Here is a 460,428-nt window from a genome sequence, read left to right on the forward strand (position 1 = left end):
GTCATATCTCATATCAGCGAGCGGAGGTTGAGTTTCCTGAAGAGCTCTTCCGCACGATTCGCATAAAACGGTTCCGACCGGGTTTATATGTCCGCATTCACATTTGACTTGCTTCATCCCGAAGTCTCTCCGGGTTTTATGAGATTCATATATTCGTGTATCATGCTTTCTGTCATAGTGCCGGTCACCACCTTGACAACTTTTCCTTCCGGATTGATCAAAAAGGTTGTCGGAAGCGGAGATACGTCATAGGCATCAAGCACTTGGCGATCTGTATCCAGAACAACCGGGAAATTGACTCCGTAGGATTTCATAAAATTATGTACTGCTATCTTTGACTCCCCAACATTTACAGCGACAATTTCAACACCTTGGCTTTTAAAATGCTTATATTGGTTTGCCATATAAGGAAACTCTTTTTTGCACGGTTCACACCATGTACCCCAGAAATTCAAAAAAACACCTTTCCCTTTTAAGTCACTGAGCTCGATACGTTTCCCATTCGTATCCTCAAGGACAAAATTCGGTGCGTCGGACCCTTCGGATATACTCTCTTTGCCGGCAAATACAGCATTGTAAATGGTATAGCCGAGTGCGCAGATTAAAACGAGAAGGATGCCGGTCCGAATGAATAAACGCCTTTTTTTCTTCATTGTCCACTGCCCCCTTCCCCCTATTGCAGATCCATTCAATTATATCATTGCACGTTCATTTCACATTTCTTACTTTTTGAAGGTTATGTGAAATTTAGAAAGCGTTTTTACCGTGATCCGCCAGTGCTCTGAGCCTTTTTACTTCGTGGGGCGTAAGCTCTCTGGCATCGCCCGTGTGCAGGCCTCGCAGGTTTAAAAACGCGTATTCCTCACGCTTCAGCTTGATTACCTCATGTCCGATCGCTTCAAACATGCGGCGCACCTGTCTGTTGCGTCCCTCATGGATCGTCAGCTGAATAATGCTTGTCTGCTTTTTCTTATCCAAGGACAGCAGCTTCGCTTTAGCAGGCGCTGTTTTGCCTTCTTCCAGCCTAATTCCGCGCTCCAGCTTTCTGAGCAGCTCTTTAGGCGGGATTCCTTTCACCTTCGCCACGTATGTTTTGTCTATTTCATACTTAGGGTGCATCAGCTTATTGGCGAATTCACCGTCATTGGTTAAAAGCAAAAGACCGCTCGTATCATAGTCCAGACGCCCAATCGGATAAATGCGCTGCGGAATATTTTTAAAAAAGTCCGTCACCACTTTGCGTCCTTTATCATCTTGCGCTGCGGAAATAACACCTCTTGGTTTATATAAGAGAAAGTAAACCGGCTCTTCGCGTTCAACCTTTAACCCGTTTACCTCAATCTGATCAGAACTGGTGACCTTAACACCTAGCTCTGTTACTACTTTGCCATTCACCTTTACTTTTCCTTCTTTAATCAGCTCTTCTGCCTTTCTGCGCGACGCAACTCCAGCATGAGCAATCACTTTTTGCAGTCTTTCCATGTCTTTCACCTCAAGTATTATCTTACTTTTTTCAACCTTAACAAACAAGCTTTTTCAAATTCCTATGCCATATCTAAAAAAAACGCCGTTTTCAGGCGCTCCCAAATAATAACGTAACGATGATGATAGATGCAACTACGCCGATTAAATCTGCAAGAAGTCCCACCTTTAATGCATCACCCATTTTTTTAATGCCGACTGCTCCGAAATACACAGTCAGTACGTAAAGCGTTGTATCTGTAGATCCCTGCATGACGGAAGCCAGCCTGCCGATAAAGGAATCGGGCCCGTATACTGCAATTAAATCGGTCGTCATTCCGAGAGCGGCCGTACCGGAGATCGGGCGGATCAGAGCAAGCGGCACTACTTCAGCAGGGATGCCTATAGCGGAGAAAGCCGGTTTTAAAAGATCCATTATAAAATCAAGCGCGCCTGATGATCTGAAAACAGTTATAGCGACAAGCATTCCGACTAAATAGGGGATAATGGAAAAGGCGATTTCTATCCCCTCTTTTCCGCCTTCGACAAACGATTCATATGTCGGAACCTTTTTGATCGTTCCATAAAGAAGAATTCCGGCAATAATGATTGGAATCATGGCTAAAGACAGCCAGTTGATGATTTCCATCCGCTCACCTTCCCTTCTTTTTGCGGCGGTAATAAAAATACCGATCAATGATAATGGCACCGATTCCGGAAATAAGCGTTGCCAAAATGCTTGGCCCGACGATATCTGTCGGCGTTTTGGAGGAATAAGCCATTCGGACAGCGATCACCGTTGTCGGGATGAGTGTGATGCAGGACGTATTAACAGCTAAAAAAGTAATCATTGACCGGCTTGCTTCCGATCGGTTTCCATTCAGCTTTTTCATTTGTTCCATTGCTTTAATGCCAAGCGGAGTTGCTGCATTTCCGAGGCCGAAGAAATTCGCCATAAGATTAGATAAAATATAGCCCATCGCCGGGTGATCCGGCGGTATATCAGGGAACAGTTTAGATATAAAAGGCCTGCACATCCGGCTGAAAATATCCAAAAGACCTGACTGCTCGGCGATTTTCATTAAGCCAAGCCAGAAAACAAGCACGCTCATCAATCCAAATGAAATCGTAATCGCTTCTTTCGCACCCTTAAACACGGCTTCATTTACATCTTGCAGAGTTCCGTTGCACATCGCAAAAACGAGTCCGATCACGGTTAAACTGACCCAAATTATATTGACCATTTTGCTCCGCCTGCCGCATTCAGAAAGATTGATTTAAACGTTTCAAAAAATTGTTTCTTCGGTTTTTGATGCCGCTCATTTTCATAATAGATCGGCACTTTTGCGATGGTTGCATTGTTGAACATGATCTCCATGTGCCCTACGATGTCAGGGATTTTCGAGGCATCTTTTTCCCATGCTTTTTTCGGCTTGAGCAGTGTGGTATTAATTTTCACATCTTCTTTTTCCTCTTCAGTCAGCAAATAGGTGATATCACGTTTGATAAAAGCCTTCGATTCATAAAATGTGCCTTTCAGCTTTGGAATATCCCCTTTTTTTGCAATTAAATAGGTTTGATAATGCTCAAACACATAGTTAAACATCTTCATATGGTCATCCCAATCATTAGGGTCATTAATGGTGACGGCTATCAGGTCAATGCCGTCCTTTGAAGCCGTAGAGACCAGTGTCCGTTTTGCAAGTTTTGTATAGCCTGTTTTTCCTCCTGTGCTGTACGGATATAGCATGGTCAGCAGTTTATTTTTGTTTTTCCATACGCTTTCCATCGTTTCCGCTTTGTATATTTTTGTGCCTGAAATCTTTTGATAGTCTTTCAGCTTCATAGCATATTTAGTTAAAATGGCCATGTCATAGGCTGTTGAATAATGATTTTCATGGTCGTCCAATCCGTGCGGGTTTTGAAAACGGGTGTTCTTCATACCAAGCTGCTCGGCTTTTTGATTCATCATATAAACAAACCCATCGAGGCTCCCACCGACATGCTCAGCAATCGCGACAGCGGCGTCGTTTCCTGATCTTAGCATCAGGCCATACACAAGATCTTTCAGCTTCACTTTTTGACCTTCTGTTAAATAAATGGCGGAGCCTTCTGTTCTGACAGCATTTGCCGAAACCGTCACCGTTTGATCCATTTTGCCGGATTCGATGGCGAGGACGGCGGTCATAATTTTTGTGATGCTCGCGATCCGCCTTTTTTGATGCTCATCCTTGGCATATAACACTCTGCCTGACGCATCGTCAATAATGATCGCGCTTTTTGCACTGACATCTATAGCAGCATGTGCTGTATTCACATTTACGGTTGCAATAAGAAAAGAAATCATGATCACGAATACTGCTTTTTTGAAAATGCGCATGTTTGCTCACGTCCTTGTGGTGGTTTGTACAAGTTTATGCGCATGTCCATCAGTTATGAATAACAATTATATTTCTGGAAGCAAACATAAAAAAACTCTCCCTGAAAAAGGGAGAGTAAACGTTATCTGATTGGCGCCATGCTTGATCCGGACGCTTCGTAATGAGCCAGCTCTTCCCTCATCTTCAGAAAGGCCGCGCTCAACGGCAATAATAATTGCTCAAGCGACGCAGGAACAGCATGATAAAACTCAATTGCGCTGACCCCGGTATAAGACGCCCGGCTATTTTCACACCACGTGTCTTTTTTCGGCATAAAGAACTCTTCAATGCATTGGTGATACACATTATAAAGTGTTTTTTCCGCTCTGGCTTCCTGAAAAGGCTCCTGCATCAGGAGACGGCGGCACGCTTCTGCGCCTCCTTCACAAAATACTGCCATTCTTCTCAGAGTGCTCAGCACATCACAGCAGTATCCTTTTTCAATAGGCAATTCAGCCTGTAAGGACTCAAGCGTCGTTTGATTTAGGTAATCGTTCACGGTATTGACAACCATTGATAAGAATTCGCCTGTTTTTTGAGTCTGCGCTCGCACAATCGAATGTCCCATTTCGTTTGGTATCTTCCCCTCATGTCTTTGTCTCTCACATTTTGCTTCTTTCATGATAGCTTCTTCCTTATATCTTATGATGATGAAAAAGCGCGATTCATTAAACTTCTATTTTATATCTTCGAAGGTTTGGTTAAAGTTTTCAAAAAATAAATCTGCTTCTTCTTGAAGAACGTCTTCTTCCGCATTTTCAGGCAGCGGCGGAAGCTCGTCCAGCGTTTTCAGACCGAATTGTTCAAGAAAAGTCGGCGTAGTACCGTATAAAATGGCCCGCCCCGGACCATCGGCACGCCCTACTTCACACAATAGCGCCTTCGCGACAAGACTGTGTAAAATCCGCTCTGATTTTACTCCTCTGATTTCTTCAATTTCTGCTCTCGTAATTGGCTGTTTGTATGAAACAATGGCCAGTACTTCTAAAGATGCTTGAGAAAGGCCCTTTGACGGCACTTCAATCAGTTTTTTCAAGTAAGGCGCAAAGTCTTTTTTGGTAGAGAGCATGTACGTATCTGCATACTCAATAAGTTCAATCCCTCGTGTATCTCCGCGGTATTCGTCCGCCACATCCGCCATGATAGTGTTCAGTTCAGGCTCTTCGATTTCAAGCACTGTTAACAGCTGCTTTTTTGTAAGCCCTTCATCGCCTGCCGCATAAAGAAGGGCTTCCACAATAGCTTTCCAATTCACGATATCAAGCCCCATGAATGGATTCACTCCCCGTAATGTAAATATCTGAAAAATTGTGCTCCTGTTCAATGAGGACCAGCTGATTTTTCATCAGCTCAAGAACAGCTAGAAAGGTCACTACTAAATGTTCTTTTTGCTCATATGGAAACAGATCCATAAAGTTGATTCTCGTTCCTTTAGATTTCAAGCTGTGCACGATTTCGTTCATTCTGGCTTCGATTGGTATGTCCTGTCTTGTAATTGTTGTTTCCATCGGCCTGTTTATTTTTTTGCGTTTCAGCACTTTTTGAAAAGCTCCGATCATATCATAGACCGTGACAGAGAGCTTTTGCTCAGACTGTTTTACTTCTTTTGCATATTCACTCAAATCACTCGGCGGTTTCGTGAACGATTTTTGTCTTTCTTCTTCCCGTTCTTTTAAATCCTTCGCCGCATCTTTATATTTTCGATACTCAATCAGCTTTTCAATCAGTTCCTCCCGCGGATCTTCTTCTTCAAGTAATTCATCTTCAAAAAGCTCCTCCTCTTGCTTCGGGAGCAGCATTCTGCTTTTAATGCTGAGCAGCGTGGCAGCCATAACCAAATACTCGCTGGCCATATCGAGCTCAAGCACACGCATCGTATGTACATATAATAAATATTGTTCAGTGATCTTCGCCACAGGTATATCATATATGTCAATTTCAAGACGATTGATTAAATGAAGCAGCAGGTCCAATGGGCCCTCAAACGTATCAATTTTCACTTGATATTCTTCCATCATCTCACCATTTTCAAGTATCACTCTCATTGCCGGAAAAACTGGCTACCCTATAGTATAAGCCACCAAAAAGCTCTCGTCCAATACTATTTCATTTCCTGTTTTGAACAAGTTTGTACAGAATATTCAAAACACGAGAGGTGTTTGCTCGGAGCGCAGAAGCGGGAGAAAAAGCCTTAGCTTCTGGTTTTCCTTTCTAAGAAGCAATAGAGGCCGAGCGTTCTTTTTTCCTTTTATCCCTTCTATGGTACACTAAAAGCACATTAAAGGAGGAAGCACCTTGTATCCGAAAGCTTATATAGATTATCTCGTTGAGTTTCACGCGACACGGGATTATTTTGAATGCCATGAAATATTAGAAGAATATTGGAAGGAAGATCCGCCAAAGAAACGAAAACGCTATTGGGTCGGCTTTATTCAGCTTGCAGTTGCTTTATATCATCACAGAAGGCAGAATACAGCCGGGGCAAAAAGACTGATGGCAAACAGCATCCGGATTCTTCAAGCAGAATACCGGGCAGTCGAAGACTTAGGGCTCGATCATGGCCGTTTGCTCGAACTTATGCAATCGGTTTACGAACAAATCGAAACGGGCTCTGCCTATAAAAGCATTATGCTGCCAATCAAAGATGAGAAACTGGAGGAAGCATGCAGGATCGAATGCAGGAAAAAAAAGTATACATGGGGGCAGCCCAGTGCACTCAGGAACATATTTCTTATCGACAAACACCGTTTGCGGGATCGGACTGACGTCATCCGTGAACGTGAAAAAGAAATAGAACGCAGAAAAAAAAGCAGAGACTGATCACAGCCTCTGCTCAGCGTGTCGACAAACCCTCGCATTCGTTGTCAAGCCTGTGCGTTGGTGCTCACGAATGAAAACATTCGCTCCGCTCCAATGCTCAGCTTTCCTAGACTTCAAGGGTTTTCAATCGCGCTGAAAGGATGACAAAAACCTAAAACAAAACTGTTTTCGGATTTTGTCATCAAACTAAAGCAGAGGCTGATCACAGCCTCTGCTTAATTATTGTATGAAATGTCTTGATCCTGCTGACCTTGACAACGTTCGAAAAAGCTCTGCGTTAATTCATTTGGAACCAGTACTTGCGTTTTGAATAAATGCTTTAAAGCATCCATCATCTGTTTTCCGATTCCTTGATGGCGATGAGAAGGATTCACACTGATATGCCGGATCTCAACCTCAGAATCCTTTTTTTCGACTCCGATTGCTCCGACGATATCCTCGTCCTCTTTCCAAAGAAAGAGCTGGCGGTCTGTATCCGTTTCGTAGTCCTTAATTGTCTGCTGAAGCTGCTTAAGGTCTTTTTCATTCGGCATAAACGAAAGAAGCCCCATCGCAATCTTTTCAAACGATTTTTTATAACGAATTAACATAAAAACCCCTCTATATCCAAAATGTCCAGTCTGCTATTAACGGATACGAATAGGTGATCCGTTTTCTCACATTATATCATTTTCGCCATATTTTTAAACTGTTTTCAGCAAATTATTCAAATGAGCGGTTTAAATTTGCCATTTCAATGGCAGAAACAGCACAATCTACACCTTTGTTGCCCGCTTTTGTGCCGGCACGCTCGATAGCCTGTTCGATGTTTTCAGTTGTTACAATTCCAAAGATGACAGGTACACCAGTAGTGTTTGCTGCTTGCGCGATGCCTTTTGCAGCTTCATTGCAGACATAATCGTAATGTGTCGTCGCGCCTCTGATGACAGTGCCCAATGTGATAATAGCATCATATTTTTTTGTTTCCGCCATTTTTTTCGCAGCAAACGGTATTTCAAATGCGCCTGGAACCCAAGCCACATCAATATCATTTGTGTCTACGCCATGTCTGAGCAGCGCATCTTCTGCTCCGCTCAGCAGCTTGCTCGTAATAAAATCATTAAATCTTCCTACTACGATTCCGATTTTAAGACCTGTACCAACTAAATTTCCTTGTATGATATTCATATGATTCCCATCCTTTTTTGTGATATTTGTGATTAGAAATGAAGTAAATGACCTAGCTTGTTCATTTTGGTTTGCAAATATTTTTTATTGTGTTCTTTCGCCTCCATTTGAAGCGGCACTCTTTCTGAAATACTGAGTCCGTAGCCTTCAAGGCCTGCGATTTTTCGCGGATTATTCGTCAAAAGCTTCATATTCCGGACACCGAGGTCGCGTAAAATTTGTGCTCCGATGCCATAGTTGCGAAGATCCGGCAAGAATCCAAGCGCCTCATTGGCTTCTACGGTGTCATAACCTTGTTCCTGAAGCTTATAAGCTTTTAATTTATTGATTAAACCGATGCCTCGTCCTTCTTGGCGCAAGTACAGAAGCACTCCACGGCCTTCAGCGGCAATTTGGTTCAGCGCGGCGTGCAGCTGCGGTCCGCAGTCACAGCGATGAGACCCAAACACGTCACCTGTGAGACATTCTGAATGCACCCGGACCAATACCGGTTCTTCTCCGAACGGCACCTCTCCCATCACAAATGCGACATGCTCTTTTCCATCTACCTCATTTGTGTATCCATAAACCTTAAATGTCCCAAAATCAGTAGGCAGCGTAATGTCAACTTCACGCTCGACAAGTGTTGTCAGATTGTAACGGTATTGAATCAAATCCTTAATGGTGATCATTTTTAATTGATGCTTTTTCGCAATTTCAATGAGCTCAGGCACTCTCGCCATCGTTCCGTCTTCATTCATAATTTCACAAATGACGCCGGCTCCTGGAGATCCGCAAGCTTCAGCAAGATCAACAGCAGCTTCTGTATGGCCCGCTCTTTTCAGGACACCTCCTTTTTTCGCAATCAGTGGAAAAATGTGCCCCGGACGCTGAAAATCAGATGGCACGGATTTGCTGTCCAGCAATGCTTGAACGGTAAAAGATCTTTCTTGAGCGCTGATACCTGTCTTCGTTTCACGATGGTCTATGCTTACGGTAAATGCAGTGTGGTGAGAATCTGTATTATGCTCAACCATAGGGTGAAGATCAAGCCTGTCTGCGATTTCCTCACTGAGCGGCGTGCAGATCAGTCCTCTCCCATGTGTCGCCATAAAGTTAATGACTTCCGGCGTTGCATGCTCGGCAAGAGCCACAAAGTCTCCTTCATTTTCTCTGTCTTCATCATCTACAACGATGATGACTTCGCCTTTTTTTAAAGCGTCCAGTGCTTCTTCTATCGGATGAAACATGCAAATCTTCCTCTCTAAAAGCCGTTTTCGCTTAAGAAGGCTTTTGTAATGGTTTGTTGGGTCTTATTTTCATTGGCTTTATGCAAAAATCGATACATATATTTTCCGATCATATCGCATTCGATATTCACTTTAGAGCCGATCGTTTTTTCTGAAAAAATCGTTTCGCTGATCGTATGCGGTATTAAGGAGATCGTCACTGTGTCTTCTGTCAGGCCGAATATGGTTAAGCTCACGCCATCCACAGTAATTGATCCCTTTAAAACCAATGTTTTTGTTAATGACGGGTCCATTTTTAAATCATAGTAAACTGCGTTGCTTTTCTCTTCAATTCGTGTGATTTCCGCAGTTCCGTCGACATGGCCTGAGACGAAATGGCCTCCGAAACGGCCGTTTGCCGCCATCGCTCTTTCCAGATTTACTTTGCTTCCTTTTGTTAAATCATTCAGTGACGTAGCTTTGACTGTTTCAGGCATAACATCCACTGTGAATTGATTTTTTGTAAAATCAGTGACAGTCAAACAAATGCCGTTCACTGCAATGCTGTCGCCAAGATGAACATCCTCTAAAATCTTTGAGCATTTAATAGTTAAGGCCATTGAATGCCCTGCTTTTTTCATGGATTCGATTGTGCCTGTTTCTTCGATAATTCCTGTAAACATGGTCACCATCCTATTCCTTTGTCGGTTTTGCCGTCAGTTTGATATCACGGCCGATTTGGGTTATATCAGTGAATTGTAATAAGGGGACATCTTTCATTGATTGAAAACCTTCACCGGAGATTAAGCTGGGAGCATGCGTTCCTCCGATTAGTTTAGGGGCAAAATAGAAGATGATTTCTTGAAAACAGCCTTCTTTGACAAAGCTTCCGTGAACAGCTGAACCGCCTTCCACATACACCGACATGATACCTTCTTCCGCTAGGATCTTCAAAACATCGGGAATTTGAATGCGCTCGGTTTCAAGTGTAAATATGTTCACTCCGAAAGCTGAAAGCCGTTTTTTCTTTTCCTCTTCTGCGCGTGCCGTCGTAAAAATCCATGTCGGCGCTATTTGATCACAAATCACTTTAGCGTCCTCAGGAATCGAGAGTACGGTATCAAGTATGACCCGAACCGGCTGTTTTGTTACATTCGGCAGTCTGCAGGTTAAGCTCGGATTGTCGGCTTTCACTGTGCCAACTCCGACTAAAATGCTTTGGTGTGTTTTCCTGTATTGCTGAGCATCCTGTCTTGCAGCCTCTGACGTGATCCATTTGCTGTCACCCGTGCTGGTAGCTATCTTGCCGTCAAGGCTGGCAGCCGCTTTTAGCGTGACGTACGGAAGGCCTGTCCTCATAAAGTGCAGAAATTTTTCATTCAGCCTCTCCGCCTGGTCTGCCAGGATACCTTCCCTTACCTCAATGCCGGCTTCTTTGATCATGCTGATCCCTCTTCCAGCCACAAGCGGATTAGGATCTCTCATCGCCACGAACACTCTTTTGATGCCAGAGTTGATAATCAATTCTGCACATGGCGGTGTTTTTCCGTAATGGCTGCACGGTTCGAGTGTAACGTAAATGTCGGCACCCTCTGCATGTGCTCCAGCCATATGGATGGCATGAACTTCTGCATGAGCCTCACCATATTTTAAATGGGCGCCCATTCCGACAATTTGTCCGTCCTTTACGACAACAGCGCCGACGAGCGGATTGGATTCGGTCTGTCCTTCGCCCTGCTTCGCAAGATCTAATGCCAGCTTCATATAATACTCTTCCATTTGTTTCCCTCCCCTCTTTTGTTATTTACCGTCAAAAAAGCCCCGAATTTATAAAAAATTCGGGGCTTTAGGTATTTTACGCAATAGGAAATAACACTATGCATTTTTGAACCATTTGCATAGCGGTTCATCATCCTTCTCCCATCCAGACTTTCACTGTCGGCTTCAGCTTAAACTGAATCCACCGCGTGCTTATGCACACGGGTCACGGGCTCTAAAGCAAATGTGCTTTACTACCGCCGGTCGGGATTTCCACCCTGCCCCGAAGGATACAATCTTTATTCATTTGTCCTTATTGGCTATTATAGCGATCCTTTTTAAAGTACGCAATGAAATAAACTTACAATTTGAGAAAAACAAAACATCACCCTTCGATCCGAAAGGTGATGTTTTGTTAATCATTCACTTTTGCAACCTTGATTAATCCGTCGATCCGCTTTGATTTGCTGAAGTATGCCTTAATCTTGTCACCTTCTTTTATATCAGATAAATCCTGATTTAATTTTTTTCCGTTGAAGATGATTTTCGTTCCGTTTTCTGCTACTCCATGATACTCTGAGCCGTCAATTTTCGTCACTTTATATTCCTGGATGGTGTATTCCTCTTCTTCCGAGGACAAGGTTTGTCCAATTGCTGTCGGAACATCCTTCAGCTCAACATCATTTATGTACATATAACCGCCTGCAAGTAAAAGCAAAAGCACTAACAGAATGGTAATCTTGGTTTTTATTCTTCCCATTTCTAAACCTCCAGCCAATATGAATCTATTCATTCATATGAGTTATTCCTTTTTTTCATGAATAAAAAACCGTAAATTCTCGTAAATTATTAATATAACGATGCATAACGGGAATATGTTTCACATTTCTGCAAAAATTTCTTTTCTATAGATATACGAATTTATGTTCTGTTTTTAGGGGATGACCGTAAAAAAGATATAAAAAAAGCAGCCCCAATGGGAAACTGCTTGATCCTAATTTGTTTTGCGCATTTCGTTAAACGGGTAGAAAACAAACTTTGACGTACCCGCAATTTGTTTTTTCGTGAAGAGGCCAAGACCGTTACGGCTGTCCATTGAATTCCGACGGTTGTCGCCCATCACAAAATACTTGTTATCAGGCACTTTAACCGGGCCGAAATCATCGGTCAAATGGTCAAAACCGTCCTGTTTCGCTCTCTTTTTATTAGCCGCCAAATAAGGTTCGTCCACCTTTTTCCCGTTGATATAGAGCTGGTCATTTTTCATCTCAACCGTATCGCCGGGAAGGCCGATAATACGTTTGACATAGTGAACATCATCTCCGTTTAACACGACGATGTCTCCTCTATCAAACTCGCCGATGTATTTGACTGTCATATTGACAAAGACCCTTTCACGGTTGTGAAGTGTAGGATACATAGAGTCACCATCAACGACATACGGCGCAAAAATAAAGTTGCGAATGAGCAAAGCAAGAACGACAGCAATCACAATTGCTTTTGCCCATTCTAATATTGTTTTTTTCTTCGAAACATTTTCTGATTTCAACTGATTTCCTCCAATAAACAACGGTCTTCAATTTATGTTATCACGAATCGAAAAAAAATCCCATTAGGACCATTGAAGTGATTTTACAAACTGTTAATCTTCATCTTCTACCCACATCATGCCTAACTAAGCCTGCAAATATTGAAGGAAATGAATCGCATAATTCAGAAGCGATGGACTCAGAAGAAAGAGAGTTCTCATATGCAAAATCTTTAAATCGTATATAAGGCATGAGGTTACGAACAGTTTGTTCATTTACTGCATTCCATTGATCTCCCAGTCCATGATACCCATGGCACTTGACAAAACAATTCACGTCATGAAGGTTACTGGAATGTTTGCGGCAACCTATTTCACAGGTGATAACCGCACTCCGTTTTTTGCTTTCATAATATGTTTAAAATCATTGAAGCTCGAAAACATGGATCAGCCTCCAAAAAATAAATCCAATATATTCCCGGCAGTTGAAGACTCTTTATTATAAAACTCTGAATATCCGCAGTTCTTACAGTAAACCACTAGAAATCGGTTATGCTGCACGTCAAACAGCTTTGATAATCCCGTGCCGGTTGTAGCTATTTCTTTTTGTCCGGCTTCAGTACTGCCGCATTTTATACAGCCTTTGTTGTTCATATCGCGATCTCCTTTTCATTACATCACGTTTGTTTGATTTATTTTACTACAAAATATCAATCCCAATGACCCGTACTACTTTAAAGTTTACTTAATTTTGATTACATACTAATTGGGTTCGTTTCTCAGCTTGGTAAATCTTCTGGAGAAACGGAAAAGCTCCATGACCAAAACATTCAAACTCAGCCAAACACCGCCGAAGGCGTAACCCGCAGCAACATCACTCGGATACTGCTCATTAAAGTACACACGACTCAGCCCGATGAGGAATAAAACGATAATAAACAAAAAAATGCAACAGTTTGCAGACGCGTCTTGTGAGAATGACGAACAAAAAGATAAGCACAAAAACCAAAAATGACAAATGCCGTTAAAGTCTGTTCGCTCGGGAATGGATATAATACATGACTTTCCAAAGGAGCGTGAATAGGATGAAGGGAATGAAAGAGCCGTCTAATTCCCTCTTCATAAAGCTCTCGCACCAACGACTAGGAGAAAGAGAGGAGAAAGAGAGTTCGATTTTCCGGTCTTGCCCTTTGAATACCGTCCAAAAAAAAGTTAGAACAATAACGGCTAACAGAACACCTCTCGACGCAAAAGCTTTCTGAATTGCAGCTGGGCCCAGTCTATACCCGATCCAATACGACATGCTTACTCCCGCACAGCTCCCCAATCCGGCCGCTAACATGCTTAGCACCCAGTTTAACTTTTCTTGAAACACGAGAACACCGGCAAACTCTCCCGGTCCAAGTAAAGCTAGAAGCTCTAACATCAAGACAATAAACAAGACGGCATATCCGTACTGTTCGAGCAACCCCGTCAAAACTTGCATGTGATTCTCCTTAAACTTTTTTGTTCTTTTATCATTCCCAATCCACTTTTTGTATAATCAGCACAATTTCACCTTCAGTCGTCCAACAACATTGTCTATGGCGGGATCTTCTCTCCTATACTCGTCACTCATACATTCTTTTTTGACAAGGAGGAGCAACAGCATGAAATGGGAAGAAACAAAAAATACGCAGGGAGTTTGCCAAAATTTTGGGCAGTTCGTTCTGCCACCGAGTCAGGTGTTTGTTTGCCTACCTCATTCCTTGGCCATTCCCCATTTTTCCCGTTTGAGGTTCGCAATGATAAAGTATTTCACTTAGTTTCGTACATAAAGAGGTAAATTCTTTGCTCTCCGAACTAGGATGCGGCGTATGACGATTACTGCATTGCATAACCACTGGTTATTTAGTGAGCTGTGTGCAATGTATATGCACTTTGAGTCAGCACAGGATGATCCTATTACATTCGCCAGAAAAGCAGCTGCCGCATTCAGAGTAGTTAAAAGAATAGACAGGTAGCTGGGCTTCCGGAAGCTATAAAGGAGGCGCTTTTTTCGAGCATTTTTATAAATCAATAAAAACAGGCATCTCCTAAATATTTTTGCCGATAAGTTTACGCTAATCAACTCTAGCACTAATACATATAAAAAATAGAATGATATGAAAGGAGACTTGATAGTATGATTGATTATCCTATTAATATAAACAACGTTTCCGGGAACAGTGTAATTAACGTAGGCGGCGCTTTTATGATCAGGCCTTTAACTTTGTCCAAATCTGTGTTTGGCTCCGGAGGTTTAAACACAGGAATTGTCTTTGAAAATAACTTTGTAAGCAAGGCTAAAATGATTAATCATCAATTTACTGATCAGAACGTCACCAAAACTTTTTAATCTATTCATTACGGGGGCTTGCGATGTCTCACTAACTAAACACCTGGTTTTGCCAACCGCCATCAACACTGGGCGGTTTTTTATTGAATATTTTCACCCAATAAAAAAGCTCCCTCTATAAGAGGAAGCCTTTTGCCTGCTGATTAGCCTTCTACACGAACTTCTTTCATGACATCGCCGTTAGACATGTTTTTCGCGAATTCCAATCCGCTTGTTACTTTACCAAATACAGTGTGAACACCGTTCAAATGAGGCTGTGGCTCATGAACGATGAAAAATTGGCTGCCGCCAGTGTCTTTTCCGGCATGTGCCATAGAAAGTGCGCCCGCCTCATGTGTATGCGGGTTGCCTTCTGTTTCACATTTGATTGTGTATCCCGGACCACCAGTACCAGTTCCGTGCGGGCATCCGCCTTGGCTGACGAAGCCAGGGATCACTCGGTGGAACGTAAGCCCGTCATAAAAGCCTTCGTTCGCAAGCTTTTCAAAGTTTGCAACAGTTCCAGGTGCAGCTTCAGGATAAAGTTCAAATTCAATTTTGTTCCCGTCTTCTAATAAAAAGTAACCTGTTTTCAATTGTATGCCTACTTTCTTTATTTTAATTTTCAAAGGAGATTATGTATGATAGGTTATAGCCTGTCTCTCCTTGTCGCGGCTATTATACCACACCTTTCGGGGGAAAACGAATCTCCCGGGCTTTACTAAAAAATAAAAATGAAACCTGAATCTCTTTATCTCCGTCTAACCTAACGGAACTGTATTTTTCATGATTCAGGTCCTCACAAAGCAGCACTATCCAGCTGCTTGTGAAATTGAAGGAGGTCAAACTGCTTTGAAGAAAATTTGGATTGGAATGCTGGCAGCGGCCGTTTTGCTGCTGACGGTTCCGAAGGTCAGTCTCGCGGATGCCGCAGTTGGAGATGTCATTGTAACACTGGGTGCTGATTTGTCAGAATCCGACAAACAAAAAGTGCTTGATGAAATGAATGTCCCTGATAATGCCACAACGGTAACCGTGACCAATAAGGAAGAACATGAATATTTAGGAAAATATATATCAAACGCGCAAATCGGATCGAGAGCGATTTCTTCATCCTCAATCACCATTGCCAAAAAAGGCTCCGGATTGAATGTTGAGACCCATAATATCAGCGGCATCACGGATGAAATGTACCTGAATGCACTGATGACAGCCGGTGTTAAAGATGCGAAGGTGTACGTTACAGCGCCGTTTGAAGTATCCGGGACTGCGGCTTTAACTGGATTGATTAAGGCGTATGAAGTTTCTTCTGACGAAGCGATCTCGGAGGATGTTAAGCAGGTCGCCAACCAAGAGCTTGTCACGACATCAGAGCTTGGAGACAAAATCGGTAACGAAAATGCGGCAGCCCTGATTGCAAAAATCAAAGAAGAGTTTGCTAAAAACGGGGTGCCTGATAATAAAGCTGACATCGAAAAACAAGTGGACGACGCAGCTTCTGATTTAAACGTCACACTTACTGACAGCCAAAAGAACCAGCTTGTCTCCCTATTCAATAAGATGAAAAACGCTGACATTGACTGGGGACAGGTCAGTGACCAGCTAGATAAAGCAAAAGATAAGATTACGAAATTCATAGAATCAGATGAAGGCAAAAACTTCATCCAGAAAGTCATTGATTTCTTCGTATCTATCTGGAATGCGATTGTATCTATATTCAAATAAGAAAAGCGCCGAAAAATCGGCGCTTTCTTTTATTGCTTTACACCCGTTTTAAATGGCAGATCAAGTTTTACAATATCTTCGTATGTTTCTCGCTTCACGACTAAATGAGCCTCACCGTTTTCGACAAATACAACGGCGGGTCTCGGAATACGGTTATAATTGTTGGACATGCTGTATCCATAAGCGCCTGTACAAAAAACGGCAAGAAGATCGCCTTCTTTTACTTCCGGCAGGTCAATATCCCAAATCAGCATATCTCCGCTTTCACAGCACTTTCCGGCAATTGATACCGTTTTGTCATGCGCTTCTCCGATCCTGTTGGCTGCCGCAGCTTCATATTTAGCTTGGTAAAGCGCAGGACGAATATTGTCGTTCATGCCTCCGTCTACTGCCACATACTGGCGGACACCCGGCACTTCTTTTTGAGAGCCAACCGTATAAAGAGTTGTGCCTGCGTCTCCCACAAGAGAACGGCCCGGTTCGATCCAAATTTCCGGGATATCAAAACCGTAACGGGAAGCATTTTCTTTCACAGCTCCGATAATTTTTTCAACGTATTCAGTGGCATGAAGCGGTTCATCATCTTCCGTATAACGAATGCCGAAACCTCCTCCAAGATTCAGCACCTTGGATACAAATGAATATGAATCTCTCCACTCGTCTAGTTTTTTGAAGATTTTTTCCGCTGCTAACACAAAACCGGCCGTATCAAAGATTTGCGATCCGATATGGCAATGGACACCCAGCAGCTGAATGTGTTCCGATTGTAATACTTGTTCGATGGCCCGTTCAGTTTGTCCGTTATGAAGGTCGAAACCAAACTTTGAATCTTCCTGGCCCGTTGTAATGTAGTCATGCGTATGCGCTTCTACTCCGGGCGTGATCCGAAGAAGAACATCGATGGAGTGACCCGTTTCTTTACATAGGTCTTCAAGAAGCGCAATTTCATAGAAATTATCCACCACAATGCAGCCGATGCGGTGCTCAAGCGCCATGCGCAGTTCTTCCCTGCTCTTATTGTTTCCATGAAAGTGGATGCGTTCTGCCGGAAAGCCTGCCGCAACAGCCGTATATAGCTCTCCTCCGGATACGACATCTAAAGAAAGTCCCTCTTCCTCAGCGAGCTGAATCATTGCGACTGATGAGAATGCTTTGCTCGCATATGCCACCTGTGCTTTCAGCCCTGCAGAAATAAACGCCTGTTTAAAGCTTTTAGCACGCTCACGTATTAAAGCCACATCATATACGTAAAGAGGTGTACCATATTTCTCCGCTAAATAGAGAGCATCCACACCTCCGATTTCTAAATGACCATGTTGATTTTGTCTGCTTGTGCCGTGTAAGAACAATGTCATTCCCTCTTTCTCCGCTTATGGATGAAAGGACAGTTTTATGGACTGTCCCTTCATAATTAAGACATACATTATCATACTCTTCAGTCAGTTTCAATGCGATTATGAATTGGTAGGCTGTCTTAAGCGATTTTTGGGGTGAACGATACTGGGTCTTACTTTTGCGCCAGGTTTCGCTGTGCGGACAAGAACCTGCCACAGCGCCTTTCCGTTAAAGGGAATCAGCGGCCATAAGTACGGTGTCTGAAGGGATTTGATGCTTGCCATAGCAATAATTAGCACTGTAAATCCGATGACGAGCCCTTTTATATGAAATAAGGCAACGAGTATCATGAGGACAAGACGGCTCATTTTGTTTGCCAAGCTTAATTCATAACTAGGCGTCGTAAAGGTTCCAATCGCCGCAAGTGAGACGTACAGAATCACCTCAGGAGAAAAAAGGCCGACCTCAATCGCAATCTGCCCGATCAGAACAGCGGCAATTAAACCCATTGCTGTCGATAAAGCCGTCGGTGTGTGAATGGCAGCCATTCTGAGAAACTCGATTCCTAAGTCAGCTAAAAATATCTGCAGGATGATCGGGATATGCGTATCTTTATTTAAACCGATAAATTTCATGTTGTCCGGGAGCAGATCAGGCTGAAGCACAAAGAGAAACCAGATCGGAAGAAATAAAGTAGAAGCAAGAATACCGAAAAATCTTACCCATCTTAAAAAGGTCCCGACTGAAGGAGCCTGCCTATATTCTTCAGCATGCTGCACATGGTGAAATAAAGTCGTTGGGGTAATGATTACACTCGGCGATGTGTCCACTATAATGATAACATGGCCTTCTAGAACATGATTTGCGGCCACATCCGGTCTTTCTGTATAGCGCACGAGCGGAAAAGGATTATAGCTTTGATTAACAATGAATTCCTCGACAGTTTTGTCTGCCATTGTTAATCCATCGACATCAATGGATGCAATTTCTTTTTCTACGATCTCAACCAGATCCGGATCAGCTATATCTTCTATATAACAAATGCTTAAATCCGTCTTTGACCGCTCACCAACTTTCGTCATCTTGACTCGAAGGCGTTCGTCTCTGATCCGCCTTCTGAGAAGGGCCGTATTGACGACGATATTTTCAACAAATCCGTCTCTGGCTCCCCTGACTACCTTTTCCGTATCAGGTTCTTCCGGGTTTCTGCCCGGATAGCTTCTGACGTCAATTATAAATGCGAAACCTGCACCTTCAACAATGACAGCGACGAGCCCGGACAGCACTTGGTCGGTGGTTTCATCCAATGTTTTTACTTTTTCGACCTGGGCGTTCAGCAGCCTGTTTTCGACGATGTCGACCAGCTCATCAGGGTCTTCTTTCCGATTGTTAATGGCAACAAGCTCTCTCATTAAATGAATAATATAGGCTGTATCGCATAATCCATTTAGATAGTAAAGCTGGATCTCTTTATCTAAAATCGTGAGCTTGCGAACACCTACATCATAGCTCGTCCCCATCCCAACACGGTTTTTGAAATACTCTTCATTTTTAGCTGGATTCCGATAAACCCGAATTTTCTCTTCCTTGTGGTCCGGCATGATACCCGCTCCTTTCTAAAATAAACTCGACCGCTTTCATGGTGATTGGCGACCCTTTTGAGATATCGTCTTTTCTGCCCATTTTGCCGATATCCCCGATACCGACAATAAGCGGGAGATCAAGTTTATCAAGGCAATAGACTGTATCTCCACTCATTCTGTGGTCATCAAATTCCCTTTCCCCGACTTTATCGACGCCGTATTCAGTTATTTCTCCATTGCGGTCAATGCTTACATCGACCCTGGTCCATTCAGCCTGATGTGTTTTTGACGCGACCGCAATCACACCGAGCACTTCAATAGACGGATGGGTTGCGACATAGGTCAGAGCGGCTTCTCCCGGACCCTCTCCTTGAAGGCCGGAGTCGTCAAACATGACAAATACAGGATCATACGGTGCTGAGGCGATCAGCTTGACAAGCTCGGCGCCGCTGCGGGTGGAAGGATTCCCTTTTGATTGTGAAATACATCGACCTCCCACTTTGCTTGCGGCGTATTCAATTGTTTTAGCGGCATAAACATCCCCGTCTGTTACCAGTATGACCTTGCGTTTTGTCGTCATGTCAGCATTATCCTTTCGGTTTGAAAATAACAGCTACGATAAAGGCGAAAAGAATAGCGGCTGAGATACCGGCCGAGGTCAGCTCAAAAATCCCCATGCCGATTCCTATAAATCCGTGTATATGCGCCTGATGCATAGCACCGTGCAGAAGACTGTGACCGAAGCTGACGATCGGAACGGTGGCGCCTCCTCCGGCAAATTCAATAAATTTATCGTAAATGCCGAAACCATCTAATATTGCACCGATTACAACAAATGATGTCATGACATGAGCTGGCGTCAATTTAAAAATATCCAAGAGCAGCTGGCCGACGATACAAATGGCCCCGCCGCATACAAAAGCCAAAAGGTAGTCCATGTTAAGATGCACCTCCTGCACGCTCAAATACAACCCCGTGGGCGATAGTCGGAATGGTTTCTTTTTGCTGGATCATCGTCGGGCTTAACAGCGCCCCGGTCGCCACGACAAATACACGGTTTAATTTTCCTTCTCTCAGCTGCTTAAAAATATGAGAGTAGGTGACAACCGCTGAACAAGCACAGCCACTCCCCCCGGCAAAGACCTGCTGATCCGGAGTGTAAATCAGAAGCCCGCAATCATCATGCTTTGTGCCGACTGGATATCCATCTTCTTTTAAGATGTCTTTTACGATTGGAGAACCGACGCCTGACAGGTCACCTGTCAGGATTAGATCATAATCATCCGCTGTCCGGTTGAGATCTTTAAAGTGCTGCTTAATCGTATCAGCTGCAGCCGGAGCCATAGCCGATCCCATATCAAAAGGATCTGTAATTCCTAAATCAGAAACCTTTCCGACAGTCGCACTTGTGATTTGGATATCACCCGGTGTCTGACTGATGACAACTGCACCGCTTCCGGTTACAGTGGAGGTAGCAGTGTCCGGTTTTTGCCCTCCGTATTCTGTCGGATAGCGAAACTGTCTTTCCGCAGTTGCATTGTGACTGCTTGTGGCAGCCAGTGCCCTTTTGGCAAACCCGCCATCAACTAAGGCTGATGCGACAGCCACTGTTTCCATTGATGTTGAACAGGCGCCAAACATACAAAGAAATGGGATTTTCAAGTGTCTTGCCACATAGTTAGCCGTCACGTTTTGGTTCAGCAAGTCGCCTGCGAGCAATAGGTCAATATCATCTTTTGTCAGATTGTTTTTTTGAAGCGCAACATTAACAGCGTCTTCCATGAGCTGCCGTTCCGCCATTTCCCAGCTTTTTTGATTACAATGCATTTCGTCATAGGTTTTATCAAATAAAGAGCCGAGCGGTCCGTCTTTTTCCTTTGGTCCTGCTGCCGTTCCCGCTGAGTTGACAAATATGGGATGTTCAAATACCCAGGTTTGCTTTCCTGTTAATTTCATTTTCTTCTCCTCCTATGACATCAGTTTCTCAAAAGCAAACCGAATCATTCCAACGATGTATGCAGCTACAACTCCGAAAACAATAACATTTCCTGCCAGTTTAAACATATTTGTCGCTACTCCAAGCACTAATCCTTCACTTTTATATTCAAGAGCCGCGCTTGCCATACTGTTGGCAAAACCTGTGACAGGTACGGCTGAACCTGCGCCTGCGAATTGTCCGATTCTGTCATAGATGCCGAACCCTGTAAGCAGGGCGGAAATTAATATCAGCGTTGCAGCTGTTGGATTCCCCGCAGTTTTTTCATTGAAATCAAAAAAATGGATATAAAAATTTTGCAGACCTTGCCCGATTGCACAAATCAGTCCGCCCACTAAAAAGGCTTTTACACAGTTCCAGACGTAAGGCGGCTTAGGCTGATATGTTTTCACTTTTGATTTGTAATTTTCTTTTATGTTTGTCATCTTGAAACCTCCTTATGAATGGTCAATAAAGTACAGCCAATGAAATAAGGATCCCGCGATTTTCCCAATCACGATGGCCATTAACAGAATAATGATTTTACTTCTGAGCCCGATTCGTTTTGCCAAAATTGGCAGGACATTTAAAACCTCTGTAAGAGCAGCCGCTAGCATCCCGACGAACAAACCTGCCAGAAGCCCGACCGGCACAGCTATCCATTTTGTTAGATAAAGATGATTCATATGAAGCGTCTCCCATCCCCCGCAAACCGCGCCAAGAATAACAGCCGCTTCATAAGCCTGAACAAATCTCATTGTTTTGGTGAGCTGCATCAGCCGCGGAATGATTCCCATTACGGTTAAAAAAGCAACGAAACCCGCCCCCACTGTTATGCCTCCGCCGAGCCCGACAAAAATAATGAACAATACACTAACGATCATGCAGATCCTTTATGGTTTCTTGATTCTCATGCATGGCCACATATTGATCGAGATCAAGCTGATAGTTAAACATCTCAACCTCCAGCGGGCTGGGCTCTTCATTTAGGCGCTTTTTAAATATGTGGTTAAAAAACACGATCATCCCCAGTCCCAAACCGATGCTGTATGGGATTTGAAGCAAATATGGATAGTCATTCCTCTCTCCGGTTATGATTTCATATAGTGCGATATGAACATCTCTCATGCTTACATCCTCATGAAAGTTCATGATGGCAAGACACGATCCAATAAACAGAAGCAGCCAGACACCGATAAATAGAACCGTTGATAAATTTCGCTTTCGATATTGAATTTCAACAATGGTTTCTGCTCCGCCTACGGTTTGAACATCAAGTGTCGGATCTTGTAAATGAATGGCTCTGAGGACTTGTATGATATCCAGAATTACGATATTTTTATCTTTTTCGCTCACCTGATAAAGCGGCATAGCCGAAAGTTTCTTTTTCAGCTGAAGCTGCCCTTCTATTTGCGCGGCATCTCCAACGGTAATAATATCCCCTGGATGTGCCAGCACCCGGTGGCGAAGCCGGATAAATATTCGTCGTTCCATCATTGATCACCATCTTTCGGTGGTTATATATGTAGTATGTGGTTCGATTTTGTTCTCATTCATCCGCTCGAAAAGACCATAAATTACCACGCTTTTGCACATAAAAAAGCTAGCCTGCACTGCAGACTAGCCATCCGTATGATCCATTTGAACCTTGATCTGTTTTAATATTTTCTTTTCAAGCCTGGAAACCTGCACCTGAGAGATCCCGAGCCGCTCAGCCACCTCAGACTGTGTCTGGTCTTTATAATATCTGAGATAGACGATTAATTTTTCCCTTTCCTCCAAATCGCTGATCGCTTCTTTCAGCACAATTTTGTCAAACCATTTTTCTTCTGAGTTGTCAGCGATTTGATCGAGCAGGGTAATCGGATCTCCGTCATTTTCATAAACGGTTTCGTGAATCGAAGATGGAGCCCTTACCGCCTCTTGGGCCAGTACAACATCCTCAGCTTCAATCTCCAAATGGTCAGCGATCTCCTGCACCGTCGGCACTCTTCCCAGTGTTTTCGAAAGCTCATCCTTCGCGCGCCGGATTTTGTTTCCAAGCTCTTTTAATGACCGTGATACCTTTACAGTTCCGTCATCACGGATAAATCGCTGGATTTCTCCGATAATCATCGGCACTGCATACGTTGAAAAACGCACATCATAGGTTAAATCAAATTTGTCAACAGATTTTAACAGCCCGATGCAGCCGATCTGGAAGAGATCGTCAGGCTCATATCCTCTGTTTAAAAACCGCTGTACGACAGACCAAACAAGACGCATGTTTTTTTCTATGAGGAGGTCTCTTGCCTGCTGGTCGCCATTTTGGCTTTGTTTGATTAATTCCTTTACTTCATGATCCTTCAGCTGAGCGTTTTTGCCGTTTTTCTTAACCTCCACATCCATAACAAATCTCCTTAATTACAAAGCGCTTTGCTTTTTGATAAGTGCTTTGTTAAGCGAATCGTTGTTCCCATTTCAGGCGATGAATCGATACTGACATCATCCATGAAATTTTCCATAATGGTAAAGCCCATTCCAGAGCGCTCAAGCTCAGGCTTAGTCGTAAATAGAGGCTGACGGGCTTCTTCAAGATCTGTAATGCCTAAGCCTTCATCACGAATAGTCATATATACGACATGATCTTCCAGCGTCACTGAAATGTAAACTTTCCCTTCACAGTTCTCTTCATATCCATGGATAATTGCATTTGTGACTGCCTCTGACACGACTGTTTTGATTTCAGTCAGTTCATCCATTGTCGGGTCCAGCTGAGCTATAAATGAAGCAACTGTCACACGGGCGAACGATTCATTCTGACTGAGGGCAGAAAACTCAATGTGCATTTCATTTTTCATGATGCCACCCCCAGTGTCAGGAGCGCCTGCTGTTCAGATTGTTCAAATCGGATAATTTTAAACAGACCCGACATATCAAACAATCGCTTCACCGCAGGAGAGATAGCGCAAACGACCATTTCCCCGCCAATTTGCTTAATTTGCTTGTATCTTCCTAAAATAACGCCAAGCCCCGAGCTGTCCATAAAGGAAAGATCCTCCAAGTTCAGCACGATATGGCGAATATCATCCTTCTCCAATGATTGAGTCACTTTTTGCTTCAGGGTTTCAGCCGTATGGTGATCGAGTTCGCCTGTTAATCGAATACAAAGCACAGATTCTTTGACATTCATGTCAATTCCAAGGCTCATGCTCATTCCTCCTTGATATGATCGGATAATGAGTGTTTCGATTTCGACGGAATGAATTCCTTCACCGTGACAAAACTAGTGGTCATTCGGCATAATTACTTAAATTTTGTCCAGTCTCCCATCGTCCGCTTCAAGAATGTGATAAACCCGGCTTTCTTCATATCTTCTTTTGCAGCAACAGGACTTTCAGCGAGTACTTCTCCATCCTTTTTCAGAACTAGAGTGCCAAGCTCTTGGCCTTTTTGAATCGGAGCACTAATATTGTCCTTCATCTTGATTTCTTTTTTCACATCGTTCATATCCTCGCCTTTTTTCGTCAATATTGAAATCGGCTCAGATGTAGAGAGTTCGATCAATTTTTGTTTCCCTTTTTTGACCTTTACTTTTGCTACTGTTTCATTTCGTTTATATAAAGGATGCGTTTCATACTGGCTAAAGGCGAAGTCAAGCATTTTTGTCACTTGCGCGTTTCTTTCTTTAGGCGTGCTCGCTCCGAATACAACCGCTATGGCCCGCATGTTTCCTTTTTTTGCCGAAGCAGTCAGACAATATTTCGCTTCGCCTGTATAGCCTGTTTTTACACCGTCTACACCAGGATAAAATTTGATAAGGCGATTTGTATTCACAAGCCAAAACTTTTTATCTGTATTTTCACGAAGGTAATCTTCATACGTGCCGGTAAACTTCGTAATTGATTCGTATTTCAATAATTCCTTAGCCATGATTGCCATGTCATAAGCAGAGCTGTAATGTCCTTCCTCGGTCAATCCGGTCGGGTTTTTGAAGGATGTATTTTTCAATCCCAGCTCTTTTGCTTTTTTGTTCATTTTCTGAACAAATTCTTCTTCAGAGCCGGAAATAAATTCAGCCATGGCTACAGAAGCGTCATTTCCCGAAGCGATTGCGATACCCTTCAGCATTTCTTTGACAGTCATTTCTTCGCCAGGCTCAAGGAAGATCTGTGAGCCGCCCATTGACGCCGCATGCTCGCTTGTACGGACCTTATCACTCATTTTGATTTTGCCTTTATCTAAAGCTTCCATAATCAAAAGCATCGTCATAATTTTCGTCATGCTTGCAGGCGCCAGTCTCTCATTGCTGTTCTTGTTGTAAAGCACTTTTCCCGTGTCACGTTCTATCAGCACCGCAGACTTCGCTTCATGAGCAAGCTCCGATAAACGTTTTCCGTCTTGTTTTGCAAATGCAGACGGTGCAAATGTAAGCAGCATTATACCAATCAACAAAGTGGATAAAAGACGTTTCATCTCAAAAGCCCTCCATTTCATAATCCTTTTTATTTTTTCCAAGCGGGATGGTTTTATACGCCACTGATGGAAAATGTTTCGAATTTTGGGCATAAAAAAAGACAGCTGTGTGATATCAGACACAGCTGTCTTTTGGTCCTGCATTGATTCATATTTATTCGTACTGAGCGACGATCGCTTTAACAAGCTTCAAGAATCCAGCTTTTACTTTTTCGGTCACTTCCATAACTTCATCGTGACTTAAAGGCTGATCCAGAATTCCGGCTGCCGCGTTAGAGATGCAGGAAATGCCAAGAACCCGCATTCCCGCATGATTCGCCACAATGACTTCCGGAACAGTAGACATGCCGACAGCATCAGAGCCCATCGTTCTTAAGAAACGGACTTCTGCCGGTGTTTCGTAAGAAGGTCCTGTCACAGCAGTGTACACGCCTTTTTGAATTGGGATATTAAGGTCTCTCGCAATCTTTTCAGCCAGGCTGGACAGATCTTTGTCATAGGCTGAAGACATATCTGGAAATCTGGCGCCGAAATCAGCTTCGTTTGGCCCGATTAACGGGTTTGTTCCCATAAAGTTGATATGATCGGTAATAATCATTAAGTCTCCCGCACGAAATTCAGTATTGACGCCGCCTGCGGCATTTGTCACGATCAACGCTTCCACACCGAGCGCTTTCATCACGCGTACAGGGAATGTGACTTTCTCCATTGAGTAGCCTTCATAAAAATGAAAGCGGCCCTGCATTGCAATGACGGAAACTCCTTCAAGAGTGCCAAGCACAAGCTGTCCGGCATGCCCTTCAACAGTAGATACCGGGAATTCAGGTATGTCTTCATATTTCAGCTTGACCGGATTTTCGATTTCGTCAGCCAAAATGCCAAGACCTGAGCCTAAAATAAGGCCGATCTTCGGAGATTCCGGCAGGTTTTGTTTAATAAAAGCTGCTGCGCGTTCAATTCTGTCCTTCAAGAAACAGTCCCCCTATTGTAATAAAGATAAAAAGCTTTTCCCGTATTTCGGTTTATTCGTTTGGAAATTATCAGCGATCGTTGCGCCGATATCAGCAAATGTATCTGCAAGCGGCAGCATTTGCGCTTTCTTATGTTTTTTGCTGTAAGCGAGAATCGGCACATACTCGCGTGTATGGTCAGTCCCATGATGAATCGGATCATTGCCGTGGTCGGCTGTAATAATTAACAGATCGTCTTCTCTCATTTTTTCAAACACTTCCGGAAGCCGCGCATCAAATTCTTCAAGCGCGCGTCCGTAGCCTTCAGGGTCACGGCGGTGTCCGAATAACGCGTCAAAATCAACAAGGTTCGCAAAGCTCAGACCCGTAAAGTCTTCTCCCAGCGTATCGATCACCTTGTCCATTCCGTCCATATTGGAAACCGTTCTGCGTGAAGAAGTAATGCCTTCTCCGTCGTAAATATCAGAGATTTTACCGATTGAAATCACATCTAAGCCGCTGTCCTTCAATTCATTCATGACAGTGCGATCAAACGGTTTAAGGGCATAGTCATGGCGGTTTGGCGTTCGTTTGAATTGACCCCGCTCTCCGACGAACGGCCGTGCAATAATGCGGCCAACCATATATTTCGGATCAAGCGTCAGCTCTCTCGCCGTTTCGCAAATGCGGTACAGCTCCTCAAGCGGCACAACCTCTTCGTGAGCGGCAATTTGCAGAACAGAGTCAGCAGACGTGTAAACAATTAAAGCCCCTGTCTCCATGTGCTCCTGGCCAAGCTCATCCAAAATCGCTGTGCCGGAAGCCGGCTTGTTTCCAATAATTTTGCGGCCAGATCTCTTTTCCAGCTCTTGAAGCAATTCATCAGGAAAGCCTTCCGGGAACACTTTAAATGGTTTATCAATGTATAAACCCATAATCTCCCAATGGCCGGTCATCGTATCTTTTCCGTTTGACGCTTCTTGCATTTTTCCATAATACGCAAGCGGATGTTCTGTTTTTTCTACACCTTTGATATCTTCGATAAGACCAAGGCCGAGCTTTGCCATATTCGGCATATGTAATCCGTTCATATGCTCGGCAATATGACCGAGCGTATGAGCGCCTTCGTCATTAAAGTCAGCGGCATCCGGCGCTTCGCCGATTCCGACTGAGTCCATCACAATTAAAAACACACGATTATATTTGTATGCAGGCATCTTGAAAGCCTCCTTTTTTTCTATACGTCTATTGTATCGCTAAGAGGTCTGACAACTCAAGTATAAACCGTTTTCATTCCCGTTGACAATGTATTTGGAAATAATGAGAAACTTCAATATTTTCTGTCGCTCTAAACAAAAAAGCCGCAGCCACCTGCGGCTATGCTCGCGGATGAAACTGCTTGTACACATCCTTCAGCCTTGTTTTCGTCACATGCGTATAAATTTGCGTCGTGGATATATCCGCATGACCGAGCATTTCCTGCACCGCTCTTAAATCTGCCCCGTTCTCAAGCAGATGCGTCGCAAAGGAATGCCTAAGCGTATGCGGAGTCAGCTCTTTCTTAATGCCGGCTTCCAACGCGAGTTTTTTCAGGTTCTTCCAAAATCCCTGGCGGCTGATCTGTTTGCCGTGATGATTTAAAAAGAGGGCGTCAGACACATTGTTCTTTAACAGTTTTCCCCTGGCTTTTGTCATATATTCCTCAATGGCGGAAGCGGCGGCTTCACCAATTGGCACAATCCGTTCTTTTCTTCCTTTGCCAAAGCATCGGATAAACCCCATAGATAAATGAACATCTGCCGTTTTCAACTCAATCATTTCACTGACTCGTATGCCTGTCGCATAAAGCAGCTCCAGCATTGCTTTATCCCGATAGCCGAATGGGCTCGTCAGCTTAGGCGTGTCCAATAATCGCTCGACTTCATTGAGTGCGAGCACCTTCGGAAGCGCCCGTTCCGTCTTTTGTGTTTCGATATGAACGGAAGGGTCCTTATCCGTTACTTTTTCCCTGAGCAGAAATTGATGAAAAGAGCGAATGGATGCCAAATGCCGCGCCGATGTCTTGCCGGATTTCCCCGAGTCCTTCAAATGCTTTAAGTATTGGATAATATGTATGCGGGTAACGTGATTCCAATCTGTAACATGAAGGGTTTCTGTTAAGTAGAGAGAATAGCTTTTCAAGTCACGTTCATAGGATACGATCGTATTTTGAGAGAGCCCTCTCTCTACCATAACGTAGTGGATGAAATCCTTTATTTGATCTTTCACTCTTGATCTACTCCCCGTTTTGGTAAAAAAAGATCAACCGGTCGAACCATCCGCCTTTTTCATCCTGATCCATTTCAACAACTTTTACAGCGGAGCCTTCCGGTTTATCATACCGATGATAGTTTTCATACTCTTGATTCACCCATATCATAGCATAATAGAACAAAGCGGTAAAACCGGTAAACAGGATGAAAACTTTCAATGCATCGACAGCTGTTTTCAGGAATCTTCCCATGTCCTAATCGATCCTTTCCCTATGGTTCCAGTTATATAAACCATATGCCAAATCAGAAAGGTTTTATACATAGAAACAGCAAAAAACCCTTTCCCCATGAGAAAAGGTTCGCGCTCGGCACCGTCTATTCAGTTTCTTTTCCGTTACAGCGGTGGCAAATGCCGTGAAACGTCAATCTATGATCTTTAATCTTAAATTTCCAATCACGTTCAATGATTTCTTCCACGTCTTCAAGCAAATCTTCTTCAATTTCATCAACGGCTCCGCACTCCATGCACACCAAGTGGTGATGAAAGTGAGCTGCGCCCTCTTTCCGAAGGTCGTAACGGGACACACCGTCTCCAAAGTTAATTTTATCTACGACTTTTAATTCAGTTAATAATTCAAGCGTACGGTATACTGTAGCGAGACCGATCTCAGGAGATTTCTCTTTTACGAGGAGGTATACATCTTCTGCGCTTAAATGGTCTTCTTCGTTTTCAAGCAGCACTCTTACTGTCGCTTCACGCTGTGGCGTAAGTTTATAGCTGGATGAGTGCAGTTGTTTCTTAATTCGATCAATACGGTTTTCCATGTCTTTCCCTCCTACGCCGCATTCCATGACTCATTATAACAAAATACGCGCAGAGTTCCAACTATAATTATTATAAACTGATAAATAAAACGGTTTTCTTTTAATAATAATTTTAAAAAAGTCTAGATGTAAGCTTTTCCATTAAAACAGGAGATAAGTATGCTTCAAAGAGAGATGAGATCAGCGCTAAAAACAGAATGACCAGCAGCACAAAGGCATACCGCCCGAACCATTGAATCGGCGCGTCATGGAGGCTTCGTTTCACGAACAGCTGTCTGATTAACTTTAAAGAAAACGCAATTGCACATGTGCCCATAATGAGATAAGCCGGAATCAGCAGCACATTTTGCGGTAAAACGGAGACAAATGATAGGAAAAACCCGCTTACTCCCATCTGATTGACTAAAAACCCGACAGTAAAGCCGACGACGATCCCTTTCAGAAAGATCATGATGAAAATAATCGGCATCCCAATGACGGAAATTCCCAGTATCCACATCAGGCCTAAATACTTTGCATTATGAAAGATACTTTGCCCAAACATATCAGCTGAACTTGCCTGTTTTCCATCCGAAAGCTGTCCAAAAAATTGACTTAAGTAGTAGTATAAATCTTCTTTCTGGCTGATGGTCATACTGTTGACAATAATCGCGCCAAAGATGACACCCATGAAAAACAGCACTGACACAAATATATAAAGAGAGAGATGATCTTTAACATGCCTGAGAAACATGTCCTTATAAGAGATTTTTCGCATACCGTTTCCTCCCGCCCGCTCTAGTGATTTGATTTAATAGATTGTATGAAAGAAACAGAAAAACATGCCCTTTTTCAAAAAGAAACGATAGAGACGAATGCTAGGCGGCTTTTTGGGGCACAAAAAAATCCCTATCATCAACTGCTGTATGATCATAAGGATTCTTATGCTTCCGTTTATTCAAAATCTCTTTTTTGCTTTTTGTCATTCTTTCATGTGTGCTAAAAGATGGTGTGCCGCCTCTTGATAATAAGACGTCACGTCCGCCGTTTCTCAATCGATGCTCCCGCTTCTTTTTCGCTTGGCTTTTTGCCATGTGATCACTCCCTTTTTTATTTTCATAGTAATGATAACAAAATTGAACACAGATAAGAAAAAAAACAGCACCTGCTACGGAAGGTGCTGTTTAGCTACATTTATTTCACTGCTGTAAGAGCTGCATGCTCGACAGCTGCTGCTACCGCATGATGGACTTTTGAATCAAGCGGCTGAGGGACCACATCACCTTGTTTAGTGCAGGCTGCGATGGCCTCTGCTGCTGCGACAAGCATATCATGATTAATCTCCATGCTTTTTGCGTTAAGCGCTCCTCTAAAAATCCCAGGAAAACCGAGTACATTATTAACAGAACGCCCGTCAGCTGCATATGCGGCGCCAGCCTGCAGCGCGGCCTCCGGCTCAATTTCCGGCTTCGGATTCGATAAAGCCAAAATCACTTGACCAGAACGTACAAATGTCGGTTTTATTAAACCCGGAACGCCCGTTGTAGCAATGACAATATCACATGTTTCCATAAGCTCCTCAATACTGGAAACTGCCTGTCCGCCGTATTGTTCGAGACGGTTCATTGCTGACTCTGATTTGTCTGTTCCGTACACAGCATTCACACCATAAGCCATGAACATCCGGCAGATGGCCACGCCTGCTGCGCCAAGGCCGATTTGCCCCACTTTCGCTTCCTTCAGGTCAACCCCCGCACTCCTGCATGCCGAAATGGCAGCTGCCAGCGTCACTACAGCTGTACCATGCTGGTCATCGTGCATAACAGGGATGTTCAGCTCTTCTTTTAGGCGATCCTCGATTTCAAAACAATGCGGCGAACCGATATCCTCAAGAAGGATGCCGCTAAAGCCCGGAGAAATATGTTTTACTGTTTTGATGATTTCTTCAGGATCACTCGTATCAAGAAGTATCGGAATGCCGCTAATACCCGCCAGCTGATCAAACAAAGCAGCCTTTCCTTCCATGACAGGCATGCCAGCCACAGAGCCGATATTCCCCAGGCCTAAAATTGCGGTTCCATCCGTTACAATTGCAACAGAATTGCTGATCGTTGTATAAATAGAAGCTTTTTCAGGTTCTTTTTCGATCAGTCGGCACACGTCCGCAACACCTGGTGTGTAGACACGTCCCAGCTCTGCCAATGAACGGATCGGCATTTTGCTTTTCATTTGGATTTTTCCGCCTTCATGTGCGGACAGGACTTCATCAGATACGGTGTGAAGCCTGATCCCTTCTCCGAGGGCCTGTACAGCCGCGATCACTTCCTGAAGCTGTTCTTCATTCTCCACTTGAACGGTAATATTCCGCATTGTGTAATTGGGTCCGACTTTTACCGTCTCCACTTCACCAATATCCCCGCCCAGAAGGCCGATGGCCGTAGCCACCCTTCCAAGATTTCCGGGAACCGAAGGCGTTTCGATCATCAGTGTCCGAATCATGTGTTTCGCTATCATTCAGTGATCCTCCCCTATTAGCCTAGTTTTTCGGCTTTAACTGTATTGTTTTTCGTATACCATATAAATTTTCCTGTATAACCATAGATAATTGCAAGACCTATTGCTACAAAACTGAGCCACATAAACGGCAGATAAGAGAAGGTAGAAACACCTAAAATACCAGCCATGTAAATCCCATTATCAGACCAAGGAACCATCCCCGAAGTCAATGTTCCCCCGACCTCTGAGTTACGTGATAACACTCTTCTGTCCAGATGTAAGCGATCATAGCTGTCTTCCATAATTTTCGGAGTCAAAATAAGAGATACATACATCGCACAGCCGAAGATGTTTGCTAAAAACGCTACGATCAGTGTAGACAATGTGACATTGCCGGCTGAAGTTAATTTCTTTTCAAACGTTGAAACAATGACTTTTAACACGCCGAGTTTCTCAAGCAGACCGCCAAAACCAAGGCCAAAGATGATGACGACGAGAGAATCAAGCATACCGACAATTCCACCGCGGTTTAACAAGCCGTTCAAAAATTCAACATCAGTTTTAATAGAGAAGCCGTTGTACGCAGTTGCAATCGCATGGGCAATATCCATCCCTTGGAAAACGACAGCCCAGATTGCACCGAGTAAAGCGCCAATTACGATAACCGGCATAGATGGCTTTTTCATCGCCAATAAGACTATGACGACAACTGCCGGGATCAGCATCCAAATATGAATGTCAAACGTGTTTTGCAAAGATGATTTTAAGAATTCAACTTTATCAAGATCAATATTTTTCCCGCCGTACATAAATCCAACAACTGTAAAGAGTATAGCTGTAATGACATAAGCAGGTATTGATAAATAAAGCATTGCTCTCACGTGAGCCAATACATCGACTTTTGATAGTGAAGAAGCTAGAACTGTACTGTCAGACAGAGGAGACAGCTTGTCCCCAAAATATGCGCCTGAAAGGATAGCTCCCGCTACAAGAGGAAGCGGAATCCCTAATCCTTCTCCAATTGCAATCATGGCAATGCCGGCAGTTCCGACTGTTCCCCATGACGTTCCTGTTGCCACAGACATAATGGAACAAATAATTAACGTTGCCAGTAAAAAGATACTTGGGTGAATAAATTCCAGTCCGTAATAAATCAAAGTGGGCACAACGCCTCCGGCAATCCATGTTCCGATGAGCGCCCCAACTGAAACGAGAATCAGTACGGCTTCAAGGCCATTTGATATCCCATGTACAATCGCATTTTGTAAATCTTTATAAGAATAACCGAGTCTTATACCTAAAAGCATTGCAATAAACCATGAAACAAAAAGCGCCAGCTGTATCGGCAAGTCGAGAAAGACTGTAAACGATAGAACAAGTGCTAAAAATACTCCTAGTACAATAATAATTTCAAATAGTGTTGGTAATCTTACATCCTTCAAAAGAAGTCCCCCTTCATGTAAAAGCTAAAACGCTTTCAATATATAGTGCAACACGTATACTATACTTCCTCATCCCTATGTTGTAAACAGCTTATTCATCCGACTATTCGGAGATGAATAAGCTGTATTTTGTACAAATTTTATTTTTCTAATAGTTCTTTCCCTGCGATACCTGGTTTGGTCATCTCATATGGGTTTAAAATAATATCCAATTCTTCTTCAGTCAGCACATCATGCTGCAGACAAAGATCCCGGACAGATTGCCCTGTCATAATTGCTTCCCTGGCAATTCTAGCTGCCGCTTCATACCCAAGATGCGGATTGACAGCTGTGATCACGCCTGCGCTTTTTTCTACGTATTGCTTCATACGCTTTTCGTTGGCTTCAATGCCTTTTAAGCAGTTGTCAGTGAACGAACGGAAGCCGTTGTTCATGATGCTGATGGATTGAAGCAAATTAAAGACAAGCACGGGCTCCATGACGTTCAACTCAAGCTGGCCGGCTTCTGAAGCAAGGCAGATTGTATTGTCGTTTCCGATAACCTGGAACGCAATTTGGTTGATCAGCTCCGCCATAACCGGATTGACTTTCCCCGGCATAATAGATGAACCCGGCTGACGTGCAGGCAGAGAAATTTCCGCAAGTCCGGCACGCGGTCCCGACGCCATTAAGCGCAGGTCGTTTGCGATCTTCGACATGTTCATCATGCAGACTTTTAATGAAGCTGATACCTCTGTATAGGCATCTGTATTTTGTGTCGCATCAACAAGATGATCAGCGCCGACAAGAGGAAGCCCGCTAATATCAGCAAGGTGCTTTACTACCTGTTTGATATATTCAGGATCAGCGTTCAGCCCTGTACCAACAGCAGTTGCGCCCATGTTGACTTCATATAGGTGCTGGCGCGATTGCTTGATTCGTTTGATATCACGCTCGAGAACACGGCTGTAAGCTTCGAATTCCTGGCCAAGACGGATCGGAACCGCATCTTGAAGGTGTGTCCGGCCCATTTTAATAACAGAGTCAAACTCCTGTGCTTTTTGCTTAAACACGCTATGCATATCTTCCATTGTTTTCAGCAGTTTTTCTAAGAGCTTCAATGTGGAAATATGAATAGCAGTCGGAAACACATCGTTCGTAGACTGTGACATGTTCACATGTGTGTTTGGACTTAAATGGATATAATCTCCCTTTTTATGTCCCATGATTTCAAGCGCCCGGTTTCCGATAACCTCATTCGCGTTCATGTTCATAGAAGTTCCGGCACCGCCCTGAATCGGATCGACGATAAACTGATCGTGCCACTTGCCTTCGAGAATCTCGTCAGCGGCTTGTACGATAGCTTGGCCAATTCCTTCATACAGCCGTTTCACGTCCATGTTGGCAAGAGCCGCAGCTTTTTTCACAATCGCCAGTGCGTTAATCATTTCCTCATGGATTTTGTATCCTGTGATCGGGAAATTTTCAGAAGCACGGAGCGTCTGAATTCCGTAATAAACATCTGCTTCAATTTGTTTTTCCCCAAGGAAGTCTTTTTCCACGCGATATTCTTTTTGGCCGTTTAACATAATCTTTAACCTTCTTTCTCTTTGCTGGTTATCGTTTTTACATTTTACAGGACAACGTCATCAGCTATCGGCGTTTCCATAATTCTCTTGACGACAGGAAGATCCGAAGACTGACCTAGTGCCCACATCAATTTTGGCACAATTGCTTCTGTGTTCATATTTCTTGATCGGATAATTAAGTCTTGGTTGACTCTGCGGCCAACTTCGTAAATGCTCATGTCTTCGCCTTCTTCAAGACATTGAGTCGTAATGACCACGACAATGCCGCTTTCGATCAGCTCATTCACTTTTGACAAAATGTCTCTGCCTTCAAACGGCACCCCTCCGCTGCCATAACTCTCAATGACAATTCCTTTGTACATGCTTTTCAGGGCATCAAACATTTCGGGCTTTAAGCCTGGATGCAGCTTCAGCAGACATACATCTGTACATAGTGAAGTGTCAACTGTGAAGGTGTCGTTCTCAGGTTCCGTTACTTGTTTGTTGTATTCGATCCCGTCTTCATTGATAAAAGCGATATATGGGTAATTGATGCTTTCAAATGCGTCGTAGCTTTTCGTTCTTAATTTGATCGCACGCGTTCCCTGAATGACTCTGCCGTCAAACACAACATAAACGCCGCCCACGCCTTCACAGGCAAATCGAATGGCATCTGTAATATTTTTTTTGGCATCGGTTTTTTGGAACGTGATCGGAATCTGCGAGCCGGTGATGACAATCGGCTTTTTGGCATGCTGCAGCATATACGATAGTGCGGCAGATGTATAGGCCATTGTATCTGTACCATGAGTAATAACAAACCCGTCATAGGCATCATAATTTTCCTTAACGGCTTCCGCTATTTCCACCCAGTATTCAGGCTGCATATTGGTGCTGTCTATATTCATAAGCGACTGAGTTTCCATTGTGTAATCGTTATCAAGTTTTGATACGTAACTTAGTAATTCATCAGCCTTGACTCCGGGAGCCAGCCCATTTTCCCCTTCAACTGAAGCAATCGTTCCCCCAGTTGTCAACATCAATAATTTTTTCATACCATGCACCTCTTCACTGTATCTAAAGATGGGTTGCGAGAAGGTATTCGCTTTTCGCATACTTTTAATGCAATTATAGACACGGAAAATAAAATACGCAAGACATTATTATTCAATTCGCGTACACTTCCTAATACCTATATGATATAATCAGCTCAAGGTGAAAAAGGAGCGGAAGTTCATGAATCTAGATCGTTTAACTGAATTGAGAAAAAAGAAAAATTGGTCGCTTCAATATACAGCTGACCTTCTCGGTATCGCAAAAAGCACATATGCCGGCTACGAGTCAGGCTACCGACGGCCTTCACTTGAAGCGCTTGCCATGCTGGCTGACCTCTTTGACACAACCTGCGATGAACTTTTAGGCCGCGAGAAACAAAAGCAGACTGCTCCTCAGGCCATAGAATTGGCCACGTGGAGCAGCCTTGACTTTACCATTTCTGTTGATGGCCAGCCGCTGAGTGAAGATGAAATCATCCAGCTGATTACCTTTATACGGACAAAAAGAAAAGTACAGGAGGAACTGAGTTAATCTTTAGCTCACGGTTTAATTTTACCGTAGGTTCCTCCTCCTCCGGCTTTCAATTCCAGTTTTCCGGATCTCGCTTTTACGATAAGCGCCGCGGTTTTCGGCGGGACAACGCGAGCCAAATCTTCTTCTGCAGCCTCGTGAAGAACAGCCATTTCTGTTCCGAAGGCTTTTTTTAGTTTGTCCAGCGTTTTCGGGCCTACACCCGGAACAAATTGCAGCGGGATCTGATGTACATATCGCGGACGCGGGACGCGAACTTCAAGCTGATCACTCAATTCATGCAACCTTTCGCTGACTCCCTTGGTAAATCTGGTATTTCCGCAATTCGCGCACGCTGTTTCCCCGCTTACAGCAGGCTCTCCACATGCTTCGCAAGCCGTCTGATAATATTTCCCCAATAACGGGTCCAAGCCGTAATTTGCGATAATTTTCCTGTCATCTTGTCCCTTTAATGCAAGAGCAAATTCAGTAAAATCAGCTGACTGCACATATAGTTCATTATATTCTCTGCCGATTTTCCCCAACGAATGCGCATCAGAATTTGTTAAAAAAGGATACGGATTCAATTGCGATACGTGTGATGCCATGTCTGTATCACAGCTTAATCCAAGCTCCACCGCGTCTATCATAGATGGATCAAAAACCTCAGTTAAGCTTTGTTTAACCCCTTTTCCATATAAGCTTTTATGCGGAGTAAAGATATGGGCGGGGATAAACAGGCCGCCCATATCCTGCACTTTTTTTTGCAGGTTTAAGCCCGTTTCATAAATCCGCTGCGAGCTTAAATGAATATTTTTCAGCCGGGCTGACAGCCAGTTTGAAAACTGTTTCATAGCAGCCAGCGTCGGCATAAATACGAGCACATGGATCGGTCCGCTGCAGGCTTCATCATAAATCTCCAGCTCGCTCCCCAATAAAAGAGTCGTGCTGCGATAACGGATTCCTCCCCCGTCAAGCTCGCGATATTTTCCAGATGAAATGCCTTCCTCAAGCTCTAGAATGACTTCCGGAGAATGACAGTCGATAATGCCGAGGAGTTCAATTCCTTTATGTTCACTGGCCTCAACCAAAATTCTGTCCAGTGTTAATGTTTTGGCGCCTGTTATTTTGACAGCCCTTCCTGTAAAGGTCCGGCCGATATGAATGTGCAAATCCGCGTAAATCTTTTTCATTTTTGTGCTTGGAGCGCTTCTTTCAGCTGAAGATACTGAATCGCGTAGGCTGTTTTAGCATCGTATACTTCACGCGATTCAACCAACTTTAGCGCATCTTCAAGCGTCACCTCCATCACTTCAACAAACTCGTCCTCATCAAGCTCCCGTTTTTCTTCAAGCACAGAAAGCTCCTCAGCAAGAAAAACGTGAACGATTTCATCTGCAAATCCGGGTGATGTATAAAACGCAGTTATTTTTGTCAGTTTTTTTGCTGTATAACCGGTTTCCTCTTCAAGTTCCCGAAGTGCCGTATACTCCGGCTCCTCACCTTTTTCAAGTTTACCGGCCGGAATTTCAACGATCGTCCGCTCAAGCGGCTTACGGAATTGTTTGACCATGATGATTTTCCCTTCATCTGTGACGGCTAGTACCGCTACAGCTCCAGGGTGTTTCACAATTTCACGTTTACTGGCTTTGCCGTTTGGCAGCTCTACATCCTCGACATAAAGATCAATGACTTTACCCGAAAAGATCTGTTCTTTGGCAATTGTTTTTTCTTCTAATGATTTCATTTCTTCATCTCCCGTTCTGTCTCTATATGATGCCCCATACATTTTATCATACTAGAGCAAAAGGGGGCTTCTTCGTGAAAGTGCACCGCATGCCAAAAGGTGTTGTCTTAGTCGGAAAAGCATGGGAAATTCGGGCGAAGTTAAAAGAGTATGGACGCACATTTCAATATGTGAAAGATTGGATCTCAAAGCCATAAAAGTTGAAACTTTAGCTCCTTTATATTACGGTCAATACAAAGCCTAAAAAAGGAGTGTGCACATGAGAAAGCGCAAATTGGGTACATCTGATTTAGACATTAGCGAAGTCGGACTCGGCTGTATGTCTCTTGGAACTGAAAAAAACAAAGCATTGTCCATTCTGGATGAAGCGATCGAGCTCGGCATCAACTATTTGGACACAGCGGATTTGTATGACCGAGGACGCAACGAAGAAATTGTCGGTGATGCGATCCAAAACAGACGCCAGGATATTATTCTGGCAACAAAAGCGGGAAACCGTTGGGATGACGGAAGCGAGGGCTGGTATTGGGACCCTTCAAAAGCTTACATAAAAGAGGCGGTAAAAAAGAGCCTTACACGGCTGAAAACAGATTATATCGACCTTTATCAGCTTCACGGCGGCACGATAGAGGACAACATTGATGAAACGATTGAAGCGTTTGAGGAATTAAAACAAGAAGGTGTCATCCGCTACTACGGCATTTCTTCCATCCGCCCGAATGTGATTAAAGAATATGTAAAAAAATCAAACATCGTCAGCATTATGATGCAATTCAGCCTGTTTGACAGACGCCCTGAGGAATGGCTCCCGCTTTTAGAGGAACATCAAATCAGCGTAGTCGCCAGAGGTCCTGTTGCCAAAGGGCTCTTAACTGAAAAACCGCTTGATCAAGCTTCAGACAGTATGAAACAAAACGGGTACTTGTCCTATTCATTCGAGGAACTGACAAATGCCCGCAAGGCAATGGAGGAAGTGGCTCCCGATCTTTCCATGACAGAAAAGTCGCTACAGTATCTGCTAGCACAGCCGGCTGTCGCTTCAGTGATTACAGGCGCCAGTAAGATTGAGCAGTTACGGGAAAATATTCAGGCAACAAATGCACGGCGTTTAACCGAAGAGGAAATCAAAGCGCTCCAATCTCATACGAAACAAGACATTTACAAAGCTCATCGCTCATAGCAGAAAAACCAGCACCTGTACGGGTGCTGGTTTATTTATATTGATGCCAATCCATTTGGCTTTCATTTAGGAGTTCTTCAAAGCTCTTATTTTTTTCGATCTCTTTTTTCTTTCTGATCTGTTCTGCTTTTTCTCTTTCCTGCCTCTTTTCATCCTCTTCCTTCAATTGGCTCTTCATCTCCATAAGCTTTGCTTTGATATCGGATTGAAGGCCGTCTTTTAGCTGGTGTTTGTCAGCGGATTTTTGTTTTTTCATGCAGACTTCCCCCATGTTTTGTTTTGAAGACAGTTTATCACGGAGCATATACACTGAACAAGCAGACTCTCTTCTGGTCACTTTCTCAGCGGAGCAGTGTTTAGGTATAATGATTTCAAACACGAATTACCTATATTTAGTTGAAAGGTGCTGTGACTTTTGAAGAAAATCCTTTTGGCCATTGGCGCTCTCGTAACAGCTGTCATCGCAATCGGAATTGTTTTTTCAAATATGATTCTATTCATCAAGAAAAAAACAGATGAAGACATTATCAAAAGAGAGACAGACAACGGACATGATGTGTTTGAATCATTTGAACAAATGGAGAAAACCGCTTTTGTGATACCCTCCGCTTACGGGTACGACATAAAAGGATACCATGTCGCACCGCATGACACACCAAATACCATCATCATCTGCCACGGGGTGACGATGAATGTACTGAATTCTCTTAAGTATATGCATTTATTTCTAGATCTCGGCTGGAATGTGCTCATTTATGACCACCGCCGACATGGCCAAAGCGGCGGAAAGACGACCAGCTACGGGTTTTACGAAAAGGATGATCTCAATAAGGTTGTCAGCTGGCTCAAAAACAAAACAAATCATCGCGGATTGATCGGAATTCATGGTGAGTCGATGGGAGCTGTGACCGCCCTGCTTTATGCTGGTGCACACTGCAGCGATGGCGCTGATTTTTATATTGCCGATTGTCCGTTCGCATGTTTTGATGAACAGCTTGCCTACCGGCTGAGAGCGGAATACAGGCTCCCGTCTTGGCCCCTGCTCCCTATCGCCGACTTCTTTTTGAAGCTGAGGGGCGGCTATCGCGCACGCGAAGTATCTCCGCTTGCTGTCATTGATAAAATCGAAAAGCCGGTCCTCTTTATTCACAGTAAGGATGATGACTACATTCCTGTTTCTTCAACCGAGCGGCTTTATAAAAAGAAACGCGGGCCGAAAGCGCTGTACATTGCCGAGAACGGTGAACACGCCATGTCATATACCAAAAATCGGGACACGTACCGAAAAACGGTGCAGGAGTTTTTAGACAACATGAATGATTCAACAGAATAAAAAAGCGAAAGGCCTCTTCGGCTCTTCCGCTTTTTTATGTTACAGAACGTCGGTAATGCCATCCATATTTTCTCTGATCCATTCAATCGCAAGATCTATCGTTGTAAACTCCTGCGTCTCGAAGGTCATTTCATCCTGCAATAGCCAGACATCTTTCTTGATGGACTCTGCTCCTCCGATTGACCAGTGAAGCAAGGTATAGGGATGGTTTTGATTCAGGAAGGATACCCACGTTTTATTTTGTGCTGTGTTCTTCATTGCCTTCAGCTTTTGTTCCACGTTTCGCGTCTCCTACTTTACTAATATGCTCATTCTGGGGCTGAGCATTTCAGCCGGGCTTTTCAGCGCCAATGTTTTGGCTTTTTCATTGTAATCGATCGTCATTTGATCGTCAAAAAACACTTTTTGCGACGATTGGATATACAGCGGAATGCCGTTCGTTTCCAGCTGCTCGCACTGTCCCGTTAATTCTTCTGCCAGCCAGATTGTCGGGACACCGCTTACAGCGCAGCCGCATCCTTCTGCATCGTAACGAAGCTGGGCTTTTTTTCCCGGGTTGGCGTCAAACGCCTGCTGCAGTGCCTGTTTTGCTGCATCTGTCACATGTATGTTCATAAGGTGAAACCCCCGTTTTCATCATTTTCGCTATTGTAGCATACAACACTGCCATTCGCATTGTTTCTGCCTTTTTTCCACCGCTTCGCATTTTCTTCTGCAGTCTTGATCCACTCATCTTTCCCTTGTATGTACTGATTGATGCTGTCAGGATGCTGGGCCGCCAGCCGTTTTTTGAGAACGGCATATTCTTTCGCTATGTTTGGATGAGCTCTGAGATAATCTCTGAATAACAGATGCCTTTCAATAGCAGGGTTTCCCTGTTCGTACATATGGACATGATGAGTGCGTTTATTTCCGCCCTTTTGGAAATAACGCCTGCCCGCTATGCCGTTCTCACCTTTTGGTATATAGCCGTTAGCCTTCATTTGTTCATCAAATTGGCTCACGGCTTCAATGCTTCTGACTTCAATTAACATATCAATGATTGGCTTCGCTGCCATGTTCGGTATTGATGTGCTTCCGATGTGATGAACAGCGATAATCTCCGGCCCGAACACCAGTTTCAGCCGTTCTTTTTCTTCATCGAAACATTCTGCCCATTTTTCGTTGTAGAGAATGACCTCAACTTTTCTTTTCGGATACAAATGAAAGACCGTCAGCAATAGACCCTGCGCTGCTTTGACGGTTTCTGCCTTTTGGAATCCGGCCTGTGTATAGAGTGACACAGCCGGGGTATTGTTCTCGGCTGTGACTACTTCGATTTTCTCAGCGTCTTCATTATGATCAATGACAAATTGCAGAAGCGCTCGTCCAATTCCTTTTCTGAAACCGTCAGGATGTACAACAAGCCTGCAAATGGTGAGATGATGCATGTTTTTCTCATATGAAATGACACCGATCAGCTTGCCGTTTTCCCGATATCCCGCAAACCGCTCATGGGATGCTTGAATATCCTTCACCTTCTCTTGTAAAGCGGGAATACCGTCAAAACCGATAATCTCTGTTTCCTTTATGTAGGCGGGGATCTGTACGGCTAAAATCTCACGCGCTATAGTGTCTTCCTTATGCTGGAGAAATTCAATCATTCGTGTTCTCCTGAAACAGCCGCTGTCTTTCGATTTTTGCGACGCGGACTGCATACGACTCGTACCAAACGCTTTTTCCTTTTTCTTTTGCCGCTTGATGTTCAGTGTGATGCTTCCAATGGTTAATTGCGTCCATACTGTCCCAATAGGAAACTGTGATGCCCCTTCCATCCGCTTCACGTACGCTTTCCACGCCTAAAAATCCAGGCTGATCCGCCGCAAGCGATACCATCCGCTCCGCTGTTTCTCCATATCCTGTGTCATTTTCGCTTTTGACAGAAGAAAAAATGACTGCATAGTAAGGAGGCTCAGGTGTTTTTGATAAAAAATCCATTATATTTCCCCCTCATATGTTTTTGACAAACAGTACCCTGTCTTGGCCCAGGCCATCATAGTTTGCAAACACTGAGATGCCATTTACCGTCTTGGTGCCCTTTTCAATTTCAAACCCCAATTTTGTGTGATATGCGATTGATACCTTATTCACAGGTGAAGTGACGCACTTCACCCGGGTGCAGCCTCTTTGTTTTACTGTTTCGATAAATACATCATACAATTGTTTCCCAATTTGCATTTTTCTGAAATCTGGATGCACACCGGAAAAATGAATGTACGCCGTTTCAGGATCCGATTGCGATTGAAATCCGATTAAAAATCCGGTCATGCTGTTATGTTCGGATGTAATAAAGCTTGTGTCCTGAAAATGCTCAAAAAATAGTCTCGGCAATTTTTCTTTCAGCTGTCTGCCGCCCCACCATTCATTCAGTACAGACGTTACCATTTCATAATCTGAAGACGTGATTGTTCGAATATCCATTACGATTTGATCTCCCTCCGTCTGGCAAAACGAATGTCAGCTCTTTTTCTCACAATATAAAAATTATATTTTGCCTGGCTGGAATTGTAAATGCCTTCTTTCCTGTATCATACGTTTCCAGACTGCCGAGGGAACAATGTTTGATCATTTTATGCCTATTTCTCCCCCAAGCAGGAGGAGAGACTTTACAGCACAATATCAAGCACTTGATCAAGTTTCAGCTTATAAAGCTGATTCTCGTCTCCTTTTATCCATACTGCTTTTTCAAACTCTTCATACCGGCAGATCTTCCCGGTGCAGCGGACAATCTCACCGTCCTGAAAGCAGCTGACAGTGATATCCTGAGCAAACTCCATCGCGGCGCAAAGCGTTTGATTCAGCTCTTCCAGCTTATCAGGGTCAAGGATCGGCTTTTGCAGCTTCTGTTTAAGTCGCTTTCTCTCCAGCAGGCTTTGCTTATGTTCCGGCAGAAACATCCTGCTCCCTTCCCACAGCAGGTTGCCCCTTTTTAAATGGTCGTTCATTTATAATGCCCCCCTATTTTAGCCGCACGTTCAAATGCCTGGCCTGCCACTGTCAGTGACGCCGCCCTGATGATTGCTGTATCGCCGAATCGATTTTTAATGCCATCCATCACATAGCCTAGGCTCATTTTCTTTGCATAATCCTGAAATAAATTGAGCTGCCATATGTCATCAGATGAGAGCTGAGACAGATTGACACCGAGGCGGCGGACGGGTTTCCCGTCCCAAAATGTAAGAAACAGCCGTCGTACAGCCTCATATACATCCTGCGTAGAATTAGTCGGCTCTGCCAGCTTCACTTGCCGGTTGAAGCCCGTCGGCCAATCAAAATCAGCACCCCCGCAGCTCACTGACACTGTCTGCCCCATGACCCCGGCGTTTCGGCTTCGCCTGCACACCTCTTCACTCAGCTCAAGCAATACGACCTTGATTTCTTTGTCAAAGTGTTCGTAGTCTCTCGGGAGAGTCATTCCATGGCCTATCGCCTTTTGCCCGTCCAGAGACGAAGTTGACACAGGGGAATAGTCGATTCCGTTTGCCGTCATCCACAGCACGTGGCCGTTAATGCCCCATTTCTTTTTTAAAAGATCGAGTGGAAAAGCCGCGAGCCCGCCGATCGTGCTGATGCCCATTCGATTTAAATGATGCTTCATGCGGCTCCCGACGCCAAACATGCTGCCCACCGGGAGCGGCCACATTTCGGTTTTCATATTTTCTTTCGTTAAGGTAAAAATACCGTTCGTATTCTTTTTGGCAAAATTGTCACACGCAATTTTGGCCAGCGCTTTGTTAGGGCCGATTCCGACCCGTGCATAAACGCCGATCTCCCGCATGATTCTGCCCTGAATGCTTTTCGCGATCTCCATCGGCGTCCCAAACAGCTTCTGGCTGCCTGTAATGTCCATGAACTGTTCATCGATAGAATAAGGCTCCACAAGGTCTGTATACTCCTCGAGAATGGCCGTAATTTGCAGTGATACATCAATATACCGTTGCATACGCGGCCGGAGCACAACAGCCTCAGGACACTTTTCCTGCGCCTCCCACAGCCGTGAAGCATTCACCACACCCTTTTGTTTCGCCAGCGGGCAGGCAGCCAATACGACTCCGCCCCTTTTTTCAGGGTCACCCGAAACAATGACGGGTCTATTTTTCAAATGTGGATTTTCCGCTTTCTCTACAGATGCATAAAACGATTGCATGTCAACGAGAAAAATCACTTTTTCTTTCATCATACACACCTCTAAAAAGAACTTATGTTCGTTTTTCATTATATGCGAAAGTATGTTCGTTTTATACTGGTAAATGATTCTTGTCTGACAGAAAATATGATCCAAGGGTTTGAGAGAAGAAAAACATTTAGTAGAATAAAAGCGAAGCATAAGGATAGGAGAGTCATGATGGAGAAATTTGTCGAAAAAATGCTGGGACAGGCATTGCGTCAATACGGCAGAAACGTTGCTATAGATCCGTTAAGCCCGTATGAAAAACAAAGCCTGAAAGCGGCTCTACAAGAGAGACGGAATGAAGAACCGGATGAGGATCTGCATGCGCATATAGAAGATATCATTTATGACTATGTTACAAACCAAGGCCTGTTCTCTTAAACGCATGACTGTCAGTTCGTTCAGCCGCTGATGCGGCTTCCCTTTGAAAACACCGCCCGAAACAAATAAACAGTTTCAGGCTCACAGAAAAAAGCAGGATTTTCTCACGCTCCATAGATTCATATGGCCTGGCATAAAATTCCCCTCAGTGCTCGCGCAAAACGGAATAAGCTGTCCATGATCACGCGTATACACTTTTTCGAAGAGATGTGCTCTCTTGTTCTGTCATGGGGCCCATGCCGGTTTTCAGCTTACATCTTGATCTCATAGCCGGTTTCACTGCCGATATGATCCACGTCCTGGCGGCTTAAACTAACACACTCTCACTGACCAATCGCTTTGCTTTTCATCGGACATCCCGTCATTTTCCTTCTTCAATTTCAAGATGTAAACTCCGTCAGCCACACGCATCCTCAACGCATAGTATATTGCCATCCATACAATCAGGCATACTACATGTCAAAAACGAAATATTTTGAATAATCTATTGGAGAAGGAAATTTTTTCATATATGATAGAGGAAGATCTTACATACAGGAGAGAATATAATTCATGAAGAAATGGAAAGATATCCACCCGATCAGCTGGACAATTATAATCGGAACCATTTTCGGCAGAATGGCAACATCGATGAGCATTCCTTTTTTAGCGATTTATTTGACAGCCGTCCAAGGCGCATCAGCTTCCTATGCAGGGCTGGTCATTGCCGCGAGCTCATCAGTCGGCATCCTCGCAAGCTTTTACGGCGGATATATCTCAGATAAATTCGGCAGAAAAAACATGATGCTTGTATCGATTTTCGGATGGATGCTGGTATTTGCAGGCTTTGCGGCGGCATCTCATCTCTGGGTGTTTTTTGTAGTTAACGCATTAAACGGTCTTTGCAAATCACTGTTTGAGCCCGCTTCAAAGGCCTTGCTGTCTGATATGACAGAAGAAAAAACGAGACTGCTAGTTTTTAATTTACGCTATGCAGCTATTAATATCGGCGTTGTCTTCGGACCTGTGCTTGGCCTATATTTCGGCTCATCGCAATCGACTACGCCCTTTTTGGTGCCTGCAGTCATTTACGGACTATACGGAATTGTGCTTGCCCTCCAATTTAAAAAACATCCATCCTTATCAGCACCAGCCCAATCCCGAAATATGAGCGTGCGGGAAGCGTTTATGGTCACGCAAAAGGATTATCTTTTTACCATTGCTTTGGTCGGCATTACGCTATGCACCTTCGGCTACTCACAATTTAGTTCCACATTCCCTCAGTATATGGCGCAGAACCCCTTGATCGGCAATGGAACGAAGCTGTACGGGCTGATGCTGACATTAAACGCAATCGTAGTGTTGGCGACGCAATTTCCCATTGTCCATTTTGCAAAACGGTTTTCGCCGCTTTGTTCTCTGATGCTCGGTAATGTGATGGTTAGCATCAGCATGGCCATTTTCACCGTATCGCACGGTGTTCCATCAATTGTGATGATTGTCATCACATTTACAATCGGCGAAGTTCTTTTATTCTCTATGATGGATTTGTATGTAGACCAGATTGCAAAACCAGGATTAAAAGGCACTTATTTCGGGGCAATCGGTTTTTCACAGCTCGGAAACGTCATCGGCCCTTGGATCGGGGGGATATGTATAGACCTGTTTAGCGCTGGCCGGCCGATTTATATTTTTTCTGTCCTGAGCGGCATTACCCTGCTCGGCCTGCCATTTTTAGCGTTCGCCTATCGGCAAATGAAAATGGAGACCACAAAACACCGTTCCCATCTGGAAAAGCCGCTTTAAATAAAAAACGGAAGAGAATGAAACTCTCCCGCAAACATGAGGTGAAGAACATGAATATAGGTGATGTGATGTTTCAGCTGTTTGTATTTATTATATTTGCCGCTGTCATCTTTGCGGCTGTTACAGGCTTCAAGTATGCGAAAAACCGAAAAGCGCAGCTGGATCGCATTGAGAAAAAGCTGAACAGCCTGTCCGAAGATCACGATTAACAGCTTGGGGCAACGAGCTCTACCTTAATCCGGTCCGGATCCTCACAATAGACTGCATAATGCCCGTCTCCTCCGGCAAAAGGATGCCTGTCTCGGTACAACACACGATAGCCTTTTGCCGTCAATTTTTCGGTCATCTGATCGACTTGAAGCTTGGATTCAGCATGAAATGCGAGATGGTTCAGACCGACTCGGCATCTATGGTATTCCGGCTCTAGAAATGGCTCTTTCGCCTGCACAATCACTAGGTAAAAACGATCTTTCTTCCAGCTGATGCCTGAGCTCCATTTTTGATACTCTTTATAGCCAAGTTCTTTTAAGAACCATCCCCAAAACCGCCTAGACGCCTCCAAATCAGAGACATACAGTTCGATATGATGCACATTTCATACCCTCCTTACCAGCACTTCCTCGACCTTATGCCCGTCTCCCTTACGCAAAATGAGATCTGACCTGAATTTAGTCGGCAAAATATTTTCATATAAATTCGGCCGGTTGACACTCTCCCAAATCGAGGCTGCCATCTCGTCAGCCTCCTGATCGGACAAGTCTTTAAATTTATGAAAATATGAATCAGGATTTTGAAAAGCAGTTTCCCGAAGCAGGCGAAAACGCTCTAAATACCAAGTGAAAATCCGGCTTTCCTCCGCATCCACATAAATCGAAAAATCAAAGAAATCGGAAACAAAAATACGCGGGTTTTCCCGGTCATCCTCCAAGGTGGGCGACTGAAGAACATTAATGCCTTCAATAATCACAATATCCGCCTGTTCTACAACCTCGAACACACCTTCCTCGCGGTCATAGGTTAGATGGGAATACACCGGGGCCTTTACGCTGTCCTTTCCTGATTTTAAGTCATTCAAAAATTCGAGCAGCGCCTTTACATCATAGCTTTCAGGAAACCCTTTTCTAGACATCATATTTTTCTTTTTCAGCTCGGCAGTAGGAAATAAAAAACCATCTGTCGTGATAAGGCTCACTTTTGGACGGTCAGGCAAACGCGAAAGCAGCTTCTGCAAGATCCGCGCCGTCGTGCTTTTTCCGACTGCGACACTGCCGGCAATGCCGATAATAAACGGAATTTTGGCTGAATGTGGGTGCTTCAAAAAAACATTGACATGCTTATTGCGTTCAGCCGCAGACTTGACATGCAAATGAAGCAAGCGAACAAGCGGAATATAGATCGTTTCCACTTCTTCAACAGATAGATAATCATTCAATCCTTCCACAGCTTTTGCCTCTTCTTCAGATACAGCAATCGACAAATGCCCCCCAAAACCAGACCAAGACGCCCGATTGTGCTGTGTATATAAAGTATGTAGGTTAAGTTCTTTATTTTTCACTGTTTACACCTGACTCTCTGTAGGTTAAAACCCTTACAAAGATTGTAACGGAAAACCTTTTCACTGTCTGCTTATTTTTCATTTCGTTTTTTTAGCAAATCAGCACCAATTCGGTTATACGCGGCCATTTCATCTTTTGGAACCATGCTTCCTCCCGTTCCCCAGACGACATGTACGGCATGTTCCATCTTATATTTCTGACCATAGCGCCTTCCCTCTTCTGTCGAAAAAAGCTGAATCGGCCCGAACATGCCGGCAAGAGCAGAGGGCTCTAAATATTTATCTTCAGATACAGCCAGCATATGAAGCAAAGTATAAAGCGTATTGTCCTCTACCGTATAACAGCCGCTCAGAAGCGGTTCAATCAGCTTGCCGACAAATCCTGACGGCCTCCCTACGGCAAGTCCGTCAGCAGCAGTCTGATTATCCAGGCCGATATCCTGGACGGAGATCTTCTGGTGAAGTCCTGAATAAAGCCCTAACAGCATACAAGGTGAATGAGTTGGTTCTGCGAAAAACACATGAACATCATCTCCGTATAAAAGCTTCAGCCCAAATGCTACACCGCCCGGTCCTCCGCCGACTCCGCACGGCAGATACACAAACAAGGGCGTCTCAAGACTCGGCTGTATATTCATACAGTCAAGTTGTGTTTTTAATCGGCTTGCAGCAACAGCATATCCTAAGAACAGCTGACGAGAATGTTCATCATCAATAAAATAACAGAATGGATCTTGTTCCGCCTGCCGTCTCCCTTCGTTGACCGCTTCGCTGTAATCTGTTTCGTACTCCATAACAGTGACTCCCTTTTGGCGGAGGAGATCCTTTTTCCACTGCTTAGCATCGGCGGACATATGCACTGTCACGCGAAACCCGAGTGCCGCGCCGATGATGCCGATGCTTAAACCCAGATTTCCTGTCGAACCGACAGCAATCGAATAGCGGGAGAAAAACCCGGTAAACCGCTCTTCCTGTAAGATGCGGTAATCATCGGTTTCCTGAAGCATTCCTTCTTGAAGCGCGAGATTTTCAGCATGCTTTAACACTTCATAAATCCCGCCCCTCGCTTTAATCGATCCTGAAATCGGAAGCTCATGGTCGCACTTTAAAAGCCATCTTCCCGGAAATGGCTGCTGATATGCCGCTTCCAGCTTTTCCTTCATATGCTGCACCTCAAAAAGCGGAGACTCGATGATTCCTTTAGCGCCTTTCGTCTCAGGAAACACCTCGGCAATGTAAGGTGCAAACCGCCGCATTCTTTTTTCCGCTTCCGCTATCTCGGTTGCCCACTCATCTGCACGGGGTAATGGCCCCTCTTTCTTGCCTGAATTTGCCCAGAATACAGGCTCTGCATCAATCAGTTTCTGTATAAACGGATCTTTAAGCAGAGCATGAAGGACTTCTGAATGAACTGACATTCAACAATCTCTCCCTTCCACTATCAAAAACTGCCTCGTGAGAAACAAGCCACTCCACCACAGGCAGTTCCATCATTATTTTTTCATGAACGCGCGTCCTGCCAGCTTTTCTACAAGAGCTGGAAACAGCTGATACAGCTTAGTGCCGGCATTCATTAAACGCGGAAGATTGATCTCCCGCTTTTTCGTAAAAATTGCAGCTGTAATTTGAGCTGCTACGTCATCAGGATCAAGCATCCAGCGGCCGACATTTTTGGCGTAGTCCCCGCCTTTATCAGCAATGGAAAAAAAGTCCGTCTGAATCGGTCCCGGGTTGACTGTTGTCACATAAATGCCGGTTCCCGAAAGCTCCATCCGCAAAGCGTTTGAGTAACCTAACACGGCATGTTTGGTCGCGGAATACAGGCTAGACTTCGGTGTTGCGATTTTCCCCGCTTGAGAGGCGATATTGATGATATGGCCCTTTTTTTGCTCAAGCATTTGCGGAAGCACCGCTTTTGTACAGGCGATCAGGCCGAAGACATTCACATCAAACATCGCTTTCATGTCATCCAATGTAGAGTCTAAAACCGTTTCAAATATACCGAAGCCTGCATTGTTAATCAGTACATCAATCGAGCCGATCTGATCGCGGACCCGGGCGATATCCTCTAGGCGGCCGACATCCAGAGGAAAAATCTCACACTGTCCGCTCCATTCCTCGGTTATTTTCCTTTTGATTTCTATCAAACGATCCTCGCGTCTAGCCGACAGCAGGACATGGGCTCCTTCAGCCGCGCATAAGTATGCGATTCTTTCTCCAAGCCCTCCTGAAGCGCCGGTTATCCAAATCCTTTTTCCCGCTATATGTTTCACCCATTTCACCTCTTCATTGTTTTAAAGTATGCGGTATTTCCTTCCCAATATGACGTGATGGCTTCTTCAGCCTCCAACACATCAAGGTGACCTGCCGTTTCTGACATCGTTAAAAACAATTCCTTTTCATATACAGCAGGAAAAAGCTGCTGACAGACCTGAAAAGCGGTCATCGGCTTTTCATCCAGCATGCGACGCACATCCTCCGTCCTGTTCCTCTGCTTGTCAAAACGCTTCTCAATCAGCGCTTGTACACTGGTGATAGGCTCGCCGTGACCAGGAAATACGATTGTTGGATCAAGTTGAGACAGCCTTCGCAATGACCGCTGATAATCCACTAAAGGCTTTGACCTAACGTCTCCCGCTTTCGGCGCTTCCAAAATCGGATTAGACGAGCTGTTTGCCAGCAGTAGATCGCCGCCAAGCATCCTTCCGCTTTTTTCATGGAACAGAACGATATGCGATTCAGCATGTCCAGGCATCTCCAACACAGACCAGCCCTCAAGCCCATCTATGCCCATACCTTCTCTGATTGATTTTGTCAGAGATCTCGTACAGGAAAATGCGTACGCTGATCGAATCAGCTTTTCCGCCTTCCCCGTATCAAATGGAACGCCTAATTCAGGCAGCAGCTTTTGAAAAAAACGTTTTTGCCAATCCATAAAGGCTTGATTTCGGCTGATATAAGGTTCGTTGAATGTATGCCCAATCACTTCGATTTCATCTGAAAAGACATCAAGCAAGCCTGCATGATCAGCATGATGGTGAGTCAGTACAACCTGCTCGATATCTGACAATTTCACATTTACAGCGGCAAGCTGCTCTTGTAAGGCTCTGGCAGCCTCTTTTGTATTCGGCCCTGCATCAATAAGTGTCAGTGCATCACCTTTTACGAGGTAAACGATAACATCGCCGACAGCAAACGGCGTCGGGACGCGGATCGCAATTACATCTTCAGTTGTCATCCATTCGCTCCTTGTCTTCATTCATTATTCATATTTTAGCTTTTTCTCGATCTTGTGTCATTATTGCTGAATGAGAACAAACCTTTTTGAAAAAGCTATTGACATCAGCTTGTCCGCCATTGCATAATGAACAACAAACTAAAACGAGAACCATTGGAACGCTATGACGAGGAATAGTATACAAGGCAATGGCCTAAGAGAGCGATACCCCCTGGCTGAAAGGTGTTGCGGCCCGCTTGTTTGTAGAAGCTGCCCTCAAGTCGCGGTTAGGAAAACCTAAACGTTTCCCGCGTTACGGGATTTGAGCTGAGCACAATTTGTGCTAATGAGGGTGGTACCGCGAACCTTTTCGTCCTTTACGTGATGAAAAGGTTTTTTTGTTGTTCTGATAGAAGGAGGATATCAATGAAAAAGATAGGATTTGTCGGCGCCGGGTCAATGGCAGAAGCAATGATCAACGGCATTTTGCAAAGCGGCATCACAAAACCAGAACATATCTATATTACAAATCGCTCAAATGACGAGCGTCTGATTGAATTAAAGGAAACGTACGGCGTGCGTCCATGCAGAGATAAAAATGAGTTTTTCACTCACACCGATATCATTATCCTCGCTTTCAAACCGAAAGACGCGGCGGAAAGCATCGACAGCATCCGGCCGTATATCAAGGACCAGCTTGTAATTTCAGTACTTGCAGGCCTTACCATCGAGACCATTCAGCATTATTTTGGCAGAAAGCTCCCGGTCATTCGCGTCATGCCTAATACATCGGCGGCAATCAGAAAATCAGCAACCGGATTTTCCGTAAGCGCGGAAGCAAGCAAGAATGATATAATTGCCGCAAAAGCTCTATTGGAAACAATCGGTGATGCAACACTGGTTGAGGAGCGGCATCTTGACGCTGTCACTGCAATTGCAGGCAGCGGCCCGGCCTACGTGTATCGTTATATTGAGGCGATGGAAAAAGCGGCACAAAAAGTAGGATTAGATAAAGAAACGGCAAAAGCACTCATTTTGCAGACAATGGCAGGGGCAACAGATATGCTCCTTCAAAGCGGCAAACAGCCGGAAAAGCTGCGTAAAGAAATCACTAGTCCTGGAGGCACTACAGAGGCAGGTCTTCGCGCTTTACAGGACTCCCGCTTTGAAGAAGCAATTATTCACTGTATTGAAGAAACAGCTAAACGGAGCGCAGAAATCAAAGAACAGTTTGCCGGTGCCGCCTTAGAGAGACATTCTTAGATGTAAGACAAAAACAGAAGGCACAGTGCCTTCTGTTTTTTATGTTTCCCGCAGCAGCTGGCCGGCAGATTCTGATTGCTTTAATAGCGCGGAGATCGTAAATGAAAGCAAATCGGGAAGCACTTCAAAGGAATAAGGCATATACAATCTTTCCGTCCATTTATGCGGGTCTTTACCAGCCGGACCGACATTTAAAACCGGGACATATAAAGCCTGATTTTTACCGCTTGGCAATGAATTTCCTCTGTTAAAGAGCGGCATATTGCTTGTGTATGCATCAACCTCCTGCTTTTCCAGCTGAAGATAACTCAAGTCCGAAAGTCCGGGGAAGTACTGAACCTCCCGTAATGCAATGCCGTATCGGTCAGCCGCGTACTGCATAAGCTGATCAGCTGTATTCCTGATCAATTGATCATCCTTCGAAGAAACCGCCGGATACAACGGCGGGCTGTAAAAAAGCACAATGAGCGGCGCATCCTCCTTACAAAGCGAAGCAAGCTCAGAAACAATTTTCGTCGAAAAATCCCTGTCTCCAAGCTCCCCCCTGTTAGCAAAGGCATAATTTAGAGCCCGCTCTGTTTCCGAGATCCCCGCACGCTTTTTTGCACGCGAGACCAGCTCATCAAATGTCAAAACAGTGATGTTCCGCTCAATCGGCTGAAATGGCTCAAATTGTTGAAAATCCTGTGTTTTCTTCCGAACGTTCGACATGATTTCCTCCGCCGCCTGTTCTGCTGTTTTAAGCAGCATCTGATGCATCTCACTAGCTGAGCGTTTCATTGACAGCACATTAAATAATGTGACAGCTGTATGCGGTGTCTGGACTGAATATGCCTCTTTCAAGTCCTTTTGCATTAAGTTTACCGGCGGCGGAGTGACCTCGCCATCAACCTTTTCGCAATAATCAGCATTCAGTTCAAGCAAACGGTTAATCTCAGATACCATTAAATTTGCGTTTAGGCCTGAAAACGGCTCTCCAACATGTGTCTCAATCCCCTTGCAGAAAAAACCCGCAAGCACCTTGCCAATGCTTCCTGTATAAAAATATTGCTGCTGATCGCCGGGAAATTTTTCAAACATCGGTTCGGCATTCAGGCAAGCGGTTAATGTGATATCATGCTTTTTCTCCATTTCCTTCAATGCAGGAACCGCTTCAATCATGCCTCTTGAATTCACTTCCTCGTCCGGAACCGTTATCAACAGCAGATTGCCCTCAAAATGCCCGTTCATTGCCCTCTCCAGCATCGACAGTTGAACACAAAGCCCCGCTTTCATATCCATCGTCCCTCTTCCGAACAGCCAGTCTCCGCTTTCGGCATCTCTTCTCACACGTTCCGGGAGCAGCTCTTTTTTCTCTAAAAAGGAGCTCAAAAGCTCAGCAGGCTTGCAAGCCATATGTTTAAATTCGCCGTAATCTTCTATGTCAACGACATCAAAATGACTCAGCAGAAGCACTGTCTTTTTGACATTCTTCTTTTTGACTAGAGCCGTAAGAAAAGATCTGCCATCGTCCATCGGATGAAGTATTACATCATCAGGGTGCTTTTGAAAATAGGGCTTGTCCTTCAAAATAAAATAAAGATACTCTGCAAGTGCTGCCTCGCCCTTTGAACCGGTGATGCTTTCGTATTGCACAAGAGAAGTTAAAAGTGCCAGCAATTCGTCCTTCGTCTGCCAATTCATTGATTCCGCCCCTCCTATGAATAAAAATGCTTCTATACTGAAAAATAAACTGATTTCTCGTCTATTATACAGAAATGTTTGACAAAAACGGTTCTTTTGAGCAGTTTATATGACGGGAAAGATATGACTTGATATAATCAATCTCTAAAAACCTTACGGGAGGCGAAAGAAATGGCCAGAAAATTATTCACACCGATTACAATTAAAGATATGACGTTAAAAAACCGCATTGTCATGTCGCCAATGTGCATGTATTCTTCTCATGAAAAGGACGGAAAATTGACACCGTTCCACATGGCACATTACATATCGCGCGCAATCGGCCAGGTCGGACTGATTATTGTAGAGGCGTCAGCGGTTAATCCTCAAGGACGAATCACTGACCAAGACTTAGGCATTTGGAGCGACGAGCATATTGAAGGCTTTGCCAAACTGACTGAGCAGGTCAAAGAACAAGGTTCAAAAATCGGCATTCAGCTTGCCCATGCCGGACGTAAAGCTGAGCTTGAAGGAGATATCTTCGCTCCATCGGCGATTGCGTTTGACGAACAATCAGCAACACCTGTAGAAATGTCAGCAGAAAAAGTAAAAGAAACAGTTCAGGAGTTCAAGCAAGCGGCTGCCCGCGCAAAAGAAGCCGGCTTTGATGTGATTGAAATTCATGCGGCGCACGGATATTTAATTCACGAATTTTTATCTCCGCTTTCCAACCATCGCACAGATGAATACGGCGGCTCACCTGAAAACCGCTATCGTTTCTTGAGAGAGATCATTGATGAAGTCAAACAAGTATGGGACGGTCCTTTATTTGTCCGTGTATCAGCTTCTGACTACACTGATAAAGGCTTAGACATTGCCGATCACATCGGTTTTGCAAAATGGATGAAGGAGCAGGGTGTTGACTTAATTGACTGCAGCTCAGGCGCCCTTGTTCACGCAGACATTAACGTATTCCCTGGCTATCAGGTCAGCTTCGCTGAGAAAATCCGTGAACAGGCGGACATGGCTACTGGTGCCGTCGGCATGATTACAGACGGTTCAATGGCTGAAGAAATTCTGCAAAACGGACGTGCTGACCTCATCTTTATCGGCAGAGAGCTTTTGCGGGATCCATTCTTTGCAAGAACTGCTGCGAAACAGCTCAATACAGAGATTCCGGCCCCTGTCCAATACGAAAGAGGCTGGTAATGCCCATAAGAGATATCCTGTAGAGGATATCTCTTTTTTTATTTTTAGAGAAACGATCGGCTAAGGTTCTCCGTCTCCCTAGTAGAACCAATTAGAGGAGATGACTCCAATGAAATCAGCTTGGATGGAAAAGACATATACAATTGACGGATGTGCGTTTCATACACAGCACCGGAAAGGATCAAGCGGTGTAACGATTGTCTTTGAGGCCGGCTATGGTACTTCTTCTGAGACGTGGAAACCATTAATGGCGGACATTGATGATGAATTTGGCATTTTCACATATGATCGGGCAGGCATAGGAAAAAGCGGGCAAAGCAGAGCTAAACGAACAGCTGATCAACAAGTGAAAGAATTGGAGAGTTTGCTTAAAGCAGCTGATGTAAAACCTCCTTATTTGGCTGTTTCACACTCATACGGAGCTGTCATCACCGGTTTATGGGCCTGCAAAAACAAGTATGATATTATCGGCATGGTCCTTCTTGACCCAGCTTTAGGCGATTGCGCCAGCTTTACCTTTATACCCGAAGAAATGCACAAATCACATACGAGAAAGATGCTTGAGGGCACGCATTCAGAGTTTTCAAAAAGTCTGCAGGAGCTCAAAAAGCGTCAAGTCCACTTAGGAAACATGCCTCTCCTTGTGTTGTCATCAGGAGAACGGACTGAGAAATTCGCTGCTGAACAGGAGTGGCAAAACTTGCACAGCAGCATATTGTCTCTATCTAACCAAAGCGGCTGGATTCAAGCTAAAAACAGCTCCCACAACATCCATCACGATGAACCTCATATCGTTCACTTGGCTATTTATGACGTATGGTGCGCAGCGTGCCAGCAGGCCGCTCCTCTTTACCAGGCAGTCAATTAACGTAAAAAAAGACCGGGCCGTAAGGGATTCCCGGTCTTTTATATTATTTTGTTTCACGGTGAAGGGTATATTTCTTTAAACGCGGTGAATATTTTTTCAGCTCCAAACGGTCTGGATTGGTGCGTTTATTTTTTGTTGTGATGTAATTTCGGTCTCCCGTTTCAGTGCAGGCTAAAGTAACATTTACTCTCATAATTAACATCTCCTTATAAAGCGTAATGATTACGTTTTATTATACAACGTCATCACAAATTGTCAAATAAGAGCTCCGCCTTCAGCCTCGCGGGACGTTTACCTCTAAGAAATCATATGCCGCCACGCTATTGGGGAAAACGTCAACCGCTTCTTTTTGAAGCTCCAAAGAAGCATCTCCCTGGTATCTTGCGCTGATATGGGTTAAAATGAGCTGCTTCGCTCTTGCTTCTTTCGCTGTTACAGCCGCTTGTTCCGTTGTACTGTGATAATAATCATAAGCAAGTTTACGGTCTTCCTTAGCAAAGGTTGCTTCATGAACAAGCACATCACAATCCCTCGCAAGCTCTTTTAGTTTGTCACTTACTCTCGTATCACCGGAGAACACAACAGATCTTCCCTTTTTAGGAGGCTCCAGAAAATCATTCCCATTGATGATTCGTCCGTCTTCAAGCGTTACCGTTTCGCCTTTTTTGATTTTCTGATATACAGGTCCGGGCGGGATGTTCATTTCTTTTAATACATCAGCCTTCAAGGAACCCGGTACGTCTTTTTCCTGCACACGGTACCCAAAGGCTTCCACTCCATGAATAACAGATACCGCTGTGACAATAAACTGATCGTCCTCAAACACGATTCCTTCTTCAATTTCCTGGATCGCAAGCGGATATGTCAAATGGGTCTTCGTGACGGCAAGGCTTGTTTCAATAAACGCCTTGATCCCTTTAGGTCCGTACACTGTCAGCTCGTCCTCTCCGCCTTGAAAGGAACGGCTCCCCAGAAGCCCCGGAAGTCCGTATACATGATCGCCGTGCATGTGTGTAATAAAGATTTTCTCTATTTTACGAGGTTTAATCGTTGTATGTAAAATTTGATGCTGTGTGGCTTCCCCGCAGTCAAAAAGCCATACCGAACGCCTTTCTTCAAGCAATTTTAATGCCACCGACGTTACATTTCTCGCCTTGGCGGGAATGCCGGCTCCCGTCCCTAAAAAAAGTAATTCCACGTTTCCTTCCTCCTACTAGAACCAGATACCTACAAGAATACAGGATCAAGCTCAAAATGTGAATCTTGCCTCTGAAAAGAACAATCCTTTCGTGCTAGAAACATTTTTTCAGCATTCTGCTTAAAAAAGGGCTTAAATGTTTGCTTTCGTTGAATTTTAGATTTAAAATGAAGGAAATATACGGGGTGTACTAAAATAAAGCTTCGAATAAAGTGAGGTACTTTTAGTGAAAACAAACCAACAACCAAAAGCAGTAATTGTCATATTCGGTGCAACTGGAGATTTAGCAAAACGAAAATTGTATCCGTCTATTCACCGTTTATATCAAAACGGACAAATCGGAGAAGAGTTTGCAGTAGTAGGAGTTGGAAGAAGACCTTGGTCTAATGAGGATCTTCGCCAAACTGTTAAAACATCCATTTCCTCATCTGCAGATAAGCATATAGATGATTTCACGTCTCATTTTTACTATCACCCGTTTGACGTGACAAACCCTGGTTCTTATCAAGAGCTTAACGTATTGCTTAACCAGCTGGAAGATACATATCAAATTCCTAACAACAGAATGTTCTACTTGGCAATGGCTCCTGAATTCTTCGGAACAATTGCAAAAACATTAAAATCAGAGGGTGTAACAGCTACAACCGGCTGGTCCCGCCTTGTCATCGAAAAACCGTTCGGCCATGATCTGCCAAGCGCACAGGCATTGAATAAAGAAATCCGCGAAGCATTTACGGAAGATCAAATTTACAGAATCGACCATTATCTAGGCAAACAAATGGTTCAGAACATTGAAGTGATTCGATTTGCCAATGCGATTTTCGAACCGCTTTGGACAAACCGCTACATTTCAAACATTCAAATCACATCTAGCGAATCACTAGGCGTTGAAGACCGCGCAAGATATTACGAAAAATCAGGCGCCCTTCGCGACATGGTGCAAAACCATATTATGCAGATGGTTGCCCTTCTTGCAATGGAGCCGCCTATCAAATTGAACACAGAAGAAATCCGCAGCGAAAAAGTGAAGGTGCTGAGAGCACTGCGTCCTATAGCAAAAGACGAAGTGGATGAATACTTTGTGCGCGGACAATATCAAGCTGGTGAAATTGACGGTGTACCGGTTCCTGCTTATAACGATGAGGATAATGTCGCTCCTGACTCCAATACAGAAACCTTTGTTGCCGGCAAGCTCTTGATCGACAACTTCAGATGGGCTGGTGTTCCATTCTACATCAGAACCGGAAAACGAATGAAAGAAAAGTCCACAAAAATTGTCGTTCAATTTAAGGACATTCCGATGAACCTGTACTACGGTAATGAAAACAACATGAATCCGAACTTGCTTGTCATTCATATTCAGCCTGACGAAGGCATTACGCTTTACTTAAATGCTAAAAAGCTTGGCGGAGCAGCACACGCACAGCCAATCAAACTCGATTATTGCAGCAATTGCAATGACGAGTTGAACACCCCTGAAGCATATGAAAAACTAATTCACGACTGTCTTCTTGGCGATGCAACAAACTTTGCACACTGGGATGAAGTTGCCCTTTCTTGGAGCTTTGTCGACTCTATTTCTGAAACATGGGCAGCAAACAAAACCTTATCTCCTAACTACGAATCAGGCTCGATGGGACCGAAAGAATCTGATGATCTTTTGGCGAAAGACGGCTTACACTGGTGGAATATATAAGAAAAAAAAGCCGAAAATGCTTGTAAGCATTTTCGGCTTTTTTGCAGTTGCCACAAAGGTATAACAATCTTTTTAATAACAAAACCCCCCAAAGCTCTAGAGCTTCGGGGGTTTCTATTGATTACTTCATCCATTCAGTATGGAAGATGCCTTCTTTGTCAGTACGCTCATAAGTATGAGCGCCAAAGTAGTCGCGCTGTGCTTGGATTAAGTTTGCAGGCAGTACGGCTGTGCGGTAGCTGTCATAGTAGGCTAATGCGCTTGAGAATGATGGCACCGGCACACCTTGGGCAACTGCAAGTGAAATCACTTGGCGAAGCGCTCCTTGGTAGCTTTCTACAATATTCTTGAAATAGCTGTCAAGAAGCAGGTTGTCAAGCTCAGGCTCGCGATCGTAAGCTTCTTTGATCTTCTGAAGGAATGCCGCGCGAATGATGCAGCCACCGCGGAAGATCATAGCGATTTCACCATATTTCAGATCCCAGTTGTATTCTTCAGAAGCAGCTTTCATTTGGGCAAATCCTTGCGCGTATGAGCAGATTTTACTCATGAACAACGCTTTTCTGACCGCTTCAATCAGCTCTTCTTTATTTTCTGTAACAGGCTTCACTTCTGGTCCTGAAAGAAGTCCGCTCGCTTTCACACGCTCTTCCTTCATAGCTGAGATAAAACGTGCGAATACAGATTCAGTAATAATCGGAAGCGGAACGCCTAAGTCAAGTGCGCTTTGGCTAGTCCATTTTCCTGTTCCTTTTTGCCCTGCTTTATCAAGAATCACATCAACAAGCGGCTTGCCTGTCTCTTCGTCTTTTTTTGTAAAGATGTCAGCCGTAATCTCAATCAGGTAGCTGTCAAGCTCGCCTTTATTCCATTCAGCGAAAACTTCATGAAGCTCATCAGCAGAAAGGCCCAGCACCTGTTTCAGAATGAAATATGATTCAGAGATCAGCTGCATATCTCCGTATTCAATTCCGTTGTGCACCATTTTTACGTAATGGCCGGCGCCGTCCGGACCGATATATGTCGTACAAGGTTCTCCGTCAACTTTTGCAGAAATGGCTTCAAGAATCGGTTTTACAAGCTCATGTGCTTCTTTTTGTCCGCCAGGCATGATAGAAGGTCCTTTAAGTGCCCCTTCTTCTCCGCCGGAAACGCCTGTTCCGATAAAATGAATGCCGCTTTCAGCGAGTTCTTTGTTACGGCGCTGTGTATCTTTATAGTATGTATTACCGCCGTCAATTAAAATATCATCCTTCTCTAGATGAGGAAGAAGAGATTGAATTGTCGCATCTGTTGCAGTTCCCGCTTTAACCATTAATAAGATTTTGCGCGGTGTTTCCAAGGATTGGACAAATTCTTCAATGCTGTAAGTGCCAACAACATTTTTTCCTTTTGCCTCCTGTAAAAACTCCTCAGTTTTACTGCTTGATCTGTTGTAAACAGAAACAGAAAATCCCCGGCTTTCGATATTTAAAGCCAGATTTTTACCCATGACCGCAAGTCCGATAACGCCGATTTGTTGTTTTGACATATTCTAACGTCCCTTCTGCAAACGTTTAATCATTTTAAAATTTAAATTAAAATAAAATGATATTTATAATAAAGAAATTACCATACATTCACCCTTTTTTTCAAGCGATTCAGCTTTTCTTTTCATCTTGAAAAAAATCTTTATTAAAGCTTGTTCCCTTTGTTTTGCTCTCCTCTTTTTTTAACGTTGCCCCTTTTCTGATCAGTTTGGTACCGTACTTTTTATTCAACTTTTCCATCATCTGCTGAATGGGCTCATCCTTCGCATCTTCATTAAAGCTGAACAAATCGAGCTGTTTATAGGCCTGCTCTTTTTCTACTAAATCCGTTCCGGTAATGCCAAGCAGCCTGACAGGATTTTTATTCCAATGTTTAAAAAAGAGGTGCTCCGCTTCTTTCAAAATGTCATTTTTTTGATCAATCGGGTTTCTCAGCGTAGTGCTTCTTGTGATGGTTTTCCAATCCGCATATCTAATCATAATAAAAAGCTTCGAAGCCATGACTTCCTTGCGCTGTAAACGGTCACTCACAGAAGCGGCAAGCTTTCTAAAGACGCCTAACAGCTCTTCTTCATCACTGGAATCATGGGAAAGTGTCGATGAGTTGCCGACGCTTTTAAATTCGTAAATGCGCTCCGGGTCAACCGGCGCATGGTGAATGCCATTTGCTTTATTTTTAAGGCGCGGACCGTTGATGCCAAGCAGGCGCTTCAGCGAGTGTTCATCAGCTGCAGCTAGCTCTCCGATTGTATGGATGCCGAGTCCCTTCAGTTTTTCCGCTGTCTTTTTGCCGACTCCGTGCATCTCTCCAACAGGAAGCGGCCACAGGATATCAGGCACTTGCCTCTTTCTTAAGATCGTAATTCCAAGCGGTTTTTTCATATCAGACGCCATCTTAGCGAGAAATTTATTCGGCGCAATCCCTATGCTTGACGGGAGCAGCAGCTCTTTTTGCAGCCTGCTTTGGATTTCTTTTGCCGTCTCTAGAGCGCGGCTGCTGTATGGTGTATCGGTCATGTCCATATAGCCTTCGTCGATGGAGACAGGCTCCACCAGGTCAGTATATTCACGAAGAATGGTAAACATCGCTCGTGAAGAGTTTCTATAGCGGTCAAAGTTCGGCGGAAGAACGATGAGCTCAGGACAATGGCGCTTCGCTTGCCAAACCGGCATCGTTGTTTTGACGCCGCGCGCTCTTGCTTCATAGCTGCATGTTACCACAATGCCCTTTCGCTCTTTTACGTTTCCGGCAACTGCGACCGGCTTTCCCCGGAGAGCCGGATCATATGCCATTTCAACCGACGCATAAAAGCTATTCATATCAATATGGAAAATAATTCGGCTCTTTCCCGGCATAAACAAATCTCCTTTTCGGTCATTAGACAACAGCTTGTACATATAGTAAAATGAAGCTATTGAATGGATGTGATGACAATGTTTGTGGAATCGATAAATGACGTTTTATTCTTAGTCGATTTTTTCACAATTATTCTTCCTGCTCTAACGGCAATCGGGATTGCATTTCTCTTACGGGAGTGCCGTGCGGGCGAGCAATGGAAATCAAAACGAACAGATGAACATCAGACGGTCTTTCACATTAACCGAACAGACTTTCTTATTATTATATATCATCGCATTACAACTTGGATACGTAAAGTCTTCCGCATGAATTCGCCTGTGAACGATGAGGAAGACGCCGGTTCTCTTCTTTTATAAACCGCATTTATAAAAAGGAGGAGAACAAAATTGTTAAAAACATATCAAAAACTTTTGGCTATGGGTATCTTTTTGATCGTATTATGCTCGGGCAATGCTGCATTTGCAGCGACTAATCAGGTGGGAGGCCTCAGCAACGTAGGTTTTTTCCACGATTATTTAATCGAACCGTTTTCCGCTCTGCTTAAGGGTGTTGCCGGGCTGTTTCACGGAGAATACGGACTCTCTATTATCCTCGTAACCATTATTGTGCGTATAGTTGTATTGCCTTTGTTTGTCAATCAGTTCAAAAAACAGCGCATCTTCCAAGAGAAAATGGCCGTTATTAAACCTCAGGTTGACAGTATCCAGGTTAAGTTGAAAAAGACGAAGGACCCGGAAAAGCAAAAAGAGCTGCAAATGGAAATGATGAAGCTGTATCAGGAGCATAATATCAACCCGCTTGCGATGGGCTGTCTTCCAATGCTGATTCAGTCTCCGATTATGATTGGGCTTTATTACGCGATTCGCTCAACACCTGAAATTGCGTCACACTCGTTTCTATGGTTCAGTTTAGGGCAATCTGATATTCTCATGTCCCTTAGTGCAGGGATTATGTATTTTGTCCAAGCCTATATCGCTCAAAAACTGAGCGCGAAATATTCCGCTGTCCCGCAAAACCCTGCGGCGCAGCAATCCGCAAAATTGATGGTGTTCATCTTCCCTGTGATGATGACGATTTTCTCGCTTAATGTTCCGGCAGCCCTTCCGCTGTACTGGTTTACAAGCGGACTGTTTTTGACAGTGCAAAACATCGTCCTTCAGATGACGCATCATAAAAGCAAAAAAACAGCCGCTCTTACTGAGTCGGTGAAATAAAAAAGCAACCCCGTGCGAAAAGCCGGGGTTGTTTTTTGTTACTTGCAAAGCATACCGCGCCAAACAGTCTTGATTATCATGGCTGAAGCAGAAATGGCCATCCTAAAAAATAGCCGTATCGTTTAAAAAGAAGGAGATCGGGAATACCTTTACTCACCTCCAAACGAAAGGAGCATATACGTTGACGGAACACTTTCAGCAAAAAAACATTTCTGTACCTGAAGGAATCTGGATCATGAGACAAACCTGGAATGATGTCTTATTTGCTCACTGGCCTGTTGATGTTTCTATCCTTCGCGCTTTGGTACCGTCCGTTTTAGAATTAGATACATATAACGGGCAAGCTTGGATCAGCATGCTTCCCTTTATGCTCACGAACCTGAGGGCGCGTTATCTTCCTGCCATTCCCGGTGCGCGTGCATTTCCTGAGCTTAATCTCCGCACCTATGTCACGTATAAAGGCAAGCCCGGCATTTATTTTTTTAGCTTAGATGCCGATCATCGTCTGGCGGTCCTTGGCGCTCGCACATTCTTTCATCTGCCTTATTTTTACGCGGATATGAAAGCCGAAAAAAACGGTGATGCCATTGACTATGTCAGCAAGCGGAAAGATGACAAAGAAGCAGCATTCCACGCCGCATACCGGCCCATTTCAGCGCCTTTTACAGCAGAAAAGGATTCGCTCGATTACTGGCTGACAGAACGGTACAGGCTCTACACCACTTATCGCAATAAGCTCTATTACGAAGACATCCATCATCATCCGTGGCTGCTGCAAAACGCCGAAGCAGAAATTTCAGTCAATACGGTGACTGATGCTCACGGCATTACATTGCCAGAGTCAGACCCCTTGCTTCATTACGCTAAAAAACAGGATGTGTTATTTTGGCCGCTTAGGAAATGGAGCTAAAAAACCCGATGCGGGAAATCGCACTCGGGTTTTCTTTTTTTATTTTGCCGCCTCTTCAATAATGGCAACAACCATTTCTGCCGTTTTAACGAGCTCTTCGATCGGCATTTTTTCATTTTTTGTATGGATTTGCTCATAACCGACAGCAAGATTGACCGTCGGGATGCCATGACCAGCGATTACGTTCGCGTCGCTTCCGCCGCCGCTCGTTTGCAGCTCGCTTGGACGTCCGATTTTAGCAGCCGCTTTTTTCGCGATTTCAACAACTTGGTCGCCGTCTTGATATTTAAAGCCCGGATACATAACCTCAATTTCGACTTCTGCGCGTCCGCCCATATCAGCAGCTGCCTCTTCAAAAGCAGCTTTCATTTTTTGAACCTGAGCTTCCATTTTCTCAGGAACTAAAGAGCGCGCTTCAGCAAGAATATGAACTTCGTCGCACACAATGTTTGTTTGTGTGCCGCCTTCAAACCGGCCGATATTAGCTGTTGTTTCTTCATCGATACGGCCCAATGGCATTTTTGAAATGGCTTTGCTAGCGATTGTAATCGCTGAAATGCCTTTTTCAGGTTCAACCCCGGCGTGAGCGGTTTTCCCGAAAATTGCCGCTCTTACCTTCGCCTGTGTCGGCGCGGCCACAATGATATTTCCAACTTTTCCGTCTGAATCAAGGGCATAGCCGTAGGATGCAGTGATCATAGAACGGTCAAGAGCCTTCGCTCCGATCAGACCCGATTCTTCCCCTACTGTGATGATGAATTCAATCGTGCCGTGTTCAATGTTTTCTTCTTTCAGCACCTTAATCGCCTCAAACATTGCAGCCAATCCCGCTTTATCATCAGCGCCTAAAATCGTCGTGCCGTCAGTTTTGACGTAACCGTTCTCTACAACTGGTTTTACGCCGTTTCCGGGTACAACTGTGTCCATATGAGATGTAAAATAGATCGTATCTGTTTGTTTTGTCCCTTTTAGCGTGCAAATCAGGTTACCGGCTCCGTGGCCCGTGATATCCATTGTATCGTCTTCTTTAACGTCCACACCTAAATCAGAAAATTTTCGTTTCAGCACTTTGCAGATTTCAGCTTCGTGCTTTGTTTCTGAGTCAATTTGGACAAGCTCTAAAAATTCTTCCAGCAGGCGTTTTTCATTCACCATTTGTAAGTCCCTCCATATTAAAGCGGTATGTTACCGTGCTTTTTTTTCGGTCTCTCTTCTGTCTTATGTGCAAGCATATGAAAAGCTTGAATCAGTTTTCCCCTTGATTCTTCCGGCAAAATGATGTCATCGACCATTCCACAAGCGGCCGCTTTGTATGGGCCGGCGTTTTGCTTTTTGTATTCAGCTGTTTTTTCGCGTTTCGTCTTTTGCGGGTCAGCTGAAGCTTTGATTTCCTTTTCATACAAAATCGATGCCGCACCTTCTGGACCCATCACTGCGATTTCAGCATTCGGCCATGCAAACACAAGGTCCGCTCCGATCGCTTTGCTGTTCATGGCCACATAGGCGCCGCCGTACGCTTTTCTAATGATGAGTGTGACTTTTGGGACAGTCGCTTCAGCATAAGCAAACAATAATTTTGCTCCATGTCTGATGATTCCATTGTGCTCTTGCTGAATACCCGGCAGAAACCCCGGGACATCTTCGACAGTCAATAGCGGGATATCAAATGCGTCACAAAAACGGATGAACCTTGCTGCTTTATCAGCAGCGTCAATCGTCAGGCTTCCCGCCAGATGCTTCGGCTGGCTCGCCACAATGCCGATTGCTTTTTCACCCAGCCTTGCAAACCCAATGACAATGTTCTTCGCAAAAAATGGCTGAATCTCAAAAAAAGACTGCGGGTCAGCCAGCTCCCTGATCACCTTCCGAACATCATAAGGCTTTGTCGTATCAGCAGGGACAAGATGGTTTAATAATGGTCTGGACGCCTCTTTCGCTGGCTTCGGCTCTGTTGTCCGGCCATTCAGCGGCAAATAAGACAGCAGTTTTCTCACCCCTGTCAGAACCTCCTTCTCCGTATGTCCGGAAAAGTGGGCGTTTCCGCTGACGGCATTATGTATCCCCGCTCCGCCTAAGCTCTCCGCATCAACCTGTTCCCCTGTCACTTTTTCAATCACCTTCGGGCCGGTAATAAACATCCGGCCGGTCTGTTCAGCCATAAATATAAAATCTGTGAGTGCCGGAGAATATACAGCGCCTCCAGCGCACGGCCCTAAAATAACCGATATTTGCGGAATGACTCCGGAATATAAGACGTTTCGGTAAAATATGTGACCGTATCCATCTAATGATACCACACCCTCTTGAATTCTCGCACCACCTGAGTCATTCAGCCCGACAATCGGCGCCTTATTTTTTGCTGCCAGATCCATCAAAGCGCAGATTTTCCTGGCATGGGTTTCGCCAAGCGCCCCTCCGTACACTGTGAAGTCTTGCGCAAATACATAAACTGAGCGGCCGTCAATTGTGCCGTACCCTGTCACGACCCCATCCCCTAACATGCGCTGTTCTCTTGTTAACACTTGACTTTCCATGAAGGGGTGTAATTCGATAAAGCTGTCCTGATCTAGAAGAAATATGATCCTTTCCCGAGCAGTGAGCTTGCCCTTTTGCCGCTGCTGAGCCAGCTTTTCCCGTCCTCCGCCTTCTTCTGCCTGCTTGCGTTTCGTGTATAAATGATCCATGTGTTCATTCATGCTCATTGTGTTGGTCTCCTTTCGGTTCACAAAGCTCTACAAGAACACCGTTTGTTTCCCGAGGGGAAATAAACGCGATCTTTTTCCCGTTCGCTCCCTGTCTTGGAAACCTGTCAATCAATTGAACATGCTGGTCAGACAATGCTTGAAGCTGTTCAGATAGGCCGTTGCACAAAAACGCAATATGATGCAGTCCCTGCCCTTTCTTCTCCAAAAATAAATGGACGGGGCTGTCAGCTGTCAACGGCTCTATCAGCTCAAGTTTGACGCTACCAGCTTGAAAAAAAGCAACATTCACCTTTTGCTCTTCAACCGTTTCTTGATGAAGAAATGCAAGCCCCAATACATTTTCATAAAAGCTTCTTGCATCTTTTATCGAAAAAACGGCTATCCCGATATGGTCAAGCCTGTTCATTTTCATCCCTGCTTTCGCTAATAGATATCGCTTGTCCGCCCATTCAAAACACGCTAAAATATAGACAGATTGTTTAAGGAGTGAAAATCATGTCTCAAAAACTGATGAAAAGCGTTTTGATCGTGATTTTGGGAGTTTTTATTCTTTCAACTGTACTCTCAGGAATCGTCATGTTTCTATAACGATAAAAAAGCAGGCGCCTTATTCAATGGGAATATCCTGCTTTTTTATCAGAGCTTTATGCTCGATGGCAATCTCCTCAAAAGAGCGGTTGTCGTCCGTGATCAGCACTCTCGTTCCTACTGGTATCGTTTGAAACAAATGAACAACCTCATCGTTATGCATACGTATACAGCCGTTAGACACAAATTTTCCTACTGATTCCTCTCGGTTTGTCCCATGAATTCCATAAATCCGCCCGTCCGTTCCTTTCGCGTCAAATCCGATCCATCTGGCCCCAAGCGGGTTGTCAGGAGATCCCCCTTCAATATTTTTCTTTCTGTAGTAAGGATTTTCCGCTTTTACCGTTACCGAAAACTCTCCTTCAGGCGTCAAATCATCTGTTTTTCCAGTCGCCACACTATACACGCCTTCTACTCTGTTGTCGAGGATAACAGCAAGTTCATTTGTTCGCTTGTTGACAATAACATACGGATCACCCGGCAGCGGATTTTCGCCGAGCGGCCAAATCGGTGAAATCATCATGAAAATCGAACATAAGAAAAAACGCATAAGCTCCTCCTTTTTCATTAGGTTGACCAATGAAGGAAGAGCTCATGCGAATCATCCGAGTGATTTTTGCGCTTTTATTCCTTTAAAATAACTTTTAATCACTAAATATTGTTCCATTTCGCCGAGAAGATGGAAGAGAGCGGCCCTCGCTTCAAATTCCTCTCTAGTCGCAGGAAGCGGCATCTCCTCAAATTCTTTTCTCATGTCAGCAAGTCTTTTCAGAAATTTATACGCTGTATTCCCAGGGTGTATCGCCTCCCGCAAATCATGAATAAATTCAGCGATCATTTTTCCCTGATCTACCGTGATGGAGATCGATGTCACTTTAGGGAGAAGGCGTTCAATAATTTCAAATTGCTTTTCTCTCATTTTAAAATAATGATAATGCAGATTTTCATAACGCAAAATGTGGTTTTGCACATCTCGATATGCCAGGTTTTTAGCCTCCGTAATGAGCTGGTGCGTTTCCGGAATTTCTTTTCCTGACCAATCTTGCTCACCAGTTAACAAATACCGTTCGATTTCTGCAAAAATGACAGCAAAGTTATCCTCTATCTTTTTGCGGTAGGCAATCAGTTTCCGATCAAGACTAGGCATATACAAGTTCATCAATAGAGCGACGCCGATGCCAACCGTAATCAGCTGAACTTCATTCCAGATGAAAGCAAGCGTAATGCCGCCGGACATGTATAAATGAAGGATAATAACGGAACTGGTGACGATACCCTCGTTAATTTTTAACAGAACCGTTATCGGAATGAATATCAAAAGAAGCGCTCCGATCACAAACGGGTGGTAGCCAATAAGCTCGAAAAAGAGATAAGAAAAAACAATTGCCAGACAGCATGCCGCAAAGCGGGCCCATGAGGCCTGAAGCGACCGTTTTTGTGTGATTTGTATGCACAAAATGGTGATGATTCCTGCTGATGCGAAGTTTTGCAAATGCAATAACTGGCTTATATAAATAGCCAAAGCTGTTCCAAGCGCGGTCTTTATTGTGCGGTAACCAATTTTAAACATGTCGGACTCCATTTCTATTTGTTTCTTCAATAAAAAAGAAGAGGCGGCCAGCCTTCTTCTTTTTTATATTCTATAATATTTTCTCTAAAAAGTCCTGCGCTCTTTTGGATTTTGGCGACATAAAAAATTCCTTCGGATTGCCGTCCTCGACAATCATTCCTTGGTCCATAAACAGCACGCGGTCTGCCACTTCTTTTGCGAAGCCCATTTCATGTGTGACAATCACCATGGTCATGCCGGTTTCGACCAGCTCTTTCATCACCTGTAGCACTTCTTTGACCATCTCCGGATCAAGGGCGGAGGTCGGCTCGTCAAACAGCATGATGTCCGGGTTCATCGCAAGAGCCCTGGCAATCGCGACACGCTGTTTTTGTCCGCCAGACAAACGGTTTGGATAGTCATTTCGCTTTTCAAACAAACCGACTTTGCGGAGCAGGTCCTCAGCTTTCTCCTGTGCAGCCTGTTTTGATTCTTTTTTTACATTGACAGGCGCGTACATGATGTTTTCGAGAACCGTTTTGTGCGGAAAGAGATGAAAATGCTGAAAAACCATCCCGATGTTTTCCCGGACCTTTAATGTGTTGGTTTTTGGCTTCGTAATCTCTGTTTCTTTTATTGTAATGGTTCCGCCGTTAGGCTTTTCCAACAGGTTTAAACAGCGTAAGAACGTTGATTTGCCTGAGCCTGAAGGACCGATCACGGCAACAACCTCACCCTCAGCGATTGTTGTTGAAATGTTTTTTAATACTTCGTGTTTCCCAAATGATTTTGACAGCTTTTCAACCTTAATCATTGGATTTCAGCTTCCTTTCTACAGCCTTGCCGATAAACGTTAAAATCAGGACAAGCACATAATAAATCAATCCCGCGATAATGAGCGGCTCAAGGTAATTGTAAGTGGCGGCGCCAGCTTGATATGCGCGTCTCATGACATCACCAAGCCCGATGACGGTAACGATCGCCGATTCTTTTGTTAACGTAATTAATTCATTCACAATTGCAGGTGATATATTTTTGAAGGCCTGCGGCAGCAGCAGATCCTTCATCATTTTTCCATACGGGACACCGAGTGCAACAGCAGCTTCTTTTTGCCCTTTATCAATGGCATTGATTCCGGCTCTGATAATTTCCGATACATAAGCGGCGGAATTCAAAGACAATGCGACAACCGCAGCCCAAAACTGGTCAATTTGAAATCCGAGCAGCTGAGGAAGGCCAAAATAGACAATCATAAGCTGCAGCACTAAAGGCGTGCCTCGGAACACTGATGTATAAAAATCAGCGATCCAGATAAACGGGCGGAATGTGCTGATCTTGCATAAGCTTAGCACAATACCGAGTATAAGTCCGATAATAGCAGATACAACAACAATTTTTAATGTAATTGCCAAGCCTTCTAATATAAAAGGAATTTGGGGGATCGTTGCTGAAAAATCCAAATTCATAGCCTTTGTCTCCTTTTCTTACAGGAAAAAAGTTTCCTATTCAATAAAAAGGCTCAACGAAAAAGTTGAGCCGCTTTTTTTTACTTCTCGCCAGTGAACCATTTTTTCTTCAATTTCTCAAGCTCTCCGTTATCTTCCATTTCCTTGAGCGCTTTATTGAATTTGTCTGTCAGTTCACTGTCCTTTCTGAAAGCAATTGCTGAACCGGCTTCTTCCGCTTTCGCATCAGGAATCACAAAGCCTTGCAGGTCATCATTTGATTTGAAATACCCTTCTGCAACAATGTCTTCAATTATCGCGGCATCGAAACGGTCAGATTTGATTTCCTGCACCAAATCAGAAATTCTGTTGCGGTCTTCTGTTTTAAAACCATATTCCGGAGAAAGCTCTTTCCCCTTCTCTTCCTGAATAGAGCCAAGCTGAACGCCAACTGTTTTTCCTTTCAGGTCTTTCAAAGATTGAATGCCGCTGTCTTTTTTGCTGACAATCATATGGTTCGCTGTGTAATACACATCGGAAAAATCAACTTGTTTTTTACGCTCAGGCGTTGGTGTCATTCCTGACAGAACGAGATCCACCTGTTTTGATTTAAGCGCTGTAATTAAGCTGTTGAAGTCCATATCCTGCACTTCAATTTCATAGCCTGCCTTCTTTGCCAGAGCTTTTGCCAGCTCTACATCAAAGCCGACAATATTATCTCCTTCTTTATATTCAAACGGTTTGTAATCCGCCGAAGTACCCATAATTAATTTTTTCTTTCCGCTTTCTGAACCTGAATTGCTTGAGCCGCACGCAGTTAATGCAAAGGTGATGCAAGCAGCTACAAGTAATAAGAGCCATTTTTTCATGATCCATTTCCCCCGTATTCATTACTTTTGGTGTATTTGAATATTTATTCGTTAATTTGTATTTTAAACAGTTTCTCATTTTTATGCAATACTATTTTTAAAAATTATCTTTAAGCTTATCTTTCCAGTGATCTCTTCTGATATTACTAGATAAAAATTAAATCGCTGTACAATCCGATTGAATAATCCCTTAATATTTATTCATATATCCTTGGAAATTTATGCACAAAAAAACCCGGGCTGCTTTGAGCATCCGGGTTGTTCGTCTTATACTTCTTCACAATATTCTTCAAAGGCTTCCTGCAGCTTTGCCACTACGGCCATCGGCTCATGGCCTTCAATTTCATGACGCTCTACCATTTTCATGATCTTTCCGTCTTTCAAAATCGCAAAGGACGGAGAAGATGGCGGATAACCTTCAAAATAGTCACGCGCACGCGCTGTCGCTTCTTTATCCTGTCCGGCAAAAACGGTGACGAGCTGATCAGGTCTTTTATCATAGTGAACGGAATGGTAGGCTGCCGGTCTTGCAATTCCTCCGGCGCATCCGCAAACAGAGTTTACCATGACGAGCGTCGTTCCTTTTTTCGTAAGTGCCTCATCCACCTCTTCGGCTGTTTTAAGCTCGGTATATCCGGCAGCTGTTATTTCTTGTCTCGCTTGGCGGACAATATCATTCATAAATAAATTAAAGTCCATGTTCAATGAAGACCTCTCCTTTTTCATCATCTGTTCTTATGATAGCAAGGAAACGTCCATATCGGCAAATGACTTTGCTTCGCCGTGCACTTTTTTTGCTCTTCGTTTACTGCTTACAGAAAAGGGGATTATATAACTAGAAGTAAAATAAAGGAGCAGTTGTATATGAGCCACAGGAAAGCGTTACTGATTCATAACGGAAATGCCGGCAACAAAAATATAGAAAAAGCACTTGGTGCTGTGGTGCCGGTTTTATCTCACGATTTAGATGAGGTGATTATTAAGCAGACAAAGAAAAAGGATGATGCGTATCATTTTTGCCGATCCATTGATGATTCTGTCGACACCGTCTTCATTCTCGGCGGCGACGGCACGATCCATCAATGCATAAATGCTATCAGCGCTCTAGAAAGAAAACCCGCTGTCGGAATTTTGCCCGGCGGCACGTGCAACGACTTTTCAAGAGTGCTTGGCATCCCTCAAAATCTTGCAAAGGCCGCGGAAGCACTTATGGCAGGAAAAAAAACCAGCGTAGACGTATGTCAGATGAATGACCGTTATTTTTTGAATTTCTGGGGGATCGGCTTAATTGCAGAAACGTCGAATCAAATCAACGAAACGGAAAAAGCATTATTGGGAAAAATCAGCTATTTTACAAGTGCCTTGCGAACCGTCTCATCCGCTGCATCGTTTCCGATGACATTAAAAATTGATGGAGAAGAAATTAAAGAAGAAGCCGTTATGCTGCTTGTGATGAATGGCCAATACATTGGAACGAATCGAATTCCTCTGCCCGATGCCAGTATTGAAGACGGCTTACTTGATGTTCTCATATGCCGCAACACCAACCTCACCGCGCTGCGGGAGCTGATGAGCATGGAACAGGGCTCAATTGATCGTTTTACCGGAGAGCTGTCCTATGTCCAGGCCTCCCGTATCGAGATTGAAACAGACACTGCCAAAAAGGCGGATATGGATGGAGAAGTTTATACACATACACCCGCAGTCATTCAGGTCCTGCCGCAGCATATCGACATGCTTGTTCCCGCAAATGAATAACTGTCATAAGGCTTTAGAAAGATTTTGCAAATCCGTTGACTCTCCCCTAGGAGGAGGTCTTACAGTATAAGGGATACACACTTGAAAAAGGGGAAGTCATATGGAGAAGAAAAATATTACCTTAACTATATTATTAACCAATTTATTTATTGCTTTTTTGGGGATCGGGCTTGTGATTCCAGTAACGCCGACCATTATGAATGAATTGCATTTATCAGGGACTGCGGTCGGCTATATGGTTGCCTGCTTCGCTATTACACAGCTCATTGTCTCACCAATAGCCGGACGATGGGTTGATCGCTTCGGGCGCAAGATCATGATCGTGATCGGCCTATTGTTCTTTAGTGTGTCGGAGTTTTTATTCGGCATTGGAAAAACAGTGGAGATGTTATTTATCTCCCGTATGCTGGGCGGTATCAGCGCAGCCTTCATTATGCCTGGGGTCACGGCTTTTATCGCAGATATCACGACCATTAAAACACGGCCGAAAGCGCTCGGTTATATGTCAGCCGCTATTTCAACAGGATTTATTATCGGCCCCGGCATCGGGGGATTTTTAGCAGAGGTCCATTCCCGGCTGCCTTTTTTCTTTGCGGCAGCTTTTGCACTGTTAGCAGCCATTTTATCAATCCTCACGCTGCGCGAGCCGGAACGAAACCCTGAAAATCAGGAAATAAAAGGACAGAAGACAGGCTTTAAACGGATTTTTGCCCCCATGTATTTCATAGCTTTTCTCATTATCTTAATTTCGTCTTTTGGTTTAGCATCATTTGAATCTTTATTTGCATTATTCGTGGATCATAAATTCGGTTTTACGGCCAGCGACATTGCCATTATGATTACAGGAGGAGCGATTGTTGGCGCCATTACGCAAGTCGTCTTATTCGACCGCTTCACAAGATGGTTTGGCGAAATCCATTTAATTCGGTACAGCTTAATTCTCTCGACGAGTCTGGTATTCTTGCTGACAACGGTACATTCATATGTTGCGATTCTGCTGGTGACAGTCACCGTATTTGTCGGATTCGATCTCATGCGGCCTGCAGTAACGACTTACCTGTCAAAGATTGCGGGAAATGAACAAGGATTTGCCGGCGGTATGAATTCAATGTTTACAAGTATCGGCAATGTATTCGGGCCTATTATCGGCGGAATGCTGTTCGATTTAGATGTAAACTATCCTTTCTACTTTGCAACGGTCACCTTAGCCATAGGGATTGCACTGACCATTGCTTGGAAAGCGCCTGCACATCTTAAAGCCAGCACGTGATAAGAAGCGTATTCTTTGTGTACTGCAAAGAATGCGCTTCTTCTTTATACTGATGACAGAAGGAGTGATGGCATGAAGGAATCGTATTACTCAATTGGGGAAGTATCAAAACTGGCAAACGTGTCGATAAAAGCGCTCCGTTATTACGATAAAATTGATTTATTTAAACCCGCCTACGTCGACCCGGATACCAGCTACCGCTATTATACAGATTCTCAGCTCATTCATCTGGATTTGATCAAATCATTGAAATATATCGGCACACCTTTAGAGGAGATGAAAAAAGCACAGGACTTAGAGATGGAAGAACTGTTTGCTTTTTATACAGAGCAGGAGAGGCAAATCAGGGAGAAATTAGACTTTTTATCAGCACTGGAGCAAACCATTTCATTGGTGAAAAAGCGGATGAAACGGCAGATGGAATATCCCGCGCTCGGTGAGGTGTTTGTTTTAGATGAAGAAGAAATACGGATCATTCAGACAGAGGCAGAAGGTATCGGGCCTGAAAACGTGCTCAATGCCTCCTACAGCAAATTAAAAAAATTTATCGAGTCAGCAGATGGATTTACGAACAATAGCTACGGTGCTACTTTCTCTTTTCAGCCCTACACCAGCATTGATGAAATGACTTACCGTCATATTTTCACGCCTGTATTGACGAATAAACAGATTTCATCAATTACGCCGGATATGGAAATCACAACAATCCCTAAAGGGAGGTATGCGTGTATCGCGTATAATTTTTCGCCTGAACATTATTTTCTCAACTTACAGAAGCTTATCAAGTATATCGCAGACCGCCAATTAACAGTTGTCAGTGATGTATACGAGTTAATCATACCGATCCATTACTCCCCGAAAAAACAAGAAGAATATCGTGTCGAAATGAAAATACGAATCGCTGAATAATAGAAAAAGAGCATTTTTTGAAACAAAACTTCAAAAAATGCTCTTTTTGCTTATTTAGTAAACAGATGTCTTCTCGTCAATCGATTCTAAAATTTGTTTCACTCGTCCGAGGAATCGTCCGCACACGAGACCGTCAAGCACTCTGTGATCTAATGACAGGCACAGATTAACCATGTCTCTGACAGCAATCATGCCATTCTCCATGACAACCGGGCGTTTGACGATGGATTCTACTTGAAGAATCGCAGCCTGAGGGTAGTTGATAATGCCCATCGACTGAACAGAGCCGAACGAACCTGTATTGTTGACGGTAAACGTGCCTCCCTGCATGTCATCTGCAGTGAGTTTTCCGTCTCTTACTTTTTTAGCTAGGCCGGTAATGTCTTTCGCAATGCCTTTAATTGTTTTTTCATCAGCGTTTTTAATCACCGGAACAAATAAAGAATCCTCTGTGGCAACTGCAATTGAAATATTGATATCCTTCTTCTGAATAATTTTGTCCCCCGCCCACATGCTATTCATTTGCGGGAATTCTTTTAACGCCTGAGCGACCGCTTTTACAAAAAAGGCGAAGAACGTTAAATTAAAGCCTTCTGTCTTCTTAAAGGAATCTTTTATACTGTTGCGATATGCAACCATATTTGTGACGTCGACTTCCATCATCGTCCAAGCATGCGGAATTTCTGTTTTGCTTCGCTTCATATTGGAAGCAATTGCTTTTCTTACACCTGTGACAGGGATTTCTTTATCACCGGCTGCAGACGCAGGATATGACGTCTCTTCTTTTGGCTCAGGTTTTGATGCAGACTTCGGTGCAGGAGCTGCTGTTTTCGGCTCCTCAGCCTTCTGTTCTTGTACGCCGCCTGTTTCAATTAAGCGCTGAATATCTTTTCGTGTGATGCGCCCGCCAGCACCTGTTCCTGTTACTTGATCGAGGTCAATGCCGTGCTCTCCGGCCAAACGGAGTACAGCTGGCGAGTAGCGCTTTTTATTGGGCTGATCAGCTGCTTCGGCACTTTTTGCAGCAGGCGTCTCAGCGGCTTTTGAAGCAGCTGGCTGTTCTTGTTTTTGTTCAGCCGGATTCGCGCCTTCTGTTTCAATTTTGCAAATCACTTCTCCGACTTGCAAGGTTTGGCCTTCTTCTCCCACAAGCTCTGTTATCGTACCAGTAAAAGAAGACGGAACCTCTGCATTTACCTTATCTGTCATGACTTCCGCGATTGGATCGTATTTGTTCACTTTATCACCGGGGGCGACAAGCCATTTGCTGATCGTCCCCTCTGTTACGCTTTCTCCAAGCTGCGGCATCGTCATTTGTTCAATTGCCATGATTTTATCCTCCCTTACGTCTTTAAAACTCCGCTAATTCTCTCATCGCCGCTTCCACTTTATCAGGGTTGACCATAAAGTATTTTTCCATTGTCGGCGCATAAGGCATAGCCGGAATATCAGGACCTGCAAGCCGTTTGATTGGCGCGTCTAAGTCGAACAGACAATGCTCGGATATAATTGCGGCTACTTCGCTCATGATGCTGCCTTCTTTTGTATCTTCTGTGACCAAAAGAACCTTTCCAGTTTTGGACGCAGCTTCGATGATGGCTTCTTTATCAAGCGGGTAAACTGTTCTTAAATCCACCACATGCGCTGAAATGCCATCTTTTTCGAGACGTTCTGCAGCTTGTAAGGCGAAGTGGACACACAGACCGTATGTGATCACTGTGATGTCGTCGCCTTCCCTTTTTACGTCCGCCTTGCCGATTGGCAGGACATAATCATCAGCCGGAACCTCGCCCTTTATCAGACGGTACGCCCGCTTGTGCTCAAAAAACAGCACTGGGTCTTCGTCACGAACTGCCGCTTTTAATAGACCCTTGGCGTCATATGGTGTTGATGGCATGACAATTTTCAGTCCGGGCTGGTTGGCGAAAATTGCTTCGACTGATTGAGAATGATACAGGGCTCCGTGCACGCCTCCGCCGTATGGCGCTCTGACGACAATCGGACAGCTCCAGTCATTGTTGCTGCGGTAGCGGATTTTAGCCGCTTCAGAAATAATTTGGTTGACTGCCGGCATAATGAAATCAGCAAACTGCATTTCAGCAATCGGTCTCATTCCGTACATTGCCGCTCCGATACCGACTCCTGCGATCGCAGATTCAGCAAGCGGCGTATCCATAACGCGCTCTTCCCCAAATTGTTCATAGAGTCCCGCTGTCGCTTTAAACACACCGCCTTTTCTTCCTACATCTTCCCCAAGGACGAAAACGCGAGAATCTCGTTCCATTTCTTCTTTCATCGCCAAATTGATTGCATCAATATATGACATTACTGACATTTGTTCTTCCTCCCTACTTCGCATACACATAATCAAGCGCTGACTCAGGAGCTGCATATGGGGCGTTCTCCGCTTCATCCGTCGCTTCATTTACGATTGCCATAATTTCATCCAGCATGGTTTGTTCTATCTCATCGGACAGCAGGCCTGTTTCCTTTAAGTAAGCTTGATAAGTAAGCAGGGGATCACTTTTTTTCGCTTCCTCTACTTCTTCACGGCCTCTGTAGCTGCTGTCATCGTCATCACTGGAATGTGGTGTAAGGCGGTAAGAAATCGTTTCAATTAATGTCGGGCCTTCTCCTCTGCGTGCCCTTTCGCGTGCTTCTTTAACCGCTTGATAAACTTCCAGCGGATCATTTCCATTCACAGTTACGCCAGGCATCCCATAGCCTATGGCACGGTCGGAAATGTTCTCACATGCGACTTGCTTATCGTAAGGCACTGAGATTGCGTATTTGTTGTTTTCACACATGAAAATAACCGGCAGCTTATGGACAGCGGCAAAGTTCGCCCCTTCATGGAAATCGCCTTGGTTTGAAGACCCTTCCCCAAATGTAACAAAGGCTGCGATATCCTTTTTCTCCATACGTCCCGCAAGCGCAATACCGACTGCGTGCGGCACTTGCGTTGTAACCGGAGATGATCCCGTCACAATGCGGTTTTTCTTTTGTCCGAAATGTCCCGGCATCTGGCGGCCTCCTGAGTTCGGATCTGCTGCTTTTGCAAACCCGGACATCATTAAGTCCTTTGCTGTCATGCCAAACGCGAGCACGACACCCATGTCTCTGTAGTACGGCAATACATAATCCATTTCACGGTCAAGTGCGAAAGCCGCTCCTACCTGTGCTGCTTCCTGTCCTTGACAAGAGATTACAAATGGAATTTTGCCAGAACGGTTTAACAGCCACATTCTTTCATCGATTTTTCTTGCTAACAGCATGGTTCTATACATATCAACGGCTTCCTGATCAGTCAGCCCTAGTGCTTGATGTCGGTTTGTACTCATTCAAGCCCCTCCTTTATGCTTTTAAAAATGAATGGCTTTGCCATCTGCGGCAAGCGCTGCTTCTCCAATTGCTTCAGAAAGCGTTGGATGCGGGTGAATCGTTTGCCCGACCTCCCACGGTGTTGCGTCCAGCACTTTGGCAAGACCCGCTTCAGAAATCATGTCGGTGACATGCGGGCCGATCATATGAACGCCGAGAATATCATCTGTATCTCGGTCAGCCACGATTTTGACAAAACCGTCGCTTTCACCGTATACAAGCGCTTTTCCAATCGCCATAAATGGGAACTTGCCGATTTTGACATTATGCCCGTTCGCCTTTGCTTCGTCTTCGGTTAAGCCGACACTGGCAGCTTCAGGGCTTGAGTAAATGCACTTCGGCACAAGCGTCGGATCAAGCAGATGCGGATTGAGACCTGCAAAATGCTCAACAGCAATAATTCCCTCATGTGAAGCAACATGAGCTAACTGCAGGCCACCGATTACGTCTCCGATTGCATAAATATGAGATTCCTTCGTTTGGCAGCTTTCATTGACTGAAATCATGCCATTTTCAGTAACAATATCGGTGTTCTCTAGGCCGATGCCTTCGATATTTGCCTGTCTGCCGATGGAAACAAGCATTTTCTCAGCAGAGTAGGTAACGGTTTCTCCGTCTTTTTCCGCTTGTATGCTGATATCGTCTGATGTTTTTGTCATTGTGTCAGGCAGCACTTTTGCCCCTGTTATGAACTGGATGCCTTTTTTCTTAAGAAGACTTTCCATTTCTTTTGAAATCTCTAGATCTTCAGTCGGCAATATGCGATCCGCGTATTCAATAACCGTTACCTTCACACCAAAATCATGAAGCATAGACGCCCATTCGATACCGATAACCCCTCCGCCGACAATGATGATTGATTGTGGCAGCTCCTCCATTTGGAGCGCCTCATCTGAAGTCAGTACAGACTTACCGTCCGCTTCAAGACCCGGAAGCATTCTCGGTCTTGATCCTGTTGCAATGATCACTTGTTTCGGTATCAGCATGTCATTTTCTTCACCATTTCCCCGCTCAACAGAAATTGTTCCCGGCAGCGGAGAGAAGATTGACGGTCCAAGGATACGTCCATATCCGGTGTACACGTCAATTTTTCCTTTTTTCATTAAATGATTTACACCCGCTGCAAGCTTATCAACAACGGCTTGCTTACGCTGCTGCACTTTTTCAAAGTTGAGGGACACGCCAGCCGTTTCCACTCCGAATTGATCGGCTTCACGAGCTGTCCGGTATACCTCTGCGCTTCTAAGCAGCGCTTTACTCGGGATACAGCCTTTATGCAGACATGTTCCCCCGAGTTTTTCCTTTTCCACAACGGCTGTTTTTAAGCCGAGCTGAGCGGCTCTGATGGCCGCAACATAACCGCCGGTACCGCCGCCCAGAATGACTACGTCATACTCAGTTGCCATGGTGACTCACTCCTGTCTGTCTATTCAATACGATATTGTTTGGATTGCTCTTCGCCCTGCAATACTCTGAGCGCCCCTTGGGCAAGAGACTGCAGTTCATTTTCACCCGGATAGACTAAAACGTCTGAAATCCAATCTATGTATGATCTGATAGCAGAAACAAAACTTTTTCCGTACGCAAGGCCTCCCGTCAGCACAATCGCTTCAACTTCGCCTTTTAACGCCGCGCTGGCTGCCCCGATTTCCTTTGCTACCTGATATGCCATGGCATCATAAATGAAGCGGGCTTTTTCATCGCCCCCTTGAATCATCTGTTCCACTTTTACTGCATCATTTGTACCGAGATAGCCTAAAAGTCCGCCGGTGCCAACAAGCTTTTTCATGATTTCTTCTTTTGTATATTCCCCTGAAAAACATAGATCAACAAGATCTCCCGCAGGCACTGTTCCTGCTCGTTCAGGACTGAATGGTCCCTCGCCGTGCAGGCCGTTATTGACATCCACCACTCGCCCGCGGTCATGGACGCCAATTGTAATACCTCCGCCCATATGGGTAATAATCATTTTCATGTTCTCATATCGTTTGCCAAGAGAGGCTGCCGCTTTACGAGCGACAGCTTTTTGGTTTAACGCATGGAAAATGCTTTTCCGTTCAATTTCAGGCATGCCTGAAACTTTCGCAAGCACTGACATTTCGTCTACGACAACAGGGTCGACGATATACGAAGGGATATTCAGGCCGTCAGCGATTTCCCGCGCGATAATGCCGCCGAGATTAGAAGCATGCTGACCGGCGTAGCCGCTTTTCAAATCCTCAATCATCTCATCATTCACTACGTAGGTCCCGCCTTCAATTGGCCGGAGAAGGCCGCCCCTTGCGCAGACTGCATCAAACTTTGAAATATTGATTCCCTGTTCATGAAGCGTTTCGAGAATATGGTTTTTACGAAATTCATACTGATCAATAATTCGGTCAAATCGCTGCAGCTCTTCTATGTTGTGTCTCAATGTTTTTTCAAAAATGCTTCTTTCGTTATGAAAAACACCGATTTTCGTTGAAGTTGAGCCTGGATTAATTGTGAGAATGCGTTTTTCGTCATGTAGCACTTTCATAACCTCCAGATCAATTTCTTAACGTCTGCTTAATACACTGTGGCCGTTTTGCAAAAACTGGCTTCTTGAGCGGCGCATGCGTTCAATACGTTCCTCTGCCAAGCGGTCAGCCGCTAAATATGCAGGAATGCCGTCACGCTGAGAAATCTCTAGTACACGCTCGATATTGCCGTAAATGCCTTCAACTTTTTTCAATGCACGTTCTGCATTATAGCCGTAAAGCTCATCTGCCACGTTGATAACACCGCCCGCGTTAATCACGTAATCCGGTGCATAAACGATGCCCATTTCGTGAATTTGATCACCATGGCGTGTCTCTTTTAATTGGTTGTTAGCCGCACCTGCGATCACTTTCGCCTTCAGCTGTTTAATGGTATCGTCGTTAATAGTCGCACCAAGGGCACACGGCGCATAAATATCGCAGTCTTGTGAATAAATATCATCAGGATCTACCGCACGGGCGCCAAAATCTTCAACTGCACGCTGTACAGATTGTTTGTTGATATCCGTAACGATTAAGTTTGCTCCTTCTTCATGCAGGTGGCGGCAAAGGTTATAGGCTACGTTCCCAACACCCTGTACAGCAATGGTTTTTCCTTCAAGAGAGTCGGTTCCGAAAGCAGCTTTAGCTGCTGCCTTCATTCCTCTGTACACCCCGTACGCTGTGACTGGGGACGGATTTCCAGAAGAGCCGAAAGCAGGAGAAATCCCTGTAACGTAGTCTGTTTCATCATGAATGATATCCATATCCTCGACCGTTGTGCCCACATCTTCAGCCGTGATGTATCTGCCGTTCAGCCCTTGAATATAGCGGCCAAACGCGCGGAACATTTCTTCATTTTTGTCTTTGCGCGGATCGCCGATAATGACTGTTTTTCCGCCGCCAAGGTTTAAGCCTGCCGCCGCGTTCTTATAGGTCATGCCTCTAGCCAATCTGAGCGCATCTTCAATTGCCGCTTCTTCATTTTCATATGTCCACATTCTCGTTCCGCCAAGCGCCGGACCAAGCGTTGTATCATGAATCGCGATAATCGCTTTTAATCCAGATTGTTCATCCTGGCAGAATACCAATTGTTCGTAATCGTATTTCTCCATATATTTAAAAAGTTCCATGTTCGTTCCTCCTAATGTGTGTATTCTTCAGATGCGCATATTGCCAGCGCAATGGAATACAGTTTATTTTCAGCAGAGTCCGCTCTGCTTGTTAAGGCAATCGGTGCTTTGGCTCCTGTAATGACAGCCGCCACGCTGGCCTTGGCAAAATAAATCAGAGATTTGTATAAAATATTGCCGGCCTCAATTGTTGGGACGAGAAGGATATCTGCGTTGCCCGCTACGTCTCCCGAAATTTTTTTCTGGGCCGCGGCAATTTGAGAAACTGCGTTATCCAAAGCAAGCGGTCCATCAACAATGCAGCCTTTGATCTGGCCCCTTTTGTACATTTGAGCTAGAGCAGCTGCATTCACGGTCGCTTCCATCTTAGGGTTCACCGTTTCGACCGCTGCAAGGGCAGCTGCTTTTGGCTTATTGTTCCCCACTGCATGGGCCACATGAACGGCATTTTGCAAAATCTGCCGGAGCTCTTCCAGCGAAGGAGCAATATTCATTGCCGAATCTGTCACAAACATCAGCCGGTCAAAATCCGGTATATCGAAGACAGCCACGTGGGAAAGGACACTTGCTGACCGAAGCCCCTCCTGTCTGTTCAATACCGCTTTAAGCAAAACAGAAGTCGGCACATTGCCTTTCATTAAAACGTCCGCTGTTTTATGATGCACAGCACGAACCGCTAATTTCGCCGATTCCTCAGGAGTATCGGCATGGACGATTTCCACTTGATGCCCTTGCATGGATGATGTCAGCTCGTTCAGTTTTGTGCTGTCGCCCGTTAACAAGAAACGGGCGGATAGGTGCTCGGCTGCCAACTTTACAGCCCGGATCACTTCCTCATCCTCAGCGTGAGCAACCGCAATGGTCTTATTTTTGTGTATCGACGCTTTGCCGATTAAATCTTTCAGCTTCATCTGTTACCACCTTTCTTGTTTCGACTCCGCCTTTTTTTATGCAAGTTCCATGCCAGCTCTTAAGGGTGCTGTCATACCAGGTATATTGAAACATTCGTGCAGATGTTTGCGTTTATTCTGCAAATTATTGCATGCCTTCATTTGCAAGGCCATATTTATCCATTTTGTAATATAAGTTCCGAATGCTGACACCGAGAGCTTTTGCTGTTTTTGTCCGGTTAAAATGATGCTTTTCAAGCGTTTGCTGGATCAAATGTGCTTCAAATTTTTCTACTGCGACAGACAGCTTTTCGCCTTCAATATCCGGAAAATCAAAACCTGTTCCCTGGTCTGTGTCATTTTCTTTTTGCTCAAGTTCGAATACAGGCAAGTGATCTTTTTCAATCCATTCCATATGCGGATTCAGAAAAATCATGGCTCGTCCAAGGACATTTTCAAGCTCCCGGACATTCCCAGGCCAATGGTAGGCAGATAAGGCGCGCAAGGCTTGCTGTGAGAGCCCTTTTACATTCCTGCCGTAATCCCGGTTGATCTTTTGGATAAGTCTGACGCTCAGTGCTTCAATGTCCTCCAACCGCTGACGCAAAGGCGGGATGGAGATCGGATAGCGGTTGATCCGGTAATACAGGTCTTCCCGGAACGTTCCGTCCGCCATCGCCTTTTCAATATTTACATTTGTCGCCGCGATCACTCTGACGTTGACAGGGATCGCTTTCGTGCCGCCCACTCTGACGATTTCCTTTTCTTGAAGGACGCGTAGCAATTTGGCCTGCATATTTTGTGTCAGCTCACCGATTTCATCTAAGAAAATACTGCCGTTATTTGCTTCCTCAAATAAACCCTTTTTACCGCCGCGCTTCGCTCCTGAAAACGCGCCATCCTCATAGCCGAACAATTCTGATTCGAGCAGGTTTTCAGAAAGGGCTGCACAATTCACGCGAATAAATTTATTGTATTTCCGGTCACTTTCGTTATGGATGGCATGGGCGAACAGTTCTTTTCCTGTTCCTGATTCCCCGCGCAGCAAGATGGTTGCCGGTGTTTTCGCACCGAGCTTCGCCTGCTCAAGCGCAACCAGCATTTGCTCGCTTTTGCCGATAATGTCGTCAAACGTGTATTTCGCTTCAAGCGTGCGAATAATTTGTCTGGCGCGATTAAGCTCCGCTGTCAGCATTTTAATTTCGGAAACATCGTGAATCACGCCGACGCTGCCTTTCAAAATCCCATCCACAATCACCGGTGCTACATTAACGATGACCTCTTTTTCATTCGGGCCGACCTTCATTCTGACACCGCGAACAGGACGTCTTGTTTCAAGCACCTTTAAATGCATGCTTTCGCCTTCGGAAATATCAGTGTTTGCAGGCTTGCCGATGACTTCTTTTTCAGAAAGCCCCGTCATTTTCGTATACGCTTTATTGATTAGCAGGCCGATGCCGTTTTCATCAACGACAGAAATCGCCTCATCGGAGGATTGAATAATTGCCTCCAGCATCGTACGGACCTGCTTTAAGTTGGTCACTTCCTCTGCCAGCTCGACCGCATCAGTGATATCTTTAAACACACAAAGAGCCCCGAGCAGACGTCCGCCTTCATCAATAATCGGCAGCCTTGTGGTCACAATTTGCAAATGATCGCCTAACAGCTGCTTCTGGTTGTATTCAGGCACTCTTGTTTTTAAGATCCGCGGCATCTTAGTGCTCGGAATCACTTCTTTTATTGGGCGCCCAATGACTTCCTCACGTTTTTTCCCAACCATTTTTTCGGCCATATGGTTAAAGAGAATGATTTCTTCATTGATATCAATAAAAATCATTCCATCATGGGTCGAATTAAAAATTCTGTCATATTTATAGGTTTGCTCTTTTAGCATTTGAATCAGGTGCTGCTTTTCTTCCATCAGCTGAAAAACGATGTATGCCATTTTTCCCGGCATGACAATGGTATCTTCATGCTTTCTTTGAAGGAGCTCGTCAAACACGGCTTGATCGCCGGTGGTATGAATGACGATATCCGGTTGTTGTTGTATGTAAGGTTTCCAATCAGATGAAACGGCAATCCCATACTGTTCTGCTTCTTTCAATCCCGGCGCCTCGGGGTCTTTGTCAACTACGGCAATGATATCTATGATGGCTGTTTTAATCAGAATATGTAATAACGCCGTTCCCCTTTTGCCGGCACCTACTATCAGTACCTTTTGCATCCCGATACCCCTTTGTATGAAAAAATTTGCACACCTATTTATTCCGTTGCAATAATTTGCACAACCCTATGTTACCACGTTTTCTTCTCTTGACAAAATATTTTTTCCGCTGGACAATAAAGGAAATGAAAAGATAAAGGGGTTTTCTGAAGATGAGCCGACTTCTTGCGCTTTTAATATTAGTCATCCCCGGGGCTATTTCTGCTTTAGGCATTAAACTGATGAGAGATACACTTTTCGGCCATACAATCAAGCCATTTTCAGCTCTTTGGCTCCAAGGGTTGTCAGGATTCATCTTTTTTGCGATCGGCCTCTATGTGCTGGCCGGGTTCATTTTATACAGAGACAGAAAACGCAATCAAGTCAGCCCGCGATTCAGAAAACGATAGCTTCAAAAAAGCCGGAGAATGCTCCGGCTTTTTTTGTTGCATTATTCGTCAGGCAAAACGGTCTTGGCAATCGTTTTGTCTAACGCTTCATAGTCATAATAAGAAATCGTATCGTACAGTTCTTTTCGTGTCTGCATATCATGAATTCCTTCTTTTTGTGAGCCGTGCTCCTTCATCAAACCAAACATCCGCTCACAAGCTTTTGCCGCCGCTCGAAGCGAGGTGACAGGATATATCACCATGTGAAACCCCATATCTTCGAATTCATCGGCACGATAATACGGCGTTTTCCCAAATTCAGTCATATTCGCAAGGAGCGGAACGGAGATACGCTCAGCAAACTGGCGGAATTCATTCTCCGCCTGTAGCGCTTCCGGGAAAATTGCGTCCGCTCCCGCCTCAATGTAAGCCTCTGAACGTTTTATTGCGGCATCAAGCCCTTCCTGCGCCCTGGCATCAGTACGGGCAACAACAATAAGGGAGGGTGCCGTTTGTTTAATGGCTTTTATTTTTTGCGCCATTTCCTTGATCGGAACTAGCTGCTTGCCATTTAAATGTCCGCATTTTTTTGGGAGCTGCTGGTCTTCTATTTGAACGGCTGCTACCCTGGCTTCAAGCATTTCCCGGGCTGTTCGGGCGGCATTTAAGACACCGCCAAATCCCGTATCGATATCCACAAGCAGAGGCAGATCAGCTGCACGCACAAGATCTTTGGCCCGTTCAGCTATCTCTGCCGATGTGATGATCCCTAGATCAGGCAGCCCCCTGCTGGCTGTATAGGCAGCACCGGACAAATAAATAGCAGAAAAACCGGCTTCTTTCGCAAGCAAAGCGGCCATCCCGTCATGGGCGCCGGGAATTTGAAGAATGTCCGGTGCTGACATCAGCTTGCGGAAACGCCCGGCAAGCTCCTCTTGTGACGATTGCTGATTGACGATCCACGACATGAAACAAATCCCCCTTTTACATGCAGAACATGTCTACGAATTCATTTACGCGCATCGTTTGTAATGTCTCATAGCTGGTACAGCGCTCATAAATGTGTTTGTGCTGTTTATCAGGAAAATGGGTTTTGAGATTGTCAGAAAACTTTTCCAACAGTTTCGGCACTGCTTCCTCTCTTCGAAAACGATGGCCGAGGGGAAACTCACATTCCACCATTTCCGTGCTCGTTCCGTCTTTAAAATGAACCTGAACGGCATTTGAGATGGAACGTTTATCAGGTTTCAAATAATCCTCGGTATATGTTTTATTTTCAGTCACTTCCATTTTATCACGAAGTTTATCTATTCTCGGATCACTCGCTGTTTCAGCTTCATAATGCTGTGCGGTGATATCACCAAAAAGCAAACCGATTGCTGTAATGTATTGGAGACAGTGATCACGGTCTGCCGGATTATGGAGCGGGCCTTTTTTATCAATGATTCGGATAGCGGATTCATGCGTTCTGATGACAACTCGGTCAATCTCATCAATCCGGTTCTTTACCTGCGGGTGAAGAATGACGGCGCACTCCGCCGCTGTCTGGGCGTGAAATTCCGCAGGATAAGACACTTTAAATAACACATTTTCCATGACATAAGCGTCGAGCGGACGGGCAAGCTCGATCTCTTTCTTATTGAATAAAACGTCTTGGAACCCCCAACCCGGTGCACTCAGGGCTGTCGGATAACCCATTTCCCCTTTTAACGACATCAGCGCCAAATGAACACCTCTGCTCGTTGCATCTCCTGCCGCCCATGATTTACGCGAGCCTGTATTCGGTGAATGGCGGTATGTCCTCAATGCTGCATTGTCAATCCATGCATTCGAAAGCGCATTTTTGATTTCTTCTCTTCCGCCGCCCAAAAGCTTTGCCGCAACAGCAGTTGTCGCAACTTTGACAAACAGCACATGGTCAAGGCCAACTCGATTTAAGCTGTTTTCTAACGCCAGCACACCTTGAATCTCGTGTGCTTTGATCATCATCTCAAGTACGTCACGTACTGTTAACGGCTCTTTTCCTTCAGACAGCCTCACTCTTGATACATAATCAGCAGCGGCAAGGATCCCTCCCAAGTTATCGGACGGATGCCCCCACTCCGCCGCCAGCCACGTATCGTTGTAATCGAGCCAGCGAATCATGCAGCCGATATTAAACGCTGCCCTCACAGGATCGAGAACATATGACGTTCCCGGCACTTTGCTTCCATTCGGCACAGTCGTTCCTGGAACAATCGGGCCAAGCAGCTTTGTGCATTCCGGATACCGTAGCGCCAAGATCCCGCAGCCCAGGGTATCCAGCAATACATGCCCCGCTGTTGTATACGCTTCGGCACTTGTAATCTCTTTTTCAAGCACATAGTCTGTGATTTCTTCGATAACACGATCCGTTTTCGGCATTCTACCAGTTCCTTTCATGGTTTTGTTTGATATCGCGGGCCCATGTAACTGACACGGGGACGGAAGAGCCGATTATTGGCATGCTGTTCGATCACATGGGCGCATAAACCGGACGTTCTCGCGCTGAAAAAGACCGGCGTATATAAAGGAATCGGTATGCCGAGCATCCAATACACCGGGGCAGCATAGTAATCCAAATTCGGGTAAAGCCCTTTTTCCTTCTCCATCAGCCGCTCACCCGCTTCACACAACTCATATAAACGATAGTCACCGGCTTTATCGCATAATTGCTGCAGCGCCTCTTTCATCATGAGTGCTCTCGGGTCCATTTTTTTCATATACACCCGGTGGCCGAAGCCCATGATTTTTTCTTTTCTTTTCAGTTTTGTTTGCAGAAGCTGCTCAAAATCAGATGTCGTTTTTGCCTCCAAAAGCAAATACATCACAGCTTCGTTTGCTCCTCCGTGAAGATTCCCTTTCAGGGAAGCGACAGCCCCAGTCAAAGCCCCATAAAGATCTGAATGTGTAGATGCAATGACCCTGGCCGCAAATGTTGAATTCGGCATCTCATGCTCACTGTACAGGACGAGCGACCGGTCAAAAATCTGTTCTTCCAATGAAGACGGCAATTTCCCTGTCATCATGTATAGAAAATTCGCACTGTAGGATAGGGTATGAAGCGGAAGAATCGGCTCTTTTTTATTAATGATCCTGTAGCTGGCAGCAGTGAGGGCAGGCATTTTCCCAAGAAGCTGATAGGCGCGTTCTTTGTTTGCGGAAGGAGACCGATCATCAATTTGCCGATCATAGCCAGCAAGTGCCGACAGGCCGGTACGCAGACTATCCATTGGATGAGTGCCCTCAGGGAGCAGCTCAAGCAGACGGAGATGATCAGCAGGCAGGCTTGAGGCACTGTTTATTTTACGTTCCAGCGTCTCCATTTCACTTTCTTCTGGCAGCCTGCCCTCCAGCAATAAATGGACAAGCTCCAGATAGCTTTTTGTTTCAGAAAGTTCTATTAAATCATAGCCTCGTATCAAAATCTGGCTGGACTGGGTGTCAAGATAAGAAATATGAGTTTCTGCCGCAATCACACCGTCCAACCCTGGAGAATATTGCTGTTTCTCCTCCATATCCTCAACCTCCGTTTTTGCGTTTTTTGTCTATCAGGTTCCGCCAAGCAAATACTTGGAAATAATCAGTCTTTGAATCTCATTCGTCCCTTCATAGATTTGCGTCACCTTTGCATCGCGAAGCAAGCGCTCAACTGGATAATCCTTCATATAGCCATATCCTCCATAAATTTGAACGGCGTCTAACGCTGCCTTCACGGCTGCATCGGAAGCAAATTGTTTAGCCATAGACGCTTCTTTTCCACAATTTAGGCCGCGGTTATGAAGGTCTGCGGCGTGGTAGACAAGATGCCTTGCCGCCTCTGCCCTAGTCGCCATGTCAGCCAGCTTAAATGATATGCCTTGATTGGCTGCAATCGGCCTTCCAAATTGCACTCGCTGCTTCGCATAATTAACGGCATGCTCAAGAGCCGCCTCTGCAATTCCGAGGGCCTGTGCCGCAATGCCGATCCGGCCGACATTTAAATTCGCCATCGCAATGTGAAAGCCATCACCCTCTTTGCCAAGCAAATTGGCTTCAGGCACTTCTGCATTATCAAAAATCAGTTCCGTAGTATTGGAGCCATAAAGCCCCAGCTTTCTTTCTTTTTTTCCAACGGTAAAACCGGGTGTGTTTTTTTCAACAATAAAAGCCGAAATCCCGTACCTGCCTTGATCTGGAGCTGTTAAAGCAAATGTGATATAGATATCAGCTGCTCCGCCATTCGTTATGAATATTTTCGATCCGTTTAATAGATATTTGCCGTTCTTTTTGATTGCTGTTGTGCGGAGGCTCCCAGCATCCGACCCCGAGTGAGGCTCCGTTAGTGCAAATGCGCCCAAATGGTCTCCTGACGCGAGCTTTGGTATATATTTCATCTTCTGTTCTTCGTTGCCGAAATACAGAATCGGATTTGTGCCGACTGAGGTATGAACGGAGAGAATCACGCCGACAGCCGCGCTGATTCTAGAAATCTCATGAATTGCCAAAATATAAGAAACAACGTCCGCTCCGGCACCGCCGTATTGTTCCGGCACCGGTATTCCCATCAGGCCGTGTTCACCCATTTTTTTGATCAGCTGAAAGGGAAATTCGTCCGTTTTCTCCATGATTTCCGCAGCGGGAGCAATTTCTTTTCGTGCAAAATCACGCACCATTTTTCGCATCATGACTTGCTCTTGGGTTACATGCAACTCGGCCACCCCCGGATGGAATAGACTTCAGGAAGTCCTCTCCTCATAGTCATAAAAACCGCGTCCGCTCTTTTTGCCAAGCCAGCCTGCTTTGACATACTTGCGGAGCAGCGGGCAAGGACGGTATTTGGAATCGCCAAGGCCTGAGTGAAGGACTTCCATAATTGATAAACACGTATCCAGTCCGATAAAATCCGCTAATGCAAGCGGACCCATCGGATGATTCATGCCCAGCTTCATCACTTCATCTATTGCCTCCGGCTTCGCCACTCCCTCATACACGCAATAGATGGCTTCATTAATCATTGGAAGAAGCACACGGTTGGAAACAAACCCAGGAAAATCATTGACTTCTACCGCTGTTTTCCCCATCTTTTCCGCTAATGCCATAACATCTAAGGCCGTTTCTTCTGATGTAGCTAAGCCGCGAATCACTTCAACCAGCTTCATTACAGGAACGGGATTCATAAAATGCATGCCAATAACCCGTTGAGGCCGGTTTGTTACAGCAGCGATTTCTGTAATAGGCAAGGAAGATGTATTGCTGGCCAAAATCGTATGAGGCGGGCAAATGCGATCAAGTGTTTTAAACATCTCAGTTTTTGCCGCCATGTTTTCTGCGATAGCCTCAATCACAATGTCCGCATGCTCTGCCTCCTCAAGCGTTTGAGAAATCGAAATGCGGCTGATTACGCTCTTCGCTTCCGTCTCGGTCCTTTTTCCTTTCTCAGCATCACGGGCCAGCTGTTTCTTCAGCCGTTTCAATCCTGCCTCAGCGGCCTCTGGATTCACATCATACATCCGCACATAAAAGCCCGCGCCGGCAGCTGTTTGAGCAATTCCGCTTCCCATCTGACCTGCGCCAGCTACCATGATTTGTTTGATTTCCATTCAAATCCCCTTTTTCATCATGTTTTAATGAACCTGCACTAAGACGGCGTCTCCCTGTGCTGCCCCGCTGCAAATAGCGGCAACGCCCAGACCCCCTCCCCGGCGCTTTAATTCATAAACAAGCGTCATGAGAATTCTCGCCCCGCTCGCGCCGATCGGGTGGCCGAGCGCGATCGCACCGCCATTCACATTTACTTTTTCAAGATCGAAACCTACGATTTTTTCACATGTCAAAACAACTGAAGCAAAAGCTTCATTTACTTCAAACAAGTCAATATCTTGGACAGTTAAACCGTTCTTTTTCAGGAGCTTGTTAATGGCAAACCCCGGCGCTGCCGCCAGCTCATGCGCTGGCATTCCCGTAGTTGAAAAACCAAGAATTGTAGCCAGAGGCCGTTTGCCAAGCTCAGCAGCTTTTTCCTCAGACATCAGCACGAACGCGCCGGCTCCGTCATTGACCCCGGGAGCATTGCCGGCTGTGATAGAACCGTCACTTGCATAAATCGGAGCAAGTTTCGCGAGCTGATCCAGACTTGTGTCACGGCGAATCGCTTCATCTTTATCAACAACGTTTGGTTTCCCTTTTCGGCCGATCCAGTTGACGGGAACAATTTCATCCTGAAACTTCCCTTCATCGGCTGCCTTAGCTGCCCTTGCATGACTTCTCAACGCCCATTCGTCCTGCTCTCTTCGTGAGATTGTAAATTCCTTGGCCGCTGTATTTCCGTGAACAGCCATGTGCACCTCGTCAAATGCGCACGTTAATCCGTCATACACCATTAAGTCCCTAAGCTCGCCGTCCCCCATCCGTGCTCCCCAGCGCCCGGCGGGAACGGCATACGGAATATTGCTCATGCTTTCCATCCCCCCCGCAACAAGTATGTCCGCATCCTGCGCCCGAATCATTTGATCACATAAAGTGACAGCGCGAAGGCCGGAAGCACAGACTTTATTCAGTGTTTCTGACGGCACACTCCAAGGCATTCCCGCCAGACGGGCAGCTTGACGGGAAGGTATCTGCCCTGAGCCGGCCTGGACAACCATGCCCATGACGTTTCCTTCTACATCATCTCCAGAGACTCCAGCCCGTTGCAGCGCCTCCTTCATCACAATGCCCCCAAGCTCAGCAGCTTTCACCTCTTTCAATACTCCGCCAAATTTGCCAAATGGCGTTCTTGCAGCACTTACAATGACTGTTTTCCTCATGGTTTCACCTCATTCAGAAGATAGACAGCGCTTACAATTTCTAGTTGTCTTCTATGAATGTATGCTTTGAAACGGGCATGAATGAATGAAAAAAGAAGGCTGCGTCAAACAGCCTCCTTCTAACAACTATTCATTTTTCAGCAATGCCGAAGCCTTTTCTGGAAAGTCGGTAAACATGCCGTCTGCTCCCGCTTCAATGAGACGCTTCATATCTTCCGGACGATTAACTGTATACGGCCTTACCTTAATCGAACTGTTCCTCATTTTCTTCAGCACTTCATCTGTGACCCCTGGGCTGTTTAGCTTCGGGTGATAGCCGGAAGCCGGAATAGACGCGATATATCGATCTGCCTGATAAAGCACATCTGAAGTTAATACTGCACGTTCGATATGCGGCGCAAGCCGGGCGCATAGCGCCAAGCTGTCATGATTAAAGGTGGATAGGATGACTCTGTCCTCTACATTGAATCGCTTCACTGCCTCCAGCACTTTTTCTTCCATTCCCTCATAGCGGATCACGCTGTTTTTTAATTCAATGTTGATGAGAAAATCCTTTTTTACCGTCCACGAGAGTACATCTTCTAGCAGCGGCACTTTTATATCGCTGTACGCTTGATCGTGACCAGCGGCCGCATTCGCAGTCTTTACCTCATCATAGGTTGTATCCTTCACGAATCCTTTAAGTGATGTCGTGCGATTAAGTCTTTCATCATGAATCACAACAATGCGTCCGTCTTTCGTCAGCTGTACATCAAGCTCTATCCCATCCGCTCCGGCTTCAATTCCTTTTTCAAATGCAAGCATTGTATTTTCGGGAAATTGACCTGATGCCCCCCGGTGGGCAAAAATCTTTGTCATCGTTTCACCTCAAACCCTAAAGTTTTCTCCATTATACTTATTTTGTCGGCTCCACTCTAGGATTAAGGCTGTATCAATCTACTGATCATAATAAGAATCAATGCCGTTGACAATCGCATCTGCGGCCTTTTGCTGGTATTCTTCACTTCCCAGCTTGTCCGCGTCAGAGCTGTTAGTGATAAACCCAAGCTCCGCTAACACACTTGGCATTTGTGAATATGTAATGACGTAAAAGTCTGATTCTTTCACGCCCCTGTCTCTCGTTTGTAAGGAAGAAACGAGCTGTGACTGAATATCGGATGCCAGACGCCGGCTGTTCTCCCCTTCATAATCAGATTGAAAATACGTTTCTGTTCCTGAAGCTGAAGCAACCCCGGAATTCACATGTATGCTGACAAAAAGGTCAGCCTGATTGGCACTTGCCTTAGCCACTCTTTCCTCCAAGGTCAGAAAATGATCGTCAGACCGGGATGCAACAGGATTGGCTCCCTCCTCTTTTAGTTTGTCCGTCACATGCTCTGAGACAGCCAAATTAATATCCTTTTCAAAGAGCCCGTTTCCGACCGCTCCACTGTCTTCACCGCCGTGTCCGGCATCAATATACACTGTTTTCCCTTCTATCGGCTCTGCTGCCTGTGCACAAGGCGCGAGCGTCAAAGCCAATCCGCACAGCGCCAAGCTCCTCCATAACATTCTCAACTTACTCCCTCCGGTCTTTTTATGACGAGTTCTTTCGCAGCTGAATATCTTCCAGCTGTAAAGTTCCATTATCCTTCTTTGTATATTTCACCAGGACATGTGTCTGATCTGGCAGTGATTCACATTCATTACGTTTATCCTTCGGAACTTGTATCATGGTTTCTTCTCCATTAAGAGAAACCGCAATCGTATGAGGATCAGCCGAGCCAATGTATTTTCCCTCTTCGGTAAACCTTGGCACTGAGTCATCCGCACTTGCAACACTGCACCCCGAAAGAAAGAGCGCAGTAAACAGCAAAAGAACCGTTTGTTTCACATGACCACCTCTTCCTGATGTTTGGCTTTTATCTTTGACCAGAATGGCGAATTTGTAAAGACAACGCGAATGCAGGCGAGCAAGTTCCATGATTTTCAAAAGGGCTATACGACCCGATCATTTCCTGTTGTTAGAAAGATAACGAGCAGATTTGTCTATGAGGATGGCTCTAATTGAGGCGCCAATTAGAAAAAATTAGCGGAAAGAAGCAACTTTTTATTCATTTTAAAAAATTTGAGAATAGGGTGAGCAAATCGTTTGACGGGTGGGTCAGCCAGGCGTAACCTTTTAAAGGATATTTACTTTATTGAAAGAAGTTAAAGCCATGAAAAAATTCGTTCTGCTGCTGGCGGCAGCTGTCATCACATGCTCCATCGGCCACCAAATGAGCGGCGGCTACAAAGGCCCCGAAAAAGAGCGGCGAAAACATCACTCTGTACTCAAGATATTCAGTCAGTAAAGCAGATCAATTGCATTAATTTTTACATATAGGCTAGAATATGTGCGAATCCAAACGAAAGAAGATGATCAAATGAATCCTAAGTATAAGCCACTGTTTGAACCATTTACGTTTAAAAGCGGCGTTACAATCGACAACCGGATCGCAGTAGCACCAATGACTCATTACGCTTCTAATGAAGACGGTACAATATCTGAAGCGGAGCTCGACTACATCATCCCCCGTTCAAAAGAGATGGGAATGGTGATTACAGCCTGCGCAAATGTTACACCGGACGGAAAAGCATTCCCCGGGCAGCCGGCCATCCATGACGATTCCAACATTCCAGGTTTAAAAAAGTTAGCACAAGCCATTCAGGCACAAGGCGCTAAAGCCGTTGTTCAAATTCATCACGGCGGTATTGAGTGCCCGTCTGAGCTCGTTCCTCAACAGGATGTTGTGGGGCCAAGTGACGTGTTTGATAACGGCAAACAAATTGCTCGCGCATTAAAAGAAGAAGAAGTGGAAAACATTGTGAAGGCGTTTGGAGAAGCGACAAGACGCGCCATTGAAGCCGGCTTTGACGGTGTCGAAATTCACGGTGCAAACGGCTACTTAATTCAGCAGTTTTATTCTCCGAAAACCAATCAGCGCACGGATCGCTGGGGAGGAAGCGATGAAAAACGATTAGCCTTCCCGCTCGCTATTGTCGATGAAGTGAAAAAAGCCGCTTCAGAACATGCGAAGGGTGCGTTCTTAGTCGGCTACCGTCTGTCTCCGGAAGAACCTGAGACACCGGGATTGACAATGACTGAAACTTATACGCTTGTTGATGCTTTAGGGGATAAAGAATTGGATTATCTTCATATCTCACTGATGGACGTGAACTCAAAAGCGCGCCGCGGTGCAGATCCGACTCGCACACGCATGGACTTATTGAATGAACGTGTCGGAAACAAAGTGCCGCTGATCGCCGTCGGTTCCATCCATTCCGCTGATAACGCGCTTGCCGTCATCGAAAACGGTATTCCGCTAGTCGCTATGGGACGCGAAATTCTAGTTGACCCTGACTGGACGGTAAAAGTAAAAGAAGGCCGTGAAAAGCAAATCGAAACAGTGATCAAAGGCACAGATAAAGAAAAATATCATTTGCCTGAACCGCTATGGCAAGCAATTGTGAACACGCCAGGCTGGGTGCCTTATAAAGATTAATGTGCAAAGACTGCCGAAACGATTCGGCAGTCTTTTTTCCCTTTATATAAATAGTTTGTGTACACATCTAAACAGCAAAAGAAAGAGCTCCCCACCTACTTCGAAAAGAAAATCTAGGAAAAATCCGTCATGCTTTCTTGCTTTTTTCTTTTTCATTCGTACGTCTCCTTTTTACATGAATACGCCTTACTTACGATTTTGCAGGAGATAGGTTTCATTTTATAACGGAAACATCTAGAATCGATCATGCTTCGTGATCCTATAAGATGTATGAATGGACCAAGAGTGCAGGTAATACCGCCATTAGCTTTCCTTACTTTTCAAACCTATCCTTTACTATTCGCGGATACTTAATATTCTTCTCCCATACTAACAAATGTCCCCAAAACAAAACGCCTCCTATTTATCAGCGCAAACTAATAAATAAAAGACGTTTGATTTAATGACCACTTAATAAGCTCATGTTTAAGAAGCCTTATGTTCTAATCTCAGCTTATCCGCAACCATTGCAATGAATTCCGAATTTGTCGGTTTAGCTTTTGTCATGCTGACAGTATAGCCGAACAGCGAGGAAATGGAATCAATGTTTCCTCTGCTCCATGCCACTTCAATTGCATGGCGGATCGCTCTTTCTACACGGCTTGCGGTTGTGTTGAATTTTTTGGCGATGTCCGGATAGAGGACTTTTGTAATGCTGCCGAGCAATTCGATGTCATTGTATACCATTGAGATTGCTTCGCGCAGATAGAGATAGCCTTTAATATGGGCTGGGACGCCGATTTCATGGATAATGCTTGTGATGCTCGCGTCGAGATTTTTCTTCTTTGGTTCAGGCTGGCTGCTGCGTATAATACTGCTTTGCGATGATGGCGCACGATGCGTCACACTGCTGGCATTTCCGCTGACCTGGCGGATATGGCCGACAAGGTTTTCCATATCAAACGGTTTGAGAATAAAGTAGGACGCGCCTAAATCGACGGCCTTTTTCGTGACATCTTCCTGTCCAAAGGCTGTCAGCATAATGACATTCGGCTGTTTTTTCAGATCTGATTCCCTCAGCCTCTCTAAAACCGCAAGTCCGTCTAAATGCGGCATAATAATATCTAATACGAGCACATCGGGATCTTTTTCTTTAAACAGCGACAGGCATTCCTGTCCGTTATAAGCAACGCCGATCACTTCCATGTCTTCCTGTCCTTCTATATATTCACTTAACAGGCTTACCAGCTCTCGATTATCATCAGCAACACAAACTTTAATTTTCTCCACGTTTCTTCCTCCCCAAATGTAGTTAACAGGATTCACCCTTGCTACATGTTTACATTCGACAAAACCGCTATATACCCTCTAAAAAAATCATAATCACCAATATTAGTGGCATATCTTTGTTATTCTATGTTTTTCTCTGTTTTTCGACTAAAAATGAAATTTGACAAACAAGGAAACGTGAATTTGTCGAAAAATCTTCTTTTGTATATTTTACCGTATGTATTCTGAGAAGTGAAGAGGGATCAAAATAAAAAAACTGCCGGAAACTCCGGCAGTCAGCTTGCTTTTTCTTTTCCGTAAATATCGATTCCTGCTTCTGACAGCATCCATTCAATATGAACACCGTAGCCGCTTGTCGGGTCATTTACAAATACATGGGTGACAGCACCGATCACTTTTCCGTTTTGAATAATCGGGCTTCCGCTCATCCCCTGTACGATGCCTCCTGTTTCTTTCAACAGCCTTGGATCGGTAATTTTCAACACCATTCCTTTTGTCGCAGGGAATTTTTGCGGCGTTGTGCTGACGATTTCAATATCGAATTTTTCTACTTTGTCATCATCAATAACGGTTAAAATTTCAGCCGGCCCTTTTTTGACTTCGGTAGAAAACGCAACCGGCAATGCTTGATCTGATATGTTGTTTTGAATCGGCTGATGCAGCGTGCCAAAAATTCCAAATGGGCTGTTTCTGTTAATATCCCCGATCGTTTTGCGTTCTGAGGAAAATCGCGCCAGTTTTTCTCCCGGATTACCGCCTGTCCCTTTTTCAATTGATGTTACAGTGGATTTAACAATTTCTCCATTCTCCACTACAATTGGTTTCTTTGTGTCCATATCGGAAATCACGTGGCCAAGTGCTCCGTATTTTTTTGTTTTCGGTTCATAAAAGGTCATAGTGCCGATGCCGGCAGCAGAATCTCTGATATATAACCCGATTCTGTATTTGCCTTCTCCTTCATCCTTTTCTGGGATCAGCTTCGTTTTGATTTTCTGTTTGTCACGTTTGATCAGTAAGTCTAAAGATTCACCAGTTTTCCCAGCCTTTTGAATAAATGGGGCTACATCATTCATTTTTTCAATTTTCTGTCCATTCATCTCAATAATGATGTCGCCCGCTTCAATTCCGGCCGTTTCTCCCGGAGATTTTTTGCCTTCACTTGTATTGATTTGATGAAATCCGACGACAAGAACACCGACGGAATGAAGTTTTACACCGATTGATTGTCCGCCAGGTATAACCTTTAAATCAGGAAGAACATGCACTTTTGTTTTTTTAATTGGAAATCCGGCAAGATCATATACTAATTCTGACTCACCTGATTTTTTGCCCGTCACCTTGATTTCATGCGGATCTTTCTTTACTGTAAACGCTTCTGAGGATTCTGATGTCTGAGCGTTTACCGATAAACTCGTTTCAATCGCGTGTGTTTGGGTTTCAAATACTCTCATTTGCGTTGGAATCAGTAAATATTCTTTTAGCGGTTTGCATAAACCTACACTTAATAACGAAACAAGGAGAATTAAACCTACTGCTTTTCTAATGTTATCGGGCATTCACTACTTCACTCTCCTCGCTCCTATCCCACACCTTCTTTATGACTTGCTGCTACATCATTTAATTTTGCCTTCTGACGGCTTATTTATAACTGTCATATGAAGAAAAACATTGGATATACTGATGAACGAATGGATGTGCACGAAAAAAATAAGCTGCGCTTCTCGCGCAGCTTACCCAGTTGTTTTGACTTGATCCGCTTGTTTTAAAAGTTCTTTCGCATGGCGTTTCGTTAAGTCGGTTACTTCGACACCTGCAATCATGCGCCCGATTTCCGCTACCTTTTCCTGCTTAGACAGCGGCTTGACACGTGTCGTCGTTCTGCCGTCTTTTAACTCCTTCGCAATATAAAGATGCGTATCGGCCATGGCAGCCACCTGAGGCAGGTGTGTAATGCACAGCACTTGTGATCCTATTGACACCTTATGGATCTTCTCAGCAATTGCCTGTGCGACCCTGCCGCTTACACCGGTATCAACCTCATCAAAAATGATCGATGTCACATCCTGTTGTGAGGAAAAAATGCTTTTTATGGCAAGCATCACCCGTGACAGCTCTCCACCTGAAGCGACTTTCGAAAGGGATTTCAGCGGCTCGCCTGTATTGGTTGAAATTAAAAACTTCACCAGGTCAATCCCTTGTTCAGTCAGCTGAACGGGCTGGCCGTTTACAAGCGGCGCCTCTTCATTGCGTGACGCTGTTCTGACCTTAAATTCCGTATCAAAAGTTGATTTTTCCATGTACAGGCTTTTTAATTCCCGATGAATCTCATCAGCCAGCTTTTTCGCCCATGTTTTTCGGATTTGTGACACATTTGCCGCTTCCACTGCGACATCTTTGCCGACGGAGTCAAGCTCCTTTTTCAAGCTTTGAAGGTGGCTGTCCCTGTTTTCAATTTGGTCAATCTCTTCTTCAATTTTAGAAGCATATTCCAAAATGTCTTCAACAGTGGCACCGTATTTTCGTTTCAGCTGTTTGATTTCATTAAGTCGCGTCTCAATATAGTTCAGGCGTTCCGGATCAAATTCAAGCTCATCCAGCATATTTCTCATCTGAAATGTGGCATCCTCAAGCAAATAGTAGGAGTTCGAAACACTTTCAGACATTTTTTTCAGCGGTTCGTTTATATCAGATATATCTTCAAGCTGCGATGATGCCATTCCAACCCAGTCCAATCCGCCCTGCTCACTGCGAAGCGCGTTATATGCATTTTGCAGCGATTCATATATCTTCTCAAAGTTTGAAATTTGCTGGCGCTCTTCTTGGAGCTGTTCATCTTCGTTAAGCTCAAGCTTTGCCGATTCGATTTCTTCGAGCTGAAATTGAATAAGATCAAGGCGATGGGCCATTTCCTGTTCGCTTTCAGAAAGCTGCTTAAGCTTTTTGAGCAGCTTCATATACCGCTGGTACCCTTCCTGATACGTTTTGAGCGCGCTTTCCACTTCGGCCCCGGCAAACTTGTCCAAAAGCTGGAGATGATTTTCGTCTTCCATTAACAGCTGGTTATCGTGCTGCCCGTGAATATCTAATAAAAGCCTGCCGATCTCTCTTAGCGAAGCAATCGTGACAAGCTTGCCATTGACACGGCAAACGCTTTTCCCGCTCGTGCTGATATCCCTTCTCATGACGATCATTTCGTCTGAAACGTCGATTCCCTGCTCAGCGCATACGCCTAAAACAGGATGGCCGCTCTCCAACAGAAACAGCCCTTCAAGTTCGGCTTTTGCTTCCCCATATCTAACAAATTCAGATGATCCGCGGCCTCCGACTAAAAGAGAAATGGCATCTATGATGATGGATTTGCCGGCTCCGGTTTCTCCTGTTAAAACCGTAAGCCCGCGTTCAAAAGAAACCGTCAGTTCCTCAATAATGGCAAAGTTTTTAATCGATAGTTCAGCTAACAAACAGCATTACACCTCTTATCTTTGTTAGATTTTCTGTTACAGCAGTTCAAGGAGCCTGTTTTTTACGCCTTCTGTATCTTCAGGAGTCCGGCAAATAATTAAAATCGTATCATCCCCGCAAATGGTCCCCATCATTTCATCCCAGTCCAAATTGTCCATCAGCGCCCCGATTGCCTGGGCATTGCCCGGCATCGTTTTCAGCACAATCATATGGCTTGCTGAGTCTATTTTCACAAATGCGTCCATCAATGCCCGCTTTAGCTTAGACAGCGGATTGAAACGCTGGTCCGCCGGAAGACTGTATTTGTAAGAACCATTGTTTGTAGGCACTTTTACAAGGTGAAGTTCTTTAATATCCCGTGATACCGTGGCTTGCGTTACTTTGTATCCATCCTGCTTTAGCATGTCGACCAATTCATCCTGCGTTTCGATTTCATTGCTTGTAATGATCTCTCTGATTTTAATATGCCTCTGGCCTTTGTTCATGTAAGCACCTCTATTTCCAAGCTTATCTGTTCTTTTATGTTATATGATTCTCTGCACATTGTACATGAATGCAGAAAAAAGGAATAATAGCGCCCTATTATTCCGGTACATCTGCTTTTTTTTCTTTTAACGTCTTATGTGCTTCTTCTACAACACGCATGATCTCTTCTTCCGGCAGCTCCTGGCCTTCCTGTCCCTCTCCCGGCCAATGCAAATGAAGGAGAAACTCAATATTTCCGTCTCCTCCCGTGATTGGAGAAAATGACAAGCCTTTACAGATATAGCCTTCAGCGGCAGAAAAACTGATCATTCGCTTGAGCACATCAGCATGCACTTTAGGATCTCTGACAATCCCTTTTTTGCCGACGGATTCCCGTCCCGCTTCAAACTGAGGCTTAACTAGAGCCATGCAGTCGCTGCCCGGTACGAGCAAAGTCCTTAGGACAGGCAGGATGAGCCGCAGTGAAATAAAGGACACATCAATTGTGGCAAACTCCGGCATGCCCTTTGTAAAGTCTGCCGGTGTTGCATAACGAAAGTTCGTCCGTTCCATCACGACGACCCGTTCATCCTGTCTAAGCTTCCACGCAAGCTGATTATAGCCTACATCCACAGCGTATGACTGTTTAGCTCCATTTTGCAAAGCGCAGTCCGTAAAACCGCCGGTGGAGGAGCCAATATCAATCATAATTTTATCTTTGACAGAGACGGGAAACTCTTTCAACGCTTTTTCGAGCTTTAAGCCGCCCCTGCTCACATACCTCAGCGGGTTTCCTTTGACGGTTAACGGAAGGTCGCGGTCAATTTTTTCTCCAGGCTTGTCCAAGCGGTTTTCGTTTGAGTAGACGATCCCCGCCATAATGGCTCTTTTGGCTTTTTCACGCGTTTCCGCCAGCCCTCTTTCCACTAATAATACATCTAATCGTTCTTTCTTTGACGTCATGATCCAATTCCTTTGTGTGTCTTTGGCGGCATCAGTAATCTAATACGATTTGCCACCTGCTGTTTTGTCAGTCCAATTTCCTCAAGAAGCGCCGTTACGCTTCCGTGTTCAATAAACCGATCAGGTATACCCATTCTGTCGATCGGAGTATGATATTCACCTTGATCATGAGCGAATTCTAAAATCGAGCTTCCGAAACCGCCTTCTAAGACCGCTTCTTCAATTGTTAAAATTGGCAAGCCTTCTTTTAGGATACTCTTCATCATCTTTTCATCAATCGGCTTAATAAAACGCGCATTCACAACGCGCACGGAAAGGCCTTCTTTCTGCAGCTCTTCGGCTGCTTCAATCGCCATTTCGATTGTTGTGCCGAATGTTAAGATGACAGCATCGTTCCCCGGACGCAGCACCTCCCACGTACCGATCGGAATCGTTTTCAACTGTTCATCCATTTTTACGCCGAGTCCGTTTCCTCGCGGAAAACGCATCGCTATCGGGCCTTCGTCATAGCTAAGTGCTGTATGAACCATGTGCTGGCCTTCATTTTCGTCTTTCGGCATCATTAAGACCATGTTTGGAATGTGGCGCATAAACGCAATATCAAACACGCCTTGATGTGTCTCTCCATCAGCGCCAACGAGTCCTGCACGGTCAATTCCAATAAACACATTGGCGTTTTGGCGGCAGATGTCATGGACAACTTGGTCATATGCCCTTTGCAGGAAGGTTGAGTAAATCGCCAAAAACGGCTTCATCCCCTGCATCGCCATAGCTGCCGCCATCGTTGCGGCATGCTGTTCTGCGATTCCTACGTCGAACATCCGGTCAGGGAATTCCTTTGCGAAGCCTTCAAGCTTTGAACCGACAGGCATAGCCGGCGTAATGGCTACAATGCGTCCGTCCTCGCGCGCCATTCGCTGCACAGTTCCGCTGACAAGACCGCTCCACGAAGGAGCTGCGGCTTTCGGCTTTACAAAGTCACCGGTATTAATTTTATATGGTCCGGTACCATGCCATGTCCCAATCGTATCGGTCTCAGCCGGTTTGTACCCCTTCCCTTTTTTCGTGATGACGTGCAGAAGAACAGGGCCTTTCGTTTTTTTGGCGTATTGAAGATTCTCAATCAGCTCATGATAAGAATGTCCGTCCACCGGGCCCAAATACGTAAAACCGAGCTCCTCGAAAAACATTCCGGAGACGAGCATGTATTTCAGGCTGTCTTTGACCCGTTCCGCCGTGGCGGCAAGCTTGCCCCCAACTGCCGGAATCTTTTTAAATAAGTATTCAAGCTCATCTTTCACCCACTGGTATTTCCCCGCAGTACGGAGCCGTCCGAGCATAGAGTGAATGGCACCGACATTTGGCGCAATACTCATTTCATTATCATTAAGGATGACAATCATGTCTTTTTTCTCGTCGCCGATGTGGTTAAGGGCTTCGAGCGCCATACCGCCGGTCAGCGCGCCGTCACCAATGATCGGAATAATATATTCATCCGTTCCTTTAATATCACGGGCAGCTGCCATTCCCATCGCGCCTGACAGAGAAGTCGAGCTGTGCCCGGTTTCCCAAACATCGTGCTCGCTTTCACTTCGCTTTGGAAATCCGCAAAGCCCTTTGTACTGGCGAAGCGTCGCAAATTCTTTTCCGCGTCCTGTCAGCAGCTTATGGACATACGACTGATGGCCTACATCCCATAAAAATTTGTCTTTCGGGCTGTTAAATTCCTTATGCAGGGCAACAGTAAGCTCTACGACACCTAAGTTTGGGCCGATGTGGCCGCCGGAAGCGGATAAACTGGTAATTAAAAACTGACGGATTTCATCACTTAATTTCTCTAATTCATCAATGGACATGTTTTTTAAAAACGACGGGTCCTGTATTGATAAAAGATCCAAAGCGGATCAACTCACTTTCAGCATGAATTTCTGCAATGATACATGTCTTTTGCATGCCGAGCTGACAATAATCTCAGACATAAAAAAAGACAAACGCGCTTTTCCTTTTCATTTTTCATATAAACTGCTTACATTTTACCATATCTCGTGCAGCCGCTTCAAATTAGGATCGTTTTAGTGATCTCTTGCCGCAATTAAATCACAAAGCTCATATAAAAGGTCTTTTTGAAGAGAGAGTCCGCCGATCAATCGCTTCGCCTCTTTTATATGAACATCCAATTTATGTTTGGCCCCTTCCAATGAAAGAAGTGACGGGTATGTCGATTTGTCATTTGTGGTATCCGAGCCGACACGTTTGCCGATTTTCTCTTCACTGCCTTCTAAATCTAAAATATCGTCTCTGATTTGAAATCCGATTCCAATGTGGCTGCTGAAGGTACGCAGTGTTTCAATGTCTTCCTCAGGCGCATCAGCCAAAATAGCACCTGCGATTACACAAAAGCCAAGAAGCTTGGCAGTTTTCCGTTCATGAATGGATTCGAGCTCTTCAAGCGTGACTTGTCGGTTTTCCGCTTCCATATCAGCTACTTGCCCCCCGACCATGCCTTCGGTGCCTGCCGCTGAAATCAGTTCATCCACAAGCCGCAGGCGCTTTTCTGCTGACACCTCGTCTGACACGTGGGAGGTAATCAGCTTAAAGCTTTCTGTGAGCAGCCCGTCACCCGCTAATACTGCCGTCGCTTCACCAAACACTTTATGGTTTGTCGGCTTCCCGCGGCGCAAATCGTCATCATCCATGCATGGAAGATCATCATGAATTAACGAATACGTGTGAATCATTTCGACAGCACAGCCCACCGGAATGCCGTCTTTTTCGCTTTTTCCATATGCGTTTAAAACAGCCAGTACAATCAGAGGCCGCAGCCGCTTTCCGCCGGCCTCTAGAGAATACAGCATAGATTTCTTTAATGAGTCCGGCATATCAAGCTTTTCAGTATAGACAGAAAGCTGATTTTCAATTGTTTTTTTCCGGTCCGCCAGAAAGCTCGTTAATTTATTTGTCACCTTCGTCTTCCTCCTGAACACTGAAAGGTGCCAGTTCGCCGTCTTCTTTTAAAATGAAGTCCATTTGCTTTTCGACTTTTTGCAGCTTTTCATGGCACATTTTTGACAGAGCCATGCCTTCTTGGAAATAGTTAATGGCTTGCTCTAGAGGCACATCTCCCTCTTCAAGCTTTGATACAATGCTCTCAAGCCCTTTCATCGCTTCTTCAAATGTCATGTTTTCATTTTTTTTCACGTCTGTCATTTTTCTTCCCCTCTCTTTTCTAATACTTCACAGGTCAGCACGCCATCCTTCAGCTTGACTTCAAGCCGGTCCTGCTCTTCTATCTGACTGACACTTTTAATGAGTTTATCTTCTTTATAAGCCAAGCTGTATCCTCTTTCCATCACTTGAAGAGGACTTAGTGCATTCAGCTTGCCAAGAACGGTTTGAAATTGGGAATGCAGCTGCTTCATTTGGATATTCATATTTTTTCTCAGCTGATTTGTTTGTTCCTGGTATCGTGTTCTCGCTTGTTTCAGCTGTTCATGAGGATGCAGTGCCTCTAATCTGTACGTTTCACGCTCCAGCTGTCTGCTTTTCCGATCTAAAAGAGCGGTCAGCTGTGCTTGAAACTGCTGGTACGCGAGGTCAAACTGCTGCTCTTTTTGCGCATACAAACGCTTTGGAAAACGAAAGGCATAGGACGATTGCAGCGTTTGAATTCGTTCTTTTTTCTGGCCGAGATGCTGCTGCATCGCTCTTGTCATTCTGACTTCCACTGTTTTTGTCCGTTCGATTAAATCAGTGGTATGAGGCACAGCAATCTCAGCTGCTCCTGTCGGCGTCGCGGCTCTGATATCGGCGACAAAATCACTGATCGTAAAATCCGTCTCATGTCCGACTGCCGATATAATCGGAATATTGGAAGCAAAGATGGCGCGCGCTACAATTTCTTCATTGAATGCCCACAGTTCTTCTATCGAACCGCCGCCTCTCCCGACAATTAATACGTCGCAAATCTCTTTTTCATTTGCCTCTTCAATGCGCGTAACGATGGATCTGCTCGCATTTTCACCTTGTACGAGCGCTGGAAGAACAATGACTTTTACAAGGGGATATCTTCTTTTTAGAGTTGTAATAACGTCTCTGACAGCGGCACCCGTTGGAGATGTCACAACACCGATTGTGGCTGGAAATGCGGGGATTTGTTTTTTGTAGCGGTCGTCAAATAAACCTTCTCCGGCAAGCTTCTTTTTTAATTCTTCGTACGCTAAATAAAGCGCTCCAACCCCGTCAGGCTGCATTTCTTTGGCATATAATTGATAGTTTCCGCTCGGTTCATATACGGAAATTCCGCCTCTTACCAGCACTTTCATTCCGTTTTCAGGTTTAAAAGGCAGACGCTCGCTTTGTCTCGCGAACATCACCGACTGCATTCTTGCGTTTTCGTCTTTTAAAGTGAAATAAATATGCCCTCGTGTGTGTATCTTTACATTCGACAATTCGCCTTTAATCCAAATATTTTCAAGGTGAGGATCTACATCGAATTTTCGTTTTATATACTTTGTCAGCGCTGAGACGGTCACATACGCTGCTTCACCCATGTCTAAAAACTCCTCTCCTAAGCATTCCTGCACCATAACTAAAGAAAACCCGCCCTGGCTTTAGGAGCCTGAAGAAGCGGGTATCGTGCTCATATTCAAGGCGGGTAAACATTTCGCCTGTGAATATCTCCAATTATCTATGATAACGTACGTTTCGCAGATTTAACAGTATTATGCGCAAGCATCGTGATGGTCATCGGACCTACTCCGCCCGGAACCGGCGTGATGAAGGACGCTTTTTCCTTTGCCCCTTCAAATTCAACGTCTCCGCAAAGCTTTCCGTTTTCCAGACGGTTAACGCCGACGTCAATGACAACAGCGCCCTCTTTGATCTGGTCTGCACTGATGAAGTTGGCTCTGCCGACTGCCACCACCAGGATGTCCGCTTTTTTCGTATGTTCAGTAATATTTTCTGTTCTTGAATGACAGTAAGTAACCGTCGCGTTTTCATTTAATAAAAGCTGGCCGACAGGTTTGCCGACAATGTTGCTTCGGCCGACTACAACAACCTCTTTACCGGAAAGGTCAATATTGGTTTTCTTCAAAAGCTCAACAATTCCATGAGGCGTGCAAGGAAGAAACGTATCTTCGCCAAGCAGCATTTTCCCTACGTTTAACGGATGAAAACCGTCTACATCTTTATCAGGGGAGATACGTTCGATCACCGCTTTTTCAGAAATATGGTCTGGGAGCGGAAGCTGAACGAGAATGCCATGAAACTCAGGGTCTTGGTTATATTGATCAATAATGGAAAGCAGTTCAGCTTCTGTGAGGCTGCTGTCAAATTGATCGAGCTTGAAATTCATTCCCATTGTTTCTGCCGCTTTTTTCTTTCCTCGCACGTAAGAGTGAGAAGCAGGATCATCTCCAATCAAAATAACCGCCAGTCCGGGAGTGACGCCTTGCTTTTTAAGCTCTTCTACCTCTTTTGCCAATTGTTCGCGTTTTTCTCTAGCCGTTTCTTTTCCGTCGATGATTGTTGCAGTCATTTTCTTTCCTCCTATGATTGTTCAATATCAGATTTAATGTTAGAAAGAACCCCGTTTACAAACTTTGTCGCTTTGTCATCACCAAACCGTTTTGCCAGCTCAATCGCTTCGTTCATGGAGACATTAACCGGAATGTCTTCGGCATATGCCATTTCATATGCTGCCAGGCGCAAAATCGCACGGTCAACATTGGCAATCCGATCGAGCTTCCAATTCACCAGATGCTTGGAGATCATTTCATCCAGCTGGTTTTGGTGTTCCAATACCCCGTGTACAAGCTGTTCAAAGAAAGGATCTGTTTTTTCTTCATCCAGTGCGTGTTCTATGGCTTCATTCACTGCAATATCGCTGACATCAATTTGAAATAGTGCCTGCAAAGCTTTTTCTCTTGCTGTTCTTCTTTTCATTTTCTTTCTCCTTTGATCCTCTTTATCCGCTTGTCGTTAAGCCACAAAGAGATCATAACATATTTTTTTCGTATCCGCATATTGAAATCAAGGTTTTTTTACCCTATTGCCGAATATTTTCACACACCTTAATATGATTATTCGGATTTCACGTTCATGAAGAAACTCGGCTATGTAAGCCGGCTTTCTTCATGCTTTGAAATAAAGGGTAACGTGTAAAAAAACCAAAGGGCCGCCCTCCCCTTGGTTTCGTGTTAAGCCATTTACATTTCTTCGTCGATTTGGACTTCTTGGGCTTTTGTGTCAAATTGAATGCCGACGATGTGAATATTGATCTCGTTAATCGAAAGAGACGTCATATTTAATAAGGTTTGACGAATGTTTTCCTGAACGGATGCTGCAACTTTCGGAATCGAAACGCCAAATGTAACGACACAGTATACATCGATCGTAATTCTGTCATCCGCCAGGTCGACTTTGACACCTTTGCCATGATTCACTTTGCCAAAGCGCTCAACGACGCCTGTCGCAAAGTTTCCGCGCATTTCGGCAACTCCATCAACTTCTGATGCTGCAATGCCGGCAATGACCTCAATGACCTCCGGTGCAATCTCAACCTTACCCAAATGCGTATCTTCGTGATCCATTTTAAGCAAGCTGTTGTCTTTCATTCAATTCACCTCCGTAAAAATTATGAGCCCATTACATCATATGTTTCTAAAAATTTCGTATTAAACTCTCCGCTCACAAATGTTTCGTGTTCAAGCAGTTTTAAATGGAAAGGGATTGTTGTCTCAATGCCTTCGATGACGAATTCGCTCAATGCGCGCTTCATGCGAGCAATCGCTTCATCCCTCGTTTTTCCGTATGTGATTACCTTTGCAATCATGCTGTCATAGTACGGTGGGATGGAATAGCCAGGGTACGCAGCTGAATCGACACGGACACCAAGACCGCCAGGAGGCAGGTACATTTTAATTTCGCCAGGTGACGGCATGAAATTTTTACTTGGGTTTTCTGCGTTGATTCGGCATTCGATGGCCCAGCCTTCAAATTCAACATCTTCTTGCTTGAGGCTCAGTTCCATTCCTGATGCTACTTTGATTTGTTCCTTGATCAGGTCAGTGCCCGTCACCATTTCTGTGACTGGGTGCTCTACCTGAATTCTCGTGTTCATTTCCATGAAGTAATAGCGCTGTTCATTGTAGTCATAGATAAATTCAACTGTTCCAGCACCTGTATAGCCAACCGCTTTTGCAGCCTTTACCGCTGCATCTCCCATTTGCTCCCTGATTTCTGAATCAAGGGCAGGAGATGGTGATTCTTCCAAAAGCTTTTGCAGGCGTCTTTGGATCGAGCAGTCGCGTTCGCCCAAATGGATCGTATTTCCGTAGTTATCAGCAAGCACTTGGATCTCAACGTGGCGAAAATCTTCTATGTATTTTTCGATGTATACACCTGGATTCCCAAATGCAGTTGCCGCTTCCTGCTGTGTAATCTTAATGCCATTAATCAGTTCCTCTTCAGTACGGGCAACCCTAATTCCTTTTCCGCCTCCGCCTGCGGTGGCTTTTATAATTACAGGATACCCAATTTCATTAGCAAGCGAAACCGCTTCTTCCACATTTTCTATAATTCCCTGTGAACCCGGTACGATTGGCACGCCGGCCTGTTTCATCGTTTCCCGCGCAACGTCTTTTGTTCCCATTTTTGAAATGGCGTCAGCGCTCGGGCCGACAAACGTGACATTAACTTCTTCACATAATTCAGCGAAATCAGCATTTTCAGCTAAAAATCCGTATCCCGGATGAATGGCGTCCGTGCCAGTCAGCTTTGCAACACTCACAATATTTGTAACGTTTAAATAGCTGTCTTTTGATGCTTTCGGTCCGATACAAAAAGCTTCATCGGCCATTTGAACATGAAGGGCATCTTTATCAGCTTCTGAATAAACAGCGACAGTCTCAATTCCGAGCTCTCTGCAGGCTCTGATGATTCTGACAGCAATTTCTCCTCTGTTGGCGATCAATAGCTTTTTAATCATGTTAAGTCTCCTTACTCCGCTTTTACAAGAAATAGAGGTTGTCCGTATTCGACCAGCTGGCCGTTTTCTACTAATACTTCAACGATTTCGCCTTTCACTTCTGCTTCGATTTCGTTGAAAAGCTTCATCGCTTCTACAATGCAGACAACTGTGTTTTCATTTACTTTTGAACCGGCTGTTACATACGGGCCAGCTTCCGGTGATGAAGAAGCATAAAATGTTCCTACCATTGGTGAAGTGATTTTATGCAGATTCTCATCTTGCTTTGGTGCTTCTTGGGCAGGTGCCGCTGCTTGCTGCGCTTGCGGCTGGACTGCCTGCGGAGCCTGTGCTTGTACAGGTGCTGCCGGTGCCTGCTGCATGACTTGAACCGTGCCTGCTTCGTGTTTTTTCAGTTTTAAGGATACACCTTCATTTTCATATACGAATTCGTCAATTGTAGACTCGTCAATTGCTTTAATCAGCTCGTGGATTTCTTTGATATTTAACATTCAATCGCACTCCTATGTATGAAATTTCTTTTTTTATAGGTTACTACTAAAAGTACATACTATGTTCATCTTACAGGAGCGGACTTTTGAATTCAACTCTAATATGACAGCAACGCAAAAAGCCCGCTTGTTTAGCGGGCTTCTTTTTCCTCTTTCTTACTTGGATGGTTCAAACGTGACAGCGACATCTTTCATTGTTTTGATTTCTTTTGCGACAAGGTCTATAATGGCTGTCGCCTTCGATTTGGAGTGTTTGTCTGATTTGACTGTAATATTGATTTTATCTCCTTCAGCATTAACGAGCGCATCCTCGTAACCTTGTGTTTTAATCAGCGTTTCTAGCTGTTTTTCTGTTCCTTCCACTTCACTGAGAGCCGTCATTTTATCGTATGCTTCGCTTTTCTCCTTGGCTGTTGCATCATCGCTTGACACAATGGCATTCAGCTCTTCTCTTTCTTTGCTTCTGGCATCTTCTAAATCAAGACGGTACGTTGTAAACAAATCATCATCGGCTGTTTCCGTAACAACAGTTCCTTTTTCACTGGCTTCAGCGGATGTTTCCTTGTCTGCTGATGAATCTTTCGTTCCCTTTGTTCCATCTTCTTTTCCTTTTTCAGTTTCTGTACCGCTTTTTTCCTTCGTGTCTTCCTTGGCAGGCGCTTTTTCAGTTGCGACCTCTCCGCTGTCAGACGCGCTTTTTTCACTTTGCATCTGCACGGCGTTTTTGCTTTCCGGCGACATGATATAGTAGACGCTTAACACCACGACAAGACTGAGCATTGTTAATAGCCAAACGGTTTGTTTTTTAAGCATTTATGAATCCTCCTTTATTTTTTTAGGGGCAACCGCAACCCGGTGGCTTGGAACATCCAGGACCCGTGTCACCGCTTCGATAATGGTTTGTTTTATTTGAACGTTGTCCACTCCTTGAGCAACAACGAGTACACCGCGTATATCAGGTTTTTTCGTTTGGACGACGACAGGTGTTTCTTTATCGCCGTTTTTGATCATGACGATTTCTTCCTCCGATGATTGGTCTGTAACGCTTCTTTTCCCGCCTTCTTTGTCAGTTTCTTCAGTGGTTGTATTTTTGTTTGATTTGTTTTTTTCGTATACTTTCAGCGACGTTGCATCTACATTCACGACAACCGAGACATCGTCCACACCAATGATTGTTTCAAGAATTTCTTTCAGCTGATTTTCGTATTCTTTTTCATAGTCATCGATCGAGTCTTTAGGTTTATCAGATTTTGAGGCTTTAAACACTTCGGCTGTTTTCTCTTTGCTGTCTGCGGAATGTTGTGATGATACGGCCGTTATCGTTTTGGCGTTTTCAGTTTTCTCAGGTGAAGAAAACAGCTGGCTGACAAGCATAAAGGAAACTCCGAGAACAAAAACGAATAGAAAGTAATGATATTTGGTCAGCTTCGGCTTTTCGCCGTCCTTCGTTTGTCCCGGAAGAAACTGCTTTTTCAATACATTCCATAATCCGTTTTTATTCATTGCCGACACTCTCCCCGCCTTCCATATGAACAGTAATTTTCTCACTTCCGATTTCCCAAATGTCCGCGAGCTGCGTTTGTATCTGTTTGGCTTCTTTTTGTTCGGCTGCTTCTTTTGTTACGTATGCATGATCTGTATCAATGTGGACCGGCGCGACCGTTTGGACCGTTTTTTCAGAAGACGGGGCCATATACACGCTGATTGTTTTAATATCCTCTTCTGAATCTACCTTTTCTCCTGCCGTGAGTTTGATGCGGCCTACTTTATATTCATCATGACTGAATCTCTCCTCCGCTTTCTTTTTTAGTTGGACAGCCATTTCTTCTAGAATATATGCGCGCTGGGAAGCTTGTATTTCTATTTTTTTTGAATTGATTTGATTTTTTATGTCGGCAGACTCTGACTGCCCGTTTTTTGTGAGGTATTCAAAGATGACTTCGGGATCTGTCTTGAAAAGTTTAAAAATCGGCGTAAGCATGACGACAATCAAGAGCAGGCTGACTACCATTTTTGCGTACTTTTGCATGCTGGAGCTCGGCAGCAGCATATCAATCACAATTGCAAATAGGATAAACAACACGATGGTGGTAAGCCATTCCGTTAAAAAACTCATTCGCCTGCCTCCTTCATTTCATCATCATCGTGAGGTTTCCGGCTGTGATTATGACAGTAAGGCTTAAAAAAAACATGAGAGACACAATGGCGAGAGTTGCAAAAATATAAATGACGCTTTTGCTGATGACGTCGAGGCAGGTGATGACGGGCCCGCCTCCTAGCGGCTGAAGAATCGCGGCTGCCAGCTTATAAATAAAAGCGAGGGAAAGCACTTTGATTGCCGGAAATGCCGCGATACAGATCAAAATAGCAACACCGAGAATCCCTACCGTATTTTTCAGCAGTAAAGAGGCGCTGATTACTGTATCTGTTGCGTCTGTAAACATTCGGCCAAGCACAGGAATAAAATTTCCGGTTATAAATTTAGCCGTCCTGAGCGTAATGCCGTCTGTCACTGCAGCCGAGGCTCCCTGAACAGAGATGACGCCGAGAAAGATGGTAAGAAAAACAGCCAGCGCTCCGATGGCGATATTTCTGAGCAGGTTGGCCAGCTGTGTTACTTTGTATTGTTCGGTCATGGTGCTGACAATGCTCAGAATCGCTGATAAGAAAATCAGCGGCATGACGATATTCTGAATCAAGAGACCGCTCGTGTTCATCAGGAAGAGGATAACAGGATGAAAGAAGGCAGCAGATACAGCTCCGCCTGAGGAAGCCAAAAGCGCCAAGAGGAGCGGAATGAGCGCCAGGATAAAGCTGGTCATCGTCTGAATCGCCTCAGTTGCATAGTTAATTGCCACATGAAAGCTATTAAGCGCAAGGATAATCAGCACCATGTACACAATTGAGTAAGCGACCTTACTGACGGTGCTTTGCTGAAAAGCATTTTGCAAAAGCTGCAGAATGACGCAAAAAATCGTGAGCAAAATCAATGTGCCCAGCAGCTTTCCGTTGGCAAGCACTTCATGAAACAAATAAGAAAAGAGAGCTTTCAGCCATTCTTGAGGTGAGAATGATTTATCGCCATTGATAAACTCCATTAAGCTGCCTTTTTGGCTTTCCGGCAGCAGTCCGCCGTATTCTGTCATAATGTCATTCCAAAATTCCCCGATCTTATCTGTTTCAAGCGAGGCTGCTGTCCTTTCCGCTAATTGCTCAGCTGTTTCAGCATGGTCTTCCGTTTTTTCTGCATTACCAGCTGCTTGTACAATTTCTGCACGGCCTGCTATGATCAGCACGGCCAAAAGCAAAACCCATTGAAAGCGCTTCAATCTACCGCCTCCTTTCGGTTATGACATAGAAGGTATAAGTCCGAGAATCGTCTCGATAATGACGGTTAAAATAGGCACAGCCATAACGAGTATTAAAATTTTCCCCGCCAATTCTATTTTCGAGGCGATGGCTCCTTGACCGGCATCTTTTGTGAGCTGTGCCCCGAATTCAGCAATATAGGCGATTCCGATAATCTTTAAAATGGTTTCAACATAGACCATGTTGACATTTGCATTAATCGCAATTTTTTCTATCATTCGAATAATGTCGTAGATTTGGTCTACTAAATAAAGAAAAATGGCACATCCGGCAAAAACGACGATTAAAAACGCAAAAGTCGGCTTTTGTTCTTTTACGATTAAAGAAAGGAAGGTGGCGATCAGCCCTAAACCTACAATTTGAACAATGTCAATCTGCAAGCCCCCCTATCCTTGGAATAAAAACACAGCTTTTATCTTTTTAAATAGGTCATCTACAATCGTGGCGACCATAAATAAAATATAGATAAAACCTAACAGCGTCACCCACTGAGCGTATTCTTTCTTGCCCATCTGATCCAATATCGTGTGTAAAAAAGCGACCACGATTCCCACTCCGGCGATTTGAAATATGACATTCACGTCTACTCCCATTTTATTTTTGCTCCCCTCACGTTTACATCAATAGAAGAATGAGTAACAAGCCCGCTAAAAAGCCCAAACTTTTTATCATCTTTTCATTTTTCGCTTGCGCCTGCTCAGCATCCGCTTCCGAGGCTTCCAAATGTGTCAGCGCCAGCTTGATGTGCTTTTGCTGAGAGATTCGATCATGAATCCCAAGCGTCTCGCCAAACTGCTTCAGCACTTCGTATTCGCTTTTTTTCAAAGACAGGGTGTCCCATACATTCTTTAAGCTTTGCTCCCACGCCGTTTTCGCGGAATCACTTCCCTTGTCCAGCTGATCACTGAATGCGGAAAAAAGAGCTGAAACAGGCTGTGCGAGCTGTTTGGCAATCTGCTGTGAAGCAGTATGAAGCGGTGTATGGCCGTACATGATTTCAGCCTCGAGGGATTGAAGCGCCGCACGCAGCTGGCGGATTTGCCGCGGCCGTTCTGTATAAATCTTCGCCATCTCAAAACCTGTCCATGTTGTCGCTACCACAATGAATACAGCGCCCAGCAGCTTCAGCATGTTTTCACGCCCGTCGTCCTAGACAGCACATTTCCGTCTTTGTCATAAATTTGGCTCACTGTGCCCGGCCCCTTCGCTCTCGATAATTCCAAATAGCGGTCAAAGGCTCTTTCTTCCCACAAACGCTTCAATGAAGGCCGCTTCATCAGGTCGGATATGCTCCAGCCATGCGCCGATACGATTACTGAAACACCGGCATGCAGCGCCTCCAGAAGTGCATCTGTATCTTCCATACGCCCGATTTCATCGACAATCATCACCTCAGGGCTCATGGATCGAATCATCATCATCAGCCCTTCAGCTTTTGGACAGGCATCTAACACGTCAATTCTCTGACCAAATTGATGCTGCGGAATGCCGCGAAGACATCCGGCAATTTCTGACCGTTCATCGACGATTCCTGTCTTTACGGGCAGCATGGTTTTTTTGCCGGTGCTTGAGAGCCTCGCTAGGTCCCGGAGAAGTGTTGTTTTGCCTGTTTGGGGCGGTCCGATAATCAGCGTATTCAGCCAGCTGTTTTGATATAAGTATGGAAGCAGCGGCTCCGCAATCCCCAGCTTTTGCCGGGCAATTCGTATATTAAAAGATGCGATGTCACGGAGGCCTTTCACACCTCCGTTTTCCGTAATGACTCTGCCCGCCAGTCCGACTCTGTGGCCGCCTCTGATCGTGACATACCCTTTCTTCAGCTCTTCTTCAAGTGTATACATACTATAGTTGCTGAGCCGGCTCAGGATCAGATGGGCATCCTCGGCCGTGCCCGCATAGGACAAATAAACAGGTTGTCCTCTTCGAATCAATTCAACAGGGCGGTTGATCCGAATTCTGACTTCTTCGATTTCCAGCCATTGTTGTTCCGGTATTTCAGAAAGGGCGTTTTTCATGGATTCAGGGAGAACCTCAGCGATTTCATTCAACAGAGCCTCCTCCTTTCTACCGATTGGCTTCTTTAAAATGTATGATGTGAGGCAGACTTTATGACAAGCCTCTCTTTATTTATGAACACCCGCCAAAATCAAGACAACACCCGTAAAAATCAGAATCAGCTTTGCATACGAAAGCTGCCCGGCAATTTGGTAGATTCCGACAGTCATCGTAATGATAAAAATCAACGGACCGACAATAGCGAGAATGCTGTTAACCACAACCGCCTTCCGGACATCGTTGGTCACAAGCATGACAATTGCTGCCGTCAGCTCAATCATAGAGGATAAAACTCGTAATCCCGCCATTGTTAAAACAGTAGAATTGATATTTCCAAGTAAAAATTTCATAGCACTCTCCCAACCTCCCATTTTTTTATATGATATGCTCTAGCTTGCTGAAGTAGTCTTGTCATTTTCGTATAAAAGAAAGATTCTGTTTTTGGGCACAAAAAAAAGCCTGCCCCCATTTGGGAACAGACTTCTTTTTTTCTTTCTATGCTCTTGAAACGTAAGAACCGTCTGATGTATTGACAACAAGTGTGTCGCCTTCATTCACAAAGAACGGCACGTTTACAACAAGCCCGGTTTCAGTTTTCGCAGGTTTTGTACCGCCTGACGCTGTATCACCTTTAATACCAGGTTCAGTTTCAACAACTTTCAGCTCAACTGTGTTTGGAAGTTCGATACCAAGTGTTTCATCCTGGTACATCATGATATGCACAGACATGTTTTCTAGCAGGTATTTTAATTCTTCTTCGATTTGAGTTGCGCTCAGTTCAAGCTGCTCATAAGAAGAAGTATCCATAAATACGTGCTGATCTCCGTTTGCATATAGATATTGCATTGTTTTGGTTTCGATTTGCGCTTTCGCTACTTTTTCACCAGCGCGGAATGTTTTTTCCTGAATCGCGCCAGTGCGAAGGTTGCGGAGTTTAGAGCGGACAAATGCCGCACCTTTTCCAGGTTTTACGTGCTGGAAGTCAACGACGCGCCAAATGCCGCCATCTACTTCAATTGTTAATCCTGTACGGAAATCGTTAACTGAAATCATGTTTAATGTCCTCCTATATTCCAATCACAAAATAATAAGTTCTTTTGGGGAATGGGTGATTGTCCGGTTGCCGTTTTCTGTAATCACGATGTCATCTTCAATGCGGACACCGCCTGTTTCTGGTATGTAAATGCCCGGCTCCACTGTGACCACCATACCCGGTTCAAGGATAGCTGAAGATCTGACGGATAATCCCGGCGATTCATGAACTTCCATGCCGAGCCCGTGCCCGGTTGAATGGCCGAAATAGTCACCGTAGCCTTTTGCAGCAATATGATCCCTTGTGAGGGCGTCAGCCTCTTTTCCTGTCATTCCCGGCTTAATATGTGCGACGCCAAGCGCCTGAGCATCAAATACAACCTGATAGATCTCCTTCAATTGATCACTGGGCTGACCTACAGCGACCGTCCGGGTAATATCAGAACAATATCCTTTATAATAAGCGCCAAAATCAAGCGTAACAAGGTCTCCGCTTTCAATCAGTTTGTCACTGGCCACACCGTGCGGAAGGCTTGAACGAAGGCCTGAGGCGACAATCATATCAAAAGAAGAGCTGTCTGCTCCCTGGCTTCTCATATAAAACTCCAGCTCATTGGCAACAGCGATTTCAGAAATGCCGGGTTTCATAAACGTCAAGATATGTCTGAAGGCATCATCTGCAATCTTCGCAGCTTCCTCTAATATCTTAATCTCTTCACTAGACTTAATCAAGCGCAACTTTTCCACGGATTCAGCCACAGGCACTAATTCTGCATCACTGATAACGGCGCTGTATGAAGCGTAAGTGCCATATGTCATGCTGTTCTGTTCAAAGCCGAGACGCTTGATGCCAAACGATTCAACAGTGTTGGCAGTGGTCTGAATCAGGCTGCCGCCATGTTCAATGATCTCAAAGCCCTTTACCTGAACCTTCGCCTGCTCAGTATAACGAAAATCCGTAATAAACGCTGCTTTGTCACCCGATATAACAGCCAAACCCGCTGAACCTGTAAACCCTGTCATATAGCGTACATTCGTGCTGCTTGTAATCAGCATGCCGTCAATTCCCAGCTGTCCAAACAGGTTTCTTAATTTCTCTAGCTTCATCTTGATTCTCCCCCTTGCTGGCTTAATAAGTAGCGAACAGCAAGCTTGTAGCCTTCAGCTCCAAGACCGACAATCTGCCCTTTCGCAACAGGAGCGATAACCGACTGATGCCTGAATTCTTCCCTGGCGTATAAGTTTGATAAATGCACCTCTACCACAGGAAGACTGATGCTTGAAACAGCATCCCTGATCGCATAGCTGTAATGACTCAGGGCGCCAGGGTTCAGAACAATCCCGCTGTATTGCTCCTCAGCCTCATGTATCGCATCTATCAAATCACCTTCGTGATTAGACTGGAAGAAAGTGAGCTGGATATGTAAGGCTTCAGCAAACTGAAAAAGATCTGTTTCAATATCGGTCAGTGTCTGGCGGCCGAATACTTCAGGCTCACGACTCCCAAGCCGGTTAACATTCGGTCCGTTCAAAATCAAAAAATGAGGCACATAATCTCTCCTTTTCGCGAGGGTTTCTCATGTAAAAAATGTTCACTTCTCGTGAACATTTTATCATACTGGAAAAGGATTATACACTATTCTCTATGCATTCCCAGCGCACGTGCAAGCTTTTCCGAATTCAGCTCATTGTATTCAAATGAAATGGAATACCCGACAAAAAGCCCGTAAAGCAAATAAATGCAAATGGTCGTAATAATTGTATCTGATGTCAGTTCGGTCACCGTGCGCACTTCTGGAAAAATCGGATTAAAAACAAAAAACACGAGCAGCCAAAGCACCAAGCCGTATAAAATACCCGGCCACATTGTTTTTAAACGTTTCAATAGAAGAAAATAAAGAAACGCTGCGCCAATTGAAATTACTCCAATCAAAATGATGCTGATTACCGTTCCCAGCCCATGTTTTTTCCACTCTCCGAGCACAAACGGCTGCAATATCATATTCGGGCTGATTTCGGAAAAATGAAACAAATATGCGATATAAGCAACGAAACTCCAAAGTACACCTCCGCAAAAACCTGTTGCCGCCACCCTGCCGGCCATTGAAACAGGCGGCTTTTGCTTCTCATTCAATTCTTCATTTTGTTCTGTATCTTTTTCGCTAGTCATCATGGCACCTCCAGTTAAAGTGTGCCCAAAAAATAAAATGTCAATAAAAAAGCTCACACTTTTTGGAAGCTGCGAGTAAAATTTGAAAATAACGGGTATAATGCATGTAGAAAAAGCAAGGCTATGGCAATTTTTTCAGCCTGTCAATCTAGAGGTTTAGCGCTGTTTCCTGTACAATAGAGTGAAAGGAAATGGTTAGCAATCCTAAAGAAATAGGCAGGTTGATAATATGTCAAAACATAAAGTTCCGCCCGCTTACGGCGGGCAGGCTGTTGTGGAAGGCGTTATGTTTGGCGGAAAGCATCATTACGTTACAGCCATCAAAAGAACGGATGGAAGCATTGACTTTTTTAAGCTTCCACGCAAACACAACCCGAAACTGAACATCGTGAAAAAGATCCCGTTTTTACGGGGGATCGCGGCCATTATCGAAGCGAGTGCAAACGGCACAAAGCATCTGAATTTTTCAAGCGAACGTTACGGGCTCGATCCATCTGAAGACGAGACACTTGAGCAGGAAGAAAAAAAATCCTCCGGGCTGTCTATGTATCTCAGCCTCGCAGTTATAGGCGTCCTATCATTTTTGTTCAGTAAATTCGTATTTACATTGGTTCCAGTTTTCTTAGCTGAACTGACAAGGCCGATTTTTTCCTCGGACACGGCGCAAATCGCGGTTGAAAGCCTGTTTAAGTTGATTTTGCTGCTCGGTTACATCTATTTTTTGTCCATGACACCGCTTATTAAAAGAGTGTTTCAATATCATGGAGCCGAACATAAAGTCATAAACTGTTATGAACAGAATTTGCCAATTACTGTGGAGAACGTCCAAAACCAATCTCGGCTTCATTACCGCTGCGGATCAAGCTTTATTTTATTTACGATTATTGTCGGCATGTTTGTTTATTTACTCGTTCCGACAGATCCGCTTTGGCTGCGTGTTATAGATCGTGTCGCACTGATACCGGTCGTGCTTGGTATATCCTTTGAAGTTCTGCAGCTGACAAACAAAGTGCGTGACATTCCCGGTCTGAAAATACTTGGGTACCCGGGTCTTTGGCTTCAGCTGTTAACCACAAAGGAACCTAAGGATGACCAGGTTGAAGTTGCCATCGAAAGCTTTAACGAACTTCTCAGACTCGAAGAATTGTCTGAGCAAAATCAGAAGCCTTCTCACAACGTCATCTAAAATCCGTTGCCCTGCTATTACTTTCGGAGGTGGACAGTTATGAATCATCGTGTACAACCTATTATTGCTGTATTAATTGCGCTGGGAGCGTTCGGTTTCCTCTATGTGCTGGTAACCAATCCCGGAGAAATGGCAAAAATGGCGGTAACCGTCATCGTGGCAGGTATCATTATTTATTTTATTGTGAAATATGTAATGAATCGAAATGCGGGCAGCGAAGGAGCAGCCTTCAAAAAAGCGGCGAAACAATCGCGGCGCCGGATGAAAGAACAAAAAGCAAAACACCGCGCCGGACATAAGGGACGTGTCAGCCACCTGCGAAGCGTTCCGAGCGCCAGCAAGCCTAAGCCGATGATTCTCAAGAAAAAAAGCCAGACTCAGCTGACTGTTATAGAAGGGAAAAAAAATAAAAAGAAAAACAGGGCGCTTTTTTAATAGGTCCACTGCTTTAAAAACAGCTCTGTCCGTCTTTTACCTAGCTCAATCAGGGCTAGTTTTTTTTGTTTTGTTAAATGAAAATCAGTTGCCATTACGCCATCAACCGGGAGAAAAATGATATTTTGTTCATAGCGTGATGCAATGTGCCTTGCGTCATGGGCATCCTTCATCGTTTCAAACAGGGCGCCGAACAGTTCAAAAGCGTTGCGGATATTTTTTTTCGGACGCTCTCTTTCACGCGGCGCAAGCGTCACACCGATCACAGGGCGCTTTCTTTCCTTTGAAAACAGCCAGATGGGGAAATTGCTTAACACACCTCCGTCGACAACCGTGGCGGTGCCTGTGTCCGTTTTTAATTTTATCGGTTCAAAAAAATACGGAATGCTGCAGCTCATTCTGACCGCTCTGGCAACCGGGAACATATCGGGATTTAACCCGTAACGGGCCAAATCGTCCGGCAAAACAATCATGGTGCCGTTTGTCAGATCAGAAGCAATAAGGCGCAGAGACCCTTTCTTCAAATCGCCGAAAACCCTTATGCCTTTCGCTCTTAACAGATCAGCAATCCATTTTTCTATCGTATCGCCTTTGTATAAGCCAAGACGCCAGTAGATGGACACCCACTGGAGCATCTTTAAGGGGAGAAATGAGTACCTCTGATCCAGCAATTTCTCTCCGTCCACTTCTTCAATTAAAGCGTGGATTTCCTTACTGGTGTAACCTGACGCAATGAAAGCGGCAATAATGGCGCCGGCGCTTGTACCCGCAACCCTTTTAAAGCGGAAGCCTTTTTCCTCAAGCACTTCATAAGCGCCTGCGAGCGCAATGCCTTTTACTCCTCCGCCGGAAAACACACCGTCAATATACATCTCATTCCCTCCCCCTCCATCCGATCGTTTATTACCATTTTAAGAAAACACGCGAAGAAATAGACCAATGAATGACGGGCGGCGTCAGCGTATCAAAAAAGACGGCCTCCTTCGAGACCGCCTTTTTACTGATTATGATGTTCTGTTTTCTTTTGGATTGATTTCAGATCTTTTTTACGGGCATCATCTTCTTCAAAATATTGAACAAGATCCCCGATGCGATCAATGCTGTTCCAGCTTAAATGATGTTCGATTCCTTCGACATCGTTATATATTTTCTCTTCATCAACACCAATGATTCTTAAAAACTGCTCAAGCAATTCATGTCTGTATACCAGCCGTTTGCCTATTTTTTTCCCTTTAGACGTTAACACGAGACCGCGATATTTTTCATAAATTAAATATTCGTCTTTATCTAGTTTTTGAACCATTTTTGTTACAGAGGAGGGATGGACTGCCAATGCTTCCGCGATATCGGAAACTCGTGCATATCCTTTTTCTTCAATCAGCATATAAATCTGTTCAATATAATCTTCCATACTTGGTGTTGTCATCGAAACCCTCCCAAAAAGCACCTTAACTTTATAAACCATTACAAGTTTACACTAATGAACTTGAAAAAACAAGGATGCTCCGCGGGTCAAAAGCCCTGTTTACCGCTTATAATTCCATTCATCTGAAGCGTACTTTGTTTCAGCCAAGTGATGAACAAAATCAAGCTCTTCCTGAGAAAGTTCATATGGCTCCAAATGAATGTTAAGACCTGTTTCAAATCCTTCTTTAAAGGCTTTACGAGCCTCATCCATCGTCACCCGCTTTTCAGTGAGTTCATTAATGGCAACCGCTTTATTTTTGAAATTGCGCTGCATCCGTTCTCTTACTCTTTCACTCGGATATAAGAACAGATCGAACAGCTTATCCTCATCCAAATCAAGCAGAATGGAGCCATGCTGAAGAATCACGCCTTTTTGTCTCGTTTGCGCGCTTCCCGCCACCTTGCGCCCCTCAACCACTAGCTCATACCATGAAGGCGCGTCAAAACAAACAGATGACCGCGGATTTTTTAAGCTTTCTTTTTCTTTTTCAGTTCTCGGGATGGCAAAGTAAGCGTCCAGACCGAGATTTCTAAAGCCTTGAAGTATGCCTTCTGAAATAACCCGGTAAGCCTCAGTAACAGTTGCCGGCATCTCGGGGTGCTCTTCCGAAACAATTACGCTGTATGTCAGTTCCTGATCGTGCAGCACACCTCTCCCGCCGGTCGGGCGTCTGACGAATCCGAGATTATATTTATGTACTGCTTCAAAATTGATTTCCTTTTTAATATTTTGAAAATACCCTACAGAAAGTGTCGCCGGATTCCAGCCGTAAAAACGGATAACCGGGGGGATTTTCTTTTCGCTGTGCCAATATAAAAGCGCTTCATCAAGCGCCATATTGAATGCAGGACTTGCATTGCCTGAGTCTATAAACCGCCAAGTTTCTTTTTGCATTTTAAGACCTTCCTTACCGTTTTAATAGAATCAGTTTATCAAACTGTCGGGAAAATGAAAAATATTTTAGTTCCATTATAGATGACAATCACGCTGTGCTTTACTATAATAGTATTTGTCGAAAACGGCTCTATGACCTTGTTTTATGAAGCAGGGTTTTGATTTTATATGCTAAAGGAGTAGAATCACATTGTCTAATATGATCGTTTTGATTATTTTTGCTGCATTTATCATCTATATGATTGCTTCATATGTCTATCAGCAGCGAATTATGAAAACACTTACCGAAGAAGAATTCCGCGCGGGTTACCGCAAAGCGCAGCTTATTGATGTTCGTGAGCCAAATGAGTTTGAGGGCGGACATATTTTAGGCGCCCGCAACATCCCGCTTTCCCAGCTGAAACAGAGAAAAAATGAGATCCGTACGGACAAGCCTGTTTACCTGTACTGCCAAAACAGTGTCCGCAGCGGACGCGCGGCACAAACCCTGCGCAAAAACGGCTGCACTGAGATTTACAACCTAAAAGGCGGCTTTAAAAAATGGGGCGGAAAGATTAAAGCGAAGAAATAAAGCAAACAGCTGTCTGGTAGACAGCTGTTTTTATTTATCTTTCTTCCGCCTCGTATCTGAGCACCGGGTGTCTCGCCGCTTTTGTTTCATCCATTCTTTTTACAATCGTTGTATGCGGGGCCTCCTGAACAAGCTCCGGATTCTCCTCCGCTTCTTTTGCGATTTGAATCATAGCATCAACAAACGCGTCCAGTGTTTCCTTTGATTCGGTCTCTGTCGGCTCGATCATGATGCATTCTTCAACATTAAGCGGGAAATAAATCGTCGGCGGATGATAGCCGAAATCAAGGAGCCGCTTTGCAATATCAAGCGTACGCACACCCAGCTTTTTCTGCCGCTTCCCTGATAATACAAATTCATGCTTGCAATGGCGGTCAAACGGAAGATCGTAATAAGGCGCGAGCTTTCTCATCATATAGTTGGCGTTTAACACTGCGTTCTCAGTAACAGCCTTTAATCCGTCAGGCCCCATGGAGCGAATATACGTATACGCTCTTACATTAATGCCAAAGTTGCCGTAATACGGCTTCACACGGCCGATCGCATGAGGGCGGTCATAATCAAACGTAAAGCGCCCTTCTTTTTTGACTAAAACTGGCTTTGGCAAATAAGGAATCAGATCTTGTTTTACGCCGACAGGGCCTGAGCCCGGGCCTCCGCCGCCATGAGGGCCTGTGAATGTTTTATGCAGGTTGAGGTGCACCACGTCAAATCCCATATCACCAGGTCTCGCCTTGCTTAAAACGGCATTTAAATTAGCGCCGTCATAATACAGTTTCCCCCCCGCTTGGTGTACAATTTCCGCCATCTCTGTAATCTGCTCCTCAAACAAGCCGAGCGTGTTCGGATTCGTCAGCATAAGAGCTGCAGTTTCTTCATTCACTGCTCTTTTTAAATCCTCTAAATCAACAAGCCCTTTTTCATTCGATTTCACCGTAACTGTTTCAAAGCCTGCTACTGTCGCTGATGCAGGATTCGTCCCATGCGCGGAATCAGGGACAATGACCTTCGTCCGCTTGAAATCCCCGCGAGCTTCATGATAGGCACGGATCATCATCAGCCCCGTCCATTCGCCGTGCGCTCCGGCAGCAGGCTGAAGCGTAACCTCATCCATTCCCGTTATTTCTTCAAGGTGCTTGCTTAAATCATATAAAAGCTCTAATGCGCCTTGCACCGTGTCTTCATCCTGAAGAGGATGAATCGCAGCAAAACCAGATATACGTGCGATTTTTTCATTGATTTTCGGATTGTATTTCATCGTGCAAGAACCGAGAGGATAAAAACCGGAATCCACCCCGTGATTGCGTTTGGACAGCGCTGTATAATGGCGCATGATGTCTAGCTCTGAAACCTCCGGCAGCGCTGCGTCTTCGTCACGAATATAGGTGTCTGACAAGAGGTCCCCCAATTCGATTTCCGGTACATCGAGCTCCGGCAGACTATAGCCGATTCGGCCTTCTCTTGAAAGTTCAAAAATAAGTGCCTGGTCCTGATTACTCATGGCGATCCCCCAATTCCTGAATGAGTGCGTCAATTTCTTCTTTTGTTCTCAGCTCCGTTACAGCAATCAGCATATGGCAGTCCAGCTCCGGATACGTCAACCCAAGATCATATCCGCCAATCATGCCTTTTGCCAGCAAACGCTTGTTCACAGCTCTCACCGGCTCATCCAGTTTGATGACAAATTCATTAAACATCGGCCCGTCAAACATAACGGTAAGGCCTGCTTTTTTTGCTTCTTGCTTTGCATAGTTGGCTTTTAAGAGGTTTTGGCGGGCTATATCTTTTACGCCGTTTTTTCCGAGAGCAGTCATGGCCACTGATGCTGCCAGCGCATTTAAAGCTTGGTTCGAGCATATATTTGATGTTGCTTTATCCCGGCGGATATGCTGCTCCCTGGCTTGCAGGGTAAGCACAAAGCCTCTTTTTCCGTTTTCGTCTTCCGTTTGTCCGACGAGACGGCCCGGCACCTTTCTCATTAATTTTTTAGTAACGGCAAAAAAGCCGCAATGCGGGCCGCCGTATGCTGAAGGAATGCCGAAAGGCTGCGCATCACCGACGACGATATCAGACTGAAACTTGCCCGGCGGAGTGAGAAGACCTAGCGCCAGCGGGTTGGCTGAAACAATAAACATGGATTTCCCTTGATGAGCGATAGGCTCAATATCCTTTAGCGGCTCGATCCGGCCGAAAAAATTCGGGTACTGAACGATCACTGCGGCTGTGTTCTCGCAAACGGTTTGGCGCAATGCATCAAGATCCGTAACGCCATCCGCAGCGGGTACTTCAACAACATCAATATACTGACCTTTTGCGTACGTTTTCAGCACCTCTCGCGATTCAGGATGCACGGTTTTTGACACAACAATTTTTTTCTTTTTCGTGTGGCCTGAAGCAAGCATTGCTGCTTCTGCCAAGGCTGTTCCGCCGTCATACATCGAGGAGTTGGCGATATCCATGCCTGTCAGTTCACAGATCATCGTTTGGAATTCAAAAATAGCCTGGAGCTCTCCTTGTGAAATCTCTGGCTGATAAGGCGTATATGCGGTATAAAACTCAGAGCGCGAAATGACATGATCCACAATGACAGGCTGATAGTGGTCATATACACCCGCTCCTAAGAAAGAAGCGTATTGTACGGTATCACGATTTTTAGAGGCCAGCTTTGTCAGTTCTCTAATTAATTCTGTTTCTGATTTCGCTTTTTTGATTTGATACTCTTTTTTATATTTGACGTTTTCCGGTATATCAGCAAATAAATCATCGATGCTGCTTACGCCGATAGTAGCAAGCATCTCCTGTTTATCCTTTTCTGTTGCGGGCAAATAACGGTGCTTCATGTGTTGTCTCCTCTCTCCAAGAAAAAATATTAGCGTTTATAAAATGGTGTTTTGACAACCTTTGCTTTCACTAATTTTTTGCGAATCTCTACATCTACAACAGTCCCGATCTCACTCGTTTCCGAATCAATTAAGGCAAGGCCGACGTTTTTCCCTAATGTCGGTGACTGCGTGCCGGTTGTCACCTTTCCGACAAACCTGCCATTTTGAAAAACCTCATATCCGTGCCGCGGTATCCCTTTTTCAATCATTTCGAGACCGACAAGTTTGCGCTTCGCTCCGTTTTCTTTTTGTTCACTCAATACTGACTTACCGAAAAAGTCAGACTCCTTTTTGTGCTTTACAGCAAAGCCTATACCTGCTTCAATCGGTGTAATATCCCGGGTCAGCTCCTGACCGTAGAGCGGGAGCTTCGCTTCAAACCGGAGTGTATCACGTGCACCGAGACCGCATGGAATCAATCCGTATGCATCCCCTGCATCGATGATTTTTTCCCAAATATGCATAGCATCATCACTGCGGCAGTAAATTTCATACCCGTCTTCTCCCGTATAGCCAGTGCGTGAAATAAGTGCTTTGCGGCCGCTGATATCGGCTTCATCAATAAACGCAAACGGCTTTAATGCAGACACATCTGCATCTGTCAGATTTTTTAAGATCGCTTCTGCTTTCGGTCCCTGTACAGCCAAGAGCGCGATTTGATCTGACTGATTGTCAATCTGCACATCACCTGCTGCATGTTCTTTCATCCAAGCCAAGTCTTTATCTATATTAGAAGCATTAATGACAAGCAGATAGCGGTTCTCTCCTTTTTGATAGATAAGCAAATCATCGACGGTTCCGCCATCCGGGTAACACATCGCTGTATATTGAGCACGGCCTGGCGTTAACGCGGAAACATCATTTGTCATCAATCTTTGCAAAAAAGACAGACTGTCGTTCCCTGACACTTCGACTTCTCCCATATGAGATACATCAAACAAACCGGCTGCAGTTCGGACAGCCTCGTGTTCTTTTTTTATAGAAGAAAATTGAACAGGAAGCTCCCAGCCTCCGAAATCAATCGTTTTTCCTCCATATTCCTTATACAGGTCAAATAACGGCGTTCTTTTCAGCATCTAATTCCTCCCCTTTATCAACGGCGCAGCTAAAAAATATACAAAAAAGGACAGAGAAACACCTCATGTAAAATGAAGGTTCTCTGTCCTGGCACCTGAAAGTTTACTTTGCATACGCAAAGACGTCCCCTTTGGTGGTTTGCGCATCCGCACAAACACTCTCCAGAGTTGCGTCGAGCAAGAGTTCTTTTGCCTGAGAGATTCACTCCGCAGTTTGCTCCTTCGGCGCCTGTATCCCGAGGTTTTCGGTCAGGTCTCTCCCCTTGCTGTCATTCGCTCATATTTTCATGCTGTTATGGACATACTATAGCAATATCTTACATCAAATACATACTCATATCCTACCATCATCACTATATGCTGGGCAACAGCAATTTGGGCAGATTTTTCTTATATTATTCATCTTAAGAATCGAAGAATAAGAAAGGCGGTTTCAAAGCAATGAATACAGAAATGATCTACGATGCAAAATGGCCTGAAGAATTTGCTGAAAGACTGAAAAACGATGGCCCTTGGGCAAACTGGGAACTGTACAAGCTCTCTGCAGAAATCCAGAAAACATTAGCAATTCCAGAGTTTGAAGGCTTACGGGCTCCTTTATATCTGCCTTCCTTTACGCCGCTCCCCCACCAGCTCGAAGTGGCGCAAAAAGTGGTTGAAAAAATGAACGGGAAAGCGATTTTAGCAGATGAGGTTGGTCTCGGAAAAACGGTTGAAGCTGGACTGATTCTAAAAGAATATATGATACGCGGGTTAGCAAAAAAAATTTTGATCCTTGTGCCCGCTTCCCTTGTGTCACAATGGGTCAAAGAGCTTCAGGAAAAATTTTTGATTCCGGCTGTTGAACAAAAGAAAAGCTATGTGTGGGAGCAATGCGATATTGTCGTCTCATCAATAGACACCGCGAAGCGCTCGCCCCATCGAGAAATCGTTCTGTCTATCCCATATGATCTTGTCATTATTGATGAGGCACACAAACTGAAAAATAGCAAAACGAAGAACTATGAATTTGTCCGGAATCTCGTAAAAAAATATTGCCTGCTTCTTACCGCGACGCCAATCCAGAACCGTATCGAAGAGATTTTCAATTTGGTGTCCTTATTAAAACCCGGCCATTTAGGCAGTCAGAATCACTTTCAGGAGGAGTTCGCCAAGAAGAAATCCAGTTTAGAAGCGCATGAACATTTAAAAGATCTTGTGAATAAAGTCATGATCCGTAACAGGCGGCATGATACAGGGCTGAATTGGAAACAGCGCCATGTTGAAACAGTGCCGATTCAATTTTCTCCATCAGAGCAGGCGCTTTATGATGAAATTTCTCGCTTGAAGGACAGTATCAATAAACCAGCCAGCATGTTCTCGATTATGACCTTGCAAAGAGAATGCTGTTCGAGCAGAGAAGCGGTATATATGACGCTGAAAAAGATGCTTGATCAAAAAGAGAAACAAGCACCTGCCATTGATGAGGATACGATTTCAGTTTTAATAGATCGCATCAATCAAGTGACACAAAACTCTAAAGCGCTTCAAGTTGTTGACTTGATCAAAAAGATCGACGATAAGGTCATCATTTTTACAGAATACCGTGCAACCCAGATTTATCTTCAGTGGTTTCTTCAGCAAAACGGCATCAGTTCTGTGCCGTTTAGAGGCGGATTTAAACGTGGAAAAAAAGACTGGATGAAGGATCTTTTCCGCGGAAAAATCCAAGTCCTTATTGCAACTGAAGCAGGCGGTGAGGGAATTAACCTGCAATTTTGCAATCACATGATCAACTATGACCTGCCATGGAACCCGATGCGGCTTGAGCAAAGAATCGGAAGAATTCACAGACTCGGGCAGGAGCGTGACGTGCATATTTATAACATGGCGACAAAACATACGGTGGAAGAGCATATTCTAAAGCTTTTATATGAAAAAATTCATTTGTTTGAAAAAGTGGTCGGTGAACTTGATGATATTTTAACGAAAATTCAAGTGAACAATTTTGAAGAGCACCTTCATGACATTTTGTATCACTCAGCAACAGAAGAAGAAATGAAAATAAAAATGGATAACTTAACCTCATTTTTGTCTTATAAAAAACAGCTGCCTGCTGAAAAAAGAGGATCTTAGCCTGTAAGGAGGTTTTATTAGTGAGACAGCAAGAGGTTCACGATTTTCTGCTGCGTTTTTTTCAAGCAAACAGCTGCCAAATCGTCGATCAAGGCTTAGGCTATATGACAGTGCAGCTTACAGTTGAAATGGACAAACAAATCATGAACCGCCCTTTCTACTGGCATTGGCGCGAGAAGACAGGCGGTGATCCGAATCCAATGAAAATCACTTTTATTACAGATAAAAAAAATGCGCCAAAAGACCTAGATGGTGAATTTATATATTTTGGGGCCCCGCGTCTTTTTCAAATATTTAAAGCTGTTAAACAAAATGGGAGATTTACCAGAATGTATGAGAAAATTGAATCAGCCGGAGCTAAAGTCCCACTTCAGCCTTGGCTTGGTATAAATGTCACGATTTCATACCAGTCCGACATGAAAAAGGATAAGTTATTGTCACTAGGTCTTCACCTAGTCTCTGGAACGATAATTGAAGATTTTCAAAGCAAGCTGACCCAGTTTTCACTGACGTCTCAAATATGTGACTATTGCTTCACCATTTCACCTATGATCAAACCAGAAAGCGGACTTAAGCGTATGGAAAACTATATTTCCAAATCCGCTATGCAGGAGCCGTCCGACTGGGCGGAACAGGCGGTTAACAGGTGGAAGAATGATATGACATTGCTTGATAAGTTTTACGAGCATATAGAAGAAAAACCAGAAGAATACCATCTAGAAAAACAGGCGCTGAAAACCTTGTATCAACCAAAGATATCAGTTGAAATTGAAAATGGCGGATTGTTTTATCTGCAAAATAATATTTCAAGCTAACTTTTTTACCATTCGACATCATTCTCGTTTTTTTTGAGAAAATACGATTATAATAAAGGTATATTGGAAAAAAATTCTGGCGATTTAATGGCAAATGACTTCCAGAGACTAATGAAGCATACAATAAGTCATGGCCGGACTGGCTGAAATACATAAACAAGTATTTTAGGAGGAGAAACTGCATGAAGAATGCAAAACAAGAGCACTTTGAATTGGATCAAGAATGGGTTGAATTAATGGTGGAAGCCAAAGAGGCAAATATCAGCCCGGAAGAAATACGAAAATATTTACTTTTAAACAAAAAGTCTGCTCATCCTGGTCCGGCAGCCAGAAGTCATACCGTAAATCCTTTCTGAATGTGCTATAATATCACAAGGAAGGTGATGACATTGATTGGCCAGCGTATTAAACAATACCGTAAAGAAAAAGGCTACTCACTATCAGAACTAGCTGAAAAAGCTGGGGTAGCGAAGTCTTATTTAAGCTCAATAGAACGAAATCTACAAACGAACCCCTCCATTCAATTTCTCGAAAAAGTCTCCGCTGTTCTGGACGTCTCGGTTCATACTTTGCTCGATGAGAAACATGAAACCGAATACGATGGTCAATTAGATAGTGAATGGGAGAAATTGGTTCGCGATGCGATGACATCCGGGGTATCGAAAAAACAATTTCGTGAATTTTTAGATTATCAAAAATGGAGAAAATCTCAAAAAGAGGAGTAGTGCCTGAGCAGAGGCACTAACTCCTCTTTTGTCAATAAACATCGAGACGGCCCAGTATATGAATACTGGGCCGTCTCTTTTTATTGCTGTTATTAATTTTTATCCTCGCTGTGCGCTTTTTCATTTTCTTTCACATAACCGTCTTTATCAGTATGGTCCTTTTTGATTGTCAAGCCGTTCCACTGTGTAGCTTCGAACGAGAATTGAAGCTTAATGGAGTTGCCTTGATATTTATTTTGAACCATAAGCCCGTTTTCATCTTTTGTTTTATCATCTTTGAATTGGATTTCCATTTGAACCTGATCGAAGTCAGTTGGTGTTTTTGGAACACCATCATATTCAGGAGCGGTTTTACCGTCAATTGTTGCTACATTGACTTTACCGCTTGCATTTAAGAATTTAGGGTCAATTTGTTTTTTGATTTTTTCAGTAGCCGCTGCATCATTTTTAGCAGACATCAAATACAAGTCTTTAAGGTTCGCATCATCTAAAATAATGTTTTTCGGGTAACCATTGCCGCCCTCTTTTCCAACTGTCAACAATGTCACTTCAAACTGGCTGAGGAAATCTTCTGGAGATGTATTGCTGCCGCCGTTTGCTTTAAAATCTCCATAATTAAGCGCCATTAGAACTTCTTTGATCGCAAGTGATCCGTTATTTTCAAATTGGAAATCCTTTGTCAACTTATCTCCCGGCTTTAGATTTGATAAGTTCACACTCGCTGAATTCTCTTTAGCAGATAAATCAAGCGTACCTGATGCAAAAGTAGCATCCTTTGATTTAATGTCGTTAAATGCTGCCCATGTTCCTCCTCCAACTAAAGCTAATCCTAGTGCTGCAGAAGCAACTCCTAAACTCAATTTCTTTTTCATACCCATGGTAAACTCCCCTTTTATTGAATGATTTTATATCGAAACCTGTTGCCAGGTTTACAACTGAAGTTAAGTAGACATGGTGCTGTCCTTTGTATCTGTTTCCAAGGCTTTTGTCTTTCTTTCAATTTCTCTAATGGCGCTGCTGATCGTCACAAAAGCGTAAACTAACAGCATCACGCCGGGAACAATCAATAATACAGCCGTTCCAATTGGCTGGCTGGCAAAATGAAGCATATAGCCGGCATATGGAAGCTGAAAACCTGTGTATTGCGCGCGAACATTTTCGTCCGATACAGGCGCTGAATCAGCTGCTGCATTATTATCACCTTTTGTTTTAAATAACAAATGGTCTTCTTGCTTTGTTATGTCAACAATTCTGTGGGTGACCGCCGTATTTGCATCCTGCATAAATGTAATAACGTCACCTTTTTGGAGCTCTTTCACATCAGTGATTTCTTTGACCAATATTAAGGAACCTGTATTGAACTCCGGCTCCATCGAACCTGACAGAACTGATTTCAGCGTATACCCAAACACTGCCGGCTCTCCCCCGGATGAACGTGTTGAAATCACGACAAGTGTCAGCACAATAATAAGAGTAAAGATGATCACGTATAAAATATTACTGATCAGCTTCATTGCTTTTTTCATCCTCTTCCCCGCTTTCCTTCTGGTCTGATTGAGTTTCTTTTTCTTTGGTTACAGCTTCTTGAGATGTTTCTTCTTTCATTGTTTTTTCCTGTATATCTTTTTGTGTTGTTTCATTCTCCTTTTTGACGTCCGGCTTTGTTTCTTTTTTAGGGACTGTCGGTTTTTCATCGCATTTTGCAAGCCTCATAGGCTCCGACCACTCAAATGTACTGCCGTTTGCCGGGTAGCCTGCCGGTTTATATACTTTAAATGCATAAATGCCAGGTTTCATTTTTTTCTTCGTCTCAATTTTATAAAGTGAATCGCCAATTTGATTGGAGACAAATCCTTTTTCGATCACGTTCCCATCCTTTAACGGTTTGCGGGCATTTTCAAGCTTATGAAGCTCCCACTTCCACTTTGATTTCTTAAGTTTCTCACCTGTATTTTCGAGCACAGCAAATAAGGCGAAAGGTGAGCATACAGTGCCTTTCGTATCCGTTTGATCTGATATGTGCAAATCACTTTGATCCCAGCGTTTATCATAATGGCAGTTTTTATCTGTATGCTGAAAGTCTTTACACGTTTGAAGTGAGACATCAAATGTTTCAATATCATGAAAAGCAGCGCTTGTATCATCGGAAAATTGTAAGCATAGTGCGGCAGTCAGACTGAAAATGACTGAAAGCTGAAAGATAAGCAGAACTTTCAGTTTCGTCTTCGCCTTTTGCTGATTGTGAAACAATCGAAACATATCTTACCCTCCTGTAAAACACTGTAACTTGATATGACAATCGTTCTCTTTAAAGAACTTTACAAATAGAGTATAATCAACGATTTATAGATTTAAAAACACCGAAATCGCTCATTTCGTTCGTTTAAAAGAATGTTTTCATCATATTACAAAGTCTTGCTCAGTATTGCTCATTTTTTCAATTTTTTTGAAATTTTTGGGATTGTTATGTGAGAATTTAAATGCATATCCCATTATTATTTGGTAATAATAAACAAAGAAAGGGTGACAGCATGATGATCAAACAATGTGTGTTTTGTCTATCTCTTCTCGTCTTTGGCACCACAGCCGCTCACGCAGAAGAAACACCGCTTATAACCGCCCGCCACATGTCCAAATGGGAAGAGATTGCTGTAAAAGAAGCAAAAAAAAGGTACCCGCTCGCACAGGTACTGTTCAAACAAAAAGTATGGGACCGTAAAAGAAAAGATGAAGCAGTGAAGCAATACCATTTAACTCTGAGGGAAGGGTCAAAAGAATTCGGCGTTTTTGTGACGATTTCATTTGATCCTTATAGCCAAAAGGTCAATAAAATTGCCATATTAGAAGAATATCAATAAGGTCCTCCATTTTTTGAAGGACCTTACTCGTTTATTTGCGGTTATTTTTTCCGTTTCAGCCAAAGTCGGAAGCCATAGGGTAAAATACCGAACCACTGCTGGGAAACAGGCGTTTTTGTTTCTTTCCGCACCTCTTTTCGTTCTTTTCGCTCATCTCTCGGAGTATCTATATATTTGACAAATTGCTGCGTCATATATTTAACATAATCATTCGTTTTCACGTGATCACCTCATCATTCAATTATTATGAGTGTTGTCTCACATGACTTTTTTTATACCCTTTACACTGTTTTATTCTGTCCATCTCAGCAGTTTTTTCTGTTTTTGATCAAACACGATCTGTGCAGTTCTTTCTGTTCCCGACTCCGTTGACACTCTTAAGTTGATTTCTTTTTGCTCTTTTATCGATGTATCATGAATGTAATAAGAAACCCGTCCATATGGAAATTGCTGCGTACCCTCCTGGCCTTTCCGTTCCTCTAGAACATGCCGAATCGAAAGAAGCACCCCATTTTGAAGCAAATTCTCTCCTATGTATAACTCTTTTGTTTCCTTCTCAAACATGCAGCGTGAAATATATTGAGAAGCAGCAAAGTTCACGATTAACAGCACAAGCGCTGACACAAAAAGAACAGCTGGATAAATAAACCCTCTTGTACGGTACATTTACCCCCCTCCTAAATACGAATAGACTGGAAAAGCAGTTTGATACACTTTTTGGTCCTCACTCTCAATTTTCAGCAAAACAACACCATTTTTAATATCAGCTTTCATGGCAGTAATATGATCTAAAATCGGAACATGCCCTTTGCCATCCACTCTTTTTCTTATCATTGAATGATAAATTTCGAAACGGATGTCCTGCCCGGAAAGATTGGTGCAGATTAACACGCTCCCATGCTCGGCTGTCTTAACTGCCTGTGACTCCTTGCATTCATTCATCATCTGTTCTATCGAAATCATCCATTCTTGCTGTGTGAAACCGTCATGTTCCTGCTGTCGAGACAAAAACAGATGGAAAATCGCAGCTAACGATCCTGATATGAGCAAAAAGACTGAGAGCGAAAATAATACGTTAAGAAGCGTGTAGCCATTCTGTCTGCAGGATGCTGAGGCAAAATGATTTTTCCTTATAAGCTGCGGCTTTGATACATACGTTTTGATATTCGCCCTCCTCCTCCCACTTCATTGCATAGATATGATTGTTCTTTGTAAACGTTTTTGACGCGGCTCCTTCACCACTCATGACATATTTGCTAATGCTCTCATTCATCATCTGATAGCCGATTTCTCGTGATTCCGCCATTTTTTCATCAGCTATCAGCTTGTCCCACAAGGGGACGACTGTCAGCAGCACAAACAGCCACAGGCTTAGCGCAGACATTGTTTCTATTGTAGAAAAACCTTTATTTTCTCTCCACATTGACTCTCCCGCTCCCTAGATAAACTGTTATGTCATAAACGGCATGCCCTTTTACTCGTATTTTTCCGCCTGCATTCGGGTGCCCTTTCTCATTAAATTCCAAACGGTCTTTTAATGTCAGCAGTTCTATAGAAAATCCCGTTGCATACGGACGTTCAATGACCGTATCACCAATGACTAATTGATATTCTTTTTTATGAAAGAGAATTTTTGTTCTTTGTTGACGGGAAATAGCAGTCTGCTGTGTGAGCATAATATCACTTTTCAGCTGCCTTGCTGCCTGTCGGACAGCTGTATTGTCATAAGCAGGAGGAAGTGTAGTGAAGACGGCCACCAGGAGGATAGAGGCAAGGCTTAACACAAGCAAACTTTCTAAAAGGGTAAACCCCTCCTCCTCGTTTAATTTAATGTTCAACCTTAACTTCTCCGCCGGTGATGATAATGTGCTTCCCATTTGGACAGACAGCATCCTTTTTCACATAGCCCTCTGACTGTAAATCGGCAAGGCTCGGAGTTTGTCCCTCATGATCAAGCTCAAATGCAGTCATTTGTGCCTTAACCATGTTTTGTAAGCCTTCACAGCCTTTTTTTTGAATGGTTTGATTATGTTTTGTGACGTTCGGTATCGTAATTAAAAGCAAAATCGAAATAATAAAGAGCACGATTAACATTTCAACAAGTGTAAATCCTTTCTCATTCATCAGCCTCTTCCTTTCACATTTGATTCATCATCTGATACATAGGCACAAGCATAGATAAATACACAAGTAAGATCATCGCTGCAACAAATCCATAAATCATTGGCTGAAGGATGCCTGTCCATTTTTGCGCTTTGTGTTCCAGCCGCTGTAATATGAATTGGCTGTATGTGAAAAGCTCCCGATCCAATCGGCCGCTCAGCTGGCCGTGAGATATGACTTTTGATAAATCAGTTTCATAAAAAGGGCTTCCACAAATAGCGGATTCAATTGACTCACCGGCTTTTAGCCGTTCAATCAATTGTTCAGCCTCGCAGCGGTAGAAAGGGAGAAACGTTTGATGTTTAAATGCATTAAGGCTGTCATAAATTGAGAGGCCTGATTTTAAAAGGCTGCTTAGCTGCAAAGAAAAAAAGTAGCTGTTAAACAGCTTGACAAGCTTTCCAACCAAAGGAATCCTGATACAAATCAGCATTTGCCGGGCAGGTGATTTTTTCTTAAACACAAGCCAATAATAAATCCCGATACCTGCTGTAAAAAGAACAAGCAAAATGATCACAAGATCAATATGCTGAAAAAAAGCAAAAAGCATATCGGTTGAACGTGAGGTTTCCATATTCATCGATTGATAGATACCGGAAAACTGAGGAATGATGATGGACTGTAACATATAAAACATGACAGCGACCGTAAAGATGAGGAAAAGCGGATAGCGCAGCACTCTTTTCAGCTGGTCTGCCTGTGCAATTTTTCGTTCCAGCAGCTCTCCGCTCTGGATCATGGAAGCAGGCAGTTCACCATGTGTTTCAGCAAAATAACAAATACCTACGGCTTCCTTATGAAATGACAAACTCTTTAGTACTTGATAAAACGGAGCCCCTTCCCTCAAACAAGTGACCGTACCAGTCAAGTCAGCCGCCTGCCTCTTATTCATCTGAAGTTCCATCAGGCGTAATCCATCCAGAAGCGTATATCCCCCCGCAGTCATTTCACCGAGCCGCTTTAATAACCTGGCTTGATCCTTTAATGACCAGACTTTTCTAATCTTTTTCATGATAAACCCACCGGTCATAGTTGTTTGTCGTTAAATAGCCGAGCGCAATTCCTTTTCTGATAATTTGACGAAGCGTTTGATATTGGTAATTTGCATGATTTCCTTTTGCCTCCTGGATACATTGCTGAAGATTTTTCCCGTATAGAAGCTCATAAACGCTAGCTCTCCTGGTATTTCGTGACTGTCGGCAATACACTGATGAACATCCGTTTTCACAAAACGGGCAAGCCAAATCAACCAAGCGCTGAGCCGCTATTGCAATGACAGTCTGTTCGATTTCATTCATATTGATACCGAATTCAAGCAGTCTGTAAATGGCGCCCTTTGCGTCTCTCGTATGAAGGCTCGTTAGTACCAGATGTCCCGTCATCGCTGCCCGCACCGCAATTTCAGCTGTTTCCGCGTCTCTGATCTCACCTAAAATAATCATATCGGGATCATGGCGCAAAATTGCTTTCAGACCTGCAGAATAAGTTACACCGGCTTTTTCATTCACCTGAACCTGAAGAACATCTTCGTCCCTTGTTTCAACAGGGTCCTCTAATGTGACAATATTTCGATTAAAGTGTTTTTTTGCATATTGAACGAGAGAGTATAATGTGGTAGTCTTCCCTGAACCAGTCGGCCCGGTAAAAATGAGCATGCCATGGGAATGTTTTAAAAACGAGAGTAATGTGGCTCCTGTCTTCGGAAATAGCGACAATTTATCAATCGAAGGGATATTGTATTGGGGCATCACTCTGATCACGAGGCTTTCTTCATTAATTGTGGGCAGCGTTGACATTCTTAAATGAACATTTCCCTCTTTCAGCTTTAACGTAAGCGAACCGTTTTGCGGCTTTCGCCTTTCACCTATATCCATTGCTGAAAGAAATTTAAAATGTGAAATCAGTCTTACGCACTCTTCTTTTTTCATGTCCCTTTTTTTCAGCAAGGCATGATCGACCCGAAAATGAATGATAGCGTCCCGCTCCCTCGGCACGATGTGAATATCAGAAGCCTTTGTTAGATATGCTTCTTCAATCAAGTTTTTGCTTACATTTTCTATTGAATCCAATTTGATTCCCTCTCCTTTCAATGCGTATTGTAGAAAAAGAAGGAGCGGTAATCAAACAGGGAAAACGTGATTTTGTGAGATGTTATATGCTGAAAAACCAATTCTTTCTGGCAAGAAAAAAACTTTCAACTGAATGTGCCCCTTTCATTATAATTTTCCCAATAATAAAAAAGCAGACATGGTCACCATGCCTGCTTGATTCCATTTTCATTATGCTGTTTTCGCTTTTTGACCAGTATCTTTCTCAACGGAAAGGTCGCCTAATGCAACAATACCGGTCATTTGGTCATTTTCAAGAATCGATAAACTGCGGATTTGATGCTCTGTCATAAGCGCCTTGACATCGTATCCGGTCACCCTGATATGTCTGGTGAAAAAGCGGGGCACGCTGCACAAAATATGAAACATCCTATAGAGTCCGCCTTTTTCGAGGTTTCTTTTTCTTCTTCCGCTCCTGCAGCATATCTCCCGTCCAGCCTTTTTTCCTCAAATAGAGATAGATCAGAACTGTAGATGTGACAATCAATAAGAGAGAAAAGAGATATCCGTATTTCCAATTCAGTTCCGGCATCACTGAAAAGTTCATCCCCCATAAGGCCCCCAGAGCTGTAATCGGCGTAAAAAGCGTCGTGAAAATGGTCAGCGCTTTTACAATTTCATTCCCCCTATGTGAGGTAATGACTTCCTCTGAATGCAGCAGATTGTTAAGCTCCCCTTCAAATTCGCTGATGTATGTAAATCCCCTGTCAATCTTCAGTTGTGTCCGCTGATAATCCTTTTTCTCTTCATTTTGAGGTAAAAAGGTTTCTTTCAACGCCATTTCAATTTTTTTAGCGCTTAGTATCAAATTTTTCCAAATCATCAGTTCATGGCGCAGGAGATGGACGCGGTTTAAAATGCTTTTGCTATTGTCGTCTTTAATCTGCCATCTAAGCTTTCTCAGCTTTACTTCAAATTCATCAACACCGATTAAATACGCATTCATTAGTTCGCCGAGAAGAATTAAAAACCCCTCTATCGCATTGTCCGCTCTTTCCATTTGCCGGACAACTTCTTTTCCTTTAATCCCTCTCAAAATTGAAAAGTCAAAGTTGATTGTAAAAAAATATTGTCTGGTGATATAAAAGTGAAAAACAGTATGATCTTTTTCTTCACCAAGCCCCTGATCATAAACAATCGACCCAAATACCGCTTCATTTTCCGTTTCAGTTGTATCTACTCGTAAAAAATTAACGTGATGGTTATTTTCAAACCACTTTTCACACTGAGGCCAGTGAGAAAAATGGATTAGATCCCTTGCCTTACTTCTTTCTTGAGGCCCCATTTGGTACCAAAACCAATCCTTTCCCGTATGTGCCTTCATGTCAAGCTCCTCCAAACTTTTGTTCTTTATTCTTTAATTTCCCAATAACCGCGTCACTAAACCAGTCTGCCGCTTCAACACATGTTTTATGAGCATTTTCAGGTGGTATGGAATGTAGAAAGACATCGGAAAAGGGAGGTGCATGCCTTCCTTGGAGAAGGCAGTTGTTTTGGAATTTGTCAATTTACTAGCAGTCGCTATTCTCATTTTGTTAACAGGATTTTTTGTTGCCGTAGAATTTTCAATCGTAAAAGTGCGGCGATCCAAAATTGATCAGCTTGTCGCAAAAGGAAAGAAAGGTGCTAAAGCGGCAAAGCATGTCATCACTCACCTTGATGAATATTTATCAGCCTGTCAGCTGGGCATCACAGTCGCAGCCTTAGGACTGGGATGGCTTGGGGAACCGACTGTGCAAACTCTGCTTCGACCGCTTTTTCATAAAGCAGGCTTAAATGAATCGCTTACCCACCTGCTTTCACTCGTCATCGCATTTTTAGCGGTTACGTATTTAAATGTCGTTATCGGGGAGCTGGCGCCAAAGAGTTTCGCCATTCAAAAAGCAGAAAGCATTACCTTGTTGTTCGCTAAACCGCTTATTTGGTTTTATAAGATCATGTTTCCATTCATTTGGCTGTTGAACCACTCTGCCCGATTGATTACAGGAGTGTTTGGACTAAAGCCGGCATCAGAGCACGAGCTGGCATATACAGAGGAAGAACTTCGGGTCCTATTGGCTGAAAGCTATAAAAGCGGCGAGATTAGAAAAAGTGAATTAAAGTACATGAATAATATCTTCACCTTTGATAAACGAATGGCAAAGGAAATTATGGTGCCGCGAAATGAAATGGTCAGTTTGTCACTAGATGAAGACTCCATTTCAAATCTTCAGGAAACAGTCAAGCAAACAAAATATACACGGTACCCAGTTGTAAGAGAGGATAAAGATAACGTTATTGGCGTGATTAATATGAAAGAAGTGCTGTTTTCCATGCTGACGAAAGATTTTTCAATCAAGAAGCATCAAATTGAACCTTTCGTACAGCCCGTTATCCATGTCATTGAGACGATTCCTATTTATAAACTACTGCTGAAAATGCAAAAGGAACGCACTCATATGGCGATCCTCATAGATGAATATGGCGGGACGTCCGGTTTGGTCACTGTCGAGGATATTATCGAGGAAATTGTAGGAGAAATCCGTGATGAATTTGATGCGGATGAAGTGCCTCATATCCGCGAACTTGGAAAGGATCATTACTTGTTAAATGCAAAATTATTAATCAGCGATGTTAACAGCCTGCTTGGAACCGATTTATCAGAGGCTGAAGTAGACACCTTGGGCGGCTGGTTTTTGACACAAAACATAGACGCTGAGCCTGAAAGTACCATAGAATATGATGGCTACTCTTTTAAGGTAAAAGACATCAACAGCCATCACATTTTATTTATAGAAGTTAAAAAAGCTGAATAGCCCGTGAAAGGCTGTTCAGCTGCTATCTTTCAAGATAAACATGGCAAAGGCATCAACACTCTTTTATTTTAAACCCTTTATTGGCCAGGGCTTTAGCAAGACTTTGCTCGGTTTTCACATTCGAAAAATCCAGACCCAGCTTCACGACAGTTTGGGCAATTTCCGGCCTGATTCCTGAAATAATCGTCTCAATGCCGAGCAATTTGGTGCTGTCAATCACTTTAAAAATTTGATAGGCTACCATGGTATCAACGATAGGAACGCCCGAAATATCTAAAAATAAATACGAGAGCTTTAACGCTGAGCACTGCTCCAGCACAGACTCCAAAATCGTCCTCGCTCTGTGCGTATCAATTTCACCGACAAGCGGAAGAATCCCAATTCCATCAGTAATCGGCATAATCGGCGCACTCAATTCATTAATCATTTCTTTTTGCGCGTTTAATTGTATCATGGTCACCTGGTGATATTCTTCCGTAAATACTTCGATGATCTCATCAATGTTTTGATTCAAGATCCGGCTCCACTCATAAAATTCCTGAATGCTGATGTCTTGAGAAGAAGCTTCGCTGAATTTCTGAATCCATTCAAACATGATGTGCCTGAAGGTGTTAAACTGGCCGACACTTTGTGTAACCGTCACTTCATGAACGGCACGGTCTCTGGCGCATTGAAGAGACCACCGGTTGAGCTCATCCTCTACGTCTTCTTTTCTAAGGGATTTTGCTACGATGGTCACCAATAATTCATGCTGGTCTTTTAACTTTTGTTCTAGTTTTTGCTGATCTTTCGCTGAATACAGCCAGCTGCCTTTTGACGTACAAACTTCCAGCCATTGTTGCGTGATATCTTCTTTGTGCTCTGTTAAGTGCTGATCAAGAGCTATCATCTTAATGAGCTCCCTCCTGTTTTTGAAAAATGTACGCTATATATGTATAACGCGTCTGCCTTTACACATACTATGTTTAGATTCAATGGGCTATAGCCAAGCGGTAAGGCAATGGACTTTGACTCCGTGATCGTTGGTTCGAATCCAGCTAGCCCAGTTTCTGAACAGGTGAAAAACCGAAGATAAGCTGATTCGAATAAATCAGCGGATCTTCGGTTTTTCATCATGCAGATTGATGAACCGTTTTCTTCTTCGATAACTTCAACAGTTCTCCCGGGTTATAACCAATCACCAGCTTTTTGTTGTCTACTAGAATCGGGCGTCGCAAAAGCTTCGGCTTCTCGATTAAAAGTTCCAGCACCTCATTTACCGTCATTTCTTCAATGTTTAAATTTAAATTTTTGAAAGTCTGGCTTCTTGTCGCCAAAATTTCATCAATTCCTTCTGTCGTTAACGATAAAATGTACTTTAATTCTTCTCTTGTCGGGGTTTCTCTGAATAAATGCCGTTCGTTAAATTCAATTTGATGTGCTTTAAGCCAATGTTTTGTTTTTCGGCATGACGTGCAGCTTGGATATGAGTAAAAAGTTAATTGTTGTTCCATTCGTTTTTTCCTCCTCAGTTAACCATCTCTTTGTAGAATAACTACCCGGATCATTTTTCATTTAAACCATTTACAGAACTTTTTTCGGATTATTTTTTAAAAAACATTCATACAATAGAAAACACAATCAAAGGGACAAATTCCATTTGTATATTAATAATGAAAATGTTTACATTTCTAGGTGTGATCTATTATAATAACAGTCAGAGGGACTCTCGGGAGGGGATAAAAATGAATCGCATGTTCCGGGTGTTAGGATTTTGGACGGGAATTTTTGCAGTCATGTTTTATTTAGGTGATATGAAAGATGCTTCCCTTTTATTTTTTGGACAGACGATCTTATTCGTGTTTCTATCGTATTTGAACTTAACCGAACGCATGTATATTTATATTTTTGGCGCTTATTTAACAATTTTCTTCGCCGGCTTTACATATTACTCAATTTTTATTATGGTGCCCGGCGGCGGAGGCCATTAAATGCAGAAAGAGACAAACCTTATCGGTTTGTCTCTTTTTTTACAATGAAAACCCATTTAAAAACGGATTTTGGTCCTGCTCAGTCAGTACGTTTGTTTCAGGTCCATGGCCGCTTAACACCAGCGTGTGTTCTGGAAGCGTAAGCAGTTTTTCATGAATGGACGTCAGCAGCGTCTCTTGATCGCCGCCTATTAAATCCGTACGTCCTATACCGCCTTGGAACAAAACATCTCCGGAGATGACCAAGTCTGCATCTTTCACGTAGTAAGACACACTGCCTGGTGAATGTCCCGGCGTAAATAATGTTTCCAAATGAAACGGCCCGATATTCAACTCACCGTCGCCTTCAATTAGATGATCTGCAGGCTTAGCTGTGACTTCTATCCCTCGCAGCATGCCGGAGCCGTTTAAAGAAGCGTCCGTAAGCCAATTTTTTTCATTTTGATGCAGGTAAACAGGGATATCCCATTTTTCTCTCACTTCATCAAGCGCCCCAATATGGTCAAAATGGGCATGTGTAAGCAAAATGGCTAAAGGCGTCAGCCCTTTTTCTTTTATGTATTGATTGATTTTATGTCCCTCGCCGCCCGGATCAAAAATCAGGCATTGATCATCACTGATGAGAAAATATGCGTTCGCTTGAATCGGCCCTACTGGCATTCGTCTCCATTTCACTATTATCACCTCTTTCTTTTTTATGCTCTTATTATGAGGGTTTTTTAAAAAAGATTCAAACAATCGCAATGAAAACGCTATCGACAAACCTATAAAAAACAGGTAGAATAAAACTGGAAAGAATTGCAGGTTTTTCAATGTAAAGGGGGCTGTGTTATGTTACTTGTCGTGATTTTCGGCCTTGTCGCTCTTTTCGCTTTATGGGGAGTCTTGCGTTCTGTTAGAAATAAAAATATACTCGGGTTTTTATTAGCCGGTGCCACCTTATTTGTCTTTGGATGGTTTACCGTGATGACCGTAATAAACAGCGGGTATCCAACCGCACATTAAAACCTGTATCCGATCGGATACAGGTTTATTTTTATGGCTGTAAATGTTTATTGACACTTTCTATTTTGCTCTCAAGCGTCGTTTTTTTGTCACGCCTGTCATCGATACGGATATTCGTTGCCACTCTGTGCAATCCTTTTTGAAATGGCGCTTCGTGAATTGCCTGAATGACTGCAAAAAGGTCACTGAGTTCTCCCTCGATCAGCGTATTCATCGGTGTCAGCTGATATTTGATTTTCCCTTCTGCTTGATATCCTTCTAATATCTTTTGCACATCTGCTACGTAAGCACTGACACTGGGTGTTTCAGTACCGATTGGGATAATGGTTACATCTGCGATAGCCATCGTTATTCCATCTCCTTTTGATCAATGATGAGTTGCTTCGTTTCATGTGATTTCAATAAAATAATTTGCTCAAAATGAAAGCCGTATAACGCATATTTCCCGTTCGGAGATATTTGAATCGGCTCCATTTCCCGCAGAGACACAAGATCTTTTGTCTCTCCCGATGCTACATTGACTGCTGCGAGCTTATATGCATCGCCGCTTTGTTTGAATGTATAAAACAGGCCTCCTGCTTCATCATAGTCATACTCCATTGGAGACAAACTTGTATATTTCGCTTGGAGCGGCCATTTCGCTGTAACAGGTGATGTTGATTGCGGCGTTTTAAACTGATACGTCCCTTTTCCTCCGGAAGCTGATTTGACAGTAAAACTCATTTTATGGAAAGAATCGAAGAATAGAACGTCATCCTCAAGCTTCTGTTTCGTCTTAGAAGCTGTATCGAACGTATATAAAGGCCCTGTTTTATCGTCTCTTCCCTCTTTTACATAATCAAATGTATTTTTGGATGTCCAATGAATGAACGGAACCTGTACCGGGCTTAAGAAAGATTCGTCTTTTTTAGCATTCACCTGATATGTATGGAAATCCCAGTTTTCATTGAATTCCGTCACCATCATTTGATAAGGATCATACTGATTCCAAGCAGCCTCCAGCTCATACGTTTCGTAATCTTTTTCGTAAAGCGTCTCTCCTTCTGCATTAAGCAAAACCACTGCCGTCTTTTGGCTATGTGTGATTTGCAGCAGAATCATCTGCTCCCTCGCATTGATTTGAACATCAACGATTTGACCATCCGTTTGATAGAGCTTTTTCGCTTTGCCTGTAAAGATGCGGTATGCAAAAAGCTCTGTTTTCGTCGGATTAGACGCAGTATATAATATTGTGCTGTTATTCAGCCAGCCTTCCGCACCATCCGCTTTTTCCGCGGAAAGCGGTATGATGTCTTTTTTCTCATCTTTTGCCGCCGATGCCTGTTTTTGCTGCTGATGAGATGGTTCGCATGCCGATAAACTAAACAGCAATACCGCCAGCAGAATAAAACAAACTGATCTCATCAGCATTCCCCTCCGATCATCTTTATTCTCTCATATTTGCTTCGGCAGAAAAAAGAAAAAGTTTCAGTTATTCATAAAAAAATAACGCCCTCCACAAGATGCCGCTTGTTGCGTTATATATGTGTGAAAACTGCTGAAACGGCAAAGGATTTTGGCCTTTTCCAAGTTCCACCGTATACCCTTCCTTAAAATAATGGTGAATAAACCAATCTCGAAATCCAGCATAGCTGTCTATATCCCTTACTCCCTTATAAATGTTCCCGCTTAACTCCTCAAAATCCTTTATGACGGCAGCAGATTCCTCAGGCTCAAGGCCTTTATAGCCCCAATAAATTTCTTCTCCTTGAGTATGAAGAGCCAGCAGTCTGTCAGGCGGATTCTCCGTGATCAGCCGGTACATCGCAATAGATTCCGGCTCCGTAAGCGGAGAGATTCCCGGAAAATCGCGGTAGCTGGGTGCTGTCGGTTTTCGGTATTTTTCAATTTCCCATAATGATGGAAATTGTTTATTTAAATCAACCCCGTTTATATTCGCCTTCCATTCATTAAAATTCGGACGATGTTCATTTAGCCTTTCGAGCTCATCTCTTCTGGCTCCCATGACTTCTGATCCGTTTAAAACAAGATCAACGCCATCCGGATTGACAAGAGGAACGAGGGATAAGGATGTGCTGTTAAACAGCTTCATAGGAGAAAAGCCAAAGAAAGGCGAATTGCAGCATAATGACATACAGTATTCCTTAAACCATTTTAGCAGGACAGACGTTGTAATCCACTCATTCGCATGAAATGACGCGTTCATATGGACCTTTTTTACGGCATGCTCCCCACCAGCCTTCAGCTCCCAGATAGGCCTTCCGAGTACAGAACGGCCAATTTCCCGGCATGAGACAAACGGAAAAACATCAATAATCTTCTTTATTTCCTTTTCAACAGCTGAATCATCATAGATTTTCTCTTGCTCAATCCAGCTATCAGAAAGTTTCAGCTGCCGAGGCTGTAAAAAGCGCTTTATGTCCTGAATGGTTTGAAGCTCTTTGCCGCTATGCTCCTCTATCACATAACCAGGGCAATACAATTGATGTTTTTGTGCGGAGCGATTTGCACTTTTAAGCAATTCCTCGTCTATCTTCAGTTCTTTCGCCACTCTGGCCAAATTGTTCTTGATCTCAGGTTTCACCGTAATAAACGCCATCATCATCCCCCTTTTTTGTTACTATATGACAGCGTATTTAAAAAAAGAAAGCCTCCCGCTCACTTTGACGCGGGAGACATTGTGATTACGATGCCTGATCAAGCATTTGTTTTTCTTTCCGTTTTGACGAATTGTCCAGCCTTTTCTGATCATAAAATCGCAACAAATCCCCATAAATGATTTCATCAGAAAGTGATAGCTCCTGTTTTGCTTTATCAGCAAATGCTTCACATTGTTTTGTCTCTTCTAACGGTTTTCCCGTCTCTTTGTCATAACACGCACCGTCTGTATAAACAACCTGATCTGTGATAAAACTCCCGTCTCGGAGCACCGTAAAGTCCAGTTTTTCGTCTGAAAGCAGATCGTTGCCGAATTGAATTTGATCTTTCGTATCAATCCCTAAAAGATTCATCAGCGTCGGCCTGATATCAATCTGCCCGCCTACTGTTTCAATGGTTTGCGGCTTTTTATCAGTAATACCCGGAATATGAATGACCAGCGGCACTTTTTGGAGCTGTACCTCTTCAAATGGAGTTATTTCTTTTCCTAAAAACTGCCCCATCGCTTCATTATGGTTTTCTGATATACCATAATGGTCACCGTACAATACAATTACAGAGTTGTCGTATAATCCGTCTTCCTTCAGCTTTTCGATAAACCGTTTCAGCGCCTCATCCTGATAACGCACTGTCGGAAAATATTTATTTAGCGTCTGGCTGCTTGAATCATATTCATCAATCAATTGATCCTCTTCATCAAGATCAAAAGGGAAGTGGTTCGTCAGTGTAATCAGCCTCGAGTAAAACGGCTGAGGCAGATTTTTCATCAGCTCTGAAGACTGCTCAAAAAATTCTTTATCCTTAAGTCCCCAGCCGACTGAATTTTCGTCAGTTACATCATACGAGTTAATATCAAAAAACGAATCATATCCAAATGAGTCGTACATTAAATCACGATTCCAAAAGCTCTTATTATTAGCGTGGAGCACCGCTGAATAGTATCCGCTGTTTTTCAAAATTTCAGGAGCGGCCATATATTGATTGCCCGCATTCGTAAAAAACACGGCACCTCGTCCAAGCGGATACAGTGAATTGTCCACGATAAATTCAGAATCCGAGGTTTTCCCCTGGCCTGTTTGGTGGTAAACATTATTAAAGTTGTAGCTCTGTTTTATAAAGTCATTCAGAAAAGGCGTGATTTCTTCTCCATTCAATTTTTCATTAATCACGAAGCTTTGCGTCGATTCTAAGGATACGAGAATGACGTTCCTTCCTTTTGCAGCGCCGAATAAGCGTTTGTTGGCATCCTTCGCATTAGCGGTTACGTAGTTTTCAATTTCCGTCAGGCTGTTGCTGTCTGCCAACGCTCTCTGTGCGGATTGCTTTGACTGAAGAACGCCATCGTAAATATGAAAATTAAACAGGCTAATGTTTTTAACAAGCATTTCTCTGTCAAATGAGCGTGTCAATAGCTGAGGCCTTTCCGCCTCAGACAAGCCCAGGTTGAAGAAATAAACAGAAGCAACGAACAAAAAATAAGCCGCCCGTTCATTTTTCGTTGAGGGAATGTCCGATTGAAAAGCTTTTTGCCGGATGTGAAGCCATATTAAAACCGCAATATCTACAGCTAATAGGAGGTCTGTCGGCTCAAGAAGTGTTCCGATGCTGCTTCCGAGATCACCCATATTGCTCGTTTGAAAAAGAACAGGGATTGTTAAGAAATCATTGTAAAAACGGTAAAAAACCATATTTGCCAGCAATACAAACGTGACAAGACAGCTCATCGCGATAATGTAGCGATTTCTGTTTTTGCCTTTTAAAAACAGGCTGAGGCCAAAAATAAGCAACAAAAAACTCAATGGGTTGATAAACAGAATAAATTCCTGTGTTAGATTGTCGATTTTAATATGAAAACTGGTTTTGTAAACAGCATACGTTTTCAGCCACATCAATAAAATGGCAATCAGCATAAATGAAATCTTCGAAAAAAACGTTTTTCGCATTTCAACCTCCTATGCAGCACGCTCAAAAAAATCAGTCTATTCCCAACATTCTCATTAACACATCAAATTAAATCTTAACCTGAGCACAACAAAAAATCAATTTCATTTACACAATTTTAACAATTTTGATGTTTCAGCCATTCATTTTTAGCGATCCAAGCGCCTCCGATAACGCCGGCATCATTTCCAAGTGCTGCGATTGAAATATCAGCAGCTTGGGCTGCCCGCGGAAACGCGCATTTGCGGAATGTTTTCTCAACTTTTGATCTCAGCAGTTCTCCGGCTCTCGATACGCCGCCGCCAAGAACGATTTTGGACGGATTAAGCGAGCTTGCCAAATTTCCGAGCACCAAACCAAGATGCTTGGCTACATAATCAACCACCTCAAGGGCAATTTCATCATTTTCACCCGCCGCTTCAAACACATCCCGCGCTGACAATTGTTCGGTTGCTTTTAAACGTGTCGTCTTTTTAGCATTTGCTATTTTTTCTTTTGCAATTCTTACAATTCCGGTTGCTGACGCAATTGTTTCGATACAGCCCGTTTTGCCGCAGTTGCAGGGCGCTCCGCCTTCAGGGATGCTGCAAATATGGCCGATTTCTCCGCCGGCGCCATTTATGCCATGTACAATTTCACCATTTGCAATGATGCCGCCGCCAACTCCTGTGCCAAGCGTCACGAGAATGACGTCTTTTGCGCCATCACCCGCTCCCTTCCACATTTCCCCGAGCGCAGCAATATTCGCGTCATTTTCTATAACAGCTGGGATGCCGGTTTCTGTCTCCAGATGGTTTTTCAAAGCATAATTTTTCCACCCTAGATTTACTGTTTCATAAACAACTCCTGCCGCCATATCTACAGGGCCAGGTGCACCCATTCCGATGTATTTGATGATGTGCTTCGGTTTTTGCAGCTCATCCAGCTTGCTGTCGATTGTTTTTGCAATTGTGACAGTAATCGTGTCGCCAGTTTTATCAGTCGGAACTTCCCACTTATGCTGAATTTCGCCATATTGATTAATAAAAGCGAGTTTAATTGTCGTTCCTCCCAGGTCAATGCCTGCAAACCATATCTCGTCCATTTTTATCACCTTAGCCTTTATAAAAATCTCTTCCGTTTTTTGTTTGTTCTAATTCTTTTCGAAGGACAGCTGCCGCTCTGGCCCACTGCTCCTTTTCAATCATGTGGTTCATGTATAATTCCTTTAATTCATCCAGCATAAACTCAATTTCAAGCTCTCTGTCTCCAAAATAAACAATGTGGCCAAACGTTTTTAACAGCTGCTGCACATCATAAAATGTATTCATTTTCCTCACCATTTCTTGAACTTAACTATCATAAGCGTATTCATATGGAAGCGGTCAGTCAAGAAGAAAACGCTGACAAAAAAGCCAGCTTCCTTTCCATATTCCACCTTTATGATTCTTTATTGTTTTCAATTTGCCGCTGCAGCTCCTTGTAGCGCTGCTCCTTCGGCTTCAGTTTCACAGCCGTCTGGATGGCCTTTTCTGCTTGTGCAAGCTCATTTTTTTCCGCATACAATAACGCTAAATTGTAATAGGAAGCATGGTCTTTAGGTTCTTTTTTCACTGCTCGTTCCAAAAGGGAAACCGCCTGATCATATTCGCCGATTTGAATATCAGAAACAGCAAGAATTTTCAAAAGATCGGCAGAGGCATCTTTTTGCGCTGCTTCTCCGTTCAGCAATTCTGTTACTTCTTCATACTTTCCTTCCTGATACAGCTCGCTTGCCTGCTGAATCAGCGCTGACTCCTGGTGTGAAGGCGAATGCAATCCGTAATATAAAAATCCAACAGCCAAAGCAATCAGCAAAACCGCTGACAACAATCTTTTTCCAAAGGCTCCGGCTTTAGGCAACCCCAGTGCTGCTGCAGCGAAAAAGCCGCCAATCAAGCCGCCGATATGTCCTGAATTATCAATATTCGAAACCGCAAAACCAAAGCCCAGATTGATGATAATAATGACAATAATATTGGTTCCTATGGTTCTTAAAAACATTTTTCGATTAGACAAAGCAACATACAGTAATGCGCCTAAGCATCCGAATATGGCTCCTGATGCCCCTGCCGAAGGATACGGGCTGAACACAAAACTCGCAATCGAACCCGTAATGCCAGCAGCCAGATAAATCAGCAAAAATCTCCCCGATCCATACATCCGCTCAACCGCTGTACCAACCGACCATAAAGCCAGCGTATTAAAGGCTAAATGCGCTATGCCGATGTGAAGCACAATCGGTGTCAGAAGCCGCCACCATTCTCCTGCTGCAATCAGGCTGTTTTCCTTTGCTCCAAAAGCGACCAGCGTCTCCGTATTAGTGCTGCCTCCGTTTATTTCGAGCAAGAAAAACATCAGGATCTGAAGCGCAATAAATAAATATGTAAAAATCGGTTTTCCATTTTGAAAAACCGCCGCTTCAGTTTTTCTCTGTTCTTCTTGTTTCAGCACTAGCGAAAGGAAGCGTTCTCGCGCCTTTTGCGCGTCTTCAAACGAAGCGTGTTCCTCTGTACAATCTTCTGTACGAAATGATGGAAAAACCGCTTGAAGATCATCTCGAAGCATCGTTCCTCTAACGATCGCCGGTTCAACTGACACAGTTCCCTTCTCAAAAGTTTTTTTTGCAATCTCTTCCCAGTCATCAACAGGGGCTTCCGTTGAAAAAAACACATTCAGCAGCTTCATCCTTCGTCTGCCCAATTGATGTCTGACTCGTTCTACTCGTTCGGCCTGCTCTTCGATGTCTCTAACCATTTCTTGACGGAAATCAAGATCGTGCTTATAAAGACGAACTAGATTATGAGAGGACTTGTCCGGCGCTTCCAGCCATATTTCATCTGACTCACCGGCTTGTATGACGCCATACCCGTTATTCACCAGGTGCGCCGCAATTTTCCAATATGTATACTCCAGCAAAAACATGTTTACCGCTCCAATAGTTTTTTTTCATTATAACAGCTGGCGCTCCGAAACGCCTACTGAAAGCAAAAAATCCCGTTTTTCACGGGATTTTAGAAAGCTTGTTGTATAAACTTATTGCGGATAAATGGAATTCTTAAAAACAAATGGATAAAAGACCGCCTGATTCCTGGCTGGCTGAGTACAGTATTCATAAGACGGTAGCGATTTTGATAAAACATGACGGCAGAAACAGCGAAAATGGCATATATCAAAAGTTTTTTCATTATATCCCTCCTGCCAATAGGGTTTGTTATTCTGCCTTATTTATTCTCGAATCAGGGACAGGAAAGTTATGAAAAACAAGAAATGATCCGATCCTCTGTTATCAGCTTATGTACCGGGATGTCATGCGGCAGACTGGGTACGTGCGCAAACAACTGGCACTCCAAAAGCAAAGAGACGGTCTTCCCTTCATATGCACTTAAATAGCGATCATAATAGCCGCCTCCAAAGCCGACCCTAAACCCGTTAACATCAAAACAAACACCTGGAACGATCACCAAGTCAATTTGTGATGGGTTTACTTCTTTTGTTTTTTCAATTACCGGCTCGAGCAGTCCGGCGTAAACGGTTTCAAGCTGATCATCAGTCTGATATGTCCGAAATTGCATTTTCTTAGTGTCCGGATGGCATTTTGGGATGCAAACTTGTTTCCCTTCTTCCCAAGCCTGCTCAATGACAGGACGCGTCGGTATCTCTAATCCTCTGGAGATGGTGACCGCAATGGTGCAGGCATTTTGCCACTCCGGCAGAGAAAACAAGTACTTATACATACGTTCCGTTTTTTGAAGCAGATCTTCATTTGATAAAGCAGACAGTGCCTCCAGCGTCTTTTTTCTTAATTGTGATTTCATCTCTCATCCCCCCTCGGAATAGAAAAAAAGCCAGAACCTTTTTCAAAGCTCTGGCTTTTTTCTTACACCTCAAACAGCAAAGCTGTTATTTTGTTTCACGGTGTAACGTAGATTTTTTATCACGTGGGCAATATTTTTTAAATTCAACGCGGTCTGGATTGTTGCGTTTGTTCTTTTTAGAAATATAGTTACGCTCACCACATTCAGTGCAAGCCAAAGTAATATTAACGCGCATTATTTTCCCTCCAAACTAAAATCATTTACTTATTCAGACTTATATATAATACCACTATAATGGACGGAATGCTAGGCTGTTTTTCAATGAATTGCTGAATTATTGAAGATACGCTCATAAAGCTGCAAATATGATGACATAATGAGTCGGGGGTGGTGGAGCTTGAACACTTGTTGTCTGCCAGCTTCTTTTATCCGGCGGGCTTTCTCCCGGTCTTTTAAAAAGCTGTCCAGCAGATCAGCCGCTTCCTGTACGAGCGTAAAATCAGCGATGATTGCCGTTTTGTCATGAACGGCATAATCACAAAAACCACCCGACTGAGAAACGACAGTCAGCACACCTTGTTCCATGCTTTCTTGCGCGGCAAGCCCAAACGGTTCATAAGTACTAGGGAAAACAGCCATTTCACAGTGAGACAGTAACGTTCTGATGTCTTTCCTATTGAGAAACGGCAGGAACATGACGCGATCCTTCAGGTTATATGCCGCAGCCAATTTCTCATAGCAGGACAGAGACGGCCCCTCCCCAGCCAGCACTAGATAGAGGTCTGGCTGACGCTGCTTCAAGATGGCAAACACCTTTAACAGCTGCGAAAATCCTTTTTCCGGAACAAACCTTCCATATGAAAAGAGGAATCTTCTATTCATGCTTCTTGGTATTTTCCCCTTCTCTTCCTCCATAGATGCAGGGCTCGGGATAACGGTTAATTTTTTATGTGACGCCTTATCAAGAGACCGCTTCATAAATGTGCTTAATACGATCAAAGCATCAGCGGACTCTATAAGGAGCCGTTCGGTCTTGAGCCTGTAAGGGTGTGGGGCTTCTCGGCACACCTTCTTCCTTTCTCTTTCAAGACCGTGGATTGTCGCAGCAAGCGGAAGGCCAAGCCGTTGTTTCAAATACTGGGCGGCAGGGGCAGTTGTGTCATCATGGGCATGAATCAGATCAAAGCGTTTATTGTGTGATAACACATGGCGAACCATTGTAAAGTTAGCATCAGCTATGTAATCTTCAAACTTCGCATACGAAAACAGCTGCCCGCTCGGAGTACAAACTGTAATGTTGATATGAGGGTTTAAATAGGAAATGAGGCGGTTTAAATGGACACCGAGCCCGCTTTTCGGCTCATCGGGATGTTCGGGTGAAAGCATGAGAATGTTCACCGTTCTTTTTCCCCTCTCTCATAACAGGTGTATGCAGAAAATTGCGCCTCCCAACTGGTGTGCGCTTCTTCAATCTGAAAACTGTTTATATGACGAATCCCATTTTCATCAAGGTAGATTTCGTCTGTATCGGCAAGCTTGAGAGAGACATTCATTGAATTCACAATTCTGTATTCAGCCCGATATACAGCATCACCAGCCGCCTGTCTAATCGTCCATTCGCCTTTATCATACGTTGTGCGTTTTGTACTGACAGCTTCAATGTCTTTTCTTTTGATGACAATGCGCAATTCTTTTATCATATCCTGCGTTTTTTCGAAAAGGACCGCTTCAGCCAGCCGCATTGTTTCTTCTGAGATTTCCCAGCTTACGGTCAGGGTGTGAGCGTTTTGAATGATCATGTCGAATGTGTCCCTAAAAAAGGAAAGCTTATGTCGTATATTATAGGGAAATGGGTGTTTATCCATGGACTCCTAACAATTCTCCTTTCCAATCGTTCACTTCGTGTTCCTATTAAACCATTACATAAAGAAGAAGCAAAGAAAGATTTCTCGACAAAATCTCGTTTTTTTCGCGAATTCCTTTAGAAACTATTGGTTTTATGGTATAAAAAAGAAGGATAAAAAAAGAATAGAAGGTGATGAAACGTGGAAATTGCTATTATTGCGTTGTTTATCGTCAGTATAGCGCTAATTGCATTCTCATATTCTCAAAGAGACCCGATGAAAGATGTAGAACAGGAGGTCGAAACACTGCAGCTTTCTGCGATGCAGGAAATTTACAAGCTCAAAAAGAAAATGACAGTGCTTGAGGAAGAATTACTGGAAACAAACCTTGTCATTCGCAAATCAAAGCAGAACGACATCAATCAAAAAATCGCTAAACAAATACTTTCTAAATATAATAACGGTATGTCAGCTGAAGCGATTGCTAAAGCTGAGCATGTATCAGTGGAAGACGTGAATACGATTATCAAAGATAATGAGAAGGTGCTCGTATGACAAAACGGGGCATTCAGGCATTTGCTGGCGGCATCATTTTAGCGACAGCCGTTCTTGCAGCTGTTTTTTATCTGACTGACGAAGACCAGGCCGCTGCTGTAAAAGAAAATAAAACAGTAACCGAACAAGACGTGAACAATTATCTTGATTCTAAAAAATTGGTTTCTGTCAACCGTGATGAATATCAAAAACTTCTCGATTCAAAAGAGAAATCCTTAAACAATGACAGCGGCTCAGACACGAAATCAGACAAAGTCAAAACGTACAAGCTCACCATTAAAGACGGCATGAGCACGGCGGATGTATCTGCTATTCTTGAAAAAGAGGGCATTATCTCTTCGGCTCAAGACTTTAATGACTATGTCATTGATGCCGGCTATCACAAAGAAATTCGTGCCGGCGAGTTTAAAGTAAAATCAGACATGAGTTTCAAAAAGATCGTAAAAACGTTAACACGATAAAAAAACAGGCTGACTCAGCCTGTTTTTTTTCATCCAAACTTTCCTGAAATGTAATCGAGCGTTCTTTGGTCCTTCGGGTTAGAGAACATTTTACTCGTATTGTCGCATTCAACAAGCTCGCCCATGTAGAAAAAGGCGGTTTGATCAGAAACCCTTGCTGCCTGCTGCATGTTATGCGTGACAATGACAATTGTGTATTTATTTTTCAGCTCTAGAATGAGTTCTTCAATTTTTCTCGTTGAGATTGGATCTAGTGCAGATGTCGGTTCATCCATCAGCAAAATATCAGGATTGGTCGCAAGTGCTCTGGCGATGCAAAGACGCTGCTGCTGGCCCCCTGACAGCGAAAGAGCGGACGTATGCAATCGATCCTTCACCTCATCCCATAACGCCACGTCTTTTAATGACTTTTCCACAATTTCCTGAAGCTTCTTCTTATTTTTGGTGCCGTGGATTCTCGGTCCGTAAGCCACATTATCAAAAATAGATTGCGGAAACGGATTCCCTTTTTGGAATACCATTCCGATATTTTTTCGCAAATCCACGATGTCCACTTTATCCTTTAAAATGTTGCTGCCATTATAGTTCAGCTCACCTGCAAGCTTTACATTCGGCGTCATTTGAATCATTAAATTCAATGTCTTGATAAAGGTCGATTTCCCACATCCGGATGGCCCGATAATCGCCGTAACCTCATTTTCATAAATGCTCAAATTGATATTTTTTAAAGCATGATGCTGTCCATACCATAAGTTCATTCCATTGACTTGATAGACTTCCTGTTTCATTACAGCTTCGGTAGCAATACTCATTGCCGCCCTCCTATCCGAATTTCCCGTTAATATAATCCTCTGTCTTTTGCTTTTTCGGACTCGTGAAAATCTGTTCGGTCTGTCCGTATTCTACAAGCTCGCCGTTTAAAAAGAATGCCGTCCGGTCAGAAACCCGCAGAGCCTGCTGCATATTGTGCGTGACAATAATAATTGAGTATTCTCTTTTCAATCCTGTAATTAATTCCTCTATTTTTGCATTTGAAATCGGATCAAGCGCTGAAGCTGGTTCATCAAGCAGAAGAACAGCCGGCTTCATCGCAAGCGTTCTCGCGATGCATAAACGCTGCTGCTGGCCGCCGGATAACGAGAGTGCTGATGAATGTAAACGATCCTTCACCTCATCCCAGAGCGCTGCTTTTGTTAAACTTTCTTCCACAATTTCATCTAAAACGGCTTTATTCCGCTCTCCGGCATATTTCAATGCATGTGTGATATTCGCATAGATCGATTTCGGAAATGGATTTGGTTTTTGGAAAACCATTCCGATTTCTCTTCTCAAGCTGACAACGTTAATATTGCCGCCCAATATATTTAATCCTTCATAAAGGATTTCACCTTCCGCTCTTGCAGATGGAATTAAATCATTCATTCGGTTAATATTTCTCAAAAAAGTGGATTTTCCGCATCCCGACGGCCCAATTAAAGCAGTCACCGCATTTTTTTCAATATCCATGTTTACATGATGAACCGCTTGTTTATTTCCGTAAAAAATAGACAGATCTTTGACCTCAAGCACGTGGTTCTGCTTCGGAACAATAACAGCTCGCTCAGGTTTTTCTTTTACCATTTGTTCAGACATGTTTTTCGCCTCTTTCCGTTCTAATTTGCCGTAAGCTTTTTGTAGATCATCGTGCCAAGCCATCTCGCTGCGAGATTAAACACAAGAACAGAAATCACCAGCACGGCAGAACCACCGTTGGCAATCGCTTCAGCATCCGGAATCATTCCTTGTGTATTGACGTTCCAAATGTGGACCGCAAGTGTTTCAGCGGGCCTGAAAATATTAAACGGTGATGTTTCCGAAAACGGGTTCCACTCCGTAAAATTAAGACGCGGTGTTGTCAGGCCTGCCGTAAATAATAATGCGGCCGCTTCCCCGAACACCCTTCCTGACGCTAAAATTGCTCCTGTGATAATAGAAGGAATCGCACTTGGAATTAAAACCGTTTTTACGGTATGCCAGCGTGATACACCTAAAGCGAGAGAGGCTTCCTTCAGATCTTTAGGGACTGAACGGATCGCGTCTTCTGTCACACGCACCATGACAGGAAGGTTAAAAACAGTTAACGCAAGCGCCCCGCCTATGATCGTATATCCCCAGCCTGTTAAGTTGACAAACATCAATAATCCAAACATCCCAATGACAATAGACGGAAGAGATGAAAGCACCTCTATACATGTTCTGATGAAGTCAGTTACTTTGTTATTAGGCGCGTATTCAGCCATGAAGACTCCGCCTCCCACACCGAGCGGGATTGTAATCAGCATTGTAATAAACAAAATATAAAACGAGTTAAACAGCTGATCTCGTATGCCTCCTCCAGCTGCAATGGCGCTCGATTTTGTTGTAATAAATTGAAAACTGAGCTGAGAAACACCGTTTATAATAATATAGGAAAACAAACCTACTAAAATGGCAGCGATAATGGCTGCACACAAACCAAACATTCCGGTCGCCAGTTTATCTGTTATTTTGCGGTTCATTACACTTTCCTCCTAGATGACAAGTAGCGAATAAGCAGGATGAACAGGAATGACATCACCAGAAGCACAAGCCCCATTGACCACAGCGTATTGTTTTCAACACTTCCGTATGTGGTGTGGCCCATATTCAGCGTGATGATCGTTGTCAGCGTTCCCGCAGTGTCAAACAGGCTTTCCGGCAATACTCTTGTATTTCCAATGACCATCTGAACAGCCAAAGCTTCACCGAACGCCCGAGCCATGCCTAACACAACAGCTGTCATTAATGTTGGAAAAGCTGCAGGCACAAGTACTTTTCTGATCGTCTGCCATCTTGTCGCACCAAGCGCGTAAGAACCCTCTCGTAAACTCTTCGGAAGAGAAGCCATTGCATCAGCAGAAATCGATGTGATCGTCGGCAGAATCATGACGGAAAGGACAATCGTTCCCGCCAATAAACTGTGCCCTGTTCCACTCGATTTGAACTGGGCGATAAACGGCACCAATACTGTAAGACCTATGAATCCATAAACAACAGATGGAATACCGACTAAAAGCTCAATCACCGGCTGCAGCACTTTCTTTCCCCAATTCGGGGCAATCTCTGTCATAAAAATCGCACCTGCAATGCCAAGCGGCGCAGCGATTAGAGCAGAAAGAATCGTTACTGCAAATGAGCCAAAAATAAATGGCAGCACTCCGTATTTCGGATCAGTATCTGTAGGATTCCAATTTAAGCTCGTTAAGAATTCAATTGGGCTTACACCATTTACAAGAAAAGATTGCAGCCCCTTCACGCCGAGGAAAATGGTGATCGCAACAGATGCCGCAATCATAATCAGCGCACATGCTGTCACAATCATTCTTCCCCGAACTTCATCCAATTGCCGATTTTGCCTTGAGCTGATTAAACGCTCGCTCACAGACATATTTTCTCTATTGTTTATCATTGTTTTACACTCCTATGAATGTGTTAAGAGGAGAAACGGTTGTCCCCGCACTCCTCTTTTTATTAAGATCAGCTTTGCTTCCCGTTGGCATCGCGTGTCACTTTCATATCAGTAACCGGAATGTAGCCTTGGTCAGTAACAATGCTTTTTTGAATGTCTTCACTCTTTAGATAATCAAGAAATTCTTTAGCTAAACCTGTCGCTTCACCTTTTGTATAAGAATGCTGATAAGCCCAGATCGGATACTCGCCAGTTGCTACATGTTTCGCTTCAGGTTTAACACCGTCAATAGATAGAGCAGTTACTTTATCATCTGTTAAATATGAGAATGCAAGATATCCAATCGCTCCCGGAGTATCAGCAATGATTTTTTTCACCGTGTTGGAGGAATCTTCAGTAATGCCTTCTGCAGGTTCTTCTCCGTCAAGCGCATATTTTACAAATGTAGCACGTGTGCCAGAAGAATCAGGACGGTTTACAAGTGTAATCTTTTGGTCTTTGCCGCCGAGCTCTTTCCAGTTTTTAATTTTTCCAGTGAAGATTTTTTTCAATTCATCTTTTGAAATATCCTTCACACCAGCATCAGGGTTTACAGCTGCTGCCATACCAACTACAGCGACTTGATGATCGACAAGCGCTTTTGCATCGATGCCTTCTTTTTCTTCAGCAAAAACGTCTGAATTCCCGATCTGAACAGCTCCTTCAGAGACTTGAGAAAGCCCTGTTCCAGAACCGCCAGCTTGTACCTGTATATCAGCATCAGGGTTTTCTTCCATAAATTTTTCCGCGGCTGCAAGTACTAGTGGCTGCATTGCCGATGAACCAGAAATGGTTAAAGAACCTGATGCCTTTTCTTCTCCTTTTGCAGAATCGCTATTCGATTTTTTACTTTCTCCTGCATTTCCGCATGCAGCTGCAATCATCATAAAAGCAGCCATCAGAAGCATAAGCATCAATTTGTTTTTTTTCATTTCCTGAATTCCCCCTGCGTATAATGTGTAATTTGTCCTACACGTATAGAGTAAAGGTTCTATGTAAAAAGGGTTTGAACCGAATGTTAAGGTTTTGTAAATCAATGCGTTTTTTTGTATAAAAAAAACGCCCACATCATGTGAGCGTTTCTTTTTAGTTATCAGAAGACGTTGTGTTTTCTGCATTTTCTTCAATTTTGTCTTTATTCTTTTGCTGAGTATCTTCTTTGTCCTGCTTCGATTTCAGCTCAAAATATTTATCCATTACTTCCCTGCCGATTTCGTTTGTAATGGTATATTTAGCGCTGTAATCAATATAAGCCCAAGGGACTACTACAGAGATCGCAATCTCAGGATTATCAGCCGGTGCATAGGCAACAAGTGTCGTATTATAAGTCGCTGTTCCTGTTTTTGATTTATCAGGTCCATCATAGAACGATTGTGCTGTTCCTGTTTTACCAGCAGGCTGATATGACGCTGAAGCAAATTGGCTGGCAGCTGTCCCTTTTGTCATTACCCGTCTGAATCCGGCCTGAACCTCTTTAATGTATTCACTCTTCATGTCGATTTTATTCAGCACTTCCGGCTGAACGGATTGTACGACAGCACCGATCCCTCTTTTAGCATCAGGTTCTCTGACTTCCTTTACAAGCTGAGGCTTTAAGCGATATCCGCCGTTTGCAATCGTTGATACGTATTGCGCAAGTTCCAGCGGTGTATACGTGTCGTATTGCCCGATCGCATAGTCAAGCAAGAATCCCGTCAATCTGTCTGTTCCTTTATAGCCTGTCATTTCATTCGGAAGATCAATTCCAGTTTTGACACCCAGTCCAAATTGGCTGAAGTAATTACGGAACGTATCAAAGGCCGTCGTATCAATCGGTAAAGCTTGGTGCGGTTTATATTCACCTTTTCCGAGCGCGATCGCTGTTTTGAACATAAATACGTTGGAAGACTGCTCTAAGGCTCTTTGAATGTTAACAGGTCCTAAAGTAGTCCAGGATTTTTTACCATTTTTATCCTGACCGATATACAATGGTTCATCCTGAAAAACTGTATTCAGGTTGATGGCACCGGTTTGAAGGCCTGTCAAGACTGTTGCGCCTTTGACCGCTGATCCCATGGCATAAGATGACGTCATTGTACCTAAAGCGTAATCATCAATTTTATATTTCCCATTTTCTTGTTTAATCTGCTTGCCCGCCATTGAAAGCACTTCACCGTTTCTTGGGTCCATCATCACAACGAATGCCCGGTCTAACAATTGCGTGCTTGGTCTTGCTTTAGCAGATTTGAGGTTCTTCTCAATGATTTTTTCCACTTCTTTTTGCAAATCAATGTCAATCGTAAGCACGAGATCTTTACCGGCTTTGCCTTCAGATACCGTTTTTGTTCCCGTGACATTGCCGTTTGAATCTGTGATATTTTCGACTTTGGCTTTTTGGCCCTGCAGAAGGCTTTCATATTGGTATTCCAAATAGCTTTTTCCGACCCTGTCATTACGGCTGTAGCCAAGCGACAGGTAATGCTCGAGCAAGTTGGAAGGCAATCCTTCATTAGAGCTGGAAACACTTCCGAGCACTGAGCGAAGAAGGTTTTTATACGGATACTCACGTTCCCAATCGGACGTGACATCAACACCTGGCAGTTCGTCTAAATGTTCACTTACCACTGCCATTTCCTTCGCTGATACATCTTCGTTTTTGATATATTGAGGGGTCAATGCATAGCCCGAATCCATCTGTCTTTTGATAGCGAGGATCTGCATATCTTTATCCGTCAATTCATTCAACTGCTTATCAGTAATCCGTTTTAGCTGAAGCTGGTATAAATCGTCATCGGATATTTTTTTGTCTTCAACCTGCTGTCTTTCTTTAGAGCTAATGAGCTTTTTTGCTTCTTTCGGTCTAGTCAAAATCCAATAATCTTTTTTATCCCGTTCTGTTACTTTTTTTGTATCGACTTTGATCATGTCAGACAGCTTTTTTGCGATCTTTAAGCGCTGTTCTTGCGTGGTCGATTTAGATCTCGTGTATGTGATTGCATTTAAAGCCTTATTTGTCACAATGGCATTAAAGTTTCGATCATAAATTTTCCCGCGTGGTACCGCTGAGCTGACTTCACTTTGTTCCTGCTTATTCGCTTGGTTTTTGTAATCATCGCCTTGCACGATCTGCTTGATGCCCAGTTCCACAATAATCCAGGTAAATATAACAAAGGCAGCTAAAAATAAAATATTCAGCCGGATCGGAAGCGACTTCTTTTTCTCTTTATGATTTTGCTTTTTTGGTTTATTTCTCCTCATAACATCACCTTTTCTATTTACAGAAAGAAAAGACACTCAAGTAAGAGTGCCAGTTTTCATTTTAAAGGTTTTTTCGACTTTTTTCTACAGATAACCCCTTTTTGGCAAAAAAATTATCTCTCGCCTTTTAACAGGGTCGGTTCTGTTACCCGTTTTTGGCCGTCTTCTTCCATGGTTTCATTTTCCCCTTCTTTCTCCTTAAAACGGATATCCTTGACAAAGTAATAAATCAAAGGATGTCCTATACCCAATATCGCAAGTGACAAAGGAATTCCCACATCCTCTTTCAGAAGGGCCACGATCAGGAGAAAGCACAAAATGGAAACAATTCTGCCGGCATTCAAGAACATTTCTCTAAGCACGATATATTCAATTCTTGCTTTTCTGGCATGCCTCGCGCGCCCTATCACATCATATGTAAGTGATACATATGGCACAAGCAACAGAGGATAGCCGATGGCAATAAAAACGCCGTACGTTAATAATGTCGAAAAGCTCATATGGAACAGAATCAAAAACAGCGCGCCATACAAAATAAGTCCGCCCAGCAAAATCGATTTTTTTCTCGCCTTTTTCTTAATCAGCCTGGATGCAAAGTAGTAGGCAAAGAAAGAAACAGCTGAATTGACAAGACCGAATGTACCGAGAGCAAGTTCGCTGTTTGTCTCAATAAATACAAACACACTGATTAAAAAGACAAAAATCCCTTCTCTCAAACCCTGAAAAAAATGCGCATTCGTGATTCTCCGCCAATTCATATTGCTATGGCGCTCTCCAAATACTTTGCTCAGCATAAAACGGCCCTTTGATTCTCTCCGTTTTAAGAAAAAGCTCATCACGACAGCCAGGGCAAATAAACTGAGGGAGAGACTGAAAATCACTGTATAACCCGTATTATTTTCAAGCCTTGAGATCACGAATCCGGCTACAATCGGGCCGATCATTCCTGCAGAGGAAGACAGAATGCCCATAAACCCGTTGAAAAAGTCTCGCGTATCCGGCTCTGTTATTTCAAAGGTCAGCACGTTAAACGCTAGCCAATAAAAGCCATAGCCCACTCCGAGCACCGCGCCGATTAGCACGAGGCGGCTGGCCGCCGTTTCTCCGGCTAAAAGCACACTTAAATAAAAGGCAGCTAAAAAAATGACGCCGAACCTTAAAATAAATACCCTGTCTATTTTTTTGGCTAACCGTCCAGCCAAATAAAAGGTTATCGGCTGCATTGTCACAATGGATAAATTATATATCGCCAAATCAATAAATTTCCCTGACTGCTTCCAAAGATACACATTAACAAATGTATTGGACAGTGCAATTCCCAGCGAGTAAAGCCCGCCAATGGTCAGCAGAAAGAGTAACCCTTTGTTTACGTCTACATCGCCTATCACTTTTTTTAGTTTGCTCATTACTGACTCCCCTTTACTATCCCTTAGTCTGTCTCACTCAAACCGAGATATGTAAAAAGAAGACATAAAAAAACAAGGCCCCATAATGAGGACCTTGTTTGTGCCATTATTTTGCTTCGCTGTATAGACGAGCCACTTCGTCCCAGTTTACAACATTCCAGAAAGCTGAAATGTAATCAGGACGGCGGTTTTGATAGTTAAGGTAGTAAGCATGCTCCCAAACGTCAAGACCTAAGATAGGCGTTTTGCCTTCTGAAAGCGGAGAATCTTGGTTTGGCGTGCTTGTGATTTCAAGTTTACCGTTGTTCACAACAAGCCATGCCCAGCCAGAACCGAAGCGTCCAGCTGCTGCTGCTGCAAATTGCTCTTTGAATTTGTCAAAGCTTCCAAATACACTGTTGATCTCTTCAGCAAGCGCGCCAGTCGGTTCGCCTCCGCCGTTTGGAGATAAAAGTGTCCAGAATAATTTGTGGTTTGCGTGTCCGCCGCCGTTGTTGCGGACTGCAGTGCGGATGTTTTCAGGAACAGAATCAAGATCTGCAACAAGCTCTTCAACTGATTTGTTGGCAAGAGCAGTGTTTCCTTCAACCGCTTTGTTTAAATTTGTAACGTATGTGTTGTGGTGTTTCGTATGGTGAATAGTCATAGTTTCCTTGTCGATATGCGGTTCTAAAGCATCGTACGCATAAGGTAATTCTGGAAGTTCGTAAGCCATGATAATTCCTCCTTAGTATATATGTACTGAAATGCCGCTTCACAGCGAGCCTTTCTTCATTCAATGTAACAAAAGAATGCTTTGTAATCAATGAAAAAGCTCACGATTTGGCTCATTTCAGCGGACATATTTCACTTTAACCGATAATCTGCCCCATTAAACCTGCCGCCAGCATTTCTTATAGGACCGTCCATAAAAAATATCCGATCATCAAAAGCTGTATGATGCCCTTGGCAATAACCCCTGTTAAAAAACCAATGAGTGAGCCGAGGCCAATTTTAAACGCTGACTTTAAGTCCTTCTGATGGACGATAAGTTCTGCGCAAACAGCCCCGATAAACGGACCCAATATGATCCCTGCAACCGGAATGACAAAAGGCCCGATTAATAAACCGATCGTGCTTCCCCATATGGCAGCTTTGCTTCCTCCGAACCTTTTTACTCCAAGCAGATTCGACACGTAATCTGCTGCGAATAATACTGCGGCAAAAACTGCCTCAACAAGCCAGAACATATAAGAATACGGACTGAATGAAAATAAAAATCCGTACAATACAAATCCGGCAACAATAAATACTACGCTCGGAATAACAGGATACACCAGCCCGATAAAGGCAATGATAAAAACCGCTGCAATTAACAGCCAATACAACATATCCATAGCTTCCATCCTCCCATTTTACTCTGTCTTCTTCATGTCTTCCTTGTATTCACACGCATGCAACGATACAATAAGCAACATATATTAGTTTAGCTAGGAAGTGAAGATAGTGAATGTGTTTCAGCTTTTCATTAAAAGTACATACTCTCCCCGTGATATTGCAAAAACAAGATTTCAAGGAATCGGAAAAGCGATTCTTTATGTATTTTTGCTCTCTGTCCTGTTTGCAATCCCTACCGCTTATTATGTAAGTACAGGGACCGTAAAATCAATGAACGGCTTTAAAACTGTTTTAAACAAAGATTTCCCTGATTTCACAATTTCAAACGGCAAACTTCAAACGGATGAGAAAAAAGCCACGGAATCTCAAGCAAATGGTTTCGTTATCGTGTTCGATCCGACAGACTCCTATGGCACTGAACAAATTGAAGCAAAGCAAAACGCAATCGGCATCCTTCAGAACAAATTTGTTTTGGCCATTGACGGACAAGCCCAAGAAATGTCTTACTCAATGATGCCGTCAGAGTTACAGAAAAAAGATGTCATTGCAGGGTTAAACCAAAATAAAGCGATGATTGTAACTGTTCTCTCAGCTCTTATTTTTCTCGTAACAGCAGCGGGAAAATTTATTGAAGTATCGTTTTTAGCGCTTATCGGGTTAATCATTAAGAATTCGCAGAAAAAACATTTATCCTATCATCAGCTCTGGAAGCTTTCTGCTTATTCCATCACCCTTTCAACTGTATTCTTTACAATCATGCGGGCATTAGAAGCAACCGTACCAAGTGAATTTTTGCTGAACTGGTTTGTCAATTTTGTCATCCTGTTTCTCGTTTTAAAAGAGATTCCGTCCAAAAAAGCTGCTGTATAAACCGAGGCTGCATTCGCAGTCTCTTTTCTTTTGTCATGAATCGAAATGGACAAGCATACTATGGTATAAAATTTCGTATGCGGGAGGAAAAGCGATGAAGCGTCTCACCTTAGTATGCAGCATTGTTTTTATACTTTTTATTCTTTTTTATGACCTTAAAATTGGAACCATACCCATTCAGGACCTCCCTGTCTATGAAGCATCAGCAAAAACGGCTGTACAAGAACCGGCTTATAAAACGGTGAAGGTAAAGCCGGGTGATACGGTTATGTCGATAGTCGGATCAGCAGGTTCTCCGGATGACATTGTAAAGGATTTTGAAGCACTGAATCCAAATGTGAAAGCTAACGCCATTCAAGCCGGAACAGCGTATAAATTCCCGGTCTACCCTTAATTTAACGTTAATTTCTTGTCAGTTCGGCGAAGACACTGTTACAATGTAATTTGTAAAATAAATTCACATAAACCATACTAGAATTGTTATATCTAGAAGCGGCAACTACAATTAAGGAGCGATTGCAAGTGAGTGAAATCACACATCGTACAAAAACGCGTCCCGTCAAAGTGGGACCTTTAACAATAGGCGGCAACAATGAAGTTGTCATCCAAAGCATGACAACAACAAAAACACATGATGTAGAAGCAACGGTTGCGGAAATTAACCGTTTGGCTGAAGCCGGATGCCAAATCGTTCGGGTAGCATGTCCGGATGAACGGGCGGCAAACGCCATTGCGGATATTAAAAAGCGCATTTCCATTCCTCTCGTTGTTGACATACATTTCGATTATAAACTTGCGTTGAAAGCCATTGAAGGCGGCGCAGATAAAATCCGAATCAACCCCGGCAACATCGGCCGGCGCGAAAAAGTTGAAGCGGTTGTTAAAGCGGCCAAAGACAAAGGCATTCCGATCAGAATCGGAGTAAACGCCGGTTCATTGGAAAAACGTATTTTAGAAAAATACGGTTATCCGACTGCCGATGGAATGGTAGAAAGCGCACTTCATCACATTAAAATTCTTGAGGATCTTGATTTTCACGATATTATTGTCAGCATGAAGGCCTCTGACGTGAACCTTGCAATCGAGGCTTATGAAAAAGCGGCGAAAGCGTTTGACTACCCGCTTCACCTCGGGATCACCGAGTCAGGAACGCTGTTTGCCGGCACAGTAAAGAGCGCAGCAGGACTCGGCGCCATTTTAAGCAAAGGCATCGGGAACACCATGCGCATTTCACTAAGCGCAGACCCTGTAGAAGAGGTAAAAGTAGCAAGAGAGCTTCTGAAATCTTTCGGCTTAGCCTCCAATGCCGCCACGCTCATCTCATGTCCGACTTGCGGCCGTATTGAGATTGATCTAATCAGCATTGCCAATGAAGTGGAAGAGTATATTTCTAAGATAAAAGCGCCGATTAAAGTTGCTGTTCTCGGCTGCGCTGTAAACGGACCTGGTGAAGCGAGAGAAGCTGATATCGGAATCGCCGGCGCACGCGGTGAAGGACTGCTGTTCCGGAAAGGGAAAATTGTCCGTAAGGTTCCAGAGGAAACGATGGTAGAAGAACTCAAAAAAGAAATTGACATTCTTGCTGAGGAACACTACGCAAAACTTGAAGCTGAAAAAGCAAAATTAAAAGAAGAAACACAAAAAGCTTGACGGGAACCCGTCAAGCTTTTTTGTGTTAGAAAAATGGAATAATAAATATTCCAAGCACTAATGAAACGACACCGATACCCATTGCCCAGGCTCCAAGGCCTTGAGCACCTCTTCTTCTTGCGATATAGCCGACAATAATACCGGCAGCTCCCAATAAAACAGGCAGTACAAACAATGAAATGATGGACAAGGCTAAAGCGATGTACCCTATTCCCCGTCCTTCATTGACATTGCCGCCGCTGCGATCATTGTCTTGGTCATTGCTGCGGTCAGCAGCACGATAAGGCTCTGCGATTTCAGCAGCTGTTTCCTCAAAAAAACCGTCATTGTCGCGGGTAATATTTGTCCCTTCAGATCCATGATCAACATAGTAACTGTTGTTATCACGCTTTTCGTAATCGTTTGCCACCTTCAATTCCCCCTTCTGTTTTATTAAAGGAGCTTTTATAGTTTGATCCATTTTGCCTGATTCATGTTTGCTAAACTTTTCTGTTAATGTCAATTGTTTATGTTACACTTGAAGGGATGAAACTGAAGGAGTGTGGGCATGTTACGCTTAGGAATAGATATTGACGGCACAATCACGGCTCAGGATACATTCGTCCCTTATTTGAACCGTTCGTTTAATCTTTCCATTTCATTAAACGATATGACGGATTATGATTTAACAAAGCTGTTAAACATTACCCAGGAAGAATTTTGGGATTGGATGAATCAAAATGAAGCAATCATATATAAGGAAGCATTGCTTGCACAGCATGCGAAACAGTCACTTGATCTTCTCAAAGAGGAGCACAAGCTTATTTATATTACAGCGAGACGGACTCATTTAACTGATATTACCTATGAATGGTTTGACAGACAAAACATTCATTATGACCACATCGAACTCGTTGGCGGTCATCACAAAGTTGAAGCGGTCAAGGATCATAACATCGACCTGTTTTTTGAAGATCATCACGGGAACGCCATGATGATTGCGAAAGAAGCCGGGATACCGGTGATTTTGTTCAATTCCCCTTATAATCAGCTTCCGATTGATTCAAACATCATCAGAGTAAACAACTGGCTAGAAGCCGTTCAATGGATGAACAACAACAAGCATCACTTTATACGCGTCAATAACTGAAAAAGGAGCCCAAACCGGGCCCCTTTTTCATATATACGCATTTTACGCAGTAGTGTTGTCTTGGTTTTCCGCTGTACAATCAGGGCATGTGCCGTAAATCTCAAATTTATGCCCGCTGACCTGATAGCCATCCAAATCATCACAAAGCTTGTCCATCGGACATGATTCAATTTCCTTTGTTTTGCCGCAGGCAAGACAAATAAAATGATGGTGGTGATGGGTGAATGAACACTTAAATCTGAAAAGCTTTTCACCGGACAGCTCAGTTGTTTCCAAAATCCCAAGTTCTTCATATAAAGAAAGATTTCTGTAGATTGTATCAAAGCTTAAGCCTGGATAATCATCATTCAGTGCAGACAGTACGTTTTTAGCGGTAAGATATCTGTCTGAATCAGCAAAAAGCTGCAGCATATCCTCCCGTTTGTTTGTATATTTATATCCGTTTTCTTTTAATAGGTTCAGCGCTTCTTGGACGTTCATGAAGGGTCCCCCTTTTCGCTTTGCTTAAGAACGTATCACATGTATGAAAAAGAAAATGGCAGCTGTCTGTCCAGCAAGCCATTTTCTTTACTGCAGATAAAATTATACCCATAAAATGAATAAAAGTAAATGAAAGCCTAGTGGATTGCGTTTTTGAATTTTCCGCCTCTCGTTTCATGAGTATTCATAATTGTTATGAATGCATTTTGATCAACTTCAAACACGATCGATTTGAGCTTTGTCACTTCCAGCCTTGTGACAACCGCGTAAATTACGTCTTTTTCTTCGTCCGTATATCCGCCTTTCCCCTTCAGCTTCGTTGTGCCCCGACCGAGACGGTGCAAAATCGCGTCGGAAATCTCATCATACTGCTCAGACACAATAATGACAGCTTTTGTTTCATCAAGCCCTTGGATCACAGCATCAATCGTTTTCATCGCAATATAATAAGTCATGAATGAGTACATCGCTTGCTCAGGACCGAACACAAAAACTGCCCAAATGAAGATGAACACATTGATGAACATAACGAACTCACCTACTGAAAACGGGAGTTTTTTGGTCAGCAAAATACCGAGAATTTCTGTACCATCCATTGAACCTCCGTTTCGAATAACAAGCCCGACGCCAAAGCCGAGTAAAAGACCTCCGAACACAGTAGCCAAAATAGGCTGGGTTGTAATGGCTTCTACATGGTGAAGTGAGGATTCAATAACGGCAAGCCCGACAATCCCTATAAACGTAGAGACTAGAAAGGTCTTACCGATATATTTATATCCGAAGATCATAAAAGGAATATTTAATATGACAACGAAAAAAGCGAAATTCAGAAAGGGGTTTGACATAAAGAGGTGGTCTAAAATAAGTGATACACCGATAATCCCGCCATCAATAAAATCATTGGGGATTAAAAATAATTCGATACTTACAGCCGCAGATGCAGCACCTACCAGAATCATAAAGACCCTGAAAATAAAATGGGTAAATGTTTCTTTCTTATGTTGTTTTGTTGGGGTCATAAAATCTCCTTTCCTGCAATAACTATTTTAAATACATTATAAATCTATTTTACCATTAAACACTGACACATTTTACTGATTTGCCCATACATTAAGTCTGGAGGTGGAATGACCGATGATTTTATTTCAAAGAATTATTTTACAGCGGCTTAATCAGGCTACTGCTGATGATTTGCTGAAGTACTCAAAACAATACGGTATCAGCTTAACAAGATCGCAGGCCGTTGAAGTAGCGAACTTGTTATACGGGAAAAATGTAAACATCTTTAATGAGAGTGAACGAATGCGGCTGTTGAAACAAGTAGAGACGATTACATCGAAAGAAACAGCTCAAACAGTTAATGAACTATTCAAACAATTTACAAGCTAAAAAATGGGGGTGTTATCCCCCATTTTTTATTGCTGTAAAATCTTTTCGAGCAATGTATCATCAAATTGTTTTTCTTTCAGCATTTCAATCTCAAAACGGTATGGCGGTTTTTTGTTCTTTTTATCTTCACCGACATATGGTGTTTCAAGAATTTTTGGAATGTCTTTTAACTGCTCATGGTGAACAACATATTGCAGTGCGTCAAAACCTATTTCACCAAAGCCAATATTTTCATGGCGGTCTTTTCTCGCACCTTTGACATTTTTGCTGTCATTGATATGAAGCACTTTAATACGGTCAATGCCAATGATTTTATCGAACTCATTTAGCACTCCGTCAAAGTCTTCGACAATGTTATACCCGGCATCATGTGTATGGCACGTGTCAAAGCACACTGACAGCTGCTCATTGTGTGTAACGCCTTCGATAATCTGTGCAAGCTCCTCAAAGCTTCTGCCGCATTCTGATCCTTTTCCAGCCATTGTTTCTAATGCAATCTGGACATTTTGATTCGGATCAATCACTTCATTTAAGCCTTCAATAATTTTTTTGATGCCGGCTTCAGCTCCTGCCCCTACATGAGCGCCAGGATGAAGGACAATTTGCTTCGCTCCGATGGCCGCTGTCCGTTCAATTTCTGAACGAAGAAAATCAACACCCAGCTCAAAAGTGGACGGATTTGTCGTGTTGCCAATATTAATAATATAAGGCGCGTGTACGATAATCTCGTCAATGCCGTTTTCTTGCATATGTGCCCGGCCTGCTTCTATATTTAAGTCTTCAATTTTCTTTCGGCGCGTATTTTGCGGTGCGCCTGTATAGATCATAAACGTATTCGCCCCATAAGAGACTGCTTCCTGGCTTGCAGCCAGAAGCATATGTTTTCCGCTCATAGAGACGTGTGAGCCTATTCTCAGCAACAGGTTCCCCTACTTTCTTTTCTTAGATTGGTTTCTTCTCTGTTTTTTCTTGATTTTCTCCATCTCATAGCTCATTTTCTTTTTATACCCAGGCTTAACCTTCTTCGGCTTTTTCACGAGACGATGAGCAATTTCATCCGCTTCATTCGGCGTTTTTTTACGCTTTTTGCGGCGCTGACGGTCATCGCCTTTTTTCCATTCGCCCTTGTCAAGCTCTAAGTAATCAAATTCGATGCCCATTTTTTCAAGTCTTACTAATGCATCCTCATCAGTAAGCTCATAAATGGTCATCGCTTGTCCTGATGAGCCGGCACGAGCCGTTCTGCCCACACGGTGAACATAGAAATCGAGATCATCCGGCAGCTCATAGTTGATAACATGGCTGACACCTTTAATATCAATACCTCTTGCGGCAAGGTCAGTTGCAATGACATATGTGAATTCCAAATCATTGATCTGCTTCATGACTTTTTTCCGCTCACGTGGTGTTAATCCGCCGTGCAGCAAGCCAATTTTCATGCCTTTGCCAGTCAGATACTGGGCAATATGGTCAGCCGTATTTTTCGTGTTGGCAAACACAATCCCCAGGTATGGATTCAGATGCGACATGATGTCAAAAAGGAGCTTGTCCTTGTCACGATGTTTCGAAGGAATGAGGATATGCTCGATTTTCGCAGCAGTCACCTGTTTTGGCTCCACATGGGCGTATTTCGGATTTTCCATGTATTTCTTCAAAAATGGTTTCAGCTTTTCCGGTATGGTCGCTGAGAACACAAGCATTTGCAGATTTTCAGGCATGCGGGAACCGATGTAATCTACATCTGCAAGGAATCCCATGTCCAGCATTAAATCCGCTTCATCAATAACAAGAGATTCCGCTTTATGAACACTTAACGCCTGTTCTTTGATTAAGTCAGCAATCCGTCCGGGTGTACCGACAACAAGATGCGGCTGTATTTTCAATTTATCAATTGATTTTTGTTTATCAGTGCCTCCGATAAAACATTTCGAGCGAATCTGACTGCCTTCCTCACCCTGTGTGATTTTAAGCGCTTCCTGATAAATCTGGTTGGCAAGCTCTCTTGTAGGAGCCGTAATGACTACCTGAACGACATCCTTAGCAGGATCGATTTTGTTTAATAAAGGCAGTAAATAAGCGTGAGTCTTTCCAGTACCCGTCTGAGACTGGCCGATGACGCTTTCTTTTTTTAACACTGCAGGAATCAGCCTTTTTTGAATATCAGTCGGTTCGTAAAAACCAAGGCGATGTACTGCATCTATAATAAATGGTTTCAATTCATAAAGTTCAAATTTCGTTTCTTTCATTTTTCCCAGCTCCTTAAAGCGGCACATTATGTGTCCATCATCACATTATACCCGATTTTGCTTAAAAACACCACGTTTGCAAGGCGTTTGTTTTATTCAGTTATGTAAAGCAAATACCGCAGCCCATGCATATTCTAATAGCAGAGAGAGCTGAAAGGAGGTACAAGTATGTTTTCACCGCAGCAGCCAATGAGAAATTACCCACAGCCCGGACCGCCCCGCCCCATGCCAAATCAGCGAATGATGGGCAGAAGACCGCCTAATATGCGAGGACCTTCATTTGGAGCACAGCAGCAAGGTTTTCAGCAAGCCGGACAATTTCTTCCTCAGGCAAATGCCGGAGCGAGAAATGGTGCAGGTGCAGGTACAGGCGGAGGCTTAAAAGGAATGCTGTCAAGGTTCCTACCCGGCGGAGGAGGCGCTGGCAGCGCCGGAGTTCCTGGAATTCCAGGAGCAGGTGCAGCAGCGAGCGGAGGTGCTGGCCTGCAAGGCATTCAAAATATCGCCAATCCTGCATCATTATCCAGTATGCTTGGAAATGTGCAAAAAGTACTCGGCATGGCGCAGCAAGTCACCCCTATGATCCAGCAGTACGGCCCATTAGTCCGCAATCTGCCAGCAATGATGAAGCTGTACAGCCAATTAAGTAAAAGTGATGATACTGAGACAGAGACCAATGAGGAAAGTGAAAAACAATCAGTTTCAGAAGAATCATCAGAAAAAGAGAAAGAGACTGAAACAAAAACCTCAGATGGGAACAAAAAATCAAAACCAAAAAGTTCTTCTCTCCCAAAGAAATCTAAAACAACTGACAATAAAGAACAAGAATCAAAAACGTCTGCCCCGAAGAAAAAGGAAGCTGCCTCTCCTGCTCCGAAAAGAACATCAGGCAGTTCAAAACCGAGATTATATATTTAACATTCTTTGATATCTGAAGTGAGATTGGCTATAATGAGATCAGAAGAATGCAAGAATAGAGCCGTTTGATTACGGCTTTTTATATTGCCTTTACTCACTTCAGTATTGGAGGACAACCGAAAATGGACGTAATTAAAATTTCACCGCGCGGCTATTGCTATGGTGTTGTTGATGCTATGGTCATTGCCAAAAATGCGTCACTAGATAAAAGCTTGCCAAGACCCATCTATATACTCGGAATGATTGTTCATAATAAACACGTCACTGATGCGTTTGAAGAGGAAGGGATTTTTACATTGGACGGCTCTAACCGTCTGGACATCTTAAAGCAGGTTGACAAAGGAACTGTCATTTTCACTGCGCACGGTGTTTCTCCCGAAGTCAGAAGAATCGCAGAAGAAAAAGGGTTAGTCGCAATTGATGCTACATGTCCGGATGTGACGAAAACTCATAATCTAATCTTAGAGATGAAAGAAAAAGGATATCACGTGATCTATATCGGCAAAAAAGGGCATCCAGAGCCTGAGGGAGCCGTTGGCGTAGCGCCGGAGATCGTTCACTTAGTTGAAACAGAAGAAGATGTAAAGAACCTTGATATCCAAGCAGAGAAGTTAATCGTGACGAATCAAACAACAATGTCTCAATGGGATGTTCACGACATTATGGAGCTTGTCAAAGAAAAATATCCTCATGTCGAATATCACCAAGAGATTTGCCTCGCTACTCAAGTGCGGCAGGAAGCTGTATCTGAGCAGGCAAAAAAAGCGGACTTAACAATCGTTGTCGGAGACCCGAAAAGCAACAATTCAAATAGGCTTGCTCAAGTGTCAGAGGAAATAGCCGGGACAAAAGCATACCGGATCGGTGACTTAAGCGAATTGAAGCTCGAATGGCTGAAAGGCGTTAATACCGTTGCAGTTACAGCGGGAGCTTCAACACCGACGCCGATCACAAAAGAAGTCATTCGCTTTTTAGAGCAGTTTGATCACGAAGATCCATCAACTTGGACAACTGAACATAATATACCGCTCAAAAAAATACTTCCAAAAGTAAAAGCAAAAAACTGAGGCTGTAAAAGCCTCAGTTTTTTTATAGAAATGTAAATGGATTTGTATCTGTTTCAGAAACAAAGATATTCACGCCAAACTTTTTATCATTACACATTGATGTCAGTTTTCTCGTGACGCCTTCTTTCATGATTTTTTCCGCGTAATGGCCCGGATCAACCACATTTAGGCCAAGCATCATCGCATCATGGGCCACATGGAAGTATAAATCTCCTGTGACGTAAACATCGGCTCCCTTTCGTTTTGCATGATGAATATACTTGTTTCCATCTCCGCCAAGAACAGCTACTTTTTTCACCATGCTGTCAGCATCCCCCACCATTCTGACACCATTGACGTCAAGCTTGTCTTTCACAAATAAAGCGAATTCCTTGAGCGTCATCTCATTTTTAAGGGTTCCGACACGGCCGAGCCCTTTTTCGGCGGGAGTCTGTTCGATAGGATAGATATCGTAAGCAACTTCTTCATATGGATGGCTTTTTATCATTGCATTGATAACAGCTTTTTCGACGCTTTTAGGAAATACAGTCTCAAGCCTTACTTCATGAACAAGCTCAAGCTCTCCCACTTCACCGATAAAAGGCTTAGCTCCGTCTAATGGTTTAAAACTGCCGATTCCTTCAGATGAAAACGCGCAATGGCTGTATTCACCGATATGGCCGGCCCCCGCATTTCCGAGCGCGGCTCTGACCTGCTCTTCATATTCCTTCGGCACGTATACTGCCAGCTTTTTCAGAGGATCCGTATAAGTAGGCACCAGCACTTCCGTCTGACTCAGCTCTAATGCTTCAGCAAGCAAATCATTCACACCGCCGTCCGCAACGTCTAAATTTGTATGAGCTGCATAAACAGCAATATCATGCTTCAAACACTTTTCAATTAACTTTCCGGCAGGCTGATCTGTTGAAATATGCTTTAGCGGCCGGAAAATTGGTGGATGGTGTGCAATAATCAAGTCAACCTCTTTTTCAATCGCTTCATCGATAACGCTCTCTAACACATCAAGTGTAACCATCACATTTTTAATTGGTTTGTTTAAGGTGCCGATTTGCAGGCCGATTTTATCTCCTTCAACCGCATAGGCTTTCGGGGAAAATTGTTCAAACAGCTGGATGATCTGCTGCCCATTTACACTTTTAGCCATGATCGATTACCTCCTTTAACAGCTCCATTCGATCGGCGAGCTCCTTTAATTTTTGTTTGTTTTGCTCTGTATCCGCCGCTTGGCTGATCTGTTCATAAATGCTTTGAGTGTGCTGAAGCTCTTGTGTCCACTTTTTCAAAAAGACAGCATTTTTTTCTTTTGCCAAGAAAGGGCCGACAAGCATCCCGGCTGATAAAGAAATACCGTCATAAGCCGCATCCCTGTCTCCCGCTTCGGCTACCAGCACCTCATAGCACTTTCCGTCCTCTTCAAGGATTACCTCATCTATCAGCGCATATCCTTCTTTATAAAGCCACTCCCTGATATGAACAGCATGAATATTCGGCTGTAAAATGAACCGTTCTTTCCCCGTTAATTTGTCTTTGCCTGCTTCTAAAATGTGAGCGATCAAAGCCCCGCCCATTCCGGCAATCGTAATGGCATCAGCTTCACCTTTTTTAATCACTTCCAGTCCGTCTCCCTGCCTTACAGAAATGTGCGAGTTTAAGCCTGATTTTTCAACCTGCCGCTTTGCAGACAAAAATGGGCCATCTGTGATTTCTCCGGCAATCGCCCCGCTGGCTTTATGATTCAGCACCGCATAACAAGGAAGGTATGCGTGATCAGAGCCGATATCGGCCATCACCGCTCCATTCGGTATGTACTCCGCTACTGTTTGCAATCGTTTAGATAATTTTAATTCGTTCACTTGTCATCACAACTTTTCTCAATCATTTTTTCCTTTACTATCATATAAAAAATCAGCCCGGAATCCAAGCTGAAGCAAATGATTTTGAGATTATTTCTTTTGATGCAGGTCTGCACGCGGCAGTCAAAAATAAAAGGCTGTCGAGAACATCTCGGCGGCCTGTGAATGTATAAAGAGAAAAATGGTTCTTTTATTTAATTTTCGACACCCACTCTGCCATATCATCCAGCTTATCGGCCGGAACAAGACCGGAAGGCATTCCATTACCGCCTTTTTCGATCTTTGTTTTAATTTCAGCGACATCTTTCTTATCCCCTACACCTTTTAAGCTAGGACCCGAAACACCTTCATAATTTTCACCGTGGCATGCGATGCAGTTTGCCTTGTAAATTTCTTCTGGTGAAGCGTTTGCATCTTTCTTTTCAGCAGATTTGCTTTCTCCTCCGCTTGCAATCTCCCGAGAGTCATCAAGTCCTTTTACTGATAAAAAGAAAGTTAGACCAATTCCTAAAACAGCGATCAGCAAAAATGGAATAAGCGGGTTCCATTTCATTTCCCTTCCCCCTTTTTGATCCTTCCCCCTATGTAAACACTTCTAATTCTAACTTATTTTTACAAAAAGTAAATGGATTGCTATACAAAAGTTTTTTATTCACACTTTATACAAAATTGAATTGAAACATGCCTAAATCTCTAATATCCTTTTTATTCTATTGTATAATGTATTGTATACGCTTACAATAGAAAATATGGAATTAGATTTTGAAATTTTTCACCACAATGTTCATTTGCAAATGACATCATTTTTCAGTAAAATAAAGGCATATTATCCATATATCTTTTTAAAAAAGAAGAACGGATCATCAAGACCCGTTCCATCTTATTCGAGGAAATCTTTCAAACGTTTACTTCTGCTAGGATGTCTTAGTTTCCGCAACGCTTTGGCTTCGATTTGTCGAATACGCTCTCTCGTTACTCCAAATACTTTGCCGACCTCTTCTAATGTTCTTGTACGGCCGTCATCAAGACCGAATCGAAGACGCAATACATTTTCTTCACGATCAGTTAACGTATCAAGCACATCTTCCAGCTGCTCTTTCAATAGCTCGTATGCGGCGTGGTCAGAAGGTGAAGTTGCTTCTTGGTCTTCAATGAAATCACCAAGGTGCGAGTCATCCTCTTCACCGATCGGTGTTTCCAGCGATACCGGCTCTTGAGCAATCTTTAAGATTTCGCGTACTTTTTCAGGCGTTAAATCCATATCTTCCGCAATTTCTTCAGGTGTTGGTTCTCTGCCTAAGTCTTGCAGTAATTGACGCTGCACACGGATTAATTTATTAATGGTTTCAACCATATGAACGGGAATCCGGATCGTTCTCGCCTGATCGGCAATGGCGCGTGTAATCGCCTGTCTGATCCACCACGTAGCATACGTACTGAATTTATAACCTTTGCGATAATCAAATTTTTCAACGGCTTTCATCAGGCCCATGTTTCCTTCCTGGATCAGATCAAGGAACAGCATACCGCGTCCGACATACCGTTTTGCGATACTGACAACAAGCCGCAGGTTCGCTTCAGCCAATCTGCGTTTAGATTCTTCGTCACCTTCTTCAATCTTTTGAGCGTAGGCGATTTCTTCTTTTGCAGAAAGAAGGTTAACCCGACCGATTTCCTTTAAATACATACGAACTGGGTCATTGATTTTAACGCCAGGCGGTACACTTAGGTCATTAAGGTCAAATTCTTCTTCGGCTTTGGCAAGCTGCTGAATATTAGGATCTTCTGTTTCTTCATTCTCACTAATTAATTCAACACCTTGTTCACCTAAAAATTCATAATACTCATCCATTTGGTCTGATTCAATTTCAAAGCTGGACATACGCTCAGCAATTTCTTCATATGTCAAAACGCCACGTTTTTTACCAGACTCTGTTAATTGCTCTTTTACTTGGTCGAATGTTAATTCTGTCTCGTGGGTTTGTTTATCAGCCATTATGGATCCCTCCTTCCAAAGCTTGCAACGAATTCTATAAGCGGTATGATTCTTATTCGGTCCATTCAGGCGTTTTCTATGTGAACTGCCTTTAACAATGTGCGAATAATGAAATGACAATTCATGATGAGGTTAAGCGATCTATTTGCTCCTCCGCAAGGAATCATTGCCAATAAATGCTCCTCATCAGTTCTCCAGTTATTTTAAAGATCGGTTCAATGTAACGATTTCTTGAGCCAGAGAAGCAGCTCTTAAAAAATCTTTTTGCCTTTCGGCTTCGGCTCTTTCCGCCTCTTTTTCTTTTATCATTGACCAATTTCTTTGATTCAACACTTTTTTTACATAATCTGATAACTCGGCTTCGCTAAGCTCTTGACTAACCTGAAGCATTAATATATCAGACAAGAGCTGGCTTATATGATCATCCGTCACCCTGGCCATCAGATGCTGAGGCGTCAGCTCGGCTCCCTCTTCATAAAAAGCATAAAGATAGGCAGCTAATGCCCGGTGCTCATCAATATTAAATTGAAACCCTACCCGGTCAATCACTTTTTTGATGACGCTCCGATCTCGAAGCATGTGAGCGAGTAACAGCCTTTCTGCATTTTCATACGCCGGACGCAAACGTTTTTGCCTTGCTTTTGTCGTCAGATGCGCTCGCCGCGTTTTTGTTTCATCGCTATTGTCAGCAGGTTTGTTTTGCTTGCTGAAAACAGACAGCTGCTCAGTTAAAGACTCCTGTGAAAGCGAAAACTCTGAAGCAAGCTGCTTTACATAGACTTCCTGCTCTAGAGACCCTGAAAGCGTGCTGATTTCTTTCAGTACGTCTTTAATGTAAGCTAGTCGGTCGCCTTCATCGGACAGGTTCTTTCCTTTTCGGAAATATTGCATTTTGAACGCCATTACGGTGACACTGGCGTCAATAATGTCGTTTTTAAATTTTTCCCCGCCGAATTTTTTGATGTAATCATCAGGGTCCAATCCGTCAGGAATCATTGCAACTCTGACTTTGCAGCCTTTTTTTTGCAGAAGCTCCGAAGCTTTTAAGGTGGCTTCATAACCGGCTTTATCAGAGTCATAGCAAAGAATGATTTCTTCGACGTTTCTTCTCAGGATCTTGACATGATCATCTGTAAGCGATGTTCCCATCGTGGCTATGCTTTCTTTTACACCCGAGCTTACGGCCGATATGACATCAGCAAACCCTTCAAATAAGACTGCTCTTTCCTGCTTTCTGATATGAAGGCGGGCCTTATAAAAATTGTAAAGCAGTTTACTTTTATGAAAGAGCGGGGTTTCAGGACTGTTCATATACTTAGGCTGCTGGCTGCCAAGAGCCCTGCCTGAGAAAGCAACAACAGCCCCGTGATGATCATGGATCGGAAACATGACACGGTTTCTGAAGCGGTCGAAATATCCGCTTCCGTCTTCGCGTCTGATCAGGAGACCCGCTTTTTCCATTTGTGCCTCACTAAATCCCCTCTTTACAAGGAATTTCGTGATAAAGTCCCAAGAATCAAGAGCATAGCCAATCTGAAATTCATCAATCAGCTCTTTCGTAAAGCCCCTAGAAAGCAGATAATCCAGTGCCTCTTGACCTTCTTTTGTATTTATTAACAAATGATGGTAAAATTTCTTCAGGAGCTCATGTGCCTCAGCCATTTTTTGTTCTCCAGAAGACTCTGGCCAGGCTCCGGAATGGACTGTTATATCATCTGGAAAATCAATTTGGTATTTGTCAGCAAGGTGAGAAACCGACTCGGCAAATGAGTAGCCTTCCATCTGCCTTAAAAAAGAGAAAACATTGCCGCCCGCTCCGCAGCCAAAGCAATGAAAAATCTGTTTGTCGGGCGATACGGAAAACGAAGGTGTGCTTTCTCCATGAAAAGGACAGAGTCCAAAGTAGTTTCGGCCTTGCTTCTTTAATTGAACATAATCACCTATGACTTCAACGATATCTGCCGACTTTTGCACCTGATCCACAATTTCATCTGGTATCCGATTTCCCATCTTATAACACTCCGTCGTACATTATTCGATGCTTTAGTGCAAAATCCCTTCATCGTTCGACAGGATTTTTTGCAGCAGTGCAATAAATCGTTCTCGATCTTCTTTATTCAATTTTTTAGGCCCTTTGGCATATACGCCTTTTCTTCTTTGTTTGCCGGAAAAATGACGGCCCTCTAGAGCAAAATCAATCGTGTCTTCTTTGTAAAGACGACCTCTTTCCGACATAACAGAGACATTTCTGTTCAACAGCAGAGATGCTAATCCGATGTCCTGCGTCACAACAATATCTCCCGGTTTCACGTGATTTGCGATATATAAATCAGCAGCTTCTTTATGAGGATCAACATACTTCCATTTTTCTTCATTGCTTCTGGAAAGCTGATAATGTTCAAATGAAGCGACAAAAAGAACTTGAACTTCATACTCGGATGCTGTTTGTAAAATTTCATCTTTTACCGGACAAGCATCAGCATCGACAAAAATCGTCTTTTCTTGTTCATTAAGAAGAGTAATTCTCCATCCCTCCATTAAACTCCTGCATAAAAGCAAGCAAAATCGCACATCCTTTATTATTGTGGATGTATATGAATTTGTCGAAAAATTTCCGGGAGAAATTCTTGACATCTTACCCATAATAGTTTATTCGTATCACACGATCCTTAAACCTAAAATTAATCATTTTATCACAATTTTTTATTATAATACAAACTTCACAAAGATGCTATTGTTTTTCATTATTCCCTTTTGGCACAGCCAAAAACCCAGGATAGAGCGTCCTGAGTTATATGTTTTTTGTTTTGAGATGATGGATAATATTTGCTGTTTCCTCAACCGCTTTATTTGAAACATCAACAACCTGGCAGCCGATCCGATCCACAATCTTTTCGAAATACTCGAGTTCCTCTTTGATTCTGTTGATATTTGCATAAATCGCTTTATCATTAAGCCCGAGTGATTTTAAACGTTCTTTTCTGATATGATTCAGTTTATCAGGGCTAATCTTTAAACCGATGCATTTTTTCGGATCAACGTTAAAGAGTTCTTCCGGCGGATCAACCTCCGGAACAATCGGAACATTGGCAACCTTCAGGCGTTTGTGTGCGAGATATTGAGACAGCGGTGTTTTAGACGTTCTTGAAACGCCGATCAAAACGATATCAGCTTTTAAAATCCCTCTTGGATCACGTCCATCATCGTATTTAACTGCAAACTCGATGGCCTCCACTTTTTTGAAATAATCTTCATCAAGCTGGCGCACCCGCCCCGGTTCGTATTTCGCTGTTAAACCGTAGGCTGTTTCCATTTTATCAATCAACGGGCCGATAATATCATAATATAAAACATTTGCTTTTTCCGCTTCGGCTATCAAATATTCTCTGATTTCCGGCACCACGAGTGTAAAACAGATAATGCCGCCGTCTGCCTTTGCAAGTGAAATCACTTCATTGATAGTGCCTATATCTTCAACATAAGGAATTCTTCTTACATGAGTATCATCCGCCGATCCGTTAAATTGGCTGAGTGCTGCTTTTACTACCAATTCAGCCGTTTCACCGACGGAATCCGATACAACATAGATGATGCGGTTATTCATATTATCCCCCCGTTAGTTTGCAATCTTATAGGATTTCATTTTCAGATAAACTGACAAGTATTTTTGTCATATTTGTTTTTGTCACTCTGCCGATCACTTCAAAGCCTTTATCGGTGTCTTTGATGACAGGCAGTGCATCAATTTGTTTTTCTATTAAGTGCTTTGCAATGTCCATCACATAATCCTCGCGTCTGCACACCGTAATGTTCGGCATCCTTGTCATGATGATGTGAACAGGGACCGATGTAAGCTCCTGCTGGCCAATGCTCGCTCTGAGCAAGTCTTTTCGTGAAAGCACCCCGACTAAAACAGCATCGCGGTCCACCACAAACAGAGTACCTACATCTTCTAAAAACATGGTGCAAATCGCATCGTACACAGAAACGTTTTCGTGAATCACTACGGGGATAGATTGAAAGTCTTTCACCTGAAGCTTTTTGAGTTTATCCGCCAAAAGCTGCGTGCCGGTTTTTCCCGTATAGAAATAACCGACTCTCGGGCGCGCCTCGAGGAATCCTGACATGGTGAGTATGGCTAAATCCGGGCGCAATGTCGCCCTGGTGAGGTTCAGCTTTTCTGCAATATGCTCCCCTGTAATCGGCCCGTTTTCTTTTACAATCTGCAAAATATGTTCTTGCCGTTTATTTAGTTCGATCGTACTCACCACCTTTTCACTTCATAGCTATGTAAAGAAATAATAATCCATATTATAACGTAAATATCTTGTAATCAAACAAAAAACTTATAAATGGGGAAAAGACGATTACCGATCACACAGCAACCGCCTTTTCTCTCTTTATTTTACAATAAGGGCATTCATATTCGCAAAGGACTTGATCTCATCCGCCAAGCTTACCATTTGCGCTAAACGATTTGCCTTTAATGCCTCATTATCCGCTATAACCATTGTATGATCGAAGTAAGCATCGATCGGTTCTTTTAAGGCTGCAAGTGAAGCAAGCGCCGCCTCATAATCTTTTTTGCTGAAGTTTTCCTGCAGATTTTGCTTCGCTGTTTGGTAGGCATCAAACAGTTTTGCTTCGTATTCATTTTCAAACAGATCAGGCTGAATGTCTCCGCGGACTCCTTTTTTGCTGATAGAGATCACTCGGCCTAACGCTTCGGCTGTTTCCTTAAAGCCAGGTGCACCAAGCTTTTGTTCCAGTACTTGTGCTTTATGCAGCGCAGAGTACGGCTCAAGCTCAGAGCTTTCCAGCACGGCGTCAATGACATCATGTCTGATTTGTTCAGCATTCAAGACATATTTCAAGCGCTGAGTGAAGAAATCCAGCAGTTCATTTTCTTTATCGGTTTGTACGAAAGTAAGCAGCTCTTCAAATGAAATTCCCCAGTTGCGGTCAAGAAGAATCGCAACAATACCGCTTGCTTGGCGGCGCAGTCCGTAAGGGTCCTGGGAACCGGTTGGAATTACGCCGATAGAGAAGAATGAAGCGATTGTGTCAAGCTTATCCGCCATTGCTACAACAGCTCCGGTGAAAGTAGAAGGCGTTTCTCCGCCCGCTGATCTAGGCATATAATGTTCATTGACTGCCGCCGCCACAGCTTCATCTTCGCCAAGCATTCTCGCATACTTTTCGCCCATAATTCCTTGAAGTTCAGGGAATTCATATATCATATGCGTCACAAGGTCGAATTTAGAAATTTCAGCAGCCCGCTTCACATGTTTTAATGTATCTTCATCAGCCTGAAGACGAACGGCAAGTTTCTCTGCGATTGATGTGACTCTTCTAACCTTATCAGCAAGAGAACCAAGCTCTTCATGGAAAACGATATTTTCAAGCTTCTTCACATTTGCATCAATGTTTAGTTTCTGATCTTCCTTGTAGAAGAATGACGCATCAGATAAACGTGCGCGCAGCACTTTTTCATTGCCTCGGGCCACATTTTCAATCGCGTGGCTGTTGCCGTTTCGGACTGTGATAAAGTGAGGCAGCAGGTCACCGTTTTTGTCTTTGACAGGGAAGTAGCGCTGATGCTCTTTCATTGTCGTGACAAGCACTTCTTCAGGAATTGACAGAAACTCGGATTCAAATGAACCGTAAAGAGCTGTCGGGTATTCTACTAAATGATTCACTTCATCAAGAAGGTCTTCGTCAACTGGAATGCTCCAATTGTTTTCAGCAGCCATTGTTTCCAGCTGAGATTGAATCATTTGCTTTCGGACGCTAGGATCGGCAATAACATGCTGTTCTTTCAGCTGCTCTTCATAAGCTGAAGGTGATTCAATTGACACTTCATGTCCGAGGAAACGGTGTCCCTGTGTTGTCCGTCCAGACTCAACGTTTGTGATCGAAAATGGAATGACATCCTGTCCAAATAATGCGACAATCCATTTGATCGGTCGGATATAACGCAAATCTTCATTTCCCCAGCGCATGTTTTTCGGGAAATGCAAGCTTGTAATTAAACCGCTCAATTCTGGCAGAAGCGACTTCGTTTCTTGGCCGGCTTGGAATTTTTGCACGAATACATACTCTATGCCTTTTACTTCTTTGATATACAGGTCTTCCACATTCGCGCCTTGGCCTTTTGAAAAGCCGATTGCCGCTTTTGTCCAGTTCCCGTCCGCATCAAGGGCAATTTTTTTCGCAGGCCCTTTTGCTTCTTCTTTTATATCATCCTGCTTTTCTGCGACATCCTTAACGAACACAGCAAGACGTCTCGGTGTATTGAAGAGTTTCACTTCACCGTGAGTAATATTTTTTTCTTTAAGCCAGCCTGTCAGCTTGTCGCCAAGCTGAACCATGCTTTCATTCAAAAAGCGCGCCGGCATTTCCTCTAATCCGATCTCTAAAAGTAAATCCTGTTTACTCATGAGAAGAACCCTCCCCTTTAAGCATTGGGAACCCTAGTTTTTCTCGTTCCTCATAATAGGTTTTTGCTACTTTTCTAGCTAAATTCCGCACTCTTGCGATATAGCCCGTCCGCTCGGTAACAGAGATCGCACCTTTGGCGTCAAGCAGATTGAAGGTGTGCGAACATTTCAGCACATAGTCATATGCTGGATGAACAAGTCCGTTATCCATTTGCTTGATCGCTTCTTTTTCATATGTGCTGAACAATTGGAACAGCATATCGACGTCTGATGTTTCAAACGTATAAACGGAATGTTCATATTCAGCCATCATGAATAAATCTTTTACTGTAAACCCTGACGTCCATTCCAAGTCAAACACGTTTTCTTTATCTTGGATATAAGACGCGAGACGTTCAATTCCATACGTAATCTCTACAGAAACGGGTTTACACTCTAATCCCCCGACCTGCTGGAAATACGTAAATTGTGTTATCTCCATTCCGTCAAGCCAAACTTCCCAGCCTAGACCCGCGCAGCCTAAAGACGGATTCTCCCAGTTGTCTTCAACAAAGCGAATATCGTGCTCAAGCGGATCAATTCCAAGAGCACGCAAGGAATCTAAATACAGCTCTTGAATGTTATCAGGAGACGGTTTAATAATGACCTGGAACTGATGATGCTGATACAGTCTGTTCGGGTTCTCCCCGTAGCGGCCGTCTGCCGGACGTCTGGAAGGCTCTACATAAGCCACTTTCCACGGCTCAGGGCCGATACTGCGCAAAAATGTATACGGGCTCATCGTGCCGGCTCCTTTTTCTACATCGTAAGCCTGCATAAGCACACAGCCCTGACTGGACCAATGCTTTTGCAAGGTTATAATCATGTCTTGAATATTCATTTCAAGCACCTCCACTTTTCTTTCATAAGTTGACTGCGGCAGCAACCAAAAAACTCCCGTCTCTATGCTTGCCAGCCGCAAACATAGGGACGAGAGTTCTCCCGCGGTTCCACCCTAGTTGCTGAGAACAAAATCCCAGCCTCTTTTTTTAAAATTGCTCAAGAATGCCTTTCGTTGCGTGCTCATCCTTAGCTTACACCGCCCTAAGGTCGCTTTCATGAGGTAAACGCAAGTACTTCTTTCTCTCACTGCAACATATTTTATAATAAATGATCATATAAAAAGATGGACCAAATGTCAACTTTTGTTTTCACCCATAAGATGTTTCATGCTTTCCATTTGATCTAAAAAGCGCTTTGATTTTAAATACAATCCCGAATATTCTTCGTAATATAAATCAATCACTTGCTTTAATTCAGCTTTTGTTTCCTCTTTTAAGGACACATTGCCGAGTCTCGACAGATCAAAATAGTAGAAGAGTCTTAACAGCCTTGCCGTTTGCGGTTTAATCGGTATCCTGTAAGGATCTTTTTCAAAACAGCGGTGGCATATAAAACCATTATCACGAACAGAAAAATGAAAGGTTCCGTCTTGGCTTTTACAATGTACACAATGATTCAGCTCAGGATACAGGCCCATGACACCGAGCATCTTCATTTGAACAATGAAGGTGATAACATCCGGATCTGTTCCTTCATTCAGCTGTTTTAATGATTCTAATATGAATTCAAATAAATAAGGATTTGACTTTTTTTCTTCTGTGCCTCTGTCGACTAACTCAGCAATATAGGCAGCATATGCTGTTAAAAACAAGTCTTCCCTGATGCCTCTCATGCTGAGGATCATTTCCCCCTGCTGAAGCGTTCCGAGGCCCGATGTTTTTTGCATTAAGAAAGAACCATACAAAAAGGGCTGGCTGACTGCTGATAAACGGCTGTTCGGTTTTTTGGCGCCTCGTGCCATAACACCTATTTTTCCGTGTTCTCTTGTCAGTAATGTTACGATTTTATTCGTCTCTCCGTAATCATTTGTGCGAAGAACGATTCCTTCACATTTTGTCAGCATTTCCGCACCTTCCTCAAGCAGGAGCGGCCAAGAGGTTTATAAAATTGGATAATCAAATCGGGCTAGCTCATCTTCTAGTTCTTCGGGTCTTTCCATGTTCTCTTTTTCCAGTTCTTTAAAAAGAAGATACGTATCAACATTTCCTGTTTGAGAAAATACGTTCCAGGTAAAATTCAACACAAGAAACCCACCTTTCTGTAGTTAAACTAGCTTACCTAAACTCCAAATTCTTACCTTTATCTTGACCAGATGTCCTCCATTTCATGTTAAACAAAATTTGCTAATGTATCCCTGTTCCTGTGAGATAATGACACACACAGCAAGAGATTAATATTCGTCCTCTTTAAAGCCAAAATCGCGAAGCTGGGACATTTTATTACGCCAGTCTTTCTGCACTTTCACCCACAATTCAAGGTAGACACGGGAGCCCAACAGTGCTTCAATATCCGCTCTCGCTCTTTTTCCAACCTCTTTTAGAAGACTTCCTTTTTTACCGATCACGATGCCTTTCTGGGAATCCCGCTCGACCACAATCGTTGCCGCTACGTGCACAGAACCGTTGTCCTGCCCTTTGATGGATTCGATGGCCACCGCAATGCTGTGCGGGATTTCTTCTCTCGTCAAATGTAGCACCTTTTCCCTGATTAATTCAGAAATGATAAATCGTTCAGGGTGGTCAGTTACCTGGTCACTCGGATAGAATTGCGGCCCTTCCGGCAAATACGCTTCAATCTGAGCGAGCAAGGTTTCGATGTTATTTCCTTCTAAAGCAGAAATCGGAACAATTTCCTTAAAAGGATAACGTTTGCGGTATTCGTCAATTAGCAGAAGCAATTGGTCGGGATGAATTTTATCGATTTTGTTTACGATTAAGAATACAGGCGTAGACATCGTCTGCAATTTCTCAATGATGAATTCGTCGCCCTTCCCGTAGCCTTCCTCAGCATTGATCATAAACAAGATCAAATCGACTTCTTTTAATGTATTTTGCGCCACTTTCATCATAAAGTCCCCAAGCTTATGCTTAGGTTTATGAATCCCTGGTGTGTCAATAAAAATGGTTTGTGATGTGCCTGTCGTCAGTACTCCTTGCACCTTGTTTCTCGTCGTTTGGGGCTTATCGCTCATGATCGCGATTTTTTGTCCAATGACTCTGTTCAAAAATGTAGATTTTCCTACGTTTGGTCTTCCAATAATGGATACAAATCCTGATTTAAAGCTTTCGTTCGTCATGTAAATCCTCCGATGAAAATGCGCCTGGCAATAATTCTTCCACAGTCATTTCTTTTATTTGTCCTTGTAAATTAGTCAGTACGACAATAACGTCTTTTGTGCAAAGCTCAGAAATCACCTGGCGGCAGGCTCCGCACGGAGATACCGGTCCAGGGGTGTCAGCCGCAACGGCCAGCATCTGAAACTCTGTATCCCCTTCAGAAACAGCTTTAAATAAAGCGGTACGCTCGGCGCAATTGCACATGCTGTATGCCGCGTTCTCAATGTTGCAGCCTCTGTACACTTTTCCATCCTTGGTAAGAAGAGCGGCTCCTACTTGGAATTTGGAATACGGCGCATATGCCATATCACGCGCTTTTAAAGCTTCTGTTATTAATTCTTGTCTGTTCATGTGTACATTCCTCTCTTACCTATAATGGTACCGCTATCACTTTATATTTTACATAATCGCGCGCTTTTTTTCACGCCCATTTCTAAAAATGTAAAATAAATGTAAGAATTTTCAGCCATTACAGCTTTGGCAAAAAAATAAGTAAACCAATGATACACGAAATCACGGCAAAAACGCAAACAGCCCCGGCGGCAGCGTCCTTGGCCGCTTTAGCAAGAGGGTGATGTTTGTCAGTTATTAAATCAACCGTATGTTCAATGGCTGTATTTAAAAGCTCAAGCGAAAACATACCGCCTATCAAAAGGAATATAATCATCCACTCAATCATGCTGAGCTCTACAAGGAAGCCGCAAATGAGAACAGCGCAGGCGGCTGCGGCATGAAATTGGAAATTCCGCTCCGTCCGCGCTGTTTCCCAGATGCCCCGGCCTGCATGCACGAAGCTTTTGAAGAATCGCTTCAGCTCATTTCTATGATCTTTTGAGTCCATAAGCGTCCAGCAATTCCTTTTGCTTAGTAAACATCTCCTCTTCTTCCTCTTTCGTCATATGGTCATATCCTAAAAGGTGCAGAAATCCGTGTACAGCTAGAAATCCGAGCTCTCTTTTAAAAGAATGATTATACTCCTCTGCCTGCTCTCTTGTGCGATCGGCACTGATGATAATATCACCTAAAACCGGAGGCATTTCGGCGCCCACGATTTCGACCTCGCCTTCTCCCTCTTCTTCAAGAGCAAATGAGATGACATCTGTCGGAGCATCCTTTCCCCGGTATTCTTTGTTAATCTGATGTATGTCATCATTGGAAACAATCGTGACAGAAACTTCAGCCTGATCCTGAACGCCTTCACGCTCAGCGGCAAATTGAAGCAGATTTTCTACTTCTTTGAGCATCTCTTCTGAGACGCTTCCTGTTTCATCAACGATATCAATCAGTAAACTCATCTATTTCACCTTCTTAGTAGCCTCCGGATATTCAATCCGGGAGTGGAAAATTCCTTTTAATGTTGCACAGAGTGTTTTTGCGATTGTATCCAGCTCTTTAAATGTCAAATCGCATTCACTGAACTGTCCGTCCTGAAGCTTATCGGATATAATACCCCGGACAAGCTTTTCAATTCGTTCAGGATTTGGATTATGCATGGATCTGACGGCCGCTTCAACACTGTCGGCCACTGATATAATTGCGGCTTCCTTTGATTGCGGCTTCGGCCCCGGATAACGGAACTCTTCCTCTGTAATCTGGTCGCCTTTTTCCTTTGCTTTATAGTAAAAAAACTTTAAAAGCGAGGTTCCATGATGCTGCTCAGCAATATCGACAAGCTCTTTCGGAAATTTATAGCTCCTCAGCATATTCGCACCGTCTGTCGTATGCGAGATGATAATATTTTTACTCAACTGAGGTGACAGCTTGTCATGCGGATTGTCAATATTCATTTGGTTTTCAATAAAATATTGCGGTCGCTTTGTTTTTCCGAGATCGTGATAATATGCGCCGACTCTTGCAAGCAAACCATTAGCCCCAACCGCTTCACAGGCTGCCTCTGATAAATTGGCAACCATTACACTGTGATGATATGTACCTGGTGTTTCTGTCAGTATTTTGCGCAATAGCGGATGGTTAGGATTAGACAGCTCGAGCAGCCTCATGGTGGATAAAATGCCAAAGCCCGTCTCAAAAAACGGCATCAGGCCGATGATTAATACAGATGAAGCAAACCCCGACACAACCCCCATGAGCATTAACGTGCCGATTTCAAGACCCGACAGCGCAGTGTTCTGGATCAATAATAAGGATAGAACGACAACCATATTAATAAACGCCACGAAAAGTCCGGTCTGCAAAATCTTTGATCTTGCATTGTGTTTTCCTAAAAATAATACACCTGAAATGCCGCTGATCAAATAATAAATCCCTATGACATAATTGAATGTTCCTGTCACACCCTGATTAAACATCATACTTCCGCAAATCGCAAGAATGATACTTCCCAAAATGGCAATGCGTTCATTCATCAGCAGTTTGATTAAGATGGCGCCGGCCGCAATGGGGACCAGATAGCCGATATTATTATACTCCATCTTCTGAAACAAACTGACAACCTCCATGATCACAAGCAAAAGTGTTGTGATTATGGAGAATAACAGAATGGATTGGTTTTTAAACTTCAGATTTTGTTTCTGTTTTTCAAAATAATATACAAGTGTTGCAATGAAAAGTCCGATCATAATCAATAGCCCGCTGATCGGTTTAAAGAGATTTGAGTTATTTAATAACCCAGTCAGCTCAAGTTTCCTGTACACTTCCCGATCAATGAGGTCATTTTCTTCCACAAGCACTTGTCCCTGTTTGATTTGAACCTGCTGGACATTGTCTGAAGCTTCCTGCCGTTTTGCCTCTGTTGCTTTCGGATCAAAGACGTAATTCGGAATAATAGCAAAACGCCCGATTTCTGTCGCAGCTCCCAAGTATTTAGACGGAATAGAATTGCTCTTTAGCTCTTTTTCTACCTTATCCTTTGCATCAGATAGTTTATCCGAAGGGATTTCACTGCTCATGACCGTATTTACTGCGGTAATGACCGTATCTCTGACAAAAGAAAAGTCTTCACTGTCTGCTTTCAGCAATGTCTTAATTGAGCCCTCGGATATGGAATCATTCACATCTGATGTCAATTTGTCCTTTACGGATTTGACCATTGATTTTTCCGATGGTGATTTGCTGCCTTCTTCCGATGATTTTTTCACTTCACTGATACTGTCGAATATTGATGACACAAGGTCAATCCGATTATCTGTGTATTCTTTTTTTAATGTATATTGATCCTCAACCGCGTCCTCAGCGGCTTGCTTTTTTTCCTCTGTGGCTTTTTGATCTTCCACGGTTGCCGGAGCATAAATGGTCTTGTCGCTGACTGAAAACAGGTCTAAATCAAGTGTTTCCGGCTTAACATGTACAAAGAGCAAAGCAAACATAATGGCAGCCAGCAGAAGATACAGCAGTACATGCATGGAGCGGGCATTTTTAAAACTGCTCCATTTTTTTGAGCTGCTTTTGGTCTTAGCCTTCTTTTTCAACACAAGAACCTCCTCTTGAAACATCAAGCCCATAAGCAATCATAAAAATGACCCGATAACGCGCGATCGGGTCATTCAGCATTAATTTTGCTTATCGTATGCTTCAATAATTTTCGCAACAAGCGGATGTCTGACCACGTCTGTCTGGTCTAGCTCAATCATAGAAATGCCGTCTATTCCTTTCAGCATCTCCTTCGCTACTGCAAGTCCCGATTTGACGCCTTTCGGCAGATCAATTTGGCTAACGTCACCTGTAATGATCATTTTAGAGCCAAAACCCAGTCTCGTCAAAAACATTTTCATTTGAGCAGGCGTGGTATTCTGTGCTTCATCAAGTATAACATAAGCATCATCGAGCGTCCGTCCCCTCATATATGCGAGCGGAGCAATTTCAATGATGCCTCTTTCCATCAAACGTTCTGTATGATCTGCCCCAAGCACATCATGGAGAGCGTCATACAGCGGGCGTAAATAAGGATCTACTTTTTCTTTTAGGTCACCTGGGAGAAAACCAAGGCTTTCACCGGCTTCCACGGCAGGTCTTGTTAAAATGATTTTTTTGATATGTCCGTTCTTTAAAGCATGGACTGCTTTTACGACAGCCAGGTACGTTTTCCCGGTTCCCGCCGGACCAATGCCGAATACAAGGTCATTCCGCTTCATAGCGGCCACGTATTCCCGCTGTCCCATTGTTTTTACACGGATTGATTTGCCTTTTGCGTTTTTTGTAATTTCTTCTTCATACATGCTTTCAAAGTATTCAAGTTCATTCTTCTTTGCCATTTTGATGGCGTAAATCACATCACGTTCAGAGATCTCTATCCCCTTGCGAATTAAAGCGAGGAGTGATCCCAGCAGCCTGTCTGCAATCTGAAACGATTCATCATCGCCTGAAACATAAATCGTCTCGCCGCGCGTAATGATATTTACATTCAGATCTTTCTCCATCAATTTCAAAAAAGAATCTTGGTTCCCGAAGAGTGAAAGCGCCTCGTCCGGGTTTTTCAGTTTTTGATTCATCGCAAGTAAATGTTCTGTCATTCTTCAGTCTCCCTGACAATAGGTGTGGTTTGAACGATATCTTCTATAACTTGGTAGAGAATAATCAACTTTACTTTACCATTCTCAACAGTCTGGTGCAAAACTTTTTCACTTTTCACCTCGCCGTTTTCGCCTATTTTATCCTCTACATCCTGTTTACCCAATTTAATGCCTTCTTGAACTGCTTCTTCTTTCGTATATTTTCGTAAAGCCTCTTCACTTTCTCTCGTTTGCTCTTTGACATAGGATACAGGGAGCTTAAATCCGAGAAAATGAAGCGAATGCTTTTCTTGTTCTGTTTTTGGATGCTTCAATTCCTCTTTTTTAAACGTCATCCCCCAGATCGGGATTGCCAACGAGCCAAAAGAAAGCTTGTGCTTTGTCCTTACTTTGCCCGTATAGACGTTAAATAATGTTTCAAGCGGGACTGTCACTTCTGATCTATACCAGGTTTCTCCGTAAATTTCTGCTTTTGAGGCGACTTCCTGCTGATGGTCTTCGCTGCCGATCAGCCCCGAAACAAGCAGCTGACCCTTTTCAACATGATCGTGGATGGCAGCCATGGGCTGTCCTTTTTGCACAAACATTCTCGTGATGGTTGCTTTCTTTTTGGCGACAATATTGCGCGGGCTAACATACTTTTCTTTTTCGGGCTCATTTTTCTCCACAACTTTCATGTGAATGGTCGTCCCTTTCAGATCAACTCCGACCCAAGTGATATTGTCTATTCCATTGGTTAATGATTTCTGTATTTTTTCGGGCGACATCATTAAAAACTGCAGACGGCCCTTTTTGACGCCGATTTCATTAAGATGCTGCCTCATTTGATGTTCTGTTTCAGGCTTAGCGCCTGTCACATCAATTTTCCACACCATATTGGACAGCAAAAACAAAAGGATGAAAAAAATCGCAAAACCGATCGTAAACCCTATATTCAGCTTTGATTTCAGCAACAGGAAGGGAAAACCCTTCCGATTGATAAATCGGGCTTTACATTTAAATTTACTTCTCACCCGCCGAAAGGCATGTACATCCTGAAGCTGTATATATAACGATACGGCTTCTTTCTTTTTTTTGACATGAAAGACCGGAATCCCCTGTCTTGTGCATTCATTAAGGAGCCGCTCAATCCCTCTTCCCGTCAATTCAAGCTGGACCTTACCCGAAAAAAAAGACAGCCATTTATTTTTCACAACATTTCCCCCTCGGCTTTATGACTCAACATATCGAACGACATCAATCGTACCCTCCAAAAGTATCTCTTCCGGAAGAATCGCCTTGATGACAAAATTTTTACCAGATATGATGCACTGGCCCTGCTTCAGCATCAGCCTCACTTCATTCTCACTGAAAAGCAAAAGACCTCTGTGGTTTTCTATGTAGATATGAAGTCTGCCAACCATTGTAATCCTCGGCAGATCCATCATAACGTCCGGGGGAATTTCCAATGCTCTTGTCAGCCAAGCTTTCATACGATTCTTTCTTTGCCCCATACAAAAAGAACCCCCTTTCATCTCATATGTATGATTTGAAAGGAGGTTCTAACACTTTAATTTTTACGGGCCGGGCGCATCGTACGGTGAGGTTTTTTCGCCCGTGGAGGCCCGAACACCTCTCCTAGAACGATCCCCTGTACGACGGTGTCTTTATTCACCTGAAGCATTTTTTGTTTTGTGTATACTGTTTTTTGTTTGGCAGCAGCAAGATCTCGTTCCAGCCCTTTCAGGTTTCTTGCTGTTTCCCTGCGTCTTTCTTCCGCTTCCCGTCTTGCCTGTTCCATACGGTTAGAGATAGGTGCAGGGGCATCTTCTTTTGACTGCTTCTTTTGAGGAGAAGCAGATTGCACGTGTTGAGGTTTTTTTCTTTTTTGGCTGTTTTGCTTTTCTTCTTTGCTCTTTTTGCCGAAAATCGCAGAAATGATTCCGATGATCGCTGCAATAATAAGCGGATTGGTCAGTAAATCTTCCATCAGCGTTCTCCCTTCTTAGAGAGATTATGATTTGCGGTCTTCATCCGAAGGGTCTTTCGTCAGCTTCCCGAATGAATCACGCATTTCTGTGTCAGCATCGATGTTCTTGATATTCATGTAATCCATGACGCCAATATTCCCTTCACGCAAAGCTTCTGCCATCGCAAGCGGCACTTCCGCCTCGGCTTCTACCACTTTCGCGCGCATTTCTTCTACGCGGGCACGCATTTCCTGTTCTTGAGCGACAGCCATCGCACGTCGTTCTTCCGCTTTTGCCTGCGCGATGTTTTTATCAGCCTCAGCCTGATCGGTTTGTAAAATTGCACCGATGTTTTTGCCGATATCTACATCTGCAATATCAATTGAGAGAATTTCAAACGCAGTTCCTGAGTCCAATCCTTTTCCAAGGACTGTCTGAGAAATCATGTCAGGGTTTTCAAGCACTTTTTTATGATTGCCAGATGAACCGATTGTAGAAACGATCCCCTCACCTACACGAGCTACAATGGTTTCTTCTCCTGCTCCCCCGACGAGGCGCTCGATATTCGCTCTTACTGTGATTCTCGCTTTCGCTTTCACTTCAATCCCGTCCATTGCGACACCGGCAATGAACGGTGTTTCAATCACCTTAGGATTAACGCTCATTTGAACAGCTTCCAACACGTCCCGGCCTGCAAGATCAATGGCAGCACAGCGCTCGAATGTGAGTTCAATGTTAGCTCGCTGAGCGGCGATAAGCGCGTTGACGACTCTGTCAACATTACCTCCGGCCAGGTAGTGGCTTTCAAGCTGGTTTGTTCCAACATTAAGTCCCGCTTTATGGGCTTTAATCAGCGGGTTAACAACCCGATTCGGAATGACACGGCGAAGCCTCATCCCAACTAGAGTGAAAATGCTGATTTTCACTCCGGCTGCCAAAGCTGAAATCCAAAGCATTACAGGCACAAATGTAAAAAATACTGCCAAAACAATGATCGCTACTGCGACAATTGCCAGAATCATAAGTGTTGACGGATCCATATAACTTCTCCTCGTTTCTATTTAAATTTCTCTCACGACAATGCGTGAGCCTTCTACTTTTATCACTTTTACTTTTTTATCTTTTTCTGTAAACGATCCCTCCGATACAACGTCAAGGCGTTCATCATCAATAATGACGGTACCGGAAGGACGCAGCGGTGTAAAGGTTATACCCACTTTTCCCATTAAGTCCGTGCGCGTTTGATTTGAAACGTAGCCGCTCTCCGTATTTGTAGAATCATTTAATATCAATTTCTTAAAGAATTTCATACGCTTTCCCAACACCCTTGTCAGTAAAATAAAAGCTGTAATCGAAACAGCTGAGGCGATCAAGAGAGAAACCGCCATTACAGTGAAGCTCCCCGCGGCTAAAAACAGGCTCGCAATAATCGCTCCCAAGCCCAGTAATCCAATGATTCCTCCGGGAAGAAAAATCTCAAGCAGGATGAGGATCACCCCTGCTATAAAGAGGAGAACCGTCTCATACCCGGCAAGGCCGGCTGCAAGATGCCCGTAAAAGAACAGCAATAACGCAATGAGTCCAGCCGTTCCAGGGAGGCCGACACCCGGGGAAAAAAGCTCCACCGTCAGACCTAAAAATGCGATTGTCAGCAGAATAGGGACAATGACCGGATTCGTCAGCCATCTTGCCGTCTTTTCCGCAAAGCTCTCCTTTGCGTAGCTGATCTGCGCTTTTTCGAACCCAAGCTTCTTTACGAGCGTGGACAAATTGTCAGCAGTGCCTTCTGAATAGCCTACCTCAATTGCCTTGTCTGCGTTAAGTGTCAGCAGATCTCCCTTAGGCGCGCCGACTTCCTTAGCATCTATATCTGGGTCAGCCATTGCGAGCGCATATTTTGGATCGCGGTTATTTTTCACTGCGACATCTTCCATCTCTGCCAGCCAAAGTGATTGAGCTTTTTGGTCAGCGGCATTGCCTTGGCCATCAACAATCGCGGCGGCTCCCATTTTTCCGCCAGGCGCCATATAAATGTGATCTGCTTGCAGTGCAATATATGCACCAGCAGACAACGCGCGTTTGTTGACATATGCAGTTACGGGGATCTCGCTTTCGGTTATCAAATCGGCCATATCAATAGCAGATTTGACCAATCCCCCCGGGGTATTGATATCAAGAATAATATGGTCTGCATGTGCATCCTTTGCGTCTTGTAACGAACGGGACAAAAACGAAGCGAGACCCTGTTCGACATTTTTTTCAACCGGAATCACATAAACAGTTTGTTTTTCTGCTTTTGCATTCAGTTGTACGCCTAATAAAGAAAGCAAAAATATACTCAAAAGAGCAGCACGGAATCCTTTGATTTGAAGCAAGGGCGGTGTATCCCTCCTTCCTTTTATAATAAGTGCCTTCTCTTCATACGTAACAAATGTATCAAAGGTTTCATTTTTTTATGTATAAAAAAAGACATCTCTCTTAGAAAGATGTCCTTTTCTTTGCCATTTAAGACAGTTGACTGCTCACAAGCTTATTAATTAAACTTCCGTCAGCTTTACCTTTTACTTTAGGCATAATTGCCCCCATCACTTTGCCCATGTCCGCTTTTGAGCTCGCACCGACCTCCGCGATGGTTTCATTTACGATTGTACGCAGCTCTTCTTCTGACAGCTGCTCAGGTAAATAAACTTCTAAAATGTCCAGCTCTTTTTGAACTTTATCTACTAAATCTAAACGATTAGCGTTTGAAAATTCCTGGAGGGAGTCTTTACGTTGCTTAAGTTCACGAGAAAGGACAGTGAGTTCCTCATCCTCGGTCAAACTGTCTTTCTTAAGCTTAATTGCTTCATTTTGAAGTGAAGCCTTAACCATTCGAACGACAGTCAGTTTGTCTTTCTCACGGTTTTTCATATACAGCTTCATATCCTGGTTGAGACGCTCAAGAAGACTCATAAATCCACCCTCTTTTAGAATTTGCGTTTTCTAGCAGCTTCAGACTTTTTCTTGCGCTTTACGCTAGGTTTTTCATAAAATTCACGCTTTCTTGCTTCTTGCAAAGTACCTGTCTTTGATACACTGCGTTTGAAGCGACGAAGAGCATCTTCAAGCGATTCGTTTTTTCTAACGACCGTTTTTGACATTCTCTTTCCCTCCCTCCGAATACACCAATCGACTACCTTTAAGTTACACATATAAACATGTACTTTGACATTATAATATAAGCCATCAGTCAGGTCAACTAAGTGAGTTCACTTTTCCGTCATGAGTGCGACTGCCTGTCTATATAATGATAGAAAGGGGTTGGTGAATAGGATGTTAATTCTGATTAGCTTTACTGCTCTTATATTATTCTTTCTCGCAGGCATGAACATGCTTCGAAAAGGCTTAATTTCTATGGCGTACTCAAAAATTGAAGAACGTTTGCTTTTATTTACGGACCATCCGTTAAAAGCGTTTCTTATCAGCATTGTATTTACGGGAATACTTCAGAGCAGTTCAGCTTTTATGGTCATTGTCATCGGCTTTGTAAGTGCGGGCGTTCTTTCTTTTAAGCGGACGATACCAATGATTCTGGGGACGAATGTTGGCTCTACTTTTACAACTGAATTTATTGCTATCAAAATGGATATTTTGATTTGGGTTCTTTTAATAGGAGGTTTATTGTTTTTTCTGACTGGCAGGTATCCTTTGAAACAGCTGGGAACAAGCTTCCTTGGACTGGGAATCATCTTCTTTTGCATCAGCGGATTCAGCCATCTTGCCGGGCCGCTGACAAAGCTGAAAACGGGAGCCGACGTTCTATACCATGTTAACGATTCAAACTGGTCCGCTTTGCTCATCGGGATGGTGTTAACTGCCATCATTCACTCCAGTTCTGTCTGTATCGGCATTTTGATGAGTTTTATGAATGAAGGGATTATCGGACTGACACAGGCGATGAGCGTCGTACTCGGATCAAATATCGGGACATGCATTACAGCTGTCATGGCTGCTGTATCCGGGGGGTATGCGGCGAAACAGACAGCGTATGCGCATGTGGTATTTAACGTGCTAGGGGTGGCTCTAGTATTGCCTTTTCTGACCGCAGCGACCGGCTTTGTAGAGCAGTTATCACCCGATCCCGCCCAAAGGATTGCTCATTTCAGTCTTTTATTTAATGTAGTAACAGCTCTTTTATTTCTTCCGCTAACAAACTTGTTTTACCGATTGATTCACCTTCTTATCCCGGCTAAATAAAAAACCGGTACATTTTAATGCACCGATTTTTTAGGTTAAGAAGACAAACGCATGTGTTCAGTTATTTCATCCTCAACCACACGGACAAACTGTCCTTCGTTGTAAGGATAACCTGCTTTTAGGATTTTGACTTTTACGATTTTGCCGATCATATCTTCCGTACCTTTGAAAACAACCTTCATATAATTGTCTGTGTAACCGACAAACATATTTTCTTCTTCTGTTTCCTTAAACGCTTCCTCAGGGATAATCTCAAGCACTTCATTTTCATACTGAGAAGCGTATTCTTTTGCAAGCTGGTCAGAAAGAGCAATCAGGCGGTGCACACGTTCGTTTTTCACGTTTTCATCCACTTGGTCTTCCATTCGCGCAGCTGGTGTTCCTGTACGTTTACTGTAAGGGAAAACATGCAGTTCAGAGAATTTATGTTCTTTAATAAAGTTATAGGTTTCCATAAATTCTTCTTCTGTTTCTCCAGGGAACCCGACGATGACATCAGAAGTAACAGCTAAGCCTGGCAGTGCTTTTTTCAATTTATTTAAACGGTCTGCAAAGAATTCCATTGTATATTTGCGTCTCATCCGTTTAAGCACTGTGTTTGATCCGGATTGGATAGGAATATGCAGATGATTCACTATCTTATCTGAGCGGTCTAAGACCTCGATCACTTCGTCAGTGATTTGGCTGGCTTCGATTGAAGAAATTCTGATCCGTTTCACGCCTTCCACACGGGTGTCTAATTCGCTCAAAAGCTTCGCGAAGTTGTAATCTTTCATATCTTCGCCGTAGCCGCCTGTATGAATACCCGTAAGAACAATTTCCTTATATCCGGCATCGACAAGCTGCTGCGCTTGTTTAATGACTTCTTCAGGGTCGCGGGAGCGGAGCAGGCCGCGCGCCCACGGAATGATACAGAATGTGCAGAAATTATTGCACCCCTCCTGTATTTTCAATGACGCTCTTGTGCGGTCCGTGAAAGCAGGCACATCAAGCTCTTCATATACTCTTGCTTTCATGATGTTGCTGACGCCATTAATCGGCTGGCGTTCTTCTCGGTATTGGTCAATGTAGCCAAGCATTTTTTCACGGTCCTGTGTTCCGACTACAATGTCGACACCAGGGATCGCCATAATCTCAGCAGGTGAGGTTTGCGCGTAGCAGCCTGTGACACAGATGACACCGTCAGGATTTTGACGAATGGCGCGTCTGATCACTTGGCGGCTTTTTTTATCTCCCGTATTTGTAACCGTACATGTATTAATGACATATACATCAGCTGTTTGTTCAAAGTCTCTTCTTTCATAGCCCGCTTCTTTGAAAAGCTGCCAGATTGCTTCTGTTTCATAATGGTTGACTTTACAGCCAAGCGTATGGAAAGCAACAGTTGCCATTACTGATCACCTCTTAATAACTCTGTTTGATAAGAAATCGCGCTCAACGCGTATAGCGGAGCGGTTTCTGTCCTTAAAATTCTCGGTCCAAGGCCGCACGGCACACCGTCTTGCTCTGTGAGCCGTTCAACCTCCGCTTCTGTTAAACCGCCTTCGGGACCAAATACGATCAATAGAGATGATCCTTTCGGAAGGCTGCTTACAATCGCGCTGAATGCGCTTATTTCCCCTTGCTTCGATGACTCCTCGTATGCAACGACACATTTATCGAAATCCTGCATCCTTTGAAGAAGCTGCTGAAAAGAATGGACATCCATCACTCGCGGCACTTCGTTACGGTACGATTGTTCAGCCGCTTCCTTCGCAATTTTCGTCCATCTTTCCCGCTTTTTCTTTGCCTTTTTGTCATCCAGCTTGACAACAGAACGCGCGGCTTGGAAAGGAATAAAGGCATGAGCTCCGAGCTCAGTCCCCTTTTGGATAATCCATTCAAGCTTATCTCCTTTCGGAAGGCCGCTCGCAATATAGACCTTTATCGGAAGCTCTCTGTTTTCATTCGTCCATTCTATCACAAGGCAGGACACTTTATCTTTGGAAACAGATTGAAGTTCACATTTTGCCTCGAAGCCGTCTTGAGAGCAGCAGATAATCTGATCTCCCTCATTCATTCTCATCACGTTCACAATATGATGAACATCTTCGCCGGTAATCGAAAAAGCCGGCGCTTCCTCTATTTGCTGCTTCGTGAGCTCGATAAAATATCGTTGCATACGCTGTGACACCTACTAACTGTTATTTTTTTGCAATAATACTGACCCAATCTTCCATTGAAAGGATTTCTACAATGGTAAAGCCAGCTTGTTCCAGTGCTTCTTTTACTTCTTGTTTTTTATGACCGATGATTCCTGACGTAATAAAGTGGCCGCCTTCTTTTAACAGGCTGTACGCTTGTGAAGTAAAGCGAAGAATGACTTCAGCCAAAATGTTGGCCACAATCACATCATGTTCCCCTTCAATCCCGTCTAACAAATTGTTTTGCTTCACTTGAGCAATATCGCTGACTTTGTTCAGCTTGAGATTAAGGCGTGCACTTTCTACAGCCACGGGATCAAGATCATAGGCATGAACCGATTCAGCCTCAAGCATTGCAGCCGCAATACTTAAAATTCCCGAACCAGTGCCGACATCAATCACCTTATCACCCTTTTGCACAAAGCGTTCAAGCGCCTGAATGCAGAGTACGGTTGTGGGATGTGTCCCTGTGCCGAAAGCCATTCCCGGGTCCATTTCAATAATCAGTTCATCAGTATGGACCGGCGTATATTCCTCCCACGTCGGCACAATTGTAAACTTTTCAGAAATTTTCACAGGATGATAATATTTTTTCCAGGCAGTCGCCCACTCTTCTTCATTTACTTCAGAAATAGTGATGTGGTTTCTGCCCAAATCAATATTGTAAAGAAGGAGATTATTAATCGTTTCTTTAATGCCGTCTACAGTTTCGCCCAGAAAACTGTTAACCGGCAGATATGCTTTGACAATGACACCCTCATCTGGGTAATCATTGGGGTCGAGCTGGTAGATTTCCCCGTACACATTCTCACGTTCTTTAATTAAATCAAGCGGGTCCTCTATCACAACCCCACTTGCACCAGCTTCATGCAATATATTTGAGATAGGTTCGACCGCTTCATGTGTTGTGTGAATGCTTAATTCGGACCATTTCAAAACTACCAACTCCTCATCCAATAATTAATCGCCTTTAAACGCGCGTTTTACCTTGTCAAAGAAACTCATTTCCTGTTCGTCAGGCAGGTTTCCGCTGACTTCGGCAAATTCGCGGATAATGTCTTTTTGTTTATCAGTCAGATTTGTCGGCGTAACGACGCGGACGACGATATGCTGGTCACCCTGTCCATAGCCTCTGACATTTTGAACGCCTTTGCCTCTTAATCTGAATTTCGTTCCTGTTTGTGTACCGGCCGGAATTTTCAATTTCACTTTTCCATGCAGCGTCGGCACTTCTACCTCATCTCCAAGAGCAGCCTGAGCAAACGTTAACGGCATTTCACAGTAAATATCATCGCCGTCACGCTCGAAGAACTCGTGTGCGCGTACATGGAACACGACAAATAAATCCCCGGCAGGGCCGCCGTTTATTCCTGGTTCACCCTGTCCCGAGAGACGAAGCTGCTGCCCGTCATCTACACCGGCTGGAATTGTCACGTTGATTTTCTTGCGTTTTTTGATTTTTCCTTTGCCGCCGCAGTCCGCACATTTGTTTTTAATGATTTTGCCTGTTCCTTCACAGTGGTGGCAGACCCGTCTGTTAACGACTTTTCCAAACGGTGTATTTTGCTCCACGTTTAACTGGCCGGAGCCTCCGCAGTGGGAGCATGTTTCTGGATTTGTTCCAGGTTTCGCACCTGAGCCTTTACATGTTTCGCACGTTTCCTCGCGGGGAATTTCGATGGTTGTTTCTTTACCGAAAGCCGCATCCTCAAACGACAGGGTCATCGTATACTGTAAATCAGCACCCTGGCGCGGAGCATTTGGATCTCTCCGTCTTGTGCCTCCGCCGAAAATACTTGAGAAAATATCATCGAAACCAAAACCGCCGAAATCGCCGCCGCCAAAACCTCCGCCGCCGAAGCCTTGGTTAGGGTCAGTGTGACCAAATTGATCGTAATGCGCACGTTTTTGGTCATCTGACAGCGTTTCGTACGCTTCTTTTACCTCTTTAAATTTTTCATCTGATCCGGCTTCTTTGTTAATATCAGGATGATATTTTTTTGACAGCTTCCGATAAGCTTTTTTAATTTCATCCTTTGAAGCGCTCTTACTTACTCCCAGCACTTCATAGTAATCACGCTTACTCATCTCGCTTCACTCTCCCGAATTTCTCACAATAAATTAGATTGTATCATTTTGAATTATGATTTTTCAATTCCTTTTATCCCGGGCAAGAAAAAAAGTCAAAGCCAAGAGATGCCTGACTTTGACTTTCTAATCATTGAATCAGATTATGAAATGTGTTCTTTTCGGTCAGCTCCGGAAGCGGGGCTGACACTAAAAAGAACTTATTTTTTGTTTTGGTCGTCGTTTACTTCTTCGTATTCAGCGTCGACAACGTTGTCATCCGCTTTGCCTTCAGCGTTTGCTCCGCCTTGAGCTTGCTGTGCTTTAGCAGCTTCTTCATAAAGCTTCATAGAAAGCTCTTGAACGATTGTTTGAAGCTCATCTTTTTTCGCTTTGATCTCTTCAAATTCGTTTTTCTCAATCGCTGCTTTTAAAGCGTCTTTGGCATCGTTGGCTTTTTTCACTTGTTCTTCATCCACTTTGCCTTCAAGATCTTTTAATGTTTTCTCAGTTTGGAAAACAAGCTGATCTGCTTCGTTGCGGACTTCGATTTCTTCTTTTTTCTTCGCATCAGCGTCAGCATTTTCTTCCGCTTCTTTTACCATGCGTTCGATCTCTTCATCTGAGAGACCTGAAGAAGATTTGATTGTAATGTTTTGTTCTTTTCCTGTGCCTAAGTCTTTTGCTCTTACGTTTACGATACCGTTTTTGTCAATATCGAAAGAAACTTCGATTTGAGGCACGCCGCGCGGTGCTGGCGGGATATCAGTAAGCTGGAAGCGGCCGAGTGTTTTGTTGTCGGCAGACATTGGGCGCTCACCTTGAAGAACATGGATATCAACAGCTGTTTGGTTATCAGCAGCAGTTGAGAACACTTGAGATTTGCTTGTTGGGATCGTCGTGTTGCGGTCGATCAGTTTTGTAAACACGCCGCCCATTGTTTCGATACCGAGAGAAAGCGGTGTAACGTCAAGCAGAACAACATCTTTTACGTCACCTGTGATAACGCCGCCCTGAATCGCAGCACCTAGCGCTACAACTTCATCCGGGTTTACGCCTTTATGCGCTTCTTTTCCAGTTTCTTTTTTGATTGCTTCTTGTACGGCAGGGATACGAGTTGATCCGCCGACAAGGATGACTTTGTCGATTTCGCTTGCAGAAAGTCCTGCATCTTGAAGCGCTTGACGGACAGGACCCATTGTGCGCTCTACTAAATGAGAAGAAAGCTCTTCGAATTTAGCACGAGTTAATGTAAGTTCAAGGTGAAGCGGTCCTGCTTCTCCAGCTGTGATAAACGGTAAAGAAATTTGCGTAGAAGATACGCCGGAAAGATCTTTTTTCGCTTTTTCAGCTGCGTCTTTCAAACGCTGAAGCGCCATTTTGTCTTTTGATAAATCAATGCCGTTTTCTTTTTTGAATTCAGACACAAGATGATCGATGATAACTTGGTCAAAATCGTCCCCGCCCAGACGGTTGTCGCCGGCAGTTGAACGAACTTCGAATACACCGTCGCCAAGCTCAAGGATGGAAACGTCGAATGTACCGCCGCCAAGGTCGTATACTAGGATCGTTTGATCTTCATCTGTTTTATCAAGTCCGTATGCAAGCGCTGCTGCAGTCGGCTCGTTGATGATACGTTCTACTTCAAGACCTGCAATTTTACCAGCGTCTTTTGTTGCTTGACGCTCAGCATCGTTAAAGTATGCAGGAACTGTGATAACTGCTTTTGATACTGTTTCGCCAAGATAGCTTTCAGCGTATGATTTAAGGTGTTGAAGGATGATAGCAGACACTTCTTGCGGAGTGTAATCCTTTCCTTCAATTTCAACTTTATAATCAGTACCCATATGACGTTTGACTGACATAATTGTGTTAGGGTTTGTAATAGATTGGCGTTTAGCCACTTCCCCTACTTGACGTTCGCCGTTTTTAAACGCAACAACTGATGGCGTTGTGCGGTTTCCTTCAGCGTTAGCAATAACTTTAGGCTCGCCGCCTTCAAGCACTGCCACACATGAGTTTGTTGTTCCTAAGTCGATTCCGATAACTTTACTCACTTGAATAACCTCCTGCTATGTAATTATTGATTCACTTTGACCATGGAAGGGCGAATGACGCGATCCTTCAGCTTATAGCCTTTTTGCATTTCCTCAACAACAATGTTGGAGCCGTAGTTTTCGTCTTCAGCCTGCATAACAGCTTGGTGCAGATTAGGATCAAATTCCTGCCCTACAGCTTCGATGGCTTCGACGCCTTCTTTTTTCAAGGCTTCTACGAGCTGACGGTGGACCATTTCCATTCCCTGGAGCAAACTTTTCGTCTGTTCATTGTCGGCTTCAACCTGAAGCGCTCGTTCAAAGCTGTCAAGAGCCGGCAGCAAATCAGTCACGATATTTTGAGAACGGTATTTTTGGGACGCTTCCATCTCTAAACGGCTGCGTCGTTTATAGTTTTCAAAGTCTGCTTGAACACGCAAAAGTTTGTTTTCTTTTTCCTCAAGCAAACCTTGCAATTCGTTAATTTGGTTTTGAAGAAGTTCGCTTTCATTTGTTTCTTCCTGCTGTTCATCAGCGGCAGCTTGTTCTTCAATGATTTCTTGCTCTTCTGTTTCGTTTTGTTCAACGGTTTGTTTTTCTTCTGACATTGTGTTCACCTCCCTCAAAGTGTAAGGAGAAGGACAGGTGCTGCCCTTCGATAAAATTTGCCAAAATTCCCTTATTCATCATACAGACTTGTTAATGCTTTTGACAAGTCCGAAGTCACATGCTGAAGCAGGCTGACAACCCTGGAATAATTCATGCGGGTCGGGCCGATAATCGCAATTGAGCCGATCTGCTTCTGGTCTACGGAATAAGAAGCCGTAATCAGACTGCAATTTTCCATCTCTTCATAGTCGTTTTCTTTTCCGATTTTAATCGAAATTCCCGTGTGCGGGGATTGAACCAGCTTTAAAACATCCTGTTCTTTCTCAATTAATGAAAGGAGCGACCGAACTCGGGTGATATCATGGAACTCAGGCTGGTTCAGCATATTGATTTTCCCGCCAAAAAACAACTTTTCAACGTGATTTGTGGAATGAAAGGTTGAACGAAGCGCGTCGAGTATATTGTCATAGTTTTTAATGTGCTGTCTTAGGTACATGACAACTTCTTTAAATATGCGCTCATTCAGTTCATCCATTGGAACGCCGCTTAAACGGTCGTTCAGTATATTTACCAGTTTTTCAATATCAGACAGATCCATTTTGGTCGGAAAGTTAATCGTTTTGTTTTCCACATGCCCCGTATTGGTAACGAGAATCGCTACCGCCATATCAGGCTGAATCGGAATGATTTGAATCTGTTTAAGGTAATTCTCACTCAGCTTCGGCCCGAGTACGATGGATGTGTAATTCGTCAGATCGGACAAAATTTGCGCTGATTTTTGAACTGTCTTCTCCAGCTCGAAAATTTTCTCTTTGAAGATCGAGTGGATTTGGTCCAGGTCGCTTTTCGTCAGTTTGACGGGTGACAGCAAATGGTCAACATAGTACCGATACCCTTTTTCTGACGGAACACGTCCTGAGGATGAATGGGTTTTTTCAATAAAGCCCAATTCCTCCAAGTCAGCCATCTCGTTTCTTATTGTTGCAGAGCTAAATGTGATTTCATCTTTTTTCGAAAGAGTTCTTGATCCCACCGGCTGTGCCGATTTAATAAAATCGTTGATTATAACCTGAAGGATCAGCAGCTGACGATTTGTTAACATCATCATCACCTCTGTTAGCACTCTCAATAAGCGAGTGCTAATTCTATAACAAAAGTATCAAACCACAAGAAAAATGTCAATTATAACTCACCCAAAAAAGCGCCAAAAACTTCATTGCCTAATAATTTCCCTTGATGAGTCAAATAAACGGCAGACTCCGAATTGTGAATCAGCCCTTTTTCAGCGAGGTCTTTTAACACGCTTGGGAAAAGTCCATCCAGGGAACGGCCGTATTTTTCTGCGAATCGTTTTTTGCTGACACCGGCTGTTTTTCTCAAACCTAAAAACATTTCTTCCTCAATCTGTTCTTCTGTTGTCACTTCATGTGTATCTCTGTACGGAAAACCCTTTTCAGCTATCAGGTCAATGTAATGCTTAACAGGTCCGACGTTCACTGTTCGTGTGCCGCCGATATATCCGTGAGCGCCAGCTCCGAAACCGAAATATTGTTCGTTGCTCCAATACGTTAGATTGTGCTTAGATTCCATGCCTGCCTTAGCAAAGTTGCTGATTTCATATTGATGGATGCCGTGAGCTTCCATCTGGCTCATCACCATTTCATACATTTCAGCTTCCTGCTCCTGCGGCGGAAGATGAAGCCGCCCTTTTTGCATCAAATTATAAAATACCGTTTTCGGTTCTACAATAAGGGAGTAAACGGAATAATGCTCGGCATCCAATGATAAAGCAGTGTTTATGGAATGTTCCAGATGCTTGAGGGTTTGCCCCGGAAGCCCGAACATGAGATCAAGACTGATATTCTCAAAACCGATTTCCCGCGCTCTTTCAAAAGAGGTGAATACATCTTTTTGCTTGTGCACTCGGCCGATTTTTTCTAACAGATCGTCTTCGAACGTTTGCACACCAAAGCTGAGGCGATTTACGCCTGCTTCTTTTAATATTTTTAATTTCCCTGCGGACAAGTCGTCCGGATTCGCTTCAACCGCAAATTCCGATAAGTCGCTTGAGGGCTTCAGTACGCGGTTGATCATGTCCATCAGCTTTTTAAGCTGTTCCTCAGACAGGGAGGTCGGCGTGCCTCCTCCGATAAAGATTGTTTTGAGATCAGGCTGCCCAGTTTTTGCTATTGTATTTATCATTTCCTGTTCGAGTGCGTTTAAATACTCGTCGACTGGCTGACTTTGAATAAAATATTTATTGAAATCGCAGTAGTGGCAAATATGCTCACAAAATGGGATATGGATATAAGCTGATTTCAACGGATTCACCTTCTTTACAGAAAGAAGCCGCAGTACAAGACTGCGGCGGCTTCTATTGTTTTTTCGGACTGTCGTCCATTTTCAGAACTGCCATAAATGCTTCTTGCGGCACTTCAACTGAGCCGACCTGCTTCATACGGCGTTTTCCTTCTTTTTGTTTTTCAAGAAGTTTCCGTTTACGCGAGATGTCCCCTCCGTAACATTTAGCCAATACGTTTTTACGCATTGCTTTTATGGTGGAGCGGGCCACGATTTTCTGGCCGATTGCGGCTTGTACCGGAACTTCAAACTGCTGGCGCGGAATGAGTTCTTTCAGTTTTTCAACGATCACTTTTCCGCGTTCATATGCGTAATCTCGATGCACGATAAAGGAAAGGGCATCGATTTTTTCACCATTCAGCATAATGTCCATTTTCACAAGCTTGGACGGTTTGTAGCCGATCAGTTCATAATCAAAGGACGCATAGCCTTTAGTGCTTGATTTCAGCTGGTCAAAAAACTCATATACGATTTCCGCTAATGGCATATCATAAATGATGCTGACACGGTTTGCGTCTAAATACTGCATATCAATGAAATTGCCTCGTTTTCCTTGGCAAAGCTCCATTACAGCGCCGACATAGTCATTCGGCACCATCATCGTCGCTTTTACGTATGGCTCCTCAACTCGTTCGATCTTTTGAGGATCCGGCATGTTAGACGGGTTGTCGACAACGACCTTTTCGCCGTCTGTCATGTACACGTCATAGATAACGCTTGGCGCTGTAGTAATCAGGTCGATGTTGAACTCACGCTCAATTCGCTCCTGAATGATCTCCATGTGAAGCATGCCTAAAAATCCGCAGCGGAACCCGAATCCAAGCGCTTGCGAAGTTTCCGCTTCATATTGAAGGGAGGAATCATTCAGCTCAAGCTTTTCAAGAGCTTCCCTTAAATCATTATACTTCGCTGTATCAATCGGATACAAACCACAGTACACCATCGGGTTTAGCTTGCGGTATCCCGGCAGCGCTTCTTCTGCAGGATTGGCAGCGCTCGTTATTGTATCACCGACACGTGTGTCACCGACATTTTTGATTGAGGCAGTCAGGAAGCCTACATCACCGACCGTCAGTTCATTTGTCGGAGTTGCTTTCGGCGTGAACACGCCCACCTCTGTTACTTCGAATTCTTTGCCGGTTGCCATCATTTTGATTTTTTGTCCCGGCTTTACCGTTCCTTCAACGACTCTGATATAAGCCACGACACCGCGGTAGGCGTCATAAAGCGAGTCGAAGATCAGCGCTTTGAGCGGCGCCTCCGGATCTCCGGTCGGAGCTGGCACCTTTTCTACGATTTGTTCTAAAATCTCCTCAATCCCGATACCGGCTTTTGCTGAAGCAAGCACGGCTTCTGATGCATCAAGGCCGATAACGTCTTCTACCTCTTGGCGCACACGTTCAGGCTCGGCGCTCGGAAGGTCGATTTTATTGATGACCGGAAGGATTTCAAGATCGTTGTCAAGCGCTAAGTAGACATTGGCGAGCGTCTGCGCTTCAATCCCCTGGGCTGCATCCACGACAAGAATCGCTCCCTCGCAGGCAGCAAGGCTTCGGGATACTTCATATGTGAAGTCGACGTGTCCCGGCGTATCGATTAGATGAAAGATATATTCTTCTCCGTCTTTTGCTTTATATTTAAGCTGAACAGAGTTTAATTTAATGGTTATGCCCCGCTCACGTTCAAGATCCATAGAATCGAGCAATTGTTCTTTCATTTCTCGTTGAGTGATTGCCGACGTTTTTTCTAAAATACGATCCGCTAAGGTCGATTTTCCGTGGTCAATATGGGCAATGATAGAGAAATTCCGTATTCTCGATTGCCTCTCTAAACGCTTTTCTTTATCTGTCACAATCTATCACTCCTACTATTAAACGCAAAATACACTAGCTTAGATTATATCAATAGGATTGTAAAGATTCAATGTAAAACAAGAAAGAGAAAAGTTCCCTATCATATCTGGGCTGCTTTTCTCTTTCACGTACTTATTGATTCATATCCCGTATCCATTCATACATTGACTGGGCAGTATTGGTTACGGTGTTCGAAAGCGCTTTTCCGGCTTTTGAAAACATATTGAATGTCTCCACCTTTTCCAGCTCTTTTTGTTTTTCTTCTAAATCTTTTGCCGTGACTGTTTCTCCTAGGATTGAGGCTTCTTTTTCATTATCTTTTCCGTCGGTGAGCGTAAACGCCCCCTTCAGTGAAGGGTCATGATAGCCTTTCATACTCAGCATCCCGTTGTTTGCCTGCTGCATGCCGAACAGTACGCCTAAAAACATGATCGTGATAAGCAGTAAGCATTTTCCAAAGTATGCAATCAAATCAACCACCTATTTCTTATTGTTTTTTCGTCTCCCCGCTCGCTGCGTTGACCTTTTCAGCATCCCAGTACATTTCGCTGAATACGTCCGCGGCCGCGTTAGCCGCACGCTGCAGCTCTTCGAGATTATTATCTACTCCGCCAAATTCGAGCAAAAGCGCTCTATCGGTTAAATCCTGATTGTAAACACCATTATCGCCTGGCGAGCCTTTGGAAAAGACACCTGTGCTAAGTCCGGGGTATTTTTTCTCCATCAGTTTATGAAGCTCACTCGCAATTTTATAGTTTTCTTCGAAGTTTTTGCTTTTTTTCCCGACGACAAAGGCTACCCTGGCATAGCTTTTTCCTTTAATCGTTGCGGTTGTGTCTTTTTTGCGCCGTGAGTCTCTGTGGATGTCAATGATATATTGCAGATTTTTGTTTGAAGCGAGGGCGTCTTTCACAACCGGCCTTGATTCATCATAGGACCTGGCATAGTTTAAGCCTTTTTTATTCAATTTTGACTGTATATCGGTTTTATTCACTGTGGCTCCGATTCCCTGGGATTCAAGCGCTTGTCCGAACATATCTCCTACAAGCGTGACGTTGGCTTTAGAATGGCGCGCCATGTCAGGATCGGTCTCACCTTTTAATAGAGGGAGATATGATTCCGTATTGTGCGTGTGATAGATAAACACAACCTTTTTATCACCTGTTGTTTGTTTGGGCGGATCTTTTTGCGCATTATCTGATTGCGTTTGCTGTTTTTCAATCTCTGCCAAATTCGCTTCCCTTTCTTCCTCCATCACCTTAGACGGCGGCGGCGATTCCGCAGGCATATTCGTATAATCCGTCCCTTGTCCAGCTAACAAAATCTCGGTATCAAATTGTGCAAACCCCGGCAGCTCCCGACCGAGAAAGCTCCGCGGATCTTCGAGGTTAATGCTCGTCGCCAGCTTTAAAGAAAGACGAGAAAGATGAAATGAGCTGTCTGTTTGAGAGAGGTCAGAAGCGAAATAATGGTTTTCCATCCGCAGCAAATGTGCAAACACGTCACCCGGCAATTCTTCAGCAATCCCATAAAAAGAGTCAGACGACGGCCTAAGTTCCGGCCGGAGAGACGTCAGCACACCGGATAGAACAAAAATCACGATAAGGCTTACGATAAATAGAAAGATGGCTTTTACCGCTTTCCCGCCATTTACCGCAACAACAATTTGTCTGTTTCTGCGTTTATTTCTCATTGAATCCCTCCAGCGCTTGTCTAGTAATTACTCTATGAACAAGCTAGAGGAAGTAGAACTGTTTAGTGATTGTAGGAGCCTTTGTTTTCTTGTGACACTTTTTCATGAAGCGCTGTGTTTAATCCGTTCGCTAAAACATTTGCCATATCGTCGATAAATGAATCGACTTCCTTCGGCGTAACCATTAAGTTGTGCCCTAAAGGCGAAAGCACCTCGTGAATGAGCTGTCGTTTTTCATCTTCTTGAAGGGTTCCGACAATACCTAGGAACGATTGGCGCTGCTTTTGATCGGGAAGATCTTCTTCAGTGAGCACTTTCTTTTTCCCAAACGTCATGCCTGCCGGAACAAGCGATCTTGATGGCCTGTTATCCTTCATTTCTCTGCCAAAATGTTTTAATATGTAGTCCACCGTGTCGCTGGCAATTGTCACGGCATCAACTACTGTCGGAACACCGATAGCAATCACCGGAACACCAAGCGTGTCTTTGCTTAAATCTTTTCGTTTATTCCCAACTCCAGATCCCGGGTGAATGCCTGTATCCGATATTTGAATCGTTGTGTTGACCCTTTCCACCGCCCGCGCCGCCAACGCATCAATGGCGATGACAAAATCAGGCTTCGATTGCTCAATCACACCTTTAATAATGTCACTTGTTTCGATTCCTGTTATCCCCATTACACCCGGTGCAAATGCACTGACAGGCCTGTAACCCTCCTGTACGTTTTCCGGCTGAAGCTTAAACAAGTGCCTTGTTACCAACAGATTTTCTACTGCCATCGGTCCAAGCGCATCAGGTGTCACGTTCCAGTTGCCGAGCCCAACGATCAAACAGCTCGCATCTTTTGAGATATTAAGGTTTTCAAGAAAAGCTGAGAATTCCTCTGCAAAGACAGCAGAGACCTTCTCCTGCATTTCCGAATCATTCTCCCTGATTCCCTGTGCTTCAAGCGTTAAATAGCGCCCTTCTTTTTTTCCCGAAAGCTCTGCGCCTTCCTTTGTAACATCAACTGTGCGGATTTTAATGCCGCCGTGATCACGCTCTTTTTCAATAAAGCCTTTAATTTCTTTTGTCGGCACAGCCTGCTGATTGGCCATTGCTTCCTTCGTTTCCACTGCCAAATCGGTACGTATCAAATACTGATTCACATCTAGCTCACTTTTTTTCATACAGGGGCCTCCTTCACATTAAGTACCTATATTGTTGCCATTTGCTGAATGAATCATGCTAAAAAGAGAACCTTCAATGAAAAATACTTTACATTTATATTGCAATCTAAAGGTGTGTTTGATAGAATACAATTTGTTCTATTGTGAAGAAGATTTAACCTTAAGACACTGTGCTACAGGTTGTATCTTAGGAGGTGAAACACATGCCAAACATTAAATCAGCGATTAAACGTACAAAAACAAACAACGAACGCCGCGTTCATAACGCGACAATCAAATCTGCTATGCGTACTGCAATCAAACAAGTTGAAGCTTCTGTTGCCAACAACGAAGCTGACAAAGCGAAAACTGCTCTTACTGAAGCAGCTAAACGTATTGATAAAGCAGTGAAAACAGGTCTTGTACACAAAAATACCGCAGCTCGATACAAATCAAGACTAGCGAAAAAAGTGAACGGACTTTCTGCATAATATAAAAACGATCCTCAATAATGGGGATCGTTTTTTTCATTTCTTTTTAACAGCTGTAAAAGGAACAGTTCGAGCAGGAGCTGCTTGTCCTTTTTCCCGGTTTTCATCTCATAGTCCATGACAGCAAGCTGTTCAATAATTGAACGGAGCTCCTCCTCTGAAAAAAGCCTTGCTTGATCCATCGCCAGCTTTACCCGAAATGGGTGAACTTTTAGATTAGAAGCGATTTGTTTTTGTCCGTATCCCTGTTCCGCGAAGTACTTTGTCTGCAGAATCAGCCGGAACTGGTTCGAAATAAGCGCCATAATTTTGATCGGTTCTTCATTTTGTTTAAGCAAATCATAAAAAATTTGCAGACTCTCTGTTCGTTTTCGGTTGACGATTTTATTGATCAGCTCAAAAATATTTTGTTCAAGGCTTCTAGCAACAAGCATTTTTACATCATCCAGCGTAATTTCTTCACGATCTCCAATAAACGTGCAGAGCTTTTGAATCTCCTGAAAAATCGATGACAGATGCCCGTTCACAAGCAGAACCAAATGCTCCGCCGCTTCCGTACCGATTGTTTTCTGCTCTGTTTTTGCAAGGTTGACAGTAAAGTCTGTCGTTTCCTTTGCATTTAATTCCTTCGCCTCCATCATAAACGCGTGCTTCTTTAACGCTTTCGTCAGCTTTTTCCGCTCATCAAGCTTTTCATACGGAGCAAGCAGGACAAAGACTGTGTAAGGCGCAGGTGATTGTATATATGATTCAAGCGCACTGACGTTGTGCTCAATTTTTTCTTTTTTCTTTTCACCTGTTAAAAAATATGGATTTTTCACAATGACAAGACGCCGCTCCCCCATAAACGGAAACGTTTCAGCATCTGCAATCGCTTGATCCAGCGGGTCCTCTTCCAGATCAAAAACGGACAGATTGAAATCCTTTGTCTCCTGATCAACGACCGTCTGTCTGATCCTGCTGACGGTTTCTTGCAGCAGATATGTCTCTTTTCCGTATAAACAATAAACTGGATGGACATCTCCTTTTTTCAGGCTTTTCCACACATCAAATACCATTGTTGTACGACTTCCTCTCTTTCATCATCCCCTTCTATCCTAAATTGAGTTTGGAAAATAGTAAAGAGGAAGCCTGACTGCTGCTTCCCCATTTATATTAAACGCCTGTTCGCAAGCCCCCGGGACAGCTTGTAAAAAGGCGATAATCACCAGAACAGAAAACGTTACCTTAGCTTCTAGATTTTTCAAAACAATTCCATTATACTTAAGTCAGTCAGGAGGGATAAAGTTGAATGATTTTGAAAAAAACGTTCAAAGCAAACGAAATGATGCTGTAGATTCAGCTGTTGGTTTTGTTGTGTCCTTCGGATTTTTCGCCTTCTTGTTTGTCATGGCAACGGTTATTCACCTAGTTGGTTCATAACAGCGACTGCCCGGGCTGCTGATTTCTCGGCAGTCTTTTTTAGTTCGTCTCTGTTATATCTGATGTATCATATGGAGGATAGACAGAAAAGGTTCCAACTCTGTTTTTGTATCTATATTGGATCGTTCCGTTTTGATCTGTTCGCAGCACGCGGATAGAATGTCTCTGTAATAGTTGCAGAACTTCTTGATGAGGATGATGGTACCGATTGTTTTTCCCGGCTGAGATAATGGCCGTTTTCGGCTGAAGCTGTTGGATGAATTCTTCACCGGTAGAGCCTTTGCTCCCATGGTGCCCCACCTTTAAGACATCTGCTTTAATATTTGGAAACACGTCCATCACCTCCTGTTCCCCTTCTTTCTCCAGATCACCCGTCAAGATCCAGCTCAGAACGCCCGTCTCCATCCACAGAACGAGAGATGAATTATTTTTGCTTGCCGGATCAGGTGCTTCAGGTGACAGTACATGGAACTGCAAATCCTTTATTTGCAATACATCGCCTCGCTTCACCTCTTCAATTGTCACTCCCTCTTCTCTGGCTGTCTGCAGCACTTTCTCATCTTTAGGTTCAGAAACGAACCCTTTCGGAATCACGAGGCGCTTTACTTTATGATGCTTCAGCAGAGTCTCCGCCTCTCCGATATGATCTTGGTCAGCGTGCGTCAGAATTAAAGCGTCAAGCTGTTTGATTCCCTTAGCAGTTAAAAACGGAATCAGCATCTTTTCCCCCAGTGAAAACGGATGCTGTTTTTCGCGCCAAGGCTCTGACGAGTAAGACAAAGTGCCGCCGGTATCAATTAAGACACGACCCCGCTGATGCGGAGCACCTACAAACATGCTGTCACCCTGTCCAATATCTATCATATCCACTTCTCCTTCGGAACTAAGACACGGATATATAAAGAGCAGAAACAGCACTGTGCAGCAAATGCCGCCGGTTACCATCAACTGCGACAAGGAGCGTTTTTCAATCGCCATAAGCAATAGGATGATCGTGACCGTGAATAAAAAAAGCAGAACAGGTGCAGGATGTGCGATCATAATCGTGAACACATCAACATCTGCAATTTTTGTGATTAACCTATTGGTCCAGCTTATCAATAAATCAAACCAGCTGAAAAACAATCTCCCAAACGAAGCGGAAAGACTTAATAGAAGAACACCTGCTACAGCTCCCGGCAAAATACAGAAGGTATAAAATGGTACCATCAACATATTCATCGGTACGCTGATGATAGAAAACTGATGAAAATGATATAGAAGAATCGGAAGCGAGCCCAGCTGAGCGATGAGTGATACAATTGTCAGCTGCCCCAAGGAGGTTTTAACCTGCTGAAAAATAGAAGAGGATAGAATTAAAGAAAAACTGACGGCGAACGATAGCTGAAAACCGGCTTCAAAGAGATGATAAGGATTGAAGAGCAGAAGGACGATGTATGAAAGGCAAATTGCAGTTGCAGAGTGGACACGCCATTTGACAAGACTTCCAGCTAAGTAAACACCCGACATGAGAGCGGCGCGTAGCACTGAAGGAGCAGCGCCGGTCAACATCACATAGAGCGGCAGAAATAACAGCAACAGAATTGACGCCTTTTCTCTTGTTATACCAAGGCGGATCATGATATAAAACAAACCTGCTGTCAAAATCCCCACGTGGAGTCCTGATATTGCCAAGAGATGGACAACACCAAGCTTTTGATACGCGGTAAGCACTTCATCCTCCACATAAAATCTGTCACCGACTGTAAGTGCCTGTACAATTCCTGCCGAATCAGGAGGCAGCAGGCTGTTTGTGAATGATATGATATGTTTTCTCAAGCTGAGCACCTTGTACTTGAAATTTTCAGGTTCGCTGCAGTTTTGGATAGACGTGACAGAGTAGTTCCAATGAATATGCTGCCGATAAAGATACTCGTTATAATCAAATGCACCCGGCACAGTTGCGTGTTTCGGTTCTTCCAATGTACCAGTCAACTCACATGACATTCCTGGTTCTATGTATAACAGCTGTTCTTTTTCACCAGCAGACTGAATGCGATACGCAGCAGCCCATTTTTCCTTATCAGGTGTCTTAACCATCATAGACATACGGTCGCCGTCAATTTTGGGAATAGTGGCAATCACTGCCTTGAATTGATAGGTTCCCTGCCGATAGGAAGAGACATTCTGAGAATCTGTGACTGCATACAGTACAAAAAACAATATAAAAGAGAAGAAACAAACAATAATAAGAAAAGCGTGCCTCGTTTTGATTAAAATGATGAGGAGAAAGAGGATGAAAAGAAAAATAGCGGGGAAATAAGCGGCGGCAGTAATTCCAACCGTTGCCGAAGCTGCCGCCATAGGCAATAACAAACGCGAATTACGCATTCATCACACGTAGCTCGTGAAAAGTGTATTCGCCTGTTCATGTATCTTTTTCAATTCTTCCTCCGCTAAACCGGCATCGGCCAATTTCCCTATAAGACCCGCTACAAATGAAAGCTTTTCTCTGTTTTTCAGATCAACGATCATTTCATCGAGTTCAACCTGTTCAACAGTTACACCCGCCTGTTCAAATAATTCCTGCGCATACGGATGTGTTTTGTAATCCTCAGCATAATAAACCGTTTTGATACCAGCTTGAATAATAGATTTGCAGCATTGAATGCACGGATAATGCGTCACATAAATCTCCGCTCCATCAGTCGGCACCCCAAACTTAGAGCATTGAAGAATCGCATTCATTTCAGCGTGAATCGTTCTTGCACAATGATCATCTATCATTAAGCATCCTTCATCTGCACAATGTACGCCGCCCGCGATTGACCCGTTGTAGCCTCCTGCTATCATGCGTTTGTCTCTGACTATAGTAGCGCCGACAGATAATCTCGGACATGTGCTGCGCAGCGCCAATAAATGGCTTTGAGCCATAAAGTATTGATTCCATGAAATTCGTTCCACGTTGTTCCCTCCAAATGTTGTATTGCCTGACCTTTAGTTTACCTATCATAATGCATGACCGTCAAATCACTTTACTGTAATGGAAGACTTTATTTTCTCAAATGACTTTTCACCTATTCCTGAAACCTTAGTGATATCTTCAATTGTTTGGAAACGACCGTTTTCTTCCCGATATGCAATAATAGCTTCAGCTTTGGATGGCCCCACCCCTGAGATGCCTTGTAACTCCTCTAAGGTTGCTGTATTGATATTCACCAGCGCTCCCTTCCCTCCATCGCTTTGGACAGACACTCCGCCACCTTGCTGCACTGCTGTTTCCTCTCCCTTTTTCGGGATGTACACCACTATCCCGTCCTGCAGAATCTCCGCCAAATTTACTTGCACTTCGTCTGCTTGTTCACTGGTCCCGCCCGCTTTCTCAATTGCCTGAGATACTCTGTCCCCTGTTCGCATTTCATAAACGCCAGGATGCTGAACAGCACCTTTGATGTCTATCACAATTGTTTCGTTTGACTCGTCGTTGTTTGCTTCCTGCTTTACCACTGTATTTTCTGCCTCTGTTGGTACAGCTTGCTTCACCGGCTCTTTATTTTTCCCTGTGGCCAGAAAGATCATAATTGCTGTGAAAACAGCCGCAGAAGCCGCTAAAATAATTGCTTTCTTATGCTGATTCAACCAATTCATCGTGCATGTTCCCCGCTTTCGTCATATTTTATTTTCATAACACATATGGTTTAGAGGATAATAGCTCAAAGGAGGGGAAACCATTGAAGATAGGCTTTATCGGCACAGGAAATATGGGTACGATCCTTATCGAATCATTTATTGAATCAAAAGCGGCCGATCCCTCAAACATGACAATCACAAACCGCACAATTGAAAAAGCGTTACACATAAAAAACCGCTACCACAGCATAAACGTTACCGAAAGTCTCGAAAAGCTCGTTTCTGAGAACGAGATGATTTTTATTTGTGTTAAGCCGCTTGATATATATCCTTTACTGGCAAGAGCGTTACCTTATTTAAGAAAAGATCATATTCTCATTTCAATTACAAGCCCCGTTCAAACCGAACAGCTCGAACAATATGTGCCGTGTCAAGTGGCGCGAGTGATCCCAAGTATTACGAACAGAGCGCTGGCAGGTGTTTCTCTCGTCACTTTCGGCACAAGCTGCAGCGAATCTGCAAAAGCGAAAATCAATGAGCTGATGCAGCATATCTCTCATCCGCTGCAAATTGAAAGTGACATCACGAGGGTTGCATCAGACATCGTAAGCTGCGGCCCTGCTTTTATGAGCTATCTGATTCAGCGGTTTATAGATGCAGCTGTTTCGGAAACATCAGTGTCTAAACAGGACGCGATTTTGATGTGTAAGGAAATGCTTGTCGGAATGGGAAAACTGTTAGAAACCGAATTGTATACCCTGCCTGCATTACAGGAAAAGGTTTGCGTTAAAGGCGGTGTAACAGGAGAAGGCATTAAAGCGCTGGAAAGCGGTGTGCAGGATATGTTTCACCGGGTATTTCAAAATACTCATATGAAGTACGAGGAGGATATTTCCGCAGTGAAAAAGCAGTTTCATGTGTAGACGAGTATGTCATACCTTCGTCTGTACTGCAAAAGCATAAAAAAGCATTTTAAAAAACCATCGTTTTAAGAAACGATGGTTTTTGATTTCTGCGCCTTGAAAAAGAGGCGTTCTGATTGTGCTGATGGCTCGGAATCCGTAAAATCAGCTGTCACGTGATGGAGCTGAAAGCCGCAGTTCTTAAGCATTTCTTCGTATTCTTCCACCGGGAACGTTCTTTGCTCGTGTGTCTCATCAAAACGATCATACGCTTCTCCGTTCCACACAAAAAACGACATATCATGAATGACAGAAAGCTCGTCACTTCCGGCAAAGCTCTGCCAAATATAGCTGATATCTTCGTCCTGGTTAGCAAATGTGCTATCCGGAAAGACTTCCGCAATTTTAAAAGATGAATGAACATCAAACAGCAAAATGCCTTCAGGCTTTAATACCCGAAATACACTTTTAAAGGTTTCGATCACATCATTTTTTGTTTTTAAATAATTTAATGAGTCACAGCATATCACAACAGCGTCAAACTGACCGTCAAAGCCGGTGATCTCTCTCATATCCTGCTGAAGAAATAAAATAGGCTGGCTACTCGATACCTTTTGCTGGGCGAAAGAAAGCATCTCTTCGCTGAGATCGATGCCTGTAACCTCGAAGCCTTTTTCGGCAAGCCGGATGGAGATTTCCCCCGTGCCGCATGCTAGATCGAGAATACGGCCTTTTTCCGGGAGGGATGCTTCAATCCATTTTGTCCATTGATCGTAAGGCGCGTGTGACATTAACTCGTCATACACGCTTGCAAAGCCTTGATAAATCATTGATTCATTCCAAGATCAAGATCTGCGAGCGGAGCGTCTCCCCACAGCTTTTCAAGGTTGTAGTAGCTTCTTTCATCCTTGTGGAAGACATGGACAATTACATCGCCTAGATCAACGAGAACCCATCTTGCTTCATCAAAGCCTTCCATCTTTTTGACTTGAATGCCGTTTTCATCAGCCTGATCCTTGATTTCACGGGCAATCGCCTGTACCTGTTTATCTGAATTTCCGTGGCAGATCAGAAAATAATCAGCAACCAGAGAAATACCTTCCATATCCAGTGCTAAAATATCCTCTGCCCGTTTATCGTCGCAAGCCGCAGCTGCGATCTTTAAAATGGACTTTTGGTTCATTCACAAATTCCTCCTGTTCAGCTGCCAGACACAAGCCAGTTATACGTTAAAAATGTGTCTGGAAAAACCGGTTGATTTTTTTTCATAAGAAAAACCATTGTATTTTTAATGGACTGAATCAGCGCTTGATTCAAATCTGTCTCAGCAAGCTTACGCACCTCATCGACACCGGGAAATGCCCGATTTGGCTCAATGTAATCAGCAACGTAAATGACTTTTTCTAAAAGTGTCATGCCGGGGCGCCCTGAGGTATGATACCTAATGGCGTCAAGAATGTCTTCATCTTGAACCCCTGCCTCTCTTTGGACCAAATAAGCGCCGACCGGAGCGTGCCAGAGCTCCGGATTATGATCCAATAAATGCGCAGGCATTTTTTCTCGCGCAATAATTTGTTTCATTTCTTCTTTCGGGCGGAATTTGGCGTAATCATGAAAGATTGCCGCTGTTTCCGCTTTTTTAGAATCGGCTCCAAAACGCTCCGCAAGTTCGATCGCCGTGTTCATCACGCCAACCGTATGGATATATCGGTGTTCGGTCAATTGCTGCTTCACGCATGCAAGTGCCTCCTCACGATTCATATAAACCATTCTCCTCTACATACTTCTTCACTTTATCAGGGATTAAGTAGTCAGTGGGCTTCTTGCTTTTAAACCGTTCCCTTATCATAGTTGATGATACCTCAAATTCCGGAACGTCTGCAAAGAGAAGCGGATAAGGGGTTTCAACATGAAAACCGGGGCGCTTTACTCCAATAAATTGAATGAGGTTCAGCAGCTCGTCCAGCTTATACCATTTCGGCAAATATTCAATCATATCAGCACCGATAATAAAGAACAGCTGATCATTTGGATAACGCTGCTTCAGTAAAGAAACGGTATCAAAGGTATATGATGGCCCTTCTCTTTCCATTTCAACAAGCTCCAGCTTAAAGGACGGATTAGATTGAATTGCAAGCTTTAGCATTTCCACGCGATGAAAGCTGTCGGTATAGTCTTCGTTCTGTTTATGCGGCGGAATTTGATTAGGCATAAACCAAATTTCATCAAGCCCCGCCTGGTACAGCACCTCATTCGCCATTAAGAGGTGACCATTATGCGGAGGGTCAAACGTGCCTCCGAAAATTCCGATTTTCTTCATTTCAACCACCTTTAAGGAAGCTCGATTTGTTTATTTTCCTTTGATTCCTTATATAACACAATCGTATTGCCGATTGTCTGCACCAATTGAGAGCGGCTTCCTTTTACAAGAGCTTCCGCTACATCGTTTTTATCCTCTTCGCAATTCTGAAGCACGCTGACTTTAATGAGCTCTCTCGCTTCAAGCGCCTCAGCAATTTGTTTAATCATGTTGTCGTTTACTCCGCCTTTACCAACTTGAAAAATCGGCGTTAAATGATGCGCTTTTGAACGCAAAAAACGTTTTTGTTTACCTGTTAACATTCTGTTCCTCCTAATTTTCCTATTACAATGGATCTCATTTTTTCAATATTAGGCTCTTGTCCAGTCCACAATTGGAAAGACAATGCTGCCTGTTCAACAAACATGCCCACACCGTCGAGTGTTTTCAAGCCTTTTTGGCTTGCTTCTTTTAAAAGGGCCGTCTGTATTGGATTATACACGATATCACATACGACGGCACTGCTCGCGGCACGCTGTAATGAAAGCGGCACATCGTCCACGTTCGGATACATGCCCACAGACGTTGTATGGATGATAACATCATACTGCTCAAGACGTTCTTCTGCTTCTTTTATGCTTAATACTTCTTTATTGTGAAACGAGGGAGTAGCTTCTGTAAGCCGCTTTGCTTTTTCTAACGTCCGGTTGCAAATGTCAAATTTTTTCGGGGTATTTCGGACAATTGTTGTAAAAATGGCTCTCGCCGCTCCGCCAGCGCCGATCATTAAGAATGACAGTTCAGAGATGGGCTTGTCTAATACCTTCATTAATGACTTCACGAAGCCTTCCCCATCGGTATTGTATCCGACAAGCTTATCTCCCTCTCTTCTGACCGTGTTTACGGCACCGAGCACTTTTGCACTCTCATCAATATGATCCAGATAATCCATAATGGAAACCTTGTGCGGAACAGTCACATTGATTCCTTGTACGCCTAGAGCTCTTATTCCTTTTACCGCATCCTCCAGATCATTCTCTTCTACCTTGAAGGCATGATAATGTCCGTCAAGCCCGAGGTCTTTCAATGATGCGTTATGAATATCAGGTGACATAGAATGGCCAATCGGATTTCCGATAACCCCGTACAGCTTTTTCATACTCCTCTCCCCTTTTCTTAAATTAATGAACGCCGAACAAATACATGAACGCCTTTTGGCGCGTATGCAGTTACCTTTTTATCGGCGTCATGGACAGTAACCCAGCCTAACCCAGAGAAAACGATATCTGTCTTTTTGTCTTTTATCGTAAACGTATGGGCGACCAATTCCGGAAACTCATCCATTTCATCTTTACCCGGAGGTGTGAGCAATTCCCCTGCATGCTTTTCATAAAGCGCGTCTGCATTTTCAAGTTTTGTTCTATGAATCATCAGTTCATTCGGCATATAGCAAATAAAAGGAGATCTTTCCCCAGACACATAATCAAACCTTGCAAGTCCGCCAAAATACAGTGTTTGCTGATCATTAAGCTGGAATGTGCGAGGCTTCAGCTCCTTTTTAGGAGATAATATTTTCAGATCCTTTTTATTGACATAATGCGCCATTTGATGGTTGTTGATAATTCCCGGTGTATCATAAAGCGATGAACCGTCATCCAGCGGGATTTCAATCGCATCAAGGGTTGTGCCAGGAAATTGGGATGTTGTAATAATATCTTCTTCACCTGACACTTCTTTAATAATCCGGTTAATAAAGGTTGACTTTCCTACATTTGTACATCCGACAACATAGACGTCTTTTCCGTTGCGGTAATGCTCAATCGCGTCAATTACTTCTCTGATTCCCTGGCCGCGTCCCGCACTGACCAAAAATACGTCAACCGGTTTTAAGCCAAGCTCTTTCGCTTCACGCTTCATCCATTGGATCAGACGCTCTCTTTTCAGTGACTTAGGCAAAATATCCGCTTTATTGCCAACTAATAAGATAGGGTTTCCCCCCACCAAGCGCTGCAGCCCATTAATCCAGCTGCCGTTAAAATCAAAAATATCAACAATTTTTACGACAAGAGAGTCCGTTTCTCCAATACCGTGAAGAATGTTCAAAAAATCATCATCAGTTAAGGAGACATCTTGTATTTCATTATAGTTTTTCAGTCTGAAGCAACGCTGGCAAATCACATTTTCTTTCGTAAGTGATGCAGGCGGCGCGTACCCCAAACCTGTTTTGTCCTCGGTTTGGATCGTAACTCCGCACCCGATACAAACAACCTTTTCCATTTCTTACTCCTCCCACTGAATGTGCCCTTTTCGTTTGAGAGCACTCAGTATTCTGCGTTCGACCTGGCGGTTAAAGCGCGTAATGAATCCGTCAGAGGAAGCGACTGGCACGACCAAAATCGTATGGTAGCCGTTTCGGTTTCCCCCGAGTACATCGGTCAGCAGCTGGTCTCCGATGACAACGCAGTCCTCTTTTTTCAGCTCCATATTGCGCACCGCTCTATTAAAGGCTTTACCCATCGGTTTTCTGGCTTTATAGATGAATGGGATTCCAAGCGGTTCTGAGAAAAGTTTCACTCTTCTTTCGTTATTATTAGAGACAATTGTCACTTTAATGCCGTGTTCCTTCATTTCTTCAAACCACTCGATCAATCGCGGCGTCGCGTTCGGCCTGTCCCATTCAACAAGCGTATTATCCAGGTCAGTAATAATTCCTTTTACATTTCGTTCCTTTAATTTCTCAGGTGTAATATGAAAAATATTTTTTACAAACTCGTCAGGTAAAAAAAACTTTTTTAACAAAACCCGCACCCTTCCCTTTTTCTTTCTTTCAAAATGATTGTCGAAAAAAATCGAACTTGCGCCTAAAGAAAAACTGAGCAAAAAAATTTCGACAAAAATTGGGTTTCTTCACCAGGTGTGGATAAATTTACACACACTATCCACTCTTATTACATCACTCTTTAGACAAATTATAAACACGATACTCACAAGTTATCCACTTTTTGGTGTGGATAACAGAACGATTGTTCTTATATGCATTTCATGGTAGATTAAAGATAACTTCAACCTCAGATGAACGCAACTTATCATTGTATGCGTTAAAATCATGAATGATTCCAACTTTTAAGGAGGTGCCTCTCCCATTAATTGGGTTCCTAGCATGAGAAAACTGTCTGATGAATTACTAATAGAATCTTATTTCAAAGCCACCGAAATGAATTTAAACCGTGACTTTATCGAGTTAATTGAAAACGAAATAAAAAGAAGATCGCTCGGACATATTATTTCCGTATCTTCTTAATAGGAATTTGTCTATTTTTTCCGGGCGTATTTCCTTTTTTTACTCAGATGACTGATATTATATCACTTTGGCTGCGCGCTTTACTACTATTTTCAGCAAAAAACACCCCTAAAAAGAGGTGTTTTAAAGGGCCGGTTATTATGCTAACCAGTATATGCCGCCCACAACCAGGAGAACAACAACTAAAACAACAATAAAAGCGTATCCATATGCTCTGCCTGCGCCATACATGTGAAGCGCCTCCTTAATAAGGTTTTATAACAGCCTATGTAGGAGAAATAAATCGGACTAGGCGGTTGTCCGGCTCAACGCTGCAGGATCTGCCCATCTTGTATTCCTTCATATACGATCCTTGCCCCTTTAGGTGTCATATGATTTCCAGAAGGATCTATTAAACCAGATTGGATAAGCGCTTCATCAGTTGCTTTTCCGCCGTCTGCTTCTATAAAATGCTTCCAGTTATCTACAAGAGGGACATCCAGGCGCTTCGACACATCTCTTGTAATATCGTTATATGAGTTGTGCCATTTCCTTGCTCCGCCTTTTGGTTCAAAAGCAGCTGCTTGGTATCTGGAATAGTAAAACAGATGATGCTTCCCATTACCTTCTATAATTGGGATACACGTCATTAAGATAGGCTTGATCCCGTGTTTTCTGCTTTCTTCAATAAAATAAACCAGATTTTCTCTAAAACGCTGCTTCGACACTCTCGGTTTCCCTTCAGTCAGTATGGCAGCGTCATTGGTGCCGAACATAATAAACAAATACTTCGGTTTTTGATCCAGCACATCTGTCTGAAATCGGAGACGGGCATCCTCTGTCGTCTGTCCGCCGATTCCCGCATTGAGTATATCAAGGTTACCGCGCTCAGCTGTTTTTAATATATTGACCCACTGCTGTGCTTTTGGATAATCGCGATAATCCCAATTTGAGCCACGCGTATTACTGTCACCAAATGCTACAACGTCTTCGTATCCCCTTCCCTCGCATCCTGCTGTAACGAACAGCAGAAGGAAAAGGATGATAAAATGTTTCATCTTTACACCCCCAAAAGCCTCACTTTAATGTTATACCTCTGTTTCTCTTCGTTCAATGAAGAGTTTTTCGCTATCACTGTTTTTTCCTATAGTTAACGTGTCCCCCTCAGTGAATATCATTCTGCTTTCATTGCGGCGCAGCTGATGATTTTTTAAAATTCCCTTCTTTCCAATCTGAAAAACACACAAACCAAAGAAAAGAAAATAACCTGAATCCGCACTGGAAACAGGTTATCCGTTAAATCCTGCATTTACTTTAACTTCGATTTAAGCTTGGCCTTTGTTTTTGGCCCATAAATCCCGTCTGCAGTTAATCCGTTCATGAGTTGAAAACGCTTGACGGCATTCGCTGTTTTCGGTCCGTAAACTCCATCTATGCCATTGTTTTTGGCTCCCTTATCAGGGTAAAAGTGAAGTGCAGCTAAAGCCTTTTGCAGCTGGAGAATGTTTGTGCCCTTTCGATAAGGCGAAGTGAGCTTTATAACCCCAGACGGCAGAGGATATGATGGTGAAGATTCTTTTGGAGGTGTATCCGAGGAAGAAATTCCGTTTAGAAAAGAGTTCCAGTGGTCCAAGAGTTTCCGCGGACATTCTTTCCCGGACCATTTTTTGTGGGGAACAACACGATTTAACGGAATATTGTTTTCCTTCATCAGCTTTCTGATCAGCCACTGGGCATTTGATGTTGCTTTTTCAAAATCGCCGTCAGCATTTTCACAGATTTCAATCCCGATCGATTTGCGGTTTCCTGTCCCGTTTGTACCGTCTCCCGCATGCCAGCCGTTTTCATCTATCGGGAGATGCTGATAAATGACTGAATCGTCAACTGTAAAATGCCAGCTTTCGGATGTGTTCGGGTTTTTCACAAAATTGGAGTGCATTTTCGCATCAGCGCCTTTGGCTGTATTCGCTGTATTATGCACCGTAATATAAGCAGGCGTCATCGCATAGCCAGGACGATTATCATTTGATACCGGTATAAAATCCTTTTTTATGGTTACCATTTCTATCCCTCCCTATTATTAAGAATGCAGAAAACAGAGAGATGGACAGCCTTTTTTATGAAGTAAAAAAGAATTGTGTTCTCAACCTGGTTTTCAGTTGAACCGCTGAAATGGCACCAGTTATACTAATTTAGATGACGGAGGTTTTGGCTCCTGACATCACCTAAGTTGGGAGTGACCATAGACATGTTAAAAAAAGTAATAGGTATACTTGTGATTATCGCTATCATTGCAGTCGGTTTTTTTCAGAAAGAAGCTTGGCTTGATGCAATCAAAGCAGGAGGGATGTTTTCCGTTTTATTTAGTATGCTGCTGATTGCTGCCGATGTTTTTTTCCCAATAGTGCCGTTTGCTTTTGTTGCTGCTTTAAATGGCGCAGTGTTCGGGACTGCAAATGGAATTTGGATTACACTGACCGGCTCAATGCTTGGTACTATATTGCTGTTTTTTCTCGCCAGGTACAGTTTTAGAGATTGGGCCAGAAAAAAAGTTCAGGCCTATCCTGCCATACAGAGCTACGAGGCTTCCTTCAACAAAAACGCTTTTACCGCTGTTTTATTAGGAAGGCTGATACCTGTCATACCTTCACTTGTAATGAACGTGATCTGCGGGCTGAGCCAAGTTCGCTGGCATGTTTTTTTCTTTGCGTCTTTAATAGGGAAAATCCCCAATATTGTTGTTGTCACTATTGCAGGTGCCAATTTCACCAGCAATAAATTATTGTCTATCAGCATTTACGGTACATATATTCTGATCATCATGGTGGTCATTTATAAAAAGTTCCCTCATCTTCTGAAGGTGCCAAAAAAATAAGGAGGCTTGTTTGGCCCCCTTACTTTTTTTCTGTCGCATGGCCTCCAAATTCATTTCGAAGCGCAGCGACCACCTTTCCTGTAAACGTATCGTCTGTTAAAGAACGGTATCTCATCATCAGTGACATGGCGATGACCGGAGTTGCCGTCTGCAGATCAAGCGCGGTTTCCACCGTCCATTTTCCTTCACCTGAGGAATGCATAATGCCCTTGATCTGATCCAGTTTCGCATCCTTAGAAAAAGCTCGCTCAGTCAGTCCCATAAGCCAAGAACGAATGACAGAACCATGATTCCACACTCTGGCAACCTTCTCATAGTCAAAATCAAATTGGCTGTTTTCAAGCACTTCAAATCCTTCACCAATCGCGGCCATCATTCCATACTCAATTCCATTATGGATCATTTTTAAAAAATGTCCGCTTCCCGCTTCACCAGCGTATAGATAACCATTTTCGACGGCGGTATCACGAAAAAGCGGTTCCACAATCTCCCATGCTTCATGGTCGCCCCCCACCATAAAACAGGCTCCATGCCGTGCGCCTTCCATTCCGCCTGACGTTCCGGCATCGAGATAATGGATACCCGCTTCTTTCATTTGATTGTAGCGGCGAATTGATTCTTTATAATGAGAGTTTCCAGCTTCGATAATCATATCGCCTTTACTTAATAAAGGTGATACATCACGCAAAACAGCATCGACAATGCTATACGGTACCATAACCCATAGGATACGCGGCGGGTCTAATAAAGAAATTAACTCTTTAAGATTCGTTGTCCCCTCAGCCCCGTATGCTTTCAGTTCATCAACAGCCGCTTGATTTACATCATAACCTACCGCTTGATGATTGCGGTCAATGAATTGCTTTCCTATGTTTATGCCCATTTTCCCTAAGCCGATTAATCCGATTTTCATATCTGTTCCTCCTGATTGTCTAAAAAGCCTTTACTCTTTATGTTCCCTTTGGATTGTATTGTGATACGCAGAAAACAAATGGGGCTTACATCGTCTGCGCATGTAAATTTTATTTTTCATGACCGACGGCGCCTGCCAGTTCTATTACTGAATCTCTTTATATCCATAATTATCGCTTTATCCTTGATTTACCATCAGTTTAAGTTAAAATATGGGAAGGAATTCGATTTTTTCAGTAAAAAGAAGGTGACATGTTGCAGAATCAATCTCATACTCTTATTGGAGTTACGAAAACCGCTGTATTCTTTTTATACGCTGCACTTGCAATCATCGGTTTTGCAATCGGGTATTTTATCCCGCAGATTGCGAAATGGGCATTATCCCTCCCCTGGATCCCTCTTGAAGGACCGCTTCGGCTCATTACCTCTTTTCAGGGATCTACAGCTGCATTTATCACTGCTCTTCTCGGTATGTGTGCGGGGATTTGGTTCGCTCATTCTGTTATTGCAATGCTGCTGTCTGTCAAAATTACAGATCACACAGTGGAATTCATCAAAGGAAAAAAAGTGCAAACAATTCATTCCGATGACATCGCTCTTGTATTTATGGATCACAAACGGCTTGTCCTCCTGGGAACAGCCGGATATGAATTGGTACGGGAAGAAATTGATGAAAAACCAGTAAACGTTGAGAAGGCCTTTAGACAGCATCATTACGAATGGGCAACAGATGGTGATCCGTTTAAAGATCAATTTCGCCGATGGATTCCTGATGCACCAGACCTATCGCAAGGCGCCCATGCCTTATTAAAAGCTCGTCATAAAGCGCTGCAGGACGAAGAAAAAGACGATATTGAAGAATTCCGTCTCGAACTGGCACAGCTGGGCATCGTTGTACGGGACGAAGGCACACGCCAATATTGGCGAAAAGCAGAAACCTATCCCCCGAAAATTCAGCACGGCGAAGGATTGTAACAACAGAGGCTCAAGAAAGAGCCTCTTCTTTACTACTGCACAATAAACAGCACTCTGGTACCGTCAGGATAGCTGCTCATTTGATTCCCTACCCACGAGCCGGCGCCGCGATTATCAGAAGGCGTCACATATCGGACATCAGCCCCTGCGCCGCCTTCCTCGCAGACCGCCATCGGCCACTCATCCCGGTCATAGCCCGGCTTGGTCGGGATTCCCTTTAAAGATTCCTCCCGCCTTTTGTCTGCTCCATCTCTGTCAATGGTACAAATATCTGGATGTCCCTCTGCAATTGCATCTCTAATATGACTGCCGGTTTCCGGATAACGAGACAGCGGAAAATATAACACTTTGTCATACGAAGATGCGCCTTGGATCTGTTGCGGAACCATTAAACAAAGAAGAACTGCTGCAGCAAGAAACAGGCCTGCCATCCATTTTTTCATTCCCATCCCCCCATACCTTTGTTCATTTCAATGTATGTCGCTTGATAAAGATTATTTTTAACATTTGAAGTTAGTATGCTGCTTACAAAAGCCGGACTCCCCCGCGAGAAATTTCCCGGTACAGACACAGACAGCCTCCAGGTCACATACATTTACATATAGGCTTTTGCCTACATACTTTTGTGGAGGTGACGATGGTGACAGGTGTTTTCGCAGCGCTCGGCTTTGTTGTTAAAGAGCTTGTCTTTTTAGTATCTTACGTGAAAAACAATGCCTTTCCACAACCGCTCTCAAGCAGCGAAGAAAAAAAATACTTAGAGCTCATGGCTAAAGGGGATGAACATGCCAGAAACATGCTGATTGAGCATAATCTTCGCTTGGTCGCCCATATTGTGAAAAAGTTCGAAAATACAGGTGAGGATGCAGAGGACTTAATCTCCATCGGAACGATCGGGCTGATAAAAGGAATTGAAAGCTATTCCGCTGGTAAAGGGACAAAGCTGGCGACGTATGCTGCGAGGTGTATTGAAAATGAAATCCTCATGCATTTGCGCGCATTGAAAAAAACAAAAAAAGACGTCTCCCTTCACGATCCGATCGGGCAGGATAAGGAAGGGAATGAAATAAGCCTGATTGACGTTTTGAAATCAGAAAACGAAGACGTGATAGATACGATCCAGCTCAATATGGAGCTTGAAAAAGTGAAACAATACATTGACATTTTAGATGACCGTGAGAAGGAAGTGATTGTCGGGCGGTTTGGACTTGATTTGAAGAAGGAAAAAACGCAGCGAGAGATTGCCAAAGAACTCGGTATCTCGCGCAGCTATGTATCGCGGATTGAAAAGCGGGCGTTGATGAAGATGTTTCATGAGTTTTATCGGGCAGAGAAGGAAAAGCGGAAGAAGGCGAAGGGGAAATAATGCAGAAGAGGCCGGATCTCATATTCCGGCTTTCTCTATTTGAAAGAGTTATGAAAATCATTTTTTTCATCGCTGATAAGCTCTCCGAGAAAGACGGTCTGATCGTAACAAATGACTTGACTTATAAGTCCTTTGCTTGCATCCACCCTCAGGCGATTCAAAGCCGGACGTTCTAAAAGCTCTCCAGAAAATCCTTCATCGGCATACTTCAGCACATCCTTAGTCCCTGCTTTCTTTATGCAGGCCTCGATCTGGCTGTCGATGCTCGATCCCTTGATCGCTTGTTCCTCGGTCGATACCCTTACATATATTGCTATCACCCTGGATCTCCTTCCTATAAAGTTTTATTAAATAATGATAGCAATTGTTCATGCATTTGTCAGCTTGCGGTCCCTCGATGATTATTACCTTCATAAAATGCATCACCCCTTGGGTAATGCTACGTAATAAGTGTTTGTCCTAATGAGGTGATTTTCAATGAGTGTAAAAAAAGAAAAAACTAGTTACAGATCAGTAACTAGTTTTCACCTTAAACGATTTAAATGTTTGGTTTCACCATATCTTCTGGTTTAACCATCTCATCAAATTGTTCTTCCGTTAGCAATTTAAGTTGCACAGCAGCCTCTTTTAACGTCAAGCCTTCTTTATGAGCAAACTTAGCAATTTTTGCAGCATTTTCATATCCGATATAAGGATTCAATGCTGTGACAAGCATCAAAGATCCGGAAAGATTTTCTTTAATGGTTTTCGCATTAGGTTCAATACCAACCGCACAATGATCATGGAAAGATTTTATTCCATCACTCAATAACTGCACGGATTGTAGGAAGTTATAGATAATAACTGGTTTAAATACATTTAGTTCAAAGTTGCCCTGACTTGAAGCAAAACCAATAGTTGCATCATTCCCCATAATTTGAGCCGCAATCATGGTAAGGGCTTCACATTGAGTAGGGTTAACTTTACCGGGCATAATGGAGCTACCAGGCTCATTTTCCGGGATTGAAATTTCCCCGATCCCACAGCGAGGACCGCTTGCAAGCCATCTAACATCGTTCGCAATTTTCATTAAATCAGCAGCTAATGCCTTCATAGCACCATGTACATACGTTATTTCATCATGACTAGTTAACGCATGAAACTTATTAGGTGAACTTTTAAAATGTTGGCCTGTAAACTTCGAGATCTCCTCTGAGACAACTTCTCCAAACTGTGGATGTGCATTAATGCCTGTCCCTACAGCCGTACCCCCGATAGCAAGCTCACGCATTTTATCAGTTGCTTCCAATATCATTTCTTTCGAACGATCAATCATATATACCCAACCGCTAATTTCTTGTCCAAGCGTAAGAGGTGTAGCATCTTGAAGATGTGTACGACCTATTTTAACAATGTCATTGAATTTTTTTGCTTTTTCATCTAATGTGTTCCGAAGTTGATCAAGTACAGGAACTAATTGTTCATAGATAGCTAATACACCTGCAACATGCATCGCTGTTGGGAAAGTGTCATTCGAACTTTGACTGCGGTTCACATCATCATTTGGATGTATGGTTTGGATAGAGCCTTTCTCTTTTAGTAAAGATGTTGCAAGGTTCGCTATAACTTCGTTAACATTCATATTGCTTTGTGTACCGCTTCCCGTCTGCCAAACAACGAGTGGAAAATTGTCATCATATTTGCCTTCAAGAATTTCATCACAAACTGCGGTAATAGCCTCTGTTTTTTCACTATCCAAATTTCCTAAACGATTATTAGCAATAGCTGTACTGCGCTTCAATATAGCAAAAGCTTTAACAATACGTTTTGGCATTTTTTCAGAACCTATCTTGAAGTTCTCTTTACTACGTTGTGTTTGCGCTCCCCAAAACTTATCAGCAGGCACCTTTATTTCTCCAAAAGTATCTTTTTCAATTCGATAGTTCATTAAAATAGTCCTCCTTCTGAACACGAAAATAGTTTAAAATTCATATAAAAATTTATTTATTTTGCTGCTAAATTTAGCTTAACACTAATAAATCATGATGTATAATGCATAATAAATATGATTTTAATTCCTTTATGTAATGATTTATAAGAAGTGAGGTTTTTTTATGGAATGGGAACAATTAGAGTACTTTCAAACTCTTGCTCGTATACAGCATGTAACCAAAACTGCTGAAACGTTATCAATAACACAGCCAGCACTTTCTCGGTCTATTGTTAGATTAGAAAATCACTTAGGTGTTCCGCTTTTTGATAGACAAGGCCGGTCCATTAAATTAAATAAATATGGGGAAATATTCCTCAAGAGGGTTGATTCCATGATTCGAGAATATACAGAAGGAAAGGAAGAAATTCAATCTCTTTTAAAACCGGATCAAGGTGAAGTGTCTTTAGGCTTTTTACACACCCTGGGTACAACAATAGTTCCAAATTTAATTGGAACGTTTAAAGATAATTACCCAAAAGTTCAATTTCAACTAAACCAGTCTCACTCTAATTTGCTTTTAGATAAACTAAAATCAGGTGAGCTTGATCTCTGCCTACTTGCTTCTTTTCCAGTCGAATCAAATATAATGTGGAAACCCTTATGGAAGGAGGAGCTTTTTTTATTTTTGCCAAAAAAACATGTGTTAGCTACTCGTGAGGATATTACGTTAAACGAAATAGCTAATGAGCCTTTTGTTTTAATGAAAGAAGGTTTCGCCCTTCGAGTGACAATAGATGATATTTTTGAGCAAGTTAATATTACCCCAAACATTGTATTTGAAGGTGAAGAAGCTACAACAATCGCAGGTTTTGTTGCAGCGGGTCTTGGCGTTTCAATTCTTCCTGATTTTAAAGGCTTAGACCAAACAAATATCGCAAAGGTTCGCATTAGTTGGCCAAGGTTCGAGCGCATAGTTGGTATTTCATGGATTGAAGGGAAGTATCTATCACCTGTCACTGAAAACTTCAAGCAATATATCATCAATCAGTTTCCTCAAATAGATTCGATATAGTATTTAGTTACTGTTGTTGAGGCCAAGTCATCGTACTCCTAGATGGATTTAATAGCTCTAAAGAAAAAACAAACAAAGAAGATACCAAAATGGCTTTTTGGTATCTTCTTTATTAGTTCGTTGCCCTCAATAAAGTGGAAGTATATTGTCAGTTACAGAAGCTTTCAAGCGTCTGAAGTTATCTAATACACACTCATTGCATCATTTTATATCTATTTTGGGCACAAAATGGGCACGATTTTTTCCTTCCTTTAGTCCCTAACTTGATCTCCAACTATTATGAAACCAACATTTGAGGCTCTGTCTGTATCTACAAAGTGAGTAAATATTTAAGATGCTATTTTAATCCATACTGCCGATGAAAAGTTCAGTCATTGCAGGTTATTTACTTATTTGCTTTCACCCACCATTAAGATTTAGCCAGACGTTCAAGCAGCATCATCCCTTAGGTGATGCTATGTAATAACTGATTATCCTAATGAGGAGATTTTCAGGGAGTATGAAAAAAACACTAAAAAAACCGATAGTTTAAAAACCATGAATTTTATATAACCAGCAGGCCCTCAACATAGTAAATCCATATCATTGGTTATGGAAGCTTATTTTCATTACATTCCTTATATTCATTTGCCCTCATTTCCTTACATTTATATGAATTATGGTTAAAAAATGGTGAGCACAAACAATAAACGTCCGTACTACCCTTTTATGACTGGCAGGAATTTTCTGCTTCACGTCGAAAGTAATTGTCGAAAAGTAATCCAGGAGGATAGGGGGGGTTCTTAAGGGACTCAAATGTTCTGATTTATGAAAATCAATTTAATGGAACAACTCCACATGTTAAAAAGATTTTAAAAAAGTTTTTTCCTTTGTCGATTTCATTAAGTCGTATTCGTTGTATTCGTAGAAAGACAATTAAAAATGGAAAGGTTGTTGAAATCATGGGAGCACAATTAAACTCTTATCTAATGTCAGAGGACGCAAGAAGCCAGGCGGATTTTTACTTAGAATCACTCGGTGGAGAAATTGTATCACTTAAAACATTCGGTGAGGTACCAGACACTCCAGAAGATATGAAGGAGAAAGTAATGCATCTGTCTTTGAAGATAGCTGGAAACAATATTCTGATGCTTTCTGATTCCTTTGAACAAGTGGTCGGTAATCGTAGCATCAGTCTTGCTTTAACCTATGATAATGAGAGCGAAGCAAGAGAGGCATATACCAAGCTTGGTGAGGGTGGAGAAAACAAATATCCCTTTGCTTTACAGCCATGGGGCGCATACTATGGAGAAGTGATAGATAAATTTGGTGTTACATGGATGATTACTAAACCGTAAACTATGCAAAATAAATCAGGATTTTATTGAAGCGTTAAAAGAACCATGGCAAAGGAACTCTCCACAAATTTATGTAAGACGTCCATAAGGATATAACGGAAGTCCATGAATTCAGGATAAGAAGCCCCATTTTTCGAATAACAGAAAATATGCTGCTGTCATCACGACATCGACAAATGCTGTTCACTTACAATCTTTAATGCTACCGAACTGGAACTTCCTGAAGACATATTCGATGGTCCATCAGAAAGAAAAACACTGAAGCTCTGTGAAGGGGATTCGTTTGATACCGGGCAGCTAGTGTTATTGGTCAGCCATGCCTCAAAATCACTTTAAATGTAACTCATTGAGTTAGAAAGATAAGGTATTCAACAATCGTGCGCTATTCTTTTATAAGAAAGCGTCTTTTTTGCATCCCAAAACCACTTAATTCCCATCTGAGAGATTTCCTGGAGAACCAAAAGTTATAGCGGTGCCCTATTGCCTTTTTCTCTCCAAAAAATAAGATTAGGCCTCAAGGATTTAAAGGGGGGGACTAATTATATCGCATTTGATTCCAATGTTTCTGTTGATATCAAATAAAAAAACCTCCATTTCTGAAGGAGGTTGAATGTAATATTATCAAGTTTGAAAACGATCAGAGGCAATATGAAATGTGTTTTGAGTTTGATTTTCTGTTAAGGATCCGAAACCACACACTAAAACAAGTGACAAACCCAGGATTAGGCATACCTTCTTTTTAAAAGTCATACAGGCATTCTCCCCTTTGAATTTGTGTTTGAGTCTCAAGCATTTTCTGATGATATACATAGGATGTTTCAAATTCTTTTGAGTTTGCGTAAGCAGCTGCGGTCTCACAGGCAATGTCTTCAATATATGAATAGTTCTTATTTTTTTCTAGGTATTCTATTGTTTTATTAACACCTTGTTGGTCCACTGCATCGACATAAAGAGCTTTTAAATATCCCTGTAATTTTGCGAAAAGCTCATCACCTTGATAAAGAGCTGCTGACAAACCTTTCTTACTTACTTGGATAGCCTCATTCATTTTTCCTTGTTTAAAAAGGATTTTAGCATAAGAAAATAAAGAATGTGGCAAGTTTGTGAGCTTTTCTTTTTCTGTAATCTCCACTGCTTGCTTTATGTATACTTCCGCCTGCTCGTAATCACCGCTGTCAGCAAAATTAGTGCCTAAATTATATAGTGCAGAACTGATCAACCTTTTGTTATTCAATTCCCTAGATAACTCTAATGCCTTTTCAAGATGCGGCTGACTTTTTTCGTAATGTTTAAAATCAGTATAATTCCCTGAAATAACAAACATACACTGAACTTTCCGCACCTTATAAAGTTCATATTGATTATAGATATCTAACGCTTGTTTAACGTGATGCATAGACACATGACTTTGCTTCATACCATAATATGCTTCAGCTAACTTAAAATGAAACTCTGCTCTTTCAATCTCATCAGGGACATGTATAAGCTGCTTTTCAGCTTCTCTATAATAGTAAATAGCTTTCATGTATTGCTTCTTATCAAACTCGTACATCCCTCTGAAAAACAGAGAATAATACGACAACAGGCCAGATATGCCTTTATTTGAAGTCTCAATTTTTTCAAGAAGTTCCTCAATAGTTGGTCTTATACGTGTTGTTACGGGTTCCAAATAATCTAACATGAGCTGATGACGGAATTTCATTAGGGAGAAGTAAATGAGTAAATACTCATCTTCCTCCATCCGTTGGATTTCGTGCTCCACCTCTGCCTTTAAAATCTCTGCATCCGGGACACTAAATTGACGTATCATTTTATACCATTCATTGATCTTTACGCCAACTTCTGACGAACTTAAAACCGGATTCACAGGACCCCTCCTTTTATGTCTTTTTATGTAATATTCTAACATTTCCAAAAAGTGTTTGGACCGCAAAAAAACCGCAAACTTTTTTATTCGGTTTGTTCATAATAAAAAAGCAGGCATTATGCCTGCTTTTTTGTAAGGACTCTATCCGTTCTTTCTCCTGTATAACGGTAAAGAAAGTTATTCAAGTATTTTTATGAAATGGGCTTCTTACGTATTTTATCCATTGCACCTTACTATGATAATCTTCATTAAAGAATTATTTATAGTATAATACTTTTCACAAACATTCTGAAATTATTTTCATCATAAAAGGTGTAGCATGATATGCGCAGGACGAACAGCAATAGACTATCCATTCCCAAAAATAGTGTATATACTCAAAAGCAAATATCGAAAGGGGAATGCATGTATGAAATCTAAATTGTTTATCAGTTTATCCGCCGTTTTAATTGGACTTGCCTTTTTCGGATCTATGTCTAATAGTGAAATGAAGGAAGCATCCCGGAATGTAACTCTAGCACCTACTCATGAATTCCTTGTTTGATTCGATAAACAACATTAGTTCTCATTCCCTTTAGCCGTTCATAACGGCTTTTTCTTATTTCTAAGAAAGATAAGCGAATCTTGTTCACCTACATACAATGGTAATAAATATTTCACTATTATCTCCTCTGGCAGTTACAGATCAAATTTCATAGCACTTATTGATTTTACAATTTGTGGATCTCGGTGCGACCCGAAAAGGCTTTCTCCTTTATCAAGAGTTGAAATTTGTTCGATATCCTCTAAGCTCAACTCAAAATCGAAAATGTCAAAGTTTTCGACAATCCGTTCTTTGCGCACCGATTTTGGGATTGTAACGACTTCACGCTGAACAAGCCAACGCAACACGACCTGGGCGACAGATTTATTGTGTTTTTCCGCAATGGAAGTCAACACTTCGTTGCTGAACATGTTATTGCGTCCTTCAGCGAACGGTGCCCACGACTCGTGTTGTACTCCCTGCTCTTTCATAAAAGCAGCACTTTCTTTTTGCTGGTAGAATGGATGCGTTTCGATTTGATTGACGGCTGGCACGATTTCATTATGCATGATGAGATCCATTAGACGGTCGGGGTGGAAGTTGCTGACTCCGATTGCCCTGATTTTGCCTTCACGGTACAGGTCCTCCATCGCACGCCAAGCACCGTAGTAATCGCCGTATGGTTGGTGAATAAGGTATAAATCAAGATAATCCAGCTGTAGCTTACTCAATGATTTGGAAAATGCTATCTTGGCCCTTTCATAGCCGGCATCCTGAATCCAGAGCTTGGTCGTAATGAATAGCTCCTCACGCGGTACGCCGCTCCGCTTGATTGCACGTCCAACTGCTTCCTCGTTTAGGTAACCGGAAGCGGTGTCAATCAGACGATAACCGGCCATCAGTGCTTCATATACTGCGTTTTCACATTCTTGAGCATCGGGGACTTGGTAAACACCGAAGCCGATAATTGGCATTTTCACTCCATTGTTTAATGTTACGGTTTGCATTGTAATTCCTCCTATTGTTCAAATGTAGAACGACAAACAGCACGCAGCGCGAAAATCGGGCACACAGAATGAATTCCGCTACGGGTAGTTTGCGTTATAATAAGCTTATTACCTTCGTGTAACACGAAGGCTAGCACTTTTTAAAAAAATTTTTAAAGGAGGATTACACATGCATACAGTCAAAGAAGCAGCGATGATAACCGGACTCACCGAGCATGCGGTGCGCTTTTACACGGATAAAGGCCTGGTGCCGAGCGTGCAGCGCAATAAAAACAATATTCGTTTGTTCGACGAAGAATCAATCAACTGGCTGTTTGGCGTCAAATGCCTCAGGCAATCCGGGATGCCGATTGAAGTCATTAAAACGTACGTGAATCTCTGTCTTGAAGGAGATTCGACCATTCCACAACGGTACACACTCATGATGGAGCATAAAGAAGAAGCACTCTCTCAGCTCGAAGAAGCCAAACAGCACATTGCCCATTTGGAACAAAAAACTGCCCTATATCAGGCAATTATGGAGCACGGCTCTCCTGATACAACTAATCCCGCCAACTGGGAAAAAATACAGCATATGCATAGTGACGTATTTTACTCACCCACTGTCCGGTAGATTTGAGAGATATTCATGAGCCCATCAATCGCTTTTAAACTTCTAAATTGGAATCCATATTGAATATGCTAAGTTTTATGACAGATTATGAGGGATTAAATTTGTTTATATACGGCGATAGGGCTGAAAGTCCTTAAGGTTACTTTCTATTAAATATAAATTGATAGGAGTCGCATCTGTATGCGGCTTCTTGATCTGGACTATATATTATATAAATTCAGATTCTCTTTACGATCTTTCCCTGGAGGCTTGCCAAACATCTTTCTATACTCTCTATTAAAATAAGAAGGACTTTCATAGCCAACTTGAAAAGCAGCATCAGCAATCCTCATATCTTTCCCGAAAATCAACCGCCTTGCTTCATGAAGACGTAAAGCTCTCTGGTATTGGATCGGAGTCATCATTGTAACTTGTTTAAAATGATGATATAAAGCTGATGGGCTAAGGTTTACTTTTTTAGCTAGTGCATCTATCTTTATTTCCTGAGAAAAATGATTTCTTAAATAATTCAGAGCAGCAGCCACTTCAGATAATTTACTCCCCTTGGCAACAAGGCTTTTTACTGTGTGACCATGCTTTCCCTGCATAATGCGGTATAGAATTTCCTTAATGATTAAAGGTGAAAGTATTTCTGTATCTTCAGGAGTATGAAGTAGCTTCACGAGTCGGATAAGTGCATCCAGAATGACCCCATCTGTCTGATCCACAAATATTCCTCGGCCTGTAGCATTATGATTAGTACTATGTTGCTTATACTCTTTTGAGACCTCTGCAATTTGCATTAAGTTAAAATTCAATCGAAGACATAAATAAGGTTCCATCTCACTTGCTTCTAAAATTTCCCCAACAACAGGTAAATCGACAGCTACGACTAAGTAATCCCCTTTTCCATAAAAGAAGTCTTCTCCAATCATAGAAATCACTTTTTTCCCTTGCAGAACAATACACAAAGCAGGTTCATGCATAGTATGGACAGGCACCAGCGGCTTGACTGATCTAATAAATTCCAACCCGGAGATTGACGTTACGTTCGTACCCTCCTTGGTAGCAAAGGATGACACAAGGTTTGTAAGCTCCTCTTCTTTCGATTGCAATTGCACTTCTAGAGACATGAAATCCCTCCTTATATAAAACTTATCGACACTTGGAGGATAGGGCAAGAATTAAAGAGATACCGGCTACCACTCCATATTCACTTTACCTGATACTAATAGTAGAACAGGAAAGGAGTTGATGAAGTATGAAAAAAACCACTCATTCTTATGCTGGACTTTGGGTTACCAAAGATCGGTATATTAGGCATGAACTGCTGCCCGATGGACGCTATGTTGAAGCTCGCGGCAATGTCGAATGTGCATATACAGGTCATTACCAAATAACAGATGACCACATTGAATATCAAGATGATACAGGATTCACAGCTGATGGAGATTTTATAAACGGAATTCTATATCACGCAGGGATGGTCCTGCATCGTGAAAGAAGCTAAAGATTCCTTAAAGAAAAATTACTTAAAAGAGGATGATACAAAGATGAGTATAAAGAATAAAGTTGTTCTTGTCACCGGCGGAAGCAGCGGTATTGGAGCAGCAACAGTTGATTTATTAGCTGAGAATGGAGCTACGGTAATAGCAGCAGCGCGACGAACAAATAAGTTAGAAACACTCGTATCCACTCTTCTCCAAAAAGGATATCATGCAGATTACAAGCAACTGGATGTCACAGACTTTGAACAAATGCAGCATACCGTCCAAGAAATTATAGAAGCATACGGAAAAATCGATGTCATCGTAAATAATGCGGGTGTAATGCCATTATCTAAATTGGAATCTCTGAAAATCGCTGAATGGAATCGTATGATTGATGTAAATATCCGTGGAGTCCTGCATGGTATTGGTGCAGTTTTGCCTGTAATGAAAGAACAGAATAGCGGACATATCGTCAATATAGCTTCCATAGGCGCATATGAGGTTACCTCCACTGCAGCAGTTTATTGCGCAACCAAGTATGCTGTCCGTGCCATCACAGAAGGCTTACGACAGGAAGCAACGAATAATATTCGAGCAACTGTAATTGCACCGGGCGTAACGGTATCAGAACTAGCCGACCATATTACCGATAAACAGGCGAGTGAAGCTATGATCGAATACCGAAGACAAGCGCTTCCTGCTTCTGCAATTGCACATGCAATTCTTTATGCAATCTCGCAGCCACTAGAGATCGATGTAAGTGAATTAATTGTAAGACCTACTCTATCACTATAAAAAGAGTCTCATTATGTATGAGAAATAGAATCATAAGAGGATTGAAGCTAAGAATTAATGTTGATACTAATAAGAAACTGAGTTAGGTGGGGCCGAGAAATTGAACTCGGCCTTTTAAGTTAGAGCATTATGGTATTGGAATACGCTGTGTTCAATTAATTAAGAGGGCGGTATGGTGACTGTAGCGAGTATGGCGGAAGAGTACCATTCATAACCTCCCTTTTATTGGGATTTGAATCGATTATAGATATGCAAATGTAAAACGGATTCACAGGACCCCCTCCTTATGCCTTCTATGTAATATTCCAACTTTTTGAGAAAGTGTTACACCCGCAAATAAACCGCAAGCTTTTTCGTCTATATCTTTTGATATGATTAATCAAGATAATTTAAAGTTCGTTTCTTCTTTCTTCCATGGTAATATTTTGTTATATGATTAAATGAGAGGGTATGATTATGAAAGTCTTTGAAGCTAAAACACTTCTGTCTGAAGCTACAGACCGCGCCAAAGAATATAAAGAACTAAGGACGCAAATGGTCAACTTGAGAAAAGCTTTACAAAGCGTCGCTGAACTGGACGACAGCGAATTCTCAGGTAAAGGCGCTAATAACATTAAAGCATTCTATCACGATCATGTTGGTGTCACTGATCAATGGATCGACTACATTGACATGAAAATCGCATTCTTTAACAGCATTGCCGGAGCTGTCGAGGACAAAGGTCTCTCTGTTGCTTATATTGAAGAATCTTTTTTAGAACATGAACTGGCTAACGCCCATTTAAAATCAAAGTCCATCATGTCTGAACAGAAAAAAGCCATGAAAGATATCCTGAATGACATTGACGACATCCTTCCGCTCGACTTGTTTTCAACAGAAATCTTCAAGGATGAGCTTGCAGATGCCAATGATAAACGCAAAAAAACAATTGAAAAACTAGGTGATCTTGACGAAGATTTACTGACAGAATATGCTATGTCAGAACCAAATGAACAATTCATCAAGTCAGATTTCCAAAAGCTCCAAGAAGCAACGGGCAAAGGTAAAAACGCTACGCCCATCCACTACAACGCTAAGGCGTACCGTGAGAGTGATATACATAAGAAAAAAGGTGATATTGAGAATCGTACAGAGGCTTATTTGACGATTAAGAAGAAAGAAGAAAAAGAACGGGAAATCGAAAAGCTGAAAGAAAGACTGAAAAATTACGACTATGCTGATGCAGATGAATTCTATTCAATGGCTAAAACTATTGGTTACGATAACCTAACAGAGGATCAGCAAAGATATTTCACACAGATTGAAAACACACGTGAGTTGCTGGCTGGAGCCAAAGGTACTGTTACAGCTCTTTATGATATGACAGCTGAAACATTAGACTATATGGCACACAATCATCCTGTCGACATGCTTATTAATTCTGCAGTTGCAGTTTATCACTATGATTCCACATTTAATTCAATTAAAGATGCAATTTTAACCTCCTATGTAAGAGACGTAAAGAACGGTGACACAGAATCAAAGGCTCATTGGTTTACATATGCAGCAGTAAACATCTTTGGCTTAAAAGGTGCTGGTTCAGTTGCTAAAATAGGAGTGAAAACAGCCGGAAAAGCTGCAGTCAAAAAAGTATCAAAGAAACTTGATGCAACTCCTGATCCTCTTTCAACTCTGAAACCATTTGTTATGAGAGAAGAAGTTGTGACAGTTGAGGGCTTTCCCTATAATGTTATTAATGATGTAAGTTTGAAGGATCGTTTGCTTCAATTAATTGAAGCTGCTAATCCAAGAAAAAGGCTACCTAGAACTAACGGCAGATGGGAAGGAACTCCGGGTAACGGAAAATGGTATTCGGATAAACCAGAAGTAAACGAAGTTACCAAAGGGGAACCGGTTGCTTTCAAGAATGGTCGTCCTGATTTTTCTCCTTGGACAGAAGCAACAATAAAATTTAAACCGGGGGAATTAAATGGGAGCCAAGATGACTTTACTAAAGTTTATGAGAGAATTAAAGAAATGAAGGGATTTAAAAGTAATAATCAAGCAAAAGAGTGGTTAAGGGATGTTAAAAAAGTTACACCTCATCATTTTGATGGGAATACTATTCAACTAGTACCAACCAAACTCCATAAAAACATTCCACATATAGGTTCAGCGTCAGATTTGAGAGGAGGATATAAATAATGAGTTTTGATGTTATTAAAAACAAATTAGAGCAATTTGATATCAAAAAATACGGTGAGAATACATATTCAGAAAGTGACGTCATTGCTATTGAATCGAAGTATGGTTTTACATTGCCGCTAGAATATAAAAATTTCCTTCTGGAGTATGGAGAGTGTGCATTTAATGAAGATGACATTTATTGCAACTCTTTAGAAGAAAACCCTTGGGTTAAAGATAAATTAATAACGGTCGATTTATTTTATGGATTAAATAATAATGATAATTCACTTGTCTACAACATAGAGGCATATAAAGAAGAATTCCCTCAAGGAAGAATCCCGATTGCAAGTTGTCCAGGAGGAAATGAAATAAGCTTAACTATCGAGGGCAATTCGATCGGGAGAGTTCATTTTTGGGATCATGAATCTACAAATGAACGGGAAGCATTTTATTTGGTTGCGGAAAGCTTTACTGACTTTATCATGAGGTTTAGTAAGCAGATAAAACATAAGTCTTTTGATGATTCAGGAATAGAATCAATGGAATTTAAAGATGGTTTTTTTGATGATTAAAATAAGATTTATCCAATATGAATGACTTTAAAAAGAAGAGTCACTTACAAGCCCCTCTCAATGAGAAGGGCTTATTCTATTTACAATCTATAAATGGCTATATTAACGAAGTTTTATAAACAATAAACTTCATACTTGGCATCATCATCAAAATCCAAGGAGAATACAATTAGTTGACCAAAAGGTGCATCGGAAAACAGGCCATACACCTTTGAGGTGGAGGAAGTAAGAACAGATAGGAGTCGGTAATATGACAGAATGGAGATTTGCCGAAGAGCCAATTGGGGAAACAACTGTTAAAAAAATCGAAAAGGCATTAGATATTAAGTTTCCAAAAGACTACATTACAACTATATTAAACAACAATGGGGCGCGCCCAAGTAAAAAGATATTTGACTTTGAAAATACAAAAGGCGCGGTTTTTAATCGATTACATGGTTTAACTGAGGATAGTTCAAGTTTTATTTTAGAGGTCTTTGAAGATTACCAGGATGGAAGGATGCTTCCTGGGATAGTTCCTTTTGCTTGTGATCCTTTCGGTAACGAAATCTGCTTCGATTATCGTCTGAATAAAGAGAATCCATCCGTAGTTTTCTGGGACCACGAGATTGCATATGAAGATCCAGATAAAGCTTTGAGTCATATATATGATTCATTTACAGAGTTGGTTAATAAACTATACGAGGAATAAACGAATAAAGCCTTTCCCCTTCTTTTTGAGCAGAAAGGCTCTTTAATACTTTCTCCGGTATAAAAAGATGGAAAGCCCTTCTCGTTATAGAGGGCTTTAATTGGGAGTGAAAATGAAATGGATAATAAAACTAAAGAATTAATTAACTATTTCTTTAAGGTTATGGGTGATGAACGATTTTTACGAATTTTAGAGAAATTCTCCAACGGAGAGGGTTATGGTATAGAGAATGTCTGGTGTGTATTTGCTGATGACTACGAAGAGTGGGAAGAAGATTATTTTGGAGATGAGGGTATAGCTTTTTATTTCGATTACCCAGCAATCGAGGAAGATGAAGAAGTCATATTAGATTACGAAAATTTCTATAAATATTTAAATGAAATTGTTAGGGAATATGTAGAACGACACCCAGAAAATAAACCCGAGGTAGAGAACTACATGAAAAGAATTAAGGAAAAGTATGATATTAAGATATAAACAAAACTGCATATCCGTTATATAAATAATAATCTTTAAGGTGAAATAACATATGAAATATTCATATAAATTTGAAGAAGATCCATTTGGTGATTTAGGAATAGTATTGCCAGAAGAAATCAGTATCTTCTCTGATTTCATTGAAAACATCGCTACAGAAGAACAAACCAACGAGTATATAGATTACATTGAGAAAATTTCAGAAGGGATATATGAAGACTTTGAGATTGAGTTAAATGCTACAAATGTTCTCATCAAGAAAGATGTGACAATTGTTGAAAACTCTTTTAGGATAGAAGAACCCTATGAAAACTCAATTGAAACCGATCAATTTAGAGAATTGCTATTAATATGGCGAGATAAGATTCCAGATATATTTAAAGGTTGAATAAAATTAAAACCCTTCTTACATAAAGAAGGGTTTTACATATCGAGGCGGTTGGTACATTCTTGACGAAAACAATAGCAAGCGAGGAATCATTGTTCCTGCTGTTTACCCTGATGTAGTAACTTTAAAAGGGAGCCATCGCTCCCTTTTGTTCACTGAATTACAGAACTTTCTAATGTGTATGATCCGCCAGTTTTTGCAGTGCTATATCCAGCAACCCTTATGCTATAAGTATAGCTTTTACTGACTGCAATAGTATGTTTCGATAATTCTGAGGAATCATAAGAATTCACAAAAGTTGTCCCACCACCATTTACATCCGTTTTGTAAATACTAACTTTTAACGGAGTTGTTGTACTATCTTTGGACAAATAAAACTTTACTTTTGTGGCTGATCCCGGATGGAATTGCCACTCATGCCCTTCTTTAGCAGCAGCGGCATCAGCAAAAGATCCACTTACCTTGTCATTAAGAGGTAGCATACCTTTAAATTCATAGGCTGAAGCACTTCCCATAGCAGTAAACATTAAAATCAGAACAAAAAACATTGATACTAACGACTTTTTCATTTCACATTTCCCCCTTTTAAATTTAAGTCACTGTAATAATACTCGTCTTCATTTAACAAATCCTCCCACCTAGATTAAACTTCATAAATTTGACACAATAGGATTATAAAGGGTATTCTCAATTTCTGTTATCCTTCAATTTTCGCTTTTGTCTTAGGACCATAAATGCCATCAGCAGTCAGACCATTCATTGACTGGAATCGCTTGACTGCATTTGCAGTTTTCGGACCATAAACGCCATCAATGCCGTTATTTTTCGCCCCTTTGTCCGGGTAGAAATAAAGAGCTGCCAGTGCATTTTGAATTTGTGTTACCTTTTCCCCTCTCATCATTGGGCTCTTCACTTTGAAAATACCGGAAGGCAGCGCATATGACGTTTTTTTGCTGCTTGTGTTTGTTGTTTTCTTTTTAGCTATACTTGCTTTGCTTGAGCTTGTTTTCCCACCTAGCGCCTTTAATTCTTTTTCAACGGCAGCCTTAACTTGATTCCATCTTCCCTCTGACAAAATACGGTGCGGGAAATACTTGCCGTTCCAGTCTTGGTGCTTACGGACACGATCAACACCCCATCCGCGTTCTTTCAGTAGCCGCGCCACAAACTTAATAGCGAGCTTTTCCGCTGCCTTATATCGTGCCCCTCCTGACTTGCTATAACAAATTTCGACACCAATCGACTTTCGATTCCCTGTGCCGTTTGTTCCATCTCCTGTGTGCCAAGCGTTACGATTCGTTGGAATACCTTGAATGACTTGCTTATCGTCTACTGCAAAGTGAAAGCTCGTTGAGCTAGAGTTATTCTTCATATATGAAATTTCATTGGCTGCTGAAGCATCATTTGCAGTGTTGTGAATAGTGATATATCAGCTTTCATAGGGTTAGGTTTAGAGACTAAATTCTTTACAACTTTAATGGCCATATATCCTCTCTCCTTCTGTCTGTGTAATAAAAAAAGCCACTGGCTTAGCCAGCAGCTTTGTCTGCGTTATTCTTACTCTGTTCTTTTTCGTTCTCAATTGTTTGTAATCGATCTGTTATCGTTGTAGGGATTTTAACACCGATCTGTGCTAAATTTTCAGTTATTGACAATCCTTCATTAGCGACAGCTTCCTGACGCACGTAGGTAAAATATCCCTATGTGTGTCGTACACCTCTTTGATAACAAGTGCAGTTCGTTTTTCTTTAAGCAATTTCAGAACAATTTTGAGTGCCACATGATAGCTTTTGGATGATCCATAACCACCCACAAGAAACTGAAACTTTTGATTCCAGTCAAAGAGAAATTCTTTAAAATGTGGATTTACATGTTTAATCACTGTCATCACCTTTGTTCACAATGGTGATCTCAAAAGGTTTATCTTCTTCTGTAAATTCTTCAATCTCTAATTTTTTCTTGTCTATACTTAAACGCATATGCTCCAATTTAAGGCGTCGTTCGTCTTCTGAATGGGCTAATTCGTCAAACTGTTTTATAAGGTTCCTGAGTTCTGCCATTGCCCTCGATTGGGCATTCAAGAACGTAGCATGACGATCCCAAGAAAATTGGAATTCGTATTCTTCCTCTTCGACTTCGTTTGTCTCAGATAGGACAGCCTTTTTCTTTTTCAGTTCCTTAATCATTTCCTGCTTATCAGAAACGAACATGATTTTTTGCGCTCTTATAATTGCAGCATATTGAATCTGAATTTGGTCCCATATCATATCGACAGGGGATCGCTCCTGTATTCCTTCCATGATCGATAGCGTTTCTTCTGGCAGGAACTTTGAGAAGAATCCATGAGTCACAGCGTTTTGATTTCTTAGTGGAGCAGCACCACCTTTATTTCCTAGTGCATTTTTATTTCCAAGCGGTGCTCTTCCTCCCTTGTTCCCTTTTGCGTTTTTGTTTCCTTTAGGTGTGCCTCGACGTAAAAGAGCGCTCCCTTTCGATTTAGGAGCGCTCCCTTTTATTTTTTCTTCCCATTTATCGTTTGCTTTCCATTTGCGAATAGTGCTGCTTGTGATACCTAATTCCTCAGCAATGTCTTTTAATTTCTTGCTCCCGCAGCTCTCTTCCCACAAACGAAAGGCTTCATCTCTTCGGGGATCACGTGGTCTTGGCATTACATCTCACCCACCTCCCAGAACTTATAATTGAGTTTGTGTTTGTTTTACTCTTCTATTGATCTACTGATTTTGTATTATTAGAATAAAATTGCATTATCTTTCAGGCTCTCTATATGTTTTAAGTATCTTCGTAAATTTGTGTCAAATCATCCCACTGAAGCCCTGTTTTATTAAAATCTTCTTCAGTAATGTTGTCCCCCAGGAAAAATTATCTTTGATTTTCAATAAGGGTGGCCAGCTTTCTCTCTCCCCTCAAGTTTAAAAGCCTAATTATTATCCATTGGAAGTCCTTAATTAGGGAATGAAGGTCTAAATTTCATCATCCTTCTGAGACTTAGCATTTATAAGATTTTAATCTCGCCTTGTAACTTATTCATATAATTCATGGTAAAATAAACAAAAATACATTCTTCGGGGGTTAATATGAGACTAAGAGATATGAAATACATGCTCGACAAATACAATAGTCAGATTGCAATTAAAGTTTCCAATAGTGGTCATAAAAAAATGATAACTGGTTTACAAAAGTCTCTCAATGCTATAAACGAATTATCTTGTTTAGGCTTTTTAGACGATGATATTAAGAGATTTGAGTCTCTAGGTAATATCTATCACTTGCGTTCACCTGAAGACAAAGTGGAAGTTGAATCGATAATTTCAACCCAAATAGTTAGTTACATAAATATTGTGAAAGAGAAATTAAATGGATTTATTACACTAATTGATAAATCTGTGTCTAAACAGGACAAAAACACAGTTAGTGTTAAACTTCCAAACTTCAATACATTAGATGAACTAGAGAAGTTTACAAAGAAGTTAAATAAAGCTTTTCAAAGCGGGATAACTAATAAAGAAATTGATGGCCAATTTAATTTACAAGGCTTTGATACAGGTTCCATGTGGATGGAAATCTTAGTTAGTAGTTCAGCTGCTCTACTAATATTAGGAAAAATTATAGACGCAGCACAAAAAATTGCTATAAACTCACAACAGTATTTAAATGCAAAAGCTCTGTATGAAAGAACAGTATTGCAAAACGAACAAGTAAAAAAACAAACTGAAGCTTCTGATGCTTTTTTAGAGGGCCTTCAAAAAAGTATCAATGCCATTACTGATGCCGAAATAAAAAATGTAATTGAAGGATCAGATTATTCAGCAGAAGCAATCGGTGAAATTAAAAAATCAGCTGAACTATTTGCTGGGCTGATTAATGAGGGGGCTCAGTTCCACCCATCTTTAGATGCCCCTACTGAAGCAGTAGAAGCTTTTCCCGAATCACCACAAAGTTTAGAGGAACCTCAAAAACTATTAGAAACACTAACTGAAATTTCTCCTGAAGAGTAATTCATTCTATTTGAAAGCTTTATTCTTATGAAATAAAGCTTTCTATTTTTTATTACTATCATAGTAAAAAAAGGTAACCTTATTCATTTTCTTGCCGAATAAGCACTGTCTTACGCTATTCGCATTTATTTACTAATGGTTCGCCGATTTCCCTCAATAGATAAGCAAAGATAAATTGAGAGCTGGTTTAAAGACTTTCCTGGCAAGCAGGATCTCACCGCTGCGCGTGACTATCGCATGCAATACTGCATAAATTCCAGCCGCACCGACCTGCCTCCCATTTTACACCACGGATTTTTCCAGATTCAACATATGCTCAAAGTGGCAATCTTGGCATAATTGGCTGATCAACTCGTCTTTCATTTTGCGTACAGTTTCCCGTGAAATGCCAAGGTGAAGACCTGTTGCACGGTAGCTCATTCCCTCCATCATGCAATCATAAATAATCTTGTGCTGCTCCCCTTTGATTTTTTCGGCGCCTAACTCCACTGCATATACTCGCTCTTCATAATACTTAAGACGTTTGAAAAGACGTTCCTCTCTCATATCCATTTGCCGCAATTCAGCCTGACTCTTCCCGGGACTTCCTTTTGGCATAGCAGCTTCTAATCCATATTGAGCAACACCCCAATTTTTCATTGGAATTACTGAACCATAGAGTACTCTCTGCAATCGATGAACCTCTTTCACCATCCAGTGATAGCTATTGATTAGATTTTCAATTTCTTTTCGATGCATGATTGTGTCCTCCTTTTCCAAATAAAAAAACGGACACCAAACAAACAGCGTGTAAGTTCAGTGTCCGCAGGCTTTCCGTCTTGGACTAGTTTAATTAATTTTTCTTAATTCTTGATTGTCATTTGTCCATAAAAATTTTGATTTCACTAAATGGTCATCAAAGAAATTTTTATTTAAAATCAAATCAGCAAACTTCTTTCCTTTTTCTGAATAAGTTATGTTATAGAAAAGCATTAATAGTTCAATTGATGATAGTTGAGCCCGAAGAATGCCTCTATACTTTCTTTGTTCTAATTCATTTTCTTCAATATCATCACTAAACTTTCCATCCTGTATAAACTTTATTATCCTATAAAGATTTCTAAAATAATGTCCTATTACATCTTCATTTTGACTATACATTAACTCATAAGCATTATTTCTCAAATCCTTTAATGGAGAGAGCAGAAAGTCTTTCTTAAATTCAAGTAAAAAGTTAATTGTTATATCATCGAAAAAAAATTCTTTACTTATTTTATTACTATCTTGTTCTGTGAGAACATAATTAAACATTGTTTTTGTTGATAATAAATATTCTCTACAAACTTCTTCATTATTCTTCATGTAATTTTCAAAATAATTTTCTGCATCTTTTTTAATCTGCAACCAATGCGTATCTGTTTCATTATAAATTTTTTCTTCAGCTTCATAATAACGCGTATCAATTTGTATTTCGTCATATTCATCAATATAAGAATAAGCAGAAATATTGTCTTGTAATTTCTCGAATAACTCATCTCTCTTTTCTTTTAAGAAAAGAATTTTAGTTATTTGATTTGTTTTTTGTATTTTCTCACTGTTAACGAGTTGATGTATTGTCTCATTAAAAAAATCTTGTTTTATTATACTGTTATAAATCTGTTTTAATTGTTTATATTGTTGTTCAAATACATATCTTCCAGCGAAAACTGTTTCTTTTCTCTCTAATTTTAAGTCCTTTAAAATATTGTGATGCAGATTAATCATATTAAAAAATGTATTTTCAAACTGCTGTTTCAACAAAGTTTGATTAGAAAGTTCGAATTCTTCTCTAGTCCTTTTTAATTCATCCCTTTGCATAGTTAATTCTTTTCTTTGCAATGCTAGTTCCTTCTTCTGCATTGAAATAGTCGCGACTACAAAAACTATACTGGCAAGTGATAATAACCCAACAGTGGTTCCACCTAGAAAATCTCCAATCGGTCCTAAAGAATCGAATTTCTTAAGATTTAAACTACTATTTAATTTAATTAATAGCACTGTAGGAGTCAGTACAGCTACAAAAACAAATAACCATCCTACAATTAGCCATCTATTTTCACTTGATTTTAAATAAGTAAGTATTCTTTTTAACATTTAATCACTCCTGAAATAATCATAAAAATATCTTCGTTATGATATAGCAAGCCTCATTTAAATCATCGATTTCATCAAGTATTTCCATAATCAAGTTGAATTTTAAAAAGAATGTAATAATTTTTCTGAATTTATGAAACCTTTGTTTTTTCGGCTCGTAATACATTTATCCTAAAAAATTGGAGGTTTTTAGTATGTTTAATGAAAATCATTATGTTCCAGTATTAAGGTGGAAAAGAGGTGAACAAAATGCAATTAAAGAACTTGATGACAAAATTAAAAATAAAATTACACCATTAGTAGAGATCCCGCCCATAGACTGGGATTTCGAGAACGAATGTCCTAAAAAAACAATTGACGAACATATTAAGAATTTTGCTAGTCAATTAAAAAATTCTTGGGGCAGTACTAACACTATATTTATCGATGCTTTTCAAATATGTATTGATGACGAAGAAATGACCGTCAATAAAATACACCCACTGAAACATATTTTTGATTCATTATTAAAAGAAAATTTAAATGCAATTCCTGTTATATGTCCGAATTCTGGTCTGAATTATGAAAAGGCTGTTCGTACCATTATAGAGACTTATGATACAGGATACTGCTTACGATTGTCAGATAAGCATTTAGATAATACTGATGAATTAATAAGTACTTTCTTAAGAAAATTCCCAGCCTCTCCAGAAAAAATTGATATTATTCTAGATTATAGATACATCGACCCCAATCACACATCACGTATGTCTTCATTAGTCGCGGGTACATTATTAACACTTCCATATATAAATGACTGGAGAACCCTTACCTTTATAGGAACGAGCGTTCCAGAGAATTTATCTTCAATACCAACTGGTACAGATGGAAGCATTCCTAGAAGCGAATGGCTCATCTACAAAAAGTTATTATCAACTAATTTATCAAGATTCCCATCATTCGGTGATTATGTAATTTCTAATCCTGAATACATATCAATTGATCCTCGATTGATACAAATGGCCGCAAATATTAGGTATACCTCAAATGAGGATTATCTATTTTTTAGAGGACATTCAGTAAGAAGTCCGAAATTCGGAAAGTGGCAACAAGCTCAAACATTATGTAAAAGACTAATTGAGCATCATAGTTTTTATGGTAAGGATTACTCTTATGGTGACAATTATATATATGAATGTGCACATGGAAGAAATAGTACAGGTAATGCAGAAACTTGGAGGAAAGTTGGAACTAACCACCATTTAACTTTGGCTAGCAATCAACTCTCCAGTTTTCACGATTCCTTAGTTGCTCGTTCACAATAACCTTTATCTCTTCCAAAGTGAAACTATTACAGATCTTTTCATATAATTCTGCCCGAGGTTTGCTTAAGTATCCTTTTTGCAAACCTCTTTCTTTCAAAATATCGAGTGCTTCATTTCTCCATAGCAAGTGAGTTAATGAAAACGGGTCTACTTTCAAATTACATCTCCCTTTTCTAACTTCCCTTAAATTTATTTGATCTTTATTCCTTGTAACAAGAAGAATTCCCCACCATTTTGGAACTATTTTTCGGACCGCATGTAAATGATTTCTCTGAACAACTATTGTCATTCTGTCAAATACCTTATTATAGTCTTCTATCTGACTTGGCAGTCTTAATAATGTATCGCTTTCGCTTTTAATTTCAAATCCATGAAGCATACCATTAATCACAGCTATATCTACTCTAGATTGTCCATGAAGAACACCTAATTCATTGATTATTTTTATATTTTCATCATCGGAAAATTTATTAAGCAAATGAGTTAACAAAACTTCCCGGATATCACTATCTCTAAGTTTCCGCAATGTCTTTCACCCTTTTTAACGTATCAAGGTAAATAATAACACAGAACCCACTTATTTAAAGAAGAAGAATTTGATTTTATATTCTATCAAGGTTTACAAACACTACACATTTTAAAGTTGAATCTCCAGAATCATTTCACTTTAAACCCTATCTCATGATCAACCCGCGCAAAACTGCCCTTTACAGTTTGAATAACAGTCTTACCGTGCTCCGGTGCTTCTAAGACATGTGCAGAACCTTGATTCCCATCTAAAACAATGATTTTAACCTTCCCTGGGTCAATTTTCTGCTGAATAGTGAAGTCTTTTTTGACGTTAATTTCTCTTGGATTGTACACTCAAAGCGCCCCCTGTGTTATGATATATGTACCAGTTCATATCAAGAACACTGAGGCTAAGCGCTTCGGTGTTTTTTATTTTTAGGCAGAAACCTCTCTTATCAAGACTTCCACCCTCGGCTCTTCGCTATAAAACTTACTGACTTTCAAATCCACAACCTGACTATCATCTTTGTATATCAGATGATTCAAAGCATCTTTCACGCCCTTTACATAATTATCAACGTCGGGCTTTGTAGTCGGCCGCAGAAGACCCTTTTCAGCTTTTTCTTTCTTCTTTGATGAGTTTGAAACTGATTTTGGCATAGGTCTGTACACTTTGACATCCATTGCGACAGGGCCATTAATAATGTTCTTCGGACGATGCTGAGACGCAACCAAAGCTACATACTGCTTGAAATACTTTGATTTCGCTGGATCTCGCATATGCACCTTCCCATTTCGTATTGATCCACGCGGTCGTCCTTGTGCGACTGGCTCACCATAAACAGTGAACTTAATGCAATCCAACTGTTCTTTACCTCCCGTCAAGCTGTTCCCATAGCTGAATTTCTTTTTCTATCCTCGGTGCCGAAATTAAAACTGCCAGCAGAGACACAACTGCTTTAAGCACTAAGCACCCGCTCCATTTGCTTTATTTTTTCCTCAAGTAAACGGATTGTTGGTGTAAGATCTTTACCTTTATTTCGATCTGAAGGTCCAAACATATAAAGTCCACCAGTTGCTTTTACATTCATTTTCTCCTTCATTCACAATCACCTAACCTATGATTTAATTGCATTCGATCGCCTCTAATAATCACTATGTAATCACGGCACATCTGGTGAATTCGTGAACCAAGAGCCTCGTCTATATCCAAAATCTCATCGATTGTTAACTCCGAAGAAATCAGCAAAGGTTTGTGATTTAAATACCGATAGTTCAAGACTGACTGGATTTGTTCAACCTGCCAATCGGTTGCCCTTGGCTGCCCGTTTATTGGTTTGAATAAGTCATCAATGAATAGGACTTCGACCTTTCTCATGACATCGAGTTTTACAACTAAGTTGTCAAGTTATGCCAGCAATACTTATGATAATCTTCTGGAATCATGGTACTTGCAAGGAAAGAAAAAAAGAGCTCTTAAATCCGTTTAAATCTAAACACAAAAGAACCGCAACTGGCGGTTCTTTTAGTATATATTCCTATTTGACTTCATTATTATTGGACAGTACCATAATCAAAATCAATATCTTTCTTGTCTAAATTTCCCTTAAAATTTTTAGCATAGGTCATGGTTAAATGTACGCTTTTATTTATCCACCAAGTTCCATCATCAGTATTAGTATCCCAAGTAACATCTATATCTCTTCCCAAATTCTCAAAAAACACCAAATTTCCAACAGCTACTGTTTTTCCGTTGATTTTGTAATATATTAGAACAATTTTCTTGTCAAATATACCTGTCCCGTGCTTTACGATTGTTAAACTATAAGGCTTATTAGGACATTTCTCTTCAAGTATAACTTCAGGATTTAAAAATAAAACATAACAAATGAATAAAATTGGTACAATCGTTAACCTTTTTAATAATTTTTTATTGATATTTAACCCCTTCAACATAGCCCTCCCTTTTTAACAATCCATTTCATTTGGGATACACCCCCATCATTGAACGTATTTCCTATGAAAAATGATTTTGAACCTCATAGGAACCCTTACATGACAGGGTTTGTGTTGTTTTTTCATTGTTTATCAAGACCTAAATCAAAAAAAGCCATAAAAAATAAGGAGTGATACATATTATACATGACTAATATGTATCACTCCTTTAATTTTTGTTCAATAATCGCGCCCGATTGTGGAAGATCGTTATTGAACTAAAGCCCTCGATAGTTGGATAAGAAAAAACAAAAGAACTTGCTATTTCTCAAATACATCAACCAAATGTTCAATGTTAGTTTGTTTTTCATACATACTAATAATAAAAGTAAAACCTTATTAAAACTTTACAAGACAAACTGAATTGACTATAGTCTAATTAGACTAAAATATTGATGTAAAGAAGTGAAAAATTAGATGATAAAGTCTTTTTTTATGTTGGGGCAGTCGAATATGGCGGGCCGTGGATTTTTGAATGAAGTAGACCCTATCTATAATGAAAAAATAAAAATGCTGCGCAATGGACAGTGGCAGATGATGACAGAGCCGATTAATTACGACCGTCCGGTTTCCGGTGTTGGCCTGGCGGCATCTTTTGCAGATGCATGGTCGAAAGCTCATCCCGATGAAGAAATTGGCTTGATCCCTTGTGCTGAAGGTGGCAGTTCATTGAATGACTGGCATCCGGAAGGCACCCTTTTTCAGCATGCTTTGTCCGAAGCCCGCTTCGCCCTCCGATCCAGTCAAATTTGTGGAATCCTTTGGCACCAAGGTGAGAGTGACAGTTATCGTTCGCTACATGAAACTTATTACGAGAAATTAACTCTTATCATCGAGACGCTAAGAAACGAGTTGGAGCTTGATGAGGTACCGTTGATTATTGGAGGGCTTGGTGACTTTCTTGGGAAGACCGGTTTTGGACAGCACGCGACTGAATTTCGACAGGTTAATGAACAATTGCTGCGTTTTGCTAATGAACAACAGAATTGTTATTTTGTTACTGCAGCAGGTTTGACTGCGAATCCTGATGGCATTCATTTAGACGCAGCTTCACAACGCAAATTCGGTTACCGCTATTTCGAGGCTTTTTCGAAAAATCACCATATCCTGAAACCCATTTCGGGAGAGGAGCAATCACTGAAAGTGAATGGTGACTATTCTAAAACAGAACAGATTTATCTTCATAGTATGGATTTAGCTTCGGGTAAAATCACGTACGCGGAATTTGAGGCGCGGATGGCGAAGATGATGAAACCATGATTCCCTTACTTATCCTTGGCTTGCTAATCCAAAACCCCGGAGCTCACGGCTATGAACTTCTGGCCTTAATGGAAAAACGTCATTACAAATACATTGTTAACTTCACGAAAGGTTCTTTTTATTACAATCTGCAGCAACTTGAAGAAAAGTGTTTTATTGAACAGATTCAGCAGAAACCCTCAACCAGCGGGCGTGAAATCCGTAACTTTAAAGTCACAGAATCGGGAAGGGCAGAATTCGAAAAATTAATGATCAAATACGGCACCAAATCGGAATATGTGAACCTGCAATTTTATGGGGCGTTACTCTTTGCCGATGAATTCGACAAAAATAAATTACTGGATCTGATCCAATCACAAATCGATCAGACTAAAGCTCGAATCGAGCTCCTTGATGAATACCTGTCCATTACTCAAGAAATTCCCGGCACAATCAATTACTTTCGCCGTATGAACGAAAATTCCCGTTCACATCACTTGATTAATTTAGAGTGGTTCGAAAAATTGAAAGCAGAAATAGAGTGAACTATTGCATAATAAAAAAATGTAATGTTAGATATATAAGAATATTAGTTAGCTAAATATAAAACCTGTGTCGTAGATATCTAGTAACATCATTGATACAGGTTTTATACTCCTTCTTTAATTAAACCAGTAATAGGATTGTCAACACTTGCCCCCAACAAGAGCAAGTGAATCAGCTGCGTATTCTTCTTTTTTCAATCCTTCGTATTAATAACCACTTTTTACACCTATTTAGTATTCAAGTAAGTCAACTGATTTTTCTCCTTCTTCCGCTAAACTGCTGCTTAGTCGAATAAGAAAAAGTGATCTCCCTTAAAGAGGAATCACTTCCTCTAATTGAACAAGCAGTGAAGGTGAACATTTTTGAATTGGATGTCAATGGGGAAGCACCAAAAATAACCGAATTTCGCATGCTAAAGCAAAATTTCATTTCATAAAGAAAAAACCGATGTTCCTATATATGCGGGACATCGGTTTTTGTTCGTATCCTTCTACTTAAAAGTAATAAAATTACCTATACTAACTAGTAAAGGGTTCATACTATACATTTTAAAATATCAATTAAGCACTAATATTTGGGTTATGCGCCGTTTCACCTTTATGGGAAACATAACTATGTGCTATCATTCCTAGCATTATTACAAACATACCACACCAAGATAAAATAGAAGGAAATGAAGAATGTAATAAAATTAGTTCTCCGATAACAGCAAAAAGTACCTCCATGGATTGTGTTGCTTCAACAGTTGCAAGTTTCTGCATATCTCCTTTAACCATATCAGTCGCTTTAAAAAATAAGATAGTTGCAATTACACCCGAACAAATAGCAACTAAAATAGATTGCATAGTTTGCTCTTTACTAGGCAATCCTTCTGTAAAAAGACCATACAAGGATAGTAAAAACCAAAATGGTAAGCTAGCTAATGTCATTCCAAGGACACGTTGATAAGCATCTAGACGATTTCCACAAACTTCCATCATCTTACGATTCCCGAGCGGGTAAGCGAAAGATGCTACAATAACAGGGATAATACCTAACAAAATATCTTTTACAGCAAGCGATTTTGCTTGTTCCATTTGCATGAAGAAAATACCAAGAAGAATAATTAATGACATACCCATACCTTTCATTGGGATTTTTCCTCTTTTCTTAAGAATTCCATCTGGTGTTTCAATGGTTTGAAAAAAAAGAGGAGCTAACAATGATCCTGATATAATAGTAATTTGCCATGTCCCAGCAATTATCCATCCTGGTGCATGTACAGCGGCAAAGCATAATGGAGCGTAAAATAGACCAAAACCTACGAAACTCCATAAAAACCATGCTCTTAAATTCTCTCTCATAACTTGTAATAATACTTTTAATTTTTTCCTACTCATAACAAGAAGTAAAAGAAATGGAAGCATGAAAACAAATCGTAATGAGGCACTCCATATCCAGCTACCACCTGATAATTCCATTGCTCGATTCAATATAAATGTGAAAGCAAAAAAGAAAGCAGCACATATACCTAAAAAAATAGGGCGTAAATTTCTCACCTCAATCTGTCTCATAAGTCAGTAATTCCCCCAGACTTAACCAGTTTTGTTCTACAAGATGTGCTGTTGTTTCTTTATCTTTATTTTTGCATGCTTCTATAATGTGCTGATGTTGTTCTACTGATTTCAAACCATTCATAGAAGTGAACTGAGAAATTTCAAGGCGTTGAATCTTAGATATACTTCGTTCTAGCGCGCGAATGATTTCAGGATTTCCCGCCACATCTAGAAAAACATTGTGGAATAGCTCATCGGCTTCAATTGCTTTTATAATATCTTTTTTCTCAATAGATAGTAGTAAGGCTTTATTACTGAACTCTAATTCTTGAATATCTGCCTCTTTGAGTAATGGTACTGCTAAACGAGCTGCTAATGAATGTAAAGCTGCTACCACAGTAAATGCGTGTTTTGCCTCCTCAAGATTTAATGGTGCAACGCGAGTCACTGAACCAGGAATAGATTCAACCAGTCCTTCATCTTCAAGACGTTTTAGAGCCTCTCTAACCGGAGTACGGCTAATTCCGAATTCTTCTGCTAACTCTTTGTCATTTAAGCGTTGCTCCGGTTGCAGTTCTAATGTAACAATTGCTTTTTTCAAAGTTAGATATACTTCATCTCTTAATGACGTACGTTTAATGGGTTTAATAATATCTTTTTTCATAAAACCAATATATCGGATATTGGTTTTATGGTCAACTGTAATTTTTTCAATCAGATACATTCAATTAGCAAGTTCTAAAAACGACTGTTTATGGTACTTGGTTATTTTAAACAAAGGCTCTAAAAATTCATCCATTTTAAGTACCAAAACCCCGCTGCAATGATGGCGATGGGAACTAACATTGGTCTAAATAAAATGGCTGATGCTACTCCTGGTATCTCCTACGAAAATAAGAGATATACCATATATCCAAATCTGTTGTTTTTCTAATTTTTCTCTAGTTATCTTCATAGTACTATAGTCAAGACTTGTCCAAGTCACCTTTATCAAAAAGAATTTCATCAAGCACTTGAAACATTTATTGAACGTGAGCAAGTGTTATAACATTAATAAGAAACCAACGAGTGATGAATCTTTTAATCTTTCATTTTACCAGCTGACTCATATCAAAGAAGCTCTAACCAAATTTTAATAGCTGTCGCACCTATTAATTGCGCTAAAACCCATTGCAGGAATTTTGTATTTACTTTTTGCCCAACTGATGCACCAATAGGAGATGCAATTAAACTAGCAATCATAAGAACCAGAGCTGGTACAAAAAGAACCTGGCCCGTGATTACTTTTCCAACTGTTGCGCCAATAGATGAAAGAAATGTAATCGCAAGAGATGAAGCGACTGTGATTCTAACAGGAATATTTAAAATCGATAACATAATGGGGACCAGGATAAAGGCGCCGCCAGCTCCTAAAATACCTGATACACCACCTATGATTAACGCTAGGGACGAAGCCAACCATTTATTAAATATCACTTCTTTGTCTTCGCTATGTTCTTGTCCTTTTTTAGGTATCAACATTAAAATAACTGCTAAAATAGCCAGAATTCCGTATATAAAGTTAATTCCTTTTTCAGATATGTAATGAGAAAAGTAACTCCCCAATACACTCCCTAAAAGGATGCTGCTTCCCATGTAAATAATTAATGCTTTATTTAGAAGACCACTCTTACGATAAGCCCAAACACCGCCGAGTGTCGCAAAGAAAACTTGAATAGCCCCTATCCCTGAAACTTCATGGGCAGTTAATGACATCACTCCCACTAAAGAAGGAATGTACAATAGCATTGGATAATTAATAACTGCTCCGCCAATACCAATCATTCCGGAAATAAAGGCACCAATAAACCCTATAATGAAAAGAGTTGTGATAAAGGCAATATCCACTTTGGTTTCCTCCTTTCAAAGGAAAAGGGTATCTTTTTATTCGATACCCTTTCACATTATTAGCCTTTTTTAATCCAGAATTTCAATACATCACCTTCATCAGTTTGCTCTAAAAGGTCATGCCCGCCTGATTTAGACCAAGCTGCAAGATCACTTTTAGCTCCCTTATCTGTTGCATGCACTTCTAATATTTGACCTGATTCCAGTTCATTCATCGCTTTTTTTGTCCTGACGATTGGCATTGGGCATGCCAGGCCTTTTGCGTCTAATACTTTATCTGATTTCATGTTCATCTCTCCTCTTTTTAATAGAACTTGTGTTACCGTATTGCACAGCGGTTTGGGCCAATCTCCATTTCACGCTGTTTTTCTTCATCTGGGCTGATTTTCCCCATGTTTGTTTCTCGAATCTCTTGGTATGCATTTGGTTGCGGAGGCAAATGATCTGTTACTAGGTGTCTAAATTCTGTTTCATCCGCAATGTTCAAACCATGGTTCTCGCTAAATAATGTACTTAGTTTTTTACCAACACTTCCATCCTCATTTAGCTCGTCAATGATCATAAAGTGTGCTGGTAATACAATTAAATCCTTTGATAACGCTTTGTAACGGCTATAAAGCGTTTTTCTTAAATCTCCTACCCAATCTTCTGCCATACCGGCTAAGTCTGGTCTGCCAATTGAATCAATAAACAAAATATCACCTGAAAGAAGATACAGATCATCGACAATGAAAGAAGTGGACCCAATCGTGTGCCCCGGCGAATAAATCGGTTGAATTTTAATCTTTGTATTTCCAATGATCATGTCGTTTCCTTCTTCCAACGGCTGATAATCGAATACCACTTCTTCAGCATCTTTAGGCGGTAACCAGTAGGTTGCTTTTGTTTTTTCAGCAATGACTCTGCCGCCTGAAATATGGTCCGCGTGAAGATGTGTATCAAATACGTGAGTAATCGTTGCACTCTTCTCCTTCGCAAAATCCATAAAGAAATCTACCATACGTGTCGCATCAATAATTGCTGCTTCACCATTGGAAATGACCATGTATGACAGGCAGCCTTTACCGATTCGAACAAACTGATACATCTCACCGCCATCTTTTAAATCCCCGACTTTTACCGGCTCTAAATGTTCGCTCCATGCTTTCATTCCACCCTTAAGATAGGATACAGAATGACCTGCTTCAGATAGCATTTCGGATACCATGACGGATGAACCTTCTTTTGCACAAACGACCAGCACTTCTTTATCAGAAGGAATTTTCTCCAAGATATCTTCTACGCCATCTAAAAGATCGAAATACGGTATATTTAAATAGTCAAAGTCATGTCCTTCTATCTTCCAATCGCTAAAATCATTTTCATTACGCACATCCAAAATAAATAAAGGTTCTTTGTTAAAGATTTTTTTTGTCACTTCTTTTGGGATCATTGCCTTTACGGTCATGTTTCAATACCTCCTATATCGAATCTTTTAGCGGGACTAAAATGTTAAGGATACATCAGCATCTTTAGTAAAATCTAAAAAGGTAACAGCCCCGCCTACTTCGATTCCTTCCATAAAATCATCTTTTGTTAAACCCATAACGTCCATCGTTATTTGACAACCAATTCATGCAACTCCCATTTCAATCAGTTAAGAATAGAAGGCACATTTGCTTTCTTACAACCTTCTGCGAAGTGTTCTTTTCCTTTCGGCATTTCTAAATGTTGATGGGAATGCTTATGGATCAGGTTTAATCCCTCGAATGTAAAGAAGATAGATACTTCTTGATCACTTGCTGCTGCCGCAGTCGCAATATTAAATTAAATACTTTATAAGCGTCAAACAGACCACCATTTGCCGCAATAATCGCTACTCTTGTACTTATCTGTTCATCATCCTTTTTGTTTATTCTGTTTTACCTGTCCAATCCCGCATACCGGGAACAACATTAATAACCTTTTTAAAACCTTGTTTTTTCATAGTGCGGGCCGCCATTTCACTTCTTCTTCCCGAATGGCAGATAATATAAATTTCATCATTTTCGTTTAATTCGTTAGAGCGCTTTTCCACTTCACCAAGAGGGATATGCACAACTCCAGGGATATGAGCTTTTTCATACTCCTCTATCTCTCGTACATCTAAAATGTTAAGAGACTCGCCACTATCCACTTTCTGTTTGAAAGCTTCTAATGAAATCTCAGGAATTGAAGATGCATTTTCTGATAAATGCTCTCCTCCTTTTCGAAGAAAATGACGAAGTATTTCTCCCTCTGCTTCAGTACCTAGATATTCATGGCCTGTACTTTTTGCCCATGCTTCCAGATCTGCTGTAGAACCTTTATCTGTTGCATGAATTTCCAATACTTCACCAGCTTTTAAATCCTTCATTCTCTTCTTCGTTTTTACGATAGGCATTGGACACGCCAAACCTTTAGCGTCTAGTACAATATTTGCTTTCATCATTTTTTCCTCCTTTTCTCATATAGGGGTGGGGGTATATAAATATACAAAAAGTTTCTCCCTAGAAGTTAATACCATGTATTCATACCCCCTTTTATATTTGTGATCTTTTTAAATCCTTGTTTCTTCAATATTTTACTTGCCTTTAAACTTCTCATTCCGCTTAGCAATGAGTAACATTAGATAAATAAGTTGACACTGCCTTCCTCAGCATCAGCCAAATAGGCTGCTACACCAGCATAGTCGATATCATCTAATAGTTCTTTTTCCTGTAAACCAAGAAGATCCATTGTCATCGTACAAGCTACGAGCTTTACCCCCTGTTCTTGAGCCATCTCAATCAACTGAGGTAATGTAAGTGCATTATGCTTTTTCATCACATTTTTAATCATTTTAGGGCCCATACCTGCAAAGTTCATTTTAGATAAACCCATCTTATCAGCACCACGAGGCATCATCTTTCCAAACATTTTTTCAAGAAATCCTTTTTTCACTGGAATCAGCTCTTCTTTACGTAAAGCGTTTAATCCCCAAAAAGTATGGAAGATCGTCACTTCATGATCATAGGCAGCTGCACCATTTGCAATAATATAGGCTGCCATTGCTTTATCATAATCCCCGCTAAATAAAACAATTGTTGTGCGTTTTGTTTGTTCTGTCATGTTGATTCTCCTAACTAATTACCCCTATGGGTATATTAAAGTCAAAAAATTTTTTCGAAAGATCTGCTATTATTCAACTCTTTAAATACCGGTTGGGGTATAATATAACGCATATAAAAATTCGTCAACCTTAGGTTGATGAATTTTTATCGGCTCTTTACCAATAAGTCGACTGCTTCTTTTACTAAATTTTGTGTGTCTTCGCCTTTTTCTAAACTTTCACGAACACAATGTTCAAGGTTTGTGCTCACAATTAAACCCATCGCTCGATCGATCGCATTACGGGAAGCTGCTAATTGAGTCACAACCTCTCTACAATCTTTTCCTTGTTCCATCATAGTCAATACACCTTTAATTTGTCCTTCAATCCGTCGTAAGCGGTTTTTAATCTTTTGATCATACTCCATATATCAATGAAATCCTTTCTTTCATTTATTTTTACATTTACATGTTGCCAGTTCATAACTGTTTACATGGATACCTTTGCGCTTTAGAAAACGCACTCCTAAATTTAATTCCACCCGATCACGAGCTATTATGTGTATTTTATCACGTGGAATCTCTAAATAAAAACGTTTTAGATACGCATATGGGATGTTTAAAATAATATCATCCGAAAAATTGGGTACATCGTTATAATGGCGAATATCTAATATTGTCATGTCTATAGCCTTTAATTTATCTTTATGGATACAAGAGATTCCGGTTATAGGATAATAACGTCTATACGTTGCAATGATAATCACAAAAATAAGCAGGAATGCAATAACTAAATAATTGATACTACTTACACCACCTTATTAACTCTTTGTTATTCACAAAACTATAATATACCCCCATAGGTATATAGTCAAGTGTGAAAGTCACTTTCTTTGTGCTGATAGATTCATTTCAATATCCGCGAATTGAAAAAATACTTACATTTCGATAATGCCAATTCTGCTAAAAGTAACTTGAATAAAGAAATAAGCCGATTTTAATTTAAATCGACTTTATTTTATCAATTACTTTTAAAATTAGCACAAGACTGCTTGGATATTACATTGGGTTTCATTTGCATAAAAACAATTCTTAGGTACTGGTTCCCCATGTTTCATGCTGGATGTGATTCTGCGAATAACTATGCTAATCTTCCGCAGCCACTGCATCTGCTTTGGTTTTATGAACTGTACCAAATGGATGGTTAGGAGGAGCATAAATGGAGTAAAGTTTTAATGGCGTATTACCTGTATTAATCACGTTATGCCAAGTGCCGGCAGGTACAACAATGGCAGAATCATCATAAACATTTCTTTGAAAGTTCAAATGATCTTTGCTCTTTCCCATTTTGACGACCCCACGCCCCTGCTCAATCCGTAAGAACTGGTCAACGTTAGGATGGATTTCCAAACCAATGTCTTCTCCAATACCAAGACTCATCAAAGTAACTTGAAAATGCTTTCCTGTCCATAAAGCAGTACGGAACGTATTGTTTTGTTTTGTGGCTCTATTGATATTTACAACAAATGGTTTTGGTCCATAATCCTTTAAAAGAAGATTTCTATCTTCATATGAAGAGCGCAAATCGGCACCTCTGTGTACGTTCTCCATCTCATTTGGAATAGTCCAATAAACAGATCTTCCATCATTATACATCGGTACAGTCACATAATAATAACATTGAGGCGAAAAAGGGTTATAGTACATTTTTTGATCCCCACAATTATAAATTTTTGTGATAGTATCCTATGCATTTATTAAGGGAGTGTGCTAAATCAAGAAAACTCATATTAAACACAAAAATGAATGTTCGATCACCGTTTGATTCACGAATTAATAATTTATCACCGACCTTGTAATCGTTTTCTGGATGTTGAATTTCACTAGCCTTTGTTAACAAGACATCGAATGACACTTTTATATGATGGATTATCAAAGGTCGACGATCCTAAATGGCTTTTGAACATTTACATAGCACAACAACAGAGTATACGGAATTCTGTTGTTTGTCCCCCCTATCCCAGCTCTTTTAGATTTATCCCTTTGGATGCGCCTTGATGGCCAGCTTTTCAGCAGCGTAGTATTTAGCGCCTCCTGAATCGTTATAGCATATTTCAACGCCGATAAACTTGCGGTTCCCAGTGCCGTTTGTACCGTCACCTGTATGTGGGCTCGCTTTTAGTAAACCAGTTTATATTCTTTTGATAATCTTACACCTCTTTAACTTGAAGGAGGATTTTTGCATATGTATTTTCATACCCGTCAACTACCATCTCATCCAGCATATATTCCTCATATGCATTTTCCCCTATTTGCATTCCATTCTTTTCAATGAACTCAATGATTCTCCGGTACGCCTCTTCAGTATTTCCGCCTATTTCATATCCAACTGCATACAGGCCTTTTGGCCGTACATGATAATTTATGTTCTCTCCCCCATTTTTTACTTTTATATAAAAGTAACTGTAATTGTAGAAGTCTTTTTCTAAGATTTGTTCCCGTGCAAAGATTCCGCCTATCGGATATCCTTCATCTAATTCATTTTGCTGAACTTCATGAATGAGTTCTGAAATGGCTGCCACATATTTTCGTTCCGGTAAGTTTAATGTTTTTCGGCTTAACATGAATGTTTCTTCATTTAAATATTCAAAAGAAATTGAGGAAAAATCAGTCTCAAGTGCTTGTTCAGTAAGCGCCACTTTTGTTTGTAAGATCGTTTGCAACTGCTTAAGCTCATTTATTTTTTTATCAATCTCAATAGACTTTTCTTTTAGAACATGCAGGATCTTGTCTGGTGTTTTTCCTTTTATTAGACACTTTATTTCTTTTAATGGAACCCCAAGCTCTTTAAATAGACTGATGACTTGAAAAATCTCAAATTGATGATAGGAATAATATCTATACCCATTTTCTTTTTTTATTTCCGGCGAGAAAAGACCAATCTCATCATAATGAAATAAGGTTTGTTTTTTTACACGGCAGAGCTTCGAAAACTCCCCTGTTGTGAAATACTTCTTAACATCTTCGCTCATAAAAACCTCCTTGACTATACGGTAACCATATACCTTATGATTTGATTGTACTTGAAAAAAGCTTCAAGCGAAAAGGATAGGTAAAAAGGGTTCAATTGAGTAAAAGGGGAATTCAGATGAAAAAATCAATAAATGAGCAAAAAACGATATTCATTATACTATTAAGCAACATCTTCGTAGCATTTCTTGGTATCGGTTTAATCATTCCAGTTATGCCTTCTTTTATGAAAATCATGCATTTATCTGGCAGCACAATGGGTTATCTTGTTGCGGCTTTTGCCATTTCTCAGTTAATTACTTCACCTTTTGCAGGTAGGTGGGTTGACCGTTTCGGGAGAAAAAAAATGATTATTCTCGGGCTGCTTATATTCAGTTTATCTGAGTTGATTTTCGGATTAGGGACCCATGTTTCAATATTTTATTTCTCGAGGATATTGGGTGGTATAAGTGCGGCTTTTATCATGCCCGCGGTAACAGCATATGTAGCTGATATTACAACCCTAAAGGAAAGGTCAAAGGCAATGGGGTATGTTTCTGCTGCAATTAGCACAGGCTTTATTATTGGGCCTGGTGCGGGAGGATTTATTGCCGGCTTTGGCATCCGCATGCCGTTTTTCTTCGCCTCCGCCATCGCGTTAATAGCAGCTGTCACTTCCGTTTTTATACTAAAAGAGTCATTGCCGATAGAAGAACGCCATCAACTCTCATCTCATACAAAGGAATCAAATTTCATTAAAGACTTGAAAAGATCCATTCATCCTGTCTATTTCATTGCATTTATTATCGTCTTTGTAATGGCTTTTGGTTTATCAGCTTATGAAACGGTATTCAGCTTGTTTTCTGATCATAAATTTGGCTTTACACCAAAAGATATCGCAACCATTATTACGATTAGTTCCATTGTTGCGGTAGTTATTCAAGTTTTACTATTCGGGAAATTGGTCAACAAACTTGGAGAGAAAAGAATGATTCAGCTGTGCTTAATAACCGGAGCGATCTTGGCTTTCGTGTCTACTGTTATGTCAGGATTTTTAACTGTTTTGCTTGTAACTTGTTTTATTTTTCTGGCGTTCGATTTGCTACGTCCGGCCTTAACAACTCATTTATCCAATATGGCCGGTAACCAGCAGGGTTTCGTAGCAGGCATGAACTCCACATACACCAGCCTGGGAAATATATTTGGACCTGCTTTAGGCGGTATACTATTTGATCTTAACATTCATTATCCTTTCCTTTTTGCAGGTTTCGTTATGATTGTCGGCCTTGGTCTTACAATGGTTTGGAAAGAAAAAAAGAATGATGCTGCAGCTTTGAATTAATTCAGCCTCTATAAAGTCAAGTCATTTAGATGCAGGGAATGCCTCTGGTTAGGCACAATAAGAAAAGGTACTTAATTTGATAGGCTACATGTTGCTTGACGTGAATATAGTTTAAGCTGAGTTTTAGCAATATCAGGATTTCATCTGCCATCACCTTAAGCCGCAGCCTAACCGGGATAAGAAAAAAGGAGAATGTAGTATGAGTATAAAAATAAAAGCAGTAACTGATGATAATCGTGCTGCAATTCTTGATCTACATGTCAGCCAGAATCAATTATCATATATTGAATCTACAAAAATATGTTTAGAGGATGCAAACGAATGTCACTATTATAAACCTGTCGGGCTTTACTATGAAGGAGATCTAGTCGGTTTTGCAATGTATGGATTGTTTCCCGAGTATGATGAAGATAATAAAAACGGACGAGTCTGGCTTGACCGATTTTTTATTGACGAACGCTATCAGGGAAAAGGATTAGGGAAGAAAATGCTTAAAGCCCTCATTCAGCACCTTGCTGAGCTATATAAATGCAAAAGAATTTATTTAAGTATATTTGAAAATAATATTCATGCTATACGCCTTTATCAAAGGTTTGGTTTTCAATTTAATGGTGAACTCGACTTTAATGGTGAGAAGGTAATGGTAAAAGAGCTATAGATATCCAGGCCTCCTTTTTTGCTTAGAAACGTTTGAACTTCGATCATGATTACCTACTTAAACTGCAAGATCATTGTTTAAAAAAGCCTGGATGAAAATTTCATCTCAGGCTTTAAGCATCTTATTAGTCAAAATCTCATGTGTTTTATCCAGATGTTATTCTTTTTTCCGGACAATTTCTAAATAATTAATATGCCGGCCAACTGTTTTGTGCACTTTAAAAATATACCCATCGGCTTCTATAACGGACCCAACTGCAGCGTCTATTTGTTGAGTCATAAACCAGCCGCCTATTGTATCCACTTCGTCACTTGCTAACGTCGTTCCCAATAAATTATTTACATCTTCAATGAGCACTTTCGAATCTAAGATATAGTGATTATCATTTACTTTTCTAATATTAGGCACTTCATCTTTATCAAATTCATCTCTGATTTCCCCGACAATTTCTTCAAGAATATCTTCAGCAGTGACTAAACCTGAAGTGCCGCCATATTCATCCACAAGAATAGCGATATGTGTTCGCTCTTTTTGCATTTTTACCAATAAATCATGAATTGGAACGGATTCAATAACATGGATAACAGGGTTGATATGATTTTCTAACTTGAAATCCTCTTTTATCTTCTGGTCTGTGTCAATATAAGCTGACAAAAATTCTTTAGCATTGATAAAACCAATGATTGAATCTTTATCTCCATTTAGGACTGGGTACCTTGTATAGCTCTCTGTCTTAATGGTCTTAACAATAGTTTCATAAGAATCCTCACTAGAAATCGCTACGATCTCTCTTCTTGGAATCATAATTTCTTTGGCGATTCTTTCATCAAATTCAAAAATATTATTTACATATTTCAACTCATTTTTATTGATTTCACCGCTCTTATAGCTTTCAGACAGTAAGATGCGCAGTTCTTCTTCAGAATGAGCAAGTTCATGTTCTGATGCAGGTTTCAAACCGAAAAGTCCTACTATAAACCGGGCTGAACCATTTAAAAACCATATAAAAGGGAACAGGATGCGGTAAAACCAAATAATTGGCTTTGCAGTCAAAAGAGTGATGGTTTCCGCTTTTTGGATAGCGAGTGTTTTAGGAGCAAGCTCTCCAACTACAACGTGCAAAAAAGTCGCCATCACAAAAGCAATCACTAAGATCAATACATGTGAGACTGTTTCACTTACATGAAAATGAGCAAATAAGGGGTGCAGAATCACTTCAAAAGTCGATTCTCCGACCCAGCCAATTCCCAACGCTGTAACCGTGATCCCTAATTGACAAGCTGACAAATATTCGTCCAAATGAGTAATGACCTTTTTGGCTGATACGGCACCTTTTTTTCCCTCTAATATGAGTTGGTCAATTTTTGATGACCTGATCTTTACTATCGCAAATTCAGTCGCAACAAAAAATGCTGTTAAGACAATTAAAAGAGTAAAGATTATAAGGTTAATGGTTGTCAATGATTTGCCTTACCTAGTAAGGCGTACACCTCCGATGTAAATATTTTCTTTTATTTTTATAACATTCGTTTTTTCTGAATAAACAAAAAACAATATATATAACATTATAAGTTCAAAAGAACCTAAAATCAACTCTGAATGATGTAAATAATCATCTTTTTCCGTATGAAGAGTGGTTCCCATAGTATTCAACTAGCGATTGGTGACATTTTAAGACTTAAAATAGAAAGCAAAATAAAAACACACCTGAATTTTCTGGTGTGTTTCAATAATATCCAACCGTCTTGATTTATTTAATGTCTTTATTAAGGTTTTCTTTTAAAATTTGAATCAATTCCGCCTGTTGCTTTATATTTTTGCGGCCATTTCTATTAATTGCAGCAAGTTCACAGACAATTCCAGCTGAAATGAAAAACAATAAACCTTCAAACATTTTAAATCCCCCACCGTCTAAGTGATAGTCAAATTTGTTTTTTCTTTTTTCAATACCTGCTTATAATCTTCCTTACGCTGATATATGTTATTTAAAATGAGTCCAATAATGACAAACAGTGTTCCTACTATATCAAATGCAGTTATGTTATATCCTTTGATCACCATGATTAACAATGTAGTAATGGGGACAAAGTTAATAAATAAAATCCCATTAATGGATGATAGGATTTTAATGCCATAGTTCCAACTAAGGAGGGCTATGATACCTGGTAAAGTAATCATAAATAAAAAATCATACTTAATTGCTGCAATCACTTTAATACTCGGTACCGACACGTAACCTTGCGCGGTAAGTATAGCTGTCATGATTCCTGTTATAGCTGTGCCGAATAAACATGTCAAAGTTGAATAACGAAGTGTGGACCACTCTCGGAATATCTGTCCCCCCATTGTGTAGACAACCCACCCTAAAACACCAATGAATATAAAGAGTATCGAGAATAGATGATCCCCTAATGAAAAAAAGAAACTTATATTACCTTTGGTTATGACCATCGAAGCCCCCAAAAAGGCAATCAATATACTGATCATTGTGTATTTTTTAGGTTTCACATGTTTATATCCCCATAGAATAACAATTGAAAGCATCGGCATGAGTGCCTCGGCAATGGATGCTGTCATAATTCCAGACTTCCCCATCAACCTTTGACCTAAAAAAATAAGAACATTGTATATAGTAAACGCCATCACCCCAAATAAAATGATCCATTTTGCTTTACCCTCTAAATGAAATGATTTTTTTCCTTCTCTCACTAATAATAAAATCACTAACATAATTGTTACCACACCGTAGCGAATAAATGAAAAATAAAACGGATCAATAAATTCTAATGCATGATCTGCAACTGGAAACATCGCGCCCCAAGACATACTTGCCACTAAACATGTAAGGGCACCAATGAATAATTGACTTTTTTTCATTGAATTCCCCTCCTTTTCTTTAAAATTACAATGAGAATTATAAAAAGAAGTAAGCATCAAGTAAAATGAACAAAAGTGATGAAAAACATCATTGATAATGATACTTTAATGAAGGGGGGATCTTCATGGAACTGCGAGACTTACAAATTTTCAAATGCGTAGCCCATCACAAGAGTATTACCGGTGCTGCAAAAGAGTTAAATTATGTACAATCTAATGTAACTGCGCGGATTAAGCAATTAGAGAATGAGCTCAAAACACCTCTTTTCAATCGCCATAAAAAAGGGGTTTCACTAAGCCCAGAGGGCCGAAAAATGATTGAATACGTTAACAAAATTTTGAAAGATGTTGAAGAACTGGAGCAGGTCTTTCTAGATACTGAAATACCATCTGGAATATTAAAAATCGGTACAGTGGAAACAGTGAGGATACTGCCGACCATCATAGCTTCCTATTATAAAAAGTATCCTAATGTGGATTTATCATTGCAGGCTGGTCTAACAGAGGAACTTATTAAAAAGGTCATGAATCACGAATTAGACGGAGCTTTTATTTCAGGCCCTTTGAAACATTCTATTCTGGAACAGTATGATGTTTATACTGAAAAACTTACTCTTGTAACCAGTAACAAAACGTTTAATATAGAGGATGTTTCAACGACTCCGATTCTTGTTTTTAATCAGGGGTGCGGGTATCGGTCTAGGCTTGAACAATGGCTCAAAGATGAAGGTGTGCTCCCAAACAGAATGATGGAATTTAACATCCTGGAGACAATCTTAAATAGTGTTGCACTTGGACTCGGTATAACAGTGGTACCGGAATCTGCTGTTATGCATCTAGCTGCACAAGGTAAGGTTTATTGTCACCCATTACCTGAGAAAGATAGCTGTATCTCAACAATCTTTATACGCCATAAAGATGCGTACCTGACAAATTCAATGCGCAGCCTCCTTAAGACCATTGTTGAACATAAAAATATGAGTATGTCTTAAAGTGATTTTTCTCTTTCTATATTCTAACTTCTTAAATAAAAGAGAAGGCGCATCTCCACTTCGCTACCCTTATTCACAATAAAATAGAGCAGTAAACATGTGAGTTACTGCTCTGCTTCGTTTATTCACCGTTCATTTGTTTTACAATGTATTCAGCATCATTTCCTACGCCTTGAAGCAATGCTGAACCTCGCTTATGCTGCCAAGGCAACCCTATAAAGTACAATCCTTCTACAGGTGAAACACCTCTATGATGTATGATTCGACCTTCTTGATCCAAAACACCTTTTATATTTATCCAACATAAGGGATTCCTGAAACCAGTAGCCCAAATAATATTGTTTACTTCTAATGTAGATGAATCTTTAAAAATGATTTCATTTTGCTTTGCGGCAATGACTCTTTTTTTTAAGATGATCTCCTTCTGTTTTATTGCATGTTTTAATTCATGCCCAAATACTGGATCACCTTTCTTTTGAATGAATTTGCCTACTATTGATGTATGACTTGCATGTAAAACTCCTAATTTATCAAACCACCAAAAGATGCTTCTTTTTCCGATCATTAAAGGGAAATAAACTAGTTTATTACTACAGGCTAAATATGTAACTCTTTCTTTGGATAATTCAACAGCTATCTGAGCACCACTATTCCCACCACCAACTACTAGTACATTTCCATATGCCAATTGTTTTGAATTCTTATATTGTGATGAGTGTAGCTGATTAATATGATCAGCTAAATCCTTTGATATTGATGGAATACTAGGGGTATGAAAAGGCCCTGTAGCAATGACAAGATTCTTCGTTTGATATTCTTCCCGATTTGTTTTTATTAAGAAATAATTCTTTATTTTTAGGACACTTATTACTTCTGTCCGTAATTGGATTGGAATTTCAAATTTTTTAACATACTTCTTTAGATAAGCAACAATTTCATTTTTTGTAGGAAATCCATGTTTTTCTCCTTCAAGATGCATTCCAGGCAAAGAGCTATACATTCGAGAAGTAAATAAAACTAATGAGTCATACCGATCTTTCCAGCTCTCCCCCACCTCATGACTTTTATCCAAAATGATAAACTTTTGATCGGACTGCTTAAGATAATATCCTATCGAGATCCCTGCTTGACCAGCCCCGATTACGATAGTGTCGTACACATTATCACCCCGCCAATTTCAAATTGTCAGTAGACAGAATCTGCAAAATGCTAGTTGATCTCCTCACTATAAAGTTAGATAAAAAATTTAATGGTGATGGTGGTCACGCGGCTTCTCCATTTTGGGCTGACAAAGGATCGCATTGTCGTGATTATGCGCTTCGGTTTCCATTTGAATGGTTACGTGCGTAATGCCTTTATGCTCAAGTTCATGTTCAATTTTGCGTAAAATATTTTCACTTTCTGAAATGGTCAGTTGATCGTCCACAACTGCATGGCAAGAAAGAGCATTCAATCCGCTTGTGATAGACCATATGTGTAAATCATGAATGTTTTGAATTCCCTCTGTCCCTTCAATTGTACGAATGATATCAGAGACATCGATATTTTCTGGAGTTCCTTCCATTAAGATGTGAATGGAATCTTTAGTCACATTGTAACCGCTTCTTAGAACAAGAATAGCCACAATGATACTAGCCAATGGATCTGCCCAGCCCCATCCAAAGAAGATGATAAGTAAGGCAGCTAAAATGGCACCTACAGAGCCGAGCATATCGCTTATTACATGTAAATAAGCTCCTCTTATATTCAGATTATTCTTTGTATCTCCGCCACTCATCATAATCCAAGCGACCAATAGATTCACAACTAACCCGATGATACTAATTGTAAGCATGCCGGTTGTTGCTACTTCTGGTGGATTAGAGAAGCGTTCGATTGCTTCATAAATGATATAAAGAGAAATAAGAATTAAGGCAGCACCGTTTATCACAGCTGCAAGAATCTCAAATCGTTTATAGCCGAATGTCTTATTGTGATTTGCCTTTTTTTCAGCTAATGTAAAAGCAATCAGGGCAACCATTAATGAAATTGAATCACTCAGCATATGGCCTGCATCAGATAAAAGCGCCAGACTATTTGTTAAAAATCCACCTATAGCTTCTATAATCATATAACCTGTAATCATGATAAAAGAGATCAATAAAACCTTTTTATTTGCTCCTTCATTATGATTGTGACCCATAAAAAACTCCTCCTTAACTAAAGTTTTTGATACATATGTATTTATTATTTCAAATCTGTTATGAAGCATTCTAACATGATGCAAATAATATTTATATATGAGCATGTGTTCATATATAAATATATATGCTCTTTACTAAAATGTCAAAATATTTTTATAGAAATCCACAATACCTCCTTAATTATTCTCTTATAAACATAAAAAAGCGGAGCAAACCCATGGTTTGCTCCGCTACCCTAGTTTCTCTATCCTTTTCTTCAATCAAGCATTTGAGGGTAGTATTCAACTACAATTTACCTGTTGAAAATTGGGCCTCACCAAGTCCAAAACTCCAGTCAGCATTATCATTTTCAACAATAGATACAATTAAATCAGTTGATGCGATACCACACTCAGATTCCAGTCTTTCGGCTAACAGCCTGTAAAATTTTTGTTTCTTCTCTTCCGGTCGGGATTTACTTGTAACTGAAAGTGAACTTAAGCCGGTAAATTTAGAAAATTTCGTGCAGAATGAAGGAACTCTTGATCAATTACCGGATGTTCTTCCTACCTTACGAAGAGGCGAAGCAAGAGGAAGGATGATTGTAAATTTGGTTGAACACATTTAATAAGCAATGCAACCGGCGAACAAGCACTTTGTCCTTCCTGCAGATCTGAGTGATATTGCTGTTGATTGATCAACTTGTTTTTGTTCGGAATATACTCAGTATATAGCCGCATATTCCCCCTGCAATAGCTGGAATGAGCCACCCCAGCCCTATGTTATACATAGGAAGAATCTGAGTGAAAATACGATTCACAACTTCAATTTGTATTCCAGCCTCCTTCAAACCGTCAAATAGGCTGATGATGAATGCGAATAATAAACTGCCTTGATACACTTCTGTCTTCCCTTTAAATACAGAATGCAAAAACGTTAAAAATATTAAGGAAATCGCGATAGGATACATTGTCAGTAAGACAGGCATTGACACCTTAATGAGCTGGGTTAATCCTATATTTGCGACAAGCGTACTAAACACTGATAAAACGACAGCAATTTTTTTATAAGAAATGTTCGGAAATAATTCATGAAAAAATGAAGAACACGCAGTGATCAGTCCGACACTTGTCGTCAGACACGCCACTGTAATCATTAAGCCCAATAAGATTGAACCATAAGAACCAAAATAATAGGATGAAACCTTAGCCAAAACCTCTGCTCCATTTTCTAAAATCCCCAGTTCTTCAACGCTGGAAGCCCCCATATAGGAAAGGGCTGTATACATAACTGCTAAGAGTACAGCTGCAATCGCGGCTGCTTTTGCACAAACACCCATCAGCTGTTTTTTGGTAGAAGCTCCTTGTTCTTTCAATGCATTCACGATGATAATTCCAAAAACAAATGCTACAAGGGCATCCAGAGTGAGGTATCCTTCCTGAAATCCTTTAAAAAACGCTTGTGATGTGTACCCTTTTGATGGTGCTTGAATGGTTCCAATTGGGCGAATAAGAGCTACCACTACAAGCAATCCGATAAATGTCAGCTTAATTGGCGTCAAAAATTTCCCAACTATATCAATGATTTTTGAAGGATTGAGTGATAACAAGCATGCCAATGCGAAAAATAATATTGTAAATATGATTAATGAGACAGGGCATGCATCATTTGATAAAAAAGGTTTTACCCCAATTTCAAACGATACGTTTCCTGATCTCGGGATAGCGAAAAAAGGCCCGATTGCCAAATAGAGAATCGTCGTAAATACAATGCCAAACACCGGGTGAACACGGCTGGCTAACGACTGTAAGTTTTGTTTACCCGAAAAAACAAATGCTGTTATAGCCAGTAATGGCAATCCAACTCCGGTCACTAAGAAACCTGCATTAGCGATCCATACATTTTTTCCAGCCATTTGACCAAGCATAGGCGGAAAAATGAGATTTCCTGCTCCAAAAAACAATGCAAATAGCATTAATCCTATAATGATGATATAGGAAGCAGACACTTTTTTTGACATTATATAGCCTCCGATTAAAGTAGACACTTCTTGAATAGCCAGGAAACATTACAGATGCTATTTGCACTGGCGCAGTGTTGATTCCAAAATAAGTTTGGTCAGTTTTATATATTTTTATCAAGTTCAATAAAAGCATGATCATTTTGATCGTTTCCGATATCGGTTAAAAAACCAATTGCACCAAAACCATATAAACAACGGTTCCCCCCGCTATGGAAAGAAGCATATTTTTCTTCCACAAGTGAAGCAGTACAACTGCAGCTGCCCCAACCAATTCAGGAATGCCATGACTTCCAGAAAGCAGACTCACATCTTTTAAACAATAAATGACCAAAAGCCCGATTACCGCTGATGGCAGCACTTTACCAAGATACTGTACATATTTCGGTGTCGGTTTGCCAGACGGGAAAATCATGAATGGAAGGAACCGTGTCAGCATTGTTCCAAGCACGACCATTGCAATGGTGATCATTTGCTGCGTCATCGTCATCGTCATACGGAAACCTCAGCTTTCTCCAATGGTTTTCTCAGAACAGTCAGTACCCCTAAAATGGCGAGCATAGCAGGAATAATAAATTGGTTTCCGCCAAAAAGGATAAGACAGGCTACTGAAAGTCCAAGTCCTGTGAGAGCACTGTAATGCTTTTTTTCTTTCATCCATTGTTCTATGAATATCACAATAAACAGAGCAGTCATCACAAAATCAAGCCCTTCGGTATTAAATTTCACGTACGACCCAAAAATACCTCCTATCGCTGCCCCCGCGACCCAATATAAATGATTAAGCAGTGTCACAAAAAACATAAACCAGCCCTTGTCAACATTCGCCGGAACATTAGCGGTATAATTGATAGAAAATGATTCATCGCACATTCCGAAAATCAGATAGAGCTTTTTCTTTCCAGTCCCTCTGTACTTATCCAACATGGAAATTCCATAAAACAAATGCCGGGCATTGACCATTAACGTCAAAAAAAGAGCATTCATAGGGTTGAACGCACCAAGTAAAAAATTCGCTGCAACAAACTCCATTGAGCCCGCAAATATCATAAAACTCATGATGATTGGATAGATTGCGCTAAATCCCAAAGAATGCATAAAGATTCCATAAGCTATCCCCAAAAATAAAAACCCCGCAAAAATCGGAATTGTATATGGGAATGCAGAACGAAATGCAGCCCATATTTGACCTCTCTTATTCATATGAGTGTTTATAGCAGGAGAGCTTAAATGTAACGATTCTTTATTTTTATTCAAATCAACAACCTCCTACATTTCATCAATTGGCACACTGACAGTTCTTTTTTCTGTACTCATGACTATGCTTGTGTCAACTCCACTAATAGCAGGGTTCTGCATTAATGAATCAATGATAAAATTCCGATAACTCTCCATGTCCTTCGCCACAATCTTAAGCATATAGTCATGGCTTCCTGTAAGTGTGTAGCATTCTTGAACCTGTGGGAATTTGTTTATATCCTCTAAAAATGAATGAATTGTCTCCCTATTTAAGGGTGATAAGTTGATGAGAGCTAGTGCTGTGACTTCGATTCCAAGTTTTTTCTCATCAACAATAGTCGTAAACTTTTTAATTATACCTGCTTCTACTAGGTTCTTTGTTCTTGCAAGGCAAGCTGATGGTGAAAGCCCAATTTTCTTAGATAAATTTAAATTTGATATTGAAGCATCTTCCTGCAATTCTCTTAAAATGGCCTTATCAGTTTCGTCAAGCATAATACCCATTTCATAACCCCCCAATACCCTTAACAGAATTATATTTCATCCAATTTAAATAATAACGAATTTTTATTCAGATATCAAATATTATTTAAATTTAAATCCTTTTAAAATATTATTTACAGAATAAAATTATCCTTGATATTAACTCATAATTAAATTAACTTACATCAGAAAGAAGTCATGGGAGAGTTATGTACTTGTGTGACTTGATACCAACATCATAAGAAACTTATCAGAAGCCAAAAAGTTATTGCGGTCTCACCGAAAATTTAATTTGCGGTGCCCTATTGCCTTTTTCTACGAACGAAAATTGTTAAAATTCGCAAAACAGAAAGTCTACTCTATTATTATTTTAAATTCGTCCTTTAGTTCCTCTTGAGCCTCTTGTAAAACTTCTAATACATCATCAGCGTATGAACCTAAAAGTGTATTGCTGAACTCAAAATTTTTCAAGACTAAAGTGAGCGGCAAATCCACCCACCCTGTCAGGCAATCCCATAAAGCGTCTAAATTTCTCCCATAGTAGTCTGGGAAGTCTAGTTTATCTTTTAAAACATCATGTAAAACTTCTATATTTTCAAAGTCTCTTCCATCTATCATTATTTTTCTCATTAGAAACTATGCCCTCCATTATTTTATCTTAACAAACGTTTACTATGTAACAGCTGTTTGTCCAAATGAGGCTGAAAACAAATAAAAAAACACCGATAGGATGAAACTATTGGTGTTTGCAAGACATTTTCATGCCCGGTAGGCATAAATAATGCTAAACTTTGTTTTTGAAAAGCTATCATATCAAATTTTTATGTTATAGCTTTTACTATCGTTTAATCTAATTAAGGAGTAAAACGAGATATGTTTGAAAATCACATATCCCCCAAAAAATTAAAAACTAAGCGGCAGTTCTTCGAGTGCTCTCATCAGAAAATTCCCTTTCCATTTCATTTGTTCCTTTTCGCCTTTTAACTGTATATTTGGACAGCGGCGTAATAAGGTGGAAATCGCAATCTTTGCTTCTAAGCGGGCTAGCTGTGCACCAAGGCAAAAATGATTGCCATGGCCAAAAGCAATATGGCGGTTGTTCTTTCTTTCAATATCAAATATGTCGGCATTTGGAAATATCTTCTCATCACGGTTTGCTGATGCTAAAGAAATGATGATCACGTCTTTCCGTTTAATTTCCTGCCCATGCAGTATAAACGGTTCAGCCGTCCAGCGAATTGTCGTTAGCTCAACAGGGCTGTGAAACCGCAATGCTTCTTCTATGGCTGAATTCATCAAGTCTGGCTGCTGGCGGAGCTTTTCTAATTGATCACCGTGGCACATCAGAGCATATGTCATATTGGTGATTAAGTTTACGGTTGTTTCATGACCTGCAACGATAAGCAGCATAATCATCGAGTACAATTCTTCTGTACTTAATTGTGTGCCTTCACTTTCCGCTTGAATTAATGCACTGATTAAATCTCCTGAAGGTTCGCTCCTTTTTTTGCGAACTAAGGATTCCAGATATTCAACAAATTCTCCTAACAAATGATCATTCTCCTGGAGTCTTTCAGGGGCATCTGAAAAATCAATAATTGCTTGCGACCACACTCTGAATTTTTGACGATCTTCTAGGGGAATGCCAAGCATTTCACTTATCACGATAATCGGCAAAGGAAACGCATAATCGTCTACTAGGTTCATGAGTTTGTTGGGTTGTACTTTATCCAATAAAGAATCTGCTATATGTTGGATTTTGTCTTCCAACTGCAAAATCATCCGATGAGTAAATGCTTTCTGAACAAGAGCTCGCAAACGATTGTGATCCGGGGGATCTGAATTAAGCATATGCTTTGTTAAAGGCTCTTCATTCTTCAACAGAACAGGACGGTTCTCTTCTTTTGCGGTTATTACATTTTCATAGTTTTTCTTTAATTTTTCATTCTTTAATAAATGTATTGCATCATCATATCTCGATATGAGCCAGCCTTTCCCCAGAGTTCCTAAAGATAATGGGTAGAGAGGCTGTGATTTTCGCAATTCTTTATAAAATTCATACGCTTCATCTTTAAATGCTCTCGAAGACAATTGACTTTCCGTCAAAATGGTTACACTCTTTTTTTCTTTTGAAGACATTCATTCGACCTCCATCTTTATGAAAGGTTATGATAATCTTTAAATATAAAATCAGTACGTTTTGTAAAATGATCTATTGAGGTCAGTATTCGTGATAAGGGCCAAGATGCCGCCCCCGCATTTTGAAATAAAAGGGATGAGACAGTCATTAATCATTTTGCTGCCCAAACTCTTTCTCTGATAAGATGGCGAAACTCCTAATACTTCTAAATACCATGCCGGCTCTTTTAAGGATTTGTAAGATGTTTTAGCCTCATTAGCCACCTTTAACATGTTCAATACTGAAAATCCCCCTATTTTGATTAATTTTATTCCACCTGCTGCTATATAATCGATCAAGCTAATGTCAGGTTTATCACGATGTTTTAATAGAGCGGCAACAACAATTTCACCATTCTGAATACCAACAAAACAGAAATGCTTTTTAAAATATGCTTTTGTTAGTACTTTATGCATTTCAAAAATAAATGAACGATCTTTTTTTTCGCGTTTGACGAGTAAATCCATAAAAGGATATTGATTGAAAGATTCATGGAATAGCTTTGCCACTTTGCTTACTTCATCTGCTCTTGCTTGTCGATAAAGAAACATTGATGCACCTCCTTTTCCACTAAACCATTTTTTGACTCATGAACACATGTTCATTATAATGGTAAGAAAATTTGAGTATCAATCTGCAATTTAGCTGTACATGTTCATTAATGAACAATACATGATAAATTGTATATTAACGGAGGACGCTATGGGGGACAGACGATCAATCAAGACAAAAAGTGCAATAAAACATGCCTTTTTAAAGTTGCTTCAGGAAAAAGAAATCAACAAAATAACTGTTTCCGAATTATCTAAAGAAGCCGATATAGGCCGAGGCACCTTTTATCTTCACTACAAAGACGTTTTTGACTTGTATGAACAGATCGAAGACGAAATATTTCAACAGCTAGGAAGCATTTATGATGCATCTTTTCCAAGTGATGATCCACTGAACATACTGACCTTTATAGAAAAAACGACAGAATACATATACCAAAACGTCGAAATTTTCACATTGTTAACAAAACCAAAAATGAATGTCCTTTCAATCAACAAACTAAAAGAGTTTTTCAAAACAAAAATGATTGAGGAATTGAGCATGATACAATCAGCAAAATCAATTACCGAAATTGAGAAATTTGAAACAACATTTATCGTTTCAGGTGTGGTAGGAATTATAGAAGAATGGATTAACAATGGGATGATAAAAACACCTACTTGTATCTCTAATAACATTCATCAATTGTTATTAAAATTTGAAGATTAGCATGTAAAGAAGGAGACTTTGTGTAAATCCAATAGATTGCGCAGAGAGGTCCTGTGTTATTTCACATGCATATACCCTTGTGAATTTGGTCCCGCTGGGAAAGAAGTAATGAAAAAGCGAATCGCGAAAACAAACCAGTTCTCGAATCTATTAGATATAGTTAGCTCGGGTAGCTACACGCACATGGCATTGGTGGCATGTTTGGATACCTTTAAGAGAATCAACATATAAATAAAAACATACCAATATCATTTGGTATGTTTTCTTTTTGAAATAGATCCTCTGCAAATAATCTTTCTCAAACCTTATAACAAATTTTTAACAAGAGAATAATTTTGGTTCAAAATTCAAAATCAAATCTTGTTTCTCATTTTATGCGTATCAAATGTAGAACAAGCAAATCAATTAGAAGCGTTAAAAGGCCATCTATAAAAACAGATCATCTAACTAACTCCATGGAACTCTTCTAACATGTTTATTACGTCGTCCCACCTTCGGAAAGCTGTATGGGCAAATATGTTTCAAGTGGTAAATCATCAAATTCGCCTTCAATTTGTTTTTCTAAAATCTCAATGGCCGTTTTGGAAATTAATTCGATCGGCTGTTGAATAGTAGTCAATTCTGGCAGAATAGCCTGAATGGTTTCTGTACCGTCATAACCAATCACTTTTAATTGACCTGGAATGTCTTTTCCGCGTTTTTTGGCTTCCGTAATGACTCCTGCAGCTATGATATCATCACTGGCAAAAATCCCGTCAACTGCAGGCTGTTCATCAAATAGTTTTGAAATAATGTTCCTGTAGTTATCATGAAATGACACTTCATATGTAATAGGCTGTCTTCCGTGTTCACGCATCACATCTTCATATGCTTTTCTCCTGAGATTTGCAGGCGTTTCAAGTTCAATCGGCCCATTGATGTGAATGATGTGCTGACAGTCCTTTTTTATCAATAGTTCTGCTGCCTTTTTGCCTCCGTCAAAGTTGTCTGAGCCGACGACAGGAACTGTTTCCGATAAGTAATGGTCAATTGCGACAATCGGCAGATTTTGCTGGTGATAATTGAGTATTCCCCTGTTGTAAGTGACGGCGATGACGCCATCCACTTGATTTCTGATCAGCATTTCGAGATATTTTTCTTCTTTATCTATTCGATTTAAACTGTTGCAAAGCAGCAGTTTATAGCCCATGGACGTGCAGATGCTTTCAATATAAAAGGCGAGTTCGCCGAAAAACGGATTGCTGGAGTTTGGAATGATAAGCCCTATTAAATTGGTGCGCTTTCGAAATAAAGAACGGGCCAAATCATTTGGAAAGTAATTGATTTCTTCCATCGCCTTGTAAACTTTATCTTTTGTTTTTTCGCTTATATAGCCGCGATTATTTAATACCCTCGAAACGGTTGTAGATGAAACTCCCGCTAATTTTGCAACATCGTGAATGCTAGGCTTCATTCCCTTTCCCCCTGCTTTTACTGAAATGGCTTACAATTCTCGTCACGCACTTATTTTAGAGAATCAGCCTGACATGTGCAAGGATTTTCCATAGTTCGTAGTATATACTCAAGTTCGTTCTTTAAATTTAGAATTATGCATAAATTTATGTCAACCGGTTGACATATGAAACCGGTTGACATACAATTCTTCTTGAAAGCGCTTTTACATTTTTGTGCAAAAGGAGGGAAATTAATGAATATGAAAAGGTTGATGTTAGGAAGTTTGTCGTTGCTGCTCATGTTTGCAGTCTGGGGTTGTAACAAAAGCGAAAGCGCAAATAGCAGCGGAAAGAAAACGGTTACAATGTGGGTGCACGTATCGGATGATAATGAGGAAGGAAAGGTTTATCAAAAGCGGGTGGATGCTTTTAATAAAAAGTACGCTTCAGAAAATGTCGAGGCGAAAATTGAATTCATTCCCCGAAGCGGCAACGGTGGAGGTTATGAAGACAAAGTGAATGCGGCACTAACAACGAACACCCTGCCTGATGTCATCACTTTGGACGGACCAAATACTGCGGCTTATGCGAAATCTGGCGTTATTGCACCTTTGGATGAGTTTATTAAAGACCAGGATGATTTATTGCCAAGTATTAAGCAGCAAGGCACCTACCAAGGGAAACTGTATGCCATCGGCGTCAGTGAATCGTCGGTCGGCATCTACTATAACAAAAAAATGCTTAAGGATGCCGGGGTTGATTTGAAAACGCTGCCAACAGTGAAAGATCCTTGGACATGGAAAGAATTTCTTGAGCTTTGCGAAAAGCTGAAAAATAAATACGATAAACCAGCCATCGATATGCAATTACAGTCAAAAGACGAAATATTGTCTTATGCGCTCTTACCGTTTGTTTGGTCAGCTGGTGGGGATATTCTTTCAGAAAACGGGAAGAAAGCGGATGGCGTCTTTAACAAAAAACCAACAGTTGAAGCGATGACGTTTATACAAACGATGCTTAAAGAGGGCTACACAACACGCACCCCTGTCAAACAAGCGTTTGAAACGGAGAAATACCCGATGAAGATGAGCGGCGTGTGGACAATAACCGATCTGAAAACAAACTTTCCCAACGTCGATTATGGAGTAATGCCGTATCCTGTATCGCCAAAAACCAAAAAGCTCGTCTCTCCTTCGGGAAGCTGGCAGTTCGCAATGACACAAGCGTCTGAAAATAAAGAATGGGCAGCAAAATTAGTAGATTGGATGACTAATAAGGAATCCAATATCGAATTGAGCCGATCAATCGCCGCCCTGCCTGTACGTTATTCTTCAGAGAAAGTGCTGACAAAAGAATTTTCTGATGAGATGAATGTCTTTATGCAGCAACTGAAAGAAACAGGCCATGCACGTCCGGTGACACCGGCATATCCGCAGGTAACTCGAGCATTTCAACAAACAATCGATGATATTAGCTTTTATGATCAAAATCAGGATATTCAAAAAGTGCTGGATACACGTGTAAAAGAAATGCAATCTGCCATCGATAAGGCAAACTAGCAGGTGGACGCCATGAATAAAACAATATTGAAAGAGACTAGACCGGCCTTGCCAATAGAAAGAAAGACAGTGAATAAAATACGCTGGCGGGAAAACGCAGTCGCATATATGTTCTTAGGACCGGCGTTGCTTATTTTATTAATGTTTCTTGTGATTCCTTCTATCATGGCTGTGTACTACGCATTTACAGATTACTATTTGTTGACGCCTGATTTGCGTAAGTTTATTGGCTTTGATAATTTCATCAAACTTTTTCAGGACCCAATATTCTTAAAAAGTTTGGGCAACACCATAAAATTTGTTGTCTTATTGATACCGTTACAGATCGGGGCAGCACTTGGGCTTGCCCTCCTATTGAATAAAAAGCGCAAAGCCAACGCATTTTTCAAAGTCGCATACTTTAGTCCTGTCGTCATGTCACTGGTTGTCATCTCCGTTTTGTGGATGTACTTGCTGAATCCGAATGAAGGTATGATAAATAATATATTGGCGCACTTCGGTCTATCACCACAGCCTTTCTTGACGAGCCCTAAGCAAGCAATCTTTACGATCGTTGTCGTTTCCGCTTGGCAGGGAGCAGGTTTTCAGATGCTCATTTTTTTAGCTGGTTTGCAAAACATTCCCGAGGATGTCTACGAGGCGGCACAATTAGATGGTATGAATAAATGGCAGCGTTTTATTTACATTACATTACCATTGTTAAAACCGACATCTGTTTTTATCTTTATCACAACGCTGATCAGCGCGTTTAAACTCCTTGTTCAGCCCATGGTCATGACCCAGGGCGGACCAGTCAATTCAACGATGACCGTTGTCTATTATATTTATCAAACTGGATTTACCGATCGGATGGTCGGATATGCAAGCTCGATCGCGCTCTTGTTTGGAACGATTATTGGATTGGTGACACTCGCACAACGCAAGCTGGTTAAGGAGGATGAAGACCATTGAGACGTAAGTTCGGGCCTTTGACAATTCTGGAGTATACGTGTCTTGCTTTGCTGGCCGTTCTATTTATCTTTCCGCTAATTTGGATGATTGCATCTTCCATGAAACCGGAAGCGGAAATTTACAATAATATGAACAGCTTTAAAGCGTTTCTGCCCTCTCTTCATCTGGCAGAATGGTTTTCGTCCTATAGGGAAGTGCTGACTCGGTTTGATTTGCTTATGTATATTGGTAACAGTCTTTTTTATGGTTTGTGCGTAGCAGTTGGATCTGTTGTGATTAACGGAATGGCAGGGTTTGCATTCGCCAAGCTGCAATTTTCAGGGAAAAAGATGCTCTTTGGCATTTTGTTGGCGCTTTTAATTGTGCCGTTTGAAACGATTTTAATCTCACAGTTTACAATTATTCATAAAATCGGTCTGGTCGATACACGCCTTGCCGTTATTTTGCCGGCATTAGCGGGGGCATTCAATATTTATCTGTTCCGAAACTTTTTCATGGCAATTCCGGAGGAAATGATTGAATCGGCCAAGCTTGACGGGGCAAATACATGGCAAATCTTCTGGCGGATTATGATACCGATGTCTAAACCAGCTGTAGCAACTGTCGGAACCTTAGCCTTTATCGGCAGCTGGAATGATTATATTTGGCCGCTAATGGTTTTGACGGATAAGTCGAAATTTCCGATTCAAGTTGCGATTACAGCTATCAACAGCACAGAGCCTGTCTACACAAATCAAGTTATGGCTGTCTTGACGATTTCCACCATCCCATTGATTTTAATTTATATTGTGGCTCAGCGCTACATTTTGGAAGGTCTTAGCGGTTCAGGAACAGGTATTAAATAGATATCAATGTTGGGTTAAAGGAGCTGTAGAAATGAAAGGCTCAAAAAGTCTGTATTGGAAACTGAGCGCTTATCTTTTCTTTTTCTTTTTCACATGGTCTTCCAGCTACTCTTTGTTTGCGATTTGGTTGGGACAGGAAGTCAAATTGAATGGATCGGCGACTGGGATTATCTTTTCTGTAAACGCTATCTTTACTTTATGCATGCAGCCTTTATATGGCTTTATCTCTGATAAACTTGGGCTGAAGAAAAACATATTATTTATGATTAGTATACTTATTGTTTTTACCGGGCCGTTTTATATCTTTATCTACGGGCCGCTTTTACAATATGATGTCTTCCTCGGCGCCATTGTCGGTGGTATTTATTTAGGAACTGCTTTTCTTGCGGGAGTTGGCGCTATTGAAACCTATATTGAAAAGGTCAGCCGAAAATATCAGTTCGAATACGGCAAGACAAGGATGTGGGGTTCACTTGGCTGGGCGGCAGCAACTTTTTTTGCAGGACAGCTGTTCAATATCAATCCGAATATCAATTTCTGGATTGCCTCCCTTTCAGCAGTCATATTGGTGGCCATTATTATGTCCATAAAAATTGAGATGACAGATTATGATAAGGAAAGAGCGGATTCGATCCGATTAAAAGACGTAGGAGGACTTTTTCTATTAAAAGACTTTTGGTTTTTAATGTTGTACGTAATCGGAGTGACATGTGTGTACGGCGTCTATGATCAGCAATTCCCGATTTACTACGCTTCTTTATTTCCCACTTCAGCTATGGGGAATCAAATATTTGGATATTTAAACTCATTTCAAGTATTTATTGAAGCGGGCATGTTGTTTTTAGCCCCCTTTATTGTTAATAGACTCGGTCCTAAAAAAAGCTTGATTCTCGCGGGATTTTTGATGTCTTTCCGTATTATTGGGTCTGGAATTGTCATCGGACCGTTTGGAATTTCATCGATGAAACTTATTCATGCTTTAGAATTGCCAATCATGCTGATTGCGATTTTCAAATATTTAGCCGCGAATTTTGATACACGTCTTTCATCAGTTCTTTACCTTGTCGGCTTTCAATTTGCATCTCAAGTTGGTACATCGATTTTCTCCCCGATTGCGGGAGGTTTATACGATAGTATAGGTTTCCGTCACACTTATCTTTTCATGGGAACCCTGGCTTTGTGCTTCACAATTATTTCAATTTTCACTTTATTAGATTCGAAGAAAGGTGTTGCGTATACTCAGCCTTTTCGAAAAAACAGATATAGAGAGGATGTCACGAATGGATAGAATCCAACAGGCAGAGGAAGCTTTGAAGAAAGCGGAGGAAAAGATGAACACTCGTTATCGATTAGGGTACCATATTATGCCTCGGGCAAACTGGATAAATGACCCAAACGGGCTTATTCACTATAAAAGAGAATACCATGTCTTTTATCAGCATCATCCGTATGATGAGAATTGGGCACAAATGCATTGGGGCCATGTAAAAAGCAAAGATCTCATTCATTGGGAACATCTCCCGGTCGCTTTAGCCCCTGGTGACTCTTTTGATAAAAGCGGCTGTTTCTCAGGAAGCGCGGTAGATTATAATGGAAAACTTGCTTTAATTTATACAGGGCATAATGTGATAGATCAAGAGAAGGACATTTTCTATCAAAATCAAAATATCGCTGTCAGTCAAGATGGGATCGTGTTTGAAAAGCTTCAGGAAAACCCTGTCATTGCGAAACCGCCGGAAGACAGCTCCCGCCATTTCCGCGATCCTAAAGTATGGAAGCATCGGGACAGCTGGTATATGGTAGTCGGTAATTCAACGAAAGAAAACGTCGGGCGAGTTATTTTATACCGCTCGCCTAATTTGCGAGATTGGGAATACAAAGGTGTTCTTGCCCAAAGTGATGGAAATCTCGGCTATATGTGGGAATGTCCTGACTTCTTCAAATTGGGCGACAAACATGTCTTGCTGATTTCTCCTCAAGGCATTGAAGCAGACGGTGATTTATATAAGAATTTACATCAAACCGGTTATTTAATTGGAGAATATGATGATGAAACAAACGAATTTGTGTACGGTGCTTTTACAGAGCTGGATTACGGCCATGACTTTTATGCTGTACAAACGTTATTAGACGATAAAGGACGCAGAATTGCCATAGGCTGGATGGATATGTGGGAGTCTGAGATGCCGACAAAAGCCGATGGATGGTGCGGTGCTTTGACATTGCCGAGAGAATTAACATTGCGGAAGGATCATAAAATTTTAATGAATCCTGTGGAAGAAACTAAGTTGTTGCGAAAATCAAAACATCTGGATTGTGCTAATCAGTTGATTTCAGGGGGTTACCTGGCAAAAACAGACGAAGAGCTTCTTGAAATTCAAGTCGTATATGACTTAAGAGATTGCAGTGCCGAATCAGTAGGTTTGAAGATTCGCGGCCTTGAAGAAGAAGAAACAGCTATCAAATACAGCATAACTGATCAAAAGCTCTCACTCGATTGTTCTAAAATGGGGAAATCGCGAGACAGTGTGAGAAATGCGCCGCTAGAAGCAAATGGAAAGCTGACACTGCGTATATTTATTGACAGATCCTCGATAGAAGTATTCGCAAACCATGGAGAAATAACGATGACTAGCCGCATTTATCCGAAAAAAAATCGATTGGGAATTGAGCTTTTTTCTGAGAAAGGCGTTGTAAGGGTTGAGGAATTCACTTATTGGACTTTAAAAGACATCTGGAAGGAAGATGAATCACTTGAAAAAAATATTTTGCATCGGTGAAACACTGGTTGATTTCATTCCAGTCCAAAAAGAAAAGGCTTTACAAGATGTCACTACCTTTGAGCGCGTTGCCGGCGGTGCGCCAATGAATGCGGCAATCGCAGCTGCAAAATACGGCGCGCATGCCGTCATGCTGACGAAGATTGCTAACGATCATTTCGGGGATTATATAGTTGGCGTACTTAAAGAAAATGGCGTAGATACCTCTTATATTATTCAAAGCGATGAAGGTGAAACCGGATTGGCATTTGTATCTGTAGACAAGTCTGGGGAAAGGAGTTTCCATTTTTATCGAAAAAATGCCGCCGATTTGCTGCTTTCACCGGATGAATTGATGTCAGAAAGGTTTAATCAAGGAGATATGCTTCACTTTTGTTCAATCGATTTAGTTGACAGTCCAATGAAACAAGCCCATATCAAAGTTATTGAGGACTTTCAAAGAATAGGTGGAATCATAAGCTTTGACCCCAATATCAGGCTTCCTTTATGGCCTGATGAGGCAAGCTGCCGTGAAACGATTCAGAGGTTTCTGCCTCTTGCGGATATCGTAAAAGTGTCTAATGAGGAGCTGCAGTTTATCACAAACATTGATAACGAACAAGAAGCGGTCACATCGCTTTTCACCGGACTTGTTAACGTCGTTGTTCTGACAAAAGGTAACAACGGTGCGGCGATTTATTTAAAAAATGGCGAGTCGCACAAACATAAAGGGTTTAAAGTCGCTGTTTCGGATACAACCGGTGCGGGTGATGCCTTTATCGGCGGTTTTTTATCTGAATTGATGTCAATCGGCATATCAAAGGAGACGCTATGCGAACAAATAAGTAAACATCACCGACGCTTGCTCACGTTTGCAAATGCAAGCGGGGCTCTCACTGCTTCTGTAAAAGGAGCAATTCACGCTGCACCGGGCAGACAGCATATACTGAACTTTATTTCTGCTAGGAAGGAAATCCAAGAGAAATAAGAACTTAGAAATAATCCATTCATATTACTATCTCTTGCAAGTACCAACTTTTAAACATAACAAGGGTGATATTAATGATAAAAGAAAAAGAGAAAATGTTAGCCGGAGATTTATATGATCCGTCGGACTCCGAGTTAGCAAAAGACAGACAAACAGCAAGACAACTTGTTAGAATTTACAATCAAACTACAGAAACTGAAATAGTTAAACGGGTTAATTTATTGAAAAAGTTACTTGGTTCATCTGGAGAAAACGTATATATGGAACCCAATATTAGGTTCGACTATGGGTATAACACTTATGTAGGTGATAACTTTTTCGCAAATTTTGATTGTACAATTTTAGATGTATGTGAAGTGCGATTTGGTGACAATTGTATGCTTGGCCCTAGTGTACAAATCTATACGGCAACACACCCTCTTCATCCAACCGAACGCAATTCAGGGTTAGAATATGGAAAACCCATTACTTTTGGAAATAATGTATGGATCGGAGGAAGCTCAGTCATTAATCCAGGAGTTACGATAGGTAACAATGTGGTTATTGCTGCTGGTGCTGTTGTTACTAAAAATGTGCCAGATAATGTTATAGTTGGGGGCAATCCAGCTAAATTAATTAAACATCTCGAAATATAATACACTAGCGTTTTGATCCACAAAGGAGTTTGATTCTTAAATCAGTAAGGCTTTATTTTGTTTCATCAGCTGAAACCATCATAAAAAGACTGTAAAAATGGACCTAAAATGAGGTAACTGAATGTACCTCTCCCCTTCTTCTACAGAAGGGGTTTAATTGTCTCAGCCGTCCCATATAACTTAATGAATCACGTTTTCAATGACACAACAAAGGCGAAGGGCAGGCATGGGTGCCTTTGTTATGTGGAAGTGCGGTTTGGAAAGAAATTGAGATTTCAGCCGAGGTGCTGCCTGTGGTTAATAGTTCTATTGAGCAAGTAAAGCATGAAATCGAATTAAAGCGCCCTTCCTATTGGAAAGACGCCTGCCGTTTTACTGTGCCAAAATGTTTTTCATCAGTGAGTTTTTATAAAATCATTTATTAATTGATCAGTTGTCAATATTGTGGCAAATTCATCATGCAATGTAGCTAGAGATATATTATGAATAGTCGCCGCATCATAATATGTATCATTTTGGTCTCTCATTCCGAAGGCTGCTGTTGCATCTGAAATCAGGTATGTATCAAACCCTAAATTACCACTCATTCTTGTGGTGGTTGATACACAGTGAGGCGTGGTTAAACCAGTTATGACTACAGTGGTTATTTCATTTAATTTTAAGAATTCTTCTAAATTCGTACCAATAAAGCTGCTATTTACTGTCTTGGTTATAATGACTTCTTCATCCATAGGCTTAACTATTTCCTTTATCGCAAACCCTTCATTCTTTGGATGGAATAAAGAATGAGGTTTATCAGAAGTGTGTTGTATGTATATGACTGTCCATCCTTTTTCTCTCCATAATTTTAGTATTTTACTAATGTTTTCTTCCGCCTTTACGTTATTCCGTTCCCCCCATTTTTTATCATCGAAGGCTTTTTGTACATCCACAATGATTAAAGCTTTCTTTTCTTCCACAAGATACCCTCCTACGTAGAATTTCTATTTATTACTACATTCTAAATACAAATTTTACTTTTGTACAATTGTTTAATGATGAATTTCAAATGAGCGCCTTCTTTATTGGAAAATGCGTTCTAAACTGCAACTGTGCCCAAGCCGTTAACCTTCAATAATCTGAGAATCTGAATCTACAGAGAATGATAAAAAGCACTCAAATAACGAGTGCCGAAATGAAAAACTATTGATTTAGAAGCCATTTGATACGCTCAGCTGAAAAGATGTAGTGGAGTATTATTAGACATAAAAAGACAATACCAACTGGTTTTAAATGACTAAAATAAAGCGCTGCAACAGCCATTGCAAAGATCAATAATTCAATAACTAACCTTGTTACCCCGTTTACAGCTATTACAGTTTGTCCGCTTCGACTAGGATCATGAGGTACTGCAAATACAGACCAGACAATCATAACTGCAATAGGTAAAACCAAAGTTAAAACATATTTAAAATAACCATTAAAGCTTATCCAAGCAAACACCCCTAAGGAGATTAGTGCAGCAATTTCAAGGGTGAATCTTAAAAGTAAATTAGTCTGATTCAGTTTTTTCAACTCCTCTATAAAAAACACCCCCGCAGGAGATGCTCTTTCTCTGCTTTATTTCAGCGTATAAAAACTTTTCTGTTCTTCCTCTTTAGATTCTTTTGTAGTTTTCGGCGAGATTACCTCTACTTTTGAAGAGATGATACCGACTGCTGCTGTTACCAATGCTCCGATTAATAGAACGATGATAAGTATAATGAAATATGACAACTTTTCCCCTCCTATCCAGTTAATTATCCAAATAATCAGGAAGTTGTCTACAATTTGCAGAATTTGTCGAACGAAGTAAAGAATATACCTTGGAGGCTTTACTCATTGTATGAATTACAGTAATAAATTGCCTTCCCTTTTGAGAAGACGTTCCCCTCTTATATCCATTTGTTGCAAATTAGCTAGACTCTTCCAATAGGCTTCCTTTTGGCGCAGCTGCTTCTAGTCCAAATTGAGCAACACCTGAATGTTTCATTGGAATTTCTGAACCATAGATCGAATTTGTTGCAAATGCATACGTAGGAGTAGTCGAATGGCGGTTGAAGAATGAAATGCCTTCCCCACCTCGAGTGATGGCAGAAAAAAGTGGGGGTTTTGTTAGAGAGGAATCTATAGATATGTGTATTGAAGATTTGACAGCATTAAAAATTATACCTACATCGTTGGGAATAGGCCAACAATAAATCGGAAGAACGTTGTCATTTGAAGTGTTTGGAATAAAAATGATTCGAATATGTTCTTATCATTGGTAAACGAACAAAAAAAGAAGATGTTTTGAAAAAAGATAGATCAAAACATCTTCTTATATGTTGTCATAGCGTAACTTTTTTATAAAAAGGTTGATTACATTTTCGGGGCTTCCAAACCAAATTTTACCCATTCTTCTTTTGCTGGACCATAAATACCTGGAACAGTTAAACCTGCTTGTCTCATAAGAACAGTCATTTGTCCCCGATGGTGATTTTGATGTTGAATCAAAAACATCAAAAGTGAACCGTTAGGCAATTGTTGTCCGATAAAGTTGATACGTTCTTGAAGTGTATGGTCAGTCCATTGGGTTTTTAATGCCTGTACAAATGCATTACTGGCTTGATGATAGCTGTCAGCTATAAACTGAGCCGAAGTTGGAACAGGATAATCTTCAGCTGGTGCATGGAACGTTAAGTCTGTGTTTGAGGTAATGATGCGAATGGCAGCAACAGTATGCCAAGCAATACGGCCTAGAGTCCAATTTTGTGAAGTTATTTCTTGTTTAAGTGATTCATCAGTTAGACTATTTAATAGTTTCTGTGTAGCATCTGCTTCGAACTCCCAAGATTTCAAAAAATGGTCTAAGGTTTGAAACACAAAAATCCTCCTTTTTATTCTTTTGTTTTTTCAATGTGCCTATAGGTTAATTATAATGCCTCGTTTCGTTAAAAAGAACAAAAATTTTGGACAAGAATAATCATAGTAAAATGCGTAGACATTCTTAAACATAACGATTTACGCATCTTTTTACAAACATGGTGACTCCTTGGTCTCCATTGTCAGCGAGAATCAAATATCATATGAAGACAATCCTATATTCTTATCACTTTACTGAGCAATAAATACCTTCCGTATACTTAGTGATGCCTTCATCGTAATCAGGATACTTATATGCAAGACTTTCTGATACAGCTTTTGAATACTTTCTAAATAATGCATAGCAAGTAAATAAAGACTTCCACATTTCCTGATAACCATTCACAGAATATGTAGACATGAGTTCCTCCCATTCTTTATTTGAAAGGTACCGTTTCATAAATTTATAGTTCTTCCCCATACTAAATGAATACCCTTTCTGAGATGCGATATGCCAGGCCATCATTCTCAATAAATTAGGACGTACAATTTCATTTAAATGGTCAATGGCAAAAAGGATTTCATTTCTTGCTAATCCTTTTACTACGTAAGTCGAAACCATCCAGAACTCATTACAGCAATCATCAAATTCCCTTGCAGTCGGCTTTTTCATCCAGTATTGGCGATCATTTGGGGTCACTTTATAGTTGATGAACGAATCCTTATCGAGCAATACCTTAACCAAACCATCGTTATTAGCAAAATAATCTTCTGCTTCACGAATTGGAATAAGGGTTAGATCTAATTTGTTGCCATCCTCAAAAAGAATAATGTATGAAAACCAATTACCTAATTCGGGAGGAAAAAGCTCCATATCTTCTGGTTTTTGCATCATAATGCGCTTCCCAAAGATTTCGAGCCACTGATCATTTTCTTTAAAAGATTCTACATCAGTTACAAAATACGAGATGTCATAATCTTGGAAGTTGTCAGGAGGGATATTTCTGTTTGTACGTGACCCTTCCAAAGTGACCAATCGGATTCTCTCATCGTTCAAAGCAAAGTCCAAAAAAATGTCCATCATTTCCTGCTCACTTCGCATCTCATGTTCCTCCGTTTCAGCCTTAATATCTAACTGTAAAACCGAATATTGATCTGTACGTCTTATAGATTTTTTTACTCTTGAATGTGATGTATTCTTCTAAGCTTTATTTTACATGATGTTCTCCTATATATCATTCAATATTAAGATGCAAGACATCTCAAAATCAGATATCAACTATGACGGACTACATGAATATTCAGTTTTTTGTAGAGCCGCCATGGGACGACACTATCTTTGACACACTTTAATCCCCCCTGCTTTATCGACATGTTAACTGGTATGAGAGATTGACAAAAAGAAGGAAAACGATATATTTAAGCGAATACGAGTTTTTGAGTAAATTTTAAAATGACACTTTTTTCAAAAATCATGTCTTAACGGGGGGATTCGGTATGAATGAATTTATGAAGAAGTTTTCCTTAACAAAACCGATTATTCAAGCTCCAATGGCTGGCGGTATTACAAAGCCCCGACTTGCATCTGCAGTTTCGAATCAAGGTGCTCTTGGCAGCTTAGCATCGGGGTATCTTACGCCAGACCTGCTAGAACAACAAATAAAAGAAATGTTTGAGCTGACAGACGCTCCTTTTCAAATTAATGTGTTTGTTCCGCTAGGTCTAGAGATGCCACCAAAAGATCAGATTAAAAAGTGGAAAGAAAACATACCGTTAGCTAATCAAGTAAATCAATTCACATCTGTACAAGAAGAATGGGATGACTTCTATCAAAAAATTGATCTAATTTTAAAATACAAGGTTAAGGCTTGCTCATTCACTTTTGATCTGCCGCCTGAAGACGCAGTAAAGGAGCTAAAAACCGCTGGATGCTGTTTAATAGGAACCGCTTCAACAGTAGAAGAAGCATTGTTAATGGAAGAACGGGGAATGGATATAGTAGTCCTTCAAGGAAGTGAAGCCGGTGGACATCGCGGAGCATTCTTACCTTCCAAAGGTGAATCTGCCGTAGGTTTAATGGCTCTGATTCCACAAGCAGCAGATGCACTGAGCGTACCTGTCATAGCTGCTGGGGGGATGATAGACCACAGAGGAGTAAAAGCAGCTTTAACCCTTGGAGCCCAAGGAGTTCAAATCGGTTCTGCCTTTTTAATTTGTCACGAGAGTAACGCACATCCAGTACATAAACAGAAAATACTAGAAGCAAACGAAGCAGATACAAAGCTTACGACATTATTTTCAGGTAAAGAGGCCAGAGGAATCGTAAATAAATGGATGGAAGAAAAAGAACAGTTTGAGACACAAACCCTTCCGTACCCTTATCAAAATACACTAACGAAGGCAATGAGACAGCAGGCTTCACTTCAAAATAACCATGATCAGATGTCTTTATGGGCAGGTCAAGGGATACGGTCATTGACTGAGGAAATTTCGGTTAAGCAGCTTTTAAATCAGCTTTGCCAAGAGGATATAAAAATATAGGCGCACCTCATTGATAGAGCAAAAAGCAAACTTTGACAGGCAGTTTGCTTTTTTTTCGTAATTTCATCCCCTGACTTTGGAAATTTAAATACTCCTACATTTTCAAAGCTAATTGAGTCGGGTTATCAATCATCCCATTGATACGATGCGGTCTTGATGATTTCACCACAACCACAATACATCACCAACATTTCGATCTTATCTCCCCTTCTCCAGTTTTGCTCCCTATTCGAAAAATTGATACCTCCCATATTAAATTCGAATAGTAAAATGGTTATTTTTCGTTTGATTCAGATGATATAAAGTCATATGATAAAAAAAGAATGAGACAGAAAGCGTGAGAAGTGATGAAAATAGGATTTTTTGATTCTGGAATTGGTGGCATGACTGTATTGTATGAGGCCATAAAAGTTCTTCCTTATGAAGATTACATTTTTTATGCAGATACGTTAAACGTTCCATACGGTGAAAAATCAAAGGGTAAAGTTAAAGAATATATTTTCAATGCAGCTAAATTTCTGGCCAGTCAAAATATCAAAGCTCTTGTTATTGCGTGTAATACAGCTACTAGCATTGCGATAGAGGATCTTCGGAGAAACTTCGACTTTCCGATAATCGGAATCGAACCCGCTGTAAAGCCTGCTATAAATAAATGTACAGAGGAAAGAAAAAGAGTTCTGGTAGTTGCTACTAATTTGACGCTTAAAGAAGAGAAATTTCATAATCTAGTTAAAGAAATTGATCACCATGACCTAGTTGATTGCTTAGCTCTTCCAGGACTAGTTGAATTTGCTGAGAACTTTGATTTTAGTGAAGACAAAATCATTAAATATCTAAAGAACGAACTATCTTCTTTTGATTTGAAACAATACGGAACGATTGTGTTAGGATGCACTCATTTTCCGTTTTTCAAAAACAGTTTTGAAAAACTGTTTGGGATAAAAGTTGATATGATTTCAGGCAGTGTCGGTACTGCAAAACAGTTGAAAAAAGTTCTTGCAGATCGTAACCAGCTTGGTAAAGGATCGGGCTCAATCACCTTTTTCAATTCAGGCCAGAAAATTGTGGACCAAGAAATCATATCAAAGTACAAAAAATTGTTTGAAATATTAGATGAAAATCAAAGGAGTCGTGTTGGACATTGAATGTAAGGGGCTCTGGTTATAAACAATTTTTCAGTAAATTTACAAAAGGGAGAAGTATGAATTCGGGTTTGTTATCCAATGTAAATGAAAAAGACAGTCTCCTGAAGGGAAACATGAACTAAGAAGCGGGCTGAAAAAGCCCACTTCTTTTCTAACAAACAATTGAGTTATGCACACATATCTGATTACAGTGTTTTCGCTCTTTCCCCCTCTTATTTCTCCCCCATCTCTATAGCTTTTCTATTTCAATAAAGCACAAGTATCGATTGAAAAGTTATCGTAACATGTACACTTCACAGGACATTTTTCGAGATTGCGAATCGACCGTTTGCCAGATATACAAAGTCATAATGTGTAAATTCTGTGTCTATTTTCATGTTGATTATGGAATTATTTTCATAATGTTTTATAATACAAGATGATAGCGTTTTCTAATTATAATTTATAGGGGGAAACAATGATGATAAAAAAAGGACTGCTTGCGGGTGCGCTTACGGCAACTCTGCTTTTTGGCACATGTGCAGTAGATGTGCCGGGTATTATTAGCCCAAAAACCGCAGAAGCTGCATCACAGCTAACTGATGGAATCGGCGGGAGGGCTTACTTGAACAGCACTGGTGCAATTTTTGTTACGAAAATCCAGCTTCCTAGCTCCATTCAGGTTTCAAATGGGACAGCCTATATCTACTCTGGCTTTAGCGGGGGCACAGAATCCGATATCGGGTTTCAGTACAGTGATAAATATAACGTATGGAAACCATATATGAAAGTCGGTTCAAAAGGACAGGATCAGGTTCAGTACCTCGAAGGAGGAAGCCAATTCACGAATACGAAAGGCTTCCGTCCCGGCAGCACCGTACAACTTACCATCTACAAAAATCTTAACGGCAATACCCGCGCTACATACTGGGGCACGAACAATGCGGGATACAACGGCCGTCTCATTTCAGAAATCAGCAAAACAAATGTCGGCTCCATCTCCAAATGGAAAGCGCTCGCTACAGTTGCTACAACAGGGTCACGCCAATCTATCAAATCAAACTTTTCTACATCTTTTACAAACATCACCATCGACAACAAAGCAATAACACCTGTAATTGATACACAAGACTTCGCTAAAGTAACAGTCTCAGGCAACAGTGTCAGTTTATCCGTTGTGAAAAATTAAAACATGTTAAACATACAATGCATTAGGCTATTGAGAAGCTCTCGATCGTCTTAAAGGGGGCTTAACATGCCCCTTTTTTCATTTCAATTTAACTTTCAGTTAGCTTCGGTACATGCCGTCTATCTCCGTCTTTTATCTGGGTGAAGTAAGGAGCAGCTCGCCCCTTCTGAACCTGTTCCATTTGCTCAACGCAAAAGGTGTGCATCACTGTCTTAAAAATGTTAAAACAAATGGCAGATGGTGCACTTTATTTTTAGATGAGGCATGCTTACGCTCGATATGCAAGTCAAATGATTAAGGGTCTGCAAGAGAGAAGGAAGTTTTGGATGTAGTTCCATAAAAGGGGAGTGGCTTCATATAGCTCGATTGCACCAGGAAGTGCCGAGAACAACACATCACTTTGAAACGGATTCATTCCAAAATGATAAGTATGATCCAATAACTAATAAAGATCAGTTAGCAGTCCAGCCTTAGGCTAAAAAATATTTTTACATCAATTAAACTAGCATCACTATCGAATAAGCTCGATCTGCATATCATGTACTATCCTCTTTTAAGGAAGGTGATGTTATGAGGTCATTTCCATTAATTGTAGTTCTATTCATCCTATTAATCATCGTTGGGACATCTTTCTTTGGTGGCTATTAAGAACACACCTTACCTCATATCCATCAGACGCCATAAGAAATCTTTATGGCGTCTGTTTTTTATTAGATTTAAACAAAACCATATAAAGTGGGGCCATGCAAACACACCTATGGAGATTACTGCCGCGACTTGTGTGGGAAATGTTCTTCCCTTTATGGACTATTGTCGATCAAAAGAGAAAGTTGAAATACCTTTTTATGGTGAGATGAATCGAGGCTTAGACATATAAAAACCGCAAAGCTTTCTTGAAGAAGCTTTGCGGTTTTTGGGTCTCTTTTTTGCTTTGTATAAGCCTATAGATTTCAAGCGAAATCAACTGGTCTCAATCCGTTGTGGGATCAAATGCGTGTTGACGTTCCTCTGCTTTGCTGTTTAATATTCGGTAGCTCGATTTTCCAATGTGAAGCGGAATATCCAGTTTTTCTAAATCAGGCATTCCATTTTTCAGGAAAAGCTCTTTATCTTGATATCTCTGTAAAACTTCTCCCACAATCCACTCTTGATCGCCCAACGTGGAAACACTGTGTACTTTACACTCATAAGCAAAATAAGCATCAGTTAAAATCGGCACCTCGGCTTTTAGCCCTTTTTCGTATTGAATATGAAATGCTTCAAACTTATTTATATCTCTACCACTATGGGTGCCTAATGCTTGAATTAATCCCGAACATCTCCCCGGAAGAAAATTCACACCGAAAACACCACTTTTCTCAATCATTTTGTAAGTATATGTCTCTTTGTTTACTGATATCCCATACATTCCAGGAGAAGATCCAATGTACGTATGCCACCCAGAAGCCATTGCGTTTTTTTCACCTTCATATTGAACAGTAACTACAGCTACCATTCCAGGGTAGGCGTACCAAATTGGTTCATCTATCGGTGCTCTCATCTTCATCGCTCCTTTTGTTTAAGATTTAATTTTTATTAAAATTTGAGATGCATCAAAACAACAATGATAAAAGCTAAACCAGCAAATTAGAAGTACATGAGTATAGTGGGCAGGGACTGAGGTGTCAGGGTATCAATCAACCGATAATAAAGCAGTATCTCCATCGTATTTCTCGTTTAAGTATGCAAAGGAGCAAGCTCTATACTGCACGCCCCGCCAAAAACGATAACACGATCAGGGCTGTGCTTTTGAATTAAACTTTAGGCAGACCGAGCTTGCTTTAATCAAAAACTCCTTCCAATAATCCCCTGCTCTTTTTCAAGATCCGCATCTAAATCGACAAGTACTTCTTCAAATGGGCCATTCGTTTTGGGAGCAAGCCAGTTTAATAAGTGTGCTCCGAGTACGTAAGGGTTGTTATCGCCTTGCCATTGCGGCATGAATAACCGAAGCGCATACCTTCTTTATTTGTCATATTATACATCCTTCCTTTCATGAATGAATATGATGAACAAATCATAAACCCTATAGCAGCTATAGGGTCAAGGGTTAATTATTTTTTAGCACTCTTAATTCTGTAAGGAAGTTTTCTTCTCTTAATGAGTTATAGTCGATTGGAAGAGAAACTTGATATACTTTTCCATCCGTTTGGATGCCGTGAGATTCAATATATTGATAAAGCTTTTGATAATACTCATCATAATTTTTTGCAGACCAATTAAATGCAATACATACATATTCACCAGATGGGATCGTATCTAACCTCATGTTTTTTTCTCCTATGTCTATTTTTTTCCCACTGCAAACAGTCGTATAAATACTATTGCAACAAATTTCACGAGAATCCTTATAGGGCTTGAAATCATAAATGAATCCATAATAGTTATCTATTACATCTCCTATTTTTTCGACAACGTCAGCCAGCTTTCTGTAATACAAATCGGATTGATTATGAGGATTAACTTGAGGCGTCTCTACTTTTAATATTGTTTGTTTATCTATATACCGAAAATAAACGAAACCTTCATCTTTTTTACTGCATATTTCTAATTGTTCATTAAGCTGTTTTCGTCTCCTATGAAGTAATTGACGAGCACGTTCGAGCTTTTCCATTTCTTGCACAATAACGCTTTCTTTCTCCTCAAGAAAGTGTTGCATATCTTCTGGGGTGCAAGTATATGAGCTGAAACGCTTAATTTCTTCTAGAGGTGTCCTAATATATTTTAGATACTTGATAACATCTAAATAAAAGAACTGTTTGACATGATAATACCGATAACCATTATCCTGATCTGTATAATAAGGCTTGAAAATTCCGATCCTATCATAATAGCGCAATGTTTGAATTGAGATGTTATTTAGACGGGCTGTTTCGCCAATTGTAAAATATTCCTTCATCCATCTCATCCTTTCGTCTTAGCTCTAAGAATTCTTTCTTACACTATACACGGTTACCTTCAAAATCTTAACTGAGCAATCTTGCGATCAATCTGTTATCTTCTTTTTCGTTTTCTTAAAAAGATCCGCCAATAAATGATCTTTCCAGTTTCATAACAATTACATGTTAAGCAGGAAAAGTATTGACCCTATCGTCACAACAGGGTTTATGATTTGTTACGCAACTTAAAATAGTTGGAAAAAGGAGGGGGAGTATCTGTCAGAAGATGTTTAAAGTATCTACTGTAGTCGTGGCTTAGTTTATGAGGCAAGTCATTCAAGACTGACAGGCTTAGATGATGTAAATGGGTCGGTACATATAATTGAACTTTTTAAAAAGCTTAATCCTTAAAAAGATTAAGCTTTTTTCCTTTACAATGCTCACCTTATAGATTCCATATCAAGACGCAAGTCTCTTGCAGCACTTCAAGGCTTTACATATTACATCCCCTCTCCCTCGGGCCTGTCGCTTACTTGGTTTTAGTTAACATGTAGCTTTGTGTTATCATATCGTATATGTCTTTATCTGGGACAGTTCCGTCAAGAATGATAGAATTCCAATGCTCTTTATTGAGATGAAATGCTGGAACGACCGAAGTGTATTTCTGTCTCCAAAAATCGAGAAAACCGGGTTCGCACTTCACATTGATCCAAATATAATCATTTTTTTTAAATATCCACGCAAACACCTTTCTGTTTTCTATGTGTCGCATTAACGTCCAATTTTTATCACGAAACGGGTAATCTTCATATACATTTTTAAAGCTCAAACAATAATCAATTGCTTCCTCTCTATTTTTCATTGCTTGCCTCTCCTTCTACATATAAATAACTGCCTAAAGTTTTTTCTTTAGCAATTGATTTCCTCTACTTTATTTAACAATAATGAATATGTGAATAAAAGAACTATGATTAAACAATTTGCAGATCGGGCAGTAAATTAAAAATTCAGTTGCTTTTTTCTGAAAGCTACTTTAGCTATTCGGGCGCATTGGAGAAACAGAGGCTTTCGTTGGTACCCCTGCCTTTCTTCGGCAATCCGCTAGCTGTTTACCGGCATCATCAACCATCATTAGTACCGATAAACATAAACAAGCTGGCAGCAATAAGCACCAGCTTGAAACATATTCTTTATGAAGTGGCTCCCCCAACTGATCAATTGCCTCTTGTTGGATGCCAACATTCATTGCAGAACGCCGTACTTTCAGAGAGGAAAATGCCGCATATTTTGATATCGCAGAAATCAGGCTACGGTGTAATTGACGGTCTTGGTCCACTTACCGATGTATATCGAATGAAGGCGGGGGCGACGACAACGATTAACAGGGTCCCGGCAAATGCCACGATGAAAAAATATAATGATAAAGGAACCAATTCCGGCAGCACGAGCTCCAGTCTCGGCAGCATCGTGAGTTTGGTCAATACGTTACGCGGACTCTATTCTTCAACGAACCCGGCTAAGGGATATTTTCACTTTGTTAATGCAATAACGTTGTTTTATTAATGTTTTGTTTATTTTTTAGGAGTCAATGAAAAAGAAGTTACCGCTGGCGGAGAGAGAAAACGGACAAAAAGCTGCTGGCGGAGGGTCAGCAGCTAAACAGGAGCATTTAAGCATTTCACCTCTATAAAGGACAGGCGCCATTTTCCACAGTGATAAATGGCTGTTGCAGAACAGCTTTATGATAAAAGAACACCATACTTCATAGAGTAATCATCATTTAATGAGCCATCATCTCATGGGCAATATCGTATCCATCCATTTTTGACGGGTAGTAGGTAGGCCAGTTTTTGACTTCATCAAGTAAAGCTTCACGGTCGTCCCCCCAATAGAGATGGTAATGACTAGCTTTAGTCGGGTAAATACTATGATCACTAAACTGAATATACTGAGGCAGCCCTTCTGCTTTTTTAGCTAGTTTGAATATGTATCTTACCCCTCTATTGCCCGCATCATAGGTTAGAATTTCGTACCCGTCATACGTATACTTACCAGAATATTCTTTTCCATTTTTGAAGAACGTTACAGTATCTTTCTGGATTACAATACGGTCAACATCTGTTTGATAGCCTTTTTTATAATACTCTTTATATTCTTCAGCTGTCTTGCCGCCTTCGTGTTCTGAATTATATGAAAACACTTCGTCAAGAGTACCATCTTGCAGGTATGGATATACAGATTGCCAATCTCCTTCCCAATCAGAAAGTAAGCGATCCTTTACTTGGCTGTTTTTAAAATAGCCTTCATATATTTTTTCTGTTTCTTCATCATGCGCATGACTATGATCGTGAGAATGTTCGTGTGTATGACTGTCAGATGTTTGCTCTTGCGTTTTGGAAGAGTCTTCTTCAACTGCTGAGGATGATGTTGTTTTATTAGACTCACCTTTAGATGAACCGGAAGTCTGACATCCTGCCAATACGAGTAATGAACCAATCGTTAATATGCCTAGCCGCTTTGAAAATAAAATGTTCATTCCAACACTCCTTTTTATTAAATCGAAAACATTACGATTTATATTATACATGCATCTCTTGCAAACATCAAAGGGAAAATGCTCTTCATGCGGATGGACTATTTTAAAGGAATAACTGGCTTTGTTCATCAGTTATTCCTTTAAAATACGAAAGTCTACGATATTTCCATATCGATCCGCTTCAATATGACAGCACCCCTCAAGCAGCTGTTTTAATTTTCCCCGTCCGCGTTGTACCCTTGATTTTGCTCCTGAGTAAGAAATGCCGAGCTTTTCACTCAACTCTTTCTGTGATAACCCCTGAAATTCAGTTAACTCGAGCGCCTCTCGATACTTTTCAGGCAACCGTTTGATGGTCGATCGAATACACACAGCTGCTTCCTTGGTGAAATTTTCTTCCTCTGCACTGTTATTAAAATGTAGATCATCAGGCAATATTTCGCTTGTTTTTTTTGTACGGTAAAAATCAATAATCGTATTTCTAGTGATCCGATAAATCCAGCTGTCGATCTTTTGTTCATCGATCAGATTTGGGAGATGCACTTGTATTTTCATAAATACGATTTGCAAGAGGTCATCAACGATAGATTGATCGTTAACCCTTTGTGAAATATATGTTTTTAACGGCTGATGAAATTGATCCCATAGATCCTCTATATTCATTTGAAAAAACCTCCTATAATTTTGCGTCTGCTTTACATTTGCTTCGTCTTTTTAATCGTAACAAAGAGCGAAACAATTGTTGAATCAATTGTATTGCAGCTGTTGCAAAAAATAATGATAAAGGAGAGGTTTGTTGTGGAGTATACCTATTTAGGGAGAACAGGATTGCGGGTGAGCCGTTTATGTTTAGGCACGATGAATTTTGGAGTTGATACAGACGAAAAGACTGCGTTCCGTATCATGGATGAAGCGCTTGATAACGGCATCCAATTTTTTGATACTGCCAATATTTACGGCTGGGGCAAAAACGCAGGATTGACAGAGAGCATCATTGGAAAATGGTTTGCACAAGGAGGACAGCGCCGCGAGAAAGTTGTTCTGGCGACAAAAGTATATGAACCGATTTCTGATTCGAATGACGGGCCAAATGATATGAGGGGCTTGTCTCTATACAAAATCAGACGTCACCTGGAAGGATCACTGAAGCGGCTTCAGACAGATCATATCGAATTGTACCAAATGCATCATATCGATAGGCGGACACCGTGGGATGAGATATGGGAAGCTTTTGAGACTCAGGTTCGCTCCGGCAAAGTAGACTATATTGGATCCAGTAATTTTGCAGGCTGGCATTTAGTTAAAGCGCAAGCTGAAGCTGAAAAACGGCGATTCATGGGACTCGTCACTGAACAGCATAAGTATAGTTTATTAGAACGAACAGCTGAGATGGAAGTGCTGCCGGCTGCACGGGATCTTGGTTTAGGAGTAGTGGCGTGGAGTCCCCTTGCAGGAGGGCTTCTTGGCGGGAAGGCATTGAAAAGCAATGCCGGAACTCGTACAGCAAAAAGAGCAGATTTAATTGAAAAACATCGTTTGCAACTCGAGAAATTTTCAGATTTATGCAAAGAACTAGGAGAAAAAGAAGCAAATGTGGCTTTGGCATGGGTGCTGGCAAATCCAGTTTTAACTGCTCCGATCATCGGACCACGAACGGTTGAGCAGCTGCGTGATACGATAAAAGCCGTTGAAATCAGTCTGGATGAGGAGATTCTCCGCATGTTAAATGATATCTTTCCCGGACCTGGAGGAGAGACACCTGAGGCATACGCCTGGTGATACATTCATTACTCAATACTGACATTTTTCTTAAATATTTATGCTGAACTATCATATATAGGAAAGACAAGGGCTTGTTTGTCTCTTGTCTTTTCCACATCGTGCTGAAAATGCTGGCTAAACATCGATAAGAAACGCTGACGTTTTACTCATTCAATTGCTTATTTGATTACGAAATTACCGTACTCGTTTGAACGAACATGAATCGGTCCGTTTAGATTATAGTTGTTCTCCTTGGCGATAGAGCGAAGCACGTCCACACGGGCAACTGATTCTCTCCATTCGTCACGGGTGTCATGATTGGCCGGATTCATCAGATCGTCATAGCGTACCTCCAAGAATTTATTTAACCACTTCTTCTCGTCTATTCCGTCTTTAGGTGATCCGCCCGCTTTTTTGTTCGTACGTTTAATCAAGGCATAAAAAGAGTCAGGGTCATCACCATCGCCATGCTGAATAACCGTATCGTACATCACAGCTCTTGCCAATGCTGTTTTTAGTCCGGCATTATCCGATCGTTTCATGGCAGGCTGATAATACAAACGGTCATTTACTTTGTCTTGAGCGGCGCGAAATTCCTTATCATTTGCAAGCGACTTCCAAGCAGAAGCGAATCCCTTGAGATTGCTTGTATCATCGCTTTCTTCCTTGGCCAGACGGCGCAATTCAGGCAGATACTTTTTCAGTTTGTTATTCGGAACTGCCTTTGTGTATACTTCCACTACTTCCAATGCATCCCCGGTAGCCGTTGTAAAGCCTGCCCGTCCGCATGTATAGCCTCGCCCGTCATCCAATCGCTCTACATATCCATATTGGATCTCCGTTGTGCCGTTTTCAAAGATACTTGTCAGCTGTTCCGCCCGGCGCTTTTGATCTTTATTCAGTCCCGCCGCAAAAACCGTTTCGCTCATCATCAGGGTAAAAAACATGGTGAAAACAAGTAATGAGATCGCTGCCTTTTTCCAAAAATCTGCTTTTTGCATACTGATTTTCATTTTACTTCCCCTTTCTAAATATTGTAAATACAGACTCAGTATACATGAAGAAACTGCCCTATTGTTGAAAATACATCAATTTGTCAATATTTTGAATCTAAAGTAATATAGCTTGAATCTTACTCTTTTGATTGCCAATCAGCCTTAGCCCCTCTCACTGGGAAGGTCCCTTTCTTACTGCCAACTTTAATTAACAAGATGCCATAAGGCTTTACTCTATTTTATAATGGAAGTGATCATCGAAAATCGTTAGGGAGGTGATGTAAATGGCAAGCAAGATGAGAATGCCAGATTCCGCAACGTCCCATGCAAAGCCTATTATTGGGAAGGCGATACTTTGCATGGGGTAGACTTTCTAAAAGATCGCCCAAGTAAGCTTTTCTGATATAGTGGCTTTGCACCTTATTTGACATAAAAAAATAAGGAGCTGGCAGAAATGGCATATGTAAAAGCAACCGCTATTTTACCTGAAAAGCTGATATCGGAAATTCAAAAGTATGTTCAAGGAAAAACAATATATATCCCTAAACCTGAATCCTCTCATCAAAAATGGGGTGCGTGTTCAGGAACAAGAAAGCTGATCGATGACAGAAACGCTTCTATTAAAAAAGCATTTAAAAACGGCAAAACCATTCATCAATTATCTGATGAATATCACCTCTCTGATGAAACAATAAAAAAAATTGTCTACTCTAAATAAACAAAACGGAAGCACTGATGAAAAATCATCAGTGCTTTTTATATGGCGAGTTTGTTTCTTAGTTATTTCCTGCATATGATACCATTGGCCAATTGTGTAAAGTTAAGGGAGATGAGAAGAAAGGAAGGTCCTACAAATGACGATAAACAATGGAACGTTGCAAGTACCCGGCGCGAACATCCACTATCAGGTGCGTGGCTCAGGTCCAATCATTCTTTTGGTCCACGGCGGAGGCGGTGATGCCGACAAGTTCCATCATGTTGCCAATCATCTGGCTAACTGGTACTCGGTTGTTACTTACGATCGCCGCGGCCATTCCCGCAGCAATCTCGCCAATCAGATTGAGGATTACCGTGTGGAAACACACAGTGACGATGCTCACCGTCTTCTAGCCAAAATCACCAATAAACCGGCATACGTATTTGGAAGCAGCTCCGGGGCTGTTATCGGGCTTGATCTGTGCATACGCCATCCCGAACAAGTACATGTCATGATCCCACACGAACCAATCTTATTGCAGCTTCTGCATGGAAATGAGCTGAAACAAGCCGAGCAATTCATGGAAGACCTTAAGAAAAATCACCGAAGTGAAGTCATTAAATTAATGTCAAGATTAGAGACAGACGAACAATCAAAGGCTGTCCTGACAAAGCGGCTTCTCGGCAATTCAACGTATTTCACTGAGTATGAAATTCAAGGAATTCTCAGCTATACATTAGATTTTGAAGCATTAAAAACTGTGTTTACATCTTCACCGATAAAGGTACTCCCAGCTGGCGGAAGTGCTTCTCGGGAGCTTTTTCCTTATCGTTGCGCGAACGCCCTAGCGGAACAATTGGAAACAGAATTGGTTGAATTCCCCGGAAATCATACGGGGTACACAATGCATCATAAAGAATTTTCTGAGAGGTTACACGACATGTTAGAAAAAGAAAAGAAACATACGTGTTCAAAATAGGACAGGTAAAACTAACTATAGAATTAGAGAAGATTTCACGAAGCGTAAAAAGAACTTTTCACTAACGAGAACGCAATGTGAGATGTCTAACCAAAGTGATATTAGGGATTTCATCGAAAAATAGGTTTGTACATTACGTTCTCCTATTGATTATTTCCTATTTTAATTCCGTATTTTATACCATTAGATACAACTCTAAAGCGGCTCGTTATTTTGTCCTCAACAACAACCAGTGTCTAACATCATGAATCTCTTTTGAAAATTACCACAAATGCAGGTATGGAAGACTTCATCGCAGCAAAAACCATACCAACTAATGTTGTTGGTATGGTTCGTCCTAGATAGGCCCTTAAGAAGAGATTCTATTGTACGGAGTATTTAACTAATTGCATTTGTAACCGACAGGGCCGTCTGAGCCTGTGTACACATATGTGTCAGACACATATCCAATATTCACGATCCCCCGGGAATCTTTCCACTGGATTTGGTCCCAGATATTACTCGTTCCATACTTCCCTGTAACAGTCGTTCCATAAGCGTAACAATAATAAGGAACACGGGAGCCGCTCGGAATGGAAAGCATAATAGGATAATTTGTACCAGGACCGCTGCGCATATTGACAGGCGCACCGCTGCTTGTTGAGACAGTAAAGTACTGAACGGCAAGTGCCTGACTGGAAAAAATGAATAAAGATGCAATCATCACGGTTAACATACTCAGCATTTTCAGTTTAGTCAATGTCATCCCTCTTTCTTCAATTCCTTCATTTTAAGAAACGATAGAACATATGCTACCAGCTGCATTTAGGAACAACTGGACCGTCTGAGCCTGTATACATATATGTATCAGAGACAAATCCAGGAACGATTTCCCCGCTGGCAAGCGTCCGCTCTGTGTAATTCCAAATATTACTCGTTCCATACTTTCCAGTTACAGTTGTACCGGTTTTGTAGCAATAGATCGGGATGCGGGTTCCGCTCGGAATGGTCGTTACAATTCCCCAACTTGTACCTGGGCCGCTGCGCATATTGACAGGCGCACCGCTGCTTGTTGAAACCGTATAATACTGAGCCGCAAGTGCATGGCTAGAAAAAATGAACAAAGATGCAATCATCACCGTTAGCATACTTAGCCTCTTTAGCTTATTCACCTTATACCCTCCCCTTATAAATGCCGTACGTTTGACTTTCTTACATCCAGTTAAGGATTTACTTTCAGATACCATGCCCCCTCCCCTCCCATATATTTATCAATGTACCATAAACTAGATCTTTCAAAAGTGGAATTATTCCTATGTTTTCGACAATTAAGGATACAAAATAAATGGTAGTCAGGCTTATATTGATGGTATGTTACATTTGGCTCTTAATCATTTGTCCAGTCATCAAAAACGGACACCAAACAAATCAGCGTAAATGCTGCAAGTTCAGTGTCCGCAACCTATTATGACTTTGCTTTCTTTTACCAGGGCGTATAAAAATGATTAGGTACGTTCTCAAACGTTATTCTATGATTTTGCGAGTCGAAAAATCATAACATTTTATATATTTCAATCAGGTTATGATCTGGATCTCTGAAGTGAGCAACTCGGGCACTCCATTCCTTGCGATCATGCGGTTTATTCACACATTTAACTCCTTTTTTGTGTAAATCGTCATACATTTTATCAACATCTTCTACCTTAAACTGAAGCAAAAATTTTGATTGAGCTTCTCCTTCCAACGATTTTTTTCCCTCTCCAACGATTTCAGCCATCGTTTCTCGAGATAAAAGCTCTATTTTCGTTTCCCCATTATCAAAGAGTGCATATTCCATTTCATTCTCTAACCAACTTATTGGAAGTCCTAATGAATCTTTGTAAAACTCGACGCTTTTCTTAAAATCATTCACCAAAAGTCTAATTTGCAACAGCTTCATATCGAGTGCCTCCTATAAAACCATACTTTTTACTGGTCATCCAATTTAATGATACAAAAGGAAACCTGACAGCACTATGTCAAGTTTCCCTAAATAAATTTCCATACCTTCACCTTTATAAGTGCAGTTTATTCCATGTCTTAAGAAATGTACGCTAACGAGGAAAAACAGCGATTCTTAAAACAAAAAATGATAACGAGTGTATTTTCTGTATGCTTCAACTTCATTTCGGGAAATGTAACGTTGATAAAAGGAGGTTACATCAATATGGATCATCAAACATTGGCAGCTCACGAGGCTGTTGACTTACATGAAATCGTGAACTTTAAAACACTTTGTATAGCGAAATCAAAGTTAATGCAAGGACTTGTGTTTGACCAAGAACTGAAGGACTTGATGCAAAAAGATGTGCAGCAATCCATTCAAGACCTTACTGAATTACAGGCGGTTTATGAGCGTGCCTCATTTCAGTCCCCTGTCCCTCAAAGCCGCCCAACGCCAATCATCAATTGAAAGGAAGGTAAGCCTCTTTGAATAATGATCATTTAGACCCCATTAATTCGCTGAATGTGCCTGAACTAGCAGACACTACATTCGCGATGGATTTTCTTATACGAGCTAAGGAAGGCGTAAGGAATACTGCTGTAGCTTTGACAGAAACCGCTTCACCAGATGTAAGAGCCTTGCTGCGGAAACAGCTGATGCAAGGAATTGCAATGCACCAAGAGATTACGGAACTGATGATCAGCAAAAAATGGTTCCACCCATATGAGCTGAGCGAACAGTATAAGCTGGATCAGCTCTCTGCAAAAAACACGATCATGGTCGGCAATATGAACCTCTTTCCTGATGAAACAAATCGTAAAGGGATGTTTGACCGGACACCTGATGAACACTAACACTGGAGGTTGTACAGCATGAAGGCAGTAACGTATCAAGGCATTAAAAATGTTGTTGTCAAAGATGTCCCCGATCCAAAGATTGAAAAATCCGATGACATGATTATCAAAGTCACCAGTACAGCCATTTGCGGATCAGATTTACACTTAATCCATGGATTGATTCCTAATCTCCATGAAGACTATGTCATCGGCCATGAACCGATGGGAATTGTTGAAGAAGTTGGGCCAGGGGTTACAAAGGTCAAAAAAGGTGACCGCGTCATTATCCCTTTTACGATCGCCTGCGGTGAATGTTTTTTTTGTAAAAACCAGCTGGAAAGCCAATGTGATCAGTCTAATGACAATGGGGAAATGGGTGCTTATTTCGGCTATTCAGGGCAAACTGGCGGTTATCCAGGCGGGCAAGCTGAATATTTAAGAGTGCCGTTTGCGAATTTTACCCATTTTAAAATCCCTGAATCTTGTGAGGAACCAGATGAGAAATTAAGCGTGATTGCCGATGCCATGACCACCGGCTTTTGGAGTGTGGACAATGCCGGCGTAAAAGACGGCGATACAGTTATCGTTCTCGGCTGCGGACCAGTCGGCCTGTTTGCTCAAAAGTTTTGTTGGCTAAAAGGCGCAAAACGCGTCATAGCAGTTGACTATGTAAACTATCGCTTACAGCATGCGAAACGTACAAACAAAGTAGAAATCGTTAATTTTGAAGACCATGAGAATACAGGGAATTATTTAAAGGAAATCACGAAAGGCGGAGCGGATGTAGTCATTGACGCTGTTGGGATGGATGGTAAAATGAGCGATCTCGAGTTCCTTGCCAGCGGCTTAAAGCTTCATGGCGGAACAATGAGTGCATTGGTCATTGCCTCTCAAGCTGTTCGCAAAGGAGGAACCATACAAATTACAGGTGTGTACGGAGGCAGATATAACGGTTTTCCGCTAGGAGATATCATGCAGCGAAACATCAATATACGCTCTGGACAGGCTCCTGTGATCCACTATATGCCGTACATGTTTGAACTAGTATCAACGGGCAAAATTGACCCGGGAGATGTTGTCAGCCATGTCCTGCCGCTTAGTGAAGCCAAGCATGGCTATGACATTTTTGATTCAAAAATGGATGATTGTATCAAAGTTGTGTTAAAGCCTTAAAAAACGGAGGTTACAGAAATGGAATACGCCTTACACGAAGTGCTTGAGGTTCAGGAAATGACTGCTTTCAAGACACTTTGTTTGACGAAATCTAAAACAATGAAAGCACTGGTATCTGATCCGAAGCTGAAAGAAATCATGCAGCAAGATGTTGATATCACCACACGCCAGCTGCAGGAATTTGCCTCTATTTTATCTAATGCAAAGCACGAATGAGGAGATGAATAAATCATGAATCCTATCATTGAATATCTGACCGGCATGAATGTTCTAACAGACCAAATCATTGCTATGGACTTATTAATTGCAGCAAAAAACGGAGTCAGAAATTATGCGATGGCAGCCACTGAAGCCGGAACGCCTGAAGTGAAAGAGGTCCTTATCCGCCATTTGGAAGAAGCCCTTGATATGCACGAACAACTCTCAAGCTATATGATGGAAAAAGGCTGGTACCATCCTTGGAACACAGACGAACAAGTCAAGCTACATTTAAAAAATATTGATACAGCCATTCAATTGCCAACCCTTTAACATACAATGAGTGATTTGCTGAGGAACAGTATTGATTGGCCACTACTGTTCCTCAGCTTCAAAATGAGCACTGTTTGTTCGGGTCCTATGACCGTAAATAGATTAACCGCTTTTCTCCATCTGATCTCCGATAATGTTTGCAAATTCTCCAATCAAATAAGAATTCGTAACCACCTCTTTTTATGCGATTTCTTGATGGAGAAAACAGGCCAGAAACAAAATCCTTCGTTTTTGACCTGCCCTCTTCACACGCAAAGAATGCTACCTTCTTTGCTCCACTGATCCGTGAAGACTTTCCGTTTTAGGCCTGCTTTTGAGCTTTGCCTCATTTTCACGCAATTTCCCATCATAATCTTTAATTTTTGTGTCTAATCTCTTAATTGTTTCATCAATTTCTTTCCGCTTCTCTATCAGCCGCTGTCGTTCGTCAGCCAGGATATTTTTTCGAGCTTCTACTGTACGGTCACCTTCGGTAAATAATGTTGTATATTCAATTAGCGCTTCTATCGATAGTCCCGCATTTCGCATGCATTTAATGAATTCAATCCATTTGATATCTTCTTCATCATAGTCGCGAATGCCGCTGTCTTTTCGTTTTACAGGCGGGATTAATCCTACACGTTCGTAATATCTGAGTGTTGCGGCTGTCAGGCCAAACTGCTTTGCCACCTGAGCAATATTCATGATCTTCACCTCTCTATCCTGCATGTTGTGAAGGTAACACTTAAAGTTAACTTTAAGTCAAGCTCAAGACAAGTGGTTAGCTGCTGAATCTGGGTTTATATATTCGGGACTTGCTTTAAAGCACACTTTAAGCTCTATACTTCTCCATGCAATAAAAACAGTGTAGATGGGGGGATTGCTGAATGGCAAATAAACTAACTGCCGGAAGAGAACAATTAGGAGAATTTGCGCCAAAGTTTGCTGAACTTCATGATGATGTCCTATTCGGTGACATTTGGGCAAGAGAGGAAGAACTTTCCCCCCGAGATCGCAGCATGATTACAGTTTCTGCGTTAATTGCTGACTGTAGCTCACCTTATAAATCAGGTTCATTTTAAATGTTATTTTTAAAAAACCCTTGCCTTAAAGCAGACTTTAAGGTTTATCGTTATGTTGAAGACACCATAAAACATAAATAAGTGCATGTTTTTTTACAACACTTATGATGAAGAAAGGAAAGGTTCATATGTGTAATCAACATCAAACCCGTGTATTAAGCGTGGCACATGCAAAAGCCAAATTTGAACAAACGACGATTGAGCGAAGAGAATTACGGCCTCACGATGTCTTAATCGATATTAAATTCAGCGGTATTTGCCATTCAGACATTCATAGTGCTTTTGATGAATGGGGCGGTGGCATCTTCCCAATGGTGCCAGGACATGAAATAGCCGGTGTCGTAACAGCCGTTGGAACAGAAGTCACCAAGTTTGCTGTCGGAGACCGCGTTGGTGTCGGCTGTTTTGTTGACTCTTGCGGAGAATGCGAATACTGTCTCAACGGAGAGGAACAATTCTGCACGAAGGGTGTTGTTCAAACGTATAACTCAGTAGACTACGACGGAAACCCCACTTATGGCGGGTACAGCCAAGAAATCGTTGTCACTGACAGATTTGTTGTTCGCATACCAGACCGTTTGGAAATGGATGTTGCCAGTCCGCTGTTGTGTGCAGGTATCACAACGTATTCCCCGCTGAAACACTGGAATGTTGGCCCTGGTAAAAAGGTTGCGATTGTAGGCGTGGGTGGCCTTGGACATTTGGCGATTCAATTTGCACATGCGATGGGTGCAGAGGTAACCGTCCTGAGCCGTTCCATGAATAAGAAAGAGGAAGCTCTGGAACTCGGTGCAAATCATTACTTTGCAACAAGTGACCCAGCCACATTCACTGCATTGGCCGGGCGTTTTGACGTGATCTTAAATACGGTATCGGCAAATCTCGATGTAGATGCCTATTTATCATTGCTTCGTATAGACGGGACACTTGTAAACGTTGGAGCTCCTGCCAAGCCGGACACATACAGTGTGTTTTCCCTAATCATGGGGCGCCGCAGCATTGCAGGTTCTCTAGTCGGCGGAATTCAAGAAACTCAAGAGATGCTGGATTTCGCAGCTGAGCATGGCATCGAACCTAAAATCGAAGTCATCGGAGCTGACCAAGTGGACGAGGCATACGAACGTATCCTCCGAAGCGATGTCCGTTATCGATTTGTGATTGATATTTCCACATTGTAATAGGTTAGTCCTTATATGGGCTGACCCGCTTTTAATGAAACTCACGAAAAACGATCTCGTTAAGCAAATATTTTGAAGGCCGGTCAATCTTCCTGTTATTCTATGAATAGAGAGTTATTAGGAGGGTTTTTTATGAGCAAAAAAATTGCAGTTCTTGTTACAGACCAATTCGAAGACATCGAATATACAAGTCCGGTAAAAGCATACGAAGAAGCTGGCTACAGTGTTGTGGCTATCGATTTGGAAGCCGGCAAAGAAGTTACCGGTAAGCATGGCGAGAAAGTAAAGATTGACAAAGCCATCTCTGATGTGGATGCAAGTGACTTTGATGCACTTTTAATTCCTGGGGGATTCTCTCCGGATTTGCTTCGTGCAGATGACCGTCCGGGTGAATTCGCAAAAGCATTTGTCGAAAACAAAAAACCTGTTTTCGCAATTTGCCACGGCCCGCAAGTACTGATTGATACGGATCTTCTAAAAGGCAAAGATATCACAGGCTACCGCAGCATCCGCAAAGATTTAATCAATGCCGGTGCAAACTACAAAGATGCAGAAGTAGTCGTCAGCCACAACATTGTCACAAGCAGAACACCTGATGATTTGGAAGCATTTAACCGCGAATCTTTAAATTTGTTAAAATAACGAGAAGGCACAGACTGTTCGGGTCTGTGCCTTTTTTTAAAATTAAGACTCCTTCTTTACGTTCTGAAAGACAGCAGTCGCGTCCCACACATTCAAGCCAAATTGGCCTTCTGAAAATGCGGAATCATTTGCATCAATCACAAGACGATTATCTAAATAGATTTTAAAGCGGTCGCCCTCGGCCTCTGTTTTCAGATGATACTTTTTATTAATGTCTATCGGTGTTTTGTATTCAGCAATGACAGAAGCAGCACCGTTCTCAAATTTAAAAAATTTCACTAGGTCATGCTTCGCATCCACATTCGCAAGATAACCGTTTTTGGCATCTTTGTCAGAGCGAAACATTAGTGCTCCTGCCCCTCTTCCGTTTCCATCCTTAATGGTGATATCAGATTCATAAGTGAAGTCTGACCCGGATGCTGAAGACAAGATAAAGGAATCTCCGTCCGACCTCCCTTGTTTCCCCTCAATCGTGTCGGCCCACGTGCCATTTACAGTCGTCCAGCCAGTCATATTGGACATAAAAGGTGACGTTCCCCATACCTTTTTTAAAGGGTGTATGGTTAAAGATTTTACCTTTACACCGCCATTTGCAGCATATAATTCAAGCCCTTTGCTTGATCGGTCTGGGAGAATAATATCCGTTATGACCTGCTTTCCATCATTCCCAAATACTTCAACCGAGGAGCGGTCAACAAAAATGCGCATCTTAACCTTCCCATTTACTGGCTTCAATGGGGCTGTTTCTTTTCCGGTGTTAAAGGCCGGATTAAAGGTGTTGTTGCCCGACTCGCTCCGGTCAACGAACAATTTGGCGTTCCTTCGGTCATAGCCGACCTTCGTAAATTGATTTTCACCTGTTCGGACCTTAAAACCAAATTCAGCAGCTGAACCAGGGCTTACTTTAAATTCTGCATTTATTTCATAGGCATCTCCAGATTGCCCCGTTAACACATTATGACTTGCAGGCGATATGGTCAGATTCTTCCACTTCTTAGAGGTTCCGCGAATGGTTTCCAGCTCTTTCACTGGTGTTTGGACCACTCTAACCCCTTCGGTAAACGCTTTCAATTTTAACTCTCTTGGAATGGACGTTGCACTTCTCCATGGGGATGTCGGAACATCATTCGCATATTGCCAATTGCTCATCCACCCTAACCATAGCCGGCGGCTGTCTGTGGCTGGAATATCAGACCAGGATACAGCCGCATAAAAGTCTCTGCCGTAATCCGTCCAGAGAACTTTGTTTGACGGGTTTTCATTTTTAAAATGAGTTCCATCAAAGTACCCTACAAAATATTGCATGCCTGATCCTCCCGAGACCGCTCCGTTTCCGACACTGACCTGCATGACCCATTTCTTTTGATTCGGATTGCCGTCTACCGGAAGCTCAAATAAATCCGGGCATTCCCATACTCCCCCGTGGCTTCCTTGATCCTGTCCAAATTCACTTGCATACGTCCACTGCTTCAGATTTTTTGATGTATAAATGAGGATTCGGTCACCGGCCGCAAGCACCATTACCCACTTTTTTTCTTTCTCATACCAAAAGACTTTTGGATCGCGAAAATCTTTTTTACCTGGGTTTGGAATGACAGGGTTGCCAGCGTATTTCGTCCATGTTCTTCCTTTGTCGTTGCTATAGGCAATACTTTGCACTTGATGGCCTTCCCGATCCTGTGTATAAATGGCCACAAGCGGCTTCTCTTTGCCTGTTTGAAAACCGCTTGTGTTATTTTTATCTACAACTGCGCTTCCAGAAAAGATCGTGCCTTTTTCATCCGGATAGAGCGCAACAGGAAGGTGTTCCCATGTAACCAAATCTTTGCTGACGGCATGCCCCCAATGCATGGGCCCCCACTGAAGCCCGTATGGATGGTATTGATAGAACAAGTGATATTCCCCAGCATAATATACCATTCCGTTTGGGTCATTCATCCAGTTTGCCTCCGGTGTGAAGTGATATTGAGGACGGTAATCCTCATCATAGTAGCTTGAATCGGCTGCATCTGCCGAAAATGCCATAGTCAACAGCAGGGTGAACATGATCATGACTTGAATAAGTCTCTTTTTCATTTGTTCCTTCGCTCCTCTCTTCATGTTTGAACACTTTCAAGAGAGACTGCTGCGCAAGCTGGTCCGTTTCTGGCAATTCTTCTCTGTTTCACTGTTATCCGAATGATTTATATATGAAAAAACTGCTGCAGGTTCTCTCTCTTTCCTTCACACACCTTATGCTAAGAATCCAGCCCAATACCCGAGAATCCCGATGACAAAGATGCCGCAAATAATGAGAAGTGGATTCACCCCTTTGCGAAGCATCCATGCCACCAATAACGTTAATCCGAGAGGCAGCGCCCCCGGCATAATGCTGTCTAGCACGTTTTGTACCGTTTGAACATCTACTTTTCCGCTTTCATCCTTAATCCTGGATACAACGATTGGAATGTTGATGGTGGTCCATTTGGACACGAGAGCCCCCATAACAAATAACCCGAGAATCGAAGCGCCCTCTGTAAGCTTTTGAATGCGATTCCCCGCTAAATCCTGAAGAATCTCCATTCCTTTCACATAGCCATACTTTAATCCGTAATATTTTGTGCTTAATCTTATGGCATTCAGCAAGAAAAAGAATAGCAAAGGGCCGGCAATGTTTCCTCCTAAAGCAAGGGAGGCTCCTAGCGCAGCTAAGACAGGACGAATCGTTCCCCAAAAAATTGGGTCGCCTACGCCCGCTATTGGTCCCATCAAACCAATTTTCATTCCGCTTATCGCTTTTCCGTCAATTCCTTTATTGTTCGCCATTTCTTCTTCCATGGCTGCCGTCACGCCAAATATAGGCGCTGTCAGCCACGGATGTGTATTAAACCATTCCAAATGCCGCTGCAAGGCTTCGTTTCTTTTCGCTCCGGGACCGTACAATTTTTTGATCGCCGGTATCATGACATAACAATATCCCATTGCCTGCACACGTTCGAAGTTAAAGGAACCGAGTAAAAAATTTGAACGAATAAACATGCTGAAAATTTCTTTTTTCGTTAATCGTTTTTCTTTCTCCATTTTTTCTTCCCCCCTCATCGTTTAGGCATCAAGATCATCATCGTCATCATAAACAGCAACACTGCCACTGTCTGATGCGGCCGCGACTGCTCTGTGAGCGCTTTGTTTTTGCATCACCTGCTGGTATAAAAGCGCCAGACAGAGACCAAGGGCTCCAAATCCCACTAAGTTAAAATCGGTAAACGCCGCTAATAAGAAACCAATATAGAAAAATGGCTTTAAATAAGGAATATTCATCATATTGATCACCATAGCATACCCGACAACCACAATAATGCCTCCGCCTATTTGCAGTCCTTTTGTAATGACATCAGGAATATTTCCCAGGAACGCCTGAACAGCGCTGACACTAATTAAAGCAACAATCAATGTAGGAATCATGACGCGCAAAGCTTGAAACACCATCGCGGTAATATGCATAATTTCAATTCCTTTTATATTTCCCGCTTTTGCATATTGATCAGCGCGGTGGATGAAAAAGACAGTGATCGTCCGAACAAAAATCGTCAGCGCCTGACCCGCAGCTGCTAAAGCAACAGCGACAGCAATCCCTTCGCCAATTCCCTGATCAGCGGTAATAACTAAAATGGTTGAGATGACAGAGGCGATCGCTGTATCAGGTGCCATGGCAAGCCCGACGTTCATCCAGCCGAGCGCCATCAGCTCCAGTGTGCCTCCAAGAATAATTCCCGTTTTTAAGTCCCCGAGCACCAAGCCAACTAACGTACAGGCCACAAGCGGACGGTGTGTCTGCCCTTCATCCAATACACTTGCGATTCCGGTGATTGCTGCAATGATTAACAACAAAATAATTTGTAATGAAGACATATTCTCATCCCCTTGATTATTTTGTTACGTTCCGTAAAATCTGTACAAAATCCTCACTGGCATCTGAAGGCAGCTGCCTCAATTCCAGTTTCACGCCCTTGTCACTTAATGTTTCAAATGCCTTTATATCTTGTTCTGTGACACTGACTGATTTTGTGATTTGCCTGCGGTGATTTTCAAAACGCATTCCCCCGACGTTTACGGTTTTGATCGGTACACCTGCTTCTATAAGAGATACAATATCGGACGGATTTTCAAACAAGAGCATTGCTGTTACGCCTTCGTAGCGCGGACTATGAAATGCTTTTGCCATTTTAGAAACCGAGACGGCACTCGCCTTTACATTTGAAGGCGCAACAGAAAGGATCAGCGTTTTTCTCATTTCGTCCTGAGCAATATCGTCGGAGACAACGATGATTCGGTCGGCTGCATGGACTTTTATCCACCTTGTCAGGATTTGGCCGTGAATAAAGCGGTCATCGATTCTTGCTAACACAATGTTCATCATAATTCATCCTCTCTTGTATCTTGATTGGCTGTTTTTACTTTTTCTAAATGTTCACTGCACACTTGAAAGCTTTGCTGACTCATTGCTTTTAAGTTGTTCAGCAAATCTTTGAGAGCCAGATGTTCTCTCTGGCTTAATACCTCCAGCAGAATCGGCAGGTTTACGCCGGCTGCCATATCCATTCTTTGATCCTCAGCAATAAAGGAAGCTGCCGCGTTATATGGCGTCCCTCCAAAAATATCGACTAAAAAAAGCACTTCATGTTCTTCCGGGATATCCTTGAGCGCCTGATGATATTTTTCTTGCAGCGTTTGTATTCCTTCCCCTTTAAAAAACGGCACTGCAATCAGGTTATTTTCTTCACCGAATATCATCCCTGAAGATTCTTTTAACGCTATGGGAAAATCTCCATGACCGCTGATAATAACTGAAATCATATCTATTGCTCCTTTCCTGTTTTGTACATCCATATATAATGCAAGGATCGTGCCAACACAGTTGTGTTAAGCGTTTTCATTGTTATTTCAGCCAATAGCAATTTGTTGTCGAAACACTTAAAACGAAAAAAATAAACCTGTATTAAAATGGTGTTCCATTTAATACAGGTTCATATAAAAAAACTGTTTTTAAAACAGCTGGCCATGCACTTCTTCAGCAAATATGGCGGCTATAAATAATTTTTCATCATCACTTATGCGAAGTCCGAGCTTTTCTTCATAAGGGGCTAATGTTCGCTCTGTCACGTACACCATTTCCTTCAGCTGATCATTGATCTCTTCTTCCTCCGAGAAAGCGATCGGATTCTGCTTAATTACCCTTTCAAAGGCGAAAGCCGTGTGCATAATGACTTTGATCAAAACCGCATTATTGAAAATGACCCCCAGCTCATCTTGAACGGTTTGCAGCCACTCCAATAACATTTCGATCACATGGTGGGGATTCAAGAAGACAAGGTATTTTTTCAGGCTATCCTCGCAAAGCTCCCTGACAATAATATTTGCTTCGTTCAATCCATTGCTCAAGGGGATGCTTCCTTTTGTAATCGCCTGTTGAATCAGCTTCTCTCCCTCCCCTTCAATTAACACTTCTAAAGATACATGCGGAGCATTGATTTTAGGGTCTTTCGTTCCGACTGTCGCAAGGATTTCATACTCTTTTTCGATTTCTTTTATGCTGTTGGCCAGTTTAATCGATGATACGGTCAATATGTGAATCGGGGTATCGGAGGCCTTGTTTACGATCGTGGTTAGAATGTCTTCCAGCTTTTTGGCCGTTCCGCTGCCCGTCGTGCAGATGGATACCAATGCCTTCTTTTTGCCGGATGCCGCTGGCTGACGCTCCCACAGCTCGATAAAATCCTTCGTGACCGATTGATAGATCGCATGCAAATTTAAATTCAAATAGTTGACCTTTCTGACAGCATCCAGCACCATTGAAGTCGTAACATTGCTGATCGTTTTGATGGAAATGCCTGTCTTTTCCTCCAGCCTGCTTTCCAGCATTGCAAGCGACCCCATGTCTACCAGCATTAAAACACCTTCGCCTTCATCAACCTGTTTCATTTTTTCTGCTACGCATTCAAGAATGTCCGAAGGTGAAACAGAAAGCGGCATATCGACTGCTGCAATCGGCGTGCTCCCTAGCAGTTCTGTCGCAACTTCAACCATCGAACTCGCCGTGCTGTTTCCATGCGCAGCCACGATGATACCGACTCTTTTGTTCTCCTTTAACGATTTGATGGAATGAATTAACATCGTTAAGTAGATGACTTCTATTTCAGGAATAGCCACTTTAAAATATTCCTGAATTTTATCTTTAAAAATCATCGCCACCCGATATTCTTTCACATGAGTATCACGAATTTCATCTGTCTCCTGTGTATTCAAAACATCAATTTGCTTTCCTCGCTTTAAAAATGCGTCAATATGCATACTCAAGAAATAAATAAACTTACGGTCAAATGTGCAATCCAGCTCATGTTCAGCTATTTCTTTTAACTGTTTTGTCATTTGAATCACATCATCTTCAACGAATGTCAGCAGGTTGTCTTTTTGAAAAGCTTGATGATGAAAAAAACTTCTGACATGCAAATGGACATCAGTCAAGATGTACTGGTTAATATCCTTTTTGGATAAACCTTCTTTCATAAGCGTTTTCACTTTTTCCTCAATCAAATGATATAAGTTAAATGAGAGGTCTTCGTCAATTTTTGTTGTTTCATCTTCTACAATCGGAGAGATAATCGTTGTAATATTGACATATTCAGAAATGGCTTTGCTTCTTTGCATGTTTTTGCTGCTGGACATCCATTCTTGCTTGATTTCATCAGGCAGATCGCGAACAGTCAGTTCAATAACTTCATTTCTGTCAAGGTTATGCAAAAATCCGTGTGCGCAAACTAACTGGACATTTGATTTCAGCTGTCCGACATTCCCAAATTTCGCAGAGTGAATAAGCGCATTATAGACATCGATATGCACACTCAGATTCTTCTTAATTCGCTCTGCTTCTTTCCCTAATAAAAACGTCGTCAGATCCACTCTTTCTTTAAGCGATCGTTCTTCAAGCGAAGGAATATGAATGGTCATTGGGATTCTTCGCAAAAACGTTTTCAATAGTGCAGAACTCGGATTTTCTGTAGTCGCACAAATAAACAATACGTTCGATGTTCGTTTATGTTCAGATTCTCCAAGCCTGTTATAAGAACCGCTGTCAATAAAATAAAACAGCATTTCTTGTCCCTCGGGAGGGAGACGGTGGATTTCATCCATAAAAAGAATGCCCCCATTGGCCTGTTCGACTAAACCTGCCTTATCCTCGGCAGCACCTGTAAATGAACCTTTTTTGTGTCCGAATAATTGAGAAAGCAATAATTGAGGGTTGTTGTAGTAGTCTGCACAGTTAAATGTAATAAATGGTGCGCCGGCCTTCAATATGTCAGAGTAAATGGCAAACTGGTAAATTCGGTTCGCAAAAAGGGATTTACCGGAACCAGTCGGCCCTAGGAGGAGCATATGCAGACCGTTCGGCGGATAAAAGACAGCTGCTTTTGCCTGGGAGATCGCTTTCTTCAAACTCCCTTTTGCCCCTATCATAAGCTCTAGGGGATTCGTGGAAATGTGTTGATGATTTTGCTTTGAATTTCCGGAAAACGCCTGAAGGTCTTTCACTTCCATCATCTCTGTATCCCATTTCTTGTTGAATAATTTTTCTGCTATCTCGACTGGGATGTATCTTACAGGAAACGTTTTAATTTTGATGACCTTTTTGGACCGGACGAGATTGTTCAATTCAAAGCTGACATTGGACCGCTCCATTTTCAGCTGCTCGGCAATCTCCTTTGCTGAATTCCCTTGTATTTTTAATAGATGATCTAAGGTTGAATCTTGAAAATTATGCATGAGCTGATGGTATATTTTATCTATTCTTCTCACGTCTATCATCCTTTGTCCTTATTAGATAAGCCATTAACAAGAATATTTCGAAACTTTATAGTCCGCGTTGAGATTATCTGCTGATACACGTTCAAAAAGGTCTCTATAGCAGATTGACAAAGCTGGCTTTTATGCATATATGTTTACATTTCGAATCATTTGCAACTCATATTAGTATGATAGATTCGCAGTTCTGGAGGGCCAGCCCCCTTCAAAAGTAATAATCAGTAAACAGTTTATCATTCTTGGGGAATGTAATGATGTCAAAATCATCAATGACAAAAAATGAATCTTATAGATCAGGACATTTTTCCTAATTATAACCCCTTAAGTTCGTTCACAACAAAAAAGACGGACACTCTATGTGACCGCCGCAGTATTACAATATGCAAAACTTCGTCATTTTTGCAATCCACCTTGAAGGCTAAGGAATCTGTAAGCTTAAAAACTTTATCTCCGATTTTCTCGATTTGATCCCCCCTGCAGGCCTCAAACATAGTGGGTATGCAATTATACAAATCGTTACCGATTAAAACTAGCCTGTCAGATTGTCCAAATGACTTTCCTGTTTTACTTTGCTATTCAGGTAGAATCACGAGTGAAAAATAGAGCCAGAAGACATGTAACAGCACTTAAAATAGTTTTAAAATTTAAAAATAAAAGTATCTATTCTTTTAAATGTTATAATATCCGATAAAACTTTACTCATCTTTTTATTACTGGAGGAAAATAAAATTGATAGGCAATTCTAGCAAAGACAATTTTGGCCAGCAACAGAAATTGTCTAGAGGCCTTAAAAACAGGCATATACAATTAATGGCGATTGGAGGTGCAATCGGTACAGGTTTATTTTTAGGTTCAGGTAAATCCATCCACTTTGCAGGACCATCCATTTTATTTGCTTACTTGATCACCGGCGTATTTTGCTTTTTCATTATGCGCTCGCTCGGAGAACTGCTCTTATCAAATGCGGGATACCACTCTTTTGTTGATTTTGTAAGGGACTATTTAGGAAACATGGCAGCATTTATCACTGGGTGGACCTACTGGTTCTGTTGGATTTCCCTCGCGATGGCTGATTTAACGGCGGTCGGCATTTATACGCAATATTGGCTTCCCGATGTGCCTCAATGGCTGCCGGGTCTTCTTGCGCTTATTATCCTGCTGATCATGAACCTTGCCACCGTTAAACTTTTCGGAGAATTAGAATTTTGGTTTGCATTGATCAAAGTCATTGCCATACTGGCTCTGATCGTAACTGGCATTTTCCTGATTGCGAAAGGTTTTTCCGCAGCTTCCGGCCCTGCCAGCCTCACCAACCTTTGGAGCCACGGCGGCATGTTCCCAAATGGATGGCATGGGTTTATCCTATCGTTCCAAATGGTCGTCTTCGCTTTCGTGGGTATTGAACTTGTTGGACTGACAGCAGGTGAAACAGAAAATCCCCAAAAAGTGATCCCTAAAGCCATCAATCAAATCCCTGTCCGGATTTTACTTTTTTATGTTGGCGCACTTTTCGTGATTATGTGTATCTATCCTTGGAATGTGTTGAATCCAAACGAAAGCCCATTTGTTCAGGTCTTCTCTGCAGTAGGCATCGTTGTGGCTGCCAGTTTGATCAATTTTGTTGTATTAACATCAGCCGCGTCAGCTGCAAATAGCGCTTTATTCAGCACAAGCCGAATGGTCTATTCACTTGCAAAGGATCATCACGCACCTGGACTATTAAAGAAATTGACTTCTTCTAACGTGCCAAGCAATGCGCTGTTCTTTTCATCCGTCGCCATTCTGATTGGCGTTAGCCTGAATTATTTAATGCCCGAGCAAGTCTTCACACTGATTACAAGTGTTTCTACAATATGCTTCATTTTTATTTGGGGCATCACGGTGATTTGCCATTTGAAATATCGAAAAACAAGACAGCATGAAGCGAAAGCAAACAAATTCAAAATGCCTTTTTACCCATTATCCAACTATTTAACACTTGCATTTCTCGCGTTCATTCTTGTCATATTGGCACTGGCGAATGATACACGTATTGCTTTGTTTGTCACCCCGGTCTGGTTTGTTTTATTGATTATTTTATATAAGGTGCAAACCCGCAGAGGACATAAGATGAAATAAAGAAAAGACAAGGGATACTCACTCCCTTGTCTTTTTTATAGGGCCAAACACTAAATTAAACTTTGGTTTCAAATTTCATTCACTTCATTTAAGTGTTAACTCAAACCAGTTTTGATGCCGAAACCTACTAATATTATTCCGGTAATTTTTTGAAACACTTTCTGGAACTTCGAGTTTTTCATCCATTTTTTTGCGTAATCAATAATATAAACAAGAAACAGGAACCACAACACCGCTAATAAGGTTAGGATTGAAGCTAAAATAATGAGCTGCTGGTTTATATTTCCGTTCAAATTGATAAATTGGGGCATGATTGTAACATACACCAAAACAGTTTTAGGATTGAGAATGTTACTGAGTGATCCTTGCATAAAGGAAGTTTTATAATAACGTTTCGGAGAACTTGCCATATTTTTTGCTTGGGATTGCATGTCATCTAACGAAAACATACTTTTAGCAAAAAAACTTTTTACACCTAAATAAATTAAGTATGCCGCTCCCAAATATTTGATCGTTGTGAAAAGAATCACTGACTTTGCGATCACCACCGATAATCCTAAAATGGCAATCACCGTCCAAAAGGAAAGTCCTGTTGCCAATCCGAGAATGTTATAACGGCCGGCTTTCGGGCCATACCTAAGCGTATTTTTCATCACAAGCATCGTATCTGCCCCCGGCATGATAACCATCATGGCAGCGATCGGTATGTATGCGAGTAAGCTGTGCATTGTTCTCTCCCCCTTTAAAAATCCCCTCAATCATATAGTGACTACAAAAGTAACTACTTATAAAAGTGTATCAATGCGTTTGGAATAAATCAATATGGTTTGTTAAAATAGCGATTACTAAGGCAGCGATTGCTCTTTATATTGGAGGATATATGAAAGAAAATATGTTAGACATTTTAAAAAACCTCAATTTTACAGAATATGAATCGAAAGCGTATTTGGCATTATTGCAAGAATCACCTTTAACAGGCTATGCCGTTGCCAAAAAATCCGGAGTTCCCCGTTCTAAAATTTATGAAGTCTTGGAAAGCCTTGTCATAAGGGGAGATGTTTTTGTCAGTCATGGAAATACGCCTCAGTATGTTCCAGTCCCCGCAAAAGAACTGATTAAAAACCGCCGGCTCAAAGCGGAAGAGCATTTTGATCAGGCTGAGAAATATTTTGAAAAGTTCGAGCAGACTGCTAATGACCGGGAAAACATCTGGAATATCACCGGCCGCAGTGAAATTCTTGAAAAGGTGAAGGCTTGTATCTTATCCGCCAAAAAAAGAATCCTCTTAGAAATATGGAAAGAGGATTTTAAGGAGATAGAATCAGAGCTCAAACATGCGGCAGAACAAGGCGTTATTGTCACCATTATTGCGTACGGAGACATCGTATCTGATTTTGCCAATGTTTACCTTCACGATATGAGCAGTGAAATTACAGAAGAGTATGATGGACGGTGGCTTGTCTATAGCGGAGATGATTCAGAAGTAGTAGCGGGCATTGTCTCACTTGGCAACGACAGCCGTGCTGCATGGACGATGCATGTAGGTTTAGTCATGCCTATTACTGAAGTGATCATTCATGATCTGTACCTCATGGAAATTCTGAAAAAGCATAGAGAGCTTTTAGAAGAGAGCTTCGGGAAAAATCTCATCCAGTTGCGCCGTAAATTTTCTATTCACTCAGATTTCAAAAAACATTATTTGGAATAATATTCGCATCGCTTAACCAAAACATGGCTTGTACAAACAAGCCGTGTTTTTTTATGCATAAAACCCCCCATGCTGATTTACTTCTCTCTTTTAAAAAAATGCGATTCTGCGCAAACTATTTTTCAGCCTGCCTCGTCTATCCTAGGTAACAGCCTACGATATACGTATATTCAAAAAGGAGCCCTTTATTGTAATGAAGAAAAAACAAACAACAAAAGCGTTGCTTGTCACATGCATAACTGACCATAAGCAAGATTTCTACAGGTTGGCTTTCAGTTATGTGAAAAATCAAGATGACGCATTAGATATTGTTCAGGAATCTATAAAAAAAGCGCTGAGCTCAGTTGAAACGGTCAGGAACCCTGAGACGATAAAAAGCTGGTTTTATAAAATTTTAGTACGGACAGCCATTGATTTTTTGCGCAAACAAAAAAAGATAAGAGTGATGGACGACGAAACGATAGAATTTTTAAGCAAAGGAAAGGAAGACCATTACAAGGATACTGATCTCCATGAAGCGCTTGACGAATTGCCGTACCGCTATAAAACCATTATTATTTTACGCTTTTTTGAAGACCTCAAATTAGAAGAAATTGCGGAAATCACAGGAGAAAACACGAATACCGTCAAAACGCGCCTATACAGAGCATTGAAGCTGATGCGCATTCAGTTGACGAAGGAGGATCTTTCTTAATGGATAAGAGATTACAGCAATTAAGAGAAGAATATAAAAATGTTCAGATTCCTACAGAATTGGATATCATTGTTGAAAAAGCCCTTCAGCAAGAACCAAAAAAGAAAAGAATCGTCATGTGGCCGACATCAGCAGCAATCGCTGCAGCTATTTTATTCACTGCGCTTGTTAATATCAACCCGGACGCCGCTCAGGCTATGTCAAAGATCCCTGTCATCGGCAAAATCGTCAAAGCGATCACCTTTATTGAAATCAAAGAGGAAAAAAACCAATCAAGCATTGATGTCAAAACACCTGCTTTGTCCGGACTTTCTAATAAAGAGCTTGAAAACAGCATTAACCAGAAATACTTGAAAGAAAGCCAGCAGCTGTATAAAGAGTTTATACAGTCCACATCCCAAAACAAAAAAGGGCATCTCAGCATCTACAGTGATTACGAGACGGTCACAGACACGCCAGATTTACTCTCTATCCGGCGCAATATTGAAACAACACAAGCATCTTCCTACACACAAAGCCGTTATATTACAATTGACAAAAAGAATGATATTTTACTTACATTAAAAAGCTTATTCAAAGATGAGCGCTATATCAAAGTCATCAGTCAAAACATCAAAGAACAAATGAAACAGCAAATGAAGGAAGATCCAAATAAAATATATTGGCTCACTGACGAAGATGCAGAACCGTTCAAAACGATTCTTCCTGATCAGACGTTTTACATTACTGAAGACCATAAACTTGTGATCTCATTTGACGAATATGAAGTCGCCCCCGGCTATATGGGCGTTACAGAGTTTACAATTCCAACCCGTGTCATTTCAAACTTGCTCGTGGGAGAACGTTATATTCGATAAAATAAAAACATCCATCTAAGATTATGGATGTTTTCTCTCTTCTCTATTCGAGGTCGTAACCTCGCTATCAAAAACAACGAGAATATTTGCATACTATTGGAGGAATACCCATGTATCACAAGACACAGCATCATCGATACATCCCTGGACTTGATGGCCTTCGGGCTTTTGCCGTCCTGTCAGTTATCGCTTATCACCTAAATTTCAATTGGGCTAACGGAGGTTTTATCGGAGTTGATATCTTTTTTGTTTTATCCGGATATTTGATTACATCTATTCTATTACCGGCATATGGAAATGATATCAATCTTGATTTTCGGGACTTTTGGGTGCGCCGCATTCGGCGGCTTCTGCCGGCAGCGTACCTTATGATCTTTTCCACTGTTGTGTGGGTCGTATTGTTTGATCGAGAACTATTGCACACTCTACGTGGAGATGCGATCTCTTCTCTCTTTTATATGAGCAATTGGTGGTTTATTTTTCACAAGCTATCATATTTTGATAGTTTCGGTTCCCCATCACCTCTAAAAAACCTTTGGTCGCTGGCGATTGAAGAACAATTTTATATCATATGGCCGATGTTCTTAGTTGTTGGAATGTACATAATGAAAAGCCGCGCCAGATTGGCTGCGGTGATATCATTGCTTGCGCTTTGTTCAGCCGTGATGATGAGCGTACTGTATGAACCTGGCGGAGATCCGAGCCGCGTTTACTATGGCACAGACACTCGTTCGTTTGGACTTCTCATCGGATGTGCCTTGGCTTTGGTATGGCCGATGAAAAGGCTGTCTTCCAACAGGCTGCCTAGCAAACTGAAGCACACTTTGCACGCCACTGAATTTTCGGCATTTTGTATTTTAGTGTTGTGTGTCTATTTCACAGATGAATACGAGCCTTTTCTTTACAGAGGCGGAATGCTATTCATTAGCGTGACTGCCGCAATCCTTATTGCATGTGTTTGCCATCCGAGCAGCTTTTTAGGCAATCTGCTTTCATGGAGGCCGCTTCGGTGGCTTGGAACGAGGTCTTACGGAATTTATCTTTGGCACTACCCTGTTATTGTGTTAAGCACGCCAGTTCAAGAAATCGGAAACCCTGTTTTTTGGCATATCGTGCTAAAGGTCATTGTGACATGTATACTTGCCGAGCTTTCCTATCTTTTTATTGAGAAGCCGGTACGGACACAGGGATTTAGGTCATTTTTCCGCCGTGTTTTTATACATAGAATCAAGGAATGGAAAACGACATCTGTCATCAGCAAAATGTCAATTGGTTTCGTCATTTTCGCTATACTTATTTTTGCAGGCGGGCTGTCAGGGCTAGCCGGAGAGCAAAAGCACCCTACCAAATGGACCTATAGCTCACAAGAAACAAATGCTGACACCAGCCATGCTTCTGGGGATAAAAAGAACGCTGCAGCAGATAAAAAACACAATCCTGAACAAAAAACAACAGATTCCATTCAGGGTCAAAAGGAAAACAAAGATAGTGGGCAAGAGACTCATAAAAAGAAAGACACGCAATCTCAACAGACGAAAGAACCCGCAGATACTGCGAAAGAGGTGTTAGCTATAGGAGATTCCGTCATGCTTGATATTTCTTCACACCTGCGTCAGTCACTTTCACATGTGACGATTGATGGAAAGGTAGGAAGACAAATGTCTCAAGCTTTGGAACTCGCAAGGGAGTACAAGTCTTTTAATCAGCCGAACAAGGCTGTCATCATTGAGCTTGGAACCAATGGCTACTTTACAAACAGCCAAATCGAACAACTGCTTCAATCTTTCTCAAAAGCCCATATCTATCTTGTCAATACACGGGTTCCCCGCCAATGGGAAAGCAAGGTTAATGAATCTTTACAGCACCAGGCAAGCGCACATCAAAATGTTACGTTAGTTGACTGGCATACAGAAGCCCTTCAGCATCCGGAATATTTTACCCCTGATGGTGTTCACTTGGTTCCTAAAGGGGCAAAAGCTTTGACCGCTCTTATTGTTCAGGCGATGAAATCATAAAAAAGAGATCCTATGCGGATCACTTTTTCACTTTAGTTTCTGATCGTTGATTATGTCTCCTTTCAGCAAGGCTGCCCTTATGTTTACATTCCGTTTACGTAAGGGTAAGCCAAAATAGAATGGAGGGATGATAATGAAAGGAAATAAAGAACATGACATCCAAAAAGAGCTGAAACGATATGAGTTTTTTTTCCAAAAACGATATAAGGTTCTTTATACAGTAAACGATTTTATCATCGGTGCTATGTTTCTCGTTGGAAGTTTTTTCTTTTTCTATGGCCAATTATTTATCGAAAACACCTTAAGTGTCAATACAGGCACATCAAGTCAGCAAAATGACAGATTCTTCACTAAGTAAAATGGCTTTTATTGTTTTTCAGCCTTTATCGAATTGGACAAATGAAAAATAATACAAATTTAATTACCAGTCGGAAATTCGCACGGCCTCAAATTTGTGGGGGTAACAACTTTTACTGCTCGAGCTATTTATCTCACAATAGCTCTTAAAAGAGACGAAAAAAGAAGTAAAGAGTGTCGACCTTTATGTTTTTTTCAGCAAAAATGAAAAATCAGAAATAGCAGGTTGATACGGTAAGGTTGAAAATAGCTTCACTTGTAAAAGGTCATTAAATTGCACTTTTTAATTGTGCTGTTCTGTTTGTCGCAATGAACAGGCAAAATCAATGTTCAAAATAAACCCAACACCCAATGAAATTTCACAGCCATCACGGCTGCTGTCCCTTTTAAGATTTTTACTAGGGGCAAAATACACCATTGATGCATCAAAAAATGCTTTAATAAAGAGACACATCATTCATTCTTATTTGACCAATCGGAAAGTAAAAATTGTATTGCTTACTGATCGAGTAGTAAAGTTTTTCTGCGAGTCACTTAAATATAAATTTATTTATACTAGAACACTTATAGTATAAGGAACGGCGAGCTTTTACAGGGAATGTTGGGATTTAGGTGTACCAGATCATAGTTAGATGTAAAGTGATAAAGAACATGAATACAGGATGAATCAATTCATAAAAAAGAGCTGTTTTCAGAATTCTGAAAACAGCTCTTTTCTTTTAATTATGGTGCTATTTTTTAAGTAGTACGCTCTTCGACACGTTCTTTCATTGTAAAATCCCTCCCTCGTTACATTTTATCAAGATTCAGAATATTCCAAACCCCGATATTGTCACTATACCATAACTCATTTCATTTTACTACCTTTTTTTTAATATTTTGTTTATTTATTACAAATAATGCTATGAATTTCTTCTGACATTCTAAGTGTTTCTTTCTCTTTTTCCATTATTAATTCGACTTTGTCAAGCATTCTCTGAATTAAATTTAACCTATTATTCATAGTTGATTTTAGAACCATATTCGCCGACACTTTCCAATCTTGTCCTATAAATAAATAAGCCTCTGCTATATTTTTTATTTCAGGATAATAAACAGAAATATCAAATAGATAATCAGCATATTTATATCTAGAATTTGAAACCGCCGATAACCCCCTATATATTTCCATAATTTTTTCTTCAGACTGATTGAAGGTGTCATCAATATTATGTTCGTAATAAAAATCTAAAAATTTTTCCAAACCCGACAACCCAAATTCTTTAATAACACCCGGTACATCAGGAATATTAGAGGTAGATATTATTCCCCTCAGATTATTATTATTATGTTTAATAGGTTCTAATAGTATTTCCTTAGTTAAATAATTTTCTTCAGGTAATTTAATATACATGTATTTAAGATTCATAGAGTTTGCCTCTATCAGCTCTTTAGGTTTTAGTTCTGCTATTGAACCATAAGCATCATCAACATATGTAAAAAGACTTTCTTCATAACCGATAATTGTGATTATATGAGGAGTGTGACGTGTTTGATAATACATATTTCCTCTCGTATAGTATGTATCAACTGGGACAAGTACAGGTTCATTTTCTCTTAGAAGATTGATTATTCCACTTAAAAAATCATTTTTATATTTATGTTTAATAGTCTTTACTTTAATATTGTGTATCCACTCTAGCTCTTGGACACGGGTTAAATATGAACCTTCTAAATTACCAATTCCATACTTTTCATCAATATAATAAATTAACCCTGATTGTTTCCAGACTGAATTAGAATGGGGATAATTCTTATAAAACAATATGTTAGTTACACTTAAATTCATACAATCATATCCAGCTCTATTATATGGTTTAATATCCAATATCATTATAACCACCCATCCTTCTCAAGTGTTAAAGAAAAAATATGCATACTGGGATTATCAACTAGTAATATGCTTTTAAAGAGACTATTACTTGGAATTCCAACAACAGAATACCATATATTAGTTTTTACTGTCCTAGTATAACCACTCTTATTTGAGTTAATACCTTCACAAATAATACCTTTTTTATTATTAAATTTAGGCGAAGACTCAATCCAATCTGTTAATCCAATTTTTACTTCTTTAATATCATTTCCCACAAGTTTAATAGGTTCAATAAAAGAGCCATTATCAGCGGCACCAAGAACATGTATATTGCTATAATATGCTTCTTTAATTTGAATTTCTTGATTCATAAACTCCAAATTGTCAACAACTAAAGGATCTTTATTTGGAAACAAAAAGGGCACACCATATAATTCTAAAACACTTCTAGAAGATGGGAGATTTTCAGAAATATAACTTGATCCAAATCCAGTAAAATTAGCATCTTGTGGATTATTCATTCTGGAAATCCCTTTATTATTAAATAATTCTTCTAAATTTATCATTTCGTATTTCCCCATAAAATCACCTTTCTTAGAAAATATACTTATTTAATTTGTTTAAAAGTTTTCGTCTGTTTTTGCAAAATCATTTCCTCTTATCTTTCCAGTTAAGTAATCTTTAACTGCCTCATCAACTTTTTTATAGTGATTAAGATTAAAAGTTTTTTCTCCAAAAATGGGGGTATCTATTAGATTTAATTCTGAATGTGAATGTAAAGAACTAACAATTTCCTGAACATAAGCAGAACTTGACAACTTAGCGAGGGTGAAACTTTCTCTTAACCCTTTAATTTCATTTACATTTTCGTCTATAAATATACTGGTCTTATGAACACAAAAAAGTTCTGAAATTATTTTATTAGAATTTACTTTCCAAGTATTAATTAATCTTTTTCTTCCATAAGGCAAATTAACTTTATAAACTCGACATATGTCCATATCCCAATGTGGTTTATCAAAGATCAGTACAACCATATATGTCACTATTCCTTCACTATTTGCTAGATAAAATTGTACATTTCGCCTGCGTTTTTCCCATAAAAATGAACTTGATCCATTAACAAGAATCTCATTTCCAATTTTTAAATTAACATTGATAGTATCTAACACTTGCTTTCCTGATATTGAAAAATCACTATAAACATAAGTACCTCCGAGTATTTCAAAAGGTGTACCAGGTTTAATATTACTAATCATTAATATTAAATCAATTGGGTGTGATATCTCAGATGTAACTCCTATTGTAGGTCTATGATCGTATAACCTGAACTTTCCCCAAAAAAAACTTGCCCTTTTTACAGTAAGGTTGTTTGTTTGCATCCAATTCAACAAATACTTTAAAATTAAACTATGTCTCTCTACAAAATGCACAGCAATTTCATTTTCATCATATATAGAAAGTATATCTCTGACTTGATTAAATTTCTCAACCAACAATTTTTCAACTAAAATTCTTTTATATTTTGTAGAATATTTCTTTATATCTTTAAGTATATTAAAATGGCTATTCTCATTTGTTGCTATAACTATAATATCGTACGCCCCATTTATGAGAAGGTCATTAACTTTTTGATAAGTTTTTATATTTGTATTATAAAAATTTTCAAGTCTCTCTCTATTTCTATCACAAATTGCAACTAGTTTTACATCGCCTTTAATTTTTTCTCTATATAATATCGCTCTTAAGAACCTGCTGCCCGCACTTCCCATACCAATTAAAGCAATTGATAGCATAATATTAAGTCCCCTTGAATAGATGTTTTCTTTTTATTCTTCCTTAGATAGATAATCAGCAAGGATTAGGATCCCTTTTTGTAATTCAGCTATATCTATTTTTTCATGAGCTGAATGTGCATCAGAGAGATCACCGGCACCAAAAATTAAAGTGGGTATACCAGTAAATCTTTGATAAAGATGTGCGTCACAACTTACACACCATCCATAGCTTTCTTGTTGTTTTATTCCATTTCTATTTAGTGAATTCATTAAGCTTACTACGTTCGGGTCATTTTTCTCGATCAGGTAAGCACTATTCTTTAATCCTTCAAATTTTATACAAACATTATTATTAGTCCAGTCATCATTTGTATCTCTGCATACTTTTGTTATTTTTTCTTTTATATCTTCAATAGAGTAGTTCGGAAGAAAACCAATATTACAAATAAGCTCGCAATATTCTGGGACGGATCCTGCCCACTCTCCTCCATTTATTTTTCCTATATTTATTTGTACTGGCATATCCCATATGGAAAATGCTTGATTGTTTTTTGCTTCTTCTAGTAACTCTAGTTCTAAGCACTTAAGTCGATTTACTATATTGTAAGCACTTTCTATAGCATTGACACCTGTTTCTTTACTTCCCATATGTACTGCCTTACCTTTTACGGTAATATTCGCTGTTATACAACCACGATGTCCCCTATACACTAAAAGATTTGTAGGTTCCATCACAATTATAGAATCTGCCTCGACACCATGCAGAATAGAAGATATAGTTCCATTACTACTGACCTCTTCTTCAATCACTAAATCAATAGCTATTTCTTTATTTATTTTAATATTGTTTTCTTGCAAAAACCTAATAGCTTCTATTAGCATAATTAAATTACTTTTTGTATCACAAGCACCGCGTCCATATATGTAACTATTTTTAATGTATGGAGAAAAAGCATGAGGAAAGTCTACTGTTGCTGGGACAACATCTATATGAATATTAAATAGCACACTCTTTAAACTATTATTTTTACTGTATTTAAACGCTTTAATATTAAAACGTTCTGAATTAATAACTGATTGGTTGGTTTTCACAAAAGCTGAGTGAAGTTCTAAATCTTTATGTAAATGTTGTTTTTCAATTATAAAGCCAACTTCGTTTAGATAGTCTCTTATAAAATTTAATGCTCTATGTTCATGTGGTGAAGAAGTATCTATACTTAAATAAGAAAACAAATTACTTATTATCCTATCTTCATTTTGATAAAACCACTCTTTAAATTTCATTTTCATTTTAACACCTCATTCTTTGTTGTTATTATTCTGATTGTCTGTTCTATTAAATTTGCATTCTTGCTTGCTTCTTTTCTATCCTTCCCTGTTACAATAATATAACCAATGCCTTCCGCCATATTGCGAGGTTTTTTCACAATATCTCCTACAGAGTATGGGGGAAACTTCCACCACTTAAAGTCATAATAACCTGGTAAATTTTTAATTTCTTCTAAACCCTCTATATTAGTTATAATACCTGGTTGTGCAAAAATTGTTCTATTTACCATACCCTTTTCATATTTTGGATTCAAATAATTGTAATCAATTTCTTCATGTAGTGCTTGTTGAATAGCAGCTCGGAGGATATTCGTACCATTACTTAAAGGAATCATCTCTGTACCGAAGCGAGGACCACCAAGCCTAGGCGTAATTTCAAGAACTTTTATTTGTTTGTTATGTAATATAAGATCTCCTTTTACAATCCCATTTTTAATTCCTAAAGCAAGGGCAGCTTCTTCAGTAACTTTAGAACACATCCTTTTTTCTTGATCCGCTAAAAGTGTAGGAATAATGTCTCCAACTTCCACAAAGTGGGGCTTGTACTTTTCATAATGAAAAACTCGTTCGGAAAGACCAGTTAAATGAAACTTTCCATCTATCATTAAACCTTCACTGCTGTATTCTGTTCCTTTTAAATATTCATTTACTATAACACTTTTTTCATTAGTAGCATTCGTACAGTATTTATAGGCTTCATAAAGATCTTGTTTACTTTCCACAAGTACTACGCCTATCGATCCGTATAGATTTATAGGTTTTAGTACTAAGGGAAACTCTACATCTATTGCCCTTTCCAATAATTCAGCATAACTATTTACGATTCTATATTTAGGTGATGGAATATTATTCTCTTCAAAAATTTTACTTCTATTTGATTTTATAGTTGAATTAACTGCAACTTCATAAGGAATACCGAATAAATTAAAATGTTCCGCAATGATTGATACAGATATTGCTGTATCAATACATAAACTAAAAACAGCTTCAAATTCATATCCTTTTTCATATAGGTAACAAGCTGCTTCTAAGGCGCTCTTAGGATCAATAGGATCTGCTCTAACGAATTTAGTAATATACTGCATGCCAATATCATGCTTAAACTCTGCTATCATATAAATTTCGTAGTCTTTGTTAAGATCTTTTAAAATCTCGGCACTATTTCCATTACCACAGAATAAAATTCTTCTTTTTCTCAATTTATAACACCTCATTATCTATGACTATTATTTATTGATATCGATACTTGTTATATCATCCAATTCCTTTAATAATGTTGTTTTTTGTACTAAGTATTTCAATTCTTCAATAAAAGGGGTGATCGAAGTATCGTATGATAGATAAGGTACAATCTTTCTTACATTATCATAAAGAACTTTGGTTGCATTTGATAGGTTGCTTTCTTCTCTTATATCAATAGCTTGACAAGCACATAAAAGTTCAAAACTAACGATATATAAAGTATTCTCTAAAATTTCTTTACATCTCCGTGAAGCTATTAATCCAAAAGAGACTATATCTTGAAAATCTCCAGTTGATGTTAATGTTTGTATTGATAATGGTGTGCATAATGATCTATTTTCAGCAGTCAGGGAAGTACTCATAAATTGACCACCCATTAAACCTAATCTTAATCCTGGATTTTCTTTTGTTAGGAAAGCAGGTAGACCATTACTATTTGACTTATCCATAAATCTATCAATTCGTCTATCAGACAAATTAGATAATGTCGTTAAGCAAATTGATAAGTAGTCCATAGCCATAGAGATATATTGCCCATGGAAATGTCCATTATGAAAAACATCGTTTTCCTCTGGTAAAATCAAAGGATTATCACTACTTGAATTGATTTCATTTTCTATAATAGTCGATGCAAATTCAACAGTTTCATATAATGGACCTAGTATCTGAGGAGAACATCTTAATGAATACGCATCTTCAATTTGATTGTCTAAATGCTCTACAACATTTTTTTTCTTTTCTTGAATATTAGCCTCTGTTTCTGCTTCATCTATAACAAATTTACTTGATTTTAAAATATTATAAATTTTAGTTGAAAAATAATTCTGTCCTTTATGGAGTTTTCTTTTATGAACTATTGGATCAAAAGGTTTAAGCTTTGTAGCAAGCCCTTCAAAAGTCAACGCAGAAATGTATTCGTAAAAGCCTAAAAGTTGTTTTACCCCATCACTTACCATAGCACCCGTACCTGCCATAGCCGAGGTTCCATTTATAAGAGCTAGACCTTCTTTGTAGCCCAATTTCATTTTTTTAATTTTAGCTTTAATAAGTGCTTCTTCTCCTGTTAAAACTTCGCCTTCAAACTTTGCCTTCCATTTTCCCACTCCAACCAATGCTATAAACGCTAGAGGCCCTAAGTCTCCGCTTGCACCTAAAGATCCTTTTTTTGGTATACATGGTATTACATTTTTGTTTAACATATTCAAAAATATTTTGAAATTCTCTAAAGATATTGCAGAAGCCCCTTTAGATAGAGAAATTAATCTCGCTAACATTGTCGCCCGAACATCTTCATCACTCATATATTCGCCTACATTTGAGGCAACAGAGGATATTAAATTATTTTGTAACTTTTCGGAAAATTCGACAGGGACTAGATAATCTACAAATCCTCCCATACTTGTTGTTACACCATAGATTATACGACCATTTTCAACATATTCATCCAATAATTTTCTAGACGCTAAAATTTTATTTTTCACTTCATCATCAATTTCAACTTTCAAATCTGGCTCTTTTACTATTTTAATAAAATCAGAGAGACTTATTTTTTGGTTGGATAATACAAATTTTTTAAATGAGTAATTTTCCATTAAATTATATTCCTCCTACTAGCTTAAGTTAAAATTTTTTATGCTTTGAGTAAAAATCATACAATCTAGGTAACATTTCATTTCCCAATCCTCGCTCTATAGCTTGTTGAAAAAATAAAATAAATTCATCAACAATAAATAGTTTACTCTGTTCTTCTTCATTAATTATTTCTTTAAAATATTTTAAATCTTTATAAGCATTGTTGATTGAAAATTGTAATATACTTTCTTCCTTATTATTAATCCAATTAATCATTGAAGGTAAAGTAGATATATAATTAGAACCTTTGGACATTATCTCATCAAGTTTATTAACATCAATGTTATTTAATTTAGCTAATGCCAAAGAAGTAATAACTATTCCTGTAAACCCCATAGAAATGAAATTGTTAAATAGTTTTAATTTGTGTGCTTCCCCTAATTTGCCTATATAAAAAATATTCTCCGAAAAACAGCGCAAAATGTCTTTATTTTTTTCAAAAATAGTATAGTCTCCACCAACCATAACATTTAGTTTACCCTTTATTGCTTCTTCAGGGCCTTTTGTTAGTGGGGCATCAAGAAGGGTTACTTGTTTATCCTTTAAATAATCCCCTAAGATTTTTGTTGATTCTGGGCGGGATGTTGAACAATCAATAATTACAGCATTATTCCTTAAATGATTAATAACTCCATCTTCCCCTAATAAAACTTCTTCTACAACCCGAGAGTTAGGCAAGCATAATAGAATTGTTTCACATTTAAGAGCAATATCAATTATTGAATACTCTAGCCTTGCCCCCATCTCCTGTAACTTTTGAACTTTTTGACTATTTCTGTGTTTAATTATGTGTAAAAAGTACCCTGCTTTTATTAAATTTAAAGCTATACCGTAGCCCATATTTCCAATTCCTATAAGACCAATTCTTTTACTCATTGTTTTTTTCTCCTTACTCAAACTTTTTATTTTGTATCCTATTTAATCTTATATATACAAAATTTATAATATCTTCTATCGTTTTAAATTTATCATAAATTAAAAAATCATCGTCAAACTCGATTTCAAAACGTCTTTCAATTTCTGAAACCATTTTGATAAATCGTACCGAATCCATACCAATTTCACTAATTTTCAAAGTTTTATTCTTAAAATCTGTCTGTAAAATATCATTTATAATATACATTATAGTTTCTTTATAATCACTTTTGTGTTCTGAAGTTTTTCCTTTTTGAATAACAAGTTCTTTAATTTTTTTCCGATTTATTTTCCCGTTAACGTTCATAGGAAATGATTCAAGACAAATGAAATGACTAGGAACCATATAAATTGGTAGTTTATCAAGTAAAAAAGATCTAAGTTTCTGTTCATTTATTGTGTTATTACTTGTAAAAAATGAACAGATCCATTGCTCGTTATTCTTATCTCTATTAATTTCTGTTACACATTGTTTTATTCCAGGGTATTTAATGATTACTTTTTCGATTTCTTCCAATTCTATTCTGTATCCTTGAAACTTAACTTGATTATCCTTTCTACCTAAATATTTAATATAACCACTTGGCAAAATTACACCGAGATCACCAGTTTTATAAATTCTATTCTCACTAATTGACGGAATTGAGACGAAGTTTTTTTTGGTAAGCTCAGGCTTATTAACATAACCTTTACCTACACCTATCCCTGATATATAAATTTCTCCTTTTTCGTTAACTCCCAGTTTTTGTTGTTTTTCATTTAAAATGAATACATTCATATTTTTAATAGGCTTTCCTATATGAATATCATTTGCTTTAGTTAAATTGCAATAAGTTGCAAATGCAGTTATTTCTGTTGGTCCATACAGATTATAAATCTTAGCACTACTATTAGTTTTAATTAATTCAAGTAGATTATAGGATATATTTTCAGCACCTAATAGCACAGTAGTTAGTCTTTTTAAAAAAACATAATCGTTATTGTAACTAAGGAGGTATTCTAATCTTGTAGGAGGAATAAGGAGTATATCAACATTGTTATTTATAATTAATTTTTTCATTAAAACAGGGTTTATTTGCTCTTTTTCATTCGCAAGCACAACTGTCAAACCCTTACATAAAGGTAAAATAGTTTCAGGTACTGACATATCAAAAGAAATATTTGATATGCAGGCTATTGTTTTCCCAAAATTTATTCCAACTTCTTCTGTTCCATTTCTAATTAAATTCATTAACGACTCCTGTGTTATCAGAACACCTTTTGGATCCCCTGTCGAACCAGATGTATAAATAATATAGGCTGTATTTTTCATATAATTAGGTGAACTTTTTTGTGGAATATCTTCAGTATATGTTGTTATTTCTTTTGCTTTAGACATATTTATAATTTTCTTGTTCTTAATGTAATTGCAATCTTGATCAGAAACAACACATTCTGATCCGCTATCTTTTATTAAATAAATAATCCTTTTTTCGGGTAATGTTGGTTCTATGGGGACATAAGTTGCACCTAGCTTCAGTAATGCAAATAATGTAGCAAGTAGCTCAGGAGACCTTTTCATTATTATACTTACTATTTTACCTGAATGAATTCCCTCTTTTTCTAAATATAACGCTATTGAATCCACACGGAATAGAAACTCTTTATAAGTAATTCTCTGACTTTCGAATTTGACTGCTACTGTGTCTGGATACTTAAATGAAGTCCTCCTTAACAAATCATAGATTGACAGTTCCATTTTATTACCCCCCCTTAAATTAACTGCTAGCGCTGCTATAATTCTTTATTGCATAATTCCAAAATATACGGACTAAAACAAAAAGAATGATCGGGACAATATAAGCCCATATTAAAAGCGTATTAGAAATCTTGCCAACTAAGAACATTGAAGGAAAATTTGAGATTGTAAAAATAGGTATAAGAAAAATCCCTATTCTTTGAATTATTTTTGTATAAATTACCATCGGCATTGTATTAAAATCCCATGCCTTATCTGATATATTAAATATCGCCTTTGTTTCAATAATCCAAAAAGACAAAAGCTGCGGAATCAAAAATAATGTATACGCAACAATTACTCCTAAAAAAATTAGTAATATATAACCAAGAAAATAACTAAATGTTAAATCTATATTTAATTTTAAAATAGCCATAATAACCATTGCCGTTCCACCTAAAAAGTTTGATAGGATCATAGAAAAGTCAATTTTCCTAAGTGTTAACATAAACTGGAGGGAGACTGGTTTTATTATAAGAAGATCTAAGTCACCCTTTTTTATGTTATTAGGTATTTCGTAAAAATTAATCATTATAAATCCAGTATAGAATGCTGTTATTATAGAAAAAGTTCCTACATAAAGTAAAATTTCATCTGGTGAGTAACCGTTAATAGTAATGTCTAGATTATAAATAACAATAAGATACATAATTTTTGTAAATATAAACCCACTTTCTACAATAAACCCAATGAAAAAATTCCATCTATATTCCATTTGAGTTATTAAACTAAGTTTTAAAAATTGAATATATACAATTAAATGCTTATTAACTACATTAATTAATTTACTCATTAGCCACCCACCGCCAAATATTTGTTCATACCAATTTTCCACAAAGCTTTAAGGAGAAAAAAGTGGATAACTATCCATACTAACTGAATTAGAACTCCATTAAGAATCATGGAAGGGCTTAATCTTCCTGTTATTATGTTTATCGGAAAATATACTGTATATTTAAAAGGTAAAAAATTAAGAGCATAGTTTAATCTTTCACCAAAAATATCTAAGGGGAATATTGAACCACTTATAATTAACGTTAAAAGATTGACTCCCCAAAAAAGCATTGATACTTCTTCAAACCAAAATGCTAATGAACTTATACAATAGAAAAAAAGAAAATTAAGCAATATAGATAATAATATAGGTATAATCGAAAAAAATATATTGATTATATTTAAATCTAAATCCATAACCGAGTTAATAGTACATAATAAGAATACTGAAAGTATTATTGTAACTAATAATTCGCTGCATTTTTGTCCTAAAAAACAACTACTTCTAAACTTAAAATAATTTATTGGCTGAATAAGAAATTTACTTAAACCCCCATCCTTTATATCTAGTGCAATATCCCTCTCAAACCCTGTAGATACTAAATTCGTAACCAAAGCAGCCATTACGGTATATATAATTAACTCACTATAAGTATAACCAAAAACTGTTTTGCTACTAGTATTTTCAAAAATAGAAGACCACAAGTATAATTGGATTACTAAAGTGAAAAATCCTCCAAATATATTAAGAAGGAAATTAGTTCTATACTCCATTGAATTTTGAATTCCTAATATAAAAGTTTTCTTATATTTTAGCCTCTTTCTCAATTTTAATCACACCTTCTTTCCTATACAATAATTCAATGCTCTCTTCAATTGGAATATTTTCTATGGTGAAATCTTTTATTGGAAATTGACTTAGAATGGATAATAAATCTTGATTAACAATTTTATTTTCAACTTCCAACTGTACATTATAATCATCATACATCCTAATATTTCCAAGTGGAGATAACTCATTTTTATTAAAGTTTTCTGTGAAATTTAGATTTATTAGTTTTTTATTGTTAAATATCTCATTTATTTTATATAAATCACCATCATAAACTAGCTCCCCATTATTAATTACTATAACTCTATCGCACAATTCCTCTATATCTTCCATATAATGACTCGTTAGTATTATTGTTGTTTTGAATTTTTGGTTATAATCTTTAATGAATGCTCTAAGATTTCTTTGAGTAATTACATCTAAACCTATTGTTGGTTCATCAAGAAAAATTATTTTAGGTTGATGTATTAGTGCAGCAATCAATTCCATTTTCATTCTCTGTCCTAGAGATAATCTTCTTACTTGAACGTTTAATAAATCTTTAACTTTTAATAATTCAGCCAGTTCTCTAACAATTAAATTGAACTGTTTATCATTTATTTCATATATATATTTATTAAGATTTAGTGATTCTATTGCAGGTAAATCCCACCAAAGCTGACTCTTTTGCCCCATAATTATGGAGAAGTTTTTCTTAAACTGTTCTTTTCTTTCCCATGGTATATAGCCGCTTACTGTAGCGGTTCCTTCAGATGGATAAAGTATTCCAGCTAACATTTTTAATGTCGTAGTTTTTCCGGCACCATTAGGACCTAAAAATCCAACGATCTCACCTTCTGAAATACAAAAGGACACATTCTTCACAGCTTTTTTGACTAATTTCTTTCTTCGAAATAAATTTTGAAGTGAAGATTTTACCCCAAGCTCTTTTTTATAATAATCGAAATGTTTAGACAAATCTTTGACTTCTATAATCATAAGACCATTCCTTTTCACATTTAGTCTCATAAGGCAACCATCAACAAATAGAGAAGTTTTGTTAACCAAAAACAATTGTTATAAATAACTCTTTTTTAATATATACAAAAACATTTACATATTAATATTTTTATAGATTATTCTTATACCAATCAATAGTTAACCGCAAACCAGTTGCAACGTCATAATCAGGTTTATAATTCAATAAATTCATAGCTTTATTTATATCTGCATTTGAATGTCTAACGTCTCCAACCCTATCCGGACCAAACTTAGGAACTATTTCTTTTCTAAGAATTCGAGAGATATCTGAATATAGCTGAATTATGGTTTTCTGTTGGCCGAATGCAATATTGAAAACCTTGCCAAAAGACTCTTCTTTAGCAAGACAAGCTTTTAAATTAGCTTGGACTACGTTATCAATAAAAGTAAAGTCTCTAGTCTGTAAGCCGTCACCATTAATTATTGGCGGTTTATTATAGAGAAGCGTCTTGATGAATTTTGGTATAACCGCAGCATAAATTGAATTAGGGTTTTGCCTCTTTCCAAAGACATTAAAATAACGCAAACCAATAGTTGGAAAATCATAAATCTCATTAAAATTTTTCGAATAAAGTTCTTTGGTAAGCTTTGTTATTGCATAAGGAGACAATGGATTACCTATTCTATCCTCAATTTTTGGTAGATTTAAATCGTCACCGTATACTGAAGAAGAAGAAGCATATACAAATCTTTTTACTTTAGCTTTTTTAGAGGCTACAAGCATATTTAAAGTTCCGTTCACATTTACATCATTTGTTTCAATTGGTTTGTCTATAGATCTAGGCACAGAGCCGAGTGCTGCTTGATGTAGTACATAATCAATTCCCTCACATGCCTTTTGACATTCTTCTAAATTACGAATATCACCTTTTTGGAGGTCAAAATTAGAGTTGCTATAAAAAACTTCAATATTTTCTTTATTACCAGTAGAAAAGTTGTCAAGAACCCTTACATAAAACCCCATTTCTAGTATTTTTTCAACAAGATTAGACCCAATAAAACCCGCTCCACCAGTAACGAGAAATTTGGAATTTTCAGGGAAATCATATCTATTATTATTATTATTCAACTTAAAGCCTCCAATAGAGAAAGTTTTTATTCTCTACTTCTTCTCGATTAAAAATGCCTTTTAAATCAATTAAAGTATTTTTTTTTATATTTATTTTATAATTTTGATTTTGCACTTCAGAGGAAGTTGCAGCTTCCATAATTGCAGCTTCGAAAGCAACATTATTGTATACATTGATTCTATACATATTTGAAATATCAGTTAAATCAATAGATTTAAATATATTATGAGGGACAGCGAAAATTATACAGTCCATATTTTTTATATCATTAATATCATTAAGTTTAATTCTGTATTCATCCCATAAATCATCTGCATTTGCAATAGGATCTACTACCTTTATGTTGGTTTCATACTCTTGAAGCTCTCTAATTGTATTCACAACTAAGCTATTTCTTATATCCGGACAGTTCTCCTTAAATGTCACACCAAATACTGCAATTCTTGCTCCCTTAATATTCTTCCCGGCTTTTAATAACATCTTTATAGTATTTTCCGCAACATACTTTCCCATACTGTCATTTATTTTACGTCCAGCAAGAATTATTTGTGAATGATATCCTATCTCTTCAGCCTTATATGTAAGGTAATACGGATCTATTCCTATACAATGTCCGCCAACTAAGCCGGGTGAAAAGTCCATAAAATTCCATTTAGTTTTTGCAGCTTCTAAAACAGACTTTGTATCTATCCCCATTTTATTGAAAATAATTGAAAGCTCATTCATAAAGGCAATATTTATATCTCTTTGAGAATTCTCAATTACTTTAGCTGATTCCGCCACTTTAATACTTTTTGCTCTATAAACTCCTGCCTTTACAATTGTTTTATAAACTTGTGATATAATATTAAGTGACTCCCTGTCCATTCCAGCTACTACTTTTGTGACATTTTCCAAATTGTGGTGATCGTCCCCTGGGTTTATTCTTTCTGGTGAATATCCAATTTTAAAATCAATCCCACATTTAAGACCTGACTCTTTCTCTAATATTGGTGCACATATTTCTTCTGTAACGCCAGGATAAACGGTAGATTCATAGACTACAATCGAATCTTTTTTTAAGTTTCTACCTACAATAGAACTTGCCTCTTTAAGTGGAGATAAATCAGGGGTTTTATTTAAATTAATAGGAGTAGGTACAGCAATAATATGAAATCTAGAATCCAAAAGCTCTTTTTCATTATACGTAAACAAGATATCTGAATTTTTTATTTTTTCCCTTTCTACTTCATAAGTATATTTTTTACCTTTCAAATAATTTTTTATTTTATCCTCAGAAATATCAAAACCTATTACTTTAAAATATTTTCCTAATGAAATTGCAAGTGGCAATCCAACATATCCTAAACCAATAACTGATACTTTAAACTTCTTATCCCGTAAAGATTTATACAAGTTCATAATTTCCTCCCATAAATATATGCGGACATGAGAATTCTTGATAAATTACAAAGGATTCCTAAAAAACAGTTATCAAGATAAGTCAAGTATACTTAATACACACAATATAAAAACTCTGAAAATTTCAATTCGCAATTCGATTTTTCAATTGCCCTTTTTAAGTTTTAGCCCTAGCATATCAACATCAGTTGTATATAAATACCCTTAACTTGATACCTTCAGCTTCTTTGATTATTATACCATAGTTACCACAATTATACAAACATTTTTCTGGTTTTTCAGAAAATTCTTTTTGATTTTAACAAATTCAATGGCTTAAATTCCATAGATAGCTAGAAAGGAATAATACTAAACTTTCGTCCTGAACTGCCGATATTAACAATAAGGCCGGCGCGATACTCCCTATAACATCCTTTTCAGTAGATTTCATTATCGTGCCGGTTTTCTCACATGCAAAGCAATCCCGCCAATCAGATTGGCGGGATTTTATTTTTTATTAATTTCCTGTCCAAACGTCTTTTATATAACGTTTTTGGTCTTGCAGCTTTTGCAGCCAATCGGCGGATTCTTCCTGACTTGCCCCTTTTTCAGTTTCATATGCCCATCGCAAAGTTTTCTCTACGTCAGGAGCCATTTGCGATCCATCACCGCATACGTAAATATGAGCGCCTTTTTCAATGAGTGTCATCAATTTCTGTGAATCTTGCTTGAGCAAGTGCTGGACATATCCTTTTGATTCGTTTTCGACGCGCGAGTAGCATCGGCGGATTGTGACCAAACCTTCCTGTTCCGCTTGATCCAGCTCTTCTCTGTAAAGGTCGTCATGGTCCGGGCGGCGGCAGCCGAAGTATAAAAGTGCTTCACCAAGGGTGCTTCCTTCCTTCTTCAAAACCGATCTTGCCTGAATAAAGCCCCTGAATGGCGCAATTCCTGTGCCCGGCCCGACCATAATCATAGGCGTTTCAGGATCATTCGGCATCTGGAATCCGGACTGCGGCGTACGAATGAAACAGGCTGCTGCATCACCTGTATTCAATTCTGCTAAATAATTAGAGGCGACACCCCGGTATTCACCTCGGCCGCTCCATGCTGAGGCTTTCACAACTCCTACCGTCATGCTCACGATATTTGCATGAACTTTCGGTGAGCTTGAAATGGAATAGTATCTCGGTTTTAGTGATGGCAAAAGTGCTAAAAACCGTTCAAACGGCATTTCGCAAGCAGGATAATCCTCTAAAAAATCAAGCATGGTAAGACGTTTTGCAAGTACCTGCTCTTTGTAAATGCCATCATCTGAAACGAGCTGTTCCAGCTCTTTTTGATGCGGCGGACAGACTGTATAAGAGGCCAGCTCCCGAAGCTGAAGCCTTGATGCCGGTTCCTGCAGCTCTACATAGGACGACAATAAATCCGCTACTTTGATCGGCCGATCCATCGGCAGATGAGACATATGAGCGCTTCCGCTAACTTTTATCACATGATTGGACTGCAAACCGAATCGGCTGAGAACCCGCTGAACAAGCTCCCTGCTGTTCTTTGGCAGGATTCCGATATGATCGCCTTCTTTATATGTTTTACCAGCCGGAATTTCCAATTCAATATGGCGGGTTGAACGCGTGCTGGCAGCTGTCTGGAGTTCTCGATTCTCTAACACAATCCCTTCAAACGCGCCATATGCTTTAGCAACCGGCGTTTCCGTCGCTTCACTGAGAAAAGTAATCGATAATGAAGGCCTGTCTTCTTTCTGGGCTATTTCGTTAATATCAAATGCGTCCATCGTTTCCTTCCAGAAGCGGTTTTCCCAAGACTCGCGATGGCTTTCAAAATCATCGGCGGCGTCACCTTCCCCAATCGCTGTTAAACGCGATGCCCCCTTTGCTTTCATCATGTCATCAATCAGGCGGGGAATCCGCTGATACGTGCTGGCCCAGCTCCGGTTCCCGCAGCCGAATACCGCATAGGAAACACCTTTCAATTGGCCTTCCTCAAGTTCTTTCAGCCACTCTACAAAGCCGGCAGCATTATCAGGCGGCGCCCCATTATAAGAAGCCGTTACAATGACGACTGCCCCTTCTTCAGGGAGCTTGCCGATATAATCATCAAGCGGAGCCGTTTCAGCTGTAAAGCCCATCTGGCGGCCTTGAGCAGCCAATTCACCGGCTATTCCCTCAGCTGTCCCAAGATTTGAACCGTAAAGAACAAGTAAAGGTGTGCCGTGTTTAGGTTTGGTTTCTTTTGGCTTTGTTTCTGATTTGATGTCTGCCTGTTCTTTTCTCTGTACATTGATTGCCGCTGTTTTTCGCGGTTTCACAGTAATTTTAAAATCATCCGGCTTGATCGTTAATGCTTCTTTGATTTTTAGTTCGTAGCCAGTATGGTTTATCAATTCAAAATGCTTTAATACAAGACCGAGAACCATTGTCGCTTCTTGAAGAGCAAACTGCATGCCAATACAAGCGCGCTGTCCGTTTCCAAACGGCTTATACGCATGGTGAGGGATACTTGAAGGATCCTCAAACCGTTCCGGACGGAAATCTTCCGCATCCGGTCCCCAAGCGTTTTGATCCCGGTGCAGTTTTGGAATTAAAACAGTGACTGGCTGCCCTTTACTGATCGGATATTCCCCGCCTAGAACAGTATCCTCCTTCGCATATAGAGAAAAAGCCGGAGCTGTTGGATACAGTCTGAGGGTTTCATTTAAAACCATCCGAATGTATTTGAGCTGCTGGATTTGTTTATATTCAGGCGTGTCATCCGTTAACACGCGATCCGCTTCCTCCTGAGCTTTTTTCAGTTTTTCCGGATGTGTAAGCAGACAATAAATCGCAAAGGATAGCAACCCGCTTGTTGTCTCATGTCCAGCAATTAAAAATGTGATGATTTGATACCTTATGTTTTCATCATCCAGCGTTTCACCGGTTACTGGATCTTTGGCATAAAGCATGAGAGACAAGAGATCCTTGATGTTTTCATCCGGATTCGCCTTTCGCTCCGCTATCATTCTATCAACCAGGGAGTTCATGACTTCTATATCCTTTTGGAACTGCAGCTTCGTTTTCACCATCATTTTATCTTGCAGGCCCAGTCTTTTCGATTGATTCATCGCCTCTTTTAAGGCACGGAGCATACTGGTGATAAACGGATGCTGTGAATCACGGTAAAAGCTGTTGAATCGATAGTTAAACCCGCATAACCCAATCGTATCAAGCGTCAGACGTGTCATATCGTCCGCTACATCAATTTCTTCATTAGGGTTTAACCGGCTCCACTTTTGAATCAGCTGAGTTGCGATATCCAGCATCATAGAATGATAGCCTTTCATCGCTTTTTGACTAAAACTCGGCAGCAAAATGCGGTGGGCTTTTTGCCAGTTCGGTTCGTGCGTCCAGCTTGTAAATAAGCCATCTCCCCCGAACTCACGCACCTTTTGCAAGCCTTTGCCAAGGTTCTTGTCGAAGCGTTTTTCATCACACACTTCAGCCACAAAATTGTGGCCCGAGACAAAAACACTGGATACTCCCGGAAAATCAAAACGGAAAATCGGTCCCAATTCATCAGCTATCCGCCATAAGGATTGAGAAAGCTGTTCTTTTTCCAGATGCGGAAGATTTTTTAAAGGTCCGTATGTTTTGGGCTGAGGTATTGCGCTTGCCTGTTTCATTAACATCTCCCTTTCCTTATTTTTGTGATGAATGAAGCTTAATGGCGTCCCAGCAGCATTGTTCCAATTCAGTAATTAAATCAGTGTCCATCTCTATATCACCTGTTTGAACGAGCTGATATATCTTGAGAAACGCCCCTAATACAATCGCAATTAACACATTAGAGGGCAGGCTGCGAATCACGCCTTCCGCTTTTCCCTTATTAAAATAGTCATCAAGCATTTGAGTCAGATTTTCTATCATTTTTTTGCTTGTATGATTTAAGTAATGAGCATCTTTTTTGGTTTCAAGAAAAAAAAGCGCATAGTCGCTCTCTTTCGTAAACTGAACGAGACAGCAAAATACGTGGTGAAAGCCTTCTCTGACAGGCAATTCTGAAACGTCTTGCTTCAGTTTTTCCGTAAATCGCTGGATGCTTTCTTGAAACAGTACGTTGACGAGTGTTTCTTTGCTGTCAAAATAACGATAGATCGTTCCTGTCCCTACATGAGCACGTTCAGCTATCATAGGAATAGTGGTAGCGTCAAAACCCCTTTCCGTAAAAAGTGAGACCGACGCTTTCATAATCATGTCGTATTTACTGCTGGATGCGGATAACATGTAATCTACAACCTCCGATTCGTTTGCGGAATGAATATTCATTCCTATTGTTCATAAAGAATGTCTGCCCTGTCTGAAATCACCTCTTTGTTCTTTCTTCTGTTATAAGTTTATATGAAAAAAACTTTTTTTAATATAAAGTATATGCAAAAAATAAAAAATTAGGAAAATATACCCAAATCCTGATGCGAGGATCTTGGATATATTTCCCGAGAAATTTTTTATTTAACAGCCACAATACATAGACAGGAATCACGCCTGATAACAGAAAGATCCCTGAAATGCTGGTCTTTCAGCAGTTGAATATACGTTTTCTCTTTTTCACCGGTATTTGTGTCAATACTGATATAAAACCGGCCGTCAATTTGAAGCACCCTGTAAATTTCTCTTAATGCAAGCCTAATATCGGTGCAGCTCTGAACCGTATGTAAAGAAAAGACTTTATTAAAGGTACGGTCATCAAAGGGAATGTCCTCTGGATAGCCATGAAAAACCTCCCCGTTCCCCATGTTCTTTCGATTCGCACGTAATATCTGTCTTACCTTTCGCTTTGAAGGATCAATGCTTTTTAGGCTTCCCTTTTCTAGTTTCTTGGTTATGCTTTTAAAGACAGTGCCATTCCCAATTCCAATTTCTAAAATTCTGTCATTTTCTTGTATATCTATAGAGTCAATCATCATATGCTCAATTGTTTTGGTTAGCTTATATTTCCGAGAAAATAATTTCCAAAAATCCGATCGTTTATAGAGTCTATTTTCTAGCATTTTAAACACCTGCTTTTGGTTTCCTATGTTTATTTATTATATTCAAAAAATAAACATCATCTTCATTCTAAAAGTGAAGGAAGGTACCAACTAGACGGCAATGTATTGAAAAATGTTTCAATAGAACTAAACTTTTTCATTTTTTTCCGCAAAAAAAGCAGAAAACAAAATGTTTTCTGCCCTCTTTCTAATGCCAATGATAAGGGAATGCAAACAGCCTTTGCTGCTGCATTGCCATCAGCCTCTGCTGTCGGAATGGATTTCCATAACCATGTTTGAAGGAATGCGGCATGGACGCATAACCATGGCCAATCGACGGAAGCCTTTTTTGATAATCGTTCATCATGCCATCACCTGCCTCACAGTAACGTTGATTTATTGTATGCAGGCAGGCATTTCCTTGACAGCTGTTTCGCTAAACTTGGTCCTTCTCCATTGTATAATGCATCAATAATTCCATTCTAAGCATATGCCATTCCCCCTTCAGTTTTTTTCGTTGCTTTTAGCGCCAGTTTGTTAAATAAAGATGCTTTAACTGAGACTCTTTCATTTCATCATAAATCTGCTCAATCTGCTGTTCTCGTTCGAATTCTTCCAGGCTTTTAAACCTTTTTTTTATCGTTAACGTTAAAAAGAATAGGTTAATCGTCATATCGCTCACCCCCTTTCAAAGTCCGCATCAAGCGAAATAACCCGCGGCACACCCCTTCTGCCGCGGGCAAATAAAAACCGCAGACAAAAGAAGACACCAATGCCTCTACTGCCTGCGGGGAGTTGCGTATGTCCGACTATTCCGAATTTAATGCGTGCGATAAGCATCGGTTAAGGAAGGACACGAACTCTTCCACAGGCTGAATAAACTATGAACTTTTACATGTGTATCACGTACAGGTTGACGTCGTTGTCTCATTGTCATTTTGGTTCAGCCTCCTTTGCTTTTTTCTTACTTTGTAAGTATATCCACCAAATTCCATTTTGTAAACATCTTTTTCTAAAAATGGACGGAAATTGTGCAAATCATCGAATGGATTTGCCCGTTGGTCATGACACCTGCTTCATTTCTTTTCTGGAGCGGTCTTTCTTATGATATGCAATAAAATAAATGAGACCGACAAATACAGCTCCGCCGATGACATTACCGATAAAAGCCGGAATGATGTTTCCGATGAACTGCCCCCACGTGAATGAGCCTGCAAAAATGGCAGCAGGAATCACAAACATGTTGGCGACAACGTGCTGAAATCCGATAGCCACAAAAGCCATGATTGGGAACCAGATGCCAAGGATTTTTCCTGCTGCGTCTTGGGCGCCGAAAGAAAGCCACACTGCAAGACATACAAGCCAGTTACAGCCGATGCCGGAAATGAGAACCTTGCCAAAGCTCATATCAAGCTTTCCTTGGGCAACGGCAATCGTTTTTTCTAAATAAGGACCTGTTTCAGTCAATCCAACCAAATGCCCGAAAAAGTACGCAACAAACAATGCGCCGATTAAGTTCATAATTGTGACGATTCCCCAGTTAATCGCCAACTCTTTTACTGATATTTTTCTCGAAAATAACGCCATCGCAACTGACATCATATTGCCTGTGATCAGTTCAGCGCCAGCGAGAACGACAAGGATCAGACCGACTGGAAATACTGCTGCACCAATTAAACTGGACAGGCTCCCCCATTCTTTCGGAAGATCGCCGATTACCCTGATATCAAGCAAATACCCAAGCGCGATAAATGCACCGCCTAAAAACCCCAGCACAAGCAGTGACGGCAGCGGGAGCTTTATTTTTTTCATCCCTGCCTCAATTGCTGCTTCCGCTATTTCATCCGGTTTTCGAAAAGCCATAATAAAACGCCTCCATTACTTCTTCTTTTCTCACAGTTATGCAAGAAAGGCAATAAAAAAGGCAGCACTCAAATAACCTGTGTCAAACCAGGCGTTTGAATGCTGCCTAACTTGTATGCATACCCATACAACAATATCAAGCAGTATGTAAGATATTGAAAGAGAATATATACAGTTCGTGCATACATTCCATTGCTTTAGCCTTCTATAACTGTAGCAACATCATATCAAATGTGACAAATTTGTGTCAATGACAAATATACTAGCTTTGCAGAGCTTCTTTTTGCTCATCTATTTTTCGGTCAAAAACAAATACAGATACAGCGATGTTTTCCTCAATTTTAATATCAGAAAACAAATGGACTAGCTTAGCTCCCATGAGTTCCTCCATTCCTTCCGGTGTTTGTTTGGAATAAAGGTCTTGAATTAGGCTTGTCCGGGCCGCATGTACCATCTCTCTTCCTTCAGGCGTGCGGGCGATAAACTGCTCGCTTGCACTCAGATTTCCGTATAGTGTTGAAACTGCCATGTTTTCTACAAATACAGTATGAATTCTCTCAGGCCCTTTTCCGAACAATTCTTTGCGAAGTTTTCGAATGATATCATTGAATTCATGAATTTTTTTAGACATGCTGATTACCCCTTCCGATATTGCCTTATAAAGGCTTTTCCCGGTTCCCCTCAGGACATTTCACTTGGTTAAAATTTTCCTGCCATATTGTATTATAATAAATATCACATTATAATAAAAGCAGTGTTGATGGATTTGTAATAGGATCTTGTTATGAGTCTATCGTTTTATAAAAATCAAGGATTGGTCTGTTAGTAAGACTTGCTAGTGAACTATTCCGCCATGTGTGTTTACACCTTCTTAGAATTAAGGGCAGGTGTATCTATACATGGCTTTTTTTGACTTCTTGAAAGAAAGATGGAGGGGAATATGAATATGATGGACGTTAAGTCGATCAGTGTCCGTGTAGACGGAACAGAAATTCAAGCACGAGCAGGGGCCACAATTTTAGATATTTTAAATGAAAACGGAATTGAGTACCCGCAGATTTGCCACGTACCAGAAGTTGACCCGATTCAAACTTGTGATACTTGCATAGTAGAGGCAAACGGCAAGCTGGTTCGTTCATGCGCGACGGTTGCAGAAAACGGGATGTCTATTGATCTATCAGGAAATCGAGTGAAAGAAGCGCAAACCGAAGCGATGGACCGCCTTCTTGAAAATCATTTGCTGTATTGTACAGTTTGCGATAACAACAATGGAAACTGTACGCTGCATAATACAGCGGAAATGATGGGGATCGAGCATCAAAAATACCCATACACGCCAAAAGAAGATCCTTCTTGCGCGGTTGATATGTCTCATCCTTTTTACCGCTATGATCCAAACCAATGTATTGCCTGCGGCCAGTGTGTTGAGGTCTGTCAAAACCTTCAGGTAAATGAAACACTCTCAATCGACTGGGAACGCGAACGCCCTCGCGTCATTTGGGATGAGGGAGTTCCGATCAATGAATCTTCCTGTGTCAGCTGCGGTCAGTGTGTAACAGTATGTCCATGTAATGCACTGATGGAAAAATCAATGCTCGGGCAGGCTGGCTTTATGACAGGCATTAAAGAGGACGTCATGGAACCGATGATTGATCTCGTGAAAAATGTTGAACCGGGGTATGGCAGCATTTTTGCCATTTCTGAAGTCGAAGCGGCAATGCGTGAAACGAGAACGAAAAAAACGAAAACTGTATGTACGTTCTGCGGTGTCGGGTGTTCATTTGAAGTATGGACAAAAGGACGGGATATTTTAAAGATCCAGCCTGTTTCTGATGCTCCGGTTAACGCGATTTCCACATGTGTCAAAGGGAAATTCGGCTGGGATTTTGTCAATTCAAAAGAGCGGATCACAAAGCCTTTAATCCGTAAAAACGGAGCCTTTGTGGAATCTTCTTGGGAAGAAGCCCTCGATCTTGTCGCAAGCAGATTAGGATCAATTAAAGAGCAGTACGGTAAAGGCTCTGTAGGATTTATTTCTTCTTCTAAAATTACGAATGAAGAAAACTACGTCATTCAAAAACTAGCGCGTCAGGTATTTGAAACAAACAACGTCGATAACTGCTCACGCTACTGCCAGTCTCCTGCTACAGACGGATTGTTCCGCACTGTCGGCATGGGCGGTGACGCCGGCACGATTAAAGATATTGCCAAAGCAGGTCTCGTCATCATTGTCGGTGCCAATCCGGCGGAAGGACACCCAGTGCTCGCAACACGCGTCAAACGGGCACACAAGCTCCACGGTCAAAAACTGATTGTTGCCGACCTGCGTAAAAATGAGATGGCTGAGCGATCTGATCTGTTCATCAGCCCTAAACAAGGCACAGACCAAGTTTGGCTGATGGCTGTTACGAAATATATGATCGACCAAGGCTGGCACGATCAGGCGTTTATTGATGAGAACGTCAATTACTTTGAAGATTATAAAGAAACCCTTAAAACGTATACGCTTGATTATGCAGAACGCATCACTGGCCTTTCAAAAGAAAACATCATTCAAATTGCTGAAATGATCCGTGATGCTGACGGCACTTGTGTCCTTTGGGGAATGGGTGTCACACAAAATACAGGCGGTTCCGATACATCAGCAGCCATTTCAAACCTGCTTCTCGCTACGGGCAACTATCGCCGTCCAGGTGCCGGCGCTTATCCTCTGCGCGGACACAATAACGTGCAAGGCGCATGTGATATGGGAACATTGCCTGGCTGGCTGCCGGGATATCAGCATATTACAGATGACAAAGCCCGCGCTAAATTTGAAGAGGCATATGGTGTCGAGATTGATGGAAAGCCTGGTTTAGATAATATTCAAATGCTTCATGCCATTGAAGAAGGAAAAATGAAAGCTATGTATCTTGTCGGTGAGGATATGGCACTGGTCGATTCAAACGCGAACCATGTGCATGATATTTTATCAAGCCTTGATTTCTTCGTGGTACAGGACATCTTCCTGTCAAGAACAGCTCAATATGCTGATGTCGTCTTGCCGGCCACTCCTTCACTTGAAAAAGACGGAACATTTACCAACACAGAACGCCGTGTCCAGCGATTGTATCAGGCGCTTCCGACGCTTGGTGACGCAAAACCGGACTGGTGGATTATTCAAGAGGTGGCAAACCGTTTAGGAGCGAATTGGAATTACAGCCATCCAAGTGACATTTTCTCTGAAATGGCGAGTCTTTCTCCTCTGTTTGCCAAAGCAAGCTATGAGGTGCTTGAAGGCTGGAACAGCTTCCTATGGGGCAGCTTCACAGGTGAAAGCACACCGCTTCTGTATGAAGACGGATTTAATTTCCCTGACAAAAAAGCCCGCTTTGCCCTTTCTGATTGGACCGAGCCAGCGGCATTTCCGGAGGAATATGACCTTCATATCAATAACGGCCGGATGCTGGAGCATTTCCACGAAGGAAACATGACAAATAAATCGAAAGGCATCCAAGCGAAAGTGCCGAATGTATTCGTTGAGATCTCACCTGAGCTTGCACAAGAGCGAGGTGTTTGTGACGGTTCGCTTGTACGGCTCGTTTCTCCGTTCGGAGCAGTCAAATTGAACGCGCTGATCACAGACCGGGTACGGAAAAATGAACTCTATCTGCCAATGAACTCGACAGACAAGGAGTCAGCGATTAACTTCTTGACGGGCCCTGCAGCTGATAAACGGACGAACACGCCTGCTTATAAACAGACAAAAGTCCGCATGGAAGTGCTTGGCGGCTGTGAAACAGCGCCGCTTCCAAAAACAAATCCGCGCAACAAAAAACGGCATCCGCAAAACGGAGTCGAAGCAGAAAGAAAATGGAACCGTCCTGGCTATGTCCATCTGACTGATTAAACGATAGGAGGAAAACGAATGGCCACTCCGATTACGACGATCAAAAAAGAAACAAAAACAGCTGAGCAAATTAAGCTTGAAAAAATAGAAGAACTGAAAGAGCTGCTGGCGGAAAATGAGGACGCCGTCTCTAAAACGATGACATTAATGAATGAACTCAATGATCTTGGAATTTTTGACGCGGCAACAAGCATGCTCAGAGCGAAGGAAGACATTGCCAAGATTGCGCTTGGCCAAGTTTCCCGCGAGCCTGTCACCAACCTCATCAACACGATGATGGCCGCCGGAGGCGCATTGACAAAAGCCGATCCTGAGTTTACAGCAAAGCTTTTAGAAAGCGTAATGGCTGGGACTGAACAGGCACAAAGCTTTTTAAAAGAAGACAAGAAAGTCGGGATTCTCGACCTGTTAAAAGCAATGAACGATCCTGACATCAACAGAGCCGTCGGCTTCGGTCTTCAGTTTTTAAAAGGCATGGGAAAAGAACTTCGAGAAAAATAACAAAAAACAGCCATCTCTTGATGATGGCTGTTTTTTTATTCGTCGGCTTCTTCCAAACGCTTCTTGTAAATAAGTGAACGGTCAGCGCAAAAGAAGGCACCGGCTAAAAATACGCAATCCGCTAAAAACATAGTCGATTTCTGGCCTAATGTTAAGCCTTGATCAGGGAGAACTGCGCCTATATATAAAAAAGTGCTGACTGCAAGCAATGTAAAAGCAAAATGCTTGTAATCTTCTTTTAAAGATTTCATTCTATTTTTGTTCAAAAGAATCACCTGCCAGATTCATAGTATACGACTATTATAATATAATCCGGCGGCTTACAGAGAAAGTAATTCTATCCATTTGTTATATATTTTCAAGCGCTTGGCCGATATCTTCCAACAAGTCTTCCGCATCTTCAATTCCTACAGAAATTCTGATCAAGCCGTCCGTAATGCCGAGCTCAAGCCGGCGTGCTCTCGGAATAGAGGCATGTGTCATTCTTGCAGGAACAGAAATTAAGCTTTCAACCGCCCCCAGGCTTTCAGCAATGGTAAACAGTTTCAGTTTTCCTAAAAACGCATCAACCCGTTCTTCACTGCCAATATCAAAGGAGATCATGCCGCCGAAGCCAGATCCTTGCGTTTTTGCAAGCTCATGTCCGGGATGATTTGAAGAACCAGGGTAATATAACGTTTGGACAGCAGGGTGATTCTCAAGAAAGCTTGCGATTTTCCGCGCATTTTGATCGATCGCTTCCATTCTGAGTCCCAACGTTTTGATTCCTCTCATTAACAGCCAGGAATCTTGAGGGCCAAGCACGCCGCCTGTGGAGTTTTGCACAAAATGCAGCTCTTCTCCAAGCTCTTTCGAAGCTGTCACAACTAAACCTCCGACGACATCACTGTGTCCGCCAAGATATTTTGTCGCACTGTGAAGTACGATATCAGCGCCTAAAGTAAGCGGCTGCTGAAAATAAGGAGTGTTGAAGGTGTTGTCTACGATAAGCAGAACACCCGCTTCTTTTGCGATATCAGCCATGAGCGTCAAGTCGGTGATTTTGAGCAACGGGTTTGTCGGTGTCTCAATATAAATGGCTTTTGTATTAGGGCGAATCGCTTTTTCAACTTCTTCCCTGCTGCTCGTATCAACAAATGTTGATTCAATGCCAAGACGGTTAAGCACCTTTGTCATCACGCGGTATGTTCCGCCGTACACATCATCAGTCAACACGACATGATCTCCGCTGTTAAACAGCATCATAACCGCTGTAATGGCAGCCATTCCTGAACTGAACGCATAACCTGCTTCCCCGCCTTCCAGTTCTGTCGCAAGTGCTTCGAGAGCGGTTCGAGTCGGATTGGCCGTTCTTGAATACTCGTAGCCTGTATGCTGCCCTGCTTTCGGCTGCTTGTACGTGCTTACTTGATAAATGGGCACGGAAACTGCGCCTGTTTTCTCATCACCTGTGATTCCGCCATGTATCATCAATGTTTTTTTCTTCATATCAGATGCCTCCTTCGTATATTTGTTTGCTGATATATCGATCGCTGCTGTCAGGAAATACTGTGACAATGTTAGTTCCAGCAGATGCTTTTTTTGCTTCCTCCAATGCCGCATAAAGCGCTGCACCTGAAGAGCTTCCAATCAGCAGGCCTTCTTTTTCTGCCGCTTCTTTCACAAGTCTAAACGCATTCTCATCTGTTACGGTGTAGATCTCGTCAAAATGGCTCTTATCCATATAATCGGGGATAAACTCCATGCCAATGCCTTCTGTTTTATGAGCGTGAGGCTCTCCTCCGTTTAAAATCGAGCCCTCCGGTTCAACAATCACCGTTTTGACTGCTGGATTTTTTTCTTTTAAGAAGGAAGCTGTTCCTGCGAACGTGCCCCCTGATCCTGCCCCTGCGACAAACGTATGAATATTCCCGTCAAGCGCTTCCCACATTTCAGGTCCAAGCGTCTTATAGTAAGTCGATGGATTTACTCGGTTTTTAAATTGCAAAACGCAATAAGAATTTTCAATTTCAGACTCCAGCTGAATGGCTTTTTGAATGGCGCCCTGCATTCCGTCTTGACGCGGTGTATGAATGATTGATGCGCCAAGCGCTTGCATAATTTGCTGTTTCTCTCTGCTGAAATGTTCAGGGACACAGAAAATCGCTTTCAACCCATATTTTCTGGCACTTAGCGCAAGGCCGATCCCTGTATTGCCTGCCGTAGCTTCTATAATCACTCCGCCGGGTTTCACCTTGCCTGAATCGAGCGCGTCACGAATCAGCATATCTCCCAGTCTGTCTTTGATGCTACCCCCGGGATTCATCATTTCAAGCTTGGCATACACCGCGACTCCTTCTGGAACATCAAAGTTCTTCAAGCGGAGAAGCGGTGTATTCCCAATCAGCTCGGTAATGTCCGTAATCACTGTCATATATGTCCTCCTCCTTATTAGAGGGTGTTTTTAGAAAAAACGGAGGAGAACATTCTCCCCGTTTTAATGAATTCGTTTGATCACCTTTAACACAAGCTCTGTTGAATGGACAGCCGCCTGCTCTAAAAATTGGTCAAATGAAACATGTGATTCTTTTCCTGCGATATCAGATAACGCTCTGATGACGACAAACGGCGTTTTAAATTGATGGCACACTTGAGCCACTGCCGCAGCCTCCATTTCAACCGCGTACAGATCAGAAAATCTCGCACGCACCTCTTCAACCCGCTTCGGATCGTTCATGAAAGAATCGCCTGTTGCAATCGTTCCTTTTGCAACCTGAATGCCGTCGAGTTCAGATACCGCTTCTTCAGTGATGCTGATCAGCTTTTCATCCGCCGCATAAGCAGCCGGAAGACCCGGCACTTGGCCGTATTCATAGTCAAAAGCCGTTACGTCTACATCATGGTGGCGAACGTCAGTGGAAATGACGACATCCCCTACATTCAATGTATGATGAAATCCGCCGGCTGAGCCTGTGTTAATGACATAATCAGGCTTGTAACGGTCAAGCAGAAGCGTCGTGCTGATAGCAGCATTTACTTTTCCAATTCCTGATTTTAATAGAATCACTTCAGTTCCTTCAAATTCGCCTGTTGTAAATTCACAGTGTGCGATCGTTTCTGTTTTTGCATTTTCAAGTTTGTTTCTTAAGATGGTAACTTCCTCTTCCATTGCTCCGATGACTGCTAGTCTCATCTATTCACATTCCCTTCACTTTACCGTTTGATCGCCTCCATTATCCACACGAAGTCGTTTTGCTGAGTGAATCGGACTGCAAAACCTTCAGCTGTAAACATTTCTTTCAACGCATCCAATGTAGGATAATGCTCTGTCTCTAAATCATTTGCAAGCTGATAAAAGCCTTGAGAACGGGCTTTATCGATAGCCTTTTGATACGCTTGCGCATCTTCAAAGACGGTATCGGCAAACACTATTTTATCATGCAAGTGAAGGTATTTGCCATATTGCTTTATGGCAGCCCGCTTTTCTTCGTCAGTCAAATGATGAAAAGCATATGAACTGACAATTGTATCAGCCTGAAATGGCGGCTCAGGGAATGTCAGGAAGTCTCCATCAACGATTTCCGACCTGCCTGAAAGCTTGTCAGAAGCCAGTTTACGCATTGCTGGAGAAGGTTCGATCCCAAATACAGTTTTGCCTGCATCGAGCAGCTTAGCCGTCAAATTCCCTGTCCCAGGGCCAAATTCTAACACATGCGTTCCAGATTTGCTGACGATGGCATCAAGGATATGATCATAACCTCTGAACGCTTCTTTATACTGAATATCTAAACCTTGTACTGTTTGGTCATAAGTTGCTGCCCAATCTTCAAAGAGAGGGATAAATTCACGTCCCATATTTGTCACACTCCATATTTAATAATTCCTATAAGCATACTATGAATTAATGATGGAACAGTTCCTATAATACCACATCTTCTGAAAAGCAGGTACTAAAACACTTTGTGTATTTTATGCCATCTCATATTGCGCATTGACCGCAAAAAAGCTTATACTTCATATGACTTGTGAAAGCTGGAGGGTCAAGACATGAATTTTCAATTAGATCTGATTAAAGACAAAGTGGAATTTTTTGAAGCGGCTTCATTGCAGGAGCTTGAAAAGAAAATCAATACACAAATTGAAAACAATAAAGCCATCATGCTCCGGGTGAAATCTGTTTCACACCAAACTGCTGTGGCAGAAGGAAGAATATTGTACAGCGCGGTGGTTCATTTCGCAGCTGAAGCCTAAAACAAAAGCAGCCGGTTGTAACCCGGCTGCTTTTGTTTATTTTAGCTTTTCTACTTTTGTCGGCTTCCAGCCTTTTTCATCGACCCATGTAATCGTCACTTGATATTTATTCCCAGTCGCCTTGTCCAAAATCTTGCCTTTAGCATCCTGAGGGCTGCCGTTATTTCCAAGCCAGAGCACCGTCATGTTATCTGTTGAGACACCAGTTGCGTATGAAATGGCTTTCAGCATCTCAGCCCAGTCTTGTGAGCTTGAATCATAAGTAGCGGCATGCTCGCCAGTCTGCTCAGTTCCGACTGCTTTCCAGTCAGGATTTTCATACGTTTTTTCCACATCGCTCGATGAGCCGCCTTCTGTTACTTTTGCATCTTTAAGCCCGTCACCGGCTGAATCTGAGCTTGAATCTGAATCAGAGTCATCTTTTTTAGAAGAAGAATCATCTTTTTTGGAATCAGAGTCAGAAGACTTCTCAGAATCCTTTTCGCTGTCAGATGTATCTTTCTTGCTGTCTTTTATATCCTCATCCGATTTCTTTTCCGTCTTTCCTGAAGCCGGAGATTCCTGTTTTTGCGCCGTTTCAGAATCCTTGCTGACATCTTTGCTAGAAGGACTGTTAATGAAGAGATTCGCTGCTACTACGACAATTAGTATGGATACGATTGCGATTAAAATGTTAAGCACTAAATTGGCTTTTCTGCGTTTATCACGATTTTCATAACGAGATTGATTATTGCTCAATAATTCTGCACTCCTTTATCCCTCTTGGCTCAGCATATATTTTAACATGTGCTGAGAAGTTGTTCTATTTCTGATTGATTTCAATTTCGTGTACTTTTTTAACAATATCATAAAACACCGAATTTGTCAGAGCCTTATCTCCCGGTGTATCCATGTGTAAAACAACCAGAGCGTATTTCGGCTTATCCGCGGGAAAATATCCGGCAAACCATTTTTCATAGAGCGTTTCCTTCTCTTTTGAAAGCTTGCCTGTTTGGGCTGTGCCCGACTTCCCTGCTACAGTATACGGAAGATCTTGAAACCTTCTGCCCGTTCCGGAAGGAGATTCTACCACCCGCCGCAGTATTTTTTGAAGCTGCTGTGACGTATATTTGTCTATCGTTTCCCCTTTGAGCTTCTGATCTTTAAACGTAACGAGCGTTGTGCCGTTCTTATACTCAATTTGTTCGGCAATTTTCACCTGCCGTTTTTCTCCGCCGCGGGCGATTGTCGCCATCATATTGGCTACCTCCAGCGGCGTTACCTTTACATTTTTCTGCCCGATTGCTGTTTGCGCAATGGCTTTTTTGACTGATTTGTCTTTTTCATCCCCCCAAATCACGCCGCTTTTTTCGTTATACAGCTGGCGGAAATCGGTTTCGTGGTACAGTTTTCCCTCCCAGCCTGCCCGATCAGTGAGAGCCAGCTTCTCGGACATATCTTCAATAACCGAGCTGTCTTTTTTCATTAATTGTTCTGCAAGACTCGTAAATGTGTAATTACAGCTTTGGGCAAAACTTTCATCAAAAGACAAGGTGCCTTTGTCGTCCCCCGGTTCCCCGTACAGGTTTAAATTGCAATTAAAGGTTTGACTAGGCTTCACCATATTATTTTCGATTGCAGCTGCGGCAATGACTGTTTTAAAAACTGATCCGGGATAGATTGGCGTCAGCATATAATTTTGAAGTGTGTTTTGCCGGGACACATCCGCATCTGGTTTGCTTACAATTCCCAGAACACTGCTATTTTCGATGTCCAGCAGCGCAGCTCCTCCCTTTTTCAGCCCCTGTTCATCCAATACCTCCTCCATCGCTTTTTGAATGCTTTGATCGATCGTTGTTTTGACCTGGAGCGGATAAAATGTATTGGCTTCAGCTGTATATTTGACGTCCATGCCAAACAAAGGGTTTCCTTTTCCGTCCACATGATATAAAAGCTTTGTGTCTTGTTCCGGAAGCAAAAACTCGTCAAATGTCCGTTCTAAACCGGTTGTTCCGATTTCTGTTGTAATCGGAAGGCTCTCCTTGTCAGGATATTTCTTGCGAAGCAGCGCCGGATCTTGGTTCGTGCTCCCTATCGTATGTGAAGCAAGGCTGGGCTTGTCTTCATTCTCCATATATACGCCGTAAATGCCGGGATATTTCAAAGAATTGATTTTTGTGATAGATTGTTTTGAAAGTGTTTTGATTTTCTTTTGCTGCAAAATGACCGGTTTTTTTGCCTTACCTAGTGTCTGGCGCAAATCATCTTCAGACATGCCGAGGATGTCCGCAACTTTTTTGATCGGCCAATCCTGCGTCAGCAGAAAAGGGAACAAAACAACCGCAGGCTCGCTTTGTCCTGTCAGCGCCCGCCCGTTTCGATCTAAAAAAGAGCCTCTTCCATCTGAAATAAGCACTTCCTCCGTCCGCTGTTTCACACTTTCTTGAATCAAATTAATTTTCTTTTTAGAAAATGATTCTGTGAAAAACAGCTGGATTTCTGCAAGCCTCAGCAGAAGCAGAAAAAATACAATCAAAAAAGCGATGACTGCCAGCTTCATTCGTTTCGATATCTTCATAAAAAAACACCTCACCCACATTGTGGACGAGGTGTTTCGCTGCTAAACAGATATTATGAAATTTTCACAATTTTCACGAGCATTTCTCCGCCCGGTGTTTGTACTGTGACTTCTTCATCTACTTTTTTGCCCAAGAGGCTTTTTGCGATCGGTGAATCGTTTGAGATTTTCCCTTCAAACGGGTCAGCTTCCGCGCTTCCGACGATCGTATATGATTCTTCATCACCGTCAGGCAGTTCGACGAAAGTGACGGTTTTACCCAAACCGACAACGTTAGAGCCGCCGTCATCTTCAATGATTTTCGCATTGCGAATCATATTTTCAAGAGTCGTCACGCGGCCCTCTACAAATGCCTGCTCTTCTTTCGCTGAATCGTATTCAGAGTTCTCGGAAAGGTCTCCGAAGCTTCTCGCAATTTTGATTCGCTCTACTACTTCTTTTCGTTTAACCGTTTTCAAATATTCTAATTCTTGTTCAAGTTTTTGTTTTCCTTCTGCAGTCATAGGAAAAACTTTCTCTTGTGCCATGTCCCTTCACTCCTTCTGGTTGTCCCTCAACATCTTCGATTATGTATGAGAGCATAAACTAAAAAATACAAGAATGAGAACACAGGGCAGTCCTCGTTCTTCTCTCCCATATAGGTACTGTTTATCTTAAACTGAATCGTGTCGTTCTGCAAATATTTCGCGTTTATAAACAGGGAAAGAAGGGAATTCGCACATTCCCTTCCTGCCTATACATAATATGGTCAGAGTTATTTATGTCTATGCTATGGTATTACAAAATCGCGTTTTGTTCAAGAATGGTTTGAATTTTTGTGACCATCAGATCAATTGCGACGTGATTCTGACCGCCTTCCGGGATAATAATATCAGCGTATCGTTTCGTCGGCTCGACGAATTGGTTATGCATCGGACGGACCACTGACACATATTGTTCAATGACAGAATCAATAGAGCGTCCGCGCTCATTAATATCTCTCATAATCCGCCTGATGATACGCAAGTCAGCGTCCGTATCAACATAAAGCTTGATATCCATCAGATCACGAAGCCTTTTGTCTTCAAGAACAAGAATGCCTTCAAGGATAATAACATCCTTTGGCTCTACGTGAACCGTTTCTTCTGAACGTGTGTGAAGCTTATAGTCATAAATCGGCTTTTCAATCGGGCGGTAATTCAATAGATCCTGAATATGCTCGATTAAATAGTCATTATCAAACGCAAGCGGATGATCATAGTTTGTGTTCAGCCTTTCTTCAAACGGAAGATGGCTTTGGTCTTTATAATAAAGGTCCTGCTGGATCATTAAAATTGAGTGTCCTTTAAACTGTTCATAAATGGACCGTGTGACACTCGTTTTTCCTGAACCGGAACCTCCTGCGATTCCAATGACTACTGGATTCTTACCCATGGGCTGTTACTTCCCCTTTCTCATCATGTTGCTCGGATAAATCTTTTTGTCTAGTTTGAATTTGACAATTTGCAGGGGATGGCGGGCAGCATCTAGCTCATTTCCGTCTTCGTCCCAAATGGTTTCAATCGTATGTGTAAAGTTTTCGATTTCTGGACCGAAAAATTCCACTTCGTCGCCTTTTTTGAAGAAATTGCGCTGCTGAAGCGTGACCATTTGTGTATCTTCATCATAATTCAGCACTAAGCCGACAAAATCATATGTCGTTTTCTTGGCGTGTTCGCCGAACATTTGCTCTTCATAGCCTGGCGTTCCTTCAAAGAAAGCTGTCGCAGTGTCCCTGTTGGCGCACTTATCAAGCTCTTCAAGCCATTCTTTTTGAATCACAAAGTTCTCTGGATCAGCGCAATAAGCATCGATTACTTTGCGGTATACGCTGACAACAGTTGCTACATAGTGAATGGATTTCATGCGGCCTTCAATCTTTAAGCTGTCGATCCCCATTTCAATCATTTTCGGAATGGATTCAATCAGCTTCAAATCTTTCGGGCTCATCGCAAATGGTGCATCTTCTTCACCATACAAAGCAACGGCGTTGGCACCGTCTGTTTGGTAGAGATCATAATCCCAGCGGCATGACTGGCAGCAGCCTCCGCGATTGGAATCCCGCGCTGTCATGTGATTGCTCAGCACGCAGCGGCCGGAATATGCGATACACATTGCGCCATGAATAAAGGATTCGATTTCGATATCTACCTTTTCTTTCATTTCTCTGATTTCAAGAGCGCTTGTTTCACGTGCCAGCACGACGCGGTCGAGACCTTCTTCCTTCCAGAACTGGACAGCCTTCCAGTTTGAAAGAGACTGCTGTGTGCTCAAGTGAACCTCAACATTCGGCGCCACTCTGCGGCATGTTTCGATAATAAGCGGATCTGCCACAATAATACCGGCAACGTTGGCGTCTCCAAGCGCTTTTAAATAGTCTTCAAGCCCGTCCATGTTTTCATTATGAGCGAAAATATTCGTTGTTACGTAGATCTTCGCGCCATATTTCTTTGCGAATTCAACGCCTTCTGCAATTTCTTCGATCGTAAAGTTATCGGCATTCGAGCGAAGCCCGTATTCCTGTCCCCCGATAAAGACCGCGTCCGCTCCGTAATGAACAGCGATTTTCAGCTTTTCAAGATTACCCGCAGGTGCGAGAAGCTCCGGCTTTTTCGTAATCACACGCTTTCCATTAACGATTGTGGATATTTTATCATTTACGGCAGTCATAGCTTAACCTCCTTTTGATTAATAAACCGTTTCCTTGAAGAAGAATCCGGTATCAATTTTTCTGTTTACTGGCTGGATGCTTTCAATGCGTTCGATCCAGTCTTCTTTTTTCGCTTCGTATTCGTCACGGTTTTCCACGCACAAATCAATTGCTTCTCTGTACATTTTGGTGACTTCTATTAGGTATTCAGGCGTTTTCAAAACACCATCGATTTTGAAAGAATCAATTCCGGCATCTATCAATTCCTCGAGCTCATCAATGATGCACACATCGTTCGGGCTCATGATGTGAGTGCCGTTTTCATCTTCGAAAATCGGATATTTATTATCACGTTCTTTATCGTGTAAAAACATGCCTGATTCTTTTTTCTTTCTTTCAATGTCCATGACTTTGCCCTGATATTCAAAATAGTTTCCAATCAAAGAACGCTTCGATTGGAACATGCACGTCATTCCATGCACCTGGATTTCAATTTCGACTTCCGCATTTTCTTTAATCTCAACAATGCTGTCCATGTTTAATTCTCTGGCAAGCACAGAACGCGCCGCACCCTTGCGTCCCCAGTAGTTGCATGTATAATAGTTGGTGCCTGTCGTTTCTGTGCTCCAATGAAGCTTCAGAGCAGGCGCAGATTCACGGGCAGCCATCAGCACGGCAGGATCGCCGAATACCGCTGCATCGACACCGGCTTCTGCTAAGAAAGCCAGATATTCGCCAAGCTCACCCACTTTATCGTTATGGAAAATTGCATTTACAGCAACGTATACTTTTGCTCCTTCTTTGTGAGCAATCTCTACGGCTTTTGTTACATCTTCACGAGAAAATTCTCCGGCTAATCTCAAGCCGTATCTCTGTTCCCCAACTAAAAACGCAGTTGCCCCCGCCTGTATGAGCGGCAAAATGTCCGCTGTGCTCGTCGGCGTCACTAAGAGCTCTGGTTTTTTCATGACGTTCACCTCTTCTTTTTACTAATCGCAAGTCCGTCCCCGACAGGAATAATCGCAGTTTGATAATCCGGATGATTCATCAGCCAATGATTATATTCATCAATTTTTGTTACAAGCCTGCGCCTTCTCTTCGGTTCTATTTTGCTGTAATCCTCTGCCACCAGACCCTTAAACAGCACGTTGTCCGTTAAAATCACCCCGTCCGGTGAAAGCATCGGTTCATATAAATGAAAAAAGTTTTGATACTGACCTTTTGCAGCGTCAATAAAAATGACATCGTAAGGCGCGGTTACATGAACGGCGTCGGCTAATTCAAGCGCATCTCCGTAAAAAACATGAATCCGGTCATCAAGCTGAAATTCCTTGATATTGTTTACCGCTTCTTCATGCCGTTTCTCATTGCGTTCAATTGTATATATTTCAGCAGACGGCAGCTCCAGCGCCATTCGAATGGCTGAATAACCAATGGCCGTTCCGATTTCTAGTATTTTTTTCGGCTGTTTCACAGACAAAATTTGAAGCAGCACCTCCATGCCCGCTTTTTCCATGATCGGGACATGATGTTCTTCTGCATATGCTTCAAGCTTCTTCACGTTATCCGGCCGAGGCTTTAATAATGCTTCTATATAGTCATTTATTTGTTCATACCGGTCAGTCACTACAAACAGCCTCCCGTTCTAAAAAGGAGTGCCCCAGTCTTATGCACAGGACACTCTCTGAATACATCATGATACATCGGTAAACAACCCGATATATTTTATCATAAAACCTTGCGGAAAGCGAACAAAAGGAGAGCTTTTTGCTCTCCTTTTATTTCTCATTTTTTGAGGAAATGTATTTTTCTTTTGCTTTATTATGCTCTTTTAGCGTTTTTGTAAATACGACCTCACCATTTGATTTGGCCAAGAAATACAGATAGTCCGTTTTATCCGGATGCAGCGCCGCTTCCCATGACGACATGCCGGCATTGGCAATCGGCCCTGGCGTCAGCCCTGTGTTTTTATACGTATTGTATGGTGAATCGATTTCCAGATCCTTATAAAGAACCCGATCTTTATGCTTGCCTGCCGCGTACAACACGGTCGGATCTGTTTGGAGCGGCATTTTCTTTTTCAGGCGGTTATAAAAGACGCTCGCAATTTTGTGGCGGTCGGCTTTTTCAGTCGCTTCTTCTTCTATCAAAGAAGCCATCGTCAGCAGCTTATGCACAGAAAGTTTGTTTTTCTTCATTTCTGATTTATATGTTTCCACATAAGAATTTGTCTGCTTAATCATTGCCTTGATAATGTCTTCAAGTGATGTGTCCGGATCGTTAAAAGGGTATGTAGCCGGGAATAGGTACCCTTCAAGCGGGTGCTTAATGTTTTTATTGAAAACATCATTTGTCACAGTGTCCGGGAATTCTTTCTTCAGCTGATTGATAAATGTTTCATCGTCCAGCTTCGCTATGACTTGTTTTTTAGAGTATTTTGTTTCATCAGCAATAGCAGCCGCGATTTGGGTCAGCTGTGCTCCCTCAGTCACTGTGATTTGAAAAGCGTAACCTGTAGCCCCGCTTGTCAGCTTCTGAATAATGGCATCTAAATCCATACCTTTATTCAGATGGTAGAATCCGGCCTGAAACCCGGAAGCACCTTTATATTTCACATAGTACTGAAACGCCTTCTCGCTTTTTATGACATCATTTTTCTTTAATATCGATGCGATGGCTGAAACAGACGAACCGCTCGGAATGTTAATATTAACTGTCGTTTTACTGTCTTTTTCAACAGGTTCAAGCAATGATTTCCCATATAAAAATGCCCCGCCAATGATGAGAAACAGCACAACAATGGAAGACAGTATGATTCTTTTTTTATTAAAAAACGATTTTTTTTGCTGATTGATATACATTAGGTCTCCTCCCATCAGCTCTTATACTACATGATTCATTGTATTTCGGCAATTTATTACAAAAAGAGGCCTGCATAAAGCAGAAAAAAGCCGGAGCAGTATAGCTCCGGCTTTGGTTTGGCGCGATGTTTTACTCTTCGTCTTCGTCCGCTAAGAATGTGTTTAGTGTTTCTTCGATCATATCCCATTCTTCGTCAGTTTCAATCGGGAATAGCTCACCGTTTTCACCGTCTTCGTTTGGCGTGAAGCTGGAAGCAAGAATTTCTACTTCTTCGTCATCTTTTGATTCGATTGGATAGTACAAGACATAAGACTTGCCAAACTCTTCGTTTTCAAATGTAAACAGCACTTCACAAAGCTGTTCATTTCCTTGATCGTCAACAATTGTAATATTTTTTTCGCCGTGTTCCATTTTCTTCACCTCTGGCTTTAATTTAAGCTGTCAAGATATCCTTGTAAAATCATAACAGCCGCCATTTTATCAATGACTTTTTTTCGTTTTTGCCTGCTGACGTCAGCTGCAATCAGCATTTTTTCAGCCGCCATTGTGGTAAGACGCTCGTCCCACAGCACAACAGGAACATTGTACGTTGTTTCAAGCACTTTCGCAAATGTTTGGCTGGCTTCGCCTCTCGGGCCGACTGTTCCGTTCATGTTCTTAGGAAAGCCGAGCACGATTTTATCTATAGTATAGTCCTTTATCAGTTCAGATAAACGGGATAAACCATAATCGCCTTCTGCTTCATTTATCTTTATGGTCTCAATGCCTTGAGCAGTCCAGCCCATTTCATCGCTCAGAGCTACACCGAGTGTTTTGGTTCCTAAATCGAGTCCTAATATTCTCATTCTTTATTTACGCCTCTTTATGCTGTTCTAAATAAGACTTTACCAATTCCTCGATTAATTCGTCTCTTTCAAGTTTGCGAATTAAATTGCGAGCGTCACGATGCCTAGGAATATAAGCGGGATCACCTGACAGCAAGTATCCGACAATCTGGTTGATTGGATTGTAGCCCTTTTCCTGAAGCGCGTCATACACTGTAATCAGCACCTCATTTACGTTAGTCTCAGCAGAATCATCGGAGAAATTAAATTTCATCGTTTTATCAAACGAGCTCACCGTTTTGCACCTCTTTCCCAAATTCGCAGGCAAAGTTCAGCCTGGGGTCCTAATCTTACCATCATTCTACACTACATGGGCGAATTATAAAACGGATTTCACCCAATCTTCTACAGAAGCCAAAGCTTCTTCTAATTTTTCCGGCTGTTTACCGCCTGCCTGCGCCATGTCCGGACGGCCTCCGCCGCCTCCGCCGCAAACTTCCGCAGCTTGTTTAACCAGCTTGCCGGCGTGAAGGCCTTTCTCAATGAGGTCCTTTGTGACTCCGGCAGAGATATTAACTTTATCGTTTTGTACCGCACCAAGCACGATCACCGCAGAGCCAAGCTTTGCTTTGAGTTCATCGACCATAGTGCGGAGATGATTCATGTCTTTTGCATTTACTTTTGCCGCAAGCACGTTTACGCCGTCAACTTCTTTTACTTTCGACAGGATTGCTCCTGCTTCCACGTTGCCTAGTTTTGCAAGAAGAGATTCATTTTCTCTTTGTGCTTCCTTCAGTTCAGCCTGCAGAGCCGCGACCCGTTTCGGCACTTCTTTGATATTTGTTTTCAGCTCGTCAGCGGTCTGCTTCAATACAGAAATCTGGCTGTTCATTTCGACGTAAGCGCCTTGTCCCGTTACAGCTTCAATCCGTCTTGTGCCTGCGCCGATTCCAGATTCAGAAACGATTTTAAACAAGCCGATTTCTGCTGTATTTCTGACATGGCAGCCGCCGCACAGCTCTAAGCTGTAATCTCCAACTTGAACGACACGGACAATATCGCCATATTTTTCGCCGAACAGTGCCATCGCACCCATTTCTTTTGCTTCAGCGATCGGTTTCAAATCAATGCTGACCGGGATGCTCGCCCAGATCTTTTCGTTTACGATTCTTTCAATTTGTTCAAGCTCTTCTTTTGTCACTTGGCCAAAGTGCGAGAAGTCAAAACGAAGACGGTTTTCCGTTACAAGAGAGCCCGCCTGATTGACATGAGTTCCAAGAACATCTTTTAGAGCCTGATGCAATAAATGCGTTGCCGTGTGGTTTTTAATGACGCCGCTTCTCATATGGTCTTCAACTTCAGCCGTAACATGCAGGCCTTTTTGAACAGTACCGCTCTCCACAACACCTTCATGCACATGCTGGCCGTTCGGCGCTTTTTGAACATCTTTAATTCTTACAACTGCCTGCTCGCTTCGGAGATAGCCTTTATCGCCGATTTGGCCGCCGCTTTCTGCATAGAACGGTGTTTCATCAAGAATGATTTGAACGCTTTCTCCTTCATGAGCCTCTTCGATTAATTGGCCGTCCTGAAGAAGCACAATGATATTGGCATCAGCTTTGGTTTGAGAGTAGCCGACAAATGTGCTTTCAACTGTCACGTCGCGCAGTGCGCCGCCCTGCACCTGCATGCTGCCGACATCCTGGCGGGCGTTTCTTGCCCGTTCACGCTGCTGGTTCATTTCCTCCTCAAAGCCCTCATGGTCAACCGTCATGTTCTCGTCTTCTGCGTATTCTTCAGTCAATTCAACCGGGAATCCATACGTATCATACAGTTTAAACACATCAGCACCTGAGATAACGCTGCTGCCCTTGTCTTTTTCTTTTTTGATCATTTCTGACAGGATCGCAAGCCCTTCATTAAGGGTCTCATGGAAGCGTTCTTCCTCGGTTTTAATGACTTTTGCGATGAAATCCGCTTTCTCTTTCACTTCAGGATAGAAATCAGCCATGATTTCTGCGACAACCGGCACTAAATCAAACATGAACGGACGATGGATGTTGATCGTTTTGGCATAACGCACGGCACGGCGTAATAAGCGTCTTAATACATAGCCGCGGCCTTCATTTGACGGCAGCGCACCGTCACTGACAGCAAAGGCAACCGTTCTGATATGGTCAGCAATCACTTTAAACGCAGTGTCTTTCACATTGTCTTTGCCATATGTTTCACCAGAAATCGATTCTGTTGCTTTAATGATCGGAACAAACAAATCGGTGTCAAAGTTTGTCGGAACATTCTGGATGACAGATACCATTCTTTCAAGACCCATGCCTGTATCAATGTTTTTCTTTGGAAGCGGTGTGTACGTGCCGTCAGGGTTATGGTTGAACTCTGAGAACACTAGGTTCCATACTTCCAGGTAACGGTCGTTTTCCCCGCCTGGGTAAAGCTCCGGATCTTCCGGATCATTACCGTATGCTTCACCGCGGTCGTAAAAGATTTCCGTATTCGGTCCGCTCGGCCCTTCACCGATATCCCAGAAGTTCCCTTCCAGACGGATAATTCTTTCTTCAGGAATACCGATTTTTTTCGCCCAAAACTCATATGCCTCTTCATCTTCAGGATGAACCGTAACAGAGAGAAGCTCTTTGTCGAAGCCAATCCACTTGTCGCTCGTTAAAAACTCCCAAGCCCATGTAATGGCTTCTTCTTTGAAATAATCGCCGATGGAAAAGTTTCCGAGCATTTCAAAGAAAGTGTGATGGCGCGCAGTTTTACCTACATTTTCTATATCGTTTGTTCTGATCGCTTTTTGAGCGTTTACGATTCTTGGATTTTCCGGCACGACACGGCCGTCAAAATATTTTTTCAGCGTCGCAACACCGCTGTTGATCCAAAGCAGTGAAGGATCCTCATGAGGCACTAATGACGCGCTTGGCTCTACCGCATGTCCTTTTTCTTTAAAGAAATCCAAAAACATTTGACGCACTTCCGCAGAAGTTAAGTGTTTCATTGTATTTCCTCCTCTATAAAAATCGAAATTCTCTTCAGTGACAGCAAAAAAGCCCTCCCCCTATGCAAACCAACGTTTACACAGGGACGAGAGCTGTCTCGCGGTACCACCCTGATTACGGGCATTCATTCGCCCGTCACCTTTAACCCTGTAACGCAGGATAAGCGGCAGTGATTAACTGCACTCAGGATTAGCTTCCTCCGATCTTCTGATAAAGCTCCTTTCAGCTTATGGAGCTTCTCTCTTTAACAGGGCTTCGGCGTACTCAGATCCGTCACTCGAGATTCGTATGTATTCTACGAGAAATTATAGACAAGCGGCACGCCGATGTCAATGCTCCGTCCTCATCCGCAAAAAATGGATCATCATTACTTTTAAAACAGCCGTCGCAGGAACAGCCAGAATCATCCCGACAATTCCCGCAAGCTCCCCTCCGGCAAGAAGCGCAAGCATGATAACGACCGGATGCATTTTAAGGCTTCTGCCGACAATGAACGGACTGAGGATATTTCCTTCCATAAACTGCAGAATAAACACCGTAATCACCACAACAAGAACAGCCTTGACTGAGATCGTCATCGCAATTAGCAACGCAGGAACAGCTCCGATGAAAGGGCCAAAATACGGGATGACATTTGTTACTCCAGAGATAAGGCCAAGTATCAGCGGATATGGAAGCCCAAATACCCAAAACGAAATGCCTGCAATCACGCCAAGAATCAAGCAGACCAAAAGCTGGCCGCGGATATAATCGCCAAGCGAATCATCCACATCCCGCAAAAAGGCGCTGCCCCGCTTTCTCCACGACTTCGGAGTCAAGTACCATACTGTCTTTTTCATTAATTCAATGTCCTTCACCATATAAAACACGAGAAAAGGGATTGTTGCAGCAATTAAGAAGTAATCAAGCACATTGCGGATCCCGCTGATCGCACCCTCGATCGTTCCCGCAAAAAACGCCTCCGTCTGGCGGATCATTTTATCTATACGGTGATGCATACCATCAGGCCAGTCATCCGTATGGTTATGCACATGAAGAAGAAGCCCATTATACGTTTCAGCAAACATGGGTATATTTTCTGACAAATCCGTCAGCTGCACGATTAAAACAGGCACCCCTTTATACAACGCCCAGCCAATCCCGCCAAAAAAAAGAACATAAATGACCAAGATGCTCAAAGTCCTAGGCAATCCTTTGCCATGCAGCCATTCCGTGACCGGAAGCAATAAATAAGATATAAAAATAGAAATGATCAAGGGAATAAAGATCGTTTTTATGACGAGCCAAAAGGGTGACCATAACATATCAAGCATAAAAAAGACATAGACTGTTAACAGAACCAGCAAACAAATAGCCACCCACAACAAAAGCTGCACCGGTTTTTGGAGCATCTGCTTTCACCTCACCTATATCTTTTGAGGTTTACACGGAATTATTCTATTATGTTTCTTTAGTCAGCCAGAAGTCATGGACATTTTTTCACATTTAATTTTCAGAAAAGTTTGATCATTTACTTTTTGGTCAAATTTTCTGATAGGAGGATTGCGATGATCACATTTCAAAATGTAAACAAGCATTACGGAGATTTTCACGTGTTAAAACAAATTAATCTTCAAATCGAAAAAGGTGAAGTCGTTGTTATCATCGGCCCATCCGGTTCCGGTAAAAGCACATTGCTCAGATGCATCAACAGACTTGAGACGATCAATGAGGGAGTGCTCACAGTAAACGGCACCGTCATTAACGACAGAAAAACTGATATCAATCAAGTGCGGCGGAATATCGGGATGGTGTTTCAGCACTTTCATTTATATCCGCATAAAACAGTGCTGCAGAACATCATGCTGGCTCCGGTAAAAGTGCTTAGACAATCACCTGAACAAGCAAAGGAAACGGCGCGGTACTATCTTGAAAAAGTCGGCATCCCAGACAAGGCTGACGCCTATCCTTCCCAGCTTTCCGGCGGGCAGCAGCAGCGTGTTGCCATCGCAAGAGGACTGGCGATGAAGCCGGAGGTCATGCTGTTTGACGAGCCGACATCAGCACTTGATCCTGAAATGATCGGCGAGGTGTTAGATGTCATGAAAACACTCGCCAAAGAAGGCATGACAATGGTTGTCGTGACACACGAAATGGGGTTTGCCAAAGAAGTTGCCGACCGAATTGTCTTCATTGACGGAGGAAAAATTTTAGAAGAAGCAGTGCCGGCTGAGTTTTACGCGAACCCGAAGGAAGAACGGGCCCGCTTATTCTTAAGCCGTATTTTAAATCATTAAAACAGAAATGGGGGAGCTTGTATGAAAAAGATTTTTTCTTTAGCATTGATTTCTTTATTCGCTGTCATCTTGCTTGCCGCTTGCGGCAGCAAGGGATCAAACGGAGAAGCCTCAAAGGAGAGCAAAAAAGATACGCTAGCCGCTATTAAAGACAATGACAAAATTGTCTTCGGCGTAAAAACGGACACTCGACTGTTCGGTCTTAAAAATCCAAGCTCAGGTGAGATTGAGGGTTTTGATATTGATATTGCCAAACAAATCGCTAAAGACATTTTAGGTGATGAGAAAAAAGCTGAATTTAAAGAGGTCACCTCAAAAACAAGGATTCCTATGCTGCAAAACGGGGATATCGACGCCATTGTCGCCACAATGACGATCACTGAAGAACGAAAAAAGGAAGTTGATTTTTCTGATGTCTATTTCGAGGCCGGGCAATCGCTGCTCGTGAAAAAAGGCAGCAAAATCAAGAGTGTCGAGAATCTTGGCAAAGGCTCAAAAGTTCTTGCAGTAAAAGGCTCCACCTCCTCTCAAAACATTCGTGAAAAGGCGCCTGAAGCATCTGTTTTAGAATTTGAAAACTACGCAGAAGCCTTTACAGCCCTTAAATCGGGGCAAGGCGATGCCCTCACCACAGATAATGCCATTTTATATGGAATGGCTGATGAAAATAAAAATTATCAATTAACAGGAAAGCCTTTTACAGATGAGCCTTACGGGATCGCCGTGAAAAAAGGGCAATCTGCTCTCGCGAAGGAAATCAACGCTTCACTTAAAAAGATGAAGTCGGATGGCAGATACGATGAAATTTATAAAAAATGGATCAAAGAAGACCCAGCTGAATAACAACCATCCCGGGATGAGCAGGTGATGCTCATCCCGATTTGATAAGGAGTGAATAGGCAAATGAATGTATCAATTCTTTTCGATAACTTCGGCATGTATATGGACGGTTTTTACCATACCTTGCTCGCAAGTGTTATCGCGCTGGCCGGCAGTTTTGTCCTCGGCGTTGCTGTAGCGGTTATGAGAATAACAGTCTTTAAGCCGCTGCAATGGCTCGGGACCGCATATGTAGAGTTCATCCGCAACATCCCTCTTCTTTTAATTACCTTTGTTTTCTATTTCGGACTTCCAAACGCAGGCCTGAGGCTTGACGGTTTTCAAGCGGGAACGGTTGCTCTCACCATTTATACCTCTGCGTTTATCGCTGAAGCCATCAGAGCAGGCATCCAGTCTGTTTCAAAAGGGCAGATGGAAGCGGCACGCTCGTCAGGCTTTACCTACAGCCAAGCCATGCTCCATATCATTTTGCCGCAGGCAATCAAAATCGTCATGCCGCCTTTAGGCAATCAATTTTTAAACTTAGTCAAAAACTCTTCGATTCTTGGGGTTGTGGCCGGATTGGATCTTATGTACCAGGCTGATTTAGTCTCGTCGAGCACACTCGTTGTATTTGATGTTTATATTTTCGTGGCGCTTTTTTACTTAGTGCTGACGATTCCGCTTAGCATCGGTGTTAACTATCTGGAAAAACGGCTGGAAAAAAGCTATTGATAAGGAGTGAGTTACATTGGATTTCATCGGTGCTTATTCACAGGAGCATTTAGCGTTTTTATGGGATGGCTTTCTCGTCACCTTGTACGTTGCTTTCATCTCCATCATTCTGAGCTTTTTCTTCGGTTTAATCGCAGGAACCCTGCGTTATGCGAAAGTTCCCGTTCTTTCTCAATTGATTGCGGTTCTCGTTGAAACGATCAGAAACCTCCCCTTGCTGTTAATTATTTTCTTTACGTTTTTTGCCCTTCCGGAAATTGGGATTAAGCTTGAAATTACAGCTGCTGCAATTACAGCACTAACGATTTTTGAATCCGCTATGCTATCTGAAATTATCCGAAGCGGACTGAAATCAATTGACAAAGGACAAATTGAAGCGGCGCGCTCCTCCGGGCTGAGCTATACACAGACCCTGTTCTTTATCGTCATGCCGCAAGCGCTTCGCCGCATGGTTCCGCCCATCGTAAGCCAGTTTATTTCTTTATTAAAAGATACATCGCTCGCTGTTGTGATCGCCCTGCCTGAACTGATTCACAACGCGCAAATTATAAACGGCCAAAGCGCAGACGGCAGTTATTTTTTCCCGATCTTTTTACTTGCGGCCCTTATGTATTTCGCAGTCAACTACAGCCTTTCACTCGCAGCAAGACGCCTCGAGGTCCGGCAAACATAGAAAAGGATACTCTTTGGAGAGTATCCTTTTTGCATTAAAACATTTTCGTAATTCTTCTTCTCATCCGCTTCATGCTTCGATTATTCAGCATGTCAGATTGAGTCGCCATTCGGTACACGAGAGCTCCGGCTCCCATTGCCAAAAGAGAAGTCATCGTCCGATTCATCCTGCGCATCTCCTTTCATGATTAAAAATTGATGCTGCGTTCATCCTCAGAAAACAAATCATCCAAGCTGCTTAACGTTCCGTCTTCTTCCACCTGATGAGTTGCAATCTTCCCTTTCGCCACTGTCAGTTCAATAAAACAGCCCCAGCAATAATATTGGTTCACGCCGATTTTGCCGATATCCTTACTTTTGCAATTCGGGCATATAAGCATACCTCACACCTCTATCCGTTCAGAACGATCTCGTCTTTCCGCACCTCGACAAGCGAATCCGCTCTTTGGATCTGGCGCTTGCTTCCCGCCAGGTCAGAAAAGAAACCGTCCGAGAGTTCATATGCTACGATTATGCCCCTGTCCAAACAAAAGTATACATCTTCCAGCATCCCCAATATATCGCCCTCTTGCGATTTCACAAGCTTCATCTTCATCTGCTCGTATGTGAAGCATGTTTTCGGAAGAGGCAGAAGCTGTTCTGAACTGACCGAAGCCAATATGCGGTCATCAAGAATGGAAGAGATATCACACGCCCGTAATAGCGCATGATGATGATGCAAAAAGCGTTTTTGTGCAAGAATAAACCCGAGACAATCTCCCTTCATAGAAAAACAAATATCAGAAATTGCCCCGAGATAACAAGAAGTTCGTTCTGAGTATACTGGGAATCCTTCTACTTCATGGCATGTTCTCAAAGTGTGATCAACCACCTTTTGTTGAACAGGCTTAGGTTTTGCTTTGCGCCTTAGACTCATACGATGAAATCAATTCCACTGCAAATGAAAAAAACTCCCGCTTGCACGGGAGCATTTTATTGCTGTTCTTCTTTCATAAAATCGAATGGTGTAATGCCTTCCATGCCAATGTTGGCGTCGTGTACGCTGAACGGGAGCTCTTTTTGGAGAGCCTCAAGCTCGGCATCCATTTCCTCAACCTGTACGGACAGCCTGTTTTTTAAGGAGGTCTGTCTGACAGTTGCATCATTATTTTTCACGCCCCACTCCAGCGCCTCCTCCTCACCGCATAAAATGAGAAATTTCTTCGCTCTTGTAATCGCGGTATAAAGAAGGTTTCTTCTGAGCATTCTATAGTAGCCTTTCACAACAGGCAAAACCACAATCGGAAATTCACTTCCCTGCGATTTATGAATAGAACAGCAATACGCATGGGTAAATTGATTAAAATCCTTTTTCGTAAATGTCATTTCATTGCCGTCAAAAGAAACGACGGCCATGTCTTCTTTTTCTGTATTTTCCTTTGCATAAAATATCGACGTGATTTCGCCAATATCTCCGTTGAACACATTGTTTTCCGGCTGATTGACAAGCTGCAAAATTTTATCTCCGGTTCTGTAGACAACATCCCCGAACTTCAATTCTCTCCGTTTTTCTTTAGGAGGATTTAAAATGTCCTGCAGCATCACATTCAATTCATTAATGCCGGCTTTTCCTTTGTACATCGGAGCGAGGACCTGAATGTCCTTTGCTGTATAGCCTTTTTTCAATGCATTGGCGACAACCTTCTCAACTACTTCTTTGATTTGCGAGCCTCCGCAGCGAATAAAGGAACGGTCCTTTGTCGGGGCAGTCAAATTGTTCGGCAGCAATCCATTTTTCATCTGGTGGGCAAGCTCGACGATTGATGACCCCTCCGCCTGGCGATAGATGTCTGTCAGTCTCACAGTCGGAATCACCTGGGATGCCAGCAGGTCTCTGAGCACTTGTCCCGGACCGACGGAAGGCAGCTGGTCTTCGTCTCCGACAATGATGATTTGTATATGATCAGGGATCGCCTTGAACAAATGATTCGCCAGCCATATATCAAGCATACTGGCTTCATCGATAATTAACAGCTTCCCTTCGATCGGCTGATCCTCTGTATGAGTAAAGCCTTCAGCGCCGTTCCAGCCAAGCAGCCTGTGTATCGTGACTGCAGGAAGTCCCGTTGATTCACTCATCCGTTTTGCTGCTCTCCCTGTCGGAGCGGCCAAAACAATCGGAAAAGCTTCATCCTTTTTATAAGCTGACGGGTCTAGTGACACACCGTGAAGCTCTCCGTAGAGCTCGACAATCCCTCTGATTACCGTCGTTTTCCCTGTTCCCGGACCGCCTGTTAAAAGAAGCATCGGCGAGGAAAGGGCTTTTTGAATCGCTTCCTTCTGGCTGGGGGCATACTGAACGTTCATCCGTTCTTCCAGTTCTCCCAACGCGAGCAAAAACTCTGATTCGGGAAACTGGTTCTCATATTCGGTTTGGCTAGCGATATATTTCACACGCTTTGCAACGTTTTGTTCTGCGTAAAACAGCGATGGAAAATAACAGCGGCCATCTTCAATGACAATGTCTTTATTTTCTCCAAGGGCAATAATCGCGTTAGCGGCATCCATTTCTGTGATGCGCTGCCCTTCCCTTGCTGACTGGTTTAACAGAGATTGGGTGTCAATGATCAGCTGTTCTGTTTCTATGTACGTGTGCCCCTCTGACAGACAAGTCGCTTCAAGCGTGTACAAAATAGCAGCTTTTACCCGCTCAGGATGGTTACCCGAAAGACCCATTCTGCTGCCCAGCTCATCCGCTTTCCCAAACCCGATGCCTTCTACATCCTTCACAAGCTGATAAGGATTTTCCTGAATCTTTTCAAGCGTCTCGGATTCATAGGCTTGATAGATTTTCATAGACAGCTGCGGGCCAAAGCCAAACTGATTCAAGGAAATCATGATTTGCTCCAGTCCCTGATGCCGCTGCAATGCACCGGCCAGCGTGTCTGCTTTCTTTTTTGAGAGTCTGGGAACATCATAAAGCACTGAAGCGTCAGCCAATATTTTATTAATGGCGCTGTCGCCCAGCTTTTTCACAATTTCTTCAGCTGTTTTTTTGCCGATCCCCTCGAATAAATCACTCGATAAATATTGAATGATGCCTTCCTTAGTCGTTGGAATCTCCTTTTTGAAATGCTCCGCCTGAAATTGGAGCCCGAATTTTGGATGGGTTACGATCTTTCCGTAAAACGTGTAGGTCTCTTCTTCTTGAAGCGCAGGGAAGTAGCCCGTCACGGATACGGCTTTATCTTCAATGGCTTCGGAGGTCTCTGTGACTTTCACTTTCAGAACCGTATATAAATTGGTGTCATTATGATAGATGACTGTGTTGACTGTCCCTTTTAAATAGGGCTCTTCCTCCAGTTTAAGCTGATCCGGATGCTGCTGCACGAGCTGTCCCTCCTCCTGTGCCTGTTATGATGGATCAATCAGTTTTTTAGCATGAAGCGCAAGCATATGATCTGGCTGGATATCAATTGCCTTGTCCAGCATTTCCAGCGCTTTTTCTCGGTTTTCTTTATAAGCATAAGCGACACCGGCATTATAAAATGCATCTGCATGCCCCGGGTCTTGCTCTGTTACAGCTGCGAATTGGCTGAGCGCTTCGTCCAGCATGCCCTCGTTGGCTAAGCACATCCCGAATTGAAAACGCGCTTCCGTATCGTTTTCATTCAGTTCGACCGCTCTTTGTAAATATGGCAGTGCAAGCTTAGGCTGTTCGAGCTTGACAAGCACCGTTCCGAGCATGTAAAACAGGTCGCCGTTTTCCATCCCCGCACGAAGCGCTTTTTCAAACATGTCTTTGGCTTCTTTGTACATTTCTTTTACAACATAGACATTTCCTGCTCCATAATAAGCAGTGGCTGCGCTATTGTCTAATTCAAGCGCTTTATCATAAAACGCAAGCGCACGTTCCAGCTCGTTTACGGATGAAAGCAGGTTGGCAAAATTGATATACGGAATCGCGTCTTCTTTATTTTCTTCAATCGCTTTTGTAAATGCCTCTGCCGCTTTCTCGTAATCGCCTTCCTGCATCGCCTCTATACCGAGTTGATTATAATCCACCGATCATCTTCCTTTCATTAAAAAACCCCAACTCAGTGTTGAGGTTTTTCATCTTTTATACGTACCACAATTTTGTTCCGTCTTTGTACACATCATCAATTGTCCCGCCGCCAAGACATTCTTCGCCGTCATAGAAGACAACGGCTTGTCCCGGCGTTACAGCGCGGACTTGTTCATCAAAGATGACTTCCGCTTCACCCTCGCCAGTCATGCGCACCGTTACTTTATGATCTTCTTGGCGGTAACGGAATTTAGCCGTGCAGGAAATCTCTTCGCCCTTCATGATATCCGAACGTACCCAGCTGATATTTGTTGCTGTGATTTTGTCAGAATATAAAAGCGGGTTATGGAACCCTTGATCCACGTAGAGGATGTTCTTTTCAAGATCTTTGCCTACCGCAAACCACGGCTCGCCGCTTCCGCCGATGCCAAGGCCGTGACGCTGTCCGATCGTGTAATACATCAACCCGTCGTGACGGCCTTTTACTTCACCGTCCATCGTCATCATATCGCCCGGCTGTGCAGGGAGATATTGGCTGAGAAACGTTTTGAAGTTGCGTTCGCCGATAAAGCAGATGCCTGTACTGTCTTTTTTCGTCGCCGTTGCAAGTTCTGCTTCTTTGGCGATTTCACGCACACGGCTTTTTTGAAGTTCGCCGATCGGGAACATGACTTTGCTCAGCGTATCTTCTGTCAGCTGATTCAAGAAGTACGTTTGATCCTTGTTTTCATCAATGCCGCGCAGCATTCTGACTTTTCCGCCGCTTCTGTCTACTCTTGCATAGTGGCCAGTCGCTAAATAGTCGGCGCCAAGTGACAATGCATGCTCCAAAAAGGCCTTGAATTTAATTTCTTTGTTGCACAGTACATCCGGGTTTGGTGTTCTGCCTGCTTTATATTCATCAAGAAAGTATTGAAATACCTTCTCATAATATTGCTTTTCAAAGTTTACGGCATAATACGGAATTCCGATTTGGTTGCAGACGCGGATCACATCTTCATAATCCTCTGTCGCCGTGCAAAAACCGTTTTCGTCCGTATCGTCCCAATTTTTCATAAAGATTCCGATTACATCATAGCCCTGTTCTTTTAACAGCAGGGCCGCCACAGATGAGTCTACTCCGCCGGACATGCCGACGACGACTCTTGTATCCTCCGGCCGTTTTTCCATTTCATTCACTCCAATTACTAAGCCGCCTTATTGTGTCAGCCGTTTGACAACGTCGGCCACATGTTTGGCAGCAGTTTTCACTTGCTCAGCCGTATTGCCGAGGCCGAAGCTGATTCGAATAGAGGACGTCAGCCGGTCACTCTCTTCTCCGAACATAGCAGTCAGAACATGTGACGGCAGGACTGAACCGGCCGTGCACGCTGAACCGCTGGAGACAGCGACACCCGCCATATCAAGATTAACCAGCAGCGCTTCCACTGACACACCGGGGAAATAAAGATTCAGAACATGCGGCAGACTATGCTCTTTGTCCCCGTTGATCTCGAATGCCACACCTGCATCTCTAAGCGTGTCGGCAAAGATTGCTTTAAACGATTGATACTTCTCGTTTTTTTCGTCCCGTTCTTCACTTGACAGCTTGATCGCTTCTTTCAGCCCGACAATGCCTGGAACATTTTCCGTTCCGGCACGGCGTTTTCTTTCTTGCTCTCCTCCGAATAAAAGCGGTGAAAGCTTCACATCTTTACTAGCATATAAAAAGCCTGTCCCTTTTGGCCCGTTGAGCTTGTGCCCGGAAACAGACAGAAGGTCAATATGGCTGTTTTTCACATCAATGGGCAGCAACCCGAATGCCTGAACAGCATCGGTATGAAAATAAGCTTTGTGTTCCTTTAACAGCTCACCGATTTCTTCGATCGGCTGCACTGTTCCAACTTCATTATTTCCATACATCACTGTCACAAGGATTGTATCATCACGCAGTGCTTCTTTCACCTGTTTTGCACTGACTCTTCCATTTTGGTCAACGTCCAGATACGTTATGTCAAATCCGTCTTCCTCAAGTTTTTCACAAGTGTGAAGCACGGCGTGATGCTCAATTTTTGTTGTGATGATATGTCTGCCAAGATCTTTTCTTGCAAGTGCGGTTCCCATGATCGCCAAGTTATCAGCTTCCGTTCCCCCACTTGTAAAAATGATCTCCTGCTCTGCCGCTCCGATTTCTGCTGCGATCTGCGCTCTTGCTTCATCCACCCATTTTCGAGATTCTCTGCCAAATGAATGAATACTGGAGGGATTACCGAAACTGCCGGAGAAGTGCGGTATCATTTTATCCAGCACGCGCTCATCCATCGGAGACGTTGCGGCATGATCTAAATAAATCCGTTCCATTATGTTTACACCTCTGATCTAAATATAGAACATATAAGCTTCTTGCTCTCCGTCTGTATAGCTGGCAAGATCCTCTAATGTTGTACTGTCTAAAACCTCTTTTACAGCATCCCGAATGCGAATCCAGAGCTCACGCTTGGCAGGCTCCTCATCTTCCAGCACTTCAACAGGGCTGATCGGCCCCTCAAGCACACGGATAATATCTCCCGCGGTAATGGCATCCGGCTCACTGCCTAATACATATCCGCCATATGCGCCTCTGATGCTTTTCACTAAACCGGCATTTCTGAGCGGCGATACCAGCTGCTCCAAATAATGCTCGGACAAATTATTCGTCTGTGCGATGCTTTTTAATGAAGTCGGGCCTTCACCGTGCTTTTTTGCAAGCTCGATCATAATGGTGAGCCCGTATCTTCCCTTAGTTGATATTTTCAACATGAACACCTCTGTTATTTCATGATTTTCCACATTTATAATGGTAATTTCTATATGTTTCGTCCGTTTATTATCTTATAGACCAACTGTTATTATAACATACCTTCAGCGAATTTTCATTGAGGCAGAAGGAAAGGGGGCCTTTCCCCTTTTCTAATGTACGGTTTTCCGTTACCCTGTAATTAAGTAAGGAGAGATGATAGATGAAGCCATTGGCATATCGGATGCGTCCGACAAAAATAGAGGATATTATCGGCCAGCAGCATCTGGTGGCTGAAGATAAAATTATTGGCAGAATGGTCCAGGCAAAACATTTGTCATCCATGATTTTGTACGGGCCGCCCGGAATTGGAAAAACATCAATCGCAACAGCAATCGCCGGTTCAACAAGTATTGCTTTTCGAAAGCTGAATGCTGTCATTAACAATAAAAAAGATATGGAAATCGTAGCTCAGGAAGCCAAGATGTCCGGCCAAGTGATTTTGATTCTGGATGAAGTCCACAGGCTGGATAAAGGAAAACAGGATTTTCTATTACCCTATTTAGAAAACGGGATGATCATTTTGATCGGAGCAACAACGGCTAACCCGTATCATGCCATTAATCCGGCGATCAGAAGCCGGACCCAGATTTTTGAGCTTGAACCGTTAACACCTGATCTGATTAAACAGGCACTGGAACGCGCGCTCCATGATGAGCATCGGGGCCTTGGCACCTATTCTGTATCCATTGATGATCAGGCGATGGAGCATTTTGCCCACGGATGCGGAGGAGATGTCCGCTCCGCTTTAAATGCGCTTGAGCTTGCCGTGTTGTCAACGAAGGAGTCAACAGACGGTGAAATTCACATTACATTAGAAACCGCGGAAGAATGCTTGCAGAAAAAAAGCTTTTCTCACGATAAAGATGGTGACGCGCATTATGATGTACTGTCCGCTTTTCAAAAATCGATCCGCGGCTCTGATGCTAACGCTGCTCTTCACTATTTGGCTAGATTAATTGAAGCCGGTGATCTGGAGAGCATCGCAAGACGATTGCTTGTTATCGCCTATGAAGATATCGGTTTAGCAAGCCCGCAAGCCGGCCCTAGAGTGCTGAATGCTATTCAGACCGCTGAGCGAGTCGGGTTTCCTGAAGCGCGAATCCCTCTGGCCAACGCAGTTATTGAGCTTTGCCTCTCACCGAAATCAAACTCGGCCATTCTGGCAATCGATGAGGCTCTGGCAGATATCAGAGCCGGAAAAATTGGGGATGTCCCGAAGCATTTAAAAGACGCGCATTATAAAGGAGCTCAGGAATTAGGAAGAGGAATCGACTATAAATACCCGCACAATTACGACAACGGTTGGGTCGAACAACAATACCTCCCTGATCCTCTGAAAAATAAGCAATACTATAAGCCGAAACAGACAGGAAAATTCGAATCCGCCTTAAAGCAGGTGTACGATAAATTAATGAAAAGAAAATAAAACAAAAACAGCCTTGATCATCAAGGCTGTTTTTATGCATTATTTATCCTTCACACGTTTGATTTCAATGTCTTTCAAAAGATCCATGACAACATGTCCGCCCATAATCAAACCTGCGACTGACGGCACAAAAGCATTAGAGGAAGGCGGCATTTTTGCTTTACGGATTTTCGCTTCGTCATTTCCCACTTCTTTTCTGACATCTTCCCGAATGACAATCGGGCTTTCATCAGAGAAAATCACTTGAACGCCTTTTTTGATCCCCTCTTTGCGTAATTTCGTACGGACGACCTTCGCAATTGGATCAGTGTGCGTTTTTGAGATATCAGCGATTTGGAAGCGTGTCGGATCCGTTTTATTTGCTGCACCCATGCTGGAGATGAGCGGAATATCCCGTTTCAGACATTCTTTCATTAAATGAATTTTATAACAAATGGTGTCTGACGCATCAATGACATAGTCAAGATCATAGTCAAAAAACTGCTCATACGTTTCCTCCGTATAGAACATTTTTAACGCGATCACTTCACACTCCGGGTTAATGTCTGCGATCCGCGCCTTCATTAAATCAACTTTCGGCTGTCCGACAGTTGAAAGCAGCGCGTGAAGCTGACGGTTTACATTTGTAATGTCGACATCATCTTTGTCGACAAGCAGAATGCGGCCGACGCCTGACCGCGCGAGAGCTTCCGCCGCGAACGACCCGACTCCCCCGACTCCAAGCACAGCAACTGTGCTGTTTTTCAGCGTTTCAAGGCCTTCTTTTCCGATAGCTAATTCATTGCGTGAAAACTGGTGTAACAAGAACCTCACTCCACATTCGTATTCTGGTTTCATCTATAAAATGGCTGATCCATGAGCAGCCGTTTTTCTGCGCACAAAAAATAAAGTCCCAATAGTGCCGTTGCAGCTTTCCTTTGTTTTGAACCCGCTCTCAGCAGGTGGGTGCCCTCTTTTAAATCTTGTAAGTCCTCTTTACCGAATGAAAAGAGGCATGTACGCCATTTAAAAATGCGGGCTCCCAAATCAAAAAAATGTTCGGTCAAAACTAGGTGTACAACTAACACATCAGGACTTTATTTAACTTGTCAAAATCATATCACAGACGATTTTGATTTTCAAGAATCGAACTGCCCAATCAGTTCTTAACTTTTTTCTTGATAGAAAGATGAAGCTCGTCAAGCTGGGCATCGCTTACTTCTCCCGGCGCCTCTGTCATCAGGCAGCTTGCACTTGCTGTTTTCGGGAATGCAATCGTATCTCTCAGGTTCGTACGTCCAGCGAGAAGCATAACGAGACGGTCTAAGCCGAGTGCGATTCCGCCGTGCGGAGGAGCGCCGTATTCAAATGCTTCCAGCAGGAATCCAAACTGTTCAGCCGCTTCTTCTGGTGAGAAGCCGAGAAGCGCAAACATTTTTTCCTGAATATCCTTTTCAAAAATACGGATTGAACCGCCGCCAAGCTCATAGCCGTTTAAAACGAGGTCATAAGCTTGTGCTTTCATGTCTTCAGGCGCTGTTTCAATCAGCTCAAGGTCTTCTCGGACAGGCATTGTGAACGGATGGTGTGCTGCGTAAAAACGGCCTTCTTCCGGATCATGCTCTAATAACGGCCAGTCGATGACCCATAAGAAATTAAACAATTTTTCGTCAATCAGCCCGCGCTCTTTCCCAAGCTTTAAGCGCAGGGCGCCGAGTGATGCGGCCACAACTTCGAATTGATCCGCTCCGAACAGCAGCAAATCACCTTCAGCAGCATCAAGTGCTTCAATCAGCTTAGACTGCTTTTCTTCATCAAAGAATTTAGCGATCGGGCCTTTCACTCCGTCTGCCTCAACCTTCACCCAGGCAAGCCCTTTTGCCCCGTAGTTTGCAGCAAAAGCGCCAAGAGCGTCGATGTCTTTTCTGGAGTAATCGCCGGCACCGCCTTTTACGTTGATGGCTTTAACCACGCCGCCGTTTGCTACAGCTGATGAGAACACTTTAAATTCCGTATCCTTTACAATGTCAGACACATCCGTCAAAAGCATGTCAAAACGCGTATCCGGTTTATCAGAACCGTACTTGTTCATTGCTTCGTCATACGTCATTCGAGGAAGAGGAAGCTTAAGTTCCTCACCTTTTGTTTCACGCATAACCTTTGCCATCATCTCCTCAGCCAATGACATAATGTCTTCCTGGCTCATAAAGGACATTTCAATATCAATTTGCGTAAACTCAGGCTGACGGTCCGCACGCAAGTCTTCATCGCGGAAACAGCGGGCAATTTGATAATATCGTTCAATGCCTGATACCATCAGAAGCTGTTTAAATAGCTGCGGGGACTGCGGCAGCGCGTAGAACTCACCTTCGTGCACACGGCTCGGCACCAAGTAGTCACGTGCGCCTTCAGGCGTGCTTCCTGTTAAAATCGGCGTTTCAATATCAAGAAACCCATTTTCATCTAAAAAGCTGCGAACAGCTTTCGTCACGTTATGGCGCAGCTGCATCGTCTGGAACATAGCCGGTCTGCGCAAATCTAAGTAACGGTGTTTTAAACGAACGTCCTCTGACACTTCTTCTGCTTGATCAGAAATCGCAAATGGAGGTGTCTTTGCAGCATTTAATACGTTCACTCCATCAGCATGTATTTCGATCGCGCCTGTTTTCAAATTCGGATTAACTGTTCCCTCTTCACGCGCCACCACTTTTCCTTGAATATCAAGCACGTATTCATTTCTGATGCCTTCCGCAATAGCAAGCGCTTCTTTTGACACATCAGGGTTAAAAACGACTTGAACAATGCCCGTACGGTCACGCAAGTCAATAAAAATCAATCCGCCGAGGTCTCGTCTTTTTTGGACCCAGCCTTTCAGCGTTACAGATTCGCCAATTGCTTTTTCAGTTATATCACCGCAATAATATGTTCTTCCAAACAATGCGTTTCACTCCTTATCCCTTTTGGTTTGCCTTCATCACATGTATAAATTCATCAAGTGCCACTTCAATCTGTTCGCCCGTCTGTGCATCCTTTACATTGATTTTGTTTTGGGCAAGCTCATCTTCACCCAAAATCGCAATAAATCTGGCATTTAAGCGATCAGCTGTTTTAAACTGGCCTTTCATTTTCTTATTTTCATAATCGATTTCACTGGAAATGCCTGCTTCTCTCAGTTTGTACACCAATGAAACAGAATAATCCTTTGCTTTTTCGCCGAGTGTGACGATATAGCAGTCGATTCCCTTATCAACAGGCAGCTCTCGTTTTTCAGCATCAATTGCGGCAAGCAAGCGTTCGATGCTCATCGCAAATCCGATGCCCGGTGCTTCAGGTCCGCCGATCTGTTCGACAAGCCCGTCGTAGCGTCCGCCGCCGGCAAGTGTCGTAATCGCGCCAAAGCCCTCCGCATTGCTCATAATTTCAAATGCGGTGTGGTTGTAATAATCCAGCCCTCTCACAAGGTTCGGATCGATTTCATACGAAATGCCCAGATCGTTTAAGTATTGTTTCACTTTTTCAAAATAAGCGGCCGATTCATCGTTTAAATACGTCAAAATTGAAGGCGCTGATTTCATCAGCTCATGATCTCGGTCTTTTTTGCAGTCCAAGATTCTAAGCGGATTCGTGTGCAGTCGTGACTGGCAGTCTGAACAAAATTCTTCGATGCGAGGCTCGAAGTGTTTCACGAGCGCTTCTCTGTAGCTTTTGCGGCTATCTTGATCGCCGAGACTGTTTATGACAAGCTTAACGTTTTCTAAACCTGCTTTTTCATAAATACTCATCGCAAGCGCCATTACTTCAGCGTCGATTGCAGGGTCTTTCGAACCAATCGCTTCAATTCCAAACTGATAAAACTGGCGGTAACGGCCTGTCTGAGGACGTTCATAACGGAACATCGGCCCGACATAATAAAGCTTTGTCGGCTGAACCGGATTTGCAAACAGCTTGTTTTCATTAAAGGCGCGAACCGCCGCAGCTGTTCCCTCCGGACGAAGCGTCAGGCTTCTGCCTTTGCGGTCCTCGAAGGTATACATTTCTTTTTGTACGATATCCGTCGATTCTCCGACGCCTCTGGCAAACAGTTCTGTATGCTCAAAAATCGGTGTGCGGATTTCTTTATATTGATAAGTGCGGCAAGTGTCTCTCATAATTTGTTCAACATACTGCCAGCGATCTGATTCTCCAGGCAGAATATCCTGTGTTCCTCTCGGAATGTTATATCCCATAGGTAGACCTCCTTATGTATTCCTTATAAAATATCCAACATGTGATCGTTAATGATGAAAATGAAAAAAACTCTCGTCCCTACTATACATGATAGTAGGGACGAGAGTTATACCCGTGGTGCCACCCTAGTTGGAATACGTTCATATTCCCGCTCGATCCTTTAACGCAGGTTCACGTTCACTGCCTAATGGCGTTATTCACGCGTTCAGCAGGAAACCTCCGGAGTGTTGTTTCGAGAAAGACGCAATGGGATCCGCTTTCAGCCTGGGGCGGGTTCCTCTCTAATCATGCAATCTGACCTACTCTTCTCCATTATTGGTTCAAATCTTTCATCATTTGCTATGTACTCAATTTCTATTATAATAATGGGATTGGGGTTCTCTGTCAAGCTTTATTCCGGTTGTTTTTCCTCAGCGCTGCTTCTTTGGACATAAGACCAAATTCAGATGCTGTCTCCGTAAGATAACCAGTCGTATCAGGATCTGCGTGATCGCTGTAATGCAGATTCGCTTCACCGTCGTGAAATGCACGTCCCATTTTTGGATGATATTTCATGATTTGCACACCTTTTTGATTGTATTTACGCTTAGTATAAACAAATCATTTTATTTTTATTTAAAAATCAGAAAGGACTTTACGATATTAAACAAGAATGCTTTTTTAATGATCATCAGAAAGGAGGACACAATGAACAAGAAATACTTTGTCCTTATTGTATGTATTATTTTCACCGCAGCGCTATTCCCGACCTTTTCATCCGTTACAGCTTCTCAAGGAGAAGCGGTCATCGCAACAGATGAAATGAACGTCAGAAGCGGCCCTGGGCTTAGCTACGGCATTACAGCGGAAGTAAAAAAGGGAGAACACTATCCGATTTTAAAGGAAGATGGAGACTGGGTGCAGATACAGCTTGGTTCCGGAGAAAAGGGCTGGGTAGTCTCCTGGCTTATTACAAAGGAAGACCAGGCCAGCACAAACTCCTCAGGAAGCAGTGGCACTGTGACATCAACAGACCCCGATCTGCGGATGAGAAGCGGCCCGGGCACTTCATACGAAGTCATCGGCAAATTCCCGCAAGGCAGCCAAGCATCTGTCATTGATAAAGATTCGGGCTGGATCAAGATATCCTATCACAGTGCCACCGGATGGGTATCATCTGAATATGTCACATCAGGAGGCAGCAGTTCAGCGTCTGATGAGAATGACCAAACCGAGGATTCCGGTGCGTCAACGACGGGCACAGTCGGTGTTTCTTCGCTAAATGTAAGAGCCTCCGCCTCACATGACGCGGCAATTATAACAAAACTTGATCGCGGAACGAAACTGACGGTTCTCAATGAGAAAAATGGCTGGGCTCACATTGAGGTGAACGGGCTAAAAGGCTGGGTTGCAATCCATTACCTTTTGACTAGTTCTGTTCCAGCTGATGATTCAGCAAATGCCGGCAGTTCATCCTCCGCTAAAAAAGCCTATATCATGTACGGAGGAACGAATCTAAGAAGTGATGCGTCAACATCAGCTTCGATCGTTGAGCGCGCTGCCAAAGGAGATTCATACACCATTACCGGTTCAAAGGGAAGCTGGTATGAAATAAAGCTTGATAACGGGCAAACTGCTTATGTAGCCAATTGGGTGGTCCAAACGTCTAAAAGCGCAGAAGAAGCAGGTGAACCGCCAGTCTCTGATTCCCCGTCTGGAAACGGCTCTCTAAACAATAAAACGATTATTGTTGACCCGGGACATGGAGGAAAAGACAGCGGAACGATCGGATATTCGGGGAAATTCGAGAAAAACCTGACGATCAAAACGGCAAAACTGCTCGCCAGCAAACTTAGATCGGCTGGAGCGGATGTATATGTGACACGCCAGGATGATACCTTTGTCAGCCTGCAGTCACGGGTCTCTACGTCTCACTACCGCAACGCTGACGCCTTTATCAGCATTCATTATGACAGCTATGCGGATACCTCTACAAGAGGCAGTACAGCATATTACTACAGTCCTGCCAAAGATCAGGAACTCGCATCAGATGTCCACTCAGAAGTGGTGAAGCGTTCTTCCATTCCAGACCGCGGCGTATTATTCGGAGATTATTATGTGCTCCGGGAAAACAGACAGCCCGCAATGCTGTATGAGCTGGGATATGTAAGCCATCCGCAGGAAGAAGCCATTGTACATAGCAATTCATACCAAGAAAAAGTAACAGATGGGATCGAAAGCGGATTAGAGAAATACTTCCAATAAAAAAAGCTGCCTTTTGGCAGCTTTTTTTATTTTGAATCCATAATGAGCGTGACCGGTCCCGAGTTTGTAAGCTGAACATCCATCATTGCTCCAAACGTTCCGGTCTCCACTTTGATTCCTTTTTCACGAAGCAGGTCATTCCATTTTTCATAAAGACCTAAAGCTTTATCGGGTTTGGCCGCGTTCATGTAGTTCGGCCGGCGCCCTTTTTTCGTATCTCCATAAAGCGTAAACTGTGAGACGGATAAAATCTCTCCTCCTATATCTACAAGAGACAGATTCATTTTTCCTTCACTGTCATCGAAAATACGGAGATTGACAACTTTATCAGCTAAATAAGCTGCATCATCTTCTGTATCGTCGTGAGTGATACCGACCAGCACCATAAGGCCTTGTCCAATTTGGCCGACGACCTCTTCGTCCACTGTAACGCTTGCTTCTGTTACTCGCTGAACAACTAATCTCATTTTCTAACCCCTTTAGTTCATGACGCGGCGCACAGAGTAAATATCTCTAATCTGTTTAATACGCTCGACGACTTTATGCAAGTGATTGATATTCTGGATAAAAATCGCCATATGAATGGTTGCCACTTTATTGCGATCCGATTTGCCAGAGACAGATGAAATATTTGTTTTCGTTTCATTCACTGCCTGGAGTACCTCGTTCAGCAATCCGCGGCGATCATACCCAAGAATCTCTATCTCAACATTGTATTCCTTGCGCTTTTGAACCTGTGACTCATGCTCCCACTCTACCGGGATCAGCCGCTCTTGGGCTTCATTCGTTTTGACATTCGGACAGTCTTCGCGATGGACCGAAACCCCTCTGCCTTTTGTGATAAAGCCGACAATATCATCACCTGGCACAGGATTGCAGCATTTTGATAAACGGACAAGGAGGTTGTCGATGCCCTTGACACGAACGCCAGCTTCCCGTTTTCTTCCTTGCGGGTATGGCTTAGGTTCCCCAGTGACTTCCTGAACGATCTTTTCCTGTTCTTCCTGATCGCGCTGCTTTCTCTCTTTTTCTGTTAGGCGGTTCGCCACCTGCAGAGCCGTAATGCCGTTGTAACCGACCGCCGCGTACATATCCTCTTCATTTGAGAAATTAAATTTGTCAGCAACCTTTTGAATATTCTCCGGCGTTAAAACATCCTTCAATTCAAAATCCAAGTTTTTAATTTCTTTTTCGACCAGTTCACGGCCTTTTTCGACATTTTCTTCACGCCGCTGTTTCTTAAAGAATTGACGGATTTTATGCTTCGCTTGGGATGTTTGGGCAAGCTTCACCCAATCCTGGCTCGGACCGTAGGAATGCTTAGAGGTGAGAATTTCAACGATATCACCTGTCCGAAGCTTATGGTCAAGCGTAACCATTTTTCCGTTTACTTTGGCACCGATTGTTTTATTGCCGATTTCAGAGTGAATCCGGTAAGAAAAGTCAATCGGAACAGAACCGGACGGAAGCTCGATTACATCTCCTTTTGGCGTAAAGACATACACCATGTCAGAGAACAAATCAATTTTGAGCGATTCCATAAATTCTTCTGCATCTGTCGATTCATTTTGAAATTCTAAAATTTCACGGAACCAAGAAAGCTTTTTCTCAAAGGTTGCACCTTCATTGGCTGCTTTCCCTTCTTTATAAGCCCAGTGAGCCGCTACCCCGTATTCCGCTATTTCATGCATTTCAAAGGTGCGGATCTGCACTTCAAGCGGATCGCCTTTAGGCCCAATAACCGTTGTATGAAGTGATTGATACATATTCGGCTTCGGCATTGCGATATAATCTTTGAATCTGCCGGGCATCGGTTTCCAGCATGTGTGAATGATGCCAAGCACCGCGTAGCAGTCCTTTATGCTATTCACAAGAATACGGACAGCCAGCAAATCGTAAATTTCATTGAATTGCTTGTTTTGCAGCACCATTTTTCGATAAATGCTGTAAATATGTTTCGGACGTCCCGAGAAGTCAGCCTTGATATTTACTTCTTCGACACGTTTCTTCACTTCATTGACAACCTCATCGACATAAAGCTCACGTTCTGCACGTTTCTTCTTCATGAGGTTGACAATTCTGTAATATTGCTGAGGGTTCAAATAACGGAGCGCCGTATCTTCCAATTCCCACTTAATTTTTGAAATCCCGAGACGATGCGCCAAAGGAGCAAAAATTTCCAGCGTTTCATTGGAGATTCTCCGCTGTTTTTCCTGAGGCAGATGTTTCAGTGTCCGCATATTGTGAAGACGATCCGCCAGCTTGATCAATATGACCCTGATATCTTGAGCCATAGCGACAAACATTTTGCGATGATTTTCCGCCTGCTGTTCCTCTTGAGATTTATATTTAATTTTGCCGAGTTTCGTTACGCCGTCTACAAGCATTGCCACTTCTTCGGAAAATGCTTCTTTCAGGTCATCGAGCGTCACATCTGTATCTTCCACGACATCGTGCAAAAATCCGCCCGCGATTGTGGAAGGGTCCATTTCAAGATCAACGAGTATCCCCGCAACCTGAATCGGATGAATAATATATGGCTCGCCCGATTTGCGGTATTGCTCGCGATGAGCATCTTCAGCGTACAGATATGCTTTTTCGACAAATGCGATATGCTCATCAGATAGATAGCTGCGCGCTTTATCTATAACTTGCTCGGCAGTCAATACTTGTTCGTTCGCCATGGAATCACCTTTTTTAAAATGTAAACTGTATTGTAGTTTATTATCAAGAAAAAAACGAAAGATGTAAAGAGCAGAAGTTCAAATAGCCAAATATTATATAAAATAAATGCAAAACAATAGGAAAAAAGCACCCTGACATGGAGTGCTTTTTCGTTATGCGGTTATCCTTAGTATTTCATTAATGTTAAGATGTCGTAATTTTCCAGCTTATCTCTGCCGTCAAGGTAAGAAAGCTCGATTAAGAAAGCGATACCAGCAACAACGCCGCCAAGTTCTTCAACAAGTTTGATTGTCGCTTCAATTGTGCCGCCTGTCGCAAGCAGGTCATCTGTAATAAGCACACGCTGACCAGGCTTAATCGCATCTTTATGGATCGTTAATACGTCTTTTCCGTATTCCAAGCCATAATCCACTTTGATTACTTCACGAGGCAACTTGCCTTCTTTGCGGACCGGCGCAAAACCTACGCCAAGCGCGTAAGCAACGGGACAGCCGATAATAAAGCCGCGCGCTTCAGGGCCAACGACCAAATCAATTTGCTTTTCTTTCGCATATTCAACAATTTGATCTGTGGCATAGCGGTATACATCGCCTTTATCCATCAGTGTCGTAATATCTTTAAATTGCACGCCCTCTTTCGGGTAATCCGGTACAATTGTTACGTATTGTTTTAAATCCATCTGTTTTATGTCCTCCTCGTACTTTCATAAGCCTCTGAATCTTGTTTCATCAGCTTATTCAGCCATTCCTTCAGCTCTTCAGCAGAAGAATAATTCAGCTTTTGATCCAGTTCCATCAGCTGCTGTTTCGCCTGATATGTTTGTGAGTCTGTTAAGTCGCGTTTCTTTGCTCCGCTCACAACAGACAGCACACCATTCTCTATTTTAACAAAACCGAGATCAAAAAACACCTTTGTCATGAAATTGATTGTTTCAACGGACCAGCCTTTATGTTTTGCAAGCTCTGAACCGTGTTTTTCCACGTCAAAAGCGCCTCTTTTCAGCAAGAACGCATAATACCATTTAAAGTGGTCTCTTGCGGGAAAAGTTGATAAAAAGTGGTCCTCATGATTGAGAAAAATAAAATATATCCGCTCAGGCGCCTTGCCTTCCAGCAAACGTGCGAGCATGTCCAGCGAAGGCGGCGGATCCAGTAATACAATATATGCACCATCAAGGTCAAACGCCTTTGCTTGATCCTCAGAGCTGATGACGTGCACTTCTCGGCGAAGGTCTTCAGTTTGAAGCAGTGTTGTTGAGTCTTCTTTGAAAGAGACAATGGCCCGTTTAGCAGATGGAAGGGTGGAAACTGTGTCTTCCCACATCCGTTTTCCCCTTAAGTCAAACAGCTGCCATTCAGAAACAGCGGCATCCTTAATCATAAGCTGCGGCTTTTTTCGATTGTTCCATTCGTTGATTGACATCTCACCGACAATGGAAATTCTTGAACCCGGTACGATGCCTTCTTCAAGCTCGCCTTTATTAAAACCGACGCAATCAAGCTGAGACGACTCGTTTCTGATCGTCATTTTAACATGAGTCTTATTTGCCCCTATCTTGCGGACATCTTCCAGTACTGCGTTTTCTACGAGAACGTGCGGTTTCGGGTTCAGCATGCCAAAAGGAGACAGCATGTTCATTTCTGCGATGCTTTCAACTGTAATGTCTTCGACGCCGCAGACAAGGTCGACTTCCTGTACGGGAATAAAATCCTCTTCCGTAAGCGTATTGTCCGCTATTTCATTCAGCCTGCTTCGCAAATCCGGCACATCTTCGGCTTTCAGCGTCATCCCCGCAGCCATTGGATGGCCGCCGAAATGAGGAAGAATATCTCTGCATTCAGAAAGGCTCTCAAATAAATTAAATCCTCTGATGCTTCGGGCCGAACCTTTAGCGATTCCCTTTTCTTCATCAATGCCTAGAACAATGGCCGGTCGGTAGAAACGGTCCACAAGCTTTGAAGCCACAATTCCGACGACTCCCGGGTTCCATCCGGCTTTGGCCACGACAATTGCAGTTTGATCGAGCCCTTGCTGTTTAACCATTTCAATCGCTTCATCCGTCATTTTGCTGACCATTTTTTGGCGCTCTTTGTTCAGCTGGTCAATTTCTGCGGCAAGCTCTTCCGCTTCAAACGAATCCTCTGACATAAGCAAATGAACAGCGGGATCCGCCTGTTCGATTCTTCCGACGGCATTCAGCCTTGGTGCGAGCTGAAATCCGACTGTTTCTTCGTTCGCTTCTCCGATGTCTCCGCCTGACAGCTTAATCAGCTCTTTTAAGCCGAGCCGATTTGTCCGTCGAAGCCTTTCAAGTCCTAGTGTTGCAATTAATCTGTTTTCGTCATGCAGCGGGACTAGATCGGCAATGGTGCCGATAGCCGCCAGGTCAAGCAGTTCATCAGGAAGTTCACCCAATAAAGCGTGGGCAAGCTTAAAAGCGACTCCAACCCCGGCAAGCTCTTTAAACGGGTAAGTGCAGCCAGGCTGCTTCGGGTGGACGATCGCATGGACATCCGGAAGCTCCGGTCCCGGTTCATGATGATCGGTAATGATGACATCTAGTCCGAGTTCCTTTGCCACCTTCGCTTCATGCACAGCGGCAATTCCTGTATCAACCGTAATGATCAAAGAGAAGCCCCGTTCTTTAATCGAACGAAACGCCTGTTCATTAGGTCCATATCCTTCTTTAAAACGGTCAGGTATATAAAAATCAACTTGAGCCGACAGTTTTTGCAGCGTGTGAAGCATCACTGACGTACTTGTAACCCCATCGGCGTCATAATCGCCATATATCATAATCTTTTCTTGTTGTGAAATCGCCTGTTTTATTCGATCTGCCGCTTCTTTCATGCCTTTCATTTCAAAAGGATCATAAAAATCGGCATCCTTTGTATGTAAAAACAGCCTAGCGCTTTCTGCCGTATCAAAGCCTCTTTTTACAAGCAGGGACGCAACAAGAGGTGTTATATGCAATTGTTCTGTGAGTGATTTGACCTTATCCTGATCTGGTCGCTGGATTTCCCATCGCATTTTTGACGCTAACATAAATTCACCCCTCAACCACCCTATTATACTAGAGCAGGCTGAGGGGTTTCAAATAATATTCGAAAACTAGTCTTTTTTCTCAATCATAGCTGATGCATCCTGTGTGTCAGTCTGATCAGCAAGATGAGTATCCTCTTGTTTATGTATTGCTGTTCTATTTTCTTTCCGCAAGGTTTTTATTTCCCGCTTCAATTTCATTACCTGAAAAATGCCGACAGAAAATACGATCAGCGCTCCCATTAAAACTGAGCCCAAAATAACAAGAATGAGCGGCCATTCTGATCTTCCAAACAGGTAATCAACTTCTACGGATCGAACATTAATGACTGCGAAAATAGCGACAATTAAGGTGAAAATAAGTGCGAAAATAATGGTCCATTGTTTATTCATTCTCTTTTCCCCCAAACTTCTTATTGAGGTAACTTTCCCCATCAAGACTGGTTTTAAACATGGCTTAACACTGGGTTAAGCTCCCTTTGTTGTTAATTTTTCCTGGATTAGCCTCTTCAGTCCGGTTCCCTCACCGGAAATCACAAGTGTATCGCCTTCGTCAATGACTGTTTCAGAGCTCGGATTCAGTTGTTTATCCTGATTCTTCTTAATAATTGCAATGACCGTCACATGATATTCCTGACCCACATTCAAATCACCAATCGTCTGATGAATGGCAGGCGCTCCCGCCTCTGCTTTACACCACTCTATAATCAAATCATCAAGGGCTGACTCGACCTGTTCTAATGCTTTCGGTTTATAGGCCATTCCGCCAAGAATTGCAGACATTTGCCTTGCTTCAGCGTCATCAAACTGCACGGAGGCAACACATTCCTCATGGTCGTTTTCGTCAAAATAGTAAAGCTCTCTCCGTCCGTCATGATGAATGATAATCGAAATTTTATCACGGTTTCTAGTAATCATTTCAACTTTTTGTCCTATGCCCGGCAGCTCTGATTCGCGAACCCTCATATATAAACCCTCCTACATATCTGAAAACCAGTCATAAACACTTTTAACACCATATATATGTTTAAATGTAAGCGTATGTCATTATAGCAAATGTCTATTTTAAGTTCAATGCAACTTCAAAAAACAGGCTGCCCTGCAGAGGACAGCCTGATATTTTTTATTGCGCCGAATCTTTTTTCAGTTCTCTTCCTTTCCATGCAAGCCAAATTTGTGCGGCAATGTATAGAGAAGAATAAACGCCTGTTAACAGCCCGACCAATAAAGCAATTGAGAAGTTAGTAATAGAAGATGCTCCAAAGATCAGCAATGTCACAACAACAATCACAACAGTTAATACAGTGTTAATTGAACGTGTAAAAGTTTGCTGCAGGCTCAGGTTTACAATATGGTTCAGATCGGCAAATGTTTTCGGCTTACGCTTTTTCATATGCTCGCGGACCCTGTCAAATGTAACGATTGTATCGTTAATGGAATACCCGATTATCGTCAAGATGGCCGCGATGAACGTAACATCTACCTCAAGCCTTGTAATACTGAAGAACGTGACGATAAAGAATGCGTCATATAGCAATGAGGCGATGGCAGCAATCGCCATTTTGTATTCGAATCGGATTGAAACGTAAATAATGATGCCAATAGAAGCTATAGCAACTGCGTACAGCGCATTTCTTGCCAGCTCCTTACCGACTGTCGGTGAAACTGTGCTGACATTTGGCTCAGACCCGTATTTGTCTTTAAAATACGTTTTTACTTTTGCTATGGTTTCTTTATCTGGCACCCCGACAAAACGGGCAACACCGATATTGCTCTTTTCGCCTGACAGAACGACAGTATCAGGGTCCATACCAAGAGATTCAAAGTCCTTTTCAACTTGCTCTGTCGTCAGCTTATGGTCGCTTTGTACTTCAATCCGTGCACCGCTTGCAAAGTCAATGCCAAGATTCAGCCTGAACACAAGCAGGATAATAATCCCGGCAACCGTGACTGCACTGGAGAAAATAAAGAAGTATTTGCGTTTGCTCGTGAAATCCCATTTTTGGAATGGCGTATGCGGCTCTGTATTTTCATCCGTATCCTGAATATCCATGATATGTTTCTTATTGACACCAAACCAGCCTTTTTTCCGATCAAGCCATCTGCTTTCCACAAGGAGAGCGAGGAGAAATCTCGATAAGAAAACGGCAGTGATAAAGCTTGTCAAAATCGATAGGATCAGCATTGTCGCAAACCCTTTAACAGAGCTTGTCCCAAAGATAAAGAGCACAACCGCTGCAATAATGGTTGTAATATTCGCATCAAAAATCGTCGCAAATGACCGTCTGTTTCCTGAACGGAAGGCAGAGCGGACTGACTTTCCTAGCTTGAGCTCTTCTTTAATCCGCTCATAGGTAATAATGTTGGCGTCAACAGCCATCCCGACACCTAAAATGAGAGCGGCAATTCCCGGAAGCGTGAGTACGGCATTCATCCAGTCAAAGATCTGGAGAGTAATGTAGATATAAACAGATAGCGTAATCACCGCGATTAACCCCGGCAGACGGTAATAGAAAAGCATAAATAAGAAAATAATTGCGATACCGACAATACCGGCAAACACCGTATCATGGAGAGCCTGCTGGCCGAATTGTGCGCCTACTGATGTCGAATATTTTTCAGTCAGTTTCACAGGAAGTGCACCTGCGTTTAAAATGCTGGCTAAATCTTTTGCTTCTTGAACCGTAAATTGCCCTTCAATTGTAACGTCAGTTGTGTTTAATTCCTGACTTACATTTGGGGCGGATACATATTTAGGGTGCTCTTTTTGAACCTCTTTTTTAAAGGAGTCCCCTTTTTCGTAATCCATCCAAATAACAAGCTGGTTGTTTGGCGCCATTTTCATGACCTTTTTGGTCACTTCGCCGAATTTATCAGCATCTTTCAGTTTAATGCTGACAATCGGTTCATTTGTTTTGGCGTCATACGTTTGTTTAGCTCCGTTTTCGACGAGGTCAGAGCCATTCAGCAATTCTTTGTCATTCGTATCTCTGAAAGAAAGCTGCGCTTCAGTCGCCAAAATTTCACGCGCTCTGTTTTGGTTTGTCACACCAGCGAGCTGAACGCGAATCCGGTTATTCCCTTCAATTTGGATGTTCGGTTCGCTGACACCGAGAACATTGGCCCGGCGGTTCAATGCCTCTACTGTGCTGACCAGAACATCTTTTGTGATTTTGTCACCTTTTTTTACAGGCTGTACATCATACAGCACCTCAAATCCGCCTTGCAAATCCAATCCTAACGTAATATTGTTAGCGGCAGGCTTCGTAAAGTAGCCCAAGCCCGTGCCGATCAATAGAACGAAAAGGAAAAACGCAATCAAGCGTCCTTTTTTCATTATGTATATCCTCCCTTAAACCTGTGCGAATCAACCTGCTATCTCAGCAGTTCTTCCAATGCTTCCTGGCCCTCTTCACTGCCCAGCCAATTAGACGTTTTAAATGACTCAACGGTTGCATAGTTCATAAATTCGCCAATTTTCACTGATAAAATATCACTCGCAAGTTCATAAATGTTCAGTTCCGTTTTCTTTTTCCACTTCTTATCTGTTAAGTATGACCACAAACTTTCGAGTTCAACATCATCATACCCGAGAATCTTAAACTCTTCCAGTTTGCTGTAAAGAAACGGCCTGACGTGGTCTTTATATAGATCGGCTGGATGCTTCTCCACGAATTCCACGCTCCTTTTTTATTGTTTTTCAAGAAGACTTGTCATGCTTGGACGATATATACGCATATCTTTATTGTATATGATTCCAGGTAGTTTGAGAAGGCAGGGGGTAAAAATGGCGAAACAGACGTTTTTAAAGGGCACTCTTATCCTTATCGCAGCAGGAATGGTTACAAGAATGCTCGGGTTTGTCAACCGGGTGGTTATCGCCCGTTTTATCGGTGAAGAAGGAGTCGGGCTTTACATGATGGCGGCGCCTACCTTCTTCTTGGCCACTACATTAACTCAATTCGGTCTGCCGGTCGCGATCAGCAAGCTAGTCGCTGAAGCCAGTGCGCGCGGAGATCATCAAAAAACGAAAAATATTTTAGTCATGTCTCTGACCATCACGGGAGTGCTCAGTCTCATCTTTACACCGCTGTTTCTGTTTTTCGCCCCGGTTATGGCTGAAACGATGCTGACAGATAAGCGAACACTGTATCCGCTCTTGGCCATTACGCCGGTTGTGCCGATTATTGCTATATCGAGTGTGCTGAGGGGATACTTTCAAGGAAAACAGAATATGAACCCGCTTGCTATGTCACAAGTCCTTGAACAGGTTGTCCGCATTTCACTCGTGGCTGTCTGCACAACGATTTTTCTCCCTTACGGAATTGAATATGCTGCAGCGGGGGCAATGCTATCCTCAGTGGCAGGGGAGCTGGCATCACTTCTTTATTTATTCGTTTGCTTTAAGTATAAAAAGACAATTAAAATCAGAAAGCATTTTTTCCAGTCAATTAAAAGCGGAAAACAAACCTTTACCCAATTAATGAGCGTGTCCCTTCCAACAACCGGGAGCCGCTTTATCGGAAACCTCTCTTGGTTTTTCGAGCCAATCGTCGTCGCTCAAAGCCTTGCCATCGCCGGTGTGGCAACAGTTGCCGCAACAAAGCAATACGGGGAACTGACCGGCTTTGCCATGACGCTGCTGACTCTGCCCAGCTTTATTACATATTCTTTGTCGACCGCGCTTGTTCCTGCGATCAGTGAAGGAATGGAGCAGAAAAAATTGCAGGTGGTGGAATACCGCTTGGAACAGGCGATGCGTCTCTGTCTGCTCAGCGGAGGCATTTCAGTTGTTATTTTATTTGTATTTGCGGATGAGCTGATGAGAGTGATGTACGGTTCCTCAGGCGCAGCTGTATTTATAAAAGTGATGGCCCCGTTTTTTCTGCTTTATTATTTCCAAGGCCCGCTTCAAGCTGTGCTGCAGGCGCTTAATTTGGCAGGAGCTGCGATGATGAACAGCTTAATCGGAGCGCTTGTCAAAACAGGCCTTATTTTTGTCCTTGCCACAAGGCCTTCTCTTGGCATTATGGGCGCGGCATTAGCCATTGTGACAGGCATGGTGCTCGTCACCCTATTGCACGCAGCAACCGTAAGCAAAGTGCTGCCGATCAGCATCAAAATCAAGGAGTACGCGCTCAGCTTCGCTGTTATTGTAATTTGCGGATTCATCAGCTCCGCCATCAAACAATATATAAGCTTTGGAGCATCTGAGGCTGTCAATCTAGCCGGATGGATTGCGGCGAGCGCCGCCATTTATATGATCCTCCTGCTCGTTTTCCGTTTAATTAAAAAAGATGAGCTTCGCCGCATTCCCATTATCGGACGGTTGATCATCCGATAATGGTCACGTGCGGTGCCCATCTTTTTCATCAATATATATTTCTCCGTCTGTAAACGAGCAAAATGAAATATCTGAAGGGTTGTTGTATCCGTGTTTTTGCAAATTTTCAAGCAGCCATTTTTTATCTTTACTGATTCTGGACAGGTTTTCTGTTTGAATGAAGCCATCTATAATGAGCGGCATTTCGAGCTGCCGATGCTCTCCGCTATTTTCTTTCTTTACAATAGTCAGTTTGCCCGACGGCTCTAAAATGGCAAATGATACGTCAGCTACTCTGTCGACGCTATTTTCTCTGAGCTGAACCATTAAATCATCAAAATTATAACGCTGTGATTTCATGGCTTCTTCGTCAATTTTTCCATATTTGATAATTATGGTCGGCTTACCGTCAAGAAGCTGGCGGACTTTTCGGTTTTTTAAAGAAAAGTATGCCAAAGTCACTTGAATGATCATTAATACAAGCATTGGCAAAATGGTATGAAATAGATGATCGTCTACGTTTTCTATGGCTAAAACGGCAATTTCAGCCATCATGATAAAGACAACGAGATCTAAAATACTAAGCTCTCCGATCTCCCGTTTGCCCATGAAACGAAAAATGACCAATATCACAAAATACAATACGACTGTGCGAAACGCAATAGTGAGAAGCTCTTCCATTATGCACCTCCAACTCATTATAGGTTGCAACAAAATGATCAATTTATGTAAGAAAAACCGATTGCATTTCACAAAGCTTTTACGTCTAATTCATGGGATAAGGGAATACATTTTTACAAAGACGAGCCATCAGCATGTCTGACGGTTTTGAACAAAAAGAACAGAAGCCTTTTAATACAGGCAGAGAGGAGACAATCATGGAGGAAACGAAACAAGTTGGAAAAGGCATTCTTTACGGCTTAATCGCCATATTTTCAGCCATGCTCCTGACAAGTTTAGCGGTTTCACTTTTATTGACCGCAACCTCGCTGGAAGAATCATCATTTAACTGGCTGATCACCGCTATCTCATTTCTCTCTTTATTTATTGGCGGATTCATTTCAGGCGGGAAAGGCAAGGAAAGAGGCTGGATGATTGGCGCATTGACCGCCTTAAGTTTTTCTCTGATTATCTTATTGTTTCAGTATTTAGGATTCGGAAAGACATTTACAGCAGAACAGCTGATCTTCCATCTGGGATTTTTAGGGGTGTGCATGCTGGGCGGGATTTTCGGCGTGAACATGAGGGGAAACAGGTCTTCCACATAAAAAAGAGCGGGCTCACCCGCTCTTTCAGCATGTCGACAAACCCTCGCATTCGTTGTCAGGCCTACGTTCCGGTACTCACGAATTTATACATTCGCTGCGCTCCGGTACTCGGCCTTCCTAGACTTCAAGGGTTTTCAATCTTGCTGAAAAGATGACAAAAAAGAGCGGGCTCACTCGCCCGCTCTTTTTTGTTTGCTATGTATAGCTCCTGCTGTTATTCAGCAGCAGAAACTTCTCTGATCGCGCGGCGGTCGAACGTAAGACGTGTGTTATCACCAGTCTTAATTACGACTTTGCTTTCGTCGATAGAGTCAACAGTACCGTGCAATCCCCCGATTGTCACTACTGAATCGCCTTTTTTCAGTTCCTCTTGCATTTGGCGTACAGCCTTTTGCTGCTTTTGCTGAGGACGAATCAGCAAGAAGTAAAGGACCGCAAACATTAAAATAATAGGAACCAATGTACCTAAAGTGCCAGTCATCATTTTCACCCCTTTCTGTAAGCCTGTTATGTTTTATTTAGAAGCTTTTCGCATTTGGCTTGTTATAGCCGTAACGCTCAAAGAACTCTTCTCTGAAATCACCCAGACGATCCTCGCGAATAGCCTGTCTTACCTGCTCCATTAAGTGTAACAGAAAATGAAGGTTATGGTAAGTTGTTAATCGAAGGCCGAATGTTTCATTGCAGCGAATCAAGTGCCTAATGTACGCGCGAGTATAGTTTTTACATGTATAGCAATCACACTCTTCATCAATCGGACGGAAGTCTCTTTCAAATTTCGCATTTTTCATATTGAGTCGTCCTTCAGCAGTAAACACTGTGCCGTTTCTTGCAATTCGAGTAGGCAGCACACAGTCAAACATGTCGACCCCGCGGATCGCTCCGTCGATCAGTGCGTCCGGAGAACCTACTCCCATCAGATATCTCGGTTTATCCTTCGGCAAGAGCGGTGTTGTAAATTCGAGTACACGATTCATGACATCCTTCGGTTCACCTACAGACAATCCGCCTATAGCATATCCCGGAAAATCAAGGGAAATCAAGTCCTTCGCACTTTGTGTCCGCAGATCTTCATATTCTCCGCCTTGTACAATACCAAACAGCCCTTGTTCATCCTGACGATTGTGGGCATTCAGGCAGCGTTCCGCCCAGCGGCTTGTCCGCTCAACTGACCGCTTCATGTAGTCGTACTCCGCCGGGTATGGCGGGCATTCGTCAAACGCCATCATAATATCAGAGCCGAGTGCGTTTTGGATCTCCATCGCTTTTTCCGGAGATAAAAACAGCTTGTCTCCATTTAGATGATTGCGGAAATGGACACCCTCTTCCTCTATATTACGAAACTTGCTTAAAGAAAAGACCTGAAAACCGCCTGAATCTGTTAAAATTGCGCGGTCCCAGTTCATAAATTTATGGAGCCCGCCCGCTTCTTTGACAATGTCTTGGCCCGGACGAAGCCATAGATGATAAGTGTTGCTCAAAATGATGCCTGCATCCATTGCTTTCAGCTCTTCAGGCGACATTGTTTTGACTGTCGCCAGTGTGCCGACCGGCATAAAAACCGGCGTTTCAAAGGAGCCGTGAGGCGTATGCACTTTGCCCAGCCGCGCTCCTGTTTGTTTGCATTCTTTTATAAATTCATAGCGTATTGGTTGTTCAGCCACTTTTGATGAGGCCTCCTGTTCTCAAATTATATAATCAGCATCGCGTCTCCGAAGCTGAAGAAACGGTATTCCTCTTCCACTGCATGGTTATAGGCACGCAGAATGTTTTCTCTTCCAGCAAGCGCGCTGACCAGCATAATCAATGACGATTTCGGCAAATGGAAGTTTGTAATCATTCCGTCAATGGCTTTAAATTCATAGCCCGGATAAATAAAAATAGATGTCCAGCCGCTTGATGCTTTAAATTGCCCGTCATGTTCCCCGGCAATCGTCTCAAGCGTGCGTGTCGAGGTCGTACCGACAGAAATGATCCGGCCGCCATTTTCTCTTACTTTGTTTAAGGCTGCAGCCGTTTCTTCTGACATTTGATAAAACTCTGCATGCATATTATGCTCTTCCACTTCATCGGCACTCACAGGGCGAAACGTTCCAAGGCCTACGTGCAGTGTGATGAACTCAATTTGCACGCCTTTGTCTTTCAGCTGCTGTAAGATTTCTTCCGTGAAGTGAAGGCCAGCTGTAGGCGCAGCAGCAGAGCCGATTTCTTTTGAATACACTGTCTGGTAGCGCTCTTTGTCATCAAGCTGTTCTTTGATATATGGAGGGAGCGGCATCTCTCCAAGGGATTCAAGCACCTCGTAGAAAATACCGTCATATTGAAATTCCATCTTTCTGCCGCCGTGCTCAAGCTCTTCCGTGCAGATTGCCTTCAATCTTCCGTCTCCAAATGTGACAACAGTTCCTTTTTTCACCCGTTTCGCCGGTTTGGCAAGTGTTTCCCATTTATCACCGGTTTCCTGTTTCAGCAAAAGAAGTTCCACTTTCGCGCCGGTATCCTCTTTTGTGCCGAATAACCGCGCAGGCAGTACCCGGGTATTGTTCAGGACAAGACAATCGCCTTCGTTAAAGAAGCTGATAATGTGTTTAAACGAGCTGTCAGTAAGCTCTCCTGTATGTTTATCGAGCACCATCAGCCTTGAAGCATCACGCTGCTCCAACGGTACTTGTGCAATTAAACGTTCTGGTAGTTCAAAATCAAATAAATCGACTTTCATGATGATTTCACCTTTATTCTAGTCTTTTGTTATTTCATTCTGCCAAAAAGATTGAGCAAAATTGATAATACCACACTTATAATAATACAAGTGACAACCGGGAAGAAAAACGTGACATTTCCTTTTTTTACAAAAATATCTCCCGGCATCTTGCCGACAAAATGCAAAACTGCTCCGATAATAAGCAAAACAGCACCAAGAATCATAATGATCTTAGGAAATTCAGTCATATCGGGGAGCCTCCATTTGGAAATGATGATAAACGGCCGGTGTCACGATCCTTCCACGCGGCGTTCTTTGTATAAATCCAATTTGCAGCAGATATGGTTCATATACGTCTTCAATCGTATGCGATTCCTCGCCGATGGTAGCTGAAATCGTATCAAGACCTACTGGGCCGCCGTTGAATTTTTCGATCATGCCCATCAGCAGCTTATGATCAATATGATCCAAACCGAGGCGGTCAACCTGAAGCCGCTCCAGCGCATTCTGAGAAATGTCTTCCGTAATCCTGCTGTCACCCAGCACTTGGGCGAAATCGCGCACCCTTCTCAGCAGGCGGTTCGCCACGCGGGGCGTCCCTCTCGATCTTCTTGCAATTTCAAGAGCCGACGGTTTATCAATCTCAACCTCGAATACATCAGCGGTTCTTGTGACAATATCCGCCAGTTCTTCTTGTGTATAGTACTCAAGGCGAGACATGACGCCGAATCTGTCTCTTAAAGGAGCCGTCAAAAGCCCCACCCTCGTCGTGGCTCCCACCAGCGTAAAAGGCGGAAGGTCGAGCCGAACCGAGCGGGCAGATGGGCCTTTGCCAATCACAATGTCCAGGCAAAAGTCTTCCATTGCAGGATAAAGCACCTCTTCGATCGATCTGTGCAGCCTATGTATTTCATCAATAAATAATACATCTCCCGGTTCCAGCGCCGTTAATATAGCAGCCAAATCACCAGGCCTTTCAATCGCAGGCCCTGATGTCGTCCGCAATTCCACTCCCATTTCATTAGCAACAATCGAAGCAAGCGTTGTTTTTCCGAGTCCGGGCGGCCCGTACAGAAGAACATGATCCAGCGTCTCCTGTCTCATTTTCGCCGCATCTATAAACACGCGCAAATTTTCTTTTACCTTATGCTGCCCGATATACTGTGCCAGATTTTGCGGCCTCAGGCTTTGCTCTATCACTGATTCATGGTTGTCTGCTTCACTTGAGACGAGCCGTTCATCCATGAACATCACCTTACTTTAATAGTTTTTGTAATGCTTTTTTCACATATTGGTCTGTTGTCAGCCCAATTTCTTCTTTAAGGTGAGGAAGCACCTTTTTGATTTCTTTTTCAGCATATCCGAGAACCCTGAGGGCTTCAAGTGCTTCTTCAAGAGCCGTTTCCGCTGTTTGCTTTTCAAGCCTTTCTTCATGATTAAACAGATTTTCAATCATTTCAGGCACAACATCTGCCAGCTTTCCTTTTAAATCTAGAATAATCTGGCGTGCGGTTTTCTTTCCTACTCCAGGAAACTTGACCAAAAAAGCTTCATCCTCATTTTCAATTGCTTGGATGACCGCTCCGGGATCACCCGAGCCCAAGATGGCAAGTGCTCCTTTCGGGCCAATTCCGGTCACGTTTAACAGCTTTGTAAAGAGCGCCTTCTCCTCTCTTGTTGAAAAACCGTAAAGCGAAAAAGCATCCTCTCTGATATGATGGTATGTAAAAATCGTTTCTTGGCTTCTCTCCTTATATATAAACGGATTCGGCGTGAAAATCTGATAGCCGATGCCGCCGTTCTCTATGACAATATATTGGGGAGATACATAATCAATCGTCCCTTTAACAAATTCAATCACGCAAATTCACCTCTTTGACTGTTCTTCATTGTACCATAAAAACAGCCAAAGTCTTATAGAAAAGTTAACATATGTTCGCTTCTCTCTCATTCTTTCACGAAAAAAAAGACATGAATACATGTCTTCAATCAGCGGACGTTACCCGCTGTATGTCTTCATATGTTCGATGACATCCTCAAACTCCGCTTTTGTCCGAAATGGAATGCCTTTCAGCAGATTTTTTTGCATATGGCTTTCCAGCCTTTCTAAATCAATTTGAAAAAAAGACTGAATTGGTTCGGAAGCTGGCTCAGGCCGCCCATGAAAAGTGGAAATCACTCCATTATCCGATACACCGATATACCCGTTGACCTTGCTGAGCGGAGAAATATCGTCCATTTGCTTCCGGAAGAGCACATATCCCTTTTTTTGTTCCACAAGCGTCCATCCGGCATAAGCTGCCCAAAAATCATCCATAGAAAACACTTTTTCATGCTTATGCTCAATGCTGACATCGCCGTCCAAATACACCTTTTCAAGCTGCACATGCACCTGCAGCGGCTCATAGTGCTCCACTTCCGCGCCAAGTGCGCGGGAAGGAGCTCCTATTAAAAATACTGCCGCTGAGCAAAGAATGCCCAGCAAAAGATACGCCGTGCTGAATCGTTTCACCCTCTACACCTCTTTGCACACGTTTATGATTAGTTTGACCAAAGAGGCTACTGCTTAACCGTTTTATCAAAATTTGTCTGCACATTTTCCCTGACAAACCGTTCCTCCGTATACACATCTGTGCTTTGCTCAGAAATTGTCAAGAATCGCGTCAGAAAGGCACTGAAAAAATACAATGCCGCAAAGATCCAAATTACGCCGCCTGCACCGAGCGGCCCAATGAAAAGACTCACGATGCCCGGCGCAATAAACGCACATAAACCAGATCCCAGATTCAACACTGACATGGCAGCGCCTTTATTATCAGGTGCAAGCGTCGGCAAAAGCGCGCTTAATGGAACGTAGCCTGCTAAAGCCGCACCGTAGCAGCAGGCGATAATCATGAGCACCCAATACTGATGCCCGATCAGCTGAGGCGTGTAATACAGCGCCAGCGTAAAAATACCGCATCCGACACCGCCAAACCACATGACCGTATTGCGCCAGCCAAGTTTATCTCCGACTGCACCGAAAATGATATTAAACACAATATTCACAAAAAACAGCGTCCCCCATATTTGCAGCCATTCCGAAACCGAATACCCGTATCGTGCTAAATAAGTAGGAAGAAAGATGGCAAATCCAAATTGTCCTATCGCATTAATCGTCTTGACCACTCCGCCGATGCCTACCTTAGGGTTTTCAAACATAATTGTAAATGCCTTCGACAATTCTTTCCATTTCGGCTGATCTTGTTTTTGTATCGGAGTAAATTTATCTTTGTTAAAAAATAAGGCAAGAATTCCGCCTGCCGCCACAAACAGTAAAGCGCTCCAAAGCGTATTGATTTCTCCAAAGGCCGGAACCGCATAGCTGGAATAGAACGGGCCGAGCACGTTAAGGCCGCACGTAAACATAAACCAAAACCATCCGACGGCTTTTCCGAGAATATTTTGAGAGGTGCTGTATGACACCCATACGAGAAAAGAGTATGCAAACAGCGGATATCCCAAGCCTCTAAGAGCATAGCTGCCCAAGAGAGCCGGATAATACATAAGAGGAATCGCCCAGCCGATAAAAGCGGCCGAACCGAGGATAAATGCAAGCAATCCGACAGTCATCGTTTTTCTCGGCCCCCAAGTTTGGACAAACGTTCCTGAAAGCCAAGCTGAGATGGTGACAGCAATGCCGTACATGGTAAATAACGATGCGGATTGCTGCATACTGAGACCATGATCAACGAGAAAAGGAGACAGCCAGCCTTGTTCGAGGCCGTCTCCAACCATAAAGATGACAACGCCAATATAACCCCAAACCATGTGAGAAGGAATTCCGATTTTGTTCAAAACATTTCCTTTAGCATGTACTGTATTCATTTTCTCCACCGCCTACTTAAAGTATCAATGGAGTATATACCCAAGCTTGCTGAATTGTAATCCTGTTAGATTAAAAAGCGATTTTTTCAGTGTGCTCAATGCTGACAGGCATGCCAAAAGCAAGCGATTGCTGTGCTGCTCTGGCGATCCTTCCGGCCTGTAAACCGTCATTACCGGTGCAGGGAGTCTCCTGGTTTGTGCCGATCGCTTCTGCAAAACGGAGAATCTCCTCCTCATATGAATCCTTATAGCGTTCAAGGAAAAAGAAATGCGGTTTATCCTTCATCACAAAATCAGCTGTTGACACCTCAACCGTTGTCGGCCTGCTATTGTCAGCCGCTGCAGAGCCTTTCGTCCCGAAAACCTCAACCCGCTGGTCATATCCGTACACAGCTTGGCGGCTGTTATCAATCACAGCCATGGCACCGTTTTCAAAAGTCAGTGTAATAACAGCTGTATCAATATCACCCAGCTCCGCAAAAGAAGGATTCACCAAAGCCGCCCCTTTGGCATACACTTCCGTCACTTCGCTCCCCAAAATATATCTGGCCATATCAAAATCATGGATCGACATATCCATAAACAACCCGCCTGACGTACGGACATAATCTATATTCGGGGGTTCTGGGTCCCGAGAAGTGATTTTTAATAAATGAGGCGTACCGATTTCACCATTTTCAACAATCGTTTTGATTTTCTTAAAATGAGGATCAAAGCGGCGGTTAAATCCGACTTGAAGTGTTACCCCGTGTTTCCGGACAGCCGCAAGCGCTTCACTCGTTTCGTCCAGAGAGAAACTAACGGGCTTCTCACAAAATATATGCTTTTTCGCCTCGGCTGCTTCTTTGATCATCTGTGCATGTACGGCTGTAGGAGAGCAAATAAAAATAGCATCAATATCAGGATCATGTAATAAATCACGATAATCAGAGGTTATGTATTCAATCTGATGACTGTCGGCCCAGCTTTTTATACGGCTTGCCTGAGTGTCAGAGACTGCTTTTATTTTCATGTGAGGAATCCGGCTTATATTTTGAACATGAAGTTTGCCGATGCGGCCTGCACCGATAATCCCTGTCACAATCTGTTTTGTCATGGCTTCTTCCCCCTTGATCATTCACGAAAGCGCTTTATTTAAAATTAATACTATCCCATTTGTAAGCGCTTTTCAAGAATGGAAATTAAACCTTCTATGTCTCTTTTATCACAATTCATGCTTATAAGTAGCCTTCTTCTTCAAGACCAGATACACTAGAATTAGGCTATTTTTCCTGAACAGTTTATGATTTTCCTATAAACAGCTGCATAAAATAGAGCAAAGAAGGTGAATGAAATGCTGACAAAAGCAGAGGCACTGGCCCATTCCGTCATATACCGCAAGAACAGCAGATTTGATAAAGTCAAAGAGAAATCCGAGGAATTAACACTAATCGGCAAGGGAAGAAGCGCCTATGTGTTTGCCTTAACAGAAGGCGGTCGAAAAATGGCGCTGAAAGTATTTTTTCCGGAATATCAAGCGACAGCAGTCAAAGAAGCAGCGATCTATGAAAAATTAGCCGGGTCCGCATTCTATCCTGACATTTACGAAACTGGCGATTCATTTATTCTCATGGAATATATTAAAGGTGAAACCTTTTATAACTGTCTGAAGAAAGGCATTGCGATCAGTGATGACATGATTCAGCAGGTTGAAGAAGCACTTTCTGACGCCCGGGCTGCCGGCCTGAACCCGTCAGATATCCATTTGCGGAATCTGATTCTGACAGAAACCGGAGCAGTGCGGGTGATTGATGTTGCGAGATTTGAACAGACAAAAACGTGCACGCAGTGGAATGATTTAAAATCAGCGTATCATGCACTCTACAAAAAACCGATATTCCCCAAAAAGATTCCGGGTTTTTGGCTGGAGATCATCGCATTTTTATATAAGAAAGATTGGTTTCAAAAGCATTTCGCACAGCGGAAAAGAAAATATTCTTAAATCAAAAAGGCAGCCGCACAAGCGGCTGCCTTTATCATGTATTTTTTACTTTCTGACGGCAGAAATCAGTTTCATTTGTTCAGGCGACAGCTTAATTCGATAGCTTCTCACAGTTAAGTAGACCGCTTCTGGGTCCTTCTCGCCGGAATGACAATACGTTTTTTCCATTTCTGTCTCCCCTCACCCTTTATTGGCTTTATTTCATCTTATCATTGCTTTATTGAGGTAATTTTAAAGAAATGTAAAGATTATATGAATCCGATATATAGTAAAATGAGAGAAAAAAAGGGAGAGAGTCACATTAAGACACGCAGCAACATCCCGCTTATTATGTTTGCCCTGCTGGTCTTCTTCGGCGGCGCCATCTATTGGATGTTATTTTCACTAAAAAACGTTCCGAAAGGAAATTTCGTCCAATCGGTTAAATCGCCGGACGGCAGCTATACGTTAAACACTTATGTATCCGAAAACACCTTGAGCTTAGATGCAGCCAGAGGTGAACTTGTAAATGAAAAAACACTTGTCAAGAGAACAATCTACTGGAATTACCCAGACAGCCGCCCAGCAGTGACGTGGATCAATCACAATACAGTGAAAATCGGCAATCAGACTTTACATCTTGATACTGATGAAACATATGATTGGCGAAAAGATGATCATTGGATCCGTGAAGAACCGCCGCAGGCGTCAGTGAGGTGATGAAACATGAATAAGATGAACGGAACAAATGATGACAAGCATTTCAATCATTTTGTGATTGCTTTATCCTTTATATACGGTTTGACTGAACTAGGCTATTTGTTGCTGAAGGATTTTATAACAATTGCCATAAGTTTGCCTCTGTAGAAAAACGCAGCGTAGTCGATACGCCGCGTTTTTTCTTTTTCCCTTCCTCTTCTTATTGATAATTACAGGTCATATAATGTGACAAATCGATTGTAGAAATAGTTCGATTAGACCAAAATCCTTTTTATACATGTATTCGAATTTGAAGTGAGGGGGAAGCTTGATGGCAGATTTTGTTGCTAGTTTGAATGCGGTCTTATGGAGTACGCCCGTCATTTATATTTTATTGGGAATTGGATTCGCCTTTTCAATTATGACCCGTTTTTTACAAGTCCGACATTTAAAAGAAATGATTGTTCAGATGTTCAAAGGCAAGAGCTCTGAAGCCGGCGTTTCATCTTTCCAAGCGTTATCGATTGCGCTGTCCGGCCGTGTGGGCACAGGAAACATCGCGGGAGTGGCGACAGCAATTGCATTCGGCGGACCCGGTGCGGTGTTCTGGATGTGGGCGATTGCCTTTATCGGGGCGGCGAGTGCCTTTGTAGAATCAACACTTGCTCAAATTTACAAAGTAAAACAAGACGGTCAATATCGGGGCGGCCCTGCTTATTATATAGAAAAAGGCTTAGGCATTAAGTGGTTTGCCGTCTTATTTGCCGCTGCTGCCCTTATTGCAATGGCCTTTCTAATGCCAGGCGTACAGTCCAACTCCATTGCGGCTGGGATCCAAAATGCATTCGGCATCTCTCCTTTCGTCACAGGGTGCGGTCTGGTTTTATTATTAGGGTTTATTATTTTTGGCGGCGTCAAACGAATTGCCAGTGCGGCGCAAATGATTGTTCCATTTATGGCCATTGGATATATCCTGCTGTCTTTGATTATTATTGTCATGAATGTGTCTGAATTACCTGCTGTGCTCTCATTAATATTCAAAAGCGCCTTTGCATTGGATTCCGCTTTTGGCGGCTTGATCGGCATGGCGATTTCCTGGGGCGTTAAACGTGGCATTTACTCAAACGAAGCCGGCCAGGGAACAGGCCCGCATCCGGCAGCCGCTGCAGAAGTTTCTCATCCGGTCAAGCAGGGACTGGTTCAGGCATTTTCTGTTTATATTGACACCTTGTTTGTATGTTCCGCTACAGCTTTCATGATCTTGTTTACCGGCATGTACAATACCCAGGCTGCAGATGGTTCCTTTATCGTTCACCAGCTTAAAGACGTAGAAGCAGGACCTGGTTTCACACAAGCGGCAATTGACAGTGTTCTTCCCGGATTCGGTGCAGGCTTTGTTGCCATCGCTTTATTCTTCTTCGCTTTTACAACAATTATGGCGTATTACTACATCGCAGAAACAAATATCGCCTATTTAGCACGAGGCAGAGAAAGCAAATGGGCAATGCTTGGCTTAAAACTGATTATTTTAGCCGCCACATTCTATGGTACTGTGAAAACAGCTTCACTTGCTTGGGCATTAGGGGATGCAGGGCTTGGCATTATGGTATGGCTGAACGTCATTGCCATTGTGCTGCTGGCCAAACCGGCGCTTCTTGCTTTAAAGGATTATGAGCGCCAAAAGAAGCAGGGCTTAGACCCGGTCTTTGATCCAAAAGCGCTGGGTATCAAAAACGCTGATTTCTGGGAGAAAGAATACACTCATGATAGTGAACGTGTCTCCTGAACTACTAAAACCGGCCCGATATGACATCGTGCCGGTTTTTTATGAGCGATAGTTTGTATACACTTCTTGAACATCATCGTCATCTTCAAGGATGTCTATTAATGTTTCCAGCTTCTCAACAGCCTGATCATCGGCATCTGCATAGGTATTGGGAAGCATGGTCACCTCCGCCGAAGAAATTGGATATTTCGATTCGAGGGCTGTTTTCACCTCTTCAAAATGCTCAGGCTCTGTGAAAACCTCATATAGGTCTTCTTCAATTCGCAGCTCTTCTCCTCCTGCTTCAAGCACATCAAGCATGAGCTCATCTTCTTCTATTTGCCGTTCAGTGCGGTCTATCGTAATGAAACCCTTCCGTTCAAATAAAAAGGCTACACATCCGCTTTCTCCCAGACTTCCGCCATTTTTATTAAAGGCTGTCCGCACATTTGACGCCGTTCGGTTTTTATTATCTGTTACGCATTCAACCATGACGGCAATCCCTGAAGGGCCGTAGCCTTCATAGGTGATTTCTTCATAACTGCTTCCATCTTGGCCTCCCGCAGCTTTTTTAATGGCCCGATCTATATTTTCATTCGGCATATTGGCGCCTTTTGCTTTTTCGATGACAAGACGCAATGCTGAATTTGCTTCTGGATCCGCTCCGCCTTCTTTCGCTGCCACATAGATTTCTTTTGCCAGCTTCATAAATATTTTGCCGCGCTTTGCATCCTGTGCATTTTTTCTTTTTTGAATGTTTTTCCACTTGGAATGGCCTGCCATGTTTTCACCTTCTTTTACATTTTCTATGTACACTTTAATGGGAATTGTTCGCTGATGCAAAGAAAAAGGCTGCCGAATATCACTTCCGGCAGCCCTTCCTTCCTAGCGGTTGTTCATTTTATGAAGTTTTCTGAACAGCCCTTTATCTGTTGATACTTGAACGTCACGGCCATTTGCATAGTTGCGCGCTGCTTTTACGACATTATCTCTGTCAGACTTTGTGAACTCTCTGTGGCTTTTGACTGCGATAACTACTCGGTCATCCGATACCATAACTTGTGTGTCATTGACGTTTTTCACTTGTTTCACACGGTTGGCAATTTTTGCAGCCAGTCTTCTGTTTTCTTGGTTGTCATACCCGTTGTTCGCTGCATTCCGATTCATGTTTCGGTTATTCGTGTTGTTATATGTTCCGTCAGTTGCCAAAGGAACACGATCGTCAGCAGTAACACGGTCACGGTTATTTACATTCGTGGTGTTTCGGTTACCGTCGTTCTGATCCTCCATTAATTCAGAAACAGGACCATCGTGGTCGATTCCGTCTCCCTGTCTATCGGCGTCATTTTCATTTGTATAATATCCGATTGGACGGGTATTGCCGTTATTGCGCGTATCATTCATAGCATTATCGTTTGCTCCGCATGCTGTTAAGCCGGCTGTCATTAGAATCAGGCTAGCGATCGTCATTTTTTTACCCAATGGAAAAACCCCCCGTGGACGAATTGAGCATGTTTGCTCGCTTTTATCATGTGCGTATGGGGGGCATGTTAAGCGTGTCAGTTCTCTCCATTTGGCAGTGATCTGCTTGAAAACAAAAAAAGGAACGATTTACATCGTTCCGAACGATCACTCATTTTCTTCTTCCGGCCGGCCAAACATTTGGTTTACAGAAGGCTGATTCGTCATTGGCATAGAAACTCCTGCCGAATATGGGTTTGGATTTGGGTTAGCTGTGCCATATGGCATATTAGGGCTTCCATAAGCTCCCATTCCCGAATGGCCAGGTGCAGAGAAATATGGCTGATGATCACCGTCACAGCCGCAGTCGTCATGATCTTTGTATGGCATGTAACCATGAGCCGCAGCAGGCTGGTATGCTCCCATTACTTGGGGAGTGCCGTAATAAGGGCCATACGGCATATGTCCATACGGAGATCCATAAGCCGGAGATGCGTATTGCGGCGCACCGTATGAACCGTAATGTCCGTGATGGCTGTTTTCATGATGCTGGTTTTCATAACCCGGGTCATACTGAGACGATACAAAGCCTGGCTGGTATCCATGCATCGGATGCATTGGATAAGCTTGTGCCGGATAGTACGGATAGCATAATCCTGATCCTGGAAGAATTGGCGAAACAGGCACCGGACACGGTACGAAATGAGCCGGATAATGATAATAAGGCTGAACAGCCGGCATCGGCATATTCGGAACTGTGTGATGAACGTTTTCCTCTTCTATACCGCCTACCTCTGGCGCCTTTGGCATATTAGGCATATTCGGATAATTTGCATTTTCCATATTACTCATAGCCTCCTGTTGTGGAAATTGGTCTTGCATATGATACATATGATCCATATTTCCGTCATGATGTTTTTTCGGCTCCTCCGGTTTAGGAGGCGACCAAGGCTGGAAAAGCTGTTTCATATCATAATAATCGTTCACATCAGCTTCAGGGTACACATTTTCCTGCAAATTAGGCATCGGCGGGACATACGGCATGGACTTCTTTTCTTTCGGCTTTGTGTCTTCTACATCGACAACGGATTTAGGCTTCTCTTTCGCATATGGATGTTCTTGCTTCACACTCCCGGCCGCAGGACTTTTGCCCGCTTTTGGCTCTTTTCTGACCGGGACTCCTTCTGACGGCACTTTTATTTTCATTCCAGGCATGATTAAGTCTGGATTGCTAAGCTGTGTATTGAGTTTTTTCACTTCCTCAACATCGACTCCGTACTTTTCAGCTATTTTCCAGAGCGAATCGCCTTTTTGAACGATATGGATTTTCAACGTTTTCCCCTCCTATGCAAAACGTGAACAGTTCAGCTGTGATTACAATATGTTTCTTCACAACATATGCCTGAACAAAAGAAGTTATGAGTAAAGGAAGGGAAAATATTTCTGATCTACGTGATCGAAAGCATTCGATTCAGGGCAAGGAGTGCATCTTCCTGAATGGCTTTTGGCACCTTGATGACGCCTGAAGGTTCTCCTTTTTCAATTTGTTCCAGCGACCACAACAAATGCGGCAAATCAATTCGGTTCATTGTCAGGCAAGGGCACATGTCAGGGTTGAGTGATTCGATTTGTTTATCTGGATGCTCGTGAATGATCCGCTGAACAAGATTCATTTCTGTCCCGATTGCCCACTTGCTTCCCGCCGGAGCCTGATTGATTGTGTCGATAATATATTTCGTTGATCCGTTATCATCGCTTAGTGTCACGACTTCGTGTGAGCATTCCGGGTGCACAATGATCTGAATGTCGGGGTCTCGCTCTCTCATATCATGGATATTTTTAGTGGTGAATTTCTCGTGAACAGAGCAATGCCCTTTCCACAAAATCACTTTCACATTCGTATGCCCGGATACAGCTACTAATTCATCTTTCATCGGGTCCCACACAGCCATATCTTCAAGCGCAATGCCCAGATCATAAGCCGTATTTCTCCCTAAATGCTGATCAGGCAAAAATAAAATTCTTTTTTTCTGTGTAAACGCCCATTCAAGCACTTTTTTCGCATTCGAAGAAGTCACAGTTGCTCCGCCATGCTTTCCGACGAATGCCTTGATCTCCGCAGTGGAGTTCACATAAGTTAAAGGTATGATCGTATCTCCAAATATATGCTGAAGCTTCTTCCATGCCCTATTGGTCTGCTGCATGTCAGCCATGTCAGCCATAGAACATCCAGCTCTCATATCTGGCAGGACGACCGTTTGCTGCTCGCTTGTCAGCATATCGGCGGTTTCTGCCATAAAGTGAACACCGCAAAATACGATATAATCCGCATCTTTGTTTTTTTCCGCTACTTGGGCCAATTGCAGGGAGTCGCCTGTTTGGTCAGCAAATTGTATCACTTCATCCTTTTGATAATGATGGCCTGGTATAAAGAGCCTGCTGCCGAACTTTTTCTTAATGGCGGCAACGCGCGTTTCCATATCCTTTCTCGATAGTTCTTTATAACTTTCGGGCATCATATCATTCGATTGTTTGATCACATCAAGAATTGACATAACGGCATTCCTCCACAGATTCATTTGATAACGTAACATCCATGCTGATATCTAAACTTTTGACGGAATGAGTCAGAAATCCTAATGAAATATAATTCACACCCGTCCCTTTAAAAGCAGGCAAAGATTCTAACGTAATCCCGCCGGAGGCTTCAGTTTTTATATGATCCGGTGTGAGCTTTGCAAAATGACGGACCGTATCAGGCGGGCAGTTGTCAAACATAATAACATCCGCGCCAGCTGCAATTGCTTCCCGCAGCTGTTCCTCCGTTTCAATTTCCACCTCGATATTTACCATGTGTCCCGCGGCCTGACGGGCTTTTTTGCACGCCTCTAAAATAGAACCGCATGCTGCGATATGATTATCTTTAATCATGATGCCGTCATACAAACCGAATCGATGATTATACCCGCCGCCGGCTCTGACAGCATATTTCTCCAGCATTCTGAGCCCCGGTGTTGTTTTTCTCGTGTCACAAATTTTAATCTGTTCATCATCCAGACACCGAACAGCCTCTCTTGTCATTGTCGCAATTCCTGACAGCCTCTGAATAAGATTTAATACGACCCGCTCTCCTGAAAGGAGCGCAGCTGCGGGACCGTGTAACTCGGCAATCACTTCACCTTTATGCAACATGTCCCCATCTTTTTTGTGTAAAATGATTTGAACATTTTCGTCCAATAACGAAAAGCCTTCTTTTATGATCGCTGCTCCTGCAAAAATGCCCTCTGACTTTGCAACAATCTCCGCTTCACAGCTCTGTTCTCCAAAAATAGACTGCGATGTAAGATCCCCTGTCCCAATATCCTCAAGAAAAAAGTGATTCAGTAATTTTTTCAGCTGTAAATGATTCATTGTTCCAAATCCCCTCGTTTTTTCTGATCTTCGTTCCTTTTTTTGTATGGACAATTTGTCTTCCTTGCCAGCCCACCTCAGTATGAGGAAAATCGGTGCGGAAGTGAGCCCCTCTGCTTTCCTCCCGCAAAAGCGCAGAAAACGTCATCAGCTTTGCAGCTTGCCATAGATGAGAAAGCTCCAGCTGCGGAATTGTGATATCCTTCACATTCACTTCCTGAAAAGGCAGCGTATGAAGCCAGATGCTAAGCTCAATCAAACTGCTTTGTTCCCGCAGAATAGACATGTGACTTGTCATTTTACTTTGCAGTTCATGCATCTCTATATCCGGCACCTCGTAGACGACACTGGTTTCTAGCCCTGATTGATATTGCCTGTTATAAACCGGTTTTTGGATAATATGCTCTGCTGCCCTTTTTCCAAATACCAGCGCTTCCAATAAAGAATTGCTTGCAAGCCGGTTTGCTCCATGTAAACCGGAGCATGCTGTCTCGCCAATCGCATAAAGTCCCGGCACTGTCGTTTCTCCCCAGCGATTAACTGAAACACCTCCCATTAAGAAATGCATTCCCGGAGCAACAGGAATTTTTCCGCTGTGGATATCAACCCCTGCTTTTTCACAAATAGCGGTGATGGTAGGGAAACGCGTTTCAAAATCAGAAATCGCACTGAAGTCTATATAAACGCGATTTCCTTTTGCCATTTCTTCGTGAATAACCCGTGAGACAATATCTCTTGGAGCCAGGTCACCTAAAGGATGCCGTTCAGCCATAATCCTGCGGCCATTTTCGTCTACTAAACATCCGCCTTCCCCTCTGACAGCTTCTGAAACAAGCCCGTAGGAAACACCATTTTTCACAAGCAGTGTCGGGTGAAACTGAGTAAACTCCAAATCCGTTAATTCCGCTCCGGCCCGGTAAGCCAGAGAAAGACCGTCAGCTGTGACAGTGGGATCATTCGTATGGTGAAGAAACAGGTTTCCACAGCCGCCGGCAGCCAGCACAACTTCGTCTGCGTGCCTTACCTTGAGCCGCCCTTTGCTGTCTTTTGTCATGACGCCGATACATCGTCCGTCCTCTATAAGCAAATCTGCTGCCGTTTCATTCTCGATTAACTTGATTTTGCTGTTGATCCGTTTGAGCAAATAATCGATAAGCAGCCTGCCTGTTGCGTCTCCGCCTGCATGAAATATGCGGTTGTATGAGTGGGCCCCTTCTCTTCCAAGACAAACACCGCCTCGTTCATTGCGGTCGAATGGAAATCCACGCTCCAATAGGCTTTGAACTATCATTTTTCCATCATGTAATACGTCTGCTGCAATAGCTAGATTATTATGGCCGCACCCTGCGTATAACGTATCCTCCAGATGGGCTTCAATCGAGTCATCTTTTGCATAGGCCGCAGCAATCCCGCCTTGTGCATAGACAGAATTGCTGTTTTTGACGCTTTTTTTTGTGATAACAGTCACTTCGTATGAGGGCGGGAAAGCTGCAGCTAAGGAAAGTGCCGCCGCCCCTGAACCGATGACTGCAATCGTCTTTTTAGACATATGCCATCCTCCTGTTGTTTACATCTGTCTTGACACCTATATTTACACAAGGATAAAATAAACTCAAGAGTTTTTTATGGAGAACGGATGGAGGAAGACCGGATGATTTATTTAGATTATGCAGCGACAACGCCTATTTGTGAGGAAGCCCTTACTGTATATCAGAAGCTTAGTATGGATATGTACGGAAATGCCAGCAGCCTGCATGATGCAGGAGGAAAAGCAAAGCACATACTGGAGTACTGCCGTGAAAAAATCGCCAACATCATTGGCGGAGAAGCAAGCGGCATCTATTTTACAAGCGGCGGCACTGAATCCAATTTTCTGGCCATTCAATCATTGCTAAACGGCCTGCCAAAAACGAAAAGACATTTTATTACGACTGCCATGGAGCATCAGTCCATTCATAATTGCGCTGCTTTTTTGGAACAGCAGGGATATGATGTAACAGTCATTGAACCGAATGAATACGGGCTTATTACCGAGGAAATATTACTAGCCCATATCCGGCCGGAAACAGGCCTTGTATCTATTCAGCATGCAAATTCTGAAACCGGGATCATTCAGCCCATTCAACGCCTGTCTTCATACCTGCACAATAAGGGGATTCTTCTTCATTGCGACGCTGTTCAAACGTTTGGAAAGATCCCGATCAATACAAAAAATCTGGGAGTAGATGCACTTTCAATGTCCAGCCATAAAATCCACGGTCCTAAAGGAGTAGGGGCGGTCTATATCCGGCCGGATGTCCCTTGGAAACCCGTTTATCCTCTGACTACTCACGAATACGGATTCAGAGCCGGCACCGTAAATGTTCCCGGGATCGGTGCCTTCACTGCCGCTGCAGAATTGATCGTAAGCGAAATGGAAAAACAGATATCCCGCAATGAGGCATTAAGAACATACTTTCTAGACCAAATCCGTATTCGGTCTCTCCCTGTAACCCTTGCGGCAGACACTTCGCAAGCAGAATGTCTTCCGCATATTATAGGGTGTTTTTTTCACTCATTTGAAGGACAATATGTTATGTTAGAATGTAATCGGAGTAATATTTGCATTTCAACCGGCAGCGCTTGTTCTGCAGGTTACCACGGTCCGTCTGAAACAATGAAAGCATTAAGAAAAACCGAACAAGAAGCTCTGCAATTTATCCGCATCTCTTTTGGCAGGCATACAACAGCTGAACAGCTGGAACAGTTATTACATACGTTTACAGTGCTTTGGGAACAAAAGAAAGGAGAATATGATATTGACCGAAGAATTAAAGCTAATGGGCGCCAACAGGCGTGACCAGCTTCTTCTGTGGCTGAAGGAATCTAAATCACCGCTGACAGGAGGAGAACTCGCAAAAAAAGCGAACGTTTCAAGACAGGTTATTGTACAGGATATATCGCTCTTGAAAGCGAAAAATGTACCGATTATCGCCACAAGCCAAGGATATGTATACATGGATGCAGCCGCTCAGCAGCACCAGCAGGCAGAAAGAATCATAGCATGTCTGCACGGTCCTGAACGGACAGAAGAGGAACTGCAGCTCATCGTCGACGAAGGCGTTACAGTAAAAGACGTAAAAATCGAGCATCCCGTATATGGAGATTTAACTGCAGCCATCCAAGTAGGCACCCGGAAGGAAGTTATCCATTTCATTAAAAAAATCAATTCTACAAATGCTGCCTACTTATCACAGCTGACCGACGGCGTGCACCTGCATACACTTACAGCACCTGATGAACATCGCATCGATCAAGCTTGCAAAGCCCTCGAAGAAGCCGGCATTTTAATTAAAGACTAAAAAAAGCCCTCTAGAGGGCTTTTTTATAATTGGTAAGACTGGTATGCACCCAGGAGCTTCACTTTGCAGCCGAGCGCTTCAAGCTCCTGCATGGCTCCTGGAATCAATACATCATCAAACGCTTTCTCAATATCAATAATAAAGAAATAATGGCCTAATCCGGTTTTAGTCGGACGTGACTCAATTTTTGACAAGTTTAAATTTCTCCAAGAAAATGCAGACAGCACTCTATGCAGCGCCCCGGACTGATCATCCTGCGGCAGCATGACCATTAAGGTCGTTTTGGGCCTAGAACTCAATTTTGAATTTACTTCAAAAGATATGTTTTCATCAGGAGACAGGATAACAAATCTTGTATGATTGTCCCTATAATCCTGTATATCCCGTTTCACAATTTTTAATTCATATGTAGAAGCTGCCATATCATTGGCAATGACCCCGATATTCAGCTCGGGATGGTCACTGACAAACTTTGCTGCCGCCCCGGTAGAATTGGCGTATTCATATGGAACGGAAGGAAAATGTCGATGGAGAAATTTATGGCATTGCGCAATCGCGTGTGAATGCGAGTAAATTTTGTCGAGCTCTTTCCATGCATTCTCTCTAGAGGGATGGACGAGCAAGTGCTGATGAATCGGCAACGTCATTTCACCCACGATTGGCAAGGGCTGTTCATGTATTAAATAGTCTATTGTTAGATTAACAGATCCTTCTAATGCATTTTCCAAAGGAACAAAAGCAAAATCAACTTCGCCTGCAACGGCCGCATCTATACACTCCGGAATGGTGCGGTAAGCAACATGTTCGGCGCCGTTTTGAAAACAAGAACTGACTGCTAGATGTGTAAATGTAGCTGCTGGACCTAAATAACCGACTTTCATGACGATTTTCTCTCCCTTATGCACCTGAACCTAATATTTCAACTTTTTCTACAAAATCAAACTTCCTGAGCTTATTCATTAATGTATGAATGTCTTCTTCCATTGCCGACGTACTGATAGACAGTGTCACATTTGCTCTGCCTTGAAGCGGAATGGTCTGGTGAATGGAAAGAACGTTGCTTCCAGAATCAGCTACCGCCTGAAGAAGCTGAGATAACGCACCTGACCTATCCTCTAAATGAAAGAAAAGTGTGATAATTTGTTCTTTTACCATGGTGTAGAATGGAAAAACAGCATCCCTGTATTTATAAAACGCACTTCTGCTTAAATCGACCTTTTGAACGGCATCTGCTACTGAATCTGCTTTTTTTCGATCAAGCAGCTTTTTGACTTCCAATGTTTTTCTCATTGCATCGGGCAATACATCTTCACGGACAAGATAAAATGTCTCCTCTTTCATTTGCATCCCCCCTTTAAAATAGAGAGCCTGACACCAGGCTCTCTTTTCAGCCAACATTCATTAATCAATAAATTCAAATTCAAATTCCAGAAGCCTGATTATATCTCCATCCTTGGCTCCGCGTTCTCTGAGTGCTTCATCAACACCCATTCCGCGCATCTGTCTTGCAAACCGTTTAACCGATTCATCACGTGAGAAATCAGTCATCTTGAATAACCGCTCAAGGCTGTCTCCTGAAAGCACAAATACACCGTCTGGATCGCGTGTAATGTTAAATGGCACTTCTTCATTTTCCATCGTGTACATGACACGGTTTTGTGTAAGCTCTTCCTCGTCATACAGCGGGAACTCCGGTGTGTTTTCAAGCTGATTGGCGACTTCAAACAGAAGCTCACGCAGACCTTCTCTTGTCACCGCACTGATCGGGAATACCGGATAATCATCCGTCAGCTTTTCTTTAAAGGCTTCGAGATTTTCCGCAGCCTCCGGCATGTCCATTTTATTTGCAACGATAATTTGCGGACGCTCAGTGAGACGCAGATTGTACTCGCTCAGCTCCTGGTTAATCGTAAGATAATCCTCATACGGATCGCGGCCCTCTAAGCCCGACATGTCAATGACGTGAACAATAACCCTCGTCCGTTCAATATGGCGCAAAAACTGGTGGCCAAGTCCGACGCCTTGGTGTGCGCCTTCAATCAGTCCTGGCAAATCAGCCATGACAAAGCTGCGTCCGTCATCCGTTTCAACCATGCCGAGATTCGGGACAAGCGTTGTAAAGTGATAGTCCGCAATTTTCGGTTTTGCAGATGAGACAACAGACAGCAAAGTAGATTTTCCCACACTCGGGAACCCGACAAGTCCGACATCTGCAAGCACTTTTAATTCAAGAACAATGTAGCGTTCTTTTCCCGGCTCGCCGTTTTCTGAAAGCTGAGGCGCGGGATTAGCCGGTGTAGCAAAGCGGCTATTTCCTCTTCCGCCTCTTCCGCCTCTTGCAATGACAGCCCGCTGTCCGTGCTCTGTTAAATCAGCGATGACCTGTTTCGTATCATCGTCTGTCACAACGGTGCCCGGCGGAACTTTAATGACCATATCATCAGCATTTCGTCCGTGCTGGTTTTTGGACATGCCATGCTCGCCGCGAATCGCTTTAAAGTGTTTTTTGTATCTAAAATCCATCAGGGTGCGGAGACCTTCATCTACTTCAAAAACGACGTCTCCTCCCTTTCCTCCGTCACCGCCGGCAGGGCCGCCTTTCGGCACATATTTTTCACGGCGAAACGCAACCATACCGTTGCCACCGTCGCCGCCTTTTACATATACTTTGACCTGATCTACAAACATAATGTCCTCCGTTCTAAACCGTTAAAAACTCCGCTAGTCCAACCCTATTTCAATCAAACATTCGTGACTCGTGATTTCAAAACGCATGATGTCAATGTCCTCATATCCATTCTGCCGAATATCATCAAAAGCAGATGGATCGGCAAAGGCGCCGTGAAAATCAAGGTACAGAATCAGCTGTCTGTCAGGATGATCTGTTTGAAGCGAAACCGTTAAATGATTTTCACTCTCTCTGCTGACTGCTTGATCAAACAGATGAAACAGCTTTCTCATCAGTTTCGCCAGCTTTTGATCATAAGCCGACAAATCCTTAATTTCTCCGAGAACTTCATATTCAAGCGTCATATAATGGGTTTTCCAATTAAACGTAAGAAAATCAAACGCCAAATGCGGTGTTTTCAGGTTTGAGAGCTTTGATTCGTGCTTTGCGTCTATAACCATTTCTTCAATCATTTCAAAGACGCGGTCATACTTCTGCAAGCTTAAGTTTCCTTTAATCAGCTGCAGCTTATTCATCCAATCATGCCGGGAATGGCCAAGCAGATGAATCAGTTCGTTTGTTAATGCCGTGTCGCTTATATTTTCTTCTTGATTTTTTGAAACATCCTTCATTTTCGCACTCCCAATCATTTAATTTCTTATTTAGGAGTCTGTATAAGTGTGTATTATGAATTATAACAGAGAAGGCTTTGTTAGAAAAACAATTGTTTTTCCCAGAAATATCATGTTCCTTTTTTCTGGCTTTGGTTGATTTGCAGCCAGGCAGAACATTTTATGTATTACTGCTTGGGGAACATATCCAGTGGGTTTGAGATGTTTATTCTCATTCTTGGCGGGGTCTGCTCGCACATACTCTGCATTTCATTCTAGGTGTTTACTCCGCATATTGCAAAAAAAACTCCAGTCATCATCGACCGGAGTTTTTTGAATCATTATTGAGCTACAGGATATACGCTCACTTTTTTGCGGTCACGGCCGAAACGTTCGAATTTAACAGTTCCGTCGATTTTCGCAAATAGAGTGTCATCTCCGCCGCGGCCCACGTTTTCACCTGGGTAAATTTTTGTTCCGCGTTGACGGTAAAGGATAGAACCGCCTGTTACGAATTGACCGTCAGCACGTTTAGCACCTAAACGTTTAGCCTCAGAGTCACGTCCGTTCTTTGTAGAACCTACTCCTTTTTTAGAAGCGAAAAACTGAAGATCTAATCTAAGCATGTAGCTCACCTCCTATATTATGTTTGTGGTCACACGCAAGTTGTCTTTGTAATCCCGTTCGATTGTCTCCAGCGAAACAATCATGCCTTCAATCAGCAGCTGAGCTTTTTGGCGTGCCTCTGGATCAAGAGATTCAGGGAATTCAAAATAAAAATAACCCCCGTCCTCCCCTATATCAAGAAGCGGCTCGAAGCCCGCGAGCACAATGACCGCGTTAACGGCTCCAAACACAACGGCTGTCACTCCGGCACAAACAAGATCTTGTCCATGTTCAGCAAAATTCGCATGGCCCGACATTTCAAAAGACAATATGCCTTTATCATGAGACCTTCTGATTGTTGCCTGAATCATGCTTACGCGTTGATTTTTTCGATCGTCACTTTAGTGTAAGGCTGACGATGACCTTGTTTTTTATGAACGTTTTTCTTTGGTTTGTATCTGAAAACAGTGATTTTTTTCGCGCGGCCTTGTTTTTCAACTTTAGCCGTTACTGTTGCGCCTTCAACTGTAGGGTTGCCGACTTTCACGTTGTCTCCGCCAACAAACAAAACGTCTTCAAAAGTAACTGTTTCACCTGCTTCAGCAGCAAGTTTTTCGATGTAAACAGTTTGGCCTTCTTCAACTTTGATTTGTTTACCGCCTGTTTTAATGATTGCGTACATTCTCTGCACCTCCTATTAGACTAAGACTCGCCAGATACCAGGGGGCTGTAAAAGCTCTTAACACCTGTACTGAGCGGTTGTAGCAATGGTGCTACATCCATAACATTAAAAAATATACCAAAATACAAGGCGTTTGTCAATCAGTTTTAGTAGGGCAGAAGCAGTTCCTCCATGGAAGAATTCGTCCGCTTATCGGCAAAGTAAGCGTGCAGCACTTCATTCTCGTCAAGCTGGCTAAGCTTTTGGCCTGATTTTTCTATAATAATCGGATGCTTACAGCCACGTTTGAACTCGGCCATCACATGATAGACTTTATCCTCCGCCTTTACTGTCAGCGGCAGAAGTTTCTCAAGCTCCCTGTTTTTTCCGTAATACCTTTCGAGGAGAAATCTCACATGGGTATAGTGCCTTTGCCGATATTCCTCAAATAAGGAAACAGCCAGAAAGACAAACAAAACCCATGCGCTGATTTGCAGAGGAATCACGAATAAAACCCAGCACCCGAGCAACAGGCAGAAGCAGAGCGACGTTTTTAGATTAAGCCGGTGAGCCTTTTGAAAAGGCAGCTGTTTGGAAAACAACAAAAATAACAGTTTTCCTCCATCCAGCGGCCAGATCGGCAGTAAATTGACAAATAAGATAGAAAGATTATAAAAGGTGAAGAGTTCAAAGGTATGCTGATGAATCACTGAGACTTCTGCAAGCATCCAGGCGGCAAACTGAAGCCAGATGTGCTGAAGAGGGCCGGCAATAATGACCGCAAACTCTTCCTTTAACGGCCGATTCCCGTGCTCTTCCACTTCGACCGTTCCCCCAAACGGCAGCAAAAAAACACGCTTGATTCTCCAAGAAAAAAACACAGCCAGAGCAGCATGCCCCAGCTCATGAATCAATACAATCAGGAGCAGACAAAATAATGCTTTCATATGGCCTGTGAGCAAGCCCAGCGCCGCGATAATCCAAAGAAAAGGATGCACATGGATCTTTAAGATAAGGTCGAGCCATTTATTCAAATGAAATCACCTGAATCGGATCAATAAATTTATCGCCGTCTTTCATGGCAAAATAATAGACCCCTTTATTATGATCATCAAGCTTAATCGAACCGAGCTTTTTGCCTTTATCCACAAAATCATATAAAGCAACATCCACATCTTTGAGCTCGCCATAGATACTATAGGTGTTGTCAGCATGCTGCACCTTAACCGTCAGTCCCGTCTGGCTGTCTTTGCTGACTTCAACCACATAGCCTTCTTTTACACTATCAATCTTATCGCTGCTTGTTTCGACTTTAATTCCTTCCCCATTGTCCTGAAAATCCTGCTGTACTTTCCCGGATGCAGGCGCGATCAGATCTTTGCCTACTTCAATCTGCTGTTCCTTATTTTTGTGTTCAGGAGCCAGGAAAGCAAGCGGATTTCCGAATTTGGTTTCGAACCAATGGCTTGCTGAGGCAAATTGAAATTCAGTTTCAAAGGTTTTGGCTACAGCGGGTTTAATCTGACTGACGGGTCCAATGTTTGTTTTATAGGCTATAGCTGAAACGAGAACAAGGCAGGCCGACAGAAGACATTTCAGGATAATTGAATCTGTTTTCACCAATGGGTGTTTTCCGTTGAATGTTGGCATGTTATCTTCATAAACCGGAAGTGTTCCATGTTTTTCCTGATCCGTTACCATCACCCAGGACGGGGGTTTCTGCTTTTCAGAAACTGTCTGAGTAGAGAAACGTTTTGAGCCGGAAAGCTGCTTTCTTCTTTTCTCTAATCGTTTTCTGATTTCATCTGCTCTGTGACTCATTGCCATCATCCTTTGCATTCGTTGGGTTTGTACATCATATGTCTTGTCCATGGCAAATATTCGGTTTAGTCAAGAACAAAGCAGGCAAAAACAAAAAAACCTGACACAGCATATGCTTTGTCAGATTCTTCTCTTTGATTCTATCACATTAAGATCTTACTCCGAAAAATGACTTAATCTTAGCCATCATTCCTTTGTTTTGCTCTTCAAGCACCTGTAAAGGAACAGATTCACCTAAGATGCGGCGGGCAATATTGCGATATGCAATAGAAGCACGGTTTTTAGGGTCCATCGCAATCGGTTCGCCATGATTGGAAGCTTTAATGACTTCATCATCATCAGCCACGATTCCGAGTAAATCGATCGACAGATGCTGTACGATTTCGTCGATATCCATCGTGTCACCGTTTTTCATCAGGTGATTTCTGATTCTGTTAACAACGAGCCGCGGCGGTTCAATATTTTCCTCTTGCTCCAGCAGTCCTATAATACGGTCAGCATCACGAACAGCTGAGATTTCAGGCGTAGTGACCACAATCGCTTTATCAGCTCCGGAAACGGCATTTTTGTACCCTTGCTCGATTCCGGCAGGACAGTCTATGATGACATAGTCAAATTCCTGTTTGAGCTCTTGGACCATGTTTTTAATTTGTTCAGGAGCAACAGCTGTCTTATCGCTCGTTTGAGCAGCGGGCATTAAATAGAGCAGATCATCGAAACGTTTGTCTTTTACGAGCGCCTGATGCATTTTGCATCTGCCCTCTACAACGTCTACCAGATCGTAAATAATTCTATTTTCAAGACCCATTACAACATCAAGGTTGCGCAGTCCTATATCAGTATCTACTAAGCATACGCGCTTCCCTAAAATGGCTAAGGCGGTACCGAGGTTCGCAGATGTTGTTGTCTTACCTACTCCGCCTTTTCCCGAAGTTATTACGATAGCCTCACCCAATTCACATTCCTCCCTCAAGCCTTGTTAGATCAGGTCTTAAATGAGCCAAATGTTGAAGGCGTTCAATGACCATATTTCCGTCTGTATCTAAATAAGCACATTCCATTTCGTTCCCTTTTTGAATGTGGTCTGGGGAGCGATTTAACACATGATTGATTCTTAATTGTGTCGGAAGCATTTCAGAGGCGGCGATGACCGCTTGATTATTTCCATTAAATCCAGCATGCGCGATTCCCTTCAGTGAGCCCAGAACAAAAATGTTCCCTCCGGCCTTGACTGTTCCGCCGGGATTCACGTCACCGATCAGGAGCAAGTCGCCTTTTACCTGCAGCACTTGGCCTGAACGGACAATTTTTGAAACAGAAATAATTTCGGCTTCCTCTCTTATCTGCTGTGCTTCTTTTTTAGTAATGACTTCACTGTCAATAGAATGAACAAACAAATCTTTCTTTGACGCAATCAATTCGGTTAGCTGTTCCTCTTGCTCCTTATATAAAAAGCGATTTCCCAGCTTAACATGAACGCTGATTTTCTGGCCTTTTCCATCGGTATATTGTTCAATTGACAGCATATTCTGAAGACCATCGAGAAGCTCATCAAAAGAACACGCATCATCCAGATGCAATGTTAGTCCATTCTTTGTTCCTTTTATTGTTACATATTGCTGCTTTTTGGTCTTCACAATATTCACCTCAACAACATACTCATTTCGTCAAAAAAAGATAAAATCCTTTTTACTCATCTCTCAATTCTTTCTTTAGACTCATAAAAAACAATCTAAATGGCAGAACAAGAATAAGAGCTGCTGCAATATTTAATAAAATTGTCGGTATAAACCGGTCAAGCACAAATCCGTTAAACGTCATAATGTCTTTATGAATCAAAGACTGAATGCCGAATACGTAAAATTCGAGCAGACAGACAGCCAGAACTGCTATCAATATCACTACAAATGCGTTTGTATGCAACACTTTAAACGCTTTTGAAGCCAAATAGCATAGCCCTGCAAAACCAAACATGTAAACGCCTAATAGACTTGTATAGTTCATGTCATATAGAAAACCAAAAATAAATCCGTAAATCATCGCGTGTTTTTGGTTGATAAAAGCCGACATGAATATCAATACAAGCATCAAAAAACGCGGGGCGAGCACTTGGTCATCTGTAACGAAAGGAAAATGCACCAAATCTGTAAAAATGCTTTCCGCAGAAAAAACAAGCATCATAACGAAAGGGAGAAGGAAACGTTTCACGATCCTTCCTCCTCTGTATCGACAGTCGGCACGTCACGGTTTACAACGATCACATTATTTAAATCTGTAAGGTCAGCCGCAGGTTTTACATAAGCAACCTTCGTCAGTCCATAGGAATCTGACTCGATATCAGTCACTTCACCGATTGTCAGCCCTTCTGGGAAAACACCGCCTGTCCCTGATGTTTCAATAAGATCGCCTTTTTTCACGTCTTGTTTATCCTTACGCTCAATAATTGTCATCTTAAGACGTTTTTTCTCTTTGTCATATCCTTCGATCAAGCCGTAGCCTTTGCTGCCTTTTTTTCCGGAAATTTTTGTCGCGACTCTGTTATTGCGGTCAGTATCGCTTAAAAGCTGAACAGTAGACGTAAAATTGTTAAGTCCGGAGCTTTTGATCTTGCCGATTAATGCGCCTTTTTCGTTTGTAACGGCCATATCTTTCGCTACGTTTTGCTGAGTCCCCTTGTTAATGGTGACCTGTTTGGCCCAATTATCAGGGCTTCTGGCGATGACCGTTGCTAAAATCGGCTTGTAATCTTTAATCGATTTGACATGGCCAAGCTCGTCACGCAAGGATTTGTTTTCTTCTTCAAGCTCTTGAAGCTTGGCTTCATATTGTGTCTGTCCGTCAAGTTTTTCTCTTAGACGCTCGTTTTCTTTGTATGTGTTTTTTAAATCATTGATGTTCTCAAATATTCCTGCAAAAAATTCGGCAGGCGTATGAAAAATATTTTGAAATACTCCCGTCGTATCGCCGATCACTTTCTCAGGCCAGGTGGTATTGCGGCCGCCCTTCAGCGAAAATCCAATCATAGCCACCAATATGATAATACACAGAAGTAATAGCATTAACCGCTTATTCGGCATCGTGTTACACCTCTTCTATTGAACTCCCGATTATCTAGTTTTCCCTTTGAAAAGATGGATGTGCTCCAGTGCTTTCCCTGTTCCGATCGCTACACAATCAAGCGGATCTTCGGCGATAAGGACCGGCATTTTTGTTTCTTCGCTGATGACTTTGTCCAAATTGCGCAAAAGCGCTCCGCCGCCGGTTAACACTATACCTCTGTCCATGATATCTGCTGCAAGCTCAGGCGGTGTTTTTTCGAGTGTGCTCTTCACTGCTTCGACAATTGTAGATACAGTGTCGCGTAGAGCGTTAGAAATCTCTTTTCCTGTAATTTCAATTGTTTTCGGCAGACCTGTGAGCAAATCGCGGCCGCGGATTTCCATGTTGTCGGATTCTTCAGGAGCTTCTGCAGATCCGATTTCCATTTTAATCGCTTCAGCCGTACGGTCACCGATCATCAGGTTGTACGTTTTTCTGATGTAGTTGATAATTGCGTCGTCCATCTCATCACCGGCTACACGGATTGACTGAGACGTTACGATGCCTCCGAGGGAAATTATCGCAACTTCTGTCGTACCGCCCCCGATATCAACAACCATGCTTCCAGTCGGTTCCCAAACTGGCAGATTGGCCCCGATTGCTGCGGCAAAAGGCTCTTCAATCGGATACGCATCACGCGCTCCCGCCTGTCTTGTCGCATCGATAACAGCGCGTTCTTCAACAGCTGTAATGCCTGATGGGACACATACCATTACATATGGTTTTCTGGCAAACATGCCTTTATTTTTTATGGCTTGATTGATGTAATATTTCATCATCGTCGCCGTTGTTTCATAATCAGCGATAACGCCGTCTTTCATCGGGCGAAGAGCCACCACGTTGCCCGGTGTCCGTCCAATCATATTTTTCGCATCATTTCCGACAGCGACAATCGATTTCGTATCCGTCTGCAAAGCGACAACTGACGGCTCTCTCACAACAATTCCTTTTCCTTTTACAAAAACAAGCGTATTCGCAGTTCCAAGATCTATACCAAGGTCTCTAGCACCAATTCCAAACATATGTATGTATCTTCCTTTCTTAAAGCAAAAATACCCTAAAGGGAAAAACTCATAAACTCTATTATAGCTTAATTCGACGAAAAAAAAAGTGTTACAAATATCCTTTTTCCTTTAAACTCACAAATTTTTTATCCCCGATCACCAAATGGTCAAGCAGCTCGATGCCAATCAGGTTTCCGCATTCAAACAGCCGTCTTGTCACTTCAATATCTTCCCTGCTCGGCGTCGGATCTCCAGAAGGATGATTATGAACACAGATAAAGGAAGCGGCAGATCGTTTAAACGCTTCTTTAAACACCTCTCGCGGGTGGACAATAGATGAATTCAGGCTTCCGATAAATACGGTGCGTTTATGAATGACTTGATTTTTTGTATTTAAGTATAAACAGACAAAATGCTCCTGGGTTAAAAAGCGCATATCCTCCATGACAAGATTAGCGCCGTCTTCCGGGGAGCGAATAACGAAATGTTCTTCGTTGGCTAATTTATGAATCCGGCTTCCAAGCTCAACTGCAGCCAGTATTTGAATCGCTTTTACCATACCGATTCCCGGGATGCTTGACAGCTCTTCAACCGATGCTTCCTTGAGCAGGCGCAGCCCGTCAAATGAGCGCAGCAGCCTGTTTGACAGGTCCAAAACAGATTCGTGTTTAGTCCCTGTCCGCAATAATATAGCCAAAAGTTCATGATTCGCTAAGTTCTCGGCTCCGACTTTCAGGAGCCGTTCTCTTGGCTTTTCTTTGATTGGGAAATCTTTGAGTTTTAATGGCAGATCGTGTATGACCAAGCACTCCTTTTCTTTCCCTTCCCGTTTATAGAACCGTCATGCCCTTATATCAAAATGGCGAAGAGCTCTCATTGTTTTTGATATAGGAAGGCCCATGACTGAATAATAATCTCCGTCTATTTTCTTTACAAAAAGCGCGCCTCTTCCTTGGATGCCGTATGCACCTGCTTTATCCATCGGCTCTTTTGTTTCAATATACGTCCAAATCTCTTCTTCACTGAGGGACCAAAACACAACTTCTGTCTTATCATAAAAAGTCTCGCTGTGATTTTCAGCTTGAATGCTGACCGCGGTTATTACTGAGTGACTTCGGCCTGAAAGCCTCCGCAGCATAGAAGCAGCTTCTTCTTGATCCTGCGGTTTGCCAAGACATTCGCCGTCAAGGCATACCATTGTATCAGCACCGATAACGATTGCATGCGGGTGGAGATCAGCTACAGCCTTAGCTTTTTGTTTTGCCAACCATTGGACGTTTTCTTCTGGTGAAAAGTTTCGATTTAATTTTTCTTCTACTTCACTGACAATAATGGAGTAGGGCAGCTGGAGAAGATCGAGGAGTTCTTTCCTGCGCGGAGATTGTGATGCAAGTATTAGCGGTTTTGTCATGTTCGTCATCCTTTCAGGGTTTGCTTAAGAAAAAAAGATACTCGTTTATCCTACCAAATCACGAGGCTTGTCACAATTTCAGAAAAATAACTTTTTCATGACAAAATAAAAAAAGCCTGTCACTAAAGGACGAAGGCTCAGGGCACTATCTCTTATTTTACGACGGCTAACAGCTCCTGCTGAGCCTTCCACCCGGCTTCAGCACTTGGATCCTCTAATTCCTTTAAAGCCTGCAAAATCGCTTTTTTCTCTCCTGTTTCTGACGCTTTTGTTTCACCAAGAGACTTTTCTATTTTCTCTACACTCGCTTTTGTAATGTCTTCGCCGAGAATCGCCTTTGCTGCAAGCTCCGCTGTTTCCTTAAAAGAATCTGTCATATCTGACTCTATTGATAAGGAAAGCTCCTTGCCTCCCCAGGCTTCAAAATCACTGTCGATTAAAACCTGTCCTAACTGCTGTGAGACATCCTTATCACTGGCTAAGCCCGCGATGACATACGTATACCCGTCATCCTTTGACAGTGACACGGCGGAATATCCTTTTTCGGTCAATTGTTCTGTTAACGTTTCGGCACCCTTTTCATTTGAAAATTTTCCGGCTTGTACAGCGTATGTTTTATATGTACCTTCAGTTTGCGCCGCTTGTTTTTCTGTGCCTGAAGTTTGTTTATCAGTTGAAGTATCCCCTGCTTTTGCCGTTTGGCTGCCTAGAGAATCCTCTAAAGAGGCCGGTGCTGACGCTTCTTTATTCCCCGATATGCTTAACGCGAATAGCCCTAATCCAGTGCCAATGACAGCCGCGAAGGCAATCGTCGCAGCCACTCTTTTTACTGGTTTGGCAGTCCCGGTCTTTCCTTTTGCATAAGACTTTGTTTTTTTCTTTTGATAAGGAGGAACAACTTTAGGGTCCTCTTTAAACACCTTGTCTTCCTCTGAATCCCAATTGAATTCATCTTCATCAGGATGTTCCTGGGATGCCGCAACCTCTTGTTCTGCCTGTCTTTTTTCCTCCCAATTTGAAAATGTCATGCTTTTATCCGCCTCTGTCTCAGGCGTCTCTTGTTCGTAAACCGTCTCTTCTTTTCCATTAATCGTCACCTTGAGGGCTTTTTCTGCGGCTTTACTGTTTTTTTTATTCTTTCTTTTTTTCAATTCCGCTTCCTCCCTTCATTTGCTTGACCGTTCTTGTCGGCTTTTCATGCTACACACTTTAGCACAGGCAAAGAAAAAAAGAACAAGACTTTTGTCGCCTTGTCCAAAAAACGTTCGTCAAATTTTTCAGCAGTCAGCCCAATGCCATTTTGATATAAAAAGAAATGATAGAGTCACCGTATAAATAGGCTAAAATGCTCCCTGCGGCTATAGCGGGGGCAAAGGGAAGCGGCTGCCTTTTAGCGAGTCTACCAGTCAGAACGGCTGCCGCTCCATATAATGCACCTATCAAAACAGAAAAGAAAAAGGCAGCTGCCAGCATTTTCACACCAAGCACAAAGCCAATCACCGCAAATAATTTAATATCTCCTCCCCCTACTCCCCCATGGGTGATTGCGGCAATTACAGCCAGAAATAGAAATCCGGCTGCCGCACCTAACAGGCCTGCATACCAGGAATCAAGCGGAGAAATCAATCTCGCGGCCGCCAAAAAGGGAAGAAAGAAAATCAATATACGATTTGGAATCAGCATAAAATGAATATCTGTCACTGCAACAATAATGAGAAGAGAGATAAACACCACAGCGGGAAACAGTTCCAGCGACGTGCCAAAGCGTATTCCTGCGGCGGCAAATAAACACGCTGTCACAAGCTCTGCTGCGGGATACATAAAAGAAATCCTATGCCCGCAGCTTTTACATTTACCTTTTTGAAATAGGAATGACAGGATGGGAATTAATTCTGCAGGAGTTAATGTCCTCCGGCAAAACGGGCATGATGAACGGGGCGCAATAATAGATAGATGTAAGGGGATACGGCACCCGGCCGTATAGTAAAAAGAACCAAGGATAAGCCCGAAGATAAAAAGAAGTGATAGCATAGACAACACACCTTTACACACTGAGTTCTGGTATGGATTGTAGCAAAATGAGCATCCTGAGCTCCAATTGGAGATATTCAATTTTACACATAAAAAAACCGGCAGAATCTTTTTTTTGATTCTGCCGGAGCCGGATACTTTTATTTCAACCTTTTTCGAATGTCAGAAATAAAGTAAAGAGATCCGGTAATCAGCACAATTTCATTTGAGCCCTTTTTACTTTCTATGAATTTGATCACATCGTCTGGATCTTCACTCCAGCTTTTATTGCTGATTTCACTTGCATCATAGAGATCTTTTGCAAGAGAAGCACGCGGGAAATCAAAAGAAGCAAAATGAATCGCATGAGCAATGGTTTCCAGTCTTTTAATCATGTTCTGATACGGTTTGTCCTTTAACGCGCTAAACACCACAGAAATGCGTGAATTGGCGAAACGCTGCTTCATCGTTTCCGCCAGCTTTTCAACACCTTCTTCGTTATGCGCACCGTCTAAATATACCGGAGGATGTTCCTGAACAAGCTCTAACCGTCCCGGCCAAGCAGCCTTCACAAGCCCGCTCCTTAACGCTTCGTCACTGATATGGGCGATATTCTCCTTATTGAGCCACTCCGCAGCCAAAATGGACAAAGCAGCATTTTGTCTTTGATGGGTGCCAATCAGAGATGTCCGAATATCTTCATAGCATTTCTCTTCCGTTTTGAATGAAAACTGTTCTCCTGCAGGCAGAGCCTCTTCATTGAAAATAACACATGCATCATGCAATGACTGGAACGGCGCAGCATGCCGTTGAGCTTCATGGCGGATGACCTGTAAAGCTTCCGGCTGGGTAACTGCTGTAACGATTGGAATACCTTCTTTAATAATACCGGCCTTTTCTCCTGCAATTTCTTCAATGGTGTTTCCCAAAATATTCATATGATCGTGTCCAATGCTTGTAATCACAGTTAAGAGCGGTTCAACCACATTAGTAGAATCGAATCTACCGCCCAAACCTGTTTCAAAAATAACAAAATCGACCTTATGAAATTCTGCAAAATATAAAAATGCACAGGCCGTCATAATTTCAAATTCTGTCGGCTGTCCGTATTCCGTTTGATCAAGGGCTTCAACGTGCGGTTTCATTTGATTGACGAGTGCTGTCCATTCCTCATCTGAAATCGGTATCCCGTTTACGCTGATCCGTTCATTAAACGTAATAATATAAGGCGATGTAAATGTTCCAACCGTATATCCGGCTTCCTGCAGCATAGAACGGATAAAAGCGACAGTTGATCCTTTACCGTTTGTTCCTGCGACGTGGAACGCTCGGATTTTTTTTTCAGGATGTCCTAACCGCGCCATCAGCTGTTTCATTCGGCCAAGTCCGGGCTTCACCCCGAATTTCAGCCTCCCGTGAATCCAGCTGCGCGCATCTTGATATGCAGTAAACAATGATAATCCCCTCTTTTATAAGACAAGGCGGTTTCTCTAGAAACCGCCCCGGCTTTTCATTAACCCTTCAGCTCAGCCATTCGTTTTTGAACAGCGTCACGCTTCGCCACATAATCTTTTTCTTTTTCACGTTCTTCATCAATTACGTGTGCAGGCGCTTTTTTCATAAATCCTTCATTTCCAAGTTTCTTTTGGACACGCTCAACTTCTTTTGTCAGTTTATCAAATTCTTTTTGCAGACGGGCAATTTCTTCATCAATATTGATTAAGCCTTCAAGCGGAAGAATAACCTCTGCTCCTGAGACAACGGCCGTCATCGCCTTATCAACAGCCTCAATATCGGTGCCGATTTTAAGCACGCTCGGATTCGTAAAGCGTTCAACATATGAACGGTTCGCTTCGAGGCGGGCTGCTATTTCGTCTGTGCTTGTTTTAATGTACAGTTCAACCTGCTTGCTCATTGGCGTATTGACTTCACTGCGGATATTGCGCACAGAACGGATTAGCTCAACAAGAAGCTTCATGTCAGCTGCCGCTTCAGTATCGGTATGCTCCGGCACTACTACAGGCCATTGACTTACTGTAATCGATTCCCCTTGGTGAGGAAGGTGCTGCCAAATTTCCTCCGTTAAGAATGGCATAAACGGATGGAGCAGACGCATCGTTTGATCAAGTACGTAAGCAAGGATGGAACGGGTAGTTTTCTTGGCAGCTTCGTCTTCTCCATAAAGCGGTAGCTTCGCCATTTCAATATACCAATCACAGAAATCATCCCAAATAAAGTTATATAAATGGCGTCCTACTTCACCAAATTCATATCGGTCAGCAAGCTGGGTCACGTGCTCGATCGTTTCATTTAATCGCGTTAAAATCCACTTGTCAGCGACTGACTTTTCGCCTGACAGATCAAGCTCATCGTACGTCATGCCATCCATATTCATTAATGCAAAACGGGAGGCGTTCCAAATTTTATTGGCAAAATTCCAGGTCGATTCCACTTTTTCATAGCTGAAGCGCAGATCCTGGCCAGGAGAGCTTCCAGTCGCAAGGAAATAACGCAGAGAATCGGCTCCGTACTTGTCAATCACATCCATCGGGTCGACACCGTTGCCAAGAGATTTACTCATTTTCCGGCCTTGCTCGTCACGGATTAAGCCGTGGATTAAAACATCTTTGAACGGGCGCTCGCCTGTAAATTCAATGCCTTGGAAAATCATGCGTGATACCCAGAAGAAAATGATATCGTACCCTGTCACGAGAACATCTGTCGGATAGTAGCGTTTAAAGTCTTCAGCCGTTACATCAGGCCAGCCCATTGTGGAGAAAGGCCATAGCGCAGAACTGAACCATGTATCCAGTACGTCTGTATCCTGTTCCCAATTTTCGCTGTCTTCCGGCGCTTCAAGCCCGACATATAGCTCGCCTGTTTCTTTATGATACCAGGCAGGAATACGATGGCCCCACCACAATTGACGGGAGATACACCAGTCGCGGATGTTTTCCATCCAGTGTAAATACGTTTTTTCGAAACGGTCAGGCACAAAGTTGACCTTTTCTTCTTTCTTTTGCAGCTCAATCGCTGCATCAGCAAGCGGCTGCATGCGCACAAACCATTGTGTAGAAAGATAAGGCTCCACAACAGCTCCGCTTCGTTCACTATGGCCGACAGAGTGCATATGATCCTCGATCTTGAAGAGAACTCCCGCCTCCTGTAAATCTTTCACGAGCTTTTTGCGGCATTCAAAACGATCCATACCTTGATATTGGAGCGCATTTTCATTCATCGTGCCATCTTCATTCATGACAAGGATGCGTTCTAAATTGTGGCGGTTGCCAAGCTCGAAGTCGTTCGGATCATGAGCAGGTGTAATTTTCACGGCACCTGAACCAAATTCCATATCAACATAGTCATCACCGACAATCGGAATTTCACGATTTACAATCGGCAGAATCACCGTTTTTCCGATAAGGTGTTTATAGCGCTCGTCTTCAGGGTGAACGGCAACAGCTGTATCACCGAGCATTGTTTCAGGACGTGTCGTCGCAATTTCAATTGAGCCTGAACCGTCAGCAAGCGGATAGCTCATATGATAGAACGCGCCTTGAACATCCTTGTAAATCACCTCAATGTCGGATAGGGCTGTTTTTGTCGCTGGGTCCCAGTTAATAATATATTCGCCTCTGTAGATCAGGCCTTTTTCATAAAGCTTAACGAATACTTCTCTTACCGCTTTGCTCAAGCCTTCATCCAGCGTAAAACGTTCACGGGAATAATCTAGGCCAAGACCTAATTTCGCCCACTGGCTGCGAATAAAGTCAGCATATTCTTCCTTCCACTTCCACGTTTCTTCGAGGAATTTTTCACGGCCTAAATCGTAGCGGGATTTGCCTTCTTCACGAAGTTTCGCCTCCACTTTAGCCTGTGTTGCGATGCCGGCATGGTCCATGCCTGGAAGCCACAGCACATCATAGCCCTGCATGCGTTTCATTCTTGTTACAATGTCTTGCAGCGTTGTGTCCCATGCGTGGCCAAGGTGAAGTCTTCCTGTTACGTTTGGCGGCGGGATGACAACAGAGTATGGCTCTTTTGTCTGGTCACTGCCCGCTTCAAAAAATTTGCCTTTTAGCCAAAAATCATATCGGTCTTTTTCAACCGCTGCCGGATCATATTTCGTCGGCATTGTTTGTTCATTCGTTTCCATCATAACCCTCCAGCATGTTTAAAAATGGCTGAGAACGAAAAAAGAGCTCTTCATCCCTGTAAAAGGACGAAAAGCTCTTTCGCGGTACCACCTTTTTTCATGAACTCTATCAGTTCATGCACTTATAACGGATAACGGGTGTTTCCCGAATTTCTCTACTCTTCTTTCAAGAAATTATGCTCCCGGGCGACCTTCCAATCAGACAACATAAGAAGCCTTTCAGCAAACGGCTTCTCTCTCTGCATGCGCCTTTTTTGTACTCTTCCCGTTCTAAGCAGGTGTATTTATCAGCTCATTGTATACATTATTTATGTTCTTTATTATAGTAAAAGTGTTTTTGATTCGTCAATCATCTTTTCCAAAAACACCGCTTTCTATACAGATGGGCAGGCACCTATTGCCCAAGTTTACATATGATGCTTGTAAATGCGTAGAGGAGGATGCACCGTGAAGAAACGTTTCAGCTCTTATTCGCTGCCGCCATGGGTAAGGCAAATTCGGCTTGTATCCGCACAAGTGATTATTCCCATTACGATTTTTCAAGGAATCAGAACCATTTTCTTTCCGACAACCTTTGATGTTTTGCTGCTCGCAATCCTAATCTTTTTAGCTTGCGCCCTTCATTTAGAATGGATATAAACAAACAAGTCCGCGCCATTAAGACGTGGACTCGTTTTCAGCCTGAAATTTTTTCTCTTGTTCAATCTGATGAATTTTCATCACAAACGGCTCTATGTTTTTCATTTGCCAATAAGCCTTTAATAATTGTGTACATTCCTCTTTTTCATGCTGTCTTTTCCCAGTTTGATAACCGTTCAGCACCTTGTACATGGCTGCCGGATATGCCATATAGCTGAGAAAAAGACTGACTTCCGCTTCACGCAAAGGGAATGATTTCGTATATCCATAAAACCATTCGACGCATTCCGGACAAGCTTTCGGAAAGCCTCTGAACATTTTTGTATAAAAGCCGAGCAGGTCGTTTTGCGGCGGACCGACAGATGCTCTTTCGAAGTTTGTAAAATATCCGGTCCCGGCATCATTATACAGAAAATGGTGTATAGACAGGCTGCCGTGGTTCATTACAACCCTTGAAACGTCCTTTTCCTTTGCCGACTCATACCAGTCCTCCAGCCGTTCCAGCGCAAAATTCACCGCGGAAATGGTTTCTGAAAAATAGGTTATGGCCTGGAGTTCAAAAGGAGAAAGGTACCATTCCTTCTCCGCTCTATCCACAAACTGCTCATAGAAAATTTTATCTTGTTCCCACTTTTTTTTCGTTTGCCCGTAATAACGTTCAATCTCATCACGTCTAACCTTTAGTTCCTGCGCGGTTCTCTCGTGAAGACGGGCTGTTTCTCTAAATAAATAAGCATGTTTCTGATCCCGTTCTTCCTCTTGGTCAAATTGGAGCCAAGGCATTAAATAGTAGGTATCTCCGTATTGTATGCCTGCTGAGAAAAACTCACCGCTATTTGTTCTGTAAACGGGAACGAATGAACGAAAGCCTTTTTCCTCAATCGCCACCATATGATCTGTAAAATGCTTGCCGCGACCCTCTTTCAATTTTTTCAGGGCAAATACACCGTAGTCTGTATACACTTTCCAAACAAGAGGACTGACAGGCTCAATAAATTGAGCAGTCAGTCCGTATTCCCGAAGAACCGATTGGGTATCTTCCATTTCATTCACCACATTTTCCGATCGCTTACGGTTTACGCATGGCTATTTTTATATTGAGGAATATAGAGAATCTGTCCTGCTTTTAATTCATCATCCAAGGCTAAAGAATTCATCCTGATCAGCTGCTGGGATGTAATTTCATACCGTTCGCATAAACGCTCGATCGTATCTTCCTGCTGCACAATGCATATTTTCATTCTCGAAAACTCATCCGCTTCTTTTGTAAAGAGTTTTGTTAAATAAAGAGAATTATCACTTTCCTTTGTTTGAGGTTCCTTCGTTTCAGCAGCAGGAGCAACCCTAGGAACAGCATCCGTTTCCTTCCTTTCAGTCTCAGAAGTTTCAGGCAGCTGGAAGGATTGAAAAGGTGTTTCTTCCTTAGGCTCTTCAGCTGATGGTGTTTTTCTCACTTCAATTTCGAAGCTCTCTTCCTCTTGTTCTTCCTCCTCCAGCAGCTTAGGCGCTGAATAAAAAGAATCCTCCTCTTCTTGTTCAGGCAGGAAGGTACGGTATGCCGGTTCAGGCAATTCTTCTTGAGATGCCTCCTCCGAGCTTGTTTTTTGGTTGAAATGGAAATGTAAATCGGCATTGTCATTCTCCATATATACAGCTGAAGCTGTTTCTCTGCTATCTTCTATGGAGAGAGCGGCCTCTGATACACTCTCCAAAGCTTCATCCGGTTCCGCCTCTTCTTGGCAAAGCGCAGGATCAGCCTGATCCGATTGAGCCGCTTCTTCCTTTTGAGCCTCTTGGCGCAGCGCATATTCATGATTAGGAGACACTGTTGTTTCCGCTTTTTCCTCTGCAATCACAGTCTCTGAATGAAGCTCAGCTTCCAAAGCAGGCGATTCTTCTGCTTCAGCGTGTTCACGAAGCTCAGTCTCTGCTGGAGAGTCTGCTTCTTCACGAACATCCGCTATTGCAGCTGCCGGCTCTGCCGTTTCTTTTTTTGCTTTAACGATCTCTTGAATCTCTATTTCTGAAGGATCAGGTTCTGGCTCAGATTCTTCTGTTTCCGATTCAGCACGAACCTCCGTTTCCGGCACAGCAAGCTCTTCTGACTCTTCTTCCTCTTTCACATCTTCTCTGGCCTCTGGTTCTGAAGCAACCGATTCAGGCGGCTCAGATTCTGCTTTTTCTGTCTCCAGTTCTTCACGGAGCCCCGCTTTCGAGATAAAAAGTTCTGGCGGTTCGGCTGGCGGTTCATGCTGAAGAACTGCTTCCTCTGCCGATGATGCACCCGGTTCTTCTACTACACTATGTGCCGGCGGCTCTGAAAGCTCTTCCTCCCTGAATGCCGCAGGAGCTTCATATAAAGGTATCTCCGGCTCTTTGTCTTGCGTATCATCCAAAAGTCCTTCAATCGCTAAATCAGCTTGAATTGTTAAAATGCGCGAATCCGTCAATTGATAGTCAAATGCGTCAATAAAGACGAAGACATCCTGTAAATGGCTCACTTTATTTTTCGGAATGGTAATATCCACAGGAAAACAGTGAGTCAGTTCCGCACTTCCATCCTCTCTCTTTCTGACTTGTTCAACAAACCGCTTATCTGTATAAATCTCTTCGGTATGTTTGTTTTGATCTATGTTGTACTCACCTGTAAGTTCAAGCGATCCTATGATTGATACATAATCATTTACTTCCTGAACCCTAATATCAGGATCTAATGAAATAGAAAGCAGTTCAGAAACTTCCTGTCCTTTTTGGAAACAGATCGATTCTTCTACAGAAAATTGCAATCGATGATTTTGCGGCAAGTTCATATCCTCCTTTCATCTAATCCTTAAAATTAGATGTCACTAAAGGTGTATGTATGAACTGGAGAAAATATGAGTGGGAGAGCACGAAAAAACCGGCACAAGGAGTCCTTGATACCGGTTTTCACTCTTATCTGCGGCTGATCTCAGCAAATACTTTCTCAGCTGCCTGGATTGTGTTTTCAATATCTTCATCAGTATGGGCCGTTGAGAGGAAAAGACCTTCGAATTGTGATGGCGGAAGGAATACCCCTTCATTTGCCATCCCTTTATAATAGCTTGCGAACAGCTTCAAATCAGATGATTTCGCTGTTTCATAATTAATGACTGGTTCGTTTGTAAAGAAGAAACCGATCATCGAACCTGCACGGTTAAAGGTATGCGGAATGCCATGAACCTCGGCGGCTTTTGAAATTCCTTCTTCCAGTCTGTCGCCTTTTTTGATGAAATTCTTGTAGGAATCAGGTGTCAGCTGTTTCAATGTCTCTAAGCCAGCCGTCATCGCAAGCGGGTTGCCTGACAATGTACCAGCTTGATAGATCGGACCGCTTGGAGCGATCTGCTCCATGATTTCTGCCTTTCCGCCATAAGCGCCGACAGGAAGTCCGCCCCCGATTACTTTTCCTAAACAAGTCAGATCAGGCGTTACGCCGAAGTAACCTTGAGCGCAGTTATAATCAACCCGGAAGCCTGTCATCACTTCATCAAAAATCAGCAGGGAGCCGTACTGCTCAGTGATATCACGCAGACCCTGCAGGAAGCCTTCTTGCGGCGGAACAACACCCATATTTCCGGCAACTGGCTCTACAATGACTCCCGCAATGTCTTCACCGAATTGCTGGAAAGCAAGCTTTACACTTTCTAAATCATTGTACGGAACGGTGATGGTGTTTTTCGCAATGCCTTCAGGCACCCCCGGGCTGTCAGGCAGACCGAGAGTGGCAACACCTGAACCAGCTTTAATCAAGAGAGAATCGCCGTGTCCGTGGTAGCAGCCCTCAAATTTTAAAATCTTGTTGCGGCCTGTATAGCCCCTTGCCAAACGGAGGGCACTCATTGTAGCCTCTGTTCCGGAGCTTACCATTCGTACAATTTCTACAGATGGCACACGATCAATGACGAGCTTAGCCAGTTCATTTTCTACTTCAGTCGGAGCACCGAAGCTTGTCCCGTATTCAGCCACTTTTTTGAGGCTTTCTACGACGCGGTCATTTGTATGCCCTAAAATTAAAGGCCCCCATGACAAGACGTAGTCAATATATTCATTCCCGTCAATATCAAAGATTTTCGAGCCTTTTCCACGCTCCATAAAAATCGGGTCCATGTCTACCGATTTAAATGCGCGAACGGGACTGTTCACACCGCCTGGCATGAGTTTTTGCGCTTCTTTAAAAGCCGTTTTTGATTTTTCATAGCTTCTCATCTGCCTCAACTCCTGTCAACTGAATAAAATTACTCCGCAAGCCATTTCGCTGCGTCTTTCGCATGATACGTAATAATCAGGTCGGCACCCGCGCGCTTCATGCTTGTCAAAATTTCCAACACAATTTCTTTTTCTTTGATCCAGCCGTTCTGCGCTGCAGCCTTCACCATTGAATACTCTCCGCTTACATTATAAGCGACGAGCGGCAAAGTAAACTCATTTTTTACGTCACGCATGATATCCATATAAGAAAGCGAAGGTTTGACAATCAAAAAGTCTGCGCCTTCTTCGACATCTGATTGTGCTTCGCGGAGTGCCTCCATACGGTTGGCAGGGTCCATCTGATATGTTTTGCGGTCTCCGAATTGCGGTGTGCTGTTTGCTGCATCACGGAACGGACCGTAAAACTCACTTGAATATTTCACAGCGTAAGACATGATTGGAATATTGACGAATCCTTCTTTATCAAGCGCTTCTCTGATCACTGTAACAAATCCGTCCATCATGTTTGATGGCGCAATGATATCCGCACCTGCTTTCGCTTGGCTGACAGCTGTCTGCGCTAAAAGCTCCAGCGATTCATCATTGAGGATGACCCCGTCTTTGACAAGTCCGCAATGGCCGTGGTCTGTATATTCGCACAGGCACGTGTCAGCGACAACAACCATTTCAGGGAAGTGTTCTTTAATTTCTGTGATGGCTTTTTGGACAATTCCGTGATCATGGTACGCTTGTGTTCCGCAATCATCTTTTTCTTCCGGGATGCCGAACACGATAACAGATTGAATGCCCAGTTTGACCAGCTCCGCTACTTCATCCTTCAATAAATCTAATGATACATGGTAAACATCAGGCATTGACGGAACAGCTTTTTTGCCTTCCAGACCTTCAACGACAAAAATCGGATAAATAAAATCTGATGGGTGCAAACGTGTTTCCTTTACCATTTCTCTCATTGCTTTTGATGTCCGCAGGCGGCGGTGTCTATTAAATGATTGACTCATATTCTCTCTTCCTCTCTTGACATGCTGCACATTAACTCAAGCATGCCATCTATTGTAAATGTATCAGGCATATGCGATGTGATGCCGTATGTCAGAAGGGCATCATTTGTTAAAGGCCCAATGCTGATACAGGCCGTCCCATTCGCCTTCCACTTTTTTAATTCTTCTCCCAAGACATGCATAAACGTATGTACGGTTGATGAACTCGTAAATGTTACATAGTCAAAGGAATATTGACCCGCAGCGTCTTTCAGTGCCTCAATGCCTTCTTCATCCGGAATCGTTTCGTAGAGAACCCATTCCTTTACTTCAAAACCGAGCGGGACAAGCTCTTGTTTTATCACATCACGTGACAAATTCCCTTTCATCACGGTAATGGGCTCCCCCGGTTCAGCATGCTGCTTAAGAGCGTCAGCCAATTGTTCAGCAATATACTCCTGTGGCATCACATCAACCGATACGTTATGCATTTTTAAACGGCGCGCGGTTTTTTCACCGACGGCTGCAATTTTTTTATGCGCAGGGAGAATAAGCTGATTTTCCTTCAGATAAGAAAAAAAGAAGTCTGCCCCGTTCACACTTGTAAAAACAAGCCAGCCTGGCGCGGCAAGATCCTCTCTTACCTGTTCCGCAACATCATTCGGCAAAGCGCGGCGAAACGTAATCAAAGAGGTTAAAACCGCTTTACCGCCAAGCGCCTCCACTTTTTGCTGAAATGATGCTGCCTGTGCCTTATTCCGGGTGACAAGCACTGTTTTTCCTTTCAACGGAAAATCATTTTCCATCCTCGTCAAGCTCCCGTTTTACACGATCAATTAAATCTTTTGCTCCTTTGTCAGCCATAAGAGCGGCACAGCGCTTTCCTACTTCCTCCGGATCGTTTCCGGTGACGGTTTCTTTAAAAATGATTTTGCCGTCAGGTGAAGCGACAAGCCCTGTCATTTCAATTTCATCCTGTCCATTTAACACGGAGTAGCCCGCGATCGGAACCTGGCAGCCGCCCTCCATCGCGTTTAAAAAAGCACGTTCCGCTAAGACAGTCCGTTTTGTATATTCATCTGTAAACTGAGAAAACAACGCCAACAGCTCTTCATCCGATTCTCGGCACTCAATCGCCAGGGCTCCCTGCCCCACAGCAGGCAAACAGCGCTCAGGCTCAAGGAATTCGGTTACGACATCTTGCTTCCAACCCATTCTGGAAAGGCCGGCAGCCGCTAAAATAATCGCGTCATAATCCTCTGTTTCCAGCTTTTGAAGTCTTGTATCTATATTACCTCTAATCCATTTAATTGTAAGGTCAGGGCGCTCAATCAAAAGCTGCGCGCTTCTTCTTAAACTGCTTGTGCCAATGACAGCACCTTCCTTCATTTCTGAAAGCTTTACGCGATTCTTTGAAATAAGGGCATCACGCGGGTCTTCCCGTTCAGGAATACAGCCGATCACAAGGCCTTCAGGCAAAACAGCAGGCATGTCCTTCATGCTGTGCACTGCCATATCAATCTCTTCGTTTAAAAGCGCCTGTTCAATTTCTTTGACAAACAGCCCTTTTCCACCCACTTTTGAGAGTGTAACATCGACAATCCGGTCGCCCTTTGTCACGATCTTTTTAATTTCAAAAGCAAACGAAGGATTGATTTCCTTCAGTTTTTGAATAACCCATTTTGTTTGAGTCATAGCGAGTTTGCTCCGTCTGGAACCTACTTTAATCGTTCTCATCATTTCTTTCCTCCCGAATCTGCTTGGGACATCGTTTAACTGAACCAATGGAATTGCGACAGGCTTCCAAGCAGGAAATAATTGATCATCAGCACCAGAAAACAAGCCGTATTCCACAGTGCTGCGACCTTTCCTTGCAGCTCTTTAATCAGCCTGATATAAAGATAATAGCTGTACAGCAGCAGGACGACAAACGAACCAAGCACTTTGGCGTCAAACCAATACAGCGTTTCTAGTGAGACATACGCCCAAATGACGCCGAGAATCAAACTCAGCAGCAGCATCGGAACCCCAATGACATTTAAAACATACGCCATATAATCAAGCTTAGATAAATCTTCTATTCTCAACAGCCATTTTCCCCACTTTTTCTTTTTCAGCAGATGATATTGAAACATATATAGCACAGAAAAAACGAAAGAAAGGGAAAAAGCGCCATATGAAAGAATCGCCATTGTAATATGAATCACCAAAAGCTCAGATACAAGCTGCCCGGAAAAAGCAGCTGACTGCTGCTCTGTCGGTGAAAATGTGTGAATGGCGATCATAGAAAATCCTATAACATTTGTAAAAAACACGATAAAGTCAACACGTAAAAGCTTTGTCAGTACAAGTGACAGCGTGACAAGCACCCAGGCATAAAAATAAAGCGCCTCTGTCACATTTAATACCGGAAACCGCCCCGTCACCCACATAAAATAGGCCAAATACACGGTTTGCAGAGTCCAGACAATAGAAAGCAACCAGAAGGCCATTTTTCCAGCCTTCCGGTTGTGTTGAAGAAAATCTATAAAATAAAAGAGTACACTTAAAGCGTAAATGACGATTGTCCCCTCATTAAGTCTTGCCATTGCAGTATCAATCATTCAGCTTTCACTCACTTACAAGTGGGCTAAAGCCCGCTTTTGATTCAGCCTTCTTAAAAGAGTGGACCTTCTGGCTGCTTTCAACGGTTTTCATCATTTGACGGCCCGCAGCTTCTTCAATATCAAAAATCTGCATAAACAACGCGAGCTTTTCTTCAGAATCAGCATCTGCCGCAAGCTCTTTCACCTTTAAAATCGGATCACGAAGCATTTGGTTAATAATACTTTTGGTGTGTTTGTTCAACAGTTTTTTCTCTCTTGTGCTTAAGTGAGGCAGCTTACGCTCAATGCTGTCCATCGTTTCTGACTGGATGGCAAGCGCCTTTTCGCGCAATGCAGAAATAACCGGCACAACACCAAGTGTATTCATCCATTGTTTAAATTCCACAATGGTTTCTTCAATTAACAGTTCAACTTTTTCAGCTGTTTCTCTCCGCTCTTTCATGTTCGCTTCTACAATGCCTTCCAGATCGTCGATATCATAAAGAAAAACACCTTCAAGATCATTCAGCGCCGGATCAAGATCTCTAGGCACGGCAATGTCGACCATAAACAGCGGACGTCCCTTGCGAAGCTTATTCGCGTTTTCCATCATCTCTTTGGACACGACAAATTCACTTGCACCGGTTGAACTGATTAAAATATCAGCCTCCGCAAGCGCGCTTTCAAGCTGATTCAAGCTTCTCGCTTCACCTGAGAAACGGTCTGCAAGCTCCTTCGCTTTCAAGTATGTTCGGTTAATGACAGTGACCTTGCCGATTCCCTGTCCGTGCAGGTTTTCCGCAGCAAGCTCGCCCATTTTTCCCGCACCGAGAATCAATATGTGCTTGCTTGAAAGATTTCCGAAGATTTTTTTGGCAAGTTCAACTGCAGCATAGCTTACTGACACCGCATTTGAGCCAATGTCTGTTTCGGCGTGAGTCCGCTTGCCCACTGTAACCGCCTGCTTAAACAGCTCATTAAAAATAGTCCCGATCGTTTTTTCTTGCTGAGCTGTTTTAAAGCTGTCGCGTACCTGTCCGAGAATCTGCGTTTCGCCAATCACCATAGAGTCAAGTCCGCAGGCTACACGGAATAAATGCTCAACAGCGGCATCGCTCTCATAAAACGTTAAGAACGGTGACAGCTCTTCTTTGCTTAATTGAAACCAATCAGCTAAAAACTTTTTTATATAATAACGGCCGGTATGGAGCTGGTCGACTACCGCATAAATTTCAGTGCGGTTGCAGGTTGAGACAATGATGTTTTCAAGAATGCTTTTCTCTTCTTTCAGCTGCACCATTGCTTCTGCCAGCTCATTCGGCTGAAAACTTACTTTTTCACGTATCTCAATAGGGGCGGATTTATAATCTACTCCCACAACAAGTATATGCATCGCTCTAATTACACCCCCAACACCCAATCTCAATTTATAATCATTCTAACATAGAACTCATTATTTATAACAATTATAACATAGTTTCTTTCACAAAATGTGAACAGATTTTAAAATTCTTATGCTATATTAGAAAAAGCTTCAGGGAAAAGAAGCATTCCTATTGACAATACCAAAAACAGCAGAAATTTACTACACATCAGCTCTAAAAAACAAGAAGGTGATATGCATGAAACAAAAATCAATTTTATTCCCTTGTCTGCTGCTTGCCGCTTCTGTATATGCATGGCTAGAAAGCGGTCAAGCCGAACTGTTTTCAGGGCAGGATCAATGGCCTGTTCTCCTCATGCTGTTAGGCGCAGCCTTTGTATATCAAGGAAAAAAAGAAGCCGTTACACCCCATTTTTTTATTGGTTTACTTCTCTTCGGGATCGGTTTACACTTTTTTGCCAAGCCGAAATGGGTATGGTGGCCGGATGATTTTGAAATGCTCCTCTTTATGATCGGCTTCTCACTTCTCGTTTCAACCGTTCAAAAAAAAGAATATGTATATGAAGCTGTGTCGATGATTTGTTTTTCCCTGTTTTTGTACTTTTTCAAACAAATTATGGCATGGCTTGAGTCTGCGCATATTCCAACAGCGCTTCTGAAGGAGTATTGGCCGTTTGTCTTTATTGGAATCAGTTTATTGTTATTATTGATAAAACGAAAAAAATCTATACGATAAATAAAACCGGTAGAGGATCCTCTACCGGTTTATCATTTTTTTGATCGCTCCCCAAGCTTCGTCTTTTCCCTTTTTCGTTTCTGAGGAAAAGAGAATGAGCTCGTCTTCCGGATCAATATTTAATGTTTGTCGGACAACCTTCGCGTGTTTGTCCCATTTGCCTTTCGGGATCTTATCCGCCTTTGTAGCGATAACAATAACAGGAATGCCGTAATACTTTAAAAATTCATACATCTGTACATCATCATTAGATGGCGCATGCCGCAAATCAACGATCTGCACCACAGCTTTTAATTCCTCGCGTGTCGTGATATAGGTTTCAATCATTCTGCCCCATGCTTCACGCTCAGACTTTGACACTTTGGCAAAACCGTAGCCCGGCACATCCACAAAATGCAGCTCATCATTGATAATGTAGAAATTAAGCGTTTGTGTTTTTCCCGGCTTTGATGACGTTCTCGCAAGATTTTTGCGATTGATTAATGAATTGATAAAAGACGATTTTCCTACGTTCGATCTTCCGGCCAATGCGATTTCCGGAAGCCCCCCTTCAGGGTACTGTTCCGGTTTTACTGCACTGATCACGATTTCTGACTTTGTGACTTTCATTTCTTCTCTCCTACTAAGGCATGTTCCAAAACCTCGTCTAAGTGGGACGCCAATATAAATGTCAGCCCCTCCCTGACGCTTTCCGGAATATCCTCTATATCTTTTTCATTATCTTTAGGCGCAATAATGGTCGTTAATCCCGCTCTATGTGCGCCAAGCGCTTTTTCCTTTAAGCCGCCGATCGGCAGCACGCGCCCGCGAAGCGTAATTTCCCCAGTCATGCCGACTTCACGCGAAACCGCCCGTCCCGTTAAAGCAGAAACAAGCGCTGTTGCCATCGTAATACCGGCTGACGGACCATCTTTTGGCACCGCACCCTCTGGTACATGTATATGAATATCATACTTCTCATGAAAGTCAGGTTCAATGCCAAGTTCTTCTGTTTTGGATCGTACATAGCTGAATGCAGCCTGAGCTGACTCTCTCATAACATCTCCGAGCTTTCCTGTCAGGATTAATTTCCCTTTCCCCGGAGAAAGCGATACTTCAATCGACAGCGTATCTCCGCCAACGGTTGTATAAGCAAGCCCTGTCACTACACCAACCTGATCCTCTGTTTCAGCTTGTCCATATCTGAAAATACGTTTTCCGATAAAGTCTTGAAGGTTCTTCTCAGTAACCGTAATCCGTTTTCGCTCTTCAGCAACAATGGCTTTTGCAGCTTTACGGCAAATCGCGGCAAGCTGGCGTTCAAGGCTTCTCACACCAGCTTCTCTCGTATAGTAGCGGATGATATCAAGAATCGCCTGATCACGCAGCTGCAGGTTGCTTTTCTTCAGCCCGTGTTCTTTGATCTGCTTTGGAAGCAAGTGATCCTTTACGATTTCAAGTTTTTCTATTTCTGTGTAGCCTGCGATATTAATAATTTCCATTCTGTCTCTGAGCGGGCCCGGGATTGTGGCCAAATTGTTCGCCGTTGCGATAAACAGCACTTTGGATAAATCAAAGGTTTCTTCAATATAGTGATCACTGAAGCTGCTGTTTTGCTCTGGATCAAGCACTTCAAGCATAGCGGAAGACGGGTCTCCTCTAAAATCAGATGACATTTTGTCAATTTCGTCTAATAAGAAGACCGGATTCAGCTTGCCCGCTTTTTTCATCCCTTGAATAATCCGTCCAGGCATTGCTCCGACATAGGTCCGTCTGTGTCCGCGTATCTCTGATTCGTCCCGTACTCCTCCGAGTGAGATTCTGACGAATTTGCGTCCCAAGCTTTTTGCAATTGATTTGGCTAAAGACGTTTTTCCGACACCTGGAGGTCCTGCCAAACAGAGAATCGGGCCTTTCAGGGATTTGGTCAGCTTCTGGACAGCCAAATATTCTAAAATACGTTCTTTTACTTTTTCAAGCCCGTGATGCTCTTCGTCCAAGAGACGTCCTGCTTCTTTCAAATCAAGCTTATCATCTGTTTCATCCGTCCACGGAAGAGCAACCAGCCAGTCGATATAGTTGCGGATCACGGAGCTTTCCGCAGAACTTGACGGAATTTTTTCATATCTGTTCAATTCTTTAAGCGCTGTTTCCTTCACATGATCAGGCATTCCTGCTTCTTCGATTTTTTCCGTCAGGGTGTGAACTTCGCCAGTTTTGCCTTCTTTATCGCCAAGCTCTTTTTGGATCGCCTTCATTTGTTCACGCAAGTAGTATTCCTTCTGCGTACGCTCCATCGAACGTTTGACGCGCTGGCCGATTTTTTTCTCAATCTCCAGCACTTCTTTTTCATTATTAATAAAATCAATGACCTTGTTCAGCCTGTCTTTGACATCAGCCGTTTCTAAAATATCCTGCTTATCCTTTAGTTTAAGGGGCAGATGAGAAGCAACGATGTCTGCCATTCTCCCCGGCTCTTCGATATCAGTAACCGCGGCGTACGTTTCGGCCGAGATTTTTTTAGAAATTTTTATGTACTGATCAAAGTGGTCTAGCAAAGTCCGCATCAATGCTTCGTCTTCTGTATCTTTTGAATCATCTTCATGAATAAGTTGAATGTCGACCGACGTGTAATCCTCGTGTTCATTGTATTTGACGATCTGGGCGCGCTTTAAGCCCTCCACCAACACACGAATCGTACCGTTCGGAAGCTTCAGCATTTGCTTAATTTTTGTATAGGTGCCGACAGTGAAAATCTCGTCTTCACCAGGTTCGTCTATCGAAATATCCTGCTGAGTGGCTAAAAATATCATATGATCATGCATCATTGCCTGTTCAAGAGCCTGAACCGACTTGTCACGTCCTACATCTAAATGCAAAACCATCGTCGGGTACACTAATAAACCTCTTAAAGGGAGGAGCGGAATGCTGCGTTTTAATTCTTCTGCCATGTGACTGACACCTCCGTGACTTTAGTATGAACCATTATAATACAACTTTTTCATCCTTGTACAATAAACGGCATGGTTCCATTTTCTATAAAACAGTCTCCTCGTAGTATACCCTTTCTTTCTGATATGAAAAAGGAAAAGATGTCCTTCATGAAAAAAACCCTATTATCAAAATAGGGTTTAAACGGATTCTTTATTGATTTCAATATGAAACGGTTTTTGTTCCGTTGGCGGATTCACTAAAATTTCATCAAGCACTTCCTGGAACGTCTTTACTGCAATAATCTCGATCCCGTCAATCTGCTTTAAGATCGCCTGCTGATTTTCATATGGGATAATCACCTTTTTCGCACCGGACTGCTTGGCCGCTTTTATTTTCGGAATGACGCCTCCGATGGGTTTCACAAGACCGTTCAGGCTGATTTCGCCCGTCATCGCAACGGTATTGTCAATAGGAATTTTGTGTATCGCCGAGAAAATTCCCGCCGCCATCGCAATGCCTGCTGACGGCCCATCAATCGGAATCCCTCCTGGGAAATTGATGTGAATATCATAATCAGAAGGCTTCATTCCCATTGTCCGGAGCACGGTTAATACATTTTCAACCGAACCCTTCGCCATGCTTTTTCGTCTGATTGATTTTGATTGGCTGCCGATGCTTTCTTCTTCAGCTATTCCTGTTATGTTAATTGATCCTTTATCTTGAGCCGCGGTTACACTTACTTCGATTTCCAGAAGCGATCCGCTGTTAGGCCCATAGACTGCAAGCCCATTTACAATGCCAACCTGTGGTTCAACACCGATTTTTTGCTCGTGCTTTGGAGTAAGCTGACTGGAGTGAATGACCCATTCGATATCCTCAATCGTAATGTCCTTCCGATTCTCCGTTACAGCCATCCCCGCTGCGATTTGAATCATATTGACGGCTTCCCGCCCGTTCCGCGTGTAGCTGGTCAAAAGATCTAGGCCTTCTTCGGAGATATTTTTTTCAATTTTATCCGCTGCTGTTTTGGCAACCGTTTTCAGCTCGTCCTTTTCAAGCTCGCGGAAAAAAACCTCTAAACAGCGGGACCTGATAGCTGGCGGAATTTCGTTTGGCATTCTCGTGGTCGCGCCAATCAAGCGAAAATCAGCCGGCAGCCCATTTTGAAAAATATCATGAATATGATTCGGAATTTGTGTATTTTCCTCACTGTAATACGCACTGTCTAAAAAGACTTTTCTGTCCTCAAGCACCTTCAGCATTTTATTCATTTGAATAGGATGCAGCTCCCCTATTTCATCAATAAACAGCACACCGCCATGGGCATGGGTGACAGCTCCCTGCTTCGGCTGCGGAATCCCAGCCTGTCCCATCGCTCCGGCCCCTTGGTATATCGGGTCATGGACAGAGCCGATGAGCGGATCGGCAATTCCTCTTTCATCAAAACGGGCTGTTGTCGCATCGAGTTCCACAAAAACAGCCTGCTCTTTAAACGGTGATTGTTTATGTTTTTTTGCTTCTTCCAACACAAGCCGCGCAGCAGCCGTTTTCCCAACTCCCGGTGGCCCATAGACAATCACATGCTGTGGATTTGGCCCGCATAAAGCCGCCTTTAATGCTTTAATGCCGTCTTCCTGTCCGACGATATCTTTAAAGCTTTTGGGGCGGACCTTCTCAGATAATGGCTCGGACAAGCTGATAGCGCGCATTTTCCGAAGCTGCTCCATTTCCTTCTTTGATTCTTTATCTATCGTGACCTTTTGTGTCCTTTGATTTTTAAGCAAATTCCAAAAATACAAACC

The 460,428-nt window shown here is 42.1% G+C and carries 506 protein-coding genes, 1 tRNA gene, 1 other RNA gene, 16 pseudogenes, 2 riboswitches and 4 other annotated features (2 of these 530 cut by a window edge); of the genes and pseudogenes, 127 read left to right on the forward strand and 397 right to left on the reverse strand.

Translation table 11 applies throughout. From position 1 onward, the window contains the following. The 9 genes from resB to scpA form a co-directional block, all read right to left on the reverse strand. Positions 1–117, reverse strand: partial view of a cytochrome c biogenesis protein ResB gene (resB, locus tag NX903_RS10830; protein WP_086344030.1) — the 5' end (the start) only. The gene continues 1,512 nt to the left of window position 1, outside the view; the window shows 117 of its 1,629 coding nt (coding positions 1–117); its start codon is at positions 115–117; its stop codon lies beyond the left edge, outside the window. Beyond that, complete coding sequence (gene resA, locus NX903_RS10835) at positions 114–653, reverse strand: thiol-disulfide oxidoreductase ResA (protein ID WP_014480156.1); 540 nt, start codon at positions 651–653, stop codon at positions 114–116. The genes resB and resA overlap by 4 nt, the downstream gene beginning before the upstream one ends. Before the next feature lie 94 nt (positions 654–747). Next, a complete protein-coding gene (rluB, locus tag NX903_RS10840; RefSeq protein ID WP_086344609.1) occupies positions 748–1,482 on the reverse strand; it encodes a 23S rRNA pseudouridine(2605) synthase RluB in 735 nt (244 codons plus the stop codon). A 91-nt stretch (positions 1,483–1,573) separates the two neighbouring features. Further along, complete coding sequence (gene spmB, locus NX903_RS10845; RefSeq protein WP_003230509.1) at positions 1,574–2,110, reverse strand: spore maturation protein SpmB; 537 nt, start codon at positions 2,108–2,110, stop codon at positions 1,574–1,576. Between the two features lie 4 nt (positions 2,111–2,114). Further along, positions 2,115–2,705, reverse strand: coding sequence for a spore maturation protein SpmA (gene spmA, locus NX903_RS10850; RefSeq protein ID WP_004398980.1), 591 nt, complete (start codon positions 2,703–2,705; stop codon positions 2,115–2,117). Then, the gene (gene dacB, locus NX903_RS10855; RefSeq protein WP_086344031.1) at positions 2,693–3,841 is read right to left on the reverse strand and encodes a D-alanyl-D-alanine carboxypeptidase DacB; all 1,149 of its coding nucleotides are present in this window, start codon (positions 3,839–3,841) and stop codon (positions 2,693–2,695) included. The genes spmA and dacB overlap by 13 nt, the downstream gene beginning before the upstream one ends. Positions 3,842–3,963: 122 nt before the next feature. Then, positions 3,964–4,503 (reverse strand): YpuI family protein, encoded by a 540-nt coding sequence (locus tag NX903_RS10860; protein WP_014477219.1) that lies wholly within the window; start codon positions 4,501–4,503, stop codon positions 3,964–3,966. A 54-nt stretch (positions 4,504–4,557) separates the two neighbouring features. Continuing rightward, positions 4,558–5,151: an SMC-Scp complex subunit ScpB gene (scpB, locus tag NX903_RS10865; RefSeq protein ID WP_003223904.1), complete on the reverse strand. Its 594-nt coding sequence runs from the start codon at positions 5,149–5,151 to the stop codon at positions 4,558–4,560. After that, entirely contained in the window at positions 5,141–5,896 is a 756-nt protein-coding gene (scpA, locus tag NX903_RS10870; protein ID WP_046381501.1) for a segregation/condensation protein A, read from the reverse strand. Before scpA ends, scpB begins: the two co-directional genes overlap by 11 nt. 280 nt (positions 5,897–6,176) lie before the next feature. Between scpA and NX903_RS10875 the strand changes: the two genes are divergently transcribed. Next, positions 6,177–6,701 carry a DUF309 domain-containing protein gene (locus tag NX903_RS10875; RefSeq protein ID WP_086344032.1) on the forward strand — a complete coding sequence of 175 codons (525 nt, stop codon included), beginning with the start codon at positions 6,177–6,179 and terminating at the stop codon, positions 6,699–6,701. Between the two features lie 215 nt (positions 6,702–6,916). Here NX903_RS10875 and ribT read toward each other — a convergent pair whose 3' ends face one another. The 7 genes from ribT to sipS all read right to left on the reverse strand — a co-directional run bounded on the left by ribT (position 6,917) and on the right by sipS (position 12,383). Beyond that, on the reverse strand, positions 6,917–7,291 hold the full coding sequence (gene ribT, locus NX903_RS10880; RefSeq protein ID WP_003223910.1) for a GNAT family N-acetyltransferase RibT: 375 nt from the start codon (positions 7,289–7,291) through the stop codon (positions 6,917–6,919). A 112-nt stretch (positions 7,292–7,403) separates the two neighbouring features. Next, positions 7,404–7,868, reverse strand: a complete 465-nt coding sequence (gene ribH / locus NX903_RS10885; protein ID WP_003223915.1) for a 6,7-dimethyl-8-ribityllumazine synthase — start codon at positions 7,866–7,868, stop codon at positions 7,404–7,406. Positions 7,869–7,900: 32 nt separating this feature from the next. After that, the gene (locus NX903_RS10890; protein ID WP_003230496.1) at positions 7,901–9,097 is read right to left on the reverse strand and encodes a bifunctional 3,4-dihydroxy-2-butanone-4-phosphate synthase/GTP cyclohydrolase II; all 1,197 of its coding nucleotides are present in this window, start codon (positions 9,095–9,097) and stop codon (positions 7,901–7,903) included. 14 nt (positions 9,098–9,111) lie between these two features. Beyond that, on the reverse strand, positions 9,112–9,759 hold the full coding sequence (ribE, locus tag NX903_RS10895; protein ID WP_014480161.1) for a riboflavin synthase subunit alpha: 648 nt from the start codon (positions 9,757–9,759) through the stop codon (positions 9,112–9,114). A 10-nt stretch (positions 9,760–9,769) separates the two neighbouring features. After that, complete coding sequence (gene ribD, locus NX903_RS10900) at positions 9,770–10,855, reverse strand: bifunctional diaminohydroxyphosphoribosylaminopyrimidine deaminase/5-amino-6-(5-phosphoribosylamino)uracil reductase RibD (RefSeq protein ID WP_086344033.1); 1,086 nt, start codon at positions 10,853–10,855, stop codon at positions 9,770–9,772. Positions 10,856–10,984: 129 nt separating this feature from the next. Next, positions 10,985–11,129: riboswitch (FMN riboswitch) on the reverse strand. 120 nt (positions 11,130–11,249) lie between these two features. Next, the gene (locus tag NX903_RS10905) at positions 11,250–11,594 is read right to left on the reverse strand and encodes a hypothetical protein (protein WP_003230488.1); all 345 of its coding nucleotides are present in this window, start codon (positions 11,592–11,594) and stop codon (positions 11,250–11,252) included. Between the two features lie 234 nt (positions 11,595–11,828). After that, positions 11,829–12,383 (reverse strand): signal peptidase I sipS, encoded by a 555-nt coding sequence (gene sipS / locus NX903_RS10910; protein WP_015483398.1) that lies wholly within the window; start codon positions 12,381–12,383, stop codon positions 11,829–11,831. Positions 12,384–12,630: 247 nt separating this feature from the next. On the opposite strand from sipS, the gene NX903_RS10915 reads away from it, so the two are divergent. After that, the gene (locus NX903_RS10915; protein WP_074794831.1) at positions 12,631–12,867 is read left to right on the forward strand and encodes a hypothetical protein; all 237 of its coding nucleotides are present in this window, start codon (positions 12,631–12,633) and stop codon (positions 12,865–12,867) included. On the opposite strand, the gene NX903_RS10920 is transcribed toward NX903_RS10915, so the two are convergent. From NX903_RS10920 to NX903_RS10930, 3 genes and pseudogenes are all read right to left on the reverse strand, one after another. Then, on the reverse strand, positions 12,810–13,016 hold the full coding sequence (locus NX903_RS10920) for a zinc ribbon domain-containing protein (protein ID WP_003223929.1): 207 nt from the start codon (positions 13,014–13,016) through the stop codon (positions 12,810–12,812). The genes NX903_RS10915 and NX903_RS10920 overlap by 58 nt on opposite strands. A gap of 108 nt (positions 13,017–13,124) precedes the next feature. Beyond that, positions 13,125–13,364: a phosphatase PAP2 family protein gene (locus NX903_RS10925; RefSeq protein ID WP_080481019.1), complete on the reverse strand. Its 240-nt coding sequence runs from the start codon at positions 13,362–13,364 to the stop codon at positions 13,125–13,127. Between the two features lie 278 nt (positions 13,365–13,642). Next, a pseudogene (locus tag NX903_RS10930) lies at positions 13,643–13,848 on the reverse strand (hypothetical protein). 421 nt (positions 13,849–14,269) lie between these two features. On the opposite strand from NX903_RS10930, the gene NX903_RS10935 reads away from it, so the two are divergent. Continuing rightward, complete coding sequence (locus NX903_RS10935) at positions 14,270–14,365, forward strand: hypothetical protein (RefSeq protein WP_234398217.1); 96 nt, start codon at positions 14,270–14,272, stop codon at positions 14,363–14,365. A gap of 161 nt (positions 14,366–14,526) precedes the next feature. Beyond that, a complete protein-coding gene (locus tag NX903_RS10940) occupies positions 14,527–14,739 on the forward strand; it encodes a spore germination protein (RefSeq protein ID WP_003230479.1) in 213 nt (70 codons plus the stop codon). Between the two features lie 143 nt (positions 14,740–14,882). Here NX903_RS10940 and NX903_RS10945 read toward each other — a convergent pair whose 3' ends face one another. Then, entirely contained in the window at positions 14,883–15,314 is a 432-nt protein-coding gene (locus NX903_RS10945; RefSeq protein ID WP_003223931.1) for a peptidylprolyl isomerase, read from the reverse strand. A gap of 256 nt (positions 15,315–15,570) precedes the next feature. Between NX903_RS10945 and NX903_RS10950 the strand changes: the two genes are divergently transcribed. Beyond that, a complete protein-coding gene (locus tag NX903_RS10950; RefSeq protein WP_014480169.1) occupies positions 15,571–16,443 on the forward strand; it encodes a DUF1002 domain-containing protein in 873 nt (290 codons plus the stop codon). Between the two features lie 29 nt (positions 16,444–16,472). Here NX903_RS10950 and lysA read toward each other — a convergent pair whose 3' ends face one another. From lysA to ansA, 23 genes are all read right to left on the reverse strand, one after another. Next, positions 16,473–17,792, reverse strand: a complete 1,320-nt coding sequence (gene lysA, locus NX903_RS10955; protein ID WP_086344610.1) for a diaminopimelate decarboxylase — start codon at positions 17,790–17,792, stop codon at positions 16,473–16,475. A 105-nt stretch (positions 17,793–17,897) separates the two neighbouring features. Then, positions 17,898–19,379, reverse strand: coding sequence for a spore germination protein SpoVAF (spoVAF, locus tag NX903_RS10960; protein WP_003230471.1), 1,482 nt, complete (start codon positions 19,377–19,379; stop codon positions 17,898–17,900). After that, on the reverse strand, positions 19,330–19,941 hold the full coding sequence (spoVAEA, locus tag NX903_RS10965) for a stage V sporulation protein SpoVABEA (protein WP_003230469.1): 612 nt from the start codon (positions 19,939–19,941) through the stop codon (positions 19,330–19,332). Before spoVAEA ends, spoVAF begins: the two co-directional genes overlap by 50 nt. A 7-nt stretch (positions 19,942–19,948) precedes the next feature. Beyond that, a complete protein-coding gene (gene spoVAE, locus NX903_RS10970) occupies positions 19,949–20,299 on the reverse strand; it encodes a stage V sporulation protein AE (protein WP_003230467.1) in 351 nt (116 codons plus the stop codon). A 1-nt stretch (position 20,300) separates the two neighbouring features. Beyond that, the gene (gene spoVAD / locus NX903_RS10975) at positions 20,301–21,317 is read right to left on the reverse strand and encodes a stage V sporulation protein AD (RefSeq protein WP_003230465.1); all 1,017 of its coding nucleotides are present in this window, start codon (positions 21,315–21,317) and stop codon (positions 20,301–20,303) included. A 12-nt stretch (positions 21,318–21,329) separates the two neighbouring features. After that, positions 21,330–21,782: a stage V sporulation protein AC gene (gene spoVAC, locus NX903_RS10980; protein WP_003223947.1), complete on the reverse strand. Its 453-nt coding sequence runs from the start codon at positions 21,780–21,782 to the stop codon at positions 21,330–21,332. A 12-nt stretch (positions 21,783–21,794) separates the two neighbouring features. Then, positions 21,795–22,220 carry a stage V sporulation protein SpoVAB gene (gene spoVAB, locus NX903_RS10985; protein WP_003230463.1) on the reverse strand — a complete coding sequence of 142 codons (426 nt, stop codon included), beginning with the start codon at positions 22,218–22,220 and terminating at the stop codon, positions 21,795–21,797. Then, positions 22,210–22,830: a stage V sporulation protein SpoVAA gene (gene spoVAA / locus NX903_RS10990; RefSeq protein WP_015714205.1), complete on the reverse strand. Its 621-nt coding sequence runs from the start codon at positions 22,828–22,830 to the stop codon at positions 22,210–22,212. Before spoVAA ends, spoVAB begins: the two co-directional genes overlap by 11 nt. A gap of 126 nt (positions 22,831–22,956) precedes the next feature. After that, positions 22,957–23,724 carry an RNA polymerase sporulation sigma factor SigF gene (gene sigF, locus NX903_RS10995; RefSeq protein WP_086344034.1) on the reverse strand — a complete coding sequence of 256 codons (768 nt, stop codon included), beginning with the start codon at positions 23,722–23,724 and terminating at the stop codon, positions 22,957–22,959. 11 nt (positions 23,725–23,735) lie between these two features. After that, positions 23,736–24,176, reverse strand: coding sequence for an anti-sigma F factor (spoIIAB, locus tag NX903_RS11000; protein ID WP_014477237.1), 441 nt, complete (start codon positions 24,174–24,176; stop codon positions 23,736–23,738). Beyond that, complete coding sequence (spoIIAA, locus tag NX903_RS11005) at positions 24,173–24,526, reverse strand: anti-sigma F factor antagonist (protein WP_004398633.1); 354 nt, start codon at positions 24,524–24,526, stop codon at positions 24,173–24,175. The genes spoIIAB and spoIIAA overlap by 4 nt, the downstream gene beginning before the upstream one ends. A gap of 95 nt (positions 24,527–24,621) precedes the next feature. After that, the gene (dacF, locus tag NX903_RS11010; RefSeq protein WP_086344035.1) at positions 24,622–25,791 is read right to left on the reverse strand and encodes a D-alanyl-D-alanine carboxypeptidase DacF; all 1,170 of its coding nucleotides are present in this window, start codon (positions 25,789–25,791) and stop codon (positions 24,622–24,624) included. A 154-nt stretch (positions 25,792–25,945) separates the two neighbouring features. Further along, positions 25,946–26,761, reverse strand: coding sequence for a purine nucleoside phosphorylase I, inosine and guanosine-specific (locus NX903_RS11015; RefSeq protein WP_015714207.1), 816 nt, complete (start codon positions 26,759–26,761; stop codon positions 25,946–25,948). 12 nt (positions 26,762–26,773) lie between these two features. Next, complete coding sequence (gene deoB, locus NX903_RS11020) at positions 26,774–27,958, reverse strand: phosphopentomutase (protein ID WP_086344036.1); 1,185 nt, start codon at positions 27,956–27,958, stop codon at positions 26,774–26,776. A gap of 160 nt (positions 27,959–28,118) precedes the next feature. Beyond that, on the reverse strand, positions 28,119–29,009 hold the full coding sequence (xerD, locus tag NX903_RS11025) for a site-specific tyrosine recombinase XerD (RefSeq protein WP_086344037.1): 891 nt from the start codon (positions 29,007–29,009) through the stop codon (positions 28,119–28,121). Positions 29,010–29,016: 7 nt separating this feature from the next. Beyond that, the gene (locus tag NX903_RS11030; protein ID WP_003230440.1) at positions 29,017–29,244 is read right to left on the reverse strand and encodes a YqzK family protein; all 228 of its coding nucleotides are present in this window, start codon (positions 29,242–29,244) and stop codon (positions 29,017–29,019) included. Positions 29,245–29,368: 124 nt separating this feature from the next. Continuing rightward, entirely contained in the window at positions 29,369–29,818 is a 450-nt protein-coding gene (gene fur, locus NX903_RS11035; protein ID WP_003223972.1) for a ferric iron uptake transcriptional regulator, read from the reverse strand. A 112-nt stretch (positions 29,819–29,930) separates the two neighbouring features. After that, positions 29,931–30,575, reverse strand: a complete 645-nt coding sequence (gene spoIIM, locus NX903_RS11040; RefSeq protein ID WP_004398593.1) for a stage II sporulation protein M — start codon at positions 30,573–30,575, stop codon at positions 29,931–29,933. A gap of 100 nt (positions 30,576–30,675) precedes the next feature. After that, positions 30,676–30,891 (reverse strand): hypothetical protein, encoded by a 216-nt coding sequence (locus NX903_RS11045; RefSeq protein WP_086344038.1) that lies wholly within the window; start codon positions 30,889–30,891, stop codon positions 30,676–30,678. 100 nt (positions 30,892–30,991) lie between these two features. After that, positions 30,992–32,311, reverse strand: a complete 1,320-nt coding sequence (locus NX903_RS11050) for an NAD-dependent malic enzyme (RefSeq protein ID WP_086344039.1) — start codon at positions 32,309–32,311, stop codon at positions 30,992–30,994. 17 nt (positions 32,312–32,328) lie between these two features. Further along, positions 32,329–33,735, reverse strand: coding sequence for a malate-H+/Na+-lactate antiporter MleN (gene mleN / locus NX903_RS11055; RefSeq protein WP_014480178.1), 1,407 nt, complete (start codon positions 33,733–33,735; stop codon positions 32,329–32,331). A 140-nt stretch (positions 33,736–33,875) separates the two neighbouring features. Continuing rightward, complete coding sequence (aspA, locus tag NX903_RS11060; RefSeq protein ID WP_003230430.1) at positions 33,876–35,303, reverse strand: aspartate ammonia-lyase; 1,428 nt, start codon at positions 35,301–35,303, stop codon at positions 33,876–33,878. A 44-nt stretch (positions 35,304–35,347) separates the two neighbouring features. Then, a complete protein-coding gene (ansA, locus tag NX903_RS11065; protein ID WP_004399032.1) occupies positions 35,348–36,337 on the reverse strand; it encodes an asparaginase in 990 nt (329 codons plus the stop codon). Between the two features lie 181 nt (positions 36,338–36,518). Between ansA and ansR the strand changes: the two genes are divergently transcribed. After that, complete coding sequence (gene ansR, locus NX903_RS11070; protein WP_004399024.1) at positions 36,519–36,869, forward strand: HTH-type transcriptional regulator AnsR; 351 nt, start codon at positions 36,519–36,521, stop codon at positions 36,867–36,869. Positions 36,870–36,877: 8 nt separating this feature from the next. On the opposite strand, the gene NX903_RS11075 is transcribed toward ansR, so the two are convergent. Both NX903_RS11075 and nudF read right to left on the reverse strand, forming a co-directional pair. Next, entirely contained in the window at positions 36,878–38,041 is a 1,164-nt protein-coding gene (locus tag NX903_RS11075; protein ID WP_086344040.1) for a TIGR00375 family protein, read from the reverse strand. Next, positions 38,038–38,595 carry an ADP-ribose pyrophosphatase gene (gene nudF / locus NX903_RS11080; RefSeq protein WP_004398600.1) on the reverse strand — a complete coding sequence of 186 codons (558 nt, stop codon included), beginning with the start codon at positions 38,593–38,595 and terminating at the stop codon, positions 38,038–38,040. The genes NX903_RS11075 and nudF overlap by 4 nt, the downstream gene beginning before the upstream one ends. Before the next feature lie 74 nt (positions 38,596–38,669). On the opposite strand from nudF, the gene mciZ reads away from it, so the two are divergent. Together mciZ and NX903_RS11090 are read left to right on the forward strand one after the other, a co-directional pair. Further along, the gene (gene mciZ, locus NX903_RS11085; RefSeq protein WP_003230420.1) at positions 38,670–38,792 is read left to right on the forward strand and encodes a Z-ring formation inhibitor MciZ; all 123 of its coding nucleotides are present in this window, start codon (positions 38,670–38,672) and stop codon (positions 38,790–38,792) included. A 62-nt stretch (positions 38,793–38,854) separates the two neighbouring features. Next, positions 38,855–39,775, forward strand: coding sequence for an aldo/keto reductase (locus NX903_RS11090; RefSeq protein ID WP_086344041.1), 921 nt, complete (start codon positions 38,855–38,857; stop codon positions 39,773–39,775). Positions 39,776–39,806: 31 nt separating this feature from the next. Here NX903_RS11090 and NX903_RS11095 read toward each other — a convergent pair whose 3' ends face one another. After that, on the reverse strand, positions 39,807–40,031 hold the full coding sequence (locus NX903_RS11095) for a YqkE family protein (protein ID WP_003230416.1): 225 nt from the start codon (positions 40,029–40,031) through the stop codon (positions 39,807–39,809). 159 nt (positions 40,032–40,190) lie between these two features. Here NX903_RS11095 and NX903_RS11100 point away from each other — a divergent pair, with 159 nt between their 5' ends. Further along, on the forward strand, positions 40,191–41,108 hold the full coding sequence (locus tag NX903_RS11100; protein ID WP_086344042.1) for an alpha/beta hydrolase: 918 nt from the start codon (positions 40,191–40,193) through the stop codon (positions 41,106–41,108). Between the two features lie 39 nt (positions 41,109–41,147). Here the strand turns inward: NX903_RS11100 and NX903_RS11105 are convergent, their stop codons facing one another. The 7 genes from NX903_RS11105 to NX903_RS11135 all read right to left on the reverse strand — a co-directional run bounded on the left by NX903_RS11105 (position 41,148) and on the right by NX903_RS11135 (position 45,327). Continuing rightward, complete coding sequence (locus NX903_RS11105) at positions 41,148–41,387, reverse strand: YqkC family protein (RefSeq protein WP_003230411.1); 240 nt, start codon at positions 41,385–41,387, stop codon at positions 41,148–41,150. Between the two features lie 12 nt (positions 41,388–41,399). After that, positions 41,400–41,723: an iron-sulfur cluster biosynthesis family protein gene (locus tag NX903_RS11110; protein WP_003226552.1), complete on the reverse strand. Its 324-nt coding sequence runs from the start codon at positions 41,721–41,723 to the stop codon at positions 41,400–41,402. Then, positions 41,720–42,751: a GNAT family N-acetyltransferase gene (locus NX903_RS11115; RefSeq protein ID WP_086344043.1), complete on the reverse strand. Its 1,032-nt coding sequence runs from the start codon at positions 42,749–42,751 to the stop codon at positions 41,720–41,722. Before NX903_RS11115 ends, NX903_RS11110 begins: the two co-directional genes overlap by 4 nt. After that, on the reverse strand, positions 42,744–43,088 hold the full coding sequence (locus NX903_RS11120) for an antibiotic biosynthesis monooxygenase family protein (protein WP_072557091.1): 345 nt from the start codon (positions 43,086–43,088) through the stop codon (positions 42,744–42,746). Before NX903_RS11120 ends, NX903_RS11115 begins: the two co-directional genes overlap by 8 nt. Positions 43,089–43,097: 9 nt before the next feature. Further along, positions 43,098–43,568, reverse strand: a complete 471-nt coding sequence (locus NX903_RS11125; protein ID WP_086344044.1) for a GNAT family N-acetyltransferase — start codon at positions 43,566–43,568, stop codon at positions 43,098–43,100. Between the two features lie 185 nt (positions 43,569–43,753). Then, on the reverse strand, positions 43,754–44,092 hold the full coding sequence (locus NX903_RS11130; protein WP_024572747.1) for a YolD-like family protein: 339 nt from the start codon (positions 44,090–44,092) through the stop codon (positions 43,754–43,756). Beyond that, on the reverse strand, positions 44,089–45,327 hold the full coding sequence (locus tag NX903_RS11135) for a DNA polymerase IV (protein WP_086344045.1): 1,239 nt from the start codon (positions 45,325–45,327) through the stop codon (positions 44,089–44,091). The genes NX903_RS11130 and NX903_RS11135 overlap by 4 nt, the downstream gene beginning before the upstream one ends. 165 nt (positions 45,328–45,492) lie before the next feature. Here NX903_RS11135 and NX903_RS11140 point away from each other — a divergent pair, with 165 nt between their 5' ends. The 3 genes from NX903_RS11140 (at position 45,493) to NX903_RS11150 (ending at position 47,693) form a co-directional block, all read left to right on the forward strand. After that, a complete protein-coding gene (locus NX903_RS11140; protein WP_004398642.1) occupies positions 45,493–45,699 on the forward strand; it encodes a YqzH family protein in 207 nt (68 codons plus the stop codon). A 552-nt stretch (positions 45,700–46,251) separates the two neighbouring features. Then, positions 46,252–47,484: an MDR family MFS transporter gene (locus NX903_RS11145; protein ID WP_086344046.1), complete on the forward strand. Its 1,233-nt coding sequence runs from the start codon at positions 46,252–46,254 to the stop codon at positions 47,482–47,484. Between the two features lie 50 nt (positions 47,485–47,534). After that, positions 47,535–47,693 (forward strand): hypothetical protein, encoded by a 159-nt coding sequence (locus tag NX903_RS11150; protein ID WP_014477259.1) that lies wholly within the window; start codon positions 47,535–47,537, stop codon positions 47,691–47,693. Here the strand turns inward: NX903_RS11150 and NX903_RS11155 are convergent. The 5 genes from NX903_RS11155 to NX903_RS11175 form a co-directional block, all read right to left on the reverse strand. Next, on the reverse strand, positions 47,690–48,076 hold the full coding sequence (locus NX903_RS11155) for a VOC family protein (RefSeq protein WP_080287617.1): 387 nt from the start codon (positions 48,074–48,076) through the stop codon (positions 47,690–47,692). The two genes, NX903_RS11150 and NX903_RS11155, sit on opposite strands and share 4 nt — an antisense overlap. 3 nt (positions 48,077–48,079) lie before the next feature. Continuing rightward, entirely contained in the window at positions 48,080–49,039 is a 960-nt protein-coding gene (gene coaA, locus NX903_RS11160; protein ID WP_014480189.1) for a type I pantothenate kinase, read from the reverse strand. Positions 49,040–49,110: 71 nt separating this feature from the next. Then, the gene (gene dsdA / locus NX903_RS11165; RefSeq protein WP_086344047.1) at positions 49,111–50,457 is read right to left on the reverse strand and encodes a D-serine ammonia-lyase; all 1,347 of its coding nucleotides are present in this window, start codon (positions 50,455–50,457) and stop codon (positions 49,111–49,113) included. A gap of 75 nt (positions 50,458–50,532) precedes the next feature. After that, on the reverse strand, positions 50,533–51,312 hold the full coding sequence (locus NX903_RS11170; RefSeq protein ID WP_024572439.1) for an SDR family oxidoreductase: 780 nt from the start codon (positions 51,310–51,312) through the stop codon (positions 50,533–50,535). Between the two features lie 5 nt (positions 51,313–51,317). Beyond that, positions 51,318–52,277 (reverse strand): MBL fold metallo-hydrolase, encoded by a 960-nt coding sequence (locus tag NX903_RS11175; RefSeq protein ID WP_041849992.1) that lies wholly within the window; start codon positions 52,275–52,277, stop codon positions 51,318–51,320. Positions 52,278–52,682: 405 nt separating this feature from the next. Here NX903_RS11175 and proC point away from each other — a divergent pair, with 405 nt between their 5' ends. Continuing rightward, positions 52,683–53,519 carry a pyrroline-5-carboxylate reductase gene (gene proC, locus NX903_RS11180; protein ID WP_029946536.1) on the forward strand — a complete coding sequence of 279 codons (837 nt, stop codon included), beginning with the start codon at positions 52,683–52,685 and terminating at the stop codon, positions 53,517–53,519. 39 nt (positions 53,520–53,558) lie between these two features. On the opposite strand, the gene NX903_RS11185 is transcribed toward proC, so the two are convergent. Then, complete coding sequence (locus tag NX903_RS11185) at positions 53,559–55,202, reverse strand: M20/M25/M40 family metallo-hydrolase (RefSeq protein ID WP_086344048.1); 1,644 nt, start codon at positions 55,200–55,202, stop codon at positions 53,559–53,561. A 171-nt stretch (positions 55,203–55,373) separates the two neighbouring features. Here NX903_RS11185 and namA point away from each other — a divergent pair, with 171 nt between their 5' ends. Then, entirely contained in the window at positions 55,374–56,390 is a 1,017-nt protein-coding gene (gene namA, locus NX903_RS11190) for an NADPH dehydrogenase NamA (RefSeq protein WP_003230377.1), read from the forward strand. A gap of 109 nt (positions 56,391–56,499) precedes the next feature. Continuing rightward, on the forward strand, positions 56,500–57,258 hold the full coding sequence (locus NX903_RS11195) for an alpha/beta fold hydrolase (protein ID WP_024571718.1): 759 nt from the start codon (positions 56,500–56,502) through the stop codon (positions 57,256–57,258). A gap of 43 nt (positions 57,259–57,301) precedes the next feature. On the opposite strand, the gene rpmG (NX903_RS11200) is transcribed toward NX903_RS11195, so the two are convergent. Both rpmG (NX903_RS11200) and rnz read right to left on the reverse strand, forming a co-directional pair. Beyond that, positions 57,302–57,451 carry a 50S ribosomal protein L33 gene (gene rpmG, locus NX903_RS11200; protein ID WP_003226511.1) on the reverse strand — a complete coding sequence of 50 codons (150 nt, stop codon included), beginning with the start codon at positions 57,449–57,451 and terminating at the stop codon, positions 57,302–57,304. An 81-nt stretch (positions 57,452–57,532) separates the two neighbouring features. Next, a complete protein-coding gene (gene rnz / locus NX903_RS11205) occupies positions 57,533–58,456 on the reverse strand; it encodes a ribonuclease Z (protein ID WP_004398681.1) in 924 nt (307 codons plus the stop codon). 226 nt (positions 58,457–58,682) lie between these two features. Here rnz and zwf point away from each other — a divergent pair, with 226 nt between their 5' ends. After that, positions 58,683–60,152 carry a glucose-6-phosphate dehydrogenase gene (gene zwf, locus NX903_RS11210; RefSeq protein WP_086344049.1) on the forward strand — a complete coding sequence of 490 codons (1,470 nt, stop codon included), beginning with the start codon at positions 58,683–58,685 and terminating at the stop codon, positions 60,150–60,152. Positions 60,153–60,273: 121 nt separating this feature from the next. Here the strand turns inward: zwf and gndA are convergent, their stop codons facing one another. Together gndA and NX903_RS11220 are read right to left on the reverse strand one after the other, a co-directional pair. After that, positions 60,274–61,683 carry an NADP-dependent phosphogluconate dehydrogenase gene (gndA, locus tag NX903_RS11215; RefSeq protein WP_003230365.1) on the reverse strand — a complete coding sequence of 470 codons (1,410 nt, stop codon included), beginning with the start codon at positions 61,681–61,683 and terminating at the stop codon, positions 60,274–60,276. Positions 61,684–61,792: 109 nt separating this feature from the next. Further along, a complete protein-coding gene (locus NX903_RS11220; RefSeq protein WP_015251756.1) occupies positions 61,793–63,037 on the reverse strand; it encodes a DNA polymerase IV in 1,245 nt (414 codons plus the stop codon). Between the two features lie 72 nt (positions 63,038–63,109). Between NX903_RS11220 and mifM the strand changes: the two genes are divergently transcribed. From mifM to NX903_RS11235, 3 genes are all read left to right on the forward strand, one after another. Next, on the forward strand, positions 63,110–63,397 hold the full coding sequence (gene mifM / locus NX903_RS11225) for a membrane protein insertion/folding monitor MifM (protein ID WP_010886563.1): 288 nt from the start codon (positions 63,110–63,112) through the stop codon (positions 63,395–63,397). Positions 63,398–63,427: 30 nt separating this feature from the next. Beyond that, on the forward strand, positions 63,428–64,255 hold the full coding sequence (locus tag NX903_RS11230; RefSeq protein WP_003230359.1) for a membrane protein insertase YidC: 828 nt from the start codon (positions 63,428–63,430) through the stop codon (positions 64,253–64,255). A gap of 181 nt (positions 64,256–64,436) precedes the next feature. Further along, positions 64,437–65,165 (forward strand): YqjF family protein, encoded by a 729-nt coding sequence (locus NX903_RS11235; protein WP_046160663.1) that lies wholly within the window; start codon positions 64,437–64,439, stop codon positions 65,163–65,165. A gap of 39 nt (positions 65,166–65,204) precedes the next feature. Here NX903_RS11235 and NX903_RS11240 read toward each other — a convergent pair whose 3' ends face one another. Genes NX903_RS11240 through mce form a run of 3 tightly spaced genes read right to left on the reverse strand, consistent with a single transcriptional unit; the run spans position 65,205 to position 68,276 of the window. Next, positions 65,205–66,320, reverse strand: a complete 1,116-nt coding sequence (locus tag NX903_RS11240; protein ID WP_003230352.1) for a tripeptidase T — start codon at positions 66,318–66,320, stop codon at positions 65,205–65,207. A 17-nt stretch (positions 66,321–66,337) separates the two neighbouring features. Continuing rightward, a complete protein-coding gene (locus NX903_RS11245; RefSeq protein ID WP_086344611.1) occupies positions 66,338–67,861 on the reverse strand; it encodes an acyl-CoA carboxylase subunit beta in 1,524 nt (507 codons plus the stop codon). Then, entirely contained in the window at positions 67,854–68,276 is a 423-nt protein-coding gene (gene mce, locus NX903_RS11250) for a methylmalonyl-CoA epimerase (RefSeq protein ID WP_029726744.1), read from the reverse strand. The genes NX903_RS11245 and mce overlap by 8 nt, the downstream gene beginning before the upstream one ends. An 89-nt stretch (positions 68,277–68,365) precedes the next feature. Between mce and prli42 the strand changes: the two genes are divergently transcribed. Further along, positions 68,366–68,458 (forward strand): stressosome-associated protein Prli42, encoded by a 93-nt coding sequence (gene prli42, locus NX903_RS11255; protein WP_003226489.1) that lies wholly within the window; start codon positions 68,366–68,368, stop codon positions 68,456–68,458. Positions 68,459–68,477: 19 nt separating this feature from the next. On the opposite strand, the gene NX903_RS11260 is transcribed toward prli42, so the two are convergent. The 6 genes from NX903_RS11260 to brxB all read right to left on the reverse strand — a co-directional run bounded on the left by NX903_RS11260 (position 68,478) and on the right by brxB (position 73,026). Beyond that, positions 68,478–69,008, reverse strand: coding sequence for a L,D-transpeptidase (locus NX903_RS11260; protein WP_014480206.1), 531 nt, complete (start codon positions 69,006–69,008; stop codon positions 68,478–68,480). Between the two features lie 51 nt (positions 69,009–69,059). Then, a complete protein-coding gene (locus NX903_RS11265; protein ID WP_014480207.1) occupies positions 69,060–70,028 on the reverse strand; it encodes an aromatic acid exporter family protein in 969 nt (322 codons plus the stop codon). A 70-nt stretch (positions 70,029–70,098) separates the two neighbouring features. After that, positions 70,099–70,821 (reverse strand): arginine ABC transporter ATP-binding protein ArtR, encoded by a 723-nt coding sequence (gene artR / locus NX903_RS11270; protein ID WP_086344050.1) that lies wholly within the window; start codon positions 70,819–70,821, stop codon positions 70,099–70,101. Next, a complete protein-coding gene (artQ, locus tag NX903_RS11275; protein ID WP_003230340.1) occupies positions 70,814–71,473 on the reverse strand; it encodes an arginine ABC transporter permease ArtQ in 660 nt (219 codons plus the stop codon). Before artQ ends, artR begins: the two co-directional genes overlap by 8 nt. Positions 71,474–71,553: 80 nt before the next feature. After that, positions 71,554–72,321, reverse strand: coding sequence for an arginine ABC transporter substrate-binding protein ArtP (artP, locus tag NX903_RS11280; RefSeq protein ID WP_004398706.1), 768 nt, complete (start codon positions 72,319–72,321; stop codon positions 71,554–71,556). Between the two features lie 267 nt (positions 72,322–72,588). Beyond that, the gene (brxB, locus tag NX903_RS11285) at positions 72,589–73,026 is read right to left on the reverse strand and encodes a bacilliredoxin BrxB (RefSeq protein WP_003226477.1); all 438 of its coding nucleotides are present in this window, start codon (positions 73,024–73,026) and stop codon (positions 72,589–72,591) included. 159 nt (positions 73,027–73,185) lie between these two features. On the opposite strand from brxB, the gene NX903_RS11290 reads away from it, so the two are divergent. The 3 genes from NX903_RS11290 (at position 73,186) to bmrR (ending at position 76,258) form a co-directional block, all read left to right on the forward strand. Continuing rightward, the gene (locus NX903_RS11290) at positions 73,186–74,079 is read left to right on the forward strand and encodes a diacylglycerol kinase family lipid kinase (protein ID WP_086344051.1); all 894 of its coding nucleotides are present in this window, start codon (positions 73,186–73,188) and stop codon (positions 74,077–74,079) included. Positions 74,080–74,179: 100 nt separating this feature from the next. After that, a complete protein-coding gene (bmr, locus tag NX903_RS11295; RefSeq protein WP_086344052.1) occupies positions 74,180–75,349 on the forward strand; it encodes a multidrug efflux MFS transporter Bmr in 1,170 nt (389 codons plus the stop codon). 72 nt (positions 75,350–75,421) lie between these two features. After that, positions 75,422–76,258: a multidrug efflux transcriptional regulator BmrR gene (gene bmrR, locus NX903_RS11300; protein WP_003230325.1), complete on the forward strand. Its 837-nt coding sequence runs from the start codon at positions 75,422–75,424 to the stop codon at positions 76,256–76,258. 54 nt (positions 76,259–76,312) lie between these two features. Here bmrR and bfmBB read toward each other — a convergent pair whose 3' ends face one another. The 8 genes from bfmBB to NX903_RS11340 all read right to left on the reverse strand — a co-directional run bounded on the left by bfmBB (position 76,313) and on the right by NX903_RS11340 (position 86,384). Beyond that, positions 76,313–77,587 (reverse strand): branched-chain alpha-keto dehydrogenase complex dihydrolipoyllysine-residue (2-methylpropanoyl)transferase, encoded by a 1,275-nt coding sequence (gene bfmBB, locus NX903_RS11305; protein WP_086344053.1) that lies wholly within the window; start codon positions 77,585–77,587, stop codon positions 76,313–76,315. Between the two features lie 22 nt (positions 77,588–77,609). Further along, a complete protein-coding gene (bfmBAB, locus tag NX903_RS11310; protein WP_004398638.1) occupies positions 77,610–78,593 on the reverse strand; it encodes a 3-methyl-2-oxobutanoate dehydrogenase subunit beta in 984 nt (327 codons plus the stop codon). A 13-nt stretch (positions 78,594–78,606) separates the two neighbouring features. Next, a complete protein-coding gene (gene bfmBAA / locus NX903_RS11315) occupies positions 78,607–79,599 on the reverse strand; it encodes a 3-methyl-2-oxobutanoate dehydrogenase subunit alpha (RefSeq protein WP_004398565.1) in 993 nt (330 codons plus the stop codon). 21 nt (positions 79,600–79,620) lie between these two features. Beyond that, the gene (gene lpdA, locus NX903_RS11320; RefSeq protein WP_086344054.1) at positions 79,621–81,045 is read right to left on the reverse strand and encodes a dihydrolipoyl dehydrogenase; all 1,425 of its coding nucleotides are present in this window, start codon (positions 81,043–81,045) and stop codon (positions 79,621–79,623) included. A gap of 20 nt (positions 81,046–81,065) precedes the next feature. Continuing rightward, positions 81,066–82,157, reverse strand: coding sequence for a butyrate kinase (gene buk / locus NX903_RS11325; protein ID WP_003230311.1), 1,092 nt, complete (start codon positions 82,155–82,157; stop codon positions 81,066–81,068). Between the two features lie 18 nt (positions 82,158–82,175). Then, complete coding sequence (gene bcd, locus NX903_RS11330; protein ID WP_003230309.1) at positions 82,176–83,270, reverse strand: branched-chain amino acid dehydrogenase; 1,095 nt, start codon at positions 83,268–83,270, stop codon at positions 82,176–82,178. An 11-nt stretch (positions 83,271–83,281) separates the two neighbouring features. Next, a complete protein-coding gene (yqiS, locus tag NX903_RS11335) occupies positions 83,282–84,181 on the reverse strand; it encodes a phosphate butyryltransferase (RefSeq protein ID WP_042976465.1) in 900 nt (299 codons plus the stop codon). A 124-nt stretch (positions 84,182–84,305) separates the two neighbouring features. Then, positions 84,306–86,384: a sigma-54 interaction domain-containing protein gene (locus NX903_RS11340; protein ID WP_029946442.1), complete on the reverse strand. Its 2,079-nt coding sequence runs from the start codon at positions 86,382–86,384 to the stop codon at positions 84,306–84,308. A 152-nt stretch (positions 86,385–86,536) separates the two neighbouring features. Between NX903_RS11340 and NX903_RS11345 the strand changes: the two genes are divergently transcribed. Then, positions 86,537–86,773 (forward strand): DUF2627 domain-containing protein, encoded by a 237-nt coding sequence (locus tag NX903_RS11345; RefSeq protein WP_003230304.1) that lies wholly within the window; start codon positions 86,537–86,539, stop codon positions 86,771–86,773. 41 nt (positions 86,774–86,814) lie between these two features. Here the strand turns inward: NX903_RS11345 and prpB are convergent, their stop codons facing one another. From prpB to NX903_RS11390, 9 genes are all read right to left on the reverse strand, one after another. Further along, a complete protein-coding gene (gene prpB / locus NX903_RS11350) occupies positions 86,815–87,720 on the reverse strand; it encodes a methylisocitrate lyase (protein ID WP_086344055.1) in 906 nt (301 codons plus the stop codon). Positions 87,721–87,736: 16 nt separating this feature from the next. Then, positions 87,737–89,155, reverse strand: coding sequence for a bifunctional 2-methylcitrate dehydratase/aconitate hydratase (locus tag NX903_RS11355; protein ID WP_086344056.1), 1,419 nt, complete (start codon positions 89,153–89,155; stop codon positions 87,737–87,739). 14 nt (positions 89,156–89,169) lie between these two features. Further along, complete coding sequence (gene mmgD / locus NX903_RS11360; RefSeq protein ID WP_086344057.1) at positions 89,170–90,288, reverse strand: citrate synthase; 1,119 nt, start codon at positions 90,286–90,288, stop codon at positions 89,170–89,172. Between the two features lie 33 nt (positions 90,289–90,321). Next, positions 90,322–91,461, reverse strand: coding sequence for an acyl-CoA dehydrogenase (locus NX903_RS11365; RefSeq protein ID WP_086344058.1), 1,140 nt, complete (start codon positions 91,459–91,461; stop codon positions 90,322–90,324). Positions 91,462–91,488: 27 nt separating this feature from the next. Further along, a complete protein-coding gene (locus tag NX903_RS11370; RefSeq protein ID WP_086344059.1) occupies positions 91,489–92,352 on the reverse strand; it encodes a 3-hydroxybutyryl-CoA dehydrogenase in 864 nt (287 codons plus the stop codon). 24 nt (positions 92,353–92,376) lie between these two features. Beyond that, on the reverse strand, positions 92,377–93,558 hold the full coding sequence (locus tag NX903_RS11375) for an acetyl-CoA C-acetyltransferase (protein ID WP_086344060.1): 1,182 nt from the start codon (positions 93,556–93,558) through the stop codon (positions 92,377–92,379). 126 nt (positions 93,559–93,684) lie between these two features. Beyond that, positions 93,685–94,416, reverse strand: a complete 732-nt coding sequence (locus NX903_RS11380; RefSeq protein ID WP_086344061.1) for a glycerophosphodiester phosphodiesterase — start codon at positions 94,414–94,416, stop codon at positions 93,685–93,687. A gap of 78 nt (positions 94,417–94,494) precedes the next feature. Continuing rightward, positions 94,495–95,115, reverse strand: a complete 621-nt coding sequence (locus tag NX903_RS11385) for an N-acetylmuramoyl-L-alanine amidase family protein (protein WP_010886565.1) — start codon at positions 95,113–95,115, stop codon at positions 94,495–94,497. Positions 95,116–95,134: 19 nt separating this feature from the next. Then, on the reverse strand, positions 95,135–95,431 hold the full coding sequence (locus NX903_RS11390; protein WP_086344612.1) for a hypothetical protein: 297 nt from the start codon (positions 95,429–95,431) through the stop codon (positions 95,135–95,137). 307 nt (positions 95,432–95,738) lie between these two features. Between NX903_RS11390 and NX903_RS11395 the strand changes: the two genes are divergently transcribed. Continuing rightward, positions 95,739–95,891 carry a hypothetical protein gene (locus NX903_RS11395; RefSeq protein ID WP_130572550.1) on the forward strand — a complete coding sequence of 51 codons (153 nt, stop codon included), beginning with the start codon at positions 95,739–95,741 and terminating at the stop codon, positions 95,889–95,891. Between the two features lie 72 nt (positions 95,892–95,963). After that, a complete protein-coding gene (locus NX903_RS11400) occupies positions 95,964–97,082 on the forward strand; it encodes an NADH-dependent flavin oxidoreductase (RefSeq protein WP_086344062.1) in 1,119 nt (372 codons plus the stop codon). Between the two features lie 465 nt (positions 97,083–97,547). Here the strand turns inward: NX903_RS11400 and spo0A are convergent, their stop codons facing one another. The 27 genes from spo0A to NX903_RS11535 all read right to left on the reverse strand — a co-directional run bounded on the left by spo0A (position 97,548) and on the right by NX903_RS11535 (position 120,351). Further along, positions 97,548–98,351 carry a sporulation transcription factor Spo0A gene (gene spo0A, locus NX903_RS11405; RefSeq protein ID WP_003226427.1) on the reverse strand — a complete coding sequence of 268 codons (804 nt, stop codon included), beginning with the start codon at positions 98,349–98,351 and terminating at the stop codon, positions 97,548–97,550. A 275-nt stretch (positions 98,352–98,626) separates the two neighbouring features. After that, the gene (gene spoIVB, locus NX903_RS11410; RefSeq protein WP_086344063.1) at positions 98,627–99,907 is read right to left on the reverse strand and encodes a SpoIVB peptidase; all 1,281 of its coding nucleotides are present in this window, start codon (positions 99,905–99,907) and stop codon (positions 98,627–98,629) included. Between the two features lie 174 nt (positions 99,908–100,081). Beyond that, complete coding sequence (recN, locus tag NX903_RS11415; RefSeq protein ID WP_086344064.1) at positions 100,082–101,812, reverse strand: DNA repair protein RecN; 1,731 nt, start codon at positions 101,810–101,812, stop codon at positions 100,082–100,084. 36 nt (positions 101,813–101,848) lie between these two features. Further along, the gene (argR, locus tag NX903_RS11420) at positions 101,849–102,298 is read right to left on the reverse strand and encodes an arginine repressor ArgR (protein ID WP_003230265.1); all 450 of its coding nucleotides are present in this window, start codon (positions 102,296–102,298) and stop codon (positions 101,849–101,851) included. A 97-nt stretch (positions 102,299–102,395) separates the two neighbouring features. After that, complete coding sequence (locus NX903_RS11425; protein ID WP_003230264.1) at positions 102,396–103,241, reverse strand: TlyA family RNA methyltransferase; 846 nt, start codon at positions 103,239–103,241, stop codon at positions 102,396–102,398. Further along, a complete protein-coding gene (dxs, locus tag NX903_RS11430) occupies positions 103,238–105,139 on the reverse strand; it encodes a 1-deoxy-D-xylulose-5-phosphate synthase (protein ID WP_003245985.1) in 1,902 nt (633 codons plus the stop codon). The genes NX903_RS11425 and dxs overlap by 4 nt, the downstream gene beginning before the upstream one ends. Before the next feature lie 174 nt (positions 105,140–105,313). After that, positions 105,314–106,204, reverse strand: coding sequence for a polyprenyl synthetase family protein (locus NX903_RS11435; protein ID WP_086344065.1), 891 nt, complete (start codon positions 106,202–106,204; stop codon positions 105,314–105,316). Further along, positions 106,194–106,448, reverse strand: coding sequence for an exodeoxyribonuclease VII small subunit (locus tag NX903_RS11440; protein WP_003226409.1), 255 nt, complete (start codon positions 106,446–106,448; stop codon positions 106,194–106,196). Before NX903_RS11440 ends, NX903_RS11435 begins: the two co-directional genes overlap by 11 nt. Then, positions 106,445–107,791 carry an exodeoxyribonuclease VII large subunit gene (xseA, locus tag NX903_RS11445; protein ID WP_086344066.1) on the reverse strand — a complete coding sequence of 449 codons (1,347 nt, stop codon included), beginning with the start codon at positions 107,789–107,791 and terminating at the stop codon, positions 106,445–106,447. The genes NX903_RS11440 and xseA overlap by 4 nt, the downstream gene beginning before the upstream one ends. 137 nt (positions 107,792–107,928) lie before the next feature. Beyond that, positions 107,929–108,780 (reverse strand): bifunctional methylenetetrahydrofolate dehydrogenase/methenyltetrahydrofolate cyclohydrolase FolD, encoded by an 852-nt coding sequence (gene folD, locus NX903_RS11450; RefSeq protein ID WP_003230259.1) that lies wholly within the window; start codon positions 108,778–108,780, stop codon positions 107,929–107,931. Between the two features lie 11 nt (positions 108,781–108,791). After that, positions 108,792–109,187: a transcription antitermination factor NusB gene (nusB, locus tag NX903_RS11455; protein WP_086344067.1), complete on the reverse strand. Its 396-nt coding sequence runs from the start codon at positions 109,185–109,187 to the stop codon at positions 108,792–108,794. A gap of 263 nt (positions 109,188–109,450) precedes the next feature. Beyond that, positions 109,451–109,858: a fatty acid biosynthesis protein YqhY gene (yqhY, locus tag NX903_RS11460; RefSeq protein WP_086344068.1), complete on the reverse strand. Its 408-nt coding sequence runs from the start codon at positions 109,856–109,858 to the stop codon at positions 109,451–109,453. Positions 109,859–109,878: 20 nt separating this feature from the next. Next, a complete protein-coding gene (gene accC, locus NX903_RS11465) occupies positions 109,879–111,231 on the reverse strand; it encodes an acetyl-CoA carboxylase biotin carboxylase subunit (protein WP_003230253.1) in 1,353 nt (450 codons plus the stop codon). 11 nt (positions 111,232–111,242) lie between these two features. Further along, positions 111,243–111,722, reverse strand: a complete 480-nt coding sequence (gene accB, locus NX903_RS11470; RefSeq protein ID WP_003230252.1) for an acetyl-CoA carboxylase biotin carboxyl carrier protein — start codon at positions 111,720–111,722, stop codon at positions 111,243–111,245. Between the two features lie 156 nt (positions 111,723–111,878). Beyond that, positions 111,879–112,535 carry a stage III sporulation ratchet engulfment protein SpoIIIAH gene (gene spoIIIAH / locus NX903_RS11475; protein WP_086344069.1) on the reverse strand — a complete coding sequence of 219 codons (657 nt, stop codon included), beginning with the start codon at positions 112,533–112,535 and terminating at the stop codon, positions 111,879–111,881. Next, the gene (gene spoIIIAG, locus NX903_RS11480; RefSeq protein ID WP_003230248.1) at positions 112,536–113,225 is read right to left on the reverse strand and encodes a stage III sporulation protein AG; all 690 of its coding nucleotides are present in this window, start codon (positions 113,223–113,225) and stop codon (positions 112,536–112,538) included. After that, the gene (gene spoIIIAF, locus NX903_RS11485; RefSeq protein WP_003230233.1) at positions 113,218–113,838 is read right to left on the reverse strand and encodes a stage III sporulation protein AF; all 621 of its coding nucleotides are present in this window, start codon (positions 113,836–113,838) and stop codon (positions 113,218–113,220) included. Before spoIIIAF ends, spoIIIAG begins: the two co-directional genes overlap by 8 nt. Positions 113,839–113,851: 13 nt before the next feature. After that, positions 113,852–115,051, reverse strand: coding sequence for a stage III sporulation protein AE (spoIIIAE, locus tag NX903_RS11490; protein ID WP_086344070.1), 1,200 nt, complete (start codon positions 115,049–115,051; stop codon positions 113,852–113,854). 18 nt (positions 115,052–115,069) lie between these two features. Beyond that, the gene (gene spoIIIAD / locus NX903_RS11495; RefSeq protein ID WP_003230228.1) at positions 115,070–115,471 is read right to left on the reverse strand and encodes a stage III sporulation protein AD; all 402 of its coding nucleotides are present in this window, start codon (positions 115,469–115,471) and stop codon (positions 115,070–115,072) included. 6 nt (positions 115,472–115,477) lie between these two features. Next, positions 115,478–115,684, reverse strand: coding sequence for a stage III sporulation protein AC (gene spoIIIAC / locus NX903_RS11500; RefSeq protein WP_003153142.1), 207 nt, complete (start codon positions 115,682–115,684; stop codon positions 115,478–115,480). Positions 115,685–115,706: 22 nt separating this feature from the next. Further along, the gene (spoIIIAB, locus tag NX903_RS11505; RefSeq protein WP_086344071.1) at positions 115,707–116,222 is read right to left on the reverse strand and encodes a stage III sporulation protein SpoIIIAB; all 516 of its coding nucleotides are present in this window, start codon (positions 116,220–116,222) and stop codon (positions 115,707–115,709) included. Further along, positions 116,216–117,139 carry a stage III sporulation protein AA gene (gene spoIIIAA, locus NX903_RS11510; protein ID WP_086344072.1) on the reverse strand — a complete coding sequence of 308 codons (924 nt, stop codon included), beginning with the start codon at positions 117,137–117,139 and terminating at the stop codon, positions 116,216–116,218. Before spoIIIAA ends, spoIIIAB begins: the two co-directional genes overlap by 7 nt. Before the next feature lie 75 nt (positions 117,140–117,214). After that, complete coding sequence (locus NX903_RS11515; protein ID WP_004398639.1) at positions 117,215–117,496, reverse strand: YqhV family protein; 282 nt, start codon at positions 117,494–117,496, stop codon at positions 117,215–117,217. A 145-nt stretch (positions 117,497–117,641) separates the two neighbouring features. Next, positions 117,642–118,199, reverse strand: coding sequence for an elongation factor P (efp, locus tag NX903_RS11520; protein WP_003226377.1), 558 nt, complete (start codon positions 118,197–118,199; stop codon positions 117,642–117,644). Between the two features lie 24 nt (positions 118,200–118,223). Next, on the reverse strand, positions 118,224–119,285 hold the full coding sequence (gene papA / locus NX903_RS11525) for an aminopeptidase PapA (RefSeq protein ID WP_024571984.1): 1,062 nt from the start codon (positions 119,283–119,285) through the stop codon (positions 118,224–118,226). Then, positions 119,282–119,728, reverse strand: coding sequence for a type II 3-dehydroquinate dehydratase (gene aroQ / locus NX903_RS11530; RefSeq protein ID WP_003230223.1), 447 nt, complete (start codon positions 119,726–119,728; stop codon positions 119,282–119,284). The genes papA and aroQ overlap by 4 nt, the downstream gene beginning before the upstream one ends. An 86-nt stretch (positions 119,729–119,814) precedes the next feature. After that, positions 119,815–120,351, reverse strand: coding sequence for a YqhR family membrane protein (locus tag NX903_RS11535; protein WP_072557057.1), 537 nt, complete (start codon positions 120,349–120,351; stop codon positions 119,815–119,817). Positions 120,352–120,577: 226 nt separating this feature from the next. On the opposite strand from NX903_RS11535, the gene NX903_RS11540 reads away from it, so the two are divergent. Both NX903_RS11540 and NX903_RS11545 read left to right on the forward strand, forming a co-directional pair. Then, complete coding sequence (locus tag NX903_RS11540) at positions 120,578–121,534, forward strand: DUF1385 domain-containing protein (protein WP_086344073.1); 957 nt, start codon at positions 120,578–120,580, stop codon at positions 121,532–121,534. A 39-nt stretch (positions 121,535–121,573) separates the two neighbouring features. Beyond that, positions 121,574–121,969, forward strand: a complete 396-nt coding sequence (locus NX903_RS11545) for an SA1362 family protein (protein ID WP_003226367.1) — start codon at positions 121,574–121,576, stop codon at positions 121,967–121,969. On the opposite strand, the gene NX903_RS11550 is transcribed toward NX903_RS11545, so the two are convergent. The 3 genes from NX903_RS11550 to lipM all read right to left on the reverse strand — a co-directional run bounded on the left by NX903_RS11550 (position 121,966) and on the right by lipM (position 124,331). Further along, the gene (locus NX903_RS11550) at positions 121,966–122,841 is read right to left on the reverse strand and encodes a patatin-like phospholipase family protein (protein ID WP_086344074.1); all 876 of its coding nucleotides are present in this window, start codon (positions 122,839–122,841) and stop codon (positions 121,966–121,968) included. The genes NX903_RS11545 and NX903_RS11550 overlap by 4 nt on opposite strands. 125 nt (positions 122,842–122,966) lie before the next feature. Continuing rightward, entirely contained in the window at positions 122,967–123,395 is a 429-nt protein-coding gene (mntR, locus tag NX903_RS11555; protein WP_003236923.1) for a transcriptional regulator MntR, read from the reverse strand. A 99-nt stretch (positions 123,396–123,494) separates the two neighbouring features. After that, a complete protein-coding gene (lipM, locus tag NX903_RS11560; RefSeq protein WP_014664579.1) occupies positions 123,495–124,331 on the reverse strand; it encodes an octanoyltransferase LipM in 837 nt (278 codons plus the stop codon). A 190-nt stretch (positions 124,332–124,521) separates the two neighbouring features. On the opposite strand from lipM, the gene NX903_RS11565 reads away from it, so the two are divergent. Continuing rightward, the gene (locus NX903_RS11565; RefSeq protein WP_004398485.1) at positions 124,522–124,902 is read left to right on the forward strand and encodes a rhodanese-like domain-containing protein; all 381 of its coding nucleotides are present in this window, start codon (positions 124,522–124,524) and stop codon (positions 124,900–124,902) included. Positions 124,903–124,936: 34 nt separating this feature from the next. On the opposite strand, the gene gcvPB is transcribed toward NX903_RS11565, so the two are convergent. The 3 genes from gcvPB to gcvT are packed head-to-tail and all read right to left on the reverse strand — an operon-like array spanning position 124,937 to position 128,860. Continuing rightward, complete coding sequence (gcvPB, locus tag NX903_RS11570) at positions 124,937–126,403, reverse strand: aminomethyl-transferring glycine dehydrogenase subunit GcvPB (RefSeq protein ID WP_086344075.1); 1,467 nt, start codon at positions 126,401–126,403, stop codon at positions 124,937–124,939. Continuing rightward, positions 126,396–127,742: an aminomethyl-transferring glycine dehydrogenase subunit GcvPA gene (gcvPA, locus tag NX903_RS11575; RefSeq protein ID WP_086344076.1), complete on the reverse strand. Its 1,347-nt coding sequence runs from the start codon at positions 127,740–127,742 to the stop codon at positions 126,396–126,398. The genes gcvPB and gcvPA overlap by 8 nt, the downstream gene beginning before the upstream one ends. A 29-nt stretch (positions 127,743–127,771) precedes the next feature. Continuing rightward, positions 127,772–128,860: a glycine cleavage system aminomethyltransferase GcvT gene (gcvT, locus tag NX903_RS11580; protein ID WP_086344077.1), complete on the reverse strand. Its 1,089-nt coding sequence runs from the start codon at positions 128,858–128,860 to the stop codon at positions 127,772–127,774. A gap of 171 nt (positions 128,861–129,031) precedes the next feature. After that, positions 129,032–129,133, reverse strand: a riboswitch (glycine riboswitch). A 168-nt stretch (positions 129,134–129,301) separates the two neighbouring features. On the opposite strand from gcvT, the gene NX903_RS11585 reads away from it, so the two are divergent. The 4 genes from NX903_RS11585 (at position 129,302) to sinR (ending at position 132,515) form a co-directional block, all read left to right on the forward strand. Further along, positions 129,302–130,975 (forward strand): DEAD/DEAH box helicase, encoded by a 1,674-nt coding sequence (locus NX903_RS11585; protein WP_004398544.1) that lies wholly within the window; start codon positions 129,302–129,304, stop codon positions 130,973–130,975. 20 nt (positions 130,976–130,995) lie between these two features. Then, entirely contained in the window at positions 130,996–131,790 is a 795-nt protein-coding gene (locus NX903_RS11590; protein ID WP_086344078.1) for a YqhG family protein, read from the forward strand. Positions 131,791–131,972: 182 nt separating this feature from the next. Continuing rightward, positions 131,973–132,146 carry an anti-repressor SinI gene (gene sinI / locus NX903_RS11595; protein WP_003230187.1) on the forward strand — a complete coding sequence of 58 codons (174 nt, stop codon included), beginning with the start codon at positions 131,973–131,975 and terminating at the stop codon, positions 132,144–132,146. Between the two features lie 33 nt (positions 132,147–132,179). Next, positions 132,180–132,515 carry a transcriptional regulator SinR gene (gene sinR, locus NX903_RS11600; RefSeq protein ID WP_003226345.1) on the forward strand — a complete coding sequence of 112 codons (336 nt, stop codon included), beginning with the start codon at positions 132,180–132,182 and terminating at the stop codon, positions 132,513–132,515. A 92-nt stretch (positions 132,516–132,607) separates the two neighbouring features. On the opposite strand, the gene tasA is transcribed toward sinR, so the two are convergent. The 3 genes from tasA to tapA all read right to left on the reverse strand — a co-directional run bounded on the left by tasA (position 132,608) and on the right by tapA (position 134,774). Beyond that, a complete protein-coding gene (gene tasA, locus NX903_RS11605; protein WP_003230183.1) occupies positions 132,608–133,393 on the reverse strand; it encodes a biofilm matrix protein TasA in 786 nt (261 codons plus the stop codon). A gap of 63 nt (positions 133,394–133,456) precedes the next feature. Continuing rightward, entirely contained in the window at positions 133,457–134,029 is a 573-nt protein-coding gene (sipW, locus tag NX903_RS11610; protein ID WP_086344613.1) for a signal peptidase I SipW, read from the reverse strand. After that, positions 134,013–134,774 carry an amyloid fiber anchoring/assembly protein TapA gene (tapA, locus tag NX903_RS11615; protein ID WP_086344079.1) on the reverse strand — a complete coding sequence of 254 codons (762 nt, stop codon included), beginning with the start codon at positions 134,772–134,774 and terminating at the stop codon, positions 134,013–134,015. Before tapA ends, sipW begins: the two co-directional genes overlap by 17 nt. 272 nt (positions 134,775–135,046) lie before the next feature. Between tapA and NX903_RS11620 the strand changes: the two genes are divergently transcribed. Then, positions 135,047–135,373, forward strand: a complete 327-nt coding sequence (locus NX903_RS11620; RefSeq protein ID WP_086344614.1) for a YqzG/YhdC family protein — start codon at positions 135,047–135,049, stop codon at positions 135,371–135,373. A gap of 41 nt (positions 135,374–135,414) precedes the next feature. Here NX903_RS11620 and NX903_RS11625 read toward each other — a convergent pair whose 3' ends face one another. The 10 genes from NX903_RS11625 to corA form a co-directional block, all read right to left on the reverse strand. Beyond that, positions 135,415–135,594 carry a YqzE family protein gene (locus tag NX903_RS11625; RefSeq protein WP_003230176.1) on the reverse strand — a complete coding sequence of 60 codons (180 nt, stop codon included), beginning with the start codon at positions 135,592–135,594 and terminating at the stop codon, positions 135,415–135,417. A 70-nt stretch (positions 135,595–135,664) separates the two neighbouring features. Beyond that, on the reverse strand, positions 135,665–136,039 hold the full coding sequence (gene comGG, locus NX903_RS11630; protein ID WP_086344080.1) for a ComG operon protein ComGG: 375 nt from the start codon (positions 136,037–136,039) through the stop codon (positions 135,665–135,667). Further along, positions 136,040–136,423, reverse strand: coding sequence for a ComG operon protein ComGF (comGF, locus tag NX903_RS11635; protein WP_024573389.1), 384 nt, complete (start codon positions 136,421–136,423; stop codon positions 136,040–136,042). It lies immediately after the preceding gene. A gap of 25 nt (positions 136,424–136,448) precedes the next feature. Further along, positions 136,449–136,796: a ComG operon protein 5 gene (gene comGE / locus NX903_RS11640; RefSeq protein WP_086344081.1), complete on the reverse strand. Its 348-nt coding sequence runs from the start codon at positions 136,794–136,796 to the stop codon at positions 136,449–136,451. Beyond that, positions 136,780–137,211 (reverse strand): comG operon protein ComGD, encoded by a 432-nt coding sequence (comGD, locus tag NX903_RS11645; RefSeq protein ID WP_086344082.1) that lies wholly within the window; start codon positions 137,209–137,211, stop codon positions 136,780–136,782. The genes comGE and comGD overlap by 17 nt, the downstream gene beginning before the upstream one ends. Next, the gene (comGC, locus tag NX903_RS11650) at positions 137,201–137,497 is read right to left on the reverse strand and encodes a comG operon protein ComGC (protein WP_014477332.1); all 297 of its coding nucleotides are present in this window, start codon (positions 137,495–137,497) and stop codon (positions 137,201–137,203) included. The genes comGD and comGC overlap by 11 nt, the downstream gene beginning before the upstream one ends. Positions 137,498–137,510: 13 nt before the next feature. Continuing rightward, on the reverse strand, positions 137,511–138,548 hold the full coding sequence (comGB, locus tag NX903_RS11655; protein WP_086344083.1) for a comG operon protein ComGB: 1,038 nt from the start codon (positions 138,546–138,548) through the stop codon (positions 137,511–137,513). After that, a complete protein-coding gene (comGA, locus tag NX903_RS11660; protein WP_070547533.1) occupies positions 138,535–139,605 on the reverse strand; it encodes a competence protein ComGA in 1,071 nt (356 codons plus the stop codon). Before comGA ends, comGB begins: the two co-directional genes overlap by 14 nt. A gap of 210 nt (positions 139,606–139,815) precedes the next feature. Continuing rightward, positions 139,816–140,013 (reverse strand): hypothetical protein, encoded by a 198-nt coding sequence (locus NX903_RS11665; RefSeq protein ID WP_032726162.1) that lies wholly within the window; start codon positions 140,011–140,013, stop codon positions 139,816–139,818. Position 140,014: 1 nt separating this feature from the next. Further along, a complete protein-coding gene (gene corA / locus NX903_RS11670) occupies positions 140,015–140,968 on the reverse strand; it encodes a magnesium transporter CorA (RefSeq protein ID WP_072173930.1) in 954 nt (317 codons plus the stop codon). Between the two features lie 142 nt (positions 140,969–141,110). Here corA and NX903_RS11675 point away from each other — a divergent pair, with 142 nt between their 5' ends. Further along, positions 141,111–142,439, forward strand: coding sequence for a hemolysin family protein (locus NX903_RS11675; protein WP_014480261.1), 1,329 nt, complete (start codon positions 141,111–141,113; stop codon positions 142,437–142,439). A 52-nt stretch (positions 142,440–142,491) separates the two neighbouring features. Here NX903_RS11675 and rsbRD read toward each other — a convergent pair whose 3' ends face one another. After that, a complete protein-coding gene (rsbRD, locus tag NX903_RS11680) occupies positions 142,492–143,328 on the reverse strand; it encodes an RsbT co-antagonist protein RsbRD (protein ID WP_021480027.1) in 837 nt (278 codons plus the stop codon). An 86-nt stretch (positions 143,329–143,414) separates the two neighbouring features. Here rsbRD and NX903_RS11685 point away from each other — a divergent pair. After that, a tRNA-Gln gene (locus NX903_RS11685) sits at positions 143,415–143,485 on the forward strand. A 66-nt stretch (positions 143,486–143,551) separates the two neighbouring features. On the opposite strand, the gene mgsR is transcribed toward NX903_RS11685, so the two are convergent. Continuing rightward, positions 143,552–143,932 (reverse strand): transcriptional regulator MgsR, encoded by a 381-nt coding sequence (gene mgsR, locus NX903_RS11690; protein WP_003230147.1) that lies wholly within the window; start codon positions 143,930–143,932, stop codon positions 143,552–143,554. Between the two features lie 231 nt (positions 143,933–144,163). On the opposite strand from mgsR, the gene NX903_RS11695 reads away from it, so the two are divergent. Continuing rightward, complete coding sequence (locus NX903_RS11695) at positions 144,164–144,409, forward strand: DUF2626 domain-containing protein (RefSeq protein ID WP_003226300.1); 246 nt, start codon at positions 144,164–144,166, stop codon at positions 144,407–144,409. Between the two features lie 39 nt (positions 144,410–144,448). On the opposite strand, the gene NX903_RS11700 is transcribed toward NX903_RS11695, so the two are convergent. After that, entirely contained in the window at positions 144,449–145,084 is a 636-nt protein-coding gene (locus NX903_RS11700; RefSeq protein ID WP_042976503.1) for an MBL fold metallo-hydrolase, read from the reverse strand. 156 nt (positions 145,085–145,240) lie between these two features. Here NX903_RS11700 and NX903_RS11705 point away from each other — a divergent pair, with 156 nt between their 5' ends. Beyond that, positions 145,241–145,414, forward strand: coding sequence for a DUF2759 domain-containing protein (locus tag NX903_RS11705; protein WP_003230141.1), 174 nt, complete (start codon positions 145,241–145,243; stop codon positions 145,412–145,414). A 31-nt stretch (positions 145,415–145,445) separates the two neighbouring features. Here the strand turns inward: NX903_RS11705 and NX903_RS11710 are convergent, their stop codons facing one another. From NX903_RS11710 to NX903_RS11765, 12 genes are all read right to left on the reverse strand, one after another. Continuing rightward, positions 145,446–145,760, reverse strand: coding sequence for an MTH1187 family thiamine-binding protein (locus tag NX903_RS11710; RefSeq protein ID WP_003230139.1), 315 nt, complete (start codon positions 145,758–145,760; stop codon positions 145,446–145,448). A gap of 2 nt (positions 145,761–145,762) precedes the next feature. Continuing rightward, positions 145,763–146,818: a YqgU-like beta propeller domain-containing protein gene (locus tag NX903_RS11715; protein WP_445662048.1), complete on the reverse strand. Its 1,056-nt coding sequence runs from the start codon at positions 146,816–146,818 to the stop codon at positions 145,763–145,765. A 67-nt stretch (positions 146,819–146,885) separates the two neighbouring features. Continuing rightward, positions 146,886–148,016, reverse strand: a complete 1,131-nt coding sequence (locus NX903_RS11720) for a M14 family metallopeptidase (protein WP_080332270.1) — start codon at positions 148,014–148,016, stop codon at positions 146,886–146,888. An 82-nt stretch (positions 148,017–148,098) separates the two neighbouring features. Then, positions 148,099–150,015: an LTA synthase family protein gene (locus NX903_RS11725; protein ID WP_003230133.1), complete on the reverse strand. Its 1,917-nt coding sequence runs from the start codon at positions 150,013–150,015 to the stop codon at positions 148,099–148,101. A gap of 116 nt (positions 150,016–150,131) precedes the next feature. After that, positions 150,132–151,097 (reverse strand): glucose kinase GlcK, encoded by a 966-nt coding sequence (gene glcK / locus NX903_RS11730; RefSeq protein WP_003230132.1) that lies wholly within the window; start codon positions 151,095–151,097, stop codon positions 150,132–150,134. Between the two features lie 10 nt (positions 151,098–151,107). Continuing rightward, positions 151,108–151,323, reverse strand: coding sequence for a YqgQ family protein (locus NX903_RS11735; protein WP_004399107.1), 216 nt, complete (start codon positions 151,321–151,323; stop codon positions 151,108–151,110). A gap of 109 nt (positions 151,324–151,432) precedes the next feature. Beyond that, positions 151,433–152,956, reverse strand: coding sequence for a rhomboid protease YqgP (gene yqgP / locus NX903_RS11740; RefSeq protein WP_086344085.1), 1,524 nt, complete (start codon positions 152,954–152,956; stop codon positions 151,433–151,435). An 89-nt stretch (positions 152,957–153,045) separates the two neighbouring features. Beyond that, entirely contained in the window at positions 153,046–153,219 is a 174-nt protein-coding gene (locus NX903_RS11745; RefSeq protein ID WP_003230126.1) for a hypothetical protein, read from the reverse strand. 66 nt (positions 153,220–153,285) lie between these two features. After that, positions 153,286–153,849 carry a 5-formyltetrahydrofolate cyclo-ligase gene (locus tag NX903_RS11750; RefSeq protein ID WP_029946229.1) on the reverse strand — a complete coding sequence of 188 codons (564 nt, stop codon included), beginning with the start codon at positions 153,847–153,849 and terminating at the stop codon, positions 153,286–153,288. 85 nt (positions 153,850–153,934) lie between these two features. Then, positions 153,935–154,084: a 50S ribosomal protein L33 gene (rpmG, locus tag NX903_RS11755; protein WP_003153056.1), complete on the reverse strand. Its 150-nt coding sequence runs from the start codon at positions 154,082–154,084 to the stop codon at positions 153,935–153,937. A gap of 83 nt (positions 154,085–154,167) precedes the next feature. Next, positions 154,168–155,247, reverse strand: a complete 1,080-nt coding sequence (locus tag NX903_RS11760; RefSeq protein WP_086344086.1) for a glycosyltransferase family 4 protein — start codon at positions 155,245–155,247, stop codon at positions 154,168–154,170. Beyond that, a complete protein-coding gene (locus NX903_RS11765; protein ID WP_086344087.1) occupies positions 155,244–155,714 on the reverse strand; it encodes a hypothetical protein in 471 nt (156 codons plus the stop codon). The genes NX903_RS11760 and NX903_RS11765 overlap by 4 nt, the downstream gene beginning before the upstream one ends. Positions 155,715–155,894: 180 nt before the next feature. On the opposite strand from NX903_RS11765, the gene NX903_RS11770 reads away from it, so the two are divergent. Together NX903_RS11770 and NX903_RS11775 are read left to right on the forward strand one after the other, a co-directional pair. Continuing rightward, positions 155,895–156,248: a hypothetical protein gene (locus NX903_RS11770; protein ID WP_086344088.1), complete on the forward strand. Its 354-nt coding sequence runs from the start codon at positions 155,895–155,897 to the stop codon at positions 156,246–156,248. After that, positions 156,245–156,709: an endolytic transglycosylase MltG gene (locus NX903_RS11775; RefSeq protein WP_024571927.1), complete on the forward strand. Its 465-nt coding sequence runs from the start codon at positions 156,245–156,247 to the stop codon at positions 156,707–156,709. Before NX903_RS11770 ends, NX903_RS11775 begins: the two co-directional genes overlap by 4 nt. A 29-nt stretch (positions 156,710–156,738) precedes the next feature. On the opposite strand, the gene pstB (NX903_RS11780) is transcribed toward NX903_RS11775, so the two are convergent. The 9 genes from pstB (NX903_RS11780) to NX903_RS11820 all read right to left on the reverse strand — a co-directional run bounded on the left by pstB (NX903_RS11780) (position 156,739) and on the right by NX903_RS11820 (position 166,233). Beyond that, on the reverse strand, positions 156,739–157,521 hold the full coding sequence (gene pstB, locus NX903_RS11780) for a phosphate ABC transporter ATP-binding protein PstB (RefSeq protein WP_086344089.1): 783 nt from the start codon (positions 157,519–157,521) through the stop codon (positions 156,739–156,741). A gap of 10 nt (positions 157,522–157,531) precedes the next feature. Continuing rightward, positions 157,532–158,341, reverse strand: coding sequence for a phosphate ABC transporter ATP-binding protein PstB (gene pstB / locus NX903_RS11785; RefSeq protein WP_015384102.1), 810 nt, complete (start codon positions 158,339–158,341; stop codon positions 157,532–157,534). Positions 158,342–158,361: 20 nt separating this feature from the next. After that, positions 158,362–159,246: a phosphate ABC transporter permease PstA gene (pstA, locus tag NX903_RS11790; protein ID WP_086344090.1), complete on the reverse strand. Its 885-nt coding sequence runs from the start codon at positions 159,244–159,246 to the stop codon at positions 158,362–158,364. Next, positions 159,246–160,175, reverse strand: coding sequence for a phosphate ABC transporter permease subunit PstC (gene pstC, locus NX903_RS11795; protein ID WP_015714268.1), 930 nt, complete (start codon positions 160,173–160,175; stop codon positions 159,246–159,248). The genes pstA and pstC overlap by 1 nt, the downstream gene beginning before the upstream one ends. Positions 160,176–160,243: 68 nt before the next feature. After that, the gene (locus NX903_RS11800; RefSeq protein ID WP_086344091.1) at positions 160,244–161,146 is read right to left on the reverse strand and encodes a phosphate ABC transporter substrate-binding protein; all 903 of its coding nucleotides are present in this window, start codon (positions 161,144–161,146) and stop codon (positions 160,244–160,246) included. Positions 161,147–161,300: 154 nt separating this feature from the next. Beyond that, complete coding sequence (gene pbpA / locus NX903_RS11805) at positions 161,301–163,451, reverse strand: penicillin-binding protein 2A (protein ID WP_080529551.1); 2,151 nt, start codon at positions 163,449–163,451, stop codon at positions 161,301–161,303. Positions 163,452–163,564: 113 nt separating this feature from the next. After that, the gene (locus NX903_RS11810) at positions 163,565–164,857 is read right to left on the reverse strand and encodes an MFS transporter (RefSeq protein WP_003230095.1); all 1,293 of its coding nucleotides are present in this window, start codon (positions 164,855–164,857) and stop codon (positions 163,565–163,567) included. Positions 164,858–164,963: 106 nt separating this feature from the next. Continuing rightward, on the reverse strand, positions 164,964–165,572 hold the full coding sequence (gene sodA, locus NX903_RS11815) for a superoxide dismutase SodA (RefSeq protein WP_004398583.1): 609 nt from the start codon (positions 165,570–165,572) through the stop codon (positions 164,964–164,966). 178 nt (positions 165,573–165,750) lie between these two features. Beyond that, entirely contained in the window at positions 165,751–166,233 is a 483-nt protein-coding gene (locus NX903_RS11820; RefSeq protein WP_004398518.1) for a DUF456 domain-containing protein, read from the reverse strand. A gap of 109 nt (positions 166,234–166,342) precedes the next feature. On the opposite strand from NX903_RS11820, the gene NX903_RS11825 reads away from it, so the two are divergent. From NX903_RS11825 to ispG, 3 genes are all read left to right on the forward strand, one after another. After that, positions 166,343–167,104, forward strand: a complete 762-nt coding sequence (locus NX903_RS11825; protein ID WP_015384107.1) for a DUF1189 domain-containing protein — start codon at positions 166,343–166,345, stop codon at positions 167,102–167,104. Between the two features lie 94 nt (positions 167,105–167,198). Beyond that, positions 167,199–167,498 carry a LysM peptidoglycan-binding domain-containing protein gene (locus NX903_RS11830; RefSeq protein WP_003230087.1) on the forward strand — a complete coding sequence of 100 codons (300 nt, stop codon included), beginning with the start codon at positions 167,199–167,201 and terminating at the stop codon, positions 167,496–167,498. A gap of 122 nt (positions 167,499–167,620) precedes the next feature. After that, positions 167,621–168,754 (forward strand): flavodoxin-dependent (E)-4-hydroxy-3-methylbut-2-enyl-diphosphate synthase, encoded by a 1,134-nt coding sequence (ispG, locus tag NX903_RS11835; protein WP_010886567.1) that lies wholly within the window; start codon positions 167,621–167,623, stop codon positions 168,752–168,754. Between the two features lie 25 nt (positions 168,755–168,779). On the opposite strand, the gene NX903_RS11840 is transcribed toward ispG, so the two are convergent. Beyond that, positions 168,780–169,169: a DUF308 domain-containing protein gene (locus NX903_RS11840; RefSeq protein ID WP_010886568.1), complete on the reverse strand. Its 390-nt coding sequence runs from the start codon at positions 169,167–169,169 to the stop codon at positions 168,780–168,782. 132 nt (positions 169,170–169,301) lie between these two features. Here NX903_RS11840 and NX903_RS11845 point away from each other — a divergent pair, with 132 nt between their 5' ends. Then, entirely contained in the window at positions 169,302–169,883 is a 582-nt protein-coding gene (locus NX903_RS11845; RefSeq protein WP_064671026.1) for a hypothetical protein, read from the forward strand. A gap of 42 nt (positions 169,884–169,925) precedes the next feature. On the opposite strand, the gene zur is transcribed toward NX903_RS11845, so the two are convergent. Together zur and NX903_RS11855 are read right to left on the reverse strand one after the other, a co-directional pair. Beyond that, entirely contained in the window at positions 169,926–170,363 is a 438-nt protein-coding gene (gene zur, locus NX903_RS11850) for a zinc uptake transcriptional repressor Zur (RefSeq protein ID WP_003230079.1), read from the reverse strand. Between the two features lie 137 nt (positions 170,364–170,500). Further along, on the reverse strand, positions 170,501–171,382 hold the full coding sequence (locus NX903_RS11855; RefSeq protein ID WP_003230077.1) for a YitT family protein: 882 nt from the start codon (positions 171,380–171,382) through the stop codon (positions 170,501–170,503). 115 nt (positions 171,383–171,497) lie between these two features. Here NX903_RS11855 and NX903_RS11860 point away from each other — a divergent pair, with 115 nt between their 5' ends. Next, a complete protein-coding gene (locus tag NX903_RS11860; protein WP_003230076.1) occupies positions 171,498–171,752 on the forward strand; it encodes a DUF2624 domain-containing protein in 255 nt (84 codons plus the stop codon). 26 nt (positions 171,753–171,778) lie between these two features. Here NX903_RS11860 and NX903_RS11865 read toward each other — a convergent pair whose 3' ends face one another. Continuing rightward, a complete protein-coding gene (locus tag NX903_RS11865) occupies positions 171,779–172,672 on the reverse strand; it encodes a deoxyribonuclease IV (protein WP_009967756.1) in 894 nt (297 codons plus the stop codon). A gap of 9 nt (positions 172,673–172,681) precedes the next feature. Further along, entirely contained in the window at positions 172,682–173,998 is a 1,317-nt protein-coding gene (gene cshB, locus NX903_RS11870) for a DEAD-box ATP-dependent RNA helicase CshB (protein WP_046381188.1), read from the reverse strand. Between the two features lie 168 nt (positions 173,999–174,166). Between cshB and vrrA the strand changes: the two genes are divergently transcribed. Then, on the forward strand, positions 174,167–174,916 hold the full coding sequence (vrrA, locus tag NX903_RS11875; protein ID WP_130572570.1) for a VrrA/YqfQ family protein: 750 nt from the start codon (positions 174,167–174,169) through the stop codon (positions 174,914–174,916). Positions 174,917–175,038: 122 nt separating this feature from the next. Further along, the gene (locus NX903_RS11880; protein WP_014477361.1) at positions 175,039–175,983 is read left to right on the forward strand and encodes a 4-hydroxy-3-methylbut-2-enyl diphosphate reductase; all 945 of its coding nucleotides are present in this window, start codon (positions 175,039–175,041) and stop codon (positions 175,981–175,983) included. A 22-nt stretch (positions 175,984–176,005) separates the two neighbouring features. Here NX903_RS11880 and NX903_RS11885 read toward each other — a convergent pair whose 3' ends face one another. The 25 genes from NX903_RS11885 to rpsU all read right to left on the reverse strand — a co-directional run bounded on the left by NX903_RS11885 (position 176,006) and on the right by rpsU (position 199,048). After that, positions 176,006–177,127 (reverse strand): Nif3-like dinuclear metal center hexameric protein, encoded by a 1,122-nt coding sequence (locus tag NX903_RS11885; protein WP_144486684.1) that lies wholly within the window; start codon positions 177,125–177,127, stop codon positions 176,006–176,008. Further along, positions 177,120–177,770, reverse strand: coding sequence for a tRNA (adenine(22)-N(1))-methyltransferase TrmK (gene trmK / locus NX903_RS11890; protein ID WP_015714276.1), 651 nt, complete (start codon positions 177,768–177,770; stop codon positions 177,120–177,122). The genes NX903_RS11885 and trmK overlap by 8 nt, the downstream gene beginning before the upstream one ends. Positions 177,771–178,026: 256 nt before the next feature. Beyond that, positions 178,027–178,389: a cytochrome c550 gene (cccA, locus tag NX903_RS11895; RefSeq protein WP_003230068.1), complete on the reverse strand. Its 363-nt coding sequence runs from the start codon at positions 178,387–178,389 to the stop codon at positions 178,027–178,029. A gap of 327 nt (positions 178,390–178,716) precedes the next feature. Beyond that, positions 178,717–179,832, reverse strand: a complete 1,116-nt coding sequence (gene rpoD / locus NX903_RS11900) for an RNA polymerase sigma factor RpoD (RefSeq protein ID WP_003226225.1) — start codon at positions 179,830–179,832, stop codon at positions 178,717–178,719. A 198-nt stretch (positions 179,833–180,030) separates the two neighbouring features. Then, on the reverse strand, positions 180,031–181,842 hold the full coding sequence (gene dnaG, locus NX903_RS11905; protein WP_086344095.1) for a DNA primase: 1,812 nt from the start codon (positions 181,840–181,842) through the stop codon (positions 180,031–180,033). 33 nt (positions 181,843–181,875) lie between these two features. Beyond that, positions 181,876–182,370 carry a YaiI/YqxD family protein gene (locus tag NX903_RS11910; protein ID WP_015714278.1) on the reverse strand — a complete coding sequence of 165 codons (495 nt, stop codon included), beginning with the start codon at positions 182,368–182,370 and terminating at the stop codon, positions 181,876–181,878. Positions 182,371–182,623: 253 nt separating this feature from the next. After that, positions 182,624–183,436, reverse strand: a complete 813-nt coding sequence (locus NX903_RS11915) for a pyruvate, water dikinase regulatory protein (protein WP_003230064.1) — start codon at positions 183,434–183,436, stop codon at positions 182,624–182,626. A gap of 25 nt (positions 183,437–183,461) precedes the next feature. Beyond that, entirely contained in the window at positions 183,462–184,100 is a 639-nt protein-coding gene (ccpN, locus tag NX903_RS11920; protein WP_003237058.1) for a transcriptional regulator CcpN, read from the reverse strand. A 132-nt stretch (positions 184,101–184,232) separates the two neighbouring features. Next, on the reverse strand, positions 184,233–186,272 hold the full coding sequence (gene glyS, locus NX903_RS11925; RefSeq protein ID WP_024572413.1) for a glycine--tRNA ligase subunit beta: 2,040 nt from the start codon (positions 186,270–186,272) through the stop codon (positions 184,233–184,235). Further along, positions 186,265–187,152, reverse strand: a complete 888-nt coding sequence (glyQ, locus tag NX903_RS11930; RefSeq protein WP_086344615.1) for a glycine--tRNA ligase subunit alpha — start codon at positions 187,150–187,152, stop codon at positions 186,265–186,267. Before glyQ ends, glyS begins: the two co-directional genes overlap by 8 nt. 82 nt (positions 187,153–187,234) lie before the next feature. Continuing rightward, positions 187,235–187,410 (reverse strand) — a binding site (T-box leader). A 39-nt stretch (positions 187,411–187,449) separates the two neighbouring features. Next, positions 187,450–188,217: a DNA repair protein RecO gene (gene recO, locus NX903_RS11935; protein WP_015384118.1), complete on the reverse strand. Its 768-nt coding sequence runs from the start codon at positions 188,215–188,217 to the stop codon at positions 187,450–187,452. A 36-nt stretch (positions 188,218–188,253) separates the two neighbouring features. Continuing rightward, positions 188,254–188,397 carry a YqzL family protein gene (locus tag NX903_RS11940; protein WP_003230053.1) on the reverse strand — a complete coding sequence of 48 codons (144 nt, stop codon included), beginning with the start codon at positions 188,395–188,397 and terminating at the stop codon, positions 188,254–188,256. A gap of 147 nt (positions 188,398–188,544) precedes the next feature. After that, positions 188,545–189,450 (reverse strand): GTPase Era, encoded by a 906-nt coding sequence (era, locus tag NX903_RS11945; RefSeq protein ID WP_003230051.1) that lies wholly within the window; start codon positions 189,448–189,450, stop codon positions 188,545–188,547. Further along, positions 189,431–189,841, reverse strand: coding sequence for a cytidine deaminase (locus NX903_RS11950; protein WP_003230049.1), 411 nt, complete (start codon positions 189,839–189,841; stop codon positions 189,431–189,433). Before NX903_RS11950 ends, era begins: the two co-directional genes overlap by 20 nt. Before the next feature lie 118 nt (positions 189,842–189,959). Next, on the reverse strand, positions 189,960–190,331 hold the full coding sequence (locus NX903_RS11955) for a diacylglycerol kinase family protein (RefSeq protein WP_015384119.1): 372 nt from the start codon (positions 190,329–190,331) through the stop codon (positions 189,960–189,962). Next, on the reverse strand, positions 190,312–190,785 hold the full coding sequence (gene ybeY, locus NX903_RS11960; protein ID WP_024572410.1) for an rRNA maturation RNase YbeY: 474 nt from the start codon (positions 190,783–190,785) through the stop codon (positions 190,312–190,314). The genes NX903_RS11955 and ybeY overlap by 20 nt, the downstream gene beginning before the upstream one ends. Continuing rightward, the gene (gene pgpH / locus NX903_RS11965) at positions 190,786–192,921 is read right to left on the reverse strand and encodes a cyclic-di-AMP phosphodiesterase PgpH (protein WP_086344096.1); all 2,136 of its coding nucleotides are present in this window, start codon (positions 192,919–192,921) and stop codon (positions 190,786–190,788) included. Between the two features lie 78 nt (positions 192,922–192,999). After that, complete coding sequence (locus NX903_RS11970; RefSeq protein ID WP_014477373.1) at positions 193,000–193,959, reverse strand: PhoH family protein; 960 nt, start codon at positions 193,957–193,959, stop codon at positions 193,000–193,002. Continuing rightward, positions 193,956–195,152, reverse strand: coding sequence for a sporulation protein YqfD (gene yqfD / locus NX903_RS11975; protein ID WP_003230033.1), 1,197 nt, complete (start codon positions 195,150–195,152; stop codon positions 193,956–193,958). The genes NX903_RS11970 and yqfD overlap by 4 nt, the downstream gene beginning before the upstream one ends. 18 nt (positions 195,153–195,170) lie before the next feature. Beyond that, positions 195,171–195,452, reverse strand: a complete 282-nt coding sequence (gene yqfC / locus NX903_RS11980; protein ID WP_003226191.1) for a sporulation protein YqfC — start codon at positions 195,450–195,452, stop codon at positions 195,171–195,173. A 56-nt stretch (positions 195,453–195,508) separates the two neighbouring features. Next, positions 195,509–195,928, reverse strand: a complete 420-nt coding sequence (locus NX903_RS11985) for a hypothetical protein (RefSeq protein ID WP_086344097.1) — start codon at positions 195,926–195,928, stop codon at positions 195,509–195,511. Between the two features lie 24 nt (positions 195,929–195,952). Continuing rightward, positions 195,953–196,948, reverse strand: a complete 996-nt coding sequence (gene floA / locus NX903_RS11990; RefSeq protein WP_014477375.1) for a flotillin-like protein FloA — start codon at positions 196,946–196,948, stop codon at positions 195,953–195,955. Positions 196,949–196,969: 21 nt separating this feature from the next. Beyond that, on the reverse strand, positions 196,970–198,283 hold the full coding sequence (locus tag NX903_RS11995) for an NfeD family protein (RefSeq protein ID WP_086344098.1): 1,314 nt from the start codon (positions 198,281–198,283) through the stop codon (positions 196,970–196,972). A 130-nt stretch (positions 198,284–198,413) separates the two neighbouring features. Further along, the gene (locus NX903_RS12000; protein WP_003230022.1) at positions 198,414–198,860 is read right to left on the reverse strand and encodes a GatB/YqeY domain-containing protein; all 447 of its coding nucleotides are present in this window, start codon (positions 198,858–198,860) and stop codon (positions 198,414–198,416) included. 14 nt (positions 198,861–198,874) lie between these two features. Beyond that, the gene (gene rpsU / locus NX903_RS12005) at positions 198,875–199,048 is read right to left on the reverse strand and encodes a 30S ribosomal protein S21 (RefSeq protein ID WP_003152957.1); all 174 of its coding nucleotides are present in this window, start codon (positions 199,046–199,048) and stop codon (positions 198,875–198,877) included. Positions 199,049–199,220: 172 nt separating this feature from the next. Here rpsU and NX903_RS12010 point away from each other — a divergent pair, with 172 nt between their 5' ends. Further along, a complete protein-coding gene (locus NX903_RS12010; protein ID WP_015714282.1) occupies positions 199,221–200,144 on the forward strand; it encodes a Na/Pi symporter in 924 nt (307 codons plus the stop codon). Positions 200,145–200,179: 35 nt separating this feature from the next. Here NX903_RS12010 and mtaB read toward each other — a convergent pair whose 3' ends face one another. From mtaB to gpr, 12 genes are all read right to left on the reverse strand, one after another. Then, positions 200,180–201,535, reverse strand: coding sequence for a tRNA (N(6)-L-threonylcarbamoyladenosine(37)-C(2))-methylthiotransferase MtaB (gene mtaB / locus NX903_RS12015; protein ID WP_003230017.1), 1,356 nt, complete (start codon positions 201,533–201,535; stop codon positions 200,180–200,182). After that, the gene (locus tag NX903_RS12020) at positions 201,535–202,305 is read right to left on the reverse strand and encodes a 16S rRNA (uracil(1498)-N(3))-methyltransferase (RefSeq protein WP_015251679.1); all 771 of its coding nucleotides are present in this window, start codon (positions 202,303–202,305) and stop codon (positions 201,535–201,537) included. Before NX903_RS12020 ends, mtaB begins: the two co-directional genes overlap by 1 nt. 22 nt (positions 202,306–202,327) lie before the next feature. Further along, complete coding sequence (gene prmA, locus NX903_RS12025; RefSeq protein WP_004398884.1) at positions 202,328–203,263, reverse strand: 50S ribosomal protein L11 methyltransferase; 936 nt, start codon at positions 203,261–203,263, stop codon at positions 202,328–202,330. Positions 203,264–203,287: 24 nt separating this feature from the next. Next, entirely contained in the window at positions 203,288–204,415 is a 1,128-nt protein-coding gene (dnaJ, locus tag NX903_RS12030) for a molecular chaperone DnaJ (RefSeq protein WP_003230010.1), read from the reverse strand. Between the two features lie 200 nt (positions 204,416–204,615). After that, on the reverse strand, positions 204,616–206,451 hold the full coding sequence (gene dnaK / locus NX903_RS12035) for a molecular chaperone DnaK (protein ID WP_014477380.1): 1,836 nt from the start codon (positions 206,449–206,451) through the stop codon (positions 204,616–204,618). A gap of 23 nt (positions 206,452–206,474) precedes the next feature. Continuing rightward, positions 206,475–207,038 carry a nucleotide exchange factor GrpE gene (grpE, locus tag NX903_RS12040; RefSeq protein WP_003230005.1) on the reverse strand — a complete coding sequence of 188 codons (564 nt, stop codon included), beginning with the start codon at positions 207,036–207,038 and terminating at the stop codon, positions 206,475–206,477. A 71-nt stretch (positions 207,039–207,109) separates the two neighbouring features. Then, positions 207,110–208,141, reverse strand: a complete 1,032-nt coding sequence (gene hrcA, locus NX903_RS12045; RefSeq protein ID WP_003246126.1) for a heat-inducible transcriptional repressor HrcA — start codon at positions 208,139–208,141, stop codon at positions 207,110–207,112. A gap of 80 nt (positions 208,142–208,221) precedes the next feature. After that, positions 208,222–209,361 (reverse strand): radical SAM family heme chaperone HemW, encoded by a 1,140-nt coding sequence (gene hemW / locus NX903_RS12050; RefSeq protein ID WP_086344099.1) that lies wholly within the window; start codon positions 209,359–209,361, stop codon positions 208,222–208,224. A 52-nt stretch (positions 209,362–209,413) separates the two neighbouring features. Next, positions 209,414–211,252, reverse strand: a complete 1,839-nt coding sequence (gene lepA / locus NX903_RS12055) for a translation elongation factor 4 (RefSeq protein WP_003229999.1) — start codon at positions 211,250–211,252, stop codon at positions 209,414–209,416. A gap of 133 nt (positions 211,253–211,385) precedes the next feature. Then, positions 211,386–211,724 carry a YqxA family protein gene (locus NX903_RS12060; protein WP_086344100.1) on the reverse strand — a complete coding sequence of 113 codons (339 nt, stop codon included), beginning with the start codon at positions 211,722–211,724 and terminating at the stop codon, positions 211,386–211,388. A gap of 16 nt (positions 211,725–211,740) precedes the next feature. After that, positions 211,741–212,946, reverse strand: a complete 1,206-nt coding sequence (gene spoIIP / locus NX903_RS12065) for a spore autolysin SpoIIP (RefSeq protein WP_014477383.1) — start codon at positions 212,944–212,946, stop codon at positions 211,741–211,743. Positions 212,947–213,008: 62 nt separating this feature from the next. Beyond that, positions 213,009–214,115 carry a GPR endopeptidase gene (gene gpr / locus NX903_RS12070; RefSeq protein ID WP_014480309.1) on the reverse strand — a complete coding sequence of 369 codons (1,107 nt, stop codon included), beginning with the start codon at positions 214,113–214,115 and terminating at the stop codon, positions 213,009–213,011. Between the two features lie 203 nt (positions 214,116–214,318). Between gpr and rpsT the strand changes: the two genes are divergently transcribed. After that, a complete protein-coding gene (gene rpsT / locus NX903_RS12075) occupies positions 214,319–214,585 on the forward strand; it encodes a 30S ribosomal protein S20 (protein WP_003229989.1) in 267 nt (88 codons plus the stop codon). A gap of 14 nt (positions 214,586–214,599) precedes the next feature. Here the strand turns inward: rpsT and holA are convergent, their stop codons facing one another. Continuing rightward, the gene (gene holA / locus NX903_RS12080) at positions 214,600–215,643 is read right to left on the reverse strand and encodes a DNA polymerase III subunit delta (RefSeq protein WP_029317888.1); all 1,044 of its coding nucleotides are present in this window, start codon (positions 215,641–215,643) and stop codon (positions 214,600–214,602) included. Between the two features lie 39 nt (positions 215,644–215,682). Continuing rightward, complete coding sequence (locus tag NX903_RS12085) at positions 215,683–215,832, reverse strand: hypothetical protein (RefSeq protein WP_120363468.1); 150 nt, start codon at positions 215,830–215,832, stop codon at positions 215,683–215,685. A gap of 40 nt (positions 215,833–215,872) precedes the next feature. Here NX903_RS12085 and NX903_RS12090 point away from each other — a divergent pair, with 40 nt between their 5' ends. After that, positions 215,873–216,007 carry a YqzM family protein gene (locus NX903_RS12090; RefSeq protein WP_003229983.1) on the forward strand — a complete coding sequence of 45 codons (135 nt, stop codon included), beginning with the start codon at positions 215,873–215,875 and terminating at the stop codon, positions 216,005–216,007. Positions 216,008–216,046: 39 nt separating this feature from the next. On the opposite strand, the gene NX903_RS12095 is transcribed toward NX903_RS12090, so the two are convergent. The 3 genes from NX903_RS12095 to comEA form a co-directional block, all read right to left on the reverse strand. Beyond that, the gene (locus NX903_RS12095; RefSeq protein ID WP_041850028.1) at positions 216,047–218,377 is read right to left on the reverse strand and encodes a DNA internalization-related competence protein ComEC/Rec2; all 2,331 of its coding nucleotides are present in this window, start codon (positions 218,375–218,377) and stop codon (positions 216,047–216,049) included. A 3-nt stretch (positions 218,378–218,380) separates the two neighbouring features. Further along, positions 218,381–218,950 carry a ComE operon protein 2 gene (locus NX903_RS12100; RefSeq protein ID WP_003229978.1) on the reverse strand — a complete coding sequence of 190 codons (570 nt, stop codon included), beginning with the start codon at positions 218,948–218,950 and terminating at the stop codon, positions 218,381–218,383. A 66-nt stretch (positions 218,951–219,016) separates the two neighbouring features. Next, the gene (gene comEA, locus NX903_RS12105; RefSeq protein ID WP_041850029.1) at positions 219,017–219,634 is read right to left on the reverse strand and encodes a competence protein ComEA; all 618 of its coding nucleotides are present in this window, start codon (positions 219,632–219,634) and stop codon (positions 219,017–219,019) included. Positions 219,635–219,717: 83 nt separating this feature from the next. On the opposite strand from comEA, the gene comER reads away from it, so the two are divergent. Next, a complete protein-coding gene (comER, locus tag NX903_RS12110) occupies positions 219,718–220,539 on the forward strand; it encodes a late competence protein ComER (RefSeq protein WP_041850030.1) in 822 nt (273 codons plus the stop codon). Between the two features lie 65 nt (positions 220,540–220,604). On the opposite strand, the gene NX903_RS12115 is transcribed toward comER, so the two are convergent. The 8 genes from NX903_RS12115 to NX903_RS12150 are packed head-to-tail and all read right to left on the reverse strand — an operon-like array spanning position 220,605 to position 225,616. Beyond that, complete coding sequence (locus NX903_RS12115; protein WP_042976537.1) at positions 220,605–221,348, reverse strand: class I SAM-dependent DNA methyltransferase; 744 nt, start codon at positions 221,346–221,348, stop codon at positions 220,605–220,607. Then, positions 221,345–221,701 carry a ribosome silencing factor gene (gene rsfS / locus NX903_RS12120; RefSeq protein WP_014480315.1) on the reverse strand — a complete coding sequence of 119 codons (357 nt, stop codon included), beginning with the start codon at positions 221,699–221,701 and terminating at the stop codon, positions 221,345–221,347. The genes NX903_RS12115 and rsfS overlap by 4 nt, the downstream gene beginning before the upstream one ends. 17 nt (positions 221,702–221,718) lie before the next feature. Then, the gene (gene yqeK / locus NX903_RS12125; RefSeq protein WP_014480316.1) at positions 221,719–222,279 is read right to left on the reverse strand and encodes a bis(5'-nucleosyl)-tetraphosphatase (symmetrical) YqeK; all 561 of its coding nucleotides are present in this window, start codon (positions 222,277–222,279) and stop codon (positions 221,719–221,721) included. Further along, complete coding sequence (locus NX903_RS12130; RefSeq protein ID WP_004398676.1) at positions 222,269–222,838, reverse strand: nicotinate-nucleotide adenylyltransferase; 570 nt, start codon at positions 222,836–222,838, stop codon at positions 222,269–222,271. Before NX903_RS12130 ends, yqeK begins: the two co-directional genes overlap by 11 nt. Before the next feature lie 11 nt (positions 222,839–222,849). Next, positions 222,850–223,140: a ribosome assembly RNA-binding protein YhbY gene (gene yhbY / locus NX903_RS12135; RefSeq protein WP_003226133.1), complete on the reverse strand. Its 291-nt coding sequence runs from the start codon at positions 223,138–223,140 to the stop codon at positions 222,850–222,852. Then, positions 223,134–223,976 (reverse strand): shikimate dehydrogenase, encoded by an 843-nt coding sequence (gene aroE / locus NX903_RS12140; RefSeq protein WP_003229967.1) that lies wholly within the window; start codon positions 223,974–223,976, stop codon positions 223,134–223,136. The genes yhbY and aroE overlap by 7 nt, the downstream gene beginning before the upstream one ends. Before the next feature lie 17 nt (positions 223,977–223,993). Next, positions 223,994–225,094 (reverse strand): ribosome biogenesis GTPase YqeH, encoded by a 1,101-nt coding sequence (gene yqeH / locus NX903_RS12145; RefSeq protein ID WP_003229966.1) that lies wholly within the window; start codon positions 225,092–225,094, stop codon positions 223,994–223,996. Between the two features lie 3 nt (positions 225,095–225,097). Further along, positions 225,098–225,616: a YqeG family HAD IIIA-type phosphatase gene (locus NX903_RS12150; RefSeq protein ID WP_003226126.1), complete on the reverse strand. Its 519-nt coding sequence runs from the start codon at positions 225,614–225,616 to the stop codon at positions 225,098–225,100. A 361-nt stretch (positions 225,617–225,977) separates the two neighbouring features. Here NX903_RS12150 and NX903_RS12155 point away from each other — a divergent pair, with 361 nt between their 5' ends. Further along, positions 225,978–226,118 carry a sporulation histidine kinase inhibitor Sda gene (locus NX903_RS12155; protein WP_003226124.1) on the forward strand — a complete coding sequence of 47 codons (141 nt, stop codon included), beginning with the start codon at positions 225,978–225,980 and terminating at the stop codon, positions 226,116–226,118. A 305-nt stretch (positions 226,119–226,423) separates the two neighbouring features. Here NX903_RS12155 and NX903_RS12160 read toward each other — a convergent pair whose 3' ends face one another. Both NX903_RS12160 and cwlH read right to left on the reverse strand, forming a co-directional pair. Then, the gene (locus tag NX903_RS12160; RefSeq protein ID WP_003229964.1) at positions 226,424–227,155 is read right to left on the reverse strand and encodes an SGNH/GDSL hydrolase family protein; all 732 of its coding nucleotides are present in this window, start codon (positions 227,153–227,155) and stop codon (positions 226,424–226,426) included. 251 nt (positions 227,156–227,406) lie between these two features. Beyond that, positions 227,407–228,159 (reverse strand): N-acetylmuramoyl-L-alanine amidase CwlH, encoded by a 753-nt coding sequence (gene cwlH, locus NX903_RS12165; RefSeq protein WP_070547555.1) that lies wholly within the window; start codon positions 228,157–228,159, stop codon positions 227,407–227,409. Between the two features lie 186 nt (positions 228,160–228,345). Between cwlH and NX903_RS12170 the strand changes: the two genes are divergently transcribed. Continuing rightward, on the forward strand, positions 228,346–228,972 hold the full coding sequence (locus tag NX903_RS12170; RefSeq protein ID WP_077671456.1) for a TVP38/TMEM64 family protein: 627 nt from the start codon (positions 228,346–228,348) through the stop codon (positions 228,970–228,972). 19 nt (positions 228,973–228,991) lie between these two features. On the opposite strand, the gene gnd is transcribed toward NX903_RS12170, so the two are convergent. Then, positions 228,992–229,885, reverse strand: a complete 894-nt coding sequence (gnd, locus tag NX903_RS12175) for a phosphogluconate dehydrogenase (NAD(+)-dependent, decarboxylating) (RefSeq protein ID WP_077671457.1) — start codon at positions 229,883–229,885, stop codon at positions 228,992–228,994. A 251-nt stretch (positions 229,886–230,136) separates the two neighbouring features. Here gnd and NX903_RS12180 point away from each other — a divergent pair, with 251 nt between their 5' ends. Continuing rightward, on the forward strand, positions 230,137–230,859 hold the full coding sequence (locus NX903_RS12180) for a YqeB family protein (protein WP_032726205.1): 723 nt from the start codon (positions 230,137–230,139) through the stop codon (positions 230,857–230,859). A 32-nt stretch (positions 230,860–230,891) separates the two neighbouring features. Here NX903_RS12180 and nucB read toward each other — a convergent pair whose 3' ends face one another. Continuing rightward, positions 230,892–231,302, reverse strand: a complete 411-nt coding sequence (gene nucB / locus NX903_RS12185; RefSeq protein WP_009967785.1) for a sporulation-specific Dnase NucB — start codon at positions 231,300–231,302, stop codon at positions 230,892–230,894. A 194-nt stretch (positions 231,303–231,496) separates the two neighbouring features. Here nucB and sigK point away from each other — a divergent pair, with 194 nt between their 5' ends. Then, complete coding sequence (sigK, locus tag NX903_RS12190) at positions 231,497–232,225, forward strand: RNA polymerase sporulation sigma factor SigK (RefSeq protein ID WP_013308023.1); 729 nt, start codon at positions 231,497–231,499, stop codon at positions 232,223–232,225. Positions 232,226–232,306: 81 nt separating this feature from the next. Here sigK and NX903_RS12200 read toward each other — a convergent pair. The 3 genes and pseudogenes from NX903_RS12200 to fumC all read right to left on the reverse strand — a co-directional run. Further along, positions 232,307–232,503: pseudogene (locus NX903_RS12200) on the reverse strand (recombinase family protein); the annotation flags it as partial. Next, positions 232,461–232,639, reverse strand: a pseudogene (locus NX903_RS12205) (hypothetical protein). The pseudogenes NX903_RS12200 and NX903_RS12205, both read right to left, overlap by 43 nt. Before the next feature lie 124 nt (positions 232,640–232,763). Continuing rightward, positions 232,764–234,152 (reverse strand): class II fumarate hydratase, encoded by a 1,389-nt coding sequence (gene fumC, locus NX903_RS12210; RefSeq protein ID WP_032725151.1) that lies wholly within the window; start codon positions 234,150–234,152, stop codon positions 232,764–232,766. Between the two features lie 166 nt (positions 234,153–234,318). On the opposite strand from fumC, the gene NX903_RS12215 reads away from it, so the two are divergent. After that, the gene (locus tag NX903_RS12215) at positions 234,319–235,209 is read left to right on the forward strand and encodes a LysR family transcriptional regulator (protein WP_144486686.1); all 891 of its coding nucleotides are present in this window, start codon (positions 234,319–234,321) and stop codon (positions 235,207–235,209) included. 941 nt (positions 235,210–236,150) lie between these two features. Next, positions 236,151–236,546, forward strand: coding sequence for a VOC family protein (locus NX903_RS12220; protein WP_046160622.1), 396 nt, complete (start codon positions 236,151–236,153; stop codon positions 236,544–236,546). 739 nt (positions 236,547–237,285) lie between these two features. Here NX903_RS12220 and NX903_RS12225 read toward each other — a convergent pair. Further along, positions 237,286–238,413: a Rap family tetratricopeptide repeat protein gene (locus tag NX903_RS12225; RefSeq protein WP_077671578.1), complete on the reverse strand. Its 1,128-nt coding sequence runs from the start codon at positions 238,411–238,413 to the stop codon at positions 237,286–237,288. Positions 238,414–238,822: 409 nt separating this feature from the next. Here NX903_RS12225 and phrE point away from each other — a divergent pair, with 409 nt between their 5' ends. Continuing rightward, positions 238,823–238,957: a phosphatase RapE inhibitor PhrE gene (phrE, locus tag NX903_RS12230; protein WP_032725165.1), complete on the forward strand. Its 135-nt coding sequence runs from the start codon at positions 238,823–238,825 to the stop codon at positions 238,955–238,957. A 134-nt stretch (positions 238,958–239,091) separates the two neighbouring features. Here the strand turns inward: phrE and NX903_RS12235 are convergent, their stop codons facing one another. Then, positions 239,092–239,943 (reverse strand): aldo/keto reductase, encoded by an 852-nt coding sequence (locus NX903_RS12235; RefSeq protein ID WP_032725166.1) that lies wholly within the window; start codon positions 239,941–239,943, stop codon positions 239,092–239,094. A 169-nt stretch (positions 239,944–240,112) separates the two neighbouring features. Here NX903_RS12235 and NX903_RS12240 point away from each other — a divergent pair, with 169 nt between their 5' ends. Next, positions 240,113–240,556, forward strand: a complete 444-nt coding sequence (locus NX903_RS12240) for a MerR family transcriptional regulator (protein WP_029318107.1) — start codon at positions 240,113–240,115, stop codon at positions 240,554–240,556. Positions 240,557–240,756: 200 nt separating this feature from the next. On the opposite strand, the gene NX903_RS12245 is transcribed toward NX903_RS12240, so the two are convergent. Next, entirely contained in the window at positions 240,757–241,668 is a 912-nt protein-coding gene (locus NX903_RS12245; protein WP_144486688.1) for an AraC family transcriptional regulator, read from the reverse strand. A gap of 128 nt (positions 241,669–241,796) precedes the next feature. Here NX903_RS12245 and NX903_RS12250 point away from each other — a divergent pair, with 128 nt between their 5' ends. The 8 genes from NX903_RS12250 (at position 241,797) to NX903_RS12280 (ending at position 247,114) form a co-directional block, all read left to right on the forward strand. Further along, positions 241,797–242,045: an Atu4866 domain-containing protein gene (locus tag NX903_RS12250; RefSeq protein ID WP_032725163.1), complete on the forward strand. Its 249-nt coding sequence runs from the start codon at positions 241,797–241,799 to the stop codon at positions 242,043–242,045. After that, complete coding sequence (locus NX903_RS12255; RefSeq protein ID WP_250635015.1) at positions 242,032–242,820, forward strand: SDR family oxidoreductase; 789 nt, start codon at positions 242,032–242,034, stop codon at positions 242,818–242,820. The genes NX903_RS12250 and NX903_RS12255 overlap by 14 nt, the downstream gene beginning before the upstream one ends. A 456-nt stretch (positions 242,821–243,276) precedes the next feature. Next, on the forward strand, positions 243,277–245,004 hold the full coding sequence (locus NX903_RS12260; protein WP_144486690.1) for a T7SS effector LXG polymorphic toxin: 1,728 nt from the start codon (positions 243,277–243,279) through the stop codon (positions 245,002–245,004). Further along, entirely contained in the window at positions 245,004–245,558 is a 555-nt protein-coding gene (locus tag NX903_RS12265) for an SMI1/KNR4 family protein (protein WP_069704079.1), read from the forward strand. Before NX903_RS12260 ends, NX903_RS12265 begins: the two co-directional genes overlap by 1 nt. Before the next feature lie 163 nt (positions 245,559–245,721). Further along, the gene (locus tag NX903_RS20980; protein ID WP_418911854.1) at positions 245,722–245,787 is read left to right on the forward strand and encodes a hypothetical protein; all 66 of its coding nucleotides are present in this window, start codon (positions 245,722–245,724) and stop codon (positions 245,785–245,787) included. A 21-nt stretch (positions 245,788–245,808) separates the two neighbouring features. Further along, entirely contained in the window at positions 245,809–246,249 is a 441-nt protein-coding gene (locus NX903_RS12270) for an SMI1/KNR4 family protein (RefSeq protein WP_144486692.1), read from the forward strand. A 117-nt stretch (positions 246,250–246,366) separates the two neighbouring features. Further along, positions 246,367–246,726: a ribonuclease toxin immunity protein CdiI gene (cdiI, locus tag NX903_RS12275; RefSeq protein ID WP_144486694.1), complete on the forward strand. Its 360-nt coding sequence runs from the start codon at positions 246,367–246,369 to the stop codon at positions 246,724–246,726. Positions 246,727–246,778: 52 nt separating this feature from the next. Further along, positions 246,779–247,114 carry a hypothetical protein gene (locus NX903_RS12280; protein ID WP_038429347.1) on the forward strand — a complete coding sequence of 112 codons (336 nt, stop codon included), beginning with the start codon at positions 246,779–246,781 and terminating at the stop codon, positions 247,112–247,114. 152 nt (positions 247,115–247,266) lie between these two features. Here the strand turns inward: NX903_RS12280 and NX903_RS12285 are convergent, their stop codons facing one another. From NX903_RS12285 to terS, 5 genes and pseudogenes are all read right to left on the reverse strand, one after another. Further along, on the reverse strand, positions 247,267–247,683 hold the full coding sequence (locus NX903_RS12285; protein WP_015483456.1) for a hypothetical protein: 417 nt from the start codon (positions 247,681–247,683) through the stop codon (positions 247,267–247,269). Positions 247,684–247,811: 128 nt separating this feature from the next. Beyond that, positions 247,812–248,599: pseudogene (locus NX903_RS12290) on the reverse strand (peptidoglycan recognition protein family protein). Between the two features lie 44 nt (positions 248,600–248,643). Next, a pseudogene (locus NX903_RS12295) lies at positions 248,644–248,784 on the reverse strand (phage holin family protein); the annotation flags it as partial. A 26-nt stretch (positions 248,785–248,810) separates the two neighbouring features. Further along, positions 248,811–248,996, reverse strand: a pseudogene (locus NX903_RS12300) (phage terminase large subunit); the annotation flags it as partial. Then, entirely contained in the window at positions 248,989–249,783 is a 795-nt protein-coding gene (gene terS, locus NX903_RS12305; RefSeq protein WP_144486696.1) for a phage terminase small subunit, read from the reverse strand. The pseudogene NX903_RS12300 and the gene terS, both read right to left, overlap by 8 nt. A gap of 426 nt (positions 249,784–250,209) precedes the next feature. Between terS and NX903_RS12310 the strand changes: the two genes are divergently transcribed. Continuing rightward, positions 250,210–251,130 carry a hypothetical protein gene (locus tag NX903_RS12310; RefSeq protein ID WP_144486698.1) on the forward strand — a complete coding sequence of 307 codons (921 nt, stop codon included), beginning with the start codon at positions 250,210–250,212 and terminating at the stop codon, positions 251,128–251,130. Between the two features lie 282 nt (positions 251,131–251,412). On the opposite strand, the gene NX903_RS12315 is transcribed toward NX903_RS12310, so the two are convergent. Next, the gene (locus NX903_RS12315; RefSeq protein ID WP_086344101.1) at positions 251,413–251,868 is read right to left on the reverse strand and encodes a hypothetical protein; all 456 of its coding nucleotides are present in this window, start codon (positions 251,866–251,868) and stop codon (positions 251,413–251,415) included. Between the two features lie 90 nt (positions 251,869–251,958). Beyond that, entirely contained in the window at positions 251,959–253,242 is a 1,284-nt protein-coding gene (locus NX903_RS12320; protein WP_144486700.1) for a putative phage abortive infection protein, read from the reverse strand. 194 nt (positions 253,243–253,436) lie between these two features. Here NX903_RS12320 and NX903_RS12325 point away from each other — a divergent pair, with 194 nt between their 5' ends. Next, positions 253,437–254,546: a beta family protein gene (locus NX903_RS12325; protein ID WP_144486702.1), complete on the forward strand. Its 1,110-nt coding sequence runs from the start codon at positions 253,437–253,439 to the stop codon at positions 254,544–254,546. On the opposite strand, the gene NX903_RS12330 is transcribed toward NX903_RS12325, so the two are convergent. From NX903_RS12330 to NX903_RS12355, 6 genes and pseudogenes are all read right to left on the reverse strand, one after another. Beyond that, positions 254,494–255,072 (reverse strand): sce7726 family protein, encoded by a 579-nt coding sequence (locus tag NX903_RS12330; protein WP_144486704.1) that lies wholly within the window; start codon positions 255,070–255,072, stop codon positions 254,494–254,496. The two genes, NX903_RS12325 and NX903_RS12330, sit on opposite strands and share 53 nt — an antisense overlap. Before the next feature lie 131 nt (positions 255,073–255,203). Continuing rightward, positions 255,204–255,410, reverse strand: a complete 207-nt coding sequence (locus tag NX903_RS12335; RefSeq protein ID WP_144486706.1) for an XtrA/YqaO family protein — start codon at positions 255,408–255,410, stop codon at positions 255,204–255,206. 81 nt (positions 255,411–255,491) lie between these two features. Beyond that, complete coding sequence (locus NX903_RS12340) at positions 255,492–255,920, reverse strand: RusA family crossover junction endodeoxyribonuclease (RefSeq protein ID WP_086344102.1); 429 nt, start codon at positions 255,918–255,920, stop codon at positions 255,492–255,494. 95 nt (positions 255,921–256,015) lie between these two features. Further along, entirely contained in the window at positions 256,016–256,159 is a 144-nt protein-coding gene (locus NX903_RS12345) for a hypothetical protein (RefSeq protein WP_086344103.1), read from the reverse strand. Then, a pseudogene (locus NX903_RS12350) lies at positions 256,156–256,461 on the reverse strand (ATP-binding protein); the annotation flags it as partial. The gene NX903_RS12345 and the pseudogene NX903_RS12350, both read right to left, overlap by 4 nt. A gap of 149 nt (positions 256,462–256,610) precedes the next feature. Next, positions 256,611–257,009 carry a hypothetical protein gene (locus NX903_RS12355; protein ID WP_186436839.1) on the reverse strand — a complete coding sequence of 133 codons (399 nt, stop codon included), beginning with the start codon at positions 257,007–257,009 and terminating at the stop codon, positions 256,611–256,613. 459 nt (positions 257,010–257,468) lie between these two features. On the opposite strand from NX903_RS12355, the gene NX903_RS12360 reads away from it, so the two are divergent. Beyond that, positions 257,469–258,311 (forward strand): sialate O-acetylesterase, encoded by an 843-nt coding sequence (locus NX903_RS12360; RefSeq protein ID WP_144486710.1) that lies wholly within the window; start codon positions 257,469–257,471, stop codon positions 258,309–258,311. Continuing rightward, positions 258,308–258,835, forward strand: a complete 528-nt coding sequence (locus NX903_RS12365) for a PadR family transcriptional regulator (RefSeq protein ID WP_024572218.1) — start codon at positions 258,308–258,310, stop codon at positions 258,833–258,835. The genes NX903_RS12360 and NX903_RS12365 overlap by 4 nt, the downstream gene beginning before the upstream one ends. A gap of 561 nt (positions 258,836–259,396) precedes the next feature. On the opposite strand, the gene NX903_RS12370 is transcribed toward NX903_RS12365, so the two are convergent. From NX903_RS12370 to bltR, 15 genes and pseudogenes are all read right to left on the reverse strand, one after another. Further along, positions 259,397–260,389 carry a DMT family transporter gene (locus tag NX903_RS12370; RefSeq protein WP_144486713.1) on the reverse strand — a complete coding sequence of 331 codons (993 nt, stop codon included), beginning with the start codon at positions 260,387–260,389 and terminating at the stop codon, positions 259,397–259,399. Beyond that, positions 260,376–261,035 (reverse strand): GntR family transcriptional regulator, encoded by a 660-nt coding sequence (locus NX903_RS12375; protein ID WP_042976734.1) that lies wholly within the window; start codon positions 261,033–261,035, stop codon positions 260,376–260,378. The genes NX903_RS12370 and NX903_RS12375 overlap by 14 nt, the downstream gene beginning before the upstream one ends. Positions 261,036–261,481: 446 nt before the next feature. Then, a complete protein-coding gene (locus NX903_RS12380) occupies positions 261,482–262,258 on the reverse strand; it encodes a sulfite exporter TauE/SafE family protein (protein ID WP_029318134.1) in 777 nt (258 codons plus the stop codon). A gap of 59 nt (positions 262,259–262,317) precedes the next feature. After that, positions 262,318–262,545 carry a sulfurtransferase TusA family protein gene (locus NX903_RS12385; protein ID WP_012116896.1) on the reverse strand — a complete coding sequence of 76 codons (228 nt, stop codon included), beginning with the start codon at positions 262,543–262,545 and terminating at the stop codon, positions 262,318–262,320. 32 nt (positions 262,546–262,577) lie between these two features. After that, a pseudogene (locus NX903_RS12390) lies at positions 262,578–263,712 on the reverse strand (MBL fold metallo-hydrolase). Between the two features lie 29 nt (positions 263,713–263,741). Further along, positions 263,742–264,129, reverse strand: a pseudogene (locus tag NX903_RS12395) (DsrE/DsrF/DrsH-like family protein). Positions 264,130–264,149: 20 nt separating this feature from the next. Continuing rightward, on the reverse strand, positions 264,150–264,707 hold the full coding sequence (locus NX903_RS12400; protein WP_086344105.1) for a sulfurtransferase TusA family protein: 558 nt from the start codon (positions 264,705–264,707) through the stop codon (positions 264,150–264,152). Between the two features lie 65 nt (positions 264,708–264,772). Continuing rightward, positions 264,773–264,868: pseudogene (locus NX903_RS12405) on the reverse strand (rhodanese-like domain-containing protein); the annotation flags it as partial. Positions 264,869–264,883: 15 nt separating this feature from the next. After that, the gene (locus tag NX903_RS12410; RefSeq protein ID WP_024572226.1) at positions 264,884–265,366 is read right to left on the reverse strand and encodes a DsrE/DsrF/DrsH-like family protein; all 483 of its coding nucleotides are present in this window, start codon (positions 265,364–265,366) and stop codon (positions 264,884–264,886) included. 146 nt (positions 265,367–265,512) lie between these two features. Next, complete coding sequence (locus NX903_RS12415; protein ID WP_003237170.1) at positions 265,513–265,773, reverse strand: metal-sensitive transcriptional regulator; 261 nt, start codon at positions 265,771–265,773, stop codon at positions 265,513–265,515. 21 nt (positions 265,774–265,794) lie between these two features. Then, positions 265,795–266,112 (reverse strand): sulfurtransferase, encoded by a 318-nt coding sequence (locus tag NX903_RS12420; RefSeq protein WP_086344106.1) that lies wholly within the window; start codon positions 266,110–266,112, stop codon positions 265,795–265,797. Positions 266,113–266,491: 379 nt separating this feature from the next. Then, positions 266,492–267,052 carry a cupin domain-containing protein gene (locus NX903_RS12425; RefSeq protein ID WP_029318137.1) on the reverse strand — a complete coding sequence of 187 codons (561 nt, stop codon included), beginning with the start codon at positions 267,050–267,052 and terminating at the stop codon, positions 266,492–266,494. A gap of 225 nt (positions 267,053–267,277) precedes the next feature. Continuing rightward, the gene (locus NX903_RS12430) at positions 267,278–267,421 is read right to left on the reverse strand and encodes a hypothetical protein (RefSeq protein ID WP_032722385.1); all 144 of its coding nucleotides are present in this window, start codon (positions 267,419–267,421) and stop codon (positions 267,278–267,280) included. Next, positions 267,399–267,512: pseudogene (locus NX903_RS20985) on the reverse strand (N-acetylmuramoyl-L-alanine amidase); the annotation flags it as partial. The gene NX903_RS12430 and the pseudogene NX903_RS20985, both read right to left, overlap by 23 nt. Before the next feature lie 43 nt (positions 267,513–267,555). Continuing rightward, a complete protein-coding gene (bltR, locus tag NX903_RS12440) occupies positions 267,556–268,377 on the reverse strand; it encodes a multidrug efflux transcriptional regulator BltR (RefSeq protein ID WP_029727181.1) in 822 nt (273 codons plus the stop codon). A 116-nt stretch (positions 268,378–268,493) separates the two neighbouring features. On the opposite strand from bltR, the gene blt reads away from it, so the two are divergent. Both blt and bltD read left to right on the forward strand, forming a co-directional pair. After that, positions 268,494–269,696, forward strand: coding sequence for a multidrug efflux MFS transporter Blt (blt, locus tag NX903_RS12445; RefSeq protein WP_086344108.1), 1,203 nt, complete (start codon positions 268,494–268,496; stop codon positions 269,694–269,696). A gap of 199 nt (positions 269,697–269,895) precedes the next feature. Next, entirely contained in the window at positions 269,896–270,354 is a 459-nt protein-coding gene (gene bltD, locus NX903_RS12450; RefSeq protein WP_086344109.1) for a spermine/spermidine acetyltransferase, read from the forward strand. 156 nt (positions 270,355–270,510) lie between these two features. Here the strand turns inward: bltD and NX903_RS12455 are convergent, their stop codons facing one another. From NX903_RS12455 to NX903_RS12465, 3 genes are all read right to left on the reverse strand, one after another. Further along, positions 270,511–271,815: a hemolysin family protein gene (locus tag NX903_RS12455; protein ID WP_086344110.1), complete on the reverse strand. Its 1,305-nt coding sequence runs from the start codon at positions 271,813–271,815 to the stop codon at positions 270,511–270,513. 289 nt (positions 271,816–272,104) lie between these two features. Beyond that, positions 272,105–272,248 carry a YrzO family protein gene (locus tag NX903_RS12460; RefSeq protein WP_014477437.1) on the reverse strand — a complete coding sequence of 48 codons (144 nt, stop codon included), beginning with the start codon at positions 272,246–272,248 and terminating at the stop codon, positions 272,105–272,107. Positions 272,249–272,265: 17 nt separating this feature from the next. Further along, the gene (locus tag NX903_RS12465) at positions 272,266–273,231 is read right to left on the reverse strand and encodes a DMT family transporter (RefSeq protein WP_086344111.1); all 966 of its coding nucleotides are present in this window, start codon (positions 273,229–273,231) and stop codon (positions 272,266–272,268) included. A gap of 125 nt (positions 273,232–273,356) precedes the next feature. On the opposite strand from NX903_RS12465, the gene czcR reads away from it, so the two are divergent. After that, on the forward strand, positions 273,357–274,223 hold the full coding sequence (czcR, locus tag NX903_RS12470; protein ID WP_032726237.1) for a LysR family transcriptional regulator CzcR: 867 nt from the start codon (positions 273,357–273,359) through the stop codon (positions 274,221–274,223). Between the two features lie 121 nt (positions 274,224–274,344). Here czcR and NX903_RS12475 read toward each other — a convergent pair whose 3' ends face one another. The 10 genes and pseudogenes from NX903_RS12475 to NX903_RS12520 form a co-directional block, all read right to left on the reverse strand. Then, positions 274,345–275,382, reverse strand: coding sequence for a flavin-containing monooxygenase (locus NX903_RS12475; protein WP_077671562.1), 1,038 nt, complete (start codon positions 275,380–275,382; stop codon positions 274,345–274,347). Between the two features lie 87 nt (positions 275,383–275,469). Further along, a complete protein-coding gene (gene czcD / locus NX903_RS12480; protein ID WP_086344112.1) occupies positions 275,470–276,405 on the reverse strand; it encodes a CDF family zinc transporter CzcD in 936 nt (311 codons plus the stop codon). Between the two features lie 286 nt (positions 276,406–276,691). After that, positions 276,692–276,886 (reverse strand): annotated as a pseudogene (locus tag NX903_RS12485) (tautomerase family protein); the annotation flags it as partial. A 196-nt stretch (positions 276,887–277,082) separates the two neighbouring features. Next, entirely contained in the window at positions 277,083–278,405 is a 1,323-nt protein-coding gene (gene brnQ / locus NX903_RS12490) for a branched-chain amino acid transport system II carrier protein (RefSeq protein WP_086344113.1), read from the reverse strand. A gap of 163 nt (positions 278,406–278,568) precedes the next feature. Then, on the reverse strand, positions 278,569–278,901 hold the full coding sequence (azlD, locus tag NX903_RS12495) for a branched-chain amino acid transporter AzlD (RefSeq protein ID WP_003245988.1): 333 nt from the start codon (positions 278,899–278,901) through the stop codon (positions 278,569–278,571). Then, on the reverse strand, positions 278,898–279,662 hold the full coding sequence (gene azlC, locus NX903_RS12500; RefSeq protein WP_064671004.1) for an azaleucine resistance protein AzlC: 765 nt from the start codon (positions 279,660–279,662) through the stop codon (positions 278,898–278,900). Before azlC ends, azlD begins: the two co-directional genes overlap by 4 nt. Before the next feature lie 12 nt (positions 279,663–279,674). Beyond that, positions 279,675–280,148 carry an azlBCD operon transcriptional regulator AzlB gene (gene azlB, locus NX903_RS12505; RefSeq protein ID WP_015251617.1) on the reverse strand — a complete coding sequence of 158 codons (474 nt, stop codon included), beginning with the start codon at positions 280,146–280,148 and terminating at the stop codon, positions 279,675–279,677. A 333-nt stretch (positions 280,149–280,481) separates the two neighbouring features. After that, a complete protein-coding gene (locus NX903_RS12510; protein WP_086344114.1) occupies positions 280,482–280,757 on the reverse strand; it encodes a barstar family protein in 276 nt (91 codons plus the stop codon). A 273-nt stretch (positions 280,758–281,030) separates the two neighbouring features. Continuing rightward, entirely contained in the window at positions 281,031–282,266 is a 1,236-nt protein-coding gene (locus NX903_RS12515) for a cytochrome P450 family protein (RefSeq protein ID WP_086344115.1), read from the reverse strand. 51 nt (positions 282,267–282,317) lie between these two features. Then, positions 282,318–282,857 carry a GNAT family N-acetyltransferase gene (locus tag NX903_RS12520; RefSeq protein WP_250635014.1) on the reverse strand — a complete coding sequence of 180 codons (540 nt, stop codon included), beginning with the start codon at positions 282,855–282,857 and terminating at the stop codon, positions 282,318–282,320. A 151-nt stretch (positions 282,858–283,008) separates the two neighbouring features. Between NX903_RS12520 and NX903_RS12525 the strand changes: the two genes are divergently transcribed. After that, positions 283,009–283,566 (forward strand): TetR/AcrR family transcriptional regulator, encoded by a 558-nt coding sequence (locus NX903_RS12525; protein ID WP_144486716.1) that lies wholly within the window; start codon positions 283,009–283,011, stop codon positions 283,564–283,566. A 478-nt stretch (positions 283,567–284,044) separates the two neighbouring features. Here the strand turns inward: NX903_RS12525 and NX903_RS12530 are convergent, their stop codons facing one another. Further along, positions 284,045–285,019 (reverse strand): LacI family DNA-binding transcriptional regulator, encoded by a 975-nt coding sequence (locus NX903_RS12530; protein WP_101169746.1) that lies wholly within the window; start codon positions 285,017–285,019, stop codon positions 284,045–284,047. A 234-nt stretch (positions 285,020–285,253) separates the two neighbouring features. Between NX903_RS12530 and NX903_RS12535 the strand changes: the two genes are divergently transcribed. The 8 genes and pseudogenes from NX903_RS12535 to NX903_RS12570 form a co-directional block, all read left to right on the forward strand. Beyond that, positions 285,254–286,558 (forward strand): ABC transporter substrate-binding protein, encoded by a 1,305-nt coding sequence (locus NX903_RS12535; protein ID WP_234398222.1) that lies wholly within the window; start codon positions 285,254–285,256, stop codon positions 286,556–286,558. A 12-nt stretch (positions 286,559–286,570) separates the two neighbouring features. Beyond that, positions 286,571–287,509, forward strand: coding sequence for a carbohydrate ABC transporter permease (locus tag NX903_RS12540; RefSeq protein ID WP_101169747.1), 939 nt, complete (start codon positions 286,571–286,573; stop codon positions 287,507–287,509). Further along, positions 287,506–288,354 carry a carbohydrate ABC transporter permease gene (locus NX903_RS12545; RefSeq protein WP_124058725.1) on the forward strand — a complete coding sequence of 283 codons (849 nt, stop codon included), beginning with the start codon at positions 287,506–287,508 and terminating at the stop codon, positions 288,352–288,354. The genes NX903_RS12540 and NX903_RS12545 overlap by 4 nt, the downstream gene beginning before the upstream one ends. A gap of 31 nt (positions 288,355–288,385) precedes the next feature. After that, positions 288,386–289,642: an MFS transporter gene (locus tag NX903_RS12550; RefSeq protein ID WP_130572612.1), complete on the forward strand. Its 1,257-nt coding sequence runs from the start codon at positions 288,386–288,388 to the stop codon at positions 289,640–289,642. After that, a complete protein-coding gene (locus NX903_RS12555; RefSeq protein ID WP_144486718.1) occupies positions 289,635–291,134 on the forward strand; it encodes a glycoside hydrolase family 32 protein in 1,500 nt (499 codons plus the stop codon). The genes NX903_RS12550 and NX903_RS12555 overlap by 8 nt, the downstream gene beginning before the upstream one ends. Further along, positions 291,109–292,101: a carbohydrate kinase family protein gene (locus tag NX903_RS12560; RefSeq protein ID WP_209271302.1), complete on the forward strand. Its 993-nt coding sequence runs from the start codon at positions 291,109–291,111 to the stop codon at positions 292,099–292,101. Before NX903_RS12555 ends, NX903_RS12560 begins: the two co-directional genes overlap by 26 nt. Before the next feature lie 74 nt (positions 292,102–292,175). Then, the gene (locus NX903_RS12565) at positions 292,176–292,736 is read left to right on the forward strand and encodes a sugar O-acetyltransferase (RefSeq protein WP_130572615.1); all 561 of its coding nucleotides are present in this window, start codon (positions 292,176–292,178) and stop codon (positions 292,734–292,736) included. A gap of 209 nt (positions 292,737–292,945) precedes the next feature. Beyond that, positions 292,946–293,071, forward strand: a pseudogene (locus tag NX903_RS12570) (baseplate J/gp47 family protein); the annotation flags it as partial. A gap of 60 nt (positions 293,072–293,131) precedes the next feature. On the opposite strand, the gene NX903_RS12575 reads toward NX903_RS12570, so the two are convergent. From NX903_RS12575 to NX903_RS12585, 3 genes are all read right to left on the reverse strand, one after another. After that, positions 293,132–293,695: a cysteine hydrolase family protein gene (locus NX903_RS12575; RefSeq protein ID WP_015251614.1), complete on the reverse strand. Its 564-nt coding sequence runs from the start codon at positions 293,693–293,695 to the stop codon at positions 293,132–293,134. A 223-nt stretch (positions 293,696–293,918) separates the two neighbouring features. Continuing rightward, the gene (locus tag NX903_RS12580; protein ID WP_086344617.1) at positions 293,919–294,290 is read right to left on the reverse strand and encodes a YrdB family protein; all 372 of its coding nucleotides are present in this window, start codon (positions 294,288–294,290) and stop codon (positions 293,919–293,921) included. A 45-nt stretch (positions 294,291–294,335) separates the two neighbouring features. Then, complete coding sequence (locus NX903_RS12585) at positions 294,336–294,491, reverse strand: hypothetical protein (RefSeq protein ID WP_172401335.1); 156 nt, start codon at positions 294,489–294,491, stop codon at positions 294,336–294,338. A 275-nt stretch (positions 294,492–294,766) separates the two neighbouring features. Between NX903_RS12585 and NX903_RS20990 the strand changes: the two are divergent. Continuing rightward, positions 294,767–294,887 (forward strand): annotated as a pseudogene (locus NX903_RS20990) (TetR-like C-terminal domain-containing protein); the annotation flags it as partial. A gap of 228 nt (positions 294,888–295,115) precedes the next feature. On the opposite strand, the gene NX903_RS12595 reads toward NX903_RS20990, so the two are convergent. Together NX903_RS12595 and aadK are read right to left on the reverse strand one after the other, a co-directional pair. Then, complete coding sequence (locus NX903_RS12595) at positions 295,116–295,619, reverse strand: DinB family protein (protein WP_086344116.1); 504 nt, start codon at positions 295,617–295,619, stop codon at positions 295,116–295,118. Positions 295,620–295,845: 226 nt separating this feature from the next. Then, positions 295,846–296,700 (reverse strand): aminoglycoside 6-adenylyltransferase AadK, encoded by an 855-nt coding sequence (gene aadK, locus NX903_RS12600; RefSeq protein ID WP_046381214.1) that lies wholly within the window; start codon positions 296,698–296,700, stop codon positions 295,846–295,848. A gap of 395 nt (positions 296,701–297,095) precedes the next feature. Between aadK and NX903_RS12605 the strand changes: the two genes are divergently transcribed. From NX903_RS12605 to NX903_RS12620, 4 genes are all read left to right on the forward strand, one after another. After that, entirely contained in the window at positions 297,096–298,139 is a 1,044-nt protein-coding gene (locus NX903_RS12605; protein WP_086344117.1) for a nitronate monooxygenase, read from the forward strand. A 347-nt stretch (positions 298,140–298,486) separates the two neighbouring features. Then, positions 298,487–299,284 carry a glutamate racemase gene (gene murI / locus NX903_RS12610; protein WP_024571555.1) on the forward strand — a complete coding sequence of 266 codons (798 nt, stop codon included), beginning with the start codon at positions 298,487–298,489 and terminating at the stop codon, positions 299,282–299,284. A gap of 460 nt (positions 299,285–299,744) precedes the next feature. After that, positions 299,745–300,452, forward strand: a complete 708-nt coding sequence (locus NX903_RS12615) for a YrpD family protein (protein ID WP_086344119.1) — start codon at positions 299,745–299,747, stop codon at positions 300,450–300,452. A gap of 570 nt (positions 300,453–301,022) precedes the next feature. Beyond that, on the forward strand, positions 301,023–301,100 hold the full coding sequence (locus NX903_RS12620; RefSeq protein WP_072175780.1) for a YjcZ family sporulation protein: 78 nt from the start codon (positions 301,023–301,025) through the stop codon (positions 301,098–301,100). A gap of 322 nt (positions 301,101–301,422) precedes the next feature. On the opposite strand, the gene NX903_RS12625 is transcribed toward NX903_RS12620, so the two are convergent. The 4 genes from NX903_RS12625 to NX903_RS12640 form a co-directional block, all read right to left on the reverse strand. Continuing rightward, positions 301,423–301,992 carry a flavin reductase family protein gene (locus tag NX903_RS12625; protein ID WP_024571554.1) on the reverse strand — a complete coding sequence of 190 codons (570 nt, stop codon included), beginning with the start codon at positions 301,990–301,992 and terminating at the stop codon, positions 301,423–301,425. Positions 301,993–302,276: 284 nt separating this feature from the next. After that, positions 302,277–302,432, reverse strand: coding sequence for an arginase (locus NX903_RS12630; protein WP_128738059.1), 156 nt, complete (start codon positions 302,430–302,432; stop codon positions 302,277–302,279). A gap of 109 nt (positions 302,433–302,541) precedes the next feature. Continuing rightward, the gene (locus tag NX903_RS12635) at positions 302,542–303,390 is read right to left on the reverse strand and encodes a MerR family transcriptional regulator (protein ID WP_124058742.1); all 849 of its coding nucleotides are present in this window, start codon (positions 303,388–303,390) and stop codon (positions 302,542–302,544) included. Between the two features lie 509 nt (positions 303,391–303,899). Then, a complete protein-coding gene (locus NX903_RS12640; protein ID WP_128738060.1) occupies positions 303,900–304,232 on the reverse strand; it encodes an MmcQ/YjbR family DNA-binding protein in 333 nt (110 codons plus the stop codon). Positions 304,233–304,614: 382 nt separating this feature from the next. On the opposite strand from NX903_RS12640, the pseudogene NX903_RS12645 reads away from it, so the two are divergent. Beyond that, positions 304,615–304,906: pseudogene (locus NX903_RS12645) on the forward strand (phospholipid phosphatase); the annotation flags it as partial. A 244-nt stretch (positions 304,907–305,150) separates the two neighbouring features. Here NX903_RS12645 and NX903_RS12650 read toward each other — a convergent pair. Beyond that, positions 305,151–305,906 (reverse strand): metal-binding protein ZinT, encoded by a 756-nt coding sequence (locus NX903_RS12650; protein WP_086344120.1) that lies wholly within the window; start codon positions 305,904–305,906, stop codon positions 305,151–305,153. Positions 305,907–306,038: 132 nt separating this feature from the next. Further along, positions 306,039–306,569 (reverse strand): RNA polymerase sigma factor SigZ, encoded by a 531-nt coding sequence (gene sigZ / locus NX903_RS12655; protein ID WP_024571550.1) that lies wholly within the window; start codon positions 306,567–306,569, stop codon positions 306,039–306,041. A 135-nt stretch (positions 306,570–306,704) separates the two neighbouring features. Here sigZ and NX903_RS12660 point away from each other — a divergent pair, with 135 nt between their 5' ends. Beyond that, on the forward strand, positions 306,705–307,685 hold the full coding sequence (locus tag NX903_RS12660) for an aldo/keto reductase (RefSeq protein ID WP_086344121.1): 981 nt from the start codon (positions 306,705–306,707) through the stop codon (positions 307,683–307,685). A gap of 161 nt (positions 307,686–307,846) precedes the next feature. Here the strand turns inward: NX903_RS12660 and csn are convergent, their stop codons facing one another. Further along, a complete protein-coding gene (gene csn / locus NX903_RS12665; RefSeq protein ID WP_086344122.1) occupies positions 307,847–308,680 on the reverse strand; it encodes a chitosanase in 834 nt (277 codons plus the stop codon). Positions 308,681–309,116: 436 nt separating this feature from the next. Between csn and NX903_RS12670 the strand changes: the two genes are divergently transcribed. Together NX903_RS12670 and NX903_RS12675 are read left to right on the forward strand one after the other, a co-directional pair. Continuing rightward, entirely contained in the window at positions 309,117–309,380 is a 264-nt protein-coding gene (locus NX903_RS12670; RefSeq protein WP_015384191.1) for a CD3324 family protein, read from the forward strand. 136 nt (positions 309,381–309,516) lie between these two features. Further along, positions 309,517–310,338, forward strand: a complete 822-nt coding sequence (locus NX903_RS12675; protein ID WP_086344123.1) for an alpha/beta fold hydrolase — start codon at positions 309,517–309,519, stop codon at positions 310,336–310,338. A 382-nt stretch (positions 310,339–310,720) separates the two neighbouring features. Here the strand turns inward: NX903_RS12675 and NX903_RS12680 are convergent, their stop codons facing one another. The 3 genes from NX903_RS12680 to NX903_RS12690 all read right to left on the reverse strand — a co-directional run bounded on the left by NX903_RS12680 (position 310,721) and on the right by NX903_RS12690 (position 312,256). Next, complete coding sequence (locus tag NX903_RS12680; protein WP_014664754.1) at positions 310,721–311,077, reverse strand: SH3 domain-containing protein; 357 nt, start codon at positions 311,075–311,077, stop codon at positions 310,721–310,723. Positions 311,078–311,129: 52 nt separating this feature from the next. After that, the gene (locus tag NX903_RS12685) at positions 311,130–311,489 is read right to left on the reverse strand and encodes an SH3 domain-containing protein (protein ID WP_119899611.1); all 360 of its coding nucleotides are present in this window, start codon (positions 311,487–311,489) and stop codon (positions 311,130–311,132) included. A gap of 380 nt (positions 311,490–311,869) precedes the next feature. Beyond that, on the reverse strand, positions 311,870–312,256 hold the full coding sequence (locus NX903_RS12690; RefSeq protein ID WP_024571544.1) for a VOC family protein: 387 nt from the start codon (positions 312,254–312,256) through the stop codon (positions 311,870–311,872). Between the two features lie 267 nt (positions 312,257–312,523). Here NX903_RS12690 and NX903_RS12695 point away from each other — a divergent pair, with 267 nt between their 5' ends. From NX903_RS12695 to NX903_RS12715, 5 genes are read left to right on the forward strand one after another with little or no spacing between them, the layout of a single operon-like run. Continuing rightward, positions 312,524–312,769, forward strand: a complete 246-nt coding sequence (locus NX903_RS12695) for a spore gernimation protein GerQ (protein ID WP_077671560.1) — start codon at positions 312,524–312,526, stop codon at positions 312,767–312,769. A gap of 17 nt (positions 312,770–312,786) precedes the next feature. Continuing rightward, positions 312,787–313,155, forward strand: coding sequence for a spore coat protein (locus NX903_RS12700; RefSeq protein ID WP_009967868.1), 369 nt, complete (start codon positions 312,787–312,789; stop codon positions 313,153–313,155). 18 nt (positions 313,156–313,173) lie between these two features. Further along, positions 313,174–314,310 carry a zinc-dependent alcohol dehydrogenase gene (locus tag NX903_RS12705; RefSeq protein WP_086344124.1) on the forward strand — a complete coding sequence of 379 codons (1,137 nt, stop codon included), beginning with the start codon at positions 313,174–313,176 and terminating at the stop codon, positions 314,308–314,310. 18 nt (positions 314,311–314,328) lie between these two features. Next, complete coding sequence (locus NX903_RS12710; RefSeq protein ID WP_014480384.1) at positions 314,329–314,526, forward strand: hypothetical protein; 198 nt, start codon at positions 314,329–314,331, stop codon at positions 314,524–314,526. A gap of 15 nt (positions 314,527–314,541) precedes the next feature. Further along, on the forward strand, positions 314,542–314,841 hold the full coding sequence (locus NX903_RS12715) for a spore coat protein (RefSeq protein ID WP_017696054.1): 300 nt from the start codon (positions 314,542–314,544) through the stop codon (positions 314,839–314,841). Between the two features lie 261 nt (positions 314,842–315,102). Here the strand turns inward: NX903_RS12715 and adhR are convergent, their stop codons facing one another. Next, on the reverse strand, positions 315,103–315,525 hold the full coding sequence (gene adhR / locus NX903_RS12720; RefSeq protein ID WP_004398725.1) for an aldehyde stress transcriptional regulator AdhR: 423 nt from the start codon (positions 315,523–315,525) through the stop codon (positions 315,103–315,105). 182 nt (positions 315,526–315,707) lie between these two features. On the opposite strand from adhR, the gene NX903_RS12725 reads away from it, so the two are divergent. From NX903_RS12725 to yraA, 3 genes are all read left to right on the forward strand, one after another. Further along, on the forward strand, positions 315,708–315,902 hold the full coding sequence (locus NX903_RS12725; RefSeq protein ID WP_024571542.1) for a carboxymuconolactone decarboxylase family protein: 195 nt from the start codon (positions 315,708–315,710) through the stop codon (positions 315,900–315,902). Positions 315,903–316,030: 128 nt separating this feature from the next. Continuing rightward, a complete protein-coding gene (adhA, locus tag NX903_RS12730; protein WP_086344125.1) occupies positions 316,031–317,080 on the forward strand; it encodes a formaldehyde dehydrogenase AdhA in 1,050 nt (349 codons plus the stop codon). 132 nt (positions 317,081–317,212) lie between these two features. After that, positions 317,213–317,722: a cysteine protease YraA gene (yraA, locus tag NX903_RS12735; RefSeq protein ID WP_003229836.1), complete on the forward strand. Its 510-nt coding sequence runs from the start codon at positions 317,213–317,215 to the stop codon at positions 317,720–317,722. Positions 317,723–317,764: 42 nt separating this feature from the next. Here yraA and sacC read toward each other — a convergent pair whose 3' ends face one another. The 7 genes from sacC to levR form a co-directional block, all read right to left on the reverse strand. Further along, positions 317,765–319,774, reverse strand: a complete 2,010-nt coding sequence (gene sacC / locus NX903_RS12740; RefSeq protein WP_250621152.1) for a levanase — start codon at positions 319,772–319,774, stop codon at positions 317,765–317,767. Further along, complete coding sequence (locus tag NX903_RS12745) at positions 319,707–319,874, reverse strand: hypothetical protein (RefSeq protein ID WP_225722062.1); 168 nt, start codon at positions 319,872–319,874, stop codon at positions 319,707–319,709. The genes sacC and NX903_RS12745 overlap by 68 nt, the downstream gene beginning before the upstream one ends. Positions 319,875–319,954: 80 nt before the next feature. After that, positions 319,955–320,782, reverse strand: coding sequence for a PTS fructose transporter subunit IID (levG, locus tag NX903_RS12750; protein WP_003229834.1), 828 nt, complete (start codon positions 320,780–320,782; stop codon positions 319,955–319,957). Positions 320,783–320,803: 21 nt separating this feature from the next. Continuing rightward, positions 320,804–321,610 carry a PTS fructose transporter subunit IIC gene (gene levF / locus NX903_RS12755; RefSeq protein WP_086344127.1) on the reverse strand — a complete coding sequence of 269 codons (807 nt, stop codon included), beginning with the start codon at positions 321,608–321,610 and terminating at the stop codon, positions 320,804–320,806. A 16-nt stretch (positions 321,611–321,626) separates the two neighbouring features. Further along, positions 321,627–322,115: a PTS fructose transporter subunit IIB gene (levE, locus tag NX903_RS12760; RefSeq protein WP_004399158.1), complete on the reverse strand. Its 489-nt coding sequence runs from the start codon at positions 322,113–322,115 to the stop codon at positions 321,627–321,629. Further along, on the reverse strand, positions 322,115–322,555 hold the full coding sequence (levD, locus tag NX903_RS12765) for a PTS fructose transporter subunit IIA (RefSeq protein ID WP_014480391.1): 441 nt from the start codon (positions 322,553–322,555) through the stop codon (positions 322,115–322,117). Before levD ends, levE begins: the two co-directional genes overlap by 1 nt. 189 nt (positions 322,556–322,744) lie before the next feature. Then, on the reverse strand, positions 322,745–325,552 hold the full coding sequence (gene levR, locus NX903_RS12770) for a transcriptional regulator LevR (protein ID WP_086344128.1): 2,808 nt from the start codon (positions 325,550–325,552) through the stop codon (positions 322,745–322,747). A 556-nt stretch (positions 325,553–326,108) separates the two neighbouring features. On the opposite strand from levR, the gene NX903_RS12775 reads away from it, so the two are divergent. Continuing rightward, complete coding sequence (locus NX903_RS12775; protein ID WP_122060477.1) at positions 326,109–326,249, forward strand: hypothetical protein; 141 nt, start codon at positions 326,109–326,111, stop codon at positions 326,247–326,249. Between the two features lie 38 nt (positions 326,250–326,287). Further along, positions 326,288–327,676: an amino acid permease gene (locus NX903_RS12780; RefSeq protein ID WP_015483487.1), complete on the forward strand. Its 1,389-nt coding sequence runs from the start codon at positions 326,288–326,290 to the stop codon at positions 327,674–327,676. 95 nt (positions 327,677–327,771) lie between these two features. Here NX903_RS12780 and NX903_RS12785 read toward each other — a convergent pair whose 3' ends face one another. After that, positions 327,772–328,404 (reverse strand): LysE family transporter, encoded by a 633-nt coding sequence (locus tag NX903_RS12785; RefSeq protein ID WP_014477480.1) that lies wholly within the window; start codon positions 328,402–328,404, stop codon positions 327,772–327,774. Positions 328,405–328,556: 152 nt separating this feature from the next. On the opposite strand from NX903_RS12785, the gene NX903_RS12790 reads away from it, so the two are divergent. From NX903_RS12790 to NX903_RS12810, 5 genes and pseudogenes are all read left to right on the forward strand, one after another. Beyond that, entirely contained in the window at positions 328,557–329,384 is an 828-nt protein-coding gene (locus tag NX903_RS12790; RefSeq protein WP_024571535.1) for a TrmB family transcriptional regulator, read from the forward strand. Between the two features lie 193 nt (positions 329,385–329,577). Next, positions 329,578–330,078 (forward strand): RNA polymerase sigma factor SigV, encoded by a 501-nt coding sequence (gene sigV / locus NX903_RS12795; protein ID WP_004398891.1) that lies wholly within the window; start codon positions 329,578–329,580, stop codon positions 330,076–330,078. Then, entirely contained in the window at positions 330,078–330,935 is an 858-nt protein-coding gene (rsiV, locus tag NX903_RS12800) for an anti-sigma-V factor RsiV (protein ID WP_086344129.1), read from the forward strand. Before sigV ends, rsiV begins: the two co-directional genes overlap by 1 nt. A 110-nt stretch (positions 330,936–331,045) precedes the next feature. Continuing rightward, entirely contained in the window at positions 331,046–332,950 is a 1,905-nt protein-coding gene (oatA, locus tag NX903_RS12805) for a peptidoglycan O-acetyltransferase OatA (protein ID WP_086344130.1), read from the forward strand. A 133-nt stretch (positions 332,951–333,083) separates the two neighbouring features. Continuing rightward, positions 333,084–333,236: pseudogene (locus NX903_RS12810) on the forward strand (YrhK family protein); the annotation flags it as partial. Between the two features lie 954 nt (positions 333,237–334,190). Here NX903_RS12810 and NX903_RS12815 read toward each other — a convergent pair. The 20 genes from NX903_RS12815 to NX903_RS12910 all read right to left on the reverse strand — a co-directional run bounded on the left by NX903_RS12815 (position 334,191) and on the right by NX903_RS12910 (position 356,431). Continuing rightward, positions 334,191–335,174, reverse strand: a complete 984-nt coding sequence (locus NX903_RS12815) for a hypothetical protein (RefSeq protein WP_133516485.1) — start codon at positions 335,172–335,174, stop codon at positions 334,191–334,193. Positions 335,175–335,179: 5 nt separating this feature from the next. Continuing rightward, positions 335,180–335,728: a hypothetical protein gene (locus NX903_RS12820; protein WP_128484055.1), complete on the reverse strand. Its 549-nt coding sequence runs from the start codon at positions 335,726–335,728 to the stop codon at positions 335,180–335,182. 54 nt (positions 335,729–335,782) lie between these two features. Next, positions 335,783–336,958 carry a Gfo/Idh/MocA family protein gene (locus NX903_RS12825; RefSeq protein WP_015714407.1) on the reverse strand — a complete coding sequence of 392 codons (1,176 nt, stop codon included), beginning with the start codon at positions 336,956–336,958 and terminating at the stop codon, positions 335,783–335,785. A gap of 33 nt (positions 336,959–336,991) precedes the next feature. Further along, complete coding sequence (locus tag NX903_RS12830; protein ID WP_144486724.1) at positions 336,992–338,230, reverse strand: M20 family metallopeptidase; 1,239 nt, start codon at positions 338,228–338,230, stop codon at positions 336,992–336,994. Next, the gene (locus NX903_RS12835; protein ID WP_015714409.1) at positions 338,227–339,468 is read right to left on the reverse strand and encodes an ATP-grasp domain-containing protein; all 1,242 of its coding nucleotides are present in this window, start codon (positions 339,466–339,468) and stop codon (positions 338,227–338,229) included. The genes NX903_RS12830 and NX903_RS12835 overlap by 4 nt, the downstream gene beginning before the upstream one ends. Positions 339,469–339,495: 27 nt before the next feature. Next, positions 339,496–341,103, reverse strand: a complete 1,608-nt coding sequence (locus NX903_RS12840; protein ID WP_144486726.1) for a phenylalanine aminomutase (D-beta-phenylalanine forming) — start codon at positions 341,101–341,103, stop codon at positions 339,496–339,498. Positions 341,104–341,131: 28 nt separating this feature from the next. After that, positions 341,132–342,019, reverse strand: coding sequence for an NAD(P)-dependent oxidoreductase (locus NX903_RS12845; RefSeq protein WP_015714411.1), 888 nt, complete (start codon positions 342,017–342,019; stop codon positions 341,132–341,134). Positions 342,020–342,032: 13 nt separating this feature from the next. Beyond that, entirely contained in the window at positions 342,033–343,796 is a 1,764-nt protein-coding gene (locus NX903_RS12850; RefSeq protein WP_015714412.1) for a non-ribosomal peptide synthetase, read from the reverse strand. 19 nt (positions 343,797–343,815) lie between these two features. Continuing rightward, entirely contained in the window at positions 343,816–344,628 is an 813-nt protein-coding gene (locus tag NX903_RS12855) for an ABC transporter permease (protein WP_015714413.1), read from the reverse strand. After that, entirely contained in the window at positions 344,628–345,437 is an 810-nt protein-coding gene (locus tag NX903_RS12860) for an ABC transporter permease (RefSeq protein ID WP_015714414.1), read from the reverse strand. The genes NX903_RS12855 and NX903_RS12860 overlap by 1 nt, the downstream gene beginning before the upstream one ends. Further along, positions 345,415–346,419: an ABC transporter ATP-binding protein gene (locus NX903_RS12865; RefSeq protein WP_015714415.1), complete on the reverse strand. Its 1,005-nt coding sequence runs from the start codon at positions 346,417–346,419 to the stop codon at positions 345,415–345,417. The genes NX903_RS12860 and NX903_RS12865 overlap by 23 nt, the downstream gene beginning before the upstream one ends. 130 nt (positions 346,420–346,549) lie before the next feature. After that, a complete protein-coding gene (locus NX903_RS12870) occupies positions 346,550–347,530 on the reverse strand; it encodes an SDR family oxidoreductase (RefSeq protein WP_015714416.1) in 981 nt (326 codons plus the stop codon). A 1-nt stretch (position 347,531) separates the two neighbouring features. Then, entirely contained in the window at positions 347,532–348,932 is a 1,401-nt protein-coding gene (locus tag NX903_RS12875; protein WP_015714417.1) for a nucleotide sugar dehydrogenase, read from the reverse strand. Between the two features lie 496 nt (positions 348,933–349,428). Further along, positions 349,429–352,593, reverse strand: coding sequence for a bifunctional cytochrome P450/NADPH--P450 reductase CypB (gene cypB / locus NX903_RS12880; RefSeq protein WP_086344131.1), 3,165 nt, complete (start codon positions 352,591–352,593; stop codon positions 349,429–349,431). Between the two features lie 16 nt (positions 352,594–352,609). After that, entirely contained in the window at positions 352,610–353,194 is a 585-nt protein-coding gene (fatR, locus tag NX903_RS12885) for a transcriptional regulator FatR (protein ID WP_021480200.1), read from the reverse strand. 221 nt (positions 353,195–353,415) lie between these two features. Next, positions 353,416–353,958, reverse strand: a complete 543-nt coding sequence (locus tag NX903_RS12890) for a class I SAM-dependent methyltransferase (protein WP_086344132.1) — start codon at positions 353,956–353,958, stop codon at positions 353,416–353,418. A gap of 187 nt (positions 353,959–354,145) precedes the next feature. Continuing rightward, complete coding sequence (locus tag NX903_RS12895) at positions 354,146–354,304, reverse strand: hypothetical protein (RefSeq protein ID WP_014477487.1); 159 nt, start codon at positions 354,302–354,304, stop codon at positions 354,146–354,148. Between the two features lie 156 nt (positions 354,305–354,460). Then, a complete protein-coding gene (locus tag NX903_RS12900; protein ID WP_004399102.1) occupies positions 354,461–354,610 on the reverse strand; it encodes a YrzI family small protein in 150 nt (49 codons plus the stop codon). 389 nt (positions 354,611–354,999) lie between these two features. After that, entirely contained in the window at positions 355,000–355,800 is an 801-nt protein-coding gene (locus tag NX903_RS12905; RefSeq protein WP_024572080.1) for a formate/nitrite transporter family protein, read from the reverse strand. Positions 355,801–356,062: 262 nt separating this feature from the next. Then, positions 356,063–356,431: a DUF2294 domain-containing protein gene (locus NX903_RS12910; RefSeq protein WP_004398508.1), complete on the reverse strand. Its 369-nt coding sequence runs from the start codon at positions 356,429–356,431 to the stop codon at positions 356,063–356,065. A 315-nt stretch (positions 356,432–356,746) separates the two neighbouring features. On the opposite strand from NX903_RS12910, the gene fdhF reads away from it, so the two are divergent. Beyond that, positions 356,747–359,689, forward strand: a complete 2,943-nt coding sequence (gene fdhF / locus NX903_RS12915) for a formate dehydrogenase subunit alpha (protein ID WP_010886582.1) — start codon at positions 356,747–356,749, stop codon at positions 359,687–359,689. Positions 359,690–359,707: 18 nt separating this feature from the next. Beyond that, a complete protein-coding gene (locus NX903_RS12920; protein ID WP_014477490.1) occupies positions 359,708–360,190 on the forward strand; it encodes a DUF1641 domain-containing protein in 483 nt (160 codons plus the stop codon). Positions 360,191–360,225: 35 nt separating this feature from the next. On the opposite strand, the gene NX903_RS12925 is transcribed toward NX903_RS12920, so the two are convergent. From NX903_RS12925 to NX903_RS12945, 5 genes are all read right to left on the reverse strand, one after another. Continuing rightward, positions 360,226–360,456, reverse strand: coding sequence for a YrhC family protein (locus NX903_RS12925; RefSeq protein ID WP_003237358.1), 231 nt, complete (start codon positions 360,454–360,456; stop codon positions 360,226–360,228). 82 nt (positions 360,457–360,538) lie between these two features. Next, positions 360,539–361,678, reverse strand: a complete 1,140-nt coding sequence (locus NX903_RS12930; RefSeq protein WP_086344133.1) for a bifunctional cystathionine gamma-lyase/homocysteine desulfhydrase — start codon at positions 361,676–361,678, stop codon at positions 360,539–360,541. 1 nt (position 361,679) lies between these two features. Then, positions 361,680–362,603 (reverse strand): O-acetylserine dependent cystathionine beta-synthase, encoded by a 924-nt coding sequence (locus tag NX903_RS12935; protein ID WP_042976679.1) that lies wholly within the window; start codon positions 362,601–362,603, stop codon positions 361,680–361,682. 63 nt (positions 362,604–362,666) lie between these two features. Continuing rightward, entirely contained in the window at positions 362,667–363,362 is a 696-nt protein-coding gene (gene mtnN, locus NX903_RS12940; RefSeq protein ID WP_086344134.1) for a 5'-methylthioadenosine/S-adenosylhomocysteine nucleosidase, read from the reverse strand. A gap of 20 nt (positions 363,363–363,382) precedes the next feature. After that, entirely contained in the window at positions 363,383–364,024 is a 642-nt protein-coding gene (locus tag NX903_RS12945; protein ID WP_014480412.1) for a class I SAM-dependent DNA methyltransferase, read from the reverse strand. A 192-nt stretch (positions 364,025–364,216) separates the two neighbouring features. Here NX903_RS12945 and NX903_RS12950 point away from each other — a divergent pair, with 192 nt between their 5' ends. Beyond that, entirely contained in the window at positions 364,217–364,420 is a 204-nt protein-coding gene (locus NX903_RS12950; RefSeq protein ID WP_014477495.1) for a YrzA family protein, read from the forward strand. Between the two features lie 36 nt (positions 364,421–364,456). Here the strand turns inward: NX903_RS12950 and NX903_RS12955 are convergent, their stop codons facing one another. From NX903_RS12955 to NX903_RS13015, 13 genes are all read right to left on the reverse strand, one after another. Further along, positions 364,457–365,158 (reverse strand): YrrS family protein, encoded by a 702-nt coding sequence (locus NX903_RS12955; protein ID WP_003246156.1) that lies wholly within the window; start codon positions 365,156–365,158, stop codon positions 364,457–364,459. Between the two features lie 64 nt (positions 365,159–365,222). After that, the gene (locus tag NX903_RS12960) at positions 365,223–366,977 is read right to left on the reverse strand and encodes a peptidoglycan D,D-transpeptidase FtsI family protein (RefSeq protein ID WP_086344135.1); all 1,755 of its coding nucleotides are present in this window, start codon (positions 366,975–366,977) and stop codon (positions 365,223–365,225) included. Between the two features lie 53 nt (positions 366,978–367,030). After that, on the reverse strand, positions 367,031–367,504 hold the full coding sequence (gene greA, locus NX903_RS12965; protein WP_004399078.1) for a transcription elongation factor GreA: 474 nt from the start codon (positions 367,502–367,504) through the stop codon (positions 367,031–367,033). A 250-nt stretch (positions 367,505–367,754) separates the two neighbouring features. Next, the gene (gene udk, locus NX903_RS12970) at positions 367,755–368,390 is read right to left on the reverse strand and encodes a uridine kinase (RefSeq protein ID WP_003225916.1); all 636 of its coding nucleotides are present in this window, start codon (positions 368,388–368,390) and stop codon (positions 367,755–367,757) included. 6 nt (positions 368,391–368,396) lie between these two features. Beyond that, entirely contained in the window at positions 368,397–369,665 is a 1,269-nt protein-coding gene (locus NX903_RS12975; RefSeq protein ID WP_003229802.1) for a peptidase U32 family protein, read from the reverse strand. 18 nt (positions 369,666–369,683) lie between these two features. Continuing rightward, a complete protein-coding gene (locus tag NX903_RS12980) occupies positions 369,684–370,613 on the reverse strand; it encodes a peptidase U32 family protein (RefSeq protein WP_014480415.1) in 930 nt (309 codons plus the stop codon). 5 nt (positions 370,614–370,618) lie between these two features. After that, positions 370,619–371,272: an O-methyltransferase gene (locus NX903_RS12985; RefSeq protein WP_076458204.1), complete on the reverse strand. Its 654-nt coding sequence runs from the start codon at positions 371,270–371,272 to the stop codon at positions 370,619–370,621. A 151-nt stretch (positions 371,273–371,423) separates the two neighbouring features. Next, entirely contained in the window at positions 371,424–372,506 is a 1,083-nt protein-coding gene (mltG, locus tag NX903_RS12990; RefSeq protein ID WP_014477501.1) for an endolytic transglycosylase MltG, read from the reverse strand. 130 nt (positions 372,507–372,636) lie between these two features. Continuing rightward, on the reverse strand, positions 372,637–372,918 hold the full coding sequence (locus tag NX903_RS12995) for a DUF1292 domain-containing protein (protein WP_003246199.1): 282 nt from the start codon (positions 372,916–372,918) through the stop codon (positions 372,637–372,639). 17 nt (positions 372,919–372,935) lie between these two features. Beyond that, entirely contained in the window at positions 372,936–373,352 is a 417-nt protein-coding gene (gene ruvX / locus NX903_RS13000; protein WP_003229795.1) for a Holliday junction resolvase RuvX, read from the reverse strand. A gap of 7 nt (positions 373,353–373,359) precedes the next feature. Then, a complete protein-coding gene (locus NX903_RS13005) occupies positions 373,360–373,626 on the reverse strand; it encodes an IreB family regulatory phosphoprotein (RefSeq protein ID WP_003225903.1) in 267 nt (88 codons plus the stop codon). Positions 373,627–373,710: 84 nt separating this feature from the next. After that, positions 373,711–376,347, reverse strand: coding sequence for an alanine--tRNA ligase (alaS, locus tag NX903_RS13010; protein ID WP_086344136.1), 2,637 nt, complete (start codon positions 376,345–376,347; stop codon positions 373,711–373,713). 330 nt (positions 376,348–376,677) lie between these two features. After that, entirely contained in the window at positions 376,678–377,739 is a 1,062-nt protein-coding gene (locus tag NX903_RS13015) for an AI-2E family transporter (RefSeq protein ID WP_009967889.1), read from the reverse strand. A gap of 156 nt (positions 377,740–377,895) precedes the next feature. On the opposite strand from NX903_RS13015, the gene NX903_RS13020 reads away from it, so the two are divergent. From NX903_RS13020 to NX903_RS13035, 4 genes are read left to right on the forward strand one after another with little or no spacing between them, the layout of a single operon-like run. Beyond that, entirely contained in the window at positions 377,896–378,624 is a 729-nt protein-coding gene (locus NX903_RS13020) for an amino acid ABC transporter ATP-binding protein (RefSeq protein ID WP_086344137.1), read from the forward strand. 21 nt (positions 378,625–378,645) lie between these two features. After that, positions 378,646–379,467, forward strand: coding sequence for a glutamine ABC transporter substrate-binding protein GlnH (glnH, locus tag NX903_RS13025; RefSeq protein WP_032722249.1), 822 nt, complete (start codon positions 378,646–378,648; stop codon positions 379,465–379,467). 60 nt (positions 379,468–379,527) lie between these two features. Further along, a complete protein-coding gene (locus NX903_RS13030; RefSeq protein ID WP_086344138.1) occupies positions 379,528–380,178 on the forward strand; it encodes an amino acid ABC transporter permease in 651 nt (216 codons plus the stop codon). Positions 380,179–380,194: 16 nt separating this feature from the next. Further along, a complete protein-coding gene (locus NX903_RS13035) occupies positions 380,195–380,851 on the forward strand; it encodes an amino acid ABC transporter permease (protein WP_003229784.1) in 657 nt (218 codons plus the stop codon). 34 nt (positions 380,852–380,885) lie between these two features. Here the strand turns inward: NX903_RS13035 and NX903_RS13040 are convergent, their stop codons facing one another. The 8 genes from NX903_RS13040 to cymR form a co-directional block, all read right to left on the reverse strand. After that, a complete protein-coding gene (locus NX903_RS13040) occupies positions 380,886–381,017 on the reverse strand; it encodes a YrzQ family protein (RefSeq protein WP_003229780.1) in 132 nt (43 codons plus the stop codon). Positions 381,018–381,038: 21 nt separating this feature from the next. Then, complete coding sequence (locus tag NX903_RS13045) at positions 381,039–381,230, reverse strand: hypothetical protein (RefSeq protein ID WP_003225893.1); 192 nt, start codon at positions 381,228–381,230, stop codon at positions 381,039–381,041. An 11-nt stretch (positions 381,231–381,241) separates the two neighbouring features. After that, on the reverse strand, positions 381,242–381,766 hold the full coding sequence (locus NX903_RS13050) for a PRC-barrel domain-containing protein (RefSeq protein ID WP_072557129.1): 525 nt from the start codon (positions 381,764–381,766) through the stop codon (positions 381,242–381,244). A gap of 56 nt (positions 381,767–381,822) precedes the next feature. Further along, positions 381,823–384,219, reverse strand: coding sequence for an SF1B family DNA helicase RecD2 (gene recD2 / locus NX903_RS13055; protein ID WP_086344139.1), 2,397 nt, complete (start codon positions 384,217–384,219; stop codon positions 381,823–381,825). Positions 384,220–384,243: 24 nt separating this feature from the next. Continuing rightward, entirely contained in the window at positions 384,244–384,864 is a 621-nt protein-coding gene (locus tag NX903_RS13060) for a tetratricopeptide repeat protein (protein WP_202926392.1), read from the reverse strand. A gap of 85 nt (positions 384,865–384,949) precedes the next feature. Continuing rightward, positions 384,950–386,065: a tRNA 2-thiouridine(34) synthase MnmA gene (gene mnmA, locus NX903_RS13065; protein ID WP_004398509.1), complete on the reverse strand. Its 1,116-nt coding sequence runs from the start codon at positions 386,063–386,065 to the stop codon at positions 384,950–384,952. A 27-nt stretch (positions 386,066–386,092) separates the two neighbouring features. Further along, the gene (locus NX903_RS13070) at positions 386,093–387,235 is read right to left on the reverse strand and encodes a cysteine desulfurase family protein (protein WP_042976695.1); all 1,143 of its coding nucleotides are present in this window, start codon (positions 387,233–387,235) and stop codon (positions 386,093–386,095) included. Between the two features lie 18 nt (positions 387,236–387,253). Continuing rightward, the gene (gene cymR / locus NX903_RS13075) at positions 387,254–387,670 is read right to left on the reverse strand and encodes a cysteine metabolism transcriptional regulator CymR (RefSeq protein ID WP_003225879.1); all 417 of its coding nucleotides are present in this window, start codon (positions 387,668–387,670) and stop codon (positions 387,254–387,256) included. 203 nt (positions 387,671–387,873) lie between these two features. Here cymR and NX903_RS13080 point away from each other — a divergent pair, with 203 nt between their 5' ends. Then, positions 387,874–389,139, forward strand: a complete 1,266-nt coding sequence (locus NX903_RS13080; RefSeq protein WP_086344140.1) for a replication-associated recombination protein A — start codon at positions 387,874–387,876, stop codon at positions 389,137–389,139. Positions 389,140–389,178: 39 nt separating this feature from the next. Here NX903_RS13080 and NX903_RS13085 read toward each other — a convergent pair whose 3' ends face one another. From NX903_RS13085 to NX903_RS13105, 5 genes are all read right to left on the reverse strand, one after another. Beyond that, complete coding sequence (locus NX903_RS13085; RefSeq protein ID WP_003229763.1) at positions 389,179–389,943, reverse strand: tRNA threonylcarbamoyladenosine dehydratase; 765 nt, start codon at positions 389,941–389,943, stop codon at positions 389,179–389,181. Between the two features lie 81 nt (positions 389,944–390,024). After that, a non-coding RNA gene (gene ssrS / locus NX903_RS13090) (6S RNA) lies at positions 390,025–390,217 on the reverse strand. A 60-nt stretch (positions 390,218–390,277) separates the two neighbouring features. Next, positions 390,278–392,056, reverse strand: a complete 1,779-nt coding sequence (gene aspS, locus NX903_RS13095; protein ID WP_015384241.1) for an aspartate--tRNA ligase — start codon at positions 392,054–392,056, stop codon at positions 390,278–390,280. 13 nt (positions 392,057–392,069) lie between these two features. Continuing rightward, complete coding sequence (hisS, locus tag NX903_RS13100) at positions 392,070–393,344, reverse strand: histidine--tRNA ligase (protein WP_086344141.1); 1,275 nt, start codon at positions 393,342–393,344, stop codon at positions 392,070–392,072. A 93-nt stretch (positions 393,345–393,437) separates the two neighbouring features. Beyond that, positions 393,438–393,670 (reverse strand) — a binding site (T-box leader). 59 nt (positions 393,671–393,729) lie between these two features. After that, on the reverse strand, positions 393,730–393,900 hold the full coding sequence (locus NX903_RS13105; RefSeq protein ID WP_004399157.1) for a YrzK family protein: 171 nt from the start codon (positions 393,898–393,900) through the stop codon (positions 393,730–393,732). Positions 393,901–394,032: 132 nt separating this feature from the next. Between NX903_RS13105 and NX903_RS13110 the strand changes: the two genes are divergently transcribed. Next, a complete protein-coding gene (locus NX903_RS13110; protein ID WP_086344142.1) occupies positions 394,033–395,589 on the forward strand; it encodes an SH3 domain-containing protein in 1,557 nt (518 codons plus the stop codon). A 26-nt stretch (positions 395,590–395,615) separates the two neighbouring features. Here NX903_RS13110 and dtd read toward each other — a convergent pair whose 3' ends face one another. The 8 genes from dtd to comN all read right to left on the reverse strand — a co-directional run bounded on the left by dtd (position 395,616) and on the right by comN (position 404,988). Beyond that, the gene (gene dtd / locus NX903_RS13115; RefSeq protein ID WP_004398689.1) at positions 395,616–396,056 is read right to left on the reverse strand and encodes a D-aminoacyl-tRNA deacylase; all 441 of its coding nucleotides are present in this window, start codon (positions 396,054–396,056) and stop codon (positions 395,616–395,618) included. A gap of 12 nt (positions 396,057–396,068) precedes the next feature. After that, positions 396,069–398,273, reverse strand: a complete 2,205-nt coding sequence (gene relA, locus NX903_RS13120; RefSeq protein ID WP_003229747.1) for a GTP diphosphokinase — start codon at positions 398,271–398,273, stop codon at positions 396,069–396,071. 167 nt (positions 398,274–398,440) lie between these two features. Then, positions 398,441–398,953, reverse strand: a complete 513-nt coding sequence (locus tag NX903_RS13125; protein WP_029727134.1) for an adenine phosphoribosyltransferase — start codon at positions 398,951–398,953, stop codon at positions 398,441–398,443. A gap of 5 nt (positions 398,954–398,958) precedes the next feature. After that, positions 398,959–401,319, reverse strand: a complete 2,361-nt coding sequence (gene recJ, locus NX903_RS13130) for a single-stranded-DNA-specific exonuclease RecJ (RefSeq protein ID WP_086344143.1) — start codon at positions 401,317–401,319, stop codon at positions 398,959–398,961. A 66-nt stretch (positions 401,320–401,385) separates the two neighbouring features. Then, positions 401,386–401,709, reverse strand: coding sequence for a LapA family protein (locus NX903_RS13135; RefSeq protein WP_003229740.1), 324 nt, complete (start codon positions 401,707–401,709; stop codon positions 401,386–401,388). A 75-nt stretch (positions 401,710–401,784) separates the two neighbouring features. Then, the gene (locus NX903_RS13140) at positions 401,785–402,282 is read right to left on the reverse strand and encodes a cation:proton antiporter regulatory subunit (protein WP_086344144.1); all 498 of its coding nucleotides are present in this window, start codon (positions 402,280–402,282) and stop codon (positions 401,785–401,787) included. Between the two features lie 157 nt (positions 402,283–402,439). Then, complete coding sequence (gene secDF / locus NX903_RS13145) at positions 402,440–404,653, reverse strand: protein translocase subunit SecDF (protein ID WP_015714442.1); 2,214 nt, start codon at positions 404,651–404,653, stop codon at positions 402,440–402,442. 38 nt (positions 404,654–404,691) lie between these two features. Next, entirely contained in the window at positions 404,692–404,988 is a 297-nt protein-coding gene (comN, locus tag NX903_RS13150) for a post-transcriptional regulator ComN (RefSeq protein WP_003229735.1), read from the reverse strand. A 115-nt stretch (positions 404,989–405,103) separates the two neighbouring features. Here comN and spoVB point away from each other — a divergent pair, with 115 nt between their 5' ends. Further along, complete coding sequence (spoVB, locus tag NX903_RS13155) at positions 405,104–406,660, forward strand: stage V sporulation protein B (RefSeq protein WP_086344145.1); 1,557 nt, start codon at positions 405,104–405,106, stop codon at positions 406,658–406,660. 3 nt (positions 406,661–406,663) lie between these two features. Here the strand turns inward: spoVB and NX903_RS13160 are convergent, their stop codons facing one another. Continuing rightward, positions 406,664–407,320 (reverse strand): DUF421 domain-containing protein, encoded by a 657-nt coding sequence (locus tag NX903_RS13160; RefSeq protein ID WP_086344146.1) that lies wholly within the window; start codon positions 407,318–407,320, stop codon positions 406,664–406,666. Positions 407,321–407,517: 197 nt separating this feature from the next. Here NX903_RS13160 and NX903_RS13165 point away from each other — a divergent pair, with 197 nt between their 5' ends. Further along, entirely contained in the window at positions 407,518–407,907 is a 390-nt protein-coding gene (locus NX903_RS13165) for a TIGR04086 family membrane protein (RefSeq protein WP_004398667.1), read from the forward strand. A 214-nt stretch (positions 407,908–408,121) separates the two neighbouring features. On the opposite strand, the gene yajC is transcribed toward NX903_RS13165, so the two are convergent. From yajC to iolG, 9 genes are all read right to left on the reverse strand, one after another. Continuing rightward, positions 408,122–408,388, reverse strand: a complete 267-nt coding sequence (gene yajC / locus NX903_RS13170) for a preprotein translocase subunit YajC (RefSeq protein WP_004398708.1) — start codon at positions 408,386–408,388, stop codon at positions 408,122–408,124. Positions 408,389–408,425: 37 nt separating this feature from the next. Further along, positions 408,426–409,571, reverse strand: a complete 1,146-nt coding sequence (tgt, locus tag NX903_RS13175; protein WP_003229725.1) for a tRNA guanosine(34) transglycosylase Tgt — start codon at positions 409,569–409,571, stop codon at positions 408,426–408,428. Between the two features lie 26 nt (positions 409,572–409,597). Beyond that, on the reverse strand, positions 409,598–410,626 hold the full coding sequence (gene queA / locus NX903_RS13180; RefSeq protein ID WP_003229723.1) for a tRNA preQ1(34) S-adenosylmethionine ribosyltransferase-isomerase QueA: 1,029 nt from the start codon (positions 410,624–410,626) through the stop codon (positions 409,598–409,600). Positions 410,627–410,655: 29 nt separating this feature from the next. After that, the gene (locus tag NX903_RS13185; protein WP_003222669.1) at positions 410,656–410,856 is read right to left on the reverse strand and encodes a DUF2905 domain-containing protein; all 201 of its coding nucleotides are present in this window, start codon (positions 410,854–410,856) and stop codon (positions 410,656–410,658) included. Then, the gene (gene ruvB / locus NX903_RS13190) at positions 410,849–411,853 is read right to left on the reverse strand and encodes a Holliday junction branch migration DNA helicase RuvB (protein ID WP_003229718.1); all 1,005 of its coding nucleotides are present in this window, start codon (positions 411,851–411,853) and stop codon (positions 410,849–410,851) included. The genes NX903_RS13185 and ruvB overlap by 8 nt, the downstream gene beginning before the upstream one ends. A 10-nt stretch (positions 411,854–411,863) precedes the next feature. After that, positions 411,864–412,469, reverse strand: a complete 606-nt coding sequence (ruvA, locus tag NX903_RS13195; protein ID WP_003229717.1) for a Holliday junction branch migration protein RuvA — start codon at positions 412,467–412,469, stop codon at positions 411,864–411,866. Between the two features lie 138 nt (positions 412,470–412,607). Continuing rightward, complete coding sequence (gene bofC / locus NX903_RS13200; RefSeq protein ID WP_003229715.1) at positions 412,608–413,120, reverse strand: sporulation cell-cell signaling protein BofC; 513 nt, start codon at positions 413,118–413,120, stop codon at positions 412,608–412,610. Positions 413,121–413,167: 47 nt separating this feature from the next. Beyond that, positions 413,168–414,475 carry an MFS transporter gene (locus NX903_RS13205; RefSeq protein ID WP_086344147.1) on the reverse strand — a complete coding sequence of 436 codons (1,308 nt, stop codon included), beginning with the start codon at positions 414,473–414,475 and terminating at the stop codon, positions 413,168–413,170. Positions 414,476–414,545: 70 nt separating this feature from the next. Further along, on the reverse strand, positions 414,546–415,571 hold the full coding sequence (gene iolG / locus NX903_RS13210) for an inositol 2-dehydrogenase (RefSeq protein WP_086344148.1): 1,026 nt from the start codon (positions 415,569–415,571) through the stop codon (positions 414,546–414,548). Between the two features lie 237 nt (positions 415,572–415,808). Here iolG and NX903_RS13215 point away from each other — a divergent pair, with 237 nt between their 5' ends. Next, a complete protein-coding gene (locus NX903_RS13215) occupies positions 415,809–416,456 on the forward strand; it encodes a phosphotransferase (protein ID WP_038429400.1) in 648 nt (215 codons plus the stop codon). A 45-nt stretch (positions 416,457–416,501) separates the two neighbouring features. Here NX903_RS13215 and NX903_RS13220 read toward each other — a convergent pair whose 3' ends face one another. Then, positions 416,502–416,624 (reverse strand): hypothetical protein, encoded by a 123-nt coding sequence (locus tag NX903_RS13220; RefSeq protein ID WP_124058787.1) that lies wholly within the window; start codon positions 416,622–416,624, stop codon positions 416,502–416,504. 162 nt (positions 416,625–416,786) lie between these two features. Between NX903_RS13220 and NX903_RS13230 the strand changes: the two genes are divergently transcribed. From NX903_RS13230 to NX903_RS13240, 3 genes are all read left to right on the forward strand, one after another. After that, entirely contained in the window at positions 416,787–417,155 is a 369-nt protein-coding gene (locus NX903_RS13230; RefSeq protein WP_284690777.1) for a DUF5412 family protein, read from the forward strand. Positions 417,156–417,161: 6 nt separating this feature from the next. Further along, on the forward strand, positions 417,162–417,302 hold the full coding sequence (locus tag NX903_RS13235) for a hypothetical protein (protein ID WP_029727127.1): 141 nt from the start codon (positions 417,162–417,164) through the stop codon (positions 417,300–417,302). A 163-nt stretch (positions 417,303–417,465) separates the two neighbouring features. Further along, complete coding sequence (locus NX903_RS13240) at positions 417,466–418,920, forward strand: alanine/glycine:cation symporter family protein (protein ID WP_086344149.1); 1,455 nt, start codon at positions 417,466–417,468, stop codon at positions 418,918–418,920. Between the two features lie 39 nt (positions 418,921–418,959). Here the strand turns inward: NX903_RS13240 and NX903_RS13245 are convergent, their stop codons facing one another. The 6 genes from NX903_RS13245 to nadB all read right to left on the reverse strand — a co-directional run bounded on the left by NX903_RS13245 (position 418,960) and on the right by nadB (position 425,320). Further along, entirely contained in the window at positions 418,960–419,682 is a 723-nt protein-coding gene (locus NX903_RS13245) for a YebC/PmpR family DNA-binding transcriptional regulator (RefSeq protein ID WP_041339264.1), read from the reverse strand. A 102-nt stretch (positions 419,683–419,784) separates the two neighbouring features. Then, on the reverse strand, positions 419,785–420,381 hold the full coding sequence (sgpA, locus tag NX903_RS13250; RefSeq protein WP_003245996.1) for a spore germination protein SgpA: 597 nt from the start codon (positions 420,379–420,381) through the stop codon (positions 419,785–419,787). Positions 420,382–420,528: 147 nt separating this feature from the next. Beyond that, on the reverse strand, positions 420,529–421,692 hold the full coding sequence (gene safA, locus NX903_RS13255) for a spore coat assembly protein SafA (RefSeq protein WP_086344150.1): 1,164 nt from the start codon (positions 421,690–421,692) through the stop codon (positions 420,529–420,531). 116 nt (positions 421,693–421,808) lie between these two features. Next, positions 421,809–422,915 carry a quinolinate synthase NadA gene (gene nadA, locus NX903_RS13260; RefSeq protein WP_086344151.1) on the reverse strand — a complete coding sequence of 369 codons (1,107 nt, stop codon included), beginning with the start codon at positions 422,913–422,915 and terminating at the stop codon, positions 421,809–421,811. Then, entirely contained in the window at positions 422,902–423,771 is an 870-nt protein-coding gene (gene nadC / locus NX903_RS13265) for a carboxylating nicotinate-nucleotide diphosphorylase (RefSeq protein ID WP_086344152.1), read from the reverse strand. The genes nadA and nadC overlap by 14 nt, the downstream gene beginning before the upstream one ends. Continuing rightward, complete coding sequence (gene nadB / locus NX903_RS13270) at positions 423,725–425,320, reverse strand: L-aspartate oxidase (RefSeq protein ID WP_086344153.1); 1,596 nt, start codon at positions 425,318–425,320, stop codon at positions 423,725–423,727. Before nadB ends, nadC begins: the two co-directional genes overlap by 47 nt. A gap of 102 nt (positions 425,321–425,422) precedes the next feature. Here nadB and nifS point away from each other — a divergent pair, with 102 nt between their 5' ends. Together nifS and NX903_RS13280 are read left to right on the forward strand one after the other, a co-directional pair. Next, positions 425,423–426,610, forward strand: a complete 1,188-nt coding sequence (gene nifS / locus NX903_RS13275) for a cysteine desulfurase NifS (protein WP_086344154.1) — start codon at positions 425,423–425,425, stop codon at positions 426,608–426,610. Then, positions 426,570–427,112, forward strand: a complete 543-nt coding sequence (locus tag NX903_RS13280) for a transcription repressor NadR (RefSeq protein WP_086344155.1) — start codon at positions 426,570–426,572, stop codon at positions 427,110–427,112. Before nifS ends, NX903_RS13280 begins: the two co-directional genes overlap by 41 nt. 23 nt (positions 427,113–427,135) lie before the next feature. Here NX903_RS13280 and pheA read toward each other — a convergent pair whose 3' ends face one another. Genes pheA through spo0B form a run of 4 tightly spaced genes read right to left on the reverse strand, consistent with a single transcriptional unit; the run spans position 427,136 to position 430,412 of the window. Next, a complete protein-coding gene (gene pheA / locus NX903_RS13285; protein ID WP_014477545.1) occupies positions 427,136–427,993 on the reverse strand; it encodes a prephenate dehydratase in 858 nt (285 codons plus the stop codon). A 16-nt stretch (positions 427,994–428,009) separates the two neighbouring features. Next, complete coding sequence (thrR, locus tag NX903_RS13290) at positions 428,010–428,453, reverse strand: transcriptional regulator ThrR (RefSeq protein WP_003222630.1); 444 nt, start codon at positions 428,451–428,453, stop codon at positions 428,010–428,012. Positions 428,454–428,513: 60 nt separating this feature from the next. Then, positions 428,514–429,800, reverse strand: coding sequence for a GTPase ObgE (gene obgE, locus NX903_RS13295; RefSeq protein WP_003229675.1), 1,287 nt, complete (start codon positions 429,798–429,800; stop codon positions 428,514–428,516). Positions 429,801–429,833: 33 nt separating this feature from the next. Further along, positions 429,834–430,412 carry a sporulation initiation phosphotransferase Sop0B gene (gene spo0B, locus NX903_RS13300; RefSeq protein ID WP_014480451.1) on the reverse strand — a complete coding sequence of 193 codons (579 nt, stop codon included), beginning with the start codon at positions 430,410–430,412 and terminating at the stop codon, positions 429,834–429,836. Between the two features lie 77 nt (positions 430,413–430,489). Here spo0B and NX903_RS13305 point away from each other — a divergent pair, with 77 nt between their 5' ends. Then, complete coding sequence (locus NX903_RS13305) at positions 430,490–430,612, forward strand: hypothetical protein (RefSeq protein WP_003229671.1); 123 nt, start codon at positions 430,490–430,492, stop codon at positions 430,610–430,612. 120 nt (positions 430,613–430,732) lie between these two features. On the opposite strand, the gene rpmA is transcribed toward NX903_RS13305, so the two are convergent. The 16 genes from rpmA to valS form a co-directional block, all read right to left on the reverse strand. After that, positions 430,733–431,017 carry a 50S ribosomal protein L27 gene (gene rpmA, locus NX903_RS13310; RefSeq protein ID WP_003222623.1) on the reverse strand — a complete coding sequence of 95 codons (285 nt, stop codon included), beginning with the start codon at positions 431,015–431,017 and terminating at the stop codon, positions 430,733–430,735. Positions 431,018–431,029: 12 nt separating this feature from the next. Next, a complete protein-coding gene (locus NX903_RS13315) occupies positions 431,030–431,368 on the reverse strand; it encodes a ribosomal-processing cysteine protease Prp (RefSeq protein ID WP_086344156.1) in 339 nt (112 codons plus the stop codon). Between the two features lie 2 nt (positions 431,369–431,370). Further along, positions 431,371–431,679: a 50S ribosomal protein L21 gene (gene rplU / locus NX903_RS13320; protein ID WP_003229668.1), complete on the reverse strand. Its 309-nt coding sequence runs from the start codon at positions 431,677–431,679 to the stop codon at positions 431,371–431,373. Between the two features lie 13 nt (positions 431,680–431,692). Next, positions 431,693–431,768 (reverse strand) — a sequence feature (ribosomal protein L21 leader region). Positions 431,769–431,825: 57 nt separating this feature from the next. After that, the gene (spoIVFB, locus tag NX903_RS13325) at positions 431,826–432,692 is read right to left on the reverse strand and encodes a stage IV sporulation intramembrane metalloprotease SpoIVFB (protein ID WP_024572737.1); all 867 of its coding nucleotides are present in this window, start codon (positions 432,690–432,692) and stop codon (positions 431,826–431,828) included. After that, positions 432,685–433,479, reverse strand: a complete 795-nt coding sequence (gene spoIVFA / locus NX903_RS13330) for a stage IV sporulation protein SpoIVFA (RefSeq protein ID WP_004398684.1) — start codon at positions 433,477–433,479, stop codon at positions 432,685–432,687. The genes spoIVFB and spoIVFA overlap by 8 nt, the downstream gene beginning before the upstream one ends. A gap of 148 nt (positions 433,480–433,627) precedes the next feature. Continuing rightward, positions 433,628–434,434: a septum site-determining protein MinD gene (gene minD / locus NX903_RS13335; RefSeq protein WP_004398624.1), complete on the reverse strand. Its 807-nt coding sequence runs from the start codon at positions 434,432–434,434 to the stop codon at positions 433,628–433,630. Between the two features lies 1 nt (position 434,435). After that, entirely contained in the window at positions 434,436–435,116 is a 681-nt protein-coding gene (minC, locus tag NX903_RS13340; RefSeq protein ID WP_029318187.1) for a septum site-determining protein MinC, read from the reverse strand. A gap of 52 nt (positions 435,117–435,168) precedes the next feature. Next, positions 435,169–435,687 (reverse strand): rod shape-determining protein MreD, encoded by a 519-nt coding sequence (gene mreD, locus NX903_RS13345; RefSeq protein ID WP_004398811.1) that lies wholly within the window; start codon positions 435,685–435,687, stop codon positions 435,169–435,171. Then, positions 435,684–436,556: a rod shape-determining protein MreC gene (gene mreC / locus NX903_RS13350; RefSeq protein WP_003222609.1), complete on the reverse strand. Its 873-nt coding sequence runs from the start codon at positions 436,554–436,556 to the stop codon at positions 435,684–435,686. Before mreC ends, mreD begins: the two co-directional genes overlap by 4 nt. Positions 436,557–436,586: 30 nt before the next feature. Beyond that, a complete protein-coding gene (gene mreB, locus NX903_RS13355; protein WP_003229650.1) occupies positions 436,587–437,600 on the reverse strand; it encodes a cell shape-determining protein MreB in 1,014 nt (337 codons plus the stop codon). 91 nt (positions 437,601–437,691) lie between these two features. After that, positions 437,692–438,387: a RadC family protein gene (radC, locus tag NX903_RS13360; RefSeq protein WP_014480455.1), complete on the reverse strand. Its 696-nt coding sequence runs from the start codon at positions 438,385–438,387 to the stop codon at positions 437,692–437,694. 36 nt (positions 438,388–438,423) lie between these two features. Continuing rightward, a complete protein-coding gene (locus NX903_RS13365; protein ID WP_024572904.1) occupies positions 438,424–438,993 on the reverse strand; it encodes a Maf family nucleotide pyrophosphatase in 570 nt (189 codons plus the stop codon). 152 nt (positions 438,994–439,145) lie between these two features. After that, positions 439,146–440,144 (reverse strand): stage II sporulation protein SpoIIB, encoded by a 999-nt coding sequence (gene spoIIB, locus NX903_RS13370; protein WP_086344157.1) that lies wholly within the window; start codon positions 440,142–440,144, stop codon positions 439,146–439,148. A gap of 133 nt (positions 440,145–440,277) precedes the next feature. Further along, positions 440,278–441,024 carry a prepilin peptidase gene (locus tag NX903_RS13375; protein ID WP_080474433.1) on the reverse strand — a complete coding sequence of 249 codons (747 nt, stop codon included), beginning with the start codon at positions 441,022–441,024 and terminating at the stop codon, positions 440,278–440,280. 140 nt (positions 441,025–441,164) lie between these two features. Then, positions 441,165–442,457 carry a bifunctional folylpolyglutamate synthase/dihydrofolate synthase gene (locus NX903_RS13380; RefSeq protein ID WP_041339279.1) on the reverse strand — a complete coding sequence of 431 codons (1,293 nt, stop codon included), beginning with the start codon at positions 442,455–442,457 and terminating at the stop codon, positions 441,165–441,167. Positions 442,458–442,516: 59 nt separating this feature from the next. After that, positions 442,517–445,159: a valine--tRNA ligase gene (gene valS, locus NX903_RS13385; protein WP_017697542.1), complete on the reverse strand. Its 2,643-nt coding sequence runs from the start codon at positions 445,157–445,159 to the stop codon at positions 442,517–442,519. Positions 445,160–445,218: 59 nt separating this feature from the next. Beyond that, positions 445,219–445,441, reverse strand: a binding site (T-box leader). Between the two features lie 165 nt (positions 445,442–445,606). Here valS and NX903_RS13390 point away from each other — a divergent pair. Further along, complete coding sequence (locus NX903_RS13390; RefSeq protein ID WP_003222590.1) at positions 445,607–445,798, forward strand: hypothetical protein; 192 nt, start codon at positions 445,607–445,609, stop codon at positions 445,796–445,798. Between the two features lie 18 nt (positions 445,799–445,816). Here NX903_RS13390 and cotN read toward each other — a convergent pair whose 3' ends face one another. The 8 genes from cotN to hemA form a co-directional block, all read right to left on the reverse strand. Continuing rightward, on the reverse strand, positions 445,817–446,842 hold the full coding sequence (cotN, locus tag NX903_RS13395; RefSeq protein ID WP_076458222.1) for a spore coat protein CotN: 1,026 nt from the start codon (positions 446,840–446,842) through the stop codon (positions 445,817–445,819). 32 nt (positions 446,843–446,874) lie between these two features. Further along, positions 446,875–448,602, reverse strand: a complete 1,728-nt coding sequence (spoVID, locus tag NX903_RS13400) for a spore coat morphogenetic protein SpoVID (RefSeq protein ID WP_086344158.1) — start codon at positions 448,600–448,602, stop codon at positions 446,875–446,877. A 130-nt stretch (positions 448,603–448,732) separates the two neighbouring features. After that, a complete protein-coding gene (gene hemL, locus NX903_RS13405; RefSeq protein ID WP_015251539.1) occupies positions 448,733–450,025 on the reverse strand; it encodes a glutamate-1-semialdehyde 2,1-aminomutase in 1,293 nt (430 codons plus the stop codon). 29 nt (positions 450,026–450,054) lie between these two features. Beyond that, positions 450,055–451,029 carry a porphobilinogen synthase gene (hemB, locus tag NX903_RS13410; RefSeq protein WP_015483525.1) on the reverse strand — a complete coding sequence of 325 codons (975 nt, stop codon included), beginning with the start codon at positions 451,027–451,029 and terminating at the stop codon, positions 450,055–450,057. Then, complete coding sequence (gene hemD / locus NX903_RS13415) at positions 451,026–451,814, reverse strand: uroporphyrinogen-III synthase (RefSeq protein WP_086344159.1); 789 nt, start codon at positions 451,812–451,814, stop codon at positions 451,026–451,028. The genes hemB and hemD overlap by 4 nt, the downstream gene beginning before the upstream one ends. Next, complete coding sequence (gene hemC, locus NX903_RS13420; protein ID WP_086344160.1) at positions 451,804–452,748, reverse strand: hydroxymethylbilane synthase; 945 nt, start codon at positions 452,746–452,748, stop codon at positions 451,804–451,806. The genes hemD and hemC overlap by 11 nt, the downstream gene beginning before the upstream one ends. A gap of 32 nt (positions 452,749–452,780) precedes the next feature. Further along, entirely contained in the window at positions 452,781–453,611 is an 831-nt protein-coding gene (locus tag NX903_RS13425) for a cytochrome c biogenesis protein (protein ID WP_003222575.1), read from the reverse strand. Positions 453,612–453,618: 7 nt separating this feature from the next. Next, positions 453,619–454,986, reverse strand: coding sequence for a glutamyl-tRNA reductase (hemA, locus tag NX903_RS13430; RefSeq protein WP_004399038.1), 1,368 nt, complete (start codon positions 454,984–454,986; stop codon positions 453,619–453,621). 229 nt (positions 454,987–455,215) lie between these two features. On the opposite strand from hemA, the gene NX903_RS13435 reads away from it, so the two are divergent. Continuing rightward, complete coding sequence (locus NX903_RS13435) at positions 455,216–455,713, forward strand: hypothetical protein (RefSeq protein WP_003229624.1); 498 nt, start codon at positions 455,216–455,218, stop codon at positions 455,711–455,713. Between the two features lie 21 nt (positions 455,714–455,734). Here the strand turns inward: NX903_RS13435 and yihA are convergent, their stop codons facing one another. The 3 genes from yihA to lonB all read right to left on the reverse strand — a co-directional run. Then, complete coding sequence (gene yihA, locus NX903_RS13440; RefSeq protein ID WP_003229621.1) at positions 455,735–456,322, reverse strand: ribosome biogenesis GTP-binding protein YihA/YsxC; 588 nt, start codon at positions 456,320–456,322, stop codon at positions 455,735–455,737. Further along, a complete protein-coding gene (gene lon / locus NX903_RS13445) occupies positions 456,319–458,643 on the reverse strand; it encodes an endopeptidase La (RefSeq protein WP_086344161.1) in 2,325 nt (774 codons plus the stop codon). The genes yihA and lon overlap by 4 nt, the downstream gene beginning before the upstream one ends. 180 nt (positions 458,644–458,823) lie before the next feature. Next, positions 458,824–460,428: the 3' portion of an ATP-dependent protease LonB gene (gene lonB, locus NX903_RS13450; protein WP_004398923.1), read on the reverse strand. It continues 54 nt past the right edge of the window; the window shows 1,605 of its 1,659 coding nt (coding positions 55–1,659); its start codon lies off the right edge, out of view; it ends in the stop codon at positions 458,824–458,826.

This window comes from Bacillus sp. FSL R5-0576 (genome assembly GCF_038004765.1).
GTDB lineage: Bacteria > Bacillota > Bacilli > Bacillales > Bacillaceae > Bacillus > Bacillus subtilis.

Excerpts from the sequence above, each read along its gene's own strand:
- NX903_RS10905 (WP_003230488.1), bottom strand. The coding sequence starts at position 11,594 with ATGGGAAGAATAAAAACCAAGATTACCATTCTGTTAGTGCTTTTGCTT.
- NX903_RS12715 (WP_017696054.1), top strand. The coding sequence starts at position 314,542 with ATGAATCCTATCATTGAATATCTGACCGGCATGAATGTTCTAACAGAC.
- NX903_RS12785 (WP_014477480.1), bottom strand. The coding sequence starts at position 328,404 with ATGCACAGCTTACTCGCATACATACCGATCGCTGCCATGATGGTTATC.
- NX903_RS11090 (WP_086344041.1), top strand. The coding sequence starts at position 38,855 with ATGAGAAAGCGCAAATTGGGTACATCTGATTTAGACATTAGCGAAGTC.
- gcvPB (WP_086344075.1), bottom strand. The coding sequence starts at position 126,403 with ATGAGTAATCAGGACCAGGCACTTATTTTTGAACTTTCAAGAGAAGGC.
- NX903_RS11130 (WP_024572747.1), bottom strand. The coding sequence starts at position 44,092 with ATGAACGACCATTTAAAAAGGGGCAACCTGCTGTGGGAAGGGAGCAGG.
- vrrA (WP_130572570.1), top strand. The coding sequence starts at position 174,167 with ATGTTTTCACCGCAGCAGCCAATGAGAAATTACCCACAGCCCGGACCG.
- thrR (WP_003222630.1), bottom strand. The coding sequence starts at position 428,453 with ATGAAAGAGGAGACATTTTATCTTGTCCGTGAAGATGTATTGCCCGAT.
- spoVAF (WP_003230471.1), bottom strand. The coding sequence starts at position 19,379 with ATGCCGGACCACAAGGAAGAGAAAATTCGGGTTTATCGGAATCCAGCT.
- NX903_RS11860 (WP_003230076.1), top strand. The coding sequence starts at position 171,498 with ATGATTTTATTTCAAAGAATTATTTTACAGCGGCTTAATCAGGCTACT.
- NX903_RS12235 (WP_032725166.1), bottom strand. The coding sequence starts at position 239,943 with ATGCAAACCGTAACATTAAACAATGGAGTGAAAATGCCAATTATCGGC.
- NX903_RS12425 (WP_029318137.1), bottom strand. The coding sequence starts at position 267,052 with ATGTACTATAACCCTTTTTCGCCTCAATGTTATTATTATGTGACTGTA.
- sodA (WP_004398583.1), bottom strand. The coding sequence starts at position 165,572 with ATGGCTTACGAACTTCCAGAATTACCTTATGCGTACGATGCTTTAGAA.
- NX903_RS13110 (WP_086344142.1), top strand. The coding sequence starts at position 394,033 with ATGAACAAGAAATACTTTGTCCTTATTGTATGTATTATTTTCACCGCA.
- cwlH (WP_070547555.1), bottom strand. The coding sequence starts at position 228,159 with ATGGTAACCATAAAAAAGGATTTTATACCGGTATCAAATGATAATCGT.
- NX903_RS11620 (WP_086344614.1), top strand. The coding sequence starts at position 135,047 with ATGATGATCAAACAATGTGTGTTTTGTCTATCTCTTCTCGTCTTTGGC.
- NX903_RS11095 (WP_003230416.1), bottom strand. The coding sequence starts at position 40,031 with ATGAAAAAACAAAAATCCGCTGACAAACACCAGCTAAAAGACGGCCTT.
- comEA (WP_041850029.1), bottom strand. The coding sequence starts at position 219,634 with ATGAATTGGTTGAATCAGCATAAGAAAGCAATTATTTTAGCGGCTTCT.
- NX903_RS11880 (WP_014477361.1), top strand. The coding sequence starts at position 175,039 with ATGGACGTAATTAAAATTTCACCGCGCGGCTATTGCTATGGTGTTGTT.
- spoVAA (WP_015714205.1), bottom strand. The coding sequence starts at position 22,830 with ATGGAACGACGAATATTTATCCGGCTTCGCCACCGGGTGCTGGCACAT.
- NX903_RS12250 (WP_032725163.1), top strand. The coding sequence starts at position 241,797 with ATGAAAAAAACCACTCATTCTTATGCTGGACTTTGGGTTACCAAAGAT.
- sacC (WP_250621152.1), bottom strand. The coding sequence starts at position 319,774 with ATGATCATGTTCACCCTGCTGTTGACTATGGCATTTTCGGCAGATGCA.
- yhbY (WP_003226133.1), bottom strand. The coding sequence starts at position 223,140 with ATGTTAACAGGTAAACAAAAACGTTTTTTGCGTTCAAAAGCGCATCAT.
- NX903_RS13220 (WP_124058787.1), bottom strand. The coding sequence starts at position 416,624 with ATGGAAAAAACGTATTGTCATTCCGGCGAGAAGGACCCAGAAGCGGTC.
- bmr (WP_086344052.1), top strand. The coding sequence starts at position 74,180 with ATGGAGAAGAAAAATATTACCTTAACTATATTATTAACCAATTTATTT.
- NX903_RS12910 (WP_004398508.1), bottom strand. The coding sequence starts at position 356,431 with ATGTCTAAAAAAATTCATGAATTCAATGATATCATTCGAAAACTTCGC.
- NX903_RS11915 (WP_003230064.1), bottom strand. The coding sequence starts at position 183,436 with ATGAATAACCGCATCATCTATGTTGTATCGGATTCCGTCGGTGAAACG.
- spoVAD (WP_003230465.1), bottom strand. The coding sequence starts at position 21,317 with ATGAAATTAACAGGAAAGCAAACCTGGGTATTTGAACATCCCATATTT.
- NX903_RS12775 (WP_122060477.1), top strand. The coding sequence starts at position 326,109 with ATGACTTTCCTGTTTTACTTTGCTATTCAGGTAGAATCACGAGTGAAA.
- NX903_RS12180 (WP_032726205.1), top strand. The coding sequence starts at position 230,137 with ATGTTGCAGAATCAATCTCATACTCTTATTGGAGTTACGAAAACCGCT.
- resA (WP_014480156.1), bottom strand. The coding sequence starts at position 653 with ATGAAGAAAAAAAGGCGTTTATTCATTCGGACCGGCATCCTTCTCGTT.
- comGE (WP_086344081.1), bottom strand. The coding sequence starts at position 136,796 with ATGTGGAGAGAAAATAAAGGTTTTTCTACAATAGAAACAATGTCTGCG.
- spoIIAA (WP_004398633.1), bottom strand. The coding sequence starts at position 24,526 with ATGAGCCTTGGAATTGACATGAATGTCAAAGAATCTGTGCTTTGTATT.
- NX903_RS12825 (WP_015714407.1), bottom strand. The coding sequence starts at position 336,958 with ATGCTATCAATTGCTTTAATTGGTATGGGAAGTGCGGGCAGCAGGTTC.
- NX903_RS13060 (WP_202926392.1), bottom strand. The coding sequence starts at position 384,864 with ATGCAGGAAGGCGATTACGAGAAAGCGGCAGAGGCATTTACAAAAGCG.
- NX903_RS12710 (WP_014480384.1), top strand. The coding sequence starts at position 314,329 with ATGGAATACGCCTTACACGAAGTGCTTGAGGTTCAGGAAATGACTGCT.
- gndA (WP_003230365.1), bottom strand. The coding sequence starts at position 61,683 with ATGTCAAAACAACAAATCGGCGTTATCGGACTTGCGGTCATGGGTAAA.
- NX903_RS12565 (WP_130572615.1), top strand. The coding sequence starts at position 292,176 with ATGATAAAAGAAAAAGAGAAAATGTTAGCCGGAGATTTATATGATCCG.
- bltR (WP_029727181.1), bottom strand. The coding sequence starts at position 268,377 with ATGAGCGAAGATGTTAAGAAGTATTTCACAACAGGGGAGTTTTCGAAG.
- NX903_RS13205 (WP_086344147.1), bottom strand. The coding sequence starts at position 414,475 with ATGAATACAGTACATGCTAAAGGAAATGTTTTGAACAAAATCGGAATT.
- zur (WP_003230079.1), bottom strand. The coding sequence starts at position 170,363 with ATGAACGTCCAAGAAGCGCTGAACCTATTAAAAGAAAACGGATATAAA.
- spoIIIAG (WP_003230248.1), bottom strand. The coding sequence starts at position 113,225 with ATGAATAAAAACGGATTATGGAATGTATTGAAAAAGCAGTTTCTTCCG.
- greA (WP_004399078.1), bottom strand. The coding sequence starts at position 367,504 with ATGGCACAAGAGAAAGTTTTTCCTATGACTGCAGAAGGAAAACAAAAA.
- NX903_RS11710 (WP_003230139.1), bottom strand. The coding sequence starts at position 145,760 with ATGGCTATCGCAGATGTAACCATTATCCCAATCGGTACTGAAACACCC.
- rsbRD (WP_021480027.1), bottom strand. The coding sequence starts at position 143,328 with ATGATAGCTCTTGATCAGCACTTAACAGAGCACAAAGAAGATATCACG.
- yqeH (WP_003229966.1), bottom strand. The coding sequence starts at position 225,094 with ATGGAAAAGGTTGTTTGTATCGGGTGCGGAGTTACGATCCAAACCGAG.
- NX903_RS12325 (WP_144486702.1), top strand. The coding sequence starts at position 253,437 with ATGTTTAATGAAAATCATTATGTTCCAGTATTAAGGTGGAAAAGAGGT.
- NX903_RS11745 (WP_003230126.1), bottom strand. The coding sequence starts at position 153,219 with ATGAAAAAACTTTTGATATATGCCATTTTCGCTGTTTCTGCCGTCATG.
- NX903_RS12690 (WP_024571544.1), bottom strand. The coding sequence starts at position 312,256 with ATGAAGCTGTTGCAAATTAGACTTTTGGTGAATGATTTTAAGAAAAGC.
- NX903_RS11260 (WP_014480206.1), bottom strand. The coding sequence starts at position 69,008 with ATGCGTTTTTTCTTATGTTCGATTTTCATGATGATTTCACCGATTTGG.
- mntR (WP_003236923.1), bottom strand. The coding sequence starts at position 123,395 with ATGACAACACCAAGTATGGAAGATTATATTGAACAGATTTATATGCTG.
- pstB (WP_086344089.1), bottom strand. The coding sequence starts at position 157,521 with ATGAGTATTGCTACCGAAGCTGTAATGAAACAGGAAGTCTATCAAGTC.
- NX903_RS12365 (WP_024572218.1), top strand. The coding sequence starts at position 258,308 with ATGATTCCCTTACTTATCCTTGGCTTGCTAATCCAAAACCCCGGAGCT.
- NX903_RS13315 (WP_086344156.1), bottom strand. The coding sequence starts at position 431,368 with ATGATTCAGGCAACAATCAGAAGGTCTCATGATAAAGGCATATTGTCT.
- NX903_RS11535 (WP_072557057.1), bottom strand. The coding sequence starts at position 120,351 with ATGATGACTAGCGAAAAAGATACAGAACAAAATGAAGAATTGAATGAG.
- NX903_RS11810 (WP_003230095.1), bottom strand. The coding sequence starts at position 164,857 with ATGAGCAAACTAAAAAAAGTGATAGGCGATGTAGACGTAAACAAAGGG.
- NX903_RS11440 (WP_003226409.1), bottom strand. The coding sequence starts at position 106,448 with ATGACAGACGTGAAAAAAAATGAAAACATGACATTTGAAGAAGCGATG.
- NX903_RS12535 (WP_234398222.1), top strand. The coding sequence starts at position 285,254 with ATGAATATGAAAAGGTTGATGTTAGGAAGTTTGTCGTTGCTGCTCATG.
- NX903_RS11175 (WP_041849992.1), bottom strand. The coding sequence starts at position 52,277 with ATGACAACTGAAGATGTAATTGCGATCCGCGTCCCGACGCCGTTTGCT.
- sigF (WP_086344034.1), bottom strand. The coding sequence starts at position 23,724 with ATGGATGTGGAGGTTAAGAAAAACGGCAAAAACGCTCAGCTGAAGGAT.
- pheA (WP_014477545.1), bottom strand. The coding sequence starts at position 427,993 with ATGAAAGTCGGTTATTTAGGTCCAGCAGCTACATTTACACATCTAGCA.
- rluB (WP_086344609.1), bottom strand. The coding sequence starts at position 1,482 with ATGGAAAGACTGCAAAAAGTGATTGCTCATGCTGGAGTTGCGTCGCGC.
- NX903_RS11345 (WP_003230304.1), top strand. The coding sequence starts at position 86,537 with ATGAGCCGACTTCTTGCGCTTTTAATATTAGTCATCCCCGGGGCTATT.
- dnaJ (WP_003230010.1), bottom strand. The coding sequence starts at position 204,415 with ATGAGTAAGCGTGATTACTATGAAGTGCTGGGAGTAAGTAAGAGCGCT.
- bfmBAA (WP_004398565.1), bottom strand. The coding sequence starts at position 79,599 with ATGAGTACAAACCGACATCAAGCACTAGGGCTGACTGATCAGGAAGCC.
- NX903_RS12950 (WP_014477495.1), top strand. The coding sequence starts at position 364,217 with ATGAATTTTCAATTAGATCTGATTAAAGACAAAGTGGAATTTTTTGAA.
- NX903_RS12890 (WP_086344132.1), bottom strand. The coding sequence starts at position 353,958 with ATGCTAGAAAATAGACTCTATAAACGATCGGATTTTTGGAAATTATTT.
- NX903_RS11540 (WP_086344073.1), top strand. The coding sequence starts at position 120,578 with ATGTCAAAACATAAAGTTCCGCCCGCTTACGGCGGGCAGGCTGTTGTG.
- cotN (WP_076458222.1), bottom strand. The coding sequence starts at position 446,842 with ATGGAAGATACCCAATCGGTTCTTCGGGAATACGGACTGACTGCTCAA.
- mmgD (WP_086344057.1), bottom strand. The coding sequence starts at position 90,288 with ATGGAGGAGAAACAGCAATATTCTCCAGGGTTGGACGGTGTGATTGCG.
- cypB (WP_086344131.1), bottom strand. The coding sequence starts at position 352,593 with ATGAAACAGGCAAGCGCAATACCTCAGCCCAAAACATACGGACCTTTA.
- yqfC (WP_003226191.1), bottom strand. The coding sequence starts at position 195,452 with ATGGGGCAAAGAAAGAATCGTATGAAAGCTTGGCTGACAAGAGCATTG.
- floA (WP_014477375.1), bottom strand. The coding sequence starts at position 196,948 with ATGGATCCGTCAACACTTATGATTCTGGCAATTGTCGCAGTAGCGATC.
- nudF (WP_004398600.1), bottom strand. The coding sequence starts at position 38,595 with ATGAAATCATTAGAAGAAAAAACAATTGCCAAAGAACAGATCTTTTCG.
- yajC (WP_004398708.1), bottom strand. The coding sequence starts at position 408,388 with ATGACTGGCACTTTAGGTACATTGGTTCCTATTATTTTAATGTTTGCG.
- NX903_RS12240 (WP_029318107.1), top strand. The coding sequence starts at position 240,113 with ATGCATACAGTCAAAGAAGCAGCGATGATAACCGGACTCACCGAGCAT.
- holA (WP_029317888.1), bottom strand. The coding sequence starts at position 215,643 with ATGGTATTTGATGTGTGGAAAAGCCTGAAAAAAGGAGATGTCCATCCA.
- czcR (WP_032726237.1), top strand. The coding sequence starts at position 273,357 with ATGGAACTGCGAGACTTACAAATTTTCAAATGCGTAGCCCATCACAAG.
- fatR (WP_021480200.1), bottom strand. The coding sequence starts at position 353,194 with ATGTTATCCGCATCCAGCAGTAAATACGACATGATTATGAAAGCGTCG.
- artR (WP_086344050.1), bottom strand. The coding sequence starts at position 70,821 with ATGATTAAGGTTGAAAAGCTGTCAAAATCATTTGGGAAACACGAAGTA.
- NX903_RS11545 (WP_003226367.1), top strand. The coding sequence starts at position 121,574 with ATGAATCATCGTGTACAACCTATTATTGCTGTATTAATTGCGCTGGGA.
- csn (WP_086344122.1), bottom strand. The coding sequence starts at position 308,680 with ATGAAAATCAGTATGCAAAAAGCAGATTTTTGGAAAAAGGCAGCGATC.
- NX903_RS12280 (WP_038429347.1), top strand. The coding sequence starts at position 246,779 with ATGAAATATTCATATAAATTTGAAGAAGATCCATTTGGTGATTTAGGA.
- NX903_RS12540 (WP_101169747.1), top strand. The coding sequence starts at position 286,571 with ATGAATAAAACAATATTGAAAGAGACTAGACCGGCCTTGCCAATAGAA.
- levE (WP_004399158.1), bottom strand. The coding sequence starts at position 322,115 with ATGAACATTGTGTTAGCAAGAATCGATGACCGCTTTATTCACGGCCAA.
- yihA (WP_003229621.1), bottom strand. The coding sequence starts at position 456,322 with ATGAAAGTCACAAAGTCAGAAATCGTGATCAGTGCAGTAAAACCGGAA.
- sinI (WP_003230187.1), top strand. The coding sequence starts at position 131,973 with ATGAAGAATGCAAAACAAGAGCACTTTGAATTGGATCAAGAATGGGTT.
- pstA (WP_086344090.1), bottom strand. The coding sequence starts at position 159,246 with ATGAACCGCAAAATAACAGATAAACTGGCGACCGGAATGTTTGGTTTG.
- adhA (WP_086344125.1), top strand. The coding sequence starts at position 316,031 with ATGTGTAATCAACATCAAACCCGTGTATTAAGCGTGGCACATGCAAAA.
- cdiI (WP_144486694.1), top strand. The coding sequence starts at position 246,367 with ATGGATAATAAAACTAAAGAATTAATTAACTATTTCTTTAAGGTTATG.
- NX903_RS13045 (WP_003225893.1), bottom strand. The coding sequence starts at position 381,230 with ATGCTTATATGCCCGAATTGCAAAAGTAAGGATATCGGCAAAATCGGC.
- mce (WP_029726744.1), bottom strand. The coding sequence starts at position 68,276 with ATGAACAGGCTTGACCATATCGGGATAGCCGTTTTTTCGATAAAAGAT.
- NX903_RS12930 (WP_086344133.1), bottom strand. The coding sequence starts at position 361,678 with ATGAAGAAAAAAACATTGATGATACATGGCGGAATCACAGGTGATGAG.
- NX903_RS12695 (WP_077671560.1), top strand. The coding sequence starts at position 312,524 with ATGGATCATCAAACATTGGCAGCTCACGAGGCTGTTGACTTACATGAA.
- mnmA (WP_004398509.1), bottom strand. The coding sequence starts at position 386,065 with ATGGAAAAACGGCCGGAGGATACAAGAGTCGTCGTCGGCATGTCCGGC.
- NX903_RS12900 (WP_004399102.1), bottom strand. The coding sequence starts at position 354,610 with ATGACGATTAACCTATTCTTTTTAACGTTAACGATAAAAAAAAGGTTT.
- deoB (WP_086344036.1), bottom strand. The coding sequence starts at position 27,958 with ATGCCTGCATACAAATATAATCGTGTGTTTTTAATTGTGATGGACTCA.
- NX903_RS13070 (WP_042976695.1), bottom strand. The coding sequence starts at position 387,235 with ATGGAACGGATTTATTTAGATCATGCCGCAACGTCTCCGATGGATGAG.
- proC (WP_029946536.1), top strand. The coding sequence starts at position 52,683 with ATGAAAAAGATAGGATTTGTCGGCGCCGGGTCAATGGCAGAAGCAATG.
- NX903_RS12605 (WP_086344117.1), top strand. The coding sequence starts at position 297,096 with ATGAATGAATTTATGAAGAAGTTTTCCTTAACAAAACCGATTATTCAA.
- nusB (WP_086344067.1), bottom strand. The coding sequence starts at position 109,187 with ATGAAAAGAAGAACAGCAAGAGAAAAAGCTTTGCAGGCACTATTTCAA.
- dacF (WP_086344035.1), bottom strand. The coding sequence starts at position 25,791 with ATGAAACGTCTTTTATCCACTTTGTTGATTGGTATAATGCTGCTTACA.
- aroE (WP_003229967.1), bottom strand. The coding sequence starts at position 223,976 with ATGAAAAAGCTGTACGGGGTTATCGGAAATCCGATTGGCCATTCTATG.
- rsiV (WP_086344129.1), top strand. The coding sequence starts at position 330,078 with ATGGATAAGAGATTACAGCAATTAAGAGAAGAATATAAAAATGTTCAG.
- NX903_RS12245 (WP_144486688.1), bottom strand. The coding sequence starts at position 241,668 with ATGTCTCTAGAAGTGCAATTGCAATCGAAAGAAGAGGAGCTTACAAAC.
- NX903_RS12465 (WP_086344111.1), bottom strand. The coding sequence starts at position 273,231 with ATGAAAAAAAGTCAATTATTCATTGGTGCCCTTACATGTTTAGTGGCA.
- NX903_RS11195 (WP_024571718.1), top strand. The coding sequence starts at position 56,500 with ATGAAATCAGCTTGGATGGAAAAGACATATACAATTGACGGATGTGCG.
- rpsT (WP_003229989.1), top strand. The coding sequence starts at position 214,319 with ATGCCAAACATTAAATCAGCGATTAAACGTACAAAAACAAACAACGAA.
- mifM (WP_010886563.1), top strand. The coding sequence starts at position 63,110 with ATGACAATGTTTGTGGAATCGATAAATGACGTTTTATTCTTAGTCGAT.
- NX903_RS12020 (WP_015251679.1), bottom strand. The coding sequence starts at position 202,305 with ATGCAACGATATTTTATCGAGCTCACGAAGCAGCAAATAGAGGAAGCG.
- NX903_RS13435 (WP_003229624.1), top strand. The coding sequence starts at position 455,216 with ATGAAACAAAAATCAATTTTATTCCCTTGTCTGCTGCTTGCCGCTTCT.
- lon (WP_086344161.1), bottom strand. The coding sequence starts at position 458,643 with ATGGCAGAAGAATTAAAACGCAGCATTCCGCTCCTCCCTTTAAGAGGT.
- argR (WP_003230265.1), bottom strand. The coding sequence starts at position 102,298 with ATGAACAAAGGCCAGAGGCATATTAAAATCAGAGAGATCATTACAAGC.
- czcD (WP_086344112.1), bottom strand. The coding sequence starts at position 276,405 with ATGGGTCACAATCATAATGAAGGAGCAAATAAAAAGGTTTTATTGATC.
- NX903_RS12170 (WP_077671456.1), top strand. The coding sequence starts at position 228,346 with ATGTTAAAAAAAGTAATAGGTATACTTGTGATTATCGCTATCATTGCA.
- NX903_RS11030 (WP_003230440.1), bottom strand. The coding sequence starts at position 29,244 with ATGGGAAGATTCCTGAAAACAGCTGTCGATGCATTGAAAGTTTTCATC.
- tapA (WP_086344079.1), bottom strand. The coding sequence starts at position 134,774 with ATGTTTCGATTGTTTCACAATCAGCAAAAGGCGAAGACGAAACTGAAA.
- NX903_RS12410 (WP_024572226.1), bottom strand. The coding sequence starts at position 265,366 with ATGACAGAACAAACAAAACGCACAACAATTGTTTTATTTAGCGGGGAT.
- NX903_RS12790 (WP_024571535.1), top strand. The coding sequence starts at position 328,557 with ATGAAAGAAAATATGTTAGACATTTTAAAAAACCTCAATTTTACAGAA.
- NX903_RS12635 (WP_124058742.1), bottom strand. The coding sequence starts at position 303,390 with ATGAAGGAATATTTTACAATTGGCGAAACAGCCCGTCTAAATAACATC.
- NX903_RS12270 (WP_144486692.1), top strand. The coding sequence starts at position 245,809 with ATGACAGAATGGAGATTTGCCGAAGAGCCAATTGGGGAAACAACTGTT.
- NX903_RS13215 (WP_038429400.1), top strand. The coding sequence starts at position 415,809 with ATGCTGACAAAAGCAGAGGCACTGGCCCATTCCGTCATATACCGCAAG.
- scpA (WP_046381501.1), bottom strand. The coding sequence starts at position 5,896 with ATGGAAGAATATCAAGTGAAAATTGATACGTTTGAGGGCCCATTGGAC.
- NX903_RS12315 (WP_086344101.1), bottom strand. The coding sequence starts at position 251,868 with ATGCATCGAAAAGAAATTGAAAATCTAATCAATAGCTATCACTGGATG.
- papA (WP_024571984.1), bottom strand. The coding sequence starts at position 119,285 with ATGAAGCTAGAGAAATTAAGAAACCTGTTTGGACAGCTGGGAATTGAC.
- NX903_RS12630 (WP_128738059.1), bottom strand. The coding sequence starts at position 302,432 with ATGCCGCAATGGCAAGGCGATAACAACCCTTACGTACTCGGAGCACAC.
- spoIVB (WP_086344063.1), bottom strand. The coding sequence starts at position 99,907 with ATGCCCGATAACATTAGAAAAGCAGTAGGTTTAATTCTCCTTGTTTCG.
- bfmBB (WP_086344053.1), bottom strand. The coding sequence starts at position 77,587 with ATGGCAATTGAACAAATGACGATGCCGCAGCTTGGAGAAAGCGTAACA.
- NX903_RS12840 (WP_144486726.1), bottom strand. The coding sequence starts at position 341,103 with ATGGAAAATTACTCATTTAAAAAATTTGTATTATCCAACCAAAAAATA.
- aspA (WP_003230430.1), bottom strand. The coding sequence starts at position 35,303 with ATGTTAAACGGCCAAAAAGAATATCGCGTGGAAAAAGACTTCCTTGGG.
- prpB (WP_086344055.1), bottom strand. The coding sequence starts at position 87,720 with ATGTCGTGGATCGTCAATCAGCAATCGTCACAAGAGGAGCTTGCCGGG.
- NX903_RS12895 (WP_014477487.1), bottom strand. The coding sequence starts at position 354,304 with ATGATGAACGATTATCAAAAAAGGCTTCCGTCGATTGGCCATGGTTAT.
- NX903_RS11265 (WP_014480207.1), bottom strand. The coding sequence starts at position 70,028 with ATGTTTAAAATTGGTTACCGCACAATAAAGACCGCGCTTGGAACAGCT.
- iolG (WP_086344148.1), bottom strand. The coding sequence starts at position 415,571 with ATGACAAAACAGATTGTGACAGGGATTATCGGTGCAGGCCGCATCGGC.
- hemA (WP_004399038.1), bottom strand. The coding sequence starts at position 454,986 with ATGCATATACTTGTTGTGGGAGTAGATTATAAATCCGCCCCTATTGAG.
- rsfS (WP_014480315.1), bottom strand. The coding sequence starts at position 221,701 with ATGAACCAAAAGTCCATTTTAAAGATCGCAGCTGCGGCTTGCGACGAT.
- spoIIIAF (WP_003230233.1), bottom strand. The coding sequence starts at position 113,838 with ATGAGTTTTTTAACGGAATGGCTTACCACCATCGTGTTGTTTATCCTA.
- NX903_RS12215 (WP_144486686.1), top strand. The coding sequence starts at position 234,319 with ATGGAATGGGAACAATTAGAGTACTTTCAAACTCTTGCTCGTATACAG.
- NX903_RS11985 (WP_086344097.1), bottom strand. The coding sequence starts at position 195,928 with ATGGAAGATTTACTGACCAATCCGCTTATTATTGCAGCGATCATCGGA.
- NX903_RS11705 (WP_003230141.1), top strand. The coding sequence starts at position 145,241 with ATGTTACTTGTCGTGATTTTCGGCCTTGTCGCTCTTTTCGCTTTATGG.
- mgsR (WP_003230147.1), bottom strand. The coding sequence starts at position 143,932 with ATGGAACAACAATTAACTTTTTACTCATATCCAAGCTGCACGTCATGC.
- namA (WP_003230377.1), top strand. The coding sequence starts at position 55,374 with ATGGCCAGAAAATTATTCACACCGATTACAATTAAAGATATGACGTTA.
- NX903_RS12320 (WP_144486700.1), bottom strand. The coding sequence starts at position 253,242 with ATGTTAAAAAGAATACTTACTTATTTAAAATCAAGTGAAAATAGATGG.
- comGB (WP_086344083.1), bottom strand. The coding sequence starts at position 138,548 with ATGAAAAAGATTAGAAAAGTCTGGTCATTAAAGGATCAAGCCAGGTTA.
- NX903_RS11340 (WP_029946442.1), bottom strand. The coding sequence starts at position 86,384 with ATGCAAAAGGTACTGATAGTAGGTGCCGGCAAAAGGGGAACGGCGTTA.
- udk (WP_003225916.1), bottom strand. The coding sequence starts at position 368,390 with ATGGGTAAGAATCCAGTAGTCATTGGAATCGCAGGAGGTTCCGGTTCA.
- mtaB (WP_003230017.1), bottom strand. The coding sequence starts at position 201,535 with ATGGCAACTGTTGCTTTCCATACGCTTGGCTGTAAAGTCAACCATTAT.
- NX903_RS13050 (WP_072557129.1), bottom strand. The coding sequence starts at position 381,766 with ATGAGTCTAAGGCGCAAAGCAAAACCTAAGCCTGTTCAACAAAAGGTG.
- NX903_RS12555 (WP_144486718.1), top strand. The coding sequence starts at position 289,635 with ATGGATAGAATCCAACAGGCAGAGGAAGCTTTGAAGAAAGCGGAGGAA.
- NX903_RS11800 (WP_086344091.1), bottom strand. The coding sequence starts at position 161,146 with ATGAAAAAAAACAAATTGATGCTTATGCTTCTGATGGCTGCTTTTATG.
- NX903_RS12360 (WP_144486710.1), top strand. The coding sequence starts at position 257,469 with ATGATAAAGTCTTTTTTTATGTTGGGGCAGTCGAATATGGCGGGCCGT.
- NX903_RS11955 (WP_015384119.1), bottom strand. The coding sequence starts at position 190,331 with ATGGACTCAAAAGATCATAGAAATGAGCTGAAGCGATTCTTCAAAAGC.
- glyQ (WP_086344615.1), bottom strand. The coding sequence starts at position 187,152 with ATGAATATTCAAGACATGATTATAACCTTGCAAAAGCATTGGTCCAGT.
- comGG (WP_086344080.1), bottom strand. The coding sequence starts at position 136,039 with ATGTACCGTACAAGAGGGTTTATTTATCCAGCTGTTCTTTTTGTGTCA.
- NX903_RS12010 (WP_015714282.1), top strand. The coding sequence starts at position 199,221 with ATGTTAATTCTGATTAGCTTTACTGCTCTTATATTATTCTTTCTCGCA.
- NX903_RS13240 (WP_086344149.1), top strand. The coding sequence starts at position 417,466 with ATGGCAGATTTTGTTGCTAGTTTGAATGCGGTCTTATGGAGTACGCCC.
- rpoD (WP_003226225.1), bottom strand. The coding sequence starts at position 179,832 with ATGGCTGATAAACAAACCCACGAGACAGAATTAACATTCGACCAAGTA.
- spoVAB (WP_003230463.1), bottom strand. The coding sequence starts at position 22,220 with ATGATCGTTAGTGTATTGTTCATTATTTTTGTCGGGCTCGGCGGAGGC.
- NX903_RS12670 (WP_015384191.1), top strand. The coding sequence starts at position 309,117 with ATGGCATATGTAAAAGCAACCGCTATTTTACCTGAAAAGCTGATATCG.
- NX903_RS12640 (WP_128738060.1), bottom strand. The coding sequence starts at position 304,232 with ATGAAAAATAGAGAGGAAGCAATTGATTATTGTTTGAGCTTTAAAAAT.
- recJ (WP_086344143.1), bottom strand. The coding sequence starts at position 401,319 with ATGTTAGCGTCAAAAATGCGATGGGAAATCCAGCGACCAGATCAGGAT.
- spoVAEA (WP_003230469.1), bottom strand. The coding sequence starts at position 19,941 with ATGACGACAAAACGCAAGGTCATACTGGTAACAGACGGGGATGTTTAT.
- levG (WP_003229834.1), bottom strand. The coding sequence starts at position 320,782 with ATGGAGAAAGAAAAACGATTAACGAAAAAAGAAATTTTCAGCATGTTT.
- NX903_RS11375 (WP_086344060.1), bottom strand. The coding sequence starts at position 93,558 with ATGAGGAAAACAGTCATTGTAAGTGCTGCAAGAACGCCATTTGGCAAA.
- phrE (WP_032725165.1), top strand. The coding sequence starts at position 238,823 with ATGAAATCTAAATTGTTTATCAGTTTATCCGCCGTTTTAATTGGACTT.
- corA (WP_072173930.1), bottom strand. The coding sequence starts at position 140,968 with ATGAAGGCACATACGGGAAAGGATTGGTTTTGGTACCAAATGGGGCCT.
- ribD (WP_086344033.1), bottom strand. The coding sequence starts at position 10,855 with ATGGAAGAGTATTATATGAAGCTGGCATTAGATCTTGCGAAGCAGGGC.
- NX903_RS12960 (WP_086344135.1), bottom strand. The coding sequence starts at position 366,977 with ATGAAGATATCGAAACGAATGAAGCTGGCAGTCATCGCTTTTTTGATT.
- hrcA (WP_003246126.1), bottom strand. The coding sequence starts at position 208,141 with ATGTTAACAAATCGTCAGCTGCTGATCCTTCAGGTTATAATCAACGAT.
- NX903_RS11970 (WP_014477373.1), bottom strand. The coding sequence starts at position 193,959 with ATGACAGAACATTTACTTGCGATGAATCAAAAACTGAAAAACCCGGAC.
- NX903_RS13125 (WP_029727134.1), bottom strand. The coding sequence starts at position 398,953 with ATGGATTTAAAACAATACGTAACAATTGTACCGGATTACCCGAAAGAG.
- lpdA (WP_086344054.1), bottom strand. The coding sequence starts at position 81,045 with ATGGCAACTGAGTATGACGTAGTCATTCTGGGCGGCGGTACCGGCGGT.
- NX903_RS12705 (WP_086344124.1), top strand. The coding sequence starts at position 313,174 with ATGAAGGCAGTAACGTATCAAGGCATTAAAAATGTTGTTGTCAAAGAT.
- NX903_RS12875 (WP_015714417.1), bottom strand. The coding sequence starts at position 348,932 with ATGAACTTGTATAAATCTTTACGGGATAAGAAGTTTAAAGTATCAGTT.
- NX903_RS13245 (WP_041339264.1), bottom strand. The coding sequence starts at position 419,682 with ATGGCAGGCCATTCCAAGTGGAAAAACATTCAAAAAAGAAAAAATGCA.
- fumC (WP_032725151.1), bottom strand. The coding sequence starts at position 234,152 with ATGAACTATCGAATTGAAAAAGATACTTTTGGAGAAATAAAGGTGCCT.
- NX903_RS11290 (WP_086344051.1), top strand. The coding sequence starts at position 73,186 with ATGAGCCACAGGAAAGCGTTACTGATTCATAACGGAAATGCCGGCAAC.
- NX903_RS11675 (WP_014480261.1), top strand. The coding sequence starts at position 141,111 with ATGCCTTCCTTGGAGAAGGCAGTTGTTTTGGAATTTGTCAATTTACTA.
- nadC (WP_086344152.1), bottom strand. The coding sequence starts at position 423,771 with ATGAATCATTTACAGCTGAAAAAATTACTGAATCACTTTTTTCTTGAG.
- NX903_RS12845 (WP_015714411.1), bottom strand. The coding sequence starts at position 342,019 with ATGAGTAAAAGAATTGGTCTTATAGGAATTGGAAATATGGGCTACGGT.
- NX903_RS13040 (WP_003229780.1), bottom strand. The coding sequence starts at position 381,017 with ATGAATCGGACGATGACTTCTCTTTTGGCAATGGGAGCCGGAGCTCTC.
- yraA (WP_003229836.1), top strand. The coding sequence starts at position 317,213 with ATGAGCAAAAAAATTGCAGTTCTTGTTACAGACCAATTCGAAGACATC.
- NX903_RS12385 (WP_012116896.1), bottom strand. The coding sequence starts at position 262,545 with ATGAAATCAGATAAAGTATTAGACGCAAAAGGCCTGGCATGCCCAATG.
- dnaG (WP_086344095.1), bottom strand. The coding sequence starts at position 181,842 with ATGGGAAATCGGATACCAGATGAAATTGTGGATCAGGTGCAAAAGTCG.
- NX903_RS12095 (WP_041850028.1), bottom strand. The coding sequence starts at position 218,377 with ATGCGTAATTCGCGTTTGTTATTGCCTATGGCGGCAGCTTCGGCAACG.
- NX903_RS12400 (WP_086344105.1), bottom strand. The coding sequence starts at position 264,707 with ATGATGAAAGCAAATATTGTACTAGACGCTAAAGGTTTGGCGTGTCCA.
- accC (WP_003230253.1), bottom strand. The coding sequence starts at position 111,231 with ATGATTAAAAAGCTATTGATCGCCAACAGAGGAGAAATTGCTGTCAGA.
- accB (WP_003230252.1), bottom strand. The coding sequence starts at position 111,722 with ATGTTAAATATCAAAGAAATCCACGAGCTGATTAAAGCAATTGACGAG.
- NX903_RS10920 (WP_003223929.1), bottom strand. The coding sequence starts at position 13,016 with ATGAACAACAAAGGCTGTATAAAATGCGGCAGTACTGAAGCCGGACAA.
- hemL (WP_015251539.1), bottom strand. The coding sequence starts at position 450,025 with ATGAGAAGCTATGAAAAATCAAAAACGGCTTTTAAAGAAGCGCAAAAA.
- NX903_RS12850 (WP_015714412.1), bottom strand. The coding sequence starts at position 343,796 with ATGGAACTGTCAATCTATGATTTGTTAAGGAGGACTTCATTTAAGTAT.
- prli42 (WP_003226489.1), top strand. The coding sequence starts at position 68,366 with ATGTCTCAAAAACTGATGAAAAGCGTTTTGATCGTGATTTTGGGAGTT.
- lipM (WP_014664579.1), bottom strand. The coding sequence starts at position 124,331 with ATGCAAAAAGAAACTTGGCGGTTTATAGACTCAGGCAATGCAAGTCCT.
- comGC (WP_014477332.1), bottom strand. The coding sequence starts at position 137,497 with ATGAATGAGAAAGGATTTACACTTGTTGAAATGTTAATCGTGCTCTTT.
- ribE (WP_014480161.1), bottom strand. The coding sequence starts at position 9,759 with ATGTTTACAGGAATTATCGAAGAAACAGGCACAATCGAATCCATGAAA.
- NX903_RS12115 (WP_042976537.1), bottom strand. The coding sequence starts at position 221,348 with ATGATTTATCAAGGCTTTGCAAGCGTGTATGACGAGTTAATGTCACAC.
- NX903_RS11515 (WP_004398639.1), bottom strand. The coding sequence starts at position 117,496 with ATGAAATTTTTACTTGGAAATATCAATTCTACTGTTTTAACAATGGCG.
- rpmG (WP_003153056.1), bottom strand. The coding sequence starts at position 154,084 with ATGCGCGTTAATATTACTTTGGCTTGCACTGAATGTGGTGAGCGTAAC.
- NX903_RS11185 (WP_086344048.1), bottom strand. The coding sequence starts at position 55,202 with ATGAATTGGCAGACGAAGGACGAATTGCTGGCACTTTTAACTTCTCTT.
- NX903_RS11425 (WP_003230264.1), bottom strand. The coding sequence starts at position 103,241 with ATGACGTCAAAGAAAGAACGATTAGATGTATTATTAGTGGAAAGAGGG.
- ribT (WP_003223910.1), bottom strand. The coding sequence starts at position 7,291 with ATGTTAATTCGTTATAAAAAATCGTTTGAAAAGATTGCGATGGGGCTT.
- NX903_RS13375 (WP_080474433.1), bottom strand. The coding sequence starts at position 441,024 with ATGCTATCACTTCTTTTTATCTTCGGGCTTATCCTTGGTTCTTTTTAC.
- NX903_RS11855 (WP_003230077.1), bottom strand. The coding sequence starts at position 171,382 with ATGACCCCAACAAAACAACATAAGAAAGAAACATTTACCCATTTTATT.
- NX903_RS11150 (WP_014477259.1), top strand. The coding sequence starts at position 47,535 with ATGAATATAGGTGATGTGATGTTTCAGCTGTTTGTATTTATTATATTT.
- NX903_RS12375 (WP_042976734.1), bottom strand. The coding sequence starts at position 261,035 with ATGAAAAAAGATATTATTAAACCCATTAAACGTACGTCATTAAGAGAT.
- era (WP_003230051.1), bottom strand. The coding sequence starts at position 189,450 with ATGACGAACGAAAGCTTTAAATCAGGATTTGTATCCATTATTGGAAGA.
- NX903_RS11240 (WP_003230352.1), bottom strand. The coding sequence starts at position 66,320 with ATGGTGAATGAAAAACGCCTGCTGGAAGAATTTTTAGAGCTTGTCCAA.
- fur (WP_003223972.1), bottom strand. The coding sequence starts at position 29,818 with ATGGAAAACCGTATTGATCGAATTAAGAAACAACTGCACTCATCCAGC.
- obgE (WP_003229675.1), bottom strand. The coding sequence starts at position 429,800 with ATGTTTGTAGATCAGGTCAAAGTATATGTAAAAGGCGGCGACGGTGGC.
- spoIVFA (WP_004398684.1), bottom strand. The coding sequence starts at position 433,479 with ATGAGTCACAGAGCAGATGAAATCAGAAAACGATTAGAGAAAAGAAGA.
- artP (WP_004398706.1), bottom strand. The coding sequence starts at position 72,321 with ATGAAAAAATGGCTCTTATTACTTGTAGCTGCTTGCATCACCTTTGCA.
- NX903_RS11830 (WP_003230087.1), top strand. The coding sequence starts at position 167,199 with ATGAAGCGTCTCACCTTAGTATGCAGCATTGTTTTTATACTTTTTATT.
- NX903_RS11820 (WP_004398518.1), bottom strand. The coding sequence starts at position 166,233 with ATGGATATGTTGTATTGGCTGTTAATTGCAGCGGTTTTTATCATTGCC.
- NX903_RS12920 (WP_014477490.1), top strand. The coding sequence starts at position 359,708 with ATGGCCACTCCGATTACGACGATCAAAAAAGAAACAAAAACAGCTGAG.
- sipW (WP_086344613.1), bottom strand. The coding sequence starts at position 134,029 with ATGAAGCTGATCAGTAATATTTTATACGTGATCATCTTTACTCTTATT.
- NX903_RS11115 (WP_086344043.1), bottom strand. The coding sequence starts at position 42,751 with ATGATTGAATTTCTCCAGCATAAGGAAGACACTATAGCGCGTGAGATT.
- bfmBAB (WP_004398638.1), bottom strand. The coding sequence starts at position 78,593 with ATGTCAGTAATGTCATATATTGATGCAATCAATTTGGCGATGAAAGAA.
- NX903_RS13165 (WP_004398667.1), top strand. The coding sequence starts at position 407,518 with ATGGAGGAAACGAAACAAGTTGGAAAAGGCATTCTTTACGGCTTAATC.
- NX903_RS12530 (WP_101169746.1), bottom strand. The coding sequence starts at position 285,019 with ATGAAGCCTAGCATTCACGATGTTGCAAAATTAGCGGGAGTTTCATCT.
- NX903_RS13020 (WP_086344137.1), top strand. The coding sequence starts at position 377,896 with ATGATCACATTTCAAAATGTAAACAAGCATTACGGAGATTTTCACGTG.
- NX903_RS12550 (WP_130572612.1), top strand. The coding sequence starts at position 288,386 with ATGAAAGGCTCAAAAAGTCTGTATTGGAAACTGAGCGCTTATCTTTTC.
- NX903_RS12520 (WP_250635014.1), bottom strand. The coding sequence starts at position 282,857 with ATGTTTCTTTATCGACAAGCAAGAGCAGATGAAGTAAGCAAAGTGGCA.
- NX903_RS11720 (WP_080332270.1), bottom strand. The coding sequence starts at position 148,016 with ATGATGGCGTTTATTACGGTGAAACCTGAGATCAAGAACAATTTGGCC.
- spoVAE (WP_003230467.1), bottom strand. The coding sequence starts at position 20,299 with ATGGACTACCTTTTGGCTTTTGTATGCGGCGGGGCCATTTGTATCGTC.
- scpB (WP_003223904.1), bottom strand. The coding sequence starts at position 5,151 with ATGGGGCTTGATATCGTGAATTGGAAAGCTATTGTGGAAGCCCTTCTT.
- secDF (WP_015714442.1), bottom strand. The coding sequence starts at position 404,653 with ATGAAAAAAGGACGCTTGATTGCGTTTTTCCTTTTCGTTCTATTGATC.
- NX903_RS12625 (WP_024571554.1), bottom strand. The coding sequence starts at position 301,992 with ATGAGAGCACCGATAGATGAACCAATTTGGTACGCCTACCCTGGAATG.
- rpmG (WP_003226511.1), bottom strand. The coding sequence starts at position 57,451 with ATGAGAGTAAATGTTACTTTAGCCTGCACTGAAACGGGAGACCGAAAT.
- dtd (WP_004398689.1), bottom strand. The coding sequence starts at position 396,056 with ATGAGATTAGTTGTTCAGCGAGTAACAGAAGCAAGCGTTACAGTGGAC.
- nucB (WP_009967785.1), bottom strand. The coding sequence starts at position 231,302 with ATGAAAAAATGGATGGCAGGCCTGTTTCTTGCTGCAGCAGTTCTTCTT.
- NX903_RS12975 (WP_003229802.1), bottom strand. The coding sequence starts at position 369,665 with ATGACTGCCGTAAATGATAAAATATCCACAATCGTTAATGGAAAGCGT.
- ruvX (WP_003229795.1), bottom strand. The coding sequence starts at position 373,352 with ATGAGAATATTAGGACTCGATTTAGGAACCAAAACACTCGGTGTAGCT.
- dsdA (WP_086344047.1), bottom strand. The coding sequence starts at position 50,457 with ATGTCAGTTCATTCAGAAGTCCTTCATGCTCTGCTTAAAGATCCGTTT.
- NX903_RS11075 (WP_086344040.1), bottom strand. The coding sequence starts at position 38,041 with ATGAAAAAGATTTACGCGGATTTGCACATTCATATCGGCCGGACCTTT.
- levF (WP_086344127.1), bottom strand. The coding sequence starts at position 321,610 with ATGTCTTCATTACAAATTATTTTGTTGTTAATCATTGCAGCAATCACC.
- rpsU (WP_003152957.1), bottom strand. The coding sequence starts at position 199,048 with ATGTCAAAAACGGTCGTTAGAAAAAACGAATCGCTTGAAGATGCTCTT.
- nadB (WP_086344153.1), bottom strand. The coding sequence starts at position 425,320 with ATGTCTAAAAAGACGATTGCAGTCATCGGTTCAGGGGCGGCGGCACTT.
- NX903_RS12675 (WP_086344123.1), top strand. The coding sequence starts at position 309,517 with ATGACGATAAACAATGGAACGTTGCAAGTACCCGGCGCGAACATCCAC.
- recO (WP_015384118.1), bottom strand. The coding sequence starts at position 188,217 with ATGCTGACAAAATGTGAAGGAATCGTTCTTCGCACAAATGATTACGGA.
- artQ (WP_003230340.1), bottom strand. The coding sequence starts at position 71,473 with ATGAATTTGGATTTTTCAGCAACGATCCCCCAAATTCCTTTTATATTA.
- NX903_RS13015 (WP_009967889.1), bottom strand. The coding sequence starts at position 377,739 with ATGCTCCAAAAACCGGTGCAGCTTTTGTTGTGGGTGGCTATTTGTTTG.
- NX903_RS12000 (WP_003230022.1), bottom strand. The coding sequence starts at position 198,860 with ATGAGTCTTCTTGAGCGTCTCAACCAGGATATGAAGCTGTATATGAAA.
- hemD (WP_086344159.1), bottom strand. The coding sequence starts at position 451,814 with ATGGAAAATGATTTTCCGTTGAAAGGAAAAACAGTGCTTGTCACCCGG.
- spmB (WP_003230509.1), bottom strand. The coding sequence starts at position 2,110 with ATGGAAATCATCAACTGGCTGTCTTTAGCCATGATTCCAATCATTATT.
- NX903_RS13185 (WP_003222669.1), bottom strand. The coding sequence starts at position 410,856 with ATGACTGAATTTCCTAAGATCATTATGATTCTTGGTGCTGTTTTGCTT.
- NX903_RS13425 (WP_003222575.1), bottom strand. The coding sequence starts at position 453,611 with ATGATTGATACTGCAATGGCAAGACTTAATGAGGGGACAATCGTCATT.
- ybeY (WP_024572410.1), bottom strand. The coding sequence starts at position 190,785 with ATGAGTTTACTGATTGATATCGTTGATGAAACAGGAAGCGTCTCAGAA.
- NX903_RS13080 (WP_086344140.1), top strand. The coding sequence starts at position 387,874 with ATGAAGCCATTGGCATATCGGATGCGTCCGACAAAAATAGAGGATATT.
- grpE (WP_003230005.1), bottom strand. The coding sequence starts at position 207,038 with ATGTCAGAAGAAAAACAAACCGTTGAACAAAACGAAACAGAAGAGCAA.
- NX903_RS12285 (WP_015483456.1), bottom strand. The coding sequence starts at position 247,683 with ATGAAAAAGTCGTTAGTATCAATGTTTTTTGTTCTGATTTTAATGTTT.
- NX903_RS11550 (WP_086344074.1), bottom strand. The coding sequence starts at position 122,841 with ATGTATATTGACGGTGTGTTTTCCGGCGGAGGAGTAAAAGGCATTGCG.
- NX903_RS12260 (WP_144486690.1), top strand. The coding sequence starts at position 243,277 with ATGAAAGTCTTTGAAGCTAAAACACTTCTGTCTGAAGCTACAGACCGC.
- pstB (WP_015384102.1), bottom strand. The coding sequence starts at position 158,341 with ATGTCTGAACAAATGGTAAAAGAAAAACCTGAGCGAGCTGTTATTGTT.
- dacB (WP_086344031.1), bottom strand. The coding sequence starts at position 3,841 with ATGCGCATTTTCAAAAAAGCAGTATTCGTGATCATGATTTCTTTTCTT.
- NX903_RS11665 (WP_032726162.1), bottom strand. The coding sequence starts at position 140,013 with ATGTTTCATATTTTGTGCAGCGTGCCCCGCTTTTTCACCAGACATATC.
- NX903_RS12510 (WP_086344114.1), bottom strand. The coding sequence starts at position 280,757 with ATGAGAAAAATAATGATAGATGGAAGAGACTTTGAAAATATAGAAGTT.
- NX903_RS13135 (WP_003229740.1), bottom strand. The coding sequence starts at position 401,709 with ATGAATAAACAATGGACCATTATTTTCGCACTTATTTTCACCTTAATT.
- NX903_RS12945 (WP_014480412.1), bottom strand. The coding sequence starts at position 364,024 with ATGGGACGTGAATTTATCCCTCTCTTTGAAGATTGGGCAGCAACTTAT.
- trmK (WP_015714276.1), bottom strand. The coding sequence starts at position 177,770 with ATGGCCGATATCGGCTCTGATCACGCATACCTTCCTTGTTATGCGGTG.
- NX903_RS12415 (WP_003237170.1), bottom strand. The coding sequence starts at position 265,773 with ATGGAGTATGATCAAAAGATTAAAAACCGCTTACGACGGATTGAAGGA.
- glnH (WP_032722249.1), top strand. The coding sequence starts at position 378,646 with ATGAAAAAGATTTTTTCTTTAGCATTGATTTCTTTATTCGCTGTCATC.
- NX903_RS12525 (WP_144486716.1), top strand. The coding sequence starts at position 283,009 with ATGGGGGACAGACGATCAATCAAGACAAAAAGTGCAATAAAACATGCC.
- terS (WP_144486696.1), bottom strand. The coding sequence starts at position 249,783 with ATGCCAAGACCACGTGATCCCCGAAGAGATGAAGCCTTTCGTTTGTGG.
- azlB (WP_015251617.1), bottom strand. The coding sequence starts at position 280,148 with ATGGGTATTATGCTTGACGAAACTGATAAGGCCATTTTAAGAGAATTG.
- NX903_RS11355 (WP_086344056.1), bottom strand. The coding sequence starts at position 89,155 with ATGCCGAAAACGGATCGTGTTATCGAAGAAATCACAGACTATGTGCTT.
- oatA (WP_086344130.1), top strand. The coding sequence starts at position 331,046 with ATGTATCACAAGACACAGCATCATCGATACATCCCTGGACTTGATGGC.
- spoIIIAC (WP_003153142.1), bottom strand. The coding sequence starts at position 115,684 with ATGGGAGTAGACGTGAATGTCATATTTCAAATCGCCGGAGTGGGAATC.
- valS (WP_017697542.1), bottom strand. The coding sequence starts at position 445,159 with ATGGAAACGAATGAACAAACAATGCCGACGAAATATGATCCGGCAGCG.
- NX903_RS13105 (WP_004399157.1), bottom strand. The coding sequence starts at position 393,900 with ATGAAATATCATCCAAAAATGGGACGTGCATTTCACGACGGTGAAGCG.
- NX903_RS12725 (WP_024571542.1), top strand. The coding sequence starts at position 315,708 with ATGGCAAATAAACTAACTGCCGGAAGAGAACAATTAGGAGAATTTGCG.
- spoIIP (WP_014477383.1), bottom strand. The coding sequence starts at position 212,946 with ATGAGAAATAAACGCAGAAACAGACAAATTGTTGTTGCGGTAAATGGC.
- NX903_RS11140 (WP_004398642.1), top strand. The coding sequence starts at position 45,493 with ATGGAGAAATTTGTCGAAAAAATGCTGGGACAGGCATTGCGTCAATAC.
- sigK (WP_013308023.1), top strand. The coding sequence starts at position 231,497 with ATGGTGACAGGTGTTTTCGCAGCGCTCGGCTTTGTTGTTAAAGAGCTT.
- spoVB (WP_086344145.1), top strand. The coding sequence starts at position 405,104 with ATGGCGAAACAGACGTTTTTAAAGGGCACTCTTATCCTTATCGCAGCA.
- NX903_RS10890 (WP_003230496.1), bottom strand. The coding sequence starts at position 9,097 with ATGTTTCATCCGATAGAAGAAGCACTGGACGCTTTAAAAAAAGGCGAA.
- spoIIIAH (WP_086344069.1), bottom strand. The coding sequence starts at position 112,535 with ATGCTTAAAAAACAAACCGTTTGGCTATTAACAATGCTCAGTCTTGTC.
- ribH (WP_003223915.1), bottom strand. The coding sequence starts at position 7,868 with ATGAATATCATACAAGGAAATTTAGTTGGTACAGGTCTTAAAATCGGA.
- NX903_RS11050 (WP_086344039.1), bottom strand. The coding sequence starts at position 32,311 with ATGATAGCGAAACACATGATTCGGACACTGATGATCGAAACGCCTTCG.
- NX903_RS12865 (WP_015714415.1), bottom strand. The coding sequence starts at position 346,419 with ATGATTATAGAAGTCAAAGATTTGTCTAAACATTTCGATTATTATAAA.
- NX903_RS11885 (WP_144486684.1), bottom strand. The coding sequence starts at position 177,127 with ATGGCTAAAAGTGTAAATGGGCAGCAGATCATCCAGCTGTTTGAACAA.
- brnQ (WP_086344113.1), bottom strand. The coding sequence starts at position 278,405 with ATGTCAAAAAAAGTGTCTGCTTCCTATATCATCATTATAGGATTAATG.
- yqeK (WP_014480316.1), bottom strand. The coding sequence starts at position 222,279 with ATGAATCGTGAGGAGGCACTTGCATGCGTGAAGCAGCAATTGACCGAA.
- NX903_RS13235 (WP_029727127.1), top strand. The coding sequence starts at position 417,162 with ATGAATAAGATGAACGGAACAAATGATGACAAGCATTTCAATCATTTT.
- NX903_RS11220 (WP_015251756.1), bottom strand. The coding sequence starts at position 63,037 with ATGCCGGGAAAGAGCCGAATTATTTTCCATATTGATATGAATAGCTTT.
- NX903_RS12265 (WP_069704079.1), top strand. The coding sequence starts at position 245,004 with ATGAGTTTTGATGTTATTAAAAACAAATTAGAGCAATTTGATATCAAA.
- spoIIIAB (WP_086344071.1), bottom strand. The coding sequence starts at position 116,222 with ATGCTGAAGCTGCTGGGCGCTGTATTCATTGTGGTAGCGACAACATGG.
- hemB (WP_015483525.1), bottom strand. The coding sequence starts at position 451,029 with ATGAGTCAATCATTTAATAGACACCGCCGCCTGCGGACATCAAAAGCA.
- NX903_RS11110 (WP_003226552.1), bottom strand. The coding sequence starts at position 41,723 with ATGAACATACATGTGACAGATGCAGCAAAACAGGCACTGCAGCAGGCG.
- NX903_RS12995 (WP_003246199.1), bottom strand. The coding sequence starts at position 372,918 with ATGGAACACGGCGAAAAAAATATTACAATTGTTGACGATCAAGGAAAT.
- spoIIM (WP_004398593.1), bottom strand. The coding sequence starts at position 30,575 with ATGCGAAAAATCTCTTATAAGGACATGTTTCTCAGGCATGTTAAAGAT.
- NX903_RS12830 (WP_144486724.1), bottom strand. The coding sequence starts at position 338,230 with ATGAAAATGAAATTTAAAGAGTGGTTTTATCAAAATGAAGATAGGATA.
- efp (WP_003226377.1), bottom strand. The coding sequence starts at position 118,199 with ATGATTTCAGTTAACGATTTCCGTACAGGATTAACAATTGAAGTAGAT.
- NX903_RS11765 (WP_086344087.1), bottom strand. The coding sequence starts at position 155,714 with ATGGATAAACACCCATTTCCCTATAATATACGACATAAGCTTTCCTTT.
- NX903_RS13030 (WP_086344138.1), top strand. The coding sequence starts at position 379,528 with ATGAATGTATCAATTCTTTTCGATAACTTCGGCATGTATATGGACGGT.
- NX903_RS11245 (WP_086344611.1), bottom strand. The coding sequence starts at position 67,861 with ATGAATGAACACATGGATCATTTATACACGAAACGCAAGCAGGCAGAA.
- NX903_RS13140 (WP_086344144.1), bottom strand. The coding sequence starts at position 402,282 with ATGAGGGTTCGCGAATCAGAGCTGCCGGGCATAGGACAAAAAGTTGAA.
- gcvT (WP_086344077.1), bottom strand. The coding sequence starts at position 128,860 with ATGCTGAAAAGAACGCCGTTATTTGACCTGTATAAGGAATATGGAGGA.
- yqhY (WP_086344068.1), bottom strand. The coding sequence starts at position 109,858 with ATGAAAGACAACAGCTTGCTTAAAATGGATCACGAAGATACGCATTTG.
- ruvB (WP_003229718.1), bottom strand. The coding sequence starts at position 411,853 with ATGGATGAACGGCTCGTCTCAAGTGAAGCAGACAACCATGAATCAGTG.
- ansA (WP_004399032.1), bottom strand. The coding sequence starts at position 36,337 with ATGAAAAAATTATTGATGTTGACAACTGGGGGAACGATTGCTTCAGTT.
- cccA (WP_003230068.1), bottom strand. The coding sequence starts at position 178,389 with ATGAAATGGAACCCGCTTATTCCATTTTTGCTGATCGCTGTTTTAGGA.
- mreC (WP_003222609.1), bottom strand. The coding sequence starts at position 436,556 with ATGCCGAATAAGCGGTTAATGCTATTACTTCTGTGTATTATCATATTG.
- NX903_RS11400 (WP_086344062.1), top strand. The coding sequence starts at position 95,964 with ATGAATCCTAAGTATAAGCCACTGTTTGAACCATTTACGTTTAAAAGC.
- glyS (WP_024572413.1), bottom strand. The coding sequence starts at position 186,272 with ATGAGTAAACAGGATTTACTTTTAGAGATCGGATTAGAGGAAATGCCG.
- spo0B (WP_014480451.1), bottom strand. The coding sequence starts at position 430,412 with ATGAAGGATGTTTCAAAAAATCAAGAAGAAAATATAAGCGACACGGCA.
- pbpA (WP_080529551.1), bottom strand. The coding sequence starts at position 163,451 with ATGAGGAGAAATAAACCAAAAAAGCAAAATCATAAAGAGAAAAAGAAG.
- nadA (WP_086344151.1), bottom strand. The coding sequence starts at position 422,915 with ATGTCAATTCTTGATGTGATCAAACAATCGAATGATATGATGCCCGAA.
- NX903_RS11750 (WP_029946229.1), bottom strand. The coding sequence starts at position 153,849 with ATGAAATCACAATTAAGAAAAAAGACGCTGGAGGCACTGTCTGCTTTA.
- NX903_RS11045 (WP_086344038.1), bottom strand. The coding sequence starts at position 30,891 with ATGGCAAAAAGCCAAGCGAAAAAGAAGCGGGAGCATCGATTGAGAAAC.
- NX903_RS11715 (WP_445662048.1), bottom strand. The coding sequence starts at position 146,818 with ATGAGATCAGTTTGTTTTATTCTGCTGGCGGTATTGCTGTTTAGTTTA.
- NX903_RS12905 (WP_024572080.1), bottom strand. The coding sequence starts at position 355,800 with ATGGCTTTTCGAAAACCGGATGAAATAGCGGAAGCAGCAATTGAGGCA.
- adhR (WP_004398725.1), bottom strand. The coding sequence starts at position 315,525 with ATGAATATTGCTCAGGTGGCAAAGCAGTTTGGCCTGACAGCCGCAACA.
- gnd (WP_077671457.1), bottom strand. The coding sequence starts at position 229,885 with ATGAAAATCGGATTAATCGGCTTAGGGAAAATGGGCATAAACATAGGA.
- NX903_RS13160 (WP_086344146.1), bottom strand. The coding sequence starts at position 407,320 with ATGGAAGAGCTTCTCACTATTGCGTTTCGCACAGTCGTATTGTATTTT.
- NX903_RS11735 (WP_004399107.1), bottom strand. The coding sequence starts at position 151,323 with ATGAATACATTTTATGATGTGCAGCAGCTGTTAAAAACGTTTGGCCAC.
- yqgP (WP_086344085.1), bottom strand. The coding sequence starts at position 152,956 with ATGTTTTTGCTGGAGTATACATATTGGAAAATTGCGGCGCACCTGGTG.
- levD (WP_014480391.1), bottom strand. The coding sequence starts at position 322,555 with ATGATTTCAGTTATTATCAGCGGTCATGGAGATTTTCCCATAGCGTTA.
- yqiS (WP_042976465.1), bottom strand. The coding sequence starts at position 84,181 with ATGAAGCTGAAAGATTTAATCGGCAAAGCGTCGATACACAAAAATAAG.
- NX903_RS11135 (WP_086344045.1), bottom strand. The coding sequence starts at position 45,327 with ATGATGAAAGAAAAAGTGATTTTTCTCGTTGACATGCAATCGTTTTAT.
- bmrR (WP_003230325.1), top strand. The coding sequence starts at position 75,422 with ATGAAGGAATCGTATTACTCAATTGGGGAAGTATCAAAACTGGCAAAC.
- rpmA (WP_003222623.1), bottom strand. The coding sequence starts at position 431,017 with ATGCTTAGATTAGATCTTCAGTTTTTCGCTTCTAAAAAAGGAGTAGGT.
- bcd (WP_003230309.1), bottom strand. The coding sequence starts at position 83,270 with ATGGAACTTTTTAAATATATGGAGAAATACGATTACGAACAATTGGTA.
- NX903_RS12615 (WP_086344119.1), top strand. The coding sequence starts at position 299,745 with ATGATAAAAAAAGGACTGCTTGCGGGTGCGCTTACGGCAACTCTGCTT.
- NX903_RS12855 (WP_015714413.1), bottom strand. The coding sequence starts at position 344,628 with ATGAGTAAATTAATTAATGTAGTTAATAAGCATTTAATTGTATATATT.
- relA (WP_003229747.1), bottom strand. The coding sequence starts at position 398,273 with ATGGCGAACGAACAAGTATTGACTGCCGAGCAAGTTATAGATAAAGCG.
- sigZ (WP_024571550.1), bottom strand. The coding sequence starts at position 306,569 with ATGAATATAGAGGATCTATGGGATCAATTTCATCAGCCGTTAAAAACA.
- mreB (WP_003229650.1), bottom strand. The coding sequence starts at position 437,600 with ATGTTTGGAATTGGTGCTAGAGACCTTGGTATAGATCTTGGAACTGCG.
- NX903_RS12220 (WP_046160622.1), top strand. The coding sequence starts at position 236,151 with ATGGGAGCACAATTAAACTCTTATCTAATGTCAGAGGACGCAAGAAGC.
- NX903_RS12820 (WP_128484055.1), bottom strand. The coding sequence starts at position 335,728 with ATGATAAATTTAGAAGAATTATTTAATAATAAAGGGATTTCCAGAATG.
- NX903_RS11910 (WP_015714278.1), bottom strand. The coding sequence starts at position 182,370 with ATGGAGGGATGGAGAATTACTCTTCTTAATGAACAAGAAAAGACGATT.
- NX903_RS12650 (WP_086344120.1), bottom strand. The coding sequence starts at position 305,906 with ATGAACATTTTATTTTCAAAGCGGCTAGGCATATTAACGATTGGTTCA.
- hisS (WP_086344141.1), bottom strand. The coding sequence starts at position 393,344 with ATGGGATATAACATTCCGAGAGGAACACAGGATATTCTGCCTGGAGAA.
- azlD (WP_003245988.1), bottom strand. The coding sequence starts at position 278,901 with ATGACGATGACGATGACGCAGCAAATGATCACCATTGCAATGGTCGTG.
- NX903_RS12980 (WP_014480415.1), bottom strand. The coding sequence starts at position 370,613 with ATGAAAAAACCAGAGCTCTTAGTGACGCCGACGAGCACAGCGGACATT.
- NX903_RS12345 (WP_086344103.1), bottom strand. The coding sequence starts at position 256,159 with ATGAAGGAGAAAATGAATGTAAAAGCAACTGGTGGACTTTATATGTTT.
- spoIIAB (WP_014477237.1), bottom strand. The coding sequence starts at position 24,176 with ATGAAAAATGAAATGCACATTGAGTTTTCTGCCCTCAGTCAGAATGAA.
- NX903_RS12310 (WP_144486698.1), top strand. The coding sequence starts at position 250,210 with ATGAGACTAAGAGATATGAAATACATGCTCGACAAATACAATAGTCAG.
- xseA (WP_086344066.1), bottom strand. The coding sequence starts at position 107,791 with ATGGGTGAAGCAGCGTATGTGACCGTCTCAGCGCTGACAAAGTATATA.
- pstC (WP_015714268.1), bottom strand. The coding sequence starts at position 160,175 with ATGATAAACAATAGAGAAAATATGTCTGTGAGCGAGCGTTTAATCAGC.
- glcK (WP_003230132.1), bottom strand. The coding sequence starts at position 151,097 with ATGGACGAGATATGGTTTGCAGGCATTGACCTGGGAGGAACGACAATT.
- NX903_RS12155 (WP_003226124.1), top strand. The coding sequence starts at position 225,978 with ATGAGAAAACTGTCTGATGAATTACTAATAGAATCTTATTTCAAAGCC.
- alaS (WP_086344136.1), bottom strand. The coding sequence starts at position 376,347 with ATGAAACACTTAACTTCTGCGGAAGTGCGTCAAATGTTTTTGGATTTC.
- hemC (WP_086344160.1), bottom strand. The coding sequence starts at position 452,748 with ATGATGAGAACGATTAAAGTAGGTTCCAGACGGAGCAAACTCGCTATG.
- NX903_RS11125 (WP_086344044.1), bottom strand. The coding sequence starts at position 43,568 with ATGGATATTCGAACAATCACGTCTTCAGATTATGAAATGGTAACGTCT.
- fdhF (WP_010886582.1), top strand. The coding sequence starts at position 356,747 with ATGATGGACGTTAAGTCGATCAGTGTCCGTGTAGACGGAACAGAAATT.
- NX903_RS11145 (WP_086344046.1), top strand. The coding sequence starts at position 46,252 with ATGAAGAAATGGAAAGATATCCACCCGATCAGCTGGACAATTATAATC.
- NX903_RS11380 (WP_086344061.1), bottom strand. The coding sequence starts at position 94,416 with ATGACAAAGATTTTTGCCCACCGGGGGGCATCAGGTCAATTTCCCGAA.
- bltD (WP_086344109.1), top strand. The coding sequence starts at position 269,896 with ATGAGTATAAAAATAAAAGCAGTAACTGATGATAATCGTGCTGCAATT.
- ansR (WP_004399024.1), top strand. The coding sequence starts at position 36,519 with ATGAATCTAGATCGTTTAACTGAATTGAGAAAAAAGAAAAATTGGTCG.
- sigV (WP_004398891.1), top strand. The coding sequence starts at position 329,578 with ATGAAGAAAAAACAAACAACAAAAGCGTTGCTTGTCACATGCATAACT.
- gcvPA (WP_086344076.1), bottom strand. The coding sequence starts at position 127,742 with ATGAAGCACCGTTATTTGCCCGCAACAGAAAAGGATAAACAGGAGATG.
- NX903_RS11950 (WP_003230049.1), bottom strand. The coding sequence starts at position 189,841 with ATGAACAGACAAGAATTAATAACAGAAGCTTTAAAAGCGCGTGATATG.
- NX903_RS12460 (WP_014477437.1), bottom strand. The coding sequence starts at position 272,248 with ATGTTTGAAGGTTTATTGTTTTTCATTTCAGCTGGAATTGTCTGTGAA.
- NX903_RS12935 (WP_042976679.1), bottom strand. The coding sequence starts at position 362,603 with ATGACAGTGATTACGGACATTACCGAGCTGATTGGGAATACACCGCTT.
- NX903_RS10860 (WP_014477219.1), bottom strand. The coding sequence starts at position 4,503 with ATGAAAGAAGCAAAATGTGAGAGACAAAGACATGAGGGGAAGATACCA.
- NX903_RS12370 (WP_144486713.1), bottom strand. The coding sequence starts at position 260,389 with ATGAGACAGATTGAGGTGAGAAATTTACGCCCTATTTTTTTAGGTATA.
- spoVAC (WP_003223947.1), bottom strand. The coding sequence starts at position 21,782 with ATGACAAACATAAAAGAAAATTACAAATCAAAAGTGAAAACATATCAG.
- blt (WP_086344108.1), top strand. The coding sequence starts at position 268,494 with ATGAAAAAATCAATAAATGAGCAAAAAACGATATTCATTATACTATTA.
- NX903_RS11845 (WP_064671026.1), top strand. The coding sequence starts at position 169,302 with ATGTTACGCTTAGGAATAGATATTGACGGCACAATCACGGCTCAGGAT.
- NX903_RS10935 (WP_234398217.1), top strand. The coding sequence starts at position 14,270 with ATGTATATGCACTTTGAGTCAGCACAGGATGATCCTATTACATTCGCC.
- NX903_RS11370 (WP_086344059.1), bottom strand. The coding sequence starts at position 92,352 with ATGGAAATCAAACAAATCATGGTAGCTGGCGCAGGTCAGATGGGAAGC.
- queA (WP_003229723.1), bottom strand. The coding sequence starts at position 410,626 with ATGAAAGTCGATTTATTTGATTTTGAACTACCAGAACGTTTAATTGCA.
- murI (WP_024571555.1), top strand. The coding sequence starts at position 298,487 with ATGAAAATAGGATTTTTTGATTCTGGAATTGGTGGCATGACTGTATTG.
- NX903_RS12130 (WP_004398676.1), bottom strand. The coding sequence starts at position 222,838 with ATGAAGAAAATCGGAATTTTCGGAGGCACGTTTGACCCTCCGCATAAT.
- NX903_RS12160 (WP_003229964.1), bottom strand. The coding sequence starts at position 227,155 with ATGAAACATTTTATCATCCTTTTCCTTCTGCTGTTCGTTACAGCAGGA.
- aadK (WP_046381214.1), bottom strand. The coding sequence starts at position 296,700 with ATGCGAAGTGAGCAGGAAATGATGGACATTTTTTTGGACTTTGCTTTG.
- nifS (WP_086344154.1), top strand. The coding sequence starts at position 425,423 with ATGATTTATTTAGATTATGCAGCGACAACGCCTATTTGTGAGGAAGCC.
- NX903_RS13365 (WP_024572904.1), bottom strand. The coding sequence starts at position 438,993 with ATGACAAAACCGCTAATACTTGCATCACAATCTCCGCGCAGGAAAGAA.
- gpr (WP_014480309.1), bottom strand. The coding sequence starts at position 214,115 with ATGAAAAAAAGTGAGCTAGATGTGAATCAGTATTTGATACGTACCGAT.
- NX903_RS11585 (WP_004398544.1), top strand. The coding sequence starts at position 129,302 with ATGAATACAGAAATGATCTACGATGCAAAATGGCCTGAAGAATTTGCT.
- NX903_RS10940 (WP_003230479.1), top strand. The coding sequence starts at position 14,527 with ATGATTGATTATCCTATTAATATAAACAACGTTTCCGGGAACAGTGTA.
- NX903_RS12620 (WP_072175780.1), top strand. The coding sequence starts at position 301,023 with ATGAGGTCATTTCCATTAATTGTAGTTCTATTCATCCTATTAATCATC.
- spmA (WP_004398980.1), bottom strand. The coding sequence starts at position 2,705 with ATGGTCAATATAATTTGGGTCAGTTTAACCGTGATCGGACTCGTTTTT.
- NX903_RS12515 (WP_086344115.1), bottom strand. The coding sequence starts at position 282,266 with ATGTCTTCAAAAGAAAAAAAGAGTGTAACCATTTTGACGGAAAGTCAA.
- NX903_RS13230 (WP_284690777.1), top strand. The coding sequence starts at position 416,787 with ATGTTTGCCCTGCTGGTCTTCTTCGGCGGCGCCATCTATTGGATGTTA.
- mltG (WP_014477501.1), bottom strand. The coding sequence starts at position 372,506 with ATGTATATCAATCAGCAAAAAAAATCGTTTTTTAATAAAAAAAGAATC.
- folD (WP_003230259.1), bottom strand. The coding sequence starts at position 108,780 with ATGACTGCAACAATCATCGACGGAAAAGAAACGGCTAGAGAAAAACGC.
- tasA (WP_003230183.1), bottom strand. The coding sequence starts at position 133,393 with ATGGGTATGAAAAAGAAATTGAGTTTAGGAGTTGCTTCTGCAGCACTA.
- NX903_RS11695 (WP_003226300.1), top strand. The coding sequence starts at position 144,164 with ATGAATCGCATGTTCCGGGTGTTAGGATTTTGGACGGGAATTTTTGCA.
- buk (WP_003230311.1), bottom strand. The coding sequence starts at position 82,157 with ATGAAAGTGCTACATGACGAAAAACGCATTCTCACAATTAATCCAGGC.
- NX903_RS11775 (WP_024571927.1), top strand. The coding sequence starts at position 156,245 with ATGACAAAACGGGGCATTCAGGCATTTGCTGGCGGCATCATTTTAGCG.
- mtnN (WP_086344134.1), bottom strand. The coding sequence starts at position 363,362 with ATGAGACTAGCAGTCATCGGAGCAATGGAAGAGGAAGTTACCATCTTA.
- rplU (WP_003229668.1), bottom strand. The coding sequence starts at position 431,679 with ATGTACGCAATCATTAAAACAGGCGGTAAACAAATCAAAGTTGAAGAA.
- NX903_RS11725 (WP_003230133.1), bottom strand. The coding sequence starts at position 150,015 with ATGCGAAAAACGTTTTTTTCGAAGATTTCATTTATGCTGATTGCCATT.
- cshB (WP_046381188.1), bottom strand. The coding sequence starts at position 173,998 with ATGAAAGAAACGAAATTTGAACTTTATGAATTGAAACCATTTATTATA.